Origin of the sequence: Pseudodesulfovibrio piezophilus C1TLV30 (assembly GCF_000341895.1) — a bacterium.
Lineage (GTDB): Bacteria > Desulfobacterota > Desulfovibrionia > Desulfovibrionales > Desulfovibrionaceae > Pseudodesulfovibrio > Pseudodesulfovibrio piezophilus.
This window is the reverse complement of sequence record NC_020409.1, coordinates 3062411-3523783: the sequence shown is the minus strand read 5'-3', so window position 1 is coordinate 3523783 and position 461373 is coordinate 3062411. Positions and strand designations below refer to the sequence as shown.

At 51.0% G+C, this 461373-nt stretch carries 391 protein-coding genes, 6 tRNA genes and 1 riboswitch (1 of these 398 running past the window's edge); of the genes, 171 read left to right on the top strand and 226 right to left on the bottom strand.

Annotated elements, in window-relative coordinates; all coding sequences use genetic code 11:
• From BN4_RS16225 to BN4_RS16200, 6 genes are all read right to left on the bottom strand, one after another.
• Positions 1-538, bottom strand: the 5' portion of a protein-coding gene (locus BN4_RS16225; protein ID WP_015416499.1) for a transporter substrate-binding domain-containing protein. Its footprint begins 332 nt before the window's first position; only the first 538 of its 870 coding nucleotides appear in the window; the start codon lies at positions 536-538; its stop codon lies beyond the left edge, outside the window.
• Positions 539-748: 210 nt separating this feature from the next.
• A complete protein-coding gene (locus BN4_RS16220) occupies positions 749-1897 on the bottom strand; it encodes a multidrug effflux MFS transporter (protein ID WP_015416498.1) in 1149 nt (382 codons plus the stop codon).
• Between the two features lie 185 nt (positions 1898-2082).
• On the bottom strand, positions 2083-4680 hold the full coding sequence (gene clpB / locus BN4_RS16215) for an ATP-dependent chaperone ClpB (protein ID WP_015416497.1): 2598 nt from the start codon (positions 4678-4680) through the stop codon (positions 2083-2085).
• A gap of 146 nt (positions 4681-4826) precedes the next feature.
• Positions 4827-5162, bottom strand: a complete 336-nt coding sequence (locus BN4_RS16210; protein ID WP_015416496.1) for a chaperone modulator CbpM — start codon at positions 5160-5162, stop codon at positions 4827-4829.
• Positions 5163-5171: 9 nt separating this feature from the next.
• A complete protein-coding gene (locus tag BN4_RS16205) occupies positions 5172-6155 on the bottom strand; it encodes a DnaJ C-terminal domain-containing protein (protein ID WP_015416495.1) in 984 nt (327 codons plus the stop codon).
• A 287-nt stretch (positions 6156-6442) separates the two neighbouring features.
• Positions 6443-7087 (bottom strand): PHP-associated domain-containing protein, encoded by a 645-nt coding sequence (locus BN4_RS16200; RefSeq protein WP_015416494.1) that lies wholly within the window; start codon positions 7085-7087, stop codon positions 6443-6445.
• A gap of 106 nt (positions 7088-7193) precedes the next feature.
• Between BN4_RS16200 and BN4_RS16195 the strand changes: the two genes are divergently transcribed.
• Both BN4_RS16195 and BN4_RS16190 read left to right on the top strand, forming a co-directional pair.
• Positions 7194-8567, top strand: a complete 1374-nt coding sequence (locus tag BN4_RS16195) for an alkaline phosphatase family protein (RefSeq protein WP_015416493.1) — start codon at positions 7194-7196, stop codon at positions 8565-8567.
• A complete protein-coding gene (locus BN4_RS16190; RefSeq protein ID WP_015416492.1) occupies positions 8568-9140 on the top strand; it encodes a nucleotidyl transferase family protein in 573 nt (190 codons plus the stop codon). It abuts the gene before it with no gap.
• On the opposite strand, the gene BN4_RS16185 is transcribed toward BN4_RS16190, so the two are convergent.
• Both BN4_RS16185 and BN4_RS16180 read right to left on the bottom strand, forming a co-directional pair.
• Entirely contained in the window at positions 9095-9844 is a 750-nt protein-coding gene (locus BN4_RS16185) for a rhomboid family intramembrane serine protease (protein WP_015416491.1), read from the bottom strand. The genes BN4_RS16190 and BN4_RS16185 overlap by 46 nt on opposite strands.
• Complete coding sequence (locus BN4_RS16180; RefSeq protein ID WP_015416490.1) at positions 9841-11517, bottom strand: dephospho-CoA kinase; 1677 nt, start codon at positions 11515-11517, stop codon at positions 9841-9843. Before BN4_RS16180 ends, BN4_RS16185 begins: the two co-directional genes overlap by 4 nt.
• Positions 11518-11699: 182 nt before the next feature.
• On the opposite strand from BN4_RS16180, the gene upp reads away from it, so the two are divergent.
• The 4 genes from upp (at position 11700) to BN4_RS16160 (ending at position 15699) form a co-directional block, all read left to right on the top strand.
• Positions 11700-12326, top strand: a complete 627-nt coding sequence (upp, locus tag BN4_RS16175) for a uracil phosphoribosyltransferase (RefSeq protein WP_015416489.1) — start codon at positions 11700-11702, stop codon at positions 12324-12326.
• 127 nt (positions 12327-12453) lie between these two features.
• Complete coding sequence (locus tag BN4_RS16170) at positions 12454-13800, top strand: uracil-xanthine permease family protein (protein WP_015416488.1); 1347 nt, start codon at positions 12454-12456, stop codon at positions 13798-13800.
• Positions 13801-14021: 221 nt separating this feature from the next.
• A complete protein-coding gene (locus tag BN4_RS16165; RefSeq protein WP_015416487.1) occupies positions 14022-14780 on the top strand; it encodes a glycosyltransferase family 2 protein in 759 nt (252 codons plus the stop codon).
• Positions 14781-14865: 85 nt separating this feature from the next.
• Positions 14866-15699, top strand: coding sequence for a mechanosensitive ion channel family protein (locus BN4_RS16160; RefSeq protein ID WP_015416486.1), 834 nt, complete (start codon positions 14866-14868; stop codon positions 15697-15699).
• Positions 15700-16261: 562 nt separating this feature from the next.
• Here BN4_RS16160 and hisA read toward each other — a convergent pair.
• From hisA to BN4_RS16065, 20 genes are all read right to left on the bottom strand, one after another.
• Positions 16262-16990, bottom strand: a complete 729-nt coding sequence (gene hisA / locus BN4_RS16155; protein ID WP_015416485.1) for a 1-(5-phosphoribosyl)-5-[(5-phosphoribosylamino)methylideneamino]imidazole-4-carboxamide isomerase — start codon at positions 16988-16990, stop codon at positions 16262-16264.
• Positions 16987-17562, bottom strand: coding sequence for a hypothetical protein (locus tag BN4_RS16150; protein ID WP_231856555.1), 576 nt, complete (start codon positions 17560-17562; stop codon positions 16987-16989). The genes hisA and BN4_RS16150 overlap by 4 nt, the downstream gene beginning before the upstream one ends.
• A gap of 77 nt (positions 17563-17639) precedes the next feature.
• Positions 17640-18227, bottom strand: a complete 588-nt coding sequence (hisB, locus tag BN4_RS16145; RefSeq protein WP_015416483.1) for an imidazoleglycerol-phosphate dehydratase HisB — start codon at positions 18225-18227, stop codon at positions 17640-17642.
• A gap of 110 nt (positions 18228-18337) precedes the next feature.
• Positions 18338-19582, bottom strand: coding sequence for a twin-arginine translocase subunit TatC (tatC, locus tag BN4_RS16140; RefSeq protein ID WP_015416482.1), 1245 nt, complete (start codon positions 19580-19582; stop codon positions 18338-18340).
• Positions 19583-19588: 6 nt separating this feature from the next.
• A complete protein-coding gene (gene tatB, locus BN4_RS16135) occupies positions 19589-19990 on the bottom strand; it encodes a Sec-independent protein translocase protein TatB (protein ID WP_015416481.1) in 402 nt (133 codons plus the stop codon).
• Positions 19991-20239: 249 nt separating this feature from the next.
• Positions 20240-21784 carry a glutamine-hydrolyzing GMP synthase gene (gene guaA, locus BN4_RS16130; RefSeq protein ID WP_015416480.1) on the bottom strand — a complete coding sequence of 515 codons (1545 nt, stop codon included), beginning with the start codon at positions 21782-21784 and terminating at the stop codon, positions 20240-20242.
• 290 nt (positions 21785-22074) lie between these two features.
• Positions 22075-23529 carry an IMP dehydrogenase gene (guaB, locus tag BN4_RS16125; RefSeq protein WP_015416479.1) on the bottom strand — a complete coding sequence of 485 codons (1455 nt, stop codon included), beginning with the start codon at positions 23527-23529 and terminating at the stop codon, positions 22075-22077.
• A 196-nt stretch (positions 23530-23725) separates the two neighbouring features.
• The gene (locus BN4_RS16120) at positions 23726-24433 is read right to left on the bottom strand and encodes an ABC transporter ATP-binding protein (protein WP_041721214.1); all 708 of its coding nucleotides are present in this window, start codon (positions 24431-24433) and stop codon (positions 23726-23728) included.
• 1 nt (position 24434) lies between these two features.
• Complete coding sequence (locus BN4_RS16115) at positions 24435-25229, bottom strand: ABC transporter ATP-binding protein (RefSeq protein WP_015416477.1); 795 nt, start codon at positions 25227-25229, stop codon at positions 24435-24437.
• The gene (locus tag BN4_RS16110) at positions 25222-26505 is read right to left on the bottom strand and encodes an ABC transporter permease subunit (protein ID WP_231856623.1); all 1284 of its coding nucleotides are present in this window, start codon (positions 26503-26505) and stop codon (positions 25222-25224) included. Before BN4_RS16110 ends, BN4_RS16115 begins: the two co-directional genes overlap by 8 nt.
• Before the next feature lie 90 nt (positions 26506-26595).
• Positions 26596-27498, bottom strand: coding sequence for a branched-chain amino acid ABC transporter permease (locus BN4_RS16105; RefSeq protein WP_015416475.1), 903 nt, complete (start codon positions 27496-27498; stop codon positions 26596-26598).
• Positions 27499-27581: 83 nt separating this feature from the next.
• Positions 27582-28736: a branched-chain amino acid ABC transporter substrate-binding protein gene (locus BN4_RS16100; RefSeq protein WP_015416474.1), complete on the bottom strand. Its 1155-nt coding sequence runs from the start codon at positions 28734-28736 to the stop codon at positions 27582-27584.
• Positions 28737-28927: 191 nt separating this feature from the next.
• Positions 28928-29530: a tetratricopeptide repeat protein gene (locus tag BN4_RS16095; RefSeq protein ID WP_015416473.1), complete on the bottom strand. Its 603-nt coding sequence runs from the start codon at positions 29528-29530 to the stop codon at positions 28928-28930.
• Positions 29520-29666: a CcmD family protein gene (locus BN4_RS17585; RefSeq protein WP_015416472.1), complete on the bottom strand. Its 147-nt coding sequence runs from the start codon at positions 29664-29666 to the stop codon at positions 29520-29522. Before BN4_RS17585 ends, BN4_RS16095 begins: the two co-directional genes overlap by 11 nt.
• Positions 29667-29695: 29 nt before the next feature.
• Positions 29696-30358, bottom strand: a complete 663-nt coding sequence (ccsA, locus tag BN4_RS16090; protein WP_015416471.1) for a cytochrome c biogenesis protein CcsA — start codon at positions 30356-30358, stop codon at positions 29696-29698.
• A gap of 2 nt (positions 30359-30360) precedes the next feature.
• Positions 30361-31038 carry a heme exporter protein CcmB gene (locus BN4_RS16085; RefSeq protein WP_015416470.1) on the bottom strand — a complete coding sequence of 226 codons (678 nt, stop codon included), beginning with the start codon at positions 31036-31038 and terminating at the stop codon, positions 30361-30363.
• Entirely contained in the window at positions 31032-31700 is a 669-nt protein-coding gene (locus tag BN4_RS16080; RefSeq protein WP_015416469.1) for an ABC transporter ATP-binding protein, read from the bottom strand. Before BN4_RS16080 ends, BN4_RS16085 begins: the two co-directional genes overlap by 7 nt.
• Positions 31700-33595 carry a heme lyase CcmF/NrfE family subunit gene (locus BN4_RS16075; protein ID WP_015416468.1) on the bottom strand — a complete coding sequence of 632 codons (1896 nt, stop codon included), beginning with the start codon at positions 33593-33595 and terminating at the stop codon, positions 31700-31702. The genes BN4_RS16080 and BN4_RS16075 overlap by 1 nt, the downstream gene beginning before the upstream one ends.
• Before the next feature lie 139 nt (positions 33596-33734).
• Positions 33735-34178 (bottom strand): cytochrome c maturation protein CcmE, encoded by a 444-nt coding sequence (locus tag BN4_RS16070; RefSeq protein ID WP_015416467.1) that lies wholly within the window; start codon positions 34176-34178, stop codon positions 33735-33737.
• Between the two features lie 26 nt (positions 34179-34204).
• Positions 34205-35266: a hemolysin family protein gene (locus BN4_RS16065; RefSeq protein WP_015416466.1), complete on the bottom strand. Its 1062-nt coding sequence runs from the start codon at positions 35264-35266 to the stop codon at positions 34205-34207.
• Positions 35267-35396: 130 nt separating this feature from the next.
• Between BN4_RS16065 and BN4_RS16060 the strand changes: the two genes are divergently transcribed.
• Complete coding sequence (locus BN4_RS16060) at positions 35397-36416, top strand: glycosyltransferase family 9 protein (RefSeq protein ID WP_015416465.1); 1020 nt, start codon at positions 35397-35399, stop codon at positions 36414-36416.
• Positions 36417-36426: 10 nt separating this feature from the next.
• Here the strand turns inward: BN4_RS16060 and nadD are convergent, their stop codons facing one another.
• On the bottom strand, positions 36427-37083 hold the full coding sequence (gene nadD, locus BN4_RS16055; RefSeq protein ID WP_015416464.1) for a nicotinate (nicotinamide) nucleotide adenylyltransferase: 657 nt from the start codon (positions 37081-37083) through the stop codon (positions 36427-36429).
• Positions 37084-37146: 63 nt separating this feature from the next.
• On the bottom strand, positions 37147-38052 hold the full coding sequence (locus BN4_RS16050) for an AEC family transporter (protein WP_015416463.1): 906 nt from the start codon (positions 38050-38052) through the stop codon (positions 37147-37149).
• Positions 38053-38552: 500 nt separating this feature from the next.
• Between BN4_RS16050 and BN4_RS16045 the strand changes: the two genes are divergently transcribed.
• A tRNA-Leu gene (locus BN4_RS16045) sits at positions 38553-38639 on the top strand.
• Positions 38640-38944: 305 nt separating this feature from the next.
• A complete protein-coding gene (locus BN4_RS16040; protein WP_015416462.1) occupies positions 38945-39604 on the top strand; it encodes an acetyltransferase in 660 nt (219 codons plus the stop codon).
• A gap of 143 nt (positions 39605-39747) precedes the next feature.
• On the opposite strand, the gene BN4_RS16035 is transcribed toward BN4_RS16040, so the two are convergent.
• Positions 39748-40398 (bottom strand): hypothetical protein, encoded by a 651-nt coding sequence (locus BN4_RS16035; protein WP_015416461.1) that lies wholly within the window; start codon positions 40396-40398, stop codon positions 39748-39750.
• Between the two features lie 324 nt (positions 40399-40722).
• Positions 40723-41370 (bottom strand): AAA family ATPase, encoded by a 648-nt coding sequence (locus BN4_RS17390; RefSeq protein ID WP_015416460.1) that lies wholly within the window; start codon positions 41368-41370, stop codon positions 40723-40725.
• A 308-nt stretch (positions 41371-41678) separates the two neighbouring features.
• Between BN4_RS17390 and BN4_RS16025 the strand changes: the two genes are divergently transcribed.
• The 3 genes from BN4_RS16025 (at position 41679) to BN4_RS16015 (ending at position 42831) form a co-directional block, all read left to right on the top strand.
• Positions 41679-41765 (top strand) — tRNA-Leu (locus tag BN4_RS16025).
• Positions 41766-42016: 251 nt separating this feature from the next.
• Positions 42017-42343, top strand: a complete 327-nt coding sequence (locus BN4_RS16020; protein WP_015416459.1) for a carboxymuconolactone decarboxylase family protein — start codon at positions 42017-42019, stop codon at positions 42341-42343.
• A gap of 98 nt (positions 42344-42441) precedes the next feature.
• The gene (locus BN4_RS16015) at positions 42442-42831 is read left to right on the top strand and encodes a PaaI family thioesterase (RefSeq protein ID WP_015416458.1); all 390 of its coding nucleotides are present in this window, start codon (positions 42442-42444) and stop codon (positions 42829-42831) included.
• A gap of 59 nt (positions 42832-42890) precedes the next feature.
• Here the strand turns inward: BN4_RS16015 and BN4_RS16010 are convergent, their stop codons facing one another.
• The 6 genes from BN4_RS16010 to BN4_RS15985 form a co-directional block, all read right to left on the bottom strand.
• Complete coding sequence (locus BN4_RS16010) at positions 42891-43199, bottom strand: DUF6506 family protein (protein WP_015416457.1); 309 nt, start codon at positions 43197-43199, stop codon at positions 42891-42893.
• Between the two features lie 9 nt (positions 43200-43208).
• Positions 43209-44204 carry an ATP-NAD kinase family protein gene (locus BN4_RS16005; protein ID WP_015416456.1) on the bottom strand — a complete coding sequence of 332 codons (996 nt, stop codon included), beginning with the start codon at positions 44202-44204 and terminating at the stop codon, positions 43209-43211.
• A 67-nt stretch (positions 44205-44271) separates the two neighbouring features.
• On the bottom strand, positions 44272-45243 hold the full coding sequence (locus BN4_RS16000) for an alpha-ketoacid dehydrogenase subunit beta (protein ID WP_015416455.1): 972 nt from the start codon (positions 45241-45243) through the stop codon (positions 44272-44274).
• A 44-nt stretch (positions 45244-45287) separates the two neighbouring features.
• Complete coding sequence (locus BN4_RS15995) at positions 45288-46247, bottom strand: thiamine pyrophosphate-dependent dehydrogenase E1 component subunit alpha (RefSeq protein ID WP_015416454.1); 960 nt, start codon at positions 46245-46247, stop codon at positions 45288-45290.
• 5 nt (positions 46248-46252) lie between these two features.
• Complete coding sequence (locus BN4_RS15990; protein WP_015416453.1) at positions 46253-46693, bottom strand: Lin0512 family protein; 441 nt, start codon at positions 46691-46693, stop codon at positions 46253-46255.
• Between the two features lie 7 nt (positions 46694-46700).
• Positions 46701-48053 (bottom strand): dihydrolipoamide acetyltransferase family protein, encoded by a 1353-nt coding sequence (locus BN4_RS15985; RefSeq protein ID WP_015416452.1) that lies wholly within the window; start codon positions 48051-48053, stop codon positions 46701-46703.
• Between the two features lie 307 nt (positions 48054-48360).
• Here BN4_RS15985 and BN4_RS15980 point away from each other — a divergent pair, with 307 nt between their 5' ends.
• Positions 48361-50433: a sigma-54-dependent Fis family transcriptional regulator gene (locus BN4_RS15980; protein ID WP_015416451.1), complete on the top strand. Its 2073-nt coding sequence runs from the start codon at positions 48361-48363 to the stop codon at positions 50431-50433.
• Between the two features lie 179 nt (positions 50434-50612).
• Here BN4_RS15980 and BN4_RS15975 read toward each other — a convergent pair whose 3' ends face one another.
• From BN4_RS15975 to lipB, 4 genes are all read right to left on the bottom strand, one after another.
• Positions 50613-51689: a 2,3-butanediol dehydrogenase gene (locus BN4_RS15975; protein WP_015416450.1), complete on the bottom strand. Its 1077-nt coding sequence runs from the start codon at positions 51687-51689 to the stop codon at positions 50613-50615.
• Between the two features lie 331 nt (positions 51690-52020).
• Positions 52021-52803 (bottom strand): MBL fold metallo-hydrolase, encoded by a 783-nt coding sequence (locus BN4_RS15970; RefSeq protein WP_015416449.1) that lies wholly within the window; start codon positions 52801-52803, stop codon positions 52021-52023.
• Between the two features lie 63 nt (positions 52804-52866).
• Positions 52867-53727 carry a lipoyl synthase gene (lipA, locus tag BN4_RS15965; protein ID WP_015416448.1) on the bottom strand — a complete coding sequence of 287 codons (861 nt, stop codon included), beginning with the start codon at positions 53725-53727 and terminating at the stop codon, positions 52867-52869.
• Positions 53724-54455, bottom strand: a complete 732-nt coding sequence (lipB, locus tag BN4_RS15960; RefSeq protein WP_231856554.1) for a lipoyl(octanoyl) transferase LipB — start codon at positions 54453-54455, stop codon at positions 53724-53726. The genes lipA and lipB overlap by 4 nt, the downstream gene beginning before the upstream one ends.
• A gap of 201 nt (positions 54456-54656) precedes the next feature.
• On the opposite strand from lipB, the gene BN4_RS15955 reads away from it, so the two are divergent.
• The 8 genes from BN4_RS15955 to nhaB (BN4_RS15920) all read left to right on the top strand — a co-directional run bounded on the left by BN4_RS15955 (position 54657) and on the right by nhaB (BN4_RS15920) (position 65024).
• Positions 54657-55712, top strand: coding sequence for a hypothetical protein (locus BN4_RS15955; RefSeq protein WP_157871442.1), 1056 nt, complete (start codon positions 54657-54659; stop codon positions 55710-55712).
• Complete coding sequence (locus tag BN4_RS15950) at positions 55709-57106, top strand: MBOAT family O-acyltransferase (protein ID WP_015416445.1); 1398 nt, start codon at positions 55709-55711, stop codon at positions 57104-57106. Before BN4_RS15955 ends, BN4_RS15950 begins: the two co-directional genes overlap by 4 nt.
• Before the next feature lie 287 nt (positions 57107-57393).
• The gene (locus tag BN4_RS15945; protein ID WP_015416444.1) at positions 57394-58794 is read left to right on the top strand and encodes a sigma-54 interaction domain-containing protein; all 1401 of its coding nucleotides are present in this window, start codon (positions 57394-57396) and stop codon (positions 58792-58794) included.
• Positions 58795-58802: 8 nt separating this feature from the next.
• Positions 58803-59153 (top strand): NifB/NifX family molybdenum-iron cluster-binding protein, encoded by a 351-nt coding sequence (locus BN4_RS15940; protein ID WP_015416443.1) that lies wholly within the window; start codon positions 58803-58805, stop codon positions 59151-59153.
• 350 nt (positions 59154-59503) lie between these two features.
• Entirely contained in the window at positions 59504-60022 is a 519-nt protein-coding gene (locus BN4_RS15935; protein WP_015416442.1) for a CBS domain-containing protein, read from the top strand.
• 28 nt (positions 60023-60050) lie between these two features.
• Positions 60051-61526 carry an SLC13 family permease gene (locus tag BN4_RS15930; RefSeq protein ID WP_015416441.1) on the top strand — a complete coding sequence of 492 codons (1476 nt, stop codon included), beginning with the start codon at positions 60051-60053 and terminating at the stop codon, positions 61524-61526.
• Positions 61527-61925: 399 nt separating this feature from the next.
• A complete protein-coding gene (locus tag BN4_RS15925) occupies positions 61926-63350 on the top strand; it encodes a transferase hexapeptide repeat containing protein (protein WP_015416440.1) in 1425 nt (474 codons plus the stop codon).
• Between the two features lie 54 nt (positions 63351-63404).
• On the top strand, positions 63405-65024 hold the full coding sequence (nhaB, locus tag BN4_RS15920) for a sodium/proton antiporter NhaB (protein ID WP_015416439.1): 1620 nt from the start codon (positions 63405-63407) through the stop codon (positions 65022-65024).
• A 150-nt stretch (positions 65025-65174) separates the two neighbouring features.
• Here nhaB (BN4_RS15920) and BN4_RS15915 read toward each other — a convergent pair whose 3' ends face one another.
• On the bottom strand, positions 65175-66371 hold the full coding sequence (locus BN4_RS15915) for a sensor histidine kinase (RefSeq protein ID WP_157871440.1): 1197 nt from the start codon (positions 66369-66371) through the stop codon (positions 65175-65177).
• A 174-nt stretch (positions 66372-66545) separates the two neighbouring features.
• Between BN4_RS15915 and BN4_RS15910 the strand changes: the two genes are divergently transcribed.
• Positions 66546-67211, top strand: coding sequence for an outer membrane protein (locus tag BN4_RS15910; RefSeq protein WP_015416437.1), 666 nt, complete (start codon positions 66546-66548; stop codon positions 67209-67211).
• A gap of 122 nt (positions 67212-67333) precedes the next feature.
• Here the strand turns inward: BN4_RS15910 and BN4_RS15905 are convergent, their stop codons facing one another.
• The 14 genes from BN4_RS15905 to BN4_RS15840 form a co-directional block, all read right to left on the bottom strand.
• Positions 67334-67702, bottom strand: coding sequence for a hypothetical protein (locus tag BN4_RS15905; RefSeq protein ID WP_041720483.1), 369 nt, complete (start codon positions 67700-67702; stop codon positions 67334-67336).
• A 102-nt stretch (positions 67703-67804) separates the two neighbouring features.
• Positions 67805-68107 (bottom strand): Dabb family protein, encoded by a 303-nt coding sequence (locus BN4_RS15900; RefSeq protein WP_015416435.1) that lies wholly within the window; start codon positions 68105-68107, stop codon positions 67805-67807.
• Between the two features lie 139 nt (positions 68108-68246).
• Positions 68247-69827, bottom strand: a complete 1581-nt coding sequence (locus BN4_RS15895; protein ID WP_015416434.1) for a methyl-accepting chemotaxis protein — start codon at positions 69825-69827, stop codon at positions 68247-68249.
• A 193-nt stretch (positions 69828-70020) separates the two neighbouring features.
• Positions 70021-72171 (bottom strand): L-lactate dehydrogenase (quinone) large subunit LdhH, encoded by a 2151-nt coding sequence (gene ldhH, locus BN4_RS15890; protein WP_015416433.1) that lies wholly within the window; start codon positions 72169-72171, stop codon positions 70021-70023.
• 2 nt (positions 72172-72173) lie between these two features.
• Positions 72174-72800: a LutC/YkgG family protein gene (locus BN4_RS15885; protein WP_015416432.1), complete on the bottom strand. Its 627-nt coding sequence runs from the start codon at positions 72798-72800 to the stop codon at positions 72174-72176.
• 77 nt (positions 72801-72877) lie between these two features.
• On the bottom strand, positions 72878-74086 hold the full coding sequence (locus BN4_RS15880; protein ID WP_015416431.1) for an acetate/propionate family kinase: 1209 nt from the start codon (positions 74084-74086) through the stop codon (positions 72878-72880).
• 120 nt (positions 74087-74206) lie between these two features.
• Entirely contained in the window at positions 74207-76318 is a 2112-nt protein-coding gene (gene pta / locus BN4_RS15875) for a phosphate acetyltransferase (protein WP_015416430.1), read from the bottom strand.
• Between the two features lie 33 nt (positions 76319-76351).
• Positions 76352-77632, bottom strand: coding sequence for a (Fe-S)-binding protein (locus BN4_RS15870; protein ID WP_015416429.1), 1281 nt, complete (start codon positions 77630-77632; stop codon positions 76352-76354).
• 9 nt (positions 77633-77641) lie between these two features.
• Positions 77642-79036: an FAD-binding oxidoreductase gene (locus tag BN4_RS15865; protein ID WP_015416428.1), complete on the bottom strand. Its 1395-nt coding sequence runs from the start codon at positions 79034-79036 to the stop codon at positions 77642-77644.
• A 132-nt stretch (positions 79037-79168) separates the two neighbouring features.
• Complete coding sequence (locus BN4_RS15860) at positions 79169-80878, bottom strand: L-lactate permease (RefSeq protein ID WP_015416427.1); 1710 nt, start codon at positions 80876-80878, stop codon at positions 79169-79171.
• A gap of 109 nt (positions 80879-80987) precedes the next feature.
• On the bottom strand, positions 80988-84578 hold the full coding sequence (gene nifJ / locus BN4_RS15855; protein ID WP_015416426.1) for a pyruvate:ferredoxin (flavodoxin) oxidoreductase: 3591 nt from the start codon (positions 84576-84578) through the stop codon (positions 80988-80990).
• A gap of 603 nt (positions 84579-85181) precedes the next feature.
• On the bottom strand, positions 85182-85454 hold the full coding sequence (locus BN4_RS15850) for an HU family DNA-binding protein (RefSeq protein ID WP_015416425.1): 273 nt from the start codon (positions 85452-85454) through the stop codon (positions 85182-85184).
• 267 nt (positions 85455-85721) lie between these two features.
• Positions 85722-87164: a sigma-54-dependent transcriptional regulator gene (locus BN4_RS15845; protein ID WP_015416424.1), complete on the bottom strand. Its 1443-nt coding sequence runs from the start codon at positions 87162-87164 to the stop codon at positions 85722-85724.
• Between the two features lie 21 nt (positions 87165-87185).
• Positions 87186-89825, bottom strand: a complete 2640-nt coding sequence (locus BN4_RS15840) for a hybrid sensor histidine kinase/response regulator (protein WP_231856553.1) — start codon at positions 89823-89825, stop codon at positions 87186-87188.
• Positions 89826-90022: 197 nt separating this feature from the next.
• On the opposite strand from BN4_RS15840, the gene BN4_RS15835 reads away from it, so the two are divergent.
• Complete coding sequence (locus BN4_RS15835) at positions 90023-90463, top strand: glycine zipper domain-containing protein (protein WP_015416422.1); 441 nt, start codon at positions 90023-90025, stop codon at positions 90461-90463.
• 159 nt (positions 90464-90622) lie between these two features.
• Here BN4_RS15835 and BN4_RS15830 read toward each other — a convergent pair whose 3' ends face one another.
• On the bottom strand, positions 90623-91420 hold the full coding sequence (locus tag BN4_RS15830; protein ID WP_231856552.1) for a septal ring lytic transglycosylase RlpA family protein: 798 nt from the start codon (positions 91418-91420) through the stop codon (positions 90623-90625).
• Between the two features lie 134 nt (positions 91421-91554).
• Between BN4_RS15830 and BN4_RS17385 the strand changes: the two genes are divergently transcribed.
• A complete protein-coding gene (locus BN4_RS17385) occupies positions 91555-92337 on the top strand; it encodes a substrate-binding periplasmic protein (RefSeq protein WP_015416420.1) in 783 nt (260 codons plus the stop codon).
• A 2-nt stretch (positions 92338-92339) separates the two neighbouring features.
• Here BN4_RS17385 and aspA read toward each other — a convergent pair whose 3' ends face one another.
• Entirely contained in the window at positions 92340-93797 is a 1458-nt protein-coding gene (aspA, locus tag BN4_RS15820; protein ID WP_015416419.1) for an aspartate ammonia-lyase, read from the bottom strand.
• Between the two features lie 200 nt (positions 93798-93997).
• Here aspA and typA point away from each other — a divergent pair, with 200 nt between their 5' ends.
• Positions 93998-95839, top strand: a complete 1842-nt coding sequence (typA, locus tag BN4_RS15815; RefSeq protein ID WP_015416418.1) for a translational GTPase TypA — start codon at positions 93998-94000, stop codon at positions 95837-95839.
• 106 nt (positions 95840-95945) lie between these two features.
• Here typA and BN4_RS15810 read toward each other — a convergent pair whose 3' ends face one another.
• Positions 95946-96884, bottom strand: a complete 939-nt coding sequence (locus tag BN4_RS15810) for a DMT family transporter (RefSeq protein ID WP_015416417.1) — start codon at positions 96882-96884, stop codon at positions 95946-95948.
• Positions 96885-97010: 126 nt separating this feature from the next.
• Between BN4_RS15810 and BN4_RS15805 the strand changes: the two genes are divergently transcribed.
• Positions 97011-97937 (top strand): 4Fe-4S binding protein, encoded by a 927-nt coding sequence (locus BN4_RS15805; RefSeq protein ID WP_015416416.1) that lies wholly within the window; start codon positions 97011-97013, stop codon positions 97935-97937.
• A gap of 13 nt (positions 97938-97950) precedes the next feature.
• Here the strand turns inward: BN4_RS15805 and BN4_RS15800 are convergent, their stop codons facing one another.
• Complete coding sequence (locus tag BN4_RS15800; protein WP_015416415.1) at positions 97951-98508, bottom strand: cysteine hydrolase family protein; 558 nt, start codon at positions 98506-98508, stop codon at positions 97951-97953.
• A 196-nt stretch (positions 98509-98704) separates the two neighbouring features.
• On the opposite strand from BN4_RS15800, the gene BN4_RS15795 reads away from it, so the two are divergent.
• From BN4_RS15795 to BN4_RS17380, 4 genes are all read left to right on the top strand, one after another.
• Positions 98705-99103 carry an OsmC family protein gene (locus BN4_RS15795; protein ID WP_015416414.1) on the top strand — a complete coding sequence of 133 codons (399 nt, stop codon included), beginning with the start codon at positions 98705-98707 and terminating at the stop codon, positions 99101-99103.
• Between the two features lie 13 nt (positions 99104-99116).
• Positions 99117-99470 carry a DsrE family protein gene (locus tag BN4_RS15790; RefSeq protein ID WP_041720478.1) on the top strand — a complete coding sequence of 118 codons (354 nt, stop codon included), beginning with the start codon at positions 99117-99119 and terminating at the stop codon, positions 99468-99470.
• Between the two features lie 215 nt (positions 99471-99685).
• Complete coding sequence (locus BN4_RS15785; RefSeq protein ID WP_015416412.1) at positions 99686-100147, top strand: response regulator; 462 nt, start codon at positions 99686-99688, stop codon at positions 100145-100147.
• A 10-nt stretch (positions 100148-100157) separates the two neighbouring features.
• On the top strand, positions 100158-102233 hold the full coding sequence (locus tag BN4_RS17380; protein WP_015416411.1) for an ATP-binding protein: 2076 nt from the start codon (positions 100158-100160) through the stop codon (positions 102231-102233).
• 81 nt (positions 102234-102314) lie between these two features.
• On the opposite strand, the gene BN4_RS15775 is transcribed toward BN4_RS17380, so the two are convergent.
• The 4 genes from BN4_RS15775 to BN4_RS15760 form a co-directional block, all read right to left on the bottom strand.
• Positions 102315-103328: an electron transfer flavoprotein subunit alpha/FixB family protein gene (locus BN4_RS15775; protein WP_015416410.1), complete on the bottom strand. Its 1014-nt coding sequence runs from the start codon at positions 103326-103328 to the stop codon at positions 102315-102317.
• A gap of 9 nt (positions 103329-103337) precedes the next feature.
• Positions 103338-104147 (bottom strand): electron transfer flavoprotein subunit beta/FixA family protein, encoded by an 810-nt coding sequence (locus tag BN4_RS15770; protein WP_015416409.1) that lies wholly within the window; start codon positions 104145-104147, stop codon positions 103338-103340.
• 213 nt (positions 104148-104360) lie between these two features.
• Positions 104361-106217 (bottom strand): electron-transferring-flavoprotein dehydrogenase, encoded by a 1857-nt coding sequence (locus tag BN4_RS15765; protein ID WP_015416408.1) that lies wholly within the window; start codon positions 106215-106217, stop codon positions 104361-104363.
• A gap of 235 nt (positions 106218-106452) precedes the next feature.
• Positions 106453-108621: an acyl-CoA dehydrogenase family protein gene (locus BN4_RS15760; protein WP_015416407.1), complete on the bottom strand. Its 2169-nt coding sequence runs from the start codon at positions 108619-108621 to the stop codon at positions 106453-106455.
• Between the two features lie 274 nt (positions 108622-108895).
• Here BN4_RS15760 and BN4_RS15755 point away from each other — a divergent pair, with 274 nt between their 5' ends.
• Positions 108896-112729, top strand: coding sequence for a class I adenylate cyclase (locus tag BN4_RS15755; RefSeq protein ID WP_015416406.1), 3834 nt, complete (start codon positions 108896-108898; stop codon positions 112727-112729).
• A 168-nt stretch (positions 112730-112897) separates the two neighbouring features.
• Here the strand turns inward: BN4_RS15755 and BN4_RS15750 are convergent, their stop codons facing one another.
• The 6 genes from BN4_RS15750 to BN4_RS15725 all read right to left on the bottom strand — a co-directional run bounded on the left by BN4_RS15750 (position 112898) and on the right by BN4_RS15725 (position 120275).
• Positions 112898-113377 (bottom strand): GNAT family N-acetyltransferase, encoded by a 480-nt coding sequence (locus tag BN4_RS15750; protein WP_015416405.1) that lies wholly within the window; start codon positions 113375-113377, stop codon positions 112898-112900.
• A 2-nt stretch (positions 113378-113379) separates the two neighbouring features.
• Complete coding sequence (locus tag BN4_RS15745; protein WP_015416404.1) at positions 113380-114219, bottom strand: DNA polymerase III, delta prime subunit; 840 nt, start codon at positions 114217-114219, stop codon at positions 113380-113382.
• Between the two features lie 14 nt (positions 114220-114233).
• Positions 114234-115499: an adenylosuccinate synthase gene (locus tag BN4_RS15740; protein WP_015416403.1), complete on the bottom strand. Its 1266-nt coding sequence runs from the start codon at positions 115497-115499 to the stop codon at positions 114234-114236.
• Positions 115500-115611: 112 nt separating this feature from the next.
• Entirely contained in the window at positions 115612-116016 is a 405-nt protein-coding gene (locus BN4_RS15735; RefSeq protein ID WP_015416402.1) for a hypothetical protein, read from the bottom strand.
• A gap of 128 nt (positions 116017-116144) precedes the next feature.
• Positions 116145-118367: a bacteriohemerythrin gene (locus tag BN4_RS15730; RefSeq protein WP_015416401.1), complete on the bottom strand. Its 2223-nt coding sequence runs from the start codon at positions 118365-118367 to the stop codon at positions 116145-116147.
• A 228-nt stretch (positions 118368-118595) separates the two neighbouring features.
• Positions 118596-120275, bottom strand: coding sequence for a methyl-accepting chemotaxis protein (locus BN4_RS15725; protein WP_015416400.1), 1680 nt, complete (start codon positions 120273-120275; stop codon positions 118596-118598).
• Positions 120276-120499: 224 nt separating this feature from the next.
• Between BN4_RS15725 and BN4_RS15720 the strand changes: the two genes are divergently transcribed.
• On the top strand, positions 120500-121774 hold the full coding sequence (locus tag BN4_RS15720) for an IMP cyclohydrolase (protein WP_015416399.1): 1275 nt from the start codon (positions 120500-120502) through the stop codon (positions 121772-121774).
• Positions 121775-121859: 85 nt separating this feature from the next.
• Here the strand turns inward: BN4_RS15720 and BN4_RS15715 are convergent, their stop codons facing one another.
• A complete protein-coding gene (locus tag BN4_RS15715) occupies positions 121860-122192 on the bottom strand; it encodes a SemiSWEET family sugar transporter (protein ID WP_015416398.1) in 333 nt (110 codons plus the stop codon).
• Between the two features lie 22 nt (positions 122193-122214).
• On the opposite strand from BN4_RS15715, the gene BN4_RS15710 reads away from it, so the two are divergent.
• From BN4_RS15710 to BN4_RS15700, 3 genes are all read left to right on the top strand, one after another.
• Complete coding sequence (locus BN4_RS15710; protein WP_015416397.1) at positions 122215-124269, top strand: ribonuclease catalytic domain-containing protein; 2055 nt, start codon at positions 122215-122217, stop codon at positions 124267-124269.
• A gap of 87 nt (positions 124270-124356) precedes the next feature.
• On the top strand, positions 124357-124947 hold the full coding sequence (gene plsY, locus BN4_RS15705; RefSeq protein ID WP_015416396.1) for a glycerol-3-phosphate 1-O-acyltransferase PlsY: 591 nt from the start codon (positions 124357-124359) through the stop codon (positions 124945-124947).
• Positions 124948-125168: 221 nt separating this feature from the next.
• Positions 125169-126128 (top strand): cation diffusion facilitator family transporter, encoded by a 960-nt coding sequence (locus BN4_RS15700; RefSeq protein ID WP_015416395.1) that lies wholly within the window; start codon positions 125169-125171, stop codon positions 126126-126128.
• On the opposite strand, the gene BN4_RS15695 is transcribed toward BN4_RS15700, so the two are convergent.
• From BN4_RS15695 to BN4_RS15680, 4 genes are all read right to left on the bottom strand, one after another.
• On the bottom strand, positions 126129-126959 hold the full coding sequence (locus tag BN4_RS15695; protein WP_015416394.1) for a sulfotransferase family 2 domain-containing protein: 831 nt from the start codon (positions 126957-126959) through the stop codon (positions 126129-126131).
• A gap of 88 nt (positions 126960-127047) precedes the next feature.
• Positions 127048-128637, bottom strand: coding sequence for a GTPase HflX (gene hflX, locus BN4_RS15690; RefSeq protein WP_041720474.1), 1590 nt, complete (start codon positions 128635-128637; stop codon positions 127048-127050).
• A 230-nt stretch (positions 128638-128867) separates the two neighbouring features.
• Positions 128868-129464 carry an IMP cyclohydrolase gene (locus tag BN4_RS15685; protein WP_015416392.1) on the bottom strand — a complete coding sequence of 199 codons (597 nt, stop codon included), beginning with the start codon at positions 129462-129464 and terminating at the stop codon, positions 128868-128870.
• A 286-nt stretch (positions 129465-129750) separates the two neighbouring features.
• The gene (locus BN4_RS15680) at positions 129751-130314 is read right to left on the bottom strand and encodes a tetratricopeptide repeat protein (RefSeq protein ID WP_015416391.1); all 564 of its coding nucleotides are present in this window, start codon (positions 130312-130314) and stop codon (positions 129751-129753) included.
• A gap of 446 nt (positions 130315-130760) precedes the next feature.
• Here BN4_RS15680 and flgB point away from each other — a divergent pair, with 446 nt between their 5' ends.
• The 7 genes from flgB to BN4_RS15645 are packed head-to-tail and all read left to right on the top strand — an operon-like array spanning position 130761 to position 136817.
• The gene (gene flgB, locus BN4_RS15675; protein ID WP_015416390.1) at positions 130761-131171 is read left to right on the top strand and encodes a flagellar basal body rod protein FlgB; all 411 of its coding nucleotides are present in this window, start codon (positions 130761-130763) and stop codon (positions 131169-131171) included.
• Positions 131171-131611 (top strand): flagellar basal body rod protein FlgC, encoded by a 441-nt coding sequence (flgC, locus tag BN4_RS15670; RefSeq protein ID WP_015416389.1) that lies wholly within the window; start codon positions 131171-131173, stop codon positions 131609-131611. Before flgB ends, flgC begins: the two co-directional genes overlap by 1 nt.
• Positions 131612-131626: 15 nt before the next feature.
• Positions 131627-131956 carry a flagellar hook-basal body complex protein FliE gene (gene fliE, locus BN4_RS15665; protein ID WP_015416388.1) on the top strand — a complete coding sequence of 110 codons (330 nt, stop codon included), beginning with the start codon at positions 131627-131629 and terminating at the stop codon, positions 131954-131956.
• A 54-nt stretch (positions 131957-132010) separates the two neighbouring features.
• Positions 132011-133612 carry a flagellar basal-body MS-ring/collar protein FliF gene (gene fliF, locus BN4_RS15660; RefSeq protein ID WP_015416387.1) on the top strand — a complete coding sequence of 534 codons (1602 nt, stop codon included), beginning with the start codon at positions 132011-132013 and terminating at the stop codon, positions 133610-133612.
• Positions 133613-134611, top strand: a complete 999-nt coding sequence (gene fliG, locus BN4_RS15655) for a flagellar motor switch protein FliG (protein ID WP_015416386.1) — start codon at positions 133613-133615, stop codon at positions 134609-134611. It begins immediately after the preceding gene.
• Positions 134598-135365, top strand: a complete 768-nt coding sequence (locus BN4_RS15650) for a FliH/SctL family protein (RefSeq protein ID WP_015416385.1) — start codon at positions 134598-134600, stop codon at positions 135363-135365. The genes fliG and BN4_RS15650 overlap by 14 nt, the downstream gene beginning before the upstream one ends.
• A 3-nt stretch (positions 135366-135368) precedes the next feature.
• Positions 135369-136817, top strand: a complete 1449-nt coding sequence (locus BN4_RS15645) for a FliI/YscN family ATPase (protein ID WP_015416384.1) — start codon at positions 135369-135371, stop codon at positions 136815-136817.
• Positions 136818-136959: 142 nt separating this feature from the next.
• On the opposite strand, the gene BN4_RS15640 is transcribed toward BN4_RS15645, so the two are convergent.
• The 14 genes from BN4_RS15640 to BN4_RS15570 form a co-directional block, all read right to left on the bottom strand.
• Positions 136960-139077, bottom strand: a complete 2118-nt coding sequence (locus BN4_RS15640) for an AsmA family protein (RefSeq protein ID WP_015416383.1) — start codon at positions 139075-139077, stop codon at positions 136960-136962.
• Positions 139078-139101: 24 nt separating this feature from the next.
• The gene (locus tag BN4_RS15635) at positions 139102-139407 is read right to left on the bottom strand and encodes a MerR family transcriptional regulator (RefSeq protein WP_041721192.1); all 306 of its coding nucleotides are present in this window, start codon (positions 139405-139407) and stop codon (positions 139102-139104) included.
• Positions 139408-139602: 195 nt separating this feature from the next.
• Entirely contained in the window at positions 139603-142017 is a 2415-nt protein-coding gene (pheT, locus tag BN4_RS15630) for a phenylalanine--tRNA ligase subunit beta (RefSeq protein WP_015416381.1), read from the bottom strand.
• A gap of 82 nt (positions 142018-142099) precedes the next feature.
• Positions 142100-143152, bottom strand: a complete 1053-nt coding sequence (gene pheS / locus BN4_RS15625) for a phenylalanine--tRNA ligase subunit alpha (RefSeq protein WP_015416380.1) — start codon at positions 143150-143152, stop codon at positions 142100-142102.
• A 2-nt stretch (positions 143153-143154) separates the two neighbouring features.
• Entirely contained in the window at positions 143155-143508 is a 354-nt protein-coding gene (gene rplT, locus BN4_RS15620; RefSeq protein ID WP_015416379.1) for a 50S ribosomal protein L20, read from the bottom strand.
• Positions 143509-143689: 181 nt separating this feature from the next.
• Positions 143690-143887 (bottom strand): 50S ribosomal protein L35, encoded by a 198-nt coding sequence (gene rpmI, locus BN4_RS15615; protein ID WP_015416378.1) that lies wholly within the window; start codon positions 143885-143887, stop codon positions 143690-143692.
• A gap of 48 nt (positions 143888-143935) precedes the next feature.
• A complete protein-coding gene (infC, locus tag BN4_RS15610; protein ID WP_083863123.1) occupies positions 143936-144484 on the bottom strand; it encodes a translation initiation factor IF-3 in 549 nt (182 codons plus the stop codon).
• Positions 144468-146405, bottom strand: coding sequence for a threonine--tRNA ligase (gene thrS, locus BN4_RS15605; RefSeq protein ID WP_015416376.1), 1938 nt, complete (start codon positions 146403-146405; stop codon positions 144468-144470). Before thrS ends, infC begins: the two co-directional genes overlap by 17 nt.
• A gap of 78 nt (positions 146406-146483) precedes the next feature.
• A tRNA-Val gene (locus BN4_RS15600) sits at positions 146484-146558 on the bottom strand.
• Between the two features lie 130 nt (positions 146559-146688).
• Positions 146689-147408 (bottom strand): DVU0298 family protein, encoded by a 720-nt coding sequence (locus tag BN4_RS15595; protein WP_015416375.1) that lies wholly within the window; start codon positions 147406-147408, stop codon positions 146689-146691.
• 109 nt (positions 147409-147517) lie between these two features.
• Positions 147518-148135, bottom strand: a complete 618-nt coding sequence (locus BN4_RS15590) for a tetratricopeptide repeat protein (protein ID WP_015416374.1) — start codon at positions 148133-148135, stop codon at positions 147518-147520.
• 19 nt (positions 148136-148154) lie between these two features.
• A complete protein-coding gene (locus BN4_RS15585) occupies positions 148155-148520 on the bottom strand; it encodes a hypothetical protein (protein WP_015416373.1) in 366 nt (121 codons plus the stop codon).
• A gap of 3 nt (positions 148521-148523) precedes the next feature.
• Positions 148524-149333: a YkgJ family cysteine cluster protein gene (locus BN4_RS15580; RefSeq protein WP_015416372.1), complete on the bottom strand. Its 810-nt coding sequence runs from the start codon at positions 149331-149333 to the stop codon at positions 148524-148526.
• Positions 149334-149663: 330 nt separating this feature from the next.
• A complete protein-coding gene (locus tag BN4_RS15570) occupies positions 149664-149852 on the bottom strand; it encodes a ferredoxin (RefSeq protein WP_015416371.1) in 189 nt (62 codons plus the stop codon).
• 293 nt (positions 149853-150145) lie between these two features.
• Between BN4_RS15570 and BN4_RS15565 the strand changes: the two genes are divergently transcribed.
• The gene (locus tag BN4_RS15565; protein ID WP_041720470.1) at positions 150146-151348 is read left to right on the top strand and encodes an aminopeptidase; all 1203 of its coding nucleotides are present in this window, start codon (positions 150146-150148) and stop codon (positions 151346-151348) included.
• Positions 151349-151485: 137 nt separating this feature from the next.
• A complete protein-coding gene (locus BN4_RS15560) occupies positions 151486-153447 on the top strand; it encodes a molybdopterin biosynthesis protein (RefSeq protein ID WP_015416369.1) in 1962 nt (653 codons plus the stop codon).
• 34 nt (positions 153448-153481) lie between these two features.
• Here the strand turns inward: BN4_RS15560 and BN4_RS15555 are convergent, their stop codons facing one another.
• Positions 153482-154009, bottom strand: a complete 528-nt coding sequence (locus BN4_RS15555; protein ID WP_015416368.1) for a tetratricopeptide repeat protein — start codon at positions 154007-154009, stop codon at positions 153482-153484.
• Between the two features lie 86 nt (positions 154010-154095).
• Between BN4_RS15555 and BN4_RS15550 the strand changes: the two genes are divergently transcribed.
• From BN4_RS15550 to BN4_RS17370, 4 genes are all read left to right on the top strand, one after another.
• Positions 154096-155850, top strand: a complete 1755-nt coding sequence (locus BN4_RS15550) for an aldehyde ferredoxin oxidoreductase family protein (protein WP_015416367.1) — start codon at positions 154096-154098, stop codon at positions 155848-155850.
• Positions 155847-157019: a class II aldolase/adducin family protein gene (locus BN4_RS15545; protein WP_015416366.1), complete on the top strand. Its 1173-nt coding sequence runs from the start codon at positions 155847-155849 to the stop codon at positions 157017-157019. The genes BN4_RS15550 and BN4_RS15545 overlap by 4 nt, the downstream gene beginning before the upstream one ends.
• Before the next feature lie 72 nt (positions 157020-157091).
• Entirely contained in the window at positions 157092-157985 is an 894-nt protein-coding gene (locus tag BN4_RS15540; protein WP_015416365.1) for a CPBP family intramembrane glutamic endopeptidase, read from the top strand.
• A 151-nt stretch (positions 157986-158136) separates the two neighbouring features.
• The gene (locus BN4_RS17370; RefSeq protein ID WP_015416364.1) at positions 158137-158829 is read left to right on the top strand and encodes a TylF/MycF/NovP-related O-methyltransferase; all 693 of its coding nucleotides are present in this window, start codon (positions 158137-158139) and stop codon (positions 158827-158829) included.
• 279 nt (positions 158830-159108) lie between these two features.
• Here the strand turns inward: BN4_RS17370 and BN4_RS15530 are convergent, their stop codons facing one another.
• Together BN4_RS15530 and murA are read right to left on the bottom strand one after the other, a co-directional pair.
• Positions 159109-159264 (bottom strand): rubredoxin, encoded by a 156-nt coding sequence (locus BN4_RS15530; RefSeq protein ID WP_015416363.1) that lies wholly within the window; start codon positions 159262-159264, stop codon positions 159109-159111.
• A 123-nt stretch (positions 159265-159387) separates the two neighbouring features.
• The gene (gene murA / locus BN4_RS15525; RefSeq protein WP_015416362.1) at positions 159388-160644 is read right to left on the bottom strand and encodes a UDP-N-acetylglucosamine 1-carboxyvinyltransferase; all 1257 of its coding nucleotides are present in this window, start codon (positions 160642-160644) and stop codon (positions 159388-159390) included.
• Between the two features lie 69 nt (positions 160645-160713).
• On the opposite strand from murA, the gene BN4_RS15520 reads away from it, so the two are divergent.
• Positions 160714-160789 (top strand) — tRNA-His (locus BN4_RS15520).
• Here BN4_RS15520 and BN4_RS17580 read toward each other — a convergent pair.
• The 5 genes from BN4_RS17580 to BN4_RS15495 form a co-directional block, all read right to left on the bottom strand.
• Positions 160768-161583: a lipid-binding SYLF domain-containing protein gene (locus tag BN4_RS17580; protein ID WP_162138619.1), complete on the bottom strand. Its 816-nt coding sequence runs from the start codon at positions 161581-161583 to the stop codon at positions 160768-160770. The genes BN4_RS15520 and BN4_RS17580 overlap by 22 nt on opposite strands.
• Before the next feature lie 31 nt (positions 161584-161614).
• Positions 161615-163522 carry a selenocysteine-specific translation elongation factor gene (gene selB, locus BN4_RS15510; RefSeq protein ID WP_015416360.1) on the bottom strand — a complete coding sequence of 636 codons (1908 nt, stop codon included), beginning with the start codon at positions 163520-163522 and terminating at the stop codon, positions 161615-161617.
• A gap of 254 nt (positions 163523-163776) precedes the next feature.
• Complete coding sequence (locus tag BN4_RS15505) at positions 163777-165162, bottom strand: aminopeptidase (protein WP_015416359.1); 1386 nt, start codon at positions 165160-165162, stop codon at positions 163777-163779.
• Complete coding sequence (gene selA / locus BN4_RS15500; RefSeq protein WP_015416358.1) at positions 165159-166577, bottom strand: L-seryl-tRNA(Sec) selenium transferase; 1419 nt, start codon at positions 166575-166577, stop codon at positions 165159-165161. The genes BN4_RS15505 and selA overlap by 4 nt, the downstream gene beginning before the upstream one ends.
• A gap of 11 nt (positions 166578-166588) precedes the next feature.
• Complete coding sequence (locus tag BN4_RS15495) at positions 166589-167806, bottom strand: bifunctional folylpolyglutamate synthase/dihydrofolate synthase (protein WP_231856551.1); 1218 nt, start codon at positions 167804-167806, stop codon at positions 166589-166591.
• Positions 167807-167917: 111 nt separating this feature from the next.
• Here BN4_RS15495 and BN4_RS15490 point away from each other — a divergent pair.
• Together BN4_RS15490 and BN4_RS17855 are read left to right on the top strand one after the other, a co-directional pair.
• Positions 167918-167994: transfer RNA gene (locus tag BN4_RS15490), tRNA-Arg, on the top strand.
• Between the two features lie 165 nt (positions 167995-168159).
• Positions 168160-168336: a hypothetical protein gene (locus BN4_RS17855; protein WP_015416356.1), complete on the top strand. Its 177-nt coding sequence runs from the start codon at positions 168160-168162 to the stop codon at positions 168334-168336.
• Positions 168337-168632: 296 nt separating this feature from the next.
• On the opposite strand, the gene BN4_RS15485 is transcribed toward BN4_RS17855, so the two are convergent.
• The 13 genes from BN4_RS15485 to BN4_RS15415 all read right to left on the bottom strand — a co-directional run bounded on the left by BN4_RS15485 (position 168633) and on the right by BN4_RS15415 (position 182980).
• Positions 168633-170237: a SulP family inorganic anion transporter gene (locus BN4_RS15485; RefSeq protein WP_015416355.1), complete on the bottom strand. Its 1605-nt coding sequence runs from the start codon at positions 170235-170237 to the stop codon at positions 168633-168635.
• A 533-nt stretch (positions 170238-170770) separates the two neighbouring features.
• A complete protein-coding gene (locus BN4_RS15475; RefSeq protein WP_015416354.1) occupies positions 170771-171613 on the bottom strand; it encodes a glycerophosphodiester phosphodiesterase in 843 nt (280 codons plus the stop codon).
• Positions 171614-172468, bottom strand: a complete 855-nt coding sequence (locus BN4_RS15470) for an ABC transporter permease (RefSeq protein ID WP_015416353.1) — start codon at positions 172466-172468, stop codon at positions 171614-171616.
• Positions 172465-173319, bottom strand: coding sequence for an ABC transporter permease (locus tag BN4_RS15465; RefSeq protein ID WP_015416352.1), 855 nt, complete (start codon positions 173317-173319; stop codon positions 172465-172467). The genes BN4_RS15470 and BN4_RS15465 overlap by 4 nt, the downstream gene beginning before the upstream one ends.
• Positions 173320-174402, bottom strand: a complete 1083-nt coding sequence (locus tag BN4_RS15460) for an ABC transporter ATP-binding protein (RefSeq protein WP_015416351.1) — start codon at positions 174400-174402, stop codon at positions 173320-173322.
• Positions 174403-174489: 87 nt separating this feature from the next.
• Complete coding sequence (locus BN4_RS15455; protein ID WP_015416350.1) at positions 174490-175548, bottom strand: extracellular solute-binding protein; 1059 nt, start codon at positions 175546-175548, stop codon at positions 174490-174492.
• Positions 175549-175754: 206 nt separating this feature from the next.
• A complete protein-coding gene (locus BN4_RS15450) occupies positions 175755-176930 on the bottom strand; it encodes an MFS transporter (protein WP_015416349.1) in 1176 nt (391 codons plus the stop codon).
• A 19-nt stretch (positions 176931-176949) separates the two neighbouring features.
• Positions 176950-177234 (bottom strand): hypothetical protein, encoded by a 285-nt coding sequence (locus BN4_RS15445; RefSeq protein WP_015416348.1) that lies wholly within the window; start codon positions 177232-177234, stop codon positions 176950-176952.
• Between the two features lie 62 nt (positions 177235-177296).
• Positions 177297-177755 carry a MarR family winged helix-turn-helix transcriptional regulator gene (locus BN4_RS15440; protein WP_015416347.1) on the bottom strand — a complete coding sequence of 153 codons (459 nt, stop codon included), beginning with the start codon at positions 177753-177755 and terminating at the stop codon, positions 177297-177299.
• A 311-nt stretch (positions 177756-178066) separates the two neighbouring features.
• Entirely contained in the window at positions 178067-179491 is a 1425-nt protein-coding gene (locus BN4_RS15435; protein ID WP_015416346.1) for a carbon starvation CstA family protein, read from the bottom strand.
• Between the two features lie 140 nt (positions 179492-179631).
• Positions 179632-181332 (bottom strand): LytS/YhcK type 5TM receptor domain-containing protein, encoded by a 1701-nt coding sequence (locus BN4_RS15430; protein ID WP_015416345.1) that lies wholly within the window; start codon positions 181330-181332, stop codon positions 179632-179634.
• An 11-nt stretch (positions 181333-181343) separates the two neighbouring features.
• Positions 181344-182123, bottom strand: a complete 780-nt coding sequence (locus BN4_RS15425) for a LytR/AlgR family response regulator transcription factor (RefSeq protein WP_015416344.1) — start codon at positions 182121-182123, stop codon at positions 181344-181346.
• A 224-nt stretch (positions 182124-182347) separates the two neighbouring features.
• Complete coding sequence (locus BN4_RS15415) at positions 182348-182980, bottom strand: nitroreductase family protein (RefSeq protein ID WP_015416343.1); 633 nt, start codon at positions 182978-182980, stop codon at positions 182348-182350.
• A gap of 313 nt (positions 182981-183293) precedes the next feature.
• On the opposite strand from BN4_RS15415, the gene BN4_RS15410 reads away from it, so the two are divergent.
• The 4 genes from BN4_RS15410 (at position 183294) to larB (ending at position 187755) form a co-directional block, all read left to right on the top strand.
• Positions 183294-184499 (top strand): aldo/keto reductase, encoded by a 1206-nt coding sequence (locus tag BN4_RS15410; RefSeq protein ID WP_015416342.1) that lies wholly within the window; start codon positions 183294-183296, stop codon positions 184497-184499.
• A 330-nt stretch (positions 184500-184829) separates the two neighbouring features.
• Complete coding sequence (larC, locus tag BN4_RS15400) at positions 184830-186152, top strand: nickel pincer cofactor biosynthesis protein LarC (protein ID WP_015416341.1); 1323 nt, start codon at positions 184830-184832, stop codon at positions 186150-186152.
• A 9-nt stretch (positions 186153-186161) separates the two neighbouring features.
• Positions 186162-186953, top strand: coding sequence for an ATP-dependent sacrificial sulfur transferase LarE (larE, locus tag BN4_RS15395; protein ID WP_015416340.1), 792 nt, complete (start codon positions 186162-186164; stop codon positions 186951-186953).
• Positions 186954-186978: 25 nt separating this feature from the next.
• Positions 186979-187755 carry a nickel pincer cofactor biosynthesis protein LarB gene (larB, locus tag BN4_RS15390; protein WP_015416339.1) on the top strand — a complete coding sequence of 259 codons (777 nt, stop codon included), beginning with the start codon at positions 186979-186981 and terminating at the stop codon, positions 187753-187755.
• 23 nt (positions 187756-187778) lie between these two features.
• On the opposite strand, the gene BN4_RS15385 is transcribed toward larB, so the two are convergent.
• Together BN4_RS15385 and BN4_RS17850 are read right to left on the bottom strand one after the other, a co-directional pair.
• Positions 187779-188663: an AraC family transcriptional regulator gene (locus BN4_RS15385; protein ID WP_015416338.1), complete on the bottom strand. Its 885-nt coding sequence runs from the start codon at positions 188661-188663 to the stop codon at positions 187779-187781.
• Positions 188664-189228: 565 nt separating this feature from the next.
• Positions 189229-189378, bottom strand: coding sequence for a hypothetical protein (locus BN4_RS17850; RefSeq protein WP_157871436.1), 150 nt, complete (start codon positions 189376-189378; stop codon positions 189229-189231).
• A 33-nt stretch (positions 189379-189411) separates the two neighbouring features.
• On the opposite strand from BN4_RS17850, the gene BN4_RS15380 reads away from it, so the two are divergent.
• From BN4_RS15380 to BN4_RS15340, 8 genes are all read left to right on the top strand, one after another.
• Positions 189412-189888, top strand: coding sequence for a cytochrome c3 family protein (locus BN4_RS15380; RefSeq protein ID WP_041720461.1), 477 nt, complete (start codon positions 189412-189414; stop codon positions 189886-189888).
• Positions 189889-189890: 2 nt separating this feature from the next.
• Positions 189891-191036 carry a 4Fe-4S dicluster domain-containing protein gene (locus BN4_RS15375; RefSeq protein WP_041720459.1) on the top strand — a complete coding sequence of 382 codons (1146 nt, stop codon included), beginning with the start codon at positions 189891-189893 and terminating at the stop codon, positions 191034-191036.
• 45 nt (positions 191037-191081) lie between these two features.
• Positions 191082-192053: an RnfABCDGE type electron transport complex subunit D gene (locus tag BN4_RS15370; protein WP_015416335.1), complete on the top strand. Its 972-nt coding sequence runs from the start codon at positions 191082-191084 to the stop codon at positions 192051-192053.
• A gap of 3 nt (positions 192054-192056) precedes the next feature.
• Positions 192057-192626 (top strand): RnfABCDGE type electron transport complex subunit G, encoded by a 570-nt coding sequence (gene rnfG / locus BN4_RS15365; RefSeq protein ID WP_015416334.1) that lies wholly within the window; start codon positions 192057-192059, stop codon positions 192624-192626.
• A gap of 11 nt (positions 192627-192637) precedes the next feature.
• Positions 192638-193315 carry an electron transport complex subunit RsxE gene (gene rsxE / locus BN4_RS15360; protein WP_015416333.1) on the top strand — a complete coding sequence of 226 codons (678 nt, stop codon included), beginning with the start codon at positions 192638-192640 and terminating at the stop codon, positions 193313-193315.
• A gap of 12 nt (positions 193316-193327) precedes the next feature.
• The gene (locus BN4_RS15355) at positions 193328-193903 is read left to right on the top strand and encodes an electron transport complex protein RnfA (RefSeq protein ID WP_015416332.1); all 576 of its coding nucleotides are present in this window, start codon (positions 193328-193330) and stop codon (positions 193901-193903) included.
• A 27-nt stretch (positions 193904-193930) separates the two neighbouring features.
• The gene (locus BN4_RS15350; protein ID WP_015416331.1) at positions 193931-196045 is read left to right on the top strand and encodes an FAD-dependent oxidoreductase; all 2115 of its coding nucleotides are present in this window, start codon (positions 193931-193933) and stop codon (positions 196043-196045) included.
• 696 nt (positions 196046-196741) lie between these two features.
• Positions 196742-197365: a hypothetical protein gene (locus tag BN4_RS15340; RefSeq protein ID WP_015416329.1), complete on the top strand. Its 624-nt coding sequence runs from the start codon at positions 196742-196744 to the stop codon at positions 197363-197365.
• Between the two features lie 516 nt (positions 197366-197881).
• On the opposite strand, the gene BN4_RS15335 is transcribed toward BN4_RS15340, so the two are convergent.
• Complete coding sequence (locus BN4_RS15335; protein ID WP_231856550.1) at positions 197882-199339, bottom strand: sigma-54-dependent transcriptional regulator; 1458 nt, start codon at positions 199337-199339, stop codon at positions 197882-197884.
• Positions 199320-201965 (bottom strand): hybrid sensor histidine kinase/response regulator, encoded by a 2646-nt coding sequence (locus tag BN4_RS15330; protein WP_051053291.1) that lies wholly within the window; start codon positions 201963-201965, stop codon positions 199320-199322. The genes BN4_RS15335 and BN4_RS15330 overlap by 20 nt, the downstream gene beginning before the upstream one ends.
• Before the next feature lie 647 nt (positions 201966-202612).
• Between BN4_RS15330 and BN4_RS15320 the strand changes: the two genes are divergently transcribed.
• Positions 202613-203143: a hypothetical protein gene (locus tag BN4_RS15320; protein WP_015416325.1), complete on the top strand. Its 531-nt coding sequence runs from the start codon at positions 202613-202615 to the stop codon at positions 203141-203143.
• 172 nt (positions 203144-203315) lie between these two features.
• Here the strand turns inward: BN4_RS15320 and BN4_RS15315 are convergent, their stop codons facing one another.
• The 4 genes from BN4_RS15315 to BN4_RS15300 form a co-directional block, all read right to left on the bottom strand.
• On the bottom strand, positions 203316-203651 hold the full coding sequence (locus BN4_RS15315; RefSeq protein ID WP_015416324.1) for a tRNA-binding protein: 336 nt from the start codon (positions 203649-203651) through the stop codon (positions 203316-203318).
• An 80-nt stretch (positions 203652-203731) separates the two neighbouring features.
• Positions 203732-204538, bottom strand: coding sequence for an AraC family transcriptional regulator (locus BN4_RS17365; RefSeq protein WP_015416323.1), 807 nt, complete (start codon positions 204536-204538; stop codon positions 203732-203734).
• Positions 204539-204657: 119 nt separating this feature from the next.
• Positions 204658-205116, bottom strand: coding sequence for a hypothetical protein (locus tag BN4_RS15305; RefSeq protein ID WP_015416322.1), 459 nt, complete (start codon positions 205114-205116; stop codon positions 204658-204660).
• A complete protein-coding gene (locus BN4_RS15300; RefSeq protein WP_015416321.1) occupies positions 205116-206150 on the bottom strand; it encodes a 4Fe-4S dicluster domain-containing protein in 1035 nt (344 codons plus the stop codon). The genes BN4_RS15305 and BN4_RS15300 overlap by 1 nt, the downstream gene beginning before the upstream one ends.
• A gap of 378 nt (positions 206151-206528) precedes the next feature.
• Between BN4_RS15300 and BN4_RS15295 the strand changes: the two genes are divergently transcribed.
• Together BN4_RS15295 and BN4_RS15290 are read left to right on the top strand one after the other, a co-directional pair.
• Positions 206529-207863, top strand: a complete 1335-nt coding sequence (locus tag BN4_RS15295) for a citrate synthase (RefSeq protein ID WP_015416320.1) — start codon at positions 206529-206531, stop codon at positions 207861-207863.
• Between the two features lie 244 nt (positions 207864-208107).
• Positions 208108-208872, top strand: a complete 765-nt coding sequence (locus BN4_RS15290) for an NAD kinase (protein WP_015416319.1) — start codon at positions 208108-208110, stop codon at positions 208870-208872.
• Positions 208873-208965: 93 nt separating this feature from the next.
• Here the strand turns inward: BN4_RS15290 and pstA are convergent, their stop codons facing one another.
• From pstA to BN4_RS15275, 3 genes are read right to left on the bottom strand one after another with little or no spacing between them, the layout of a single operon-like run.
• Entirely contained in the window at positions 208966-210126 is a 1161-nt protein-coding gene (gene pstA / locus BN4_RS15285; RefSeq protein WP_015416318.1) for a phosphate ABC transporter permease PstA, read from the bottom strand.
• Positions 210127-210135: 9 nt separating this feature from the next.
• Positions 210136-211371, bottom strand: a complete 1236-nt coding sequence (gene pstC / locus BN4_RS15280) for a phosphate ABC transporter permease subunit PstC (protein WP_015416317.1) — start codon at positions 211369-211371, stop codon at positions 210136-210138.
• Between the two features lie 57 nt (positions 211372-211428).
• Positions 211429-212472, bottom strand: a complete 1044-nt coding sequence (locus BN4_RS15275) for a PstS family phosphate ABC transporter substrate-binding protein (RefSeq protein ID WP_015416316.1) — start codon at positions 212470-212472, stop codon at positions 211429-211431.
• Positions 212473-212715: 243 nt separating this feature from the next.
• On the opposite strand from BN4_RS15275, the gene BN4_RS15270 reads away from it, so the two are divergent.
• Entirely contained in the window at positions 212716-213894 is a 1179-nt protein-coding gene (locus BN4_RS15270; protein ID WP_015416315.1) for a hypothetical protein, read from the top strand.
• Between the two features lie 52 nt (positions 213895-213946).
• Here BN4_RS15270 and BN4_RS17360 read toward each other — a convergent pair whose 3' ends face one another.
• Genes BN4_RS17360 through BN4_RS15255 form a run of 3 tightly spaced genes read right to left on the bottom strand, consistent with a single transcriptional unit; the run spans position 213947 to position 216462 of the window.
• Entirely contained in the window at positions 213947-215275 is a 1329-nt protein-coding gene (locus tag BN4_RS17360) for a sensor histidine kinase (RefSeq protein WP_015416314.1), read from the bottom strand.
• The gene (locus tag BN4_RS15260) at positions 215244-216074 is read right to left on the bottom strand and encodes a response regulator transcription factor (protein ID WP_231856549.1); all 831 of its coding nucleotides are present in this window, start codon (positions 216072-216074) and stop codon (positions 215244-215246) included. Before BN4_RS15260 ends, BN4_RS17360 begins: the two co-directional genes overlap by 32 nt.
• Complete coding sequence (locus BN4_RS15255) at positions 216004-216462, bottom strand: Spy/CpxP family protein refolding chaperone (RefSeq protein ID WP_015416312.1); 459 nt, start codon at positions 216460-216462, stop codon at positions 216004-216006. Before BN4_RS15255 ends, BN4_RS15260 begins: the two co-directional genes overlap by 71 nt.
• Before the next feature lie 224 nt (positions 216463-216686).
• Between BN4_RS15255 and BN4_RS17575 the strand changes: the two genes are divergently transcribed.
• The 17 genes from BN4_RS17575 to BN4_RS15175 all read left to right on the top strand — a co-directional run bounded on the left by BN4_RS17575 (position 216687) and on the right by BN4_RS15175 (position 234731).
• Complete coding sequence (locus BN4_RS17575) at positions 216687-216896, top strand: hypothetical protein (RefSeq protein WP_083863121.1); 210 nt, start codon at positions 216687-216689, stop codon at positions 216894-216896.
• Positions 216897-217065: 169 nt separating this feature from the next.
• Entirely contained in the window at positions 217066-217506 is a 441-nt protein-coding gene (gene ccsA, locus BN4_RS15250; RefSeq protein ID WP_015416310.1) for a cytochrome c biogenesis protein CcsA, read from the top strand.
• Positions 217507-217528: 22 nt separating this feature from the next.
• Complete coding sequence (locus tag BN4_RS15245; protein ID WP_015416309.1) at positions 217529-217897, top strand: hypothetical protein; 369 nt, start codon at positions 217529-217531, stop codon at positions 217895-217897.
• Positions 217898-218103: 206 nt separating this feature from the next.
• Entirely contained in the window at positions 218104-218448 is a 345-nt protein-coding gene (locus tag BN4_RS15240; protein ID WP_015416308.1) for an ArsR/SmtB family transcription factor, read from the top strand.
• Between the two features lie 83 nt (positions 218449-218531).
• On the top strand, positions 218532-219191 hold the full coding sequence (locus BN4_RS15235) for a flavodoxin family protein (RefSeq protein ID WP_015416307.1): 660 nt from the start codon (positions 218532-218534) through the stop codon (positions 219189-219191).
• A 516-nt stretch (positions 219192-219707) separates the two neighbouring features.
• On the top strand, positions 219708-222272 hold the full coding sequence (locus tag BN4_RS15230) for a methyl-accepting chemotaxis protein (RefSeq protein ID WP_015416306.1): 2565 nt from the start codon (positions 219708-219710) through the stop codon (positions 222270-222272).
• Positions 222273-222623: 351 nt separating this feature from the next.
• Positions 222624-223292, top strand: a complete 669-nt coding sequence (locus tag BN4_RS15225; protein WP_015416304.1) for a Crp/Fnr family transcriptional regulator — start codon at positions 222624-222626, stop codon at positions 223290-223292.
• A gap of 79 nt (positions 223293-223371) precedes the next feature.
• Positions 223372-227136, top strand: coding sequence for a proton-conducting transporter transmembrane domain-containing protein (locus BN4_RS15220; protein ID WP_015416303.1), 3765 nt, complete (start codon positions 223372-223374; stop codon positions 227134-227136).
• Positions 227136-228086 carry a respiratory chain complex I subunit 1 family protein gene (locus BN4_RS15215; RefSeq protein WP_015416302.1) on the top strand — a complete coding sequence of 317 codons (951 nt, stop codon included), beginning with the start codon at positions 227136-227138 and terminating at the stop codon, positions 228084-228086. The genes BN4_RS15220 and BN4_RS15215 overlap by 1 nt, the downstream gene beginning before the upstream one ends.
• 13 nt (positions 228087-228099) lie before the next feature.
• Positions 228100-228543: an NADH-quinone oxidoreductase subunit B family protein gene (locus tag BN4_RS15210; RefSeq protein WP_015416301.1), complete on the top strand. Its 444-nt coding sequence runs from the start codon at positions 228100-228102 to the stop codon at positions 228541-228543.
• Complete coding sequence (locus BN4_RS15205; protein ID WP_015416300.1) at positions 228543-229079, top strand: 4Fe-4S dicluster domain-containing protein; 537 nt, start codon at positions 228543-228545, stop codon at positions 229077-229079. Before BN4_RS15210 ends, BN4_RS15205 begins: the two co-directional genes overlap by 1 nt.
• Before the next feature lies 1 nt (position 229080).
• On the top strand, positions 229081-229626 hold the full coding sequence (locus BN4_RS15200; protein WP_015416299.1) for an NADH-quinone oxidoreductase subunit C: 546 nt from the start codon (positions 229081-229083) through the stop codon (positions 229624-229626).
• A complete protein-coding gene (locus BN4_RS15195) occupies positions 229626-230708 on the top strand; it encodes a hydrogenase large subunit (protein ID WP_015416298.1) in 1083 nt (360 codons plus the stop codon). The genes BN4_RS15200 and BN4_RS15195 overlap by 1 nt, the downstream gene beginning before the upstream one ends.
• A 215-nt stretch (positions 230709-230923) precedes the next feature.
• Positions 230924-231265 (top strand): hydrogenase maturation nickel metallochaperone HypA/HybF, encoded by a 342-nt coding sequence (locus tag BN4_RS15190; protein WP_015416296.1) that lies wholly within the window; start codon positions 230924-230926, stop codon positions 231263-231265.
• Between the two features lie 159 nt (positions 231266-231424).
• Positions 231425-231988, top strand: coding sequence for a 4Fe-4S dicluster domain-containing protein (locus tag BN4_RS15185; protein WP_015416295.1), 564 nt, complete (start codon positions 231425-231427; stop codon positions 231986-231988).
• 4 nt (positions 231989-231992) lie between these two features.
• Complete coding sequence (cooS, locus tag BN4_RS15180) at positions 231993-233906, top strand: anaerobic carbon-monoxide dehydrogenase catalytic subunit (protein WP_015416294.1); 1914 nt, start codon at positions 231993-231995, stop codon at positions 233904-233906.
• A 48-nt stretch (positions 233907-233954) separates the two neighbouring features.
• The gene (locus BN4_RS15175; RefSeq protein WP_197536717.1) at positions 233955-234731 is read left to right on the top strand and encodes an ATP-binding protein; all 777 of its coding nucleotides are present in this window, start codon (positions 233955-233957) and stop codon (positions 234729-234731) included.
• Positions 234732-234851: 120 nt separating this feature from the next.
• Here BN4_RS15175 and BN4_RS15170 read toward each other — a convergent pair whose 3' ends face one another.
• Complete coding sequence (locus tag BN4_RS15170; RefSeq protein ID WP_015416292.1) at positions 234852-237878, bottom strand: molybdopterin-dependent oxidoreductase; 3027 nt, start codon at positions 237876-237878, stop codon at positions 234852-234854.
• Complete coding sequence (locus BN4_RS17355; RefSeq protein WP_015416291.1) at positions 237875-238519, bottom strand: 4Fe-4S dicluster domain-containing protein; 645 nt, start codon at positions 238517-238519, stop codon at positions 237875-237877. The genes BN4_RS15170 and BN4_RS17355 overlap by 4 nt, the downstream gene beginning before the upstream one ends.
• A gap of 935 nt (positions 238520-239454) precedes the next feature.
• Here BN4_RS17355 and BN4_RS15160 point away from each other — a divergent pair.
• The 4 genes from BN4_RS15160 to glgP are packed head-to-tail and all read left to right on the top strand — an operon-like array spanning position 239455 to position 248150.
• A complete protein-coding gene (locus BN4_RS15160) occupies positions 239455-241410 on the top strand; it encodes an amylo-alpha-1,6-glucosidase (RefSeq protein ID WP_015416290.1) in 1956 nt (651 codons plus the stop codon).
• Positions 241411-241412: 2 nt separating this feature from the next.
• Positions 241413-242699 (top strand): glycosyltransferase family 4 protein, encoded by a 1287-nt coding sequence (locus tag BN4_RS15155; RefSeq protein WP_015416289.1) that lies wholly within the window; start codon positions 241413-241415, stop codon positions 242697-242699.
• Positions 242696-243895: a glycoside hydrolase family 57 protein gene (locus BN4_RS15150; protein WP_015416288.1), complete on the top strand. Its 1200-nt coding sequence runs from the start codon at positions 242696-242698 to the stop codon at positions 243893-243895. Before BN4_RS15155 ends, BN4_RS15150 begins: the two co-directional genes overlap by 4 nt.
• Before the next feature lie 13 nt (positions 243896-243908).
• Positions 243909-248150 carry an alpha-glucan family phosphorylase gene (gene glgP / locus BN4_RS15145; protein WP_015416287.1) on the top strand — a complete coding sequence of 1414 codons (4242 nt, stop codon included), beginning with the start codon at positions 243909-243911 and terminating at the stop codon, positions 248148-248150.
• Between the two features lie 137 nt (positions 248151-248287).
• Here glgP and BN4_RS15140 read toward each other — a convergent pair whose 3' ends face one another.
• Positions 248288-250972, bottom strand: a complete 2685-nt coding sequence (locus tag BN4_RS15140; protein ID WP_015416286.1) for a molybdopterin-dependent oxidoreductase — start codon at positions 250970-250972, stop codon at positions 248288-248290.
• Positions 250973-251250: 278 nt separating this feature from the next.
• Between BN4_RS15140 and BN4_RS15135 the strand changes: the two genes are divergently transcribed.
• Positions 251251-251442 (top strand): hypothetical protein, encoded by a 192-nt coding sequence (locus tag BN4_RS15135; protein WP_015416285.1) that lies wholly within the window; start codon positions 251251-251253, stop codon positions 251440-251442.
• A 35-nt stretch (positions 251443-251477) separates the two neighbouring features.
• Entirely contained in the window at positions 251478-252506 is a 1029-nt protein-coding gene (locus BN4_RS15130; protein WP_015416284.1) for a TIGR00341 family protein, read from the top strand.
• A gap of 98 nt (positions 252507-252604) precedes the next feature.
• Here the strand turns inward: BN4_RS15130 and BN4_RS15125 are convergent, their stop codons facing one another.
• Genes BN4_RS15125 through BN4_RS15110 form a run of 4 tightly spaced genes read right to left on the bottom strand, consistent with a single transcriptional unit; the run spans position 252605 to position 256090 of the window.
• Positions 252605-253348: an ABC transporter ATP-binding protein gene (locus tag BN4_RS15125; RefSeq protein ID WP_015416283.1), complete on the bottom strand. Its 744-nt coding sequence runs from the start codon at positions 253346-253348 to the stop codon at positions 252605-252607.
• An 18-nt stretch (positions 253349-253366) separates the two neighbouring features.
• Positions 253367-254131, bottom strand: coding sequence for a molybdate ABC transporter substrate-binding protein (gene modA / locus BN4_RS15120; protein ID WP_015416282.1), 765 nt, complete (start codon positions 254129-254131; stop codon positions 253367-253369).
• A 21-nt stretch (positions 254132-254152) separates the two neighbouring features.
• Entirely contained in the window at positions 254153-254842 is a 690-nt protein-coding gene (gene modB, locus BN4_RS15115) for a molybdate ABC transporter permease subunit (protein WP_015416281.1), read from the bottom strand.
• A 54-nt stretch (positions 254843-254896) separates the two neighbouring features.
• Positions 254897-256090, bottom strand: a complete 1194-nt coding sequence (locus BN4_RS15110) for a TOBE domain-containing protein (RefSeq protein ID WP_015416280.1) — start codon at positions 256088-256090, stop codon at positions 254897-254899.
• A 370-nt stretch (positions 256091-256460) separates the two neighbouring features.
• Between BN4_RS15110 and tsaA the strand changes: the two genes are divergently transcribed.
• The 3 genes from tsaA (at position 256461) to BN4_RS15095 (ending at position 259961) form a co-directional block, all read left to right on the top strand.
• Entirely contained in the window at positions 256461-256967 is a 507-nt protein-coding gene (tsaA, locus tag BN4_RS15105) for a tRNA (N6-threonylcarbamoyladenosine(37)-N6)-methyltransferase TrmO (protein WP_015416279.1), read from the top strand.
• A 253-nt stretch (positions 256968-257220) separates the two neighbouring features.
• A complete protein-coding gene (locus BN4_RS15100; protein ID WP_015416278.1) occupies positions 257221-258633 on the top strand; it encodes a sensor histidine kinase in 1413 nt (470 codons plus the stop codon).
• Positions 258630-259961 (top strand): sigma-54-dependent transcriptional regulator, encoded by a 1332-nt coding sequence (locus BN4_RS15095; protein WP_015416277.1) that lies wholly within the window; start codon positions 258630-258632, stop codon positions 259959-259961. The genes BN4_RS15100 and BN4_RS15095 overlap by 4 nt, the downstream gene beginning before the upstream one ends.
• Here the strand turns inward: BN4_RS15095 and BN4_RS15090 are convergent.
• Complete coding sequence (locus BN4_RS15090) at positions 259939-262014, bottom strand: S16 family serine protease (RefSeq protein WP_015416276.1); 2076 nt, start codon at positions 262012-262014, stop codon at positions 259939-259941. The genes BN4_RS15095 and BN4_RS15090 overlap by 23 nt on opposite strands.
• Before the next feature lie 569 nt (positions 262015-262583).
• Here BN4_RS15090 and BN4_RS15085 point away from each other — a divergent pair.
• From BN4_RS15085 to BN4_RS15040, 9 genes are all read left to right on the top strand, one after another.
• Entirely contained in the window at positions 262584-263180 is a 597-nt protein-coding gene (locus BN4_RS15085) for a universal stress protein (protein ID WP_015416275.1), read from the top strand.
• 46 nt (positions 263181-263226) lie between these two features.
• The gene (locus BN4_RS15080; RefSeq protein WP_015416274.1) at positions 263227-265026 is read left to right on the top strand and encodes an SLC13 family permease; all 1800 of its coding nucleotides are present in this window, start codon (positions 263227-263229) and stop codon (positions 265024-265026) included.
• A 175-nt stretch (positions 265027-265201) separates the two neighbouring features.
• Positions 265202-266824, top strand: coding sequence for a sodium/proton antiporter NhaB (nhaB, locus tag BN4_RS15075; RefSeq protein ID WP_015416273.1), 1623 nt, complete (start codon positions 265202-265204; stop codon positions 266822-266824).
• Positions 266825-266966: 142 nt separating this feature from the next.
• A complete protein-coding gene (locus tag BN4_RS15070; RefSeq protein ID WP_015416272.1) occupies positions 266967-268364 on the top strand; it encodes a sigma 54-interacting transcriptional regulator in 1398 nt (465 codons plus the stop codon).
• Between the two features lie 270 nt (positions 268365-268634).
• Positions 268635-268907, top strand: a complete 273-nt coding sequence (locus tag BN4_RS15065) for a hypothetical protein (RefSeq protein ID WP_015416271.1) — start codon at positions 268635-268637, stop codon at positions 268905-268907.
• A 412-nt stretch (positions 268908-269319) separates the two neighbouring features.
• Entirely contained in the window at positions 269320-269883 is a 564-nt protein-coding gene (locus BN4_RS15055) for a GNAT family N-acetyltransferase (protein ID WP_015416270.1), read from the top strand.
• Between the two features lie 17 nt (positions 269884-269900).
• Complete coding sequence (locus BN4_RS15050) at positions 269901-270173, top strand: hypothetical protein (protein WP_015416269.1); 273 nt, start codon at positions 269901-269903, stop codon at positions 270171-270173.
• 40 nt (positions 270174-270213) lie between these two features.
• Positions 270214-270822, top strand: coding sequence for an SET domain-containing protein (locus BN4_RS15045; protein ID WP_015416268.1), 609 nt, complete (start codon positions 270214-270216; stop codon positions 270820-270822).
• Between the two features lie 213 nt (positions 270823-271035).
• Positions 271036-272094, top strand: a complete 1059-nt coding sequence (locus BN4_RS15040) for an acyltransferase family protein (protein WP_015416267.1) — start codon at positions 271036-271038, stop codon at positions 272092-272094.
• A gap of 123 nt (positions 272095-272217) precedes the next feature.
• Here the strand turns inward: BN4_RS15040 and BN4_RS15035 are convergent, their stop codons facing one another.
• The 7 genes from BN4_RS15035 to BN4_RS15000 all read right to left on the bottom strand — a co-directional run bounded on the left by BN4_RS15035 (position 272218) and on the right by BN4_RS15000 (position 282381).
• Complete coding sequence (locus BN4_RS15035; RefSeq protein ID WP_157871434.1) at positions 272218-273027, bottom strand: formate dehydrogenase accessory sulfurtransferase FdhD; 810 nt, start codon at positions 273025-273027, stop codon at positions 272218-272220.
• Between the two features lie 15 nt (positions 273028-273042).
• A complete protein-coding gene (locus BN4_RS15030) occupies positions 273043-273957 on the bottom strand; it encodes a formate dehydrogenase accessory protein FdhE (protein WP_015416265.1) in 915 nt (304 codons plus the stop codon).
• 73 nt (positions 273958-274030) lie between these two features.
• The gene (locus tag BN4_RS15025) at positions 274031-274768 is read right to left on the bottom strand and encodes a 4Fe-4S dicluster domain-containing protein (protein ID WP_015416264.1); all 738 of its coding nucleotides are present in this window, start codon (positions 274766-274768) and stop codon (positions 274031-274033) included.
• Between the two features lie 17 nt (positions 274769-274785).
• Positions 274786-277827, bottom strand: a complete 3042-nt coding sequence (fdnG, locus tag BN4_RS15020) for a formate dehydrogenase-N subunit alpha (RefSeq protein ID WP_157871432.1) — start codon at positions 277825-277827, stop codon at positions 274786-274788.
• Between the two features lie 149 nt (positions 277828-277976).
• Positions 277977-278369: a winged helix-turn-helix domain-containing protein gene (locus BN4_RS15010; RefSeq protein ID WP_015416261.1), complete on the bottom strand. Its 393-nt coding sequence runs from the start codon at positions 278367-278369 to the stop codon at positions 277977-277979.
• A 4-nt stretch (positions 278370-278373) separates the two neighbouring features.
• Positions 278374-280038 carry an FmdE family protein gene (locus BN4_RS15005; protein WP_015416260.1) on the bottom strand — a complete coding sequence of 555 codons (1665 nt, stop codon included), beginning with the start codon at positions 280036-280038 and terminating at the stop codon, positions 278374-278376.
• A 252-nt stretch (positions 280039-280290) separates the two neighbouring features.
• A complete protein-coding gene (locus BN4_RS15000) occupies positions 280291-282381 on the bottom strand; it encodes a PP2C family protein-serine/threonine phosphatase (RefSeq protein WP_015416259.1) in 2091 nt (696 codons plus the stop codon).
• 358 nt (positions 282382-282739) lie between these two features.
• On the opposite strand from BN4_RS15000, the gene BN4_RS14995 reads away from it, so the two are divergent.
• The 20 genes from BN4_RS14995 (at position 282740) to BN4_RS14895 (ending at position 308760) form a co-directional block, all read left to right on the top strand.
• Entirely contained in the window at positions 282740-284086 is a 1347-nt protein-coding gene (locus BN4_RS14995; protein WP_015416257.1) for a TolC family protein, read from the top strand.
• Positions 284087-284276: 190 nt separating this feature from the next.
• Positions 284277-286412: an efflux RND transporter periplasmic adaptor subunit gene (locus BN4_RS14990; RefSeq protein ID WP_015416256.1), complete on the top strand. Its 2136-nt coding sequence runs from the start codon at positions 284277-284279 to the stop codon at positions 286410-286412.
• A gap of 9 nt (positions 286413-286421) precedes the next feature.
• A complete protein-coding gene (locus BN4_RS14985) occupies positions 286422-290351 on the top strand; it encodes an efflux RND transporter permease subunit (RefSeq protein WP_015416255.1) in 3930 nt (1309 codons plus the stop codon).
• 34 nt (positions 290352-290385) lie between these two features.
• Positions 290386-290826 carry a hypothetical protein gene (locus BN4_RS14980; RefSeq protein ID WP_015416254.1) on the top strand — a complete coding sequence of 147 codons (441 nt, stop codon included), beginning with the start codon at positions 290386-290388 and terminating at the stop codon, positions 290824-290826.
• A 357-nt stretch (positions 290827-291183) separates the two neighbouring features.
• Positions 291184-291873: an HAD family hydrolase gene (locus tag BN4_RS14975; protein WP_015416253.1), complete on the top strand. Its 690-nt coding sequence runs from the start codon at positions 291184-291186 to the stop codon at positions 291871-291873.
• A gap of 185 nt (positions 291874-292058) precedes the next feature.
• On the top strand, positions 292059-292793 hold the full coding sequence (locus BN4_RS14970; protein WP_015416252.1) for a hypothetical protein: 735 nt from the start codon (positions 292059-292061) through the stop codon (positions 292791-292793).
• Positions 292794-292881: 88 nt separating this feature from the next.
• Positions 292882-294633 carry a sigma 54-interacting transcriptional regulator gene (locus tag BN4_RS14965; RefSeq protein WP_015416251.1) on the top strand — a complete coding sequence of 584 codons (1752 nt, stop codon included), beginning with the start codon at positions 292882-292884 and terminating at the stop codon, positions 294631-294633.
• A gap of 370 nt (positions 294634-295003) precedes the next feature.
• Entirely contained in the window at positions 295004-296308 is a 1305-nt protein-coding gene (gene gabT, locus BN4_RS14960; RefSeq protein ID WP_015416250.1) for a 4-aminobutyrate--2-oxoglutarate transaminase, read from the top strand.
• Between the two features lie 29 nt (positions 296309-296337).
• Positions 296338-297567: an ABC transporter substrate-binding protein gene (locus tag BN4_RS14955; RefSeq protein ID WP_015416249.1), complete on the top strand. Its 1230-nt coding sequence runs from the start codon at positions 296338-296340 to the stop codon at positions 297565-297567.
• A gap of 64 nt (positions 297568-297631) precedes the next feature.
• A complete protein-coding gene (locus tag BN4_RS14950) occupies positions 297632-298525 on the top strand; it encodes a branched-chain amino acid ABC transporter permease (protein WP_015416248.1) in 894 nt (297 codons plus the stop codon).
• A gap of 19 nt (positions 298526-298544) precedes the next feature.
• A complete protein-coding gene (locus tag BN4_RS14945) occupies positions 298545-299564 on the top strand; it encodes a branched-chain amino acid ABC transporter permease (RefSeq protein WP_015416247.1) in 1020 nt (339 codons plus the stop codon).
• Positions 299561-300286 carry an ABC transporter ATP-binding protein gene (locus BN4_RS14940; protein WP_015416246.1) on the top strand — a complete coding sequence of 242 codons (726 nt, stop codon included), beginning with the start codon at positions 299561-299563 and terminating at the stop codon, positions 300284-300286. The genes BN4_RS14945 and BN4_RS14940 overlap by 4 nt, the downstream gene beginning before the upstream one ends.
• Positions 300273-300983, top strand: a complete 711-nt coding sequence (locus BN4_RS14935) for an ABC transporter ATP-binding protein (RefSeq protein WP_015416245.1) — start codon at positions 300273-300275, stop codon at positions 300981-300983. Before BN4_RS14940 ends, BN4_RS14935 begins: the two co-directional genes overlap by 14 nt.
• Positions 300984-301458: 475 nt before the next feature.
• Complete coding sequence (locus BN4_RS14930) at positions 301459-302016, top strand: TetR/AcrR family transcriptional regulator (protein WP_015416244.1); 558 nt, start codon at positions 301459-301461, stop codon at positions 302014-302016.
• 67 nt (positions 302017-302083) lie between these two features.
• Positions 302084-303313: an HlyD family secretion protein gene (locus BN4_RS14925; protein WP_015416243.1), complete on the top strand. Its 1230-nt coding sequence runs from the start codon at positions 302084-302086 to the stop codon at positions 303311-303313.
• 2 nt (positions 303314-303315) lie between these two features.
• Entirely contained in the window at positions 303316-304896 is a 1581-nt protein-coding gene (locus BN4_RS14920) for a DHA2 family efflux MFS transporter permease subunit (protein ID WP_015416242.1), read from the top strand.
• Between the two features lie 343 nt (positions 304897-305239).
• Positions 305240-306271, top strand: coding sequence for a transglutaminase-like domain-containing protein (locus BN4_RS14915; protein ID WP_015416241.1), 1032 nt, complete (start codon positions 305240-305242; stop codon positions 306269-306271).
• A 368-nt stretch (positions 306272-306639) separates the two neighbouring features.
• Positions 306640-307611 (top strand): metal ABC transporter solute-binding protein, Zn/Mn family, encoded by a 972-nt coding sequence (locus BN4_RS14905; RefSeq protein WP_015416240.1) that lies wholly within the window; start codon positions 306640-306642, stop codon positions 307609-307611.
• Between the two features lie 118 nt (positions 307612-307729).
• Positions 307730-308161 (top strand): Fur family transcriptional regulator, encoded by a 432-nt coding sequence (locus tag BN4_RS14900; RefSeq protein ID WP_015416239.1) that lies wholly within the window; start codon positions 307730-307732, stop codon positions 308159-308161.
• A gap of 278 nt (positions 308162-308439) precedes the next feature.
• Positions 308440-308760, top strand: coding sequence for a hypothetical protein (locus BN4_RS14895; protein WP_015416237.1), 321 nt, complete (start codon positions 308440-308442; stop codon positions 308758-308760).
• A gap of 213 nt (positions 308761-308973) precedes the next feature.
• Here BN4_RS14895 and BN4_RS17350 read toward each other — a convergent pair whose 3' ends face one another.
• The 5 genes from BN4_RS17350 to BN4_RS14870 all read right to left on the bottom strand — a co-directional run bounded on the left by BN4_RS17350 (position 308974) and on the right by BN4_RS14870 (position 315772).
• Complete coding sequence (locus BN4_RS17350; RefSeq protein ID WP_015416236.1) at positions 308974-309468, bottom strand: EF-hand domain-containing protein; 495 nt, start codon at positions 309466-309468, stop codon at positions 308974-308976.
• Positions 309469-309627: 159 nt separating this feature from the next.
• Positions 309628-309861 (bottom strand): hypothetical protein, encoded by a 234-nt coding sequence (locus BN4_RS14885; RefSeq protein ID WP_015416234.1) that lies wholly within the window; start codon positions 309859-309861, stop codon positions 309628-309630.
• Positions 309858-313019 (bottom strand): efflux RND transporter permease subunit, encoded by a 3162-nt coding sequence (locus tag BN4_RS14880; protein WP_015416233.1) that lies wholly within the window; start codon positions 313017-313019, stop codon positions 309858-309860. Before BN4_RS14880 ends, BN4_RS14885 begins: the two co-directional genes overlap by 4 nt.
• Complete coding sequence (locus tag BN4_RS14875) at positions 313009-314274, bottom strand: efflux RND transporter periplasmic adaptor subunit (RefSeq protein ID WP_015416232.1); 1266 nt, start codon at positions 314272-314274, stop codon at positions 313009-313011. Before BN4_RS14875 ends, BN4_RS14880 begins: the two co-directional genes overlap by 11 nt.
• A 4-nt stretch (positions 314275-314278) precedes the next feature.
• Positions 314279-315772: an efflux transporter outer membrane subunit gene (locus tag BN4_RS14870; protein ID WP_015416231.1), complete on the bottom strand. Its 1494-nt coding sequence runs from the start codon at positions 315770-315772 to the stop codon at positions 314279-314281.
• 148 nt (positions 315773-315920) lie between these two features.
• Between BN4_RS14870 and BN4_RS14865 the strand changes: the two genes are divergently transcribed.
• The 3 genes from BN4_RS14865 (at position 315921) to BN4_RS14855 (ending at position 318613) form a co-directional block, all read left to right on the top strand.
• The gene (locus tag BN4_RS14865) at positions 315921-316631 is read left to right on the top strand and encodes a response regulator (RefSeq protein WP_015416230.1); all 711 of its coding nucleotides are present in this window, start codon (positions 315921-315923) and stop codon (positions 316629-316631) included.
• Positions 316628-318007, top strand: a complete 1380-nt coding sequence (locus BN4_RS14860) for a sensor histidine kinase (RefSeq protein ID WP_015416229.1) — start codon at positions 316628-316630, stop codon at positions 318005-318007. Before BN4_RS14865 ends, BN4_RS14860 begins: the two co-directional genes overlap by 4 nt.
• Before the next feature lie 174 nt (positions 318008-318181).
• Complete coding sequence (locus tag BN4_RS14855) at positions 318182-318613, top strand: HMA2 domain-containing protein (protein ID WP_015416228.1); 432 nt, start codon at positions 318182-318184, stop codon at positions 318611-318613.
• A 52-nt stretch (positions 318614-318665) separates the two neighbouring features.
• Here the strand turns inward: BN4_RS14855 and BN4_RS14850 are convergent, their stop codons facing one another.
• From BN4_RS14850 to BN4_RS14760, 19 genes are all read right to left on the bottom strand, one after another.
• Positions 318666-319841: a cation diffusion facilitator family transporter gene (locus BN4_RS14850; RefSeq protein ID WP_015416227.1), complete on the bottom strand. Its 1176-nt coding sequence runs from the start codon at positions 319839-319841 to the stop codon at positions 318666-318668.
• Between the two features lie 29 nt (positions 319842-319870).
• On the bottom strand, positions 319871-320482 hold the full coding sequence (locus BN4_RS17345) for a hypothetical protein (protein WP_015416226.1): 612 nt from the start codon (positions 320480-320482) through the stop codon (positions 319871-319873).
• A gap of 388 nt (positions 320483-320870) precedes the next feature.
• Positions 320871-323009 carry a heavy metal translocating P-type ATPase gene (locus BN4_RS14835; protein WP_015416225.1) on the bottom strand — a complete coding sequence of 713 codons (2139 nt, stop codon included), beginning with the start codon at positions 323007-323009 and terminating at the stop codon, positions 320871-320873.
• A gap of 88 nt (positions 323010-323097) precedes the next feature.
• Positions 323098-323559 (bottom strand): hypothetical protein, encoded by a 462-nt coding sequence (locus BN4_RS14830; protein ID WP_015416224.1) that lies wholly within the window; start codon positions 323557-323559, stop codon positions 323098-323100.
• A gap of 11 nt (positions 323560-323570) precedes the next feature.
• Positions 323571-323765: a hypothetical protein gene (locus BN4_RS14825; protein WP_157871430.1), complete on the bottom strand. Its 195-nt coding sequence runs from the start codon at positions 323763-323765 to the stop codon at positions 323571-323573.
• 101 nt (positions 323766-323866) lie between these two features.
• Positions 323867-324109 (bottom strand): hypothetical protein, encoded by a 243-nt coding sequence (locus tag BN4_RS17890; RefSeq protein ID WP_162138618.1) that lies wholly within the window; start codon positions 324107-324109, stop codon positions 323867-323869.
• Between the two features lie 207 nt (positions 324110-324316).
• Positions 324317-324625 carry an HMA2 domain-containing protein gene (locus BN4_RS14815; protein ID WP_015416221.1) on the bottom strand — a complete coding sequence of 103 codons (309 nt, stop codon included), beginning with the start codon at positions 324623-324625 and terminating at the stop codon, positions 324317-324319.
• A gap of 163 nt (positions 324626-324788) precedes the next feature.
• Complete coding sequence (locus BN4_RS17840; protein ID WP_157871428.1) at positions 324789-324962, bottom strand: FeoB-associated Cys-rich membrane protein; 174 nt, start codon at positions 324960-324962, stop codon at positions 324789-324791.
• Positions 324962-325897, bottom strand: a complete 936-nt coding sequence (locus tag BN4_RS17340; RefSeq protein WP_015416219.1) for a metal ABC transporter solute-binding protein, Zn/Mn family — start codon at positions 325895-325897, stop codon at positions 324962-324964. The genes BN4_RS17840 and BN4_RS17340 overlap by 1 nt, the downstream gene beginning before the upstream one ends.
• Positions 325894-326799 (bottom strand): metal ABC transporter permease, encoded by a 906-nt coding sequence (locus tag BN4_RS14805; protein ID WP_015416218.1) that lies wholly within the window; start codon positions 326797-326799, stop codon positions 325894-325896. The genes BN4_RS17340 and BN4_RS14805 overlap by 4 nt, the downstream gene beginning before the upstream one ends.
• A 5-nt stretch (positions 326800-326804) precedes the next feature.
• Complete coding sequence (locus BN4_RS14800) at positions 326805-327533, bottom strand: metal ABC transporter ATP-binding protein (RefSeq protein ID WP_015416217.1); 729 nt, start codon at positions 327531-327533, stop codon at positions 326805-326807.
• A 1-nt stretch (position 327534) separates the two neighbouring features.
• Positions 327535-328464: a metal ABC transporter solute-binding protein, Zn/Mn family gene (locus BN4_RS14795; protein ID WP_015416216.1), complete on the bottom strand. Its 930-nt coding sequence runs from the start codon at positions 328462-328464 to the stop codon at positions 327535-327537.
• Positions 328461-329123, bottom strand: coding sequence for a DUF6162 family protein (locus tag BN4_RS14790; protein ID WP_041721150.1), 663 nt, complete (start codon positions 329121-329123; stop codon positions 328461-328463). The genes BN4_RS14795 and BN4_RS14790 overlap by 4 nt, the downstream gene beginning before the upstream one ends.
• A gap of 2 nt (positions 329124-329125) precedes the next feature.
• On the bottom strand, positions 329126-329809 hold the full coding sequence (locus BN4_RS14785; protein WP_015416214.1) for an HD-GYP domain-containing protein: 684 nt from the start codon (positions 329807-329809) through the stop codon (positions 329126-329128).
• Positions 329810-329909: 100 nt separating this feature from the next.
• On the bottom strand, positions 329910-330737 hold the full coding sequence (locus tag BN4_RS14780) for a DUF4198 domain-containing protein (protein WP_015416213.1): 828 nt from the start codon (positions 330735-330737) through the stop codon (positions 329910-329912).
• A 95-nt stretch (positions 330738-330832) separates the two neighbouring features.
• A complete protein-coding gene (locus tag BN4_RS14775) occupies positions 330833-331150 on the bottom strand; it encodes a hypothetical protein (protein WP_015416212.1) in 318 nt (105 codons plus the stop codon).
• 13 nt (positions 331151-331163) lie between these two features.
• Entirely contained in the window at positions 331164-333668 is a 2505-nt protein-coding gene (gene feoB / locus BN4_RS14770; RefSeq protein WP_015416211.1) for a ferrous iron transport protein B, read from the bottom strand.
• Positions 333668-333889: a FeoA family protein gene (locus BN4_RS14765; protein ID WP_015416210.1), complete on the bottom strand. Its 222-nt coding sequence runs from the start codon at positions 333887-333889 to the stop codon at positions 333668-333670. The genes feoB and BN4_RS14765 overlap by 1 nt, the downstream gene beginning before the upstream one ends.
• A gap of 54 nt (positions 333890-333943) precedes the next feature.
• Positions 333944-334168, bottom strand: a complete 225-nt coding sequence (locus BN4_RS14760) for a FeoA family protein (RefSeq protein ID WP_015416209.1) — start codon at positions 334166-334168, stop codon at positions 333944-333946.
• A gap of 212 nt (positions 334169-334380) precedes the next feature.
• Here BN4_RS14760 and BN4_RS14755 point away from each other — a divergent pair, with 212 nt between their 5' ends.
• On the top strand, positions 334381-334866 hold the full coding sequence (locus BN4_RS14755; protein ID WP_015416208.1) for a Fur family transcriptional regulator: 486 nt from the start codon (positions 334381-334383) through the stop codon (positions 334864-334866).
• A gap of 1 nt (position 334867) precedes the next feature.
• Positions 334868-335020: a hypothetical protein gene (locus BN4_RS17835; RefSeq protein WP_157871426.1), complete on the top strand. Its 153-nt coding sequence runs from the start codon at positions 334868-334870 to the stop codon at positions 335018-335020.
• Between the two features lie 86 nt (positions 335021-335106).
• Here the strand turns inward: BN4_RS17835 and BN4_RS14750 are convergent, their stop codons facing one another.
• From BN4_RS14750 to BN4_RS14700, 11 genes are all read right to left on the bottom strand, one after another.
• The gene (locus tag BN4_RS14750) at positions 335107-335565 is read right to left on the bottom strand and encodes a Fur family transcriptional regulator (RefSeq protein ID WP_015416207.1); all 459 of its coding nucleotides are present in this window, start codon (positions 335563-335565) and stop codon (positions 335107-335109) included.
• A 19-nt stretch (positions 335566-335584) separates the two neighbouring features.
• The gene (locus BN4_RS14745) at positions 335585-336046 is read right to left on the bottom strand and encodes a hypothetical protein (RefSeq protein WP_015416206.1); all 462 of its coding nucleotides are present in this window, start codon (positions 336044-336046) and stop codon (positions 335585-335587) included.
• 9 nt (positions 336047-336055) lie between these two features.
• Positions 336056-337363 (bottom strand): DUF2201 family putative metallopeptidase, encoded by a 1308-nt coding sequence (locus BN4_RS14740; protein WP_015416205.1) that lies wholly within the window; start codon positions 337361-337363, stop codon positions 336056-336058.
• Between the two features lie 6 nt (positions 337364-337369).
• Positions 337370-338353, bottom strand: coding sequence for an AAA family ATPase (locus BN4_RS14735; protein ID WP_015416204.1), 984 nt, complete (start codon positions 338351-338353; stop codon positions 337370-337372).
• A 25-nt stretch (positions 338354-338378) separates the two neighbouring features.
• A complete protein-coding gene (locus tag BN4_RS14730) occupies positions 338379-338777 on the bottom strand; it encodes a DUF1987 domain-containing protein (RefSeq protein WP_015416203.1) in 399 nt (132 codons plus the stop codon).
• A gap of 9 nt (positions 338778-338786) precedes the next feature.
• Positions 338787-339341: a SiaB family protein kinase gene (locus BN4_RS14725; protein ID WP_015416202.1), complete on the bottom strand. Its 555-nt coding sequence runs from the start codon at positions 339339-339341 to the stop codon at positions 338787-338789.
• Positions 339342-339350: 9 nt separating this feature from the next.
• Positions 339351-340529, bottom strand: a complete 1179-nt coding sequence (locus tag BN4_RS14720) for a PP2C family protein-serine/threonine phosphatase (RefSeq protein WP_015416201.1) — start codon at positions 340527-340529, stop codon at positions 339351-339353.
• Positions 340526-341788 carry a sensor domain-containing diguanylate cyclase gene (locus BN4_RS14715; RefSeq protein WP_231856548.1) on the bottom strand — a complete coding sequence of 421 codons (1263 nt, stop codon included), beginning with the start codon at positions 341786-341788 and terminating at the stop codon, positions 340526-340528. The genes BN4_RS14720 and BN4_RS14715 overlap by 4 nt, the downstream gene beginning before the upstream one ends.
• Positions 341715-342920: a hypothetical protein gene (locus tag BN4_RS14710; RefSeq protein WP_015416199.1), complete on the bottom strand. Its 1206-nt coding sequence runs from the start codon at positions 342918-342920 to the stop codon at positions 341715-341717. Before BN4_RS14710 ends, BN4_RS14715 begins: the two co-directional genes overlap by 74 nt.
• An 18-nt stretch (positions 342921-342938) precedes the next feature.
• Positions 342939-343109, bottom strand: a complete 171-nt coding sequence (locus BN4_RS14705; RefSeq protein WP_015416198.1) for a hypothetical protein — start codon at positions 343107-343109, stop codon at positions 342939-342941.
• Between the two features lie 705 nt (positions 343110-343814).
• Positions 343815-344777 (bottom strand): ABC transporter substrate-binding protein, encoded by a 963-nt coding sequence (locus tag BN4_RS14700; RefSeq protein ID WP_015416197.1) that lies wholly within the window; start codon positions 344775-344777, stop codon positions 343815-343817.
• 160 nt (positions 344778-344937) lie between these two features.
• On the opposite strand from BN4_RS14700, the gene BN4_RS14695 reads away from it, so the two are divergent.
• Genes BN4_RS14695 through BN4_RS14685 form a run of 3 tightly spaced genes read left to right on the top strand, consistent with a single transcriptional unit; the run spans position 344938 to position 347868 of the window.
• Positions 344938-345684, top strand: a complete 747-nt coding sequence (locus tag BN4_RS14695) for a (Fe-S)-binding protein (protein WP_015416196.1) — start codon at positions 344938-344940, stop codon at positions 345682-345684.
• Positions 345685-345686: 2 nt separating this feature from the next.
• Positions 345687-347135, top strand: a complete 1449-nt coding sequence (locus tag BN4_RS14690; protein ID WP_015416195.1) for a LutB/LldF family L-lactate oxidation iron-sulfur protein — start codon at positions 345687-345689, stop codon at positions 347133-347135.
• The gene (locus BN4_RS14685; protein ID WP_231856547.1) at positions 347125-347868 is read left to right on the top strand and encodes a LutC/YkgG family protein; all 744 of its coding nucleotides are present in this window, start codon (positions 347125-347127) and stop codon (positions 347866-347868) included. The genes BN4_RS14690 and BN4_RS14685 overlap by 11 nt, the downstream gene beginning before the upstream one ends.
• Before the next feature lie 92 nt (positions 347869-347960).
• On the opposite strand, the gene BN4_RS14680 is transcribed toward BN4_RS14685, so the two are convergent.
• The 5 genes from BN4_RS14680 to BN4_RS14660 are packed head-to-tail and all read right to left on the bottom strand — an operon-like array spanning position 347961 to position 354838.
• Entirely contained in the window at positions 347961-349046 is a 1086-nt protein-coding gene (locus BN4_RS14680; protein WP_041720442.1) for a protein-tyrosine phosphatase family protein, read from the bottom strand.
• On the bottom strand, positions 349024-351486 hold the full coding sequence (locus tag BN4_RS14675; RefSeq protein WP_015416192.1) for a PEP/pyruvate-binding domain-containing protein: 2463 nt from the start codon (positions 351484-351486) through the stop codon (positions 349024-349026). Before BN4_RS14675 ends, BN4_RS14680 begins: the two co-directional genes overlap by 23 nt.
• Positions 351487-351488: 2 nt before the next feature.
• Positions 351489-351848, bottom strand: coding sequence for a response regulator (locus BN4_RS14670; protein ID WP_015416191.1), 360 nt, complete (start codon positions 351846-351848; stop codon positions 351489-351491).
• A 9-nt stretch (positions 351849-351857) separates the two neighbouring features.
• Positions 351858-353933, bottom strand: a complete 2076-nt coding sequence (locus BN4_RS14665; protein ID WP_015416190.1) for an ATP-binding protein — start codon at positions 353931-353933, stop codon at positions 351858-351860.
• Positions 353934-353941: 8 nt separating this feature from the next.
• Entirely contained in the window at positions 353942-354838 is an 897-nt protein-coding gene (locus BN4_RS14660) for a phosphate/phosphite/phosphonate ABC transporter substrate-binding protein (RefSeq protein ID WP_041721146.1), read from the bottom strand.
• Between the two features lie 217 nt (positions 354839-355055).
• Here BN4_RS14660 and BN4_RS14655 point away from each other — a divergent pair, with 217 nt between their 5' ends.
• On the top strand, positions 355056-355574 hold the full coding sequence (locus BN4_RS14655; protein WP_015416188.1) for a PH domain-containing protein: 519 nt from the start codon (positions 355056-355058) through the stop codon (positions 355572-355574).
• A 453-nt stretch (positions 355575-356027) separates the two neighbouring features.
• On the opposite strand, the gene BN4_RS14650 is transcribed toward BN4_RS14655, so the two are convergent.
• The 3 genes from BN4_RS14650 to BN4_RS17570 all read right to left on the bottom strand — a co-directional run bounded on the left by BN4_RS14650 (position 356028) and on the right by BN4_RS17570 (position 358346).
• Positions 356028-356618 (bottom strand): hypothetical protein, encoded by a 591-nt coding sequence (locus BN4_RS14650; RefSeq protein WP_015416187.1) that lies wholly within the window; start codon positions 356616-356618, stop codon positions 356028-356030.
• Between the two features lie 70 nt (positions 356619-356688).
• Positions 356689-357816, bottom strand: coding sequence for a sulfite exporter TauE/SafE family protein (locus tag BN4_RS14645; RefSeq protein ID WP_015416186.1), 1128 nt, complete (start codon positions 357814-357816; stop codon positions 356689-356691).
• Positions 357817-357896: 80 nt separating this feature from the next.
• A complete protein-coding gene (locus BN4_RS17570) occupies positions 357897-358346 on the bottom strand; it encodes a 4Fe-4S dicluster domain-containing protein (protein ID WP_015416185.1) in 450 nt (149 codons plus the stop codon).
• Positions 358347-358615: 269 nt separating this feature from the next.
• On the opposite strand from BN4_RS17570, the gene BN4_RS14635 reads away from it, so the two are divergent.
• Entirely contained in the window at positions 358616-360700 is a 2085-nt protein-coding gene (locus BN4_RS14635) for a molybdopterin-dependent oxidoreductase (RefSeq protein WP_015416183.1), read from the top strand.
• A gap of 94 nt (positions 360701-360794) precedes the next feature.
• Here BN4_RS14635 and BN4_RS14630 read toward each other — a convergent pair whose 3' ends face one another.
• The 12 genes from BN4_RS14630 to nifH all read right to left on the bottom strand — a co-directional run bounded on the left by BN4_RS14630 (position 360795) and on the right by nifH (position 372253).
• Positions 360795-361040, bottom strand: coding sequence for a hypothetical protein (locus BN4_RS14630; RefSeq protein WP_015416182.1), 246 nt, complete (start codon positions 361038-361040; stop codon positions 360795-360797).
• Positions 361041-361110: 70 nt separating this feature from the next.
• A complete protein-coding gene (locus BN4_RS14625; RefSeq protein WP_015416181.1) occupies positions 361111-362385 on the bottom strand; it encodes a radical SAM protein in 1275 nt (424 codons plus the stop codon).
• 189 nt (positions 362386-362574) lie between these two features.
• Positions 362575-363951, bottom strand: coding sequence for a nitrogenase component 1 (locus tag BN4_RS14620; RefSeq protein WP_015416180.1), 1377 nt, complete (start codon positions 363949-363951; stop codon positions 362575-362577).
• Positions 363944-365329 (bottom strand): nitrogenase iron-molybdenum cofactor biosynthesis protein NifE, encoded by a 1386-nt coding sequence (gene nifE, locus BN4_RS14615; RefSeq protein WP_015416179.1) that lies wholly within the window; start codon positions 365327-365329, stop codon positions 363944-363946. Before nifE ends, BN4_RS14620 begins: the two co-directional genes overlap by 8 nt.
• Before the next feature lie 11 nt (positions 365330-365340).
• Complete coding sequence (locus tag BN4_RS14610) at positions 365341-365793, bottom strand: hypothetical protein (RefSeq protein WP_041720438.1); 453 nt, start codon at positions 365791-365793, stop codon at positions 365341-365343.
• A 16-nt stretch (positions 365794-365809) separates the two neighbouring features.
• Positions 365810-366112: a (2Fe-2S) ferredoxin domain-containing protein gene (locus BN4_RS14605; RefSeq protein ID WP_015416178.1), complete on the bottom strand. Its 303-nt coding sequence runs from the start codon at positions 366110-366112 to the stop codon at positions 365810-365812.
• Positions 366113-366127: 15 nt separating this feature from the next.
• The gene (locus BN4_RS14600; protein WP_015416177.1) at positions 366128-367303 is read right to left on the bottom strand and encodes a radical SAM protein; all 1176 of its coding nucleotides are present in this window, start codon (positions 367301-367303) and stop codon (positions 366128-366130) included.
• 168 nt (positions 367304-367471) lie between these two features.
• Positions 367472-368845 (bottom strand): nitrogenase molybdenum-iron protein subunit beta, encoded by a 1374-nt coding sequence (gene nifK / locus BN4_RS14595; RefSeq protein ID WP_015416176.1) that lies wholly within the window; start codon positions 368843-368845, stop codon positions 367472-367474.
• A gap of 19 nt (positions 368846-368864) precedes the next feature.
• Positions 368865-370502, bottom strand: a complete 1638-nt coding sequence (gene nifD / locus BN4_RS14590; protein WP_015416175.1) for a nitrogenase molybdenum-iron protein alpha chain — start codon at positions 370500-370502, stop codon at positions 368865-368867.
• 27 nt (positions 370503-370529) lie between these two features.
• Positions 370530-370904 carry a P-II family nitrogen regulator gene (locus BN4_RS14585; protein ID WP_015416174.1) on the bottom strand — a complete coding sequence of 125 codons (375 nt, stop codon included), beginning with the start codon at positions 370902-370904 and terminating at the stop codon, positions 370530-370532.
• Positions 370904-371257, bottom strand: coding sequence for a P-II family nitrogen regulator (locus BN4_RS14580; RefSeq protein WP_015416173.1), 354 nt, complete (start codon positions 371255-371257; stop codon positions 370904-370906). The genes BN4_RS14585 and BN4_RS14580 overlap by 1 nt, the downstream gene beginning before the upstream one ends.
• 165 nt (positions 371258-371422) lie before the next feature.
• Complete coding sequence (gene nifH, locus BN4_RS14575; RefSeq protein WP_015416172.1) at positions 371423-372253, bottom strand: nitrogenase iron protein; 831 nt, start codon at positions 372251-372253, stop codon at positions 371423-371425.
• A 321-nt stretch (positions 372254-372574) separates the two neighbouring features.
• Between nifH and BN4_RS14570 the strand changes: the two genes are divergently transcribed.
• Both BN4_RS14570 and BN4_RS14565 read left to right on the top strand, forming a co-directional pair.
• The gene (locus tag BN4_RS14570) at positions 372575-373672 is read left to right on the top strand and encodes a LeuA family protein (protein ID WP_015416171.1); all 1098 of its coding nucleotides are present in this window, start codon (positions 372575-372577) and stop codon (positions 373670-373672) included.
• A gap of 268 nt (positions 373673-373940) precedes the next feature.
• The gene (locus BN4_RS14565) at positions 373941-374795 is read left to right on the top strand and encodes a hypothetical protein (protein ID WP_015416169.1); all 855 of its coding nucleotides are present in this window, start codon (positions 373941-373943) and stop codon (positions 374793-374795) included.
• 7 nt (positions 374796-374802) lie between these two features.
• Here the strand turns inward: BN4_RS14565 and BN4_RS14560 are convergent, their stop codons facing one another.
• The 3 genes from BN4_RS14560 to BN4_RS14550 are packed head-to-tail and all read right to left on the bottom strand — an operon-like array spanning position 374803 to position 379711.
• Entirely contained in the window at positions 374803-377901 is a 3099-nt protein-coding gene (locus BN4_RS14560; protein WP_015416168.1) for an efflux RND transporter permease subunit, read from the bottom strand.
• A gap of 2 nt (positions 377902-377903) precedes the next feature.
• Positions 377904-379004, bottom strand: coding sequence for an efflux RND transporter periplasmic adaptor subunit (locus BN4_RS14555; RefSeq protein WP_015416167.1), 1101 nt, complete (start codon positions 379002-379004; stop codon positions 377904-377906).
• Entirely contained in the window at positions 379001-379711 is a 711-nt protein-coding gene (locus BN4_RS14550; protein ID WP_231856546.1) for a TetR/AcrR family transcriptional regulator, read from the bottom strand. The genes BN4_RS14555 and BN4_RS14550 overlap by 4 nt, the downstream gene beginning before the upstream one ends.
• 262 nt (positions 379712-379973) lie before the next feature.
• Here BN4_RS14550 and BN4_RS17990 point away from each other — a divergent pair, with 262 nt between their 5' ends.
• Positions 379974-380225, top strand: a complete 252-nt coding sequence (locus BN4_RS17990; protein ID WP_015416165.1) for an Alkyl hydroperoxide reductase/ Thiol specific antioxidant/ Mal allergen (fragment) — start codon at positions 379974-379976, stop codon at positions 380223-380225.
• Positions 380226-380237: 12 nt separating this feature from the next.
• Positions 380238-380621 carry a redoxin domain-containing protein gene (locus BN4_RS17985; protein ID WP_269450401.1) on the top strand — a complete coding sequence of 128 codons (384 nt, stop codon included), beginning with the start codon at positions 380238-380240 and terminating at the stop codon, positions 380619-380621.
• A gap of 8 nt (positions 380622-380629) precedes the next feature.
• Here BN4_RS17985 and BN4_RS14540 read toward each other — a convergent pair whose 3' ends face one another.
• The 6 genes from BN4_RS14540 to BN4_RS17335 form a co-directional block, all read right to left on the bottom strand.
• A complete protein-coding gene (locus BN4_RS14540) occupies positions 380630-381007 on the bottom strand; it encodes an MGMT family protein (protein WP_051053285.1) in 378 nt (125 codons plus the stop codon).
• Positions 381008-381026: 19 nt separating this feature from the next.
• Positions 381027-383324 (bottom strand): ATP-binding protein, encoded by a 2298-nt coding sequence (locus BN4_RS14535; protein WP_015416162.1) that lies wholly within the window; start codon positions 383322-383324, stop codon positions 381027-381029.
• 128 nt (positions 383325-383452) lie between these two features.
• Positions 383453-384442, bottom strand: coding sequence for a BMP family lipoprotein (locus BN4_RS14530; protein WP_015416161.1), 990 nt, complete (start codon positions 384440-384442; stop codon positions 383453-383455).
• 267 nt (positions 384443-384709) lie between these two features.
• The gene (locus tag BN4_RS14525; protein WP_015416160.1) at positions 384710-385207 is read right to left on the bottom strand and encodes a hypothetical protein; all 498 of its coding nucleotides are present in this window, start codon (positions 385205-385207) and stop codon (positions 384710-384712) included.
• 211 nt (positions 385208-385418) lie between these two features.
• On the bottom strand, positions 385419-385790 hold the full coding sequence (locus BN4_RS14520) for a VanZ family protein (protein ID WP_015416159.1): 372 nt from the start codon (positions 385788-385790) through the stop codon (positions 385419-385421).
• On the bottom strand, positions 385791-387404 hold the full coding sequence (locus BN4_RS17335; protein WP_162138617.1) for a diguanylate cyclase domain-containing protein: 1614 nt from the start codon (positions 387402-387404) through the stop codon (positions 385791-385793).
• 307 nt (positions 387405-387711) lie between these two features.
• Between BN4_RS17335 and BN4_RS14510 the strand changes: the two genes are divergently transcribed.
• Positions 387712-388197, top strand: a complete 486-nt coding sequence (locus BN4_RS14510; RefSeq protein WP_157871424.1) for a PilZ domain-containing protein — start codon at positions 387712-387714, stop codon at positions 388195-388197.
• Positions 388198-388267: 70 nt separating this feature from the next.
• On the opposite strand, the gene BN4_RS14505 is transcribed toward BN4_RS14510, so the two are convergent.
• Positions 388268-389707 carry a sigma-54-dependent transcriptional regulator gene (locus tag BN4_RS14505; protein WP_015416156.1) on the bottom strand — a complete coding sequence of 480 codons (1440 nt, stop codon included), beginning with the start codon at positions 389705-389707 and terminating at the stop codon, positions 388268-388270.
• Positions 389708-389750: 43 nt separating this feature from the next.
• Positions 389751-389825, bottom strand: a riboswitch (cyclic di-GMP riboswitch).
• A 233-nt stretch (positions 389826-390058) separates the two neighbouring features.
• Here BN4_RS14505 and BN4_RS14500 point away from each other — a divergent pair.
• The 12 genes from BN4_RS14500 (at position 390059) to cysQ (ending at position 405225) form a co-directional block, all read left to right on the top strand.
• Positions 390059-390613 carry a PilZ domain-containing protein gene (locus tag BN4_RS14500; RefSeq protein WP_015416155.1) on the top strand — a complete coding sequence of 185 codons (555 nt, stop codon included), beginning with the start codon at positions 390059-390061 and terminating at the stop codon, positions 390611-390613.
• A gap of 13 nt (positions 390614-390626) precedes the next feature.
• Positions 390627-391211: a polysaccharide biosynthesis/export family protein gene (locus BN4_RS14495; protein ID WP_015416154.1), complete on the top strand. Its 585-nt coding sequence runs from the start codon at positions 390627-390629 to the stop codon at positions 391209-391211.
• A gap of 43 nt (positions 391212-391254) precedes the next feature.
• On the top strand, positions 391255-392427 hold the full coding sequence (locus tag BN4_RS14490) for a porin family protein (RefSeq protein ID WP_162138616.1): 1173 nt from the start codon (positions 391255-391257) through the stop codon (positions 392425-392427).
• A gap of 11 nt (positions 392428-392438) precedes the next feature.
• Complete coding sequence (locus BN4_RS14485) at positions 392439-394193, top strand: GumC family protein (RefSeq protein WP_015416152.1); 1755 nt, start codon at positions 392439-392441, stop codon at positions 394191-394193.
• Positions 394194-394216: 23 nt separating this feature from the next.
• Positions 394217-395029, top strand: a complete 813-nt coding sequence (locus tag BN4_RS14480) for a P-loop NTPase family protein (RefSeq protein ID WP_015416151.1) — start codon at positions 394217-394219, stop codon at positions 395027-395029.
• A gap of 6 nt (positions 395030-395035) precedes the next feature.
• Positions 395036-396241, top strand: a complete 1206-nt coding sequence (locus BN4_RS14475; RefSeq protein WP_015416150.1) for an ExeA family protein — start codon at positions 395036-395038, stop codon at positions 396239-396241.
• A 256-nt stretch (positions 396242-396497) separates the two neighbouring features.
• On the top strand, positions 396498-397178 hold the full coding sequence (locus BN4_RS14470; protein WP_157871420.1) for a VPLPA-CTERM sorting domain-containing protein: 681 nt from the start codon (positions 396498-396500) through the stop codon (positions 397176-397178).
• A gap of 104 nt (positions 397179-397282) precedes the next feature.
• Entirely contained in the window at positions 397283-398803 is a 1521-nt protein-coding gene (xrtD, locus tag BN4_RS14465; protein WP_015416148.1) for a VPLPA-CTERM-specific exosortase XrtD, read from the top strand.
• Between the two features lie 13 nt (positions 398804-398816).
• On the top strand, positions 398817-400226 hold the full coding sequence (locus tag BN4_RS14460; RefSeq protein ID WP_015416147.1) for a sugar transferase: 1410 nt from the start codon (positions 398817-398819) through the stop codon (positions 400224-400226).
• A gap of 22 nt (positions 400227-400248) precedes the next feature.
• Positions 400249-402618 carry a tetratricopeptide repeat protein gene (locus BN4_RS14455; protein ID WP_015416146.1) on the top strand — a complete coding sequence of 790 codons (2370 nt, stop codon included), beginning with the start codon at positions 400249-400251 and terminating at the stop codon, positions 402616-402618.
• A 224-nt stretch (positions 402619-402842) separates the two neighbouring features.
• Positions 402843-404210: a calcium-binding protein gene (locus BN4_RS17330; RefSeq protein ID WP_015416145.1), complete on the top strand. Its 1368-nt coding sequence runs from the start codon at positions 402843-402845 to the stop codon at positions 404208-404210.
• 187 nt (positions 404211-404397) lie between these two features.
• The gene (gene cysQ, locus BN4_RS14445) at positions 404398-405225 is read left to right on the top strand and encodes a 3'(2'),5'-bisphosphate nucleotidase CysQ (RefSeq protein ID WP_015416144.1); all 828 of its coding nucleotides are present in this window, start codon (positions 404398-404400) and stop codon (positions 405223-405225) included.
• 8 nt (positions 405226-405233) lie between these two features.
• Here cysQ and corA read toward each other — a convergent pair whose 3' ends face one another.
• Positions 405234-406286 (bottom strand): magnesium/cobalt transporter CorA, encoded by a 1053-nt coding sequence (corA, locus tag BN4_RS14440; RefSeq protein ID WP_015416143.1) that lies wholly within the window; start codon positions 406284-406286, stop codon positions 405234-405236.
• A 106-nt stretch (positions 406287-406392) separates the two neighbouring features.
• Between corA and BN4_RS14435 the strand changes: the two genes are divergently transcribed.
• The 4 genes from BN4_RS14435 to BN4_RS14420 are packed head-to-tail and all read left to right on the top strand — an operon-like array spanning position 406393 to position 409747.
• The gene (locus BN4_RS14435; protein WP_015416142.1) at positions 406393-407232 is read left to right on the top strand and encodes a mechanosensitive ion channel family protein; all 840 of its coding nucleotides are present in this window, start codon (positions 406393-406395) and stop codon (positions 407230-407232) included.
• Positions 407219-407779, top strand: a complete 561-nt coding sequence (locus BN4_RS14430) for an ATP-dependent zinc protease family protein (RefSeq protein WP_015416141.1) — start codon at positions 407219-407221, stop codon at positions 407777-407779. The genes BN4_RS14435 and BN4_RS14430 overlap by 14 nt, the downstream gene beginning before the upstream one ends.
• 1 nt (position 407780) lies before the next feature.
• Positions 407781-408686, top strand: coding sequence for a 30S ribosomal protein S6--L-glutamate ligase (gene rimK, locus BN4_RS14425; protein ID WP_015416140.1), 906 nt, complete (start codon positions 407781-407783; stop codon positions 408684-408686).
• A gap of 41 nt (positions 408687-408727) precedes the next feature.
• The gene (locus tag BN4_RS14420) at positions 408728-409747 is read left to right on the top strand and encodes a succinylglutamate desuccinylase/aspartoacylase family protein (RefSeq protein ID WP_231856545.1); all 1020 of its coding nucleotides are present in this window, start codon (positions 408728-408730) and stop codon (positions 409745-409747) included.
• A gap of 156 nt (positions 409748-409903) precedes the next feature.
• On the opposite strand, the gene BN4_RS14415 is transcribed toward BN4_RS14420, so the two are convergent.
• Positions 409904-410224 carry a TIGR03905 family TSCPD domain-containing protein gene (locus BN4_RS14415; protein ID WP_015416138.1) on the bottom strand — a complete coding sequence of 107 codons (321 nt, stop codon included), beginning with the start codon at positions 410222-410224 and terminating at the stop codon, positions 409904-409906.
• 617 nt (positions 410225-410841) lie between these two features.
• Between BN4_RS14415 and BN4_RS14410 the strand changes: the two genes are divergently transcribed.
• The 4 genes from BN4_RS14410 to BN4_RS14390 all read left to right on the top strand — a co-directional run bounded on the left by BN4_RS14410 (position 410842) and on the right by BN4_RS14390 (position 414993).
• Positions 410842-412353: a catalase gene (locus BN4_RS14410; protein ID WP_015416137.1), complete on the top strand. Its 1512-nt coding sequence runs from the start codon at positions 410842-410844 to the stop codon at positions 412351-412353.
• A gap of 319 nt (positions 412354-412672) precedes the next feature.
• The gene (locus BN4_RS14405) at positions 412673-413377 is read left to right on the top strand and encodes a type 1 glutamine amidotransferase (protein ID WP_015416136.1); all 705 of its coding nucleotides are present in this window, start codon (positions 412673-412675) and stop codon (positions 413375-413377) included.
• Positions 413374-413853 (top strand): pyridoxamine 5'-phosphate oxidase family protein, encoded by a 480-nt coding sequence (locus BN4_RS14400; RefSeq protein ID WP_015416135.1) that lies wholly within the window; start codon positions 413374-413376, stop codon positions 413851-413853. Before BN4_RS14405 ends, BN4_RS14400 begins: the two co-directional genes overlap by 4 nt.
• A gap of 363 nt (positions 413854-414216) precedes the next feature.
• Positions 414217-414993, top strand: coding sequence for a DUF169 domain-containing protein (locus BN4_RS14390; protein ID WP_015416134.1), 777 nt, complete (start codon positions 414217-414219; stop codon positions 414991-414993).
• Between the two features lie 173 nt (positions 414994-415166).
• Here BN4_RS14390 and BN4_RS17325 read toward each other — a convergent pair whose 3' ends face one another.
• Positions 415167-416729, bottom strand: coding sequence for a methyl-accepting chemotaxis protein (locus tag BN4_RS17325; RefSeq protein ID WP_015416133.1), 1563 nt, complete (start codon positions 416727-416729; stop codon positions 415167-415169).
• Positions 416730-416990: 261 nt separating this feature from the next.
• Between BN4_RS17325 and BN4_RS14380 the strand changes: the two genes are divergently transcribed.
• Positions 416991-418067: a metallophosphoesterase gene (locus BN4_RS14380; protein WP_015416132.1), complete on the top strand. Its 1077-nt coding sequence runs from the start codon at positions 416991-416993 to the stop codon at positions 418065-418067.
• A 166-nt stretch (positions 418068-418233) separates the two neighbouring features.
• On the opposite strand, the gene BN4_RS14375 is transcribed toward BN4_RS14380, so the two are convergent.
• The 10 genes from BN4_RS14375 to BN4_RS14325 all read right to left on the bottom strand — a co-directional run bounded on the left by BN4_RS14375 (position 418234) and on the right by BN4_RS14325 (position 429372).
• Positions 418234-419100, bottom strand: a complete 867-nt coding sequence (locus BN4_RS14375) for a universal stress protein (RefSeq protein ID WP_015416131.1) — start codon at positions 419098-419100, stop codon at positions 418234-418236.
• Between the two features lie 21 nt (positions 419101-419121).
• Positions 419122-419919, bottom strand: a complete 798-nt coding sequence (locus BN4_RS14370) for a hypothetical protein (protein WP_015416130.1) — start codon at positions 419917-419919, stop codon at positions 419122-419124.
• A gap of 41 nt (positions 419920-419960) precedes the next feature.
• Positions 419961-420350, bottom strand: coding sequence for a response regulator (locus BN4_RS14365; protein ID WP_015416129.1), 390 nt, complete (start codon positions 420348-420350; stop codon positions 419961-419963).
• Positions 420351-420368: 18 nt separating this feature from the next.
• Positions 420369-422960, bottom strand: a complete 2592-nt coding sequence (locus BN4_RS14360; RefSeq protein WP_015416128.1) for a PEP/pyruvate-binding domain-containing protein — start codon at positions 422958-422960, stop codon at positions 420369-420371.
• 16 nt (positions 422961-422976) lie between these two features.
• Positions 422977-423708, bottom strand: a complete 732-nt coding sequence (locus tag BN4_RS14355; RefSeq protein WP_015416127.1) for a TIGR02186 family protein — start codon at positions 423706-423708, stop codon at positions 422977-422979.
• 2 nt (positions 423709-423710) lie between these two features.
• Positions 423711-424640 carry a sulfite exporter TauE/SafE family protein gene (locus BN4_RS14350; protein ID WP_015416126.1) on the bottom strand — a complete coding sequence of 310 codons (930 nt, stop codon included), beginning with the start codon at positions 424638-424640 and terminating at the stop codon, positions 423711-423713.
• 137 nt (positions 424641-424777) lie between these two features.
• Positions 424778-425209: a universal stress protein gene (locus BN4_RS14345; RefSeq protein WP_015416125.1), complete on the bottom strand. Its 432-nt coding sequence runs from the start codon at positions 425207-425209 to the stop codon at positions 424778-424780.
• Positions 425210-425651: 442 nt separating this feature from the next.
• Entirely contained in the window at positions 425652-427013 is a 1362-nt protein-coding gene (locus BN4_RS14340) for a sigma-54-dependent transcriptional regulator (protein WP_015416124.1), read from the bottom strand.
• Positions 427013-428413, bottom strand: coding sequence for a sensor histidine kinase (locus BN4_RS14335; protein ID WP_015416123.1), 1401 nt, complete (start codon positions 428411-428413; stop codon positions 427013-427015). The genes BN4_RS14340 and BN4_RS14335 overlap by 1 nt, the downstream gene beginning before the upstream one ends.
• Before the next feature lie 194 nt (positions 428414-428607).
• Positions 428608-429372 (bottom strand): MipA/OmpV family protein, encoded by a 765-nt coding sequence (locus BN4_RS14325; RefSeq protein WP_015416122.1) that lies wholly within the window; start codon positions 429370-429372, stop codon positions 428608-428610.
• Positions 429373-429609: 237 nt separating this feature from the next.
• On the opposite strand from BN4_RS14325, the gene BN4_RS14320 reads away from it, so the two are divergent.
• Positions 429610-430221: a TetR/AcrR family transcriptional regulator gene (locus BN4_RS14320; protein WP_015416121.1), complete on the top strand. Its 612-nt coding sequence runs from the start codon at positions 429610-429612 to the stop codon at positions 430219-430221.
• 67 nt (positions 430222-430288) lie between these two features.
• On the opposite strand, the gene BN4_RS14315 is transcribed toward BN4_RS14320, so the two are convergent.
• Both BN4_RS14315 and BN4_RS14310 read right to left on the bottom strand, forming a co-directional pair.
• Positions 430289-431518: an NAD(P)-dependent oxidoreductase gene (locus tag BN4_RS14315; protein WP_015416120.1), complete on the bottom strand. Its 1230-nt coding sequence runs from the start codon at positions 431516-431518 to the stop codon at positions 430289-430291.
• A gap of 375 nt (positions 431519-431893) precedes the next feature.
• On the bottom strand, positions 431894-432130 hold the full coding sequence (locus BN4_RS14310; RefSeq protein WP_041721129.1) for a hypothetical protein: 237 nt from the start codon (positions 432128-432130) through the stop codon (positions 431894-431896).
• Between the two features lie 783 nt (positions 432131-432913).
• Between BN4_RS14310 and BN4_RS14305 the strand changes: the two genes are divergently transcribed.
• The 5 genes from BN4_RS14305 (at position 432914) to BN4_RS14285 (ending at position 438839) form a co-directional block, all read left to right on the top strand.
• On the top strand, positions 432914-434092 hold the full coding sequence (locus BN4_RS14305; RefSeq protein ID WP_015416118.1) for a PcfJ domain-containing protein: 1179 nt from the start codon (positions 432914-432916) through the stop codon (positions 434090-434092).
• A 96-nt stretch (positions 434093-434188) separates the two neighbouring features.
• Complete coding sequence (locus BN4_RS14300) at positions 434189-436399, top strand: AAA family ATPase (protein ID WP_015416117.1); 2211 nt, start codon at positions 434189-434191, stop codon at positions 436397-436399.
• 134 nt (positions 436400-436533) lie between these two features.
• Positions 436534-437541, top strand: coding sequence for a helix-turn-helix transcriptional regulator (locus BN4_RS14295; RefSeq protein ID WP_015416116.1), 1008 nt, complete (start codon positions 436534-436536; stop codon positions 437539-437541).
• Positions 437542-438201 carry a hypothetical protein gene (locus BN4_RS14290; protein WP_015416115.1) on the top strand — a complete coding sequence of 220 codons (660 nt, stop codon included), beginning with the start codon at positions 437542-437544 and terminating at the stop codon, positions 438199-438201. It abuts the gene before it with no gap.
• 278 nt (positions 438202-438479) lie between these two features.
• Entirely contained in the window at positions 438480-438839 is a 360-nt protein-coding gene (locus BN4_RS14285) for a DUF4116 domain-containing protein (protein WP_015416114.1), read from the top strand.
• A 222-nt stretch (positions 438840-439061) separates the two neighbouring features.
• Here the strand turns inward: BN4_RS14285 and BN4_RS14280 are convergent, their stop codons facing one another.
• The 3 genes from BN4_RS14280 to BN4_RS14270 are packed head-to-tail and all read right to left on the bottom strand — an operon-like array spanning position 439062 to position 446383.
• Positions 439062-440576 (bottom strand): hypothetical protein, encoded by a 1515-nt coding sequence (locus tag BN4_RS14280; protein ID WP_157871418.1) that lies wholly within the window; start codon positions 440574-440576, stop codon positions 439062-439064.
• A gap of 31 nt (positions 440577-440607) precedes the next feature.
• On the bottom strand, positions 440608-443742 hold the full coding sequence (locus BN4_RS14275) for a UvrD-helicase domain-containing protein (RefSeq protein WP_015416112.1): 3135 nt from the start codon (positions 443740-443742) through the stop codon (positions 440608-440610).
• Complete coding sequence (locus BN4_RS14270) at positions 443735-446383, bottom strand: PD-(D/E)XK nuclease family protein (protein WP_015416111.1); 2649 nt, start codon at positions 446381-446383, stop codon at positions 443735-443737. The genes BN4_RS14275 and BN4_RS14270 overlap by 8 nt, the downstream gene beginning before the upstream one ends.
• Positions 446384-446577: 194 nt before the next feature.
• On the opposite strand from BN4_RS14270, the gene BN4_RS17830 reads away from it, so the two are divergent.
• A complete protein-coding gene (locus tag BN4_RS17830; RefSeq protein ID WP_157871416.1) occupies positions 446578-446706 on the top strand; it encodes a transposase in 129 nt (42 codons plus the stop codon).
• Positions 446707-447043: 337 nt separating this feature from the next.
• Positions 447044-452950, top strand: coding sequence for a DUF3320 domain-containing protein (locus BN4_RS14260; RefSeq protein ID WP_015416110.1), 5907 nt, complete (start codon positions 447044-447046; stop codon positions 452948-452950).
• A 50-nt stretch (positions 452951-453000) separates the two neighbouring features.
• Here the strand turns inward: BN4_RS14260 and BN4_RS14255 are convergent, their stop codons facing one another.
• Positions 453001-453354 (bottom strand): hypothetical protein, encoded by a 354-nt coding sequence (locus BN4_RS14255; protein ID WP_157871414.1) that lies wholly within the window; start codon positions 453352-453354, stop codon positions 453001-453003.
• 314 nt (positions 453355-453668) lie between these two features.
• Between BN4_RS14255 and BN4_RS14250 the strand changes: the two genes are divergently transcribed.
• The 3 genes from BN4_RS14250 to BN4_RS14240 all read left to right on the top strand — a co-directional run bounded on the left by BN4_RS14250 (position 453669) and on the right by BN4_RS14240 (position 456232).
• Positions 453669-454628 (top strand): site-specific integrase, encoded by a 960-nt coding sequence (locus BN4_RS14250; RefSeq protein WP_015416109.1) that lies wholly within the window; start codon positions 453669-453671, stop codon positions 454626-454628.
• 209 nt (positions 454629-454837) lie between these two features.
• Positions 454838-455041, top strand: coding sequence for a helix-turn-helix domain-containing protein (locus BN4_RS14245; RefSeq protein ID WP_041720425.1), 204 nt, complete (start codon positions 454838-454840; stop codon positions 455039-455041).
• A 3-nt stretch (positions 455042-455044) separates the two neighbouring features.
• Positions 455045-456232, top strand: coding sequence for an integrase (locus tag BN4_RS14240; RefSeq protein WP_015416108.1), 1188 nt, complete (start codon positions 455045-455047; stop codon positions 456230-456232).
• A 77-nt stretch (positions 456233-456309) separates the two neighbouring features.
• Here the strand turns inward: BN4_RS14240 and BN4_RS14235 are convergent.
• Positions 456310-456385: transfer RNA gene (locus BN4_RS14235), tRNA-Ala, on the bottom strand.
• 312 nt (positions 456386-456697) lie between these two features.
• On the opposite strand from BN4_RS14235, the gene BN4_RS14230 reads away from it, so the two are divergent.
• On the top strand, positions 456698-458806 hold the full coding sequence (locus tag BN4_RS14230; RefSeq protein WP_015416107.1) for a CHASE2 domain-containing protein: 2109 nt from the start codon (positions 456698-456700) through the stop codon (positions 458804-458806).
• Between the two features lie 100 nt (positions 458807-458906).
• On the opposite strand, the gene BN4_RS14225 is transcribed toward BN4_RS14230, so the two are convergent.
• Entirely contained in the window at positions 458907-459743 is an 837-nt protein-coding gene (locus BN4_RS14225) for a nitroreductase family protein (protein WP_015416106.1), read from the bottom strand.
• Between the two features lie 539 nt (positions 459744-460282).
• Here BN4_RS14225 and BN4_RS14220 point away from each other — a divergent pair.
• Positions 460283-461373 (top strand): cadherin-like domain-containing protein (locus BN4_RS14220; protein ID WP_015416105.1); only part of this gene is annotated, 1091 nt, incomplete at its 3' end.

The following is a 461373-nucleotide window of genomic DNA, read 5'->3' as shown; positions in this document are numbered from 1 at the left end:
TCGCAGCAGCATTGATTATATCTGACGTTGTTTTGATAGGGACTGATTTTATTTTGGGAAAATCACGCAGCAGGAGTCTGCTATAAAACCCATTCTCGATGACACCGACCAAAGCACCATCCAGGTCGGCCACACTTGAAACATCAAGGTCATTCCTGACAAAAAGAGCACCCCTGGATGAAAAAAATGGCTGCGAAGCCTGCAAAAATTCATTCTGTTCCTTTGAAAAGAACAAACCTCCATGGACATCGGCTTGTCCATTCTGGACCGCTTTCAATGTTTCCGGCCAATCAAGAAGAAGAAAATGGACAGGGATACCAGTTTCTGCCGACCATTTGCGCCAGAGGTCAATGATATACCCACTTGGTTCGCCATTGATTCCTATAAACGACATGGGAGCCATATTGGCGGCCTGGGTAATAACAAGCCCTTGCGAAGCGAACTTTTCATACAACTTGTCGTGCGCAAGGGCAGAGCCATTGGGCACGCTAAAAAGTATCAACCCGGCAAGAAGAAGGAAAAGAAAAGGAGTGCGCATCGATCCCCGGTGAACTGAATAAAAATTTGGGGCACTATATGCACATCATACAAAAATGGCAACGCCATTAGCCACAAAGAATAAAACTCGTTTTCTTTCAAGAAAAAAGCTGTATTCCATGTAAAAAGCCTCGCCCCATATCGCTTGACTAAATGGGGCGAGGTTTTTCATTCTCAAACTCTCAGTTGTTTCAGAAAGAGTCTGGAACGCCTACTTGATTGATTTACGGATACAGGCAATTGAGATCAAAGGAATAGCAGATCCGATGAGTGCCAGTATTCCCAGAACAAACGATTTCGAAGGCCAATCCAGAGCGATAATCTCCATGCCCCCTGCACCAATGAAAAAGATCTCAAATGTGAGGATCGACGAAGCGGCTCCGACATCACTATCAACTTGTTCAAGAACCATATTGTTGCTGATAGGTCGTGAAAAACCAGTGGAAAAAGTTATGCAGAACATGGGGATGGCAACACTGAGCGGAGTCATCCCGCCGAACTGAATCATGAAAAGTCCACCAGCCAACAGTCCGAAGAGGGAAAAGATCAGAAGCCGCATGGGGCTAAAGACTTGCGACAATCTGGAGCAAACCAGTGAACCAAGCATAATTCCCAAAGCATTGATCCCGAAATAATACCCGAAAGCCTGTTCCGATACGCCAAACCCAGTAATATAAATATCAGGGGAGCCGCCGATAAAGGCGAAATGAGGGAGGGTCATCAGTGAAAAAGCAAAAGCGAGTATCAGAAAATGCACATTTCTGAACACCTTCACATACCGGCCGGCCATGGCCAAAAGACCTCCTGATGTGAACTCGGACAAAGGTTCCTTGAGCTTGACGGCACCATATAGAGCCGCACAAGCCAACACGGCCTGGCAGGCGAATATCCAACGCCACGAAGCGACCTTGAGCATAAGTCCGCCCAAGGAAGGAGCCAGCATGGGGCACAGGGCCAGAATAACCCCAATATACGCCAAAATCTTTTGCCGTACGAGTCCTTCATACAGGTCTTTGGACAAGGCAAGGGATAAAGCAGATGCCGCTGCTGCTCCGGCAGCTTGGACGATTCGAGCCAGAATCAGCATGGTGATGGAGTTCGCAATGGCACATAACCCACAGCCAATGATAAAAAGCACGATACCCCATATAAGAACAGGCCGCCGCCCGAACCTGTCCGACAAAGGACCATGAATGAGAAGGCACCCACTAAACGCAATGAAAAAGACTACAAGCGACAAATTCGCCTGCGGCAACGTGATATTCCAGATAACCTGCAAAGTCGGGATCGCTGGCAGATACATATCCGTAGACAACGCTGGAAACGTGGCGAGCAAGGCCAAAAGAAGCAAATTGGGCATGAGATATCCCCGAATGAATGGTTTCAGGTTGGCAAGACACAAGCCAACACATGTTGCGTCAGCAACTTTCTCGAAACCTTCATCGAAGTCAAGGTCACCGGGAATCTTTTACATCTTTTAACAGAGGGGAAAAAACGGCCGCCGATTTTCTCGACGGCCGTTCTTTTATGAAAAGGAAAGGGCGGTTAATCAAAGACAAGAGTTCCATCTCGTTCATCGACAACCACTTCGGCCCCTTCCAGCAATTCTCCACCAATAATCAACTTGGCAAGTGGCGTTTCAAGGCGGGTTTGAAGATACCGATGCAGCGGACGCGCGCCAAAGTTCGGGTCATAGGCTGATTGAGCAATGAATGCCTTTGCCTTGTCCGTAAGTGTCAGACTGATCTTGCGATCCTCGAGCCGTCCACGCAGCCCGGCAATAAGCAAATCAATAATCTTGATCAATTGCTCTGTCCGCAGTGGCCTGAACAGAACACTTTCATCGACACGATTGAGGAATTCCGGGCGAAAATGCAGACGAAGTACGTCCATCACCTGCTCTGCAACCCCCTCTTTGAACTCACCCTGATCGTCAATGCCATCGAGCATCAACTCCGCCCCGAGGTTGCTTGTCATGATGACGATGGTGTTTTTGAAATCAACTGTCCGTCCATGAGAATCCGTCAGGCGGCCGTCATCAAGAATTTGAAGTAACACATTGAAAACGTCATGGTGCGCTTTCTCTATCTCGTCAAACAGAACGACCGAATACGGCTTCCTCCTGACAGCTTCGGTCAACTGTCCTCCCTCGTCGTATCCGACGTAACCGGGAGGCGCGCCGATCAATCGGGCCACGGTATGTTTTTCCATGTACTCCGACATATCAATGCGGACAATATTATCCTCGGAATCAAAGAGACTGGCTGCCAAGGTCTTGCACAACTCGGTTTTGCCCACACCTGTGGGACCAAGAAAGATGAAAGAACCAATAGGCCTCGATGGGTTCTTGAGACCTGCACGAGCACGGAGCACGGCATCGGCCACAGCCTGGACCGCCTGATCCTGCCCGATGACCCGCTCATGAAGGACATCAGCCAATTTCAACAGTTTTTCCCGTTCTCCTTCCATAAGTCTGGAAACAGGAATTCCAGTCCAACGTGCAATGACTTGCGCCACATCATCAGGGCCGACTTCCTCTTTGACCATACGAGGAGTATCTCCTGATTCCAGAGCTTCGTTGCGAGCCTTGAGGTCTTTCTCCAATCCTGCAAGTACACCATATTCCAATTCCGCTGCCCGATTGTAGTCATGCACCCGTTTGACTTCATCTATTTCCCGCCGGGTCGCTTCGATTTCTCCCTTGAGAGACCGCAGCCGTTCGATACCACCTTTTTCATTCTCCCATTGGGTAAGCAAGGCCGCCTGCTTTTCCTTCAGGTTGACAAGGTCTTTTTCCAACTTAATCAGCCGCCCTTTGGAAGCATCATCAGTCTCACGCTTCAGCGCTTCCCGCTCAATCTCAAGCTGCATGATCTGTCGATTGGCCTTGTCCAATTCATAAGGCTGGGAATCAATCTCTGTCCTGATCAAGGCTGCGGCTTCGTCAATGAGGTCGATGGCCTTATCAGGCAATTGTCGATCTGGAATGTATCGATGTGACAGGATCGCCGCTTCAACCACCGCTCCATCCGAAATACGCACACCGTGATGGACTTCAAATCGCTCACGCAATCCGCGCAAAATGGAAATGGTATCCTCCACGCTCGGTTCAGCCACTGTAACAGTCTGAAAACGACGTTCAAGCGCCGGATCTTTTTCGATGTACTTGCGGTATTCATCAGTGGTGGTGGCCCCAATGCAGTGCAATTCTCCTCGTGCCAACATCGGCTTGAGAATATTACCGGCATCCATGGCCCCGTCTGTTTTTCCCGCACCGACGATGGTATGCAGTTCATCGATAAACATGACAATCTGCCCGGCGGATTCCTGCACCTCCTTGAGCACGGCTTTCAACCGCTCCTCAAATTCACCACGATACTTGGCCCCGGCAATAAGCGCGCTCATATCCAAACTGAAAACAGTCTTGTCCTTGAGCCCTTCAGGGACATCTCCGGCAACGATGCGTTGGGCCAACCCCTCGGCAATGGCGGTTTTGCCAACTCCAGCTTCGCCAATCAGGACGGGATTGTTTTTGGTACGGCGTGACAGGATTCGAATGACGCGGCGGATTTCACTGTCCCGACCAATGACCGGATCGAGCTTGCCGGATCGCGCCTCTTCAACCAGATCCCGACCGTATTTTTTGAGTGAATCATATGTAGCCTCAGGATTGTCTGAAGTGACCCGCTGTTTTCCCCGAACTTCGGTCAAGGCAGAAAGCACCTTGTCCTTGCTCAGATTGAACTGCTTGTTAACTCGACCGATACCCGTGGACTGTGATTCGTCCATGAGGCCGAGGAGGACATGCTCCACGGAGACGAATTCATCTTTCATGCGCTTTGCCTGGTCATCAGCCGCCACGAGTACGGATTGCAGGCGCGGGGTCACAACTATCTGATCAGGACGTGCGCCAGGCCCGGAGACCTTAGGCAGCTTTGAAATCTCGGAATCGACTGCTCCAAGATAGGAATCCGGCGCAATGCCGAGTTTGCGTAATATCTGCGGGACCAATCCTTGTTCCTGAGCAACAAGTGCCCGCATCAGGTGTTCGCAATCTATCTGTTGATGACCACTTCGAATGGCGAGATTCTGCGCCTCTGAAATGGCATCCTGGGTTTTCTTGGTAAATGTATTCGGATCCATGAATGAACCTCCCTGAATTATCTCTTCAAACTGTTAGAAAATAACCGATCAATGAATTCAACTCAGAGGTTGGACGAAAGGGTGGTACCTTCCGATTCATCCAAACTCCTGCATCAGCGACCAGATCGGGTTTCCCCGCAGTTTTGTTAGACAAGTCGCTTCAGCTCTTCCACTTCCTTTTCCAATTCTTCCACCCGGTCGAGCAGATCCACAACAATGGAACCACTGTCAAAGGACATTTCGAGATCGTTGACCAGGCGCATGAGCTTGTGAATACGATACACATCCCGCAACCGGAACAGATATTCCTCGGCCCTGGTCTTTTTCGGATTGATCCAGCCAAGCTCGATCAATTCAGCCATGTCGCCCGGCTGAATTGAGGTCAACTCCACCAGTTGTGCCCAGGCAACATATTCCGACCTCTCCGGCAGATTGAGGCCGGGCAACTGCATCATCATCTCTCTCAGTCGCTTGTTTGGCATGGCGTTCCCCTAGAACTCTCTCGGCTTGAAGGATGATTTTTCCTGCAACGTCTCCCACAGTTCCCTTTCCTCTGGCGTGAGAAGATCAGGAACCTGAATCATTATCCTGACAAACTGGTCGCCGCGCTTGGCCCCACTTCCCAATCCCCGTCCCTTGATGCGGAGCTTCTTGCCTGAACCGATGCCCGGCGGGATTTTCATCTCGACAGCACCATCCAGAGTCGGGATACGTACCAGAGAACCGAGAGCGGCTTCCCATGGAGCCAGATTCAGATCGAGCACAACATCAGAATCAGAGACCTTGAACATTGTGTGAGGCATGATCTTTATTTTTAGATAAAGGTCACCCTTGGGACCACCGGCCATGCCGGGATTTCCCTGCCCTGCCAAACGAATTTTCTGCCCGTCCTTGATACCGGCAGGGACATTGACTTCCAACGTCTTGGTAGTCATGCGCGGATATCCGTCCGGGCCTGTCACCTGCTCCTGCAAGGTGATGGACTTATTGCCGCCCCGATATGCTTCTTCCAAGGTCAGCTCATACATGGCTTCGGAATCCGCCCCTCTACGCGGACGCTGCTGAAACCCTTCGCCGCCGAATCCTCCTTGGGAAAAGCCACCCCGAAAATTCCCGCCGCCACCTCCGGCTCCGCCGAAAATGGTTTCGAAAAAATCGGAAAACCCACCTTGGGAGAATCCGCCCTGAGAGAACCCACCGCCGCCGTAGTTCATGTTTTCATAACCTGGCGGAGGTTGAAAATTCTGCCCGTGTTCCCAATTAGAGCCGAATTGATCATACAACTTGCGTTTTTTCTCGTCCTTGAGGACTTCATACGCTTCGTTGATCTCCTTGAACTTGGCCTCGGCTTCCGTATTATTGGGATTGAGGTCAGGATGGTACTTCCGGGCCAGCTTCTTGAATGCCTTGGCGATCTCGTCCTTGGGAGCAGACCGGGAGACTCCGAGCAACTTGTAATAGTCTTTGTATTCCATTCTTCAAACGTTCCTTTCGCAAAAGAAAATCAGATATCTATTCCAGACACTAAAGTAATCTGTCAGGGCTTTGTGTCAAGACTGTATTTTCATTTGAGTCAATATTTTTTCCACAGCCTTTTCCACAGAAGTTTTCCAGGCCGCACACACCAAAGAGATGTCCCTTTGTCCTTCAGAACTCTGGCAAGACACAACTGAACAGCCACGTATGACCGAATATGACCTAAGACGCAAACGAATAGGCTCTGAGAGGAGAGTTCGTACACTCAAAAATGAAAGCGGAGAATCTAGGAAGCCGAGGCGAGCGCAGCACTCCGAAGAACACCAGGCCGACACATCCCTTGCCTGAGCGCGTTCACGAGATCAACCCGATCGGAAATGGGGCAGGTAAATCGAGTTGGAAATCGTCCCAACTCGTCAAATCGGTGAGCATCGGAACCTGAGACGTGAGCAAGAGCGAGGTGACATGCCAATTCAAGAGCCTGCGCATCTTCAGCCTCTGTGTTTCTGCCATTGACAACCTCAATGGCAGAGGGGGGATATGACTGGAAAAGCCCGGTGTCCGAGGGACGCCACCCACGAAACGGATGCGCTGCGACGACTGCCCCTCCTGTTTCAATCACGGATGTCAGCAAAGCACGCCCATCCATACCAGGAACAAGAGACTCCACGTCACCATAAACAAGGAAATCTCCCTCGTCAGTAGAATATTCCATCCCCACCAGCACCAGCAAACCATCAGGCTGGAAACCTTCCTGGATTTGTGACAAAACGGCCGTAGTGTCGTGATCGGTAATGCAGACCCCGTCCAGCCCAAGACTTCTGGCTCGGGCCACAATCTCCGACGCGGGCATGACGCTACAGGAAGAGTTATCCGAATGGACATGAATATCTATCAGCATCTTCAAATAATGCCCACGGATGATTTGCATGGCAAAGAGTTTCTGCTAATGAACTTTACAGACTCAATCGACAAAACCAATATGACCAGTACACCCATAAGCCAGTGCGTACCATATGCACTCCCCGGAGAATGACGTGTCCAAAACCTGTGTACTCCTCCTTCTTGATGGCCTCGGCGACCGGGCTCAAGCCCAATTTCAACATCAGACCCCATTGCAATTTGCCGAAACCCCCTGCCTCGACAGGCTGGCTTCACTGTCCAGCACAGGACTCTACCATGCAGGAAAACTGGGGCAACCACTCCCCAGCGAAAATGCCCACTTTGCCATGTTCGGAAGTCCCAAGGAAGAATTCCCCGGCAGAGGACCACTTGAGGCTCTCGGAGCAGAAATAGACCTCGGTGAAAATGATGTCGCCATGCTTGCACATTTTTGCAGCGTCCTCGAGACCCTGGAGAACCAACTGACTCTCAAGTACGATCGTATTTGCGGAACCCCTGAGGAAATTGACTCCCTCTATGATGCGGCCGACCACTTCGAGCAGGATGGCATCTCCATCCGACTTCACAAAACCGGCGGCATGTTCAGCGTCTTGACCATGCACGGCGAGGTCAGTCCATTCATCACCGATTCCAACCCCATGGTCGACGGACGATTTATTTCCGAGATAAGGCCCCTTACCTCTCACGCCGCTGATCCCAAAGCCATAAAAACAGCCAAAGTACTGAGGGAATATCTCCGATGGGCGTATCGAAGACTCTGTAAAGTTGACCAAAATCAACTACGCATCAAGCAGAAACTCCCTCCGATCAACGGTTTGGTCACCCAACGAGCCGGGATATTGCGTGACCGATCCCATATCCGAGATAGGTACGGCCTGTGTGGACTCTCCATGGCAAGTGGATTCATGTACAAAGGCCTTGCGTCGTACCTCGGTATGGACTTCAAGCAGGTTCGAGACACACGAGATCCGGGACGAGATATCGCCGAACGCCTGAAAATAGCGGCCGACAATGTTGATAACTACAACTTCATCCACGTTCACACCAAAGCACCAGACCGGGCAGGACACACCAAAAACCCCAAATCAAAAGTCAAAGTCATCGAAGCGTTGGATCGGGGCATTGCCGAGGGCATTGACGTCCTGCTCAAAAACGAAGAGGTTCTTCTGGTCGTGACAGCTGACCATTCCACACCCAGCTCTGGTGGGCTTGTTCATTCGGGCGAACCGGTCCCGGTCATGTTCCTTGGAGACGGGGTCCGTCGAGATAAAGTTGAAGCTTTCGACGAAATCAGCGTGGCCGGAGGAGCGTTAAGCTGCCTGCGTGGAGATGAAATGATGCATATGATTCTCAACTACCTTGATCTGGCCCGTTTGGGTGGTATTCATGACTCTCCCTATCCACAACAATTCTGGCCCGGCGATTATGATCCCTTCACCGTTGTTCCCGAACCTATTGTGGCCGAATCCGAAACAAACGAAACGGCCTCTCCTGCGAAGGAGGCGTAAATGACGCACGCTCGGGGATTCATCCATGGACGCTTTCAAATCGTCCACAACGACCACCTCAAATATCTGCTGGCCGGGAAAGCCCTCTGTACGCATATGACTGTCGGCGTCACCAATCCAACTCCGGAGCAGACGACTGAAGAGAAGACAGACCCCAGCCGTTCCAATGCGGCCAACAATCCCCTGACTTATGAAGAACGGGAGATCATGCTTCACGCCGTGCTCACGGAAGCCGGGGTTCAGCCTGAAACTTTCAGCATCATCCCTTTTCCCATCTGCAAACCCAACGAACTGCAAGTGGTGGCACCAAAGGATGCGGTGTATTATCTGACCATTTATGATGATTGGGGACGCGAAAAAAAGCTCCGCCTGGATTCTCTGGGACTCACAACTCATGTCATGTGGGAACAGCCACTTGATAAAAAGGGCATCACCGGGACGCAGGTTCGACAGGCAATCATGGCAGGCCGCCCCATGGAGCATCTGGTGCCGCCAGCAACTGCCCAATTGATCAGAAAGTGGGAACTTCAAGGGAGATTCGAGCGATTGTCCGTCACCTCCTCCGGATCATAATCTCTGGTTTCTGGATTATAGCAATATCGGCAATGCCCTGGACGCCGAAAGACCCGAATCAACACAATACCAGCGGCAAAGCCCCCAACATGCGCCCACCACGCGACCTGACTGGCATCCTCTCCCTGCAAGACAACACCAGAAACCAGTTGCGACACAAACCAGACACCGAGAAACAAGGCCGATGGTACCCGTAATATCAGGGGAATAAAAAAAATGGGAATTAAAGTCAGAACCTTACCATGCGGATAAAGCATGACATAGGCCCCCATCACACCGGCCACGGCCCCGGAAGCGCCGACAATAGGGAGAGCCGAGGTCTGCTCGAAAAGCATGTGAACAGCGACCGCAACCATTCCACAAAGCAGGTAAAAGACCACAAACCAACCATGACCGGTGACATCCTCGATATTATCGCCAAAGATCCAAAGCATCCACATATTGAGGATGATATGTAACCATCCGCCATGCAGAAACATGTATGTAAAAAAAGGCCACCCAAGGGTCTTTGGGTACCCGGCCCAAGCAGCCCACTCCGGTTCGAAAAACCGGGCGGGAACAACACCAAAAACATGAAAAAGATGCGCCACCCCTCGAGGGTCCAGGGCTTTACTATATAAAAAGGCAAGGATATTGACCGCGATAATCACTGAGACCGCTATGGGCAGGGTCACTCTCGGCACATTATCCCGAATTGGTATCACATCCAGCCTCCACCATCTTGGAATTCCAATGCCAATTGAGGCCAAAGAGCCTCAAGCCAGCGCCCGAATTCCCGATTGCGTTCTTCCGATAGCTCTACGGCCCACTCCTGCATCCCCGCTGCCTCAACCTGCAATTCATCCAACCCCGCATTGTTTTCAACAATGTAATCACACGCGGCCAGTTTGTCCTTCTCAGCCCACTGCCATGAGTCGAAGGCGGCGAGAGTTTCAACAGAAAGGCCACGTATCCGTCGTAATTCTCCAGTCCGTTTTTCTTGCGGACAATGAACACCGGCCACGGCATCCACATATCCCTTTTCATGCCATCCTCCTTCCAAAAGAAGTGGAATCTCCGCATAGGCCACAGGTTCATCTCGATATTGCTTGAAAAACATTTCACACTCATGCTGAACAATGGGATGAATAGTGTCCATTATTTCACGGCGCACCCCATCTGACTTGAGCATGGCAGCAAACAACGCCGCCTTGTCCACGGAACCATCGGACAACGAATATTCTCCGCCAAAGCGTTGTCGAATCATGGCCGCACCATCCCCCTCAGGGGCATAGAGAGCAGCGACGGATTCATCGGCACTGAAAGTGGGAAGTCCGGCATTACGCAGGAAACGCACGACAGCCGACTTGCCGCTTCCCGGCATCCCAACGACCCCAAGACGCAGACATTCACGTTTGAGAGCACTGAGCAGCATCAGGAAGTCCTGTGGCGGCTTGCGCCATAGTGTCATCACTTCCCCACTTTCCGGGTGCGTAAAAGAAAGATGAAATGCATGCAGCATTTGCCGTGGGGCCATTTCGGCAAGACTGTCGGACCTGCGTTTCCAAACAGCATTTTCCTGCGGTCCATACACAGTATCCCCAAGCAACGGGTGCCCGATATGCGCCATGTGAACACGAATCTGATGTGTCCGCCCCGTATGAATTCGCACGGCGACCAGAGAGGCGAGCCCTCGGGGACCTGCCCAAAGAACCCGATACTCACTTCGAGCTTCTCGCCCCCCCTTCTCGACTACGGCCATTCGTGTCTTCTGTGTCGGATGTCGTCCGATAGAATCTTCAATGGTTCCCTGCGATCGTTCCGGAACCCCATGAACAATTGCGAGATACACTTTGTGCACCCGACGTTCGGCAAAATCAGCGGAAAGCGTCAACCTGTCAGCTTCCGTCCGAACTGCCACAATCAACCCCGAAGTATCCTTGTCCAAGCGATGGACAATACCGGGCCGCAATCCGCTCATCCCGGAATCTTGAGATGAAATATCCGGGTATCGATGCAACAACAGATTCACCAACGTCGGCCCCGGTTCTCCTGGCGCGGGATGTGTCGTCAAACCGGCAATCTTATCCACGACAACCACGTGTGAGTCTTCATAAACGACATCCAAATCGCCGGGTACAGGCTGTGCCGTATCCTCTCCATTCCGACTCTCGCCAGCTCCGATGCTCACGGTCTCATACCCGGAGAGTTTATGCTTCCCCTTGGGCACGACGACCCCATCGACCTGGGCGTGACCTTCCTCTATCCACTGCTTGATCCGACCTCGCGAAATCCCGGCATCCGCCAGCTCTTGAGCCCAAAATTTATCCAAACGAAGCCCACAATCAGTTGCTCCGGTAGTCCGTTCCCAATAATGTGTTATTTTCTCTTTATCCATGAGATGGAGGATATACCGGGAATCATTGGAAAGTAAATTTCTATCTCTCAGAGTATTGCCCCGAATGGGAAAATATACCCTTGACCCGGCACGTTCATCAGACTAGAAAAGGGAAGTTTTGCGCAATCGCAACTTTTTTTTCATCAAATATCACTACAAACCTGTTAAGGAGGGGATAACCTGTGGCTCTGCACTTGGTTGACCACCCACTTATTCGTCACAAAGTCGGCATCTTACGAAAGCACGACATTTCCACCAGCCGTTTCCGCCAGCTGGCTAATGAAATCACCAGGCTTCTGACTTACGAAGCTACAAAAGATTTTGAGACTGAAACCACCACCATTCAAGGCTGGGCGGGAGACGTCGAAGTTGATACCATCAAAGGCAAAAAGGTGACTGTCGTTCCCATCCTGCGTGCGGGACTCGGCATGATGGATGGTGTTTTCGACATGATCCCCGGAGCAAAGGCTTCGGTTGTGGGTTTCTATCGTGATGAAGAAACGCTCAAACCCGTCCAATACTATGTCAAGCTTGCCAGTGCCATGGATGAACGCACTGCGTTGATTCTGGATCCGATGTTGGCCACCGGCGGCACGCTGGAAGCTACAATTGAACTGCTGAAGGAATCCGGCTGCACATCCATTCGCGGATTATTCCTGTGTGCTGCCCCTGAAGGCATTGATCGAATTCTGAAAAAACACCCGGACGTGGATATCTATGTCGCGGCAGTTGATGAGAAGCTGAACGATATCGGCTATATCATACCGGGCCTCGGTGATGCCGGGGATAAAATATTCGGCACCAAGTAGGTACAAGGCACGCTCCACAGCGTGCCTTTTTTTAGGGGATGTTATCAATAAACGACCTGTCCGAATCTGACCCGATGGGGGCATGGGGTTTTCGGCAGGCCAAAACCATGAGGAGGAGTTGGCAAAGATGAGTGACGTTCATTCCACTGAGTACAGCTTTAAACCTAAAGACGCGCTGCTCGGCGCGCAAATGCTTTTCGTCGCCTTTGGCGCACTGGTCCTGGTCCCACTGTTGACAGGACTTGATTCGAATGTGGCCCTTTTCACGGCCGGAGTCGGTACTCTGGTCTTTCAGCTCATCACCCGAGGGAGAGTGCCTGTTTTCCTCGCATCGAGCTTTGCATTCATCGCCCCCATCATCTACGGGGTACAGACTTGGGGTATTCCTTCCACCATGTGCGGCCTGTTCGGCGCAGGCATACTGTATGTGATCATCAGCTGTCTGATTCGTATTTTCGGAGTCGAGATGCTCAAACGCATCCTGCCTCCCATTGTTACCGGCCCGGTGATCATGGTCATCGGCCTCATCCTGGCACCAACCGCTGTCCATATGGCCATGGGACGCACTGGTGACGGATCTGCATGGCTGGTTCCGAACGATACAGCCATGATCATCGCGGGAGTCTCCCTGCTGACCACTATTTTCGCTTCTCTGCTTGGAAGAGGCTGGATCAAGTTAATCCCCATTCTCCTCGGTATCATTGCAGGCTATGTCACCTCACTCATCCTTGACGTTAGCGGCTTTGCAGCATCCGCCCAGGCGACATTCGACCCCGGCCAGCTCCAGAACTGGACAACCCCGACACTGGTCAATTTCGGCAAGATAGCTGAGGCTCCTCTCCTGGCACTCCCCAATTTCGTCTTTCCAACCTGGAATCTCGAAGCCATCCTGTTCATTGTCCCTGTTGCCATCGCCCCCGCCATCGAACACTTCGGTGATATCCTCGCTATCGGTGGTATTTCTGGCAAAGATTATGTCAAAGACCCTGGTGTCCAAAACACCATGCTGGGGGATGGAATCGCTACTTCCCTGGCTGCCATGTTAGGAGGTCCGCCCAATACAACGTATTCCGAAGTCTCGGGCGCTGTGGCACTGACCCGTGCATTCAATCCCGGCATCATGACATGGGCAGCAATTACAGCTGTCATTCTCGCATTCTTCGGCAAATTGGGAGCGATATTGAATACCATCCCAGTCCCCGTCATGGGCGGTATCATGATCCTGCTCTTCGGTGCTATTACGGTTATAGGTATCAACACACTGGTCCGTGCCGGAAATGATCTGATGTTGCCGCGCAACCTTGCGATTGTTTCTATCATTCTGGTATTCGGTATCGGTGGCATGAACTTTGACCTGATCATCGTCAAACTGGGTGGCATCGGACTGTCTGGGATCATCGGTGTTATTCTCAATCTGATACTGCCCTGCAAAGACTGCAATGACGCGCAGCCAGATGATGAATTAGGACTCTAACCATTTTCCATCACAACCATCTGTCAACGCCCTTCTTCCAATGAAGAAGGGCGTTTTCATTGTCCATAATCTGCCTGCTCTTCTTGCTTCTTCTGAACATCCACAACATGGATCACCCGCAACACCTCTGTTATTTGATGCCATATCTTTTATTGGACCAGCAAAGCTGAACCCGCTACCATACGCACCTCTCAATCCCCTAAGAAAACGTGGAGAAATGAATGCGTGAAACCGTGACCGGCCTGGTTCTGACATACAATGGCGAACGACTGCTTGAGAATTGCTTGAAATCACTCGATTTTTGCGACGAAATACTTGTGGTCGACTCTGAGTCAACAGACCGGACACGCCAAATAGCAGAGGAATTTGGCGCACGGATCATCATCAACCCATGGCCCGGCCCGGTCGCCCAATTCGCTCTTGCCTTGTCAGAGATACAGACTGATTGGGTAGTCTCACTTGATCAGGATGAATATCTGACGGATGAACTACGCCACAATATTATTGATAAATTGTCAGAGGACGTTTCCTTGGCCGGGTATTATACTCCCCGAAGCTCATTTTATTTCAATCGATTCATGAAACACTCGGGCTGGTACCCGGATTACCTTTTCCGATTTTTCAGGCATGGAAAGATGCAAGTGACTGCATCCGGTGCACATTATCATTTCACCCCACTTGGAGAAACTGCACAACTACGGGGTGACATCCTGCATTACCCCTACGAATCATTTGAACAACATATGGACAAGATCAACTATTATGCAGAAGAAGGTGCAAAATCGCTTCGAGAAAAAGGGAAAAAAGGAGGGCTGAGCGCTGGAATTCTCCACGCCACCATGAAATTCATCAAGTTGTACTTTCTCAAGGCAGGGTTTCTGGATGGCAAGGCTGGTTTTTATAATGCCATGGCTGGGTATTACTATACATTTCAAAAATACATTCGAGTTGAAGAAACCAACAAATGGGGCACCCCTTGATCTTTTCCCTTTCACAATTTCTTCACCTCACATTGTATGATACAATCACGCTCAACATAACATCCATGAGAACCAGGAGGAATAGATGAATCTCGACCCACAGACCATTCAGACACTGCTTGAAGAAGGTATAAAACTCATTTCCGTGCATGGCGTTCATGTTCTCATCGCCATCCTGATATTCATAGTAGGACGACTTGTGGCAAAAAATGTCGCAAGCTTGGCGCGCCGCCTCTTACTCAAAGCCCGTGTGGATGAGACGCTCATCGGCTTTCTGCGCAATATCGTCTATTATACTCTATTGGCAGCCGTAGTCATAGCCGCCCTGGGGCAGGCCGGTGTCAACGTCACATCATTTCTCGCAGTACTTGGAGCAGCAGGTTTAGCCGTTGGTTTGGCCCTCAAGGATTCTTTGTCCAACTTCGCTGCCGGAGTCATGCTCATCCTGCTCAAATTCTTTCAAAAAGGGGACTATGTCACCGTAGCCGGGACATCCGGCACAGTGAAAGCGATCAATATTTTCAACACCATTCTGACCACTCCAGACAACAAGAATGTCATCGTTCCCAATGGAGCCATCCTCTCTGCGACCATAGTCAATGTCACAGCCAATGAAACTCGACGCGTCGATCTAGTGATGGGCATCGGATATGATGATGATCTTCTCAAGGCCAAGGAACTTCTCAAGAAAATAGTTGCAGAAGACCCTCGAATCCTTTCCGACCCAGCACCCGTTATAGAAGTTTTCGAACTTGCCGATTCCTCGGTCAATTTTGTGGTTCGCCCCTGGTGCAAAACATCAGACTATTGGCCCGTGTATTACGCCATCACTGAAAAGGTCAAAATCATCTTTGATCAGGAAGGAATCAGTATCCCCTACCCTCAACAGGACATTCATTTACACACTGTCGAGAAGTAACACGATGACAACTGCCGGGGGAAGGGAACTTCCCTCGGCACCTTATTTCACTCGAGATTTCCCCTCTCTTTGCTTTCACTCACTTGTCACCAATTCTCTGTTTGCCGGTGACCTAGTCGCCATCAGTTCGTGATGTGAATCTGAAATGATGCCGCATGACACACTTTCATGAAAGCAAAAAAGGCATCGCTTCTGCGCTGCCTCCAGAAAGATGACCCATATGTAACAGTGAACGAACTCTCTCAAGGCCCTCAGGTGAACAGGATCACTGCTGGCTTTGCCGACTCTATTGTCACTATGAACAAAACAGTCTGAAACTCATGGAATGGGCGGCTTCTTCATGAGCCCCGCAGTCACCAGCAGGCCAAAACTCTAGCCCTTGTCTTTCCTCTCCAGACGGGCTCCTCTCTAAAAGTCCCCCCTCTTCCAAAAAAAGAAGAGGGGGGACTTGATACTTATAAATACAGGGAGCTGTTGCCTCCCATGAAAACTGAACTCAGGGGATACTGGCACTCATCAGGCAACCTTCAATGAGCGGTACCTAACAACAGAGCAGAACTCCTTATTGAGCGTCAATCCAGGAATTTGCTTCTTTGAGATCAAGGGTGCCGACATACACGGCACGCCCGGAAATAGCCCCCTCCAATCCCTTGTGAGAGAGTGGATACAAATTCTTGATATCATCGAGTGTGTGGACACCACCAGCAGCTATGACCGGCACTGAAGTTTGACTACACAGTGCTGTCAACCCAGCGACATTGACCCCTGTTTGCATGCCATCGCGGGAAATATCCGTGTAGACGATAAATCGAATCCCATCTGTTTCCAAACGGGGCAGGACATCATCCATGGTTAATCCGGCATCTTCAACCCACCCCTTGCTCTTGAGTTGCCCATCAACGGCGTCTAGGGAAACGCCGATCTTCCCAGGAAGGGCTTGACACAAAGCGGAAAACATATCGGGGTCTTCAAGAGCCATGGTGCCGATGATCAGTCGAGAAACACCGGCCTCAATATATTTCTGGGCAGTCTCAATATCCCTGATACCACCACCGAGTTGTACCGGAATTGTTAGCTCTGTACAGATAGACTTTATAAGGTCGAAATTTTTCGGAATACCGGAAAATGCACCGTCAAGATCGACGACATGGAGAAAACGTGCGCCGAGAGATTCCCATATACGAGCCTGAGCAACAGGGTCTGAACCGAAGACAGTAACCTGGTCTTCCTTGCCTTGTGCAAGACGAACACACTCACCATTCTTGATATCTACAGCCGGAAAAAGAATCATAAACCGAGTTCCATAAGTTTTTCTTCAATACCATCAGATGCCAAGCGTGTCGCGGTAACCCATTTCCCACCACGTTTGGCAAACTTGCGGGCAGTGAACAGATTTTCCAAAAGAGACTCCTGAGTTTCCTCATACCGGGATCGAGTCATCCGTTCATTTTTTACATCAATAAGGTAAAAATCAAGGGCCACTGATGCCGGAGTCTGCACCCCCGCATCGCTCCCCACTCTCTCGCGCCAGTAAGTAATCTGCGGAACCAGCAAATAATCTGCCTGGATGCACTTGCCAACACCAAGCCAATACTTCCAGGCTGAAACCTTAGGCAAACCAGACTCTTCAAAGACGACAACATCTTCACACTGCTTCACGGCAGCTGGAGTAATGTAGTCGAAAACTTGATGACGAGCCAGAGTATCTACCAAGACCGCATCAAGCGTCTCAACCGTCCCGTCAGGTACAGGGTGTCCTTCCTCCGCCAGGTATCCAGCAAGAATCTGCCAGTTATAAACCGGGTTGGAGAATCCGGCCACAGCCAGCTTCCCTTCAGGACGAGGCACTGCTGCAGAACGCATTTTCGGTGCACATCCAGCTATGAGGAGCATACAAAACAGTACAGTAACTACGGGGAAAATCGAGGAAAAACGTTGCATTAGTCAAGACTCCCTTTGGTGCTGGAAACGCCTTTACGACCAATGTGCACTGCTTGGGCAAGGGCTATCCCCAGAGCTTTAAAAACGGCTTCCAGCAGATGATGTCCATTACAACCGTACTCGAATTTGACATGCAAATTCATTCCGGCCTTAAAGGCAAAAGATTTAAGAAATTCGCGCCAGACATCTTTTTCGTCCCCGGCAATGAGAGCGGGCAGTAAAGTATCATCGTACACGATATACGGACGCCCAGAAATATCTATCACTACTTCTGCCAAGGCTTCGTCCATGGGAACCTTGGCTGAGGCTACCCGAACTATTCCTTTTTTGTCTCCCAAGGCTTCAGAAAACGCCTGCCCCAGGCAGAGGCCAATGTCTTCCAAAGAATGATGGGTATCAATTTCAAGATCGCCTTTGCAAGTCAGATCAAGATCAAACCCGGCCCAGAAGGCGCATAAGGTCAACATGTGATCGGCAAAACCAATCCCAGTATCAACATTAACTCTCCCCTCTCCATCAATATTGAGGGAAAGCGAGATGTCTGTTTCATTGGTGGCTCTCTCCACCATGGCTTTGCGCGTGCCCATGGCGCACTCCTTTTTTTCACTGCTCTGTGCGGTTGAGAGCGTAACTGTATAGTAAATAACTGGAAAAGAAAACCGGAGCAGACTGGCTCACGAAGCCCTGCCCGAGAGAATCATGACACTTCTTCACCTTCAGAGGTGGCTTGGGGTGTCGCAGCTTTATCAAGATCAGCCATCCTGGCGGCTTCAGCCTCTGCCTGCTTTTTCAAATGGCGCTTTTCCTTCTTGCCAAAGAAAAAGGCGACCCATATTCCGAGTTCATAAAGCATGATCAGCGGTCCGGCCATCAGACATTGAGTAAATGGATCAGGTGGTGTCAAAATTGCTGCCACGACAAACCCAATTAATATCGCATACTTCCGCTTTTCCCGCAGAGTCTTGGATGAAACCATACCAAGACGAGCCAGGAAAAAGATAAATAAAGGAAGTTCAAAGACAAAACCAAATGCAAAGAGAAGCTTCAGGCAAAAGCTCAGATACTCGTTCAGTTTGGGAGTAAATTGGATGCCATTGGAAGCGAATCCGGCAAAAAATTCAAACCCATAAGGGAAAACAATAAAATACCCAAACAATCCACCAGCAGTAAAAAACAAGGCTGAAATAACAGCCATAGGGATCATCCACTTACGCTCATGAGCGTACAGCCCCGGAGCTATGAATCCCCAGATTTGCGCAAAGACATATGGACTCACCAAAAAGAGACCAGCGACAATGGAAATTTTAATATGAGAGAAAAAAGCTTCTGCTGGGTAGGTATACTGGAAATGCCCTTCCTGGGCGACCTGCATCAGTGCCTTTTGCAGCCCATTGACAAAAATATCAACTTTATCAGCGTGCTGCATCCCTTGAGCAACCATCAAATCCGAAAGGACTTTCCTCAGGTCTTCATAAAAGCCAATGGGCAAAAGCGGGTGCTCGGCCATCTGCTTTTGAAAAACATCAATCATGGGCTGCATGAGAATATCGAAAAGCTTGTCCGCGAAACCGTAACAGGCCACCATTCCGACTGCGACAGCAATAAAAGCCCTGGTCAAACGAAGACGAAGTTCCCCAAGATGATCAAGCAGAGACATATGTCCCTCTTCTTCAACATCATCCTCCTCGGCCTCTTCATCGTGAGGAGTGGTACTCCCCTCAGGGATCTTCCCTGCGTCATCCGAATCCGGTTGGCTCGAAGAAACCGGACCATCGTCATCTCCTCCGCCGTCACCGGAGTCGCTGGCTTCCGCTTCAGGCTGAACAGCCTCACCTTCGTCCATCGTCATACCGGCTTCGTCCAGAGAGGGATCATCGTCGGAAACCTTTTTCACGGTTTCTTGTACATCGACACCCTTCACATCGTCTTTTTCGGAACTCATGTGAATCTAGGCCTTATTTTTCGCGGTCTCTGGAGCGCTCTGTTCCGCAGACTCCGGGGTTGAACCAGCCTCTGGCTCACTGCCGCTTTGCACCTTTTCAAGATCTGCTTTGGCCGATGCTGCTGCAATCTTCGCATTTTCAGCCGCTGCTTCGGCCGCATCTGCTTCCTGATTGGCTTTTTCGGTCCGACGCCGAGCAAGTTCCTCATCCACTTCACGTTTACGCGCTTCGGTTTCAGCCTTGCTGACTTCCTCATCCAAAGTGGACTTCACGTCATTGCCCACTCGCTTGAACTCGGCGACGCCCTTACCAAGAGAGCGCAATAATTCAGGCAATTTCTTGGGACCGATGACAATAAGCGCCACTACACAGATAATCAGTAATTCGGGTCCGCCTACTCCAAACATATGCAATCCTTTCAAAGGCAGTTAAGTGTCCCGGATGCCTCATAGGGAACCTGAACGATGGAAGAGGATCGGAACCGCTTAGTGGAGAGTCCACTCATTAACAAGCCAATGATGGCTCAATATGGAGCGACCGATCACCCTTCCTTCCAGACTCGCGCAGCTTGACACTACCGTATCAAGGCATTCTTGATACGATCGTTCATTGTCTACCGGCAACCGTCTTGCCATAACTGAGAATACCAGCTCCGGCTATTCCCACTCAATGGTGCTCGGCGGCTTGGATGAAATATCCAGAACCACTCTGTTCACACCCTTGACCTCATTAATAATCCGATTTGACATGCGCGCAAGCAGCTCGCTTGGCAAACGGGACCAATCCGCTGTCATGGCATCCAGAGAATCAACTATCCTCAATGCTATAACATTTTCATATGTACGATCATCGCCCATGACACCGACAGTCTTGAGTGGCAACAGCACGGCAAACCCTTGCCATACCTTACGATACCAATCCGATGCAACCATTTCATTCTGCACGATCCTGTCAGCAAGACGCAATATCTCCAAACGTTCCTCTGTCACTTCGCCGATAATGCGAATGGACAGCCCCGGACCGGGGAAAGGTTGACGCCAGATAATATGTTCAGGCAACCCCAATTCATAAGCTGCACGACGAACTTCATCTTTAAACAGCTCCCGCAACGGCTCAACCAACTTCAAATTCATTTTTTCAGGCAATCCCCCCACATTGTGGTGGGATTTAATGACAGCAGAAGGTCCCTTGAAGGATTCAGACTCGATGACATCCGGATACAGGGTTCCCTGCCCAAGGAATTTGACGCCATCAATAGCCTTGGCCTCGCGATCAAAAACCTCGATAAATTTATATCCGATGAGCTTACGCTTCTTTTCCGGGTCTTCAACGCCTTTGAGGTCATCCAGGAATTCCTGGGCCGCATCCACGAATTTGACATTGAGGTCAAAATGTTCGGCAAGGAAACCGACAACTTCTTCCTTCTCTCCCATGCGGAGCAACCCGTTATCAACAAAAATGCAGTGCAGGTTCGGACCGATGGCTCGATGAAGAAGAACAGCGGCTACAGTGGAATCAATACCCCCAGACAAGCCTAAAACGACTTTATCATCACCGACCTGTTTCTTGAGATCTGCGATACAGGTATCCACAAAAGACGCCATAGACCAGGATGCTTCGAGCCCTGCGACTTTGAAAAGAAAATTCTGGATAATGGTCGCACCGTCTGTGGTGTGGGCCACTTCAGGATGAAATTGCAACGCATAGATTTTCTTTGCCACATTTCCCATCGCAGCGAACTCGATGGAATCTGTCTTGCCCATGGGGACAAAGCCTTCAGGCAATCCCTCAACACGATCGCCATGAGACATCCAAACAGTGAGATCATCCTTCTCTTCAATACCATCAAAGAGCGGACAATCGTTTTGTCCCGTGAACTGGGCGCGGCCATATTCACGATCGGTTGATGAGACCACCTTGCCTCCCAGCTTGTGGGCCAGAAGCTGCATTCCATAACAGATGCCGAGCACCGGAATACCCATCTCCATGTATTCCATATTCAGGTCAGGACATCCGCCCTCCAGCACACTGGATGGGCCGCCCGACAAAATCAATGCGGACGGTTTGAATGCCTTGACCCGTTCGGGATCGACGTTGCAGGGATGTATCTCGGAATAAATGCCCGCCTCACGCACTCGACGTGCGATAAGCTGGGTAAACTGACTACCAAAATCTAAAATAAGTACTCTATTTTCGTGCATGACGTTCTCTCTAATTCACAAAGGATAAAATGAAAAGAAATAATAGCCCCACCTGCCTTTGCACCTCATACCATACCCTATTCAGCATCAGTATGAAATACACTTTGACTGATCAATGGCTTTTTGCCTGGAACCAACGAAACAGCTTCGACCTTCCCACCAACAAACTTTTCCCGCAAACTTCCAACACTCACTTTTCGCCACATAAAAATGACTTCAAGAAGCTCTGGGGGAAAACCTCGTCAAAAGTTTTCCCCCAGAACAATTACAATCTCAATCCAATCCGGGACCTAACCATCGCCACGATAATTAGGCGACTCCTTTGTTATGGTCACATCATGGACGTGTGACTCACGAAGTCCAGCCGGGGATATCTGCACCATCTGAGATTTCTCAAAAAGTTCACTCAGTGTGGCAGACCCCGTATAGCCCATGCCTGAACGCAATCCACCGATGAACTGATAAATGGAATCGCCAACCTTACCCCGATATGGGACTCGTCCGACAATACCCTCAGGCACCAATTTTTTGCTTTTTTCCTGGAAGTATCTATCAGAGCTTCCTTTCTTCATGGCATCGATAGATCCCATACCGCGGTACTGCTTATACGTACGACCTTGATACAGAATCGTCTCACCCGGAGATTCGTCAGTGCCAGCCAGAACCGATCCCATCATGCAGGCATTGGCCCCTACAGCAAGGGCTTTGACCACATCCCCGGAATACTTGATGCCACCGTCGGCGATAATGCACCTATCCGCCTCCCGGGCGGCTCTGTTGGCTTCCATGACGGCAGTGATCTGTGGCACGCCGACACCTGCAACCACACGAGTAGTGCAAATGGAGCCAGGTCCGATACCGACCTTGACCGTGTCAACTCCGGCTTCGATGAGCGCCTTGGCTCCTTCGTAAGTCGCGATATTGCCACCTATCAATTGAAGCTCAGGAAACGCGGCGCGTAACTCTCGCGTTGACTTGAGAATATTCTCGGAATGCCCATGAGCGGAATCAAGCACCAGGAAATCCGCTCCGACATGCAGCAAAGCTTCTGAGCGACTCATGCAATCCTTGCCGATTCCAATGGCGGCACCGACCAGCAACCGACCTCTTGAATCCTTCACTGCATCAGGGTATTTCTTATGTTTGTTGATATCCTTGATGGTGATCAAACCTTTAAGTCGATTCTCTTCATCAACCACAAGAAGCTTTTCAATGCGATGTTGATGGAGCTTGCGTTTAGCCTCTTCATTGTCGATGCCTTCAGGAACGGTCACCAAATCACGACTGGTCATCAACTCGGAGACCAGCGCGTTGTCGTCTCTGACAAAACGGATATCCCGGTTCGTGATAATACCGACAAGATGATCTCCCTTGACAACCGGCAGACCGGATATGCGGTATTCTGCCATGATTGCCTTGACCTTACCCAGATCATCGTCCGGGTGGACAGTGATAGGATCGGAAATCATACCGGATTCCGATTTTTTCACCCTGTCAATTTCACGCGCCTGCTCACGAACGGACATGTTTTTATGGATAACACCGGCTCCACCGTGACGGGCCATTGAAATGGCCATGCGGGATTCGGTTACAGTATCCATGGCCGCGGATATGAGCGGGATATTCAGCTTGATCTGCGGCGTCAGGTACGTGGACACATCCACGGCATCGGGCAACACATTGGAATAGCCCGGCAACAACAATACGTCGTCGAAAGTCAGTGCCTTATCAAGTATTTTGCTCATATCTTTTCCTCCAGAGCGTTTAGGTTCTCAATGTATATCCGATTGTCAACAAAGGCACGAGGGTGGAGCGAATAAAAATGACCCGGTGGTTCACTTTATAATAAAAGGTTCATGTATTGCGCTCTGCATCCTTGTCACCCTGTCAGCAATCATTACGAAGAAGGCCGGACGTTTCCGTCCGGCCTTCTTGGTTCCTTTACAGGCCCAGGTAGGCCTTTTTCACCTGCTCATTCGCCATGAGCTTGTCGCAGGTATCGGAGAGCACAATCCTCCCGTTTTCCATGACGTACCCTCGGTGCCCTATTTTGAGCGCGAGGTTCGCGTTCTGTTCCACAAGGAAAATCGTCGTTCCCGCTTCTGCGTTCACCTTTTTGATAATATCAAAAATTTGTTTCACAACCAAAGGAGCCAGCCCCATGGATGGCTCATCCAGAAGCAAAAGTTTCGGTTTTGCCATGAGAGCACGAGCAATAGCGAGCATTTGTTGCTCTCCACCGGACAGATTCCCTCCAGGCTGCTTGCGCCGTTCAGCCAAAATCGGGAATAATTCGAAGGAATAATCCATATCTCGAGCTATTCCCGCCTTGTCTGATCGCATGAACGCGCCCATGTCGAGGTTTTCCTGTACTGTCAATTCAGGAAATATCAACCGCCCTTCCGGGACCTGGCAGATGCCCTGTGCGACAATCTTGTTCGGCGGCATTTTGGTGATCTCTTCATCTTCATAGATCACCGCCCCCGTACGGGCCTGAACCACACCACAAACAGTCATCAATGTAGTGGATTTACCCGCGCCATTCGCTCCGATCAAAGTAATAATTTCACCACGATCTATATGAAGATTCACGTCATACAACGCCTGGATATTCCCGTAGAAGCTGTTGACGTTCTTGAGTTCAAGCATATTAGTCATCGTCGTCTTCCCCAAGATAGGCCTTGATGACGGCCGGGTTTTCGGCAATTTCCTGCGGCGTACCATCCGCTATCATGCGGCCGTAATCCAGCACATATATACGGTCTGACATGGACATGACCATTTTCATATCATGTTCAATGAGCATGATCGAAATATTGAACTGCTCACGAATATCCACAATGAGTCTTTCCAACTCCAGGGTTTCCTGAGGATTCATACCAGCGGCTGGTTCATCGAGAAGCAAAAGAAACGGATCTGTCGCCAAAGCACGAGCAATTTCGAGCCTACGTTGTTTCCCATAGGCAATATTCGAGGCCAACTCGTTGACATACTGCTCAAGTCCGACCAGCTTGAGCAATTCGTAACTCCGCTGGACAACAGCCTGTTCTTCCTTACGTGTTGCTTTATTCCGAGAAACGGCCCCCCATATGGAAGAAGTTGTCCTGCAATGGGTTCCGATCATGACATTTTCCAAAGCCGTCATGGATGGAAACAACCTGATATTCTGGAAAGTACGAGCCATCCCCAGTTCTGTGACGACGTTAGGCTTCTTTCCGTTGATGCGACGGGGTTTACCTGTAATTTTCGGATCAATCAGCACTTCACCACTGGTTGGTGTGTAAATACCGGTAATGCAGTTAAAAAAAGTCGTCTTTCCTGCACCATTGGGACCAATGAGAGCGACAATCTCTTTGTCGCCGACAACAAGATCAACCTCATCGAGGGCACGGATGCCGCCAAAGTCCTTGCTGACACTGTTGACGTTCAAAACTGGATTATTCATTTCCCGTACCCGCAGTGTTGATTGCTTTATATTCATAGATTTTGCGTTTGGCACTGATCAATCCCTGTGGTCTGAAAACCATGACCAAAACCATGATCGCACCAAAGAGCAGCATTCTGAACTCGGCAAAATCACGAAGATATTCGGGTACGAGAATCAGAATGATTGCTCCGGCAACAACGCCTCGGATAGATCCCATCCCACCGATAACCACAATGGAAAGAATAATAGCCGATTCCCAGAAGGTGAATGATGCAGGATTGATGAAAGTCGTTTTAGCCGCAAAAACCACACCGGCCATTCCGGCCCAAGTGGCGCCCAAAGCAAAAGCCATCAACTTGGTCTTGACCTTGTCAATACCCATGGCTTGACAAGCTATCTCATCCTCTCGCAGAGCAAGCCAGGCGCGGCCTATGCGAGAATTCTGCAATCGGTTGACACAAAAAATAGTAAAAATCAGCAAGCCGACCATTATATAGTACATATAAACGGTAGAACCAATAACACCGAGCTTGACGCCAAAAAGTCCGGGACGCGCGATGCTGGAAATACCGGATGGCCCCATAGTCACATCGCCCCAGTTTTCCAGAACGAGCCTGATTATTTCCCCGAACCCCAAAGTGACAATAGCCAGATAATCGCCGCGTAATCGCAAAACGGGAAAACCGAGAATAACACCCAAAAGTGCGCCGAGTACCGCTCCTATGGGAAGCATGTACCAGAATCCAATTCCCCAATGCATATTGCAGAGAGCATATGCATATGCTCCAACTGCGTAGAAAGCGACATATCCGAGATCAAGCAGACCGGCCAACCCGACAACAATATTCAACCCCAGACCAAGGACTATATAGACCAGACATGAAATCATGATGTTGGTCTGATACAAGTCGAAGAATTGAAGTTTCTGTCCAAGAAGATTGAATTTGATTGGAGCAACAGCAGCGAAGACTGCTATGAGAATAAGGATGGAGAATTTGAGGAGTGGCATGGCCTGAAGTCGATTGAGCGCAGACTCCACGCGTGACTCTTTCTGGGAATTATCCTCCTTCAATTCCTTGCGAGCCAACAACCATCGCCAGACGAATGAACCGAAAAAGACGGAAAGCGCCACATATACCATGTTTTCCCAACGCCAGACCACGGTCTTGTCGATGGTATCGACCTTGATGACCATAATCGGAAAGGTCAGAAAAACAAACCAGACAGCTACCAGAAAAGACTTTTTGACCGCTGCGACGTATCCGTCACACCCCGCAGTCAGAAAGAACTCCAGACAGCTCTGCTGATCTCTTGTCTTACATGAGTTATTCACTAGTATATTCCTTGCGGCCAAGTGATCCGAAAGATCTCCCTGGCGTCAATGTTAAACCTTCTGAACCTTTTCCTTACCCATGATCCCTGAGGGACGGAAAATCAAGATGAGGACGAGCAAGCAGAATGCGAACACATCTTCATAGTCTGAAGAGACATACCCTGTGGCAAAAGCCTCTGTCAGACCAAGGACCAAAGCTCCGAGCATGGCGCCGGGAATTGACCCAATCCCACCAAGGACTGCGGCTGTAAAAGCCTTGATACCTGCAATAAATCCGATGAAGTAATTTATTTGCCCAATATGGGAAGCAATCAGGACACCACCGACAGCAGCCAAGCTGGACCCAAGGACAAAAGTTGCAGAAATCACCATGTCGACATTGATGCCGACCAGCAGGGCCATTTTTCTGTTCTGAGCAGTGGCACGCATGGCCTTGCCAAGTTTGGTAAACTTGATGAACAAGGTCAGGCCGATGCAGACAAGCACTGTCGCGGCAACGATGACAAGTTCAGAAGAACTGAGCATGGAGCCTGCTCCCTTCATAAAGTCAAATTCAGGGATAAGCTCCGGGAAAGAAAGGAAATCCGAAGTTTGAGCCAACATGACATAATTCTGCAAAAAAATGGACATACCGATTGCAGAAATAAGTGGAGAAAGGCGAGGTGCGCCCCGAAGGGGTTTGTAAGCCACTTTCTCGATGGTATATCCATAGGCTGCAGCCCATATCACCGCGCACACAAGGGCGATAGCAAGTATCGCAGGTCCTGGAAACCCGAGCATGGTCAGCAATCCCGCAGCGATAAGGCCGGTAAAAGCACCAATCATGTATATTTCACCATGCGCAAAGTTAATCAACTCGATGATGCCGTAAACCATGGTGTAGCCCAAGGCTATGAGCGCGTAGATGCTGCCTCGGGTCAATCCACCAACAAGCAGTTCCAGAAAATATTCCATAGGATTATATTCCCATACATTAAATAATGCCAGGGGACAGGTTACACCCTGTCCCCTGGCCGAGAGTAATTATTCCAGAGAGACTACTTGACTTCTACGTACTGGCCATCACGAACCTGATAAACAGAGAAGCCGACACCTTCCGCGTCACCCTTGGCATCGAACTTGATCTTGCCAACAGCGGTATCAACATACTGAGTACGCAGTGCTTCAGTGACTTTGTCGTAGTCTGTGCCACCAGCATTCTGGACAGCTGTCAGCAGCGCCATGGCAGCGGAGTATGCTTCAGGAAAGAAGGGGCCGGGATCAGCGCCGAATTCGGCCTTATGGGCAGCAACAGCTTCCTGGTAAATCGGATTGCTGGAGAAATCCATGGGACCGGTAGCGTAGACGCCTTCAGCGTACTTGCCTGCAACCTTGATGAATGTTTCGTCCTTCACACCATCATCGGAAAGGAAAGGAACTTCAAGATTCTTCTTGCGCATGCCGGAGACGATCTTGGAAGCTTCAGGATGATAGCCACCGAAAATGACTCCATCGGCACCAGAGCTTTTGATCTTCTGCACAACAGCTGAATAATCCACTGCGCCCGGCGTCACGCCTTCAAACAAAACAACATCAATACCCTCTTCCTGCTCAATGAATGTCTTGCAGAAGGAAGCGAAACCCTTACCGTAGTCGCCCTTGTCATGAATGACGGCGATCTTTTTGAGGCCAAGGCCCTTGGCAAAGGCAACTTCAAGAGAAGCCTGCGCATCATCAGGTGCGATAGTACGGAAAAAATTCGGATAATCGCCGGACTGAGTCAACGGCGGATTAGTGGCAGAGGGAGACATGAGAACAATCTTCGACTCAAGATAGATGGGCAAAGCGGCCTTGGTCGCACCGGAGCAAATGTGGCCGAGCACTATCTTGACGTCATCGGAAACCATCTTGGTAGCGGCATTGGTAGCCAACTCGGGCTTGCACTGGTCATCCTGTGCAGCAACTTCCACCATGGCACCATTCACACCACCTGCGGCATTGAACTTGGCGGCCACCAGTTTGGCTGCATTGACGCTCGGCAAGCCATATGATGCCAAATCTCCAGAATGAGCACCAGCGACACCAAGGACCAATTTGGCTGCCGGAGCCGGAGCTTCAGCTTTTTTTTCTTCACCTTTTTTTTCTTCGCCGCCGCATGCCGCCAACAAGGCGACCATCGCTATGCACAACGCGATCAGATGCAGTTTTCTCATACTTCCTCTCCTAAAATGTATAAGGTTCCAACAGTTAGACTGCTCACAGACAAACACAAAACGGTTATCCATCTGCCCCGTCTCCCCACGGAGTTTCAAATGGAATGAAGCATTGTATTTATTTTAAAGAACTTGTCAATATACCATCCACACTGACCACATACGTCAACATTTCGGCATTGCTCGATATTTTACTTCTCCAGCTCCTGCTCGGCCATCTTTCGCATCTGTTCGTCATTCTTTTCTGTAGCCAGTATTTTTTCGAAGTACTTTCTGGCTTCACCGGGTTTTTCAAAATAATATTTGAAAATAACCCCTTGATTGAACAAAGCGAGACTATCTTCAGGCGTGATCCTGAGGATTGCATCATAAGCAGCAGAGGCTTTGGTAAAATCCTCTTTATTGAAGTGCGCAATACCTAATGCCTTGAGCACTTCTGTATTCTCAGGCTGAAGAGACTGAGCCTTTTCCAGAGGGTCAATGGCGCGATCCCAGGCCCGCATCATGAGAAATGCTTTTCCGAGGTTGACCAGCGCGTCAACATCATCTGGGTTCTTTTCAACCCTATCCATGAATTCCTTCACCTGAGACATGGAGCCACCCATTCCCGGAGGAGGAACCGGCTGATCTCCATGATCATGACCATCATCTGCCGTATGGGCAGCTTGAACCTGAACAAACAGATTGGGATGGTTCATCCGATAATTGAAACTCGTCACGAACATGGCAGCGACGGCCACGAACACCGTCAGCAAAACCACCTTACGTCCCAATTCAGCACTATTAGCGATCATTCTCATCTCCTAAAAGCTCAAGCTGCTGCATGCGTTTTTCCAGGCCACAGGATTTGGAAGCCAGAAAAATGAGATAACCGGCCACACCGAGCCAAACCGCGCAGTTGGCTATGAACAGGTAGGTAATTGCAGACATGTTATATCCTTCATTGAGTTCTTTTACGACTATTCATCATCCCAAACAAACAAGGCTTCCAGACGGGCGTGGTGCGCCAACTGCTTGACCCGGCTCAAAAGCATGGCACCCCAGACAAAGCCAAAAGCGGCAAGCCCAGTAAAAACGGTATGCCACATACGAACCTCCATTCCTGAGCTTTTCCGTGCCAATCCATCAGGATGGGCACTTCCCCACAATTTTGCAGAAAAAAAGACCAGAGGAACATCTAGAAAAGCGACTATACCCAGCACAGCGCACACCAGCGCCTTGCGATCTCTGCCCATAGGAGTGTTGCGGAGCACTAAATACCCGGCATAGACATACCACATGATCAGAGCCGTCGTCAGTTTTGGGTCCCATAACCACCAATGACCCCATTCCGCGCGCGCCCAGACAGATCCGGTCAACAAGGCCAAGGAAGCAAAGAGGACTCCCACCTCCGCAGCTGCACCGGCCACCCGGTCAAAGACTTCATCGCGTTTGAACAGATAAAGAATGGAAGCGACAAAAACGACGAAAAAACTCACAAGCGCCCACCATGAACACGGCAGATGCATATAAAAAATCTTCTGCACCAAACCGGACTGGGCGATCGGCGCATAAAACCAGATGAAATACTGGTGAACAAGCAACCCAATGCCTGCCAACACAGCAAGAATTTTAACTTTCATATCTACTCTTCCCCACTGTAGACAAACGGGAACAGGAAAAGTCCGGCCCCGGCGAAAAGACAATCAAAGGCAAAGATCAGGCCGAGCCATTTGTCGCACCCCTCGGCCACACCAGGATCAAAGCACATGCCAAACAAGGAAATTCCAGCCAATAAAACCGGCAAAAGAAGCGGGAACACAATGACAGACAAGAGAGACTCCCGCGCAGCCTGCCCCTGACTGAGTGCCCCCAGCAAAGCACCGATCACAACCAGCCCGATATCAGCACCAACTAATGTCACACATATCAGCCACCAAGGTCCATAAATGACCTGCCCAAGGAAGGCGATCGTCGCAGGCAGGAAGACTAGCTGTGAAATCAACAGCAAACTCAAACCGGCCACACCTTTGCCTATCCAGACTGCGTGAACAGGGGCGGGTGACGAGAGCACACCGATACGCGCGCCGTTGACTTCTTCTATGGCAAAAAGATCGTTGAAGACCAATACCAAACCAAACGCGGAGGCAAGCCAAAAAATGGCACCAGCCGCCTGGGGTGAAACGAGCCCCCCCATCGGCTTGGAAAGAGAAAACATGAAAATGAGCAATAAGCCGAGGAGGACTGCCTGCACGAGCCCCTGGCCACCCGACAGAGAAAGTCTCAGATCCTTGGAAGTAAAGGCGTACGTTCTTTTCAGCACTTCGCCGCCTCCAACGCAAACCGGGAGGCAGGACCGAAGTATTCGACTTTTTTATTGCCAATGGACAGAACCGTATCCGCCAAAGCGGCATCTTCCAATACGTGATGACTGATCCAGACAACACTGGTCCCGCTATCCCTGAAACCAGCTATCTCCCGGCGTAATGTAGCCAAGGATTTCGGGTCCAGTCCGGTCCCAGGCTCATCAAGAAAAATGAGCTTCGGTTCGACAAGATAGATACGGGCAAGGTTCAACCGCTGGGCCATACCTCGCGAAAAAGAACCGGCCTTCTCTTCTGCGGCACGTTCAAGACCAACCCGCTGGAGCAAAGCCATTAACTCTTCCCGTAACGGGGAAAGACCGTACATTGTTCCCCAGAAGGCAAGGTTGGCAAGGGCAGATAATCCCGGATAAATAAAGGTGGCATGCCCCAGATACGCCATGTCCTCAGAATCAAGGTGCAAAGAGACCTCTCCAGCCGAAGGAAGTGACAATCCTGCCATGATTCTCATCAGAGTGGATTTTCCCGCACCGTTAGGACCGGCTATCAAAAGGATCTCTCCAGCTTTGATATGGCAGTTAATATCCTTGAAGACCAACTTGCTCCCGTAAAACTTGGCTGCCTTTTTCACGGTAAGGAGTGGTTTCTCCTCGCCGATCATTAGTTGGTTTCCTCCGGCTTGCGAATGCGGGTCAGAACCAGCAAAGGCAGGATGCACATGATAGTGCCACCGATCCATACCCAGTTGACCAGAGGGTTGACACTGATCTTGAAGCTGGCCTTGCTCTGATCGGTAAACCCGAGCAATGTCGAATACAATTCATCGCCAAGACTGAAGATCGTGGAAACTTCGGCGAACTGCTGCTTTTCGAAGTTCTTGTAAATACGTTTGTCTGGATGCATCAGACCAACAAGAGTGTCTCCTTTGGACACTTCAAGTGTTGTTGTGGCTCGAGCGCGAAGTTCTTCGGTGCTATCCTCGGACATGGAGACATATTTTATCTTGTATCCGCCAAGTTCCACCACTTCACCCTGCTCCATGACAAATTCATGCTCAATTTTGTACGGGCCTGAAAAGGCAATACCCAGTGCCATGAGCACCAATCCAAGGTGTATTCCATAGGTACCCCATGCTCGACGGCTCTTGCGCATGGCTGGATTCAGAATGAATAGGGTCGCAATGCTGATAAGAGCGGCCACGCAGGCTGCGGCAGTCAGAGTGGCAAGTGGTTTGCTGATACCAGCGGCATAAAATCCGAAGAAACCGATGACAAGTGCGCCGGATACTATGGAAATACCAATTTTGTTGCGCACGCCGCCTTTCCAGCCGAGCCACGGACAGTAGCAGAAGAGTAAAATCAAAACAGACATGAACGGCAGACAGACTCGATTATAGAAATTGGCATCCAAGCCCATCGATTGGGTCGTCCAGATTTGACTAATCACCGGCCACATGGTTCCAAGAGTGACGACCACACCAAGGGCGAGCAGAAACCAGGCCGTAATGACAAGCATCCCCTGGCGACTCAAAAAGTCGGAAAGGGTTCTGTATGTCAAACGTTCACTCATGAAGGTGACCATCAAGGTTATGACAAGGAGAGCCATCTGGCCCCAGAAAAGGGGGACAGCCACGCCTGATTCTCCAAAGGAATGCAGGGAATCGATAACACCTGATCTGGTCAGATATGTTGAAAACACGCAGAGCAGAAAAGTCATGGACATCAGAAAAACATTACTGCGTTGCAATGCATTCCGTCTGGCCTCGATAAGGGATGTATGCAGAACCGCTGTCCCGGCAAACCAGGGTATGAGCGAAGCGTTTTCCACGGGGTCCCAAGCCCAGTAACCACCCCATCCAAGCTCCATGTAAGACCACCAGCCACCGAGGACAATTCCGGCGGTCAGGAAAACCCAGGAAAGGATATTCCAGTTGCGACAGACCTTGATCCAGGACTTGCTTTCCCCGGCAATGGATGCCGCAAGTGCGCACGCAGCAGGGATCGCATACCCCGCAAACCCGAGGAATAACAAGGGGGGGTGAAAAATCATGCCTGGATTACGAAGCAATGGATTCAGTCCCCGCCCGTCACTGGGGGCTGGGATCATTTCGATAAACGGGTTTGACCAGCAGGTCAGCAGGAGCAGGAAAAACCCCTGAATGGCCAGAAAAAACGTCCAAAAGAATAGCCGGGTTCTCGGTGAAAGCAATTTATAGCCAGGGGTAAAGACAAAGAGCATTCCCGAAAGCGCGATAACCAGTTCCCAAAAGAGAAGTGACCCTTCGCGCCCACCCCAAAATGCGGTAAGGGTATAGACGAACGCCAGCGCATTATCGACATTTTCATAAACGTATTGAAAAGAATAGTCTCGGGATGTCAGGGCGACAAGAAGGATCAGGGAAGAAAAAATAACGCCGGAACCGGCGAGTAGTTGCCCCCTTTCGACAAGGATCAGGGATTCATCCTTTTGTGTCCAGGCGGCGAAACCAGCCCAGATGGCGAGAAAAAGGAAGGCGAGCAAGGAAAAAAGCAGGCCCACGTAACCGGTCAAATGCATATGTGCTCCTTAAAAATACGTCGTGCTGGTCTACAGCCTGACCGTACGTTGGCACGGTCGAAACCATGATCGAATCGAGTTGGTGATAGAATGAGTCGGAAAAGCCATGCAACCATGTGAATATTTTTTCACTATCGGCTTAACTTTTCCTCTTGTCCTTCTCCAACTCCATCTCCCTGCTTTGTTCCTCGTATTTTGACGGACACTTCGTGACCAAAGTTCGAGCGACAAAAACCTCGCCATCAGGAGAAAAAGAACCTTCCACAATCACTTCCGCATCATCCGCAAAAGTATCGGGGAGTGCCCCCTTGAAGTCGACACGCAAGGATTTGTCGTCTTCCATCTTGTCTATGAGGTCAAAAGATGCCCCGAGCTTACCTTCCGCTATGATAAGATCGTCCGGAGAGACTTTGCCGAAGAGGCGAGCCTGCTTGATTTGAGTTCGATCACCGGCCAACGCTTCCGAGACATTGAGAAAATAAACACTGTCTTCGGTCAGTCCAGAGAAGATGAGATAGCCAAGCCCTCCCAGGAAGAGCATGAGAGCCACCGCATATACTGTTTTACCGTTGCTTTTCGCCATGATTGATCCTTAGTGCGCCGGGCACTCTATTTGTCGTTCGTTCCGCCGTCTACCAAGCGACGTCCTGCCAACTCATTCCGCTGTTGGCGGGCCAGCTCACGCATATCCACCACTCTGTCGGTCTCGTCAACAATTTCGCTTCCCAAAATTTCTTCCAAAACATCTTCCAAAGTCACGACTCCGGCCACTCCTCCATATTCGTCGAGAACAACGCAGAGGTGAAGCCTGCTCCCCAAAAATTTTACCAACAATTTATCAAGCGTGATCGTTTCCATGACAAAGCGGACTGGCCGCATAATGTCACTCAACTTGAGATTGTCACGTCCGTCAGCCAGAGCTTCAAGTACCAACCTTCTATAGACTACGCCGATCACATCTTCCGGGTCTTCATCGTAGACGGGGATGCGGCTATGTGGCCAATCAGGATATTTTTCCCTCGCCTCTGCCACCGTCAAATCTCCAGGCATGGAAAAGACCACGGTCCTGGGAGTCATGATATCTTCCACCGTTTTCGTATCCAGCAGCAGTATATTGGTAATGGACTGCTCTTCATACGGCTTGATGGACCCGGAACGACGTGTCAGGGCCACGATTGCCCTGATGTCATCTTCTGTATGGTCCGGCCCTCCCTTCTCTTTCTTGCTTACCATACTTGAGAGAATTCTCATGAACCGGATAACAGGAATGAAAAGAACGACAAGTCCACTGAGAGGCCTGGCCAAAGGCGGAGCGATACGGTCACTGTAAATGACCCCTAATGTCTTGGGCAGTATTTCTGTGAAGATGAGAATAATTACTGTAAAGCCAACTGTAAAGGCCCAAAGTGTTTTTTCTCCATACAAATTGGCCCAAGCCCAGCCTGCTACAGCTGCGCCAGCCGTATGTGCACATGTATTCAGAGTCAGGATGGCGGTAATAGGCTCATCGACATTCATGCGAAGTTTTTGAAGAACCTTTGCCGACCTGCGCCCTGAGGTCTTGAGTTTTTCAATATCCGCCCAACTGAGCGAATACAGTGCGGCCTCGGCTACAGAGCAAAACATGGAAACGAAGACGGCAACGCCGACTGCGAGAATGAGTTGTAACATCTGATTTATTCACTTCCTCACCCAGTCCGGTTCATGCCGGAGTCTGGATAGTCAAATATAGCAGATGGAAACACATGGCGCAACACACATCAGCCTTGACTTCCGCGACATTTGAGGCGAACTCAGAGTCATGAAATCAAGCACGAGTAAAAAACCCGCAGTCATAGTCAGACTCAGTCACATGGGGGACGTCGCATTAACCACTGGAGTCCTTTCCCATTGGCACAGAACCCGCTGTGATTCATTCATTTTTATCACCCGTGTCATGAACGCCTCACTCCTTGAAAACCATCCGGCGATCGCCGGAATAAGAACGCTGCCCAATGAGTCATTGAACACGAAAGCCTGGATCAGACAGGCGAGAGAGTTGGCCTCGGAATATACAGGCCACCGTCTCATTGACCTGCACGGAACCTTACGCTCCAGAATACTCTCTTTTTTCTGGAAGGGTCCCGTTCAACGTTACCCTAAATTCGGTATGACCCGAAGGCTGTATGACAAAACACACATGTCACGGTTTCGCCGCATCCTCGAAGCGACCAATGTCCCCCAGAGGTATGCCATGGCCTTGGGAGAAAAACCGCCGACTCCCGACAAACTCGTCCCTGAAATCTATTTGACTGATGACGAACAAAAGGATGCACACCGCACTTTGACCGAAAAAATTGCCAATGCCCCCCTTGTCGCCCTGCATCCTTATGCCACGCACCCTGCCAAGCAGTGGCCCAGAGAACACTGGAACTCCCTGATACAGCTCCTGGATGCATCAGGCATCAATTGGGTCATAACCGGCAGAGATGCCGTGCCTCTTCGAGGTGGTGATAATCGAGACTACACGAATCGGACTGACCTCAGACAGACATGTGCTCTTCTCAAAGAAGCGGACATCCTGGTTACAGGCGACTCTGGCCCAATGCATCTTGCCTGTGGCGTGGGAACACCGGTCGCAGCCCTCTTTGGTCCAACCGCCAAGGCGTGGGGCTTCTACCCATCCGGCCCAAAAGATCGAGTTTTGGAAAAAAACATCCCCTGCCGCCCTTGCTCACTCCATGGGAGCAGAGAATGTCCTGAAGGCTTTGATTGCCTGTCTGGAATCTCACCCAAAGAAGTGTTCGCCACAGTCCTGCAGATGACAGGCCATGCTGTCTGAGAATGGCAGATCAACGACGCTTTCCCCAAGACTCTTCCACCAGTGCAGCCTTTTCTTCGAGAACAGCCTCAACTGCTTGAGGAACGAGAAAGCGCAAATTCCTTTTTTCCAGCCACCGCCGCCGGATATGCCCAGCTTTGATATCCATACGCGGGATATCGAGCAAATCAATCGTTTGCCCCGTCGAGAAAACCCATTTTCCTTCACCCTGAGGCTCTGCGCCAGGCCAGTGATCAGCGATGAACCCGGCAACTTTGTCCGAGGCTGTCCAACGATTGACCACGACAAGTGAAGCCATCTCGGGAATTTCCACCCCGCGTCGCCATGATGGCAACTCAAGAAAGGTGGAGGCACCGAGTATGAACGATATCTTCGACTTGGGTTGTCGGGACTGATAGCAATGCAGCGTATCACAGGTGAATGAAGGTCCGGCCCGCTCCCCCTCCAGCGCATTGCTCCCCAAGCCAGGAATGCCAACAATGGCCCTCTCTACAAGTTCCAACCGCAAATCAAAGGGCAGGATATCACTCCCATCTTTGTGGGGTGGACGTTTGGCAGGGACCAATTCAACTCTGTCGAGTCCCAGCCTTTCCAATACCTCGATCCCCATTCGGATGTGACCGATGTGAATGGGATTGAAACTCCCGCCAAGAATACCGATTTTCATTGAAACTCCATACTTTTATCAAGCGTAGACTCGAAAGAGACAGGAATCAAGGGGTCGTGAATATTAAATGAGTCCCAAGAGGAAGTACCAAAGCGGGACAGTCAAAAAGGACATGGGGATACCAACTCCGAGCAAGGCCGATGCCAGACGAGGGTTCAGCCCATAGGTCATGGCAATTATACCACCTGTTATCATTGGCCCCATGGCGGCTTCAAAGACAGTTACCCGAGTAATCATATCTTCGTTCCCAAGTATCCCCATATACAGGAAACCTATAAGAAGTGGAGCAGCAAAGAGTTTGTACCCCAAACCGATTGCAAGGGATCTCCCATTTCCTCTCAAGTCTTCAAAGCGCAGAGTCATTCCCACAGAGAGCAAAGCAAGCGGAGTCAAGGTACTGCCAAGCCGGGAAAGAACAGACTCAAACCAACCGGGATACTCAACCGATTGCATGGCGAATCCAAAGGCAACGGCAAAAAAAGGAGGAAAAAGAAGAACTTTTTTTGCCACATGCCACCCAGCAATATTGTGGCCAGAGGCTCGAGCAGCCAAAATAATACCGGGAATGGCGAGAGCCATAAATGTTCCGGCTGTATCGCAAAGCATCCCGACCCCAAGAAACTCCCGTCCGTAAAAGGCTTCGATCATAGGCAATCCAACAAAAGAAGTATTGCCTAACCCGGCACAAAGAGTGAGGCAGGTGATGGTCTTTCTGTCCAGTCCAAACACTTTCCCAATGCCGTAAAACACAAGCAAACCGACGCCGAAAAGAATCCAGGCCATGGCCGCAGGTATGAGCAATTCCGGGCCCACAGGCAGAGAATGGGTATACAAAAGAGCCAATGCAGGAAGCGAAACGTGAATGATAATCCCGTTGAGAGCGACGACCCCTTTCTCGTCAACAATCTTTCCCCTACGGAGCACCACCCCAAGGAGGAAACAGACACCCAGCAATACAAAATTTTCCATTTCACTCTCCATTCATGCGAAACCTAAAGAGTTTTCCCAGTGTTATCAAGATTGAAACACTGATCCTTCCATGAAAACGGTCTTCTGGTGAGGGCGCACCCTGCCCTTCAAGAAAGTGGGAGTTCAAAAAATGCAACTGATTCGGCGGAACCAAGCCCAATGTTCAAATTTTTTGTCCAGTTTTATTATGGTATCATCTGGTCGTAGAGATAAAAAATCACGTTAATAGCTAGGATAATTGGGTTTTATTTTTATAAAAAAGAAAGTCAAATTTTGGCACAAGCATTGCTAAAGACAAATATCTTCCTTTTTTTGCACACGAGAATCAAAAGGCTTCGCGGGACATCCCAAGAAGCCTTTCTCGTTTCCACCCAGCGCTCGCTTCATGAACTGCTGTTCTGATATGCCACCATGTTTTTGTAATTCTCTGAAACAAGAAAACATAAAAAAGACTTGCTAATTGGATATGGCCCATATATAAGCCTCTTCGCTCTGAACGTGCCGAAGTGGTGGAATTGGTAGACACGCATGATTCAGGTTCATGTGGTTTAACGACCGTGGAAGTTCGAGTCTTCTCTTCGGCACCAGTCAAGAAAAAAGGGTTGTAGCTCAAAAGCTACAACCCTTTTTTCTTGAGTAAATCGGTATACCTGCCTCTTATCACGGGCCTCGCCAAATCAGGAGACTCAGGTATCCCGAGACCTGCAAGACATCTCCTCACAAGAAAGTAAAAATCCTCCCTCACTCCATTCAAAGACGACCTTAATGTTGACTAGAGAGTCTGTTTGACTTGAAAAAACATGCGTAGCCCGTCATACTTGACACTCAAGCATGATCAGGAAGGATTCTACTCCCTTTCATCCCCAATGAAATCCAGCACAAAGGGCAGGCCATGGTAAAAGACATCATAATACTCGGCACTGGTGGCAACTGCCGAGATATTCTTGACACGATCAACGTCATCAATGCCTTTAAGAGCACCTATAATGTTTTGGGGTTTCTTGACGACAACTGCGAAATCCATGCACAACTGATTCACGGAAAACCAGTTCTCGGAAAACTGGAAGACGCAGTACGCTTCTCTGAAGCTTATTTTGTCAATGGGATAGGAAGTGAATTCAATTTTTACAGAAAGAAAGCGATACTGGAGAAAACTCGAATACCGATTGAACAATTTGAGTCAATCATCCACCCCACCGCATCTGTTTCAGCAACGGCAAATATCGGCGCAGGGACAGTCCTGCTCCCCAATGCCACTGTCGCATCGGACGTCATAATCGGGAATCATGTCATCATGCTGCCTCATGCGGTTGTGAGCCATGACACCTCAGTGGGGGACTATAGCTGTATAGCCGGAGGAGCCTGCATCAACGGCAACTGTTCACTTGCTGATTCTGTCTATATCGGTGCAAACTCAGCCATACGAAGCAATCTCACAGTCGGCACTGAAAGCCTTGTCGGAATGGGGGCAATTGTCATTCATGATGTCCCGCCAAACACGGTTGTTATCGGCAACCCGGCTGCCATATTGAGAAAAGTGCATGGCAACTGATCTCTTTCCTCGTACAAGAACAGATGAGGAAAAGCGCCGAAGCCCTTTCTTGAAAACAGTATGTTCCTCATTCTTGTGAGAAGCAGAAAAAGCCGCTATCATAAACAAAGCTGTGTGTCCCTTTCGGCGATACAGCCAAAATATCAATGAGAGTGAACCGGGCTTAACGTCATAAGCTCCCTCTCGCCAATCTTGATTTCCAAATCCCCGTGAGTCGTTATTTGATACGATTTGCCTTCCTGAGCATCTCCCGCTTCAGCAAACGACTGTCTCCCATCCTCACTGACCATCATTAAACTGGAAATATCCCGCCTGCCATCCGGGAACATACGCACAAGAGAATAAGTCTTTTCATGACGAATCAATGTATACAAAGACCCCAGATGAGGCAATTCGTTGAGCCATTGCCCGAGGATCTCTCCTGCTATGGGAAGCGATTGGCTCATGATTTTTTTTTCATCTTCAAGCGATAGACCAAGCACCTTCACTTTCAGCTCCGGGGAGAACCGCGCAACAGCCCACGCCCCATTGGCAAGATGTTCACCTTCAAGATAAAAATTAATGCACATATCTTCATACACAACAGGTTCCCTGTTACGTAAATGGTCAGCAAGACCAGCCAATCCGATCTTATCGACTTTTTTATTGATCTCGATATCAAGAGCACAAACGCCGGACTCCACCCTTTCCGACTTGATAACCTTATAAAAAACACCGGCAGGCACTTCCGCAAGGCATTGAGAGCAGAGGGAAATAGCCAGAATGGGCACTAAAAGAAGAGCAAAATATTTCATGGCAGCTACTCATTTCCGAGATGCAAAATACTCAGAGGTTTAAGGACACGCATTCCATTACATATGGAGAACACCGACACCTTTCAGCACTTCTTCAGTGATTCAAGACCGAAGAACACGGAATCTCTTTATCAAAAGAGTTTTCTCCGAAACAAAATCAATGAAACAACGCTTAACGCCAAGACCAATCCCGTTTTGAACATCCGCTTCCGAGTTAACCGGGACACAGTAGGCTCGACATTCGCAGGACTGTCCCCGCGCTGAGCACCCCCAACCAGGGAACTCTCTCGAGTCGTTCTACGAGGAAGACTATCCCTGCCTTGATCAACAGGCAACAACGTTAATTGAGCTCTGCTCACCATTGGCCAACTCCTTTTTTATCCAACCCCATAATGTCTTGATTTCCCCTGCGGCCTTACCTTTCTTTTCAAACTCAGTTACGGCCCTACCGTCGATAAGCGCAAGACTGAAGGCGGCACGTTGTGAAATGGCGACCGGAGAAACAGGCATTTTATAGACTTCCAAAGCCAAGCAAGCCTCGCGCACCAAAGCGGTTTCGTCAAATAGACCTGGCGGCGGACAACAATTCAAGACAATAGCACCGGATTTTCCCTTTTCACACACAAGCTTCACGGAGTCATGGATGGTGAGCCTACTCGGAATAAGCACAAAATCCAAAAGAGACACGACATCCCCTGCGCCCCTGCTTGAGTGCGAAGGTGTATCGAGAATCATCAAGTCGACCTCACGTGCGATTGTTGCCATGTTTTTTCTCAATTCACGGATCGAGTATTTGACAACTCCTGGAAACCCTCTTTGCCGCCGTTGACTCCAAAAAAAAGAACTGCCCTGGGGATCAATATCGACTGTCAGAACAGAGTACCGACGATTGGCGGCTGCCGTTGCCAAATGGATTGAAAGGATCGTTTCCCCGGTTCCACCCTTTTGTGCGAGCAAGGTTATGGTTTTCATACAAACTCCTCATTCAGCCCAGAGCTTTTTACAAAGAGAGCAGAGACCGACTCTTATATATAAAAACAATGGAATCCAAGGAAACAACATACCGCAGGAGAACACTCAAGTCCATGAACGAAGAATCTTATCAAGACATCTGAAATTTCAACATAAAAAAAACTCAATAGTATCTTCTCGTTCCAAAAAGAGTCTCCCTGATACAGCAAGAAAGCCAATTGTATCGGCAGCCAGATTCTTTATTTGAAAATACAACATTTTGTTGACACGGATCAGTCCTAAAGGTATCTCTTCCTTCCCTGAAACGTGCCGAAGTGGTGGAATTGGTAGACACGCTAGGTTCAGGGTCTAGTGGGAGCAATCCCGTGGAAGTTCGAGTCTTCTCTTCGGCACCATAGAATGAAATAAGGGCTGTGATTCAATCACAGCCCTTTTTCTTTTGCGTGCCCTTCCCTTCTTGGCGGAAAAGCACACGAAAGAGTGTTCAATTCTCGATCAATGTTCACATCTGGAACAGAAGATAGACACTCCGAGTATTGCCATAAGCCCATATTTACATGAAAAAGAGCCCGTCCATGCCAAAGGATGTTGAGGCATGCTCTTTGCTTACTTGTTACATCTTAACATTTAACAAAGGAGTCGGTTCATGGATGCAGCAGAAAAAGCAGCGGGGACTTTGGCCAAGATGACACAGCGTGCTGGCAACGTGTTCCCCAATTACCTTGCCTTCACCAAAGAAATCAGCGAATTTGGACCCATTGATCATAAAACGCAGGAACTGATTCACGTTGCCTGTTCCATGATGTCCCAGTGCGAGATGTGCATCTCGCTCCACATCCAAGGGGCGGCCAGTCATGGCGCGAGCAAGGAAGAAATAATGCAGGCCGCAATGTTAGCCATATCCATGGGAGGCTCACCGAAGGTCATGTACATGCATTATGTTTTTGACGAGTTGGAAGACCTGTTTGATTAGTCGGTAAATATTTGTCCAAGGGCAGGAGACTATCATCTTCCTGCCCTTGGAAGCTTTTTCAAAACAAGGATTTCTGGCACTCAAGCAAAAGGGAAAAGATGAATATTCAAACCCATCATACAATCGATCGAACTTTATGCGGCGAACCGATCATGGTGGAGAACGGGACAAGTCATGTGCGCATGGAATGCACTGAAGAAATGGGTGCAGACTCAAGCGGGCTGATCCATGGTGGCTTCATATTCGGCCTGGCCGACTATGCGGCCATGCTCGCAGTCAACCATCCCAATGTTGTACTGGGTGCTGCTGAAACACGATTTCTGAAGCCTTCCCGCATTGGAAATACCTTGGTCGCAAAAGCGCACGACACGACTCCACACGAGCGAAAACACACCGTACACGTCGATGTTTTCTGTGAAGACGAACAGGTCTTCACCGGTACATTCACCTGCTTTGTCACTCCGAATCACATTCTAGCTGACGGCTGACAAGAAGCGCCGAAAGAAATTCTTTTCGCTTACTATCTGATTCCGCTCACGAGGTCGGATTAACCAAAGAGCGTATCCCCACTGAGATTATTCAGACCGGGATGAATATCGAAACGGACAGCTCCGACAGGAACATTCACTGCCGCCGCAACCCGCGCCGTTCCTGCGGCTCCAAATCCTCCACAGAGTTCTATGGCTGCTATTTCTTCTTGCTCAACCAACTCACGAGCCAGAGTCTCAGCCTGTCCATAATCACTCACGGCAATGGAGAGTAATTCAACTCCTTCTGTAATAACCCAATTTCTATGAACTTTCGGATCTCCTCCTGGAGCAAGAAAAATAAAAGCAGCTTTCAATGGATGACTCATGTTTTCTCCCTATGAATATGTGTTTGTCACGAAGCAGGCCTGTTCTCTGGCCAAGGCCATGGTTTTTTCCACATCGATAACCAGAGGGCCGCCGGTATTCAATCGAATACCGGCATTGGAATCTTGAGAAATTTCAATCTCTCGTTCTCCATCCACCGCTATCAAACCTGTGCTGGATGCGATAGGGAAAACAACTCCGGGGGGCATGTCTTCGATTTCACGGATGGGAATATCGGAGAACATCCCTGGCGCAATGGACGCGGTAACAGTGAGCGAAGCCGGTTTTCCCAGCTTTAATGCCAATCCCCTCGGCTCTTGAGGACGGATGTCACGCAGCTGCCCGCCTATGGCAGACAACCCAATGGAGGTAGGATTACATCGTGTCAGAAAAAGTTGCGGAACCTTGTGCATGTCCCAAACCGCTCTTGATGCGAAAAAAACGTCATCATAGACTGCGGCATCAACCAAAGCCATATCAATGACCGTCTCACCAAAAACAATATCAAGCATACAAGACTGATAACAACATTCCTGCCGGGGGAGGCGGCCGCAGGCAACCAGTCCTGCGGCCAACCCCGCCACCGTAGCCTCAGACATGACAGGAAAAACATTATTTGTCCCAGTGGAAAGTGGCAGGATGGGGACGTTCAGCGTCCCTTTGCAGGCCACTCTGCTGGTCCCGTCACCCCCGAGAACAACAAGGCTCTGTGCACCGAGCGTTTCCATAAGCTCTGCTGCGAGGGAGGTGTCGGCATCAGTGTTCCGTATGGGCATTTCTACTGCTTCGACAGGAATGGACGGCGAAATAGAATTCAAGGCACGAGGGATGATCGCATAGGCATCAGGCATATATAAAATTTTTGTGACTCCGGCACGTTCAAGGCCCAGAATAAGCCTTCGCACCATACGAACTTTCTCCTGATTGTCGAAGACACTCCCATGAGCCACTAACCGACGAATATCTTTACCGGAAGCTGGATTAGCCAAGATTGCTGCAATACTCAATGATACGCCCTCATCTCTCCTCACGAGGGGAACGGCAAAAGCCGTTCCCCTCTCAACCAAAGTTTGTTTAACGAATACTCTTGACGGCCTCGATGATATTCTCTGCACCGGGGATATAATGCTGCTCAAGAGGAGGCGAGAAGGGAACCGGGCAGAATGGAGCACCAACACGCTTGATGGGAGCATCCAGATACTCAAGAATTTCTTCTGCCGCCATGGCAGCTATTTCTGCTCCCGGACCAGCGAACTGGACCGCCTCATGGACAACAACCAAGGCATGCGTCTTTCTGACTGAGTCAAAAATCGTCTCCTTGTCCAGTGGTAACAAGCTCCGTGGGTCGACGACTTCGGCATCAATACCGTCGGCTTTGAGTTTTTCAGCTGCCTCAAGCGCCGCATAGACCATCTGCGACGTCGCAACGATAGTCACATCACTGCCCTCACGCTTGATGTCAGCCTTGCCTATCTCGATGGTATAACTCTCGTCCGGCACTTCTCCACTGACACCATACAACATCTTGTGCTCAAGAAAGACAACCGGGTTGTCATCGCGAATTGCACTTATCAACAGCCCCTTGGCATCGTAAGGGGTCGATGGGATAACGACTTTGAGTCCCGGAATATTCATGAACCAGGATTCCAGGCACTGAGAATGCTGGGCAGCAGCACCGATACCTGCGCCTTGAGGTGCACGCAACGTCATGGGAACCGTGGTTTTACCACCGAACATGTAACGCATTTTCGCAGCCTGATTAAAGAGCTGATCCATAGAAACACCGATGAAATCCACAAACATCAACTCCGCTACAGGGCGAAGACCGCATGCGGCCGCACCTGTGGCTGCGCCGACAATTGCGCTTTCTGTAATTGGCGTATCCATGACACGGTCACTCCCGAACGTGTCAAAAAGCCCCTGGGTGACCCCAAAACAACCACCAAATTGCCCCACGTCTTCACCTATGATGAAGACATTCTCATCGCGCTCCATTTCCTGGCTCAATGCTTCGTTGAGAGCCTGAAGATATGTTTTTTCGGACATTATTCACTCCGTTGGATTTATGATTCGTAAAAACCGCAGCCGACTTAGGCGTACACGTCATCCATCAATGCACTGACAGGCGGCATCGGACTTTCCTTGGCGTACGTCACAGCTTCATCAACATCCTGAGCAATGCGTTCTTTTATTGTATCCGCTTCACTCTGAGTCAGTGTCTTCTTTTCTATCAATTTGGCCTCGAAACGAGGAATGGGGTCTTTGGCTTTCCACTCTTTCAGCTCTTCATCGCAACGGTATGTGCAGGCATCCCCTTCAAAGTGACCACGCCAGCGATATGTTTTGCACTCAACCAATGACGGGCCTTCTCCGCGACGCGCACGTTTGACGGCCTCGGAAACGGCTTCATGCACAGCGAGCACGTCGTTTCCGTCAACCACTACGCCGGGCATATCATATGCAGCTGCGCGATCCGCAATATCCACGACAGCCATGGATTTGCATTGGGGGCAGGAAATACCGTACCCATTATTTTCATTGATGAAGACCAGAGGCAGCTTCCAGGCGCTCGCCATGTTCAGGGACTCCTGGGTTGTTCCCTGATTGGAGGCACCATCACCGAAAAAGCACATGGCGACATCTTTGCTTTTTCTGTATTTGGCTGCCAGAGCCGCTCCTGCGGCAAGAGGGCCACCACCTCCCACAATACCGTTGGCCCCGAGAATACCGAGATCCAAATCGGCAATGTGCATGGAACCGCCTTTGCCTTTGCAGTAGCCGGTTTTCCGCCCGAATATTTCAGCCATCATGAGCTTCAAATCTCCACCTTTTGCCAAAAGATGCCCATGCCCGCGATGTGTACTGGTAATCATGTCGGCATCGGTAAGCGCGGCACAGGCTCCTGTGGCAACCGCTTCCTCGCCGAGATAAAGATGGACGAAACCGGGAATTTCGCTTGCTGCGAAAAGTTCCTGCAGTCTCAGTTCGAACAGACGAATCCTGTTCATGGTTTCATACATATTGATCAATGTCTTCTTGCTCAGAGCCATTGTGTTTACTCCTCTGGGTTATTCGGCTTCACGGCACATCCGATCCACCTGTTTTCCGAGTCCTCATCAGCCTCACTTGCCATGTCCGTCTCAATGGAAACAGTCAGCGCGGCGCACGCAACAACTATGTTGCTGACACCAGGGGCAAAGCAGGGAACTTCCATCCCGGGGACACTCATGCCGCCGACAGTCACGTTCAATGAAGTTTCACCAATGGGGATGGCGGCAAGCACGGCCGAATGGTCAACCTGTTCCGGCTGGGGAACAGCGATATCAGCATGGACAAAGACGCCTTGAAACCGATCACGACCACATATTTCCACAAGACCACAGAGACAAATCCGGGACACAGCATCACGAACAGCTCGCACCACGGCCTTGGTCATGTCTTCACCATGCAAATCGGCTGCATAACCGAGTTCAACAGCAAATCTTTTCCGCGCCATAACGAACCTACAATGTCATCAGACCCGGAGTTTCCAGCATGTCCCCCAACTCGCGCAGGAAAGACATGGCAGGCGCACCATCCGTAGTCATGTGATTGAATGTCAGAGAAAGGGTCATCATTTGCCGAATCTGAATTTCGCCATCCTTGACTGCCGGTTTCTCAACAATACGCCCGACACCGAGTATGCCTGTCTCTGGAGGATTGAGAATGGGGGTAAAACCATCCACACCAAGCATGCTGACATTACTGATGGTAAAGGTGCCGCCGGATATTTCATCCATATTCAGACCGCCGGTCCGAGACCGACCTGCGACATCCCGGATCTCTGTCTTGAGTTCCTCCAACGTCAAGCTTCCGGCATTCTTGATATTCGGCACAATAAGCCCGTTTGGCAGGGCCACAGCAATACCAAGATTGACACTTTGGTGCAGATGAATGCCATCGTCCTGCAAGGTCGAATTCATAATCGGATGTCGCTTGAGAGCTCGACACACAGCATACGAAACGATGTCATTGTATGAGAGCTTGTATTCTGCGTTGCGCTTGTTCCGTTCAAGAATCGCCGCGCGCAAGGAAACCATTTCGGTGGCGTCAATTTCGACGAACACGGAAAGCTGCGCCGCATTGGTCAAGCTGGCCTGCATATTGTCACCAATAAGCTTGCGGACACCGTCCATAGGCACGATGGTATCCTGAGCAATGACAGGCTGATTGGATGATACCTGTTGATCGGAAACCGGATTCATTGCACGCAGGATGTCGGCTTTGGTAATTCGACCGTCATCACCGGTCCCCGAGACCTGACCGAGATCAATGCCATTTTTACGGGCGAATTCAATTGCCTTGGCACTGGCGTTAATCCCGGCAAAAGCACTGTCAGCCGATGCCTGAACATCTTTCATCACAATTGTTCCATGAGGTCCGGTTCCGACAACCGTGGACAGGGCAACGTTCAATTCCTTCGCCAATTTGCGAGCAGCAGGCATGGCCGGAACAAAATCACCGCCTTCAACCGATGCCTGAGATGAAGCAACGGCAGGTTCGCCAGCCACTGCATCGCCGGAAGATTCAACGTTGTCGGTTGCCGTCGATCCACTTGGTATTATGTCAGGGTTTTCTCCTGGCGCGGCAATAACTGCCAAAACAGCCTGGACCTCGGCAGTTTCACCTTCAGGGACTATGATTTGGGATAAGACACCACTGGCAGGGGCTTCCACCGAGTTCGTGATTTTGTCCGTTTCCACTTCAAATAAAGGCTCACCGGCATCAACCGATTCACCCTCACCTTTAAGCCAGCGAACAACTTTTCCTTCTTTCATGGTCAAGCCCCATTTGGGCATGATCACTTGTTGAGCCATGGCCAATCCTCCTATTTTTTTACGAAGTTGGCTGAGAATATAGCAATGGCTATGCCAGTAAGATTATATGTTGAATTACGGTAAGTTATAGAAACAACTCTCCCTAAAAAACCGCAAGTGTGTTCTGGAGTAGAACACTCAGGACAAAGGTGCACCAAGAAGGACTTATTTAGCTGATATTAAAAGTAAAAAAGATGCAAAAGAGTAGGACTGTGTTCGAAATGTGAACACTTGACAGAGATTCCGGTGATGAGTCAGAGACTTAATATTGTCTATAACCTTTTTCGTTTTGTACTGGAGATCGAGAATGCATTTACTCCTTAGAAACGATGACGGCTTCGAAATCAGCGCGTCCCATATTGAGGCAACCCCTTCATCCCATTCACCATGGTCTCCCCTGCGCGGCCAGCGAGGTTCGCAGGTCAACTATTCTCAGTGGAAACGTTTTGTGGAAGGGAGACAGGTCAACCTCAGTTGCCTGAACGAGAACATCATCGATTCCTGGGGCAGGTGTAAAAAAATGGGCATTGATCCTGGCCCGAGAAATTGCTGGGATTTCAAACCTATGACAGAGTTGGAGCCGTTTACCTCAACACTGGGAAAGATCTGTGGCGATGTCGAAAATACGGCATATGAAGCGATCCGCGGCAAAGGAATGCTCATGACATTCACGAATGCCAAAGGCCGTGTGGCCCGGACATGCGGTGATCTGAAGACCCTGCGGCAGGCTGACAAGTTGAACTTTGGCCCAGGAGCCAATTGGGCAGAAGAAAGCGTGGGAACCAATGCCATAGGGACGGCCTTGGCAACAGGACGTCCCATGCAGGTTTTCGGTGAAGAACATTTCTGCCGTAGCCATCACAGTTGGAGCTGTACAGCAGCCCCAATTCTGGACCCACACGGCAGCATATGGGGATGTTTTGATATTTCCGGTCCTTCAAACATGGATCACTCTAAGAATCTGAACCTTGTTCTTCAAGCGGCACGGGCCTTGGAGCAGCATCTCTGCCGCCTCTATTGCTCGGAACTGGAAGGTCAGCTGGGAACGCTCTTTTCTTCAATGTTCAACTCCGTAATGACGGGCATTCTTTCCTTGGATAAATCAGGCAAAATCCTCAGTGCCAACAGTGCAGCCGAGGCATTGATCGGAACTCCATGGGGGACACTCCGTGGTCGCCAGGCCGAGGAATTTTTTCATTACGATGATTTCATAGCTCAGACGAAAAATGCCTCAGTACATGAACCGACGGTCATCCCCTGTCGGATAAACCCGGATTTATTCGTGCGAGCCTTGAATGTTTTCAGTCTCACCGGCACCCATCTGGATACCATCGTCAGTATTTGCGAAAAACAAACCACGCATCAATTCGCAGTCCCTGCCAAAAAGGAATGCTTCGAAACAATCCCCCCCTCTGAAACCACCCCGGAAGGATTTGAGCATATATTGTATTCAAGCCGATCCATGTCTCAATCAATTCTTCAGGCTGCCAAAGCGGCAAAGACGCCATCAACCGTTCTCCTGTATGGAGAATCAGGGACCGGAAAGGAGCTCTTCGCCCGTGGCATACACCAAGCCGGACCACGATCCCAGCACCCCTTCATTGCAATTAATTGCGGCGCGTTCCCTGAAGAGTTGGTGCAAAGTGAACTCTTCGGGTATTGCGGGGGATCGTTTACAGGAGCATCCAGAAAAGGCCGTATAGGGAAATTCCAACAGGCAGACAAAGGAGTCCTGTTTCTGGATGAGATTTCTGAAATGCCACTTTCGCAACAAGTCAGTCTCCTGAGGGCGCTGGAAGAAAGGACCGTTGTCCCTGTGGGCGGCACAACTCCACAGTCCGTGGATGTGAAAATCATTGCGGCAACCAACAAGAATCTGCGTGAACTTGTGAGACAAAACCAATTTCGAGAGGACCTGTTTTATCGCCTGAATGTGGTTGGAATCACCCTCCCTTCCCTTCATGAACGAGGAAATGACATTGTCCTCCTGGCCGAATATCATCTGAACCGTCTTTGCACGGAATTTGGCATTCATTGTGAAGGAATGCTCCCTGAAGTGGCGAAGACCTTCATGGCGTACTCATGGCCAGGAAATGTTCGAGAACTCGTCAATTGCATAGAATATGCAATCAATAACCTCTCCGATGCATGGCTCCGGGAGGAGAATCTCCCGCATCACATTCTGGACAAAGCCCGACACCGAATCAACACAAAGCATACGAACTCAAGCAAAGAATTCCAACTCAAAAAGAGAGAGGAAGACGCAATCCGTGAGGCATTGAATTTTCATGCGTGCAACATTAGTAAAACGGCTAAAGCTCTGGGAATCGGGCGCAATACCCTGTATGCAAAAATGGAACGACACCGTATCCAAATCTAGCGATAATAAGAAGAGGGCACTCGACCGCACCGCCGAGAGCCCTCATTTTCTGTATATTTAGGTGATAAACGGTGCCGTGATCATAATCACCATCAAGACTCCCCCGACGAGAAAAGGGAACCTCCCTCTCCCGAACACACCTTGAGATGAAGGCGTTGAGCCTCTATGCCTATCCCCTTCTAGTCTCCTGGACTGACGATAATCTTGATGTTCTCATCCTTGTTATTGATCAATTCCCAAAAGCCTTTTTCCACAATGTCTTCAAGATGTATCCGACCGGTAATCATGGGTTCAGCCTTGAGCTGCCCGTTCGCCAGCAGGGTCGAAACACCCTGAAAATCGCTCAAAGTATAAGCCAAGGTGCCTATAACGCGTTTGTCTGTCCCACTTAAACTGAAAAAATTGAATGAACTGGATTCTTCAAAAATACCGACAATGATCGCCCGCCCTGCATTACGAAGCACATCCACGGCAAGTGGTCCGGTGAATTTGTTGCCGACACATTCGAAAGAAACATCCGCACCTGACCCTTGGGTCAAAGCTTTTATTTCAGCAACAGGGTCGCATTCATTCGGATTAAGAACAACATCAGCCCCACATTCCTTGGCCTTTGCAGCCCGGACGGTTGACATTTCCAGCACGATTATCATACCCGCGCCTGCCGCTCTGGCTGCCATCAGAGTCCCTAAACCAATGGTCCCTGCCCCGATTATGACAACCGTCTCTCCAAGAATGGAGCCAGCTTCACGCACGGCTTTGTACCCTGTTGCCAGCGGTTCGATCAACGCCCCCGCCTCAGAGGAAATACCATTTGGTAATATATAGCAGAGTTCGCTGGGTATATTCACATATTTTGCAAAAGCACCATCATTATGCAGCCCTGTGAAGGCCAGCTTCTCGCAGACGTTGTACCGCCCGGCACGACATGTGATACATTCGCCACAATGCTGACAGGCATCAGGTGCCACAAAATCACCGACACTCACATTGGTGACGCCCTCGCCAACTTCCACGACTGTTCCCGTAAACTCATGACCGAGGATGACACTGCCCTGCTTTCCTGTCAGGGGATGCGGAGCATCAGTCGGAATGAAAACCGGACCGGCGACGAACTCATGCAAATCCGAACCGCAGATACCACACCAATCAACTTTGATCTTGACCCAACCGGCTGATGGAGAAGGGGGAACCGGAACGGTCTCAACACGGACATCCTGCTTTCCATGCCACACGGCAGCTCGCATTGTTTCGCTCATTGAATCCTCTCTTTTTTCTCTGTTATAAAACATTTTGACCGCAACTATTGAGGGTGCAAAGGCATAAAACATACAGTGCACCCGGTGTGCCAAAAAAAAGAAAGGAAATACATCAGAGCAAGGCTCAGGACTTCTTGCGCCTGTACCTTCCTCAAAACACTGCTTATTCAGTCTTGGAGACAAATGTCACGCACATGATGTTTTCGTGATGTGTTTCTTGTTCCAAGACACACACATGGCACGACAAACCTGTTCTATTTTGGAACTGCTCATCAAAAATGTTCCATTTCTGAACAACACATTCAAAGGGAGGAATTTATTCCATGGCTGATCACGACAGCCGAAGAGACTGTTGCTCCTGATTAAAGACATGGACCGGCATATCAGGCCGTCCGTGACGTTGAATGTCCCGGTTAACCATGGAAAGAAGCGGTGTGGTGTCGGTATGAATGAAAGGCATGTGATAAATAACAAGGGTGCTGGGCCGAAAGACCTCATTGATGACGTGTTGCCCTTTGGGGTGGTGATAAAAAAGAGGATTCACGAATGCCACATCCACCACCTCTTCTTTCAATGCAAAACCAAAGTCTTGCTCAACGGGATCAGCATCACCCGTAAACAACAGGTTTTTCCCACCCACTGTCAGCAGGAAACAAGTATTCCTAATGCGTGCATACTGTGGCCCCATGTGTGATGCACCGAGAAGAGTGAGGGTAACATCATCGGCAAGGATAAAACACTGTGTCTTCCCAGGCTCAAGCCCCACAGCCCAGTAAGGGATACCACGTTCCTGAAGTCGGTCAAAGAGTCGTCCATGGTCAGCGGAACTTCGTGTTTCACCCGGTAGGAAAAGTCCCTTGGCAGGCCGTTCCCCTATATGGTCCGCAACAAGCCGAGGAGAAAAATGGTCAGGATGGTCATGGGTAAAAAGCAGGTAATCCAAATTCTTGAAAAAACCTGAGCCTTCCCGCATATGTCCCAGCTCCACCGAAGAAACCGGACTGAAGGGAGAACCGCCTTCAGAGTGAATACCGTCCACAAGAAATCCAAGACCTGCGTATTCAACAAAAACACCCGCATTGGCAACAAGCGTTATCTTGATAAAATCACGCATGCTTTCTCACATATTCTGAAGGACTCTCCATTACGTTAACGACGATTCGATGGCACACGCTCATCACATCCGCAACTCTTTGAAACTTTCGGCAGCATGATAGGAACTCCGCACCAGCGGCCCTGCCACCACTTGTTTGAACCCAAGCTGTTTGCCAATATCAGCCAATCGGTTGAATGTGTCAGGATGAACATACTCGACCACAGGATGATGACGAGACGAGGGACAAAGATATTGTCCAAGAGTCACAATACGACACCCGACCTGAAGCAGATCCTCCATTGTTGCAACGACTTCCTCTTGTGTTTCGCCGAGTCCGAGCATCAGACCTGATTTCGTGAGAATCCGCTCATCGGAACGTGAGTTGGAAACATTCCTAATCAACTGCAAGGAACGCTCATAACGTGCTCCCGGTCGAACTGAATCATAGAGACGGGGGACTGTTTCAATATTATGGTTAAGGACATCCGGCATCGCCGAAAGGACACTCTCAAGCGGCTCTCGCCGCCCTCCGAAATCAGGAATAAGGACTTCCACGGTTGCATCCGGATTTTCATGCTTGATGGCTTGTATTGTCGCCACAAAATGTTCCGCACCACCATCAGGAAGATCATCCCGAGTTACCGAAGTGACGACCACATGCTTCAACCCCAACTGCCTGGCTGTCTCCCCTACCATCCCCGGCTCCTGAGGATCAGGACTGAGAGGATGACCATGGGCGACAGCACAAAATGCACAATTACGTGTGCAGATATCTCCCAAAATCATGAACGTGCAGGTCTTATGAGCAAAGCACTCACCAATATTCGGACATTGGGCGCTTTCGCACACAGAGTGTAACTGCCCCTTGTCTAAAATATCCTGAATACGATTCATATCATGAGCATCGGGAGCTGGAAGCACCAGCCAGCGCGGTTTTATCACAACGATTCCTCCTCAATAAGATCTTTCAACTCAACGGGATGGAGAGAGATTTCAAAAATTTCTGAAAAGTGCCTTTGCATTTCACTACGAACACTCTTGATATCAATAGAAGACCCCAGGACTTCCGCCATGGAAGTGACACCATGGGAACCAATTCCACAAGGCACGATCAAGGAGAAATGGTCCAGGTCAGGACATACATTCAATGCGATACCGTGCATAGTGGTCCATTTTCGAACAGCAATCCCCATTGCGCCGATCTTATTTTCCCCGACCCAAACTCCGGGGTATTGGGGTTTGCGCCCAGCTTGGATACCAAAGCTCTCCACTGTGCGAATCATGACCTCTTCCATATTGCGAGCATAGAGATGCAGATCCCGTTTTTCTCCTTCCAATGAAAGAATCGGATAACAAACCAACTGCCCCGGCCCATGATATGTGATATTTCCCCCTCGGGGAGTTTCATGAACAGCTATCCCGTTATTTTTCAAAGCAACGTTGTCCGCGAGTATATTCTCATATCCTCCGCTGCGGCCAACTGTGATACATGCCGTATGTTCAAGAAAAATAACGACATCCGGAATATCTTCCTGATATCTTTTATTTCGAAGAACTTCTTGCAAACGAGCCATATCCGCATACTCGCATTGTGAAAACTCCAGCAACACACCCTCTTGATCGAACATCGCACCCTCAATTTTCTCAATCGTTCCTGACTGCTGCTCCATAAAAGTCTCTTTTGTTAAAGCAACATGCATGCCAGAAACCCTTCATGACAATCGTGAGAAAACATGCACATCCCCTCCCACACTCAAGCCTGTATTCCGCCTTTTTTTATTGACTTGAGTGACTTCAAAAAGTTTATTAGGACGTTACGAAAATACAAACTAAATGCTGAGTCTCTCAATCCATTAACAGATGATCCACCCATGAAAAAAAACAGCAATTCCATTTTCCACTGGGGAATAGGGATACTCTCGTCAACTCTGATCATCTGGGCCATGGTCTTTTTCTTCAAAAACAGTCTTCAACTCCAAACGTTTGATCAAACCATTGGAGAATATGTCCCAACTCCAGGATCAATTGTGACATGGAGAAGCGAAGGCTGGGCAGACTCGCACTATGGTCAGCATGGTTTTGCCTTGAATGAAGAAGCCCTTGTCTTGTCAGCAAGACCCAAATTCATCCTGTGGGGAGACTCCCATGCGGAATCCTTACAAGTTCCGGATAACAAAAAAATCTCAGCTCAATTCAATGCCATCTCGTCCGAAACTCCATACGCGTGCATCACATATGGACGAAGCGGTGCAACGGTAGCCGACTACTACTACGCAATACCTCGATATGAAAAAGCCCTGAAGGGCATAGTCGGCCATGTCATCCTGCTCAGCGGTATGGACGACGTGCTCCCCAATATCCCAATAAACGGACATGGACAGTTTTTATCATCTCCATGGGCATTAACTGACAAAAAGATAGCCCCTGGAAAGAGGAAACAGTTTTTAAAATCTATTGCCAGAACGCTTCGCCTCGGTCCGTTTTATTATTTGCTGACATCGCAGAGACTGCCGGATCTCAGGCTCACCAGAACCCAAGCCCCACAATCGACTCAGAGACCACCTGCCGACTCGAAATCCTACAACCTCGAAGAGGGATGGCGTTTTCTCTTACAGAGACTGAAGCAACAAAGCAGTGGGTTTCTTGTTTTCATTTATTGCCCCAAAAGTGTCCCTTCCCTCAAGCATGGTAGAATTCAACTCAAAGATACCAAAGCAGACCTTGTTGAACGATTTCACACCATCTGCACAGAGAGTGGCGTGGGATTCATTGATACGACAAAACGATTTACTCAACTGTACCTGCAAAAAAAGACGTTACCACGAGGCTTCTTCAACAGCCCCCCTGGGACAGGACATATGAATGAATATGGCTTGAAAATAATCGCAGAATCCCTTCGGGACTCCTTTCAGGGAGTCCGCAAGTGATCTTTTCCTCTCCTGAATTCATTCTGTTCTTCGTCTTTGTCCTGTTGGGACTGACAGCTTTACGCAATCATCACACCGGACGAAAAACCCTGCTTCTGATCGCCAGCTATTACTTTTACGCTTATTGGGACTGGCGTTTCCTTTCATTGATATGGCTCTCCACCCTCGTCGATTTCTTCGTGGGGAAAAAGATCGCTTCAACCTCGAAACAACAACATCGCACAAGGTGGCTCTGGCTCAGCCTGGCGGTCAACCTCGGCTTGCTTGGCTACTTCAAATACTACAACTTCTTTATAGACTCGTTCAAACCGATGATAGAGTCCATCGGCCTCCACTCCAGTTCATTGGATATAATCTTACCCGTAGGCATTTCATTCTACACTTTTCAAACACTCAGTTATACCCTTGATATTTATCGCGGGAAAATAAAACAACACGACAACCTTCTTGATTTCGCGCTTTTCGTCGGTTTTTTCCCACAACTCGTGGCAGGTCCCATCGTCCGCGCCTCCGATTTCCTCCCTCAACTCAAATCATACAAGGCACTGACAAAAGAGAATTTTTATTGTGGATTTCAGCTTTTTACTTATGGCTTATTCAAAAAAGTCTTCATTGCAGATCGACTGGCCATGTTTTCAGACAATGTCTTCATCCATGCGGGAGCCTATGACTCGATCACGACATGGCTGGCTGCTCTCGCTTATACAATGCAAATCTACTTCGACTTTTCCGGTTACTCGGACATGGCTATTGGAATAGCCCGAATTCTGGGATATGATCTCGGCGAAAATTTCAATTTTCCCTACCTCGCCCGAAGCCCCCGTGAATTCTGGAAAAGGTGGCATATATCCCTGTCATCCTGGGTACGGGACTATCTGTATATTCCTCTCGGCGGCAGTTGGAAAAGCCCACTCCGAACCTACGCCAATCTACTTCTTTCAATGATTCTTTGTGGACTCTGGCATGGAGCAGCCTGGACCTTTGTCGCCTGGGGAGCCATGCATGGATTGGCTCTGGCCAAAAACAGACTCTGGATGCACCATGGCCCTCAAGTGGATTCTCGATATATTCAGTTGGCAGGTTGGATATTCACAATGCTTTTTGTCATCATTGGATGGGTTCTTTTCCGAAGCGACGGTTTTGGCACAGCCCAACTCATGCTCCGACAAATGTTCATCCCTGAAGCAGGGATTTCATGGATAAATCCCTTTGTCCTCTTCATTCTCTTGGGCACCCTTGCTGTGCACCTACTTGAGTCCAAAGGACTATGGCGTCGATGGATATACCCTCAAAAAAGACAGTGGTACTCCCCAACACTGCTCTTCACCCTGCTCTGGGTCTCGGCCATGTTTTTCCCCGATGGGTACAAACCGTTCATCTATTTTCAATTTTAACTCCTCACTCACGCCTGGCTCGACAAAACCAATCCTCCACATAATGGAGAGCGAATGTTTTTTCCGGAATGGCCACCATGCAAATTCAGCGGGACACACAAATCTTTACCTCTGCCAAAATCCTTTTATTCACTCTATGAATAAAATTTAAATCATCTCTCCCATGCCGTTTTATATTTCCTGCTTATATTTTCCAGCTTAGCCTTGCCAAAACGTTCCAATTCGGTTCAAAATTACAGCATGAAAGGAACCCCTTACACACATTGATTTGAGGGAAATAAACCACCATGCTGTTATCTGACCCGACTCTCATGCCACCCATTACCGATGAAAAAGGCCTCGTTGCCATTATGGACCAGTTGCCCATCGGTGTCGCCGTGATGGATACACGTGGAACCTTGCGTCTGGTGAACAAGGCGTACGAGACAATCACCGGAATCAATAAAAAACAGAGCCAAGGGCTTCAATGTCTTCACGCACTTCGATGTGATTACTGTGTCAATGGCTGCCCTGTCATGAGCGGTTGGTCCGGGTATACAGAGAAAAAAATTGAAGCCAATCTCATCAACCGAGCCCGAGAGAGGATATTCGTCAGCCTGACGGTCAGTCCTATTATTGATGAGAAAGGAGAAATGACCGGCATTGTCGAAACAATCACTCCTGGCTCACCTCACCCCTTGGATGAAACCTCAGGGTGTGTCTTCGGATTGGGAGAACTTGTCGGACGAAGCCCTCAGGTCCGAAAGATTTTTTCCATGACCCCCGCCATTGCCCAGACAGATTCGCCCGTGCTCATCTCAGGGGAAACAGGAACTGGAAAGGATATGCTCGCCGAGGAGATTCATAATGAATCCGAAAGATCTGACGGACCTTTCATCAAGGTAAACTGCGGCGCACTCCCCCCGACTTTGTTGGAATCCGAATTTTTCGGTCATATCAAACACTCTCTTCCAGGTGCTGATCACGACAAGCCCGGACGCCTACGAATGGCGCATGGGGGAACCCTTTTCGTCGCCGAGATTGGAGACCTTCCCATATCAGTACAAACCAAACTTCTCTCGTACATGGATGACCATGTCGTGTACCCTGTTGGATCAGCAAAAGGGATGCGCACGGATGTTCGTATCATGGCTGCGACACAGTACGACCTTGATAAATTGGTGAGGCAAAAGGAATTTCGCCAGGATCTTCTTTACAGGTTGAATGTCATCAGACTCCACCTCCCTCCTTTGCGAGAAAGAGGAGATGATATCTTTCTTCTTCAGGACCATTTTCTAAAAATGTTTCAAAACCGTTTTGGCAAAAGTGTTGAAGGATTCTCGAAAAATGCACAGAAACTCCTCGAATCCTATGCCTATCCCGGCAATGTCAGAGAATTGAAGAATCTCATCGAATATGCAGTCAACTTCTGCGATGGTAAACTCATAAGGATGCGCCACCTCCCAGGGTACATGCTCCATGGCACTGGCCTTCCGAAGGATTTGACGACAACCCCATCGACTTCACATCATGCAAATGGAGAAGCAGGAAGCAGAAGTATCCCCCCCGAACGCTGGGAAGACGTTCAAAGAAAGATGATACTGGATGCATTGGTCAAAACCGGTGGCAAGAAAAGACGGGCAGCAGAGTTACTCGGCTGGGGCCGTTCAACACTATGGCGCAAGATGAAACACTTTGGAATTGAATAGGTGAATGTATGGAAAAGATACTGATCCCTCTCCTGGGGAAAGAGCTTGCCCCACGATTTGATCTCGCGGCAGAAGTGCTTGTTGTCTCCATTATTCGGGAAACCAGTGCCATGGGCAGGGTTGAGGAAAAAAATGTCGCTATTGAAAATCCTTCAGCCGAATCGATGTGCCGGGCAGCGGTCAGCGAAGGTATCCAAACAGTCATTTGTGCTGGTATCGAAAAAGAATTTTTCGATTTTCTCGAATGGAAAGGCATTCGGGTGGTGGATGACATCTGCGGTCCTGCCGACATCGTTCTTGAGGCTTACCTGGGTGGCAGAATAGCTCATGGTCAAAATTACTACCAAGAAACAAAATGACCGTAATGTGTTGCACAAAGAAACGGTCTTGTTCCATAAAATAGTTTCATAACGTTTCAAAACGTACTTGCTCTTTTTTTCACGATATATTCTTGACGCATTCAACTATATTCTATCAATAGAATTCTGATGTATCGCAGCCAGCCGGTCAAAAGCTGGTGACAAATGGGGGGGGATGAACTACCGGCAGCTCACCATTTCCCTGAAAAACGACACGAGTCCGGGAGAAGCACCAGCGTGCTGCACCATCAAGGAATCCCTCTTGGACAACAGGATACATTGTAGGAAATCATAGCGTTCACTCGTAGATAAACTGTCTCTTACAGCTTTACCATGGGAGGAATATTGTCATGAAAGTGAAAGACCTGATGATCCCTGTCGAAGAATATCTCACCATCGGCAAGGATGCCACGCTTGGACAGGCGATTCTTGTTCTTGATGAGAGCCAACATCGAGATTTGATTGTAGTTAACACCAAGGGCGACTTCGCAGGTGTGTTGACCATGACTGATATCCTGGCGGCTCTTGAACCAAGCTACAAAAGACTGGCCGGAAAAGGACTTGGAACCGACACCCTTTCCAAACAATATGTTGCAGACGCTTTCAAAGAGTTTGGCCTCTGGGCAAATCCACTTGAAACACTCTGCAAAGAGGGCTGTAGACAGGGAGTATCCCAAGTGATGCATATCCCCTCTGAAATCGATTTTCTCAATGAAGACGACACCCTCGCATACGGCATTCACTGCTATATCGTTGGCAAACACCAACCGCTTATAGTCAGAAAAAATGGCAACATCTCCGGCGTCCTGCGCCTCAGTGACATTTACAATGAAGTCAAGTCGCGGATGCTGGCTTGCGCGTGTCAATAATATTTCGTTTTTTTTGAGGAGAACGACAATGGAAACAGCTCAAGCCGCCAAATCCGCTTTCGACTGGAAACGACTGATTTTCATGCTCACAGGCATCATTCTGTTCGCAGTTGTCTATTATGCACCACCGTGGCCCGATGCCGTCGACCCCATGGGTGAACACTTTATCCTCTCCAGAGAAGCAAAAGGGGCCATTGGAGTCTTTTTACTTGCGGGAACATGGTGGGTTTTTGAGGTCGTCCCTATTGGTATCACCTCACTTATGATCGGGATATTACAGGTCATGTTCATGATCCGTCCTGCCAAGGTCGCCTTCAAAGACTTCATGGACCCGTCAGTTCTGTTCATATTTGCTTCGATCATGATCGGCCTCGTCTTCACCAAGACAGGACTGACAAAACGTCTCGCTTACAAGATGCTTGATATCGTGGGCGAACGCACATCAATGATCTACCTCGGTGTCTTCGTGGTAACCGCAGCACTGACACACATCATGGCCCATACCGCTGTTGCAGCCACGATTTATCCTTTACTGCTGGCCATCTACGCCCTTTACGGCGAAGGCAACAAGCCGACCAAGTTCGGCAAAGGCCTTTTCATCGGCATGGCCTATGTGGCCGGGGCAGGATCAATTGTCACGTTGCTCGGCGCAGCTCGCGGCGCTGTCGCCATTGGATTTTACAAGGAGATCATCAATGTTGACATCGGGTTCTTTGAACTCTCCTATTACATGGCCCCTATAGGATGGGGAATGACTTTTCTGCTCTGGGGATTTTTCATGCTTGTCTGCAAACCGGAAAAGGATCGCATACCGGGACTGCGCGAAAAAGCTCGTGAGCTCAATGCCAGAATGGGAAGCTTGACCCGAGAGGAAATAATGGCTGCCGTCATCGTTGGAACCGTGATTATTATCATGTCACTTCGAGCGTTTGTTCCTGCACTCAAAGCGGTTGATAAAACGGCGATAATCCTCTGTTCATCGGTCCTCTTCTTCATCTTCAAGATACTGGACCTCAAAGATCTGGAAGATATTCCCTGGAATATAATTCTGCTTTTTGCCGGAGCCATGTCTATCGGCTTCTGCCTCTGGGAAACCGGAGCTGCCAAGTGGATGGCGGTCAACTGGCTTGTCATGTTTCAAGATGCACATTGGTTCATCTTCGTCATGTCCATCGCGTTTTTCGTCATGATGATGACGAATTTCATCATGAATGTTGCGGCAATAGCTATCTCTCTTCCCGTGGCCCTGGTTATTGCTCCGTACCTTGGCGTGTCTCCCGAAGTCATCCTTTACGCATCACTCGTCGTAGCCGGTATGCCATTCATGCTCCTTGTTGGAGCCGCTCCCAATGCAATTGCCTATGATTCCGGCCAATTCACGACCGGAGAATTCTTCGGATGGGGCATTCCTGCATCTTTGCTTCTGATGATTATCGTCGGCATCGCAGTCCTGGTTATCTGGCCAATGATGGGTATGCCCATAACGGTCCCCATAGGGGGGTAGACGAGCCGAAAGGACTAGAGTAACAAATTGCAACGTTCATTCCCTGAAATGACTCATTTTTTACTGGTCCTCGATCTTACTGCTCTCAGAAAACAACACTCTGGAGCCTCGCAATAACACTCTCAACGGCCTCATAAGAGCATTCAAAACTGTACAAGTGAAATTGGTTTGTTCTTTCATACAGAAGAGTATCAGCACGCAAAGAAGACTCTCAAACGATTCTTCATACAAAGATAAAGGTTATTTTTTAGTGGCTTAGGATGATTTCTGAATCAAGCATATTGTCTGATTCTACCACAAGACACAAACTCAAGGTTGCCAGAGTAACAAATTGCAACAGTTTTGCTCACAAGCAACAGCTGTCTTCCATTTGAACCTTCCAACATAGAGTAGATGACAATGAAAAAACTCGAAGCTTTGTTTGATCATATCGCATCCCGGGTCAACGTAAATCTGAAACCGATGGGGATAGATGTAAAACAGATTCTCACCAATGCCATACCACGTGAACGGCATCTGCAATACTATGCGTTTTATGCGCTGACGGAAGATCATCCGATCAGCTTTCGTTTCCAGAATTCAAATATGGCCGGTACATATTTTCTCGGTAAAACGCAGGTTGACCGCTCCGTTGTCTATAAGTCTGATCTGCGCGGCGATGAGCTTAAACGCAAGGGAGACGTGGTCGAATTCAATGGAGTCAAAACCACGCTCTTTTACGATGAGGTTATCCGGGTCATCAATAGTTGCCTGATCAAGACTCTCGTCCACAACCACTCCAAGAACCCTGAAACTCCAGAAGTTTTCAAGATACTAAACACTCTTGCCATGCACTTTTCCAATATTCATGGTACAACCTGTGAAGGAGTTTACCTAGGCCCCTTTTCCACGATTGATCTCTCTATTATGCACAACTGTGTTGTGGGCAATTTTTCCTATGTTCAAGCTGGAGACCTGTCGCGTCTGACTATTGAATCCGGCAGGGTCTGGATCAAATCAAACGGACTCTTCGAATTCAACTACGTCTACCCCGAAGGGGTCGTGGAGCAGTATGTCAGCATGGACGAAAACGGAAAAATCACCGGAAAGTTCATCGACTATGTTGAAGAATTCAAAGAAGATTTTGTCCCGGTTTACTCCTCTGTCCAACCGGAACTCATGGGAGTTGAGGTTGGAGAAGGGACCTATGTCAATCCATACTCTGTCATCAAAGGAGATTGCAAGATTGGGGACAATTCACTCATAGCCCAACGCGCCCATGTCGAAAATTCAGACATCGGCAAGGGATCGAACGCGCAAGAGAATTGCTATATCAAAAATGCGGTTTACGAAGGCTTTAATGTCACAGCTCATGGAGGCAAAGTCATCCACACACGGCTTGCTCCAAATGTGTTTGTCGGATTCAACTCCTTTGTTCATGGCACAGCGACCTGCCCAATCACGGTCGGCCGTGATTCGATCGTGATGCCCCATACTATCATTGACGCAGAAGAACCGATCACGATACCCGAGAATTCAGCGGTATGGGGATATGTAACCAAACAATCAGACCTGAAAGATCAATGCATGAGCCTTGAGACACTCGCCAAAACCACTGATATAGTCATCGGTAACATGACCTTCAAGGGTGATGGGAAAGCGTTTGTCGAAGCGTTCAAACATCGTATTGCCCATATTCGGGAAGAAAACGGAGCCAATTTCGACGGAACCGAAGAAACCCGAGGACATGCCCAAAAAACCCAGGATGCTTGCTTCAATATACTCCAGCCATTTCAAGGCGGGGCAGATGCGGGCATGTATCCGACAATGACAATCGGCGAATAGGTTGTTCACACAACCAGAGACCCCCGAATACACAATGAGTGAGGAGATTCCACAATGGCTCAAACCATGACACAGGCCTTCAGCCGTAACTTCCTCGGCAATGCGCCGAACTGGTACAAACTGGCGATACTGGCCTTTCTTGTTCTTAACCCGATTCTGATCTTTACAGTCGGCCCTTTCATCGCAGGATGGATACTGATTGGTGAGTTCATATTCACACTGGCCATGGCATTGAAATGCTATCCGCTTCCTGCTGGTGGATTACTCGCCATGGAAGCTGTTTTGCTCGGACTGACGCACCCCGAGACAGTCTACCATGAAGCGCACGCGAACTTTGAAGTCATACTCTTATTGATCTTCATGGTTGCAGGTATCTATTTCATGAAGGATTTCCTGCAATTCACCTTCACCCGCATCCTGACCAAAGTCCGTTCGAAAATCGTCATTTCACTGCTGTTCAGCTTTGCAGGCGCATTCCTTTCCGCTTTTCTCGATGCCCTGACAGTCACAGCGGTCATTATCGCGGTAGCTTATGGATTTTATAACGTCTATCACCGCTTTGCCTCTGGTAAAACCATGAGTTGCACACATGATCTGTGCTCGGATCAGTCGGTCAAAGATACTCAACGGGCCGAACTTTCAGAGTTTCGGGCTTTTTTGCGCAACCTGATGATGCACGGTGCTGTCGGCACCGCCCTTGGTGGAGTGTGTACCATTGTCGGTGAACCCCAGAACCTTCTCATCGGCTCGGAAATGGGTTGGCACTTCATTCCCTTCTTCCTGCAAGTGGCTCCGGTTTCCATGCCGGTACTCGCAACAGGGCTGCTGACCTGCATCCTCGTGGAAAAATTCAAAATCTTCGGTTACGGCGCAGAAATGCCTGGGAATATCCGTTCCCACCTCCTGGAAACAGCCATTGAGATGGAAGAAAAGCGCGGCCTTCAAGGAAAAGCCAAGCTTGTCGTCCAGGCGTTAATCGGTATCTGGCTGATTCTTGCTTTGGCCTTCCACCTTGCCGCAGTTGGGATCATTGGTCTCTCAGTTATTGTCTTGCTGACTTCAATGAACGGGTTCACGGATGAGCACCAACTTGGCCCGGCATTCGAAGAGGCACTGCCCTTCACTGCCCTGCTCGTTGTTTTCTTCGCCATTGTCGGTGTTATTCATGACCAGCACCTCTTTGCCCCTGTCATGGATATAGTCCTTGGCATGCATGGACATGCCCAGCTTGCCGCGTATTACGTTGCCAATGGAGTCCTCTCCATGATCTCCGATAACGTCTTCGTAGCGACAGTCTACATATCAGAAACCAAGATGCACTTTGAGTCTGTCCTGGCTGGAATGCCCGGTGTAACTGATGGCGTCGCACTCATGGACCGACTTACAGATCCCCACCTGGCTCGTATCGATGTTGTGGCTTCCATGCCGCAGGCACTTCAAACAAAAATACTGGAAACCATGGCCCACTTCGACAAACTCGCAGTCGCCATCAACACAGGGACCAATATCCCCTCCGTCGCCACTCCCAACGGCCAGGCTGCCTTCCTGTTCCTGCTGACCTCAGCACTAGCTCCGGTTATCAGGCTTTCCTACGGCCGGATGGTTATCCTGGCTTTGCCTTATACTATTACCATGTCCCTTATGGGACTGGTCGCCACGTACTACTTTATGTAACTGGCAAAAGAGATTCACCGACAAAGGCCGTCCCACCTTGTGTGGACGGCCTTCTTGTTGTGCCTACCCCATACAGATATATCCTCACCAAAAATATTTTTTAGCTAATTACAGCTAGAGTCTCACGTTTTTTATCCACTTCACACGCTTTCAACTGCCCATTCCAGTCAAGTCTCTTCGAGGAATAATAATCTCTACCAGAGTGCCTTCCCCAGGCGTGGAATCAATGTGAACATCCCATTGGTGCTCCATGGCGACTTTACGCACAATACAAAGCCCCATGCCCGACCCCTTGGGCTTGAGTGAAAAAAAAGGATCATAAATATGCGGCATATCGTCCTCATTGATTCCTGTCCCGCTATCCTGCACTTCTATAGCACAAATCATCCGACTTGGCGCAACGCGTATCTTGATTTGTGGAACCCCCTCACTAAAATCAACACTGTTTTGCAGAATTGCTTCGAACGCTTTGATAAATAACTCAGGATCAACCATAACCATCTGATTGGGACACAAGACCTCCCAAACGACGCCGCCCAAATCTGCCTGTTTGGTATCAATGGCATTCGTTGCAGTCTCAATAAGTTCACGGATATCCGATGGCTGCATTTCCCCCAAGCTGATGGAAGCATATTTCGTGACATCATTCACCATATGTTCCAAACGCGAAGATTCTTCCAGAATAGTTCCCAGGTAATCGCTTGTTTCTGGTGAATTCCCCCCTTTACGCTTGATGATATTGGCAAATCCGGCAATAGCAATTGTCCTGTTCCTGATTTGATGAGCAACAGACATGGCCAAAAGGTGCAAACCTCTCCGGGCATCATTGATCATTTTGAGATCCCGATATGACCTGATTGCGGTCGTCACAGCAGTGACTAATCTATCTGAGGTCAATTCCGTCTTTTGCCTATAATCATTAATATCCAAACCCGTCACAACTTCACGTTCCGGCGCTTCCCCTGGTTCTCCTGTGCGCAAGATAATTCTGACGAATTGATTTTTTGCAACAGCCCGGACATATCGAGCGACTTCCAACCCAGCGCGGTTTGTTTCCATGACAACATCAAGTAACATGACAGCCACGTCCGGGTGCTCCTGCATAATCTTTTTGGCTTCTTCCCCGGAATAGGCGCTCATGCAAGTCACCTTTCGCCCCTCGAAGGCGAAGTCATCCAGCACCAAACGAGTAACTTTATGGACATCACTCTGATCGTCGACGATCAGCACTTTCCAATCCCCACTCGTCCCTCGCAACTCCCCGCTACCAGACGACTCGGATTCATTTGCAAAAACCAATTCATCGCTCATAAGCAACCTATTCGGTAAAAGAATTTTCTGCTTCAAGGAGAGAGATCACCTCGTATATTGAAGAGATCAAAATCACTATACCCAAATAATCAGTGGGATGAAGTATAAAATTGCAAACACCCAATTATTCGCGCCCCCATTGACTTAAACCTCTTTTTTATGTACTGGGTGAAAAGGTGTCTTCATATTTTATTGCGGGAGAATGAGCGTATGAAAAGTCTTCAATGCCTTACAATCATCGTGGCTTTACTTTTCACATTCACGGGATTCGCATTTGCTGACCAAGGTGGCTTTTACGGTTCTATCAAGGTGGGAGGTTCGTACCTTGATGCAGATAAAAGTACCTCAGGCAACGCAACAGGAACAAGTTCAAGCAGTAAATTCGATAAAGAAGCAGGAGCAATCGGCTTTGCCGCAGGATATGATTGGATGGGATATGAATACCCCATTCGCACAGAAATCGAATACATGTACACCGGAGATTTCAAGTACAAATACAGCGATAGCAACTCGTCGTTAACGGATACCATCTCGCTGCAGACTGTCATGCTGAATGTCTACTGGGATTTTTACAATTCAACTGACTTTACACCATTCATCAACGGAGGTGTCGGTGTCGCCTGGGTTGAAGAGAGCTTCAGCACCTCCACCATTTCCGATCCAGGCAGCAAGACCTCAACCAACCTTGCTTTTAACCTCGGCGCAGGCGTCGGTTGGAGCATAACCGAATCAATTATTCTCGATCTTGCTTACAGGTATGATTATTACGGAGACGGAGAGAAAGTTACCGGGACATCCACAGACGTCAATGTTGAGAGTCAAGTCAAGGATATCGGCACTCACAAAGTTCTCCTTGGATTGCGCTATCAATTTTAGGGAGTGAATTTCATCGAGAAGCCCCCACCTCGTCAACGAGATGGGGGCTTTTTTTGCTTGCCATGCCAAGAGGCCCGATGAAATTCATCAAAGCCGTTGATCGGATCTCCTAATCAGTACAATCAATCAACGACCTTGGGAGAATCATTCAGGTGATCCCGGCACAGCCAGATGATCGACTGGCGCTTGGTATCGAAATGGGGACTAACGTCATGCTCCATTCCGCACACTGCGCATTTGTATTCATTCTGGCATTGAGGAAAGCATTCGATGCTATTGAGCATCTTGTTGAAACGGTTGATATACGGAAACATAGGGTGCTTCCCGTGCCTCCGAATGTCCTTGCTGTTCAATTTGCCATTATCGTTCACCTTGACCGTAATCATCCGTGAACGTTTGATGACGCCTTCCTTTTTGTTCATGACAACTTTGGTAGGCTCCTCCCAACGGCAAATAATCCGTTTCCGTTCCTGATCATAACGCATAGACATGGCATTCTCCTTCGTAACGTCTTCACCCCTGTCACGACTCCTGTAATCTCACGTCTTCCGTCTCAGGAACCAGGCTCCCCGGATTAGCCCAGCTTCTGACTTTTATACTGTGTAATCAACCGCCTTTCTACTGGCGGCAACGGTCTTTACAAAGGCGACACACGCTTGATGCTCAGGGTGCCCCTGATAATGGTCAAGCGCCGCAGCATCATCGTGCTCAGAGCACAAAACAACATGGCACTCTGGATCAGCATCAACGATATCATGACTGACTTCGATATACCTCAATCCTTCAATCCGTCCCTGTAAGGCTTCAAGAATTTCTTTCATCTTGGCGGCATTTTCCTTAGCCGGAACGCCATCCACTTCCTCTTTCAAAGTCCACATAACAATGTGTCTGACCACGTCTCAACTCTCTCTTGTGCTTTATGTTCAACAATTTCAACCCAATAACACTTTCCATCTCAAACGATATTAGGTTACATTACCAATATTAATCACAAAGAAGCTTTTTGTCATCATTTATACAAAATTATTTTGCTCCTCACTGCATTTCGCGAATGATCTTGCCAAGTGTTTTCGCAAGTTCAGACAAACGCGTAATCGCATCGGAGGCATCTGTCATCAAACCGTCCGTATCTTGACAGACCCGGCTGACATCAACAGTCGCTTCATTGATTTCTTCACTGGCAGCAGACTGCTGCTCGGCAGCAGTCGCGATATTGCGCACCCTGTCTGCAGTGGCCTCTGCCACAGAGACAATACTGTGCAGAGCCTCACCTGAACGCCCTGCCATCTCTGTGGTTTTTCCAACAGAAACAACCGCGACTTCTGTTGCTTTGACATTCTTGCGGGCACCGTCCTGAATACCGGTTATTGCAAGATGCACCTCTCGTGTCGCTTCCATGGTTTTTTCAGCCAATTTCCGAACCTCGTCAGCCACGACAGCAAAGCCCCGCCCAGCATCACCAGCCCGCGCCGCCTCAATGGCAGCATTGAGTGCAAGCAAATTGGTCTGGTCCGCGATGTCTTCGATGACGCCAAGCACCTTACCGATCTTGTCAGCTCGCTCATCAAGCTCTTCCATGGAGATTTTGAGATCATGAGCATGTCCAGCGACCTCATCGATGGAACTGACGACCTGCGTGACAATACCAGCCCCCTCTTCCGCCTGCTGGCGAGCATCATCAGCATTGAGAGCGGCATCCTGAGCCAGGCGAGCCACTTCCAGCACTGTGGCAGTCATCTCTTCCATGGCAGTCGCGGTTTCTCCTGTTCTCTCGGACTGTGTCCGCGTTCCGCTTCGAGCCTGAATCACGACGGATTCCAATTGTGAAGCGGCTGTTGCCAATTCCTCGGAAACCTCGGTAGCCTGAGAAGCAGCAGTCGCCAATCGATCATGCTGACTGACTATTTCCGCCTCACGACGTTTCAACTCAGTCGTATCAAGATAGAGACAGCACCCGCCTATGATCACCCCTTCGACATCTGTCAGGGGAAAAGCATTGATGCGTGCGTGAATATCGCTTCCATCAACATGTTTGAACAGACCCTCCCGGTTGATTGTCCGGGTGTTCTCATCCATGCAGGTCCCAATGAGTGACTTCCTGTCATCCTTGTAAAATATCTGGGAAATCATCTTGCCATAATAGGACTTGGGGTCCTCATTAGACCCGAGCATTTTCAGGCATTCCTGATTGAGGAAGGTTATCCTCTCCCTGGTATCCACAATGCAGATGGGAACAGGAAGCCCCTCAAGAATACTATTGGAGAATCCCAACCGTTCCTTGAAACGGGAAGAAAGCTCATGAACAAGGTCGCCAAGGCCTGGAACAGCATCAGCCATGGCGGCTTCATCAGCTCCTGCATAGTTACCATCAAGTATGTTGGTTGTATATTCGGTCACAACTTTGAGCGGACGAATGAAACTCCGCCCTATCAGGACTGTCAGCGCAATACCGAGTAAGCCGAAAGCTGTCAGAACTCCGGTTGCAAGAGCGGACGCCGCCCAGAGTTCACCGGAGAAGGCTGAGACAAACCAGAATGAAAGTCCCGAAATGAGTAGGAAGAGACCAAAATAGACCGCGACGAATTGGCGTAAGTATCGATTCTGCACTGGTGCCATGTATCACCCCTAAATCAGGTCCGGTAGTATGGAGCTTAACCGGCCGTCAAGTATAAATATATGGTTCCCCGTCCCGCAGCGGACGGGGAACCTACATGAAGGCGGTATCTCATAGGAGGAAGCGTGGCAGTTGCTTCGAGGGGATTGCGGTCCAACCTATTTCGAAAGCCTCATGCATTCAATATGGCAGTTCTTATTTTTTATTATCTGCAAGAACCTCTGCAACGTGGCGTACTTGAACCTTGGAGCCGCGATTCTTCAGCCCACCACGCAGCTGCATGACGCAACCGGGGCAATCAGTCAGAAGCACATCAGCGCCCGTGGCTTCAACATTGTCCAGTTTCTTTTTCAACAGCTCGGCAGACAGTTCCGGGAACTTCATGGAGAATGTTCCTCCAAAACCGCAGCAGACCTCTTCTTCAGTGCACTCGACATAGTCCATGCCGCCCTTTTCTATCAACTGACGAGGCGCGTCATGAACATCAAGCCCACGGCAGAGATGGCAGGGAGCATGATATGTTGCTTTGGTCCCGACTTCGCGGAAGTCTTCTTTCTTCACTTTGAGCACATCGTTCACAAAAGAAGAGTAATCAATGACCTTTGCTGCGAATTCATCGGCCTTGAGCTTCAAGGAAGGTTTATCCATGACCAACTTCGGATAATTGTGCTTGAGGTGCGACGCACATGAAGCACACAAGGTGATGATATAATCGTATGCTCCGGTCTCGAAGGCCCGCAGATTCTGCTTTGCAACATCACGGGATGCACCCATTTCACCCATCATCTGAACTGGCAGACCGCAGCAGGATTGCTCCATGGGGTAGTCCATTGCAACACCATTGTCCGCAAAGACCTTGACGGCCGCCTGCATCTGCTCGGGGTATACAAAGTCCTGCACACAACCAGAGAACAGAGCGACACGCAATTTCGGCTTATCCACATCAGGACGATTCTTCTGCCACCAATCACGGAAAGGCGTCTCGGCAATAGTGGGCAGAGCCTTGAACTGATGTTCCTTTGCAAAGACCATAGGCAAATGACGAATGAATCCGTCCTTTTCGGCAATGGGCTTTTGTCCCCACTTGGCGGTCCGTAAAAGAGTATGGAACAATTTGCGATTTTTGAGCAATTTGCCCATCAAAATGGCAGGTAACGGGTGTCCGTCCTCTTCCAGAATACGCGCGTGGATTTCCTTGATCAGGCGTGGCAGATCAATTCCACCTGCACACACATCCTTGCATGCTTCGCAGTTGATGCAGTTCTGGACGAGATTCTTGGCCTTGTCTTTACCATGGAAGAAGTATGTCAGAATCAAGCCAATGGCACCGATGTAGATGTGACCCATTTTATGCCCGCCGACAAGACGGTAAACAGGGCAGACATTGGCGCAGGCACCACAACGAACACACCGGTTGATCTGCGAGAACAAGGGATCCTTGATGAGTTCGGAACGCCCGTTGTCGAGAACGACATAGTGAATTTCTTTCTTGCCATCTTCTGCGGCCAGGCACTCGTTGGCACCCGTGATCCAGGTGACATACGATGTAATCTGCTGCCCGGTCGCGTTACGAGGCAGAGCCTTGAGGATACGCAGTGCATCATGCAGTGTAGGCAACAACTTGTCGATTCCCATCAGGGCGACATGGACACGAGGCAGGGTTGAAACCAGGCGGGCGTTTCCTTCATTGGTCACCAATCCGATTCCACCGGTCTCCGCGACTGCAAAGTTGGCTCCGGTAATACCCATATCCGCATCGACATATTTCTGACGCAACTCACGACGGGCAACCTTAACCAGTTTTTCAATCTCGGAATCCTGTTTTTTCCCGGTCACATCCGTGAACAGATCGCCGACCTGATGCCGTGACAGGTGAATGGCAGGCATGACCATGTGAGACGGTCCTTCATGACGCAACTGAATGATCCATTCTCCGAGGTCTGTCTCGATGACTTCAAATCCGGCATCTTCAAGATCATGGTTGAGCAGAGTTTCCTCGGCAGTCATGGACTTGGATTTGACGATGGATTTACACTTCGCATCTTTGGCAATTCCGGCGATGATACGGTTGGCTTCATCTCCATCTTTGGCAAAGTGGACTTTAATACCAGCAGCCTCGGCATTGGCTTTGAACTCTTCGTACAAAGCATCGGCATTTTCAGCGGCAGCATCCTTGGAACACGCGATGTCATTGATCAGGCCTTTGACATCCATATCCTTAAAGGCATTGGCGCGACCGGCCCGGTAGGCCACGGCAAAATTATCAAGAGTTGTGCGCAGGAAATCATTATCCAGGGACTCGCGCAATTCTCCACGGTATTCTTTCAAATCTTTGGCTTTCTGCATGACTAGTCCTCCAAAACAAGGATATGGAGTTCGAGGGGACCGTGGACACCCATGGTGAGCACACGCTCGATGTCCGCGGTACGGCTGGCACCGGTAATATACGCCAGATAGTTTGGCTTTTTGTTCATCCGGGTGAGCATCATTTTTTCCACAGCGTATGTATTGGCCCGAATTTTGGACTTCGAAAGAATGCAGACATGAAATTCACTGACCATGGTCGCCAAACGCAGTTCCTCGCTTGGGCAGTCCAGCATCAGTGTGCCGGTGTCGGCAATACCGTAGTCGGCTATGGTAAAGCCAATATCAACCCCGGCAAGGTGATCGCGCATGCCTGAATCGATACAGTCGAAACCGGCCTTAGTTGCCCGAGTCTCCAGCTTGGAGTATAATTCTTTTTTGAGACCGGGGGCGGCAATGACTTTCTTCTGCTTTCCGTCACACAGGTCTTCAGCCTTTTTGGACAAATCAAGCTCGCAGCCGCTTGCCAGCAGTTGGCATGCCTCTTTCTTGTCACACAGGTCTAAAAGGTAATCCAGCGCGTCATCCTCACTGGAAATTTCTGTAATAATAGCGGAGACAAGCTTCGCTTTTTCCACAAATTTTCCGTACAAATCTTCCTTGGAAGGCATAGCACCCACCTCCATTGATACTTTGACCAAAAGCCTCTCCCCCTATGACAGGGAAGAGGCCTCCGCAACGGTCGTTGTTACTTGCTCAGGACTTCTCGAGCTTCCCTCGCGATAGCGAGTTCTTCATTGGTAGGAATCACCCAGACAGCAACCTTACTAGCCTCAGTGCTAATCTTGAATGGTTCCTTTCCACGTTTGGCATTGGCATCCTGGTCGATCTCGACACCGAAAGCCTCCAGGTCTTTCAATGACTCACGACGCACGATATCATCATTCTCACCGATACCGGCGGTAAAGACGATTGCATCAACACGACCAAGAACAGCCATGTACGCGCCAATATACTTACGATTTCTATATGTCTGCACCCCAAGAGCGATCTCGGCGTGTTTGTCACCTTTTTCAATGGCAGCGTGGATATCACGCATGTCATTCATTCCACACAGTCCCTTGAGGCCGGATTCCTTGTTCAACAAGGTGTCGATCTGCTCAATGTCCATCCCTTTATTCCGAGCCAGAAAAGTATGGACAGCGGGGTCAACATCACCTGACCGAGTTCCCATGACCAGCCCTTCCAGCGGCGTCATGCCCATGGAAGTATCAACGGACTGACCGTTTTCGACAGCAGTGATGGAACCGCCGTTACCCAGGTGAACTGTCACCATGTTGGTTTCTTCCAGAGGCTTGCCAAGCAGACGAGCCATTTCACCGGCAACGAACTTGTGGGAAGTTCCGTGGAAACCATAGCGACGGATACGATTCTCCTCGTACAGGGCGTAAGGCAAAGCATACATGTAGGCATGGGCTGGAATGGTCTGATGGAAAGCAGTATCGAAGACAGCGACCTGAGGAGCTTCAGGGAACAATTCCATTGCCACCCGGATACCATCCAGATTCGCGGAGTTATGCAACGGAGCCAGTGGAACACAGGCTTCAATAGCAGCAATAACTTCGTCGGTAATCACAGTGGACTTGTGAAAATCCTCACCACCATGCACGACTCGGTGACCGATTGCGCCGATCTCGCCTTTATCCTTGAGCACTCCCTTCTCGGGGTCAGTGATCAGCTCAATGGCCAGACGCATTCCAGTGTTGTGATCCGGAATGGGCTGTTGAATTTCTGTCACCACTTCATTTTCGGTGCCAGGGAAGGCCTTGTTTTTCAGGTCGCCCACCTCTTCGCCGATCCTCTCAACCAGTCCATTGACCATGACCGCTTCGGTCTCGGTGTCGAGCAACTGGTATTTGATTGATGAACTGCCAGAGTTGATAACCAGAACTTTCATTTCGTACGCCCCTACTTGTCTTCATTAAATGTTTTCGCAGCACACTTGGCTGTGTTTTTTTCACAAAAATTCGCTCGAAATCCGGGAGGCCCGGAAACCGGGCCTCCCGCAAAACGAGTATTATTTCTTTTCCGCCTGCGCCTGAATGGCGGTAATGGCGACGGTATTGACAATATCCGGCACAGTACATCCCCGTGACAGATCGTTGACCGGCTTATTCAAGCCCTGCAAGATAGGCCCGATAGCCACGGCATTTGCTGCTCTCTGCACTGCCTTGTAGGTGTTGTTGCCGGTATTCAGATCCGGGAAGATAAAGACCGTAGCCTGTCCAGCCACATCGGAATCCGGCATCTTGACCTTGGCTACTGCCGGATCTACAGCCGCATCGTACTGAAGCGGTCCCTCAATGGGGAAGTCCAGTCCGCGCTCTTTGATCAACTCTTTGGCAATCCTGGTCGCCTCGGTCACACGCTCCACATCTTCACCCTTGCCCGAAGCACCGGTAGAATAGCTAAGCATGGCAACCTTGGGGTCGACACCGAAAATACGGGCCGTTTCAGCCGCACTGATGGCTATTTCTGCGAGCTGCTGGGCATTGGGATTGGGGTTGACGGCACAATCTCCGTAAACCAACACGCTGTCTTTCAGGCACATCAGGAAGACAGATGAGACAATGGAGCTGGTCGGTTTTGTTTTCACAAACTCAAAAGCAGGACGGATGGTCTGAGCAGTTGTTGTCACAGAGCCGGAAACCATGCCATCTGCAAAACCCTTGTGAACCATCATAGTACCGAAATAAGTGGTATCCGCCATGCGGTCCCATGCCATTTCGGCTATCATGCCTTTGTGCTTGCGCAGTTCCAGGTATTCCTCGGCAAAGCTATCCAGCAATTCCGATTCGCTCGGATCAATGATCTGAGCCCCGGATATGTCCACACCGTATTTGGAAGCGTTCTGACGAATCTCCTCTTCGCGACCGAGCAGGATGATTTCGGCAACACCCCGGCGCAACAGGATATCCGCAGCACGAAGGATACGCTCAACAGTTCCCTCGGGCAGAACAATACGTTGTTTGTCCCGAGATGCCTTGTCAAACAAGGAGTATTCAAACATCTTCGGGGTCACGCGGGGCGAACGTTGCTCAACGACACGATCACGAAGTTGCTGCACGTCCACATGCTGGGAGAATCCACCAAGAGCGGTGGCTATACGCTGGTGGTCATCGGCTTCTATGCGCCCGTAAAGGCGATTGAGCTCCTGCACATTATGGAATGTATGTCCTTTAACAGACAATACAGGAACCGGAACACCGGTCCATCCCTCGATGAGCTTGTGCACACTCCTGGAGACTTCCAAACCGCCAGTCAACAGAACTCCAGCGATATCCGGGTATGAACTGGACAATCTTGAAGCAAGACTGGCCAAGATTATGTCCGAACGATCACCAGGAGTGATGATCAGGCTTCCGGGCTTGATATACTCAAGGAAGTTACCGATCTGCATGGCCGCGACAACATAGTTGTCAACCAGAGACTGCAACCCGCTGTGACCATAGAGGACATCGGCATCTAACCACCGCTTCACATCTGCGATGGTGGGATTCGCCAAGGCCTCGTTTTCCGGGATGACATAGACAGGCATCGGATCTTCACTGATCTTGCACTTGATGGTGCCGATCACTTCATCAGTCATACCTTCCGGCGCACGGTTGACCACGCAGGCCAGGAAGTCCACTCCCTTTTCTCCCAGGGTATCCAGGGTCGTCTGGGTAATGTTGACCACTTCTTCTGCAGTCTTTTCACGGCCAGAGGTCACCACCAACATGGGTGAACCGATATTGGCAGCGATATCCGCGTTGAGGTCGAACTCAAATGCCGGGTCCTTACCCTTGAAGTCGGTGCCTTCACAGAGCACGAAATCGTACTCTTCTTCCAGCGCCATATACTTCTTCAGGATGTTTTCCAGAACAACGGCATGCTGACCTGAGTTGATCAGTTCACGCGCTTCCTTGAGTGTGTAAGCGTAGGTGTCGCGATAGGGAATGGACAGTTTGAAGTAGTCGAGCATCAAAGTGATGTCGTGGTCCTGTCTCCCTTCGCCCGGGTCATTAATAATGGGCCGGAAGATGGCGACATTATGCAGCTCTCGCATGAGCATCTGCATCACGCCGAGAACAACGGCGGATTTGCCGCTGCGCTCTTCCGTCGCGCTCACATACAGGTTTTTGGACATTGCGGGGTTCCTTATTGCCTATCCGTTAATGAACTATAGCGCGTCAGCGTACAATTCGATGACGTGCTTGACATCCATGCCAGCCTTCTTCTGAGACAGCATATCCGTGATCTGGAGCATGCACGCCGGACAACTCGTCGTTGCCGTCGTCGCACCGGATGCCATGATGTTGTCCGCCTTGCGACTGCCGATTTTTTTCGACAGGTCGTAGTGGGCGATATTGAAGCTACCGCCACAACCACAGCACGTTCCGGCTTCATTCATTTCCTTGAAGTCGCAACCGGCGGCGCGGATCACGTCGCGTGGCTGGGCAGTGATGCCAAGAGAGTTTTTCAGGTGGCAGGGATCGTGATAGGTGACGCTCTTGCCGCCATTCACCTTGGCAGGCTCCACTTTAAGTATATCCACGAGGAATTGGCTGATGTCCATGGTTTTCCGTTCAAGCACACCTATATCGTAACGGTGTTCAGACGGTCCCTGGTACATGTGAGGCCACAGTTCCTTGATGGTAGAAGTACATGAAGCACATCCGGTGACGAGGTAATCGAATTCCCCGTCCTTGAACAACTTCACATTGGCCGCAACCAGGCTGTCAAAGGTCTTGGTATCACCGCTGGACAGGACAGGGATGCCGCAGCAAGACTGTCCGGACGGCATGAACACACCGACTCCATGATGTTCCAGAACCTTCAGGATAGCCTGACCGACCTGGGGGTAGATCTTGTCGATGACACATCCGACGTAAAGGGCGACCTTGATGCCGCTCTTGCCAGCCGGAGTATCCAATTCGGGTACGATCTTGTGCAATGGCTTGGAGGCCAGGGAGTTAAAATGGCGATCTCCGATGACCGGCATATTGAAGCGGGCACAGGAAGAACCAAGCATGTCATCCACCTTTTTGGTGAACAATCCCTGGAATTTTGATCCCATGTTCGTCAATGCATTAAACAGCTTGGGATTCTTGAGCATACCCCGGAAAATGGCCTGCTTCACCGGAGAGAGACCGAAATAACCGGTCATGATGGCACGAGCCTTAAGGAATATGTCCATGACGGAGACACCGCTTGGACAGTTGGACTGACACGTTCCACACAGCAGACAGCGATTAAGCTTGTCATTGACGCCCTCGGGATCAGTCAGCATTTCATTGGCCAGTCCATCGAGAAGCGCGAGCTTCCCACGGGTCACATCGGTCTCACGACCGGACTGGGCGAAGACCGGACAGACAGCCTGGCACATGCCGCATCGCATGCAGCCTACCAGGAGATCGTCCAGTTCCTTGAACATTTCAGCGAGTTTATTGATATCGGCCATGATGAACCTCTATTTCTCGGACTTGAAGCCGATGATCTTACCGGGATTCAGGATGCCCTTAGGATCAAGAACGCTCTTCATTCGGTGGGCATAATCCAGAGTCGCACGGGAAGTTTCGATCTCCATATACTTGGATTTGGCAAGACCGATGCCGTGCTCGCCGGACAGGGTTCCGCCCAGAGCCAAAGCACGATCAAAGATCATGTCAATACCCTTTTCAACGCGTTCCCATTCGGATTTGTCACGTTTGTCTGTCAGAATAGTCGGGTGCAAGTTACCATCACCAGCATGACCGAATGTTCCGATGGTCAAGTCGAGCTTCTGGGAGATCTCACCCAGAGCCTCAATCATTGCAGGAATTTTCGAGCGGGGGACAGTCGCATCTTCAAGCACGCAGGTAGGCTTCAACTTAGCCAGTGCGGGCAATGCATCGCGACGAGCCTGCCAGACAGCGTCTCTCTCAGCGGCATCTTTGGCGACCTTCAATTCAGTTGCGCCGTTGGCCTTGCAGATCTGCTCGACCAGAACAGCTTCATCCTCGACCTGTGCCGGATGCCCATCAACCTCGATGAGGAGCAGTGCGGCGGCATCGGTAGGCAGACCAGCCTTACGAAAATTCTCAACGGTATTAATGGTAAAATTATCCATCATCTCCAGAGTTGCCGGGACAATCTTGTTTGCAATAATAGCAGCAACAGTCTCGGAAGCAGCCTTCATGGAGGGGAAAATGGCCATCATGGACTTAGCGGCCTTTGCAGGCGGAACAAGTTTCAGGATAACCTTGTCAAAAATACCTAAAGTACCTTCGGAAGCGACCATCAAGCCAGCCAGATTGTATCCGGTAACGCATTTAACAGTGCGGGAACCGGACTTCACCAGATCGCCGTTCACATCCCAGAATTCGATACCCATGACGTAATCTTTTGTCACACCATATTTCAGACCGCGAAGACCACCAGCGTTCTCTGCGACGTTACCACCGATCGTGGAAACAGTCTGGCTGCCTGGGTCCGGGGGGTAGAACAATCCGCGCTTGGCAACTTCGGCCGCAAATTGAGCAGTGACAACACCGGGTTCAACCACAGCGTACATATCTTCTTCGTTGATCTCCAGGATGCGATTGAGACCATTGGTCAAAACAACGACACCACCTGGGTGAGGAATGGTTCCACCGGAAAGATTAGTCCCTGCGCCGCGGACGGTCAGAGGCAGGCCGTTATCATTACAGAGCTTGGTGACTTTGCCCAAAGCTTCGCTGGTCTCGGGGCGAACAACCAGGGCTGGCATCACGGAATCGAGCACGGCAGCGTCGTAAGAGTAGGAATGACGGTCAGTTTCGCTCGTCATGCAATTTTCGGCACCGACAATGGCTTCGAAATCCTTGATGATGGCATCTTTACTCATTGTTAAACTCCTAAAATTCTTATCCCGAGCTGTCGCCAGGGAGAAAGGCGTATATTGTTATTGTATGAATTATATCCACTTTTGCGAAAAAGGGAGGCGGGTTTTGCCCGCCTCCCCTAGGGACAATCGAAACTAGAAGATGCCGGGAACGAACACGAAGCTCAGGAGCGACGCGACGATACCGACAACAATACCGTAGAGCACGAAAGGCACAACGGTGCGCTTCAGAATGGCACCTTCCATGCCGGACAAACCGACAACGGCGCACACAGCAACGATGTTATGGATACAAATCATGTTACCCATACCACCACCGACTGCCTGGGCGGCAACGATGATCTGACGCGGCAGTTCCAGCTGAGTTGCGACACCCCACTGGAATTCTGCGAAGAGCAGATCAGAAACAGTGTTGGAACCAGTGATGAATGCACCAAGACCACCAACGTAGGAAGCAACCATGGGCCATGCATTACCGGCGATACCGGCCACAGCCTTGGCCATTGCCAGAGGCATGGAAGGGTAGTTGTTCGGATTCAATGCAGCATCAGCAATACCGGAACCACGGAAGATGGAAACCAGGGCAACTGCGGCAAACAGTGCGATGGTTGGGTTCTTCATGGTGACAATCGCCTGGCTCCAGGCGGCCTTGACCTTGCTGCTTGGCATACCGTGAATGGCAATGGTCAGAATGGCAACCAGTGTGAACGGGATAGTACCGGGCAGGTACAGGTAGGCAATCGCGCCGTTGACGCTCTTGTATCCGAGGATATGGCTGAACTTGATAGCCTGAGCTGCGAGCACGCCCTTGATTCCCAATTCAGGAATACGGGTCACAACCAGGATGGCGCCGATCAGAATGTAAGGCAACCAAGCCTTGAACTGGCTCATGTGCGGCTTGAAGTCAGTGGAGCCACCGGAAACGGTACCGGTCCATTCCGGGTCCCATTTGGAGGAATCACCGAAGTTCCAGGCAGTCTTGGGCACGCAAAAACCGGCTTTTGCGCCAGCGATGATGATGCCGAGACCGACGAGACCACCGATCAGTGAAGGGAACTCAGGACCGACGTTCCATGCGAAGAACATATAAGGAACAGTGAAAGAAACAGCTGCGAATATGCAGAATTTCCATGCGGCCAAGCCTGGCTTCCAGCTCCGCTCAGGACCGAAGTAGCGGGTAATGAAACCGAGCATGAAGACCGGCAGGATGAAGATCATGGCGAGGTTCATCACAGTAGCCCACTGACCGATGACGGAGTTGAAATCGCCCATGTTGGCGAAGTTCAATCCAGCCACGCCAGAAGCAACGGCCTGGTCAACACCGGGAGCGAGGTATTTCAGGCCGAGAACGACCGGAGTACCGACAGCGCCGAATGTGACAGGGAACGAGTTGAAGACCAGACACACAATTGCGGCAGCAAGGGGCGGAAAGCCCAATGACAGCAACAGCGGCGCAGCCAAGGCAGCAGGAGTACCGAAACCGGCAGCGCCCTCAAGAAATGCTGCAAACATATACCCGATGATAATGGCCTGAATACGACGGTCAGGCGTGATGTTCTGCATGCCATACTGGATGGTTTCCATACCGCCAGACTGCTGCAGGGTACGAAGAATCAGGATCGCACCGAAAACAATGATCAAAATACCGATGGCGGTAATGAACCCCTGAAGGGTCAAGGCTGCCACGTATTTGACGGGCAGTCCCCAGACAATGACAGCGCCGGCAGCGGCGGTGAGCCATGCAAGGGGCATGGCTTTGGTGGCAGGCCAACGCATGCCGACCATAAGGACCAGTGCTACCAGAATTGGCAGCAGTGCAACTAATGCAAGCACTTCCAATGACATTATAAAACTCCTCCAAAATTGTGGGGTGATTCCCACATGATTAAAAACGCGCAGGGCGGGCTAGGCAACAAGCCTCCGCAATATCCCGCCCCGCGCAAACATCTAACGACTATCTACCGTCATCGCACGGCTCACCGGAGCCAGGGCTTTCGGCAGACACACCGACTTCGCAGGCCTCGCCCTCAACTTCCTCTGCCTTGCTAAAATCAGCATCGGCGAGATGAGTGAGAATGGCATAACGATCAGCGTAGTCTTTTTCGATCTTCTCGCGGAACGCCTTGGACAGTTCCGGATGGAACCTTTCCAGCATGGCGTAACGGTTTTCACCGGAGAGGAATTCCTGCAGGCTTCCGTCAGGAGCTTTGGACTCCAGAATAAACGGATTCTTGCCTTCCTCAACGAGAAGCGGATTGTAACGGAACAGCGGCCAGTAACCGGAATCAACAGCCAGCTTCTGCTCGAGCTGGGTTTTACCCATGCCCTTCTTGATGCCCTGGTTGATGCACGGTGCGTAGCAGATGATGAGGGACGGTCCGGGATAAGCCTCGGCTTCCTTGAAGGCCTTCATCATTTGCTGCTTGTCGGCACCCATGGCGATGGAAGCGACATAGACATACCCGTAGGTCATTGCCATACGACCGAGATCTTTCTTGCCTGTGCCCTTACCGGCAGCGGCGAACTTGGCAATGGATCCCAGCGGGGTTGCCTTGGAGGACTGACCACCGGTGTTGGAGTAAACTTCGGTGTCCATGACCAGGATGTTGACGTCTTTGCCAGAGGCGATGACGTGATCCAGACCACCAAAACCGATGTCGTAGGCCCACCCGTCACCACCGAAGATCCAGACGGATTTCTTGGTGAACAGATCAGAACTGGCTGCGATTTCAGAAAGCAGTTCGTCTGTAGTGCCTTCCAGAGCGGCTTTCAAGGTCTTGCCGGCTTCGGCAGAAGCTTCCGCCTCACCCTTGACAGCCAACCAGCCTTCGAGAGCGGCCTTGACGTCGCCTGTGGCGGAAGCAACAGCTTCTTCGCACTTGGCAATCAAAGTCTCACGGCGATTGTTGACACCCATTTCGATACCAAAACCGAATTCGGCAGCGTCCTCGAACAGGGAGTTACCCCATGCCGGACCGTGGCCTTCAGCATTGACAGCGTAAGGAGTGGACGGAGCGGATGCACCCCAGATAGAGGAACAACCCGTTGCGTTGGCGATGATCATGCGCTCACCGAAGAGCTGAGTCAGCACCTTGACGTACGGAGTCTCACCACAACCGGAGCAGGCACCGGAGAATTCCATCAGAGACTGACGGAACTGGCTGCCCTTGACGGTGTCGCGCTTGAAAGCTTCCTTGAAGGAAACAGTCTGTGCATAATCCCAGTTTGGAACCTGCTCGTCGAGCTGGGTAGCGATCGGTTTCATGACCAGAGCTTTTTCCTTGGCCGGGCAGATATCAGCGCAGTTGCCGCAGCCCAGGCAATCCTGAGAAGCAACCTGGATGCGATACGCCATACCCTTGACGTCCTTGCCCTTGGCACCAACGGTACCAAAAGAGGCCGGAGCATTCTTGAGTTCGTCTTCGGTAGCGATGACCGGACGCAGTGCAGAGTGCGGGCAAACAAATGCGCACTGGTTACACTGAATGCAGTTGTCAGCGATCCACTCGGGAACGTTGATGGCAACACCACGTTTTTCATACTGAGAGGTGGCCAGCGGCATGGTGCCATCTTTAGAGAAGGCAGACACAGGCAGATCGTCGCCCTTCTGGGCCAGGACCGGACGCATGACGTTCTTGACGTATGCCGGATCATCGGATGCGGCAGCGGAATCCTCAGCCAGGTCTGCCCAGGCAGCAGGCACAGGGATTTCGACAATGGAGTTGATACCCACATCGACAGCAGCGTTATTCATGTTGACGATCTTGTCGCCCTTCTTGCCGTAGGCGGCCTTGATACCGGCCTTGAGCAGTGAAACGGCTTCGTCAAAGTCGATGACGTCAGCCAGTTTGAAGAAGGCAGTCTGCATGATCATGTTGATGCGTCCGCCGAGGCCGACTTCACCAGCAATCTTGACAGCGTCAACTGTGTAGAACTTGAGGTTTTTCTGAGCAATGGTACGACGCATGGCTGCGGGCAGCTGTGCGTCCATTTCCTCTGCGGTCCAGGCACAGTTCAGGACGAATGTTCCGCCATCCTTGATACCGTCCAGGACATCATAGAGGTGCACGTAGCTGGGGTTATGGCAGGCGATATAATCAGCTGCGGTGATCAGATACGTGGACTGAATGGGCTTCTCACCGAAACGCAGGTGAGAAATGGTGATACCGCCGGACTTCTTGGAGTCGTAGGCAAAGTATCCCTGGGCGTAAAGATCGGTGTTGTCACCGATGATCTTGATCGCCTGCTTGTTGGCTCCGACAGTTCCGTCAGAGCCGAGGCCCCAGAACTTGCACTGCACAGTACCTTCCGGGGTAGTATCCAGGGCCTCGGTCGTGACAAGGGAGGTCTTGGTGACATCATCCTCAATACCCACGGTGAAACGGGTACGGGGAGTTTCAGCCGCCAGATTATCGAAAACAGCCTTGACCATGGCAGGAGTGAACTCCTTGGAACCCAATCCGTAACGACCGGCGACAACGGCAGGACCGTCGCCATTTTCCAGCAAGGTCGTGCAGACATCCTGGTACAGGGGATCGCCCAGAGCGCCGGGCTCCTTGGTACGATCGAGCACTGCGAGAGTCTTGGTCGAAGCAGGCAGGACTGACAGAAAATGCTTGGCAGAGAAAGGACGGTACAGACGGACCTTGATCAGGCCGACTTTTTCGCCCTTGGCGCACAGCAGGTTGACGACTTCCTCAATGGCCTCGCAGCCGGAACCCATACAGATAATGACACGCTCGGCATCGTCGGCACCAACATAGTCGAAAGGCTTGTAGTTGCGGCCAGTGAGTGCAGAAACCTTGTTCATGTACTCTTCGACGATCTCGGGAATGACATCGTAATCGGCATTGGAAGCTTCACGACCCTGGAAGTAGATATCCGGGTTCTGAGCAGTACCGCGAACATCCGGGTGTTCGGGATTCATGGAGCGGGCGCGGAAAGCGGCAACTTTGTCCATGTTCAACAGTGGCTTCATATCTGCGTAATCAATGACTTCGACTTTCTGAATCTCATGCGAGGTCCTGAATCCGTCGAAGAAAGAAACGAAAGGCACGGAAGCTTCGATGGTGGCCAGGTGAGCTACCAGCGACAGATCCATGACTTCCTGAACGGAAGCGGCGGCCAGCATGGCAAAACCGGTCTGACGGCACGCCATGACATCCTGATGATCACCGAAGATAGACAGAGCGTGGGCTGCAAGAGCGCGAGCAGAAACATGGAAGACGCAAGGGAGCAATTCTCCGGAGATCTTGTACATGTTCGGGATCATCAGAAGGAGGCCCTGGGATGCGGTGAAAGTCGTTGTCATCGCGCCACCGGCCAGAGAGCCGTGAACAGCACCAGCTGCACCGGCTTCACTCTGAAGCTGGCGAACTTCCAGGGTCTGTCCGAAAATGTTCTTCCGTCCCTGGGCAGCCCATTCGTCTGCGATTTCGCCCATGGTGGAAGAAGGGGTGATGGGGTAGATGGCAGCGGTCTCGCTCATGGCGTAGGCCACCCAAGCGGCGGCGGTATTACCATCCATCGTTTTCATCTTTGACATGTTGGTCATTCTCCTCTTGAGGTGTTTATTTCCAAAAAGTTGTCTTTCCGCTGCTGCGGGGAGCGGACAAGCTGATAGAGCTTGATCCTATACTCAACAACCGTGCCAAAACTATAATAAAGGGGTTTATTCCAATATTATAGTGAGATAGCTAAAAAAAATAAAATTGTCACACTTGATACACGATCGTTTCAGTCCGAAAAACAAGACAAGAAAAGCAAGCAGAGGTCTCCCAACGGATAAAAAAACATCCATTTCGTGCATCTTATCTAAAAAGACTTGTATTTTTGGGTCATTCCATGCTGTCCGTTTTTTCAGACTGACCGTGTCCAGTATGCAATACTAGGGAAGATATACTCACAAATCAGTAGTATCGCGCATTCAATGAACACACAGTTCGAGTACACCCAACCAGGAACTTCCCTCTGAAGACAAGTAATAGTCGTAAAATCTGATTTTGTCGCCCTGCTCTCACCCACTTTTTTCGGGTCAGACAAACAGAACCGCCTAAAAAAAGAAAAACATTGACGAAAGTAGGCACTCAAAAAAACAAGAAGACCCCATCCCTGAGGATGGGGTCTTCATATTTCTTCAAAAACCGAGTTACTTGACGGCTTCTTTCAGAACCTTTCCAGGCTTGAACTGAGCAACCTTGCATGCCGGGATCTTGATTTCATCACCGGTACGGGGGTTACGGCCAGTACGGGCCTTACGTTCGCTCACGCTGAAGGTGCCGAAACCGGTCAGGGTAATCTTGCTCCCTGCGGCCAGTTCGTCCTTGATGGTGTCAAGAATGGCATTCATTGAAGCTTCAGCCTGTGCTTTGGAGGAGCCGTTCTTGTCAGCGATTTTTGCAACAAGTTCTGCTTTGGTCATCTGTCTCTCCTTAGTGGTTTATAAAAGTGATCAACGTACATTATACGCTCAAGTATTAACTCCCCTTACACGCTTGGCGTTTTGAAAGGAAGTCAAAAATCGGCTTCTGTAACAAAAAAACAAGAATCCCCCTGTCAGAAAACATTATCCATAGGGGAATACAGTCTTTCACTCGCTCAGTGTAACAAACAGACCCACACAATATGGTATTACGCAGGCGAGTTGGTTCAGCCTTATGGAGTATATTTCAGACAATTTCAATACCCATTAGAGCGACAATCCATATTTTTTCAATAAAGAATAGAAATGAGAACGAGAAAGTTGCGAAGCCTTGAGAATTTTTTGCAGATCACCACCGCATTGGCGGATCAATTCCCCAAGGTAGACTTTTTCTGCTATCCCCTTGAATTCCCTTAAGGTTGGCAACTCCTGATCGAAAATATCTTCAAAAATTTCCTGTCCAATTTTCCAGACTCCCCCACCGCCGGGCGCGACAGGGACATCAGCGACGACTTCCGACCCCGTCATTCTTTTGATCTGCGACTTGGCTACCTGAATACGAAGAGTCCGGGGCAAATGCATGGTGTAAAGTGTCTTTTCATCCCCGGCAGCGATGACGGCTCGCTCAAGGATATTAAACAGTTCCCGAATATTTCCCGGCCAGGAATAGCTCTCAAGCGTGGAAAAGAAATCCGAGCCAAAAGCCTTCTCTCCCATGCCGTATTGCTCGCACAACCTTTTGACTCGAAATTCAGCCAACGGGCGAATATCTTCCGGCCTTTGAGAAAGGGGAGGCAGCAAAATACGCATTGTTTTAATACGAAAGAGGAGGTCAGAGCGAAATTCTCCCTTTTCGACCATTTGGTCCAAATCTTTGTTGGTAGCTGCTATCAACCTGAAATTACTTGTCTGTTCACGAGTATCACCGACAGGACGAAAAGTTCGTTCCTGCAACACGCGCAAAAACGCTTTCTGAATGGAAAGAGGAATCTCACCAATCTCATCCAGAAAGAGTGTTCCACCGTCGGCCAACTTGATCAAACCGATCCTGTCTGATTGTGCTCCGGTAAACGCCCCTTTGCGATGGCCAAATAGCGTTGACTCGACCAGAGATTCAGTCAACCCAGCACAATCAACCACGACGAACTGTCCGCTTCTCCGCTTGGAGTTGGCATGAATGGTCGAAGCGAAAAGTTCTTTTCCGGTTCCAGTATGCCCATTGATGAGGACGTTGGTATCCGAGCGGGCAGCCTGAGCCATGAGTTCGAAGCTGGCTCGAATGGAGGGACTCGCTCCGACAACATTCGCGAGATCAAGGCTATCTCCCTTGTCCTTGCCAACCTTCTCTTCATGATATTTCAATGCACGACCAAGGGTTAGGGATATTTCCCGAACACTCGAAGGCTTGAGGAGATAATCCCAAGCTCCTCCCACAATCGCCAATTCGGCTCCGTCAGGATCACCTTTTCCGGTGAGAATAATCACTTCCGGTGGTGTCGGCAGAGCCATTATGTCTGGCAACATATCCAGACTATTGCCATCCGGGAGACGGACATCCAGAAAAACAACATCATATTCATTAGCTCGGGCGAGTCGGAGTCCCTCTTCAAGCGTATGGGCAGCATCGCACTGATGCGTCAGCCGTGTGATGAGGCTTTCCATGGTTTCGCAGACTTCGAAATCATCATCTATGATCAATATATTCGCCACGCTGATCCCCTTTGGCGTTCCTTATTTCGAATTCATGACCGCCGAAATCGCTTCTGACAGGTCATCCTTGTCATATGGTTTGATAACCACCTGACGGATATTGGGCAAGTGGGCAGCGGCAGTCGCAGCATCTTCACGACCGGAAACCAGGATAATCGGCATATTGGGGACATGATGAGCAACTTCTATTGCCAATTGAGTCCCGCTCATGCCAGGCATGTCATAATCAGTGATAAGCAGGTCGAATATATGTGGCATTCCCTTGACACGGACAATGGCCTCTTCCGGGTCTCGAATCGCTGTCACTTCATACCCCATGGTCCTGAGCAGACGCGGCGTGGTGTGCAATTGATCATAATCGTCTTCCACGAAAAGGACGTGCGCCCATCCCGGAATCGTGAATGTACCGCTGCTGGGTAATTCAACGTCACTTTTGTCCACTTTGGGCAAATAAATTTCAAAAACAGTGCCGCCGCCGGTCCTGCCGGTAACCTGAAGCCCTCCTCCGTGACTGCGTATAATACCATGCACTACGGAAAGCCCCAACCCGGTGCCTTCGGTCTTATCCTTAGTAGAAAAAAACGGATCAAATATCTTATCAATAATTTCAGGAGGAATACCAGGTCCGTTGTCCTCAATACTCATACGAACATATTCACCGGGAGCCAGCCCCAGGATACGGGCATCTTCCTTGGCGAGAACAGCCTGGTCCACGCGGACTTCGATAATACCGCCCTTCCCTCGCAGAGCATGAAATGAATTCGTGCAGAGATTCATGGCCACCTGGTGCAACTGAGTCGGGTCTGCACGGACAAAGTCAAGCATGGGAGCGATACTTGAACGTACCCGAATATTACTGGGCATGGAGGCCTCGAGAAGACCGAGGACTTCTGAAACAACACTCCCGACATCCGTTGAGCGGAATCCCTCGGTGGAAGGCCGACTAAAAGCGAGAATCTGCTTCACCACCCGGCCACCACGCCGCGCGGCCTTCAGCACCCGTTGCAAATCTTTACTGGTCACTGAATCCGAATCAACATCTCCCACGGCCAGCTCTGTAGAGTTGATAATTGATGTCAATATGTTATTGAAATCATGTGCAATTCCTCCGGCCAGAGTTCCAATAGCTTCCATCTTTTGTGATTGCAGAAGCTGTTTTTCGAGATTGCGCTCCTTGGTAATATTCTCGGCCGTGCTCAATACACCGACGATCGCTCCGGCCTGATCATGAATGGGCACCTTGTTGATCTCAAGCCACGCATGATTGCCATTGGCATCCATGAGTTTGCGTCGAACTTTCCTGAGCCCTACCCCTTGACTCAACACAGTCAAGTCTGCCCCGGTTGCCCAGGCAACATGCTCAGGATCACGTGTGTCATTTTTGGCCAGCCAATTCACCCCATTACCGCTTCCTTCACCACCGAAGAATTCTGCAAAGGCCCGATTGGTTCCGAGATATATTCCTTGACGATCCTTCCATGAAACAAGCTGAGGGACAGCGTCCATCAATGTTTCCTGAAAAGCCAACTGGTCCTTGATTTTTCTTTCAACCTTACGCCGTTCAGTCATGGTCGTGACCAAAAATGCCATGACAACCAAGAGCAGCACAAAACTCACGATAATGGTCCAGAAGAGTTCCTTGGGCAACTCATAAAATGGACTCGGTGCGTTGATCAGACGGCTGTTAGGAGGTAAAAGCTCTTCTGTGATACCCAACCGCCATAAGACTTGATAATCGAAGACATATTCACCTGTCGGCTCCTTAAAGACAGGGATGCTGTCTGCGGATTCCCCTTTGAGAATCCGAAGGGCGACAGATGCAGCCTGTTGCCCATGCTTGAAGCCCGACAACATCCTTCCCCCCACTGCACCATTACCCAGCAGGAACTCCCATGCCGTGTAAATAGGAACAGCGGAATGCCTATAAATGGCGGCCATGACATCTTCAGCAGTGTAAAAGCGCCCGCCAATGGTCTGATAGTACGGGATGAAAAACAAGAAGGTATCCGATGGCAGCACCTTGACCCGTTCAAGCACTTCAGCCAGCGTCAGTCGAGTCCAGTATTCAACTTCAAGATGCGGCTGGTACTTCTCGACACCATGCTCAACCTGCTGCTTGATAGCCAATCCGGCGGTGGAAGTATCTCCCACGACAATCATCCGTCTCTTATCCGGATGCAACTTGAGGGCGACATCCAAAGTCTGCATCAGGTTGAAATTCTCCACGAGACCAGTCACGTTGCCTTGCTTAAGCGCTCCGTCCTTCAAATCGTTCACACCGCAGAAGACCAGCGGGACACCCGGAAACAATTCATTTCGAAATTCACTTGCAAACATGAAGGCATCGTCATCCACGGCCATCACGACATCGAAGGCTTCATGCGCGAATTTTTCCTTGTAGAGCCGAAGAAGCATTCCAGAAACGGCATCATGCTCATACCGCTTGAAATCCATATATTCGACTTGAAGATTTATTTTGAATTCGCTCTCATCAAGAATTGATCGAACCCCATCCATAATGGAGTCAGACCACTGATATCCGTCATGATATGAATTGAGGTAGAGAACATTCTTTTTGGCTTTTTCCGCTTGTGCCCCATTGGGTACCAAACAGGTCAAAACCAGAAAAAGACAAAATTTGATCATTATTTTCATGGGCATTCCGACTTCCTTCTCGCTGTCACGAGTGATGATACGCGATTCCATCACTATGCAAAAGCTGATCCCAACCGTCCTGGTTCATGGGAGATACCAAAGATTTTTCACCTTTTATTTTTGCACTGTTTTTTGCACACTATGTACATTCATTCCTCATGTGCGCTATAGTCACTTCATAACTTCAAAAGGAAAGGTGAACTATGAAGAAAATTTTCGTCACATCAATACTCTTCTGCTTCCTGGCCACCGGATTCGGATGCGCCGCCAACAGGGCACAACAGGGAGCATCTGTCGGAGGTCTGGCTGGAGCCACCATTGGTGCGTTGACATTCAAGAACAAACTCCTCGGTGCCGCAGTCGGAGCCGGTGTCGGAGTCCTCATGGGGTACATCGTAGGCAATGAATGGGACAAGAGCGACGAGCAAAAGGTCCAACGCGTTCTTGAAACGACCAAGTCAGGCGAGACAACATCCTGGCAGAACCCTGATACCGGCGAATCATACTCGGCAACTCCGGATTTGCCCTACATGGCAGACAACAAGGTCTACCGGGATATCGTCATCAAGGATGAAAAGGAAGGGCATACAGTCATGGCCAAGGCTTGGCGCGATGATCACGGCGTCTGGCACCTGAAGCAGTAACGAAAAGCCTGACAGCTTTTCAAGAAGACAGCACCAGAGTGTCCTAAACACATAGTGGTCGCTGTCTTTTTTTGTGTCTGTGTTCGAACAGCTTTCACGCAACACTAGCGGAGAGGCAGGAAAAACATTCTCGCCTCTGCTACCAGAGAGTCACTTGAATCAGCTAATGATGTAACAAGTCGGAAATTCCGGCTTGAGCCTTTGCTGAACTTGTTCTGCCTTATCCCGACTGATAAAACTCCCGGCCTGGACAACATGCAGGCGAACCCCCTTGCTGACAATAGTGGTAATATTGGCATTATGGTATCCGGAGGCAAGGAGTTGTTTGTATGTGCGTTCCGCATTGTCCCGAAGCGCAAACGCTCCGACGCGAACTGAGTAATATTTGAGAGCTGTCCGGGCAACAGTCCGAGTCTTTGCAGGCATCGAACTAAGAGCCGTGATTCGGACTCTGGCCACCCCCTGCTCGACTGTCCCCAATTCTTTTGCTGCCCCATAGGAAAGGTCAAGAATCCGCCCCCGGACAAACGGCCCACGATCATTGACGACCAGGACAACAGACCGTTTATTGGCAAGATTTGTCACCCTGACCCGTGTCCCCAAAGGGAGCGTCTTGTGTGCAGCCGAAACACCATACATATTGTAATGCTGACCATTGGCTGTTTTTTTACCATGAAAATCTTCACCATACCAAGAGGCCATACCGACTTCATCATATCCGGCTGCATTCTTCAGGGGATAATATGTCCTGCCAAGGACTGTATAGGGCTTGATCTTGGGATCGTAACTTCGGGCAACGGCAGAATCCGTTTTGCCGGGAGGGGTGGAGTAGACATGTTTCTGGAACGGGTTGATGGATGCACATCCCGCCATGGTCGTAAAAAGGGCTATACCCAACAGCATGATGATCCGACGCATCAACTCTCCACCTCTCGTCATGCGACTTGATAATGTCATGAGATACTCTATAAAAGATAAAGGAGTTCCCATGGAAAAGCAACCGCAGCCTCAACATTGAAAAATGTGGACTCATGGAGGGAGTTCACTTAGATTAGAACTGTCAATACAAGAAATCATGATAACGATATCCAATGCAACGCTTTCAGAAACTCGACAGACTTCTCCGGTTCCTTGTCCTCCTCGCCAGCATACTCTTTGCTTGCGCGCTTTCGGGCCATGCCCGAGAGACCCCCAAGGCTCTTATTGTTGCAGTGCCCCCTCAAGGCTGGCCTCCCTATGTCATCGTGGATAAAGTTCATTTCCGGTTCGCAGGTATCATGTTGGATGTGATGGAAGAAATAGCCCGCGTACACGGAATTCCCATCACTTATGCAGTGTCACCTGAATTGCGAAACAGTCTGCTCGTGAAAGATGGGGAGGTTGACGCTTATCCGAAAGCTCGGGAATGGGTTGATAATCCGGATCAGTATCTCTGGACCGATCCGATCATCGTATCCAGTGACGTGCTCATCTACCGCAAACCACGCTTCCCTAAACCTCCGGAATCACTCATCGGATTGAGCATAGGCATTGTTCATGGTTTCAATTATCCCACCCTACAGCCCCTGCTCGACAGAAAACTCATTCATTCCCACAAAGCCAATACGACCAAACAACTCCTGATGATGATACAACGCGGCCGACTTGATGGGGCAATCACCAACAAGACCGTTGCTGAATGGATTATGAGAAACTCACCGGAAATCAAGGCCGACACTTTTCAATACGGCAAGAAGCCGATAGCAAGCGCCCCATACAGATTCGCCTTTAACAAGAACACGTGCAGTCAAGTATTCATTAAAAGTTTTAACCGGGAATTGGCGACAATGAAAAAGGATGGCCGCATGGCAACCATCCTTTTAAAATACAAATAATCCTATGAATTGGCTTCTTTCTCACACAAGGCTGTCTTTTCGACTCTATCAGGAGAGCACCGCAGATATCGCGGCTTGATCATGTTTTCCGGTTTCAGAATATCGTCCAATTCATCTTTGCTCAGGTATCCCTTGTCCAACACGATCTGATACACCGATCCTCCGGTTCTCATTGCTTCCTTGGCTATCTCGGCAGACTTCTCATACCCGATATGCGGATTAAGGGCTGTGACGAGTCCGATGGAATGTTCGACCAGTTCCCTGCATCGCTCCCTATTTGCTGTAATACCTGATACGCACTTGTCCGCCAGCGTCAGACACCCTCGACGCAACATATTGATGGACTGAAAGAGAGAATACCCGATAACAGGCTCCATCACATTCAATTCCAACTGCCCGGCCTCGCTGGCCATGGAAACAGTGACATCATTCCCTACCACCGCAAAAGCGACCTGATTCACGACTTCCGGGATAACAGGATTGACCTTACCCGGCATGATGGATGATCCGGGTTGCATGGGAGGCAGGTTGATCTCGTTTAAACCACATCGAGGTCCGCTCGAGAGCAGCCTCAAATCATTACAAATTTTTGAGAGTTTGACCGCAACCCGTTTCAATACCCCAGAAAGCTGAACATAGACCCCCGTATCCTGTGTTGCTTCCACCAGATCCGGCGACATGGTCAGATTCAGTGTTGTCACCTCGATAAGTTTTTCTGTCACAGTTCGTGCATAGTCAGGATGTGCGTTCAATCCTGTTCCGATTGCCGTGGCTCCCATATTGATCTCGTAGACGAGGTCCTCGGCTTCGTCCACACGCTGTACATCTTCGCCGATCATCACGGACCACGCCGTGAATTCCTGACCTAACGTCATTGGGACAGCATCCTGCAATTGCGTTCGGCCCATTTTGAGGACATCGGCAAATTCCAGCCCTTTGGCAGCAAAGGTTTTCTGAAGGACGCGCATGGCGTCCATAAGCTCGCGCAGGTCGAGGATCAAGGCTATATTGAGCGCTGACGGAAAAACATCATTGGTGGATTGGGACATATTAACATCATTCAACGGATGCAGATGGTCATAATCTCCCAGCTTGAAACCCATCAGTTCCAAAGCTCGGTTGCAGATAACTTCATTGGCGTTCATGTTTGCCGACGTCCCTGCCCCACCTTGCACGATATCAACGACAAATTGATCATGCAATTTTCCGGAAACCAATTCTTCGCAGGCACGGACGATGGCCCGACTTTTCTCCTCGGACAAGAGCCCGAGAGAGGCATTGGCATCGGCGGCAGCGAGTTTGACATACGCCAATGCTTCGATCAAACGCGGATAATGAGCCATGGGAATTCCGGTAATATGAAAATTATCTCTGGCCCGAAGGGTTTGCACACCATAGTAGGCATCTTCAGGAACAAGTATCTCGCCGAGACTATCATGTTCCATTCTGTATTCATTCATTTTTTTCTCCTTTAAACCCACAATAATGCACGGCGCATCTTCCGAATTACGGTCACTTGCAACCCAGACAATCTATACGATAAACAAAAAAAGATGAATGGTATTCTGCTGTGTCACACATTCTCTGCTTGCCAGCGTGCAGTGTTTCGGGTACCCCCTCACCTGCGCGATTGCGCCCATTACATATTATTGGAGATCCCATGACCACCAAGACGACAAACGAAAAACTTCGCAATATCGCCATTATCGCCCACGTCGATCATGGCAAGACCACCCTTGTGGATGCCATGTTCAAACAGTCCGGCCTGTTCCGCGAGGGACAAGAAATGGACGACCGCATCATGGACTCCATGGACCTGGAACGGGAGCGCGGTATTACCATTTCCGCCAAGAACTGTTCTGTCTCCTGGAGAGATGTCAAAATCAACATCATTGATACTCCCGGTCACGCCGACTTCGGCGGTGAAGTGGAGCGCTCCCTGTCAATGGCCGATGGTGCCATTCTCCTCGTCGATGCATCCGAAGGCCCACTGCCCCAGACCCGCTTTGTCCTCAAGAAAGCACTGGAGCAAGGACTCGCCTTGATGGTCGTCATCAACAAGGTTGACCGCCAGGATGCCCGCCCGAGCGAAGTGCTCAACGAAATTTACGACCTGTTCATTGATCTGGATGCAACTGAAGATCAACTGGACTTCCCGCTGCTGTACGCTATCGGCCGTGATGGTATTGCCATGGAAACCCCTGAAGAGCGCGGTGAGAACCTGCACATCCTGCTCGACATGGTTGTGGACAAGGTCCCCGGCCCTTCCTACGACGAGAACGAACCATTCCAGATGCTCGTCTCAGACCTCTCCTACTCCGATTATCTGGGCCGTCTCGCCATCGGCAAGGTCCACCACGGATCAGTCAAATCCAACGACCAGTTGATCTGTCTGGCTGACGAAGGCAAAGAGGTCTCCCTCAAAGTCACCAAACTCCAGACCTACGACGGTCTGAAAGTCGTTCCCACTGATACGTGTAATCCCGGAGACATCGTCGTTGTCGCCGGTATCGAAGATGTTCACATCGGCGACACCATCTGTACCAAGGAATCCCCCAAGGCTTTGCCCCGTATCACGGTTGACGAACCCACGGTTTCCATGCGCTTCGGAATCAACACCTCGCCTCTGGCAGGCAAGGAAGGCATTCACGTTCAGACCAACAAGATCCGCGAACGCCTTCAGAAAGAAACCTTGCTCAACGTCGCTATTCAAGTGGAAGACACCGAGAACCGTGACGCTTATCTGGTCAAGGGACGAGGCGAATTTCAGATGGCCATTCTCGTGGAACAAATGCGCCGCGAAGGATTTGAACTGTCCGTCGGTCGCCCTGAAGTCATTTTCAAATTCAAGGATGGCAAGAAGCTGGAACCCATTGAACACCTCTTCGTTGATTGTGACGAAGATTTCATGGGCATCGTCACCGAGAAAATTCAGACTCGCAAAGGCCGAATGACCAATATGGTCAACAACGGAACAGGACGCGTTCGCCTCGAATTCTCCGTCCCTTCCCGCGCACTCATCGGGTATCGGGATGAATTCCTCACTGACACCAAGGGAACCGGCATCATGAACTCCTATTTGGAGGGATATGGCGAATATCGTGGAGAATTCAACTCACGGTACACCGGATCTCTGGTCGGAGACCGGACTGGCAAGGCTGTTGCGTACGGTATCTTCAACCTGGAACCACGCGGTCGTATGTTTGTCGTTCCCGGCGATCCTCTTTACGAGGGAATGATCATCGGTGAGCACAATCGGGACAATGACATCAACGTCAACCCGTCCAAGGAAAAGAAGCTGACCAACATGCGCGCCAGTGGAAAAGATGAAGCAGTCATCCTGACTCCGGTCAAACCCATGACTCTCGAGTACGCCCTGAACTTCATCAAGGATGACGAGTTGGTCGAGGTCACCCCGGAATCGATTCGCTTGCGCAAGATCGAGTTGTCCGCTCTTGTTCGTCACCGGACTGATGGCAAGAAGAAAAAGGGTAAAGAATAAAAGCTCTTCTTCCAACCCAAGACAAGAATACAGAAAAGGGGACTGCGATTAATCGCGGTCCCCTTTTCTCATGGTACAGCCCATATTCCTTCTCTTCATGAAAAAATCAGCTGCGAGCTTGCACCTTAACATACAGAATCAATCCAAGCATCGTCAGTCCAATGCCAAGCCATCCGAGAGTTCCCGGCAAGACATGGCCCAACAGGAATGTCTCCCCGGCAAGGGAAAAAACCACCTCCATGGACTGCGTGCAATCAGCTGCGGCAAGCTCTGCCGTGGATTTGGCCTCATGGCGGGCGTAGAGAAACAGACTGGTGGCAATGACTCCCGAACAAACCGCGACAAGAGCTGTCTGCGTGACCTGTCCGACAGAAGGTGGAGGTGGTGATATCACGAGGAGCAGGACTCCCCATAAGGGCAGTGATCCCAGTGTCAGCAACAGGACACGACAAACAGCATCGTCCATGGCCGGGTGATCCAGAGTCGGCAGCCACGTCTTTTCTCCCCGTCTGGCTTCCCACACCAACTGGTTGCCGAAAGGATAGGCAAAAGCCGCGACAAGCACGGGCAATGCTCCCCAGAGAGTCTCAGAAAGACTGGCCACGGATGCCTGCTCGATATTCACAAGAACAACCCCGATAAAAATGACCAGAGTCAGTGCGACTGCACGCAAAGGGACCCTTCTGCCAAAACCAAGCAGGACCAAAGGTGCAGCCAGGATTGTCAACTGCCACGTTGCCGCCACCACCCATCCTGGCGTAAAGACGGAACTGAACGTAATCAGAGCATAAAAAACGCCAAAGCCGACACTGCCCGCTACGATCCAGAAAAAGAGATGCTGCCTGAACAGTCGGAGAGCATCCATCCCCAACCGAGCCTTCCCCGTCACCCCGAGCCAAACCGCGAGAAAAAACAGCATCCAGAAATAACGCAGACTCGCGGACCAAAGCCAATGCCCGCCTTCAAGACTCATGGCACGGTTAAGGACAAAAGTGGAACTGAAAAAAAGGGAGGCAAGGACACCAACAAGCAGAATTCGTAACATGAAAGCTCTCTAGGATAGGGTATAGCTGCACAAATGACACGCAAAACTCAGGATGTCCATTGACTTTATTAAGGCGACAGGTACAATTCGGGCTTCGTTGAACCTGCAACAAAACACCTGTTTACCATGAAATTCCCCTTTGCCAAGCAATCGACCATCAACTATTTCCGCTCTGCCAAAGCCCATGGACTTCCTTTTCTGGAACGCCTTCACGGATATATTTACGGACGCTGGGCCTACCATTATATAGGTTTGGCCGGAGACAAAGCCCCATGGTGGCGGTATCTTTGGGCCCCGCTTATCTTCATCATCAACCGCATGACTCCTTTTCTCCCGGACAAGGGAAGCAAAGTGGGCGACCCGTCTCAGAAAAAACCAACCTGGAGCGATACATATCACGGAAAAGCCATGCCTTTGGCCGAAGCCACCAAGCTGGTCAAGCTCAACCGACCGGTCAATACTCAGGTCAGTGAACATGTTCTCCCCTACACCCGTGCTCGCGAAATAGTGCTGCGAAACCCGGAAAAGATCGTACTGCTGGACTGTCCGTGCCGTGCCGGGATGAAAAACCCTTGCCTGCCGCTGGATGTCTGTATTCTCATAGGCGATCCTTTCGGCTCCTTCATGCTGGAACATCACCCTGACAAAACTCGTGAGATATCAGTGGATGAAGCCGTGAGCATTCTCAAGGCGGAAAATGCCAGGGGGCATGTCTCTCATGCTTTCTTTAAGGATGTGATGCTTGGGCGGTTCTATGCCATCTGCAATTGCTGCTCATGTTGCTGTGGCGCTATGAAGGCGCAGGAAATGGGTATCCAGATGCTGTGTTCATCGGGCTACCTGGCGGAAGTGGACACTGAAAAATGTGTCTCATGCGGAATCTGCGGCAAGAGATGTCAATTTCTGGCTATCAGTTTTGACGATGGGAAAGCTGTTATTGACGAAGAGATCTGCATGGGATGCGGTCTCTGCATCGAATCCTGCGCCAAAGACGCACTCTCCCTTCGTCTTGCCCCGGAAAAAGGAGAACCACTCCTGGTGGACGCACTATAGAAGCCGTTACCTCCTATTTCTGCGACACCCAGCCCCCTGCCTCCTCTGCTGTCAGCACTGTGGCGTAGGCTGCACTGAGTGCTGCCAGAAAAGCTCCGTGAACATCTGCGGCCGCGATACTGGTCTTGTTGAAGTGCAACCTTCTGGTCGCAGAGGCATTCGACACGACAGCGCACTCAAACCCAAAATCAACAGCAGCTCTGACAGTGGCATCCACGCACATATGCGTCATCATGCCCGCAACCAACAGCCGGGAAATCCCAGCTTCTTTCAATTGATCGAAAAGAGCCGTATCACGAAAACTGTTAGGGAAATTTTTGACAATGACATGCTCCCCGTCTCGAGGGACAACCCGGGCATGGAATTCAGCTCCATGAGTTCCCGGAAGAAAGAATGAAGCGTCCTCCTTGATTGAATCATGCCGGACATGAAAAATATCAAGTGCACGCTTTCGAAATGACTCGAGCAACTCTGACGCCTTCCATACCGCCTCCAGACTTCCTTCCAATTCCATGGCTCCACCCGGGAAATAATCATTTTGCATGTCGATCAGTATCAACGCTGTTTTCATAGTAGCCTCCTTTTATTTCCCTTTGATACAATTGAAGCGACTTCATATCCAATCATCTGATCTGAAGAGGGCATCAAAAATCATGAAGACAAACATCATCTTGCCCCGCATCATGGCCTTCGCTATCCTGTCTTCCACAAAGAAGAGAAAGACTCTTCTCACGACGTACCCATACTGAATTCGGAGAAAAAAACACATGGATCAGAAAGTTATTGATATTGTTTTCAAGGGGAATGTAAAAATCAACGCTGAAATAGACGGCTTGAGTATTGCGACTGACCAGCCTACCGACAAAGGGGGAGAAGGAACTGCGCCCAACCCCTTTCAACTATTCCTCGCCTCTCTTTCAACATGCGCGGGATTTTATGCCATAAAATTCTGCCAAACGAGAGAATTGAATCACGAGGGACTGGGAATTCGTGTACTGTGCGATTTTGCCGACAAGGGATTCAAAGTCGAGAAAATGACATACGAAATAACCCTTCCCGAAGGTTTTCCGGAAAAATATCGCCCTGCCTTGATCCGGGCAGTTGATCAATGCACTGTCAAAAAACATGTTTGCGACTGCCTCGATTTCGAGATCATCGCGAACTAACAAGGAGACACCCATGACCGACATCCCACTCAACGAATCCATTTTTATCATCTGGAGTTCCGAGAACCCTGAAGTCGCCCATAATCTTGTCCTCATGTACGCACACAATGCGCTTTTGAAAGAATGGTGGGGACGTGTTCGGCTTATTATCTGGGGGCCATCCGCGAAACTCGTCAGTGAAGATGAGGATATCCAGGCAAAGCTCAAGGAGATGAAGGCAGACGGCGTCGAAATCTGGGCATGTCGTGCCTGTGCGGATAATTACGGAGTAACAGCTTCGTTGGAGGCTTTGGACCTCAACGTCGTCTATGTCGGAACGCCCGTGACGGAAATGATCAAGGATGGCTGGAAGCAGTTGACCTTCTGATGCGATTTGGCAATGCCTGGATATACTTCCGGGATTGTGCCATAGTTTGAAATGATACTCGGACAGGACTCCCACTCCCTTTGGCTAAAGCTTGGGGTGGCTCCGAGAAGACGATGTCTGTAGAAGGGGACTCAGCCCCTTTGCAGGCATCGAAAAAACTGAGGCCACGCCACCCGCGCTGTGCGAAATTCCCAAGATTGGTCAAGGAGCATTTCGTGAAGTCGAGAATCGGACCTGAAGCGGCCATAACCGCATTATCAGGCCACCCATATTCCATATTGGTAGCCGAGGATTCAGAAAGCAATCAGGCACTCATGGAGCTTTATTTCAAGCCCACGTCATGTCAACTCGACTTTGCCCTGGATGGCGAACAGGCTGTCGCTCTTTTCAAAAAGACATCATATGATCTTGTTCTGATGGATATCCAGATGCCCGTCATGGATGGATACGATGCAACTCGACAAATACGCGGTTTCGAACAGGAACAAGGGAACTCTCTCGTTCCGATAGTAGCAGTCACGGCCAATACATTTAAAGAAGACCAGGAGCGATGCCTCAAGGCTGGATGCACTGACTACCTTGCCAAGCCTGTCAGTAAATCAAGTCTTCTGAATTGCGTCGCTCATCATGTCACCAAACATGATAAGACATCACCTGGGCACATGCCCGCCCGTTGAAGAGTTTCCCATGTCAACAGAGCCACATCAGCCCATGTCTTCCTTCCCTCTTCCTCATCACCTGATGCGTTTTCATACCAGAGATATAGTATTGGTCCATCCTCCGATCCCTCACCACGGGGATCTGTGTGTGCCTATCCTTGGTTGTAACAAAACAGCATGTGAACGCCTCGGGTATACCTACCCGGAACTCGAAGGAATGCCTCTTTCTACCATAGAGACACACCTCGGATTCCCGGCGATACACCACCAGACTATGGAGCGGGAAGGCGTTGCCCGATGCCAACGGACCTATCAAACCCGTGACGGAGCCATACTGCATGTGGATGTTCAAACCTACCTTGAAACAATCAATGGTCAAATAACGTGGATAACGATAGCTCGCGAAAAAATCCCCACCGAGACAAAAGAGAAAAATGACGGACAGTGTGAGTATCTTGACGCACTCAATAAATTGATGCGTCAGGAGGATGTACCGGACGAGACCGTTATGCAACTCGCCCTTGAATACGGTGTCCGATTCACTCTCAGCGCATACGGGTCCATCTTTCTCGTCAATCAGAATGAGACGGAACTGGCGGTTCATGCTTGGTCTTCACGGGTCCAGGCAGACTGTACCATTCCCGAGCCAAACACTTTCTGCAAAGTGACCCACGCCGGGCTTCTAGGCACGACAGTGCAGACAAGAGGCCCTCTCATCGTCAATGACTACCATGGGATGGAAAACAAGCTGGACCTGCCCAGCGGCCATGTCCCTATGCATAGACTCATGAGCCTCCCTGTGATCGATCTCGGGCATATAACCATGGTTGTTGGCGTTGCCAACAAAGCAGAAGATTATACTGATGATGATGTTCTTTGCCTGTCTCTGCTCATGGAAACCGCGTGGCGGACGCTCCAGCGCAATCGTCTTGAAACTGAGCTTCTGAAAACAGGCCATGCAGCGCGAAAAGCCAATGAGGCAAAAAGTCACTTTCTTGCCAACATGAGCCATGAACTCAGGACTCCCCTCAATGGGATTCTGGGCATGACCCAAATACTCATGGGGACCCATCTCACCCCCGCGCAGCAGGAGTATCTTTCTCTGTCCATGGACGCCGGGCGTCATCTGACAAAAGTTCTCAACGACCTGCTCTCCCTGTCTAGCGTGGAAACCGGAGTGCTTGAAGCCATTAATTCTAAATTTAATCTCGTTGAGACCGTCACTGAACTGATCGACTCCCTGATGAGTAACGCCACGGCAAAGTCACTCAGGCTTATCCTTGAAAAAGCGGATGACATGCCGGAAAGAGTCTATGGAGATGCAAGCAAACTTCGGCAGATATTGATCAATCTGCTTCTCAATGCCATCAAGTTTACGGATACCGGTGAGGTCAAGTTGACCATGAAACGGGGAGAGAGTTCTCCCGAGAACATCTCGGAGACACAGACAATTCTTTTCTCGGTTTCCGACACCGGGATCGGGATTCCATCGGATCAACACACGGCCATCTTCGACAGCTTCACATTAGGGGAAGATTACCTGACCAAGCAATACGGCGGAACAGGTCTGGGCTTATCCATATCCCGACAACTTGCCAGGCTCCTCGGAGGCATGATCCACCTTGAAAGCATTCCTGGCGCAGGGAGTATTTTTACCCTAAGCCTCCCTTTCCAAATCATTGCAGAAGGACACTCCGAGGCCGTGTGTACGAAACTTCCATGTCCCCTGAAGATTCTATTGGCGGAAGACGAACAGGTCAATTCCATCATGGCATCCCGACTACTCAGGAAAGCAGGACACTCCGTGACAACAGTCGGCAACGGACAACAGGCCATTGATGCCCTGAGCCGAGGCCACTACGACTTGGTACTCATGGATGTTCAAATGCCTGTTATCAATGGTATCCAGGCTACAGAAATCATCAGAAGCGGGGCTGTGGAAAATGTTCCTAACGATCTCCCGGTCATCGGCCTGACCGCTTTCGCCAGATCGGCAGATAAAAAACGCTTCCTTGATGCCGGTATGGAAATGGTTGTCACCAAACCATATGAAGCCGATGAATTGCTTCGCGCAGTATCCAGTGTCATGCGGCACATATCATGACGCACTCTTTTTCTTGCTGAGGCACAATAAAGCCACCCACACATGAAGTGAAGGTGGCCTTTTGTCTGTCGTATATTCGAATTAACCAATCAATTCATTGACCTTTTTCATTATCTCAAAGGCATCACCAACGTAGAGGACATCGCACTTGCCCTGTGCCCAGCCACAACCGGCATCGGTATTAATGGCACGACGTTCCTTGATGAAACGCCAACCAACCACATGTGGTTCCTCACCATGGCAACATGTGGCAAGCCCTTTGGGGTGACGAGGAGACGAGCCAGTCTGCCCAACCTGATGCATATGGGTGAGAAAGGAAATGACCGCACCACCTTCACCGGATATATCAACCAAAGACTTGGAGGACCCAAGTGATGACTTTGTCACACCCAGGAAGTTCTTGATGGTCTCTTCCGCTACATCCACATGGACCTGTCCGTCAGCTTGTTTTTTGGTCCAACCTGCACCGGTCACAAACAGCAATTCGGCATCGGGACGAATGGTCTGTTGGTCTTCTGATACGCACTCCATTCCCAAGGATTTCGTCCGCACACCGGAAACATCCACAGAGACAACTGTGACCTCAGCTGATCCGGCACCATCAAATGCAACGGCACAGCCGGAATCCAAAGTCAAAACCCAGGGACGCTCCTCACGGGTCAGAGTTCCTTCCATACGCTGGCGATAAAACCAACGTTTGGCAACAGGTTTGCCATCCACGGCCTCCAGACCGGAGAGATGAGTATCGACACGCCCGCCCAGGCGGATGGCCAGCCCTGGTAATGCCCGGCTGTACCGAGAGGTTGCCGGACCGATAACAATCTCAGGAGCGCATTCCTTGGCAAGAGCTTCGATAGCAGCGAGATCGGAAGAATACACACCATCGTTAAACTCAGGACCGGTGACGCCGTAAAAAGTGCCGCCACAGGCAGCGATGGAATCGGCTGCAGCCACGATATCTGCCCCGACAAGCCCCACAGCCAACTCGGCATCCATTCCGTCTGCCAGGGATTTGGCAGCAGACAAGGTCTCAAGGGCAACTTTGCTCAAAGTGCCATCGCATTCAGTGTGTGCAATATACAGTATTGTGCTCATGCTTACTCCCTAGGCCTTGAGCCATTCAGCAATTTCTTTGGCCATATCTTCGACCGAAGCATCCTTGACCACCCGAGTCTCACGGCGCTGCTGCGGAACTTCAACGGCTTCAAACTTCAACGAAGAGGCGAAAACATCAGCTGCTTTCGCCTGCTGCAAGGCTGGCATGTTTCTCTGCATGTTCTGCATGCCAATCTGCGGATTATTGGGAGGCTCGGGAAGTTCGCCAGTGGCCCATCCGAAAACAGCGGGAGCGGCATCTACCACTGATTTTTGGTAGGCACCGCCTTCCACTCGCTCCAGAACTTCAATGGAACCATCGTCGCCGACAGTGACCTTGTCCACTCCCTGAAACTGCTCAGTCACACCAAGCAGTTCTCCAATCATCTGCATGACCGCGCCAGAACCGCGAGAAGCAGACTGCCAGCCACCGAAAAGCAACATTTTTGATTTATCCAGACCGTCAATGCCATCAATGGTGTCAGCCAGGGCTTGAGCAGTTTCGTAGCTATCCATAAAACCGGATGCAGACCCGTCTGCCACGACAAGCTGAAATGGCGCTTTCTGAGAAACAGCCATCATGACCTGCTGCAACTTGGCCTTGGGACCAAGACTCACCAGCCAGACCTGACTGCCGGGATTCTTTGCGGCCAGATTGGCGGCTTCATACAAAGCGTGCCCGGCCCAAGGGTCAAGCACAGCCGGAAGCATCATTTCATTCTGCAAAACCGGCCCGGTGGGGCCATCCTGAGGGGTGAGCGTCTGAAGCGGGTCCGGGACAATGGAACCGCAGACCACGATGTGAAAATCGGTGCTCATACTATTTTTCTCCTTGGAATTCATAGACAGCGCACTGGCTTCCCCGCGCCGTCATTCGAAAACGAATCGAGTGACACTTCATCACGCATCGTCTTTCATTTCTATAACGTCAACTCGGTCATCTGCCTTGAGCATCCCACCACAGACTGAAAGATCATCACAAAGATGACGCAGTGCCAGGGGCGGGGCACAGACAGAGACTTTGCCTATAAACTAATTCTCGACAGAATGCAGCCCGCCGGAACCGGCACGGAACTTCACATTCGTCCTCTCCGTACCCTTGGGATCGGACTTGCTGCAATTCCACATACACGCACCACAGTGGACACATTTTTCCCGATCAAAAAGAGGCGTACCACCTTCAGGGTTGGTATAAATGGCCTGCCCGGAACACGCTTCGACACACACCTGTTCCCGACAGGTCCGACAGGTTTGGAGGTCGGCAAATCGAACATGATCACCATAGCCATGATTGGCCTGCACCTTGCCCCCCATAAGCAAGGCATCCTGATGCGAGACCAGTAAAGTTCCGTCCAACGGGATTTCAGGCCACCCCACACGGTCCATGAGAGCATCATGAAGACTGCTCCCCTTTCGGGTACACTCGGAACGAATCTCCTGAATCTCGTCTTCGTCTATATACCCCTTGTAATACTTTTCAATGGTCGGGATGCGATCCTGCGGCTTAACTGATTTTCCAGGCATGGAAAACATTCCATTGGTCAGACCGGTTAACCCCATGCCCAGGAAGCCGCGAAGCACGCCCTTGGTAAAGCCGTCTCGGGACTTCTCCGCAACCCTGGCCTCCGCTTCCACCCACGAAGCTCGGCGTTTGGCAACATATGTCGCTTCAAGGTTTTCGCGAGAAAAGTCCTTGCCTTCCTTGAGCAGGTCCAACACGGCCTCGCCGAGTTGAACCCCAGTGGCCCACGCCTCATCCACCCCGGAGCCGGTCAACACATTCGTGGAACCGGACCCTTCACCGATGCGGGCAAACCCGTCACCAACGAGAAAAGGTTCTCCGGCCTTGCCTGATTCAGCCAAGGTCTTTGCCCCCCAAGAACGCATGGTGCCGCCTTTGAGCCGTTTCCATAAATACGGGTGGAGCATCCAATGCTGCATGTACCGATATGCGGTCCGAACCGGATTGTCGAACCAGGACGGAACAAAGATTCCCAAAGAAGCCACATTACCGGGATAGACATACAAAAATCCAAAAATTTCAGGCTCAGGATAGCCAATGGTATGCAACACCGTCCCTGGCTTCCAGTCACACCCTTCGGGCAGGTCCACCACGCATTTCATACCGACGGCCCACTCTCGTTGGTGATGACCTTCAGGAAGACCGAGCTCTTGATCAAGAGACTGCCCAACCGGACCGACCGGACCATCCGCAATGACTGTCAGCGCAGCTTTCATATCCATACCGGGCATGAATCCACCACCGGGAGTTCCATCTTTCTCCACACCCTGATCAACCATGCGCACCCCCTTGACGGCCTTGCCATCCATAAGCGGTTGCGCCACCGGACTCGAAGGCCATATCTGGGCCATTCCTGTACACATCAGATTACTGCCGACCCACTGATTGAGTTGGCCAAGAGAAAAAATCATGCCCGGATGTTTTTCGAGAAAAGATGGAATATATGGCAATTCATATGCATCGTCTTTCATCCACCGCCCCAACAACGAGTCGGCCACCTTGAAAGCAGTCGGACGGCGACTGGCCCCCACGGGGTCCTTCAGGTAAAGAATCTTTTCCTCGGTCACCTCATGGGCCATGGGGATTTGAGAAAGATCAAGATCCGGAAAACTTGCCTTGATGGAACGGCCTTTTGTCACGACACCGGAGACACCAAAACCGATGTCATCCGCACGCTCATAGCAGATAACCTGAGGCGGCATACCAGGCATTGCTTTGGACTCAGCCACAGGCGTCCCGTCGTCATTCATCAGTCCACGCGTCAGAGTCGTCAGAAACCCGCCGGCAGCCGGGCCAAAGCCAACACAGACGATATCGGTTTCCATCTCGGCGCGTGGCATTTCCATCGTTTCCGTTTGATCACTCATGTCATTTGCCTCCGGCAATCCTGAGAGGAATCGAAACCATACCGACATGATCTCGCAATCCTCCAAAATGTATAGGACGCCGCAGGAAAACTCCTGCCGTGGGCAGAAGAAGTGCGGCGTTTCAAAGTGTGCTCCCCATCTGGGTTTTCCAACCTGTACCCAAAAGGCTCTCCGGTCAGAAAGGGCCATGGGAGAAATCGCCTATGACGAATTCTCCCATGGTATTCTCTTCATGTTACCCGAGAGGATAATCAAGGGCTTCGGGGATCATGACTTCACCCAGAGCATTCCCGGCCCTGTCCTTGGCAGAACGAGACCCGGCCATGCACATATCCACCGTAGCCTTCAGTCGCCGGAAGGCCTTGAGGTCGTCCCGAGAGCATTTGGACTGGTCTCCAAGTTGACCGTCAGGCGAGCACTCAGACGGGCTTTTGGTTTCAGGCTCGCATTTTTCAGCGATGGTTCCATCTGATTTTGGGCACAGACATGTGTTGAACCCGTAGACAAGTTCCGTACAGATTCGTGCCACTTCACCTGCGGCACGGGCTGACTGAATGTGACAGAGGTCCTTGTAGAAACCGGTCAGATCGTCAAGTCCCTCTGCAAGCGTCGGAGCCATGGGACCTTTCTCGATCAATTCCATGACATCTGTCGCCAGAAAATAGGGACCAAGCAGCCACCCCAGGGCATCAGCCAGAGCAAAGGTCACACCCTGACGTTTGCTATGGAAAAGCTTGCGTCCATCATCGTCCTTGGCAGTCTGAAGATGCTTGAAAGTCCACTGCCACAGTTCCATGGCAGAGGCGAGGACATACCCGCCCAGACCGGGGACAGTCGCTCCGGCTGCCTTCATCTGTCTGATCCAGGCTGAAAGGATATGCTGAAAGACTTCGGAAGTCATGGTCATAGTCATGTGGCGACGTTGCACCGCCTCCGGTCCCTCATAAGTGGCTTCAAGCTGAGTGTCTGTCCACTTCTGCATCAGAAATCCGGGGCAATCCTCGGTAATACCATATCCGCCGACCAGGGCGACGGCCTCACGCATCATGTTTGCGCCGACACCGGTATTCCACAACTTGACGCCGGGATTCAGAATCCCGGCCAAAGCCTCCATATAGGCGTAAGAAACAAGGGGCTCCTTTTTTAGGGCCACATAGCGAGCCTGGTCGCGTTCTGCTTCAGGAGCATATTCCAGATCAATGAATTCAAACACCTGATCCTTGAGCTTGCGCAAGGCAACCATCTGTTTCCGGGCAGAAGTAACACCCTCGGCTTCGAAGTGGACTTCCTTGGCCTTTTCGATGGGGTCGAAAGCATCGGCCAGACGGGAGGCGGCAAAAGCCAGGGAACATCCGGCTTCTCCAGATGCCCAGATATCGACCAGACGTTGCAGCGCATCCTCATTGTTCTGAAGCCCCTTATCATAACGGGGAGAACCTTCCTTGGCGGCATCACCACCTCTAAAGCGGTTGCGATGGTAGCGAATAACCGGCTCCACGGCAGACAAAAGCTTGGCAGAGGTCATCAGTCCCACCGGGATACGGGTCCGATGGAAAACCGCACCGATGATCTCTGAATGATTGTATTTGGGGACAATCACGCCGTCGACAACTTCATAGCCACCGATAATGCGGGACGCAGGGACTTTGAGATTCAAGACAGGATCGCGGGTCGAGGAAAGCTGATGGACCATTTTCAAGGTAGGAGCGCCACGGTCGAAAATACCCTCATCACCCTCTTCGAGAATGATCATGAAGGTTCCCTTGATACGCTCGTCATTGGACTCGACAGCCGCTGTGACAAAATTTGCAAAATCCATGTTGGTAATAAACCTGCCGCGCTTGTCGATCTGGAGCATCGGCTCTTCGCCTTCATTCCAGTCCGCCACTGTGGCCTTGCCACACAGCACCCCTGTATCCACCCCGATGTATGGTAATGGCTCGGTCAGGGCAAATGCGCCACGCCAGATTTCTCTTTCCTCACCGGGCTGAGGAGGCACACATTTGGACATATAGTAGTCACGTTGTTCGCTCGTGCCCTTTTCATGGATCGGAGCCAAGGCAAGATTGGATGCCAACGAAGACGTCGCCGCTCCCGCGTCCACCCAAGACAGCTCAAAAGCAACCAGCGCCAAAGCCAAATTTTTTGGACCTTCAATAAACCCGCCCTGGTGCGGGTCCATGAACAGAGCCGTCAGACCGGACTGATCAAAGGCAGTCAGCAGTTCATCTTTCTGCTCAGTCCACTCATGGGTATTACGCGCCCCCTCCGCCACCAATTTGGCGACGACACTTCGAGCAATTGAACGGGCAGACTGGACAGACATTTGGAGGTCGAAACGATCAGCGAAGCGCCACATGATCTGGCGGACATCATCTCCTGGAAGAGTTCGCAATGTATACATAAATTCATTCCTACGGTTGGTTGAAGACCGGAGCTTTCGGACGATATAATAATAGTTGGGCACGATAGGTCATGTTAGATGATGAGTCAAAGTCTTTTTGTTTTTTAAACGGCAGTTTAACCCGCATGATTTCTCATTTTCCCCAGCACTGTCTTCTCTTGTGCCTCCCAGAACGATGATGTGGAAAATTCTCATGCAAACAACCGCCAAGGACTTTGACTTGGCATCCAATTCACTGCATTATAAAGAACTATGATGAAAGAGATAGCCCTCTATGCCGGAAGTGAATAGCCGAGTTTCCGACATCGCGTCAGTCGTGCGAACCTATGCGCTCAACACGGCGTCTCAAGGTATGTCCGACATTGATATCCTTGCGGACACTTACATCAAGACAGTTCTTTCAATCAGCCCCCCGACAGCGGGCGATGCCGGACCGATTTCCGAAACAGCCCTCAATTTTTCAAAAATCATTCAGGTGTCAAAAGACCCTAGGACCATCAAGGCATGCTTGCGCGCCCTACTCCGGTCCGGTCGATTTGCCAGAATTCTCGCGGCCCGTTTCATTCATAGCCGTTCAATCGCTCTTCGCGAACTCGCAGCCATGCTCGCCTCCACTCCAGCAGGCGACAGGCTTGCGCTCGGACACGAAATGCTGCTCAGCTATCCGGGAAACCATGACAAGCAAACACTTGATTGGCTTGACGCGCTTATGGCCTCTGTTTCGACGGCCCCTCCCGAAGAACTGACCCCCTTTATAGCGTCTTTAGGAGAGCAAGGAGAAATTCTGGCTTTTCCTGCCCGACAAGTTCTGATGCATTCATCTTTTGAAGTGTGGCTGTCCAATTCGCTCAAGAAAGGTGGCAACACAGTCAAACTCTCGGTTCTTTGCCATATAATACTGGCGTTGAACGATCCGTACTATGCTCTTGAACTGTCGCGATCCTTGAAAACAGAGACATTCGCTCCCACCAAACTCGCTTTGCGGACAGTCGCCCAGGTAGCAGAAGCCAGGAACAGCGAGGTGTTGGATATGTTCCTGAGCGTTCTCAAGTCATCGAAAGGAAAACTGACAGCCCCATGCCTGGACGGGATCATAGACCAACAGGCTCCGGCAGCAGGAAAACTGCTGGCGACACTGTACATGAAAATGCCTTCACTGCGGCAAACGACCATAAGCCGTATCCCCATGCTTGGAGATACGGCCTACAAATCCTTTCTGGCTGCTCTCCCGAAAATACAACGGGAGCATGCTGAATCAGAAGGACTCTCTGCCCTGATCGCCATTGCCCCACAGTTTGTGGCAAGCCTGGCCCGAACAGGAACAGTGACCAGTGAAACCTTTCCTTCACTGGTTCAGGAGACCAATCAATCCCCTTTACCTGCGACGGAAAAAGAGACATGTCCCCAACCAGGATTCTTCTCCCGACTTTTCGGCCCACGTAAAAAGACACTGGAAAAATTGCTTCCCAAGTTCAATACATTCAAAAATCTCGATCTCAACTGCTCTCATGTTCGAGCCGAAGAACTGGATGGTGTGGAGATGACGGATCTCGACCTGACGGATTCAGTACTTGCCGACATCCGATTCATCAGGGCAAAAATTGCATCCAGCCATTTTACCAATGTCATCTTCTCCGGGGGAAGCCACAGCGGCAGCATCTGCACTGTCACGGATTTCACGAGTGCACACTTCAGTGACATCACTTTTTCAAAATGCTCCTTCAATGATTGCAATTTCACCGATACAGTTTTCAGCAGATGCACTTTTTCCCACTGCCGATTCCGCAATTGCACCTTGGCCGGAGCGGTATTCCTGACATGCACTCTCTCCCAGGTCGGCGTTACCTCCTCGGTCATGGCGGGGAGCACCCTCCATCAAACCACCATAGAAACCAGTAGATTCGAAGACGTTGACTTCTCCGCCACAAACATCGCCGACTCCACACTCAAGGGAGTAGAATTCCCCAACTCTGTTCTGTATTCCGTTACAATGTATAATTCATCATTTGCCGCTGTGGATATGCCGGGAGCCACGGTCCAGAGCTGTGCGGTGACTCATTCCGACCTGTCTCACGTCCTCCTGCTCCGCAATGAGCTTCGCCACCTTGCAAAGCTGACCAATAAAGCCAAAGGGGTCCCGTTGCCGGATTCTTCGGCTTTTTCCCATGAAGCAGCAGCCCAAATAATGCGCTCATGGTCTCGAGAAATGTCCTTTCTGCGCAGGGAAGAACGCATGTTGACACTCAACCGGGCCAGGCTCGCCCGAGCATTAGCAGGGCTGGAACGCGAAAAGCAGGTCTACCTGCGTCTCCTTCCCTATCTGCTCGACACGACGGTATTCGAAAAAAAATTCTCGCTCAGAGGAGTCCCGTCTTGCGAAGTATGGGGGTATACTCCGTGTCTCACTTCTCTTGAACTCAGCAAGCAATTTTTCCCGACTCACAAACACTCCCAAACGAAGCCGACCGTCCGCATTCTCGCGGTTTACGCCATGGGGAGCCTCGGAACCGTGGCACAGACGGCCAAGTCCGATATTGATTGCTGGGTATGCTACGATGGAGACATCGATTTGGCGGCCGAAGCTGGATTAAAACGAAAACTTGATGCCCTCGGACTGTGGGCCGAAAGTGAATTTGGCCTCGAAGCACACTTCTTCCCCATGCGAATGGACGATGTTCGAGCCAATATTTTTTCTGCCGGGGACGAGGAAAGCTCCGGCTCTGCCCAGGCTCTGCTTCTCAAGGAAGAATTCTACAGGACAGCCCTGCGCATAGCAGGAAAAAATTTGGCATGGTGGGTGACACCGGCAGGTGCAGACAAAAAGACCTACGATGAATGCCTCCAGGCAGCGAGACGTTACCCCTTGACAGGACGCCCCAGGCTTGAAGATTTCGGGTATCTTGCCCCGGTTCCGGCTGATGAATATTTCGGAGGGTCCCTCTGGCAGATGGTCAAGGCGGTCCATTCCCCTTTCAAATCGGTCCTCAAACTCGGCTTACTTGAGACCTATGCTGATACAGAAACACTTCCTCTCCCATTATGCGACAGGATAAAACACAGTCTTTTTCTGCACCGTCGAGGGGTCAAACAAACCGATCCCTACGCTGTTCTTTTCAATACCCTGCGCCGATTCTATCACACGCATGGAGATAAGGAAGTCGCACGCCTTTTAACGGAATCCTTCATGTTCAAGGCCAACCTCTGCGATATCCCTTTTTTCAGAGGATTGCCCGCCCGCTTCGAAGACGCCAGCCTCGTGGAGGCCATGTTCGGCAAAGAAATCATTTCGCCGGACAAGATATGCAATACCAATGAGAAATGGTCCTTTGAAAAATCACTGAAAATGGGATCATCAGTCCGGCATTTCATGGTCAATACTTACAAGAGGATACAAGGAACTTTGACAGAAGGGGACGACTCCCGCGTCTTGATCAACCCGGAAGATCTGACCCGCATGGGACGTCGCATCGCCTCTAATTTTTCCAAGAAAAAGAATAAGATCATGCGTGTTCCATTTATGGATACCGGGAGCGACGGGTTCCCCATTCTGCACATGACAGCCCAAAAGGCCTTCGGGAAAAGACCTATATGGGTCGTCCGTGGCGGTTCTTTGGCCGAGACAAAAAAATCTGCAGAGTCCCTCCAACTCCTGCACCGGAGCGGTGATCCTGTCGTCATGCTGGCATGGCTCCTCGCCAACCGTCTCTATAACCCCAAAAGCCTGCTTCAGGCCGACAGAACCATAGCCCCCCTCTCCGTGGCCGATCTACAAAAACTGATGCCCGCCATGCATGATTTTTTCCCCTTTGAGGAAACATTTGAACCGGATATAAATGAAGGACTGGATGCAGAACGGGTTACCCGCGCCTTTATCATCCTGAACCTGACCGCCGCGCCGGAAAGCAATAAGATTGAAGAAGTCGCGGTGGTATACGCCACGAACTGGGGAGAAATGTTCTGCAAGACCTTTCTCTCACCCGGCAGGGAGTTTGAAGACCACCCATCGGCTTTCCTCGACAAGAATCTTGCACAGCCCGTATCAGAAACACCTGAGATGCTTCTCTTTATCCCTAAGGGTGCGCAATGCAAAAGGATCAATCTGATATAAACGAAAAAATCAGCAAGTGCCTACGAGAGTGCCGCTCTTCTCAAACTCCCAAAATGAAGAAGAACAGGGACACCACAAAGACACGGCAGGCATCGATCGGGCAAAGAAAAGAGTGGACTCTGGCAGCACAGGCCTGCCAAGGGACGAGGAAAAAGGGTTCCTTGGACCTTAAAACCGATACCGATAATACTTCACATCCACATCCATGAACGGAACCGAATTCGGCACAGCATCATGAGAGACTTCTCGGAAACCGTTTTTTTCATAGAAACGATGGGCTGCATGGTACGCATCGACTGTTCCAAGATAAATTTCACGGGTGCCGTGCCCTTCTGCCCACTCCAGCAGAGTATGCATCAGTTGCTGTGCAACGCCAGGTGTTTTGCCTCGATATGCCTTTTTCACGAACATTTTGCGCAAAGCGCACACTCTATCCCCGACATCCTTGAGGGCAATTGTGCCTACAAGCTCGTCATCAATGAAAGCAAGCCAGAAGTTTCCGGCTCCATGTTGGTAAAAATTGGAAATATCACGAAGGTCAGGTTGTTTTTCCGCTGAAGTGGCAACTCCAAATTCCCGGATCTGGATAGATGTAATAAGATCAACGATCGCATCTGTTTCATGGGCACAATAAGGTGTTATGATCATGATCAGATCATCCGTGTCGCGACCCAATCCAACACCATGGCAGGATTCACCGGGACTTGAGTATTCAAGGCATCCTGGGCCTGATCAAGTACGAGGCCAAGCCGACGAAATCGCTTGAGATCAAAAGACTGGGCAAGGGAGGCTGAGAGTTGTGTGGAGCAGGAACCGGAAAGGGCTTCCCGAAGCTCGCGCTGCATTCCAAGGACAACCTGCATGGCAAGTCCCTTGTCTACTGCCCCTTTGGCAGAGGTTCGTTCAAACCATCCTCTGCCAGACCCCCAGAAATGAATGAGCGCGGAAACCCACTCTGATATTTCAGGGGAATTCACCCTGATATCAGGCCATGCCAAGGTCACAACCCATGACCGGGACACAAGGGTCTCAAGGAGCCGTTCCCGCTGAGGAGCAGCAAGGACAAAGACATTGCCCGGGCGAGGTTCCTCCAATGATTTCAGAAGGGCGTTGGCTGCTTCGGTCATGAACATCTGCGCTTCGGCAAAAATGGTCACGCGGAAACCGTCACCATTGGGCGGTTGCCCCCATGTGGAGCGCATGGACCGAACCGGTTCAACCTTGATCAATCCGTCCCGCCCATCAAAGAAAAGAAGATCATTGAAAGCCTGCTCTGCAATCTGCTTGCAAGCGGCACAACTGCCGCACGGCACAGTCCCGGACGAACAATTGAGCCTCATGGCCCAGTACAGAGCGAGGGCGACACGGCTGTCCGCATCGCCCCCTTCGATAACTATGGATTGGGGAGGATCGTGAGCAATGGCGTTGAGCCGGTCGATCGCATATTTCTGCCCAGTCAGGGCAGCCAACGGATCTCCGATCAGTGTCATCGCATTCTCCTCATCTAGAAGGTCTGCACCCGATCCGGTCCGACAGAGACGATGCCAACTTTCACGCCGGAAATCTCTTCAATACGGCGCAGGTATTTGACAGCATTCTCCGGCAGATCATCCCAGGAGCGAGCTTCGGTAATATCTTCATCCCAACCGGGCATGGTCTCATAGACAGGTGTGACATGCGCCATACCATTCTGCTCCTGCGGCGGGTAGGCGATCTGTTCGCCCCTGTATTCGTACGCCACACAGAGTTTGAGTTCCTTCAAGCCGGACAGGACATCCAGTTTGGTAATAGCCAATTCCGTCGGACCATTCAGACGGGCCGACTCCTTGAGCACGACTAGATCAAGCCATCCGCAGCGACGTTTACGCCCTGTTGTCGCTCCGAATTCATGCCCTTTGCTCTGGAGATACGAACCGTCTTCGTCCATTAACTCAGTTGCGAAAGGGCCACTTCCCACACGAGTGGTGTACGCCTTGACAATCGCGATGATCCGCTCCAGATCACGCGGCGAACAGCCGGAACCCGATGCGGCATTGGCAGTGACAGTATTGGATGATGTCACGAAAGGATACGTTCCGTGGTCGATATCCAGATGCGTTCCCTGAGCCCCTTCAAACAAGACAGCTCCGTCAGCATCCTGGATAGCGGAAGAGACATCACCGAGGTACGGGACAAGTCTTTTCGCAACTGGCAGCACTTCATCATAGACAGCCTGCACATCCATGGGCTCAGCTCCATAGAGATGCTGAAAAAGGACATTCTTTTCTTCCAGAGCAGCGGCGATCTTCTTTTTCAACAAATCAAGGTCTGCGAAATCACCGGCACGGATACCACAGCGATTCATCTTGTCCTCGTAACAAGGACCGATACCGCGACCGGTTGTACCGATCTTGCCATCCTCGGACTTCGCGGCTTCACGAGCCGCATCCATCCGGCAGTGATATGGCATGATGACATGCGTTTTCTTGCTGATCATCATGCGGTTTTCGCTCACATCGAGTCCCTTGGCTCCGAGCTTGTCCAGCTCCTGGCAGAAAACGAACGGGTCCAGGACCACGCCGTTGCCGATAAGACACTGCTTGCCGGGATGCAGGACACCGGAAGGGATCAGGTGCAGAATGCACTCTTCGCCGTCCACCACCAGGGTGTGACCGGCGTTGTTGCCGCCCTGAAAACGGACGATAGCTTTGGCATCCTCCGCCAGCATGTCGACGATTTTGCCTTTGCCTTCGTCTCCCCACTGAGAGCCGAAAACCACAATATTGGCCATGTTATTGCTCCTTGAATAGCCGGGCAAATCACCCCGGCGAAATTGACACGCACAAACGGTTATCATCCGTAAATACAATTCCGATCGTCTGTCAACTCCGGTGAGGATTGAATTATTTCCTGTTTTTCGGGGTGAGAGTCAGCAACTTTCCCCTGCGGTCCTGTTTCGAGACCGGGGCATCACTCTGGCATCCATTGGAGGATTCCTCACAATCTTCCCTGTCATCAGCAGACCCCAGCGTCGGCTCCGGCGCTGTCAGTGCAGCAAGGTCCAGTCCCATGGGTGGATCATTGGGCATACGCGACTGTGCCCAATTATAGTTGAAAAGCTGATTCTTCATGCGTGTGGACTGAATGAGATTGAATATGAGAACAGACTCTTCCCAACGCTTGGTAGGTTCAAAATTCGCTACTTTTTCTGCGTACTTATCCCACAAGCTCATGAGTGAAGCTTCGTCATACGCATTGATCTGACGAGCCAGTTTCAATAGTGCCTTTTCCAAATAACTCTCTGACATGTTCTTTCCTTGCATTAACCTCGGCGCAAACACCGGGACTCAATCCATAGCAAAATTATGAACGACCCGCCAACGCAAAAACGCCTCCGATCCAGAAGACCGGAGGCGCTTTGGTGTTGCTTGCATTCCTAATAGATGCCCTTCCTGTTAAAGAACGCGCTATACTGCTGATCCACACCCTTGATATGTTTCACGAGCCAATCTTTGAGAAAATCAAGGACTTCAAGAGTCACAGAGGCCTTGCCTGACAGAATTTTTTGCTCGAAGGAAATAACCTTGTCCACAAACATCTTGTGCGCTTTCATATGATTTTCCGTTTGCGGATACCCATGCTCCTCGAACATGGATTCCTCATTGGAAAAATGAAAAACGGTGTAATCCTTGAGGTCGTCAAGAATAGATGAGAGGACACCTTTCCCCTTGCCTTCGCTCATGGCTTTATGCAAAGCATTGATCAGGTCAATCAGCCGGATATGCTGCTCATCGATTTCCCTGATATTCGTCGAAAGATCATCAGTCCACTGCATCATTCCCTTGGGATCGGTTGCATGAAGCCCCCGGCGATTCGACATTTGGAGGCCGTCCGCCTTCAGCTCGGACTCTATCTGTTCAAGAGTCTTGATATTGGCGTTGAGCATGGCATTGGATTCGCCGGACATATCCCGAATAACCAGATCAAGGTCCGATGCCATAGCGGCCATGGCATCCAGGCTCCGTGAAGCTTGCGTCATTCCCTCGGCCGTTTGCGTGGCAACATGAGTCACATCGGCCACTGCCTGATTGATTTCCTCACTGGCGGCGGACTGCTCCTCGGAAGCAGCGGCGATGGATTCGACCATCCCGGCAGTCTCGCCCACAATACTGACAATCTCATTCATGAATCGGCCAGATTCGGTAGCCGCTTCCGTGGATTTGACAATATCTTTTACCGAGGATTCCACAGCAGTTATATTGCTTCTTGCCTGTTCCTGAATGGTATGAACGGCGTTTCCGACTTCCTTGGTCGCCTGCATGGTTTTTTCCGCCAACTTACGCACTTCGTCTGCAACAACGGCAAAGCCTCGGCCTGCATCTCCTGCCCGCGCCGCTTCGATTGCTGCATTCAATGCCAGAAGGTTGGTTTGATCCGCGATATCCGAAACCACATCCATAATGTTCCCGATGCTTTCCGCCTGCTCTCCCAACTGACTCATGGAATCATTCAAATCCAATATCTGCACACGGATGGCATCAATGGAGGTAACCGCTGCTCGCACGCCATCTGCGCCGGTCTGCGCATTCTGTCGAGCCTGGGCTGCCGAATTCGCCGCATTGGAAGCATTATGAGCCACCTCAAGCACCGTGGCGTTCATTTCTTCCATCGCCGTGGCTGTTTCGGCCATACGATCCCGCTGAACATCTGTGCCTTGACTCACGTCATCCACCTGAGAGGCCAGTTCACTGACTGAGGCTGCAACATTCCTGGAAATTTCACTCGCCTTGGCAGCGGCAGTTGACATGGATTCAAGAAGCTCCTGAATCTGTTTCTGCTTGGTCTCGGACTCCGAAACAGCCCGTTGCGCCTGGGCTGCGTTCTTTTCAGCCTGATCGCCTTTCTCTGCCACTTCCTGCATCTTGGCCTTAAGGTTGCCGACCATGGTCTGTATGGATTCCTTGAGCGCCAGCAGCTCTTCCGTATATGTCCCTTCAATCTGTGCATCAAGGTCATTTCTGGCTATGGCCCCGGAAAAAGCCTGGAGATTTGAGAGCGGTGTCGTGACTTTGGTATTGAGAAAAAAGAGTACCAGCAGCACCAAAAGGACTCCAATGCCGACACACACACCCTGGGTAACCAACAAAGTGACGACTCGGCCTTCGGACTCGGCCTGCATCATGACAACAGCGGTATTCATGGCCTTGAGAACCTCGACACTCTGCGAAGTCAGCGTGAGGACCTCCGGGCTTCCCGAATCCAACCCGTTCTCAACATGCTTCTTATATTGATCCCAGAGGCTTTTCACTTTGACGAGCTGACCATGAACGGCAACACTTGCCTTGGGTAAGACGGCTTTGGTCCCGGCAGGATCAAGGGTCAATGGAGCACTCCCCGATTCCTTGAGGGCAGAGAGAGTCGCTTCAAAAACTTCAATGGTCGAATGAGTCTGTTCCTTCAAAGCCTCGGAAGGGTTGCTTCCGAAAGCCAGAGTCTCCTTGGCCAATTTCTGACTGAGCATTCGTTGCCGACCGGCCAGGTTAATAACCAAACTGTCGTTTCGCTGGCTTGAGGTTACAATCCATGTCGCGGTGAACATACCCACGATAATAAGGAAAATAAGAAAGACAGAACCGACCAGACGATATTTTATTTTCACGCATTCCTCCGAAAAGTTAGCCCTCTTCTCCTGAAAAACTCACGCGGAAACAACCGTATGCAATGAGGAATGAGGATGAATCATAAATACGCCCATCAAGGATAAAACACAATAAAAGAGTCCTCTTGAAGCGCAAACAACTCTTTTCTGACACATTGGCTCATCATTTTCATGTATCCGAAAAACGCCTTCTCCCCAGGCGCCAAGACTTACAAAAACGCATGAAACTCAGAACCGTTCAAAATCAGCGTCATCATCTCCCAAATCCAGAGCCACTCCAGAATTTGTCGTACCAGAAGCAGTCGGCGCCAGAGAAGTCTTGAAACCTTCACTGTCCACAGAACTCGTTGACGGAGTTTTCGTCACTGTCACTGGTCTGGTTTGAAACGAGGCTTCCCTTTGCTCTATTTTAAAAAAAGCGATGGATTTTTGCAATTGTACTGCCTCGCCGGATAATTCTTCCGCCGTTGACGCCACTTGCTCGGAAGCGGAGGCATTGTGCTGGATGACTGAATCAAGAGCCCGAATTGCCTTGTTGACCTGTTCGCCCCCCTTGCTCTGTTCATCGCTGGCTACGGCGATTTCCTGGACAAGCTCCGCTGTTTTTTGAATATCAGGGACAATCTGCTTGAGCAGTGATCCGGCTTCTTCCGCTACCCGCACACTGGAACTGGACAATTCACTAATTTCCGAAGCAGCCTTGCCGGACCGCTCTGCAAGCTTGCGGACTTCTGCTGCCACTACGGCAAAGCCCTTACCATGCTCCCCAGCCCGCGCCGCTTCGATAGCCGCATTCAAGGCAAGTAAATTAGTCTGTCGTGCAATTTCCTCGATAATCAATATCTTATCAGCAATCTGCTTCATGGCTTCAACCGTCTTGGCTACAGCGATACCGCCACTTTCCGTGTCGTCTGCGGCCTTGTTGGTCATACGGTTGGTGGCTTGGGCATTCTCGGCATTCTGTTCGATGCTGGCAGTCATCTGATCCATGGAAGATGAAACCATTTCAACACTCGTAGCCTGCTCTGTGGCCCCTCGGGACAACTCAATGGCAGAGGAAGCCAATTCCCCACTCCCCTCGGTCACCTGCCGCGCGGCGAGCGTAACGTCACCCACGACCCGTCGCAATTCCTTCAGCATGTTTTGCATCCCCGAAGCCAATTGCCCCACTTCATCTTTCGTGCCCGACGCAAAATTACGAGTAAGATCTCCCTTGGCCATTGAATTCGTGACCTTCACCGCATCCACCAAAGAACGGACCATACTTCGTGTCACGTATAAGACCACGAGAACACACAAGAGCATGCCCGCAAGCGTCGGACCAAGTATCGTCCAACTCAACCGTGACACCTGAGCATCGACATCATCAACATAGATACCACTGCCGATGACCCACCCCCATGGCTTGAACAATTTGACAAAGGACACTTTCGGCACAGCTTTCTCTGATCCGGGTTTGGGCCAACGATAGCTCACAAACCCCTCTCCGGCAGAGCGGGCTACTTTTGTCATCTCCTGAAAAAGAAAGACTCCGTCCTGATCCTTCAGATTCGTTAAATCCTTTCCATCCAAGGCTTGTTTGACCCCATGCATGATCATGACCTGTTTCATGTCATTGATCCAAAAATACTCCTGCCCTTTGTACCGGACATCGCGAAGCTGGGTCATTGCTTCGGCCTTGGCCTGCTCTTCTGAGACCGCCCCGGAAGAGGCCTGCCCAGCCCAGTAGTCGATGAGACCATAGGCAACTTCGACAACACTTTGTGTCGCTGTGCGTTTTTCATCCATCAAGGAATCACCAAGCAACGGGATGAAATGTCCGACGATACCAAGCAGAAACAAAAAGAAGGAAGCAAGAAACAAGCTGACAATCTTACTGCGCATACCCCAATCCTGAAAACGCTTCATGACAATGCTCCGTTGCGATGACTGACCAAACTTTCGATGAACACCAAGACTGAAATCAATTCAAAATCATATTGGCACACTGCGCTGGTCAGATGAATGATAATATTCATAAGAGTCGGTGTGACAGCACATTGGATGGGGAGAGCTTACATGCAATAATTGCCCGCCGAAGCAAGCTGTGCTATTAACCGCCACCTTCAAGGGAACAACAGGGAGTTACCATCATGAGCGATCTGAAAAAAATGTACCATACGCTTCAGCAGGATCCGTTTCCGGCTGATCTGAAATTGACACTGGGTGATCAGGAACTGACTTTCAAGAAGCGGACCTGGGAGATAGACGGTGAGACCAAAGGGCTCCGATACGGGGAGAACCCGGACCAGCCCGCGGCCTTGTATGAACCGGTCGAGGGGCATCTGGAAATCGGTGGGGTCAAATTCATCGGGGCCGGACAGGGACTCGTGTCAGCCCTGACCGAAGAGCATATGCTCCAGGCAGGCAAACATCCCGGTAAGACGAACCTCACCGATGTTGATAACGCCCTGAACATTCTTCAATACCTTTCCCAAAAACCTGCCGCACTCATTCTGAAACACAACAACCCCTGCGGTGCGGCCTGGACGGATGAAGGTGTTTCCGTAGCACTCAAGCGCGCATTCGAGGCAGACCGCATTGCCGCATTCGGTGGCGCTGTCGTCGTCAACCGCACACTCGACCTGGCTACTGCCGAACTGATCAATTCTGTTTATTTTGAAGTCGTGGCAGCACCCGACTTTGACACGGATGCCCTGGCAGAACTCAAAAAGAAAAAGAATTTGCGCATCCTGCAAATCCCTGGGATATCCGAGTTGGAAAAGCTTGTGCAGCAGCCATTTCTTGATATCAAATCCCTTTCTGATGGTGGCATGGTTCTCCAGTTTTCCTTTCGCAACGCTCTGCTCAAGACAGACGATTTCATCCCGGCCCAGGCCGAAAAGGATGGCAATGTCTTCCTGGCGAGAACTCCTTCCAAGCAGGAAGCAGAAGACCTGCTCTTTGCGTGGGCCGTGGAAGCGGGCGTGACTTCCAACTCCGTCCTGTTCGTGCGTGACGGCGTCACCACAGCCATTGGGACCGGAGAGCAGGACCGCGTCGGCTGCGTTTTGCTGGCCACCACCAAGGCATACATCAAATACGCCGATCTGCTGTCATCCAAAGAATTAGGCATGTCCCTGTTCGAACTGAAACTGGCAGCTATCAAGGACCCGGAAATGAAGGCTCAACTCACGGACATAGAAAAACGCACCGAGGAAGCTCGTGGCGGCTTGCCTGGCTCCGTGGTCGTCTCTGATGGATTCTTCCCATTCCGTGATGGTGTCGACTTATGTATTGACCAAGGGGTTACCGCCATAGCCCAGCCCGGCGGCTCCATCCGTGATTCTGAGGTCATTGCTGCCGTGAACGAAGCCAGTCCGCAGGTTGCCATGGTCTTCACCGGACAACGCTCCTTCAAGCACTAGCCAAGCCGCATACGAAACATCAGGCTTCACTGAACGCACGATTCGGTGAAGCCCTGTCATCTCGAAAAAAAGGATTGGAAGCGCTCTATCTCTCCCGATCAAAACGGACTTTCATAACCAAAACCGCCCCAGCTAAAAACAGGGTAACCGAGTTGGCAAGAATGACCGACAGTGACCCGATCAGAAACCCGTAAAGAAGCCACAGCAGAACACCCACGCAAAACAGCATGTACATCTTGAGGGAAATATCATCCACAGATCGAGACTTCCAAGTCCTTATGACCTGTGGCAAAAAGGACGCAGTGGTACAAAAACCTGCGACGATACCGATAAGTTCCATGGTTTCCCGAGTCATGCCAATTGTGTACCCCGGCCCACTGACACTGACAACCCTTTCATGGTAGAAGTCAGCAAACATCACTCAAAGATAAAGTAGCGACATGGCGAAAAAGACGATTCTTAGCCCGACTGTCCGCCCCGGCACCGTCGTGGAATTCATGCACGGCGACCAACCACAACTGGCCTGGGTACTGGAAGAAGCATCCGGCAAACTCCGCATCCTGACCATCAATAAAAGAGAGATCAAACTCCCGGCGTCACGTCTTTTGCCATGGCAGGGACCGGTCGCCCATGCTGAAATCAACCGTCAGGAAGTTCAGGACATCCTGAATACTCATCAGGAAAGGCGTGGGGAAATCCAAGCTGGTCTTGATGTTATGGAGCTGTGGGAGTTGGCCCAGGGAGAACTGGAAACAGCCCCGTTGACCTGGTTTGCCGGACTCCTCTGGGAGGAGCCTGGGCCGGATGAAGTAGCCGCCCTCGGTCGAGCCATGCTCACCGCCAAAACCCATTTCAAATTCAGACCCCCCAATTTTGAAATCTGGTCCGCGGAGCAAGTGGAGCAGAAGATGCGTCAAAAGACGGAAGAGAAAGAACGGGAGGCTGTGATCGCTGCCGGACAAACGCTGCTTCAGGAACTCTGGACCGCCTTCAGCCAGGGACGTCAACCCAAACTCCCTGACCTTGATAATGAGGTAGCACCCCATCTTGAAGCCATTCTCAAGGGTAAGGTCGCAGAACTCCTGGACGAAACAGATCGAAAAATATGGACCGCCATAAGCAAGGGACTGCCGGATATCCCTCATATCGCGCTGCTGCTTGCCCAATCATGGGGAATCCTGCTTCCTCACCACAATTATCTCCTGGACGAAGCAGAATACCAGTGGGGGAATGAATGGAGTCAATCCTATAATAATGAAATCAGTGAGATAGAGCATGGTTTTTCCAATCATGAACACGATTTTGACTCTACTGATTTCGTGAGCATCGACGCCATTACCACCAAAGATATCGATGATGCTTTCCATATAGAAAAAGATGGAACAGGATACCGTCTGCAAATAGCTTTGGCCCGTCCTGAAGCTCATTGGAAATTCGGATCGCCCCTCGACAAGGCAGTCATGAGCCGTGCTACCTCGCTGTACCTGCCTGAAGGCACGGCACACATGATGCCTGAGCAGTTGGGGACCGGATTATACAGCCTCCTGGCCGGAGAAAAACGTCCGACCCTGATCACCGAATTCCACTTTGACGAAAATGGGATCCTTCAATCGACCACACCCAGATTGGGGTGGACGCGTATAAAGACCAACATTACATATGAAGATGCGGACCATGCCATTGAAACCGGAACAGATGAGAATCTCGTCATCGCACATCAGTTGGCAGAGCAGCTCATCGAACGCCGGATAGAAGCCGGAGCCTGTGTCATTCGCAAACCTGAACCTGTGACGGCTCTTGAAGGGCAAGGGGCACAGACCAAGGTGAAAATCAGTCTCAAGGAATCAAGCCCCCGCTCCGAGCTGGTCATCAGTGAGTTCATGATCCTTGCCAACTCGGGACTGGCGCTCTGGGCAAAAGAGAATGATATCCCGCTTCTCCACAGAACACAGGATATTGCCCTGCCACAGGAATCCGCCGGAATTTTCACTGAACCGGCAGCCATTCTCCGTGCGGTCAAACTCCTTCTTCCTCCAACTCTGGAGACCACACCCAAACGGCATGCAGCCTTGGCAGTTCCTGCCTATGCACCAATAACTTCCCCCTTGCGACGATATACTGATTTCATCAATATGGCTCAGGTCAGTTCCTTTCTCATGAGCGGTGTTCCGCGCCTTGATGTTGAGGAACTGGATAAATTGGCGCTCAATCTCGGCATGCGTATCAGGTCTGTCAGTGCTGTACAGCGATTCCGCCCTCGATACTGGAAGCTGGTCTACCTGGCCCAGCGCCGAAAGGAATTCCAATCCGCTGTCGTTGTGGAGGACAATGGTTCCATGGCCACATTGGCCATGCCTCACATTCAAATAAATGTCCGGGCACCCAAGAAACTGCTGGGGGACAAACTCTACCCAGGCCAACAATTTCAGATCAACTTCTCACGGGTTGACCCGTTAACCAATGAAATCCGTATCGGTGAAGCACTGGAAGAATAACCCTTCCGGCGAGTTGTAGGGGCTTCCTTTCATCATGTATAAACGGTATGAGTTCGCATCAATTAAGAATTCGGGAGAAAATACTTTATGTCCGTCATCATCTGGCTTGTGATCGCCTATGTTCTGGGTTCCATTCCCTTTGGTCTTTTTATTGCAAAAACACTATGCAAAATCGACCCAAGAGAAGATGGGAGCAAAAATACAGGGGCCACAAATGTCGCCCGACTCTGTGGCACGAAGTTTGGTGTAGCCACCCTCGTTCTGGACTTGTCGAAGGGCTTTGTCCCCGTCTTTATGGCCTCATCCTGGATCGAGTCCGATTTTGGCCTGAGCCTGATTCTGATGGCCGCCATCTTTGGGCATGCCTTCTCATGTTTCATGGAATTCAAAGGAGGCAAAGCCGTGGCTACAACCATAGGCGCTTTTCTCGCAATCTCGCCGTGGGGAACCATTTTCTCGTCTTTGCTGTGCCTTGTGACTATTGCCATTTCCGGCCATGTGTCCATGGGGTCTCTGACACTGGCACTGTCGCTGCCGGTGTTCATGTTCCTTACAGGAAATTTTGCCTTCATCCCAGCTGCGATGATCGTCATGCTCCTGCTGTTCTGGCGGCATAAAGAAAATATTTACCGGCTTGCTCGGGGAGAAGAGAACCCTTGGCTCAAGCCTAAAGTTTAACCATCCATCCGCGTGAGATACAAGCCGGAATGCCAAATGGCATTCCGGCTTTCTCATATGGAACTCACTGTATCTCCAAATGGTTTCTCTCGTGCCGAAACCAATTTGCATGCACCCTTTTTCGCATGAGAGTTTTTCTCTCACCCTTGACGAGTGCTCAGCATCGCCCTACCTTCCATGAATATCTGACTAACTACTCACAGAACAAAAAAGGACACCCCATGGCCGGAAGAGCGACCCGCCTCAAGGATTCACCACAGCGATACGCCATCTATTCCATTATGGCTTCCATTCTGACACTGGGGCTTAAATTCGGCGCATGGGGAATGACCGGATCAGTCGGCCTCCTCTCTGATGCAACGGAATCAATCGTCAACCTCACAGCCGCACTTATGGCACTGACTGTCATAACCATAGCAATGCGACCAGCTGATACCGACCATACTTACGGGCACGGCAAAGCTGAATATTTCTCAAGCGGAATCGAGGGTGTCCTGATCATCATCGCCGCCTGTGCCATAGCCTATGCCTCCATAGAGAGATTCAACAATCCACAGGTGCTGGGGCATCTTGGAATAGGTCTTGGGCTGGCACTCCTGTCATCGCTGATCAATTACGGCACCGCAAAGACCATGCTCCGTGCTGCCAAACGATTTGACTCCATTACCCTGGAGGCTGATGCGAAACACCTCCTGACCGATGTCTGGACATCCGTGGGACTTGTCGGAGGACTTGCAATCATCCTGCTGGTCCCGCAATGGCAGATTCTTGATCCGATAATAGCGTGCCTCATGGCGGTGAACATCGTCTTCACGGGCATCAGCCTCATCAAACGGTCCATCGGAGGTCTGATGGACGACGCCCTGCCTCCCGAAGAACTCCAAATTATTGGGGCAGCTATCAGGAAACACCAAGGAGCTGATGCCACTTTCCATGGATTACGAACCCGAAAATCCGGCCCATGCCGATTTATCGATTTTCATTTGCTTGTCCCTGGAGCCATGTCAGTTCTAGGAGCGCACGACCTTTGCTGTCTGATTGAAAAGGAAATCGAATCAGCCCTGGAACAGTCGGAAGTCACCATTCATGTGGAACCACTCGAATGCGATTCTTCCTATGAAAAAGACCAACTCGACCCTGCGTGTCAATCCTGCTTGGACAAAGAAATGGGGTGTGCCTGATCAGACTGTTTTTTTCTTGAGTGAAAGAGCTTTCTTAAAACTTTCAAGGGGACGGGCAAACTTCTGAAGAAAAGGAGCATAGCGACTCCTGTAAAGCTCACGTCCAAAAGCATAGAGTTCAAGATCAAGAGAATTGACGGCCATAAGCGCTTTTTTCTCCTCAGACGTTATCCGTTTGGCTTTCTTTCGTTTATCGGTCACATTCTGGCTCTGATAGTCCAACCCATCCAGGGCATCGAGAAAAGAGAGCAGAAGGAAAAGGGACTCATCAAAACGTTCCTGAAACCCTATGAATGAAAAATTATTCTCCAGATTATACTGTGCCCGCCGCAGGACGTCCTCTCCACACTGACCGATGGGAACCGAATTGGCCACACCGGAGAGCCGCCTGCACATACCGTTATCCAACTCATGCCACAAACCGGTTGAGACAAACTCCGCCAAAGTCAATTCTTCATCAACGACTTTCGAATGCAGATGATGCCCCTCATGTCCCTTGACGAAATAATACATAGAGACAAGCCTCTCAATAGGATTGCGCAGGAAAAGGAAAGAAAAATGCGGCATCCTCAGGCTTTCAAGAAGAAAATATTCAACATGCCCGGCAATATATCGAAAAGGAGCCTGTTCTTCCGGCGAAAGCCCGGCAAAGTGAACATTGCTCTCCCAGTGGCTCAAGTGCAGCTTATTGTCCCCGCACAAAAAGACCTCGTCTCGATCAAATGCCGGGACAAGAATGGAATTTATGGTGCTTCCCGCTGTCTTAGGGATATGAAAATGGATAACAGTCTGGTCAATCATAGCCACCACGAGGTTAAAGTCAGAGAGCAAGAGACCTTCTTGACACTCCTCAAAGCTTACAGGCAAGGCGCAGGAGAAACAACCCCCAGCAAAGATTCCCGGTAAAAGCCCGAACAATCTAGCCGAGGCGCTCCAGAATGGCATTGACGACAGGTTCCAGAGTCGGGCGATCCACAGCAACTGCCGGGATGCCCTCAGGAAAGACATTCTGCATGGTTTCGCGAGAGTCCTCATCCAACTGATCCCACTTGTTGAGCACAAGGATGGCTGGAATCTCATCCAGATCCATTTCCCTGAGAATGGCTCGAACAGCCTCAACCTGCTCTTCAACCTCAGGATGCGAGGCATCACAAACGAGAACCAACAGATCGGCAGACTCCAATTCTTCCAATGTCGCCCTAAAGGCTTCCTTGAGATCCGGTGGCAACCGACGAATAAATCCAACGGTATCCGTCAGAACGACTTCCCGCTCCTGAGGAAAACGAATACGCCGACTAGTCGGGTCAAGTGTCGCGAACAGCTTGTCTTCGGCGAGCACCTTGGATTGAGTCAACGTATTGAGGAGTGTCGATTTGCCAGCATTGGTATAGCCGACCAGGGAAACAATGGGCAATCCGGCCTTGGCCCGTCGCTCCCGAGTCTGGGTGCGACGTTTGCGGACCTGCTTCAACTCGTTTTTCAGACGAGTCAGCCTCTCATTGGCACGACGACGGTCAATCTCAAGCTTGGTCTCCCCCGGTCCCCGCCCCCCAATACCGCCCATAAGCCGAGACATTGCCCGATTCTTGCCCACCAGACGAGGCAGTGTATATTTCAGCTGTGCCATCTCGACCTGGAGCTTGCCCGAGGCGCTGGTGGCGTGTTGAGCAAAAATATCCAAGATAAGCTGCGTTCTATCCAAAATTTTACGTTCCGTGATCTCGGCCAGGTTTCGAATCTGGGTCGGAGACAGCTCCTGATCAAAAATAATGACCGAAGCATTGGCCTGGAGTGCCTTGACCTCCAATTCTGCCAACTTGCCTTTCCCCATGATAAATTTCGGATTCTGCTTTCGAACCCGCTGAATCATCGTGCCAGCAGCCTTCAACCCGGCGGTATCAGCCAATTCGGCCAACTCTTCCAGAGAAAGCTCCTGCACAGGCCGCGAAGTCTTGTCCACACTGACCAAAAGCACACGATTCTCTTCGGTTCCGATGTCTCGGGCATCCAACTGTCGGCTGAATTCATCTTCAAGCGCTTCGACAATCTGCCCCAAATCAAGTTCCATACGATCCCAACGAACCGGTGAAAATATCTCATAACTCTTTTCATCGGGATTGGGAGGAAGCAGGTGGGCAGCCTGGGCTGTTTCCGGAAAGCCCTCGACAACATTAATGGCCGTCACCGAGTCAAGACGCAAAAAAACCATATCCATGAGGTCTTCCTGTGAAAGCGTCTCTTCACCCAGATGGGTATGCAGCAGGCGCAAGCCGCGCAACCGTCCGGAGGCCATTCGGGTTCGGGGTAATTCAGGAATATATATGGATCGGTTGTCGCCCACCAAAACGAGGACAACCTTACCCTGCCGATCCACAATAAGACCGAGTTGACGACCAATGTCAGTCGTCAACTCGGCCAATTCTCTGGCTTGTTCATTCGTGTAGTTCCCATTCATGGGAAACTGACGTTGATACAGGCGGGAAAGCCGCTTGATCTGGTTGGGTTTCAACCCCTGAAGGTTGCCCTTTGGCTTCTGAGCGATGGTGTTACTCCTCGATCTTGCAAGGCCATAGGCAGCCCTGACGGTCCCGTCTCAAGGGCGGGAAAAACAGATAATTCCATTTCGGACCGGCATATGCCTTCCCTGGTCCTTCTGACTTCACGAGACCGTTGCCCTGCCGCAACCAGGTGCCAACGTCCTCTCACGGCAGTCATAGCTGCCCGAAGTCGATGGGAGTGCTAGGCATCGTTTTCAGAAAGATACCTGGTAATCATGGCGTCGTATTCACTGACCAATTTGAAGGTCAGAGCAGCCATCTCTTTTCTCAGTTCCAGTGAGATTCCGCCATTTTCCTCAATTTCCTTCTGAATACGAGGATAATACTGCGGATCAGGCACCACAAGGATGGAGTGAAAGTTTTTGGCAGAAGCGCGAAGCATGGTCGGACCACCGATATCAATCTGCTCGACTGCAGCTTTGAGGTCCAACCCTTTACTGACTGCGTCGGCGAAATTGTAGAGATTGACACAGATCAGATCAAAGGTCTCGATTCCGAACTCTCGCAAGGTCTCCATATGTCCTTCATCATCCTTGTCGGCCAGGATGCCACCATGAATGTGGGGATGCAGGGTTTTAACCCGACCACCGAGAATTTCCGGAAAATCAGTGATGTCGCTAACGGATGTGACGGGAAGTCCGACTTCGGAGAGCATCTTCTTGGTTCCACCTGTGGAAACAAGTTCACACCCATGGTCAGATAGGAAACGGCCGAATTCAGCAAGTCCGGTTTTGTCGGTGACAGACAGGATTGCTCTTTTGACAGGCAATAGATTCATGCACAGTCCTCGCTTTATGTTTTGAAGGGCTGTGCCAGATTTGCTGCCATAAGGCAAGCTGCTTGAGTCTTTGTACCCTATCACATAGGCCACAGGAGAGATTCAATCGATACGCAAAACAAATACCATCGAACTCGACCTTCCCGGAGGACGCATGGTGCACCAATCGGAAAACTCGGGTGTCGAAAGCATATGTCTTCCCCCAGGATCAACCTCAGAGGCTGATTTCCCGTTCCATCCGCACACGCAAACGGAACGGGAAATCAACGGGGAGGGGAGACCTGTATCAGGACTGGATCGTCGCCAGCATCTCAGAGGCGGCATCGAAGTTCGGGTCCATTTCGAGGAGAGCCTCAAGCTGTTCCCTGGCTTCGTCCTTCTTCTCCAGGCAGACATAGCAGCCTGCGAGGGAATAACGCACCTCATGCTTGTTGGAATCGACCTCAAGGCAGTTCTTGAGGTACGGGACGATGTCTGCCACACGATCCAGTTCATGGCCGAGCCTGATCAATGAGAACAGGGCGACCATGTTTTCGGGATTCATTTTGACGGCCTCGACGAACATGGAGAAAGCCTCCACCTTATCGCCGTTTTCCATCTTGATGAGCGCTATCCCGGAAAGACTTTTGTCAGATGGTTCAATCTTGTGAGCCTTCTCGTACATCAGAATGGCATCATCCAGTTGTCCGCGTTGAACGGCAACCGTGGCCAAACCAAGATACGGGTCGGGGTGAATGCCATTCGAACTGACGGCTTTCCGATAATACTCTTCAGCCTTGTCCAGCTCACCCATGAAAAGGTAGCATTCGCCAAGTTCCTTGTTAATTTCATAATCGAGATGTCCACTCATGACGTTCCCCTCCATTTCTCCTTTACCCGGTGGCCGGGCTGAAAAAATCTCACAGGCCACATTTGGCCCGCGACCAGTCCTAGCAACCAATGTGCCAAAACATTCACCAAACTAAATCAATTTTTGTTAAGACAAGAGAAACAATCAGGCAACATACCATAATTATAATACAAATTCATCCACTCCCCCCTCAGCCCAAAAGGCTCCACATCTTAACATTCCTTAAGTAAAGGCATTTTCTGCCCAACGAGAATATTCCATGACCAGCATGGCTCGATTGAGATTTTTTTGACAAACATCTCTCTCGCCACACTTGTGACCCTTTTTTTCTTTAAAATCAAATGAATACGAATTTGGAACGCTAGTTGCTAATCCTCTTGCGAGTTTGGCGGAAAAATATGCCCGCTACGATCTCTGATCAGGAAAAAACGTAGGAGTACCAAGACATGAAGGGAATTTTTGAAAGCCACATAGAATTGACAGCAAAGGTCATGGACATGCGCCTGGAACGTCAAAATCTCGTCATGGGCAACATCTCCAACGTGAATACACCTGCCTACAAGGCGCGCCGACTGGAATTTGAAGCCCAGTTGCAGAGCGCCCTCAACCAGGATGCTCACGGAAAGATGACCCGCACCTCAAAAAACCACTTGCCAGCGACATTTGATGCCGAGGGGTTTGAAGGGGACGCAATAAAGGATTTCAAGCCACGCCAGATTTATGGTGAGGATTCCGTAGACCTGGATAAGGAAATGACCGTGATGACCAAGAACGGCATGATGTACAACGCCCTCGCCGATATCATTCGAAAGAATTTCACCGGCATACAGAAGGCAATACAAGACGGAGCTAAGTAATGGACTTCATGACAGCACTGGATATCGGCGCATCCGGCCTCACGGCTCAACGCGCCAACCTGAATGTTATATCCATGAATATGGCCAACATCAGGACCACCAAGACTCTGGAAGGCGGCCCCTATCGTCGCAAGTCGGTTTCTTTTGAAGCCACTCCTGTTTACTCCCCATTCGATACGGCAATGCAGGACCAGCTCAATCGGGAATTGAACGGCGTCAAAGTACTTGGCGTCACTGCCGACAACCGCCCATTTCGACAGGTTTACGAGCCGAACCATCCCGATGCCAATGACCAAGGCTACGTATTCTACCCGGATATCAACGTTGTCGAAGAAATGACCAACATGATGTCTGCCACACGCGGCTATGAAGCGAATGTGCAAACAATTACCGCCGTCAAGCAGATGTTCACCAAAGCTCTGCGAATCGGCCAGGGTTGATAAGGAGAAATTATCATGGTCGTTAAAAGTATTGCCATCAATGCGTATCAGAATGCCATGGATGTCCGCCGCAAGGCTGTCGATTCCACTGTCGCAAATTCCCTCAGAAAGCCCCAGGCTCCGGCACAAGGGTTTCAGGACACGCTGACCAACTCCATCAAGACAGTCAATGAGATGCAGACTGAAAAGAATACGATGATCGAAGAGTTCGCATCCGGCAAGCGCCAGAATGTCCACGAACTGATGATCTCCATGCAAAAGGCGGGACTGGCCATGCAGATGACAGGTGCTGTCCGGTCCAAGCTGATGCAGTCTTATCAGGAAATCATGAGACTGTCGTTCTAGACAGAGAACAGATTGAAATTCAACGGGAAACCATAACTTTTCTGGAGTAGAGAGATGCCTCCGTTCATTGCAGAATACTGGACAAAAATCAGCGGATTCTGGTCCGACCGCACCATGTCCCAACGAGTCCTCATCGCAGGCCTCGCGGTCTCGGTTATCATTGCTTTCGGCATGATGATCTTCTGGATGAACAAACCGGACTACAAGGTTTTGATGACCAACCTGTACCCCGAAGATGCTTCGCGGGTCGTAGGAATGCTTCAGGCAGCCAAAGAAGACTACGTTCTCGATGACAATGGCAAGACCATTCTGGTCCCAGCCGATCGCGTCTATGAACTTCGGCTTCAGGTTGCTGGTGAAGGCAACCTTCATGGTCAGGGTATTGGGTTCGAAATTTTTGACGAAGTACAGATCGGACAGACTGACTTTGTGCAGCATATCAACTACCAGCGAGCCCTTCAGGGAGAACTGGCCCGGACCATCACTGAATTCCCACAGGTAGTGAAGACCCGTGTTCATCTGGTCTTACCGCAAAAATCCCTGTTCATTGAAGACCAGATGCCCCCTTCCGCTTCCATCATCCTGCAACTCAAGAATGACGGCAAATTAGCTGCCAATGAAGTTCAGGGTATCGTCAATCTGGTCTCCATGGCCGTGGAAGGTCTGGAACCCAAGCATATCACTGTCACCGACATGAAGGGCCGTCCCCTGTACACACCGGAAGACGACACAGCCGGTCTCGCCCTCTCCAATACACAACTTGAATACAAGGCCGGGATAGAATCCAAAACCCAAAGACGGATCATGGAACTCCTCGGTCCCGTTGTCGGCCCTGAAAAGGTCATTGCCCGCGTCAATGCCGACCTGGATTTCAGCCAGAAGACAATCCGCAAGGAGAGCTTCGACCCGGACGGCTCTGTTGTCCGCTCCGAAACCCGGAGTGAAGAGACAACAGCAGGGGCTGCCAATCTGGCCGGAGGAGAACCCGATGCGAACTTCCGTGGCGATGGGTTCACCGGCACCCGAACGACCCAGGACTCCACTCGTGAATCCCGGACTACCAACTTTGAAATCAACAAACAGGAAGAAAACATCATTGCCCCGGTTGGGGAGTTGCAACGTTTGACAGTCGCGGTTATTGTCGATGGAACATGGCAGGCAGACAAAGAAACGGGAGAGATGGTCTACATTCCCCGTTCCGACGAGGAGATCGAACGCATCAAGACCTTAATTGCCAGTGCGGTCGGATTCGATTCTGTTCGTGGTGATACAATCGAAGTGAGCAATATATCCTTCGGTGAACCCGCCCATTACGACTCCGACTCCCTGATGCGGACCATGCTCGAATACGCACAGCGTCTGGGCAAGCCGTTCCTGAACGGACTCTTGATCTTCCTCTTCCTTATCCTCGTTGTTCGCCCTGTGGTCATGGCGCTTATCAGGCCGCGTGTGGCCGAGCAGGAAATCGAAGAAATGGCAGGACTGCCCGGAGCGGAACGCCTCGCTCTCGAAGAAGACGAAGTGGATGAAGAAGCCATGGATATGTCCAGACGAATCGAAAATGCGAAAAATCATGCAGTGCAACTGTCTGACGAAAACATCGACCAGGCAGTGCATCTGCTCAAGACCTGGCTCACCCAGGAGGAAGGTGCATAGATGGCTGACTTCACCGGACCGCAAAAGACTGCCATCGTTTTGCTCGCTCTTGGCGACAAATTCACGGCGGATGTCTTCAAAAGAATGGAACGCAATGAAATTGCTGCGGTTTCCAAGGCAATGCTCACCACGGATTCCATTCCCAGAGAACAGGTACTCGAAGTGCTCAAGGAGTACAACGAAGCCTTGGCCTACGGAGCGGAACTCCTGGTTGGCGGTGCGGAACAGGTCAAGCGTTTGCTGACCAAATCCCTGGACAGTGAAACAGCAAAATACATCATGGACTCCCTGGACTTGAATACCGGGCCTATCCCCTTTCAGGAGCTGGGCAATGTCAGCCCCCGCATCCTGGCCCAGATTCTCAGAAACGAGCACCCGCAAACCCTGGCGCTCATCCTCGGGCATCTGCATCCCGACCAGGCCGCAGAACTCATCCAGAATCTGCCAGCCGGAGTACGGGCCGAAGTGCTCATGCGCCTGGCAAAACTCGAAGCTGTTGCAGAGGAGATGCTCATGGAGGTGGACAAGGTGCTGCAAAGCCAGCTTATCGCCATGGGAGGCAAGGAAGGCAAGAAGGTCGGAGGCGTCCCGTCTGTCGCGGAAATCCTTAATGCCGTGGACCGCAATACTGAAGAAGAAGTCCTCTCTGAAATCGAAGAGGAATCAACTCAAATGGCCGAAGACATCCGCAATCTCATGTTCGTCTTTGAAGACGTCAAGAGTGTGGACGACGTCGCCATCCGCGAATTGCTCAAGGAAGTTTCCAACGAAGACCTCACCGTCGCACTCAAGGGTGCATCCGAAGATCTCAGGGAGAAGTTCTTCAAGAATCTGTCAGAACGTGCCAGCGCCATGATCAAGGAAGACCTGGAAATCATGCCGCCCAAGAAGCTCTCAGAGGTCGAGGCGGCCCAGCAGAGCATCGTCAAGACTGTCCGCCGTCTGGAAGACGAAGGGAAAATTGTTATCAGCAGAGGTGGAAGCGATGTCTTTGTCTAAGAACACGCCAAACAAAGCCGAATGCCCTCAGTATACGGGCAAGGTAATCATAGGCATGAATACCCCTGGTCCTGATGAAATGACCATTCAGGAAATCGAGGGAAAGAGACAGTTGATGTGGGACGACTCCACCAACGATGAATATCTAAACCGGGTGAAGGAAAAAGCAAAAGAGAAGGCAAAAGAAATCATCATGCTGGCTGAGCTTGAAGCAGAAGCTCTCAGGGCAACCGGGCAACAGGACGGCTATCAGGAAGGCCTTGCCAAAGCGCAGGAAGATCTCAATGCCCATACAAAGGCCATGTCTGCGGAAGTGGAGAATATCCTGAGTCAATTGGGCGCACAGGGAAAGACCATCTTTGATGAACGCCGCCAGGATATCATGACACTGATCAAGCTTGCTGTGGAAAAGACGCTCAAGATAGAGATGCAGGAAAGCAGACTGGCATCTGTGGAAGCACTGATGACCGAAGCGCTGGAGCGTATCGAATCCCAACGTCAGCTAGCCATCAAATGCGCCCCGGACGATGCTGCTGATCTCGAAGCTTTTATAGCCACTATCCAGGAGCGTAATCCCGCTTTAAAGTATTGGACCGTCAAAGGTGACCCCACATTGCAACAGGGTGGTATTCTCCTTGAAAGCGCAGACGGCAAAGTCGATAACAGTGTTGCCAGTCGATGGAAAGGCGTGGAACCGATCCTGGACCAACTCCTGAGCCAGGTCTCGACTCCGGCCGCTGAGAACAAGGGGTAACCCATGAGCCATGTCTCACAACTGGGGTTGCTGGAAGATCTTGATCCTTGCCAAACATTCGGCAAAGTGACCAAAGTTGTCGGTCTCATAGCTGAAGGTCATGGCATCAAGGCTCCTCTCGGTTCCGTCTGTTACCTGCTCCCGGACCACGGCCCATCAATACCTGCCGAGGTCGTTGGCTTTCGCGATGGAGCGTGCCTGTTCATGCCCTACTCGGACATGCGCGGAATCAGTCCAGGTAGTCTCATCCAAAACGCTGCCACGCCCCCCCACATGCCTGTGGGGTATTCCATGCTCGGCCGCGCACTGGATGCATTCGGCGCACCACTGGACGGCAAACAAACCCTGACACCGGAACGGTTTGTCCCCCTTCACCGCGAACCGCCCAATCCACTGGAACGCCCTCGCATTGACGAACCTCTCGATGTCGGTATTCGCTCGGTCAATTCCCTGCTCACCTTGGGAAAAGGCCAACGTGTAGGCATCATGGCCGGTTCTGGTGTCGGGAAATCGACAACTCTCGGTATGATGGCCCGCTACACCAAGGCGGACATCAATGTCATCGCGCTCGTAGGGGAACGTGGGAGAGAGGTTGTGGAATTCATGGAACGTGATCTTGGTCCGGAAGGCATGGCCCGATCCGTTCTGATCGTCGCAACATCGGACAAAAGCCCCCTTATTCGTATGCGTGCAGCCTATGCCGCGACAGCTGTGGCGGAATTTTTCCGAGATGAAGGCAAAGACGTCCTGCTGATGATGGACTCAGTAACACGATTTGCCATGGCTGGTCGCGAAGTCGGTCTGGCAGCGGGAGAACCGCCCACTCGTGGAGGCTATACTCCCAGCGTTTTCGCCCATCTCCCTCAGCTTCTCGAACGAGCGGGGAAAAACCGACTCGGATCAATTACCGGCATCTATACTGTTTTGGTGGATGGAGATGACTTTACCGAACCCATTGCAGATTCCACTCGCTCCATTCTCGATGGACACATCGTTCTGACTCGTGATTTGGCCGATCTGGGACACTACCCCGCAATTGATGTTCTTCGCTCTGTCAGCCGTATTCGCAGTGATATCACAACAAGCCAGGCTCAGGCTGACGGCCGTGCCTTGCTTCGGCATATGGCGACATTCAAAAAAGTGGAAGATATGGTCAACATTGGCGCTTACCAGAAAGGCGCCAACAGCGAAGTAGACAAGGCCATCTCCATGGTCGGTCCCATCAATCAATTTTTGAGACAACTCGTAGCCGAACAGGAACCTCTTGAATCTGCGATGACCAAAATGAATGAACTGATCAATGGAAGTGACAATGCCGCTCCACAACAGAATCAGGCTCCTCCGCAGCAACAGTCACCACAACAGCCTCAAAAGAAACCTTTGAGACGTCCTAAAAAAGCTCCTCAAAGGACTCCGATTCCACCTTCCAATATTCCAGTCAAAATGCGTTAAGCAGCGGGCATGCCCTGAGGGCATTCTAATCAAACAGAAAATCACTTTGATAGAAATGAAAGAAACATCCTGAACCACTTTTATCAGACGGCTCAACGTCATCTTGACTGCCGACACCAGAGACAGAAACATTACCGCCGGATTATTCGGCCATACTTGCACGTTTTCCGGCCACACTATGACCGGCTCCGCTAAAAATATCCCGCACGCTCCGCAAAAGATCGCCTGCTGTATCAATGACGCTTGCCCCCAAGGATTTGGCATATTCAGAGACACTGACCCAATAGTGAGGCTCCTCCACTGTGCCTGCCACCTGAATGGGAACCATGATCCCGAAGACATCACACGACGCCTTATCACTTTCCCCTTCGGAAATAGGAACCAGCTTGGCCTTGAGCAGATAATCGAGTTCGTGTGAAGCGAGCACCAATGATCCCTGCCCACTCGCTCGGAGTCCCATAGCCCGGACTTCCAAGTCCTTGTTTTGCAAAACCCCGGCAGAAAGAATACCGGACCCGGTTATTGACCCGAACCGAGTGGAATCGAGGCGGCTTCCTTTGAGGGGTTTCCTGTGTGCGCGCTCTGCCTGTGTTTGCCGAGCCATGCGAACAAGGTCCACACCAGGAAAAACGCCATCGGAAAGATGAAAAGCGACCTTGCCATTCACATTCTTCACTATTTCAGAAAGATGCATCCCGGAAAATGAGACCGATGCGGTATAATCGAGTAATCCTGCGTAGGAGTTCTCTCCCAACATATCGCTGAAGAAAGGACGCACATCCACTTTCTTCAAGTCAAAAAACAACTGGGTGTAGGGTGGCTTTTCCGCTGCTTGAACACTAAAAGAAGCAGAGAGAGTCCCGCCATAGAGTCCAGAGGTCACGGACGAACTTTGTATTTCTCCATTTGCTGCGCTCAAATCAGCCTGGACTGTGTCAAACCTTATCCCTCGCACCAACAGTTTCTCTGCTGAAACATGTGCGCCAATGGACACCCTTTTCAACCACTGCCCATGCAGTATTCGGCCAAGCACCTGCGAAACAGGATTAGGCAAAGAATCACGGGAGAGGTTGTTCTGCGTTTTCTTCAAACGAGAAAAGTACTGTCCCAGATCAAGTTTTCCAAGATTCAACGAAATCTGACATCTCGGATGATCATGCGCATACTCAATCTGAATGCCAGCAAGGAGTGAGGTCTCGTCAACCTGCCCCGTGACATCCCGAAGCTCGATTTTACCCGGTACATAGGTGAAAGAACCCTTTCCATGCGCTCTGGAGAGGATTGCGGGGTGGACATTAGGCAACGGATCGACTTTCAAACGCTCCAAGACTTCCCTGATATCGAATAAAGGTATTTCAACCTGTGCTTCCAGTGCGTCTGGGTCCGAGAGCAAGCCTTGAATTATCCCGTCAGCCCGGAGGACCATTCCATACCCTGTCACGATAAGCTTTTGAAACTCCGCATGCCGCTGACGAATGTCCACCAGTGCCTGTCCCAACCTGATATCAAGCTTCCCTTTTCCACCAGGAATATCTTTTCCTGTAGCGACAAGAGAGACATGCATGGAAGTATGTTTCCATCGGTGTTGTAAAAAATCAGCAGAAGACACACCCTCGAAATGAATTGTTCCGTGAAAGTCTGACTCTGGTTGTGAATATGAGAATTCACCCTTGACCGGGAAAGGCGTGTTATTCGCGATACGCCCTGTCGAACAGTTGATATCCCCAAGGGAGAATGCTCTTCCGGCAAGGTGGTCCTGCCACGTCACTGTGGCGTTGTGGATTTCGACTCCGGCAACCTCAAAAACAAGCCCTGTGTGATCCGCTTGTTCGGGATGCCTCCCATGGGATTTTTTTCTCCCGACAAGATCATCCCAGTTGGTTGAGCCTGCGGCATCGCGCTCAAGGTTGAGTCGTAACCCTTTGACCTGGACCGGCCCAAATTGTATTTCGCCAAGAAAGAGGGGCAGGAAGCGAACACCGACACGCGCAGAATCAATCTCGATCATCGGGGATGCTGCAAATCCGGCAGCATTACTAATTTCAAGCCTTCCTAATTGAACGCCCAGAGTCGGCATCAGATCAAAATGTATATCTTCAGAGAAATGAATGGTACGCCCCGAGTGTGCAAAGACAGCATCAATGATGGCTTTTCTGCAATCATTAATATCAAAGAAAGTGGCAAAAAAAAGGACGAGACACAGCAAAAGACCTGCTGCACTCCCCAACAAAACAAGGAAGACTCTGCCAATGATTTTCATCTATACTCCGTTCTGAAAACGGACTCAGGCGAGAATTTTTTTTATCTTGAGAAGTTCAGTGTAAACTTCGCGCAAGATCCCCCTGTGTTCACGGCCGTGAAGTTTTTTCTTGGCACCTTCAATAGTCAGCCCTTCGTCATAGAGCAGATATTTGATTTCACGAATAATCTCCAGATGTTCTTCAGTGTACAAACGCTGCCCACTCTCGGTTCTAATTGGGTCGATCTCATCAAACTCCCCTTCCCAGAATCGAAGAACATAGGTCTTCACGCCTATTTCCTTGGCAGCCTGACCGATCTTATATCGCTTGAACTCCTGCAAATCGTCCATTCCCATACGCTAACAAATCGTTTGACCAGCTTCAATCTATTTACACAGAAGCCATAAACACAAAGCCTTTTACCAGCCAATGGAACAAAGCTGACTCCCTGAGACCTAATCTCATGAAACCGTATTTACACCCGGAAGAAAGCAGAAAGCCCCTTCCTCGCAGAGAAAGGGGCTTTTCGGATAGAAGTATCTCAATCAAAAACGAATTGGCAGGAGCTTCTCCAAACTGGCGAGCACTTTCTTGTGCTCCTTATCCACCTGCTTGTCTTTGAGCGTTTTTGTCGGATGGCGGTATGTTAAGCGGAACGAAAGATTCCTTTCTTCAGAACCATCTTCGGATTGTCCCTCGGGAATGAATTCTGTGACCAGTTCCACTGATTCCAGAATTGAAACCCCAGCATCAAGAATGGCTTGATGAATTGCCTGTGCAGGCAAGGTCGCAGGACCGATGACAGTCACATCTCGGCGACTCGGCGGAAAGACGGGAAGGGGTGCGAACTTGATAGCTTGTGTGTCCACCATCTCCCGCATCGTATCCAGGTCCAGATCAGCAAGCCAAACATCCTTTTTGGCATGGTAAAAACCGGCTATATCCTTCTTGATCTTCCCCATGATGCCAATGGAGGTCTCTCCGACCGAGACTTTGACACACGGTTCCAGATATGCATGGTCTTCTGCTAAGGAGAAGTCGGGAGCCTGCAACTTGAGATGGTTTTCCACCAGGTGCTCGACGTGTCCCTTGAGATCAAGAAAATCGACGTCACCAGTTGGCCACGGCCACTCTGAAGCGTGGCGAGGACCATATAAAAGCAATCCAAGGCGGTTGTGCTCACGAGTTTCGGTTTCAGAAGTCTTATCAGCCAAAAACTGTTTGGCGACTTCAAAAAGCCTAATATGAAAATTCCCTTGGGCAAGATTATGCTTGAGTGTATTCAGCAACCCCGGAGCCAGGTCAGTCCGAAGGACATTCTGATCCTCACTCAGGGGATTGGCTATATTGACACGCCCTTCAGTCGGCAAAAACAACCGATCAAGATCATCGTCACCCACGAAACTATAATTGATAGCTTCGTTCAGCCCCACCCCTGCACCCCAGAGTTTGACAGTTCTGAGAAATGCATACTGAGTTCCACCAGCCTGAGCAGTATTCAAAGATTTTGAGATCTTAGGCAGGACGGCAGGGATCTGATCGAGACCGAAAACACGTCCGACCTCTTCGTACAGATCAACTTCTCGTTCCAGGTCAAGACGATGGGAAGGACTGGAAACAGTCCAGTTGGCGGGGTCGCTATCATCGACCACACATCCTTCCAGCGTAAAGACCTTCTTGGCAAATTCAGGTTCCAAATCAAGGCCAAGCAGGCTCATGCATTTGTCATGACGGTAGCCGTGCTGACGATCCACCCATGGTTTCGGCTCATTGGAAACCACACCGGAGACAACGGTTCCACCTGATGTTTCCGCCATAAGTTGCGCCGCACGATCAATGCAAAAACGGTTCATAACCTGATCCACTCCACGCTCGAAACGATAGGAAGCATCAGACGGCAATGCGAGACGGCGAGCAGTTTTGCGGATAGTCCCAGGACGAAACACTGCTGCTTCCAACAAGACATTCCTTGAACCGGAATGCATTTCGGAATTAGCTCCGCCCATGACACCGGCAAGACCCACTGGTTTTTTCCCGTCCCATATGAGCAGGTCATTGGCAGTCAGGAGACGTTCGGTATTATCAAGCGTCGTCAACTTCATGCCATCTGTGGCCGGGGCGACACGAATAGTGGCATCTTCAATCAGGTCAAGATCAAAGGAATGGAGAGGTTGCCCCAACTCGAACATGATATAGTTCGTACAATCGACTATGTTGGAAATAGGGCGTTGTCCTAAAGAAAGCAGTTTGAACCGCATCCAATCCGGAGCTTTCCGGGTCTCGACACCATGCAGAATACGAGCATTATAGAGTGGACATAATTCGGGATCATCAATCAGAATTCTGATTTCATCAGCAGCATTGCCGCCACCTTCAACCAGATTCAACGGAGGCAACGCCAGCGGAAGGTCAAAGGCCAATGCCGTTTCACGAGCAAATCCGAGTATGGAAAGACAATCGGCGCGGTTAGGCGTGATATCGAAATCAAAAACAACCCGTTCAAGATTCAGCGCATCAACCAGCTTCTCGCCGACCTGGAACGCATCGTCCAGAATCCAGATTCCGTCATGGTCTTCAGAGAACCCCAACTCCCGTTCAGAACAGATCATACCCATGGATTTGATACCACGTAGTTTGGCCTTCTTGATCTTCATGCCATCCGGCATGAAAGTTCCGACAGTGGCCACGGGAACTTTCTGTCCCTTGCCGACATTGGGAGCACCACACACGATAGTCACTGTTTCAGGACCACCGACATCCACTGTGCACACAGAGAGTTTCTCTGCCTCGGGGTGCTTTTCGCAGTCAACCACATGGCCGACAACAATGTCCTTGATGGAATCAAAAGGATCTTCAATTCCTTCTAGTTCAAGACCGAGCATGGTGAGCTTGTCACCGAGCACTTGGATATCTCCCTCATAAGGGACAAACTCACGCAACCAATTCAGACTGACTAACATTGCACTACCGTAAGCGATGAAAAGTTATGAAAATGCGGTCACAAGGAATCCCGACAAGGGGACCCCTCGGACCGCTGAATATCTATGCAAACTGTTCGAGGAACCGAACATCATTCTCAAAGAACATGCGCAGGTCACCAATATTGTACTTCAGCATGGCTATCCGTTCGACCCCCATGCCGAAGGCAAATCCAGTGTAGACTTCAGGATCGTATCCGACTGATTTGAAAACATTGGGATCTACCATGCCACATCCAAGAATTTCGACCCAGCCGGTCCCTTTGCAAACTCGGCAGGTCGACCCACCGCTCTCCCCCTTGCCGCCGCACATCACGCAGGAAATATCGACTTCCGCACTCGGTTCGGTGAAAGGGAAAAAACTCGGTCGAAAACGGACCTCGGTCTGAGCACCAAAAATCTGACGGACAAAAGCTGTCAACGTTCCCCGAAGGTCTGCCATGGAAACGTTCCGATCAACCAATAACCCCTCAATCTGATGAAACATGGGGGTATGCGTCAGATCGGAATCACGACGGTAGACCTTGCCCGGAGCGATGACGGCAACAGGCGGTTCCTGCTGCAGCATGGACCGTATCTGCATTCCAGAAGTATGCGTACGAAGCACGATATTATCTGAAACATACAGAGTATCCTGCATGTCACGGGCAGGATGCTCGGGAGGTATATTCAGTGCTTCAAAATTATGCCAGTCGTTTTCCACTTCAGGCCCGGCAGCATGCTCGAAGCCAAGCCCTGTCAGGACATTACAGACCTCATCCATGACCAACGTCACAGGATGCAGTGACCCCGCCCATGGCTTGCGTCCAGGCATCGTCGGATCAAAAAGACTCAACGCATGGTTCGCTTCAGTGGCTGTCAGATCCAACTGCCATGAGTCTATCAACGCAGTAATGTGTTGCTTGATCTCATTGGCTTTTTTACCAGCAGCAGGCTTGTCAGTATTATCTAGCGCGCCCAGTTGCGCCATGGCCTGAGCGAGCATCCCCTTACGGCCCAAGAACTCGATGCGAAGTTCGTCAAGTTCCTTTAACGAACAAGCCTGGCCCTTGCGAGATTCGCAATCATGGGCCAGGCTGTCGAGTCCTTCCAGGAAGGACTTCAATTCATTACTCACTTCTAGCTCACCTTGGCTTTGGCGGCCTCTGCGACTTTGGCGAACACTGCGGGATCGCGCACTGCCATGTCGGCGAGGACTTTGCGGTTCAGCTCAATCCCTGCTAGTTTGAGACCATTCATCAAGCGGCTGTAAGAAACACCATTGATGCGGGCGGCAGCGTTGATACGCATAATCCACAGCTTTCTGAACTCGCGTTTTTTGCGCTTGCGATCACGATAGGCATTACACAGTGCCTTTTCCACGCGTTCACGAGCGGTGCGGTACAAACGGCTACCGGCTCCGCGGTACCCTTTGGCCATTTTCAAATACTTTTTGTGACGCTTCTTAGCGGCGACACCACGTTTAACTCTCATGGTTAAACCTCCATCTTTAATCAACCTCCCGGGCCGGACGGACTCCCCCAGCGAGGCAAGATTCTACGAGTTAATGACAATAACGGTCGATCTGCATTTGATGCCTGGTCGGCAGGCGTGCGGCTTCGGATAATCCCAAGCCTCTTGAAACGCTACCGACGGGCCTATATCAAAGGAGATACTAACCGTTGGGCAACTGACGACGAACGGCCTTCATATTGGTGGAGTCCACAGTTGTGGACTGCCCCAAACGGCGTTTCCGCTTGGCGTTCTTCTTTGTCAGGATGTGCCTGAGGTTCTTCCTGCGGCGCTTGAACTTGCCGGTAGCGGTCTTGGAGAAACGCTTGGCAGCTGCGCGACGGGTTTTGATCTTGGGCATGGTAGACTCCTTACATAAAAGGGACAGAGGTCCCTCTGTGAGTATCGACTATTTTTTTACAGGAGCAAGCATCATTGTCATCGTCCGTCCCTCAGACAATGGCCTGCTCTCAACTTTGGCGATATCCTGTGTATCCTCCACGACCCGCTCAAGCATCATCAGCCCGCGGTCTTTGTGGACGATTTCACGCCCCCGGAAGAAGACGGTTACTTTGCAGCGGTCGCCTCCTCCGAGAAATTTGACTATTTTAGAGAGCTTGGTCTGGTAATCGTGCTCATCAGTTTTAGGCCGAAATTTGACTTCCTTGATTTTGATGACGGTCTGCTTTTTCTTGGCTTCCTGCAGTTTCTTCTTCTGCTGGAACTTGAACTTCCCGTAATCCATGATCTTGCACACCGGTGGTTCGGCGTTTGGAGCAACCTCCACAAGATCAAGCCCCTTTTCACGGGCGCGATCCAAAGCGTCTCGGGTGTCCAGAACACCCAACTGTTCACCGTCCTCGTCAACCACTCGCACCTTGGGGATGCGAATCCTCTCGTTGCGCCGGACCTGATCCTGTCGTCTCTGGCCTCGACGGTCGTTACCCCGAAAAGCTATAGCTCATGCCTCCGCGTTTGAAAGGTTCCTGTGCAGCATCCAATATGAGCTGCGCAGCTTCCTCCAGTGTCACCAAACCAGGGTCTTCTCCATCTCGTGAACGGATATTGACACACCCGGCTTCAACCTCTTTATCACCGATTACCAACATGTACGGAATCTTCTCAACTTGAGCTTCCCGCACCTTATAGCCAAGCTTTTCATTGCGAGTATCCGACTCAACTCGAATCCCCTTACTCAAGAGAAATTCCTTGGCTTTTTCAACAAAATCATATTGCGCATCAGTTACATTCATCAGACGCGCTTGAACCGGAGCCAGCCAAACAGGCAATGCCCCGGCGAAGTGTTCGATAAGGACACCAATGAATCTTTCGATGGACCCAAGGATAACCCGATGCAGCATGACCGGGCGATGTCTCTCACCGTCCTCGCCCACATATACCAAATTGAAGCGCTCTGGCAAGGTAAAATCGCATTGGATGGTAGCGCATTGCCAACGCCGATCAAGAGAATCCTTGAGAATAATGTCAATCTTGGGACCGTAAAAAGCACCGTCGCCTTCATTGATTGAATATTCTTTTCCCGTAGACTCAAGCGCTTCGGTCAGTGCTCGTGTCGCCAATTCCCAATCTTCATCAGTTCCTACTGATTTTTCAGGGCGAGTGGAAATTTCAGCTTCAAACTGAAAACCGAACATATCCATTATATCTTTGACGAAATTAAAAACGCCAACGATCTCATCCTGCAACTGGTCTTTCCGACAAATCAGGTGCGCATCATCCTGAGTAAAGGAACGCACACGCATAAGGCCATGCAGAACGCCGGACTTTTCATGACGGTGCACAATCCCATGCTCAAAATAGCGCTGCGGAAGATCACGGTAACTTTGGATCTTACGCTTGAAAATCAACATATGAGACAAGCAGTTCATGGGCTTGATGCCATATGCCTGCTCGTCAATTTCCGTGAAATACATATTTTCACGATAATTATCGTAATGCCCGGACTTTTCCCAAAGCTCACGCTTGAGAATCAGCGGTCCCTGAACGAGCTGATACCCACGTTTGAGGTGCTCCTTGCGCTCCCAATCCTCAAGAATGGCACGCACCAAAGCACCCTTCGGGTGCCAGAGAATCATACCGCCGCCCACGTCCTCGTGGGTGGAGAACAGGTCAAGCTGTGTTCCGAGCTTACGATGGTCCCGTTTCTTAGCCTCTTCAAGGCGATGAAGATGTTTTTTCAGTGCCTTGGGATCTTGCCATGCGGTACCGTAAATACGCTGAAGCTGTTTCTTATTTTCATCACCGCGCCAATAAGCACCGGCGACTGAAAGCAATTTGAAAGCCTTGAGCATCCCTGTCCGTGCGACATGAGGCCCCCGACACAAGTCGGCAAAGTCTCCATGTGTATAGACAGTGTATTCATCCGCCCCTAGATCATCTATAAGCTCGCCTTTGTAATCTTCGCCCATATCGGCAAAGAATGCACGGGCCTCATCGGCGCTCATGCGTTGACAGGAGAACTCCTTGTTGGCTCCAACGGAACTCAGCATTTCCTTTTCGATAGCCTCAAGATCTTCAGGCGTAAAAGGACGTTCGTAATCAAAATCGTAGTAAAAACCGTCCTTGATGGAAGGACCGATGGTCACCTTGGCTGTGGGAAACAGTTTCTTGACAGCTTCGGCCATGAGGTGAGCCGTGGAGTGACGGATGATATCCAGCCCTTCTTCGCTTTCCGCAAAGACGGGCTCAAGAGTGGTGCAGGGAGTCGGAACAGCGGCAGTCAGATCCAGAAGAGTCTCACCGCACTTGGCAGCCACAACTTTCTTGAACTGTTTTTTTGACAGGCCCTCTTGCAGGGCCTCGGCGCACACAGCACCTTCAGCCAGGTCAACCTGATTGCCGGAGACTTCAATCTGCACTCTCAAGCTCCTTTCCCGAATGTGTCGGAAGCATAAAATAATGAAAGGGAGGCACAAGGCCTCCCTTTCGGGGATTTCTGGTAGGCGCGGAGGGATTTGAACCCACGACCCTTTGCACGTCAAGCAAATGCTCTCCCCCTGAGCTACGCGCCTTCTCGTTGAAGCGGAGTGCAAAGTATATTTGAGGCGTCATCTTGTCAAGCAACTTTATTAAAAAAAATCATTTTCCTGCATTCCTCATTCTGTCTCACAAAAAGAGCACAGCCCACACACCTCGGACACACTACTCTGCCAAGGGTTTCTGACAGCCGGACGTGTTCAGTGCATCGAGAGCTTCGGAGACCATCTGCCCTACTGAAACATCCCTCAACTCGCTATTCTGGAAAGTACGAATCTCCTCGGGATCATTTTTCAGCGCTACAAGCTTCGCCTTCGCCGCCTTTACCCCAAGCACTCCAAGGGTCCAAGCAGCATAGGCTCGGTTGTACGGATCGACTTCATCCAGAGCCATCATCACGAAACGCTCCCCGTGCGAAACAAGTCCAGGTCGCACTCCCGCAAGACGTGCCAAGCCCCAAAAGACATCACGACGCAGCTCGGGATGGTCAAGAAAGTTGCCATCACATTCCTCATCACAAAAGATATAGGAAACAAAAATCTTATGAAATTCTTTGGCTATTCTTTCGTTTATGACCATAGCTTCGGCCATGAAATGAGGAATTCCCCATCCTAGATTGCCGGACTCCTCATTCATATACCACATACAGGTCCGCATGAGGACACGAGCCTTTTCCATGGATGCTTCAGCCATTCTTCCAGCCGTCAAGCCAAATGCCGTGACCGCTCGCCACCTCACCAGCTCGTTCCTGTCCAAACGCAGGGAAAAAAGTGGGGGGACTAAAACTCCCGGAGGAAACTCTTCCAATTCTCCCAACCTCTCCTTCCACTCTGTATCGACCAACAGGGCACGAACATCTTTTTTAACACGGCGAAATCGAGACATGAGAACTCCCTGGGTCAGATATCAAATCACTCCAGCCACAAAAAAGGGGACCCCAACGGAGTCCCCTTAAATATAATCACCTTCACGGCGAAAGCAACAGGAATAGTTCCTATTTTGACTCTATTTCTTTTTTCAATTCCGGCTCCACGTCAAATCCGTACTCTTCTGCTTTTGCAAGACACTTCTTGGCATCTTCCCATTGCTCGAAGTGGGCATCGACAATAGCTTTATTATTCCAGGCCGGGCCAAAATTGGGAATCTTATCGAGAATCTTCTTGAGCAATTTATCTGCTTCCTCGTAATCCCCCATACTGATGAAGAGAGAAGACATGGTTGCCTGGGCCTGAATGAAATCGTGATCGAGCTTCAAAGCCTTTTTCAGTGCCAGATGAGCCTTGTCCAGATCGCCTAACTGCAATTGGACAAACCCGATATTTCCCCAGGGAACGGCAAAGAAAGGACGCTCCTGAGTGGCGCGGATGTTGTAGTTCAAGCACCCTTCAAGATCACCTCGTTGCAGAGCGATGCCACCGAGCTGCACGTATCCTTCAGCCATTTTCGGAGAATTCGCCACAGCATCCAGAAATTCGCGTTCTGCTTCGACAAAGTCGCGGCGAGACAGGTAGGCTACGCCCAGATTATAGTGGGTATTGCCGCAGCTGGGGTTGTTTTGCAACTTGCCCTTGAGATCGGAGATATAGTCGTCAATGTTATCGAAATGTTCCATGGCGTCCTATTCCTTGGTGTTATGGCGTAAGGCCGTGTTTTCTCATATGCTCCGCGTACCACAGACAATAGTCATAGATGGGGCGGACTTTTTCGAAGTTCATCACGAGCATGACATTGAACTCGTTGACGGCATCGATATATTCCTGATTCTTGTGCTTCCCGCTTTCCCTCACAAAGAGATGCGATAGCTGATCCGAGGTGTACCCGGACTTGTCCTGTCGGATATCGATGGGGTCAAACGGAGCCTGAAAAGGGTCCCAGTTCTCATATCCCATACGGTCAACGAACTTGCGCCGCCGTTTGGACATTTTTTCATACATGTACCGCTTGCGCGCTTCTATTTCTTCCCGTGGGAGATCTTCGAAATTTTCGATGTTGGCCATGACTTACTTGCCGCCGAGCACGACGGTCTTGGTCTCGCAGGTCTCGCAGGCTGATTTGCTTTCAGAACAGGATGCACAGGCATCACTTTCAGCGGCATCAGGCGCTTTGATTCCCACGGCTGGCTTGGTCGCTTTCTCGGGGGGCGCCCCCTCGGTCGCAGCCTCCTTCTGTACGCCAAGATACGCTTCGTCATACTCGGTCACCAGTGCCATGGACAGTGGCAGCAGCATCTCGCCCAGCTCCTTATAGCGGCTGTTGACACCCTTTTGCAAATCACGCCCAATAGCAATAAGCTTGTCAATGACGATATCCATATTCACAGTGGGATACTTCTCACCACCCTTGAATCCGGCCTGATTGCAGGTATGAGCTTCGCCGCCTATGGATGTCGGCACCCCATAGAGACGGCATGTGATGGGCCGAAAATCATAGATGGCGCACAGATTGTCATCGCCTAACATGGGGCAGCGAACACGAGCCTTGGAAACCTCCATCAGAATTTCCGAAGCTGAACGCCCTTCCTGGCTCGCCCTGTAGACGCGACGTTTCAGTTTGTGAATCTGTCTATCGGCCTGGTCGGCACGTTCCATGATGACGCTTCGTTCGAGACCCGAGAAATTTTCATTGAATTTTTTATTAATAAAAATGGCTTCAGGCAAGGTGATATCAAACAGGGCGTAGCAACAATCGCTGCACCCCTTACCACATTTCACCAATTCACCCATCTCGGTTTCAAACTTCTTGAAGACTGCGTCCACATCTGCGACCACGGCTTCGTACCTTTCAAAATATTCAGTAAAGTCAAGCGCCATTCTCTGCTCCTGGTCCTGCTTAAGCGTTGCGGCTCGGCCGCGGTGGTGTTGTGCTTGGTTAGATAAGTCGCAAATCGGGGCCGTCAACAGGGTGACTGCGAAAAAGGAGAATTCGGCCTTGGAGAGGAGGTCTGCGAGAGTCTCAATGAAATTCAGGCTGTCTCAAGAGGCTCAAAGGGGACGTTCTCGCACCTGGTCGCATCCCCGGAGCATTCCAGGACCGCGTCCAAAATCGGGGGAGGTCACATTCGAGCCGCTCGGGCCAGCCGGAAAAAATGGAAAGGAGCAACGAGCGGACCCGCTGCTCCTGAACCATATCGAGAAGTAAGACTAGTTCTCTTCGATGGTGATAGCGTCAGATTCGCAAACCTCGACGCAAGACTCACAACCGAGACATTCGTCTTCGTTCACTGCAACGGCTTTGCCGTCCTGAAGTTCGTAAACTTCAACAGGACAGACATCAACACATTCGCCGTCGCCGGTACATTTGTCGTTGTCGATAGTGATAGCGTAGCCCATTTTTTTCCCTCCAGAAAATGATTTGGGATGCCTGCAATTTACAGGCTTGTTTTACTGTATCGTTTCCGATGATTTCCATTGGTGCACAATACAACAAATTATTATACGATTCCGGCCAGGAAGACCGGGCACGAATTTGCTGATATATACTCCCCAGCCCTGTGTCAAGCCGAGAAATGCATTCTCATCGATGCCATGAACCGAAAGCAAATACATGGGAGTTGTGATCATTGCCCGACTGGTTTAACCTGCGAGGCCTGACCCCGCGAACTTTTATGAAGACAAGGATAGACATGTTCACAAAAGAAGAATTGAAAAAATATGCCGAGACCCTGTGGTGGGGACTGTCCACCGCCCGAACCAACCCTTATCAGCCAGGTGATTTCATCCTGCTTCGTTTCGATACGGATGCCCTGCCCCTGGCCGAGGTCATGTTAGATCTGCTCATCGAAAAAGGAATGAATCCTGTTCCAAGACAAAACATGACCTCTCAGATGGAGCTTTCTTTTTACGGCAAAAGCAACGATGCCCAATTGACGAGCATCCCCGCCGGAGACAAGGAATTCATGGGTGGCCTGAATGGACTCATCTCCCTTATCTCGCCCGCATCGCTGACTCATCTCCAGAGTGTTGATCCCAAACGCATAGGCACTGCGGCCGTAGCCAGAAAATTTATGCGCGACATCATGGAAAAGCGTGAACAGACCGGCGATTTCGGATGGACCTTGTGCATTTACCCCACCAAGGCACTGGCCGAATCTGCCGGATTGTCCATGGAAGAATTCAAGCGGCAAGTGGTCAAGGCGTGTTTTCTTGATGACGAAAACCCACCCGCCCGGTGGGAGCAGATATTTGCCGAGGCTGAGAAAGTCAAAGCGTGGCTCAACGCACTCGACATTGAGCATCTCAACATCAAGAGCAAGCAGACAGACCTGATCGTCGTGCCTGGTGAGCAACGCCGATGGTTGGGTGTTTCAGGTCACAATATCCCGTCCTTCGAAATATTCCTTTCCCCGGACTGGCGCGGCACCGAAGGAATCTATTACGCGGATCAACCATCATTTCGTTCCGGAAACTATGTCGAAGGCGTCAGGTTGACCTTTGAAAACGGTATTGCCGTCAAGACAGAAGCCAAGGCAGGCGATGAGTTTGTCGCCAAACAACTGACTCTGGATACAGGCGCCAATCGCCTGGGAGAATTCTCCCTGACCGATCGCCGCTTCTCCAAGATCAGCGCATTCATGGCCAACACTCTCTTTGATGAAAACTACGGCGGCGAACATGGCAACTGCCACGTTGCGGTTGGTGCATCGTATGCGGACACATACGCCGGTGATCAATCCACGCTGGATGAAACGAAGAAAAAAGAACTCGGTTTTAATGACTCTGCACTGCATTGGGACCTGGTCAACACCGAACCCAAAACCGTCACTGCCACGCTGAAGGGTGGGAAAGAACTCATCATCTACAAAGATGGAGAGTTTCAATACGAATAGCATCACGAGGAAAGTCCCCTTTCGCGAGGGGACTTTTTACTCATCCCCACCCACTCAGGACGACACAACTTACTGAAATGACTCTTCATACGAACAAGACCATACGAATTAATCACGGCACGATTGGGGTGTAACGCATGTCTGACCGAAATATTTATCTTAAAACAATTCCACCGGAAGAAGCCGTACAACGAGCCAAGGAAGCCTTGAACCGAGGCACCCTGCTGACGACTGAGGTCATTCCCACACATGAAGCGTTCAATCGGGTGACCGCTGCCCCTGTTATCGCCCGTTACTCCTCTCCGACTTTCCACTCAGCCGCCATGGATGGCATTGCCGTCAGGGCCGAATCCACTTTCATGGCTCGCGAAGACAGCCCAACCGAACTCAACCACGACGATGGATTCGTGTTCGTCAACACAGGCAATCCCCTGCCCGAGGGCATGAACGCGGTCATCATGATCGAAAATGTGACCCAGAAAGACGAAGTCACAGTCCTCATAGACAGCCCGGCCTTTCCCTGGCAGCACATTCGCCGCATAGGAGAAGACATCGTCGCCACCGAACTCCTCATGCCACAAAACAGGAAACTGACACCAAGCGACCTTGGTGCGCTCCTGTCCGCAGGTATCTACGAAATTGAAGTTGCTGAAAAAATTAAAGCGACATTTCTTCCGACAGGCGATGAGGTCTTGAATTTCCTCGATAAACCAGCTCCACAGGCAGGTCAGGTTATCGAGTCCAATTCACAGGTTTTCAAGGCCTATGCCGAATCCTGGGACATACAGGCCCAGTGGAGTTCCCCGGTTCCCGATGATGAGGAAACACTTCGCGGCAGGGTTCTCGACTGCCTGGAAGCCGGAGATCATATAGTGGTCGTGGGTGCCGGCTCCAGTGCCGGGAGTAAAGATTACTCCAGACGGGTCTTTGAATCCATAGGTTCAGTCCTTGTTCACGGTATCGCTGTCATGCCGGGAAAGCCAACTCTGATTGGCATCACCGACGAACGCAGCGGCCATCCAGGACGTTTACTCATAGGAGCGCCAGGCTATCCTGTTTCAGCCATCGTGTGTCATGAAAAAATTCTTGCACCGTTGGTTGCGTGGCTTCAGGGAGGCTCCCCTGTCGAACGAATGACCACCCCCATCACACTGGCTCGAAAAACCCCTTCAAAGGCAGGGATGCGAGAGGCTCTTCGACTTGCTGCGGGCCGTATCGGCGAGTCCATTGTTGGTGCGCCACTGGCGCGCGGGGCGGGGATGATCACCACCATGACCAAGGCCCAGGCCGTTGCCTACATCCCGGAAGACGTTGAGGGAGTGGAAGCAGGCGAAACGATCAATGCCGAACTTCTCGTTCCCAAAGCGGAATTGGACCGGGTTCTGGTCCATGTGGGGAGCCATGACAACACGCTTGATCTTCTCGCCAATGAGTTGATGGGCATGGCTGACCCGATGCGTCTGGTCTCCAGTCATGCCGGTTCCATGGGCGGCCTGACTGCGCTCAAATCTGGCTCCGCGCTCTTTGCCGGGGCACACCTTTTCGACCCAGTCAGCAACGACTTCAACTTTCCCTTCATTGACCGTTACCTCAAAGGGATTGATGTCACAGTCATCAATCTCGCCATCCGTCACCAGGGATTGATTGTCGCCAAAGGCAATCCCCTGGACATCAAGGGTATGGAAGACCTGACCAGGGAGGATGTGATTTTCATCAATCGTCAGCGTGGTGCCGGTACCCGGATTCTCCTGGATCATCATCTCAAAGGAGCGGGCATCACCCCTCGTGACGTCCGGGGATATGACAATGAAGAATTCACGCATATGGCCGTGGCTGTCAACGTCCTTACCGGAGCCGCCTCCTGTGGTCTCGGCATCTATGCAGCCGCCAAGGCGCTTGACCTCGACTTTGTGCCTTTAGCCCATGAGCGATACGACTTGCTGATTCCGAGTATTTTCATGGAAGATGAACGGATTCAGACCCTTATGACCTTAATCCGTTCAAAGAGTGTCCAAGAGAAGATAGCCAGACTTGGCGGATATGAAGTCCCCTTAACCGGGCAGATCATGGAACCGGGGATCGGATTGGGTCAATCCTGATTCACTCCTTGATTCCTTCTGGTATGAAAAAGACTCAGCCGACGCCATCCCCAGCCTCGTCAATGGCTTTTTCCACGGCAAGAGCGATGGTTTCAGGCGGATCAAGGATTCCCTGCTCCATCATACCGAGCTGCAAGTTCAATTCTCGCTGCACCGGCACGGCCTGAGGATTAAAATATTGCCTCCATAAAGCGGTAGCCTTTTCCGGCCTTTCAAGGCGGACAAGCGTCAGCCCAAGATAGAGAAGTGCGTCCTTGTATTCCCTCTGGATTCGAAGAGTTCGCTCGAATTCCAGCTTTGCCTGGCGGTATTTGCCGACCTTGTACAGACACACTCCACATCGGTAGCGAACATCTGCATCATTCTTATCACATTCGATGCATTCCTTGTATTTAAGGCGGGCGTGTTCCCACTGCCCGTCAACATACAGAGCATTGGCCTGCTTGATGGTATCTACAGCCTCGGCGGTCGAAGCCGTGGGACCATCGGACTTTTCATTCTTGATGCGCCGTACGGCTCCGAACAGGAAATTACGACGGGACTTGTCTATCTTCTTTGCCATGAGGCACCTCCGGTGCGCCAGAATACCCATTTCATTCACCGGGTCAACCTGTTGCCTTTTCAAAGGGTTCATGGGAATCTTCCGTCATGAGAAGCTCCCTTAGCGGATGGACCGGCAAGGTTCTCCATCTCGACCTGAACACATGGCAATCAGTCATTCAGTACCCAGCCCAAACGCTCTACGAGCGATGCCTTGGAGGCAGGGGACTGGCCGGATATTTCATGCGATCGGCCTGCACATGTGAGCCGGATCACCCCGACCTTCCCATCCTCATTTTTACCGGCCCACTGTCCGGCACCATGACGCCTACCTCCGGTCGTGGGACAATAATGTCCCGCTCCCCTCTCACCGGTGGAGTTTTTGACTGTTCCGTGGGCGGGAATCTGGCTACTCGGCTCAAGCAGGCGGGGTGGGATGGTCTTGTGATCACCGGAAAAAGCGACATCCCCTGCGGCATAGAAATCCGGGATGATACCGTCCTCATCAGAGACACGGAGTTCTGGGGCGAATCATGCGATCATGTTTGTTCTCATCTGCAACATGACACATCGACATCAGTGGCGGTCATCGGACCCGCCGCTGAGAATGGGGCGAGAATAGCCTCCGTTCTCGTCGACCGTTTCCATTCCGCGGGACGGGGTGGACTCGGGGCTATCTGGGCTGCCAAGAATCTTAAATACCTCTCCGTTACGGGAACCGGAACAGTTTCGGTCCATGACACACAGGCGTTGCAAACTGCGTGTGACAATATTATTCGACTCACTGCCGCATCTCCATTCCTCCTGGGAAAACATGGTATCGCCAATCATGGAACAGCAGCTCTTTATGACCTCATTGATGCCCGATGCATGATGCCCACGGACAATTTCAGAGCGACCAGATCCCCCCACGCACAGGACCTCAACGCAGCTGCGTACCACCGCTTGTATGCACCACAAGCACACGGCTGTGCAGGGTGCCACATCCGTTGTAAAAGAGTCGCGAAAGACGGTAGAGCCATCCCTGATTTCGAGGCCATGTCCCATTTCACCGCTCTTCTTGGCAACGAGGACATCGAGACGTGTATGCAGGCCAACGAACTCTGTCGCACTCTGGGGCTGGACCCTCTTTCAGCCGGGAGCACACTTGCCTGCTTCCGGGAAATCTCACAGGAAAATTTCACACCACGTACCTTGCTTACAGCGCTTCACGATATGGCGCATGGAGGACCACTTGGCCTCGGCTCATTGGATTTTGCCGAATCCTGTGGCAAGGCAACGATATCCATGACGGTCAAAGGACTTGAACTGCCAGCTTACGATCCTCGTGGAGCCTACGGCATTGCCTTGGCCTATGCTATCAACACACGCGGAGGTTGCCACCAACGGGCATATCCCGTCAGCCATGAAATCCTCCGCAAACCAGTGGCAACAGATCGATTTTCCTTCAGTGGCAAAGCCCGAATGATCAAGATAGCCGAAGATCAGAATGCTGTTATCGACTCTCTCGGGGTCTGCCGATTCACCTTTGTGGCAGCAGGGCTTGAGGAATATGCCGCAGCATATACGGCAGTGACCGGGGTACCGATGACAGGAAGCGGGTTTGGCGAAATCGGAGAGCGTGTTCTTTACAATGAACGTATCATGCATACCCTGAACGGTTTCGATGTTTGCGACGATGATCTGCCGCCCCGTTTTTTTACCACGCCGGGAGCATCCGGCAGCGGCATTCCCCTCCCCCCTCTTGATAGGCAGGATTTTCTGGAAGCCCGCAGAAAATACTACTTCATTCGCGGTCTGGATGATCATGGCAAGCCGACGCAAATGAAGGCCCGCACCCTTGGGCTGGAATTGAAGCAATGAAATCCCTCTGTGACAAATTCGCTCGTAAATTGGTAACACAAAGGCTCAGTCTCCCCGGCAGCCCAATCATCGGCGGACTAGATGCCGAGCTGGAATGGAACCGTCAAGCACCAGTCTGCGACGAACTGACAAAACTTTTTGCGCTCATGCCCATCAACTCACTGGTTTTCGCCAAACCGGCCGAACCGTATGCTCTCATCATCGATTTTCTGGCAACCAGGCATCAGGAAACCATTTTCCCGGAAGATACCGAAACCCGTACATTCCTACACGACATCCCGATTTGTCGCGACTTCTCGGCCAGAGCGCTTGCCACTGCCCTGAGCAAACGCAAGGCTGTCATCATCCCGGGACATGGACTTATTTCCAGCGGTACGGTCAGCCCGGAACAAGGCTTTGTCTTTTATTCATCAACTCTTTTCGCCTGCTTTGTCCTTTTTTTCTCCGAATACCTGAAAGCGGCCAGGCAAGGGACTCTCGATGAGTCCTTCCGGGATTCTTTCAAAACAGTCGTCAACCTCCTACGCCCACCAAGAACTCTCGCACCAGACCTTTTCGTGGAAAGACCAAATACCGAAAAAAACATTTTTGCCGCCATGACGGAAGCAGGACGAGCAGTGGTTGACTACGGGTTGGTTGACTCCTTTTTCGGCAATCTTTCATACAGGCTGGGGCAGACAGTCTACATAAGCCAGACAGGAAGCTCCCTCGATGAACTCGAAGGATGCATTGACCCATGCCCTATGGACGGGAGTACAACCCATGGATTGACCGCTTCTTCCGAACTCTCGGCACACGAAGACATCTACCGACTTTCCAAAACGCGCTGTATTCTTCATGGACATCCGCCATTTTCAGTCATCATGTCCATGGACTGTGATCGCCTGACATGTGCAAACAAGGGACAGTGTCACGTACTCTGCACGGAATGCCGAACAATGGATGGCATTCCCATTGTCCCCGGCGAGGTCGGTACAGGCCCGACAGGACTCTGTAACACTCTTCCCCCTGCCGTACTCGCTTCCGGGGCCGCCATTGTCCACGGACACGGAATCTTTACGACGGGAGCACACGATTTTAATGAAGCTTTTGCGACCCTTCTGGACATTGAGAACAGGGCGAGAGCACGCTATTTCGAGACCCTCGAAAAGTGGGATGCCATCCCCTGACCTCACCAGACCAGAGTATGCCATTGATCCCCTGAGTAGACGAACTCCGGCCGGTCAGGTAAGAAAAACGCCATGTGCACCGCGCTGAAAAAAAATTCACAACTGGTTCCGATCATATGGTTTCTTGCCCTGACATTTGGCATGACCTACGCCGTGGAGATTTCCCTCATCTGCAACGGGGTTCGGTTTGACAATGACTTCATACAACTGTCGCCGACCATTGCCCTGCTTGCAGTCATGTGGATTCCTGGAGTCTCTGCACTCTTTGTAACCACGGTCATCGAGCACACGCCCCTGGGTTCAATCGCCGAAGCTTTGTGGCTCAAAGTCACCTCAATAGCACCATACGTGGTGACGCTATTCCTGATCCCTGTTGTTTTTGCTGCCATGTATGGATTGAGTTGGGCATTGGGACTGACAGCACCGGACATAAGCATGAGCGGCCTGACAGAAGCCACAGGCAGTTCTGAATCAATAACTGTTTCAACGCTTTTTGAAGTCATGCTGCCCATGTCTATCATTATCGGCCCTTTCATTAATTTCACTTTCGGCCTCGGAGAAGAAATTGGATGGCGGGGTTTTCTGCTCCCCCGACTCATGGGGCTTGGGCGGATCAAGGCGCACTTCTGTCTGGGGATCATATGGGGTCTATGGCATGCCCCGCTCATATGGGCGGGCTTCAACTATCCCGGATTTCCAGTGACCGGAATATTCCTGATGTGCCTGCTGTGCATAGCCTTCGGACTGTTCCTCAACGAGATGACTCTTCATTACAAATCCACCCTACTGGCTGCCTTTATCCATGCAGCAGCCAATGCCCAGGGATATGGGATCTGGGGATGGCTGTTTCCGGACACCTCTCCACTCCTTGGTGGAGGGAGCGGTCTGACCGGAGTTTTGATATGGAGCATCACCGGATTGATGACATTTTTTTTCCTCTCCAGATTTTCCAGCCCAAAAGCGTAAAACTCTTCATAGCCGATTTCATTTACAATCCTGGTTTCTTATAGGAAAGCTCCGTTCCGCGTCGACTATACTGGCATACGGATTGCTATATGCAAAACGATACAGAAAAACATGTCATACTTATGTCACATCAAGGACGCGGAGGTTTTCCATGCACAGTGCGCACGAGCACCCCAGGCAGAATATCACCATTGTAGGCACCAATGATCCACAGCCCCTGGAGAACTGTTATTATACCTGCCTTCGCCGCAGAATGATCGAGGAACAGGAATACGAATACCCTCTCCTGGAATATGATTACCGTGACCGAAGAATTCTTTACGAATACAGCCACAAAACCATTGTCCGCAATGCTCCTATCGATTTTTTCGAATTCGGTGTTTTTGAAGGCAATAGCTTTCGCCAATGGATGCAGGTCAACACCCACGCGGATTCACGATTTTACGGGTTTGACAGTTTCGAAGGACTCCCGGAACAGTGGCACGCAGGGGGGATGGAGAAAGGCCACTTTTCCACACAAGGTCAGACTCCCAGTATTTCGGACTCGCGAGGCCAGTTTATCAAAGGATATTTCAATCAATCCCTCATCCCATTCCTCCACCATTATGAACGAAAGAATAGAATGGTCATCCATGTCGATGCCGATCTCTGTTCTTCAAGTCTCTATGTGCTGATGACCATGGACCCCTTTATCAAACGAGGAACATTAATCGTCTTTGATGATTTCGGTCCTGCCGATGAATATGCCGCATTCTACCATTATACATGCGCATGCTCCCGACAATGGAAGATAGTGGCAGCCCGAGGGGACCACCACAAACTCGCCGTGGTGATCACCCAATAAAAACTCTGCATGAAAAAAGGAAAGCCCCCTGACAAGGGGGCTTTTTCTTGAAGTTCTTTCATGGTTGCCGAGAGCCAAGGCTTCAGCCAAAGGAGTTCTGTTTGTTCCAATGTTGCCTGACAACACTACCGATTCAGAGAATCTCAAGTTGGTTTGGCGTTGATTCGAAACATTCCTTTGTTGTTAATTCAATTATACGCCCACAAAGATGTTTTGCAAGCTTTTTTTCCACTCTTGTTGGGTCACTCCCAAGACGGGCCACACACCAAGGACAAGCGGTTACACTTTCTCGAAATATTCCTTTTCCGCACCGCACTGAGGGCACACCCAATCATCAGGCAAATCCTCAAAGCTGGTCCCTATCTCAATATTATTTTCCGGATCACCTTCAGCAGGGTCATACACGTAACCGCAAGGGCATTCCCATTTATCCATAGTACATATCCTCCATTATAATGTCATAAGCAAAGCCAGTTTAACAGAGAAACGATCAAGGACAACCCTTTTGTTGCCACGACACGTCCTCCCCAAGCAGAGAGTCTCAACCCAGGTGCTCATCTAGCCATTGACACGCCTGATCCTGGCTCCCACACCGGAAAGCTTTTCCTCGATATTCTCATACCCACGGTCAAGATGATAAATTCGTTCCACTGTCGTGCTGCCACTCGCTGCCAGTCCCGCCAGAACAAGCGAGGCACTGGCCCGGAGGTCTGAGGCCATGACCGGCGCTCCCATGAGCTTACCCACTCCCTTAACCATCGCAGTCCGCCCTTTGAGACGGACATCCGCACCGAGACGAACCAATTCCAGCACATGCATGAATCTATTTTCGAAAATCTTTTCTTCAATAGTCCCCGTGCCCTGCCCAAAACACATCAAGGCCATGAGTTGGGCCTGCATATCTGTCGGAAAACCGGGATGCGGCAAAGTTGTCACATCGACGTTGGTCAGCAATCCATTCTCTCTGCGAACCAGAACATACCCATCTTTTTCCTGAACCAGGACACCCATTTCACGCAATTTGGAATTCACGGCATCGAGGTCAAGGTATGGGCAGTCCTGAATCTCCAACTCACCACCGGTAATAGCCGCAGCGACCATATAGGTACCAGCCTCAATCCGATCCGGCATAACGCGATACTCGCACCCTTTCAGAGCAGTCACCCCTTCAATCGTTATCACGCTGGTCCCCTGACCGGATATTTTGGCACCCATTGCATTAAGGAAATTGGCGAGATCAACGACTTCCGGTTCCCTTGCGGCATTTTCCAGTGTGGTGGTCCCATCAGCCAGGCATGCGGCCATGATCAGATTTTCCGTTCCACCTACCGTGGGAAAATCGAGGGAAATATGAGCACCCTTGAGACCTCCGGGGCACCGGCCGTTGATGAACCCCTCGGTAATCTCAAAAGTCGCTCCCATCCGTTCCATACCACGCAGATGCAAATCCACAGGCCGCGCGCCGATGGCGCACCCTCCGGGTAGGGCGACTTTCGCCTCACCCAGATGAGCAAGCAAAGGACCAAGGCACAAGACCGATGCACGCATGGTCTTGACCAGCTCATAAGGAGCTTCAGGCTTTAGCCCAGTACAGGTCGATGTCACTTCATTGACATCAAAGCTCGTTTCACATCCAAGTATATTTAATAATTTCAAAGAAGTATGAATGTCAGCCAAGCGGGGAACATTGCTCAGACGCACCGTTCCCTCTGCCAAAAGACAGGCCATCAAAATGGGAAGAGCCGCATTTTTCGCGCCACTGACCTGAATTTTCCCATGTAATGGGATGCCACCTTCAATAATAAGTTTATCCATGTGTTACCTTTTTCTTATTCTTTTACTTGACCGTAGAGGAATCCTTCGCTAGTAAACTTCCCTCACACGGTGGGTGTAGCTCAGTTGGTAGAGCACTTGGTTGTGGCCCAAGTGGCCGTGGGTTCAAGTCCCATCACTCACCCCAAGTGATCCCGTCAAGGACGAAACTTCGGTTTCGTCCTTTTTCGTTTTTATCGAATCATCCTCACGCAATACAGAAGATTCAGCCGTGCCAAGCAGATCAAGGAGCGTGCGCGCACCTTCAGGGAGCACACTGGTGCCGAAGAGAATTGCTTCGGGATTCCCATCTTCCACTCCATGGTAGGCTGCGTTGAGGTCTTGGCGAGTTGACAAGCCACCACCGGACAGACTGACTCCGGCATACATACCTTGAGTCTCTCCGACGAAAACAACCTCGCCACTTTCGAAAAATTCCGGAGTCCGATTGAATTGGTATTCCTTATCAATCAATATGACCGAAGCCTGCCCCTGCAAAGTAGCCCCGGTTTCAAGGACATAGTGCACATCCTCTTCATTCATATAAAAAATGATGCCGGATGTTTTGGTTATCCCAGCTTGAAGCCCAAGACCGCCAGCCCCTTTGGCAAAAAAGAGCGGCCCTCTCCAGCCCTGCTCAGACCGAACCAGCATGACAGCGTTGCCGCCACCCAATGAGTACAAAAAGCTGACGCTTCCCCACTCAGGCAGAATCACAATGCCTTTGGCTTTTGCGACAAGGGCGGCAATCAGCTCTTTTTGTTCGCCCTCAAGCTCTCCTCGTACGGTTTCCGTGGCAGAATCGACCAAGGCCTGCCCAGCGGCGACCGCTTTCAGCCCAACGAATTTCCCCGCACACCCGACCGCGAGAGTCGAAAACGAACAAAGCAGAAGAAGAGAGCACAACACTCCAAGAGGAGAAGATATACACATACGCTTCATAAGCATGGCCTAAAGGGACTCCCTTATCGTGTCAAGACCGTTTGCGAAAATGCCTGACGTCTCCGACTCGGACCGTCAATTTTTCCTTGTCAAAATATTCGAGCATGGGGATTAGATATTTCCGCGACAGACCGGTCATATCTTTAAAGTCCGGGGCAGACATTTCCTGATGCGTTGCAAAAAAATCGACAATCTTTTCCTTGAGCACAGTCACTGCCGGGCCGTAAGAATACATGTCATCCTTAACGCGAACCAACAGCCCCTGGTCCTGAAGCAACCGAAAAACCGGCGCAGCCTGTTTGAAATCCATACCCAGCGGCTTCAGCACGTCTTTCAGATTCGGCGGTGTCGCCCCTCCCTGCTCATATGCGGCGAGAATGGTTTCACGGACCTTTTCCTGATCCGATGCGAGGGAAACCTTGTGCCCTTTGAGTCGAAGAACCTCCTGCTCCGCGACCACATCCCCCTTCTTGAGTAGCCGTTCAAGCAGAAAGTGAAAAAGCTTGGGAGGCAGGTCCCGTCCCCAGGATGAGGCGAGTTGGCCGCGCAGAATTCCCGGCTTCATGGAATCATTGGCGTGAAAATCAACCAGGAAACGCACCAGCTCATCACTCAGGTCCTGAGCCAGAACCCCACCCGCATAACGTCGCGAGTCCTTATCGAACAAGATGGCCTTTTGTTGACCGTTGAGGACACCGAGAGTCTTTTCCAATGCCTTTGATTCAAGATTGGTCATCGTCAGCAACTCGCTGAAAGTCAATCCGTCGGCCCCGGCCAACTCCAGTTGCGTCGCAGCGACTTCTTCAGGGCTCTCGCTCGTCAACATTTTGAGACTTTCCACTGCGTCGGAGAACCGCTTGACGGCATGTCCCACGGGACCGATAATCCGACCACCGGCAAATGCCCGCAGGGGAGAAAAGGAGCGAAGGACGATTTGATCACCATAAACACCGGCAAGGGGGGCCGCGAAACGAGCCTGGCAGACAGCGGTCTCCCCCGGTTGAAGCTCCTCTCTATCCAATAGATAAATTCGGGCCAGCACCTCTCGTGCACCATGGTGAAAATGAATTTCCCGGCGATGTTTAAGCGGAATATGCGATGATTTGAGGACAGTCAGTTCAATGTCCCACACAGTGGACGGAAAGAGGGTGCCGGGACGGGCAAGAACATCGCCACGCCGGATATCATCAACCTCCAAGCCATGCAAATTGACCGCAGTTCGACGCCCTGCCTGAGCGGTCTCCACGGTTTCACCATGAGATTGCAGGCTCCGTACTTTGGTTTCAGTCTTTTGAGGATACAGGAGGATATCCTCTCCCACGGAAAGAGAACCGGATATCATCGTTCCGGTTATGACCGTCCCATGTCCTTTCATCGTGAAGACACGATCCACCGGAAGACGAAAAAGGTCCGAACGACGTCTTGGCTTGAACTCGGCAATCAGTTCACGGATGGCATTCTTGAGTGCATCCAGCCCTGCCCCGGTGTGGGCTGAGACCTGCACTATGGGCGATCCACCCAAAAAAGTCGGCTCAAGGTATTGAGCCACCTCTTCTTCCACCATTTCCAACCACTCGGCATCCACCATGTCTGCTTTTGTCAGAGCGACGACCCCTGTCGTCACACCAAGCAGTTGACAGATTTCCAGATGTTCCCTCGTTTGAGGCATGATCCCCTCGTCTGCCGCGATAACCAAAGTAACGAAATCCACGCCAGTGGCTCCGGCCACCATGTTTTTGACAAATTTTTCATGCCCCGGAACATCGACGATACCCAGCCGATTCCCATCTCCGAGATCCATGTGGGCAAATCCCAGCTCTATGGTAATGCCTCGTTTTTTTTCTTCAGAGAGTCGGTCGCAATCAATCCCGGTAAGCGCTTTGACGAGAGTCGTTTTACCGTGGTCGATATGTCCCGCGGTTCCCATGATAACAGGCATGTATATGTGTCCCTTCTTTCAAGAAATAAATGTTCTCAGTATGAGCTTATGCATACTAGTTGAAATCAGCCACGGCCACAAGAAGCCGCCTCTCCCTCTCTGACAGGCACTCGGCCATCACACACAAAAGGCCGGTCTTCCAAGGCGAAGAGCATCTTCAAATTGCCCGATGCACTTGCATCCCGCTCCCCTTTCATGAAAAAAGCCACGGGAACACATTCCCATGGCCTTGGCATCACGAATCCAACATTCGCCTAATTTTTCAAGAATTCCCTAAAAGCCAGTGTGCAGGCATAGATATCAGCTTTGGCTGCCAACTCGAATGGGGAATGCATCGACAAAACCGGCACACCGACATCAATGACATCCATACCATAGATGGCAAGGAATTTGGCCACAGTGCCACCACCGCCCACATCAACTTTGCCCAATTCAGACATATGCCAGGGAATACCCGCATCATCAAAAATTCGGCGGAGCCAACCAATAAAGTCAGGATGGGCATCATTGGCACCGACCTTTCCACGGTGGCCCGTAAACTTGTTGAAACATGGGCCATAACCAAGACGTGCCGCATTGAGCGGTTCATAAACATCTTTGTAATCAGGGTCCATGGCGGCAGAAACATCAGCGGACAAGGCAGACCCATTCATCATGACACCTGACAAACGGGCACCCGGCTCCCAAGCATCAAGCAACTCTTCCATGCAGTATTCAAAGAAAAGGGACTTGGCACCGGTCGCGCCGTCTGAACCGATTTCTTCCTTATCCCAAAACAGAACAATCTGCGCATACTCCGGCTGAGTCTCTTCCAGCAGAGCCTCCAGGCCGCAAAAAACACTGGATCGGTCATCCTGCCCGTAGGAGCCGATGACAGCCTCGTCCAACCCCACATAACGGGCTGGGCCTGCCGGAACCGCCTGCACTTCCGCGCTCAGGAAATCGGCCTCATCAATGCCGTATTTTTTATTGAGCAACTCCAGCATCTTCCGCTTTACCGGAGCCACGATGGCGTCATCATCCTTCTTGCCCGTCTGGACAGGAGAGTGTCCCATTATCAGGTTGAGCTTCTCCGCTTCAAAAGCGTCTTCAACCTTCTTGACCACTTCCTTGTATGCAAGGTGCGGCAGCAGATCCGTCACGGTAAAGACAGGATCACCCGGATCCTCTCCGATGCAGAGAGTGACCACTGTGCCATCTTTCTTGACCACCGTCCCATGCAAAGCCAGTGGAATCGTCAACCATTGGTACTTCCGAATCCCTCCATAATAGTGGGTCTTGGCAAGGGCTATATCCAAGTCTTCATAGAAAGGGCGTTGTTTCAAATCGAGACGGGGACAATCGGCATGGGCACCAATCAGACGGAATCCCTCACTTAACGGCCGTTTGCCCTTGCGAGCCAGAAAACACGTCTTGTTCCGGTTGAAACGGTATGCCAATGGAGCTTTGAGATCATCCACGAAACCAGCTTTCTGAACCTTTTCACGGACATAATCCATGACGAGACGCTCGGTTTTGCATCGGCTCAGAAAATCAACATACCTGTCAGCAAGTTGGTCCATGGCCTTGATATCCTTCTTGGACGTGTACACATCCCAAGCGGATTTTGGTTCATATTCAAGAGAATCTTTCTTACTCATGACATTTCCTTCCTATTCAGGGCTGTCACGGCCTGCCCAAGGGCTGAAGCCGCGAGTTTGAGTTCGTTTTGAGCCAATGTGCGAGGATCAAGCACCAACAGATCATCTTCAATACGGGCCACCAACGGTGGATTCGTCTCAAGCAATGCCGTGCGTAAGGCCTCAGCCGAAAGGCCTTCGACATGGAGCGTCACCATGGTTCCGGGTAGATCGTATTCAGGAAATGCCCCTCCGCCCACACGGGAAAATCCTTTACGCATGGACACCTGAGCCAGATCGCCCAGTTCGCTTCGCAATCCGTCACCGAGTCGACGCGCCTTGCTTTTGAGCGACTCTTGCGAAGCGGTTATCATCTTCAGTGTCGGTACTTTTTTACGCGCTTCGCCCATATCCAGATACAACCGCAAGGTCGCCTCCAGCGCAGCCAGAGTCATTTTGTCGATACGCATGGCACGGTTGATCGGATTCTTTTTGATCCGATCGATATACTCCTTCCGCCCGACAATGATACCCGCTTGGGGACCACCCAAGACTTTGTCGCCGGAGAAAGAGACGACGTCCGCCCCCTGGGCCACTGTTTGCTGGACTGTCGGTTCACCAAGCAACCCCTCGCCTTCCAGAGCATACAGAGTTCCGCTCCCGAGGTCTTCTATGACCGGGAGATTATACCTGTCTCCAAGTGCGCGCATTTCCTGCAACGTCACTTCCTTTGTGAAACCGACAACCCGAAAATTCGATGTGTGGACGCGCATCAACGCCCCCGTCTCATCATTGATGGCGTTCTCGTAATCATGGACATGTGCCCGATTGGTGGCACCGACCTCGTGCAAAACCGCACCGGATTTAGTCATAACATCTGGAATGCGGAAAGAGCCGCCAATCTCGACCAATTGTCCACGGGAGACGATGACCTCTTTTCCCTTGGCCAGAGTCTCAAGCATAATGAATACAGCGGCAGCATTGTTATTGACCACCAATGCAGCTTCAGCACCCGTTATGTCACAGAGTATTTTTTCCACATGGGAATAACGACTGCCCCGCAACCCTGTCGCAAGATCAAATTCGCAATTGGAATAATGCCCACACGCCTCGACCACGGCCTCAATGGCTGTTTTCGCCAAAAGAGAACGCCCGAGATTTGTATGAACGACCACTCCGGTTGCATTGAGTACACGGCGAAAGTGAGGCCGGGACTTGGCCCTGACATAGGCAAGCAATCGAGGCTTGAGAATGTCTAATGCAAGGTGCTCTTGGTCGGTAATGACCCCGCTGCGGATCTCCTCTCGACAAATATCGAGAAATGCCCCGGCATGCTCCTTGATGAGAGGACGAGGCAGAGACGCAATATCCAGATCGTCAGTCAGAACGCCGAGGATATGATCCATGGCTGGCAGATGTCGAAAGAGTTGGCTCATGATGTCTCTTGTTATGGGGTAAGAAATTCTGGATGAGAAGTATAAAACTCCGCAAGCAAATACAAGGAACCGCAGACCAGCACAGGCTCTGACACCGCATGGCAGGCCTGGAGAGCGTGCGCCATGGAGTCAACCGCCACGGCTCTCGCCCCTATCAAGCCCGCCAGTTCTCCCGCGTCCCTGGCCCGTTCGTTGTGCATCGAAGGAACATAAATGGGACCATTGGTGAGACTTCTGATCCGATCGAGCATGGACTCGATATCCTTATCTTCAAGACAGGCGAAGATCACGGCTCCCGGCTGGATATCCTCTGCCGCAAGTGCACTCTTCAATGCTTCCAAGGCATGCCAGTTATGCGCTCCGTCCAGTATCAGGGTCTGACCATTGATTTCCACCTGCTGCATGCGCCCTGGCAGGAAGGCGGATTCCAACCCGAGCTGTTCGGCCTCCGGTACACTTCTTATCCCGTGTCCGGCAGCATACCAACGCCAACTGGCCAAAGCGAGCCGTGCGTTTGCAGTCTGATGTATCCCCATCATGCCCAACTGGGTATGATCAACAGGGTCAGCCATATCCACAGCATACAGGAGACGGGCAGCCACGGCTTCCGCCCTGTCCTGAAGCTGGATCATGGCATCAGCCTCCTGAATCCCGGTCACGGCAAGCCCTCCGGGGTGAATGGCCCCGGCCTTGTCACGAGCTATATCCGTGAGGGTCGGCCCCAGAATTTTCTCATGATCCATGCCAATGGGAGTCAAGAGAGTCATGGCCGGAACAAAGACATTGGTCGCATCAAAGGTACCACCCAATCCGGCTTCCATCACGGCAAGATCGACCCGCTCCCTTTCGAAAGCGAGCATGGCAAGGCTGGTCTGGAACTCGAAGTATGTCAACTGGTCACCTCCGGGCGTGCTGAGCACCTCGTTGGCAAGTTCGACCCAGACTTCAGCAGACAGCATGGCTCTATTGATTTGAACCCGCTCACGCGGTGAAACAAAGTGGGGGGACGTGAACAATCCGGTCTTCAGCCCGTGGGCTCTGGCTATGGACCCCAGAAAAGTGGAAGTCGACCCTTTGCCATTCGTCCCGACCACATGAATAACCGGCAACGCAGGAAGCCCTCTCGCATTCCAAAACATTTCCATGCGGCCCAGAGTCAAGTCCATATGAAACAGACCGAGCCTCTCCATGTACGCCTCAAGTTCGTCGTATGTATTGAATATCGTCACCCCCTCCTTCTAGCAGGAAGCGGCCCACTGGAAAACCCCTACAAACAAATGAAGATTAGATATAAATCTCCTTGACCTTCCCATGCTCCCTCTATTATCAGAGTGCGCAGTGCGCCAGTAGCTCAGTTGGATAGAGCATCGGCCTTCTAAGCCGACGGCCGGGGGTTCGAATCCTCCCTGGCGCACCATAAATTTCAGGCGGTTACAGTGTAAAACTGTAGCCGCTTTGATTTTGGCATGTCAAAAAGTGTGCAAAAGGGTCTCAAAAACAGCCCAAACCCTCTATTCATCAACCAATGAGGAGTACAGGTATTCCCATTATACACCCACCAAATGTGTAAGGAGGATACGACATGGAAGAAGCTCAAGTAATCTTGGCTGACGGGACAGAGTTTTTCATTGATAAGAATACGTATGATGAGCACGAGCGCACTGTAAAGATTTACGCCCAACATAATGGAGGAGAACGCAAGGAAATCCCTCCATATGGCGATTTTCATTTCTCTTTCAGACTGAAACCGACAGAATAAGAACTTTACTCGATACTAAGGGCTAAACAACCGACTCTCAAAATCACTCTAGGTGAAGAGGTACGGACATTTAATGACGTTTCTCTTCAAAGATGGAAACCCAAACAAATGACTTTGAATTTTGCGGCACCCTTTCATGGCAGAAAGCAAAAATCCCCCGATGATTCATGTCACCGGGGGATTTTACATTTTCGCCCACTCTCTTCAGGGTAATTTCACGATACCATGTATACGAAGAGGCGGCACCACATCAAGAGCTGTCTGTCACAACGCTCTTCTGATAATGATGAAAGGAGCTACAAGGATTCGAATTCGACATGTTCCCGGTATTTCCTATAGTCATCGATGCCGACAAAATAGTCGGGATCTTCAAGAACATTCACAACACAAATTTTTTCGGCCTTCTTGATGAGACGAACACAATCCTTACTGAGATGCCAAAGGTGAATGGTCTTGCCGGAACGATGATACATCTCGGTAAGTTTGTTGATGGTTTCGATAGCTGATTGATCCATGATTCGCGATTCCTGAAAATCAATAATCACTTCGTCCGGGTCATCGCTCACGTCAAACTTGCTCATGAACAATGCCGTGGAAGCAAAAAACAGCGGACCGTAAATCTGATAATGCTTGATTCCGTGTTCATCCACCATTTTTCGGGCTCGAATCCGTAATGCGTTTTCCCAGGCAAAGATCAAGGCGGAAATGATCACACCGCAGATGACAGCGATGGCAAGATCGTATTTGACCGTGAGAAAAGTCACCAGCACGATGACACCAACATCCCATTTGGGAATTTTGTTCATGATATTGAACGTACTCCAGGCAAATGTCTTGATGACGACAATGAACATGACACCGGTCAAAGCAGCAATGGGAATCTGCTCAATATACTCGGATGTGAACAGAATAAAAAACAGCAGCGCGGCAGCGGCAACAAGACCAGACAACCGCCCTCGGCCACCCGAGGTGATATTGATAATGCTCTGCCCGATCATGGCACATCCCCCCATGCCGCCGAACAATCCATTGATAAAATTGCCAGCACCCTGCGCGATGCATTCCCGGTTCCCGTGACCGTGCGTATCGGTTAATTCATCAATAAGCGACAACGTCATCAGGGATTCAATAAGCCCGATGGCGGCCAGAATGAATGCATATGGGGTTACGAACACAAGTGTATTCCAGGTAAAGGGGACACTTGGTATGGCAAAGGAAGGAAGTCCCGCTTTGATACCGGAGCCTCCATTGGACTGGACAAAGGAAAGCACTGTTTCAGTATCGATCCCGACAAACAAAACCAGCAGGGAGACCGAGATAATGGCAATCAGGGCACCGGGAGATTTCTTGTGCACTTTGGGAACGAGAAAGAGGATCGTCATGGTCAGGACGACAAGCCCGACCATGATCAGAAGCGACCGTCCTTCCAACCACTCTCCGCCGGATTGAAACATCTTCAACTGGGAGAGGAATATGACAATTGCCAACCCGTTGACAAACCCCATCATCACGGAACGAGGGACCATGCGAATAAATTTTCCCATGCTGAATATACCTGCGAGGCTTTGCAGGATACCGACCAACAACAGGGTGAAAAAAAGATATTGCAACCCTGCGTGACTTCCGGCTCCGCCAAGGGCATTCCCCTCCAGCACGAGATTAACCATAACCACGGCCATGGCACCGGTGGCACCGGATATCATGCCCGGACGACCTCCCAACACTGAAGTCACGAGACACATCATGAATGCGCCATAAAGCCCGACCATGGGTGGGACCCCCGCCACAAAGGAAAATGCCACAGCTTCGGGAACAAGGGCCAAGGCAACGGTAAGCCCGGAAAAGATATCGGACTGAGCACTGCCTTCCGACCTGGAGACAAAAGAACGACTTGCTTCCACAAAAAAATCCTCTGATATACCGAATGAAATTGACTGCCGTGGTCAGCCACAACAGCAGAAAAGCACCGGGGAATCCCTGGTGCATGCATGAATTAAAAGCCATATATGGCTACGAGCTGAAATGGATGCGATTACTTATGAAGAACACAACGAAGGACAGACAAAAGGAACATCGAAATGGCGTGCATAAATATAGCGAACTCTCAAGCGGGCTGAGTCATGACCAATATCCGGTCATGAGTCAACAGTTAACTCTGCTTGTCACTCAAATATCACAGACAGACGAGGACAAAAAAATCCAGGAGTCATACGGCAACGGCTTGATCTCAAATGGCACCTTCCTCCAGAAAGCCGTTTTCCCTCGAAAAAAATCAGATATATCAGTGTAAAATAGTCTACCTTGCAAAGGCCTCGGTGCGATCTGTGGAGAACTGAACACTGTCTCGGGTCATTCTCTGCGACACTCTCTCCTATACCCAAGAACACACCCATGGTCGGCACACTGCTCTTCAGAAAATTGAGGAGAAGTGGCGTTATCTGACCGAGAGCCGTTGCCGGAGCAAATGAGGGAAGTCCGTCGTGATTCCGAAGCACCCCGCATCAATCAATGAAAGAGCCTGATCCATGTTGTTGACAGTATATGGAGTCACACGAATAGTGTGCCCGGCAAGCATTCGAACGAGTTCCGGCTCGACCATATCCTTATCCGGGTGGTACCCGGTGGCCCCCATATGGCGCAAATATGCGACCAGATCGTCAGGATGAGAATCCTCTACCAGGGCGGCAATGGGGATTTCCGGGGCAATTTTCTGCATCCTGACAAGATATTCATGGTTGAATGACGATATAAGGATGAGATCGGCTGTGTTTGATTCCCGAATTTCTCCGAGAATATCATCAACTATGGAGAGGTCTCCTGGAGCCTGTACCTGATCCTTGATTTCTATATTCATGGGCAGATCATGCAAACGGGTGAATTCCAGCGTTTCACGCAAAGTGGGAATTTTCAGCCCGTGCATGGCATCAAGTTGCTCTCCTGCAACCTGCCCGTCCGCAAGAGTCCCAAAGGGATCGTCCCGCACGAACCATGACCCCGCATCCAGACGGTGCAATTCTTTCAGGGTGAACATATGAGTCGGCCACGGAGCGCGATCGGTAAAATCTACCAGTTCTGCGACATTGGTCGTCCGGCCCAACACATCATCGTGAAAAACGACGAGAGACCCATCCGCCACCTTGTGAACATCCATTTCCCAGAAATCAGCACCACTCTCATACCCCAAGAGAGCGGCAAGCATGGTATTTTCCGGGGCAAGAGCCCTTGCGCCTCGATGCGCGCAGACGGCGCCGGTCTCTGCAAAGTGGTCGAAAAACACCTAGTCCTCTCTTTTGGTAAAATAGAGATTGACCAAAGCCAGAATCGAAGTCCCCACGATCAACAGGAGTGAAACCGCATTGATGACCGGAGTGCTCCCGTCGCGCACCTGCAAATACAGGTTGATCGGCAGAGTCGGCTCGGACCCCACAAGAAAAAGACTGGTATTGAAATTTTCGAAACTCATGAGAAAAGCTACAGCCCCGGCTCCAACAATGGCCGGACGAAGGAACTTCAGGGTGATATGCCAGATCACTCCAAAATGTGTCGCCCCAAGATTCAAAGCGGCTTCCTCCAGAGATATATCAAATTTGCGCAATCGGGCCGAAACAACCAGCGTCACAAACGTGGTAATAAATGAGAACTGCCCAAGCACCACCAGCCAGAAGCTGGGGCGGAACAAGTCGAAATCCAGCCCAAAGGTTTCGTCAAAATACGTCCCAGCGGAATTGGCAGCGAGAAGAAGAGAGATCCCAAGAATCACACCCGGAATGACCAAGGGCGCGAGCATCAACAGGTACAGTACCCCCTTGAACCGAAAGTCTTCCTTTTCGAAAAGGAAACTAGCGCATGTCCCCACAATCACGCTCAGGATAGAGACGAAAAATGCCGTCTCAAAACTGGTCACGATGGAACGCAGATTCTGCTCATCATGAAACAATCCGATTCGTTCGGGACCGGTGGAAAAAAACCAGTCCAGACTGAACCCCTGCCATGGCAATGAAGGGAAATCCGAGTTGTTGAATGCCAAGACGCAGGTGACAACCAGCGGAGCGAACAGGAAGAGAAAGTAGACAAGAATGAAGAGATTGAAAGACCAGTCATAGGTCTTGCTCCTGGGTAAAGAACGAATCATGACGCAACCTCCCCCAATTTCTGGCCTGTCAGTTTCAGTCCCAGCCAAATGATCAGGGAACTCAACACCAGCAGCAGGAAGCCGAACGCTGACCCCTGATTCCAGTTGAAGCTGGCAATGAACTGGTTGTAAATCTGCTCGGTGAACCAAAGGGAGTTTTTCCCTCCCATAAGATTCGGTGTCAGGTAATTACCCAGCGCCAACATGAATACGACAATAGACCCGGAAGTGATACCGGGTTTACAGTGAGGCAGAATAATAGTTCGCCAGATGGAGAGGTGCCCGGCTCCCAGATCATGGGCGGCCTCGATAAGACTGTCGTCCAAGCTTTCCATGACCGAGACCAGAGGAACAACCATGAACAGCATGGAAGTGTAAACCAACCCCATGATCATGGTGGCGTCATTGTAAAGCATTTCAATGGGTGCATCGATGATCCCCAGCTTGAGCATGAAGAAATTGAGCACCCCGGATTCACGCAGCAGGATCATCCACCCATAGATCCGCACCAACTCACTGACCCAGAAGGGAAGCAGAAGCAGGATCATGAGCGCACCCTGCACTCTGGTGCGAGCCAACTTGGCGATATAGAAGGAAACCGGCATGGCGAGCAGGAATGAAATAAAAGTCGTTACGACTGCATACAGCGCTGTTCGGACAAACGTCAGCCAATAAATCGGCTCAGTGAAAAAATTCGTGTAGTTCTGGAACGTCCAGACAGGATCACCAAAGTCGTTCTCCCCCCTGAAGCTCATCGTCAGCAGATCAAGATGAGGCAGGACGATCAAGAGCACCAACCAAATCAGGACTGGCCCAAGAAAGACCCAAAGCGCGAGACGGGAACTTTTCATCTACCCCTCCGCTCCAAAACAGATACCAGCTTCGGGATGCCAGCCCACTGTAATTTTGTCCCCCGCAACAATATGATCGAATTTTCGATTCTGCGGCAGAGTCACAATCAGTTCATGTTCTTCCTTGGTCACTGTCAAAAGGCGGCTGTTCGCACCATCAAAAAGAATTCCCTTGACGGTCACACCGAAAATATTCAAACCATCCCGGTCTCTCGGTTCTATCCGCATGGCCTCTGGCCGCAGGAACAAATTCACTCGCGCCCCACTTCTACAGGAAGCATGAATCCTTGTTCGAAATGTATACCCTTCATCCGTGGAGAGCATGACTTCATCCCCGATACTTTCGGTTATCCGCCCGCTCCACCTGTTATTGTCACCGACAAACTGGGCGACGAAAGGAGTCTTTGGCTGACCATACAACTCCTGCGGTGTGCCGATTTGCTCAAATCGCCCGTTGTTCATGACCGCCACACGGTCGGACATGACCAGAGCTTCGGACTGATCATGTGTAATGTATATGAACGTTGTTCCGACCTTGGCCTGAAGCTTCTTCAACTCGACTTTCATTTGATCGCGCAATTTGAGATCCAGTGCTCCCAAAGGCTCATCAAGCAGGAGCACGGACGGCTCCAGCACCAGACACCGGGCAATGGCCACACGCTGTTTTTGTCCACCAGAGAGTTGATTGATACCCTTTTCACCGAACCCAGGCAGCCCCACACGCTCCAAAATTTGTTGGGTCTTTTTTCGTATTTCGGCCGAACCGACCCCACGGCGCTTGAGACCGAAAGCGATATTTTCGGCCACATTCATCATGGGGAACAAGGCGAGATGCTGAAAAACGAGGTTGACCGGACGACGGTTTGGCGGGACTCCGAGCATATCCCGACCCCGAATCTCAAGAACCCCGGATGTCGGTTCCTCAAAGCCCGCAATCATGCGCAGCAATGTCGTTTTGCCACACCCGGATGGCCCGAGGATGGAAAAAAAGGACCCGGTGGGAACATCAAAGGTCACATCGTCCACGGCGGTAAAATCGCCGAAACACTTCACCATGTTGCGGATAGAAAGGTCGTTGGTCATAGCTACTTGATCTGTTGAATGATGAGAATAAGGCGGAAGATCGTTTCGACCTCCCGCCTTCTGTTTTTGACAGCAAGCAATTCAGGGCTAGTTGGCAGCCTTGATCTTGTCAAGAATCTTGCCTTCCAGACTTTCCAACTTGGCCGGAACAGGCGGATACCATTTAATGTTGTCAATGACATCCTGCGGAAAAGCACGGGCGAAGTTGGCTGCCACGGCTTCATCTGTGTACTTCAAGGCACCATTGGATGCAGTGGCATACTTCTCCTGAGAAGAGAAATATCCGGCATTTTCGGGCTTCATGATAAAATTGATCCACTTGTAGGCGGCATCAACATTCTTGGCTTTGGCAGGAATGGCAAAGGTATCAATCCAGCCCAATGCCCCCTCTTTGGGAGCCTTAAAATCGATAGCCTTATTCTCTCCGTGCAATTTCCATCCGCCGGCATCCCAGGCCATGGCCACGAAAACTTCGCCGGAGCGCATGGATTCAAGCATGGAATCACCGTTGGCCCAATAATTCTTCACAACTGGCTTGGCCTTGATCAGGGTATCGGCGATATCATCAAGCATAGCCTTATACGCTTTGACATCCCCATACAGGGCAAAAGGATCATAGCCCAAAGCAAACCCCATGGCGATAAGGGTCGGTCTCTTGAGACGGTAGCTCACACGTCCCTGGTACTTGGGATCGATCAACGCCTTGAAAGAATCTGCATCCGCAGCTTTGTCGCTGTTGACGATCAGTCCGGATGTTCCCCAACAGAACGGGGCGGCATAGGAATCGCTCCCCACCTGGGTATTCTTTTTCACGGCATCCAGCATGGACGGAATAAAAAGTCCCGATTCGATCTTCGAGTAATCAACGGCTTGATAAAGATGATATTTTTCCTGCACTGAGGAAATACGGTCCTGAGAAGGCTGTGCCAGATCAAACCCAGCACCGCGAGTTGCCCGCAGTTTGGCGATCATTTCTTCGTTGTTGGAAAAAGTGACTTCGACCTTGATGCCGGTTTCCTTTTCAAAGGTATCAATCAGCTTTTGCGGAGCATACCCTTTCCAAGTCAAGAGTTTCAAGGTTTCTGCCTGGGCCGTTCCTGCCAAGGCGAACATAGCCAGAATAGCGAATACGAGGATTTTTTTCATGATCTCACTCCGTTAAAAAGACAAGACGAATAGCCAATTTAAACGCGTGTTATAGCCTTACACGATTTAGTGCAACATCGGAATGTTACAATTGCTTGAAGAATTCTTGGAAGATTTCTTATTTTTCTTTTTAATACAGAGCGATACGATCAATCGAATGGAGATGCTCTTATGGCCGCGAGAACAGGGTTCGCATACCCCGGCCCCTAATTGCGCCTGGCAAACCAGACAAAGAAGAGGGCCATACATAAAAGGATGCCACAGGCTCCCCCATAGACAGCCTGAATTCCAACCCCCTTGACAAATGGCTCTGCCAGAAGCGGAGAAACACACTGCCCCAGCAGAAAAAATGTCGTCAGCCATCCCACGGATTGACCGCGCAAGGACTGGGGTACCAGCGAAACAACCCATACATTGACATTGGGCATGAGCAGGCCGAATCCTATCCCGCTGATGACAAGTCCGATCACGACAACACCATAGGATTGTGCCAACCCAAGAAGCCCATAGCCTCCCCCCATAAACAGGGCGAACAAAGCGACTATCTGCTGATGCGAGAAGCGCTCCTTGACTTTTTTGAACTGAGTGGAACTCAATGCACCCACCAGATTCATGATCCCGATAGCGAGTCCGACCTGCATGGAACTGACACCCGGCATGTCATGAAGAAGATAAGGAAGCTGAACCGGGACAAGATAGAACATCATCATGCCGATAAAAGCGATACAGCAGATACCAAGGAGGGGGGAACGCACACTTTCAAATGTGATATTTTCATTCACTTCATGATTCATTCCCTGTTGCGCGGGAGTATCAGAAAGGAAAAAGAGAGCTCCCGGCAGCACGCAAAAAGCGAAGAGGTAGACAAGGAATGGCAATCTCCAACCAAATCCGGCCAGGGCCCCGCTCACAGTCAGGAATACCAATCCGCCAAAACCGGCAAAAGCCGCCTGCAATCCCATGATCTTGTGAAGTTTTTCCCCTTTATAATAGTCACCAATAAGAGTAGTAAAACCGCTCATGATACCGGCTACGGAAACGCCCAGAAAAGCGCGTCCCAATGATATCCCCAGCAGCGAATTCAGATAAAAGCCCGAGCTTCCGGCGACACCATAAAGGATGATTGATGCCACAAGTACAGGTTTGCGCCCCCACCGATCCATGAAACCACCGATAAACGGAGCAGAAAGGGCGATAAAAAGCGCATGAATCGCCAGCAGGAGCTTGACGACCAGTTCCGCATGGGGTGCATCGTGAAAGACCTCAAGCAGCTGCGGCAGAGCCGGAGCAATTACTGCCCCGGCCATAACCGTCATGGTGCTTCCCAGCAGCAGTGTCCACATTTGCAGACGTGAACGGATGCGTGAATGAGCATTGGACATTCTGATTTCATCCTCCAGCTTATACGTCCGTTCGATCGGGGTGAATGACAATCAATCTGGAGCCGTCTTCCCGAACATCAATGACGTGCTCCACTCCACAGGGAATTTCCACGGTCGCCGGAGCAGTATAAATGACACTCTCCGGCTGATCGCTCCTGCTGAGAGACATACTGCCCTTTGCCACAAAAATATATTCCACATACTCATGGGCTTCCTTCGGAGATATGTCCTCTGAACCAGCATACACGATTTCAACTTCAAAATCATTTTCAGGACCTTTGAAAACACGGGTAATGTCAGGCATGGGATTTCTCCTTTTTTCAGGTTTTCACAGACTGTTGCCAAGACAACAGTCCTACAAAAAAATTATTCGACTTCGTTTTCCAGAGTCATCACCAACTGTCCAAGCACTCGCTGCATGACCACCCTGTCCTCCTCATCAATATCCTTGAACACTTCGGAAAGATGACTCGTAGCAATGTCCACAAGTCCCGGAATGAGCTGCTTTCCTTCCTCGGTCAGAAAACAGCGGGTAAGTCGTGCATCTTTTTCATGTGGAAGCTTATATACAAGCCCTTTCTTCTCAAGATTCTTGACTATGCGTGTCGTATTATGCCGATCCTTGAAGATACTCTGGGCAAGCTCGTTCAGATGAACTCCTTCACACTCCCACAATTTACGCAGAACCGCATGTTGCTCAGGTGTCAATTCACATCCGGCATCCACCAACGCACGCCGGAATCGAGCCTTGAGCAAGCGGGCTGAAAGATACAATTGAAATCCAAGGGTTTCTGTTACTGATACGGTTGAATAAGGATAACTCATACTCTCCACATGGCGTTGTTGTTATAGTGAAAACAGAATTGTTGTCATGACATCAATCTTACGTCAAGACCGACTGAAAATTTGTGCAAACAAAAAAAGTCTCTGATGAGCAGGGCTTTCTGACTCTTGCCATGAGCCCCCCAAGAAAAGACAAAAGAATGAGCACAGAAAAGAGAACGGGGCCAGCATCTGTTCAGTGAAGAGAGGCTTCTCTTCATCAGAAAAGGACTCCCCTCCTCAGACAAGACTGACGCCCGCTTCGGATGAAACGGGCGTCAGGGGTATTGGAGAAGAGAGGTGAGCGAGAATATCTAAGCCGAAGTCTCCGCAACAGACTTGTCACCAAAAACAAACTTCACCATAAAGATGGTAAAGGCCACAATCGCCCCGACAATACCGGCGATGACCGAGACTGTGTAATCCAGCCCAAAGCCAATCTGGGCATTGCAGATAAAGGTCACGCACACCGCAGTCATGAAAACGGCAGGAACAGTCGCGATCCAGTGCAACTTGCCACGTTGTGCAAGGTAAACGGCAGCGGTCCAGAGCACGAGGGAACTCAGGCTCTGGTTGGCAAAACCGAAATAACGCCAGATGGTGCCGAAGTTCTGAGTGGAAATCATGAACCCGATGACAAACAAGGGAATGGCGATCATCAACCGCTTGGGAACGCCTTCCTGATTGACCTTGAAGGTTTCGGCAACGATCAGGCGGGTGGACCGAAACGCGGTATCACCACTGGTAATCGGCAGAATGATCACCGCAGCGATGGCAAGCCCTCCACCGATGCTTCCCAAAAGACTTTGGGAAACCTCAGCCACAACAGCGGAAGGGCTTCCGGCAGCGATAACAGCGGACAAAGCTTCAGGAGAATTGTAGAAGGAAAGCCCCAATGCACACCAGACCAGACCGATAATCCCTTCAATGATCATGGCACCATAAAAAACGGATCGCCCTTCTCGTTCATTGGTCATGCAGCGAGCCATCAGAGGAGACTGCGTGGAGTGAAAACCGGAAATGGCACCACAGGATAATGTAATAAAAAGCAAAGGCCACAAAGGCTTGTCGCCGGGGTGCGTGTTGGTCATGATATCCAGATTCGGCAACAATTCATGACCACTTGCCAGAAGAGCGATCACCAATGCCACTGTCATGGAAAGCAAAAGTGCACCAAGGAAAGGATAAATACGTCCGATAATCTTATCAATAGGCAGAATGGTAGCCAGGAAATAATAAAAGAATATAGCGGCAACCATCAACCCGGTGTCAATGCCGGTCAAACCGTTAAGCAGCTTGGCCGGACTGAGAACAAAGACAACTCCCACCAGCATAAGCAATACAAAAGAAAAAACACGCATGACCTGGCGAGCGGACATTCCAAGATATTCACCGACTACCTCCGGTATGGAAGCGCCTTTGTTGCGAACGGAAAGCATCCCGCTGAAATAGTCATGGACTCCACCGGCGAAAATACAGCCTATGACAATCCAGACCATGGCTGCCGGGCCGTAGAGTGCACCCAAAATAGGGCCGAAGATGGGCCCGATGCCTGCAATATCGAGCACTTGAATGAAAATCAACTTCCACTTGGGCATAGGCATGTAGTCAATGCCGTCCCGCATGGCGACGGCCGGGGTCACACGATTTTCATCGGGGGCAAAGACTCTGTCCACAAATGTGCCGTATACCACATAGCCGACGATCAGCAGGGCAATACAACCAAAGAAAAATACCATTCTTGAATCCTCCAGGAATAAGCGTTGGACCGCATGGCGGCATGCCCACCTTGTAGGAGGATTTTCCATGCCGAATCCACGGATTCGGAATGAACAGTCATTTTTCAGGATCGAATCGCCAAATCAGGCGCTCAAAAAAATCACCCGCGTTTGGGAATCCGTAAAACAAGGGTGGTCCCGACACCCAGGGCGCTCTCAACACGAGGTACATAGTGCGGGCCGTAGATATGTTCCAGGCGGCTCAGACAATTTCTCAGACCGATACCGCCATGTCTGGAGTCCACTATTTCCTCGGTCAAAACACGGGCCAGCCTGTTTTCATCCATGCCCACACCGTTATCGGCCACGGTTATCTCCAAAATATCCTCGGAACACACAGCGCTCACGCGCACTTCTCCGCCCTGTTTGCGTGCCAAAACTCCATGACGAATGGAATTTTCCACCAGCGGTTGAATAATCAACGGTGGGATAGGCCAGGTTTCGCATTCTTCTTCCACATCCATATGAGCTGAGATACGTTCACCGAAACGGGCTTTTTCAATGGCAAGATAGGATCGGACCTGTTCCAATTCTTCGCTCAGTGGAATAAATCCACGGCTCAAGTCAAGATTGCGGCGCATATAAAGAGATAGGTCCATGAGCAGTTCCCTGGCCCGTTCCGAATTGGTCCGGCAGAAGGACGTGATGGTATTCAGGGAGTTGAAAAGAAAATGCGGATTGATCTGCGCCTGAAGACGGCGAATCTCGGCATGGGCGAGCATCTGTTCGGCAATCTGAATATCCTCCAGCTCCAATTGAGTGGAGAAGAGATTGCCAAGACCTTTGGCAACCTCGAAGAGCGTACTGTTCAGTGGCCGTTTGTCACTCCCGTAGAACTTGAGAGTTCCGATGATCTCATCATTCTTGTTCAACGGAACAACGATGGCCGCTGTCATCGGGCATGCTTGATGATTGCACCCGATGGCTTCCGTCCCCCGAATAAAAACGGCCTTTCCGGTACGCAGAACATCCCGCGTCGCACTGGTCCGAATCTCATGCCCGGCAAGATGATGATCCTTGCCCTCACCGACATGGGCCAGGACATTGCGTGTATCAGTAATGGCCACAGCCGCGACCCCCACTCTGCGATGAATAATCTCCGCAGTAGCTGCGGCGGACTGGGTACTCAAGCCCAACCGTAAATAGCTGACCGCCATATTGGCGATATCCAGAATAATCTGGGCATGAAGGGATTCACGCCGCTCCCGGTCACGAGAAAATATATTGATGAACTCGACAAAGAGCGCGGCCCCCACACTATTGACGATAAGCATAGGAGGAGCAATCAACTTGACCAGCTCCACGGCTTGGTCAAAAGGACGTGAAAGGATAAGAATAAGGAGCATATGGACACTCTCACCCACAATGGCCAGTGATGCGGCAATACGCCAATTCATCGCCTTGTCGCGCAACCAGAAGCTCAACAATCCGGCCACCAGCCCCTCCAGAGCCGTGGCAATACCACAGGGCCACGCACTGAACCCGTAAAAATCCGTGCTGATACGATGGATTCCGGCCACCAGGCCGGCTCCGATTCCAACGACAGGACCACCGAACAAACCACCGGTGATAACAACCATGGCCCGAAGATTGGCCACGGACTGAAAGACCGAATTTCCTGTGTAAGTACCCAGAATACCAAAACTACCAAAAAGCAAGGTAATCAGTATCGTTCTCCAACGGGACTGGACACCAACGACCTGCATTCGCTGCACAGGCGCAATGGTCATGAACAGGAAAACAACGCCCACGATCAAACCGAACCGCTCCGCCAGTGCCAAAATGATTTCAAATGTATCCACGGCTCATCCGCCTACAGTTCTATTGCATCCTTGAAGGCCCGAACCCGAGCCTTGCTGACGATAATTTCAGTTTCCGCGTCATCGCACATGGTCAGAACATACTTGCCGTTGAACCAGGGAGCATAGGTTCGAACCAGCGCCAGATTAACCAACTGAGAACGGTTGGCACGGAAAAAAGGAAAACCACCTAACCTTTCTTCAAGCTTATCCAGAGTCAAGTCGGAAGCACACGGATAGGCTTGTGCTTTCGTCCCTGCATGGACTCGGCGGCACTCATAGTTGAAATAAACAACCTCACGAGGATTCAACAGAATATTTCGTCCGGAATGTTCCACGCTGATGCGCGTGATGCCCGGCTTGATACCAACATCTGCCAACAGCTTTCGCAGCACCGCACCAGAGTCACCGACATTTTCAGGATGCATGAGATTCCTTGCCCGCTCAAGGCTGGCTGCCAACCGTTCGCTGGACACGGGCTTGAGAATATAATCAACCGCATTCTCCTCAAAAGCCCGAATGGCGTATTTATCATAGGCGGTGACAAACACGACCAGGGGAGGTTGTTCCAGACTCATGACCTCTTTGAGGACATGAAAACCATTCTTGCCCGGCATTTGAATATCGAGAAAGATCAGATCAGGGTGTTCACGGCCAATGACCTCAATAGCATCTGCTGCATTGTCGGCTGTGGCGACAATTTCGATATCATCATGAGAAGACAGGAGATAACTCATTTCATCCTGCGCAGGCAGCTCATCGTCAATCAATATGGTTCGGATTCCGGTGCTCATTTTTTTCCTCTCCCGATTGGCTTACGTCGGCCAAGTAAGGCATCAAGTCAACCTTGGCAAGCCTGCAACAATGCGCTCCCACGCCAGGATCATCGCTAACTGCCTGTCTTGTGGGGAGAACTGCCAGTCGAAAAAAAAAGGCCCGTTCATCGGGCCATATTCACCAAGAAGCCCCCTACCTCTTAGGAGAGAGAGGGGAGCTTCATCAAAACGGAAAAACAACATTACCGCAAAATTATTTCATCCAGTTCCTTTCGCTTGCGCACCGAGGGCGTGTCCGAAGCGGGATGACCGACCGCCAACAGACCGACAACACGTAAGGACGGATCAATGCCCAGATGCGCCTTGATATTCGTTTCATTGAACATCCCGATCCAACATGAGCCAAGCCCTATTTCCACCGCCCGCAACATCATGAAAGAAGCGGCAAAGCCCACGTTCATCGCCGCCGCACCAAAACGTGCGGTTTCAGAGGCATGGACTTCCCGCTCTACATATTCTTCAATTCCATCCATACTGTCACCACGGATAAGATCATGTTCCCGGTAAAAAAAAGCACTGGCCTGGGAGTCACGCACATACCCAGTCAAATCAGCGCAACATACAAAGATCGCTCCGGCCTTGGAAAGCCATGTTTGGCTCCGGGAAACAGGCTTGGTCCCGAACCAGGCCAGGTTTTCTTCATCCTGAACAACCTTGAACCGCCACGGCTGAGAATTCAGACTGGAAGGAGCCAGCCGGGCAGCCTCAAGGAGCGCGGCCACCTGATCGGGCGTCACCGGATCAGGAAGAAATTCACGGACACTGTATCTTTTCAGGATGGCTTCTTCCACACCTGTCATTGGAACATCACGCATTGCAGAGCACCTCCGAAAATGAGTTAAGATTCGTAAAAATACAAACACAGAATACCACGACCGCACAAGCTTTATAAGATGTACGGCTTGGACTCTCATCTTCCAATCCACACTCGTATTGCCTTCAGGGCCACACCACTATCATGAGAGTTCCGGCACGATTCATTCAACCTGTTTCAATCAACAATGAGAGGATCTGACAAAAAAAATGCAGAAAAATGCATTCTCATTACCGGAGAAACGAGTAGTTTACCCAAAACGACAAACAAATACGTACTTGAATCATCAAGCCAGTCGAAGAGGAGACACCAGCATGTTATACAGAACAATGCCCAAAACCGACGACCAACTCTCCATTTTGGGGTTTGGATGTATGCGCCTACCTTCCACGGATGGAAAGATTGACGAAGCGCGTGCCATTGCCCAGATTCGCAGCAGCATAGACAAGGGAGTCAATTACGTTGACACCGCTTGGCCTTATCATGGAGGTGCAAGCGAACCGCTTCTCGGCAAAGCCTTGAAAGATGGCTACCGGGAAAAAGTCAAAGTTGCCACTAAGCTCCCTTCCTGGCTGCTCGAAAGCCATGAAGACATGGACACGATACTCAATGCCCAGCTTGAACGGCTTCAGACGGACCACATAGATTATTATCTTGTCCACGCGCTCAACGGTCCTCTCTGGGACAGCGTAAGCGCACTGCGCGTCACGGATTTTTTGGAAAGGGCCAAACAAGATGGCCGAATCATCAATGCAGGATTTTCCTTCCACGGCATTCTGCCTGATTTCAAACGTATCGTCGACGCTTACCCATGGGAATTCTGCCAAATCCAATACAATTATCTGGACCAGGAGTTTCAGGCTGGCAAGGAAGGGTTGAAATATGCCCACGACAGGGATTTAGGTATCATAGTCATGGAACCTCTGCGCGGTGGAACCCTTGCGCTGCCCACCCCACCACCTGCAATCGGCGAAATATGGGAGACGGCTTCCGTCAAACGGACCCCTGTGGAATGGGCACTGCGCTGGGTCTGGAATCAACCCGAAGTCACGCTGGTTCTTTCCGGCATGAACGAGGAAGAGCATATCGAACAGAATCTCGCCATTGCTGCTCAGGCTGAAGCAAACACCCTGACCGAAGAGGAGTTGAACCTTATAGATCAGGCCAGCCGACAATATCATTCGATGATGCAGGTTGGCTGCACCGGATGCGGCTACTGTATGCCCTGCCCGGCCGGGGTCATGATCCCCAACTGCTTTGATGCGTTCAACAAGCTGTCCATGTTCGGCAAAGCAGATGAGGCCAAGTTCTCCTACGCACTCAGTATCAGCGGAGTCCTTGGGACAAACGAACCGGGCTTTGCTTCCCAATGCGTCGCCTGCGGTGAATGTTTGGAAAAATGCCCGCAACAAATCAGGATTCCCGACGTGCTCGAGAAGGTTGCCGAAGCACTTGAGGACGAGGATCTGGAAGAAAGAATTGAACAGGCCAAGATCGTCTTCAAAAGACGTCCTCAATAAGCCCGCACACAATCTCGTCAGCGGGGTGAAGATCCTCTTCACCCCGCCATCAGAATTTTGTCATCCACCCATGGCATGAACTTCCTACCGCCACTCCCAGAAAATCCTTTGAAGACACTTTCATGACACCGATTTCTTCTCGGACATCAAGGGATGACATGAATATCAGGGTCAGGCTATATTCCCGGTTCCAAGGCCATGAAACATCACGGATGGATACAGAGACACTGGCGGACCTGACTCGTACGATAAAGCCCCTGAGACAGAACTGAACTTCCGGAAAATAACCACGAATTTCCGGGATCAACCTCAAACCCACGGATATCCCAATTGAAGATACTTTACTATGACTGCATGGCCGGAATCAGCGGAGACATGAATCTCGGCGCGATGATCGATCTTGGCGTTGATCCCGAGTATCTGCGAACAGAATTATCCAAACTCGACCTTGATGATGAATTCCAATTGAAAATCACCGCAGATGTGCGCAACGGCATCACAGGCACGCGAGTCGATGTCCTGCTCAAAGAGGAAGCTCTCACCCCCCCCATGCACGCTGAGCCAGCTCCCCACTGCCACGGTTCCCGGAATCATGCCGAACAGGCCGTCCCCCATTCCCATGAGCCTCATCACAACCATGAAAACGGGCATGCCCACTCTCATCTGCAGGCACACCACCATCCCGCGAACCGGAATCTCAGTGATATCGAAGCGATCATCACCGCCAGTTCATTGACTGACGCCGTACAACAGACCAGCCTGTCCATATTTCGTCTGATTGCCGAAGCCGAAGCCAAAGTTCATGGCAAGGCATTGCATGAAGTCCATTTTCATGAAGTTGGCGCAACAGACTCCATCGTCGATATCGTCGGGGCTGCCATTTGTCTGCATGCCATGAATGTAGATGAAGTCTGGTCCTCTCCCATCGAACTTGGTGGAGGTTTTGTCCGGTGTGCCCACGGCCTCATTCCGGTTCCGGCACCCGCCACAGTCGAAATCCTGACTTCCATCCCCACGACACGCGGAGCAGTGGACAAAGAGACCACGACTCCGACAGGAGCTGCCATCTTGTCCGGCACGGTCACACGATTTACCCGAAATCCTGAATTGATCATGGAAAAGACGGCATACGGTATCGGACATCGTGAAACCGACATCCCCAATGTTCTCCGTGTCCACCTGGCCCAAACCGTTGAGACTCCCAAGACGAAACGGCAGGAACACGCCTGTATGCTCCAGTGTAATATCGACGATATGACAGCCGAAATGCTCGGAGTCACCATGGAAATTCTCATGGAGGCTGGAGCCATGGACGTTCATTTCACTCCCATACAAATGAAAAAGAATCGCCCGGCAACCAGCCTTTCACTGCTCTGCTCCACCGAGACTGAGGAAAAATTCAAGACATTGCTTTTCCTGCATACAACGACCCTCGGAATCAAAAGTTTTCCTTTGAACAAAACAGTTCTCGATATCAGTTTTGAACAACTTGAAACGCCTCTCGGCCCCGTGACCATGAAAAACGCCCTCCTTGACGGCAAGATTATTCGTGCCAAGCCAGAATTGGAAGACTGCCGCAGAATAGCCAAGGAAACAGGACTCCCTCTGACCGCCGTCTATGCCCAAATCGGACGTTGCCAAAACAAAGGGTGAATCCCGGACATGACCACTGAAGAAAAATATCACGAATTACTGCACAACCTCAAGGCTATGCAGCGAGTGCTCATTGCTTATTCTGGCGGAGTCGATAGCAGTTTTCTTCTCCGCGCAGCCTGTGAGGCACTCCCTTCATCCTCAATCTTTGCAGCCACTTTCTCCACACCATATACCCCACGTTCGGAAATGGAAGAAGTCGCCACAGTCGTTAAAGGGCTTGAGATACACCACCAAATCATATCCCTTCCATTAGCCCCGAAACTACGAACCAATCCGGCGGAGCGATGCTATCTGTGCAAGCGAGAACTTTTCGAACACTTACTGGAGCACGCTCAAAGCGAGCGCGTCAGCCATGTCTTAGACGGAACCAATGCTGACGATAGCTACGAATATCGTCCGGGACTCAGGGCGCTTGAAGAGTTGGGAATTGAAAGTCCTCTTGGACAAGCGGGATTGACCAAGGCAGAAATCCGCTCCCTCTCCAGATCTCTGGGGTTACCCACCTGGGACAAACCGGCCAATGCCTGTCTCCTCACGCGGATTCCCCACGATACCCAGGTTGAAGAGTCCGATTTGATACGAATTGATACAGCGGAAGATTTTTTACGACACAACGGGTTCCCCGCAATTCGGGTCCGATGCCATGGGAATACTGCCCGATTAGAGCTTCCCCCGGAAATGATCAGCACCATGCTAACAACGAAAACACGTCAAAAAATAGATGAAAAATTGAAATTATTGGGATTCAGACATGTCTCCGTCGATCTTTTGGGCTACCGTACAGGCAGCCTCGACTGAGAGGCTTGAAGAGAGGATGAATATCATGGATAAAAGAAAGAATCTGAAAGAGCTGCTCACAGCCATCAAAGATGGTCATATGGACATTGAAGAAGGGGTGGAACAGCTTCGAGACCTGCCATATCTCGACCTTGAACACGCCAAAATCGACTTGCATAGAAATCTGCGCAACGGCTTTCCCGAAGTCATCTATGCCGAGGGGAAAACACCGGAACAGGTAACTGAGATCTTCAGCCGAATGCAGGAATACGGCCCAGTCCTCGCAACACGTGTTTCGCCGGATATGGCGAGAGAAGTCCAGGCTTCCTGCACCGAAGCCACTTATAACGAACTGGGACGGACTCTGACCTTCACCCCCATAGATAAACCTTTCCGCGATGGAGAAATATGCATTATCACGGCTGGGACTTCAGACCTTCCGGTGGCAGAAGAAGCCCGTGTCACCGCAGAGATGCTTGGCAATAAATGCAGAATGATCAACGATGTAGGAGTGGCTGGTCTTCATAGATTGCTTGATCAACTCGAAACAATCCGCCAAGCGCGCGTGGTCATTGTCATAGCAGGCATGGAAGGAGCGCTGGCAAGTGTTGTCGGAGGACTGGTCCCCCAACCGATCATAGCAGTACCGACATCTGTAGGATACGGCGCAGCCTTTTCAGGCATTGCCCCGCTTTTGGGCATGTTGACATCGTGCGCCAGCGGAATCACCGTGGTCAATATAGATAATGGATTTGGAGCCGCCTGCGCAGCCAGCAAGATCAACCGCTTATTTTCAACGCCTCAAACCGATCAACCCATGTGAAAAAGAGAATAGGGTGGATGCACTCAGGCGGTTCGACTGTTCATCATTAATAATCCACGAGGACTGGCCCCAAAATATCGTTTGAATTCACGATTGAACTGGGAGACACTTTCGTAACCGACCATCCGGGCAGCATCTCCAGAGCGCACTCCCTCTTCCACGATCAAAGATTTTGCCCTATTCAGACGGACTTTCTTCAAATACTGAATCGGCGAAAGAGAGGTGACTCCTTTAAAGGAGCGATGAAAGGCGGAGGTACTCATATTCACGAACCCGGCGAGCTGATCCACCTGAAAGGGCTGGTCAAAATTACTGTGAATCTGCTTGAGAGCCTTGTCGATACGAGAAAGGCCGGTATTCTTGAGAGCAAGGGCGTGCAATGATGCGGCGTTTTCCCCGCACAAAATACGGAAAAGCAATTCCCGAACAAGTCCTTCGCCAAGAACACGACTTTTCACAGGCGATTCCAAAGTACGCAACAAACGGAGCACTGTCTCCTTGAACTCCGGCGTTGCTTGAGACCTATAAAGCCCCGGACACTTGTTCTCACTCACGGAATACGAAGACTCATCCCAGTCATCCATCTGCTGGATGACCGAATTGAGAATCCGCATATCGATATCGACCATAAGTGAGAGCAATGGTTTCCCATCAACTACCTCTGCTTCACATTCGGCGGGGAGAGGAACGGTCAGGACAAGATAATGGTCCTGGTCGTATTCATAAACCTGATTGCCAAGGTGAACTTTCTTGGCTCCCTGCCCCATGATGATCACGCCTTGCTTATATAATAAAGGCGTCCGGTGTATATTCTCGGAACGCCTGAAAAGATGGACCCCGTTGACCGCGGTTTCGTTTGCACCTTCGCGAGAAGCCAATCTTTCCATTATATCGACTATTTCCTGCATCGCATCTCTACTTTTGAATATTTTATGGCAAATTTATTGCCTTATTCTACCTTTGAAAGCGTTAACAGGCAATGGAAGTTTTTTTGCGACTCCTCACTGGCCAGAATGGACGCCCTCCCGTGCGCCAAGCTCTTTCTTCACAACAGCAAAACTGGAACAGGGAGCTTGAAGCAAAGAGCATGCTCCCCATTCTGTCAAATCAAGAAACTACCCATTGTTGATAATCCGATATCGACCGACAGAAAAGCCGGATTCCACACATTCATTACGAGGGTGTGTAATTTAAGACAACTGACTATCTCTCTGAATATCTGGCACTTTCTCGACACACTCTCGCGCAGTCCAAAAAATCAGAAAAATATTTTTACCATTTTTATTTCTATAAATTATTAATTTAACAGCGAAAACACCATATTATCACTCTTTTAAAGTGTCTTTTTTTTCAGACTAAAGAGATCAGAATTGATTATATGATCAACTCCATCCTCAACAAACAAAGAGAGAACTGAAGACATTAAAATAAATTTCATTATTATTATTGGATATTTCTTTTTATAACAGAACCTTAACCAAGAAAAATATCAAAAACAATTCGTTCTTGCTTTCTCTGGCACACTCTCTGCTCATAAGCCGCCAGGCTGATTGATGGATCAATCTTTATCTGAAATACCACCATGTCCGGATGCACACGGATCATGGTGATCGTTTTTTTCACTGACCTAACACCTTCATGAACGAGGTAAAACTGTTGCAGAGAAGATATTTAACCATTGCGGCAATCATTGCGGCACTCTTCGTCATCGCGATTGCGGGATATATGATCCCCGTCGAAAAGCAGGATGTCCCGGCGAGAATTGTCATGGACAACACAGGCGGACGTGTCATTTTTTCACACCAGGCCCATGCCGAGGATTACGGATTCGACTGTATCGACTGTCATCACGATGATATCGGTTCAGACACCTTTCTTGCGTGCGGAACCTGCCACCCTGCGGAATTCAATGATGACTTCCGGGTCAATCATCAAAAAGCATTCCCCAGTGATGAAGCATGTCTGCGCTGTCATGACGATGTTCCCACCGCCCCGCTTGCCGAAGATGAGAGACCGGATATCGAGAACATCCCTCTTCGAGCCGAAGCATTTCATACACAATGTATGGGCTGTCACGAAGAAAACGGTGGCCCGTACGGCGACGATTCCTGTTACCAGTGCCACGCGAGGTAGACATGCTTAAAATACACTATTCCCTCGATTCCGAACTTCATAATGAAATTTTGGAAATCCCTGCTCCGGCAGAATTGAATATTCAGGTGCGGAACCTCGTTCTGAGGACAAAGAAAGGGGCCCTGATTAACAAGGGCGACATCCTCGCCGAAGCCCCGTCCCCTTTTGGTGGAGCCTACCACGCCTCTGCCTGTGGTAAGGTCATGAAGGTCAATTACCATCATATGACCATTAAATGTAGTGACAGCGAAACCTCCGTGGAGCCTCTGGACGTGCAATCCATGGGAACCGGCAAGGAACTGCTGCGCACACTTCAGGGACTGGGAGTCCACGTAGCCCCCCTTTCCGGGCGGGCAGACGTACTGATCATTAACGGTATGAATCCTGAGCCGGGTATTTCAGCCGCCCAGCAAATATTGAAAGACGGCGGCGAATATCTGAAGGCCGGCTTGGAGCTGGCCCGCAAACTCATCACCCCCGGCCGTACCGTTCTGGCTGTTGCCAAGGGAGACAAGTCCGCCATTCCCGGCGCAGAGACTGTGGGAGTAAAGGCCAAATACCCGTCTTCGCTGGATGCTCTGGTGGTCCGCGCCGTCACTGGTAAAGAATTCCCGTCCGATACCAAAGTCATCAGCGTCATGGACCTGTATGACCTCGGCCGCGTGGCAGTCTCCGGACAACCGATCACGGACACCATCATGACCATTGCCGGTCGCAATTACCGCGTTCCTCTCGGCACCCCCATCAAGCACTTGCTTCAGACTCTTGATCTGCCGGTCGCTTCCACTGACATCGTGGTTCTGGGTGGTCCCTTCCAAGGCGAATCCGTCTACAGTCTGGATGAAGGGGTCAAAAAAACCGACTATGGCCTCTTCATCATTCCTGCAAGCCAATTCCCGGCTGTTCAGGATGCTCCCTGTATCAATTGCGGGGAATGTGTCCTGCAATGCCCGGCACGCGTCCAACCGCATCTCATCAGTCGCTATGCCGAATACGAACGATTCGAACAAGCCGAGAAGCATGGCCTCAATAGCTGCTTCGAGTGCGGTTTATGCTCATTCAACTGCTTCTCCCGGCGTCCGCTGTTGCAGTATATCCGGTTTGCCAAGGCTCAATTGCAGGCCAGCGGACACGGCGAACAGGCTTAGTTCAGACCGAAAACACCCTTTTTGAAAATACAAGGATTAGAGATAATGACTCCTCCCATAATCAAGGCGATGTCCGACATTGCCACAAGATTGACGGTCTCCCCGCCGCCTCATTGGCGGAGCGGACGAACCATCAAAGGCATGATGCAGGCGCACCTGCTGGCCCTGGCTCCAGCCGCTGCCATGGCGATATATATATACGGGCTGCATGCAGCAGCGGTCATTGGATTGGCCGGAGCTGCCGCGACCCTGACAGAAGCTCTCTGCCTGCGCCTTCAAAACCGCGATCTTGACATCGACAATTTCAACGCACTGTATGCCGGTGTCCTGTTTGCTTTCCTGTTACCCGCAACAGCCCCCTGGTGGCTGGTCTCCATCGGAGCAGCAGTCACTATCATCCTTGGTCGGACGGTCTTTGGCGGATTCGGCTGCAACCCGGTTTGCGCCCCCTTGGTGGCATGGGCATTCTGCCGTCTGTCCTGGCCCAATGCAATGGACATCGACCTGAACCTGTCCCACTTTCTGTTGAACAGTCCTGTTGACCAGCTGATGTACTTCGGCGTTGACTCACTCCAGCAATTCGATCTGGGAGACCTTCTTCTCGGTCATCAACTCGGAGGACTGGGATCATCCCAGGTCCTGGCTCTGGCTCTCGGCGGCATTTTCCTGATCGCCCGAGGCTGGATTCGCGCATTCATCCCGGTCGCCTATCTGATAGGCGTGGCTGCAACGGCAGCACTCTTCTGGTCCATAGACCCCACCATGTATGCCAGCCCTCTCTTCCACATCCTGGCAGGCAGCACGGTCTTCGGTGCATTCTTCCTCGCCACTGACGCTGCTTCCAGCCCGGTAGGCATGATACCGCAGATCCTCTTCGGCCTCATCGCAGGAGCAATGGTCGTGGTCATTCGAGTCTACGGGACATACCCGGACGGCGTGCCATTTGCCATCATGGTGGCAAATCTGTTGAGCCCGCTCCTTGAGCGTGTGCGCCCCAAATTCTTCGGAGGCAAATAAATCATGCGTGAAATACTCCATATGCTTGTGGTGCTTTCATTGATCTGTGCCACGTCCGGCGCGATTCTGGTGAATCTGAAACAAGCCACCCACAGCCAGATCGAACAGCAGGTCCTGACATACGTGCAGGGTCCGGCTCTGAGATCAGTACTGAACGACTGTGATAACGATCCTATCGCCGAACGCAAATTGATTAATGACGTCATGGTCTTCCCGGCCAAACAAGACGGCAAACTCGTCGGCATTGCCCTGGAAGCTTTTGCTCCCGGTTACTCTGGCGACATTGGCGTTATCGTCGGATTCAATATTGAAAATGATGTGCTGATGGGCGTCGGCATCACCACACAAACCGAAACCCCAGGCCTCGGCACCAAGGTTACCAAACCGTCATTCACCCGACAGTTTAGAAACCACGGCATTGAATCCATGGATCTGGCAAAGCGTGGCGGCGATATAGACGGTGTCTCAGGCGCGACCTTTTCATCCATCGGAACCGTGGACGCTGTTCGCAAGGCCATTGAAATCTATCAGGGCATCAAGCCGCAAATCGCCACCATGTGGCAGGCATCCTAAGGAGGAATACAATGAGTTCTATCAGTAAGGAATTCCTCAAGGGTCTCTGGGCTGAGCTGCCACCGTTTCGGGTGCTGCTCGGCCTGTGTCCCACACTGGCAGTGACTTCCACCGCAGAAAACGGTCTTGGCATGGGGGCGGCAGTCATTTTTGTGCTCACCCTTTCCAACATCATCATTTCGGCCATGCGCAAGATTATTCCTGCCAAGGTCCGCATTGCCTGCTTTATCGTCATCACCGCTTCACTCGTGGTCGCGGTTGAGCTGCTCATGCAGGCATACACTTACCCACTTTACCAAAAACTCGGAATCTTCGTTCCGCTGATTGTTGTCAACTGCCTGATTTTGGGCAGAGCCGAAGCGTTCGCTTCCAGAAACGGAGTCATCCCGTCCATTGCCGATGCACTGGGCATGGGAATCGGCTTTGCGGCATCCCTGACATTTCTGGGTGCCATTCGTGAGATCTTCGGGAACGGCACCATATTCGGCATACCCGTCATGTGGGAGTCCTTCCAGCCAGCCCAGTTCATGGTCATGGCCCCCGGAGCCTTCATCTGTCTCGGCATGATCCTGGCTGGCATGAACGCCATCAACCGCTACCAGAGCCGCAAGAAAGGAGAAAAGGTGACCATACCACAAAACTCCTCCTGCGCTTCGTGCGGTGCCTGCAACCTTTGCAACGACAAATAAGGGAGAGAGAACGTGGAATACTTCCTGCTCTTTATCTCGGCGATATTCATCAATAATATCGTCCTGGTACAATATCTCGGAACGTGTCCTTTCATGGGCACCTCCAAATCCACTGATGTGGCGATTGGCATGGGTGGCTCAGTCATCTTCGTTATGCTCATGGCCACAGCCATTACCTGGCCCCTGCATCAGTTCGTCCTGATCCCCAATGGCATCGAATACCTCCAGACCATTGTCTTTATTCTGGTCATCGCATCCCTGGTGCAATTCGTAGAGATGTTTCTGCGCAAGCTGATACCTCCCCTCTACAAATCACTGGGCTTGTTCTTGCCGTTGATCACGACCAACTGTGCGGTGATGGGTGTGGCGATCATGGTCCAACGCAACGGGTTCTCCTTCCTCAAGTCCATGGTTTTCAGCCTGGCTTCCGGCATCGGTTTTCTCATTGCCCTGGTCATCATTTCGTCCATAAGAGAACGTTTGGATATCTCGCCGGTTCCGGCGGTATTCCGTGGCGTTCCGGTGGCCCTGATCATGGCTGGTGTCATGTCATTGGTCTTTTTCGCCTTCAAGGGCATGGCCGCCTAAACGAACAAGCCAAAGGATGATATAACAATGGCTACCACTTCCATACTGGTCCTGTTTTTACTAGGTCTTGGCGCTGCCGCAGTTCTGGCTGCCGCGTCCCGAGTCCTTCATGTTGAAGAAGATCCCCGCATCGCAGCGGTTGAGGGATGCTTTCCCGGTGCCAACTGCGGAGGCTGCGGCTATCCCGGCTGCTCTGCCGCTGCCGGAGCTATCGTCAAAGGCGATGCAGCCCCTGAAATATGCGTGGCCGGAGGCCCGGAGATCGCAACCGCTATTGCGGCAATCATGGGAACCGAAGTTACTTTCAAGGAACCCAAAGTCGCGGCAAACATTTGTACTGGCGGATCCCGCGCCAATCTGCTCTTTGACTACGAAGGAGTCGAGGACTGCCGCGCTGAAGCTCTACTCTATGGTGGCGAGAAATCATGTGGTCTCGGCTGCATCGGCATGGGAACCTGCGTCAAGGTGTGCAGTTTTGATGCTATCCGACTTGATGACAACGGACTCCCTGTCGTGGACTGGCACGCCTGCCGATCCTGTGGAAAATGCGCGGAAGTCTGCCCGACCGGAGCCATCCGCATTTCAGGCATGACCATGGATCTGCTACACCTGAACAAGATTGATGACTGCCTGGCCCCCTGCATGCAGAAATGCCCGGCCCAGGTGGATGTTCGTACCTATATTCAACAAATGAAACAGGGCGACATGCGCGGCGCACTTCTGACCATGAAGGAACGCAATCCCCTGCCTCTGGCTGTCGGCCGCCTCTGCCCTGCCCCTTGTGAAAACATTTGCCGCCGCAAGATAGCCGACAACGGCGTGGCTATTCATACCCTGCACCGTTTTGTCGCTGACTGGGAAATGAACTCCGGCGCACGAGTCCAACTCAACTGCAATCCCCCTTCAGGTCACCGAGTGGCGATCATAGGTGGTGGTGCTGCTGGTCTGTCTTGCGCATACTTCCTGCGACGAATCGGGCACGAACCGGTCATATTCGAAAAGCGTGACCTGGTCGGTGGCATGATGCGCGGCGTCATTCCCGAATACAGACTCCCGCACAAAGTGGTTGACTGGGAAATCCAGACTATTCTCGACCTTGGTGTAGACATTCGTACCGGCATGACATTCGGCACGGATTTCACCCTTCCCGATTTGGAAGAGGAAGGATTCGAAGCCGTTTTCATGGCGACAGGAGCCTGGAAAGTCCCGGCTCTGGGAATCGAAAACGATACCGCTGACGGTGTGGTCGATTCGATCTCTTTCCTGGAACAGGTTGGTGAAACATATACCGACCTCAAAGGAAAGAAAGTCGTTGTGGTCGGAGATAGCAACACGGCCATGGATGTCGTGCGGAGCGCCATTCGCCTCGGAGCTGACGTCTCTTCCCTCATTGCCTGCAATGACCGGAAAATGGCTGCGAACAAGAATGAAGTCAAACGTGCTGCCGAACTCGGTGCAGACCTCAAATACCTCACGACTCCAACAGCCATCACGGCTGAAAATGGAAAGGTTACAGGTATAGATTATTGCGAATTGGCGTATGCCGATCCCAAAAAAGCCACCGGTACCCCCAAAGTCGTCGATGGAACCGAGGCAAACCTTGAAGCCGACATGATCATCGTCGCGACGGATCGCATGTCCGGTGCCGGTTCATTGATGAATGCAGAAGGTTCCCCTCTCTTTGAGATGGATAAAAAAACCGGTGGAATCAAGGCTGATGCCACGACGCTGCAAACCAGCATCCCCAATGTGTTCACTGGTGGCGAAGCCCATACAGGACGCAACATCCTGATCCAGGCTGTTGCCGATGGTCGCCGTGCGGCTCGTGCCATCCACCACTCCATAACCGAGGGAACCATTCCTGAGCCAAAGAATCCGCAACTTCGAGTTATTCCCGAATCCATCCTCAAGAATATGCATGTGACGTATTCCATCCCCCGCATTCAGGTCCCCGAGATCAGCGTGGAAGAACGCAAGTGCACCTTCAAGGAAGAAGTTCAGGGCGGCATTGCCTACGAAGAAGCAAGAAAGGAAGGAAGCCGTTGCCTCCGCTGCGGCCTGACCTGCTACGACTCCGAGGCAGGAGCCGAATACGCTCAGGATACCGATGTGCAACCATTCGAAGAAATCAGCAAGAAGTAATGTCAACACAACGGTTCCGGTTTTAGACGAAGCTCTGTCATCGACTCGAAAACACATGTTCGCCATGTTGACACGTTGAACTGATATAAAAAAAGCCACCGGATTTTCCGGTGTGCATGTGACTATTCGTCACTGAACAACTCTTGTTTTGGTCTGACGTGCTACGGACCAGAACAGATACGTCCCTTGAGGGTTTCACCCCCCCTCAAACTCCTGTATCCCGAAAGGGTACTGACCCCCCGGAGATGTGCCCCTGGTCCTCACGGACCAGGGGCACATACGCAAAAAGACACTGCCTCGATTCACGCTTCGCTCAAAATTGGCATTCGCTTCATTCGTGGGAAAAGTTTTTTCCTTCCTCACAAGTCTGCTTCTCCCGGATGTAACTTCAGTCAGGACAGACTCGAAAAAAGTCAAACAGCCCAACCACCCTGTTTTTTTCACAGAAAAAAGATATTCAACCTCGGAATATCGTCTCTTTCCTTTGAACAACACCCAAAAGATCGAAAAGGCTCACCCCACTCTTGCGGCAAGAAACGACTAATCTGACAAAAAAGGTCTGTCCGACTATTTCGGAAAGATGAATAAAAAGCGCTGATCGCATACTTCTTTTCTCAAATTACCATTTAAAAACGGATAGATAAACAACATGGTCCAGGTCTTGCTCAAAGGAAGAAAAAACACACTGGAGCACACATGAAACGTTTTCTAATACTTTTTTTCTGTACCGTACTCTGCCACTTAGGCTCACCCGGCTTTGCGACCGCTGCCCTTATCGACTTCAGCAATCCGCTGTCATATTCCGGCCAACCAACCACAGGCACAGCATCTGCCAGTGGATCAACACTGACCTTGTCCAATAATATTTGGACTGCCTATGCTTTTGATTCCACTTATACAGTCAAAGCTGACAGCGTCCTGACATTTACCTACAAAAGCGATTCCATCCCTGAAATAGCAGCCATTGGCTTTGATACCGATAGGTCATTCGATTATGCACTCGATGCCAAAAACGCTGTCAAGATAGGCGGCACACAGGGCAATAACTGGCCTGAATTCATCTATTCCACCTTGTATACGGAAGGCAGCGGTTTCACGACGTATACCATTAACCTGACGGACTTTCTCAATATAGGCGATGCATTTGATTACCTTGTCTTCATCAATGATGATGACCATGTCAGCTCGGCTGGCGGTGATGGTATCAGCACCAGTATTTTCAGCAATGTTTCTGTTTCGCCCACTCCGATCCCGGGTGCGGCTCTCCTCCTCGGCACAGGACTCCTTGGGCTAATCGGCATCAAACGCCGTTTATCCTGAGATAGAGATGGTATGTGAGAGAGTCATGGTAAAGAAACGCTCTTGAGAATGAGCGCCCAAACGCCACAAAAAAAGACCTCAACTCCTGCATATACAGGAGTTGAGGTCTTTTTTTGTGGCGTTATTATGCCATAAGCAAGGTGGCGCTCCACGACAAGGAGGTGATGCGCAGAGCGCCACCCGGTACCTTGCGGTTATGAAGCTTGCGGACTTCACAACCCCTGGTGTGACTGAGGTCAACCTCATCATAACAAGAGTTGTGCCAAGATTATTCTTTATTATTACAGCGGTTTATTAATTAAACAATTCGTCTGCTATTTCAGACCTGCCTTTTTTTTCCTAAAAAAAAGAATCAAGCGTAGCACAACGATATCCCACTGAATATAAACGATAAAGTCCACAAATATAGTTATATTTAGTATCCGTCTTTCAAAAAAGCCCTTACAGAACTACTATAACACACTGCAATAACAAAATAAAAAAATTTTCTTTTTTTTAGAAATTCCAATCAGAAACTTATTTGAGAGAAAGGCCAGCTTTTTTCAGCAAGGAATAGAGATGTGATTGTGAACATCCGGAGATTTCGATCATACGCTTAATATCACCTCCTGTAACAGTCCTGAGTTCTTCAAGATAATGTTTTTCCATGTCTCCCTTGAACCCTTTCAACGAGACTCCCTGCTTGACAGCTTCCATACCAAGAGAATCCGGACCGCTCTCTCGTTCTGAAACGACAGAAGAGCCGTCAACACGAGCAACCTGTGCCCTCATGGCGGCAACACGCAATTGAGAGGGTAAATGGCGGGGAATAATCTGCGCCGCACCATCTGCATGAAGAAATGCGGTTTCAATGACTGCAAATAATTCACGCACATTGCCGGGCCAGGCATAGGCGCTCAGGACATCGAAAGATTCCGGGGCCAGGGTCATTTCCCGATCATACTGCCGAGCAAGCTGGTTGACCCGAAACAAGGCCAGCAACTTGATATCTCCGTCACGCTCTCGCAAAGGAGGCAACTTGATATGAATGGTCTTGAGACGGTACAGAAGATCCTGGCGAAACATTTCCTGATCAATATCAGCATCAAGATCTCGATTTGTGGCAGCCATCAAGCGGAAATTACTCGAAACTTCCTTTGTATCCCCGACAGGGCGAAATGCTCGCTCCTGAAGGACTCTGAGAAAGGTCTTCTGAATATCAAGATTCATGTCCCCGACTTCATCCAGAAACAAGGTGCCCCGATCGGCAACCTTGACCAGTCCGACTCGGTCCCGCTCCGCTCCGGTGAATGCGCCGCGCTTATGACCGAAAAGCACACTCTCAATCAATTCTTTGTTGAGAGACGCACAGTCCACCGGAACAAACTCGAATTCTCTTCGGGAACAGTTCTTGTGAATCGTTTGTGCGAAGAGTTCCTTGCCAGTCCCGGTTTCTCCAGTAATCAAAACATTGGAATCCGACCGCGCAGCAAGTGCTATCTGCTCATAGCAGGCTTCCATCTTGGGACTGACACCCACCAGGCTGCCAAGGTCGATTTTGGACGCAGGTTCGACAACAAGTTTCTGCTTGTGATATTTGAGCGCCCTCTCGGCACAAAGCATGGTTTGCTTCACGGAAGACGGTTTAAGAAGGTAGTCCCAGGCTCCGGCGTGGATAGCCAGTTCCGCACCATCCGGGTCTCCCTTTCCTGTCAGAATGACAACCTCTGGCCGGGATGGCGTGTCCAGAATTTCCGGTAAAATATCCAACCCATTACCATCAGGGAGCCGGACATCCAAAAAGACGAGTTTATACGCCCTGCCTTGCATAAGCTCCCGAGCCTCCGCAATGGTCGCAGCGGAATCGGCTTCAAGTCCCATCCGGCCCATGATGCGGACCATGGTTTGGTTCAAACGCAGATCATCATCAAGTATCAGTACTGTTGCCATGTCTCTCTGTTCCTTCACAATCAACTCAAGCATTGCTGTCGACATCAAAGAGACGTCTCATGCGCTCTGCCAAAGCACTTCCGGTGTACGGTTTCATCAAAACATCGATGATCCCTGGATCTCCATCAGCCGCAGCCACTGCATCCTGCCCGCCTGAAACAAGAATCACGGGAATACCAGGAAAAAGTTGCCGCACGGTTCTGGCCAACTCCACACCGTCGAACCCCGGCATATCAAAATCCGTGACAATCATGTCGAATCGGGTCCCTCCCATGAGAACATCCAATGCGGCACGCCCGCCCTGGACCGCTGTCACCTTATACCCGAGGAGTGACAGGGCACGCGGAATCAATACCAATTGCTCCGGATCATCTTCCACAAAGAGAATTCTCTCTTCGCCTCCAAAGTTCGTCGTATTCGAAATAACCGGAGCTGATTCCCCCTTCTCGAAAGGAATTGCAATATCAAAAAGCGTCAGCCCTGGATGACTGACAAGCCGAATGTGCCCACCATGTCCGTGCACAATCCCCTGAACAATAGCCAATCCTAAACCGGTTCCCTCATGCTTTTTCTTGGTAGTAAAAAACGGATCGAAAATTCTGTCCCGGACATTAGGAGAAATACCTGGTCCATTGTCCCGGACCTTGAGCCGAAGGAGCCGTCTGCCCGCAAGTCCGGATTGCGCGTTTCGCTGACGGCCCTCATCCACTGACACAGAAACAATCAGGACTCCACCGGACTCCTTCAACGCGTGGATAGCATTGGTGCAGAGGTTCATCACGACCTGCTGCAATTGAGAAGGATCAGCAACACCTTCCAATATGTCGGGAGGAATATCTCTTTTCAAAACAATAGAGTCCGGCAGCAATGGAGCGACAAGATTCAGTGCTTTCGTGACAGTTTCCGCCGCATCCATACGCATGGCATCCCTGTTCGATGGCCTTGAGAATGTCAGAAGCTGGCTCACAAGCTGACTCCCCTGCTGTGCGGCCAACTTGGCGCGCAGCACATCCTCTGCCGCATCAACAGCTTCTATTTCCATCAATGCAAGTTCAGTCGAATTGATAATTGTTGTCAGCAAATTATTAAAATCATGTGCAATACCTCCAACAAAAGTCCCGACAGCCTCCATCTTTTGAGACTGAATAAGCTGCTGTTCCAGAACCACACGAGCCGTGATGTCCTCCGCAGTGGATAAGACACCTGAAATATTTCCCTTGTCATCATGCAAGGGAATCTTGCTCATTTCAAAGACCATTCCGGGACGATCGGGAGCATCATATTCCAGAATCTCCCGCAGGACAGGCAGTCCCCGATCCATGACAATTCGATCCAGATCATCACTCTTTCTTGAAAACTGTTTTTCATGAATGACATCGTTATTCCGTTTTCCTTCAGCTTCCTCCAACCGGGAAAGCCCAAAAAAATCCGCAAAACGCCTATTGACGCCCTTGAATCGATTATCGGAATCCTTCCAGTAGAGCAGTTGCGGGATGGTATCAATGATTGAGCGCAACATTGCCCTGGACAAAGCCAATTCACGTTCGGCCCGGAGCGCTCGATTACGACTCGCTCCCAACAAAAGCGTAAACAGTGTCAAGACACACAGAGCAACCCCCACAGTCCAGACAACCCTTTTTTCAAGCTGGTACGTCAATTCCGGCCGATTAATGAACTGCGCATCAAATGGAAGTACCGCTATGTCCATGCCGAATTTCTCCAGGACCTTCCAATCAAACACTGACCCCGATGGTGCACCGTAAGCGGTGGGAATATCCGCAGGAGACAGACCGTCCAGAATTTTCAGAACCATATTTGCAGCAGCCTTGCCATGCCCCACACCGTCCAGCAGATGCCCACCGACGATGCCGTGCCCCAGAAGGAACTTCCATGCGCCATAGATAGGGACATTGGCATTCTCATACAGGGCTTCAACAACCTCTCCTGCCGAAAGGTACTTGCCCTCGGATTCCACATAGACAGGGATGAAAAAGAGAAGCGTGTCGTCGGGAAGATTTCGGCTGCGCGAAAGCAGTTCATTGAGAGGGATATTCTCCCAGAAAGAAAACTCCAGCCGGTCGATAAAATCCGGCACAACAGCCTTTATCTGGGCTGCAATTGCCCGCGATGTCAGCGAGGGATCGCCAACAACGATGACTTTCCGCTTCAACGGGTTAAGACGCAATGCTGTTTCCAGAGTTTCACGAATACCCAATCGTTCAACAATACCGGTCACGCCCTGCTGCCGTTCCAACACTTCCGGCTGCCAGTCATTCACCCCGCAAAAAACCACCGGCACGCCAGGAAACAGAACATCATGATAGGAGAGCATGAACTGAAAGGCATCGTTGTCCGAACAGATGATTGCATCAAATCTGGATTCGGCGAACTTATTGGCAAAAAGCCGTTTCAACAAGGCTCGGTTGGACCGTGCCGGATGTTTCTTGGCATCCATGTACTCCACCTGAAGGTCAATGGTGTAGTCACTCTCCCTCAGCCTCTCACGAATCCCTGCCAGGATGTTGTCCGACCAAGCATACCCGTTTTGATAGGAATTGATATACAGTACCTGCTTGCGTCCTGTGGCCGCAGACGCAACACACGCAAAGCAGACCATGCTCATGGTCAGGATGAGGCAGCACAGGGTCTTCATAATTTCAGGATACTTCATTCTCGGGTATGCCGACAGGCTCATTCTTTCTATTGTAATGGATGGGCTGATACTCCAGCCGCGCCCCGCTCTTAGCCGGAGCATTTCCAACTTGTCAATTTTATCCCCACACACCATCCACCTTTGTGGCAGGAGCAAGGCCAGACTGCAAAACATTTTGACAAGATTTTCGCTTACCCTCAATTGATTACAAGAAGAGGTACTCTTGAAACCAGCCTCCCATGAATATCGACAGACGTTCACACCAGGACAATTCGCCCACCACGATCAGAGCAATCCCAAATGTCCGGATTTATCGGAACCACATCACCACACATGGCGAAGAGGCTTCGGACATAGGGCTTCGGCTCTCCCTCGACCATTCCAAACGCTTTTTGACTGCTCGTATGCGATCTCACATAGGTCAGATCCACCTGTGTAAACGGCTCGTATGATTCATCGCCGACCATCCCAGGTGATAAGAACCGCCTGTGTTTTCATTACTGTCCCTTTTTGTGAGTGATGATACCCAAAATTCAATGCTCGACCAGGAAAACCGGAAAACAATTTCCAGCAATGGATCTGAACCCTCAAGAATCTGTTATATAAGAGGAAAAATGAATGGTATGCGCTTTGCTTCAGGTGAAACAATAAAGGAGGTGATTACAATGTTCAGAGTAATGCTGGTATGTTTTTCTACGATTCTGCTCTCCACAAGTCTGGCATTTGCCACAGTTGATAACACCGGGATGTATGGGGTCTATACAGGTACCCTGTTCTCGACTGCCGCATCCACGGAGCTGACTATCGAGATAGGAGATGATATCTCGCATCACTCTCTCTCTGGAACCGACTTATATGTCTATGTCGCTCCAGACACCGCATCATGGGGAGGGGTGTGGACCAGTTCCTCGGATTGGATCAGCTACTTTGGGGTCAACACAGGTTTTGCCGACTCTGTTGTCTTTGCGCAGGATACGGCCGATTGGCTTACCAGTGGACTCGTGACATTCGACAATGCTCTCAGCTTTCTCCTGACCGGAAGCATCCACTATAAATATGGCTCGGGGGATATCGGAACACACTTTTATTCCGGCACCTTTACCCGCGCCACCCCACTCCCAGGCGCTCTCTTCTTACTTGGCTCGGGCCTTCTCGGGCTAGCAGGCATTCGCCACCGATTCTTCGGAACACTTTAGATCCATCACAGGACCGTCATCCACCATGAATGACGGTCCCGGATTGTTCACACATCGCAGTTTGATTCACTGCAGATGAAAAGTATTCCCCCGATCACCGGCCCCCCCAGCGCACCCCACACTTTCAGTGTGGCGAGAATGGCCCTTAGTCCAAGCGAACAATCGAGTAGAATCACCCGAGTTTGAGTCCATTGGAAACTGGCTTATCCGGCACAGCAAGCACTACTCCGTCCTCACGATAAAAGCCTGTGACCAGGCAGTGAGACTTGATGGGACCTATCTGTTTGGGCGGGAAGTTCACAACCGCCACAACCTGCTTTCCGAGCAATTCCTCCGGGGAATACAGGGCCGTGATCTGTGCGCTGGATTTACGCATTCCGATTGCTTCGCCAAAATCGACCCAAAGAATATAGGCGGGATTCCGTGCCTCGGGAAAAGATTCCACTTTTTCAATGGTTCCCACCCGCAATTCCACTTTTTCAAAATCATTCCATTCAATAGTTGCCATCTTTTCCTCCAACAGTGTGCATTGAACTCCTGAGTGCTAACACACCTCATGAGACTGATCTTGTACGGAATTGATCTCTTTCATGATATCTGCTTGCGATACTGCCCTGGTGTCAGGCCGAACCGAGTCCGAAAACGACGAGTGAGATGACTTTGATCGGTCAGGCCGACTTCCTGAGCCGCCTGCCCGATCCCGACGCCGTGATTCAAGAGTGTTCTGGCTCGAGCAAGCCGTAATTCCATAAGATACGCATGCGGGGGCAGCCCCATTTCGCGACGAAACAACCGAATAAGATGACATGGGGAACAATGGCAGTACTCCGCCAGAATCTCGAGACTGAAAGACTCGGCAAAGTGCTCATGCATGAACTCTCGGGCCAGTCGCACCTTGGCCGGGGCTCGCAGTTTCTCTTCCGGCAACACGGCTTCCCCATGACGTTTCAGCAGCAGGTAAAAGATCTCATGGAAGACTTCACCAGCCAGAAACGGATCATCTGTCTTCATGAGGACACCATGAAGAAAAGCCAATGCCTGACGACAGTGTTGATCCTTTTGCAAACGACTTCGAAAACCAGTGAGACGGCCGCCGCACCCTTGAACAAATGTCTGAAGAGTCTCCGGATCAACATAAAGTGATTCCAGCGTACGAAAATGCGTTATAGCATGATTGGCATGCACTTCACCCGGAGCGACTATGCCGAAACTGTCCGGTTGAAGGATGTCTGAAGCACCTCGAAGACTGACTCGCTCACCCCCTTCTCCATTGAACCAAAAGACGTACGCATCATGAATATGCGATGTAAACTCGAAGTGGGGGTCAGAAAGGCAGAGTAACTCCACCCCTGTCAATCCGGGGGGATGACGATATTCTATCAAGGACGAGTGCATGTCAGTTTCCTTGATACCAAAGTATCATGGCCATCCCTCATCAGTCCAGCCACGCTGAGGCGCCTACCGAATCAGAACCTCATTCCCTAAGTGAGAAATGGGCACTGGCGAGGTGGGAATCATCGGCCCCTCATATATCTGGAGCGCCCTTGGACTAAAGCGAGACACGCCACAAGCCCCATGACTATGAACAAGCCAAGGTGAACCCACTCTATCAGAAGAACGACTGTCGGATCGAATGTGACATCGGGAATATTCCGATAAACACGGAAGCCACCACTGAGGATCAACCCGCCAACAAGAACACACCGTACTCCTCCAAGACCTGTCAGAGTCACACGGTTCCGCCAGTATAAAAACCAGGTCACAACAACGACACCAAGAAGGAAAAGCAATAACGCGGCAAAAATGTAGTGGAGCTTGTGCACAAAATAGAAATCCCCAGTCCACCCCAAGCCCGGCAGCGTGGTCACATAATACCGTTTGGCAAGTGGCATCTGCATCAGTCCCGTTGCCGCAAGCCCGGCCATGAACAGCACGAAAAGGCGTGAAATCCAGGGTGATATAATTCTCTGCATCAGGGTGTGCCTCCCTGCTTCTTGGACCTTGGCAACGCTTTTTCCCGGTTGGAATACCCTGAATACAATCTGGCTCCGATTCCCGCCAAACCGGCCATCACACCAGCAATGGGAGCAAGCAGAGTTGCTTTCGCAAGGGTGGTTTCATCGCTCATGGAATCCGCAACGGGCTTTAAATGAGGCTTGCCTGCCCCCTTGTCCACACTTTCATTCAACACTTCGAACGGAACCGGCGACACGTAGAGGGTATTCGTGCCGCCATTTTCGTCAAGACCATAGATAAACCCATTCATTTCTTCAGCCAACGCCTTGGCTTGAACCACAATGTCCTTCCTGACACCTATGGTTTGGACATTTTCCGGGCATATTGAGATACAGGCAGGGAGCTCTCCCTTGTCGATGCGTTGATAACAGCGGTCACATTTGTACATAACCCCATTCCCGGCAAACCGCGGCATAAGATGCAGGTACAACCCCACACCGGATTGACGTTGAGGGATATGCCATGGGCAGACAGCCTTGCACTTGGCTCCTCCCATGCACAACCGGGCAGAAATCCGAGTTATGCCATTTGCCTGCTTTGCCGCCGCGCCAAACGGACAGAGGTGCGAACAGGGCGGGTTTTGGCAATGCATACATCGTCGAGGGAGAGTGATTTCAAAATCCTGTCCCTTGTACTGTCCTCGGGCCGTCTGAAGAAAAAGCCAGTTGTAGGGTGTCAAACGGTCATCCCTCTCGCGCTTATCAGACCAATCTTCAGGCTTTGCCCGACCGCGAGGATGCATTTCCGGGAAAGGCTTGACTGGCTCAGGAAATTTGACGGCATTCGATTCCCGACATGCGGCAACACACTCGCCACAGCCAATACATTTTGAGAGATCAAGCAGCGTTGCCAATTCCCCTTCTGATGCCGTTGACACCCGCTCCCGAGCCAGCGAATTTCCAGGGAGGAGCGCAGCAGCACTGCCCATACCGAATGCTTTGAGAAAACCTCTTCTGCTCACGCCCACAGAGGATTGTCGTTTCTTGTTCATTATTCACTACATTTTTGTTGAAGATGCAATGGCCCACCTCTACCCTCTCCCTTCGCGCATACCCTATGGGGGTATCTTGAGCGTGTCAACGAGTTTTCACATAGCCGATTGATCAAACAATCAAACACACTCGTTATCGACTGATCTTGCAGGCAAAATTGACCAATCGACCTCAATCATTCAAATTTTGTCACTTCAGGAAAAACGCGATGATTGACTTTTCCCCCAATTTTGCTATTGTCCCCCAAGCTGAAATATTGATCTGCTCCCCATTTTTACATCTGTCGCATCGACGGGCCAAACGCTGAAATTTCTTTTGGCGCGAGGCATATTACCAAATATTATTTTGTATCTGATGCCGCGAGGGGGGCTCCACTTATGACATCAAGGGGTTTGACCATGCTGAAGGATAGCAAGGAAGGCAAAGGCAAGACCGCATATCTGATTCTGGACGGTACCACGTACGAACTACCGGTAATCGTCGGGACCGAAAACGAACACGCGGTCGATATATCATGTCTGCGCAAGGAAACAGGGTACGTGACGTATGATCCCGGATTCGGGAACACCGGCGCATGTACCAGTGCCATCACCTATGTTGATGGAGAGAACGGTATTCTCCGATACCGAGGATATCCCATCGAGGAACTGGCCGCCCAGGGGACATTCATCGAGACCGCCTATCTCTTGATCTTCGGCGCACTGCCGACGCGCAGTCAGCGCCAGGAATTTCGCGATTTACTCAGTGAACAAGAATTGCTGCACGAAGGATTGCGCCATCATTTCGAAGGATTTCCATCCAATGGACATCCCATGGCTATTTTGTCAGCTGTCATCAACTCTCTCGGCTGCTATCATCCCGACCTGCTCGAAATTACGAGTACCAATGATTTCCTGCGTGCTGCCGCCAAAATCATATCCAAAGTCAGGACCATTGCCGCGTGGTCCTATAGGAAAGCGCAAGGGCTCCCGTTCATGTACCCGGACCCAAAGCTGTCTTACTGCCGAAACTTCTTGCACATGATGCATTCGGTACCAAACAGGAACTTCGAACCAACGGACGCACAGGTTCGGGCATTGACACTTTTCTTCCTGCTCCATGCTGATCACGAACAGAACTGCTCATGCTCCACCGTGCGCATGGTTCAATCCACTGAGGCCAATCTTTTTGCCTCGGTATCCGCAGGTATCTGCGCTCTGTGGGGACGGTTGCACGGAGGGGCCAACGCCGGTGTCGTCAAGATGCTCGAAGATATCCGTGACGGGGAAGCGACTATAGGCCAATATATTGAGCGGGTTAAACGCAAGGAATGCCGTCTCATGGGATTCGGGCATCGTATATACAAGAGCTTTGATCCTCGTGCAAAGATATTGCGCCAGGCCGCACACGACATGCTCGACTCCATCGGGTATGATGATCCACTTCTCGACATTGCATTGGAACTGGCCGAGGTGGCTCTCAATGACGAATACTTTACTTCGCGTAAACTCTACCCCAATGTCGACTTCTACTCCGGTATCATCCTTCGCGCACTGGGTATCCCTGTGAATATGTTCCCGGTCATGTTCGCCATCGGACGGATGCCTGGCTGGATTGCTCATTGGAACGAGACAAATACCGATGGCACGACTAAAATTCACCGCCCACGCCAGATATATACAGGGCACGAATCCAGACCCTATATCCCCCTCGATATGCGTCTTGATCCCTGAGCATCACTTCAGGGTTCACGGCTTCTCTCGCTTTCAAACCAGAGCCATGAAACCTGTCTGTAACGATTATTCATCCCCCCCTCGCGCGAGACGCGAGGGGGGGAATTCGTATGAGGCTGATGCACTCTCATTTTCATGATATTTTTTTACCAATGAATTCAAGCTCCCTTTACCTTCCCTTTCATGCGGTGTAAGAATTTCCAAAGAAATCTTCTTCAGCCACAAGGATACATGGAACCGAACCATGGCATTTGACAAAATTGCATGCATAGCTTCCCGCTCTACCAAGGCACGAAAAGGACTTGAAAGCCTTGCCAAACGATATTCCTTTGTCCCGGTGGAAGAAGCTGACGTGATCGTTGCTCTCGGGGGAGATGGGTTTCTCTTGGCAACCATGCATGAGTACCTGCACTTCGGAGTGCCCATTTACGGCATGAACAGGGGCACCGTCGGGTTCCTGCTGAACGAATTCTCCCAGAATGCTCTGGAAGAAAGACTCAACTCGGCACAGGGACATACTCTCTACCCCTTGAAAATGACTGCGACGTCCTCTTCTGGACACAGGTTGACAGCCCTCGCTTTCAACGAAGTCGCGTTGCTTCGATATTCCCAACAATCTGCCCATATCCGGGTGAGTATCAATGGCCAAATCAGACTTGACCAGCTCATATGCGACGGAATCATGCTTGCCACACCGGCCGGATCAACTGCGTACAATCTTTCCGCTCGAGGACCAATCATCCCTCTTGGCTCCAACGTGCTCGCTCTGACCCCAGTCAGCCCATTCCGCCCTAGACGATGGGACGGAGCATTGCTCCCCCACACAGCCACAGTGGAATTCGACATCATCAACCATCAGAAACGCCCTGTCGGCGCTTCCGCAGATTCCTTTGAAGTCCGGGACGTCAATCACGTCATCGTGACGGAAGACACCAGCCAATATGCCACGGTCCTGTTCGATCCTGGCCATTCATTGGAAGAACGAATTTTCAACGAACAATTTTCCTGATTTAATTCTGAAAAACTTTCAAACGACTTGAAGACACCAAAGAGAGGCGCCCCACATGGGACGCCTCTCTTTGGTGTCTGAAGAGAACAGAGATTACCACTTGGTTTCGTGCTTATTCCTCATATGAATAGCGATACCGTTCATCACCAGCATGACAGCGAGGAGTACGATGATGCCTGCTGATGTCCGCTCGGTAAAGGCACGCATGGAATCGGATGACCATGTATATATCTGTGCAGGCAATACGGTCGCAGCACTGGTAAAGCCATCCGGCGCTTCAGGAATATATGCCATCATGCCGACGATCATCAACGGCGCGGTCTCACCAATCGCCCTAGCCAGCCCGATAATCGTACCGGTCAGGATGCCGGGCAATGACAACGGCAAGACATTGGTCATGACCATTTGCCACCGAGTAGCGCCCAGAGCAAGAGCACCTTCACGGATGGTGTCCGGGATGGCAAGAATGGAAGCGCGAGTGGAAATGATGATGACGGGCAACGTCATCAGAGACAGGGTCAACCCGCCAGCCAAAGCAGAGGATCGAGGTACCCCCATGAAGTTGATAAAAATGGACAACCCGAGCAAGCCAAACAGAATGGATGGAATCGCAGCCAAGTTATTGATATTGACTTCAATGACCTGCATCAACCGGTTATCAGGTGCGAACTCCTCCAGATAAATGGCTGTGGCAACTCCCAGCGGGAAACTGAAAAGGAGCGTAATAATCAAAACATAGAAAGAACCGACTGCTGCAGCCCAGATTCCGGCCATTTCCGGCAATTTGGAATCACCGTTAAAGAAAAAACCGTTATTGAAAGCGAGTCTGGCCCGCCCTTCGGCCCGCATTGTATCGACCAACTTGCGCTCGTCCTTTCTCAATCTATTGGGTTTTCCCTTGAGATATTGGTCAACTTCCGAGTCAGCCAAAATCCATTTTTCGACGGAAGTTCCCAAAAGCGAGCGGTCCTCCCGCATCTGATTGGGGATAAGGCGGGTCACTCCACGACTGACAAGATAACTGATATTATCATCAAAAGCATAATCCCCCATGGTTTTGGCATCTTCATTATAGTTCATTTCCACTCGCAACTCTGCCTGTTCAAAGGCAGACCAAGCAGTAGCGGTGATATCGGCAAAGAAGAAAACCAGAAACGCTCCTGCCATGAAAATAGCTGAGTAGGAGTATATCCTGAAACGTCTGTCGCGGTTGGCCCGCCCCTTCATTTTTTTATGATCCAGTATAAACGACATATTCTTCTCTTATTCGTATTGTTGACGGAATCGACGGATGACCACCAGGGAGATGACATTGAGGACCAGAGTAACCACCAGCAAGACAAGACCAAGCCCGAACGCGGACAACGTTTCGGGGCTGTCAAAAGCCTGATCGCCCGTAAAGGCATCGACAATCCGAACAGTCACTGTTGTCATCCCTTCAAGAGGATTCCATGTAAGATTTGCCCGCAAACCCGCAGCCATGACCACAATCATGGTCTCACCGACAGCTCGAGAGACGGCCAGCAAAAAAGCAGAAACAATACCGGGCAAAGCGGCTGGCAGGACCACGGTTTTGATCGTCTCCGAACGATAGGCTCCCATGGCGAGAGAGCCTTCTCTCAAAGCATTGGGAACCGAGGTGATGACATCATCCGACAAGGAAGAAATCAGAGGAATGATCATGACCCCCATGACCAGCCCCGGCGATAAGGCATTGGTGAAATCAGCCTGAAGTCCAAGATATTCTGCTATGTTGACCACAAGTGGACTGACGGTGATGGCAGCAAAGAAACCATAGACAACTGTGGGGATACCGGCCAAAATTTCCAAAGCAGGCTTGGCAACTTTTCTGAATGAAGGCGTTGCGTATTCTGCCATACAGATGGCTGAAAAGAGACCAACTGGAACAGCCACCAACATAGCAATGGCCGTAATCATGAATGTACCGGCAAAGAGAGGAATGGACCCGAAAACGCCTTGGACATCACTGCCGGTCACCGCTTCATCCGGGTTCCAGGTTGTTCCTGTGACAAAATCCCACAAGCTCACGATATCAAAAAACTTTATGGCCTCAAAGGTCACGGAAATAACAATGCCGATAGTCGTAAAAATGGAAACAAGCGAAGCAACGAATAACATTTTGACAATCAGTTGCTCCACAATGCTGCGCGCCTTGAGCCTTGGTTTGATGGTCTGAACCCCGAGCCAAAGTCCCAGAGCGGCGAAAAGGATACCTGTTGCCACAAAAGCTGTCCCCGGAACCTCGACCAGGCCGGAGAGCTGAAGCAGCACGGCGATAAATGACGCCAGAAGAGCCGGAGACAAGGTACAGATAATGGCGTACCATCCGTAGCTCCCTGGGGTGGAATGAAATTTTTCCCCTTCGTATTTGACCGAAAAGGTTTTCTTGGTCGCCAGGAAATAAGCGACGATGGACAACGGCACCAAGCCGCAGAGCAGATATAAAAGTATGCTTCCCGTAGTCACGGCAATCCCCATTAAGACGCCAAAAGAGACCGATCCTTACCGGATCGGTCTCATTCGAACGTTTCGTAATTAGTGCTTCAGGTCTTCCAGGGTCAGGTTCTTGTAGGAAAGGACATCTTTCTGAACTTGCTTGCGCAGGTCATCACCGAGGGGAACCAGACCGATACGCTTGAGTAATCCCTTGGGACCGATCATCTTATCGGACATGAACAACTCGATGTATTCCTTCATGCCAGGGACCTTATCCATGTGAGCTTTCTTGATGTAGAAGTACAAGGAACGGGAAATGGGGTACTCACCGTTGGCGATGGTGGTCGGCTCAGGAGAAACGCCATTGATCTTGGCACCGGAGATGCGATCGGAGTTTTCTTCCAGAAAGGAGTATCCGAAGATACCAAAAGCATTCTTGTCCTTGGTCAGTTTCTGAACGATCAGGTTGTCGTTCTCCCCAGCAGGAACATAGACTCCATCCTGACGAACGGATTCGTACTTGTCGGCTTTTCCTTTGGGAGAAACTGCAGCGTACAGGTCTTTATGCTTTTTGGCGAACTTTCCGAGGACCATTTCACCAAAGGCGTCGCGGGTACCGGAGGAGGTCGGCGGGCCGTAGAAAAGGATTTTACGATTGGGGAATTTTGCGTTGATCTGATTCCAGGTCTTGTAAGGATTCTTGACCAGTTTGCCATCCATTGGAACCATCTCTGCGACAGCCATGGCCAGCTCATCTTTGGTAAGAGAGAATTCCGGGTTTGCACCGTTCTGGGCAACCGCAATTCCATCGTAGCCGATCAAGGCTTCAGTGATCTCGGTGATGCCGACTTTCTGGTCCTTCTCGAACTCGGAAGCCTTCATGCGGCGTGAAGAGTTGGTAATGTCCGGGGTATCAAGACCGATACCTGCACCAAACAACTTGTGCCCGCCACCGGAGCCGGTGGATTCGACAACGGGAGACTTGAATTTGGTGGTAGCACCCAGTTCTTCAGCAACATAACTGGAGAAGGGGTAAACGGTGGAAGAACCGACGATCTTGATCTGATCGCGAGCCTGGGCCATGCCAGCGCCGAAAGCGACGATGGCAGCGGCGACAACGAGCATTTTCATAAATTTAGGCATTTAGCTGTCTCCTCAACAGGGTTATTGAAAAACGAAAATCCAATTTTGCTTGGGCAGACACTAGAGAAAGACTGTTACAGCACAATGTGCCGATTGTTACGCTTTGGTGACATGTAACAATTCCTGAACTGCTTGAGTTTTATAATTTTTCAAACTTCCCCTTACGTTCTCCTGTTTCCCAACCGATATGACATGTATCCCGTAAAAAGAGGGTCTGGAACACTTACTTTTGAGGAGTATCACGTGATTTACTTTCTCGGCAACTGCCAAGCAGATTTTCTCAGCCGGGCCATGGCGGCGCGTGGGCACGAAACCGTGTACAAGGTTCTTGCTTCGCCATTGACATATCCCAGCCATCCAGGACGTATACCTCCGTCCCTGGAAGAGATAGAATCACAATTCGGGATTGAGCCTTATCTCCATGGCCGAATATTGTCACACCAATTTTCCCCGTTGGATGCGAACAGCTCCGCTCCGGAACTCATTGTGCTGAGTCTTTTCCATGAAAACACCCCTCTTTTTCTGCATGATCGAGAGAAATATGTTTTCTTCATGGACCCCAGAGGATTAACTGACAATCCGGACCTGATGACGTGGGCACAAAACAACTGCAGGATGTTCAAACCCAACCCATCAACATATCTGGACAGATACCGGGAAATGCTGGTTCGCATCAGGGCGGAAAACCCCGGTGTTCCCATCGTCATTCTCGCCCGACTGTCCCATTACCCCGCCTTTGGACCAGACCCCTTTTCCTATCTGGATGGCTGGGGCACCTTGTGGATGAAAGGCAAGGCAATACTTTCAGCCTGGGAAAAAGCTTTTGATGACGTGCACATCCTTGACATGGACTCGGTCTTCGGCGGCATCTGGTCAGATTCCACCAAAAAAATCGAGGAGCACTGTCCCTTCCTCAAGATTCGCCTGGAAGAAAAAGACGGCCTTGTCACGTCCCTTCACGCCCGCCGCGATATTGAGCACATCGGACCAATGCCAGAGAGAATGGCTGTTAAACTGGAACATTTTCTCAAGACCGGGACCATTGAATACGGCCAGTCAGAGACCATCCCGGCCGAGTGGCAGCGACACTGGCGCATCACCTCTTTGGATATCCCTTCTGTGCAGGAAAAACTGAAATCAGGAGCCAATTATCATTGTGCCGAAGCAGTGGCTTCTTTTTTTCTGAATCTGGCAAAGGATCAGACAAAATTGCTGGTACAGGCAAAGGAAACGATGCCTGTTTGTCATATGACACTCCACATGGTCAAAGCCTATGGCCGCATTCAACGCAATCCGGCACTGGCGGAATGGTGTGACGCGCATAAAAAAGCAGCAATGCAGTTCACTGCAAACGGCCCACTCTATCAACAAGCCTATCTGGAAAGACTGGATGAGATGAAAGAAACCGCTTTGACCGGTTAATCGGAAGAGGAAAAAACTTGCTGCAACGAAGACAGCAGAGAAAGGACACGCTTTAGCCAGGAATGACGACTCGCATGGTCGTACCAACTCCCAATCGACTCTCGACCTTGATGACCACGCCATGGGCCTCGGCTATGGCCTGGCACATATACAATCCAAGACCATAGCCCCCGGTCCGGGGTGTCCGAGATTCATCGACCCTGTAAAAAGGTTCGAAAAGATGCTCCAAGGCGTCATCCGGAATACCTATCCCCTGATCAGACACTGAAAATTCTACACCCTCATCAGTGTGTGACAAGAGCAACTCCACTGGTGCGCTCTCCCGAGCTGAATATTTGATGGCGTTATCAATGAGGTTACTGATCAACACTTCCATCCGCAATCGATCAACGGTGGCGACGACCGGAATTCCGGGCGAGACAAACCTGACACCGGGAGGAGAGTCTCCATAGAGAGTCGCTGCATCGCTCAACAAATCCGCCATGTCTACGGATTCAAGATTGAGCGTCATGGTGTCATGCCGCATACGGGCGGCATCAAGCAGAATGGCGATCATCGTTTCCATTTGGCGAATGTCCTTGCAGATGGGGTCGATGTTGACGGCTTCACCCAACATAGCCAATCGAAGTTTGAGCCGAGTCAGTGGAGTCCGCAATTCATGACTGACCCCAAGAAGCAATTTTTGATGGCCGTCTATCAGGGATTCAAGACGGGCTGCCATTTGGTTAAAGGTCTCGGAAAGTTCTCTCAGTTCCCCGCTGCTCTTCTCAGGCACACGGCTTCCCAATTCTCCATCCCGAACAGCGGCCGCCCCCTTGGTCAACCACCCCACAGGGCGCAAAAGATACCGCACGGCAAGATACAGCGCGAACATGATCAGACATGTGCCGACCAGGGAAATAATCCCGTATGTATGCAGTGCGGCATTCTCCTCAGCCGTCGGGAACAAATCAAAGGTTATGCTCACATCCGGCGCAACAGGCACCTTGACTCGATAAAACCCATGGAGACTGGAGACTTCCATACCGTCAACAGCAAACCGCGGCTTCAGGAATCGATCCGGGAATCGTCTCTGCGTCTCACCGACCACAAAGGAAGTCGAACCATCCACAGTAATGCGCATGATGCGCTCTTCAGCCAACTGGCGCGCCACCGCAATGTCAGGGGGAACGCCAATCGCATTGGCCATGGACCGGGCATATTCCATGAGGCTTCTGTTAATGGTCGTCTCATGGCCGAATTCCAAACCAACATACAGAGAGTAAGTGATCACATTTATGCCAATGACAGCACAAAACATGACCGCCGCCAGACGAGTGAATAACGAACGGAAAACAAGACGAAGAAAATTAATCATGGTGCCCCTGAGCAATAAAGACATACCCCGCTCCCCAGACGGTTTTGATGAATGTCGGGGCTTTGGGGTCGTCACCAAGCTTCTGCCTGACCCGACTCATGGTAATATCAATGGACCTATTAAACGAGTCACTGTCCAATCCGCGTAATTCCTGCATCAGATCATCCCGACTGAACGTCTTTCCCGGTCTTCGCGCCAACAAGGCTAGGGCATTGAATTCCGTTGTCGTCAAACCAACATCCTTGTCATCCACTGAAGCTGCACGCAAATCAAAATCAATCCGCAGACGGCCAAATTCACCCATATCACGAACCGAGCCACGTTGACTGCGGCGCAATATGGACTGTATTCGAGCCACCAATTCACGAGGTTCGAAGGGTTTTGGCAAATAATCATCTGCGCCTATTTCCAGCCCTGCCACCCTATCCATGACATCACCCCGTGCCGTCAGCATGATAATCGGAGTCTCTGATTCCTGACGAATACGCCGACAAACCTCAAATCCGTTCATGCCGGGAAGCATGACATCAAGTATGACCAGATCCGGGGCGAGCATCTTGAATGTTTTCAATCCCTCCTCCGGATACCCTTCCGCATGGGCCACAAAACCGAATCCGCCCAGATACTCACGGAGCAAATCCTGCAAATCCGGGTCATCCTCAATGATCAAGATGGTGTCGGCCATAAACTCCCCTGATATTCGTAACGTTGCCACTGTCCACCACAATTGGTCCAGTGGCAACCGGGCAACACTACTTGCTGCCGTGCCACCCGTGCTTGCCATGTTCCATGATGAAGCGGCAAAGTTCCGTGCGCTGCTCATCGGTCAATGTTCCGTGGAAAGCCACCAATTCAGATTTTCCGATTTCCAACACACTGTGATACAGTTGCATTCGCTTGGCAATGATTGCTTCCACTGCGTCCATATCAAGTTCCTCATTGAGCATTTGCGTGGCAAGTTCCTTACGAAGAGCGTCAGCCTGCGGCCGCTGCTCCAATGCGGTCAACAACATCTTTTCGACAAGACCACTCAATTCTATCTGCTGTGAGTCTGTCAGGTTCAGCTTGTCATCGGCCTTGTCCACCACGAATTCCAAAAAAGCCGTGTTAATGGCTTCTCCATCAAACGGGCCTTTCATCGCAGCGTAGCGAGTACATGCCCCGATAACGGCGACACAAACTAACATTCCGATAATTATCACTTTTCTCATCACATACTCCTTGGTGTCTGATGGTTATTATTCTTTCCTTCTACCGAATATCAGCGCCCAAGGCTTTTCTTCTTAGCAACGAAATGTTTCCAAATGTTTCGAAGGGCAGGATACATCTTGTTACATCTCGTTGCAGACCTGAGAGGAATTCTTTTGCATCAGGTGTACTCTTTGCTCACGATTGACGACAGTCATAGCCACACCACACCACGGAGCAAATACATATGGATACGGAGAAACGTCCTCAAATGTCATGCGACACATGTCGATTTCGAGAAAAAGCAGAGAAGGCATCTGCGTCATTCCTCGGTAAAATATGGATTTGGCATACCCGGTTCTGTCCTGGCTGGAAACGCTACGTCAGGACAAAGTGGGAACATGGCGAAGCTGCGCCACCAGTTGGAAGTCTTCGCGGCTATTGGCAGAATCGCTAATGGGTGTCGTCTTCGGAACAACGGTGATTGCTGGGCTGCTGGGTCGTTTTCTGTATCGCAGATCGATCAAACGAAAACAGGAACCAAATCAAACACCATCCCATGACGGCAAGCATGGAGACCATCGCCCTGTGGCCCCCCAAGAGGATTAAGAGAGAAGGAAAGAGGGATGTCAAATCTACTGATTATTCATATCACGGCCTGCTCACTTGGCTATATTCTCTTCATGTGCGCCTTCATGATCGCCTGTGTTTACATTGGCAAAGAACGGGCGATCAAATCCAAGCGCATAAAACTGAGCAGTTCTTTTCCCTTCAGTCTCAACGAACTTGAACAGATGCTCTTTCTCTCACTGTCAATCGGATTCGCTTTTCTCTCACTAGGGATCCCTCTTGGCGTTTTGGCACAAAAAGCCATGTACGGCAGTGTAAACCTGACTTCGATCAGGCTGATACTCCCTTCTGCAATATGGCTTTTCTACCTATTGATTTTCATTTTCCGCTCGCTGACAGGCGTACGAGGCAAAACAACGGCCTACATGGCTGTCTACGGTTTCAATTGCACGGCATTCTCTTTTCTCATCGAGATGCTGCTGGCTCATGGATCATAAATAACAGAACAAGGAGTTTATAATGGCACACGTTCAACCCGAAATCCTGGAAAGTTTCAAATTGATGTGGAATCTGTATCCGTCACCGGTCTTCCTCGTCCACAAGGACAGGGATATCCTGGCAACCAATAAGGCGGCTCAAGGCTTGGGGATCAATGCTGGGATCAAATGTCACTCCCTGTGCGAAAACCAGAAAGTCTGCCCTGGATGCAAGGCCAATGTTTCCCTGAAAAAGAATGAAGGTGTCCGCCAACTCGCGTTCTCCAGCTATTCGAACATGTTCATGGATGGTTACTGGATTCCTGTCGATGGCGTTGACGACGTCTATGTCCACTTCGGCAATGATATCACTGAATATGTCAAACCCGAACTGTTGGAAGGACAAAAATAACAACGCGTCCCCTCTGCTTCAGCGCACATCTCCACCGCAGGAGAAGTGTAGGTCGCGAATCAAACCCCACTCCACCAAAGTGGGGTTTTCATTTATCAGCCTTCCACGCAAAACATTCTTGGACAAAGAATGGGAAGCATGGTCTATCCGCCCCGACGGACCTTCCTCCGTTGACAGCCACTGGAGAGCGACATAGTGTCCAGAACATGTCGAAGAAAACAGAGGACCAAACCGTTTCCTCCAAAACGGACGCAGACCTGGACAGAATGGCACGCATGTTCAAGGCGCTCTCCAATCCCCACCGTCTCCGTATATACAGTGAACTCGCAGCCTGCGTGCATGAGCCCATTACCAAACGGTTGCCGGAAGAATTTCAGAATTGCCAGTGCGGCTTTGCAGAGCGGCTCGGGCTGGCTCCTTCCACGGTCTCACACCATTTCAAGGAACTGCGTGAAGCAGGCCTTGTCCACATGAAGCGAGATGGCAAGGATGTCCTGTTTTGGGTCAATCAAGAAGCGGCCCGCAAACTTCGCCATATTCTTCACGGATAATTTTTTTGAGTTATTACTTCGAAGGTTTTCGATGTTTACAATCCACACAGCGACAAGCACGTCGCACAACACAAGGAGATACCATGAAAGTTCTCGCCTTTAATGGAAGTCCACGAAAGAAAAAATGGAATACGGTTACCATGCTGGAGCACACCCTCGAAGGGGCCAAAAGCGTTGGAGCAGAAGTCGAATTGATTCATCTCTACCCGTTGGATTTCAAGGGCTGTGCCAGTTGTTTCGCTTGCAAAAGGCATGACAGAAAACAGACCGGAGTGTGTGTTCTCAAAGACGAACTGGCACCAGTGCTTGAAAAAATCCGTGATGCAGATGCTCTGGTTGTCGGCACACCAGTTTATTTTGGCTCTGAAACAGCGTGTACCCGGACATTTTTGGAACGGTTACAATTCCCCTACCTGAATTATCAAAACTATGCCGATTCTCATTTTCCACGCCGCATTCCCACTGGCCTTATTTACACCATGAACATTCCTGAATCGATGATCGAACAGATGGGCTATGAAAGCATGTTTGAACGCACCCGCTCAAATCTGGAACGCCAATTTGGCGCATCTGAACTCGTCCTTGCCATGAACACGACCCAGTATGATGATTATGACAAATACGAGACCGGATTTGATAAAGATGAAAAAGCGCAGTATCGTGAGGCTGTTTTCGGCAAAGACTGTCGCCGCGCCTTCGAACTCGGCACACGCCTCGGTTCCGGGACAATTGAAACACAATAATCCTCTGGCCTGATTCGTTCATAAAACCGCGTGGAATTTTTCTTCCTCGCGGTTTTATGGTGCATGACATCTCCTGAGCTTTCACCGAAACAGCACTGTCTCTTGTTTCCCTGTTGCCAGCCGGATCACGCCGAAAACGATTCCTGCAAAGAGAAATCTCTCTCATTAAGAACACCTTTTCCACAACTCAACTCGAACACCCTTTTTTCATTGATTTTTTATACATGTAGTAATAAGAACTACACTATATCAGTAAGTTGGGTTGTGTTTTTTTTCACAATTTTTGAGAGAGAATTGTAGAAAATCCGACCATTTCCTCATTTTATTTGTTCCTTTTGGAACAATCCTCCATGTTCTGTACAGAAGACTTATCAACAGTATATCAGGTCTGAATATCTGAACATACGGACAAACTTGTCGCCGATTTCTGACTATTCCAGACGACGCTGACGCGAATGGACAAGTGACTCCCAAGGAGTTGCTTCAAATCCAAATGGCGACTGGAGGAGATCACTTATGAGTATCAAATATAAAATTCTGCTGCCTATTCTCCCCATGGTCCTTCTTGTGGGCGGGATCGGCTATTTTCTTCTCACCGGTCAATTCGGGGATCTGCGCGCTTCCTTTGCCCAGATGCTGGTCGGCGGAGTGGCCCAGACAGTGGAATTGAATACCGAAGAAGCCTCTGTCAGGGCGCTGGAAGAAGCCGCCTTATTCAGCCGAATGCCCTCGGTTATCCAAGCATTCAAGCTGGCCCATGAAGGAAATATTAACGCAGAAAGCGACCTGACAGTGCAACAGGCTCGTGACAATCTAAGGCACACTCTCGCCCCGGTTCTCTCGGGATACGACAAGACCCTCGGCGAAAAACTTCGCCTGCATTTCCATCTCCCCAACGGAAGAAGCCTGGTCCGCATGTGGCGTGACAAACAAGCCAAGCGAAACGGAAAGTGGGTTGATATCTCAGACGATATCTCCAGTTTCAGACAGACGGTCATTGACGTGAACAGAGATGGTAAACCTCGGCGCGGAATAGAGCCTGGCCGAGGAGGTTTCGCCATTCGTGGTTTGGCACCGGTTATTGACGCCACCGGGCACCAGCTCGGGTCCGTTGAAGTCTTGAAAAGCTATGAGGATGTCTTCAAATCGTTGCAAAAGGACGAAAACCAATTCTTTTCGCTCTATATGGACGCATCGCTTCTCTCAACCACAACAAAATTGCAGAACCCGAAACAATACCCCGTCATTGAAAACGCTTTTGTTCGTGTGGCTGGTAAAGAAAATTTGACAGTGAGCAACGCCATTACACTGGGAAATTTGCGCCGGGGGGTCAAAGAGCGATTTGTCACTGTTTCAGGCGATTACGCCCTAGCGTATCTTCCGGTGAGCGACTATCAAGGGCATCCCATAGGGGTCATCGCCCTGGCACAGGACATTTCTCTCCAAAACAGTATTCTCGACGGCGCAACCATGCTTGTGCTCGGCATCTTCCTGTTCTCTGTACTCATTCCCATTCTCTCTGTCCTCGGAGTTCTTCCCTTTGCCGTTTTCAAGCCGTTAAACCGAATCTGCCTCTTTGCGGAAGACGTCGCCAAAGGTAACCTGACACGAGACATGGAATCACATTCACAAGATGAACTTGGGTGTATCCGACAATCCGTGAGCCAGATCCCGGCCCGGCTTTCTGACCTCATCTCGGATTGCGAAGCCATTTCCGCCAAGGTTCGCAAGGGAAATCTGACAGCTCGAGGCGACGAGTCGAAATATGAAGGAGCTTATGCCCAACTGATTCGTAGTATGAATACCCTGGCAGAGACATTCACTGCCACTTTCGATACATTCCCATTCCCCATTTTCACTATCGATACCCAGTACAATCTCCTCTATGCCAATCGCACAACCAGCCAATATGCCGGAACCGACACCGTGTTGGTCGGTCACAAATGCCACGAAGTTTTCAATACCGACATCTGCCGAACGACCAACTGTATCTGCTCCAAAGCGATGCATGAAGTCCAGAGTGAAAGCAGTGCCATGCGTGCTAATCTGCAAACAGGCACCAAGGATATCAAGGGATATGCCATTCCCCTGCAAGGCGATAAAGGAGAAATAGCCGGGGCCCTTGAAGTCGTTGTCGATGAAACCGAAATCCTTGAATCCCAACGCACCATGCTTCATGTGGCAGGCGAGGCCAGACGTCTTTCCCAACGAATGGCCTCGGCATCGGGCCAACTTTCCGTACGAGTGGAGGAGTCACGACAGGGAGCCGATGAACAAAATGCACGGGCAACCGAGACTGCGACAGCCATGGAAGAGATGAATATCACGGTCCTGGAAGTCGCCCGAAATGCAAGCCAGGCTGCCCACAACGCCGAATTGGCGAGGAGTCAGGCCCATGAAGGGCACAGCATCGTTGACAAGGTTGTTTCGTCCGTCAACGAAGTGCGTCTCCTTGCCTCGGGCCTCAAGACAAACATGAGCGACCTCGGACTCCAAGCCGAGGGAATAGGTCGAATCATCACTGTCATCACGGACATCGCGGACCAGACAAACCTGCTTGCCCTGAATGCTGCCATTGAAGCGGCTCGGGCGGGTGATGCCGGTCGAGGTTTTGCGGTCGTCGCCGATGAAGTCCGCAAACTGGCTGAAAAGACCATGGTCGCCACGACGGAAGTCGGCAACGCCATCAAGGCAATTCAAGCCGTAACCCAACAAAATATAGCTGAAACAGATAAAGCGGCTACCGTTGTTGAAACGTGTTCCTCACTGGCGGAGACAGCTGGACAATCACTGGCTGAAATAGTCACGCTTTCACAGAATTCCTCGGAACAGGTTCAGGAAATAGCCATGGCAGCCAAGGAGCAATCCTCCACCTCGGAGCAGATCACGCAAGCCACGGAAGACATGCATCAGATTTCCCAAAACACGAGTGAAGCCATGACACAATCCGCCCAGGCATGTACCGAGCTCTCCAGGGTTGCGATGGAATTGAATGAACTCATAGCAAGCCTTAATCCAGAGACTGAAAATGAGGAGCCGTCATTCGCTGGAGTCAGCAAGACGCCCACTGTCATTGAGTAGTGGATTCTCCCTGTTTCTCATGCCGTCATTTTCGCAAAGCGGTTTGAAACACTCTTTGAAAAGACGTTTGACCGCCTGTGGCTCACATGCCCGATGTGGAAGCGAGCGCAACTTCTCTCCATTTCAAGACGATAAAGTTTTGTAATCAATAATTTTATTCTTGACCATAATCAACTTATATGGAGAGGGGGACTTCACAAGGTCTGCAAAAGAAGCTAAAGTGTCTACCATGGACAGTTCCCACCCAGTCTGTTCAGTAACCATCCGCTTCGCCTGAACCATGGTTAGTTGTTCATAAGACAGTTATCCCTACGACCGGGCATCGCTCACTATTCGAAAGAAGAGGCTTCCGTGCAATCCAAAATGAAGTTGACCAGTCTTGACCTGATTGAAGTCCTGGAAGCTCCGGGACATGAAGATATCCTGAAGGCGTTCAACACCCGAAAATTTCGCAAGGGAGAACTCCTGAGCACCCCGGATGATGACATCAACCATGTCTTCATAGTGAAAGAGGGCAGAGCCAGGGTTTTCCTGACATCCCCTTCACGCGAATTCATGCTGACTATCCTCAGCCCCGGCGATATCTACAGTACCCACACCCGAGCCACATGCGAAGCTCTTGAAGACGGAGTCATGTTCGTCTGTCCTGTTAAAATGTTTCGCGAGATTGCTGTCAGACACAGTGAATTCACCATGACCATGGTCAAGGTGCTCGGAGAGCTTTTGTCGAGTTCTTTCTCGATCATTGACGGATTCGCCTTTCGCGATACTGAACTCAGACTGACATTGTTCCTCTATGAAGAAGCTCTCACCTCCGGCAGGGCACAAGATGGCGGCACACTCCTGAATACCACCATGACCGTGGAACAGATCGCACAAATCGTCGGAGCATCCCGACAGATGGTTTCCACCCTGCTCAACGACATGTACAAATCCGGTCTCCTGGAAAAACAGGGCCGGGGCACATTCTTCATTCCCGATATGGACAGACTCTACAAGGCCACCCAACTCCCTTTGTGATCTCAATTTCGGTTTTGTCAAAGAATGGACAGAAACCTCTCCCGACATCCCTTTATAAGGGGGGTAGGAGGTTTCAGATATGCAGTTCGTTTTCCAGGTCACTCCTTTATGCGGAGCCATCCTGCTTCTCTTCGGTGAAGTACTGGCACTCAGGTCATCAGGTAATCTCAAACGGCTTCTCGTTCTTTCTACATGTGCCGAATGTGGATACCTGCTTATCGGTTTCGGGATCGGCTCTCCCTTGGCCGCCACAGGCGCCGTTCTTCACCTCGTCTACCAAGTTGTCATCCGCAGCCTGGCCTTCCTCGCAGCCTACCGACTCGCCTCCTGCGCCGGATCATGGGAGATAAAAGATCTTCGCGGCATTCATCGCGCAATGCCCTACACTGCGACACTCTTCGGGTTTGCCATGTTTTCCTTTATGGGACTTTCCCCATTCAAGGGAGCAATCAGCAAATTTGTGGTCATGTACGCGGCTATCGACAGCGGGCGGTACATCATCGCTGCCAGTGCCACCATCGGGACCATCATCGCCGCCATCTACATACTGCGCGCAATCCAGGCGATCTGTTTTGAAAAGGGAGACAAAGACACGGTCTCTGTTACCGAGAGTATGTCGGTTTCCGGCATCCTTTGCTTCGGCCTGGCGACCCTGACAGCGGCATTGACCATTTTCCCTGAACCACTGATCCACGCATGTGAGCAGATGGCCATGGCGTTGACGCCCCAGAACGCGCATGAGCATCTCCCCAATTTCGAACGTCCCTGGCCCCTGGCCGTCCTGGTTCCATATATCAGCGCATTTGCTGTCTACTGTGTGGGGCGAACCTCTGCCAAACTTCGTAATGCGGCAGCTTTGCTCCTCGCCCTCGCTACCGTCATAGTCACCTGGCAAATGCAGGGACTGGATGCGCTCTCCAATCTGACAGCCCTGCTTTTCGCCACTCTTTGCAGTGTCGTGGTCCTCTATTCCATTGGCTACATCAAGGAAACAACCCATACCAACCGCTATTTTTTTTTCCTGTTCCTGATGTTTGGTTCGCTCATCGGAGTCACCACCGCCACAGACATGGGGACGTTCTACCTGTTCTGGGAACTTATGACATGGACGTCCTACCTGCTGGTTATTCACAAACAAACACAGGGGGCGCTCAAGGCCGGATACAAATACTTTATTATGTGCGCTTCCGGGGCCAGCATCATGCATTACGGCATCCTGCTCTGGCACTCCTCTTCTCACACTTTTGACATCGCGGCTCTTGGCTCGGCAACAGCACACATGCCGCCAGCGACACTGGCAATCATTGCCATGCTCTTTTTCATCGGTCTCGGCGTCAAAGCTGGACTTTTCCCCATGCACTCATGGCTCCCGGACGCACACCCCGTGGCTCCATCTTCCATTTCCGCACCTATGTCGGGAATCCTGACCAAGGCCGGACTTTTCGGCCTCATCAAATTCCTTCCACTGTTCGCAGCCGGGGCCATTCCCTTCTGGACCCCAGCCTTGTCCTCCCTGTTACCCAATACGATTATGGCTGCCGGGGGGTGTACACTCCTGCTTGGTGAAATCATGGCACTGCGCCAGACTGACATCAAACGGATGCTCGCATACTCCACCTTGGCCCAAGTGGGTGAGATAGCCATCATCCTCGGCATCAACACATGGATAACCACGACCGGCGCCCTCGGTCACGTCGTCAACCACGCCATCATGAAGAACCTGCTCTTCCTCGCTGCCGGAGCTTTTATCCTCCGCGCCGGAAGCCAGCAGATTGAAAAACTTTCCGGCTTGGGCAGAAAAATGCCTGTCACTGGCGTCTGTTTCGTCATCGGAACTCTTGCCATCATGGGCCTGCCGCCTTTTAACGGATTCGTCAGCAAATTTCTCATGCTCCACGCCGCCATTCAGGCTGGATTTTATCCCGTGGCCGGACTGCTTCTTCTGGGAAGCCTGATTGGGGCTGTCTATTATTCACGACTGCTCAAAGTCCTCTTTTTCCAACCCTGTGAAAAAGATACTGTTCTAGAGGTTCCTCTCTCCATGCGACTCGGCATGATGCTTCTTGCCGCCGCATGTGTCCTCTTCGGCATTGAGCCGAATCTCTGGTTGGACAAGGTCATCCTCGCAGCTAACGCCGCATGGGGAGTCACAAATCATCCGGCTCTCCCCGACCTCTCACTGCATTGGCCCATAGCAACGCTCATTCCCCTTGCCGGAGCTGCGGCGACCTTTGTACTCAACAACAACAAACTTCAAGCACTGGTGGCAGCTCTCTCTTCGGCCCTGGCAGGAGGAGTCTTGCTGATCATGTCTCCGGCTCCAGCCCCCTATGCTCTAGGATTTGCGCTCCTGGTGACATTTTCGGCAACCCTCAGTTTCATCTACTCCGCCGGATACATGGATCATAGCCATACCCAATGGCGTTTTTACACAACCTGCCTGCTCATGGTCAGCGGACTGACGGGGCTGTCTCTCTCCACGAGTCTGTTCAACTTTTTCGCTTTCTGGGAAATCATGAGCAGTTGGCCTCTTTTCTTCGCGATCATCCATGAAGAAAGCTCCGAGGCACTCAAAGAAGGAACAAAATACTTTCTCTTCAACCTGGCCGGTGCATCCATGATATTCATCGGCATACTCCTCCTCGGCAACCTTGCCGGGACCTATGATATGCAGACCATAGCCGGCTTACTTCCCACTCTTGAAACACGGGCTTGGTTGGCCCCAATGATCTTCATCGGCGCAGGACTTTTCATGAAGGCGGCAATGCTGCCGCTTCGCATAGACTGGCAGATGCACCCGGCCACGGCTCCCACCCCTATCAGCGGCTATATCTCGGCAGTTCTGCTCAAAAGCGCTCCTCTTGGCATTCTGATTCTGTGTTTCGTGCTGGGGGCTGACATCCGATCGACCTCGGCCATGACCGGACTGATGCACTGTGGGACATGGATTGCCGCCGTAACTCTCTTCTATGCCGCATTCAAAGCCGTCACCCAATCGGGCATCAAGGGAGTACTGATATACTCCACAGTAAGCCAGATGGCATATATACTCCTTGGAATCTGCCTCGGTACCTCACTGGGAGTCGCTGGCGGCATGATGCATCTTGTCAACCATATGGTCTTCAAGAACCTCGCTTTCTTATGCGCCGGGGCACTCATGTATCGTACCCATGCCCACTCTCTGGAAGAACTAGGCGGCATTGGAAAGCGCATGCCGTTGACGACCATGGCTTTCGGCATAGCCACTTTATCCGCAGCAGGGATTCCCCCATTCAGCGGTTTTACCTCCAAATGGATTCTCTACCATGCACTCTTGCAGGAAAACCAGATCGTACTGGTACTTCTCGCTCTTTCAGGAAGTGTGCTGACACTGGCGTATTTCGCCAAATTCCTCCATGCCGCATTCTTCGGGCAACTTGCACCGCACAATGAAAATGTCACGGAGGTCAGCCCTGCCATGCGAATACCGATGGTGATCTTGTCAGTTCTCAGCCTTGTCATGGGCGTCTTCCCCGGACTGGTCCTCAAACCCATAGCCCTCATCGAGGCTTCTTTGGGAATCCCCCCGGTAACAGTTGTTCTCGGTGGAATCACTGATGGGCCCGGCGCATGGAATGCCCCTCTCATAGCATTCATGCTGCTCATTGCCGCCGCACTGATACGACTCATTCTGAGCGCCATGTCCGGCAAGGTTCGGCAAACGCCCATCCACCTGTGCGGTATTGCCGATCTCCCGACAGCCTCGACCAATGTCACAGCCCCGAATGTCTACGAAGCGCCCCTGCAATTCGTCACACGTCTTCAAGGACTGATTCGAGCGCCCTTCATCAAGGAGAATATATAATGCTGGAAGGATACACACAGGCAACCGTCGCCATGCTCATCTTCCCGGGCGGTCTCTTCGCGCTCATGGCCGGACTTCTGTTCAAAGGTATCGACAGAGTGGTGGTGGCTCGTGCCCAACGCCGCGTAGGACCACCAATCATGCAACCGTTCTACGATATCATTAAACTGAGCACCAAGGAAATACTGATCCCGGAGTCGGGCAATGAACGGGCCTTCCGCCTTGCTCCCGCAATCGGCCTGGCCGGCAGCCTCGTTTGCGCTGCGCTGATTCCGGTCAGCGGAGTCTGGAACGGCATCTCCGGCGCAGGAGATATCTTCGTGCTGCTCTACCTTTTGGGACTGCCTGCCATTGCCTTCATGCTGGGCGGGTCAGCATCCAGCTCCCCTTTCGGGGCCCTTGGGTTCTCGCGCGAAATGATCATCATGTTCGCCTATGAAATCCCCCTGCTGGCAACACTTCTGGCCTTGTCTCTCAGAGCCGGATGGCAATTCTCCCTGAATGGGATCATCACTTATCAACTTGCACACGGACCGTTCATTCTCGACCCTGTCATGATCCCCGCTTTTCTGGCTTATCTGGCTTTTATCGCGGGCACCATGGGAAGCGGCCTGTTCGATATTCCAGAAGCCGAAGAGGAAGTCATCGAAGGACCGGTTCTCGAATACTCCGGCCCGCTGCTCGCCCTGTTCAATCTGATGACCGCCCTGAAACTCTTTGTTGTTCTCAGTCTGGGAGTGACGCTCTTTCTGCCCACAGTCATTCCCGGCGGCATTGTGACCAATATTCTGCTCCACCTGGTCAAATGTCTTGTCCTGATGCTTGTTTCAGTCTCTCTTTTCAGGGCGTCAACAGGACGACTCCGCATTGATCAGGCATTCACTTTTTTCCTCAAATACCCGTCTTCATTGGCCTATCTGAGCCTTGGACTGGCGTACATACTCCGCTGAGCGAGGATATATCATGAAAAAATTCCTGAACCGTCTTGCCCCCCGTTCCCCATGGCTCTATCGAATCAATGCCGGGTCATGTAACGGCTGCGATGTGGAATTGGCAACCACAGCCCTTATTCCGCGCTATGATGTTGAACGCCTGGGTTGCAAATACTGTGGCAGCCCGCGCCATGCGGACATCGTCCTGATAACGGGCCCATTGACCACTCGCGTCAAGGAACGGGTTCTGCGTGTCTATGATGAAATCCCCCATCCCAAAATCACTGTGGCTGTCGGCATCTGCCCCATTTCCGGCGGAGTCTTTCGGGATAGCTATTCCATAGAAGGCCCCATGGATATGTTCATACCCATCGACGTCAATGTTCCGGGCTGTCCCCCAAGACCGCAAGCCATCATCGAAGGTATCATCAAGGCGTGTGAAATCTGGAAGACCCGAATCGAAGAGGTGAAGTAATGTTTCCATTTCTTAAAATCCTGGTATCCAACCTGCTCAAGGGCCCATCCACGGAACCGTTTCCCCTGGGCGAGGCTCATACCCCGACCCGGTTCAGGGGTCGGGCAGAACTCGATCCGAATCTCTGCCTGACATGCGGGATATGCCGCCATGTCTGTGCTGGAGGAGCCATTGACCTCACTGAATCCACGTCAGGAAACGGCGTGGAATTTCGTCTTTGGCACAACACCTGTACCTTCTGCGGTCTCTGCGAACACTACTGTCCGACCAAAGCCATACGTATGACACAGGACTGGCATCTCGCCCATGCTCAGGAAGAGAAATACACCTGCTGCGAAACCCGATTCGTCGAATACCCTACCTGTCTCGAATGTGGAGAACGTATGCTGCCAACCCTTGGTAAAAAACTGCATACTCATGCCATAGGCTCAGTTGATGCAGCCTCAATCATGCAGACTTGCCCCACATGTCGTCGTAAAATATCAGCTCGCCATCAGGCCCAATCCACCAGACTGGCCTTCATGGACAGGAGATAATATGAACCTGTTGACATCCGCCGCCCTAACCCAGCTCGATGAACTTCTCTCAGAGATCAAGCTCGACTCTACTCACGATTCCACTGGCAATACCTTTGCCTGGGGAAACCTTTCGCAGTCGGAGTCCCTCCTCGTGGCTGCCGAGAGCCTGGCTGGAGTAGGCGCCCGCTTATGCACTATAACTGTGTACAACAAGGAAAAGTTTGCCACAAACTCCGATATGGAAATTGTCTATAATTTCGATATCGACGGCACTGTTCTGACCTTGACTCTGGCCCTCAATTCTCCAGAACGAACGGTTCCCTCACTCATTGCGTATTTCCCCAATGCCGACTGGCATGAGCGGGAATTTGCAGAATTGTACGACCTGGAACTCTCCGGCAGAACCGCACCCAAAAGGCTTTTCCTCGACCCTTCTCTTGAGCAGGGCGTTCTCAATCGTCTCGTTCCCCTCTCATCCATGATGAACGGAGCCTCGACCAAAAGATTATGGGAAACCATTTTCTCCCAGACATCCATGCCCGACTGGGCCAAGGAGTCCAAATAATGACAACATATACACTCCCCGTAGGACCGCTGCATGTGGCCCTTGAAGAACCAATGTACTTCCAGGTGGAAATTGACGGTGAAACCGTCAAGGGACTCGACATCACGGCCGGCCATGTGCATCGCGGTATGGAATCACTGGCCATGCAGCGCAACTATTTTCAGAATATCACCCTGACAGAACGACTCTGCTCACTCTGCTCAAACAGCCATCCCTGCACCTATTGCATGGCCATTGAAAACCTTGCCGGAATTATCATTCCCCCACGGGCCGCCTTTCTGCGGGTTGTGGCAGACGAGATAAAACGTGTGGCCTCCAATTTGTTCAATGTCGGAATCATGGCCCACATCATAGGTTTTGAATCCCTCTTCATGCATGTCATGGAAATTCGGGAACTGGCACAGGATGCCAAGGAAGAGGTGTATGGCAACCGGATGGACCTTGCCGCCAATTGCATAGGCGGAGTCAAATACGACCTTGATACCGAAACCGAACGTTTACTGCGCAGACAACTGGAAAAGCTCAAAAAACCGCTCGATGAAATATATGCGCTTTATGAAAAAGACCCGCTGGTCAAAGCACGCACCCAGGGCGTCGGGGTTCTTCCCAAGCACGAAGCCGTTCGCATGGCTGTTGTCGGGCCTGTAGCCAGAGGATCGGGCGTGGCCTATGACATTCGGGACAAGGCCCCCTATTCCGCTTATGATCAGCTTTCCTTCTCTGTCCAGACAGAGACACGCGGAGATGTGCAGAGTCGAGCCCTTGTCCGCCTCCGTGAGGCAATGGACGCGATCTCCCTTATCGAGCAATCGCTTGACATGATGCCCGGTGGTCCCATTGTTCCGACCCGCCTGCCGGACATCCCCGAAGGCCAATCCGTGGCCCGATCCGAAGCGCCGCGCGGCGAACTTATCTATTATCTGAAATCAGACGGCTCCGATCGGCCTCAACGACTCAAATGGCGAGTCCCTACCTACATGAATTGGGAGGCCCTTCACGTCATGATGAAAGAATGCAAGATCTCGGACATACCGCTCATCGTCAACAGCATAGACCCGTGCATATCCTGTACAGAGCGATAGCAGACTTTTCCGAGACGACAACAAACCATATCGAATCTTCCTCAAGTGTGAATCACTCTCATGCTGCGATGCCTTTCCAGTGACATGGGAAGGCGTCGTCCTTTCCGCCCTAAATTCCGCTTTTGTCAAAAACCGGACAGACCCTTCCCAGAAAATCGGGCCTTATTCGGAAAACACTCGGGACTCTCGGGACGCAGTGAATGAGGAGAAGGATCATGCATGAAGCGACCATTGTGCTTGGCGCATTGACCATCGTGGAAGAAGAAATGAAAAAGCTCGGCCTGAATACGGTGAGCCGAATCACTCTATGCCGGGGCGAACTCGCCTGTGTAGAAGAACAGACCCTCCAGGGATGTTTCGAGATTGCCTCGCAAACAGGGTTCGCCCAAGGTGCGGAATTGGCTATCGAACGCATCCCGATCTCTTTCAAGTGTACTCGGTGCGACACCATCGAAACAACAAAAATACTCCCCTCCTCATGCCGCCACTGTGGCAGTGAACACCTCAATCTCGCAACCGGACGCGAGTTGTATGTCAAAAATTTCGAGGCCGAATGAGATGGACCGGAGACACTCCTCGCTTGACCAGATCAATGCAGGCGCATGCATACAAGTGGACGAACTTTCCATTCCCCGGAACACCCGCCCCTCCGTCGCCCGCACACGAGGCAAGTGTCGTGATAGCCAGAAAAACCCAAAAGGACAGGGGGTAAGATAGTGCCTAAGTCAGATGAAAACTCGATTATCTACGCCGACACAACTAAATGTGTCGGATGCAGGCAGTGCGAACTGGCCTGTGCGCAAGCGCATAGCGACTGCTCTTTGATCGAGGCCAGAGCAAAGGGGTACGAACTGATCTCACGCATCCGTGTGATCCAGGTCGATTCCATTAACGTCCCGATGCAGTGTCGCCAGTGTGAAGATGCTCCCTGTGCGCACGCCTGCCCGACAGGGGCCATTTTCCAGAAAGACGGAATCGTACGCATCAATGAAAAACAGTGCGTCGGTTGCAAGATTTGTGTCATGGCCTGCCCGTTTGGAGCCATTGAGGTCTCCCGCGAAGGATATCCTGCCCCGGAAGGGGTGACCAACCAGGGGACGGCCAAGAAATGCAACCTCTGCGAACACCGGAACCACCCCGGCAAGGAACCGGTCTGCGGTTGTGTTGAAGCCTGCCCGACACACGCCCTGAAGGTGATCAAACTCACTGAGTACCGCAAACGCCTGATGCTCTCACGAGCTCGTGAAATCGCCCATAACCATTCAATGTACGAAGGATAAGAGTATGAGCCACAGCAATTCCATCGATAAATCCATGGCAATCCTCGCCCCCATAGCCGAACAAAACGGCATTGACACCCCCTGGGACCGATATGAAAAGATGCTCCCCCAATGTGGCTTCGGCGAACTGGGCGTTTGCTGTCGTATCTGTTGGAAAGGACCCTGTCGAATCGATCCTTTCGGCAATGGACCTGATCGCGGCATCTGTGGTGCCACGGCAGAGGTCATCGTCGCCAGGAATCTCATTCGAATGCAGGCGGCAGGAGCGGCTGCTCACTCCGAACACGGAAGGCACATCGCTCTCGCCATGAAACACCTTGGAGAGAAGGGACTCGACGCCTATGCCATCAAGGATGAAGCCAAGCTCAAGGGCGTCGCCGAGAGGCTCGGCATTGAAGCCGAAGGAAAAACCACTCTGGAGTTGGCTGTCGAAGTCGCGGATATTTCGCTCAACGACTTCATGAATCAAGACCATCACAAGGAATGCACATGGCTTTCCAAAAGCTTACCGCCCGTGACAATCGAACGGTTGAGAAAAGCCGGAGTTCTTCCCCATAACATAGACGCGGCAGTGGCCAATGTCATGGCACGGACCCATGTCGGCTGCGATAGTGATCACGTCAACCTGCTTCTGGCCGGAATCCGGGCCGCCATGGCCGACTACACCGGCATGGTGTTGGCGACAGAACTCTCCGACTCCATGTTCGGCACCCCAAAGCCGGTCATTACCAAGGCCAACCTCGGCGTGCTCAAGGAAGACGCCGTCAACATCGCCCTGCACGGTCACAACCCCCTGCTCAGTGAAGTTATCTGCGACATGGCCATGCTGCTCAATGATGAAGCCATCGCCGCCGGAGCTTCCGCAGGTATCAATGTTGTTGGTATCTGCTGTACGGGTAACGAAGTGATGATGCGGCGCGGCGTTCCGCTGGCAACCAATTACCTCTCGCAGGACATGGCCATTCTGACTGGTGCCATTGATGGTATGGTCGTGGATGTCCAGTGCATCATGCCCTCGATCGCCACTTTCGGAAGCTGTTTTCACACCGAAGTCATCACGACTATGCCGGACAACAAAATTACCGGCGCACGCCATGTTGAATTCAGTGAGAAAGATGCTCTGGATCGTGCTCGGGAAATCGTTCGCATATGCATCGATGCCTATCGCAAACGAGATCCACACAGGGTCAACATTCCTCAGCAGAAGGAAACCGCCATCGTCGGTTTCAGCACCGAGGCGATTGTCGAGGCCCTGTCTCTGGTGAATGCCGAAGACCCCCTCAAACCACTCATTGACGCCATTGTCAGTGGCGATATCAAGGGTGTTGCCCTCTTTGCCGGATGCAACAACGTCAAGATCAAACAGGATCATGCATACATGACGGTGGTCAAGGAACTGCTGGCTCGCAACGTACTCGTGCTCGCCACGGGCTGTGGAGCCGGAGCCTTTGCCAAGCACGGCATGATGACTCAGGAAGCCACGGAAGAGTTCGCCGGAGAATCTCTCAAGGGAGTTCTGACTGCCGTCGGTACTGCTGCCGGTCTGGAGGGACCACTGCCTCCTGTCATGCATATGGGATCATGCGTGGACAACTCCCGCGCAGTCATGCTTGCCTCGGCACTTGCCAAGGCACTGGACAAAGACCTGAGTGAGCTTCCTGTTGTAGCCTCCGCACCGGAACTGATGTCTGAAAAAGCCGTCGCCATTGGAAGTTGGGCCGTGGCTTTGGGCTTCCCCACCCATGTCGGTATCATGCCCCAGATCACGGGAGCTCCCGGCGTTGTTGAAGTCCTGACAAAAACAGCCAAGGATATTTTCGGCGGGTACTTCATCCCTGAAACCGATCCTGTCAAAGCGGCTGAAACCCTTTATGACGCCATTCTTGAACGACGCAAAGGCCTCGGCCTCTCTGTCTAACGAACAGGAGCGCACCCCATCCCGGAGTGCGCTCCATTTTGGAGACTGATGATGAAGATCGCAATTACAGGAAAAGGCGGTGTTGGCAAGACAACTCTGGCAGGACTCCTTGCCCGGCTTCTGGCTGAAACAGGTTCTCCTGTTCTGGCCATTGATGCGGACCCGGACGCCAATCTTGGCTCCGCTCTCGGAGTCCCGGAAGAAGCCCTGCAAACCGTGACGCCCATCTCTCATATGAAGGAACTGGCAGAGGAACGAACCGGGGCCGAAGGCAGCGGTGGCTTCTTCTCCCTCAACCCCAGAGTTGCCGACATCCCGGAGACTTTTGCCGTGGACCATGCTGGCGTTCGCCTGCTGCTGCTCGGTACCATCGAACAGGGGGGAGGAGGGTGCATCTGCCCGGAACACGCCCTGGTCAAGACACTGATGAAACATGTTCTCTTTCAGAAAAACGAGAGTGTTGTCATGGATATGGAAGCCGGAGTGGAACATCTCGGTCGTGGCACAGCCGAATCAGTCGATGCCTTGATCATAGTGGTGGAACCCGGCACACGAAGCTTGCAAACCGCAAACCAGATCAGACGATTGGGATCGGACATCGGTTTGAAAAACATCTTTACCGTGGGCAGCAAAGTCAGAAATGAGCAGGAAGCGACCTTCCTCACCGACAGAATTCCTGAAAGTGAGTTGCTGGGCATCATGCCAATGGACGACACTGTACGCCAAGCAGATATTGACGGGACCGCCCCCTTTGAAAACGGGGGGGAAATAGTTGAAGCCGCACGACGAATTCTCGCCCGTCTGTACGCGGGAAAAGCTCTATAAAAAAGCATCCTGCCATCATGACAAGACATGAAGCAGAGACCCGACATAAAGTTGACCGGGCCTCTGCTTCGCTTTTTCAAAAACTGGAATCCACTTAAATCGAACTACGGAACATTCGGCTTACGCCTTGGCGTTTTCTTTCACTATCCTGACTTTGGTGCTGCTGAAATCAGGGAATCCACCAAGGCTGTCCACCATGGGTGTATTGGCCAGGTTCTCATCCAAACGACCAACATCATTAAAGTTAAGCCCACGTAAAAAAGCCGGATTCGCATAAAGCCCGGTATCCGATGCAACCTGACTGCCGCCAAGAAATGCAGTCTCTGCCCCGGTTATGGCCAATGCAGACCCACCAAACTGGGTATGTCCGAAATGAAAGGAAACACCCACGCATCCAGGACGAATCAACTTGGTGACATGAATCTCTCCGGTGATACCATCCGTATTACTCGGAGAGATAAGCCGCACGGTCTCTCCTTCTTCCAATCCGGCCTGCTTCGCATCGTCAGCATTCATCTCCACATAGTTTGTCGGAGCGAGCTGCATGCCAAAGCTGTTCCACAGGGAGCGAGACTGGGTGTGTTCACTCATCTTGTAGGTGATCACCGTATACGGATAGGCTGTATCAATATTATCCATGAGACGACCATCGGAAAAAGAAGGCCGGACAAATGCCGGTATTCCCGAAAATCGTTTTCCGGTCATGGTATTCACCGTGGCAGCAAGGTCCTCATTGTATAAGGCATAGCGCCCGTAACCATGCTTGAAGCATTCCTTGTCAAAGGATTGCTCGTATGGCTGGAAGACACCACCGCGAACCAGAGCGTAACAAAGTTGATTCCATTGATCAGCGGTGAGCACATCCTTGTGTCGGGCAACGGGAAAACCGCTATTCACGCGCTCGATATCCTCAGCCGAAGCCATGGGTACTTTTGCGTTGTGGACTATATTCGCATACGCCCGGAGATAGAAATCCTCTCCCTTCTTCAAAGGATATTTCCGGCCATCGGCACCGGGAATGGCATGCTTGCCAAAGCCGGGAAGACCGAGCCGTTCAGCAAGATCAATGAGCAGTGTTTCGGTACAGAAAGGCCGGCCGTCATCAGTCGCGCCGACAAGAGGTTCAATGATCGGAATCCGTAATCCCGTAAATCGACTGCTCGGCGCGTGGGGGTTCTGCCACCCGTAGTGCCCCTCGGGATAACACAGGTCAGGCACGATATAATCGGCATAAATATTCGTCTCGTTGACAGCCGTATCAATGGACACGAAAAGCGGGAGCTTCTCCGTATCCTTCAGCGTTTCCTTGAAACGATATCCACCTGGGATGGAATACACTCCGTTGAACAGGTAGGTGAAAAGCACCTTGCACTGATAAGGATATTGCTGATCGATTCCACTGAGAGCTTCGCAGGAAAGCCCGCCCTTGGAAAACGGAAACCATGGACGTTTTGAAGGATAGCCCGATCCTGTCTCCGCTTTCTTTTCCCGGAATTCCGTTGTCTTTTCATAATGGGATTTTTCGCGGGAAATACGCGCTCCCGAAGGCTTATGCTCACCCTCAAAGTGCGCGATATTGTAAAGGCCTTTGCTGGGAGAACCGAGCCCTCCACCACTTTTCATATATCCGCCACGCATATCAACACTGCCCACAAGCAAGGGCAAAATGGCAATGGCATACGCTGCGTAGGAACCATCCACGTAATTTCCTGCGCCATGATACTGAGTCACTCCCACACGAGTCCCATGGGAAGTGAAATCCTTGGCCACACTCACGATCTTTTCCACCGGGACACCGGCAAAATCAGCATATTCGCCCAAAGAATATTCATCAAGAGATGCCATGAACAACGAGAATGCCGTCGTAACCTGTGTTGTGACACCGAAATAATCCGTCACTTTACCCGTTCCCGACAATGCAGCCGAAGAGGCTCGTTCAGCCCGCACAGCCTCGCCTGTTCCACTGGCCGGAAAGACCATCAACTCCTCCCCGGTCTTGCCGCCTCTTGAGGGGTCAACATCCTTGAGCCGCAGAAACTTCCCTTCTCGAGGATGACCGGCCTGGGTAATGACAAGATGACAGGCATTGGAGTATGCCGCAAACCCCCTGTCGCGTGCGACCTTCAGATTCGGTGCAGTGAGAAAATCCTTGTTGTACCGTTCATTGTCCACGATCCACCGGGCAATCCCCATGGCCAGTGCGCCGTCATGTCCGGGCTTGACCGGAAGCCATACCGAAGCGTGAGCCGACGCCATGGTTGCTCTCGGGTCCGCCACGGAAAAGGACAACTCCCCATCCGCCTGCCGCTTGGCCACAATGGCACCATACGTGTTCACGCCGGGTTGCAGGGCTCCATAGATATTGGCTCCGAACACCAATATATAATCCGCAGTCCTGGGATCAGCCTTCAACTCCACGCCCTTTTTCTCGGTCATGGCCCAGTTGCCCATCCGAAAACCGAGCCCGCAAATATCTGTATGTCCAATGCGATTCAATGACCCCATGCTTTTTTTGACAAAGCGATCAATGAAATCCCCTCGTCCTTTTTGCAGGCGACCGGTAATGAAAGTCAACGCATTGCGCTTCGGACCAAGGGAAGGATCATTCGCATTGATGGGGTCGTCCGAGTCAAGAGCCCCAAGCCCTTCAATGTCACGATCCTCACCAAGATGAGCAAAAAGCCTCCCACCATCGGCAATCTCTGCCACCAGTGTTTCCCATTCGATGGGTTCGAACTGCCCTGACCCGCGAGGTCCGCTTCGCTTGAGAGGCTTGACGAGGCGGTAAGGGCTATAGGTGTGATTGATACTGTCCAATCCTTTGCTACACAGGGGACACTCGACATCAAGGGATTCCTTGGCCGGAGTTTCGTAAGGCAACTCATTGAACTGCATATTGTACGGGTGATACGGGTTGCCCGAGATGTTCACCATCGAGCCTTCGCGTACAGCCCCCAGGACACCACACCTGGCATTGCAGGCCAGGCAGACCGATGGAACGACCGTGACATCGTTATCCGTCATGGCTCCGGCCTGCCCATGCCCCGAAGTGGGAACACCAGCGGCATGAGCCACACCGCCGCCCACTATATCCGTCAGAAACGAACGCCTGTTTATATGATCGCTCTTTGTATTCTTTTTCTTCATGACTGAATCCGTCCATCCTGCTTATCAAGATAATTCATATTGGTTGTGGTAAAATCCGAAGAAAGTCGAGCTATCCGAAGAGCCTTGGCAAACTCTCCCTCGGGATTTTTGATATCACCGAAGAGTCTGGCACTGGCCGGACAGGAGGTGACACATGCCGGAAGAGAGCCTTTGGAAAGCAGGCTCAGGCAGAAATCACAACTATCCGCCTTCTGCTCCACAGGATCAACAAACCGGGCATTGAAAGGACATGCGTCAACACAGGCTCCGTCACCCGTACAGGTCCCCCAATCTGTCACGACAATGCCATTGGCCAACTTGTGAATGGCATTGACCTCGCAGGAGTCAAGACAAAAAGGCTCTGCACAATGGCGGCACCCATCCGGGGTGAAGGTCATTTTCGCATCAGGGAACTCTCCAACCTCTTCCTGCTCGATATGGGTGAGAAAATGCCCCTGGGCCGTCCCGTTCTGCAACTTGCACGCACTGGCGCACGAGTTGCAGCCCATACATCGTTCCTTGAGAATGATCATGCCATAGTGTGGCCCATCACCGGAGGCACTTGCTGTATAGGAGACCAACCCCGATGACCCGGCTATCAGAACCAGTCCGTTCTTAATGAATGTTCTTCGCGTTTGCATACATGACTCCAGACCCCCAGGCCGAAAATTCGTCCCCGGAAATGTTATAATGTTGAGAAGAGGTAAACGCTTTTGCACGGCTCGAAAACACCGTTGAAGGTGCAGATTCACAAAATTGGAGCTGCTCCTCTTTTGCACCAAGCCTACAAATGCCGGAAAGAACAGGCGGATCACTTTCAAAAGAGATTCACACCCCGTCAATGCTCCCTGAAAAGGACAGGTATGGAGGTTCTGACGCCCATGCCGTTGCATCTGCCAAGAAGAACACCACAAAGCTGAACCGTTCCATAGCGACTTGCATATTACAGAATAAAAAACAGGATCATGGGATCATTCGCCCAGTTCAGCACCACCAATTTTTTGTGTTAAACTTAACACTTTGAATGCACTACACTGTCAAAGAAGACCTGTAATGCATCCATATAATGTCTTATACAACCATCTAAAAGGTCTCTTGCATACACTCCACCCCACAAGCAGCTCACAATGAAGCACAAACCATCCCCTGCTTAGCAAGAGGGATCAATGATGACCAATACATAATCATGATATCCCCATGCCATGAGATAGAGGTGATCAATCAGACCCATTTTTCAAGCAAATAGGAAATGTCCACTTTCAAGGACACATGACACCGCACGTGACGCGATCTCATGATCATGCCTGAACAAACACAAGGGAGGGAAAACACACCGTCGCAGCATGAGAGGAAGCATCTCTTTCATCACAACCAAATAGCATGGAAACTAACAAATAAAATTAGATATTACGGCATTTTAAATAAATCGTAAGGAAGAGCGAAAAAAAATAACACGCACGCTTGATATTTCACTTGCATATGGTGGCTTTTTCCTATGTATTTCCTTCAGGATTCATAGATACGTGCCTTCTTTTGTTCTTTTCTGATCACCTTTTCTCTACCTTTGGCGGTGAATATGATACGAATTCTCAGGGATGAGTGCGTCAATACCGAGACCGCGACTCGGAAGGAATGGCTCGATACCAACGGCATCGGGGGCTATGCTTCAAGCACGGTCATCAACTGCCACACTCGAAAATATCACGGATTGCTCGTGGCCTCTCTCAAAGAGCCACGTGGCAAGTTTGTCCTTTTGTCAAAAGTTGAAGCCTCGCTCATCAGTCATGATAAAGAGTTCGCTCTTTCAACCAACAAATTCCCCGGAGTCTACCACCCCACCGGGCACCAGTTTGTGGAGGAATTCGAACAGGGACTTTCCCCATCCATTACATACCGCATAGGTGATGCCCTCATCAAAAAATCCATGATGATGGTACATGGAAAAAATACGACGTTGCTCTGCTACGAACTTCTTGAAGGTAAAGTCAGGCCGACCCTTCGCATCCGGCCTCTGCTGGCCTACCGCGACATTCATTCCCTGGCACGGGAGAACATGTTTCTGCACCCCAAATCCTACCCCGAAAAGAACGGGCGCAAGGTACAGCCATATGAAGGGATGCCTCCCCTCTACATGGGAACCAACCGCTCCTCGGAATTTCATCCCGGCCCCAAGTGGGTTTTGAACATCGAATATCTGACGGAGCGGGAACGGGGATTCCCTTATCAGGAAGACCTCTTTTGTCCCGGAGCATTCGAAGTGCAACTCCACAAAAGCAAACCTGTTATATTCGCGGCCTCCACCGAACCATTGGGCAATCTGGAAAGAATACGAAAAAAGGAAAGCGAACGTCGGGAAATAGCGTTCTCCAAGGCAAAGCACCGCTGCACCCATGTCAAATGGCTGAAATACCATTCAGACCAGTTCCTGATTCACAATGCTTCCGGCTTTGCATCCGTGGTTGCCGGATACCATTGGTTCGGCGAGTGGGGACGCGATACCATGATTGCACTTCCGGGGCTGACCTTTCACGCCGGGCGTCAACAGTTCGGCGAGGAGGTACTCGCCTCCTATGCCAAATTGGAGCGTGACGGACTGTTGCCCAACTACCTGGACCAATCATCCGAGCACCTGGCCTACAACTCCGTCGATGCTTCTCTGTGGTTTTTCTGGGCTGTTCAGGAGTATCTTGCCACCAAAGGGAAAAAACAGTTCGTGGTCAAGCATCTGATGCCTGCGTTGCGGGGCATCATCTCGGCACATCTTGATGGCCGTGTCCCTCTGTGCGGGCTTGATGAGGACGGTCTTCTCCATGCGGGAAATCACAATACACAGCTCACATGGATGGATGCCCAGGCTTACGGTTCTCCGGTTACGCCCCGCCACGGCGCTGCTGTCGAAATCAATGCCTTATGGTATAATGCTCTACGGTTTTACCTGGAATTAACTCCGGCAGAGGATGAGCTTGCATCCCGCGCACTTCTGGCCGCAGACACTCTGGCCGCGAATTTCGTCCATCGATTCTGGAATCATACCGACACCTGCCTCAGTGATGTCATCAATCAAGACGGACAGGATAACTCCATCCGCCCCAACCAGATATTCGCAGTGTCCCTGCCATACAGCATGCTTGATCTCGAACAGATGCGCGCCGTGGTCAGTACCGTTCAAACGCACCTGCTCACCCCCTACGGTCTGCGGACGCTTTCTCCTAGAAACAATGACTACTCTCCCTTCTATCGAGGGGACTCCAATCAGCGTGATTCGGCGTACCATCAGGGTATGGTCTGGCCCTGGCTGGCAGGACATTTTGGCGAAGCTCTTCTGCGTCAAGCCGAAGATATAAAAGAAACCAAGGCATTCTTGAAAAAGTATTTCAAGCCTATCCTTCGTTCCTTTCCTGATGATTTCGGCATTGCATCCGTGCCCGAAATCTACACAGGAAATCCGCCGCACCTGCCCAAGGGGACCATTGCCCAGGCATGGAGCGTTGCCGAAGCCATCCGCCTCAACTCATTGCTCGGGAAGAAATAATTATGCGTGTACTCATGTTCGGTTGGGAATTCCCACCTTATATCTCCGGCGGCCTCGGGACGGCATGCCTTGGTTTAACCAAGGGACTCGCCCACCTCGGGACCGATATTCTTTTTGTTCTTCCCCGTCTTGACTCTGACGAGGAAGGCAAACATCTGACATTGATGGGAGCCAACCGGGTCCGGGCCAAAGTCGGTATCTCCGAGATACTGGAATTGCGAGAACGTGTTTCTGTTCTGGAAGTCCTTTCCCCGCTCCGGCCATACCTCACGGAAAAGGAATACAGAAGCATCCTCGAAAAAAGTGAAAATATTACTTCCGAAGATATCCTCGTCGAATTGCAGAACGATTTCTCCGGTGGATATGGAGACTCGCTCATGGCGGAAATAGTCCGCTACAGCCTGGTCGGTGCCTATGTGGCCCAACGGGAAAAATTCGATGTCATTCATGCCCATGACTGGATGACGGCTCCGGCTGGTATTGAAGCAAAACGGATCTCGGGAAAACCACTGGTTGTTCACGCTCACGCTCTGGAATTCGACCGAAGCGGAGAACATGTGAACCAGCAGGTCTATGAAATAGAAAGAGCCGGATTCGAAGCCGCTGACCAAATCATCGCGGTCAGTCACTTTACCAGGGACACCATTATCAAACGGTACTCCATTGATCCTGCAAAAATCACTGTCGTGCACAACGCCGTCTCCAAGGAGCGGCGAATCGGCCAAATGCGCATCCAAAAACCATACAAGGAGAAACTTGTGCTCTTTCTTGGCCGTATCACCTTCCAGAAAGGGCCGGATTACTTTGTGGAAGCTGCGGCCAAAGTGCTCAAGAAAAACCCGAATGTCCGGTTTGCCATGGCTGGGTCCGGCGATATGTTTCCACGTATGGTTGAACGCATGGCCGAACTGCGCATGGCCGACAAATTCCACTTCCTCGGATTTGTTCGCGGAGCTGATGTCGAACGTATTTATGCCATGAGCGACCTCTACGTGATGCCCAGTGTGTCCGAACCCTTTGGGATAACCCCCCTTGAGGCCATGGTCTACGATGTTCCCTCCATTGTTTCCAAGCAGTCCGGTGTGGCTGAAATCCTTGATGACGCGGTCAAGATCGATTTTTGGGATGTGGATCGACTGGCTTTCGAAATTCTGGATATTCTCGGCAACGAGAAACGGGCTCACACACTCATAGAAAGCGGCCGAAAAACACTCAAAAAAATCCAGTGGGATCGTGCGGCTGAAAAAGTTCTGGACGTCTACCGCCGACTGGCAGGAGAAATGGCATGACTTCAGTGTGTTTCTACTTTCAGGTTCATCAACCCATGCGGCTCGATCAGGGATACTCATTCTTCGACATAGGCCGGAGGCATGACTACAGGGATGAAGCCACCAACCATGACATCATGCGCAAGGTTGCCGACAAGTGCTACCTGCCCGCCAACAGAATGGTCCTCGACCTGATACATCAATTCAAGGGGGAGTTCCGCGTCTCCTACGCCATTACCGGAGTGGCCATGGAGCAATTCCAGGAGTTCTGCCCCGAGGTCCTCGACTCCTTTCGAGAACTGGCTGATACCGGATGTGTCGAATTCATAGGAGAAACCCATTATCACTCACTGGCATTTCTTTTTTCCAAGGAAGAATTCCGTCGGCAGGTCAAGATGCATGGCCGCGTCCTTGAAGAATTTTTCGGCTCCAAGCCGACGACGTTTCGCAACACGGAATTGATCTACAGCAACGATCTGGCCCTGGAAATTGAGAAAATGGGCTACAAGGCAATCCTTGCAGAAGGTGCTGACCAGGTTCTGGGCTGGCGGTCACCAAACTACCTCTATCAACCTGCCGGATGCACCAAGCTCAAGGCAATGCTCAAGAATTATCGCCTCTCGGATGACGTTGCCTTTCGGTTTTCAGACCAGAACTGGAACGAATGGCCGATAACCACCGACAAATTCGCCCGCTGGGTTCACGCTATCGCGGGCAACGGAGACGTGGTCAACCTTTTCATGGATTATGAAACCATCGGGGAACATCAATGGGAGGACACCGGCATTTTCAATTTTTTCCGAGACCTGCCCCGAAGCATACTCGCCCATAACGATTTTCGCTTTCAGACCCCAGCGGAAGCCGCAGCATACCATGATCCCATGGCACAACTGGATGTTCCCTACTTCACCTCCTGGGCCGACCTTGAACGCGATGTCACGGCATGGCTGGGGAATCCCATGCAGGATCAAGCGGCGGAGCTAGCCTACGCAATGGAGGAAGACATCCTCGCTACCAACGATGACGACCTGATCGCCACATGGCGTGAGTTACTGACCAGTGATCATTTCTATTACATGTGCACCAAATGGTTTTCTGATGGAGACGTGCACAAGTATTTCAATCCTTACAATACCCCGCATCAGGCGTTCATAACCTATATGAACGTCCTCAACGATCTTGCTCTTCGGGTTCATGAAACCCGGAGCAACATGTGACAGGAGAACAGATATGGATACCAATTGGCTCTTCGAAGTTTCATGGGAAGTCTGCAACAAGGTCGGCGGCATCCACACCGTCATCAGCAGCAAAGCAACCCAGGCCGCAGCCGCATTTGAAGACAGATACATAACGCTGGGACCACTTCTTGATCGCAACCCCGGCTTCGAGCCGTGTGAACCGCCGGAAATAATTCTCCCGACACTGGAACGGCTCAGGGAAAAAGGCATTGAAACAGCAGTAGGACGATGGGATATCCCAGGAAGCCCATGGGTTATCCTGATCGGATTCCAAAATGCCTTCACCTCACACGACAAACTTCTCTTCCAACTCTGGAATGATTTTGGTGTGGACTCCATGGCTGGCGGCTGGGACTACATCGAGCCGGTTCTCTTTAGCACGGCAGCAGCCATGGTCATCAAGGAGATTGACGATGACCTTGAGGAAGGAACTGATGTCTTTGCACATTTTCATGAATGGATGTCCGGGGCCGGAGTCCTGTATCTCAAGAAACATTCCCCCGGTGTTTCCACCATTTTGACGACACACGCCACCATGCTGGGCAGGGCCATGTCCGGCTCCGGCGTCGATATCTATGACCGTCTTGAAGAGATCGAACCGTCACAGGAAGCCAAGGTTTTCGGCGTCACGGCAAAGCATTCCATGGAATCCGTCTCGGCCCGTGAAGCGGATTGTTTCACTACCGTTTCCAACATCACCCGCAAGGAAGCATCAAATCTGCTCGGGACCAATCCGGCAGTTGTTACGGTCAACGGTTTCAATCTGGAAGGATTTGCCGAGCCTGCCGCAGTGGCCAAGACCAGGGAGATGGCGCGAAACAGACTCATGGATCTCGCGTCCAGATTCCTGGACAGAGAACTCGACCCGAAAAAAACGCTTCTGGTAGGCACCAGTGGGCGATATGAATTCCATAACAAAGGCATCGACCTGCTTCTGGATAGCCTTGCCGAGGTCAATGACCACCTGGCATCGAATGATGGAGATATCACTGTCGTCACCTTCCTTCTCGTTTCCTGCGGTTACGCCGGATTCAGCGAAGAGGCTCGCAGACGTCTGAAACAGGAACAATATGATATTGAAAAATATGCCGGTATCGCGACCCATCACCTCGGTGATGCCGAACACGACCCCATCGTCAGAAAATGCCACGAACAACGGCTAAATAACGCCCCTGAAAACAAATGCTGCGTGATTTTCATTCCTGTCTACCTGGACGGGAATGACGGTGTTCTCAATCTCGAATACTACGATGCCCTGGCAGGCCTGGATCTGACGGCATTCCCATCCTTTTACGAACCGTGGGGCTATACCCCCATGGAGAGCGCGGCTTTTTCCGTCCCGACTATCACCTCGGACCGGGCGGGATTCGGCCAATGGGTTATGGAAAAGCACCCTGCCGGTCATCCGGGGGTCCATGTGCTCAACCGACTGGATGACACCTATGAAACCGTCAAAAACAACCTGACCCAGTTCTTAATCGACTTCACCCAATGGAACGATAACGAACGAGGCTACCGGAGCGGTGAGGCCCGCCGTATCGCCGAAGAAGCGACCTGGGAACATTTCTACCCGCGCTATATGGAAGCGTATCAACGAGCAGCAGAAATCAGGACAGAACGGATAGCCGGAGTGCAACGCATGACCGCCGCCCCAGGACAGGAAATCAGCTTCAGCGGAGTCAACACGACCCAACCAAGGCTCCGGTCCTTCACCGTGGTAACAGAACTTCCACAAGCTCTCAGCAGGATGCGGGACCTTGCCAACAACCTCTGGTGGGTGTGGCACCGGGATTCACAGGAACTTTTCAAATGGATGGATGAAGACAATTGGCATGAGTGCGGGCACAATCCGGTCCTTTTTCTTAATACCATGGACCGAGATCGACTGAATGAACTCTCCGGCGACATCGAATTCATGGCCCGTTTCACCAATATTCTTGAGCGATTTGATGCGTATATGCAGGAAAAGGATGCCGCTGACATCGAAGGGATAACATGGGAAAATCCCATATCCTACTTTTCAATGGAATTTGGGCTACACGAATCAATTCCCATTTATTCTGGAGGTTTGGGACTTCTCGCAGGAGATCATATAAAGTCGGCAAGTGATCTCAACCTCCCGTTTGTAGGCATCTCCCTGCTCTACAAGAACGGCTTCTTCCATCAGCGAATCAATGGCAACGGAGACCAGGTCGTGGAATACCGCGAGAACGATTTTGCGGCCATGCCCATCACCCCGCTGCATGGGAGCGATACGGAAAAGACGTTGGTGACAGTGGACCTGCCTGGTCGCACTGTCTTTGCCCAGATATGGCAGGTCCATGTTGGACGGGCCACCCTCTACCTGCTTGACACCGACGTAGTCGAAAATTCCCGCCCGGACAGGGATATTTCTTCGCGGTTGTATGACCCGTCATCCAAGGGACGTATAGAGCAGGAGATCATTCTCGGCGTGGGCGGCATCCGTCTGCTCAAGGCACTGGATATCGACCCCGCCATCTATCACCTCAATGAAGGTCATTCCGCATTTCTGCTCTTTGAACGCCTTCGCCAACTCATGCTCATAGAGAGTGTCGACTTTGCCACGGCCAAGGAAATCGTTCGCGGCTCGACGGTCTTCACCATGCATACACCGGTTCCAGCCGGAAATGAACGTTTCGAGAAGTCACTGGTTGAAAATTATTTTCACATGTATGCTGATGAGATGGGTGTCCCATGGGAATCCCTCTGGAACCTTGGTCATATCTACGCCGAAGAAGCGGACCATCTCAACATGACGGTCCTGGCTCTGCAACTATCCAGTATTCGAAATGGTGTCAGTAAACTGCACGGCGATGTTTCCCGGCGAATGTGGATGGACCTCTGGCGCGGTTTCCTGCTCGGAGAAGTCCCTGTCGGCCATGTGACAAACGGCATTCACATTCCATCCTGGCTTGATGAACAACTTCGTGGAGAAATCGAGTCATCCTGCGCGGTCTCGGTACACGAGGAGTTGCTCGAAAATTCCGACTGGGGATGCCTGGATTCCATTGATGACAGAAAAATGTGGGACACGCATAAGGCCTTGAAGAACAGATTATATGAAGAAGTCCGCCATTCCATATCCACCCAATGGATGCGGGAAGGAGAACCGCCCAACCGCCTTCACTCTTTTCTCGAAACGCTCAATCCAGACCATTTGACACTCTGCTTTGCCAGACGATGCACCGCATACAAACGTCCCACACTGCTTTTCCATGACCTGCAACGGGTCAAGGAAATCCTGTGCAGCCAGGACAAGCCGGTGAACATCATCTTTGCGGGCAAATCACACCCTGCCGATACCATTGGTGCGAGCTACATCAATCTCATATGTCGCCTTGCCAAACAAGATGATTTCCTGGGCCGGGTCATCTTCCTGGAAAGTTACGATATCCGCCTTGCCCGGCTACTGGTCTCCGGCGCGGACGTCTGGCTCAACAACCCCACCCGCCTCATGGAAGCCAGTGGGACAAGCGGTATGAAAGCCGCCGTCAACGGCGTTCCCAACTGCTCCATCCTCGATGGCTGGTGGGATGAAGCATATAATGGCAGCAACGGTTGGGCTGTAGGGAGTGGTTTGGTTTATGAAAATCAGGTAAATCAGGATATTGTCGATGCCGACAACCTATACGCCACACTGAAAACGGAGGTCATCCCTGAATTTTACGACAGGGATGGCGATGGCGTCCCTCATGCATGGATTCGCCGCATGAAGGAATCCATGAAGACAGCATTCAGGCAATATGGCACCCACCGCATGGTACTCGACTATGTCAATAATGGGTATCTTCCCGTGATGTCACTGGCAGCCAAGCGCAACAAGAATGATTTCGCCCTTTCAAAAGAAGTCGGAGAATGGCGCAAGCGTATTCCAGGTCGGTTTGCCACTGTGACCATCAAAGAAGTTCAAGTCGAAGGAATCCTTGGTGATGTCTTCAAGCTGGGGAACAAACTGACAGTCAAAGCCAAAGTGGACAAGGGACAGCTTCTGGAAGAGGAAATACTCGCTGAACTGGTGGCCACCAGCCCCAATGAAGAAGTCATCGTGGATTGCATTCCCATGGAATTAAAACACACCGAAGGGGAAACACTTGAATTTCATGCGAAATATGCCCCACCGACTTCAGGTCCGATACGCTATGGAATCAGGGTCATCCCCATTCACCCAGGTCTTGCCAACAAGTATGACACCAGGTTGATACGCTGGAGTTGAACACTGCAACAAACAAGAAAGACCACAAGGAATGACACCGGAACCGGAGGTATTGGCCTTCGGTTCCGGCATTGCTAGCGAATGAATTCATTTCATTTTTCAAAAATAACCTTTCACACATCAACCATATGCCCATCTCAAACAGAGACAACCGACTCCAACCATTTTTGCACCATGTGACGGCAAAAAGCCTCGGAATCAGCCAGCAAAAGGGGAAGTCGAGTCATTAATGCCTCAAAAAAGGCATCATCATACCGCATGCGAAACCGACCTTCCCTGATGGATTCATCCTGCCTGAACAGCTCAATCCAATGCATGACAATGGAAGAATCCGCGCCCGGATGAAATTCAAAACCATATGAACACTGCCCCACCTTGAAACACTGTTTGTCACCGGAGGCTCCTTCCATCAACAAAGAAGCCCCTGAAGGCAGGTCAAACGAATCACAGTGATATCCCATCAATTCCGGCACAGGACCAGTGCCGCCCACCACGGAATCCACCCGACCAAGCTCTGTCCTGCGAGGTTGGGAAAAACCGAATTCCGGTTCATCCAAAGCCTTCACAGACCCTCCATGAGCAAGGGCGAGGAGGTGGCACCCATGCCGGATTCCTGCAACAGGTTTTCCCGCGGCATCACACTCGCGCATGAGGCGCATCAAGGGATCAAGATATCCTTTCGAACATCCATTCTGAATCTGCTCCGGCCCCCCGAAAACGACCAATCCATCGAAATCCGAAAGAGTTTCCGGTAAAGGATCACCTCCATCGGGCCTGAGAGTCACCAGCATGGCACCCTGACGCTCCAACTCCTTGCAAAATGTCCCTTCGGGCGAAAGGTCTCTTTCCCGAACCACCAATATCCGAGCACTCTTTTCATACACCGGGCCAATTGCCACTGAGGTGTCATAAAACGGTGTTCCCTGACCAACCAGACTGGGAATATCCCGCGTCAACTGATTCAAGCCATGCCCGGCCTTGGCCCACCCGCCTCGTTCCGCGATGACCACATCACGCCGCATTGAAGCATCGACTTTGAGTCTGGCCCGGACTTCCCCCACTGAACTCGACACACTGACAACCATCCCGTCCTGAACACCATTTCGCTCTGCCTCCTGAGCATGCATCGTCACTGAGGGCAATGCCGAATGTTCAGCCATGGTCCGCTCCGAACAAATAAACGAATGAGGAGCAATCGTCAGGAGCTTATAGGGATACCGGCGATCCGAAACAATCTGTTCCATGGGATCGAATTCGGTCATGAACTGAAATTTTCCCGATTCTGTGGGAAACGTCTTATCCGCATAGGGAACCATCGGAGCATCCATGCGAAACGCCCCCTCTCTGACCGCTTCAAGTGATGTTCCCTGAGCCCAGAGAGGAGCACAGATATCCTGCAACCATGCATCGACCGGGCGTTGAAAACGTCCAGCAAACGGGAACCGCTCCGCCAACGCATGGAACATGTGAAATTCAGACAGACACTCGCCCACAGGGGGAATAACCTGATTCACCGCTCCCACAAAATTATGGCCATATCCTGCGACAATATCGTTTTCTTCAAGAAAGGTTGTCGCCGGTAAAAAAACATCTGCCAAACTTGCTGTATCGTCCATGAAATGACCGGAATAAACCATGAATTCAGCACGTCCGAACGCTTGTCGCACTTTGCAGGAATGTGGAGCCATACAGACCGGATTACCGGAAGTCACATAGATCATGCGAATTGGCGGATTGGTCGCACCGAGAATTTCCTCTCCCAACTTGGGATGCAGGAAGGTCCGACGTGGAGGATTGAGTTCATCCCCCCAATACGTCTGATCATATGGCGCATACTCTTCGAATCCCTGACTGACTCCACCGCCCGCGACACCGATATTGCCACTGAGAGCGCCGAGTGCATCGATAGGCCGAATCGAATAGTGCGCATGTTCATAACGATGCACCCCCCACCCCAGGAGCGTCGCCGTGGGTTTTTCCCGTACCAAAGTATCGGCGAGGAAAGTCGCATCCATTACCGAGACTCCAGCGAGAGAACACAGTTCTTCCACGCTGAACCGATTCAAAATCGCCTGATAGGCTTCAAAGCCAACAGAATACGTGAACAAGAACTCCCGATCTTCGGCACCGGCAGCCAGAATCAGTTTTGCCGCAGCCATGGCAAGATAGCCATCCCCACCTGGAGTGGGAGCAATATGGCGGTCTCCAAGGGCCGCAGACCGGCTTCGCACCGGGTCAATGACAATGACCGTGCCACCCCGCTTTTTGATTGTACGGACAAGAGGGACCAGGCTGATATTGGTGGAAACAGGATTGCGTGCCCAGAGAATGATCGATCGACTGTTTCCATGGTCTAACGGGTCATGGGATATGCGTTTTCCCAAATCAAGTTCTTGTGCGCCCTGCCCGGCTCCACCGCACAGCGATCCACGCATGGTTGTGACACCACCCATGAGGTTGAAGAAATACTTGTTGAGCAATTTGAGTGCGGTCCGCTCACCATTCCCCTGATAATACAGGATGGCCTCCGGCCCCGATTCAGCTACGGTGATCTTCAGGCGATCTGCTATCAAGTCAAACACTTCATCCCACGAAGCCTGCCGCCACCTCCCCCCCTCCTTGAGCATGGGATGAACTATCCGCTCCGGGCTGTAGACACGGTGAATGTATTTGGCTGTTTTGTGACAGGCCACTCCTTTGGTCAAAGGATGGCAAGGATCTCCCGCCAACTTGACTAACCGCCCATCCGCGACAGTGGCGACAAGTCCGCAGGTATTCGGACAATCACGGGTGCAACTGGTCTTGATTTCAACCCTGCTCATTCAGAATTCCCCTCCGGGCTTTCATGAGTTTTCACCGTCACTGAGCAGGCTCTACAGAACCATGTCGCTCAGCGGATTTTACGGACCAAACAAAAGGAAGGGCCAGCCCCAAGACTCGGCAGAACCATACCGATGAGGTCTTCGATCAATCCCACACAAATCAAGAAAGCCATCCAAAAGGCTGTTCACCATCATTTTGACACATACTGATTCCACTAAAAAAACTCGATAAAGAACAATTCCAACATGAAAGCATGTTGAAAGCAGTACACAATAGAATGACTATTATCAAATTTGCAAAAGAAGACACCTTAAAAGAAGTTAAGAAAATCATTTTTCCCGATATTGGAAACTCCATTGACAAAAAATGTAAAAAAGAATCAAAAACCCTTCCCAACAACCTTTTCCCTGAGCTCGCCACAGTGCGCCGGACACATGTACTCGCCCTTTCCTTTATGCTACCTCTCTGAGGTCATTTACAAAACGTTCACCAAGAGGTCGCCCCATGCCATTGCGCGTCATTGAAATAGTCACTCCGCGGTCTGATAAGGACCAAGTGGTTCACTCTTTGGAGGAACATCAGACAGACCAAGGATATGTCTATTGGGCATCACCTCTTGAAGACGAAGAAGCGCTCTCGTTTCGAATCATCCTTGATGTTCAGGAATCGGAAAATGTCATGGACAAGCTCGAAAACCTCTTTGCCTGGACAGATCAGTATCGCATTGTCGTCTATCCAGCCGAAGCGACTATCCCTCGTCTCGACCAACTTTCCAAAGAGAAAGACGAAAAGAGCAACGAAACCAAAGAGTCTGAAGACAAGAAACAGAATAGAATCAGCAGAGAGGAGCTCTATACCGATATACTGGACACCACGGTTCTTTCAAAGAACTACGTCATGCTCGTCATCTTCTCCTCACTGGTCGCCATAATTGGCCTGCTGAGGGACAATGTGGCAATCATCATCGGGGCCATGGTGCTCGCCCCCCTGCTTGGTCCTAATGTCGGCCTGTCACTGGCGACGACCCTCGGAGATTCCAAACTGGCAAAAGAATCGCTCAAGACCCTGACAGTCGGCATCACTCTCTGTTTCCTACTCGCCCTCTTGACAGGACTGGTTCTCGGCAACACATCTCCCACAGAGGAGTTAATGACCCGAAGCAACACCACTTTCTCCGACATCATTCTGGCAATCGTCTCAGGGGGGGCAGGCATCATCTCCTTCACTCTTGGCGTCCCGACTTCACTGGTCGGCGTCATGGTCGCCCTTGCGTTGCTTCCCCCTCTCACGGCCAGCGGTCTGTTCCTGGGCGCTGGGATGCTCGGAGAAGCAGGCGGGGCCGCAATGCTCTTCACTACGAATATCATCTGCCTCAACCTCGCGGGAGTGGTCACCTTTCTTCTTCAAGGTATCCGCCCGCTTTCATGGGGTGACAAGGAACGAGCAAAGGCCGCAACCGTCAGGGCAGCCGTCATATGGACTGCACTCCTGGCAGCCCTCATCGGCCTCATGATCTATGAAAAACATCGGTAATGCCCAAAAAAGAAGAAGAAGAAGAAACGAAAGGGGAAGCACAGAGAAACACTCCTCCCCTCATTCAGGGAATAAGATAAAAAACCCGTGGCTCCGAACTAATCGTAGGAGCGGGCAACCTGTCGACAGAGGGCTTCTGTCATGCTCTCACCGGAATCAATAAACTTGCGGGCCGAATGGACGTCTTCCACGCTTCCATTCCTGTAAACGACGATGGTTTCAGCAAAAGATTCCACTTCATCAGAATCATGCGTGACCATGATCATTGGAATATCGAATGTTTCCAGAACTCTTGCAAGCTCGGTCCGCATCCGCAAACGTAAAGGCTGATCAAGCGCGCTAAAAGGCTCGTCAAGCAAGAGCAGCTTCGGCGACGTGGCCAACGCCCGAGCGAGCGCAGTCCGTTGTTGCTGCCCGCCGGACATCGCACCGGGCTTTTGCCCGGCGACCTTCTCCAATCCAAAAACCGCAATGAGATCTTCCACATGCCGTTGCTTCTTCCCGCTCAACCTGCCGAAAAGAGGCTTAAGCCCAAAGGCTATATTCTCCCGCACCGTCAGATGGGGAAAAAGCGCATAATCCTGAAAGACATAGCCGACATTTCGCTCACGCGTCGGCACATTGATCCCGGCTTTGGCATCAAAGATCACTTCGCCATTGACCTTTATGTAGCCGTCATCCGGCGTAAGCAATCCGGCAATGGAACGAAGCGTCAGTGTTTTTCCCGACCCGGACGGCCCGAAAAGCACCAAGGCCCGATCAGTGGTCGAAAACCGGGAGCGGAGGAGAAATTCGTCTCCTCCGCCGTTCAGTCGTTTTGATATATCAAGTTCAAATTTCATGAAGACTCGGATTTCCTCTTAAGGACGCTTGAAACCACGGCCTTCCAACAAGGAAGCACCAGCATCACTGCGGACAAAGTCCACGAATGCCTTGGCCATATCTGAAACACCGGAATTCTTGAGCACTGAGATGGGATAGGTCACAGGCTTCTCCAGAGGAACTTCCTCGATAATACGGACACTTTTTCCAGCTTTGACAGCATCAGTGCCGTAGACGAAACCACAATCGACTTCGCCACGGGATAAGTAGTCCAGAACCTGACGAACAGATTCACCGAAAATCATCTTCGGAGTCAATGTGGCGTACAGGGACTTGGCTGTCAATGCACCCTTGGCATACTGCCCGGCAGGGACGGTCTCAGGTGTACCGATACCAATGGATTTCACTGACGGACCGGTCAGGTCAGCCAACGTTTTCACACCGGCCGGATTATCCGAAGGAGTAGCCAAAACCAGTGAATTACGGGCAAAGACCTGGACGTCATCCTGAGCGACAAAGCCTTTTTCCACGGCTTTGCGCATCCATTTGGGGTTGGCAGAAGCATAAACATCAGCCGGTGCGCCCTGTTCTATCTGACGAAACAAAGCCCCGGATGAAGCAAAATTCATGATGACATCAACACCAGGGTGCGCTTTTTCAAAAGCTGGTTCAATATCGCTGAAGGCATCGGTAAGACTGGCCGCAGCCGACACAATCAACTCCTGAGCCTGAGCAGCCTGAGAACTTCCGAAAACAAGAGTCAGCGAGAACAGGCACAAGACAAAGACATGACAACGTTTCATTGGGAACTCCTTGAATGGTGGTTAAAAACGAGGTTGCAAGAGTTTACTGGTAGCCATGAGGATGAGTACGCAGACCACACTGATAATCAAAACCAATGTGTTCGCCAGCCCATCATTTCCGGCTTGAACGGCAGAGTAGACAGCGAGAGAGAGTGTCTGGGTCTTACCTGGAAGATTTCCCGCCACCATAAGGGTGGCACCGAACTCGCCCATGGCACGGGCAAAAGCGAGCATACCGCCGGACAGCACGCCGCGAAAGGCCAGAGGCAACGAAACCCGGAGGAATACCGAGAGTTCCCCCTGGCCCAAGGTGCGCGCGGCGTTTTCGTACTGCTTCCCCACGCCTTCCAGGGCTGCGCGCGCCGATTTGAACACCAGCGGAAAGGCAACCACCGTGGCCGCGATGACTGCTCCCTGCCAGGTAAACATGAGACTGATGCCGAAATTCGCCTGAAGCCATTCACCCAAGACACCCCTGCGACCAATGAGCACCAGCAGGTAATACCCGAGCACGGTCGGCGGCATGACCATGGGCAAGGTAAAGACAGCATCCGCAAAATCACGCCCGAAAAAACGCCAACGAGACAGGGCGTACGCTGCTGCCACTCCCAGAATCAATGACCAAATCGTCGCCAACCCGGCCACTTTGAGAGTCAGAAGTAAGGGGCCGGAAAAAGCCGAATCCGTCAGATCAATCCATACAATATTCATATTTTTCCCAAATGATTAAGACAGTATCAAGCTCGACAGGACCAGACCATACGATTAGCTGATAATGACAGACATAGCCTTGAACATGAAAATGAACCGATCACCTTCACCGATACCGAGTTTTTCGAAACTGCCTGCGGTGACCAGAGCACACACGGGGGTGCCATCGTCCAGACTGCCGTCCACCTCCGCAGTGATACCATCACTGGTCACCTTGGTGATGGTTCCGGGGAAAGCATTCCGGGCGCTGGTCTCTGGCTTCGTATCACCTTTTTCAAGGATCACCCATGTCGCTTTGATCAAGGCAGAAGCAGGTCGGCCTTCTTCAAGTCCAAGCTTCTCCCGGCTCTGGTTAGTCACCGTGGCCGCGACCTCATACCCCGATTCTGTGCGCAGGACGATCTCGCACATTACAGGATTGGCCAGAACGCGAACAACCTGTCCCTTGAATGTATTTCTGGCACTTGTTTCCATTCCGAATTCCTTTTTGCAATAATGCTGAACAACACATTTCAAGTCATTGTCAGCAAGAGTGACAAATGATGAAATAAAATCCGATTTGGAATACCCGAGCAAAGCTTGTACTGCACGCATTGGCATACCGCCCTGCATCAATTCAATGGCGCGGGAATTCCGCAAACCGCTCGGATTCAATAATTCGCGGGGCAGCCCTGACCGCTTTTCCTGTTCGTGAAATTTACGGCGCAAGAATCCCTGATCGAAATGGAACAGGGTCTCACGGGAGTTCCGGTTGGACTTGGCACTCGCATTTCGCTCACACCATTCACTGATCCGAGCCATGACTTCCGCTGGAATGGGGACTTCCCGCACCCCACTTTTCCCATGCACACCAGTCCCCAGAGGAAGGCGGACAAAACAGTGCTGAAAATCTATATCTCGAGTCTCGTCCAAAGACTGGACCTCGCCCAATCGCGCTCCTGTGTACCGAAGAACAAGAAATGTTATAAAAACACGTTCTCTTGACCTGAGGGTACGGGCATCACGAGATTCACCAACCCATTCTTCAAAAGCTCTGGTCAGCTGTTCAACCTGATGTTTATCCAGCCGTCGCACACCGTCCGGCACGGTAAAAAAACGACAGGCTTGCGAGCCGGATGCCATTGTGAAATCGGGTTGACCCACCAGCCCATCCCTTGCGGAAATGACTGTATCAAGACAGTTCCGCAAGGCCAGAAGCTGCCCGTCACTCATTTTTTCAAATTTCTCAACCTGCAAAGACTCTCTCATAGCATTCCTTCCTTGAGGCATTATGCACACAAAAAAAATGTTGTAAAGTCTATATTTATTGTCACGAATACACCAGAAAGCGTGACAACGCTATCTAGACTGAACGAGTATGAAACAGAACCAATGCACTATTTTAAATTTCACATACATTTTTACTATAGTTTATCACGAAAAGAAACCGATTAGTGATCTTATGCTTCACTCTTGCTTTGAAGATACAATAGTGTAACCTACAACAAGCTACACACTACATCTTTGTATTATCAGACAGTTCTCTACAAACCCAAAGACCTGTATTTAAAGATTTTTTTATTGGGGCACGATTCCTGCTTTTAAAAAACAAAGCAATCCTTATACACAGAGAGATAATATGACTATTGCATATACTCCGATCGGACATTTCAGAACAATGCACACAGACCTCAGTGACATGCCTATTCAGCCTTCTGGAGCGCACGGCATGTTCGGCTCCATTGCCATCCATAAAAAATTTCGGGAAGGCCTTGTCGATCTTGAAGATTTTTCACACATCATCGTTCTCTACCACCTGCACAGGGTTTCCGGGTACGACCTGACAGTCACACCATTTCTTGACACTGACACACACGGTATCTTTGCGACCCGTTCACCCAAGCGGCCAAACCCGTTAGGGCTGTCTGTCATGACATTACTGGAAGTTCGCAACGGAGCGCTGCTGGTAGAGAATGTCGACGTGCTGGATGAAACCCCGGTCATCGATATCAAGCCATACGTTCCCGACTTCGACGTATGGCCCGCAAGGCGCATAGGATGGTTTGAAGGCAAATCCGGCAATGCGAAGACACATCGCAGTGACAACAGGTTTGCCGACCAGACTCCCGCGTTCACCGAAGGGTGACCCGCCCCATTGAGGGGTTCATCCCGGCTCCCCCTCATGAACTGGATACGGTCACAACACCCCATGCTCTCCTATCGAAGCAGGTGACCGTATCCAGCCATGGGCCTCATTGAGCGGACACTCTCTCCAATCTTCACACCTGACCATGAGAAGAACGGGACGAGACAGGAGCGATGATAATCCACTTCCTTGCCTTTTTTCTCTGTGAAGCATAGGTTCGTGCCTTCCCGAAATCAAAGGGGAGAGGTCGCCCATGGTCAAACCGAATCTCAGACAAACCATCATATTTGGAATTGCAATTTTTTCTCTCGCTTTTGGGGGAATAGCCTTGCTGTCCCTTTCCAATATCAATCAACTGCAGCAGGAAGTTCTACTGGTCGAACGCGCGGACGACCTCCGCAACCTGATTCTGGAAATTCGCCGTGAAGAAAAAAACTTTTTCCTCTACCAGAACACGGCTCTTTTTTCCATCGGCCCAAAGTACCTGGAACAAGCAACAGCAGCCCTTGAAGTCCTGTCCGTCGAACTTGCCAAGCCTAGAAGCGGAGAGCATGGAGCCGCCCTCAAGCAAGGATTGCAGCGATATGGCGACCTGCTTGCCCAGTTCAATGCGGCGTCACCCAATAAGACAGGAGACTCGCCCAAGGCCCAGAACCTCCGGGAAACCGGGCAGAGCCTTGTGGAACACTCTCGTGCCATTGCTGAATTTGAACGCGAAAGCATTCTTGTCATCAATGAAAAGCTTCGTATGACCCTGATCACTTCCATGGCGATAGTTGCCCTGGTGGTCTGCGCGATTGTCGTCTTCATCATAAAAAGCATCCTGCGCCCCTTGCGAGAAGTACAGGAAGCGACACGCAAGATAGCTCAGGGGACTTTTGTTCCCCTTGAAGTGAAAAACACCGATGATGAAATCCAACAGGTCTTCGTCGCGCTGAATTCCATGGTTGAAGAACTCAAGAAACGGCAGCTGCAACTGGTTCAGGCCCAAAAACTCTCTTCCATCGGAACCCTTGCTTCGGGGATAGCACACCAGTTGAACAACCCGCTCAATAATATTTCGACTTCGGCACAGATTCTGGCTGAAGAAACTGCGGGACAGAGTGAATTCGCCGACAAGATGATGCAAAATATCAATCAGGAAACACTCCGGGCCAGAGACATAGTCAAAGGGTTACTCGAATTCTCCCGTCACAAGGACTTTTCCCCCGCCCCCTGTCAACTCAAATCGATCCTGGAGAGCGCAGCCCGTCTTGTCTCCAGCCAACTCGGACCACGCATAGCGCTCAACATAAGTGTGCCCGAAGACCTCACGCTGCCACTGGACCGACAACGGCTTCAGGAGGCGTTCATCAACCTGATCATCAACGCCATCCAGGCCATTGGCCTCGAGGAAGGCTCCATTGATATACGGATGGGGCAGGAAGACGGATTCGAGGTCATTTCCATATCCGACACGGGTGAAGGCATGTCGGCAGACACACTGCAACGCATCTTCGACCCATTCTTCTCGACCAAGGAAGTAGGACAGGGAACCGGACTCGGCCTCTACATCGTCTATGGCATCATTGAAAAACACAGGGGAACCATCCGCGCCGAGAGCACTCCGGGCGAAGGAACCACCTTTTATATCAGACTCCCGCTTTCACAGGAGGTTTCAGCATGACAGCTGCATCCATTCTGGTCGTCGAAGACGAACAGATCGCACGCGAAAACCTGACTCATGTCCTGACCAATGCGGGACATACAGTCACCGCACTGGTCTCTGCCGAAGAGGGCCTGCGACAATTGGAAAAACGGGAATACGACCTCGTCATCACCGACCTGATGCTTCCCGGCATGGATGGTATTCAAATGTTGGAGCACACCCGTGCCCAACACCCTTCGACCATGGTCATCGTTGTCACGGGACATGCGACTGTGGCCAATGCTGTCAAGGCAATGCAGAAGGGTGCCCATTCGTATATCGCCAAGCCACTGAAACTCGATGAACTTCGTCTTCAAGTCGAGCGGGCATTGGAACAACATGCCCTGTCCGTAGAGGTCCTCAGACTTCGAAAGATCATCGCACAGGGCAAGAGTGATTTCCCCCTTGTCGGACAAAGTGATGTCTTCACTCAACTCAAGAATACTGTAAAGCAGTTGGCCCAGATGAACTGCAACGTACTGATCCAGGGAGAAACCGGGACAGGCAAGGAACTGGTCGCCCAAGGCATCCACCAACTCAGCCAACGCTCAGAGGAACGTTTCATGGCTATCAACTGCGGGACCTTCACCGCGGAACTGATGGACAAGGAATTATTCGGCCATGAAAAGGAAGCGTTCACAGGGGCTAACCGGGGGCAAAAAGGTATCCTGGAAGTCGCTGACGGCGGCACGGTCTTCTTTGATGAAATAGGAGAACTGCCGCTGAACATGCAGGTCAAGCTCCTGCGGGTACTTCAAGAGCGAACCTTCCTGCGAGTCGGCGGCACGCGGGAAATACCCGTGGACATCCGAGTCGTTGCGGCGACAAACTGTGACTTGCGCGAGTTGGTCAAGCAGGGAGAATTCAGGCAGGATCTCTACTATCGACTCAATGTGGTTACTGTCCAGGCTCCTCCCTTACGGGAGCACCGCGAGGACATTCCGATTCTTATGGGACATTTTTTGGAAAAGCACCGCCACGCGGAACAGACCATCAACTCCATCTCGCAAGATACACTGGACATCCTGATGCGATACCCGTTTCCCGGCAATGCGCGTGAGCTGGAAAATATCGTCCAGCGAGCACTGGCTCTGGGACAGGGACCATCCTTCACCCCGGACCTGCTTCCCGTTGAAGTAGGGAACATGCCAGCCGAAGCCCCTCTCCCTTCACTGGAAGACGTGGAAAAGGCACACATCAGAAAAGTCCTGACCGCCTCAAGTGGGAACAAGACACAAGCAGCACGAATCCTTGGCATAGACAGGGTTTCCCTGTGGCGAAAAATTAAGAAATATCATTTGACCTAGGAGGATCGCACAGAGCTAACGCCGCAGCTTCGTCCATCGTTGAGACAAGGCGAATGTCAAGCTCATGCAGCACTTCTTCCTCAATAGTCTCCAAACGTCGTTCACACCCCTTGGGCAAAATGACCATTGCGATTCCCGCCTGTTGAGCGGCCATCAGCTTTTCCCGAACTCCACCGACCGGCAAAACGTCGCCAAGAAGTGACAACTCGCCTGTCAGGGCCACATCCTGGCGCACAGGTCGCCCTGTCAGCAAAGACAACAACGCCAGAGCAATGGAAACACCGGCCGATGGGCCTTCCTTGGAAATGGCACCGGCGGGAATATGGACATGAATGTCGCTGCTCTCAAAGAAATCCTGCGCTATGCTAAACTCGTCCGCATGGCTGCGGATATAGCTCAAGGCGGTATGCGCGGATTCCCGCAGGACTTCTCCCAAAGATCCCGTAAGCAGAAGGTGCTTGTTGCCACGCATTCGTGCGGCTTCCACAAAAATGATCTCACCACCATTTTCAGTCCAGACCAGACTTGTCGCCAAGCCGACCTTCGGAGCCCCCTGTGCTTCCGTCGTTGCAAAGGGAGGTGGTCCCAAAAGAAAAAGCACTCTTTCCGGCCCCACAACTCTTGGCCCGTCCCCATCCGCCAGAACTTCCTTGGCCAGTTTTCGGCACAGCGACGCCACCTGCATCCGTAAGCCACGCAGTCCGGCCTCGCGTGTGTATTCCCGTATGATTTGGGCAACAGCTTCCGGGGTCAAGGATACCAAGCGCTCATCCAGACCATGCATCCGCAGTTGCTCGGGTACCAAATGCTGTGTGGCTATATGGAGTTTTTCCTGCCGAGTGTAACTTGGGAAATGGATGACCTCAAGCCGATCCAGAAGCGGGGCAGGAAGCCTCTCAACGGCATTTGCCGTGCAAAGAAACAAGGCTCCCGAAAGATCAAAGGGAAGACCAAGATAATGATCCACAAAGGCATTGTTCTGTTCGGGATCAAGCATCTCCAATAAGACAGACGTGGCATCGCCCTGAAAATTCTGAACCGCCTTATCCACCTCATCCAGCATGATAACGGGGTTCATGGACCCGGCTTTCTGAATTCCCTGCAAGATACGACCGGGCATGGCCCCCACATAGGTCCGCCGATGACCGCGCAATTCAGCTTCATCATGCAACCCAGCAAGAGAAAGTCGAATGAACTTTCTCCCCAGAGCTTCGGCTATCCCCTTCCCAATGGAGGTCTTGCCCATTCCGGGAGGCCCGGAGAAACACAGCACAGGACCGCGCAAGTGTTCGACACGAAGACTCTGTTCATACAGATCGGCCACATATTTTCGAAGTTTTGTCAGATTGACAGGTTTGCCAAGGTACTGATCCGCCCCTTGTTGCATGGCTTCGACAGCCGACTTGACTGTTGCATACCCTGTCAACATGACAACTTTGGTATCAGGCCACCGTTGCCTGAGGACCTGCAAGAGTTCCATCCCATCCATGCCGTCCATTTTCAAATCAGATACCACGACATCGGCAGGCTCCTCTTCCATGGCAGCCACTGCCTCAAGACCGTTGCCAACGGCAACAACATCAAACCCGTCCATTTCAAAGACGATTGACAGATTTTCCCGTGCGATGGCTTCGTCATCAACCAGCAGAATACGTGGGGAATAGCGGCCTCGAAGGTTTTTTACCGCGAGAAATTCCAAAATCCGATCCTTGACTTGCCGTAACCCAAAATGCCGTGCATTCAGGACTTCATCAGCCCGATGAATATCGAGATCATCCTTGGTCCGTTCTTTCCAGGGGAGGGAAAGAATAAAATCAAGATAATTCAAACCGATGGCATATTCCGGCGAAGAGGGATCAATGCTGTCAGCACGTTCAAATTCGGATCGGGCAGCGTCGAGAATCTCGTCTGGCAATCCCGCTGATTCGATTCTGTCACGGAGTTCCCTATGGTGTGACGAAACCGGGAAAGAGGGGGGAGGTGTCGGTGTTGCAACCGATTCAGGAGTCACCGTTTCGGGCACTGTTTTTTTCCCTATTCCAAACCAACTCATGGGCGTAATCCTCCCGTTGTCGTCACATTCAAAGATGAGGGACCAGAGTCCAGGCATGCCGTAAAAAATCGCACATGTCTATAATCATTATATATCATGCAGTAAAAGGCTTGTTAAGATTGCAATTCGCAACAACAGGTTCACTTTGGCCCAACCATTGGCAAAAGAGTTCCTCAGAAGGGGTAACATTTGTGAAAAAACGCACACAACCACCTGATAATGCAATTTTTACTGCCTGTTATTCTGGTTACCAATATAAGCCCTATAAACTTTTTTTCAGCTCGGACTCAGAGTCAGGATGAACCCTTTTGGTTTTGGACCAAAAAACGTTGCATTATGAATCATACATTTTTCCCATAAACGCCCTCTTACCAAGCAATGTAACTTTTTTTCTAAATAGAATCGTTGCAAGTTGCATCGCATTAAATTCCAGGAAAAGTGGCAAAAAAACTCTTAATGAGTAATATCAGCTAGTTATACAGAAAAATAATTTTGGCATGTGTTTTGATCTTATCCAAGCGATTGAGAGGCAGATCCGTACCCTCGAAACGTTAGACAAGGAGTGAAACATGGCTCTCTTCAAGAGTATGAAAAGTTTAGTGGACAGGCATTATAAAACCATGGCCGACACAAACTGCAACACCTGTCACGTTGGCGCATGGGTAGTCTGTCGTGAACACCACCTTATGGAAACATCCGGAGGATCTTCGATGAAGGCTTTTTTCAAGAGATTTTCACGCACCCGTGAAGCGGCTGCTACCGACATCCCCCCCATGCAAGACCCCTGTCAGTGTGAACAAGAACAATGCAAGATACTCATTGTCTGCAAAGGAAACTCCTTTTCACAAGGAATCGCAGACTATGCTATCACCATGGCCAAGAAAACCCGTACTTCACTGGTCGCCCTCAACCTCGATGAAACCGGTCGCGACTTTGCCGGATTCCGCGCCCAGGCGGAACGCAACATCGCGAATTTTTCGACAATGGCATCCAATGCAGGCCTCGCCTTTGAGCATGAAGTCCGCCAGGGAGACGAGGATTCCGTCGTCAGCCAAATGCACAAGACTGACCCTCAATTCAGATACGTAATGGATGATTCCGTTGTCATATGCAAAAACAAGACGACTATCCCCGTATACACCCGGGCAACATTGCGGGCAAAATAGCACGTAACCCGCAACGATTGAATTTCACGATTCCCAAGGACTTCACATGACCCCTGAGATCATTACGGTTATGGCCGTACTCGCTTTTGCTGTACTTCTTTTCATCTTCGAATGGGTTCGAGTCGACGTAGTCGGTATCATCATGATGGTACTTCTTCCTCTTCTTGGCCTGGTAACCCCTCAACAAGCCATCAGCGGACTGAGCAGTAATGCCGTTGTTTCCATCATAGCAGTTATCATCATTGGCGCCGGTCTGGACAAGACTGGCGTCATGAATTCCATGGCCCGAATAATTTTGCGCTTCGCCGGAAAAAGCGAATCGCGCATTATGACTCTCATATCAGGAACCGTGGCTTTCATATCCGGCTTCATGCAGAATATTGGCGCAGCAGCACTCTTTTTGCCCGCTGCAAAACGGATCGGCAACCAGACAGGAGTCCCCGTGGGTCGCCTGCTCATGCCCATGGGTTTCTGCGCCATCATCGGAGGCTGTTTGACCCTTGTCGGTTCCAGCCCTTTGATTCTTCTCAATGACCTGATGGTTGTAGGTGGCACCAAATATGAATCATTCGGGCTATTCAGCGTCACCCCCGTTGGGCTGTTGCTGATAGCAGCGGCCCTTGTCTACTTCATCCTTTTCGGCAGATTCATTTTGCCTACCAGGGCTGATGAAGAGAACTCCGGCCCCATGTCGACCGTTCTTTCTAACACCTACAATAATGTCGGCTCTCTTTTCGAGCTGCATGTGCCGGAGGACTGGGAATCAGATCAGTCATTGAAATCCCTGGATCTTCGCCCCATCTATTTCTGCACATTGGTCGCCATTGCCCGAGACGGAGGCAAGACGCACATCTTTGCCCCGACACCACAGGAAGAGGTTCGCCCCGGCGACCACCTCGTTGTCGTTGGTCCGCAGGAATTTGTCGAACACATGGCTGATGACCTGAACTGGACATTGCAAGTTGAACTCTCCACCTTTGCCGAGGAATTGTCTCCGAACAATGCGGGTATCATGGAAGGTCTTGTCACCCCTCGGTCCGAATTCATGGGAACCACATTTGCCGATATGCGCATCAGGGAACGTTTCCAGGTTTCGCCATTGGCTATTTTCCGTGGAGACAAGATTTTTATCAGTGGGCTGAGTGATATCATACTTGAGTCGGGTGACGCCCTGCTCCTGCATGGACGTTGGGAAGTCTTTCACATGCTCAAAGGCTTGCCCGACCTCGTCTTTACCGAAGGCGTCAAAGGGGAACTGTTACGAACGGATAAGGCAAAAGTAGCCTTGATGTGGCTGGCTGTTTCCCTTGTCATGATTCTGGGCTTCCATGTTCAGCTCTCCATCGCACTCCTCACAGGAGCCTTGGGTATGGTTCTGACAAAAGTCCTGACCATTGATGAAGCTTACCAGTCAGTTGACTGGATGACTGTTTTCCTGCTTGGAGGACTCATTCCTCTGGGTATGGCCTTTGAGAATACCGGCGCGGCAAAGTATATAGCCGACACCATCATGGCTGCACTTGGCACACCATCCGCAGTCGTCCTGCTCACAGTCATCGGTATCCTGACATCCTTCTTCACTTTGGTGGCTTCCAATGTCGGTGCCACCGTCCTGCTGGTTCCACTGTCAATGAACATGGCTCTCAACGCAGGTGTTGATCCTCGTGTAGCGGCCCTGACGGTCGCTGTGGCAGCTTCGAATACGTTTGTACTGCCCACTCACCAGGTCAACGCATTGATCATGCGCCCAGGAGGGTACCGGACCATTGACTACGTCCGCAGTGGCGCTGGTATGACGGTCATTTACATGGTAGTCATGATCACAGCGCTGATGATGTTTTATTAAACAAAATGAGCGCCGGGGATATCCCCGGCGTTTATTTTCAGGGAATAAGGCCTCCGGCCACTTCGATAAACATTCAACCATACAGCATTACCAGGAAACAAGCGCCTCGAAACGGGTGACCAAGTATGTCCCCCGTGACGATTGAGGCGTTTTTGCTCTGTTCAAGGAGATCGGAATGAAGACACCACTTGCTAAAACCTTTGCCCAAACTTTTCTCGGGCACGCTCCGGGATGGTACAAGCTTGTCATCGTAAGCTTTCTCATCCTCAACCCCATCCTGATCGTAACGGCCGGACCATTCGTGGCCGGGTGGGCGTTGATCGCAGAATTCATCTTTACCCTGGCAATGGCGCTCAAGTGCTATCCCTTGCCAGCGGGCGGACTCTTGGCCATCGAAGCTGTCATCATGGGGATGACCTCCGCGAATGCAGTCTATGAAGAAGCCCAGAAGAACTTTGAGGTTATTCTCCTGCTTATCTTCATGGTGGCAGGTATCTACTTCATGAAGGACTTTCTGCAATTCACCTTTACACGCATCCTGGTTCGGACAAAATCGAAAAAAGCCATTGCACTGATGTTCTGTCTTGCGGGTGCGGTGCTCTCGGCTTTCCTTGATGCCCTGACCGTCACAGCCGTTATCATCGCTGTGGCTTATGGCTTCTACAATGTATATCACCGCTTTGCCTCCGGAAAAAGTCACACCGATGACCACGATCTGAGCTCGGATGGTTTAGTTGTTGATACGAGTAAAGAGGAACTGTACCAATTCCGTGGTTTTCTTCGCAATCTGATGATGCATGGCGCTGTCGGAACGGCACTGGGTGGCGTGTGTACACTGGTTGGAGAGCCACAAAACCTGCTGGTTGGAGAAGAAATGGGGTGGCATTTCATCCCCTTCTTCCTGCATGCCATGCCGGTCACCATGCCTGTACTCGGTGTCGGCCTGCTCACCTGCCTGGCGGTTGAGCATTTCCACATTTTTGGCTACGGAGCCCAATTACCTGGCAACATCAGGTCGTTTCTTCTGGAAACCGCTGTTGAAATGGAAGAGAAGCAAGGTGATCGCGGACGATTGAAACTGGTCATTCAAGCGCTTACCGGAATCTGGCTTGTGACCGCACTCGCCTTTCACCTCGCAGCAGTTGGTCTCATCGGACTTTCCGTCATTGTCCTGCTGACTTCGTTTACCGGTATTGTGGAAGAGCACCAGCTTGGACATGCCTTTGAAGAAGCGTTGCCTTTTACAGCGCTCCTGGTGGTCTTTTTCTCCATCGTGGCGGTCATCCACTCCCAGGAACTCTTCACACCGATCATCGACCACGTTCTCAGACTCAAAGGACAAACTCAGCTTGTCGCCTATTATGCTGCCAACGGCCTGCTCTCCTCAATTTCGGATAACGTCTTCGTAGCCACAGTCTACATATCCGAAACCAAACTGCACTTTGTCCATGTGCTGAACGCCATCCCTGGCATCGGCATGACCGGACAGGAGCTGATGGATAAATTGACCAACGCCCACGTTGCCCGTGCCGACGTGCTCGCAACTCTGCCTGCCAATGTCGCAACACAGGTCAAAGAGACAATGGAGCATTTCGACAAACTGGCCGTTGCCATTAACACAGGGACGAATATTCCCTCTGTGGCAACTCCCAATGGTCAGGCAGCATTCCTCTTTCTGCTGACCAGTGCACTGGCTCCGGTTATCCGCCTTTCGTACGGCAGAATGGTTACATTGGCATTGCCTTATACTATCACCATGTCTCTCACAGGTCTGGCTGCGGTCTACCTGTTTCTGTAGCAGATCACATCAAGACACAAAAAAGGGCTTCCGAGGATTTCGGAGGCCCTTTTTTTTAAACAAGAACCGGCTGCAAAGTCTCCACATTTCCATTGTCGGTTTGTCCCAATGGCAGTAAAAGGATTTCAGGAGGCGTGCAAACATGAGAAAAATGCTTGTCATCACGCGCGATGGAAATCGTTCCGAAGAAATTGGCAGCCTGCTCTTTCAGGATACAAAAATCCACACGGAAACAGCAACTGAATCCGGAGAGCAGCCCCCGGATAGGGAAGTCGATACAGTATTCGTCGATGTGGAGTCCCTGCTTGAGTCGAATAAATCCATCAACAAGGCGCTTGAAAGCTTCTGGACGCACTACCCGTCGGCAGCCATTGTAGTCATGGCAGATGAAGAGCAAACCGGATTTGCCGTGGACGCAGTCAACGCCGGGGCGTTTGATTACCTGACGCACCCCATAGAGAAAGAGGAACTGGGACTGGTTGTTAAAAAAGTCCGGGAATCCGATGTCCTCCAATCAGAACTGGATTATTTGCGAGATCAATTTTGGAATGAAGATTTCCTCGATTATGTGGATACCAACAGCAAAGCCATGCGCGCTGTCTTTGTCAAAATCAGACAGGTGGCAGGCACCCGGACCACTGTTCTTCTCACAGGAGAAACAGGCACAGGGAAAAGCCTTATAGCCAAACTCCTTCACGCCCATAGCAATCGTAAAGAGAAACCATTCATCAGCATTCACTGCGGGGCAATCCCGGACACACTCGTTGAAAGTGAGCTTTTCGGCCACGAAAAAGGTGCCTTTACCGGGGCCGTTCGCCGCAAACTCGGAAAATTTGAACTGGCTCAAGGCGGCACCATTTTTCTTGATGAGATAGGAACTGTCAGCCAATCTGTGCAAGTTAAACTGCTCAATGTCATCCAGGAAAGGCGGATTCAGCGTGTCGGTGGCGAGCATGATATTCCCGTGGATGTCCGCATTATCGCTGCGACCAACGAAGACATGGGAAAACTTTGTGAAGATGGCAAATTTCGCCGTGACCTCTTTTACAGACTGAATGTTTTCCCAATCCGTATCCCGTCTTTGCGGGAACGCCGAGAAGATATCCCAAGACTTTCAGAATATTTTATCAGGCAATTCAATGGGCAACTCAACACGGAATTGAAGGGGATGCATCCCCATGTACTCGACACTCTCTTGGAGTATGACTGGCCGGGCAATGTCCGAGAGTTGGAAAATGTCATCGAACGGGCCTGTATTCTCGAAACAGGTGAAATCCTCCATCCCGAAAGCTTCCCTCCCGACCTTCTTGATACCCAAGGCGAAGTGGTCACCTCACCCGTCAAAACAGACCTTCCGCTCAAAATGGCGAGACAGATTACTGTGGATAAATTCGAAAAACAATATCTCACAAGCCTGCTGGAACAATGTAATGGCATCATGAAAGACGCCGCACAGAGGGCAGGAGTGACAACTCGGCAGTTAAATAAACTCATGAATCGGCATTCTCTTTATCGGGCTGATTTCAAAAACAAGAACTGAGAAGTCTCTCAAGCAACAAAACAGGAACTCAGAATTCCTATTTGAATGTAACATCTTGTAAATAAAGATTTTCTACAAAAGACACTCTTAAAGATCACTCCCTTTCCAGCTCGAAAAAGTCTTTTCCTCCTCCTTCCCCTCCATTTTGAGAGAACTGAGAGTTCTTGTTTTGTGCTTTTGTTTCTAAAATAATCCATACATTTCAAGCAAATCTATGTTGGCACAGCCTCTGCTTAAGAGAAGTCACCCTTTTTTGGGGATGGAAACAAAATGGCACACTCAACAAGCACCAAACAAAGTCACAAGGGAGTTATCCGTGGAGTGATAGTCCCGGAACAGTGGGATGATCACTTCAAGGTGACCGGAGTCCATGTGGCATGCCCTGGTGAACGAGAAGTTCGAATTGTGAATTTGACAAGTTTTCCTGCACTGAAATCCTTGGCGCAATCAGAAGCCATCTTCACGGGGATAATAAAAAAATCCGGGCTATTGGAAACTATTCAACTTGAAAGTTTCACACTCCTTGAAAAAGGAGAAGACTAAACATGTCATTCTTCCCAGATTATTTTTGTCCCTGTGCGACTTTGTTCCTGGTGCTCTGTCTTCATCTGGTGTTTGAGCACCGCAGATCGCACTGCGCCCAGATGCACACTCCTGGTCAACGGTTCAAAGTACTCAATCCCTCGCAGATGCACGCATCTGCTGAGTTTATAAACAGACAATTCTCGCACTCTTTTCAGGGCACCCGGAATGTTTCCGGGGCTTTGTTACACGACAGCACAGGCTCGGTATTCAAGGGAACGGCATGGAATCCCCCGACGCTCCCATGCCGGGCCTGCGCCGTCTGCTCCCTTCCTCATGAACGGCCCATCATGAAAGACAGGGTTCTCAGCAACAGGGTCATTGCCTTCATACCGTCCTGCAAACAGACGGTAGAAGCAACTCGGAGCTAACAATGGACATGATCATCAATGAAGAAATCCGCCCATGTGACGTTCGTGAAATTCACATCATTTCCGGTGTCGCACCCGCAGATGTCGAAAACATCTTGAACATGGCGGCGGCAAGTGGCCTTTTCTCATCCGACGCCATGATGTCTGCCGAAGACATGGCTTGGGACAGTGCATATGGAGATGGTTCTGAAACGCACACGTTCCTTCAGGCGACTGTCAACGAATCCGGCACGGAAAAAACGGTGGGGTTCATTTGCTACGGCCGTATTCCACATTGGACCGAGACGTATGAACTATATGGGATTGCTGTTGACCCTGAATTTCAACGCCTTGGGATCGGTTCAGCCCTCATCTCCGAGATGAAGCGACAGGTAACGGCAGGCACCGGCAAGCGGATATTCCTGGAGACCGGAGCATCTCGCGCCTACGAAAACGCCCGACTTTTCTATGAGGCAAATGAATTTCAACTCGAAAATCGTTTCCATAAACACTTTGTCCCATCGGATGGGGGCATCGTCTATCGCCTCATTCTTGAATCTCAAGAGAGTGATCTGCAATATCAGTAAGAAAAAGGAGGTAAATTATGGCCTTGGAGATATATGAAGATTCTTTGTATGGACAAGTCCTGCCTTTGGACTGGGACGACGATGCCGTCTCCGGAATCGTCATTCTGGTGGATGGTGAAGAGGAATTTCTTGTCGAAAACAATGAGAATGGCGAACAATTGATAGATCACATAGACCGCTGGGTGACCGCACAGGGCATTATCACGGAAAGTGAAGATGAATACCGCATCAAGATTCGCAACTACAAACTTGAAGACGAAATGGATTACCAGAGCGACGACGACTGGTAGCCTCTTCTCATACATCCACCCAAACGAAGAGATTTTCACCATGATTCATCCGAAAACAGAAGTACGATTTGTCAATGCATCCATCGGTTACGGCGTTTTTGCCACTGCCGACATCCCCCGTGGCACCATAGTTTATGTCAAAGATCAACTCGAAATAGAGCTCTCGGAAAAAGATTTCAATGAGCTGGATGATGACCATAAAACCATCGCGGACAAATTTTCCTATATTGATGAAAAAGGAATACGCATCCTGAGTTGGGATCATGCCAAATTCGTCAATCATAAATGTGACTGCAATACCATCAGTACCGGGTACGGATTTGAAATAGCTCTCAGGGATATCCACGAAGGTGAAGAGATATGTGACGATTATGGTCTTTTCAACCTGGAAGAGATCATCCCTCTGGAATGCAATTGTCCCAACTGTCGAAAAGCTCTCCGTCCGGATGACCTGGAACGCTACCACGAAGTTTGGGATGTCAAAATCATCAGTGCCCTAAACAAAGTCACAGCAGTTCACCAGCCCCTCATGAAGTATATGGAAGGTGAGACGAAAAAAAATTACGGGCATATCTCTGCGGCGAGGAACCCTATACCTCAGTTCTGGCCTTGCAATACCAACGAAAGCCGATACCGACAGTCTACATGACCGCAGACTCCGTACCGCGCTCGCCCTTGGGCTTTAATGGCTAAGAAATAATTTGAAAGAATAACTCGCAGGCAGCAAAACTTTCTTGCTGCCTGCCTATTCTCTTTTTCACGAAAACCGCATCATGCCAAAGCATCCCCCAAAGCCCATGCACGATGCTGCCCCAACCACAGCAGGATGCTTCTTTTGGCGGGACAGACAACGAGATACTCCATGGGCATTATACGAATAATCCTGGCCATAGCTGTCTTCAACTCTCATTTCCCTACTTTCGATCTCCCGATAGTGGATGGTCATGAAGCTGTACTGTCTTTTTTCGCTATCTCGGGTTTTTACATGGCGCTAATCCTCGACACGTCCTACGAAACAACGCGCTCGTTTTATGCAAGTCGCTTCATGGCACTTTATCCCATGTACCTTTTCACTTTGACACTCAGCGTGGCTCTTATCGTCAGTCTCGATGTACATCCGATGAACTGTGCTCAGGAACTCAAAAAGTTCCTGACTGATCCAGCAGGCTTCCTGCTCGTGTCATTTACTTCACTCTTCATTGTGGGGCAGGAACTCCTTTTCAGCCTGGTCCGACTCCCTGATGGGAGCATACATTTTGTCGAATACAGCAGGCATGCTCTCTGGCGACTAGCTCCTGTCCTTCAAGCGTGGTCGCTCTCACTGGAAGTTATCTTCTATGCCATGGTTCCAATCCTCGTGAGATTCAAAACGAAGACCCTCCTGCTTTTGATCGCAGCCAGTCTATGTGCCAAAATACTGATTGTGATGTCTCCTTTTGTAAGCATGAAATTCTTTCTCCGTTTTTTCCCTCTCGAATTCTGGCTTTTCGGCGGAGGCATCCTTGCCTATCGAGTTCACAAATCACTGCCTGACAGACAAAGCGGTCTTGACTCGTTCGCCTTCCTACTCCTTGTGGGTCTTATCTGCGTTGCCAACGATGTTGATGAGTACCTGGAACCTTTTTTTCTCCCCATGCTGGTCCTCTTCACAATGCCATGTATTTTTCGTGCATTCCGACGCTCGCGCCTGGACAAAGTACTTGGGCAAATCAGCTACCCTTTCTATCTGATTCATTTTATTGTCATTGCCATTTTCGAGACCTACCAGGATGAACCAAACGGTTGCGTACTGCTGATAATAACACTTATGGGAGCCATGCTGATGCATACCCTCTTCGCCCCTGGCATCGCGGATTTCAAACGACGAATAAAGCAGACACGCCCTGTCCCTTCCCCTGGGCAGCAAGCCATACCGTCATGACCGGTCTTCATTGCTCGCCCTGAAGAAAAACACCAATAAAAAAGGAAGCACCACCGCCATGGTTGTGCTTCCTGAACCCACCCCACTCTTGCGAGGCCGATCATATTCCATCCGGAATTCGTCTTATTCGGACTGATGCCCTTTGCTGCCCTTGAGCCGCCAGCTATTGGCGTAGACATTGAAAGAGTCCTCGCGAATTCGCCCTACCAAAGTAATATTGTTGCGCTCGGCAAAATTGATGCCCGAACTGGTCGCCGCAGAAAACCCACATAAAATAGGAATATTGGCATTGGAAGCTTTGATTGTCAGCTCCAAGGCCAGCCGGGAGGAGAGCATCGCGATACCAACTCTCTCCAGCGAGCCCTCAAGTAATGCGCGCCCAATAGCCTTGTCAAAGGCATTGTGTCGCCCAACATCCTCCCCGAAAGCGATCAACTCTCCATCCATGCTGAACAGGGCAGCCGCATGGGTTGACCCTGTATTCCTGTAGAGATTCTGCCGCCTTTCAAAGGTCTTCTTGAAATCAAAAAGCCTTTCCGGGTCCAAGACTACAGGGCGAGGTGACGGGAAAAGCCGCCTGATCACACTCGGAGCCTTGAGAGTGACCCGTGCCTTGGATGCGCCACTATATCCAAAGGAGACATCCAGAAGATCTTCGGCGTCCCGGATCATGGAACAGGAGAAGAGGTATCCGGCAATAAGCGTCAAATCATCACCAGGAGTTCTGGTAAGCACGGCATGATCCAGCCCATTGATTTGAAGCCGAATATCCGACTCGACAGCGACCATATCCTCTCTGAATGAGAGTTGGCCGTCCTTGTAACATTGCAGGGTCATGGGACAGGCCAGCCGCACTCCGTCTGGCTGCGGCTGGGTTTTCTCGTCATGAGACGCGGCTTTTCGCGCGGCATCCCGCAACCGGGTTGTCTGCATTCCCGTCTCCATAAGCTAATCCAGGGAATTCCACAGAGTGGAAACCAAAGGGGTCAATTTCTTTTTTTGCGCATAGATATCGAGATGAATAAGCCCCATCTGAATGGCGTCGAGATGCGGCAGAGGTTCACATTCACGCAGATCAACATTCAGACAGTAGGTGCCGCATTTATGGCACGCCTCCACCCGTTCAAACCGGGTGTCATCCGCGTAAAAAACTTCACGGGATTCACTGTCATCATTTCCGCAGGATGGACAGGCATTCCTTTTGTAGCGCCAGTCATGACCGCAAAGAGAACAGTGAAGATATTTTTTCCCTCCGCCACCGACCAATTGATCAAGATCGGTGATTTCCTTGGGCGAAAGCTGGGAGATGGAAGGAGAAGAGCCGCAAACAGGGCAATGACCATGTTCCCAGGAATGGGATTCAAGGCGCTCGCCCAGAGTCTCGGCTATAGCACAAAGGACAGGAGAGAAAACAATCTCTGAAATATACAGCAAGGTTGTTGCTGATACGGTTTCCAACTGTACGGAGGTGTTCTCAAAGTGTTTCCAATCGCCTTCAGTCCGAGCCTGAACGAGCGCCAAGAGAGTATCGGAATCATCGAAAAAGACGCGAAGAGCTTCACATGCATCGTCTTCGAGTTCGAGCACTTCAAGAAGTTCGGGGAGAAGGCGTTTGACAGAGGAACTCAACAAATCAGTCCACTGTGAAAAATCGGAACCAACGAGAACCGGAACCCCGGCCGCCAACCGGACAGGATCAATTTCTAGAGAGGCCACGCCTTCCGCCACCAATTCATCGCGCAGCCGGGCTGAGGAAATGAACACAGGACCAAAACGCTCAGTCAACTCCACGTATGCAGGAGTTCTTCCGTTGATGGTCATCAATGTCGATTCGACAGCCTTGAGAGCAGATACAGATTTCATGAAGCGCTCCAATCCCTCCGGCGGGGACCGCGACCATTCCGGCCCGATCCCCGAGGGAGAGACGTTTATCGTGTTATGCCTTCATTGCTTTGAAGGGTCTGGCCAGGGTTGCCAGGAATTGCTTCTTTGACATGGGACCGACCGGACGGGCATCGGCGACCACGAACTCATGGTAGTTCTCCGGGTCATCGATGATCAGGTAGATCACATTGACATCATCCGGGTCTGCCAACATTGCCTTGGGCCATTTCTTCTTAACTATGGCAAGGCGCTCTTCCGCCAGTTTGAGCATATCCTCGCGTTCACCAAATTGCATGGTGCCGGTCGGACATACCTTGACACAGGCCGGAACCATACCATGCTGAAGCCTTTCATTGCACATGGTGCACTTGGCCATCAGTTTGGTTTTTTCATCACGTCTGGGGACATTATAGGGACATGCATCACGAATTTCTTCAAACTGTTCATCGTCGAACTGCTTGGTTTTTTCCGTGAAGATGACGGCCCCGGTCGATTCGTCCTGGGTGATGGCCTCTTCAATATACAGATCGCCCATCTCCTTGCAGGGAGCCAGCTCGCAGTGGCGGCATTGTTCGGGGAAGAAATTCCACCGAACCACGCCATCTTCCAGGTGCTCGCTGAAACGGACGAGTTTATAGTTGAACGGATTCAGGTCCGGCGGATTCTGATGACTGCCCCAGTGATACTGGGTGGTTTTATTGGCTGGCAGTTCGTGCCATTCCTTGCAGGCTATCTGACATCCGCGGCACGCTGTGCAACGGGAGGTATCTATCAAAAACGTCTTAGTCATGACGGTCTCCTTTTTCGTTAGGTTGCCAGCTCAGTGAGCTTGTCTGCCTTACGAATATTCACACAGCAGGCCTTGTACTCAGGGATGGTTGTATTGGGATCACCAACCGAAGGCGTCAGCCTGTTGGTGGCATCACCCGTCCCTGGCGTTGTCCAGCCGAAGCAGAACGGCATGCCGATTTCGTGAACAATTCGACCATGGACCTTGAGAGGACGCATGCGAACCGTGACCATGGCTATGGCCTCGACCCGTCCGCGGATACTCTCGACGATCACACCATCACCATTGACGATACCTTTTTCCTGAGCCAGTTCCGGGCTCATCTCGACATAGAGTTGAGGCTCGGTTTCCAGCAGGTTGGGAACGTTTCTTGTTTCACCACCGCCGCACCAGTGCTCTGTCAGACTATAAGTCGTCAGAACAATGGGATAGTCGGGACTATTGGGTTGTGCAAGCTTGTCCATATCACTGTTCACGGACTTGTAAACAGGACTGCTGAGCTGCTTGGAGAACATATTCGAATCAACTGGTGTTTCCACCGGTTCGTAATGTTCGGAGAACGGTCCGTCCTGACGTCCCGGACCGAATATCTGCCCGAAACCATTCTTGGACATGATGAACGGATAGCGACCTTTACCGGTGGCAATCGGTGGCCAGCCTCCATCAGGCACATCACCAACCCACTTGCCGTCCTTCCATTCAATGACGGCCTTGGCCGGATTGTATGGCTTGCCGTCAAAGTCGACAGAGGCACGGTTGTACAGAATACGACGATTGACCGGCCAGCACCATGACCATTTCGGATACAAACCGATAGTCTTCTGCATTTCGGTCTGTGTCGTCTCACGACGTTTGGCCTTGTTGCCACCCTCTTCGGTATAACTCCCGGCATAAAGCCAGTTCAGACTCATGGTGGAGCCGTCATCCTTGAGCGCAGTAAAGGACGGCAGTTGCTGCCCTTTCTTGTATTTCTTGCCCTTGAATTCCGTGTCTTCGAGGAAACGACCGTTGATACGGGCGCACAGGTCTTCGGGATCATACTTTTCAGGGTAATCAAGCCAGGTCACGGCTTCGGGAAGAGTTCCCCCTTCCTTGGCATACAAAGCCTTCACATGGTTCATGACGCCACAGAACAGATCACCAAACGGCTTGGCCTCGTATGCAGGCTTGGTAGCCTGATTATGCCAAAGCAACCAGCGACCGGAGTTGGTGGTGGACCCTTCCTTCTCCAGACGGTGAGCCGAAGGTAACAGGAACACCTCGGTCTTGATCTTCTTGGGATCAACGCCGGGGCGCTGCCAGTTGTCCGTAGTTTCGGAATGATGCAGTTCAGAGGTAATCAGCCAGTCCAGATTATCCAAGGCCTTTCTGACCTTATTCGTATTCGGGACACTGTTCATCGGGTTCAGCCCGATAATGAATCCGCCACGAATCTGCTTGTTATACATGCGATCGAACAGGAACATGTAGGAATAATCCTCGCCCTTTTCAATCTTGGGAAGCAGTTCATAGCAGAAGCCGTTTTCTCTGGTGGCTTTTTCACCGTACCAAGCCTTCAGCAGGCTGGCAAAGTACTTGGGCTTGTGCTGCCACCAGTTCGCCGACATGGGATCATTGCTCACCGGGGTGTTGGCCTTGACGTATTCGTCGTAGGTCTGCCACCCGTTATGCGGCATGGCCATATAGCCGGGGATAATGTGGTACAGCAGGGTATGGTCTGTGGACCCCTGAACATTCGGCTCACCACGCAGGGCGTTGATACCGCCACCGGCAACACCGATATTGCCCAGCAAAAGCTGAATAATGGCGGCGGAGCGAATATTCTGCACACCCACAGTATGCTGAGTCCAGCCGAGAGCGTACATGATGGTCCCGGCCTTGTCCTTGACACCGGTTGCAGCGAAGTTCTCATAGACCTTCATCAGGTTTTCCGCAGAGACACCAGTCGTGGCTGAAACCGCCTCGATATTGTAGCGCGAATAGTGAGCCTTCATCAGTTGATAAACGCACCGGGGGTGTTTGAGACTCTTGTCTCTCTTGGGTACCCCCTTCGAGTCCATCTCAAAGCCCCACTTGCTTTTGTCGTAGGAACGGGTCTTTGCATCGTAACCGGTGAAAAGGCCGTCCTTGAAACCATAGTCCTTGCCCACGATGAGCGCGGCATTGGTGTATTCGACAACATATTCGTGGAAGAATTTCTCATTTTCGAGAATGTACTTGATCATGCCCCCGAGGAAAGCGATATCCGTACCGGACCGCAAGGGAACATGGAAATCCGACCGTGCGGATGTACGAGAGAACTTCGGGTCCACATGCATAACAGTGGCGCCCTTGTCCTTGGCCCGCAAGACCCATTTGAATGAGATCGGATGATGTTCGGCAGCATTACTGCCCATTATAAGGACTGAATCGGCATTCTTGATGTCAATCCAGTGGTTGGTCATCGCACCGCGTCCGAACGACTCTCCCAGAGCCGCAACAGTTGCGCTGTGTCAGATCCTGGCCTGGTGGTCCATGTGGACGACGCCCAGGCCTCGCATTGCTTGGTGAATGATGGCACATTCCTCGTTCCCGGCGTGGGAAGTTCCCAGCAGGAACATGGATTCGAGCCTGTTGACAGTGTCGCCTTTCTCGTTTTTGAGGATAATATCCTTGTCACGAGTGTCCTTGATGCGCCGAGCCATACGGTCCAGCATCCACTCCCAGCTCTTCTCTTCCCACTTGTCGCTATAGGGAGCGCGGTAAAGCGGTTTCTGAAGCCTGTGGTGACTGGTGGTCATGCTAAACATGGCCGCACCCTTTGCACACAAGGCACCTTCGTTAACCGGAAAATCGGGATCACCCTCGGTATTGACGAGTTCCCCCCCCTTCACGTGACCAATGACGTGACAACTCACCGAACAGAACGGACAAACAGTCACGACTTCTTTTGCTCCGGATATCTTGATATCCGCTGCATAAGCCTTGACCGGTGAAAGATTCACTCCGAGCTGCCCTAAGGTGAGACACGCCGCTCCAGAACCTGCGAGCTTCATAAAGCTACGACGGTCGAGCTTCATACCAGTGTCCTCCTGGGTCTATGCCGCGCAGTAAGTGCCCGGCAGTTTCACAAATCGGACAAACGGTGTCCGAATTAGTAAAACAGTGACATAAAATACAATTATTACAAAATGTTAAATTTAACACATTGGAAGTCGCACGACTCGTATCACTTATATTTTTTGAGTGAAAAAGGTAGGAATTCCTCGCTCTTGGCAAAAGCGAATCGTTCAACCTCCCGATACCATTTGTCGAAGCTTTCCGCGATCCCCAGACCAAAGGGAGTCAAGTGATACCCCTTCCTCCTGCTGGCAGCTCTTTCGATCAATTTCTGCCCCAGTAACTCCTCTGTTGTTTTGATCTTCCCCCAAGCCCCCCGGTAGGACATCCCCAGAGATTCGGCTGCGGCCTTGAGGGAGCCACACTGCTCGACCTGACGGAGCAATTGCAGTCGCCCTAATCCGAAAAGCACCCCCTCTTCATTTTCAAGCCAGAGATGCACCCGCATGGTAGGGTTGGTCATGGCGATACTTGTCGCCGGAGGTTCTTTGACTTTGAGCATGGGACTACCTCCCGAATGGACATTTGGGGAACGTGCAAGACGTGCATTCCATACACATCCCGCCATTTCCGAGCTTTGCCGCATCCGCCCTGGTGATGGGCAGGTCTGCCAACAATCTCGGTAAAAGAAGATCAAGACTGGTTGTCTTGTGGAAGAGCGCACACGCTGGCACACCGAGGACACGGGCCTGACCTATTCGACCGATCAGCGTCATGGCTCCCGGTAAAACAGGGAAACCGTATAACGCATCAGTCAGCCCCGCTTCCATCAGTCCCTGCCGGGTCACGTCATCCGGATCCACTGACAACCCGGCTGTCGTTACAATCAGGTCGCACCCCGCTCCTTCCAACGACCGGGCCGCATCGGCAATGGCTGACGAATCATCAGGCCGGATATGACTGGCAACGACAGTACTGCCAAGGCTCGTCACTTTGGCTTCGATAACATCAGCAAAACGATCCTTGATCAATCCCTTGAAAACTTCGTTGCCGGTTATCAACAAACCGACCCGGGCACTGCGCAACGGCATAACGGAAAAGAATGGCTTGTTGTTGACAATGGCCAAGGCTCGTCCAAAGGCGGCCTGTTCCAGAAAAAGCGGAATGGCCCGTGTGGCAGCGATACGCCGCCCCTTGCGGACCAGGCTGTATCCTTGCCGACAGGCTGCAATAACATTGGGCAGAGAATTGAATGCCTGCACCATGGGTTCATCAACCACCATGATACCATCTCTTTCAGCCAGCAGGTTGACCTTGCCTTCACGAGGCTCGGATTCCACAACCACGCCCTCACCACACATTCCCTGAGAAAAGGCGCGAGCCGCGTCATCCTCATGAATGAACCCGTGCGGCGCTTCCTGATCGACATACAAATTGAACCGCCCCATCTGCTGAAGCCGGCAGACATCACCAGCCGTGACCACATGGCCTCGGCTGAATTCCACATCCTTGGATTCACCGGGAACTATACGAGTCATGTCATGGACAATCTTCTTGCCGATACTCAGTTCCAGGGGAGTCGAAGGAATGGAATTTCCAATGTCAGCGACAGCACATGTAGAGCGGTCATTCATATAAGGAGAATCACCACTACACCCACGACAGATGGCTCCATGAAATTCAGGATAGGCATCCCCACAGAGAGGGCATATGACAATGGCTCCCTTGCTGCGTTTCATCACCACTTCCGGCTTGACCGTAATAGTCTCCACCGAGAGCATCTCCAAAGAATGGTCACGAATCTCATGACGTAGTGCTTCGGAATCCTGCTGATTCTTCGGCTTGGTTTTCATCAACCAACAGAGGGTATGCGGAAAGGCGTCAAGTTTTTCAGGGTCGAGGCGAACCCGAACTCCTTCACCACTGTGTTTATCAAAAAGAGAGAGAGCATATACGGCGTTATTGCGAACCCGTAACCAGCCGTTGCCCAATGTACAGGGCGTCAGGAGCTGAATGGCATCGGGAAGACACCATGTCGTTTCGGACACGGCATCATACAAAACCCCATCCGGAATATACCGTTTGGCCTCTTCAACCATGAAGCCACCCAGCAGCAAACCAGGGGCAGGATAGTTATGGAACCAGGTGGCAAGCTCCATGAACGAATAGAAGGAAAAGGACTCTCCTTCCGAAACTTCAACAGTCGTGGGGTCGATAACGGTGTTACTCATTTCACTTCCAATAATTTCATTATGCCCAAATAGACACAATAAAGAACTATTGGAAAGATGACCCCTCACACAATACTATTCGACTTAATCAAGATTTGACACCAAAGAGAGAAAAATATTCTTTCTTCTCGGCTTCTTAAGAAAAATAATTTCAAACACATCAATCCTGTATTTTCTGATCCTGCTCATTTCATTCACAAAAGGGAAAAGCAAAAATCGAGAAAAAAGGACTCTCCACATAATTCTTTCAAATTATCGAAGGAGCTTGAGAGTTGCGACGGTTATGTCGTCAACTGGCACACACTCCCCCCGGAACTCGGTCAACGCCTGCTCCAAAGCCGTATTGAGTTGACCGGATGTCCCCGAGGCATTGTCGCGAATAATCCGTTTGAGTCGCTCCTTACCGAACATTTCACCGACTTTCGACCGCATCTCCCAAATACCGTCAGTCCCGATAAGCACGATCTGACCCGTATTGAAATCCACACGGGAGCACACTTCAAATGCAGCATCCTCAATCACGCCAAGAGGCAGACCGGAACCTGCCAATTCCTCGAAAACCCCGGTCTCGACGTCATAGACCAACGCAGGATCATGCCCGGCCCGCACCCACTGCACAGCGCCGTCTTCGAAAAGTTCCATGAGGAAAAGAGTCATGAACCGACCGGAACCATCCACGTCCTCGAAAACTCGGCGATTGACGGTTTCCATGGCACTGACCAACGACGCTCCCCCAAGGAGCTCCCCTCGAAGATATGCTCTGGCGGACGCCATCATGAGTGCGGCCTGAACCCCGTGCCCGCTCACATCACCAACTGCGACGACCAAACTCCGTTGAGAACCGGTTCGGCGCTCCACAAATCCGTAATAATCGCCCCCGGTTTCATCGCAATACATGCTGGCGGCAGCAACATCGACCCAAGGCAATTCAGGATCCACCGAAGGCAAAAGACTTTGCTGTACCTCCTGAGCCATTTCCAGAGAATTTTTCATGGAAACACGTTCCTTCAGAGCCGGGACCATCTTGTTGAAAGCATGGCTGAGTTGACCGACTTCATCCTTGGAGCGAATCGGCGCACGGACCGAGAAATTCCCCTTGGCCACACTTCTCACCGCATCAGCCAGTTCACGGATATTTCGCGTAAACAACCGGGAAAGAACCAAAGCGAAAATCAGGGCCAATCCCGCGACAACAAGGACGACAATCCCCATGGATGTATCGTGGTGCGCGACTTGATCCCCTATGAACTGTCGTGCGACTTCAGCTTCCCTGACAACATCCTCCTTAGGAACGATCAACATGAGAGCCAAACCACTCTCATCAAGAGGAGCATAGGCCCACAGGGAATTGCTGCCCTGATATTGCATGTCCACCACACCGGGGCGCTGCATCTTCAAAGAAGTGGTGATGATCTTGAGCGTGTCAGCATTCGGGCAGACGAGCCACGCCTTGCTGCTGGGCATCTGCCAGTGTCCACGCCCAGAGTTTCTGGAGGCCTGCTGTGCTATGATCTGAATCCGGTTCAGCCCAAGCTCGGTATCGATTGTCGGACGAACCAGAAAAGACTGCGCATTGGTCGAGAACATGCTGACATGAGGACTGTCGTGCAGCATGGAATCCACCGGTACCACAATGGTCAAATTTCCCTCGAGGATGCCTTTCGCACTCCTGATGGGTGATGTTACGCGGAAAGCCATTCGACGGGTTCGGCTGTCTGGCTGTGGACTGCTCCAGGTTAAAGCTGGAAGTAACGCCTGGGGCATCGACATACGAGAGACCCTCGGACGCATCATCCCACGTCCTTCCAATGCAGGGTAGACCACGGATGTACCGTCTGCAAGACGCATCTCGATCCAAAGAATGAGATTGGGATAGTTTGATTTGACCCTGGACATAAGCGCAGCCAATCCGTGAAGCATGGCTTCCCGGCCATCCCCGTTGCGAACCGAGACATGGTCCAAATCAACATGCAACGATTGTATACGGCCTTGCATATGCTCAAAATAATAGCCCTTTGCCATCATAGCCACCTGCTCTTCAGTCAGGGCAAAAGAGCTGTCGGACGGCGTATGGGCGTGCCCGGAGAGAACCCCTTCCAGCTTGGAGGCAAGCAGAAGCGAGGTAGACTCCAACAACTGCCTCTCCCGCATCAAAACCCGTGCATGGTCCTCCACAATTCTCGTTAATCCGGTACTGGCTTTGTGAACAAGTACATTGGCGCTGCGCTCTGCCAGGGTGTCCCCCATTTGATTCAGATCGCGCCGTATGGTCGCCCGCACCACCAGAAGAGGTGTCAGGGATACAAGCAAAAGAAGTATTAATAATTTGGATCGAATTCGCATTATTTCTCCGCTCAGGAAGTTCACACAGAGGTCAGAACCACCTTTGTCCTGTTCATGTGCACATTGATTTCTTCTAGCGTAAAAGCAGGATGTATACCATCTGAACAATAGGGTAAAATAAACTAATAAATTATAATGTTAGTCACAACGAACATATATTGTACTGAGTATGGCAGCTTTGGCACAAAACTGCACATGCCCGATGCACAAAATGTGCGAAAAAATGCACTGAACCCGATCATTTTAGTCGGGATTTTTCGAAAGAAACCTGATAAGATACTGAATTAGAGTTAGAAACACTATCTGGCATATAGTTTGTTAAGACTTTTTAACAAAGAGAGCCTGAAGGGAGATAATCGTGAGAAAAACCGTCTTGTTCGTAACAGCCTTGATGATACTGGTATGCGCTCAGGGCTTTCCTGCTTTGGCGCAGGAAACACCACCAGATAAGCAGGGCACGTATCTTGGAGACCGTGTGGAACTTGATGACCTCAAATCGTTTCTCTCCCTTGCGGCGGACAACAACAACGAGCTGCGCGCTGCATTTCAAAAATGGCAGGCAGCCATCAAGAAAGCTGTTCAGGCCGACACTTTGCCCGACCCCATGCTTTCATTCGGCTACTACACCACGCCGCTTGAGACTCGCGGTGGTCCGGCCCGTTACAATTACGGGTTATCACAAAAATTCCCCTTCTTCGGCAAACTCGGCTTCAAGGAACAAATGGCCCTTCGTGAAGCTGATGGTTTCAAGGCCCAATTCGATGATTTGAAACTCAGCACTTTCTACAAAGTCAAGCAGGTATACTATGAGTACGCCTACTTGGCCCGCGCCACCGATATCACCCGTGAAAACATCGAGTTAATGAAGTATCTGGAAAAGATTGCCACCTCCCGCTATACGGCAGGAACAGCCAAGCACTCCGACATCATCAGACCACAGGTCGAACTGGGCAAACTCGAAGACCGTCTCAATTCCCTCATGGATTTGAAAACCCCCTTGGCAGCGAGACTCAACGCTCTGCTGGACCGGCCTCGAAACCAGGCCATAGAATTTCCGGCATCGATTCCGGTCATGTCCATCACCGATTCCGAAGAGTCCCTGTTCTCCCGTCTGCCCGAGTCCAACCCGAAGCTTGCATACTGGGACACGGTTACAGCCAAGGCTGAGGCCGGGAAAGAACTTGCCCAACGCAACTATTATCCTGATTTCACATTTGGCATCGGTGTCACTGAAGTGGATGACGCACGCAACTCCGGAGTGATGGGCGACGGAGACAACCCGGTCATGGCGACCATGGCCTTCAACCTGCCCATCTGGACCGGTGCACGCGATGCCGCAGTGGAAGAAAGTCAGGCAAGGATTCTCTCTGCAAAACGGAGCAGAGTCGGTCTCGAACGCACCTTGCGGGCCGATCTGGAACTGGCCCTCTACAAATACCGTGATGCAGGACGAAAAATTGGCCTGTACAAGGACACGCTGGTCCCGAAAGCAGAACAGTCTCTGGGAGTTATCATGGAATCCTTCATGACCGGAGGAGGGACAGCCCTTGATTTGATTGATGCGGAGAAAACCCTGCTGGAATTACAACTTGCCTATTACCGTGCCCTGACGGACCAGGCACAGCGTCTGGCAGAAATAGAAACATTGGTAGGCCAGGAACTCCCATGCGAATTTCATGGTTCTCTTCTCAGAAGAACACGCTAACCGGAAAAAACAGTTCACCCCAACGGCCTGTCCTTTTTTTGAGTCCGACTGAGAATCGGATGGCTGATATTTGATTCGACAACGTAACCTTTGTCCGGCCGGAATCGACCGCGACAAACAAACAGGGTGCCACAAGCGCGGCATCCAGGCACAGCCGCCCCCTTTACTGTGGGAAGACACCGAGGAAATCATGAGCAGATTCAAAAATGCCAAACTGGTCCCAATATTCATCCTGATTATCGCCATCGCTTTTGGCGCCGGATATTTATCCAAAGGGTCAGATACTTCTCCGCCAACGGATACGAAATCCCAGGCGGAAGGAGAAAAAGGGCATGATCTCGAAGCTCATTACGATGAAGCAGGCAATGTCACTTGGACCTGCTCCATGCACCCTCAAATCCAACTCCCTAAACCAGGGAAGTGCCCAATATGTTTCATGGAGTTGATCCCGTTAATCCGCAAGGACGAAGGCGACCAGACCAGTATGCGGGAAATAACCCTGACCAGTTCGGCTCGAACCCTGGCGGGAATCGCCGTTGAAGAGGTCAAACGGCTTGATGTGGCAGTAGAGACCCGAATGGCCGGGAAAGTGGACTATGACGAGACCCGTGTCAGAAATATTACGGCCTGGACCGGCGGTCGCGTTGACAAAATGTACGTTGATTATACAGGGAGCCTGGTCAAGAAAGGACAACCCATGGTGTCTGTCTACAGCCCGGAACTCCTCACGGCTCAGGCTGAACTGATACAGGCGATCAAGGCCATCCGCGACCTCAAGGACAGCAAGCTCGACCTAGTCCGAAACAGTGCTCAACGCACCAAGGAAGCGGCACAGGAAAAGCTCCGTCTTCTCGGTTTGACCCAAAGGCAGATTGACAAGGTCATTACGGAAGGAACCCCGGCTGATCATATCACGCTCTATGCTCCACAAGGCGGCGTGGTCATAAAAAAAGCCGTCAATGAAGGGCAATACGTCAAAACCGGTGCACCTATTTACTCCATAGCGGACCTGTCCTCCCTGTGGGTCATCCTCGAAGCCTACGAATCCGATCTGCCGTGGGTCTCACTCCGTCAGCAGGTAGAGTTCCAGACCGATGCCTATCCGGGAAAAGTATTCAAGGGAAAAGTTGTTTACATCGACCCATTGGTCAACGAGAAGACCCGGACCGTTAGAGTGCGCCTTGAAGTCCCCAATACGGACGGCAGCCTTAAGCCGGGCATGCTTGTCCGTGCGACCCAGCATAAGGGTGGGCAATTGGGGAAAACGAAAAACTCACCGTTAGTCATTCCCGCATCCGCCCCTCTTATCACCGGAAAAAGAGCGGTCGTATATGTCGCCAATCCAGACAAGGAAGGAGTTTACGAAGGCCGCGAGATCATTCTCGGCTCCAAGGCCGGGAATTATTATATCGTTCTCAGCGGTCTCAAGGAAGGCGAACTGGTCGTCACCAAAGGAAACTTCAAGATCGACAGCGCGGTGCAGATCGTAGCCAAGCCCAGTATGATGAATCCGAGCACCGCCTCCAGAGCAATTTCCGAGGAGTTGCCTTCCTTGTTCTCTTCCAAGCTTCGCCTGCTTTCCCAATCCTTTGAGGAGTTGTCTTCAGCCGTTTCCACGGAAGAACTCTCCCAAACACATATGGCATTCGGCGAATTCAACAAATCCCTCCGCTTGATAGACGGTTCTTCTCTGGAGGGGAAGATAGCCCTGCGCTGGAAAGAATATTCGATGCTCCTCGGGAATGATGCCATTCTCGGTGCAGAGGCTCCCGATATCCGACGACTCCATGAAATATTCTCGGAAATGAAAAAACACTATGCCGAACTTGCGACAACCTTTGCCATCGCGACACCGGAGGTGGAACTGACCGCTCCTGTTGAGTTCAGAACACAGTTAGGTCATGTCTTTGGGGCATATGAAGCCCTTGCCGCGAGCCTGGCCAAAGATGATACCGAAGGAGCTCGCTCGGCTGCCGCCACTATATCAGAGTCCCTGCGACTGGTTGACGAAACAGTTCTGGACGGCCCGTCTCACAATGTCTGGACCGCTTCACTGACAAAATTGAACGATGGGTTGGCCGCCATTCGCGACGCCCAGGATATCGTAGGAGTCCGTACCGGATTCGAACCCATTTCAGTGGGACTTTCCGAAGCCATTCTCAAACTGGGAGTGGAGACGAACGGTCCCCTGTACGAGATATTCTGCCCCATGGCCTTCGAGTACGAAGGGGCTACATGGCTCCAGCGGAACGAAGAAGTGCACAATCCATATTTCGGCACTGCCATGTCAACCTGCGGCGAGATCAACAAGCAGCTCAAGAAGTAGGCGGACGGCATGGAAAACGAAAAAGAAACACATATCGAAGCCAAGACCTTGACCGATAAGGTCATCCTTTTCTGCCTAAAACAAAAACTGATCGTGTTCCTGCTCGTGGCCGTTGTCATGGGCTGGGGACTGGTTGTCGCCCCCTTTGACTGGCATATAGGCAGCCTGCCGCGCGACCCGGTTCCTGTGGACGCCATACCGGATATCGGTGAAAATCAGCAGATCGTTTTCACCCAATGGATGGGACGGTCTCCTCAGGATATGGAGGATCAGGTCACCTACCCGCTGACAGTCGCCCTGCTCGGCATTCCAGGCGTCAAGACTGTCCGCAGCTACTCCATGTTCGGATTTTCCACTATCTACGTCATTTTCAAGGAAGATGTAGAATTCTACTGGTCACGCTCTCGCCTGTTGGAGAAACTGAACAGCCTGCCACCGGGAACCCTGCCTCAAGGGGTACAACCCACACTTGGTCCCGATGCCACGGCCCTGGGTCAGGTTTTCTGGTACACTCTTGAGGGCCGAGACCCTGACGGTCATCCGACAGGCGGCTGGGACCTGGATGAACTCAGAAGTGTCCAGGACTGGTATGTCCGATATGCGCTTCTGGGAGCCGAGGGCGTCAGTGAGACCGCATCCGTCGGTGGATTTGTCAAAGAATATCAGGTTGATGTTGATCCAGACTCCATGCGCGCAGCCGGAGTAACCCTTCAGGATGTCTTTTCCGCCGTCAAACAGTCCAATCTGGATGTCGGGGCGCGAACCATTGAAATCAATAGTGTCGAATACTTGATCCGAGGAATCGGCTTCGTCAAAAATCTCGGCGACATCGAACAAGCCGTCATCAAAGTCACCAACAACATCCCGATCAGGGTCAAAGACGTTGCCCGCGTGACTCTCGGTCCGGCCCTGCGCCGCGGCGTGCTTGATAAAGGCGGCACTGAAGCCGTGGGTGGCGTGGTTGTAGTCCGCTATGGAGAAAATCCGCTTCAGGTCATCAAGAACGTCAAGGAAAAGATTGCTGAGATTTCTCCGGGACTCCCATCCAAAACCTTAAAGGACGGAACAGTCAGCAAGGTGACCATAGTCCCCTTCTATGACCGATCCGGCCTGATCAATGAAACGCTCGGAACCCTGGACACGGCCCTGACCGAGGAAATCCTGATCACGATCATCGTGGTCCTCATCGCTGTCATGCATTTGCGCAGCTCCCTGCTCATTTCCTCACTCCTGCCATTGGCCGTGATGATGGTCTTCATCAGCATGAAGACATTCAAGGTGGATGCCAATATCGTTGCCCTGTCAGGTATCGCCATCGCCATTGGAACCATGGTCGATATGGGCATCATAATATGCGAGAACATACTCAATAAATTCGAGCAGGCCTCCCTGGAGGAGAGCCGAATGAAGGTCATTTTCGAAGGCGCTTCCGAAGTCGGAAGTGCCATCATGACCGCAGTGGCCACGACCATTGTCAGCTTCCTTCCCGTCTTTGCCATGGAAGGCCCGGAAGGCAAGCTCTTCAAGCCCTTGGCCTATACCAAAAGCTTTGCGCTCATCGCCTCGATCATCGTGGCTCTGACCGTGCTCCCGGCCATCGCTCACCTGGTATACAGGCACAAAAAAACGGGCGTGGGAAAGGCGTGGAAGAAGCATCTTGTCAACATTCTCTACATCGCGGCAGGCATTCTGGTTTCCCTGCTCGTCAAATGGTGGGTCGGGCTCTTCCTCGTGGTGCTGGGTTTACACAGGATGCTCGGACACTTCCTGCCCGCCAGGCTAGAAAAATTCTGCGGCAATCTGGAAAACTACAGCGTCATAGCTTTGGTCATCATTTTCCTGTCGGACCATTGGTTGCCACTTGGGCCTGAAAAAGGCGCTTTGCTGAATATCATCTTCGTCTCCATACTCATCGGCGGCTTGATGCTCTTCTTCCAGTTCTTCCAACGCGGCTACCCGACCATGCTACGTTGGGCACTCCACCATAAGGCCGCATTCATGGTACTGCCCTGCATGGTTGTCTTGTTCGGGACACTCATCTGGTTCGGCGGTGGTGCTCTGACTTCCTGGATGCCGGATTCCATTCGCGCATCAAGGCCGGTCAGTGTCATTCGAAAGGCTTTCCCCGGACTCGGCAAGGAATTCATGCCCCCCCTTGACGAAGGCTCTTTCCTCTATATGCCCACAACCATGCCCCACGCTTCCATTGGTGAAGTCCACGATGTCTTGTCCAAACAGGACATGGCTATGTTGGACATCCCCGAGGTAGACAGTGCCGTGGGCAAACTGGGTCGTGCGGAAACCCCGTTGGACCCGGCTCCGGTCTCCATGATCGAAACAGTCATCAACTACAAACCGGAATATCTGGTTGCCCAAAATGGTGAACGTCTGCGGTATCGCTTCGACGAGAACCAGAAAGATTACTTCCGTTCAGCCAAGGGCAAACCATTGCCTGCGGGAGATGGCCTGCCATACCTTGTGCAGGGCTTTTACCAGCGAGATGAGAACGGTAATCTTATCCCGGACGAGGACGGCAAGCCATTCCGACAATGGCGCGCTCCCCTTGACCCGGCCCTCAATCCGGGACGAAAGGCATGGGACGGTGTCCGCTCACCGAACGACATCTGGGACGAAATCGCAGCCGCAGCAGAAATGCCCGGTACAACATCAGCCCCCAAGCTTCAACCCATAGCTGCCCGTATCGTCATGCTGCAATCCGGCATGCGCGCCCCCATGGGCATCAAAGTTAAAGGCCCGAATCTGGCGACCATCGAACAATTTGGTCTGCAGTTGGAACAGATGCTCAAGGAAGTCCCGTCCATCCAACCCGCCGCAGTCATAGCCGATCGAATTGTCGGCAAGCCGTATCTGGAGATCGTCATCAACCGCGAGGCAATCGCCCGTTACGGCATCAAGCTGAAAAAGGTACAGGATGTCATTGAAGTGGCTGTGGGTGGCAAGATGCTCTCCACTGCCATAGAAGGACGCGAACGATATCCTATCCGCGTGCGGTACATGCGCGAGCTACGCGACAGCATGGAGGAGTTGGAGAACATTCTGGTCGCGGCCCCGTCCGGAGAACAGATTCCGCTCAAACAATTGGCCGAGATGCGCTACGTGCGCGGCCCGCAGGTCATCAAGAGCGAAGACACATTCCTCATCGGGTATGTGCTCTTTGACAAGAAGGCCGGATTTGCCGAAGTGGATGTGGTGGAACAGGCCCGCGCATTCATTGAAAGCCGTATAGCATCGGGAGATCTGACAGTGCCCAGCGGCGTGTCATATGAATTCGCAGGCAACTACGAAAACCAGATCAGGGCGCAAAAGAAGCTGGCGGTCATTCTGCCTCTGGCCTTGATGGTTATCGTGGTCATCCTGTACCTCCAGTTCAAATCCATGGCTACCACGCTCATGGTCTTCTCGGGCATCCTCGTGGCCTGGTCCGGAGGATTCACCATGATCTGGCTCTATGGGCAGGACTGGTTCCTCAACTTCAGTGTTTTCGGGACGTACATGCGAGACCTTTTTCAAGTACATCCCATCAACCTGAGCGTGGCTATATGGGTCGGCTTCCTCGCCCTCTTCGGCATTGCTTCGGATGACGGTGTGATCATGGCGACTTATCTCGATGAAAGCCGTGGAACCAGAGATATGAGCAGTGTGGAGTCCATCCGCATAGCCATTCTGGAAGGGGCACAACGCCGCATTCGCCCGGCTCTCATGACATCGGCCACGACTATCCTCGCCCTGATCCCGGTACTGACTTCGACCGGACGCGGTGCGGACATCATGGTCCCCATGGCGATTCCGTCATTCGGAGGCATGACCATAGCCATCCTGACGGTCTTCGTCGTTCCAGTCCTCTACTGCCAGGTGGAGGAAATCAAATACACAGTGAAAAAGAGACGGCTCGCCGAAAGTTCGGATGAGCAATCGTAACCGTTACCAATTAAAACTGTTAAGGAGATTATCAATGAAAAAAGTTACTTCCCTCGCCATCGTCCTCGCCATGACCCTGCTTGTCAGCGGCTTCGCCTTTGCCATGGACCACAGCACAATGGATGCTGGTGACATGAAGATGGCAGACAGCATGAAAGTCATGGAAGACAACCTCGCCCTGATGAAAAAGGACGTCGAAACCATGAAGGACCCTGCCCAACGCAAGGCTGCCATGACCAGCATGAACTCTCACATGACTGACCTGCATCACGGCATGGCCGCAGCAGAGGGACATGCCAAAATGACCAAGAATGCGCACATGGAAGCATCCATGAAGCAAATGAACAAGGAAATGATGATGACCATGAAAGGCATGGGCATGGCCAAAAAAGATGCTGACAAGGGTATCCCCATGATGATGGACAGCCTGAACAAGATGGAGAAGACGCTTTCAACCATGAAAAGCATGATGTAATTCTCTTCCGTCAATAAAAGAGGCCATCCCGATCATTTCGGGATGGCCTCTTTTTTTTCGAGCACAAAAACAAAAGAGGCAGCCCACTGCTGACTCACACCTCGACCGCGCAGAAAGCCCGACCACGAAGCTCCCCTCTCATACGTATACAGAAAACACATTTATCATTACAGTCGATCTGCTCGGGATACATGAATGATGAACCGAACAAGGAGACCATACAGCCTACTATGCAATTCTTACTCAAAGTATCGGTTGGAATCCTCCCGAAAAACTGACATCAAGACCTGGTTCCGGGGAGAAGGTTCCCTCCGGTCCTGACTAGGAAAAAACTTCAGCCAAGGCGGTTTGAACAGAATGACACAGAAGCTCGTGGACGCCATTTTCTGGGATATTGACGGAACGCTCATTCTTACTGAAGAACTGCATTTTCAGTCCGTGGCCGACTATTGTACCAAGCGAGAAATGGAACTGACCGACGCTGACAACGCCGCCATGATCGGCAAGACCATGATTGAAAAATGGGACTATCTCCACACCCAGAAAAATCTTCCTGGATCGGAAACACTCTTCCGGCATGAATGCGCCCAATATTATATGGAGAACCTCAAGAATTGCCGCATCCGCGAGTCGCCACTTCGTCTCATGCGCAAGGCTTCCGATATGAACATCCCACAGGCTTGTGTCTCCAACGGGGACCGCCAGGTCGTACACAATAACATCAACGTCTTAGGGATAGGTTCTTTTATCGATTTCGCCCTGACAGGTGATGATTTTGACAATGGAAAACCAGCCCCGGACCCGTACAGATTGGCATGCAAAAAAATGGGGATTCCCCATTCCCGCGGACTGGTCGTGGAAGATTCCAGGGTTGGTGTCGCGTCAGCGGCTGCCGCAGGACTGACTGTCATTGCATGGCCCGATGCATCCTCTTCCTTCACCAGTGAGGATTTTGCCAAAGCAGACTATCTCATCAGCTCCCTCGAGGAATTTCCGGCTCATCTTCTGGGCCTGACCCAGGCTGATATGGCCTCGCTCACAAAATAAATCGACACAATGACAAAAGCCAACAAGGCAGCTCTCTCCACCGGGTTCAGCCCCCGAGATACGCATTGGTGTCAAATCATTCAGGAGCCGCGCCTTTTGACATGCTTTTCCCAGCATAATAATGCCTGCCGAGCATACGGCTGAAGCCATGAGACAATCTCTCGTGGCAAAAAAGGGAGCACGCAATGCGGTACTATCTGTGCATAGATGATACAGACACCATGGAAACCAAGGGCACAGGATGGCTCATGGAACAGGCCTGTACTGAAATGGAAGAGCGTGGCCTTGGTCAGTTTTCCCGTATCAGCCGCCACCAACTCTTTGTCCATGAAGATGTCCCGTACACATCACACAACAGTTCAATGTGTGTGGAAATCACAGCCTGTCCCTCTGCTGACGAGCTTGTCCGGTATATGCAAAGATACCTCGAGACACGGGCAGCTCATGGTTCAGACCCTGGTCTGTGCATGATTTCCGACACACTTTCGGAAGACGCGTGGCAACACCTTGTTCACTTTGGCCTCGCGGCCAAGACAACGGTCCTCAACAAGAAATTAGCCTATGCGCTGGCGAAACAACTCTCGGTTCACCTGACGGAACACGGCGGAACCGGCGATGGCGTTGTTGGCGCTTTAGCCGGAGTCGGTCTTCGCATGATGGGCAACGATGGCCGCTACAGGGGCTGGCACCACCTGGGACCGGCTGGAACCGTGATGCAGAGTGGAGAAATCACACGCCTCTGCACAGCTCGAATGATTCTGGATGAAAATGGGAACCCGCTTGCCGATTCGGTCCCGGTCATTCTGCAGGACAGAATCAAACTGATACGTCGGAACAGCCAGCCCGTGCTTCTGACCCACCCCGGAACTGCAAACGAAGACAGACATCTGCTCTCCAAAGACATGCTGAAAAAGTATTGATGCTCATGATGCAGCACTGAAAACCCGCAGACAGCATCCTCCCTCCTTCCACCATTCCCTTTAGGTCGCGTCTTTGCTATGAAGCCGCATGACCATAAACGTAAATCTCTTCGCCATACTGGATGCCGTCAGCTATGCTGTGGTGGCTGTCGATCTGGACTGTCGCGTCATCTACCTCAATAAACCAGCGACTCAATTCCTTCAGGCACGGGGACGTGCAGAAGCCGAATATATCGGGCATGACAGCGAGACACTCCTGCCCCTCGCAACACCCAAAGTCCGTGAAGCATTGATCGGAAACGAGTTCAAGCATGGAGAAGGGCGTATCGTGGCAAAGGGCAAGGAACTTTTCTACGAAATCACACCGCTGATGATCGAGGAGAGACTCGCAGGGGCCGTCATCAGCCTGCAACGCCCGGAGCGATATGAAGAACTGGCATGCAACCTGGTCACCTATCAGAACATGGCTCGCCAGCTTCAGACAATCTTTCAGTCCTCCAGCGATGGGATATGGGTCACGGATGGCAACGGAACCATTCTCGATATCAACAAGGCATCCAAACGGCTCAATGCCATCGATGGCTCCACGCTCATCGGAAAGAACGTCAAGGTCATGCTTGATGACGGTATCATAGATGATGCTGTAACCCTGCATGTCATGGAAACAGGCCAGCAGCATACGATCATTCAACATATCAAAAGCACTGGAAAACAACTTCTGGTCACCGGAACCCCTGCATTTGATGATCATGGCAACCTCTTTCTGGTCGTGGTCAACGAGCGTGACATCACGGATCTGAACATGTTGCGTGAAAATCTGGAACAAGCCCGGCGACTCCAGGCCAAGGTGCGGGAAGAATTGGACGACCTGACCATGCTTGAATTCCGCCATGGCGGCGTGGTTGCCGAATCAAAGTCCATGCGTCAGGTTTTGAGCACCTGTTTACGACTCTCCAAACTGGAAGCGACAACTCTGTTATTGCTTGGCGAATCCGGCACAGGGAAAGGGTTACTGGCGAAATTCATTCATAAAAGTGGTCCCAACAAACAGAAACCATTCATCTCCGTCAACTGTGCCGCCCTGCCAGATTCGCTTTTCGAAGCCGAACTGTTCGGGTATCAAAAAGGCGCTTTCACCGGTGCGGTGGAGACAGGACGAGTCGGTCTCATCGAACTCGCGGAAGATGGCACTCTGTTTCTCGATGAAGTGGGGGAAACCCCCTTGGCAAGCCAGGCAAAACTGCTCAAATGTCTTGATGAACGCGAATATTTTCCACTGGGAGCGAGTAAACCCAAGCAACTCAAATGCAACATCATTGCCGCGACCAACAGGGACCTCGACGCCATGGTCCTGTCCAAACGCTTCCGCAAAGACCTCCTCTATCGGCTCAACACCTTCACTGTCTCCATCCCTCCCCTGCGAGAACGCCCCGAAGACCTCTTTGAACTGGTCGCTATGATTCTCCGGCAATGCAATACGAAATACAGCACGGATAAACGCATCACCCCAAAACTCTTTGATCAGCTACAGCGCTACCCTTTTCCCGGTAATGTACGTGAATTGAAGGGACTTATTCGTAAAGGCGTGGTGATGAGTGATGAACCGATCCTGGATGAATTTCTCTTCGATCTGCTCAAGACAGACTCTTCCATTCCCAAGGAAACGGAAAATATCACCTTGCCCCAGGCCATAGACTCAGTCGAACGTAAAATGCTCGCCAAAGTGAGAACCTTTTGTTCCGGTACTCGGGAAATGGCCTCCTACCTCGGCGTCAGTCAACCCACCGTAGTTCGCAAGTTGAAGAAACACGGTATCCGCCCTCCAAAAGAAAACGCCTGACCTGCATTTTGATTCATTTATGAATCACCCTAAAAAACCCCAGTCAATATTTTATAAAAACTGATCAACTAGCTGAAATTATTATATATAAAGTATAAATATTCCGTATTTGAATCTGGACACTCTCTCAACAAATCAACCATTCTTGTCTTAAACGACGCCAGTGATTCATACATGAATCACCTTTTAAGCAAAAATTCCCCATTTCCGATTCACTAACGAATCGCGTTAAAAGGAAACCCAAAGACATTCTCTTATAAATCACCATAATATAACAATAAATATTCCAAGGCACACCCTTTGCTCTCTGAAACATATTGGTGACAGAACAAAACCATCGTTAATTTCAATATTCGAGAAAGGAATTCACATGACACAATCATCGCAAGACGTTTTGTCAAGACGTGCAAAGGCAGTCCCTCCAGGAGTATTCAACGCCACAAAGATTATCGCAGCCAAGGCCGAAGGGGCGGTAATTACGGATATCGAAGGGCGTGAATATATCGATTTCGCCGGAGGAATTGGTGTTGTCAACATCGGACACAACAGCCCCCGAGTCGTTGCCGCGATCAAGGAGCAGGCGGACAAACTGCTCCACTCCTGCTTTCATATCGTCATGTATGAAGGGTATATTTCCCTTGCCGAGAAGCTTATCAAGATAGCGCCAGGTAATTTCGAGAAGCGGGCAGCCCTTTTCAATAGTGGGGCCGAAGCAGTGGAAAATGCGATCAAGATATCGCGAAAAGCCACGGGCAAGCAGGGTGTTGTGGTCTTCGAAAACTCATTTCACGGCCGCACACTGCTCACCATGTCCCTGACCAGTAAGGTCAAGCCATACAAGTTCGGATTTGGTCCCTTTGCCCCCGAGATATACCGGATTCCCCACGCCTACTGTTATCGCTGCCCCATCGGTCGGGAATACCCTTCCTGCGATGTGGGATGTGCAGACGCCCTGAGCAAAATGTTTATCGGCCAATCTGCCCCCGAAAATATTGCCTGCCTGATTGTCGAACCGGTCTCTGGCGAAGGCGGATTCATTACTCCTCCCAAGGAATACTACGCCAAACTCAAAGCTATCTGCGAAGAAAACGACATCGTATTCATCGCTGATGAAATCCAAAGTGGCTTTGGTCGCACCGGACGGATGCTCGCCATGGAACATTGGGGTGTTGTTCCTGACCTGACCACCGTGGCCAAATCAATGGGCGGTGGCATGCCAATATCCGCCGTGGTCGGCAAAGCTGAGCTGATGGATGCTCCGCAGGTTGGGGGGCTGGGAGGCACGTACGGTGGCAACCCTGTGTGCGCAGCAGCCTCGCTGGCTGCCATTGAAACCATTGAGGAAGACAACCTCCTGGCCGTTGCTGAAAAACTGGGAGAAACCCTCCGCACCAAATTCGAAGGACTGATGGACAAGTTCCCCATCATCGGCGATGTGCGTGGCAAGGGTCCCATGCTCGCACTGGAGCTGGTCCACTCAAGAGAAACCAAAGAACCCGCTGCGGACAAGACCCGTGAACTGGTCGCATACTGCCTGGAGAGAGGCTTGATTCTCCTTTCATGCGGCAACTACGGGAACGTCATCCGCACCCTGATGCCCTTGGTCATCACCGAGGAACAAGTGGAAAAAGCCCTCTCCATCATGGAAGAGGGATTCGTAGCAATTTCTAAATAAGTAAACGTTTAGCTATCAGGAGAGAGAGAATGAAACGGATTTACTTGCTGGTACTGGGGCTTGCAATGAGCCTGGTCCTGCCGTCACTGGCTTTTGCCCAAACCACTGTCAAAGTTGGAAACATCCTTCCCTTGTCCGGTCCCTCCGCGTCGGTCGGCCAGCAGGGAAAACAAGCTCGGGAAATGGCTGTTGAGGAAATCAACGCTGCCGGGGGTATCAAATCCCTGGGCGGAGCCAAAATCGAATTGCTTTATGCTGATTCCAAGTCCGACCCCAATGTCGGCGTGACAGAGGCCGAGCGCTTCATCAACACGGAAAATGTCCATGTCCTCACTGGCGCATGGAACTCCGGCGTCACCTACCCGTCCACAGCTGTTGCCGAACGATATGGCATCCCCTACATCGTGCCCGTATCCGTCCGCGATACCATCACGGAGCGAGGATTCAAGAACGTCTTCAGGATTGCTGCCAAGGATTCCTGGTGGACCCGCGATCAGTTCGCTTTCCTCAAGGACATGGAAAAGGAATTTGGCGAGAAGCTGTCCACCGTGGCCTTTGTTTACGAAAACGGCGACTGGGGGACCGGTTTTGCTTCCCAGTGGAGAAAGCTTGCCGAAGCCTCCGGCTACAAAGTGGTCCTGGATGAACCGTATCCTTCTTCCGCCACAGACCTGACTCCGGTCGTCAACAAGATCCGTCGCGCCCATCCCGATGTTCTGATGCTGGTCTCCAACGCTGCAGACGCCATCCTCCTGACCAACACCCTGGCGGACTACAAAGTCAGCCCCAAGGTGATCATCGGTTCCGGAGGAGGGCATGCCGACCCGACCTTCATGTCTGGCTGCGGCGACAATGCCAAATACATCTTCGATATTGTCGAATGGGAAGCCGACGTCAACAAAGCTGGGGCAAAGGAAGTTAATGCCAAATACAAGGAACGCTACGGCAACAACCTGACAGGTGAAGCCGTGGATGCCTATATCTCCATGTACATGCTGGCCGATGCCCTGGAACGGGCCGGATCCCTGGAGCCTGATGCAATTCGCAAAGCTCTGGCGGAAACCGACTACAAAACAGGCCGTGGTATGATCGTGACCTATGATTCCGTGAAATTCGATGAAACCGGTCAGAATGAAAACGCCGCGCTGGCCGTTGTCCAGATCAATGACATCGGAAAAGGGCTTGAGCGGATCACCGTGTGGCCCAAGGCTGCACGCCGTGCCGGTTACTCCCCTGTCTTCCCCATGCCCACAAAATAAAGTCAATCCATACGGATCAGGGCTTCGGACGAAGCCCTGATCCGTCAACCAGCGGGAGTCTTTCATGGACTTGGTTTTCTTCGCCCAGGATTGCATCAATGGTGTACTCATGGGTCTTATATACGGCTTGGTCGCTTTGGGTCTGACCCTCATCTTCGGCGTCCTCAAAGTCATCAACTTTGCGCACGGCTCCTTCATCATGGTCGGCATGTTCGTCTCGTACTGGGTCGTTTCTCTGACCGGACTGCATCCCTATCTGGCAATGGTCATCATTGTTCCAATCATGTTCATGTTCGGGTACCTGATGCAGAACCTGCTCATCCGCCCCATCTTCATTGCAGAACGTGATGTTCGCGAACCGATAACCGTCATCGTGGTCACTACAGGCATGTGGTATGTTTTGGACAACCTCGCCCTGCTGCTTTTCGGCCCCGATTACAGGGCGCTGGCACCCAACCCTCTCAAGGGACAGATGCTCAGCTTTGGCGAAATATTCATCTCCGTACCAAAACTCTATGGTGCTGCCACGGCAGTCGCCACGGCTGGCGGACTCGCCTGGTTTCTTCAGAAAACCCGCATGGGGCGCGCTATCCGGGCCACAAGCCTGGATCGCGATGCAGCCAGCTTGATGGGCATCAATCAGTGGAAAATTTTCAACGTCGCATTCGGCATCGGCACGGCCGTTGCCGGGATTGCAGGGGCCGTTATGACCCCCTTTTACAACGTGTATCCCACAGTAGGTATTCCTTTTGACGTCAAATCATTCGTCATCGTCGTTCTCGGCGGTCTAGGGTCTATCTGGGGAGCACTCATCGGCGGCGTCATAGTCGGACTGGTCGAGTCCATCGGCCCCATCTACATGACTTCCACCTGGACAGAAGCCATCGTCTACGGACTGTTCCTGCTCGTGCTTTTCGTCAAGCCCTCAGGACTCTTCGGCCAAAAGAACGACTGGTAAGCAAACATTCGAGCAAAGCATGACACAACACCAATTGAAACGAAATTGCCTCATGGGGCTGGGGCTGGCAGCATTCGCGCTGCCACAGGTACTCCAAAGCCCGACATATCTGCATATCCTGATTATGCTCTTTCTCTATGCCTACATGACCACGACCTGGAACCTGGTAGGAGGCTTTGCAGGCGTCCTGCCCCTCGGCCATGCAGTCTTCGTGGGTATAGGAGCATACACTTCGACAGTCCTCTGGCTCCAATACGGAATCAGCCCCTGGCTCGGCATGCTGATCGGTGGGGTTCTGGCCGCCATTGTCGGTTACCTCATCGGCAAACCAACCCTGAAAATGCGCGGGGCATACTTTGCCCTGTCCACCATGGCCTTCCTTGAGGGTATGCGGGTTATTGTCGAGAATATCGACACAATCGGCCCCTTCAAGCTCAATGGTCCCAGAGGATTGAACATCCCCCCACTGCCCACAGAGGAAGCCGGATTCTGGGCATTCCAATTCTCATCCAAGGAACCGTATTATTACATAGCCCTCATCATGCTGATAGTGGTGCTGGGATTGACCTATTACATCTCACGTTCCAAATTCGGATACTACCTCAAGGCAGGCGGAGAAGAACCGGAAGCGGCCCAGGCTCTGGGGGTGAATGTCGCATCCTGTAAAGTGGCGGCCACGGCGTTGTCCGCCTTTCTCACGGCCTTGGCCGGAACGTTCCTCGCCCAGTTGACCCTGTTTATCTACCCCAAAAGCGTCATGACCCTCGATCTGTCATTCGAACTCGCCTTCATCGCCCTTATCGGTGGCCGCGGTTCTCTGGCAGGCCCGGTCATCGGTGCTCTGCTGCTGCGGCCGGTCAGCGAATTCAGCCGCATATACTTCTCTGCATCGCTCCCCGGTCTGCACCTGATCATCCTTGGCGTCGTTCTGATTGTCGTCATGCTGTATCAACCGCGTGGACTGACTGAACCGTTGCTGAAACTCTTTGATCGCGTCACGGCCAGATTCACGGACGACGCCCAGGAGGACAAGGTATGAGTCTTCTCGAAATCAAAGGATTGACCAAACAGTTCGGAGGGCTGGTTGCGGTAAACGACCTCAGCCTATCCATTGATAAAGGTCAGATCCTCGGTCTCATAGGCCCGAACGGTGCGGGCAAATCCACAGCATTCAACTGCGTGGCGGGAGTCTACGCCCCCACTCAAGGCCAGATCATCTTCGATGGCGAAGACGTCACTGGCCAAAACCCGTGGGACTTGTGCAAAAAAGGCATGGGACGAACCTTTCAGATCGTCAAGCCGTTTGCTTCACAAACCGTCCTTGAGAATGTCATGGTCGGAGCTTTTGCCACCACGGATAACAGAGACAAGGCAGAAACAAGAGCTGCCGATGTACTGGACATGCTGGGCATGGGTGACAAGAAAGACCTCAAGCCCGGAGCCTTGACCATTGCTGATCGCAAATGCCTTGAAATAGCCAAGGCGCTGGCCACCAACCCCAAACTGCTGCTGCTTGATGAAGTCATGGCCGGACTACGCCCAACAGAGGTGGATGAAGTTATCCAGATCATTCAGAAGCTGAAGAGCAAAGGCATGACCATTTTTGTCATCGAGCATATCATGCGCGCCATCATGGCTCTGTCCGATGAAATCGTGGTTATCCAGTTCGGGAAAAAGATCTGTCAGGGTGAACCTGAAATGGTCGCTCGTGATAAAAATGTTATCAAGGCCTATCTGGGAGAAGATTATGCCTCTGCTTGATGTAAACGATATCAATGTCTCCTACGGCGATGTTCAAGTGCTGTTTGATCTCTCCATTTCAATTGAAGAAGGCGAAGTAGTCTCCATCATCGGCGGAAACGGTGCCGGAAAATCAACCCTGCTCAAAACCATTTCCGGTCTCATGCAGCCGGAATCCGGGTCCATCGGTTTCATGGGGGCTGCCACCCACATGCTGTCGCCTGACAATGTTGTGGAGACAGGACTGATTCAGGTGCCGGAAGGCCGACGTCTCTTCTCCCTCATGAGTGTCCGGGACAACCTTATGGCAGGCGCACATAATCAGGCTGCCTTTGCTGTCCGGCGTCAGACTTTGAAGGAAGTCTATGAGATGTTCCCACGCCTCAAGGAACGTGAATCTCAACTAGCCATGACCCTGTCAGGCGGTGAACAGCAGATGGTTGCCATCGGCCGTGGACTGATGGCCAAGCCAAAACTTCTGATGCTGGACGAACCGTCCCTCGGACTTGCACCGGTTCTTATTAACGAAATATTCCAAACGATCCGTGATATTGCAGATAAAGGGCTGACGGTTCTGCTCGTGGAGCAGGATGTCAACCACTCCCTGAATCTGTCGGAACGGGGCTATGTGCTGGAGCATGGTCGCATAGCCATGCAGGGAACAGCCAGGGAACTCCTGGGCGATCCGTACATCAAGGAAGCGTATCTGGGCATCTAGCAGGATACCCACTTTCAGACCGGCACAAAGGGGAAAGACTCTGACAAAATTGTCTTTCTTTGCCTCGATTGAGGATGTTTTTTCAAAAAACCATAAATAAACAGCAACATCACGCTCGACCATGACACTCTGAAGGAATGGGAAACGCACATGACGTTCACCGTCAAACCGTACGGAAATTCAACACAATAGAGTTATAGCCCAGACCTCAGCCTCTCCTGTTCCGGCCATGGAAGAATCTGCCCAACACGGATATTCCATGGCCGGGCAAGCGAAACCAACCACCTCAAAATCAATTTTCTGTAGAGTACTCGGAGTCAGCGATTGACACACTGACTCGTCGGTACTACTTATCCTGACGAACGAGAACTGACCAGTCAGTTTTAAGCTGAATGTCCGTTTCTCTACCCCTGTCACGTCCAACCTACAACACCGGGGTTTCTCCGAAAAACTCATATATCTTCGAGGCTAAGCCATGGATAAACAAAATAGGATTCTGGATACTGCATCCGAACTTTTTGCAACGAGGCCTTTCCATAAAGTTCTGCTCAGCGATGTAGCCAGACTGGCATCAGTGGGAAAAGGTACATTGTACCTGTATTTCAAAAGCAAGGATGACCTGTACATTGCAGTCCTCTTCCGCGAGTTCACTATTCTGGTGGACAAACTTCGGGAAACCATTGCCAAGATGGAGATTCCACCGGATGAGCAGATTGCAGCCATCATTTCCGAATTATTTCATCATATGATCGGCAGCAAATCCAAATTTGAAATCCTCGGAGCGGTCATTGCCTGCCCCAAATCCGAAGAATGGAGAGAACTCCGCACCGAAATGTGGACAATCATTGAAACGGTCATCCTGAGAGGCGTTGAGCATGGCATGTTCAAGGACAAGAACCCGCGGCTTTCCGCTCAATATATTACCGGTCTTGTCCGCTCCATCAGCCTGTTCAGACCTGAAGGGGTTGAAGCCAAGGAACTATGCCGTCATGCGCAGGACTTTGTGCTGAACGGATTAAGAGAGTCAAATTGAAGCTTTTTCGCAGAGAAGCGTCAACTATCTACAGCTATTTAAAATTTTTTGCTTACAAGGTGATACGATGAGCAATGAGAAAATGATTGAGACATCTCCCCTTTCCAACTCGGAAAGTGGAAAAGAAAAAAAGAATACCCGAAAAATTCTTTTGATTGGTGGGCTATTGACCATTGCGGCTCTTGCCGTCGGGTACCCATTCTATCGCCACGCCATGACCCACGAAGCAACAGATGATGCTTTTGTGGAAGCGCGCGTTGTCACGATGAGTCCCCGGGTGGCAGGGCATGTTTCCGAAGTTTTCGTCGCAGACAATCAGGTCGTCCACAAAGGAGATCTGCTCGCACAGATCGATTCACGAGATTTTGAAGTCGCCCTCGACATTGCATCTGCACGTGTCGAATCAGCCAAGGCCGCCTTGACGGAAGCGGATGCTTTGGCTTCGGCTGCCAGAAATATCCTTGTCCAAAAAGGTGCCGAGGTCTCAACCCAACATGCAGAATTGGCAGAAATCCAGGCAAGTATTGCCGAGGTCAAGGCTGGCTATGACAGAGATGAGACAGACCTTGTACGAATGCAGACCATCGCTAAAGCCGGTGCTGTCAGCCGTCAGGAATTCGACCACGCCAGAGCACAGGAAGCCATGACACGAGCCAAACTCAACTCGGCCCATCGCCAGGTTGACACCCAGTCGGCAAAGATCACACAGGCTCGGGCAACGGTTAAAGCTGCTGAGGATGAACTCAAACAGGCATACGCCCAAGTCGCGATCCGCATGGCTGAACTGCGTGAGGCCGAGGCTGAAATGCAACGAGCGAACCTCAACCTGTCCTATACGCACATCACCGCGCCAAGCGACGGGTATATAACCAAAAAGAACATCGAACCCGGAGCATATGTTCAAGTAGGTCAAAAGCTTTTCTCCATCGTCAACCCCTCTATCTGGGTAGTGGCCAACTTCAAGGAAACACAGATTTCCGATATGAAGCCGGGGCAACCTGTCGAGATAGAAGTTGATGCCTACCCTGATCTGGCCTTCAAAGGCAGAGTTGATTCCATCCAGCGCGGTACCGGTTCCCGCTTCACTCTGCTGCCTCCGGAAAATGCAACTGGTAACTACATCAAGGTAGTTCAGCGCGTTCCTGTCAAAATTATCCTTGATGCAGGTGAATTCCACGGTGGTCACACCTTGGTGCCCGGTATGTCCGTCATTCCCAGTGTGGATATCGCATCCAAGGATATCAAACTGCCCTCAGGCGCAGAGACCGTGGCAGCGCGTGAAACGGTGGCACAATAACCATGGCGGAATTCAAAGACCCGTTGACCATGAGTCCGACCGAACGATGGACCATAGCCATCACTGTCATGTTCGGCGCTTTCATGGCTGTCATGGATACCAGCGTGGTCAACGTATCCATGCCGCACATGATGGGCAGCTTCGGAACAGACCTGACCGCCATCACGTGGGTTGCCACAAGCTATAGTATTGCTGAAATTATCATGGTCACCATGTCAGGCTGGTGGAGTGCCCTCATCGGACGGAAAACCCTCTATCTGGCTTCTTTTGCCATTTTCACAATTGGTTCCATCCTCTGCGGTACAGCGACCACCTTCTCGCAAATGATCATTTACCGCATTATTCAGGGTATTGGAGGTGGAGCCTTGATCCCTGTCTCCCAGGCCATCCTGCGGGAGACTTTTCCCCCTGCACAGCAAGGTATGGCCATGGCCCTCTACGGAATGGGAGTTGTCCTGGCTCCGGCTCTCGGCCCCATCTGTGGCGGTTGGTTGACCGATGCCTGGGGTTGGCCTTGGATATTCTATATCAACATTCCCATATGCATCATAGGTATGGCTCTGACTTTCAAGTTTGTCTACGATCCGCCTTATCTGCGTCGAGGCATTCAATCCGTTGACTGGCTTGGAATCGGCCTGTTGACGATCTTTCTGACCGGCATGCAGATTGTTCTGGAGCGTGGCCAGGAACAAAACTGGTTTGAATCAACTGAAATCATCGTCTGGACAGCAACCACTCTTATTTCCATGCTTTTACTCATTATCTGGGAACTTCGGTGCAAAGACCCTGTCATCAATTTAAGAGTGCTCAAAGACCGAAATCTGACCCTTGGCTCAATCATGGGGTTGATCTTCGGTGTTTCCCTGTTCGGCACGACTTTCATCCTGCCCCAGTTCACTCAAGAAATACTGGGATATCCGGCCTTTGAAGCAGGACTCGCCATGGCTCCCCGTGCAATGGCATTGGTCGTCTTCATGCCTATTGCGGGCTGGGCATATCAACGTCTTGGAGCCAAGACGCTGATCTTTTCAGGAATCCTCATTATTATCTGGTCTTACTATGACCTTATGCAATTGAGCGCACAGGCTGGTTTCTTTGACCTTATCCCACCGCTCGTGATCATGGGCATAGGTATGCCGTTCATGTTCGTTCCGTTGAGCACGGTTTCTCTCTCCACTGTCAACAAAAGTGACATGACTGATGCGTCAAGTGTCTACACCCTTGCCCGACGGGTTGGCGGAAACATCGGCTACGCCTTGGTCGCTGTTCTTGTGGACCAGGGTGTCCAAAGGCACCATGCACACCTGTCCGAACACATCAGCGAACTAAGCCAGTCAACTCAGGACTATATGGCGACTTTAAGCCAATACTTTCATGGGCTTGGATACAGCGCACTCCAAATCAAGAGTCTCACCCTGGGAATGCTCGATGCACTCATGAAACGGGAATCCACCATGATGGCATACAACGATACATCGTTCATTTTTGGTGCGCTGTTCCTACTTCTCATTCCACTAATCTTCTTCCTGCCGAGTAAAAAACAAATGAAAGAGCTGATCGCCAAACAAACCAACGAATCATAAAACGACACCCCTCCTCCCCTGAAAACGGTGTGCATGTCTCAACTCGATCTGCGCACCGTTTTCTACGTTTAACAACCTCTCATTAGAAGAAAAGGAAAAGGCACTCAGAGCGAAAAAACCGCCTCCCACTCGTTTCGATCGTCAAAAATTCCATGAGACACCGCCTTCACGCCTTTGGCACAGTGATCAATTTTCGATAAAAAGGTCCCTTCCTTTGGTCTGGAAAGGGATCAAAAATTGACAATCTTAATACCAAACCAAGGAGAGATAGTTTTTTTGAATTGGCATTCTTTCACGGCAATAGCTAGTGAACAGAATCCACTATTCATACTCAGGGAGAAATATGAAAAATTTGACCAAAATCGTTCTTCGCACGCTTGCAGTGGTCATGATGACCACTTACTCCGTGGCTGCTTTCGCCGCCCAGCACAGCGGCGTCGTCAAATACACCGTCAAACCGACTGTTACCAGTGAAACAAAAACCGTCAATGTGTGGATCCCATATCCACTTTCCAATGACGCTCAAAAAATCACAGATCTCAAGGTCGATGGTAACTTTGCAACATCTTCAGTGTACCGCGATGAAAAAAGTGGTGCCATGTTCCTGTACGCCGGATGGCCTGCCGTTGCAGGACAGCCCGAGTTGACCATGAGCTTTCATGCCGATCTTTCCAGCAGAAAAGTCGCTTCCATCAAGGAATCCAATCTGCCCATCCCGGCTCCTATCAAAGAGGAATACCTGAAATCTACTCTGGAAATTCCGGTGAAGGCATTCACTGAGCAGGCCCAGAAAGTGGTTGCCGGTAAAAAAACGATTCTTGAAAAAGCCCGCGCCATCTATGACTGGACCGTTGACAACACAGTCCGCGACCCCAATGTGACAGGCTGCGGTCTGGCCAAACCGGGACGCACCCTCTATGAATGCGAAGGTGGCGGAAAGTGCGCCGATATCAGTGCTGTTTTCGTGACCATGGCCCGCGCCGCAGGCGTCCCTGCGCGAGATGTCTACGGTCTGCGCCTTGGCAGCCCCAAGACCGGTGACGTCACCAGCGGGTACCACTGCTGGGCTGAATTCTACCTTCCCGGCACCGGATGGGTTCCTGCAGATCCCGCTGATGTTCGGAAAATGATGCTGGTCCACGACCTCAAGATGGGCGATAAGGCAGTGGAAGAGTGGCGCGAGTTCTTCTGGGGCGGCGATGACCTTTTCCGTGTGACCTTGAACAAGGGAGCCAGAGGCGTTGTCCTGACTCCGGCACAACAGGGCGCTCCCATCAATTACATGATGTACCCCTACGCTGAGGTGGACGGCAAGCCGCTCAACTACTTTGATTCGTCAGCCTTTACCTACAGCGTGAACTATACTGCCGACTAACCTCGACAGCACAAGTTTAACCAAAACAGAACAGCTGAAGACAAAATCCATTCAGAGATCAAAAGGCAGGCCCCGAAAGGGCGCCTGCCTTTTCTCTTCTCCCAACACCAGTAAGTCTCTTCCCGAAAAGGACATGAATGAAAAAGAGCTCCCTCGCATCCGGGAGATAAGAGATTCTCTCCTCTTCTCCAGCCCTTTGCTGGACTGCTCTTATTCCGCACAATCCCTGGCCCTCAAAAAACACGCAGATCATGTATGAGCGATCAAACGAACAGTAAGGAAAGTCCGCACACAGAATTGACTTTTCATGCAACTGTGTTGCATTGTGCAAAGAGATCGCTTTAATAACACTCTGCCTTGAGGAAAAAATGAAACAAATATTCAAAGTATTCTTGAGCAGCCTACTGGCTCTTACCCTGACCGCTCTTCCCGCCATGGGAGCGCAGACCAATGTTTTTGTCTCGATCATGCCGCAAAAATATTTTGTGGAGCAAATCGGCAAAGACCTGGTCAATGTTGATGTCCTGGTCATGCCCGGAGCAAATCCGCATATGTATGAACCTAGCCCAAAGCAAATGACGCAACTCTCCAAGGCCAAAGCATATTTTTCCATCGGCATTACCCTTGAGGAGACATGGATTCCCCGCATCAAGAGCGCAAACTCGGCATTACAGGTCTTTGAGACAGATCATGGTATCACCAAAATAGCCATGGTTGCTCACCACCACGAAGAACATGGCGAAAACCATGAAGCTCATGAGCATGAACACGCCATGCATGAACATTCCGAGGAGCATGAACATGCAATGCACGGACATGCCGAGGAGCACGGACACCATGAACACAAAGGACTTGATCCTCATGTCTGGCTCTCTCCAGCAAGAGTGAAAATCATTGCCAGCAACATATGCGCCGGCCTGGTGGAGATAGACCCGGCAAACAAACTGGCGTACGAAAGAAATTTAGCAGCTTTCATCCGCGAAATTGAAAAGACAGACAAGGCCATTGCTGACAAACTCGCCATGGTCCCGAAAAACAGACGTTCGTTTCTGGTCTTCCACCCTTCCTGGGGGTACTTTGCAGACCAGTATGGACTCACCCAGATAACCATCGAAGAAGAAGGTAACGAGCCCAGCCCGAAACATCTGGCCGAAATTATCGAACACGGTCAAGAACTCGATATTCATGTTGTTTTCGTACAGCCGCAATTCTCGCGAAAGAATGCGCAGGTCATTGCCGACGAACTGGGAGCACAGGTTCTTCCTCTGGATCCATTGGCCGAGGACTGGAAAAAGAACCTGCTTGATGCCACGGATGCCTTTGTTGACGCACTCAGATAAATTCCCCCCGGCCTCGCCCTCTACACGGCGAGGCCGAAAGGGGAGTGTGCATCTGAGGATGCAACGACTGGAAAGACATGGGAATTCTCCCCCGGAATGTCCCCAAGGAGATTGAATAATGAAATTGTGCAATGCAGCCGAGGCAGCACACGAATTTCTGGAACAAACCGGATTGGACCCGACTCTGAATCGAATTCTGATCCTTTCCGCCGTGGTCGCAAGTGGCCATCCTCTGACTGCTCGCGAAGTCTTCGAGGCCGTTCTTGATGAACACAAGATCAACAGGGTTACGGTCTATCGGATCCTTGACCTTCTGGCAGACAAGGGGGCGATCAACCGCATCAGCACGGGCGAACGCGCCCTTCATTTTTGCGTCGGCCACGACCATAGCCATTTTCACTGTACACAGTGCGGTCAGGTGCAATGTATCGAAAACACGACTTTGCAATTTGATGAAGATGCTATCGCCAACTCAGTCGGCATGACAGTCAAGACCATTGCCCTGCATCTGGAGGGGGTCTGCGAGAACTGTAGTACCCGCTCAGTCTAATCAGCCTCCATGCCCAAAAGAGTAAGCGTAGAATTCTTGGTATTTCGTTAACAGCTTTTAACACCCACACAAAAGTTTTTTAACCTCGCAATGCTAAAGTGTGCTGTGGCCGTCACGGTTACGTCCACGAGTCTCTTCGGCAACTCTGATCGCTCGAAAACCAATTGCGAGGAATGTATGAAAAAAACTCTCCAAATTCTGATACTCATGCTTGTTGCCACCCTGGCAGCCTGTGCTTCACATGATTCAAGGCCTGCCCCCCCGACCCAAAACAACGGATGGATGCTCTCCAAAAAAAACTCATGCTGACAGATGAGCAGGTCGAAGTCGTTCGCCCTATCCTTGAAGAAGCCCACCGCAAACAAGCAGAAATTATGGGAGTACCGGACGAGAGTCACAGGGAAGCAAGCAAAGCACAACGGGAGAAGATGGAAGACCTGGAATGGGAAACCTACAAAAAACTCGCTGAACATCTCTCCGACGAACAAATGGAATTATACAGCAAATTGCTTGAGGAAGAATCCAAAAGACATGAAGGAAAACAGCCCCCAGAAGGGGGGCGTGGACCAGGAGGACCGGGAGGGAGAGGGCCCATGTAGGGACTTTGCATAAAAAATTCTTCTGCCACGGTGAAATGACAGAGACACAGGCCCCTTCATGCACTGAACCATGAAGGGGCTTTCTTCTGTCGAGAAAAGAGAGAATCCGGGGAATCACATAAGTATTGCTTCCGACAATGAAGAGCCGCGCCAAAAGGCGCGGCCCGAGCAGATACTCCTATCAACAACCACGAAGGGAGTAGAACCAGTGTATCACGCCCTGATGCTCAAGCCTCCGGAAAGCGACTGGCTGTCATAGCTGGAACTTCCGAACAGAGAGTCCTGCATCTGGCTGTAGGCCTCGGTCCCGGAAGACTGAGACTCTGTGCCGCTGCCGACCAGACTCATAAGTTGTTCGAACTCGGCAGTATCAGCTGTCTGCTGAATACCACTGAATCCACTGGAGGATTCCATTTCGGATTCCATGGTAGCCTGCCTGGCTTCCATGTCAGCCTCTATTTCATCCTGAGAGACAATGCCATCTTCATTGGTGTCAAGGGCATCAAAGACCTCACTGCTTTCAGAAGAGTCTCCGCTTCCTCCGGCTGCGAACTCGGTCTCGCTGAGTGCTCCATCACCGTCCGAATCCAATGCGCTGATGAAATCAGAGGACATTTCCGATGTGTCTGGAGGCTCTGGGGGAGCCTGCATCGAACTGCTCTGCATTGACATCATGCTGGACATGGAACTCACGGAACTGATTTCCATAACCATCTCCTTAGGCTGTCCCCCCCCTGACCGCGGCCCGGCAACAGCCGATACGACTGTCTCCCCTTCCCAAAGGCGGGCATACGGCAGAGCGAGGGTGTTCTATAGAAGTAATCGGGCACGCGATGGGGGGCGTTACATAAGATTTATCAACCCATGTTAAGATTCCTGAACCATTGGAACAATGGAAAGCGAGCCCGTTCCCTCCCGAATCTTCGTATTTTGCCTGCTCACCGGATTCAGAATGAGATCTTCGGCATTGAGAACCTGGTCGAGGGTTTGCACCACATCCGTCTGAATGTGTTCTTCCCTCTTTCGGGCTTCCCACTTTTTCTTGAGCAATTCATTGCCAAACAATTTTCCATCGACAATATAGGCAGGGAGAATGGTCATATATTGACTTCCTTTCCCGATCCTACCGGCTTTTTCACACCACGCAGGCGGTATAACCATTCCTTGCAATCCTCCAAGATCAAATACAGCGACGGGACCAGAATCAGGGTAATCGCCGTGGCAAATAGAATACCGAAACCAAGGGAAATGGCCATGGGGATAAGAAACTGTGCCTGACGTGACGTCTCCATGATCATGGGAGCCAGTCCCCCAAAAGTTGTCATGGTCGTCAACATGATGGGACGAAAACGCGCTGTTCCTGTAAGAAGGACCGCATCATAGGCACAATGTCCTTCGAGTCGTTTCAGGTTGGTATAATCGATGAAGACGAGTGAATCATTCACGACCACACCGGACAGGGCGACAATCCCAAGAAGGCTCGGCAGACTGATGCTGTACCCCATCATGATATGTCCTATGATGGCACCGACTGCCCCAAATGGAATGCAGATCATGATGATCAAAGGCTGTGTGTAACTTTTGAATGGGATGGCAAGAAGCGCATAGATAACCAACATGGCGAGGAGAAGTCCGGAAATAAGGCTTTCCATCCCCTCATTCATATCGCCCTGATTTCCTTCAATGGAATAACTCAAACCGGGATACTTGGCCTGAAGGCGTGGCATGGTCTCACGCAGAATGTCTTTGAGCACCTGCCCTGCCTCACTTCGAGGGTTCACATCTGCGGAGACAACGAGTGATCTGCGCCCGTTGACATGTTTGATCATGGTGTAGGCTCGTCCCCGTTTGATATCCACGACCTCGCGCAACAAGACTTCCCTGTCATCCGGAGTATGAATCATGAACTCTTCAAGATCATATTCCGATATGCGTTCATCCTTGGGACGACGCACCAGGACTTTAACCTCATTGCGGCCACGTTGCTGGCGCAGGACTTCTGTTCCATAGTATGCGGCGCGAACCTGACTGGCGATCTCCTGAGCATCCAGCCCCAGGCTCTCGCCTTCCGGCGTGACCTTGAAGTCGAGCTGCTGCTTGCCCGGAGAGAATCCATCATCGATATCCTTGACCTTGGGGAAGAAGGCCAAAGCCTCGGCCAATTCACTGGCCGCACTCTTGAGAACATTCACATCACTGTGATTCAACTCCAGTTCAATGGCATTCCCCGCACCAGGTCCACCCCTATCGGATTGAAAAAGCAATGACTCAAGACCGGGAATAGTACCCGCTTTCTGACGCCACTTCTTCACGAACTCATCGGTCGAGATGGGACGGGTTTCAGCATCGGTCAAGAATATCTGGACACTGACAACATGGCTTCCCGAAATATCGCGGCCAGCTCCGCCGATCTTGGAGTATGTTCCCTCCTGAAGCCGTGTACCGCCATTCTCGGCGACAACTTCTTCAGCCGCATTGAGTAGTCGATCCCGAATGGCCTCGGAGTCTGCCACGGCAGAACCATAGGGAAGCTCTGCCCGCGCAAAGGCATAATCGGACTCAACCTTGGGCATGAGTGTCATCCCCAACCGTCCACTGGCTACATAAGCACCGCACAAAATGAGTATGCCCGATCCCACCGCAACACTGATATAACGCCATGTGACACATCTATCGAGCAAAGGCCGATAAACATTCGCAATAAAAGAAATGAGCCATCTGCTAACCCGCTGCTGACGAGCAGAGACCCAAGCCATGATCGGATTACTGGTCCCGACTTTCATATGAGCAAGGTGAGCGGGCAAAACAAACAGACTCTCTATGAGAGAGATGGCAAAAACACTGATGACAACGACTGGGATGGAATACATGATCTTGCCCATATCACCGGGGATAAACAAGATCGGTCCGAAAGCAACGATGTTGGTCAACACACTGAATGTGACCGGGAGAGCAATCTGACGCGCCCCTTCAATCGCCGCTTTCAGAGGAGGAACCCCCTGTTGGCGCAAGGTGTGGACATTCTCTCCCACCACAATGGCATCATCAACAACAATGCCCAGCGCTATGAGAAAGGCGAACATGGACATCATGTTGATACTGATCCCCATGACATGCAAAATAAGAAATGATCCCATGAATGATACCGGAATACCCATGGCGACCCAGAAAGCCAACCGTGCTTCCAGAAAAACAGCCAACAGGATAAATACAAGCGCCAACCCCATATATCCGTTGCTCATGAGCAGATCCATGCGTTGGTTGAAAATCACGGAAGAGTCATTGAGCACGGCAACCTTGACACTCTCGGGCAAACGCTTCTGGAAAAGTTCCAGCTTGGCTCTGGCTGCTGTGGAAACGGATTTTGGAGTCTGATCACCGATACGGTAGACATCCAGTCGGACGGCAGGTTTACCGTTGTAATTCGTCAGGATATCCTCGTCCTCGAAACCATCGGTAACTGTTGCGATATCCTCCAGCAGGACCTGAGTCCCGTCACTCCCCGTGACGACTGGGACCTGAGCAAACTCCCTGGCGTACTCCTTGCGATCCTTCATACGGACCAGCACTTCGCCGGAGGAACTTTTGATGCCGCCACCCGGCATATCCACAGAGGCGTCATCCAGTGTATCGGCCACGGATTGCAAAGTCAGGTTGTGTGCGCGCAGTTTGGCCTGCGGCACCTCAATATTGATTTGCAAACCACTGACCTCGCGAAGCTCTGCCTGAGTAATTCCGGGATCACTCAGCAACTCCTCCCGCAATTGTTCAGCGACTTCGCGCAAGACAATCTGCTCCTGATCACCATAAATGATCAGTGCGAGAACGTCCCTTTTGTGAGAGGCCTCGGAGACAATCGGGTCCTCGGCTTCCTCGGGGAAGGATGTAATCGCGTCAACTTCACTCTTCACATCCTGAAGCACCCGCTGCTGATCCGCTCCTTCCAATAATTCGGCCACAATGGAAGCAGACCCTTCACTTGAAGTCGAAGTGACTTTCTTGACACCATCAATACCCTGAATGGCCTGTTCCGCAGCCAGAACAATACCCTGTTCGACCTCTTCAGGACTTGCTCCGGGATAGGAGATGGAAACATTGATTTCATCCGTACTGAATTCGGGAAAGACTTCCTGCTTGATCTGCATGGCAAAGATCAGCCCGCCAATAAGGAAGACAATCATCAACAGATTGGCGGCAACAGAATTGCCCGCCATCCAGGTAAGAGGACCACCGGGATTGTCGTTCTGATTATTCGCCATGGCTGACCTCGGCTGCCAGATCATTTTTCGCTTCTACCGAAACCGTGGTCTTGACCGTTACGGCTGTATCGGATGCGGCCTGAAGCTTCATGCCTTGCATGGGGGCGGTCAGGGAAGAGAGGACGACCTGTTCGCCGGGCATCAGGCCTTCCTTGAGCAGAATGGTCTGTGCATCACGCCAAACAGGGTTCACCGTGCGGATGTCCAAAGTGCCATCCTGACCAAGAACCCATATTTTGCTGTTGTCGCGGAAGACTTTTCTGGGAATGGCATATGAATCCGCGATTTCCCCACCGGCAATGACCACCTTGACATAGCTGCCAAGCAGAATGGGTTTGAGCGAAGGATCGCCTTTCAGATTAAGGGGGTCCGCAATGGAAATCAGGACACGGGCCATGCGCCCTTCACTCTCCAATGACGGGAGTAATCGAATGACATGCCCTTCCCTGCGTGCGGAGGTCTCGTCTTTCCCGTTATAAACAGTGGTTTTTGAACCGACCGTGCCATCAGCCATGGGAAAGGTGATATGGTCGAGACGATCCACCGGCACTGAAACCTCAACCCAGAATTCATCCGTCCCAACAATGGTCGCCAGCGCTTCCTGCGCAGCCACGGTTGCCCCGATATCAGAGCTTTTTGACTCAATCATGGAGGCGAAGGGAGCCGTCACCTTCGTCCGCTGCAAGTTTATTTCAGCCTGCTCCACCTGAGCTTTGGCCGCTTCCAGGTCCGCCTGAGCCTTGAGCAGGTGAGGTTTTCTCAAAGCAAGTTCAGCTTCCTGTTCCGTTCCCTTGGCCGACTTCTTGAGCAGATTCCATTCCCGCCCTGCGACGTTCTGATACCCTTGCTCCACCTTGAGATCATACTCAGCCGTGACCATATCCGCTTTGGTTTCACGCAACGCAAGCTCATAATCCTTGGGGTCAATACGCAGGACCTCATCGCCCTTTCGAAAGAATCCACCCGGCAGAAATGAATCACTGACAGACACGATTTCTCCGGACAAGCGGGAAACCAATGTCACTTCATTAGCCGCTACCACAGTGCCCATGACCGAAAGACCGATGGCGTGCGATCCTTTCTCGTAGGTCGCGACCTCCACAGTCGGCAGTATGGTCACAGGAGCGACCCGATGAGCTTTGGGTGCAGTCTTGATCATGACGTAAGCTCCCATGGCCGCAGTCAAAAGGATCACGGTCGGAATCAGGATTTTTACGCTAAATAGACCGGAAAACCGGCGTTCTTTTTGAGTCATGTTTTTATCCATTGGTCTTGGTTTGCATTACTGGAGCAGGAGAGCCTGGAGCCGGGGTAGCCGACGAATCAGAGGTCGAGATCGGCGGTTTCAGTTCATCGGTCCAGGAACCACCCAAGGCCCTGTACAGGGCAACGCGGTAGAGGAGAAGATCGGTCTGATCCTCGACCTCGGAAATTTCCAGATCCTGTACGGACAACAGAGCCGTCAGGACCGGTAGATAATCTTCAAGCCCCTGAGTATATCGAGAAATGGCTTCGTCCAGATTGACCTTGGCGGCCTCCAACTGAGCGCGCCGAGCAATGATATACCTGCGCTGCCATTTTTCCTGTATCAGGGCGTCTTCCACTTCCTTGAATGCCGTATAGACAGCGGACTTGTAGTCAGCCAGCCGTTCATCAACCACTCCTCGTGCCTTTTCAACTTCAGCCTTCAGATAGCCGCCATCAAAGATAGGTCCTGTCACGGACCCGGCCAGGGCAAACATCCAGTTGTCAAAAATCGTCCCGACCTGTGCCCCGGAATACTGACCGTCAAGCCCCAGAGAAAGAGAGGGAAGTCGGTTGGCACGGGCAGCAGCCACGGACCAGTCAGCAGATCGTAGCGCCAGACCAGCCGACCGGATATCCGGTCTATTGGCAAGCAGATCGGACGGGAGACCGAGTCCGGGAAGAGCGGAAAGACCCGGGAGAGAGGCATCCGCCACTTCCACGGACCCGGCAGGGCGACCTAGCAGAATCGCGAGTTCGTGCAAGAGGATCTGCTCCTCGGACTCCACGGGAGGGAGCTCTGCCTTGACCTTGGCAACGGTCTCTCTCTGCTGATAAACATCAAGAGCTGTTGCCAGGGAGTTTCGAAAGCGAAGCTCGATGAGTTCGAGGTAGGTCTGATTGGCTTTTATCTGTTCCGTCAAAATGCGCTTTTCTTTTCGCTGGGCCTGAATCTGTATCCACTTGGAGACCACTTCACCGGCCACGGTCATGGCTGCAGTGTTCAAGTCCTCTCGGCTCACCTGTGCATCCAGTTCTCCGGCCGAAGCCTCTGCAGCCACCCGGCCCCACAGGTCAAGCTCATACCCGGCACTTAGCCCTAAGGTATGCTCCTCCGTGGTCGTGATGGAACGACCTCCGGTGGAAGAGTCCGTACCAGCCCTCGTGTGGCTATATCCCGCACTGCCATCCAGTGTCGGATACTTGTCTGCCCCGGTTTGCACCGCAGTGGCTCGGGTCTGACGCAGACGTGCCCAGGCTGCCTCGATATCAAAATTAGCCGAAAGAGCTTGTTGCACGAACCCATTCAGTTCGGCATTGCCGAATTGTTCCCACCACCGGTCCGGAGCGGTCGGCTTCTCCGAATACATGGTGAAGCCCACAGGAAGAGGGGCAGGGTCGATATCTCGGGCGGACGGCCTGAATGGAGAACATCCTGGCAGCAGGAGAATTCCGGCAAGAAAAAACACCGCCGGGAAAAAAGAGACAAAAACAGGTTTGTGAGTCACGGATCAGATCTCCAATGTTGATTTCATACCCTGATTCCTATGCCTAAAATGTTGGCAGAGTTTTTGGAGGATGATAAAAAGTGTTAATAACTGTTAAATGTATGAAATGAGGCTTTTCCGATGCTCTGACAGAAGGTAAGTGAACACCATGGATAACAATGGCGCGATTCTCATAATTGATGACGATGATGAACTCCGGGAACTCATCACCGAGTACTTGACGGGCTACGGGTTCAAAGTGCTCACACTCCCCTCGGGAGAAAAGGTGGTGGAAACCGTCACAGCAGAAAAGCCATGTCTGGTCATTCTCGACATCATGATGCCGGGCAAAGATGGTTTGCAGGTGCTGGGCGAACTGAGGACTGTTTCATCGGTCCCTGTGATCATGCTGACGGCCAAGGGAGAAGATACGGACCGTATCGTCGGCCTGGAACTGGGGGCAGACGACTATATGCCCAAGCCATTCAACCCCAGAGAATTATTAGCCAGAATCAAAGCAATCCTGAGACGGTACGAAATTATCGCCTCTGAGAACGGCACCAGACACTCGACCAGACTGATCGAGTGTGGCGGACTCAGCCTGAATACTGCCCGCCAGGTCGTGACAGTCGAAGAAGATGAACTGGAACTGTCCGCCACGGAGTATCGACTGCTCAAGGTCTTCATGAATAACCCGGATACCGCCATGACCCGCGACGAATTGATGAATCTGGTCTGGGACAAGGATTTTTCCGCCTTTGACCGCAGCATTGATGTCCATGTCCACAAGCTTCGTTCCCTGCTCAAGCCGTATGAAGCGCACGCCAGTCGCATCAAAACTGTCTGGGGAACAGGGTATATGTTCCTGGGGGCATCATGAGCATCAGCCGCCTCTACCTCAAACTCTTCCTGGCTTTTGTCGCTGTTCTCATAGCGGCGGATGCCATTGTCTTCAGCATTGTCCTTTCCAATGAAATGCCACCACCAATGATTCGGAATCTGGTGGAAAAAGCAGAACTGGGGGCCATGCTCATCCAGAGGGAGATGGAAGGGAAGGAAACCTCTCCCCAATCCATTAAGCGAACACTCACTCCTCTTCTAAAATTGCTGGGTAAAGGGTTCAATGCCCACATCTGGCTGACGGATGACGCAAAAAACCTGATAGTCAGCAACTTCGAAGGAACCCCTCCTGAAGTGGATGGAGAGTTATCACCTGTCACGCTGGAAGGGACATCGGTCAAACTCTTTGCGATACACACCAACTCATATCGCAGAATATACATCGAAATGCCCATGGTTTTGCGCAATCAGCCGCCGCTGACCACCCATGTTCTCATGGGCAAGCGACAACGCAAGGAAGAAGTATGGTTTTTCAAGGGGTTACTTCTTCTCACCGCACTCAGTGCCCTGTTCATCATTCCCGTCTCAAGACGAATAACCCGTCCCATCCTGCAATTGAGTGAAGCGGCGGACCGTCTTGGAAAAGGAGATTTTTCCCAACGAGTGCCGGAAAAAGGCAAGGATGAAGTCGCGGTTCTCGCCCGCAAGTTCAACCGTATGGCCAATCATTTGGAAGAAATGGTGAAAAGCGGCAAGGAACTGACAGCACATGTTTCGCATGAGTTGCGATCCCCCCTCGCCAGGATGCGCATCTCCCTGCAGTTGATCATGGAAAGGGATACAACCAGTGCCAAGGATACCCTTGATCGACAAGTTGCAAAGATAGAAAATGAAATCGAGAACATGGATGCCATTATCGGTCATTTGCTCGCCTTTTCAAAGCTTGATCTCCGAGAACCGCCACCACGAACTGATTCCATAGATGTCGCACAGTGCTTCCAGCACAAGATCGATCAATTCGATACCATGATTGAACAGAAAGCCCTGACCGTGACCACCAGCCTTGAGGGTATTCCGGGATACGTGTGCAACGCCCACGCAATCAGTGTTGTTCTGGAAAATCTGCTTGGCAATGCCATCAAATACACTGCCCCGAACGGCACCATGTCAGCGCGAGTCGCTTTGCATGATGGGAATATCGAAATAAACCTGAGTAATTCCCATGCCCCACTGTCGAAAAAAGATCTGGTTGACATGTTCACCCCCTTTCAACGACTGGACAAAGGCAGGGAAGCAGGCACAGGGCTAGGATTGGCTGCAACAAAAAAAATAGTTGAGAAGCATGGCGGAACCATTCAGGCAACCTATGAATCCGGATGTGTGTGCATGAATATCACTCTGCCGTATTCTTACTAATCGGCACGACATGGCATTCTAAATACAGGACAACCAATTCAGTCTGCTGAAAATGCACTGATTTTCTCGCAAAAAACATGATTGTTGATAATAATTCCCGATGATTGACACCCCTTCGCCTTTTCGTGCAAAACTCTATTTGTGACAGCACAGTTACAAAGCAAGGAGAGAGACATGAACGCAGTCGCAGAAGAAGGACGTATCCGGTTCAGAAACGAGGCCCTCAAAGTTGCCGATTTCGGTTACAAGGTCCGAGATTCCCTGCTGGAAGTCAAAGGGGTGATTCAGGTACAGGTCAACAAACGTGTGGGAAGCATTCTCATTCTTTTCGACAAGACCAAAATCACTGCCGAGAATATTCTGACCAAGATCGCCGAAGGCCTTGGCATCGACATGAACAAGGTCAAGGCCAATATGGCCAGTGCCCAGAAGACACTCAATGGCCGCAAGGCGCGCAGATACGTCAAGCGAGGGTTAGCGGCATCCTTGATTGCAGCCATCGGAATCGTCTACTATTCCGAACGCTGGCATGTTGTGGCGGGCAGCGCATTCCTCAGCCTGCTCGGAATGCACATCTATCAGAACCGTCGCACGCTCGCCAAGTAGCCCGCTCAAATCAAACGGTAAGACGCCTGCGCTTTTTATTATTGAAGGCGTCTTACTTTTCCTCACCTATACGGAGAATATCCACTCCGGCCTCTTCCAACAGGGCAAGAGCTGTTCCGGCATGTCCATCAGGCCTGATGACCTGATCAGGTTTAAGCTCCATAAGCATCTGCCCGACCATCAGTCCACGACGTTTAGGCGCATCCCTGTGAGGATTCCTGACAAATGCGCACTCGGTAACTGCTTTGGTCTGTCCATCCAAATCCTCCACCATGAACCAAGGGGCAGAAGCCAGTCCTTCGGCCATGGCTCCACCATGATCAATGACAGGCGTGATCCGTCGATGAGACTCACTGTGTCCGAAGTGTGTCCTCACATGGACCATGACAATTCGCGGAAACTCTTTCTTCACCAGCACTTCCAGACGATCTGCCACCCTGTCAGCGACCAGATGGTCATTGGTGCGCAGAAGGATATCAAGATTGGCGATATAACGACCACCGGCCTGCCGCCCGACACAGCCGAGCACTCGTGAGACCAAAGGTTGTTTTTCCACAAGCGAACTGAGATCGTGCACCAACTCCCGAGGCATGGCGGCATCAAGTAAATCTCGCACCGCATCAACCAAAAGCTCGAAACCGGCCCAAAGCACAAAAAGTGAAACCGCACCGGCAGCCCATCGATCCAAAGCAAAACCAAAACTGGCTCCGATCAAACCAATGATCACCACTCCCGTGGATGCACCATCCACCAGATAGTCCCGCGCATCGGCGATCAAGGCCGGGGACCCAAGTTTTTTCCCGCATCGAAGCTGAAAAAGCCCAAAGACAACGGCAACAATCAACGAGCCAATGGCAACCGGCAAGGCAAGAGCAGTGTCCGGTATGGTTTCACCACCAATGAGCGCATCCCGGCCAATCTCGTACGCAACCATAATCACGGCCAAAGCAATGACCAACGTCGCGATATTTTCGGCCTTGTATAATCCGAAAGGAAATGACGGGTGCTTTTTACCGGCAATCCACAGACCGACAAGTGCAGCCCCGGATGCAAAAACATCGGCCGCGGAGTGGACCGCATCACCTATAAGGGCGGCACTGCCGGAAAGAATCCCGGCACCACCTTTTACCAGAGCAAGTATCATGTTGAGCAGTACCGAAAGAGCTGCTCTTTTCCGTGCCGCGACAAGATCGTTATCACCCTCGACAGTGACAGTACGCTCATTCATGACAGTCTCTCCGGTTAGGCCTGATTCTTCTAAGCTTTCTCTTCCTCTGAAGATTCCTCATCACGATCCTCATCGCTTTCAAGCCCTTCTTCGTCAAGACCGGTAGCCGAAACGGTTCCTTTTTCCAAGGCTCGATCCACCGACTCTTCAAGCGCCTGTTCGCTCGGCTCATCGGAAACCAAAAGACCACTCACGGCGTTGGATATTGAATCAAGAATTCCTGTGCTTTGATTCCCACGACTTCCTCCGCCGCCAGCACCGGATCCTCCATTCCCCCCCATACCACCGCGACCACCGCCGCCCGAGCCGCCCATGCCTCCACCGCCTCCTCGACCTCCACCAAGGGAAGCGGAGAAAAGTCCTGGCAACATTCCACCGCCACCTCCTCCTCGGCCCCCCATGCCGACTAATGACATGGCAGCAATACCTATACCGCCGCCGCCCTGCCCTCCAGCCACGGTCGTCGCTGCTGCAACGCCGCCAAACAAGAGACTCTGCTTGACGACACCAGCGACTGCTTCCTGCTTGGAAACTTCACCGCCCTTATACAATGACCACATTTTGTACCCGGCTATTCCTGCGCCAACCAGTGCTCCCACACCAGCAGCCGCAAACGGATTCTTTGGAAGAAATTGCTTCATGACCCAACTCCTTGATAATCTGTCACAGTGTTATCACTCCCCTGTAACCTACTCTGATTTGCCGTTCCCTGCAAAAAATGAGAACGAGAACCACCCTTCATCAATTCTCCAACAAGTCTCATAAGTTCAATTATTCCATACCGATAAAGTATATTATAATTTCGACACAATCCAAAGGGGAATTTCTGAAAAAGGAAGACGGTCCACAGAAGAATCCGACCCGGCAGACATTCGAGATGCTCTGAGGAGCGCATTAAAAAGATCCGCTCCAGCATGTTTTTCAACACATCTGGATCGGATCTTTTGTGGCAAGAACGCAACGAGGTCATCACCATCTGTCAGGCATCCCTCTCAGAGAGGACTTCCGACATGGAATTTCGAGGGTGGCTTATTGTTCAGGGAGCATGGGGCGCATACTGTGAGCGCAGGTCAAAACCGTTCCTGAATTATGCAAAAAGGCAAGCATGGCCGGAGAAATGATCCCTGCCACACCGAGACCGATGAAAAGAGTATTGCTCCCGACAATAAATCGATAATTCCGCTTAATCCGACGCATGACCATCTTCGAAAGGGACATGGCATCCATGAGACTGTCCAGGCGTTCGCTTGTCAGCATCACATCACACGCCTCCTGGGCAATATCGGCTCCATGCTTCATGGAGACTCCCACATCAGCTCGACTTAGTGCGGCAGAATCATTGATACCGTCACCCACCATGGCCACAGTATACCCTTCCTCTCGCAGGGAATCCACCAGATCAGTCTTTTCGTCCGGCAAAACCTGCGCATAGTATTCCTGAATATCCAATTCAGCGGCAACATTCCTGGCCGTTGCTTCTCCATCACCGGTCAGCATGATGATCCGCTTCATGCCCATGTTCTCCAGCCGCCTGATGAACCGATAGGCCGACTCCCTGAGCGGGTCTTGCAGAGCAATGACACCGGCGAGCTTCCCACCGACAGCCATATACAGTGTGGACAATCCGCTCTCGGAACACCGAGAGATCTGAGCCTCAGCTTCGTCCAAATCAATCCCCTCATCCTCGTGGACAAAGTGCCTGCTGCCGAGAATCATGCGTTGACCATCCAGCGTCGTCGCTATGCCATGGGCAAGAATATATTCAACTTCTGCATGCTTTTCATCATGATTGAAACCTTCTTCATCGGCTTTCCTGACAACCGCGTCTGCCACAGGATGGGGGAAATGTTCCTCCATGCAGGCGGCATTGCGCAGGATAAATTCACGGGTGTAGCCATTGACCGGGCAGATATCCACGACCTCAGGAGAGGCCTTGGTCAGGGTGCCGGTCTTGTCCAGCACAATGGCATCGACCTGAGCCAATTGCTCAATAAATTTTCCCCCTTTGATCAACGCTCCGCAGTGGGCAGACTCCAACATGGCCGAACGCACGGCAAGAGGTGTCGCGAGTTTTATGGCACAGGAATAATCCGCCATAAGAACGGCTGCGGCCTGCATCCAGTTCCTGGTCACTGCGAAAATCACCCCGGAAAGCAGAAAGGAATATGGAACAATCTTGTCGGCCAACTTCACAGCTTGGCCGTGAATGTCCGCCTTCATGTTTTCGGAATCAGCAATAACCTGAGCAATTTTGGCGAATCGGGTTTCATCACCAACTCCTTCGGAGAGAATAATGATCTTGCCTTCCTCAACGACTGTCCCGGCATACACTTCCTTGCCCGGTCCACGCTTCACAGACAACGGCTCTCCCGTCATGGAAGCCTGGTTGACCATGGCCGTACCATCGGCAACAACTCCATCCACAGGAATACGCGCCCCGGAACGGACAATAACCAAATCTCCAGAAACAAGGTTCTCCTGCGGAGTCTGGACCTCTTCACCCTTGCGTAAAACCCAGACGGGTTTGCCATCACCCCGAAATAAGGAAGCGAGGTCACTTCGAGACTTCTCTCGAGTCCAGTCTTCCAGGGTTTCACTGATGTCGAGCAACAAATGAATGGTTCCCGCAGTATTGAAGTCCCGCATGGCCAGGGCAGACCCGATGGCTGCGGCATCAAGCACGGCAACGTTCAATTGACGCTGGAATAAAGATCGGACTCCCTCGAAGATCAAAGGTGAAACGCTGAAGACTGTCCAGTAAGGACGAATCGTCGCAGGCATGAACAGCCGGGTCATGTAAAAATTGAGCACTTTCTTGGCAACAATCCAAAAAGGATTCTCAATAGTTTCAGCTTCATATAAGGCTGATCCAAGCGCAGGCAATGTACATGCCATCTCATCGCCTGGAGCGGCGGTTCGACAGGTAGGAAGTTCCGGAACAGGAGGCTCGGCCATAGCGGCCCCCATGGCTTCCAGCACCCTCGCAGTCAGATTCGGGCAAGGGGAAAACAGCGCCAGTCCACGACCTGACCGTTGACTGTAGCTGAACTCTATCTCGCCAAGATCATCACCTACGACTTTCTGAAGATACTCCTGTATATACAGGACTGCCTGCTCGGATTCCGACTCAAAACGGATGCGACCGGGAATGCTACGGACAATATTCATACACCAACCATGATCTCATGCTTGTTAATGGGGCCGGTGAAGCAGAAAACCACGCCTGCCATGCACCGAAAGAACCAATGGATTCGAACTATTCGCCGGTAGGAGCTTTGGTCGCCGTCTTCTTCGGACTATTTTTTTTTGCCGTCGTCTTTTTCACCGCAGGCTTCCTGGCAGCGGGTTTCTTGGCCGCAGACTTTTTGGGTGCTGCTTTCTTGGCTGGAGTTTTTTTCGCTGCCGATTTCTTTGCGGTGGGCTTCTTTGTGGCAGCCTTGGCAGCTGTTGTGGCTACAGTTGCCGTGGCAGCAGCGGCTGCAGCGGGCTTCGCAGCCTCTTTCGCCTTCTGCTCATGCGCGAACTTGGCCTCGGCCAGATAATCTTCCACGTCTTCCTTGATGGTCTCCACTGTCCCAAGCAACTTGTCAGTCAGTCCATGTCCCCCTTGTACCAGAGATTGCAGCAGGTTTTCCCCTTTGCCTTCCTTGGCCAATGCCATACCGGCAGCTCCAAGCGCAGCTCCGGCAATCAAATATGCGATTCTGTTGATAGCCATAGTCTCTTCCTTTAAGCGGCGTCCTTCGAATGACCCATTTTATCGGCCACGTCAGCCATGGTTTTCTCAAAAAATTTCTGCCCAAGCTCAGCCGCATCTCCCATGAACTCCTTGAGTTCATCAGGATGTTTCACGGCCATATAACCGAGCGCCCCAACTGCAGCCCCCGCAGCAACCAATAGTAATTTTTCCGTCAACTCATTCATTTTCTTCAAGACTCCTTCACGTTGCAGGATGAATACTGCTACCATAGTGTAGAAAGATGGTACAACCATGAGAATGATTTTTAACGGTAACCGTTATAAAATCAATTCACCTTTCGAGAGGGGGCACCCAGGGAAGCAATCAAGAGGCCGTGGCAGACAACACGCCCAAGACTCAAGCCCAACGAATTGCACGCGAGCAAACCGCAGAGGGAAACAAGGACACACCCGGAGCGCAGAAAGAACTTCTTGCGGTCTCTGGGGTTTCGCTTGATTTGGACACCGTTGACAAGATGATCAACAGGACTGGGGAGGGTTTCAAATGTATTCTCTGACTTTCGGGACATCGGCACACCTTTTTTGTTCTTTGTGTGAAGACACCAATCGGACATTTGGCTCGCTTTACAAAAGAACACAGTGCCACTTCCGATTCCATACGGGTCGAGAGGACATTATTGAAAACGATTATCAGAGTCAACTTGAAACAAGCCGGAAAGGTATGAAAAAAGCGCGGCATCCGCCGCGCTTCTGGAAAAGGATCTCTGCCAGATTATCTAGACAAAGAGAGCTTGGTGTAATTCTTCGACAACTTCTGCTGCCCTCACATCATCATCTGTTGTGATCAGTTCTTCAAGCAAGGCAGGTGGCACTCGCTCTGCGTCATATTCAATCAATAAAGTACGAGAAAACAAATTCAATTGCGTATCCGTAACAGCTTCGGGCATCTCCGGCGGAGACTGGGCAAGCTTGAGCGCCTCGGGATCAGACATGATGGCAAGCGAGAACTTGATCCTTATCCGGCCCGGCAAACTGTGTTTAATCGACAAATATTTTCTTAACGCGGCAATTGTAGCAAAGTTCATTCTTCCCTCCTGTTGCGGATTACTACATGAGAGCCTGCTCTCATGCAAATTCTCCCAAAAGAACCCGAAAAGGATCAATCAACAGGGGAACATGAGAGAGCAGTGATTGACCATACCGCGCCCGTCACAAAGAGCCAAGCCCTTTCAAATCACGCTTTTCAACTTAGTCATCATGCGGTACCGAGTGTTTTTCCTCATCACCATCGCAGCAACTTTCCGTACCGCACCCGCATCCGCACCCGCATCCTCCCTTGGATGAAAACTTGGCCTTCATTTTGAAAAAAAGAAAACAAGCAGCCGCACCAATAATGATAAGAGCAATGACCGTATCCATCATCAGCCTCCTGTTGTAGTTTTCAGCGCCCCAAGCAACTGGGATAAATTATCGTCATACCAACGAACCAAAGATGTAACCGGGTCCACACCCAGTGAGGACACATACTTTTTCAACACGATGGGGACAGCGCCGCCTTTCCTGATAACCTGACGTCCCTTTTCTTCCGGCTCCCATGGACAAATGACCCCGACAATCCCTGATTGACTCAGATGTTGAGAAAGAGCTTGTTCTTCGTCTGCGGTCCACTGTCCTTCGGGTTTGAGGGTATAAAAGCGAATGCCCAGGCCGAATTCATCCATGAGATAGGTGTAGTCACCCGTCAATGCAGCAAGATCAACCAACTCCATTTGGGTGAAGGCGTTTTCATAACGACTGCGCAATTGAAACAATGCGGATTGCAACTTCTTGAGATTCTCCTCTATGGTCTGCGCTTCATGGGGAACCAGACGGGATAGATCATCAGCCGCAATCACGGCCATACGAGTCAGGTTAGCGGGACTGCGCCAGACATACGGCGAATACGCTCCCTCCACCTGGAGCAGAGGCACGCCCGCACCATATCCATCAAGAGGCTTGGTCACATCAATATTCACGATTCGGATATTGGCTCGTCGAGCCCACTGATAAAGAGGATCATCGCTCCAGGCAGAGGTCACGGAAAGCACCCCTGCTGCATGCTCTGCCAATTGGGAAAAGATGTCCTGATGCTTCTTCAGGTATGCCCTTTGCCCCTGCATTGAATACCCCTGCGGAATGGCATTGAGAACCCTGATGGATGTCTGCTCCGTCAGCGCCTCTCCAAGTGCTTGCACAACATCAAGAGAGGCAAGGACTATGGTTTCGCTCCTCTGAGCCGGAAGATCAGGGACTGCTGCCTTGGAGACGACAACGACAAGAAGTGAAACAAAGAGTGCCAATGTCAGTTTTTTGATCATGCCGAGGCCTCCTTGTAGGAACCGGAAACAGCCCGAATTCCGGCAGTAAGCGCAAAAAGGAATGACGCGACCAGAATAATTGCCCCACCGGACGGCACCGGTATTTCAAACTGCATGGGGACAATGATGCCAAGCAGGCAACTCACGGTGGCAAAAACGACACTGTATCCGAAAAAACCCTTGATGGAACGGCTGATATTCCGTGCCGAAGCCGCAGGAATGATCAGAAGCGCTTCCACCAGTACCGCGCCGACGATCTTGAGGCACGCTACGGTAATCACAGTAATCATGAGCACGAAGATATAATCGTGCAGGGTAGCATTGACCCCGCGAACCTGAGCCAGACTGGAATTGAAACTGGACAGCAGCATATTATTATAGGTGGGAATCCCCACCGCCATACAAATGGCCCCGATACCCAGAAGGACATTCATATCAGTGTCATTGACCGTCAGAATGGAACCGAACAGGATATTGTCGAGGACATGCATGTTGACCCGAGCTGTGACATAAAGCAAAACGCAGGCACCCACTGCCAGCGAAATAGAGAGAAAGACACCGATAACAGTATCCTGCTTCATACGCGTGCGGTTCCTGGTATAATTCATGGTCAAGGCAAAAAGAATGCAAAAACCGAAAAGAGAGGCATACGGAGCTGTGACAGGCTCCCCGAGAAGCACGCCAAGGGCGACACCGGTCAAGGCAGCCTGCCCCACTGCCTGGGAAAAAAAAGCCAATCGTTTGGAAACGACCATGGTTCCTATCCCACCCAGCAACGGCCCGGCAATCAAAGCACACAAAAGCGCATTGACCACAAAAGCGTATTGGAAAAATTCCGGCAATACCCCAGCCCTGCCCCACTCCATAAGTGGAGACCGAATAAAATCGTACACTGAATGCATGAAAATCAAGCCGCCTTTGCAGAAGAGGAGAAGATGGTAAAAATGCGCTCCGAGGTCAATTCCTGCTGCGGATCGCCGGAGAAAAGCATGTGTTGATTTATGCAGGTCACCCCATGGGCTATTTCCCGAACTATACCAAGATCATGATGAATGATAAGGACAGTCGTTCCGTTGTCCGACAATTCCTGAACAATGGAATGCATGACGGCAGCACCTGCTTTGTCCAACCCGGATGCGGGTTCATCCAGCACGAGCAGTTTCGGGGAAGGCATCAGGGCCTGTGCCAGCAGCACGCGTTGCCGTTCACCGCCGGACAGGGAGCCAAAAGGTCGATCTCTTTTGTCGAGCATGTCAACTCGAGCCAGAACATTCTCAACCAAAGTCCGGCTATCCCGTTTCAAGCCCATGAAAGCAGGACGATGACGTTGCCCGATCATCGCCATGAAATCGGCAACGGTCATTGGGAGTGAATCATCGAACTCAAGGGCCTGAGGCACATACCCCATGGTCCAATCATTCCCCCAGCAGATACGAATATCCCCAGTATGGGGCATTTGACCGAGCAGGGACCGAATGAGTGAAGTCTTCCCCCCTCCATTGGGACCGATAACACAATGAATGGTTCCGGCTGCCACCGTAAAATTCACCCCGTCGAGGATGGTGTTTCCGCCAAGTGAAAGACCGACATTCTCGAAGTGCACAGAGGGACCGCCCGTCATATGGGTGACTGTCATCTCAACCTCCTTGCTTGGAACTTTGAGCTTCGATCAGGGCGCTGGTCAGAGCTTCCAGATTGGCCCGCAGCCCCTTTTCAAAGCCGTCTTTGCTATATTCGCCGCTTGTCAAATGAGAGAGATGTCTGATGCGAATCCCTGTTTCTTCGTGAATGGTATCCACGTATTTATCAGGGAAAGCCATTTCAGTGAAAATAACGTCCACCCCAAGCCGCTTTATTTCGTCAATGGTCCTGGCAAGTTGGCTTGCCGTAGGTTTGAGACCATGTCCGGGCTCAATCACTGCCGTGACCTGAAGTCCGAAATCCTGAAAAAGATAGTCATACCCACCGTGAATGGTCGCACATCGAAAATCCATGCTCGGCAACATGGCGAGACGCTCCATGTATTCCGCCTTCATACGCCTGAGTCGAGCTGCATAACGTCTGGCATTCCTGCGATAGAGATCGGCATGCTCGGGAAACAACTCACTCAGTCCCTGAGCGATGGTATATATCTGGCGGACTGAAGCAGTCACCGAGACAAAAGTGTGCGGATTCACGATTTTTTTACCATCAAGATGACCTCCCACGGGAATCAGGGAGACATCCTTGTTGGCAAAAATGATGGGCAACGTGCCTTTCATATCCGCCGCCTCCACTATTTCAAAAGCGAATTCATCGTGACCTATCCCATTGACGACCAAGGCATCCAGGGTCATGGAGCGCTTGATATCTTCAGGTTGCGGCCGATAATTATGCGGGTTGAACCCCTCGCCAATAAGAGGGACCACTTCAGCCGTGTTACCGACAATCGCCGCGACAAAACTGTAATACGGATGCAAAGTGACCCCGATACGAGGAAGCGTTGTCCCTGCGGAAACAACACCCGCCGAAATGAACAAAAACATAAAGCTCATGTATACCAGAGGGAAAAACATTTTTTTGATCATTGGATATACCCCTCACCTTTGGTCCGCCGCATTTCATCCTCACCTTTTCGAGCCACCACCACACGCCAGCCCGCGTTGATGAGTGCCTGATCCGTGACCAAATCAGGGAATTCGGCCACGGGTGAAGCGTGAAGCCAGATCTCGTAAGGCACATGCGAGGATGCCCCTGCGTTCCCTTCCTTTTTGACATGTCCATGCAACATGATCAGCAGGAAAGAGCCGGATTTATCCTGCTCCATGGGACTTCCGAGATAGCAAGCGATATGCTTGTCACTGGTACTGATGAGACTTCGCGCCCAATCCAACCCACCATTTCGTTGCCATGCCGCATCCTGCACAAAAGGAGGGACAAACTCGGCTCTGAGTTCAGTGACCGAAGGCCAACGCCCGTCTTCATCCTCATGAAATGCCTCAATTTCGGGAGCTGCTGTATACAAGGCGTTGAATGTTGCCAACTCTTCAGAGCGAAGATCAGTAAATGCATTCATCTGCCATGAGGGAGCTTCCTGGACCGTAGCCGTGGCATGACGAACCATGATGATGCCCCCACACACTATCACTGTCAGGAGTGCCGCCAAAAGAACAAGACGGGTTTCCAACCCGGAACCGGATGGTTTGACGATGACCTCACAAAGAGGCAAAGGGTGTTTCTTCCCCATGATCATGCAACATCCTTATTCTTATGCAATGAACACAAATAGGTCTTGATAATTCCCTTCACACTGAACAGGGCATTGACAACCACCGGATCAAACTGAGAACCGGAACAATCGTAGATTTCCTGGAGCGCTTCTTCATAAAACATGGCCCGTCGATAGGGACGGTCCTGCAACATGGCTGAAAGACTGTCCGCCACAGCGATAATACGAGCGCCAAGAGGAATATTCCGCGCACGAAGTCCATCCGGATAGCCATTCCCGTCAAACCGTTCATGATGGTGCAGAATCATTTTTACAATGCCGTTCTTTCCGGCAAAGGGAGCGACTGGAGCCATGATTTGTGCGCCTATGACCGGGTGTTTCTTGATGATATTGAATTCCTTTCGAGTCAATGGTCCACGTTTCTTCAGGATGGCATCCTGAATACCGACCTTCCCGATATCATGCAGATGCCCTGCAAGGTGAAGAATGTCCGACTGCTTTGCGCTCAGCCCCATTTGCTGGCCAATGGTTTGGGACATGACGGCGACCTCCTCGGAATGGGAGTGAGTACTGTGATCCTTGGCATCAATGATATGGCTCAAGGATTCCGCGAATTGGTGTACCGTCATCTGGACTGCATCCAGCACCTGGAATTCGCAAATATCCTCAAGTTCAATGGCTCGCATCTGAGGGAGGTTCGTCATGTTCACCTGCTTTGAAATGTCGTGGTGTGGCGGGCTGGTATGGTAAAACCCGCCACACCTTCTGGAGGCGCTCGCTAGAGAGACAGAGAGAGCTTATTCGTTATTTCATATCCACGGCTTTGACCCAGATGACTGCGTCCTGACCGAGTTCCTTGCCTTTGTATTCTTTTTCAGGACCGACTCCGAGTGCGGCAAAGCCCCACCAACCGGCTTTGGGAATGCCAAAGGCAATGTACCCATTGGCATCGGAATAGATTGTCTGAGTGACAAAAGCATCGTGAGGGTATTCAACAGTGCCTTCAGCAGGCATGGAGTTGGTGCTGAGATCCGGCATGTGGTTCATGAATTCGACTTCCACTTCCGCGCCAGCAACAGGTTTGCCCTCGGACAAGACCTGAGCCTTGAAAACATTTCCTGTCCACAAACCGTAAGGCTTGATGAGAGGCACGATTTCGCACGGCAAGCCGACAGGGTCAGCCCAATTTCCGGGAACGCCGCCGACATTCAGGATCAGCTTGGTGATCTGCTGCATGTAGACGCCTTCTTCCTTTTCGAAATAGTGTCCGGGCTTCATGACAAAGACATAATCGCCCATGGAACGGACGACTTTTTTGGGAATCATGGCAGAAAAGGCAGGAGCCTTCGCATGCGGATTGGCCCACTCGATATCTTTTAGATACCCTTTCAAATCAGTTTTTTTGACCTTTGAATCACCGCGTTGGGTGAGTACATAAAATTCCTCAATACCGCCCATGTCCATCATGTGCCCAGCCTCAGCAGGGTGGGTAAACAAGACACGCATGTCTAGATCCGAACCGCTGTGCAAAGCGACTTCCGGGGTGTACATCACCATGAAGTGGGCAAAGGCTGACCCCACCACAGTCAGGACGCATACGGCAGTGAGAAAGGGAATCAAACGCTTTTTCATGTCATGCTCTCCTTGTTAATTGAAAATGAGTCTTATTCTCATTTTAGTCATTATGAAAAAGCGCAGAGAAGACATCCTCCCTACGCTCTCTTCACCTATTCGACGATGTCCGCACCATTCACTTCAACGGTATGGCCTTCACCGGCATCAAAAATAACCATGTACGCTTCTGCGGGCTTCTCGAAACTGAATTCGCTGTCTTCATTCATATTTCCTGAAGTCAATTCTTTACCATCACTGCTTTTAACAGTTATTTTGACACCCGAAGCAGAAGACCCATCGGAAAATCCGCCTTCGCAGGTCACGGTGTTATCGCCATTGTCAAAACAACTCATCAGCGGACTGTGAGCAAAGGCATTGCCTGCAAAGGCGACCAATGCGGCCAAAGTTAATACAATCATCATTTTTTTCATGTCATACTCCTCCTTAAGAGCAATGTTCTTTGACAGATGTCGGGGTAATTATCTCAGTCTCTTTTTCCTCGCGAGTGGGAATCAAAGCCATGCCTAATGTCGTGGCGACGCATAAGCCATAAAAAGCCCACATGGCCTGGAATCCGCTCAGGCCAAGAAGGCTTCCGCCAGTAAAAACCAGACTGGCCACAAACAAACCGAGTAATGTCTGATAGCCGATGGAAAACAACATCCACCCGGTAGAATTCGACTGATGCTTGACCATGATGGATGTCGGCACGCAGGGGGGATACAAGGCCATGAACAGCATCAACGCCAGGGCGTGAAGCGAGGTAAAACCGACTTCCCCGGCTTTCATGGTCTCCTGAACAGACTGCCCTGATCCATCGATACCATAAATGGAACCAAGGGTTGCCGCGCTATTTTCCTTAGCCGCAAAAGCGGAGAGCAAGGCGATATTGATACGCCAGTTGAATCCGGCAAATTGCGTCACCGGCTCCAAGGCACGCCCCATGGTTCCCAGGAAGCTTGACTCAAACCGCTCAGCCCGAATCTCACGACGCACGGACTTCCGTGCTCGAACCACTTTTTTCAGCGCCTTATTGAGCTTTTTCCCGTCCTTGCCCTTGCGTTTGACCACAGCGTAGTAAACGGGATTTTTCGCTTCAAATTCCGCATTGATGGCAGCGGACTGTTCTTTGTCCGTCACCCCTATCTTCGAATGCTTCAATGCCTCGCCGAAAAGAATAATCGGCAAAACGTCATCAGTGGTAATGACATCCTTGTATTCAGTCTTGTCCGCCTGTTTCACAAAAGCCTGAATGGCACTGTCTCGAACTTCCTCATAGTGAGCTTGCCTCTCTGCCGACAAACCCGGAAAGTTGATGAGCACAAAAACAACTACAGCAACAGCCGAAACCACCGTCACAATCTTTTTCATGAACATCCAGATGCGTTCCAAAGACCGCCTCAACACGCCCTGGAGAGTCGGCACATGATACGGAGGCATTTCCATGATGAACGGGGCGCTCTCCCGCTTCTTGAGCACAGTCAATGACAGGAGTTTTGCGACGGGAAGTGCCATAAACAGTGTCACCGTGGCGATAAAGAACATGGCTAACCCGCCCACATCTGCAAAATAAGCCCCAATCAATATGAGATAAAGAGGGACTTTCGCGAGACAATTCATCATGGGGACAATGAGAATGGTCGCTAACCGCGCCCGTTCATCAGGGATCGCTTTGGTCGCCATGACACCGGGAATAGCGCAACCGCCCACATAGACACCGCCAAGGATCATGGGCAATGTGGATTGTCCATGCAATCCGAAACGCCGAAACAGGCGATCCAGAATAAAAGCCATTCGTGGCATGTATCCACTATCTTCCAATGCGGCGATAAGACTGAAAAGCAAAAAAAAGATCGGCAGATAATTCAGAATGGCTGTCGTGGATTTAACGACCCACTGCGCCAGGGCTCGTAGGAGGGGATCGACCATGAAACCGGGGGCAGGCAGCACACTGGCTGCAAAATTCTCAAGTCCTCCCCAAAGCGGCCAGACTTTTTGGGCAAGCCAGCCTCCGAAAACGATGGAGACTTCATACAAGACCATCAGGATGCACATGAGAATGATGGGGCCAAGGATACGATTGCAGATATATCTATCAGCCCGGTCAGACAAACTTCTCTTGGGATTCTGAGGCAGTACCACCACTTTTTTCGCGATATTGGCGCACATTCCGTGCCGAGTGAATGCTATGTGGCGTTCGGCACTGTTACCGGATACTTTTTCGAAGCGCTCACGGCACTGAGCCGTCCTGATAAGAACCTGCTCCGCATCAGGATGTGTTCGCCGAAGCAATTGAATAGCCTCGGCGTCATCTTCCAACAACTTGATGGCAAACCAGCGGACCGGATACTGCACGCTGAGGACCGGGTCCTCCACCAGCAGTGTTTCCAACTCGGAGATGTGCTCTTCAAGCCCTTTGTAATCGATCTTGAAAAACCCATCGGAGGGATTTTCTCGGGCCTTTTCCACTGCGACTTGCAGGGCTTCACGCCCTTCACCTTTCTTGGCTGTGGTCGGGACAACTGGAATACCCAGGATTTTTTCCAACCCAGCAATATCAATGGTCTGGTTGCGCCGCTCAGCAACATCCATCATGTTCAGATTGAGGAGTGTCGGCACCTCCATTTCCAGAAGTTGCAGAGTCAGGTAGAGATTTCGCTTGAGATTTGATGCATCTGCGACATCGATAACCACGCCGGGGTTGTCCCCAAGCAGGAAATCACGCGAGACACGCTCTTCCAGAGAATATGATGTCAGACTGTACGTTCCGGGGAGATCAACCAGTTCAACGCGGGTTGTCCCCATTTTGAACGAACCTGATTTTTTTTCAACAGTGACACCGGGGTAGTTGGCAACATGCTGCCGAGCCCCCGTAAGCATATTGAAAACTGTGGATTTTCCACAATTCGGCTGCCCAGCCAGGGCAACAAGCAAATTTTTGGCAGCCATTATCTCTCCACCTCAATATGCTTGGCTTCATTGTGGCGAATCGAAACATGGTATCCGTCAAGGTGCAATTCCACTGGATCGACCAGTGGAGCATTGCGCACCACCTCAATTTCAGCCCCAGGATAAAATCCAAGATCCATGAGCCGTTGCCCGAGAGCACCGACTGCGGTCAGGTCCGTCATGGTGCAACGGGAGCCTGGCTTGAGTTCATTCAGAGTCATGCCGCCCTCCTTGAAAGTATGAATGCATTATGAAAAAAGACTGACCTCAACCGATCAGGCCACGAGAACCCTTTTGGCTACCCTGCGCTCAACCATGATACGCCCTTCTCCGACTGAAACGATCAGCGGTCCACTGGCGTTGTTGAGCACATCAACTTCGATTCCTGGAATGATTCCCATGGATTCGAGTCGAATCTTTGCCTTGTTATCGGCGTCGATGGCGATAACAAAGGCCGTCTGTCCGGACCCCACCGAACTGAGGGTTTTGTGCAAAGACATAGACTTCTCCACTTGTAACCAATTTGACGTTGCAATTGATAATGAATTTCGATATCAGTGATAAGCTGTGATATTCAAAGGGTCAACGAAAAACTTCTGTTGCATCAAAGTCTCAACTCAACCCACTGAGAGCCGGCACAAGACGAACAGGATGAGACTCCGGGTCAACAAGAACATTGCAACGCAAATAGAGCGTAAAAAGATCAGAATCCATGCAGGAAGCACTGAAAACATTTAAGGAATACCTGACCAGCAACAACCTCAAGTTGACACAACAACGGTTGCTGATCTTCAAGGTCTTCATGAGCAATGAGGAGAAACTCTCTTCTGACAAACTTCTCCGAGCCGTTCAGGAACTCGATATTCGAATCAGTCGATCCACAGTTTACAGAACAGTCAAACACCTACTCAACTCTGGTATTGCCCGGTGTATTCAGCGGGGAGATGGAAGCACTCATTACGAGTCCATGGGAGATCACCACAGCCAAATGATTTGCGAACGCTGCGGCAAACGATACCCCATCTCCAATCCGTATATAGATTGTCTCCAACAGGAAACAGCCAGACAACAAGGGTTCACCATGTTTAGCTTTCAGACACAGATTCACGGGATCTGCAACCAGTGCACCCCCTCCGAGACAGAGCGGGAGATCGCCTCGGAACACCATGTGCCGCCAAAAATGAAACAAGGAGTGTAACATGACATTTCGAACAACCATTTCCAGCAAGGGATGCCCCAAGGCCTTTTTGAACCGAGGCTTCAAATCCATGTTCAGCACATCGTGGAAGGAACCCAAGACCACACCGCCTGTGGATACGGAACAAGACCGCAAAAAAACGACAACAAAATAAAACGGCGGCTTTTGAAACAAAAAACGCCCCATCGGTCCGAAACCAATGGGGCGTTACTCATATTACATTTGCGTGGTCGTAGAGATCTATGACTCCTGCCCAGCGCATTCGGGGCAGATTCCGAACAGATACATACGATGCCTCGTCAGTTTGAAGCCCAACTCACTGGCAACTTCCTCCTGACGTTTTTCTATCGCATCATCATAAATCTCTATCTTGCGGTTGCAATGAACACATATCAGGTGGTCATGATGGTCATGACCGTATGAATGTTCATAAAGCGCACTTCCGTCTCCGACTTCGATAGACTCGGCCAGACCTGAATCCACGAGAAGTTTCAGCGTCCGGTAGATGGTGGCCTGCCCTATTTCAGATGCCTTTCCCTTGACTAATCCACACAACCTCTCTGCCGAGAAGTGCCCTTCCGTTTCCAAAAAGGTCTCCACGATAATCTTTCTTTGAGGGGTCATGCTCAGATTATTTTCCTTGAGAAACTCAATGAATACTTGTTCTGCTGTCTTCATAATGTCAGTAATGAAACTCATTTTCAATTTCAAATCAAGTCTAAAATCCAACTGCAGAAAGAAAACGTGCAGAGGCCACTCCGGCCGCAATATGTTTTCTTGTATCTTCAGTCAGTTCCAGATGTTCCACAATCTCAACCGGAGCACTTTCGTTGGCCTTGGCCAAAACCAGCTCAAAATCCTTGCGGAGTCGTCCGAAGGCCACTTTGATATCCACGAATTCATTTCCGGCCGGACGCCATGGCAACGTCAATTTACCGGAAATCACGGCATTTTTATGAGATGGGGTCATGAGAGGATACCAGTCCAAAGCGACTCCCGATCGTTCATCCTCACCCGGATAGCAAAAGGACCGCCACGAAGACGGAGGTCGGGAAAGAGCCTTGTCTAACAGAACTTGTGGAACGGCGAGGTCAATCTCGAACTGTTCCAACTCGATTCGATACTCAAGAACAGGCCTGTGATTCCCGCGTTTTTTCTGGATGGACCATTGGATTTTCATTGCTCCTCCTCATAATATTTCAAGTATTTCACCAAAGGGAGGCACTGTTCCGCTCCCCCCTATCCGTGCCCAGAGCACTGGAAACTCGGGGTCCTGTTCAGGGAAGTGGATGCACTCCAGATCAGTCAGGTAAACAAGACAGGCGGGATCGATTCCCTCCTGCTCAAGCCAAAAAAAAGGAGGGCGGTAGTCAGTGCCGCCTCCCCCTTGGGGAGAAAGAATCAAAGGCAGGTCATTACGATCAAAAAGATCATGTCCTACGACCTGACTATCGCAATAGAGCACCCGTACGGTGGTGTCATATGCTTCCAGAATTCCGGATAATTCAGCAGCAAACTGATCCATCTCCGATTCACTGACACTGCCGGATGTGTCGATAACGAGGACAACTTCCGGCAGTTGTCTCTGTGACAGGGACGGCAGAATAACATCGAGGTGTAAAAACCGTTTATTAGGCGGCGTCCAGCTATAATCATCTCGCGCCCTGTCAAAAATGAAGCGCTCCAGAATCTCCTGCCAATCGATCTTCGGGTTGAGCACATCCTGAATGAGGCGTTCCAGATTTCCTGGGAGATCGCCCATATCCCGAGCCTGTTGAGCGGCTTGGGCCAAAGCCAGTTCCCATTGTTCATCACTACCGGATTCCGCTGTGGAACCGCCCTCCTGAGACGTCTGCGCATCACGCACTTCGCCACTTCCACCGGGGTCGCCGGACTGTTCCCCGGCGGACGCAGCTTCATCTTCGCCTGAAGAGCCTTCATCAACCCGACCATCACCTCCGGCCTCACCAGCGCCGGATTCTGAGTTCTCGCCGAAGTTTTCCCCCTCGCTTCCATCGGCTGCGACACCGTCCCAATCAGTTTCACCGTCACTCTCCCCCTGCCCATCAGAAAGAGCAGGACGATCCTCTTCTCCACCATGGGCCTTCAGCTCAGCATAAATTTCATCAGAGGAAAGACCATGATATACGGGATTATCAAGATATCGGGGAGGCAGGGTGAGACCCGCATCAAGCAGAAGCCAATTGATGGCGTGATCGCAGGCTATATTCCACAAGTTGGCTTCCCGTCCCTTACGCCGGGTATGATGCTGACAGGCCGGATGCATGACTGTATGTGCCATCAACCCCTGAACCTGAGAATCCTCAAGCCCGGCGATATAGTCCGGGTTGTACCCAAGGGTCCGCCCATCGGTCCATGCCGTGGCGCATTGCCTGTCTTCCTTCGGTTCCATGCGCAGGCATAGAGAACCAAAAAAGGGATGCTCCAGCAAAAGTCCGGTTCGGGCCTTGAGTAATTTCCTGCGAACTTCGTTCATCGCAACCTACAGAAGCACATCGGAATTGGCAGTGGCCCACTGTGAAAAGGCTGGAGAATCGACCATGCCGCGATGTGTTTTCACAGCGTCACGGACCAGGAGCACCCCAAATTCCGAGGGCAACCGGGAAGCATACGCCATGATGCTCTCCGTGGTCTCTTCATCCGCTTTTTGAGCAAGAGCTTCGCACAGGGCATACAAAACCGCAGGTTCGTCAGGGACATCCGCAGTCTCCGGGTGATTGATAACACCATCCGGGTCGGGCAGCTGTCTGAACATCTTGGAAAATCCTGCAAACTCAGCCGCAGCACCGGGGCCAACCGTGCCTTTCAACAAACTCAGCTCGACATCAGGGTCCGGAACCGAAGCCACGATGCGAGCTGCGAATTCCCATGACCGTGGCGAAGGAAACGCCTTTTCATTTTTCTTCGGATCAAAATTATGAAGCAGATTCGGCCTGAACCGGATGAATGCTGAAACTTCCTGGCACAAGCCTGCCTGGTCCGCCCATTGAAGCCATGCTTCGACATCAACGGAGAAATCAAGGTGGACGAATCGATTGGCCAGGGCAGAGGGCATTCGGTGAGTGACCGCACGATCCGTTTCTCGATTCCCGGCTGCAATGACTGTCCACCCATCGGGAAGGGTGTATTCCCCTATCTTGCGATCCAGAACCAGCTGATAACAAGCGGCCTGAACCAGAGGCGGGGCAGCATTGAGTTCATCCAGAAACAGGACGCCCTTCCCGCCGGTAGGAAGGAAAGCCGGTGGCGCCCAGTGGGCGACTCCTTCAGAATTGATGGAAGGCAAACCGCGCAAATCCACCGGGTCCAGCAAAACAGCCCTGACATCTGTCAACGCCATGCCCAATTCATCGGCAACCTGAGCAACGACCTGGCTTTTGCCTACACCGGGCGCTCCCCAGAGAAACGCAGGCTGCCTGAGGGGGATAAGGGTCTTCAGTGATTGTTTGATATGGTTTGGAATCATTCTTTTCTCTTTCCGGTGCGACTCGTCAGCATTCGGATTCGTCGTTGAATTCGACAAGGTTGAATTTAATGCAGGAAACATCTTCCATAAACTCTTCCCCGCACTCCATGGCAGACTCGTTTTCTTCGTGATACCGCCAATTGACCACGATATTATTGCCCTGTTCCGCCTGATCATCGAGCATGTCGAAAAAGTCCATGAAGGTCTTGGATGATGAACTGTTGAAATACAGAATCTCCATGTTGATCTCCACCCGGTCGCCATTGATCCCGCTGAAAAAAGTTTCCAGCCAATCAAACATCGGACCATAAAATGCCCAGCAATTCTCAGGGTAGGATTCCCCTTTGATTTCAAAGGACATGGTTTCGGGATCAAATTCTATATGAGGTGACGAACTTGTCGCCTGTACACTAAATCTGGTCATACGATCCTCCTACTGTGCCACGACTTTCATGGAAAAAAACGAAGTCTCGCAATCGAGAGGGATAATATCAAAATCCATGGGGCGGGCAGACTTTCGCGCCATCTCCACAAAACCAAGCCCAGCTCCTTTGGAGGTCGCATGGGAAATGCTCTTGCGCCGTTCTTTGTAGTATGTCTTGAGGTCTTCCTTGCTCATGTCACGCAAGGTCTTGATGTGATCGGTTATTACGATGCTGTCGGCAGACCGAATCTTGTTACCGCACGCCACGAAAAAACGACCATCTTCCTCGCGCCCTACAACAACCTGCCCATGGGCCATCTCTCCCTGGCATTCCTCTGTGGTGATATTCCGTTCCGTGGAATAGCGGACAATATTCTGCATCTGCTCAACGAGGATGGAAAAGACCCGCTGTACCGAACCGACTCCCACCTCTTCATCCCGCATCTTGTTACGCATGAGTTGGGCTATACCCTCGACAACCCCCTGAGAAACAGGACCGTTAAAATACAGGATAACGCCTTCACGCTCCATTTCTTCATAATATTTAAACAAGCTGTTTGCCATGAGACCTCCCTATCTATATTCAAACCCGAGCACAGTGACATCGTCCCGACGTGTCTGCTCACCCTGATAATCGGCAAATAAACGCATTAATGCGCTTCCCTGCTGCTCCATGGGGAGCTGCCGGGTTTGTTTGATGAAATCCATGAATCTCCGCTTACCAAACGGAAACCCTTTGTCTCCCCCAACCTGGTCAACGATACCATCCGTCGCCATATACACACGGGTTCCGGGGGCCAGTGACATCTCGACATCAGTGAAAGAGAAATCGCGAGGAGACCGGATGTACCCAAGCCCACAACGGTCACCCTTGATTGATCTGACCTCATCTTTTTCAACGATAAACAGCGGGTTGTTCGCTCCTGCGAAAAGGAGTTTTCCTGTCTTGGGATCAAGGTGGCACAAGGTGCAGTCCATACCGTCATCAGACATGGCACCCTTCTTGTGCTGTTTCAGGGCATCCTTGATAAGCTGATTCATGCGGCTGAGAATTATCGCGGGACTCTCAGGGTCGCCATCCATGGCCTCTTCCAGCAGGGAGTGGACAATCAGAGTCATGAACGCACCCGGCACACCATGGCCGGTACAATCAATGACACCGAGAAAAAAACCATCGCCGGACTGCTTGAACCAATAGGAATCTCCACCGACCTTGTCCCGCTGACTCCAGATGAGAAAATGTTCCGGCAACAATTCGGAAAAAGCTTCCCGATCCGGTAAAAACGAGGTCTGAATCAAGCTGGCATAATCGAGGCTTTCACCAATTTGACGCTGGGCCACGGCCAGATCTTTCATGGCCGACTGCAACCGTTGCTCACGGGTGGCAATAGTGTAGCCCATCCAGTGCATATTTCGCTTGAGAGTCAGAAAATCATGCCCTTCATCATCCCCGGCAGGCAGGTCGACATGGGCATAGTCTCCCCGCTTTAGCAATTTGCACTGGTCATTCAACTCCTTGATACTGCGCAGAGCAACGAGGTGACTGATCATCTTGGCAAAAGGAACTAAAGTTATAATGGCCACTGCCAAAAGTCCCACCAAAAAATTCGTGGCAAGTTGCGCCCCCTGAGACTGTAATATGAGCAGTGTCGTCAAAGGGAAAAGGACAATGCCAAGCAGAAGCAGGACAACCATTTTCCGTTCGACACTCCAATTGAGCAGGGAATCCACCAGACCGATCATGAAGCTCATTGCTCCCTCCCTGCGCAGGCCGAAGCCTCCGAACCTTCTTCATCGACGGAGCATGGGCATTCCGACCGGCTATAAATCTCAACCCTATCCCGTCCGTTTTTCTTGGCGGCATAGAGTGCTATATCAGCGTATTTAAGCAGACCATCCAAGGTCTCCTCTTCTTCCAGCGAAGCCAGTCCAATACTGACGGTCATGGAGAAAGCTCCTTTGCCGTGCTCAATCTTTGTTCTGCGAATATTCTTCAGAATCCGTTCGGCCACATAACAGGCTGCCTTGCGGGATGCATCCGGCAGAAGGACGACAAACTCCTCACCACCATACCGACCCACCGCATCCACATCCCGAACCGAATCAAGAAGTAGTCGACTCATGACAACAAGAGCCTTGTCCCCTATATCGTGCCCATAATTGTCATTGACGCATTTGAAATAGTCGGCATCGAGAATAAGCAAGGACATTTGAGTCTTGTTTCGACTCGCCCGAGCTATCTCCCGCCCGGCCACTTCCATGAAATAGCGACGATTCCATAATCCTGTCAGGCTGTCTGTCCGCGCCAATCTGCACATTTCTTCCACCATGTGCTTGCGCTCCGTCACATCCGCCAGGACGCCCACGACTCCACTTCGCAAATGCGCATGACGCCCATTCCCTTCCTCATGCATGGCGCTGGCACTGATCTCGGCCCAAAGGGAAAGCCCTTTGGGACCACAGACCTTGACTTCGAACTGCCGCACACTCTCGACCACAAGCAGGGATTCGTATCGAGCGTAATCCTCTTCATTGCAAAAAAGAGCTTGAAGAGTAGGAATCGCTGACAAGAATTGGGCGGAATCCTTAAAGCCGAACATGGTGGCCATGGCCGGGTTGACCTCGATCAGTCTTCCATCCGAGCCGCACCGATAAATACCTTCGGTCACATTTTCAAAAATGCCCCGGTATTTCTCCTCGCTGACCCCCAATTCCCGGTTCAACTCGCTCAGATTCTGCTGCATCCGATCCCCCATCGTGACTAATCGATGGCTCTGTCGCAGAAGCTTCTCGTACCCCTTGATAAGGGACGAAAAAGCGGGATTCACAGATTCTCCGGATGTGTGAAGGTCGTCCAGAGCGGTTTTTGCCCTGTCCAGCACTCGATTCTCCTTTCGGAACACTTCCTGTGTCATGGTGCGATACAACTCCGCTCCGTTATAAAGTGTTGTATAGGCAATGGACTCCTCCGTTGTTTCTGTTGGCGTCGGTATTGACGTGATCAACGACATACCCGCGCTCTTGCAGCTGATGAATATTCTTTTCCCTCAACTGTGCATCCAGTTCTGAATCATCGCTGTATGTACTGAGCAAAAGGTTCACCTTGCCCGTCTCTCGATTGGTATAGACAACCATATTCGGAAACCGCCTATGCAGGACAGCGTCCATGGAGGTCTCAACGTCGATAATCGTGTAACCAAGCTGATGCAGCTGGATTCTCAGATGACTGAGAAATTCACGGACCTCTTCAACCTGTTTCTTCTCAGTATCACTCTCGGGCATTGTTCCCACGGTCTTGACGACCGCTGCAATACCGCCCGGCAGTGGAGCCATGGCCTGATCCAGATGAAACAGAAGTTGCGGCTGTCGCTCGATGCCGACAATGGCAACATTATCCACATTGAAAAACGTCTTGAATGAGTCGAGAATCGCAGCCTCATCCATGCCGGATTTGATGGCCCGACTCAGGGCAACGGAGGCTCTCACGCTATCCTTGCCCACGAGAGCCACCGACTTCCCACCGAGATTGTCAAAAAAGACGTTTCCACCGTCAAAGACAAGAGGAACGCTCTTTTGCATGTGTACTCCCAAGCCTCGCAGTGACTTGAGATAGTCATTATCGAACTGAAGATGGCTTTTTTCCCCGACATTGACTGAAGGGAAAACAATATTTCGATAATACGTCGGGACCATGAGCACAGGCTCACCATTCTGATCCTTACACGCGACAAAAGAATCCCGCGCCCAGACTGTCCCCTGGGGCCAGAGGCGGTCTCGGAAGACACCGGCAAGGGTCGGATTCTTGTCAACCATGGTAAAATACCGTCCTTCGTCCACGTTTTTTGAATAATACGGAATCAATTTGACCCGTGATGCATATGGTTTCCCTTCAAGGTTTTTTTGGAGTATCGGCAGATTGGTGCCCTCCACCAAAATCAAAAATTCCGTATAGGAAGGAAATCGGGTCAACAAATCCTCATGGTAGACGAGCTGAGACACCTTGGCTGGTAACGAAAGAACCACTTTTTCAAGCGTATTCTCATACTCGGGAACATGGATCACACCCCCCGAAGCCAAAGAGGTCTGAACAGGAACCATCAGGCTGAAAAAAAAGACAAAAAATTGAAAAACAGACAATCTCACAAGCTTCCCCTTCGCCACTTAAGGCACTGAGTAATGAATGAGTGCCACATGAATCACGACCATGACACTGACGAGGCAGGAAGCGACGCCTGACATCCACCAGACTTCGCGTTTAACTCTTTGCTCAATTCGTTCAAGAAGTGTTGCCACGTTTTGTTCACTCTCGGATTCTCGATCATACCAAACCATGACATTCATCCTCTTCTTGTCGAATCTAAGGAGTATAAAATCCTGATTCAACTCATTAAACAGTGTGAGATTTCTATCCTAAGCATGCTTCAATTTCATGAAATTGAAAATCGTTATCAACGCAATATTGCTGTCTCGATAAATTGTCAACTGCAAATTGGGTTGAACACCATAGAGGCACCGCCGGACTAAAAATTCCTCGCACCGCTCTTTTAATGAGCCAAAACCAGAAGGACTCTTTCAAAGCCTCCCTGCCGACCAACCATGGACTGCGCCCATGGAACTGTGCGTTTCGGGAAACACCACCCGGTGTCCCGTCCTCACAGTAATGCTTGGCAATATGGCATTCAGAAAAGGCTGCGGCAAGAGGGGATACGTAAAAAAACAGCCACAAAAACTGACAGTCAGTTTTGTCGGATTTTGACTGAGAAACTGAAGGGACAAAGTGTGCTCTCGGCTATACCCTGCAAACATCCAGAGAGTTGCGCAGGCAAAGTATATAATAAGGAATTCAAGGAGTCAGAATGTGGAAAACTTCGTCATACTCCCTGTACCATGAAAAAGGACTTTTAGACCGGGAAAAAATATTTCATAAAAAAAGGGGACTGGCGTTCGCTCTTCTGCGCATGCCAGTCCCAGCTTATATCCTAGGATAAACTCCCCTGAGAAACGTTCAGGGTTCTCAAGGAAGCCTCGTCATTTTTTTTAGTGAACTGTATCTGCTGCGTCGATCAAGGTCTGGGAGAGAGTCACCCCCATTTTCTGGGCTGCGGCCGGGAAGACGTGAAAATCAAGTTTTTCCTGAAATTCAACTGGCATGTCACCAACCCTTTCCCCATTGAGGATTCGGATTGCCATGGCTCCAGTCTGACGACCGTGCAGGTAGTAATCAAACCCGAGGGCGGCGATAGCGCCTCGTGTCACTGAATCGGTATCTGCCACAAAAAGCGGCGTCTGTGTCCGACGACAGACTTTGACAACCACTTCCATGGCCGAAACCACTGTATTATCCGTGGGAATGAATAACGCATCAACATTCCCAATCAGGCTCATGGCTGCCTGCTGCACTTCGGATGAGTTGGTCACGCTTGTTTCAACAATCGTCATTCCACGTTCCTTGGCAGCTTTCTTGAGTCGCCTGATGCTGGAGACGGAATTCATCTCACCCCTATTGTAAATGACACCGACATTCTTAAGATCAGGCATGAAACGCTGCATCATATCAAGATGTTTCCCCATTGGCATCTGGTTGGAAACGCCGGAAACATCTCCGCCCGGCTTCTCATAATTGGAGACAAGTCCCGCAGCCAACGGATCGGTGATAGCGGAAAAAAGCATTGGAATCCCTTTGAGATCAGGATATTTTTCGTATTGCTTGACACAAGCCTGAGCAGAAGGCGTGGCAATGGCAACAATCATGTCTGGCTTTTCACCCACTATCTGTGTGGCGATCTGGTAGGTTGTCCCCACATTGCCCTGCGCATTGTAAATTTTGTAATTTACGTCAATACCGTTGTCCTTCAACTCATCCTGGAACCCCTTGAGCACAGCATCCAAAGCCGGGTGTTCGACAAACTGACTGATGGCAATGACCGGTTTTGCCGCGTAGGCTGCGGGAAAAGTGCCCAGAACGAGCAGTACCGCGACAAAAAAAAGACAACGTTTCATGAAAGCCCCCTGAAATGAACAATGGCAAGTTTGACAATCCTGTAAGTACATCTAACACGCCGTATTTTTATATCATCACGAAACACCTTGCAAGTTCCTGGCGAAGGGTGCACCATTCTGACTCCCAAACACATATTTCACCTCTTAATCATCCAGAATAATGAAAGAACATTCCGTTACCCTTTTTATTCAATGCCTCGTTGACTCGCTGCACCCCGAAGTCGGCGATGCCATGGTCCATGTTCTGGAGCGCCTCGGCGTTTCCATGACCTACCCTCCGGACCAAACCTGTTGTGGCCAGCCCGCCTTCAATAGCGGCTATCGCAAGGAAGCCAAAAAAACGGCTCTTCGCTTCCTTGACATTTTTGAAAAGAGTGAAGCCATTGTCTGTCCATCCGGCTCATGCGTTCATATGGTCAGACATCACTATCTCGACCTCTTCCGTGACGAACCAACGCAACACAGCCGCGCCCAGGCTATTGCAGCCAAGACCTATGAATTTTCGGAATATCTTGTGGATGTCTTAGGTGTCACTGATCCGGGCAAAGAACTGGGAAGCCGTTTTCATGGAAGCATTACTTACCATGACTCATGCCATCTCTCCCGTGGCCTCGGCATCCGCCGCCAACCGCGACAGTTACTGGAGAATATTCCCGGACTTTCCTTGATAGAGATGGACGAAAGCGACCGATGTTGCGGCTTCGGCGGCACCTTCAGCGTCAAGTACCCGGAAATATCTTCGGCCATGGTTGACGACAAGGTTAAGACCATCCTTGAGACCGGAGCCAAGGCAGTTGTCGGGTGCGATGTCAGTTGTCTTATGAACATCAGCGGCAGATTAAGCCGTATAGGTTCAACCGTCCGGGCTTTGCATCTGGCTGAAATACTGGCTAATACAGGGGAATAACCATGCACCGGAACAGCGATAAGACATATAGCAAACTGGCTGGAGAAGCCATTGCAGATGACAAACTGCACGCTTCTATCAGGATGATTCAGGATCGCATAGGCAAAGGCACACAGGGAGCGTGGAAAGAAATTGACCCGACTTTGCGCAGCAGAGCCAAGGAAGCTCGAATGCGCACACTGAATAATCTCGACACCATCCTGGCGACCTTGGCCGAAAAAATACGGGCCAACGGTGGGCATGTCTATTTTGCCGAAACCGCAGAAGAAGCCAGTCAATACTGTCTGGAAGTGGCCCGGGAAAATGATGTGCGCCGTGTGGTCAAGGGAAAGTCCATGACCTCCACGGAAATAGGAGTTGACCCTCTGCTGGAGGGAAACGGCATCGAAGTGGTAGAAACGGACCTCGGTGAGTTCATCATCCAATTGGCCGGTGATGCACCATCTCATATCATCGCACCCTGCATTCACATGAACCGCCAGCAGATAGGAAAACTTTTTCAGGAAAAGCTCAATATACCATACTCGGAAGATCCCCCGACCTTGACCAAAGCTGCCCGCAAAGCCTTGCGCGAAAAGCTGCTTTCCGCCGACATGGGGCTGAGCGGATGCAACATAGCCTGCGCCGAAACAGGCCATATCTCATTGGTTTCCAATGAGGGTAATATACGCATGTCCACCAGTATGCCGAAGGTGCATGTTGCACTCATGGGCATGGAACGGGTAACCGCCACCCTAGCAGAGCATGACATGCTCCTGCGCCTGCTCACCCGTGGAGCCGCTGCCCAGAAAGTCTCAACGTATGTCAGCTTTCTAGGAGGTCCCCGCCAACCGGGAGAGGCAGATGGCCCGGAAGAGTTCCATCTGGTCATTATAGATAACGGACGGATGAAGATGTTGGCTGATCCTCGATTTCGAGAGGCCTTGGCCTGTATTCGCTGTGGGGGGTGCCTGAATATCTGTCCCGTCTATGGCCGGATTGGAGGTCATGCTTACAACGGCCCATATCCTGGCCCCATCGGTTCCGTGGTCATGCCGCTCTTTGATGGCGTGAACAAGTACGCCGACCTCTGCCGGGGCGAAACATTATGTGGCGCATGCAAAGACATCTGCCCGGTGCAAAATGACCTTCCCCGCATGCTTTCCGAGTTACGGTACATGCTTGCCTATGGTGACTCGCAATGGAATGTCCAGCCGGTTGGTACGATGGAAGCGCTGGCTTTCAAGGCATGGGCTTTGGCCATGTCCGACAGAAGGTTGTACGATTTTTTGGTCAAAAGTGGACGATATGTCCAGCTCCCGTTCATTCGCCGGGGCGTCCTCAGCAAAGGGGTCGGACCGGTTGGCAAATGGACCGCCACGCGCGATCTGCCAGCCATGCCCGAAAAGACTTTTGCCGATCGCTGGAAAACCATTCACTCCAAACGGCTCCAGGGGGGAAATGATGAATAAGAACGAACAGACCTTCTTGAATCGGGTGAGCCGCGCCCTTGGCCGAGACACAATTCCGGGTAACCCGGACCTTTTTGTTTCCCGCCCCAAAGGCGAACTGGACGCGCTGCTTGCTGCGGCAGAAAGGGAAAAGGATGAACAGCTTGACCTCCTTGCCATTTTGAAAGGAAATGCAGGCCCGCTCAACCTCCATGTTCACGAAGTCGCGACAGCTCAAGACGCAGGAAACGGTATCGCAGAAAGAGTACGCACCACAGAGACGGAATGGGGAGGAAAGAAACGGGTAACGAGGCATGACACTCCTCTACTCGAAAGCCTCGGACTTGATGCACTGCTGCAACAAGATGCCATTCCTGTTGATCTCGCAAGCCTGAACCAGAATGAAGATGAAAGCATAGGCAAAGCTCGACTGCGCCAGCAGGCAGAGGGTGCCTATATAGGTGTGACTGGTGCTGATTGGTGCGCGGTCGACTGCGCAGCTATCGCCGTGCTTGGCGGACCGGGAAAAGCGCGAGCCACATCCCTTGTCCCCTCGGTTCACATCGCTGTTCTGACCCTGAACCAACTGGTGGCAAACCTCTCGGAGCTCTACGCAAAGCTGGAAAGTCGCGAGACCCTTCCGGTTTCATTCAACTTTATTTCCGGCCCATCCAAAACAGCTGATATCGAAGCCCAGCTTGTACACGGAGCACACGGGCCACGGGAGATGCATTTGTTCGTGATAACGGGCTAAATTTTCTCCAAGAGAACATTGCAGGGAGAAAAGAAAAACTTCTGCGCCCCTCCGGCTTTGACGCGAGGGGCGTTTTCCGTTCTCAGCAGCGATCAGGACTCCAATCCCTGTTCCATCATCAACTTGAAGATCATTTCCATAAATTTTCCCGAGACCACGTCAGGAAAAGAGAAAAGCGGAAGGGAGCCAGCCATTGACCCGGTATAAGCAAACCAGATTTCCGATGAAATTTTTTCAAGAGCCGGAGTGAGGAGTGTGCTCCACAGCTCTCCATCCAAACTTTGATCCTGCCCAAAAGCACGGCATTGTATAGGGCGGTATTCAAACAACATGCATTGCCTCTTTCTCAAAAGAGGACAGACTGCACCGACTTCGGAGAGACAGTATTCCAGATTTTCCCCATCCACGCCGATGGCAGAGGCTGCTCTCCGCTCAGCCTGCGCCGTTTCAACGGCACGCTCAATGACCGAAAGCCGTTGCTCACAGGTCAGTTCCGTATTGATCCGGTGGCTTATGTGAACTGCTTCCACAAGCGAAACCCGAACAGGTGTCCGGCAACACTGATCATGATCCAGCCCGCAGGCTTCGCCTCCTCCATTTTTTCCGGCCCGCTCTTCCACCCGTTGAACCACTTCTTCATAATCATTAAAAAACGGGGAGAGATCCACCAGTCGTTTGAATTCCAGAGACGGTTCCCGCACCCTGAGCTGGCCAGACTGTTTGCCGTATTTGCGTACTGTCCGCCACTGAACGAAATTGGCGGGTTTGCTCTTGAGTTTCTTGAGCGCCTTGCCTGCCATTTTGTGCCCCAACCCTCGTCGAAGCAGATAGGCATTGAGCACTGTCCCGGTCCGGCCAATCCCATGGCGACAGTGAATAAGCACCTTCTTACCAAGATAAATCGCTTCATCAAGCCATTCCAATGCCTTTTCCAACTCGATCAGTCCAGGCGCTTCTTCATCGGCCAGAGGAAGATAATGCACCTCAAACCCGGCACCGGTTTCGATATCATGCAGATCACAGAACTCACCGCACAAGTTGAGGATGGCATCCACTCCTTCCGCCCTGATAGCTTCAAGCTGAGGATAGCTCATGGGCGCATGGCCGACACCAAGCTGGTCAGTCACCCATGTCACCTCATACGCGGCAGATTTGTTACGCTTTTTCCATCCCAGCATTTTTGTGCTCCGCATCGGTGATAAACCGTTCCACTTCGCTTTCCACGTGATCCATGGTCTCCATCCGCATATCCATGAGCCGGGTTACAGCCATCAGATATCCCAACCGAGCCAACAGAAGACGGGTTCCGTTCTCATCCAGACGGGAGCACTTGGCATCAATCATATCTCCACGGGTCGACGTCTCAAACCCATATCGTTCCAGAACAGCACGGATGAATTCCAAACGCAACAATCGCTGGTCGAACCCTGCTCCACCGCCCTTAAACCGGAAGTTGATATAGTTGCGTCCTTCGTCCGAACTGCACACGGCATCCACTACCGAAAAATGATATCCGAAACGAATCATCAAATGAAGATAATCCTCAGAAATCAGCCCATAGCTCGCCAGAAGCTTGGAATCGAAACTGAATATCCCGCCGGAAACCTTATCGAATTCTTCCCAATCCATGTGCGTCAACCGACTGGGCCATTCCACCCGTTCATCGGATAAGCCATACCAGAGCGCCCACATGGGTCGGCTCTTGATATCCGGGGGAGTCACCAACTTTTCCTTGGCCGCCCCGGAGAAGAACCCCTCACCCAGATCAAGCAAATACATGACCAAGGGCAAATCGGTCTTGAGCCGCTTTGCCGCGCCCATGCCACGCCCTCGTTTATCCACGATCGAGAACATCTCTCCCACGGCTTTCTCATGGCAAAACCGAACGACATCGTGCATGGAGCGGCACCCCTCCGGGGAAAATTCTTCGGCCTTGGGGTCGGTCAGATTCAACTTGACCGTAATCGGCACAACCTTGGAGTACTGGTCCACCACACGTTGCGAGACCTTGTTGCCATCCTTGGCCCGAGTCAAAAGCGATGTCACGCATCCTTCAAAAACCCGCCCACCGGAACCATCCACGGTCAGCACCTGTCCAGATTCGGGAAGAGTGGGCAACTCACCGACAAGGACAGGCACACCGGATTCTCGGGCCACCGAAGCAAAATGACTGGCCCGACTGCCTGTGGAGGCTATGACGCCGTTCATACGACCGATAAAAGTCAGAAGTGACGGTTTGAGACTCGGGGTCATGACAATAGCCCCATCGGGAATAAGAGCAATTTTCTCGCCCGTTGGCGCGTAGTAAACCTCTCCGCACCCGACTCCCGAAGACGCCCTCTCCAACCCGTCAGCCAATGGGACTGCAGCCACAGGTTCATGTTCCACCACAGCTTCGTCCCGTTCTTCCTGCAATGGTCGAGTTTGCAGGATAAACAGTTTGCCGGTGACATCTTCCGCCCATTCAATATCTTGCGGCGCTCCGAAAGCATCCTCTAAAACCATGGCCAATCGGCCCAACTCTTCCAGTGTTTCCTTCCGCGGAAGCCCACCTTCCTCCGGCGTGCATTCCGTATCCAGAAGAGGGACTTCCTCACGAGTCAAGACAGCCTTCCCAGGAGAAACGCTTCCGTCCACCAGTCCCTCACCCAATCCGCATACCCCATAGACGCCAATGGCTTCTCCTCCCCGGCAATCCGGGTCCCTAGAATACACGACGCCTGCATTATCCGCATCAACCATAGGTATAATCAACACAGCCATGGCCGTATCACTGTCTGTCAACCCATTTGAAATACGGTAAGAAACGGCGCGAGGACAATACTTGCCCGCCAGAACCCGCTTGTATGCTTCAAGAACATCATTGGGCTGGACATTCAATTCGCTGGCGTATTGCCCGGCAAAAGATATCTCGCCATCCTCAGCAAGAGCACTTGATCGCACGGCAATAAGGTCGTCACCGTCAATAATCTCGGAAACGGCAAATCGGATACCCCGGGCTATTTCCTCAGGCACTTCCGCCGCCAGGATCAATTCCTGCATTTCTCCGGTCAGTCGGGCCAGAAGGTCGCGGTCCCCCACCACCATCTGGCGAAGACGATCCTCGATTTCATGACTAAGATCGTTATAATCAATAAAATAGTTAAACGCATTGGCCGTGACCACCAATCCCGGCGGGATGGGAACCCCCTCGACCTGGGTCGCACGACCAAGATTACACGCCTTACCTCCAACCAATCGAGGGAAACTGGCAGCATCCTCCAAAGACAGAATATAAGGTGGCCCCACTTCGGGCTGGTCCAATTCCAGCGCCATGCGGACATAAAAATCGATCTTGCGGAAATATTCAGGTAATTCCATATATCCGGTGGGATTCATCTCCACCAATTGCCCCGCCATAGTCCCTACAGCCTCTGTCAGCCGTGCAGCCAAATGATTGGCCCGTTGCCGATCCGCCAGAGTCTCACCGTAAAAAAGTTCTTCAAGATCAGCGATCAATTCCAGTGCGATAGCATCATGATGCAACAAGGATTTGAACGCTTCATACTTGCGTCGAAGCAACGTACCAGGGGCAAAGACCTGATAGGTCCAGTGCTTGAATAATTGGGACAGATGCATGTCTATTCTCCCATGACCTCGGCGACTTTGGTTTCCAGTTCATCTTTATTAATGGGTTTGACACAGTATTCCTGTGCCCCAAGACGCAATGATTCCCGTGCGGTTTCCAAGGTCGGATATCCGGTCAACATGATGGCCTTGGTTTCGGGGTTGAGTTTCTTGAGTTCTTCCAACACATCCACGCCGGTCATTTTCTTAAGCTTGATATCAAGAATCGCCAGGTCCACCTGCTTTTCAGCGGCATGTTTCAGAGCCTCCTCTTCCTCAGTGAAAGCGGTCACGCTGTGTCCCTTGCGTTCGAGAATCCGCTTGACCAGCATTCCGGCATCAGAAACATCATCAACTACTATAATATTTGCCATGACAGCTCCTTACGTCTCATCATTTTCCACTGCATGCGCGCAGTTCATATCCACGGGACTCTCAACACTATGATCAAGAGGAAGATTGACTTCAAAGAGAGTTCCCGGTCCCATGGGGTCTCCCTTGCTTGGAAATTTGAACTCCGGGGGAATCGGACTGGCCGCATAGATATGACCATCATGATCTTCGATAATCCCGAAGGATACGGAGAGACCAAGCCCAGTGCCCAAACCCACGGGTTTGGTGCTATAAAACGGATCAAAAATCTTTTTGAGATCATCTCCGGCAATACCCTGTCCGGTATCGGCGACCCAAAGCGAGACAATGCCACCCGGCGTATCAAGCCTCGTTCTGATGACAATGGTTCCCCCGGCTTCAGGATAGGCATCACGGGCATTGGTCAGCAGATTGATCCAGACCTGTTTCAATTTCTCCGGGTCTCCATAAATGATAGGGAAACGGTCATCCAATTCAGTCACGATTTCAACGCGGCTCAACTCGAATGTATGCCGAACAAGGCTGACTGCCTCCATCACGGAATTATTGAAGCACATTTCACGCTTGGCGGAATGACTCTGCCGTGAAAAACCGAGGAGGTCCGAAACGATTTTCTTGCAGACCTTGGCCTGTTTCTCGATGACAGTCAGGTCCTGTTGCATGAGGCTCCCCTGCTCCACATCTTCCTGCAACAGTTGCGCGTACCCGAGGATAATACCCAATGGAGTGTTGATCTCGTGGGCAACACCCCCAGCCATCAAACCAAGGGATTCCATTTTCTGGGCCTGAAGGAGTTGCTTCTCATACCCTTTGATATCAGTGATATCACGATCTGTCCGAAGCAGCCCGGTGATTTTACCATCCTCATTGTAGACCGGAATGCACACGACGTGGAACCAGCGTTCACCATCTTCATCACGAACCATGACCTGCGTGTCCAACCGCTCACCCGACTGCAAAATATCCCGTGCCGCCATGTGACGTTCTTCTGCTGTCTGTTCATCAAAAAGATCAAAGTCAGTCTTGCCGTCTATTTCATTCAAGGCCAGCCCGACATATTCGGCAAAGCTCCTATTTGCCCCCTGATAGCGCATACGGCTATCAACCAGCGAGACCCTGTCAGGCGTGACATCCAGAATAGTTCGCATCAACCGCTGCTGATCGCGTAAATTCCTTTCAGCACCGCGCAGTTCCGCAATATGCGTCTTCAGAGAGAGAGCCATGACATCAAAGGTTTCCGCCAAATCCTGTAACTCATCCCCGGCACTCTCCCGGTATACCCGACACCTCCGGCAGGAGTCCTGTGTTGTATCATCGTCATTGCAATCAGGGCACATTGTCCCGGCAATATACCAACATCGCCGTTGTTTCTCACCAAAGGCCGGACAGGACCGCAGGCCGCAATCCTGCCGCTCCCAACAATACACGCCGTCCAATGGCCCGGATTGGGAATCGAGATTGCCCATCAACATGGCCTCAGCGTGCTGCCGGAGGGCCGCCAACCGAAGAGCGACCTGACGGGCAAAAATGGTTCCCAGCGCGGTGGCCAAGAACAACGCCCCAGCAAATAGCCCGGCCATGGTGGTCAGTTGCCTGTTCACCGAAGCTTCGATACGGGTTTTGGATAACCCTATCCGAACCGTGCCAAGCCGATCACGCCCGACTGCCACGGGTGATGCAAAATCATAGATACGCTGAGCACCATCAGCCAACAACTGGATATGAACGAGCAAACCGTCCCCCACGGTATTGACCTTGATCAGGTCCGTAGGAAATCCCTTGTGAAAAGTATGCGTCAGCACATGCCCCCGGTTGTCCTGGACAAAAACATAAACCACATCCCCAACCGCTATCTGCTCATCAACCATATTTTTCAGGCGCAGAAAATCGCCTGCGAGGAGAGGCTCGACAGCTCGGGCCGCAAGGCTTTCAGCCAATGCTGAACCGCGTTTCTTGCTCTCCTCGACCAACGTCTTGGATGTCATGGTGCCTACCAGAGGTAAAAGTAGGAGAGCCATGGCTATGAGAATCGCGGAAATGCCGAGATTAAGCTTGGTCCGAAATTTGAGCCTGGAAACAAGTCGCATGAGCACTCCTACTTCATTCCCAGTTTATCAGCCAATTCCCGAACCGGATCATAGTCTATATCCTTGGCGGGTATGATACCACGCATGCCTGCCGCACGCAGGATACGTTGTTGATCAACATTATCGTAATCCAGAGCGAACATGGCCTGAGCAAGCGTCTTGACGACCTCGGGGTCCAACCCTTTTCGAGCTGAATAGACCCAACCGGGATAATTTCTGGTCTCGGCCAGCACACGGATATCACTCAGATCAATCTTCCCGGCCACAATATCCAGTGTTCCTTTTCGGATGGTCCCGATATCATAGGCTCCCGCATGGACCGCCAGCACCACTTTTTCCTGTTTTCCACCCGGTCCAGGCGCAAAATCCACTTCGGAGAAGTCCTTCATTCCGATACCATGGTCATAAAAAAGACCTCGTGGGAAAAGATATCCTCCGGCAGACCCTGGGTCCACGGCAATCCAGCTCTTCCCCCGACAATCGCTCAATGAGGCAATAGTCGGATTATCAGCTCGACAGATGACCTGTCCCTGAAAATTGGGTTTGCCGGACGGCTCGATGATCCTTGCAAAAGCCGTGGCCCCTGCTTCGGCAAGCTTGATGTACACAAAAGGATTGGAATACGAGATATCGATCTCACCACGCTGAACCATGGCAATGTGTTCGTCAAAGGTATCCGGAAATATCTGGCGCAACGGCAGCCCGGTGACCTGCCTCAAATACTGCAACAGTGCTCGGTGACGCTTGTATGATATGGTATGAGAATATTGAGGCAAATAGGCATAGGTAATAGCTTCTTTGCGCTCCGGGGCGGTAATCTTCGCCAGCCTGGTCAAATCCACCCTGACCACGGGTTCTTCATCACTACACCCGGAAAGTGACACGGCACACACAAACAGCGTCATTACACAAAGAAGTGTCACAAACTGGTGTAAGAAGGCAGCAGATCTCTGTTTTGTCATTGACTGTGTTTTCAAAACAATCCTCTTTGGCCGTTTGAGACATCCGTCTCAAAGCGTACTCTAGTTATCAATGCAGACCAAGGCGTTATATCACTTGGCAATGGCTTTCTTACACCGTATGACTGTCCCTGCGCGCAACAGCACTCACAAGGAGATTTCCATGGCTCGTATCTATAAAATTCCCATGAGCAAGGTGGTTCTGACCATATTTCTGCTCTTTGTCGCGGCAATCGCCGCTGCCGTGGCCTGGAGTTTCAACTCCGGCCTGCTTTGGACAGGCATCTGTCTGGTTGCCGTGGCTGGTCCACTCGCCATCTTTTATTGGTATATGTTATACATTACACCGAAACGCGCCGCCATTACCGTGGCAGATGAAGGCATTCTGCTGGCTGCACCGCCCTTTGCCAGTGCCGTCATTCCATGGGCCTCGGTGGTCAAGGTGTTCCCCGCCAATTTAAAAACTGATGACGATTTCAAGATTGGAAAAACCAAAAAATTCATGGAATTTATCGGCTACCGCTCCGGTGTTGCAGAACTGAAAAACAAGCAGGAAGCGGTGATTGTCGCCAATCGTATTGATGTTCTCTGTATTCAGACAGAAGAACGCTTCTACCTGCTCGGCCCATCCGACATGGAAGGATTCACCAAGGATGTCGAAACAATTGCAAAACAATTGTAGATTTTCTCCCCATGAATTGAAAGCACTGCCTCTTTATTGAGTCAGTGCTTTTTTTTGCAATGATGAACGCAAGAGAATTATTTTTTCCCAAAAGAGCACTGACTGCAAAAAGAAATGGGTGCGACACACTATCAAAGAACAAAAGCCGCCTTCATGGGCGGCTCCGATTGAATCCAGAGTCCAATCTGATGGACTGACGAAAAGAGTCAGCCGCTCGGTATGAAAAGAACTCAGGCCAGAAGAGTGCAAAACGAGAGATAAGGCCCTTTTTATCAGAACAAAAACAGAGCTGATTCCCCCTGCCCAAAGCCTTCAACCAGAGTTCAATCGCTTCTCAAAACAGGCTTGCGAAAGCTGACATTCACTCCTTCGCCAAAAGCCTTTCACGTCATGGTCGATCAATACGCCAAAGCCACTTTCATGGACAACTCCATGGGCGGCTCTTCAAATATCCTAATTTCCGGGAACAGCTTCTTTCTCTTTGATGAGATCCGAAAACAACAGCATCTCATCTTCCCCTTCGTTTTCCTTGATCTTGCGACGAATTGTCTTGAAGACCGGAAGCCAGGGTTTGGCTTTACCAAACAACCAACGGACCAAGATATAGAGAGGAATAAAGATAAAGGAAGGTCCAACCTGCCCGATAAACGGAACAACGAAATCAACTGAACCGAATCGATAGAAAAGCCAGCCGATACCAAACGGAACAATCCACAATGATGAGGCAAAGAGTGCAATATGAGAAAAGAAATTCTTGCCAAAGGCTTCATTGGCAATGGAGTTGCAGGCTTTCCACGCAACCTTGTCTTTCACACCGATGGCCTGAACCGACAAGTTATGGTGATTGACCATATCCCGATTGATTTTTGAAAAATGTTTGGCATTCAGGAAATAGATACCAGCCATGCATAATTCACCTATAATGGTTGCGAGAAGGCAGAGCCAGAAAAGCCCTATGGCAAACCCGAGATATGGGTTGTCGCTGGTGCGAAATGCCCAGATCATCCAAGGGTCAAGGAATTCGTATATGGCTTGGCTCGTCATGCTGTTTCCTGTCTTTTGCGGGGCCGCCCACTATGGGCGGCCCCAATGATTGAATTGGTGTTTTCCCGACTTAGAAGGGAGGAACCAGGGAATGACCCAGGAAACCCTTGGTGGTATAGCGAATACCCACATACAGGGCGAGGAAGATGAAGATGTACTTCAGTACTTTCTCGGGGATGAACTTGGAGGTCTTGGGACCAATAACGGAACCAATAACGATACCGATAAGTTCAGCGCCAATCAGTCCCCAGGCAACAGGAGTTTGCTTGAGCAACATGTAGGAAGCGATGGAGTTGACCATACCAATGAAAACGGCCATGGCAGAGGTTCCTGCAACAAGGTACATGGGCAAACCGGCAACGGAAGTCAGGAACGGCACCAACAGGAAGCCGCCACCAACGCCCAGGAAGGAAGCCAATGCTGCGATGAAGAAACCACCGACAACCGGAATCAGCGGATTGAATCTGAACTCGACACCAAAGAAAGTAAATTCACAGGCTGTCGGGGTAAACTTCTGGACTTTAACGCCCATCTCGGCGAGATCGACCTGACCACCGGCCTGCTGTTCTTTCACAGATTTCTGAAAAGCTTCTGCGGCCTTTTTGGCGGCCTTTTTGTTGGCTTGGCCCTTCGGAGTTGTCTCGTAGGTCAGGTAGCAGCCCAGAAACAGGACAAACAAACCAAAGTAGCCAAGATACGCTTTCAGACTGATCTTTCCGGCAGTGAGCCAGGGAACCAGCCAGGAACCGGACACGGCTCCAATGGCAAGGGCAATACCCAAGGGCAGAACCAGACGACCAGCTTTGTAGTAGTTGAAGGAAGACAGTGCTGCGGAGCAACCGACCAACCACTGGTTCGAGACACGGATGGAATCGGTCACAACCTTGTTCAGCTTCATGGTTTTCTTGAAGCTCTTGGCGTAGTCGCCCAGTCCGTAAATGGTGATATGGCCGACACCAGCCATGATTCCACCAAATGCACCGACAGTGGAGAAAATCCAGCCAACCCAGATCGCCCACACGAGACCGATCATGACATTCAGCTGCGGACCGCCGGGAATTCCGAGATAGCCAGGCTCACCTTCGGGTTTCGCCTCGGCAATAGCCTCAGCAAGACGGTCGGCCCATGCCGGTTCTGCGACAAAGCAGACCACGGCCAGGAGGGCCAGCATCAGGAGAATTTTGTTGGAACGTAACACAGTTACTCCTCCTCAAAGAGATAAAGTTAAAGTCCTCAAATTTGCACCGAATATCCCCCGGATACTCGGTCGAAACCACTCTATTCCGGTCGTACGAAGCTCAAGGCATTGGCCGTACAGCCGGTAACGCAGGCAGGTATGCCCCCGGCATCCACCCGATCTACGCAATAGTCACATTTCATGATCTTCCCGGTCATTTCATTATACACGGGAACCTGCCACGGACAGCCATCAATGCAGGACTGGCATCCATCGCACTTATCCAGATCAACAAGGACCAGACCGTCCTCTCGCTGGTACATGGCTCCTGTGGGACACGCCGGGACACATCCCGGCTTCTTACAGTGAAGGCACGGCTGATATTTAAGCTTAGCCGTGGGCTTACCATCCTTGTCGGCAAGAGGTCCCTCAGCCGTCAGTCGGTTGAGGCTGATTCCGGCAGGAACCTTGTTCTTCACCTTGCAGTGGACAAGGCAGGCATCACAGGCGATGCACCTCGTCTTGTCGAACTTGATTTTGTAAATGGCCATCTGTTCACCCCTAAAATCGATTTAATGCGCGCAGTTCTTATGATATGTTTCCCTTTCAAGGAAAAAGAGAAACTGGTCAATGAAGCCCCTTCTTGTGATTTTTTTCTCAAAAATTACTGTGTGACTTCAGCATTTTTTTTATTTTTTTGGGATTATAATGTGAAAATTTTCACATCAGGGTAACTTGTTGCAGTTGCTTGACGCACGTTGCTAGCGTGCATTCTACAAAAAAGTACTGCAATTTACCCCCGGATTTTCAGGAGGAGACGATGAGTAAGGAATATGTAAACAGCATGTGCGGCATGTGTTCGGTCCGCTGTCCCATTCAGGTTGAAGTGGTGGATGGCAAGGCCGAATACATTCAGGGAAGCCCGAAGGCTCTCAAGGGTGCACTCTGTCCTCGCGGTGCCGCTGGCACTGCTCTCACCTACGATGAGGAACGCCCTCAATACCCGATGATTCGTCAGGGAGAACGAGGCGAAGGAAAATGGAAACGAGTCTCGTGGGATGAAGCTCTTGACCATGTCGCAGACAAACTCAAGGCCATCCAGGCTGAACACGGTAAGAACTCCGTTCTTTTTTCGGATCGTGGAGGTCCATTCAGAGATTTCTACCGTGCGTTTCTGCGTGGGATTGGGACGGTCAATTACAACAACCATGATTCGGCTTGCGCCCGTAACGTGCAGAATGCAGCGTTGTCAGTCTTCGGATTCGGCCGCAAGGGTGTTTCTTATGATTTCAAGAACGCCAAGCATATCATTGTACAGCAGCGTAATATCTTCGAGGCAATCAATGTTGCAGAAGTCAACAATGTTCTGACAGGCATGAAAAACGGAGCCAAACTCTCGGTCATCGACATTCGTGCTAACATCACTGCGACCAAAGCGGATAATTTCTTTCTGATTCGCCCCGGAACAGATTACGCATTCAACCTGGCCGTCATCAATGTCATTATCGCTGAAGAACTCTATGACAAACAATTTGTGGCAGATTGGATGCAGGATTTCGACGCCCTCAAGAGCTTTGTCGCCCAGTACACACCGGAATGGGCCGAAAAAGAAACCGGGGTCAATGCAGATTCCATCCGCGACCTTGCACAGCAACTCGGAGAGGCCGCGCCCAGTGTTGTCTGGCATCCTGGTTGGATGACCGCCCGCTACTCGGACTCCTTCTATATGTCTCGCACGGCGTACATAATCAACGCCCTGCTCGGAGCTATCGGAGCCAAGGGTGGCCTTCCTTTCATGAACAAGCCCGGCGATGTGGGTGCCAAGGGACTTAAAAGCTTCATGGAACTCTATCCCAAACCGGAAGGACAACGCGCAGACGGTATCGGCTGGATGGATGGACGCAAGCACTTTGATGCGGGACCGGGATTAGTCAATCTCGCCTATGAAAGTGTTGCCCAAGGTTCCCCGTATCCGGTCAAGGCATACATTGCCCAACGCCATGACCCTCTCATGGCCTTCCCAGACTCTGCCGATGTTAAGGTATTGTGGGAAAACATCGAATTGCTGGTTGCTGTCACATTTTCCTGGTCAGACACCGCCTGGTATTCTGATGTCATCCTGCCGATCTCACCCTATCTGGAAAGAGACGATCAGATCATGACCAAAAATGGCCCCAAACCATGTTTCCAAATGCGCAAACGGGCCATGGAACCACTCTATGATACCAAAGCCATCTGGGAAATATACGCAGGTCTGGCAAAACGGTTTGGGCTTGATGAACTGGCCATGGACAACGTCGAAGACCTTTGGAACTTCCAGCTCGAAGGGACAGGGGTTTCCATTGCCGACTTTGATGAAACCGGAATTGTGGATCTGGCTGATTCGCCAACATACAAACCGGTTAAGGACGGTTCTTTCAAGACTCCTTCGGGCAAGGTTCAGGTCATTGACGAGAAACTGGAAGGAGACGGCCAGCTCTCCCTCAAGCCTTATGAATCACCAGAACTTCCCCCTCTGGACAAATTCCGTATCACCTTTGGCCGATGTGCCCTGCATACCCAGGGACATACGGTCAACAATTCACTCCTCTTTGAACAAATGCCCGAGAACACCTTGTGGATCAACAGTGAACGGGCCAAAAAACTCGGGATCAGCACTGATGACACCGTCACCATTTCCAACAATGGCCATTCCGGTGAAATAAAGGCCTTCGTCACTGATTTTATCCATCCTGAAGCAGTCTTCATGATCCATGGTTTCGGGCACACTCTCCCGTGCGAATCTCGCGCACAGGGGCGAGGTGTTGCCGACAATGAACTGATGCCCAAGGGAATCACGAAGTGGGACAAAGGCGGTGGAGCCATCGCCATGCAGGAACATTTCGTGACCGTGAGCAAAGCATAAATCACATACAGTACTCCTACCAACCCCCAAAGCGAAAACGGCCTACATCACACTGATGTTGGCCGTTTTCTGTTATGGGATAGTAGGAGATGTCTTATTCAACTGCCCCGATAGTACGGACCGAAATGATCTTTTCCCAATCATAGTAAGTGTTGATATTGGACCCATCCTGCGTACAGGTGACGCGGACGAATTCTTCGCCCAGGAACAGGGTTGCGCCTTCGTAGACTTCTCCCTCGTTGACCTGAATTTTCACATCTTTGCGGAGTTTTCGCGACATTGTCCCCTGGACAGGTTTTGACGCGTACTCAAAGACCTTCTCGAGTGTAGCCTTGTTCATCGACGGTTCTCCTATGCTAATGGTTCACGAGCGCCAAGATATTTCAGCGATCGTTCCTCTATTGGACATATTATCCGCAGGAAGTACCGGTTCCGGTACAACAGGCTCCACCGATGCCGCCACGGCGACCTTTGAGAGTCTTAATGTCACCCTCACTGAAAACAACCGCCAAGGCATCCTGAATAAAACCGTCTACAACATGTGCTTTCACACCATGCTCTTCCAAGAGCATTTGTGGCGTTTCACCCATGGCAGCAGCCAAGACCGCCCTACAGTCATTGAGCATGGCAGCGAGATCTGCCCATCGTTTGGGACCGCAGCCTGCATTAGGAGCTTTTCGTTCTTCGATCATGTGAAATCCACCGGTTTCCGCTTCCCCCCAAATCTGAAAACTCTTGGCTTCACCCAGGTGTTGATTGACGAGCATACCCTCACGAGTCGCAACCGCTACATACGGCTTGGGCATCTTCACTTCTATCGGCTTGAGCGACGCACACGCCTTGAGGGTCCCGCACAAGGCCACGGATTGATCATTCCCCAGCAAGCCCACTGCATCGGCTCGACACCGCTTGCAATGCGTCATCTGCGAAATGTATTCACCGGCTTCCTTCCGCAGGGGGAGTACGGTTTCCTTGCCCGGTTCGGGAACTTCGGCAAAGGGTGTATCCTGTGTCGGTTTGATCGGAATCATGTTTTGGATATCTGCACCCAGGGCAGAAACAACCTTGGCAACTTCCACAAGATGCTCTTCATTGACACCTGGGATAACGATGGAATTGACCTTGACGACAATCCCCCGTTCCTTGAGGCCTTTGATTGCTTTGAGCTGGCGGTCAAGGAGTATTTCAGCCCCTTTCTCTCCACGATAGACAACGTTGCCATCTTTGACCCATGAATAGATTTGAGCGCCGATGACAGGGTCGACAGCCGAGATGGTGATGGTCACATGGGAAACACCAAGCTCCGCAATATCATCTAGATACGGCAGGATGCCCATGCCATTGCTGGAGAGACAAAAGAGCAATTCAGGGTGACGCTGATTGAGCAGCCGCATGGTTTCCAACACTTCAGTAGGATTGGCAAAAGGATCGCCAGGTCCGGCAATACCCGCGACAGTGATACGCGGCTCCTTTTCCAAGACCTTATCCATGTATTCAGCGGCCTGAAACGGCTTGAGCACACCACTTGTCACGCCGGGACGCGACTCGTTGACACAGTCATATTTGCGATTGCAGTAGTTGCATTGAATGTTGCACTTGGGCGCTACGGGTAGATGTACGCGGCCGCAGCTACCTGCGGTTTCCTTATTGAAACAGGGGTGCTTGGTTGTGTCCTTGCTACTCATGACAATCTCCTGTGCTGCCTTCACCGGGTGGGGGACGGGAAAACCTCTTGCGAGATTCTCCCTCATCCTTTCCCCCAGACCCCGCTCTCTCTCGGTCAGTGCGTCAGCGCATTGGCGCAGACCGGGGATGGCGGAAGGCTGGTTAACATATCGATCAGTTATCGTTATTCCATACTTTCAATAATTATCTTAAATATATCCATAGCCGATAGGGCTCTCTGTCTGCTTCTTGTCGATGACCGTGTTGACGATCATGTCAAAAAGGTTGAGTGCTCCTTTATACCCAAGATGGAGTACCCGTTGCCCGCCAAAGCGATCATGAATCGGAAATCCTACCCGCACCAACGGAATGTTCCACGCCTTGGCGTACTTGTACCCTTTGGAATGCCCAATAAGCAGATCCGGCTTCAACGTTTCAGCCTCATCCGCTATATCCTGAAAATCCACACCTTCACGGACTTCCGGAGCACGACGGGCCACACCATCCGTGACAGCTGCAATGGCATTCTCCAGCCCTTTGTTGCGAGAACCTGTTCCTGCCAGAACAACATCAATACCAATCTCGGCAAGAAAGGCGCACAGGCCGGCCACAAGGTCTTCTTCGCCATAAACCACAGCTCGTTTTCCGAAGACATATTTATGCCCATCAACATAGGCATCAATCAGCCGGCCGCGTTCCAATTCGTACCGCCGAGGCATAGGCGTCCCGGAAAGAGCTTCGAGAGCCTCATAAAAGCGATCAGACTCCCGCAATCCGATAGGAAGACCTAAACGATGATTTTTGACACCAAATATCGATTCCAGACTGGTTCCCCCTGTGGACTGTGGAAGGCAACGACCAAATTCAATAGTCGCCCTTGAGCCGGACATGGTCTTGATATCCTCGAGAGTGGTTCCACCGGAGGGTATTTTCACATAATCCTCCAGTGTCGGACCATCCAAGGTTTCGGAAATATCCGGCAATATCGTTCCCATGATGCCGAAATCACGACAGATGTCATGCAGCTGGCGAACATCTTCACAGGAGACCATGTTAGGCAGGATATTGACTCGATTGGCCTCCTCTGCCTTGGTCGTACAGAGTTGTTCCACCAGCGAACGCACGGCACCATGCCATCCATCCGTATGAGTCCCATTGTAGCTGGGAGTGGAAACATGCACGATCTCAGGCAGATCCAGATCACCAAATTCACCATGAAATTCCTTGAGAATCATACGGACGTCATCACCAATGGTTTCGGTCAGGCAGGTGGTCGCCACACCGATGAGCTTCGGCTCATATTTCTTCATGACATTGAGCACACCCTTTTTCAGGTTCGGGCCACCGCCATAAATGGCATTTTTCTCACCCAAAGCCGAAGAGGCGATATCCACGGGTTCGCGAAAATGGGAAATGACATATCGGCGCATATACGTGGCGCATCCCTGAGAACCGTGCAGAAACGGGATGGCTCCTTCGATGCCACGAAAAGCCATTGCCGCCCCTAATGGAGTACACAGCTTGCAAGCATTGGTTGTTGAAACAAAGTTCGGTCGAGCTGTTTTCTTGGTGGAAGCATTACTCATTGACAGCCTCCTTTTCGGCTTCAAGCACGCGATTGGCGCGACGGGGCACAAAATTCCACACGGGGGACATGACAGAGGAATGAACTTCACGAGCAAAATTGAGCATACCTTCGAAACCTTCCAATGCTTCTTTGCGTTCGTGGTTATGATCACAAAAGCCAACGCCCAATTTGTAGGCTATAGGCCGCTCTTTGACGCCACCCACAAAAAGATCGACGTCCTTTTCCTTGATGAACGCGGAAAGTTCCAAGGGGTTGGCATCATCAACAATGATTGTGCCCGGATCAGTGATCTGCTCCAATTCGGCATAATCTTCCTTGGTCCCGGTCTGGGACCCGACCATGACAACCTTCATGCCGAGGTGACGAAATGCCTTGACCAGCGAGAAAGCCTTGAAAGAACCGCCGACGTACATAGCAACTTTTCTCCCATCCAAATCTTTCCTGTACTGGGCCAATTCAGGCATGAGCGAGGCAAGTTCTTCACGGACAAGCTCCTGGGTGCGTTCAACGATCCCAGTATCCTGATCCTTGAAAAAGTCGGCCACCTGATAGAGCGAATCAGCCATATCCTCGATACCGAGATAGGAGACCCGCAAATAGGGAATCCCATATTTTTCTTCCATCATTTTGGCCAGATCAAGAGTTGAACCAGAACATTGGACGAGATTTAAGGCGGCACCATGGCAGCGCCCAATGTCGTTGACACGGCCATCACCCGTGACGTTTGCCACGACTTCCACGCCCATGCGCCTGAAATATTCGCGAATGATCCATATCTCGCCAGCGAGATTGAAATCGCCAAAAATATTGATGGATATGGGAGTAATCCCTGAAGTATCGCGTGTGCCGATCAACCGGAACATCGCCTTGCACGCGGCAAGATACCCAGCTCTCTTGTTTCCCTTGAATCCCTCGGACATGACCGGCAGAACCGGAATCCCCTTCTCTTCGCTCATTTTGCGACAGACGGCTTCAAGATCATCACCGATCAAACCGACAATACAGGTGGAGTAGACAAAAGCAGCCTTGGGCTGATGCCGGTCAATCAATTCATCAAGCGCTGCCGACAGCTTCTTTTCCCCACCGAAAATGACATCGATCTCCTGAAGGTCCGTAGAAAAGGAAAGCCTATGAAGCTCCGGGCCACTGGAAAGCGCTCCCCGGATATCCCAGGTATAGACAGCACAACCGATGGGGCCATGCACAAGATGTAGGGCATCGGCAATAGGATACAGAACCACGCGGGAACCACAGAATACACACGCACGCTGGCTGACCGCGCCCGCCAAGGATTCACGATTGCAGGCGATGTCAATAGCGCCCTCACCGGTCCGGTGGATCTGATCCTTTCTTTCTTCCAAGATCGTCGTACTCATGAGTCTTCCCCTTATGAGTTGGTCCCTGAACATGACAGCCGGAATTCCGGTCTGTTAACAACAGGACAGTGGGCAAAGGATGGCAGGGGCGATGCCTTCCCGAAACGTATTCGAGCCGTCTCCGAGCGCAGTCCCCGTCCCGTGCCCCTGTCTTGCAACTGTGAACCGATGTCCGAGTCCCGCCTTCCCACTGGGGAAAGCATGTTCCCTTTCGGGAGGGCGGGACTGTCTTGAGCCATGGGTGCCATCAAAAGCCCCGAACAGGCTCCAGCTTCAGTCATGCTGGAACTCGACGCGATCAGGATGCGTCCCCGACCGTTGTTCAGCATCTTTTCCAGACCGCGCCGCAGCTCCAGTGCATCAAGCGTGACACTCTCTCTCATAAAGGTCAGCGACCTGAGCGGAGCACTGTACCCTGTCAAGGGGACACTCATTGCGGGGCGGATGACGGCGGCTTCAGACATCGGACTCTCTCAATTTTTATGCGGCAAGGTAAGCAGCGCAGGGTTCGCCGTCTTCCAAAGCATCAAGAATCTCATCAATGACCGCTTCACTATCCACACCCTTGAACCACCAGTTCTCAGGCTGAACGACCATGATCGGACCGGATTCACACTGCTTGAGACAGGTTGTGGCGACAACCAGGGCATCCAGACCACGGTCCAGGATTTCTTCCTCGATGTACTGCAGGAAACCATCGGTCTGCTTGTGACAGATGCCTTTGGGTTCGCCTGCTGCACGAAAACTCTGACAACAAATGATCATTCTCTCAGGTACGGCCATGATTGATTCTCCTCGCTATTGTTTGCGGAATTTCTTGCCTTTTTTTCCGCCGCCATAAAGCACGTCTACCGTCCCTGCGATCTCCCCATCGGTGATCAGGACTGACAGCCCATCGCGGCTCAAAATTTGTCGTGGTTTTTCGCCTGCACTCGCGGTCAGGAGCACAAAGCAATCCTTCAGCAGCTTGGAAAGGTCTTTCCAACGCCTGGAACCGGAACCGGGTTCAGGCGCATCCCTGGATTCCAGCAGACATGGCAGGCCATCTTCTCGTGGGCCATAGATCAAAACCTTGACCGCGTGGCCAAGATGCAGGTCCACGTCCATACCACCTGAACTGACAACGGCCACGTTGGGACGATCGGCTATGGGCTTGGGCAGCACAGAAATAGGGGCGTCGCGCTTTTCGAGTGAAGTCAGACCGACGATGTCCTCGCCACAGTCCTCCCAGGCAGGCATGAGATGCAGGTGACGCGCCACCCCCTCGCGAATGGTGTCCATAAGCTCCGCACCGCATTCGGCGGGAGCATCGGTACAGTCAGGGTCCGGCCTGTAGGGAACCACTGCCATGATATCGGCGCCGAGGCTCGCCATGGTTGAGGCGATCTCTTCCACATGCCCGGCGTTAATCCCCGGATAGACCGTGGTATTGATCTTGACGGTGATTCCTGCTTCCTTGAAAGCAACCACGGCATCGGCCTGATCTTTCATCAAAAGCTGAACCGCTTCCGGTAATGGAACCGTCTTGGTTGACGGTCTAACCCAGGCGTACAGGTTCTCTGCGACCTCTGGAGAGACGGCGTCCACCAGCAATGTGACATGGGAAAGCCCGAGTGCGGCCAGTTCAGATGCATACTTGGCACTCCCGATACCAACGGTGGTCATGCACAATGAAATTTTCGGAAATTCTGCATGAACCATGTTCAATGTCCGAAGGGTCGGCTCAGGCACAGCCATGGGATCGCCGGGACCGGTAATCCCAACGACATCGACAGTTGTCCCTTCGGATATCACGCTTTTAAGCCAGGTCATGGCCTCCTCCGGAAGCATGGCGGACTTGGCCTTGATCAAACCAGAAAATCTGATTTTTGAATTCGCCCGGGGAGCGACAGGAAGATGCAGGCGTCCGACATTCTTGCGTGAAGCAAGGCCGAAGCAAGGATGGGTATCGTATGAAGTGGAGCTGGGTGCCATGCTGCGTATCCTTTGTATGTTACGGCTTTTCAAAAAGGTCCGAATGCCGGAGAAGTATTCCGGTCCAGCCCGTCGGACCGGAATGTCAAAAGGTGGACGTCGTGGCAATCGGGCCTCTTTCAAAAGCCGCGGCGGAGGGGGAAGCTCTCCGCCGCGGGTATGGGAGTGCTACAGGACGAGTTCGAATACCCGTTCTGGATCGTCGCGGTCCTTACGGTCCAGGAACAGGGTCAGGATCTTTTCAAGCAACCTGAGCCCGCCCTTGTAGCCAACTGTCGGGAAGTACTGGTGACCCTGGCGATCCAGGATCGGGAAGCCCCAGCGCAAGAACGGGATGTCCTCGTCACGGGCAATGTACTTGCCATAGGTATTTCCGATAAGCAGATCGACAGGCTCGTTCTTGATCCACTGGTGCATCAGGAACATATCGCCTTTGGCCTTGACTTTGACTTCAAAGGGCTGCCCTTCACAGATTTCCTGAATCCGCTTCTCGAACTTCTTGCCCGGAGTTCCGGTCACGACATACACGGGTTGCATGTCCAGAGAGACCAGGAATTCACACATGGAGATGAGCTGATCTGGGTCGCCCCAGATGGCAACACGCTTGCCGTAGAAGTACTGGTGCATGTCGGAAATCATATCCACGAGCTGACCACGTTCAGTGGCCACGGCATCGGGGACAGAGACTCCGGCCACGGTACGCAGAACATCAATGAAACGGTCAGTGGCAGCCAGTCCGAATGGCATATCCAGCACAGTGCACGGCACCTTGCATTTGGAATCGAGCCAGCGGGCAGCGTCTGCCGAACACCACTCACCCAGAGCGAGAGTTCCAATGGCATCGCCACTCTTCTTGAGTTCGGAGACGGTAACGCCTCCATCAGGGAACATCTTGTATTCTCCGGTCAGCGGAGCATCGAGAACACCGGAAGTATCAGGGAACAGAGTGATGTCCACACCGATCAAACCAGCGAGACGCTTGATCTCGGCCATATCGGAAGGTTCGACCCAACCGGGGATGACATTGACCTTGCCGGATTTCTTGCCAGACGGTTCAGCCAACTGAGCCATGGCTTTCACCATATTGGAGAATCCGGTGACGTGGGAACCGACATAGCTCGGAGTGGGAGCTCCGATGACAGTCTTGCCTTCAGGGATCTTTCCTTCTTTCTGAGCCTTGGTACGAATCTGGTTCAGGTCATCACCAATGGTCTCGGACAGACACGTGGTGTGCACTGCGATAACTTCAGGCTCGTAGACCGTGAAGATATTGTCGATGGCCTGCACCAGGTTGGCCTGTCCGCCAAAAACCGATGCTCCTTCAGTAAAGGAACTGGTCGCGGCCGAAATGGGTTCCTTATAGTGACGTGTCAGGGTGGAGCGATGATACGCACAGCACCCCTGAGAACCATGGCTATGAGGCAGGCAGCCGTGAATACCGAGGGCGGCGTACATGGCTCCGATAGGCTGACATGTCTTGGCCGGATTGATCACCAGAGCCTTGCGGTCAGCAACTTCTTTTTTAGTATGTCTTAATAACATTGTCTTCTCTCTCCCTCGGTTATTCCCACACGAAGGTGCCGGTAAGTTCAGGATTTTCCTGCCAGGGAGCCTTCATGTAGCTCCAGACCTTGCTGTTCACGAGACGGTCGATTTCCTTGTAGAAATTGACTGCGCCCTTGAACCCGGCATACGGGCCGCCGGAGTCATAGCTGTGCAACTGTTTCATGGGGATGCCCAGTTTCTGAATGGAGAATTTCTCTTTGATACCTGCGCAAAAGAGATCAGGTTTGAGGATTTCCACCAGCTTGTCAGCTTCGTACTGATTGAGATCATCGATAATCAAAGATCCCTTATCCATATCTGGATTCATGCCTTCATAGTGCTTGAACTTAAATCCGGCATCTTCCAAAGCCTTGTACTCTTCCGGTGTTTTGCGCGGATTGTAGAGTTTTTCATCCTGCACGACTTCGATTTCTTCAATATTACGAGAATCTGCATCAACTTTAAGAGTGGGGATAACGTCACGCCCTTCGTAATCATCACGATGACCGAACTCATACCCGGCGGATAATGTTTTCATTCCCATCTCGACGAACAGTTCATTGTAGTGGTGGGCACGTGAACCACCAACAAACATCATGGCTGTTTTGCCTTCAGTACGCGAACGAACGTCTTCGATGACAGTCTTCACTTCGACCAGCTCTTCTGCAATGACAGCCTCGACCTTATCGATAAGCTTCTTGTCGCCAAAGTATTCAGCAATCTTACGCAGAGATTTCGCTGTTGCCTCTGCTCCGATGAAGTTGACCTTTATCCAGGGAATGCCATACTTAGTTTCAAGCATATCAGCCACATAGTTGATAGAGCGATGACACATGACCGCGCTCAAATCAGCATGCTGGGCAGAGGCGAACTGATCATAGGACGAGTTGCCTGAGAAGGTTGCGATATTGGTGATACCGCACTTCTTGAAGATACGATCTATCTCAAAACCGTCTCCACCAATGTTATACTCACCCAAGAGATTGATTTTGTATTCGCCTTCAGAAGGGGTCTCATTTTCACCGATCAGGTGCGTGAAGACCTGGTTATTCGCGATGTGGTGACCTGCGGACTGGGAAACTCCCTTGTATCCTTCGCAGGAGAAGCCGAACACGTTACAGTCTCCGAATTTGGCTTTCATCTTTTTGGCCACTGCGTGGACATCATCACCAATCAGGCCGACCGGGCAGGTCGCGAATATGGCGATCCCCTTGGGATGAAACAGGTCGTATGCTTCCTGAATCGCTGCTGCGAGTTTCTTTTCACCACCAAAGATGATGTCCTGATCCTGCATATCGGTCGAGAAACAGTACGGCATGTAGTTATCACCGTCCGGTCCAGGTTCAGTCTGGTTACGGCGAGTAAGCCAGGAATAGAAACCACAACCAATGGGACCGTGGGTGATATTTACGAGATCACGGGTGGGGCCGAGGATAACCCCCTTGCAACCGGCATAAGTGCATCCACGCATGGTGATGATACCGGGGATGGTACGGACATTTGCCAGGATCTCAGGCGGAGTCTCGGACTCCTGAGCCTCATTGATCATTATTTGCTTTGCGCGCTTGCGAGCCACCTTGGGCGGATACTTCTTGAGAAGTTCTTCCTTGATATCGGCGGCATCGAACTGCACGACCTTTTTCGTCTTAGCCATGTATTTGCTCTCCTTCAAAGCGGCGCTTTAGGCGATCGCCTTTTCGCCGGTTTCAGAGGTTCTGACGCGGGCTGCGTCCCCAATAGGCAGGACGAAAATCTTGCCATCGCCGGGTTTCCCGGTCTGGTTGACAGAGGTGATTGCTTCCACCACCTCTTCCACGACATCGTCAGTGACTACTGCCGTCAACATGCGCTTTGGATACAATTTCCCTTTTTCTCCCAGGACTGCTGCGGCTTCTTCGTATCCGCTCTCAGCGCCTTCCAGGACACTTGAGTTGATAAACCCCTTGCCTCGGCCCTGTGCTTCGTGAGCAAAGAAGGCATCCACGCCAACCTCAGTCAAGGCAGCCTTGGTGCGGTTCATCATGTCCATGCGCACAACTGCGATGATTTCCTTCATTATGCTGCCTCCTCGGAAGCGGCGGCAGTATCGTTGACGCCGGAACTGATGGTGTAGACATCCTCGACTTCGGAAACAAAAATCTTACCATCACCGAAAGCACCTTTGGTGCCGGAGCGCGCAGCGTTCATGATTGTCGTGATGACGAAGTCCTTGTCTGCGGCGTTGACAACGCTCATGAGCATGGTCTTGGGGATTTCATCATAGGTGACTTCACCGATCTTGATGCCGCGCTGCTTGCCGCGACCAGCCACGGAGTATTTGGTGACTGCCGGAAAACCATTGTCCATCAGGGCAGCCAAGACATCATCCGCTTTTTCAGGCCGTACAATCGCTCTTACCATGATCATCATTTTAACGCTCTCCTATCTTACTTGAATTATGTACTTTTGGTTGCATTTTCTCTTTTATTCCTCCCGGGTCAAAGGCATCGGTGTTAAGAGCAGACCTTTCGTTCATCCACGAAATTCGTCGAGTCTCGACCGTCGGAAGACGCCGGGAGGGATGCGAAATGAGATTTATGCAGCTTCCAGGATGCCGTATTCGAGCAACAATTTTTCGAGGTCCTCAATTTCCAACGGAGTGGGAATAGTGAACATTTCGTTTTCATCGATAGCTTTGGCCAATCCACGGTACTCGTTGGCCTGCGGGACAGAACCATCCCACTCGATAACTGTTTTGCGGTTGATCTCAGCGCGCTGGACATCATTGTCACGCGGGACAAAATAGATCATCTGGGTGCCAAGTTTCGCAGCAAGCTCAGTGATCAGATCAGCTTCACGGTCAGTATTACGGGAGTTGCAGATAAGGCCGCCGAGACGAACGCCACCGGATTCAGCGTATTTCATGATACCCTTGCAAATGTTGTTTGCGGCATACATGGCCATCATCTCGCCGGAGCAGACGATGTAGATCTCTTCAGCTTTACCATCACGAATTGGCATGGCGAAGCCACCACAGACAACGTCACCGAGGACATCGTAGAATGAATAATCCAGTCCTTCGGACTCTTCGTAGGCACCAAGCGACTCGAGCATGTTGATGGAAGTAATGATACCACGACCGGCACAGCCAACTCCCGGCTCGGGACCACCGGACTCGACACACCATGTTCCGCCAAAACCAGGCTTGCGGATATCGTCCAGCTCAACATCTTCACCCTCTTCACGCAGGGTATCGAGAACGGATTTCTGTGCCAGACCACCAAGCAACAAACGAGTGGAATCAGCCTTGGGATCACAGCCAACAACCATGATCTTACGTCCCATTTCAGCCAAACCAGCAACAGTATTCTGAGTGGTTGTGGACTTTCCGATGCCGCCTTTACCGTAGATTGCTACTTTCCTCATGATTTCTCCTCCATGGGTTTTCTTGCGTTGATGCTTCTCCCTATGGCAAACCCCGTGCCATTCGTGACAAGTTAATGTAAACACCTTAAATAAAAAGATTTATCATAAAACCACACAGAGACAACTCACCTACGAAAAGTGTAGGAAGCAACGAACTTCGCAGACGAAGTTGTAGGAACCTACAAAAATGTCAGCAACAACACCCGCAACGCTTTTTTAAAAAAAACACGTAATTTTAGAATGTTAAATCAACAGACTGCTTTGGCATCGTTCATGCTTCTCCATACGCATGGAACAGCACATGACATTGGGAGAAACAACATGTTGATTGATACGACACTCAGAGAAGGCGCTCAGCTTTTCGGCGCTTATTTCAGCATGAAAGAAAAGGAAGCCATCATACGAGGACTCCTTGAACTTGGTGTGGAAGAATTAGAACTGGGCTGGGTAGGTCAAAATGGACTTGAAGAACTGATTCGCCGTGTTCGCCCCTTCGCCGGGGCAACCCGGATAAGCGCATGGACCCCATGCCGGGACGGAGACATCCGCACCGCAGCGGCATTGAATGTGGACAGGATCAATATTGGTGTCCCTGTTTCCGATCTTCATCTCAAGAACAGATTGCACACCAACCGCGAAGGATTACTTGAGCGATTGGCCGGAACAGTTTTATCCGCCGTCCTTCTCGGCGTGGAATATGTTTCTGTCGGCCTTGAAGATATCTCCCGTGCCGACCCGGAGTTTTCCCTGACTGCTGCGATGCTGGCACAGGATATGGGGGCTTCAAGGGTCCGACTGTCAGATTCTCTCGGTTTGCTGACTCCCTCTGAGACAAAAAAAATGATTACATCTTTCAAAGAGAATCTTGAAATCGATGTGGCGGTCCATTGCCATAACGATTTTGGCATGGCCACGGCAAATGCTATCACAGCCTTGGCCTCAGGAGCAGATTACGCAGATGTCAGTGTTCTGGGAATCGGGGAACGATCCGGTATAGCCGCCACTGAAGAAGTTGCTGCGTATTTTACCATCAAGGAGGAAAGTCATGGGTATCAAACTCAAGGGATTCGTCAACTCTGCCATCAAGTCGCTGAAGCTGCCGGGGTCCCGATTCCTCGAACGAAAGCCATTGCAGGTAAGGATATCTTTTCATGCGAATCAGGCATCCACGCTCACGCACTCAGCAAATCTCCCGACCTCTTCGAGCCGTTTTCACCGAAAACCATCGGCGCAGATCGCACTCTCGCGGTTGGCGGCAAAAGCGGGCGGGCGGCAGTTGCCCACGCACTTGATAAGAACGGGCTTGAATATCCCGAACGGGAGCTCCCTCAGCTTGTTTCAGCGGTAAGAAAACTGGCCTGGCAACTGGAACGTCCACTGACTTCGCTGGAATTATCCGAATTAGCCAAGCGCAATTAAAAAGGATCGCTTCTATGCTCAGAAAATTCATCCTGATTTTCTTTTGGATATGCTTCCTCTCCAATTCCGCACAAGCGCATGTACCCCGCTCGCCTGACCAGTCATGGCACTGTAGAGTGGCTGCACACGGTAAAATTAGATTGGCTCATGCTCCCGAAAGGACTTGCAGTTGAGAAGTCTTTTTCTCAGATGAAAATGGATGGGATACTGTCCACTTCATAAACCGTTTTCCTGTGACCAAACATCCTGAAAAGACACGGAGGAAATCATGCAGACCATTGAAACGAAGTATGGTGAATTCATTGCCCAGCACACAGCCAACGAACTGCGTCGAAAGGAAATTTTACCTGTCGTCTTTCATGAATCCGGGGTCATCAAATCACTGCCGCTGGAATCGCAACAAACAGTTGTGACACCAGCTGGGGAAATCCCTGCGGAACTGATCTCCTTCCATGCAAACGGATGCATCAATCGAATTTTCCCCCTCAATGGAAAGCTGTCCGGCTATTGGGCACAGGAAGATGAAGCGAACCTTGCTCGCCCAGTCACTCTGGTGACTCCCTCCGGAACCATCACAACGCGCATCATCGGAATCAGTTTTTACGAGAATGAAACCCTGCGCAGCATCACCCTCTGGCCAGGAGAGACCATCTCCATTTCCACCCCCGCCGGAATGTTGGATACTCGTATCGGAGTCAGTTTCACCCCTGATGGCGAAGTCAGTTCCCTGGAACCGGCCAAACCGACTCCAGTCAAGACAGCAGCCGGGGAAATCACGGCATATGACCCGGACGCCATTGGTGTGAATGGGGATTGGAATTCCTTGGTCTTTGACAAGTCAGGTGCTGTTGTCCGCGTTACCACGACCTTGACCAGGGTCAAGGCCGTGCATCCCAATGGGACAACCACGGTTTTTACCCCCGGCACCAGAGAAAGCCTGTGTAGCGAGAGTGAAGAAGAAGTCGTCCCGATGGTAGTAGAAATGGACCAATCGGCGATCAGGGTTCGCACCAGTGCAGACCGACCAGTCGCAACACTCCCCATGGATACACATGTCTTCTTTTCCGAACCGTATTTACCACAACTCGCCAACTTCATGGAGATGATGCGCTGTTCCGTATGATCACCACTTATTCAGAAAGCGCATTCAGGTCACTCCCCTGCCTGACTTCTTCGGGGTCCCACGTATACTTCCCAAAGGATTGACGAAAGAACAGTGAATATAGGACCGGGCAGAGAACAAGGGTGAGAATTGTCGCAAAGGCCAGCCCTGACATGATCAGGTTGGCCATGGGACGCCACATTTCGCCCCCCTGCAACGAGAGTGGAATCATGCCGATAATCGTCGTGGTTGCAGTCATGATGATGGGTCTCGCCCTCTCCATGGCTGATATCACGATGCTGTTGGCAAGATCCATTCCCCGGCTCCTTTGAATTTCTATCCGGTCTATGAGCATAATCGCATTATTGACGATAATACCCAGGAGAGAAATCATGCCGAGCATAGGCATGAAGCCGAAGGGAGCATTGGTCGCGAGCATCCCGGCGGTGATACCGACCATCATGGGAGGCAATGTCAGGAGAATGATCAACGGGCGTCGGAGCGAATTGAATTGAAAGACCAAAACCAAGACCAACAGCCCCATGGCAAGAGGCATATTGGCATTAATCGCTTCCTGAGATTCCACACTCTTTTCAAATTCTCCTCCGTACTCGACGGTGTACCCGATCGGCCAATCTCCCTGCTTCATGAGTTCATCGATTTGAGGTCGAATCGATCCCAAAATAGTAAGAGCATAGTATCCTTCTCCCACATTCGCCTTGACAGTCATGGTCCGTGTCTGGTCCCTACGCCGGATATCAGAGGGTTGCCAATCAAGTTTCGTCTCAGCCACCTGACTCAAAGGCACACTCTTTCCGCTATCGTAGGAATACACATTCAGGCTTCCGACTTTATCGAGATGATCACGGACGCCTTCATTGTTACGAAGCAGGATCGGAATCGAAGTGTCCCCATCCCGATACTCTGAAGCCTGAAGACCGCTCATGCTGGTTTGTAGGCTCACTGCCACGTCAAAACTGGTTAACCCGGCCTTGCGAGCCTTCTCCTGATCAATTTTAACCAGCATTTTCTTGGTCCACTGCCCCCAGTCATCCCAAACACGGGTAATGCCGGGTTGCTTTTCGACAAGTGCGACCACCTTATCTCGCAGAGCATACAAGGTTTTCATGTCAGGGCCGGAAATACGCACCTGAAGCGGAGCACCGACCGGTGGCCCATTCATCAGTTTATTCAAACTGTAATCCGCATCAGGGAATGCCTCTTCCAATTCCTTTCTCGTCCGTGAAATAAGGGGATCAACGGATTCCACGGACTTGGTATTGATCACGAATGTGGCCAGATTGCTATTCTGCTGTTCGAGATTGAGCGGCAGATACCAGCGAGGCCCACCATGCCCGACAAAAACACCAACACTATCAATATCCTTGTCCGCAAGAAGGAATTTTTCAAGTCGAGTCACCCGTTTGTTTGTCGTGGTAATGTCCGTTCCATAAGGCTGCCAAAAATCAATGGTGAACTGCGCCCGTTCATTAGGGGGAAAGAACATTTTCGGAACATACTTGAATCCCCATACAGCCACGCCGCAACAGAGAAGGACTCCGGCAAGAAAGACCGTTCTATTGCGCAAGCACAGAAGAAGAAAACTGCGATACCACCGATAGAGACGCCCCATATAAGTCTCCACCTTCAACTTCGGCTTAAGAATGTAGTAACACATCATCGGCACCATGCTCATGGACATGCCCCACGAACACAACAGGGCCAAAGAGACCACCACAAAAAGGGAAAAACAGAATTCACCCGTAGCATTCTCAGCCAAGGGGATAGGGAGAAAAGCGAAAATAGTTGTCAATGAAGCGGCGAGCAACGGCATCCACAACTCGCTGACAGCACCGGCCACCGCTTTGAGTCGCTCCTCACCCGCAGCCAGTCTGACAAGAATGGCTTCGGAAACAACGACCCCGTTATCAACAAGAATACCGAGTGAGATAATCAATGAAGCAATGGAAATACGTTGCAGCCCGACATCGAAAAACGGCATGAGGCAAATGCAACCAAGCATCGCCATAGGCACGAGAGACCCTGCTATCAAACCGGTTCGAAAGCCCGCAAAGGCAAGGATCACGATAACCACAAAACCGAAGGACTCAAGAAGATTCAGCATGAAATCACTGATGGCAGTGTTCACGTAATCCGGTTGAAAAACCAAAACGTCCGCATCCATGCCCAGGAACATGTCCTGGCGTAATTCACCCAACCGTTTCTGAACCCGTTCTCCCAGTTCCGTGATATTGCCGCCATCTGCCATGGAAACGGCGAGAAACAAACCGGGACGCCCATTGTACCGGGTCATGGTAGACGGCGGGTCAGTAAACCCCCGTGTAATCGTCGCGACGTCTGCCAGCCTGACGGATGTCTTCTGTCCGGCAGGGCGAATACTCAGGGCATAGATATCGTCCACTCCCTTGAATTCTCCAGTCGGCTCAATAACAATACGCTCCGGCCCAACCTGACTGGAACCACTGGGCTGAATTGTATTCTGATTATCGATGATCTGGGCCAGGGCAAAAGGACTGACACCTGCCGCAGCCATACGAGAATTGGAAAATTCTACAAAGATACGCTCAGCCTGGGTCCCCCATCGCTCCACTTTGCCGACGCCGTCAATCTTCAATAACTGGTCCCGCATGGAATCAGCGGCGTCCTTAAGTTCACGGTAGGAAAATCCATCCCCGGTCAAGGCAATGACAATCCCAAAGACATCGCCAAATTCATCATTGACCACAGGTTCGTAGGCTTCATCCGGCAAGGATGATTCCGCATCGGAAACCTTGTTACGCAATTTCTGCCAGACAGGTTCCATATCCTTCAGTGAATCCTCGAATTCAGCCTCAATAATGGAAACCCCGGTCATGGACTGGGACCGAACAACTTTGATCCCGCTCAATTCTCGAATCTTTTCCTCAAGCTTATCTGTGACCAATTCCTCCACGCGCTGGGGAGATGCACCTGGAAACTGAGTTGAGACAAGAGCGGTACGGATGGTAAAATCAGGGTCTTCATCCTTGGGAATATTGATAAAAGTCATGATACCGCCAAGAGCGATGATCACGAACAGGACGAGGGAAGTACGATTATTCTTGATGCACCACTTGGCGAGATTCATGATTATCCCTCCGTACCACGACTGGAATAGCGAACCTTCAGGCCCTCTTTCAGGTGATGGACACCCCGTGTCACAATGATATCACCTTTTTTGACTCCTTCCACAATTTCGAGACCATGCTCTGAAAGACTTCCTATGGTCACCGTCTGACTGGAGACAGTCGAGGTCGCAGGGTCAACGATCCAGAGAGAGCGCGTTCCATCCGTTTTGCCTAATACGGCCACAGGCGGAACAAAATAGCGTGCGCCTGAAGATTCTCGTCCAAGAAAACTGACCTGACCGGACATGCCACTTCGCAACAGCCTGTTTTTATTATCAAGATAGACCTTGACCGGATAGGTCGAACTGGCTGTGGAATCAACACTGACCTCCATGACTTTGCCGAACAAGATCGTGCCGGGCAGAGCATCAAACCGGACCTCGACCTTGTCACCTTCATGGACCTGTGCGATCAACGTATCCGGTACAGCGACATACATTTTCATCTCACGACCTGCATTGAAAGAAGCGACTGCCTGCCCCGAAGCAACGTTCTGGTGCACCTGAGCCTGAACTTCTCCTATCCAGCCATCAAATGGCGCATTCAGGGTCGTATAACTGAGATGCTTGCGGGCAATATCGAGTTGCTTGGCCGATGCGCTGAGTTGCGCCTCATAGGACTTGAAATCAGCCTCAATCTGATCCAATTCGCCACGGGAGATGACACTTCGTCTATAGAGTTCCGTATTCCGCTGCATATCTGCCTTGGCACGCACATAATTGGCACGCACCTGCTCCAGATTCGCTTTGGCCTGACGATATTCCAGTTCGTAATCACTAGGATCGAGGCGGGCGATCACTGCGCCTTTGGAAAACTTTCGTCCTATCTGTTCGCCGGGAAAAGCAATAATCTTTCCACCCACCCGAAATGAAAGCTGCGTTTCAAGAGCATCTTCTGCAGTTCCGGCAAATGTCCATTGCTGACCGATGTCATATTCCTTCACGATCATGGTTTTGACAGGACGGGGAGGGGCAGCGACCTCTTCCTGGCCCCCACCGCACGCCTGCAAAAGGACAAGGCAGGACATCACGACAAAACCGAAAACAAACCTATATTTCATCATGCATTCTCCATGGGAAGGCCAAGGAAGCCTCTAATGCGTTTGCTCATAATGACGGAGATCTTTTCAACCCCGCGCCCTCTATAGGATTCCCAATTCAAACGTTTGGTTATCAATTTATGACTTTCCAGAAATTTGATAATCATACCAATAATACAGTGGCTGGTAATAACAATTTCTTCCCTGTCGTCAACATCCGGCAGAACCGCATCGACCAAAATAAAAAGTGAACTGAATGTCGGGTCGAAAAATTCTTTTTCGATTTTTGGATACAACTCCGTGGATTGGGCCAATTCACGGGAAATGATGAAAGCTGGCCAACTCTCCCTTTTCTGCCCGAGAATACCATGAACAAGCCTGTTCATATACCAAGAGACAACTTCCGCCAGATCATTGGCATTCCCTGCTGCTTCGGACAGACGCTTCTCAAGCTCTGGGATCGGTGGGAATATCTCGTCGCGCATGGCGATGAGTTCCTGCAGAATAGCCTCGTACAGTCCAGCTTTCCCACCAAAATGATACCCCACGGTCGACAGATTGACTCCGGCCTCAGCAGCCAACTGCCGCATGCTCACCCCGTGAAACCCATGAAGGCCAAAAAGACGTGCCCCGACATCAATCAGCAGTGCACGGGTTTCCTCCCCCTGCACTTTTCTGCTTACAGCCCTTTCCTTTTCCACCATGACATCCTTTGAGTTCAATGCTTTCATCTTCCCATTTGGCAGCATCCAGCAATACAACCGCTCACCATCTATGTCAAACGTTTGTTCTAGATAAATATGAATCTTATAAAATTATAACTATTTGAAAAGCATATGCTTTCAATACAATAATTCAATATAACGAACCGTAGAATATAGTTGCACATGCAACTAGGCTCTTGTAGCGTACTCGGAGGCACTACAGGGATTATGCTGAGGTCCCTGCCTCATAGTAACGGAGCAAGACACACAACCCACACAGGAGATTGCGATGTCCACTTTGACAGAACAATTGGCCCAGACTCTCAAGCAGAACAAGAAACGAATCCCTGAAACAGCACAAGCAGTAATGCAGCAAGCTGAGAAAGACCTGCGAAATTCCGGCATAGAAGGCTCGGCATTGGCGGATGGAGAAAAAGCTCCTCAATTCTCAGTGAAAAATCATCTGAATCAGGAACGAAACCTCGCTGCCTATCTGCAACAGGGACCACTTGTTCTCAGTTTTTACCGAGGCGGCTGGTGACCTTACTGCAATCTGGAGCTGGTAGCTCTGCAAAAGGTCTTGCCGGAAATTCATGAACTGGGAGCGAGCCTTGCGGCAATCAGTCCTGAAACTGAAGACAACTCTCTATCCACGGCTGAAAAGAATGCACTGACATTTGATGTGCTTCATGACGATGGTAATGTCGTTGCCACATCATTTGGCCTCGTCTTCACGGTCGGAGAAGAACTCAAAGCAATCTACAAGGGATTCGGAATTGATCTGGAGAAATCCAACGGAGATGCTTCATACACTCTCCCGATCCCGGCAACATATGTGATCCGACAGGATGGCACCGTGGCCTACCACTTTGCCGAGGTGGATTACACCAAACGCCTGGACCCGACCGAGGTCGTACAGGCACTCAAAAAACTGTAACTCCCGAGTCAGGAATCATTGCCCCCACAGGATGTTATGTCGCGTGGGGGCGTGGTTTCCTGGCACTCTTCAGGCCCCGGGATCCAGAGGAATCGTCCAAAATCAAGTGTGTCCTTTTCGTCAAACACGACACCTTCACTGATGAGCCGATCTTTCTGTTCCTCATACCCAAACCCTGGCCGCAAGGATATACATCCTGCCCGGTTGACCACACGATGCCATGGCAACCCTTCCTTGGCTGAAAAAGAGTGGAGAATATAAGCAACCTGTCTTGCTCCACGGCTCTTTCCGGCCATACGGGCAATTCCTCCATACGTCGCGACCTTCCCTGCCGGGATGCTTTTGATCAAATCAATCACGAGATCTGTAAAAGGCAGTCTTGTCATGAAAACAATCCAGTACGCATTAGTGAAATCGGCCAATTTCGATTCGCAAAGCCCGCAAAAAAGCTTCCTTGGAAACAGGTTTCGTCAAATGGGAATTGCATCCGGCATCGAGTGCCTTTTCTCGGACTTCGTTCAGGGCATGAGCAGTCAAGGCAATGATACGTACTGGTGACTTGCGATTCTCCCTTTCCCATTGCCGAATCATCCGAGTGCTGCCATAGCCGTCAAGGACGGGCATTTCGATATCCATAAAGACAATATCGAATCGCTTTTCCCGATACAAGGAAAACCCTTCCTGCCCGTCATGCGCAACAGACAAGGTATGCGCCGTGTCCTTGAGATACACTTCAATAAGCATGACATTGGCTTCATTGTCTTCAACAAGGAGAATCTCCAACGATCGCAGCGTCTTTTGCGGTTGCAAATTTCTGACTGCCATCTTTTCCATTGTGGCCTTGAGCCGTTCCATGCCAGGTGGTTTTGTCAGGATACCGCCGATGGAGTAAAAATCTCCGGCATCCTCGGCAGGCTCTGACGTCAGCAGGATGATCCGTTGCGGATCAAGTCCTCTTTGGACCATTTCTGCTGCCACGTTTCGCCAGGATTTGCCCCCCAAGGGGGTATTGACGACAACCGCGTCATACGTTTCCCCGCTCCCTTCGCTTTCCACAGCTGTCACTGCGCTCTCCAAATCCTCCCGGATGACAATCGATCCACCCCACCCCCTGATACGGGCTGCAAGCCGTTCCTGAAGCCGATCCCGGTCATCAACCAACAAGAGATGTTTGCCGGAAAGAGGAGATGCACCAGGGGCTGTTTCCCGCGCAACATCAAATGGCAGGTTAAAGAGGACATTGGTGCCCACTCCCACCTCACTTTCTATAGCTATTTTTCCCCCCATCATTTCACACAGTGATTTGCAGATGGCCAAACCAAGACCGGAACCACCATAGTTACGGGTTGTGGAGGAATCCGCCTGGGTAAATTTATCGAAAATCGAATCAAGAGCCTCGGGGACAATCCCTATCCCGCTATCCCGCACCAGGAATTGCAGGACCACCGAGGAACCAAACCCTGTCCCTTTTCGAGACAGGACATCAACTTCAACATGAACCGCCCCCGCATGAGTGAATTTGATCCCATTGCTGACCAGATTCATGAGAATCTGCTGCAATCGATAGGAATCGCCAAGCACCATACCGGGGATTTCCGGCGCAATCATGTAATCCAAATCAAGAGCCTTTGCATGTCCGGCATAAGACATCACGCTGAAAACATGAGCCAGGACATCTTCAATCTGAAAAGGAATCGATTCCACAACCACATCCCCACTCTCAATTTTACTCAGATCAAGAATATCATCAATCAGACCGAGCAATGTGGTGCCTGATCCCTGAATCACATTCAAGTAACTTTTCTGTTCACCGGTCAATGCCGTTTCTGCCAAGGCTTCGGCCATGCCAAGGACGGAATTCATGGGAGTTCGTATTTCATGGCTCATTGCTGCAAGGAACTGAGATTTTGCTCGGGTTCCTTCTTCCGCTTTCCGAGCCATGCGCTCTGCATGTGAAACCATGTCCTGCAATTCCATATTTGTTTTTTCCAACTCGTTGGTATGCTCCCGAACCTTGGATTCCAAACCGCCGTACAATTCCTTGAGAGACATACTCATTTCATTGAAATTCTGGGCGAGATAGCCAATTTCATCATCTCTGCCCCCAGCATCGAACACAACAAAATCCCCTTGAGCAACCTTGCGGGTGTATTGAGTCAGATCCTGAATGGGTTTGATGCAGAGTTGCTGGAAAAAACCGCTCAAAACGGTAATCAAACACAGGGCAAGCAGAATGAATAGCATGACCATACGAATCGTCTTTTCAGAAATAGCCTGATCAATACTCTCAAGTTTGAGACCGATATCAACCCGGCCGATCCGGGTGGTTCCTGCCATTATGGGTTGAGAGACCAGGAGCAGATTCCCCCCATACGACGGAGAATTCTTGCGAGTATGATCCTTGGAAATGATATTACCGGACTGGAGAAGGGATTTGCCCTCCACATCATAAATTTCACAAAAGGCGACATCCGGGGACTGCTCCACGGAGAGGGCTTGATCCTCCATCAGGAAATAGCTGAATCGCTGAATATATTCCGAGCAGGAACGAGCAGTCAGAGAGGCCATCCGCTGGCCATGATCTTCAAGAGTATTTATAAGCTCCTGCCGCTGGGAAACAATAACATACGATCCCAGCAGAAATAAAAAGGCAACAAGAATCAATGAAGTTCCCAACAGAACTCGAATCCTCAGACTTTTCATATATTCCTCATAGTAACCGATAGTTCCTCAACAGAAATTCAAAATGAGATGTGCCACAGCCTATCGAGATTTCCGCATAAAACGGACCTGACGAACCGCACATTTTTCACTGGCTCATAGTAGGCAGGTTATCCTTTGGGAAGCAGATCTGTCACCTTGATGCCACCGTTGATTATTTCCTTCCTGATTGCCTTGATCTTCTCCAGTATTTCCGGGTTGATCAGATGCCGTGTATATTTCATTTGACTCAAACTGACCCCACCATTCCCGAGGCCATAGAACGTGATCCCCGGCGAAAAATGACCACCCATGATTACTTGCAATTCATGGTAGAGAGCCGTGTCCAATCTTTTAATCATGCTCGTCAGCACAAACCCTTTTGCCAGGGAATCCTGATCGGAATCAACGCCGATGGCGAGTTTCCCCGTGCGCCTCGCGGCTTCGATAACCCCATTGCCGGACAAACCGGCAACACCAAAAACAATATCCGCGCCTTGCTCATACTGGCCCATGGCTATCCCATAAGCTTTGGCAGGATTGCTGAACCCGGAAAAGTCGCCAGCAGCAGAAAGATACTCGACACGCAACGTCCCATCAGGGCGGGCGTAAAGGAATCCTTCACGATAGCCTTGTTCGAAAGCCTCGACGGGCAACACTTTTGTCCCGCCGATGAAACCGACTGTACCTGTTTGTGTCATATACCCGGCCATGGCTCCGGCAAGAAACGACCCTTCATGCTGCTTGAACATGATGCTGGACATATTCGCCATATCCCTAACCGGCATTTCAACGAGAACAAACTTTTTGTGAGGGTTATCTTGGGCTGCCTGCTTGGCAAGTTCTGTATGCTGCACACCAAGAAGTATAATTATATCAGCTTTTGCAACAAGCTTAAGCACGTCCTGCTCCGTGCTTTCTCCATTTCCCTTCGGTTCCAGGACGATCAACTTGAATCCGAATTCCTGTTGCGCCTTTCTGATCCCACCATAGCCCATGTCGTTGAAGGAAAGATCTCCCAACCCTGAAGCCCCGGTAATAAAACCGACAATAGGCATCTCCGCTTGAGCAGGCAGGACCAGCAACAGGATACTCAAAAAAGACAGGAACCATGGTTTCATATATCTCTCCATTGATTGCATTGACAGTCCCCGGAACGACACCAAACAGCCTCCGCTAAAACCATATATGCAACCGGAAGCGAACAATTACCCATCCCCACCACAAGGAACATGCATGATTGATAAATCACCTCAAGAAGCTCTCCCTTCTTGACGCGAAACAAACTGGAGGGGATGGAACAGAAAAAAGGAAAGACGCAAACGCGTTCTTCCGGTCCATGACAAGGAAGGCTACGGTGCGCCTATGAAGGTTCAACTCTTTGACTTTTAGATCAATCGACGCCGCAGACCAATCAAACCGAGCAGGCCGCTGCCAAGCAACCAAAAGGCTCCCGGTACCGGAGTCGCATTGATGGAAGCACTGACAAACTCCCACTTCTCATCGATTCCGGTGACATCCGACTGAACAAAAATGCCGTTCAGCACGGAAGTCAATGTAAAGATGAGCGTTTTTGTGTACGTATTGGAAAAGCTCATGTCACTGGCGGCCTCGGCAAAATACTTGCTATAGCCATCCGAAAAAGCGGAAAGGATCATGGAATCCTCGGGATCGGATTCTGAATCCCAGGTGCCAAGAGTGGTGTAGGTGATTGAAAATTCATAGGTCCCCGGTGCGAGAGAGCCAACATCACTCCCCAAAACCGCGTAGGTTTCACCATCGCTAAATGGCGAATAGGTCCCACTGTCTGCCCAAAGTGCAGCAGACGCAATCCCAGGAAAGCTCAACACCGCTGCAAACAGAATAAAACGTATCGCGTTCAGCATAATATTCTCTCCTCTGAATAAGCTTTCCAAAGAAAAGCGAGTATGATGCCAACATGGTAACTGTAGTATAAAATCAAGCCTCTAGGGCTGTTTAAATATGCGTACGTATTTTCTGGCACAGAGTATTCCAGCAAAAACGGACATATTCTTTAGAGAAGAGGACAAAAGCCCCTTTCCACAACCACACCCAAACGGGGAGAGACATCAGAATTCAGGACCGCATTCGACCAGCGCGCATCGTCATCCGAGACAGGAATAATCCCACGACAGAGCCACAGAGAACTCCCACGGCGTTGCAAATAAAATCTCCCAATGAAAGATCACGGGAGGGGATATAATTCTGGATGACTTCCATCAATCCACCCCAACCAACAAGAAAGAACATCATCCGCCCCCGCTGATACCCCGGCAGAGCTTCCGCAAAAAGAGAAAGAGTAAAATATGCGCTGAAATGCTCAATCTTATCAATGAAAGAGAACGGCACAGGCTGCCCACTGCCGGGTAAAACAGAGAGAACAGTGACGCTCGTCAGCACCCCCAACCACCCTGCCTGAAACAAGTATTGCGTTGCTCGTAATCGCATTTAGAGTCCAAGTCTTTTCGATTCGTACATTTCCTGATCGGCAAAATCGATAAGTTCCTCGGGGGTCAGCCCATTTTCCGGAAAGTACGCTGTCCCGAAACTGGCATCGATGGAGACTGTCACCTCTTCCAAAACAATCGGCTCATCCAGCACGGCGAGTATCTTCTTGGAGACAACCCATGCTGTTTCCATGAAGGATGCGCCAGGGAGAATAAAAAGGAATTCATCGCCACCGAGCCTGGCAACCGTATCGGTTTCACGCAGGACATTGGAAAATCGGTTGGCAACCTTGATAAGAAGCTGATCTCCGTAACGATGACCATAGCGATCATTGATTCCCTTGAACCCGTTCAAATCAACAAACACCACTGCAAACTCTTCATTATACCTGCGGCTTTTCCTGATCTCCATATTCAATCTCTCAAAAAGCAATGTCCTATTCGGCAACCCGGTCAAGGCATCGTAATACGCCAGCTTTCGCAGCTTTGCTTCAGCGAGTCGAACATCAGTGGAATTTTGGATGGTAACAATAAAACCACTCGGATCATTATTCTTCCATACCCCTGTCAATTTCGTCTGATAATTCGAGGGAAAATCCGTCCTGTTGCTCAAATCGACAACCGGATTGGAAACGGGGTCCAACATGCCCACAGCATGCACGACATTTTCCAGAAGCGGGATGTCATGAGAAAGAGAATACGCGCTTTTTCTACTCAGAGAAACAGAACTCAGGCCCAAGAGTTTTTTCGCTGTCCTGTTACTGTATTGAATCTCTAGATCGGGTGTCAGAGCCACCACTCCTATACCCATGGTATCACTCATGACCCGTTCAATAAGGATATCACTGAGCTGTCTCTGGGCAACTCCCTGGTACGCAATTTCATATTTTTTCGGCTTGAGCAAACCGATCAGGGCACGACGGAGCTGCATAATATCAACCACGGAACGAACGCCGCCATCGGAATCCTCGCAAATGATCAGCCTGTTTGGATTTCCCTCCAATTGAAAAAGAGCTTCTTCTGCCGAAATATCCTCCCTCAAGACAGTCACATTGCTCTGAGCCACATCAACAAGTCGTATATCCCAAAGGTTTTGTCGCATTTCAATGGCTCTGGAGATATCGTGCCGCGTCACAACTCCGGTTGGGCCATCATTTCCCAAACTGACAACATGCGGGTGTTCCTCATGACTTAAAAGCTCCAGAGCCTTGAGACAACTCTCTTTCTCATTAAGAGCCGGGACCCCGGAAGTCACAGGAAGGACTTCACGTATCCGGCGGTTTTTAAAGGTAAGTATTTGACGAAAAGTATCCTTGGCAACAAGACTGATTTGTCCATGGGAACTTGTTAAAATAATATTGTCATATGATTTCGAAGAGTTTTCGTACAGAAAATCGGTGAAGAAAACATCCCCACTGGTCATCACAAAACTCGTTGAGGCACACTCAAGGGCAGACGAGCCTTCCAACCTCCCAGAATGGGAATCAAGGTTCGCGATAAGAGTCTCAATGGTCACAATTCCTTTGAGACGCCCTCCAGCCATCAAGCCGACACAGGCCTCGGGAGACTCCTGCAACCTTTTGATTATACACTTCAACTCAGTTGAAGCTGGCATTCTTTCGCATTGGCAAAGACGAAAACTGCCCATTGTCATCTTCCAATTATCAACTCTCATGATTCATTAACTAAACTTTGTTGTCCTTAAAAAACAGATTAGACATTCCCCCTCTCCAAGCCCCAGTTACTTGTTCAAAAATACATTTTCATCTCGGCTGGTTAACTCTCTTGGCATGGAACTGGCTTAATTCGATTATGCAAATCTCACTCCACGCCTTACCAAAGTTTTTCCGATTCAGGATGATGAAACGAAGTGTAAACGGATGCCTCTCTTCCTACTTGAGCATTTGAAAATGAGAAAAAATGTGGGCCATACAGTAACAATCTGCTTTCAGGTGGTCGAAGAGATTAACGAAGCACTTCAAGACAGGGCTACGTTGGAAAACCGGGATGTCAATGAACTGATAGTCAAGGCGATTGAAAATTATCTCGGTGTCAAGGCCAGCAACCGGCGGGCACACGACCGCACTGTTGTCAACCTCTCTGCTGTTGCCAGACCTATCAGTGAAGAGGTCGGAACAGCCATTTTACCGGGGAAAGTGCGCGATGTCTCTGTGGGAGGGCTCAAGTTACAGTGCGATTACGCGCCGAAAGACCTGATGAGAATCATTGGTGTGGGACATCACGTTGAGATCATTTTTACGGTTCCAGAAAGACAGTACCCGGTTTGTTTCACTTGTGAGGTCAAACACGTCTTTGAAAAAGATGTCTCCGAATTGGGATGTGCGTTCATCAAATCAACCGGAGACAGCCTGGATGTCCTCAAAGAGATTTTACAATTTTCACCATAATCAAGGCACGCTGCAAGCAACTCTCACAAGATATTCCGTATACTGAAGATATGTCCTGCGTTTCAAGGCGCTAACTTGCGTGCTTGTAATCGATCTCATGCTTTTGCAGAAGTTCGTAGAGACGTGCCCTCGACAATCCTGCCACCTTGCAAGCTGCTTTGATATCACCGGCAGTCCGGTTGACCAATTCCAAAAGATATTCCGCCTCCAATTGACTGACGACCTTTTTTCGAACTTCCTTGAATGTCGGTAATTCCTCCTGACTGAAGTGATCGTCAGGGAGCGATGACAGTGGCTGAATGAAATCAGTAGTCAGTTTCTGGTCTGCATTTTCAACATTGTTTTTGACCAGGCAGACTCGCAATTCCCTTGAAAGATGATAGGAATGGAGTGTCTTTGCATCAAAGGAATTTGAAATGGAATGATTGACGGTATTGATCAACTCCCGGACATTCCCTGCCCAGTGATATTCCCTCAAGGCCTGGAGATAATCATCTGAAAACCTCTTTTTGGGAATCCCCTGCTCCTTGCATATCTTTTTCATATAATGAATAGCCAGGGGAGCGATATCATCTACCCTTTCTCTCAAAGGCGGCAGATTGATAATACATGATTTGAGGCGATAATAGAGATCCTGACGAAAAGTCCCGTCATGGACCATTTGAGGCAGGTCCCTGTTCGTCGCGGCCACGAGGCGAAAATCACTTTTCACCTCATTCCTGGAACTCAGCGGCCGGAAAGTATGATCTTGCAAAACCCGTAAAAGGGCCTTCTGGATAGTCATATCGAGATCCGCAATTTCATCTAAAAAGATGGTTCCACCATCCGCCTGTTTGAAAAGCCCCTCCCGCCGTTCTTTCGCATCGGTAAAAGTCCCTTTCTCATGACCGAACAGGATACTTTGCGCCAAAGTCGTCGGCAGATTAGTACAATCGACAACCGTAAAGGATTGACTGCTCCGCTCACTATTCTCGTGAACAGCTCGGGCAAACAGCTCCTTGCCGGTCCCTGTTTCGCCAAGAATAAGGACGTTATTCTTGGACCGGGCAACGATGCCGACCCACTGGATGGCCCGAAGCAGTTGAGGACTGCCTCCAATAATTGGTCCCCGATGGAATGTGGATTCGGCAATGAATCGACTTTTGGCTTCCCTATGCTTGAGACATCGGGAAATACACTTTTCGAGATCAGTAAAACTCACGGGTTTGACGAGAAAATCCCATGAGCCGAGTTGAATGGCTTCTTCGGCGTTTTTTCCGCTGCCGCTGGCCGAGATGATGATGACATCAGGATTGCCCGGTGAGTTCATGACACCGGCGATATGGTCAAGCCCGCTGTGCGCACCGAGATAAACATCGAGAAAAACGAGATCAAAAGGGTTTTTCTCCAGTTCCTGAAGGCCGGCCTCAAGACTCGTCGAAGTAATGCAATCAAACCCAAGGCGCTTGAGCATTGTCGCAAAAATCAGACAAAAGTCCTGTGCATCGTCTATCAGCAGAATTCGAGCCATGGCACCAATCTATAGAATCAAAGGTGAAAATCCACACACTTCAATTGGCAACCCGGCTATCTCCAAGAGACCCGTGGCTTTCCGTCCTGGGCTCACACCCAGTTTGGCTTGGTAACGTAACGAAATCGGACTTCTCTATCGCACGGTAAATTAATATTTGGAAGAGGGAATGAAGTCATAGGGGTAAAAATGGTGTTTTTTCCTGAGCAGTACGGGAGATACTCCCGGTCAACCTGTCCGATTTTTCCAGAATGCAATTGTTTATGGTCTCTTAGATGTATTTTGTCGGAGCAAGGGTGAGCATATGCTTAACTATTTTTCTTTTGGCACAATTATTTCAGTAGGGTAAGGATGTCTGAAGATGTTTTCCCTCGGTATTCCATCAGCGGCGAACTGGCCCTTGACCTGGAGACGATCGCCAAAGAACTCGGTACGCCTCCTGAAGCTCTGCTTGAAGCAATTGTCGAAGAATATATTCATACGCAGCAGTCTCCATGTGCAACCGAGGAAGAGAGGCGTTCTTTTCAACGTGTTGAAGTCAACGTCCCGGCGATCATTTATATTGAAGAGGAAAATGGTGCATCGGTCGTCTATCAACCAGCCTTGCTCAAGGACATTTCCCCTATCGGCATCCGTATTGTCTGCTCCGGGAAAAAGCTGTGTGGCCGTGTCATAACCGACTATCCTGTAGGATTGAGATTCGAAATCATATTTGCCTTCACCGACGACATGGACCCGATCCGCTTTCAATGCGTGGCCAGACGCATTGAGGTCATGGGGGAAGAATTACAACTGGGTGCGCTGATTACAGGATCATCCGATGAAGGGCAAAAAGCATATGAAAAGCTGCTTAAAGATTATGGACTGGCATCCATGCAACTGACGAAAATGAATCCGACACTGTAGTCGAGGAAATGCTGTGAAACGTCCCTTTTTTTTATTTGCCTTTGCTTTGATCGCTCCACTCACCCTTGCTATTCTTTTTCTGTGTCCTCCGGCGCACGCTGCATCAATGTCGGATTTTCGGCTCGGAGCTGGGGACATTTTGGAAGTCTCCGTTTGGGGAGATGAAGCTCTGACCCGCCCCAATGTCATCATCCGCCCCGATGGGATGGTCTCCTTCCCTCTTGTCGGCGACATGAAAGCAGCCGGGAAAACAGTCGAGGCATTGCGCAAGGAATTCGAAAAGCGTATAAAGGAATATGTATCCGATGCACCGGTGACGATCATGCTGCAACAATTGGGGAGTCCTCAAGTCTACGTTGTGGGCAAGGTCAACCGGCCTGGCGTCTATCTGATGAGTGGGCAGATCACTGTTTTGCAAGCCCTTGCCTTGGCTGGCGGCATGACACCATACGCGGAAAGTGACGACATTCTCGTCGTCCGCATCGGAAAAGAGGGAAAACAAACATATCTTCCCTTCAATTATGTCAAAGCGGTCTCAGGAGATGGTCTGGAACAAAATATTCCCCTCCTGCCGGGAGATACGGTCCTTATCCCCTAAGACAATGACCGCAACAAGAACTTCCCGCGCCAAAAGAATCCAGATGAAACAACGCATTCCTTTTTCAACCACACTGTGGATCATTCTCCTAGTATGGAGCGTACTTTATCCTGCGCCGACACGAGCCGAACAAACGGTTTTCATACCGAAGATCATGGTTCAAACGACATATGACGACAATGTTCTCTTCAAGGACACAGGAGACCTCGAACTGAGGCTTACCCCTTCCATGAAATTGAAATACAGAGCCGAGGACTGGGAACTCACGGGAGGCGGCAAGGCGGTCCTCTTCCGCTATGAGGATCTCACCGAATATGACCGGGAAAACTATGACATTTGGTTCAAAGGCAGCAAGGAACTCAACGAGCGATTCCAGCTCAAACTTGACGCCAGTTATGACTATAACCACACATTTGTGGAAGAACTGGCCCAATCCGGCACCCAATCAACCACAAGCCTGAGACGCAGATACTCAATGTCCCCCGGAATATCCTGGAATGTTTCGGAAAAAGACCGACTCTCCATCACCATTCCTCTGTCTGCGACACGATATGCCGGAAAAACCAACCCGGATTCAACTGAACGCGGCAGTCTGGTGACATGGAGTCACGGCCTGAACAACCAACGAACCGCCCTCCTGGCTCAGGGAAGCTACAATCACTATGACTATGACCGTACAAACGGAGATACCCGGCAGGATGTGTACAATTTGATGGGAGGCTTCAGCTACAGACCCACTGAACTTCTCGAATTCGTCGGGTACGGAGGTCTGGGATACGCCAATTCCATAGCAACTGTGGATGGCGGAACGGATAAAACGGCCTCTGACATCTATCCGAGCTTCGACATTTCCGGAACCTACGCACGCGAAAAATGGAAATTCACTCTGGGAGCGGACAGAATGATTTCACCTTCCATTTATGGAGAGTCAACGACCCGCGCACGGGTGCGGGCATCAAGTGAATATGCATTCACCGAACGCCTCACAGCGTCATTCGAAGGAGCATTCTACACCCTTGAAACCGAAGGGCTGGTCGCTGAAACAGAAAAACAGACATTTTCTCTCCGCCCGACAATACAATACAAATGGACCAAGGATGCAGTTATTCGACTTGAATACAAACACACATCCATCGAAAACCGGATCAGTCACAACACAGATCAACAGAACAGGATAGCCCTTCGATTCGAATACTCCTATCCAACGTTCTTCTAGCCGAGGATTCAATGGAAACGAACACCAACGATATCAGACTTTACATCAACGCGTTCAAGCGGAGATTTTGGCTGTTCGCCATTCCAACAGGCGCTTTTTTCATGCTGACTGCGGCAATCATCTTCCTGCTGCCTTCAATCTATACATCGTCTGCGACAATTTTGGTGGAAGGACAGGAAGTCCCTCAGGAACTCGTTCAAACTACTGTAACAGGGTATGTTGAAGAACGGTTGCAATCAATCAGCCAAATGGCCTTCAACCGCCAAAATCTCATGGCTATCATTGATCGTTTTGGCTTGTATGACGAATATAAGGACAGCCTGACATCTGAAGAGATTCTCCAAAAAATGCGGGACAATATCAAAGTCGAAAACATCCAGGCTGAAGTTGTCAACAATACGGGGAGAGCCACGACCGCAACCATCGCCTTTACCATCTCGTTCGATGGCAAATCACCCAAGAAAGTTTTACAAACAACGAACGCCCTCGTCTCCCTCTTCCTTGAACAAAACCTGAGACAACGAGAAGAAAAGGCACTGACCACCCTCGACTTCCTGAATAAACAGCTGGATGAACTCCGACAGGATGTTCAAAAGTCAGAATCGAAAATAGCGAGCTTCAAGGAAAAAAATTATCGTTCACTGCCGGAATTGATGGAATTGAACTTGCAAAGTCTTGACCGTATTCAAAAAGATATCGATGCCCGACAGGAAATGATCAAAACACTGACTGATCGCAGGGTCTACCTGGAAGGTCAACTGGCCACCGTCGATCAGACCATCTATTCGTATTCCGCTGACGGCAAGCGGATCATGAGTCCTGAAGAGGAATTAAAATCTCTGCGTAGCCAGTATCTTTCCTACAAGACAAGCCGGTCGGAAAAACACCCGGACATGATCAAACTGAAGGGACAGATCGACCTGCTTGAGGCTGAATTGACACACAGAAACAAGGGACGAGATATCAACGCCGAACTCGGATCATGGGAACGCAAGCTTGCACGGTTACAAAAAAAATATACGAATAAACACCCGGACGTCATCAATGCCAAAGGGAAAATAGCGGAACTGAAAGCCTCACTCCAAGTATCGTCCAAGAATCAGGGCGTCTTGCGATCGAATGAAAATCTGGACCAGGAAAATCCGGCGTATATCAACCTCAAAACGCAAATCAAAGCAACCAGCCTTGAAATCCGCAATGAACGAAACCTGCTGACAGAGCTTCGTAAAAAATATGATCAATATGTCTCATATATCGAACAAAGCCCTCAGGTTGAGCAGCAGTACACGAGCTTACAGCGAGATTATCACAACTCCAGTGTCAAATATCAGGAAACAATGCAGAAGGTGCTTTCTGCCCGCCAATCCCAAGAACTCGAAAAAGAGCATGTCGGTGAAAAACTCTCCTTGATAGAACCTCCTGTCCTACCGGAAAAACCATACAAGCCCAAGAGGCTGCTCCTGCTTATCATCGCCATGATCGTCTCAACAGCAGGCGGCCTCAGCCTTGTCTCTGTCGCCGAATTTATGGACCACTCGATCCACGACAGGACTTCGCTTGCGTTATTGACCAAAATCCCAGTGATCGGCGTCATTCCCTATGTCCAGACCAGTGAGGAAATGGCACAGAAACGCCGCAGAAGGGCTGTCATCCTCACCATCTCGGCAGGAGCAGTGATCTGCGCAATCCTCCTCGTCCACTTTTTGGTGCTCCCGCTGGACATCATTGCCCTCAAGATCCTGAACAAAATTCAGGTCATTGTTTAGCTGAGCAAAAAAGGTATCTCCCAATGAGCAAAATAGCCAAGGCACTACAAAAGGCTCAAGACGAGCGAAACGACATTTTGGAGCAGGTTTCTCCGTCATCCCCCAGCATGTCTTCTGACAAAGAAAAGACCGAAGAAGCGACAGTTCGTCACAACTATCGGATGACCCAGATTCAGGAGGCCGACGATCTCCATCTGGAACGCAATCGCCTACTTACCAGTGGAAGCGCCCAATATATAAGGGATTCATTCAACGTCCTCCGAGCGAGAATTTTGCAAATAACCCGTACCGATGGGCTTAATTCCATCATGGTAACCAGCCCTCGCCGCAAAGAGGGCAAGACGATTGTCGCGACCAACCTCGCCATGAGTTTGGCCCGGGACGCCCGACAGACCGCCCTGCTGGTCGATACGAATCTCCGATGGCCGGGTGTGGCAACAACCATGGGTGTATGCAGAGGGCAAGAAGGAGGGCTGGAGGAATATCTCATCGGCCACCTGGAACTTCCTGAACTGCTGGTCAATCCGGGGATAGATAAACTTGTTGTCCTGCCAGCCTGCCGAGCCACCACAGAATCAGCCGATCTTTTGAGTACGCCCAAAATGCAACAACTCGTGAAGGAATGTAAAAGCCGATACCCCGATCGTTATGTCATCTTCGACTGCCCTCATATCATTGATATGCCGGACTCCCTTGTTTTCTCAACCTATGTGGACGGGGTGATTCTGGTTGTTGAGGAAGGGAAGACTTCGCAGGAGGATATCCGGGCTTCCCTTGAAATGCTGAGTGAGGCCAACATTCTTGGCGTTGTTTTAAATAAACATTTCAGCCAGTAGACTCCCATGTTTCGATCATTTTACGGTCTTCGCGACAAACCATTCGATATCATTCCGAATCCGGGCGTGCTTTACGAAAGTAACAAGCACCGGCAGGCGCTGACATATCTTCAATACGGTTTCACGGAAAATATCGGCTTTATCCTCTTCACGGGTGAGATAGGCACCGGCAAGACCACTTTGCTTAAGTACCTGTTGACTCAAATTGCTTCCGATGTGGAAGTGGCTGTCGTTTTCAATACCAACGTCGATGCCCAGGAACTCCTCAGGCTCATCCTCATTGAGCTTGAAGTCAGTGGAGTCAGCCAGGACAAGTCGCACAATCTCGATTTGTTGAACCAGCATCTCATTGACATATTCAGGCAAGGTCGCCGCTGTCTCCTCATCATTGATGAAGCACAAAATCTCTCGCATGAGGCACTGGAAGAAGTCCGACTGCTCTCCAACCTGCAAACCGAGACAACGCCGCTGCTCCAGATAATCCTGGCGGGCCAACCTGAATTACGGGACATAATCAGCAGCCCTGGGCTGGAACAACTGGCTCAACGAGTGGCCATCAACTATCACCTCGCCCCTTTATCGCGGAAAGAACTGGGTGAGTACATTGAGTATCGCCTTCAGCGAGCCGGGGCAGGAAGTGAACCCATCTTTGAAGCTGGAGCCGTGGATCTGTTGCACGAACACACAGGAGGCGTGCCAAGGGCTGTCAATATCCTGTGCAACGCAGCGCTGGTCTACGGATATGCCGATTCACTTCCAACCATTTCACGCGAAGTCATTGAACAAGTCGTTCTGGACAATATCGGCATTACGCACCACCCAAAGGACTCATCCCGTGCAGCCGGTACAGACAAGAGTCAGACTGCACAACATGCAGTGGACGAGCATATGCTCGGCAGAGTAGCCCACCTCGAATCCATGGTTTCCAAACTGACAGCACAGGTCAACATCCAGGCAGGCCACATTGATGGGGGCATAGCGGCCGGTAATGAAAAACTCGTTAACTCACTCACTGACCTGCTGGACAAGGAACGGGTCAGATCAGAGCGATATTTCGGGCGTTGTATCGCCCTCTTTCACAAAAACAAAATGTTAGGCAAGGAACTCGAAAAGCACCAACGTCTGGGAAAAACGGAGAGACTAAAAACCGATGAACAGACGGGTTCAAAACAAGGCTTGCTCAATTCCCTCATCAGCTTCTTCACCGGATAGAGCGGTGCCCTTCTACTTCCACCATTCTCAAAACGCCAAATATCGTCTGTTTTTATACAGCCTTTTGAGGCTCCCCCCCGATTGTTTCATGGATATCCGGGTTTATCCATGTCTGCATTTATCAGACAAAGACGCTCCCCCCTTTTCCAACATCCCTCTATATATTTATTTAACCATTTTAAACAGTATGTTAAAAACCATTTCTTTTTCTTGGCACAGATATTTCATTGTTGCTGCAAATACGAGAATGGAGGGAATGATGCAATTCAAGTCCTTGATTATATCAAGTACAATTATGCTGCTCTGCGCCACCAGTGCTCATGCAGTCTCGCTTTCATATTTTCACGAAGCCTATTTCACTGACGGCTCCTGGAGTGGGACAGTAACAGGCGGATCTGCGGACAGTTCTTCACTCACTGACAAGATCAGTGGAATCGACACTACTTTCACCGGAGACTGGAATATTTCTCAAGCCGGTGGACTGCAATCCCTTGTGACATCGACTTCCAGTGCCAACCCGTCAATCCTCTTTAATAAAGGTGCATGGGAATTTGCCCTTGCCAGCAGTACAAAACAAAGTGGGTCCTTGGCAGTGACCTTGGATCAATCCTTGAGCAATCTCAATTATACAATTCAAATCAAAGACTTCAGCGCAAACATTCTGAATATTGCGACAACGGTACTCAACAACACCATTACATTCGACCTGCAAAGTCTGCCCACAAGCATTTTCTCTTTCTCGGTACTGAATGATGACGACGGAACCCTTTTCACCATAGATTCTTTAATCTTCATTGGTGAGAACCTCGGAAGTTCATATGGTAGCCAGCAATTTGATGCGCTTGTTTACAATCCGACCCCACTCCCGGCCAGTGCGTTTCTGTTACTTTCCGGACTTGTGGGGATGGTCGGAATTCGTCGACTGAGAGCATCCTGATTGAACAAGAATCTTTCGAGAGAAAGGGAACCGCACACCAACTCGGAGTACGGTTTCCTCCTTTTTTTGAATATTCACCCTTATTTTCTTGAAGCAAGGCGACCATGCTCACGCGACGAAATTTTTTCTATTGTACAGCCTCCATCGCATGGATTGTTGTATTCTGGTCAGACTTCCCCATTCTCCTGCACGAATGGAATGCCGAGGATTATTCACACTGTTATCTGGTTCTACCCATCGTTGGGTATCTGCTCTGGACCGAAAGAGGAAAGAGAGCAGGGAAATTAGGAGGCGGAGCCTTCCTCGGCCTTGCCATATGCCTTGTCGCGGTCCTGTTTTTTCACATAGGACGCTTTGCTTCACTCAAATTTTTTGTCCACCTCGCCATGTGGATTTCACTCTGCGGCATAGCATTGCTGTATCTTGGGGACAAGGCAATCAGAAGCCTTTGGATGCCCATGTTGGTAGGATTTTTTGCTGTCCCACCACCTGTTTTCATTACACGAATGACCAGTCTCAAATTACGGCTGATATCCTCTGTACTTTCAGAAAAAATGCTTCAATTCATCGGGATACCGGTCTATCGTGAAGGGAATGTTATTGATCTCGGAGTTATTCAACTCCAGGTGGTCGATGCCTGTAGCGGGTTGAGGTATTTATGGCCATCTCTGCTTATGGCCTTACTTGTCGGATGGTTTTTCCTTTCGGCACCACGGAAGCGGCTTCTGCTTCTTGCCATCGCCATACCGGTCACGATCCTTTCCAATGCCTTTCGCATTGCCCTGACCGGGGTTTTAACCAAATTCATCAACCCGGCTCTGGCGGAAGGATTCTTCCACGATTTTTCAGGCTGGCTTGTCTATGTCCTTTCACTTGGGCTGCTCGGGGCGTGCGCATGGCTTCTTGCCGACCGGCCCCACCACCCCGTCCGGTCACAAGAGAATCTCCCCCCGTGGATTCTACCGCATACTCAATGGACCGGTTTTGCCGCATGCTGCTTCCTGGGCATCATGCTCTACAGCCAATTCCATCTGCTCCCGGCACAACGCATTCAAGCGCGGCATGATTTCACAAGTTTTTCTGCACAGATCGGCCCCTGGACAGGGCAGAGAATTTACCTTTCCCAACCGGTTGTACAGAGCCTGGGAGCAGACGATTATGTCAACATGGTCTTCCGGAATAAAGACACACAAGATGCCATTTACGTCCTGATATCATGGTACGATCAGCAAACCACAAGTCACGCCGCTCATGCGCCCACATCATGTCTGGTCGGCGGAGGGTGGGATATCATGAACAAGCAGGTCCTCGACGCCGGACAATCCGATGAACGGAATTTCCCCGTTACGCAGATGACTCTGGACAAGAATGGACAGACCATCATTTCCAATTTCTGGTTCCTGCAGCGCGGCCGTGTCGTGGTGAACGAATGGCTCAACAAATGGCACCTTCTCGTAGATGCACTCTTCCGGCAAAGGACCGATGGGGCTCTTATTCGTCTGGAAATGCCAGTCAGGCCTGATTCCTCTGTCATGGAGACACAAAAAACTCTCAATTCATTTGCCCGCCAACTCAGGGGGCGACTCACACCATTTCTGCCTGCCGGATATGAAAACCCGGTATAAGTAAAGACGCACCATGTACAAGGAACAAGTATATGTCACTACCAACGTGGCCCTGATTTTGGACGGTCTCGTCATCATCATGGCCGGATACGGGGCCTACTACATCCGCTGGCTCATCGGAGCGCCAAACTGGGTCATGGATGGAGGGCTTTTCACCTCGATTGTACTTTCATTGATGTTCATCAATTGTTTTGTCCTCGGACAGTTGGGGTTTTATACATCCCATTTCAACCCGCCTTTCTCTATTGCACTGGGTAAATGCGCAGTCGCTGTATCCATTGATTTCTCCCTGCTGACCCTCGGTATGTTTTTTGTGAAAGAGGAAGAAATTTCACGAATTTTCATAGGAAGTTACGCAGCCATGGTTTTTGCCGGGACCATGTTTGTCCGTTTTCTCTTTCACGCATTTCTCAGGAAAGATGCCAATGCATACAGCATGCGTCGGATCCTCCTTGTCGGCAATCACGCCAGAGTGAAGGCCGTGGCCGAAGCCTTTCACAGACAAACCAGTTGGGGCCACTGCATTGTCGGCTGGCTTTCCGTCAACGGCTCAGAACCTGTCGAGGACATCCCACACCTAGGAGACGCCACTATTTTTTCCGATATTGCCGTGGAAAAGGATATTGACGAGGTCGTCTTTGCCTTGCCGCCCTCATTGCCCTTCGACTTTCAATCCAGACTGGATATATGCAAGAAAATGGGCCTGACATGTCGAATCGTTCCAGCCATGTTCACTCCGGGGGAAGAACGGTGGGGCATCAGGATCGACAGTATCGATAATGTCCCGGCCCTGAGTATTGCCGGAACGACCATCAACGCGACAGGCCTCTTCTACAAGAGGATATTGGACATCATCGGTGGTGCGGCAGGATTCCTGATCTTTTGTCTTATATATATACCTGTTGCCATCGCCATACGTATGGAATCCCCCGGCCCCATCCTCTTCAGTCAGGTCCGAGTCGGCCAGAACAATCGCAAATTCAAGCTGTTCAAATTCCGCTCCATGTTTCTTGATGCAGAAGCACGGAAGCGGGAACTCATGGCCCACAATGAAATGGACGGTCACATGTTCAAGATGAAAAATGACCCTCGCATTACCAAGGTCGGTAAATTCCTGAGAAAAACATCCTTGGATGAGTTTCCTCAATTCATCAACGTCATGCGCGGAGAAATGAGTCTGGTCGGGACACGCCCCCCAACCGTGGACGAAGTCAGTCATTATGAGAAATGGGAACGCCGCAGAATCTCCATGAAACCGGGTGTCACCGGTCTATGGCAGGTCTCTGGCAGAAATAAAATAAATAAATTCGAGGATGTTGTCCGCATGGACCTCGATTACATTGATGGGTGGCGTTTTATGCGAGACGTCAGGATTCTCCTCAAGACCATATGGGTCATTCTCAATAAGGACGGGGCTTCCTGAGCCTCTGATTGCCGGAGTCAGCATGTTGAAAAAAATAGTTTTCGTCTTTCTCATATGCCTCGTTTGCGTAGCGTGCGCCTCTTCAGAAGAAAAAAGTATCGAGGTCTATCAAAAAGCCATGGCGTATTATGCCGAGGGGAACATTCCCGATGCACGCATTGAGGCCAAAAACGCCATCAAACTGGACCCGAAAAACGCTCTTGCGTATCTCCTGCTCGGCGATTGTGCCATTCAAGAACAAAACTGGCAAAGCGCATTCGGAGCCTATGGTCAGGCCGTGGAAATCAACCCGGATTTGACCAAGGCGCAACTAGGCCTTGGCCGGCTTTATCTGCTCTCCCGGCAATACGACAAAGCGGAGACTCTCGTAACACAACTGCTGGAAAACGAGCCAACCAATACCGATGCCCATTTGCTCCATGCCGGACTCCTCCTGCAACAGGGAGATCACACCGGAGCCATGCATATCCTCAAAGCGATTCTAACGGAAGAACCGAGCAATACCGATGCCGCTCTTGGCCTGGTGACGGCCTATGAACGAAAGAATGAACTGGAAAAGGCATATGAGATTCTTGAGCAATCAATCAGCGAAAACCCTTCCAACATCGCATTCAGGTTCAAGGCCGCAACCATGGCTGAGAAAGCGGGAGACTTCACCGCTGCGGAAGGACACTACCTGAAGCTTCTTGAAATATCCGAAAAGAAAACACCCGTCAGCATGATGCTTGCTCGGTTGTATGAAAAATCCGGACAAATCCGAAAAGCTGAAAAAACGATTCTTGATGTCGTGCGGTCCGATCCTGCAAACATAGACACCCGACTTGCCTTGACAGGCTTTTATCTTCGCACCAAGCAATTTGACAAAAGCCTGCAAACCATTACAGCCATGTTGCATGATAACCCCGACGCCATCCGTATTCAGTTGGCTCGAGTTGATATCCTCATTGCCAAGGAAGATTTTACGACGGCCAAGGCATCCCTCACTCATATTATTGAACAATTCCCTGATCATCCCATGACTGCCCAGGCCTTGGCCAAACTGGGATTCCTGCAAAGCAAGGACAAAAATTTCGTTCAGGCTCTCGTCTATTTTGATGAGGCCATTGGACGCAATCCTTCACCCGAATTCATGTTCCTGCGCGCCCAGGCCCGTCTTGGCCTGAAAGATATCGAAGGAGCCATTTCCGACCTGCGGATAGTACGAAACGACATGCCCAACAACTACAAGGCCCGAGACCTCTTGGCCCGTGCCTACCTGGCGCAGGATAAAGGATTGATGGCAGTTGAAGAACTCCATGATATCCTTGCAAAAAATGCAGACTACTCACCTTCCAGGAATCTTCTGGTCAAATATTATGCGCGATACGGGCAATGGGCACTCGCCGAAGAGGAGCTACACAAACTCATACAACAAACCCCGGAAGATCCAGCCCTGCTTATCGCTCTGGGGGATGTCAAAAGGATGCGTGGAGAAAATGAGCACGCTGCCGAACTCTATCGAAAAGTACTGAATTTGACTGACGGACATGGTCCCGCTCTGCTGCGACTTGGACTCCTGGCTGAAGCGGCCGAACAGTATAGCCAGGCCATCTCATATTATGACACGGTACTTGCGCTCCACCCAAAATCCGCAGCAGCCATCGAAAGAAAACTCTTCGCACTCAGTGCGTCAGGCCAAAAGAAACGCCTTGTGTCTTATGAGGCGAGCCTCCTCAAAACCATGCCGAACAGTCCTGCTCTTCACGACATACTCGGAAGATTGAGCCTGACAAACAAGGATATGGAAAATGCGGAAAAAGAATTTCGTCTCGCCAACACAATGGAACCGGATTGGGGCGTCCCCTACCAGCGCCTGATCAGCGTCTACCTGGCAACCGGGCAAATGGACAAGGTCATTCAAGAATGCAGGACAGCCCTGTCTAAAAATCCTGATGCTCTTATTGAAGAATTTCTCCTCGGCCAAATCTATCAGATTCAAGGCAAAACCGATAAAGCCATCGAGGCGTACAACTCGGTTTTGCAAAAAAAAGCCGACTTCAGCCCAGCGGCCAACAATCTGGCTTATCTCTATGCCGAAACACACACAGACACCCAAACGCTTGAAAAAGCTCTTGGCCTGGCCCTGACAGCGGCAGCTAAAGGCACCCCGGAATCCCTGGATACGTTGGGATGGATATATCACCTGCTCGGCAACAGGGAACAATCCATAGAAACTCTGCGTAAGGCGTTTGAAGGAATGCCTGAGAACAAAACAATAGCCTATCATTTGGCCACGGTTCTGGCCAAATGGTCCTATACGGCTGAAGCCCGACGCATTGCCCAATCTGCCTTGACCGGAAAAGGCACTTTCCCGGAACGTGAAAAGATGCAGGAGCTCCTGAAAACCTTATAAGGAGTTGAGGTCTGACTGGCCACGGAGAGACTGCTTTGCTGTCAACGTTCACTGTCTTGTGACACGGAATCCTTTTTTTCCGGACTCCGCATCTTTTCAGCAAGAACTTCTTTTATGAACAGTACAACACATCGGAATTATGCACCTAACGATATAAGGCATGTTTCTTTCATATCAAGGAGAATTGAGACCATTCCCATTATAAACAACCGACGAGGTGTTTCATGGCACTATCAATAGCAATACCGAGCGTTGATGCCGCTTCATATAATGTCGCATCTGAAAAAGACATCCGGTTCCAGTTTGACCTCAACCCGGACCAAATGCAGGTCGTCGGCAACACCCTGATTATTACTGTCGATGGAAAACAGATTTTTCTCAACAATATCATCGCTGAAGACGGCACTGTCTCTGTCGAAGCATTTCAGATGCCAGGGGGAGTGGATATTTCCGCGCCGGATTTCATGGCATCCTTGATGGGAACCACCGACTCCCAGCTGGAAACTGCGGCTGATGCGGCCGCCAATGGTGGAAGCGGTATTGTGGAAGCCTTTAGTGACAACGGGGGGTTGTTTGATGGTATTGACGCCCTTGACGGAAATTCCGGGATTCCCAGAAGCTCCGGGATTGAACTCGATCGACCGGATACTCCGGGAATCGATACCGGAGATTCCTACAACTACGTCATAGATGCATACTGGGGGCTCCAATATGCAAATTATACCAGCACGTCAGGATTGGACCCCATCCATGAAACAAACTTTCTGTACGGCAAAACCCGCACCTTTGAAACATACGAAGGTGGCACAGGGCACGACACTCTCTCCCTGACAAACGACTCCAATGCACTCTTTCTGGATGATCAGTATACTCACAGCGGCACGGCCGAAGCCGGGCTTGTGAACATCGAGGTCATCAATGCAGGAGACGGCGACGACTTGGTCGATATGAGCAGCCATTCCCTGACATATCAGGATGTGACAATCAATGGTGGAGCAGGACATGATGCTCTCTGGGGAAATGTCGGTAACGACACGCTGAACGGTGGAACCGGGCATGACACGCTCATTGGCGGAAACGGCGAGGATGTCCTTTCCGGCGGCGATGGCAATGATCGTCTTTACGGAGGTCATGACAACGACATTCTGTATGGAGGAAGCGGCAACGACACCATTTATGGCGGAGATGGCAATGACCGAGCATATCTCGGTGACGGAGACGACCGATACAATTCCGGCACAGGATACCACGACGAAGTGACCCTTGGCGATGGAGCTGATACCATCGTGATCAACTCGACCAATGTGACTGATGGCTGGAACGACAGCCTGGTCCATGTCCTTGACTTCAATGCGGCTGAAGACACTATTCAACTCAATGGATATGATATCCTTCATGTCGATTCCGGAACAGACTATACTGCCCTGTTCATCGGCACAGATGCCAGTCACCAAAATACATGGCTGATACTGGACGGCGTTGACCAGTCGGATATTTCATCCTTCATTGCCACGCATTCCAATATTGATACATCAACCCCGGACCCGACTGACTATATTCTCGAGCACACACAGCAAACCGACTTCTTCTAAAGAACATCCGAATGCCCTTGACCGCAGAGCCTTCCTTTCATTAAGGAAGGCTCTGCTTTTTCGCAATGGGACAGATTCTCAACCATCACTTGATATCATCACGCAAAAAGACACGATGTGCAGCCTGAACAATCCAGACAGGCAAAACAGGACGCAATCCTTTACCTGCCAGCCGGAGGCATTCCCAGTGACCGAACATGATCGCCTTGCATCCATTATTTCAATCGCCCGCTCCGCCGGTTCCCGCATCATGGAAATCTATTCGTCTGATTACGAAGTCGTTTTCAAGAAAGATGAAAGCCCCTTGACTGCGGCAGACAGGGCATCTCACGAACTGATAGTGCATGCACTCGGACAATTGTCCCCGGACATCCCTATACTCTCAGAAGAATCAGTGGAAATACCATGGGAAGAACGCAAGGGGTGGAAAGAATATTGGCTCATCGATCCTCTGGACGGGACCAAGGAGTTCATTAAAAAAAATGGGGAATTCACGGTCAACATCGCTCTGATCCGACAGAATATCCCCACCTTGGGTGTAGTCTACGCCCCTGCCCAGGACATCTGCTGGTATGCGGAAGAAGGCAAAGGAGCATTTCGGATGCATGGGATATCCGGCAGTCCTCGGCCGATCCATGCGTCATCGCCTGAGACATTCGCTGCTCTCAAGATTGTTGGAAGTCGCTCCCACCAGAGCCAGGCTATCAAAGCATTTCTCGGAAACCTGGAAGAACCGACCCTGATCCCAATGGGCAGTTCACTCAAACTCTGCGCTGTGGCCGACGGAACCGCCGACATATATCCACGCCTAGGTCTGACCAGTGAATGGGATACGGCAGCGGCCCATTGTGTCGTCACCGAAGCCGGAGGTTTCCTTGTGGACGAGAATGGTCACTCCCTTGTCTACAACAGCAAAGAAAGTATCCTCAACCCATACTTCCTTGTACTCGGAGGAGCCGGAGGCCGTTGGCGACAGGATATCATTGGGTGGTTCCGGCAAGCCAACACACTCTAGCCTTTCGCTTACAGAAGCCTTCGCCTCTGAAAAAACAGGAACATGGCAACGGCCACAAAGGCCATGATGACAAGAACACCATAATAACCATACTGCCAGTGCAATTCCGGCATGTTATCAAAATTCATACCATAGATGCCCACAATGAAGGTCAATGGAATGAAGATGGTTGAAATGACAGTCAGGAACTGCATGACCTTGTTAGTACGAATGCCTATGAGCGAAATCTGATAGTCAATCATGGACTTCATGATGTCATGAAGGGACGTGACTCCCTCCATTGTCTGTTCGTAATGCCCTGCGACATCATGAAGATAAGGAAGAACAGACTCCGGCACTTCGGAATCCTCCCTCATGAGTCCCTTGAAGATCTCCCGCATCGGCATCAAGAGGTTTCTCAGAAGAATCGTCTCCCGCTTCAATTCATACAAACGACCAAGGAATTGATCCGAAGCATTGGTTGCCAGTTTGCTTTCAAGCACCTGAGCCGCCTCACTGAAGTTGGCCAGGACCATCATATGGTGATCCACCAGGGAATCAAGAATGGCACAAAGGAGATAGACAGAGTCGGCGCTACGAATCCGCCCCTTACCCAATCGGATGCGGGACAGAACCCCGGAGAGCATATCACTCTCATCTTCTAGTAAAACCACAATCATGTTCTGACGCCAAAACATGCTGACTTGTTCGTCCTGTACTTTTTCGTCCTTGACTTCCATATGCCGCATGACAATAAATCCGGTCTCGTCATCGGCCCATGTGAATTTTGACCGTTGCCCCGTGTTCAGGACATCTTCAAGGAGCAGTGTCGGAAGGCGTAATGTTCTCCCAAGGTCACGGATGATCTCGGACTGGTGAATTCCGATGAGCACAAGCAGGTTCATGTGGTCAGAACTCAGCTGAATATCGTCAACTGTCTTCAGGGAGCGCTCAATGAGTTCTTTCGTATTATACATGTAGTGTTGCAAAGAAGGAACAAAGTCCCTCTGCGCTCCGGCATAGACCAAACTCCCCGGAGCAGCATCCAGTTTGATTTGATTCCAACGAAGAAAATGCAGCATACCGTTTCCCTCCAACAAGCCAAGATAACTCTCATGTCGTTTTTATATCGCTTTTCCGCTATACTCGCGAAAGAGCACAACCAACAGACAAGAACCGGATACCAAGATGAATATAGACGTAACAGAACTTCTGAATAACCACTATTTTGTCAAAGCGCTGCACAGCATTGCCCTGGCAGTCATCGTGTACCTGCTCGCCAAGCTCGCCATATCCATTGCAACCAAAGGAGGCAAGGCAAGCTCAGAAGCACATTTTGCCATCAAATACTCTGCCCTCTGTTTTTTTGGCATCTCCCTCATTTTCATCTGGCTTGAGGGTATCGGTCCCGTTCTCACTGCCCTGACGATTGTCGCAGCGGCTCTGACCATTGTCGCCAAGGAACTTATACTCAATTTTCTCGGCTCTTTCGTTATTTTCTGGAGAGAACTTTTTGCCATCGGTGACAGGGTCCAACTGGGAGACTTTACCGGCGATGTCATTGACAAGGGGTTGTTCTACTTCACCCTTCTCGAAGTCGGCCAAAAAGAATCCACAGGACACAGTACCGGGCGACTGGTCAAGGTTCCCAACGCCATGGCCGTAACCAATCCAGTGGTCAATGCCACCCGAGGGGCCGGATACCTCTGGAATGAAGTCAGGTTCGCCATTACAAGGCAGAGTGATTGGGAAAAAGCCAGGGCTACCCTCTTCAAGATCGTTGACATGTATTATCGGGGAGAATCCATCGACCTCAACCGGGTCAAGCATATCTTTGAAAAAAGAAATATCTTTTTCAGAAAGCTCACCCCAAGGGCATACATGAGTATCAGCACGGGAGGACTCTGCATCACATTACGATATTTGTGCAGGGCTCGCATGACCAGAGAGAGTCAGGACTTCATTATTACCAACTTTCTTCTCGAAATGAAGACAATCGGAGTCGAACTTGCTGATGAGCAACCATAAACACGATGCCAAAGGGCCACGGCTCATCCAATCACGAGAAGAGACAGAAGGAGGACAGAGAGTGACGCAAGCCAAAGGGCCCAAAATGATCATCGGCTGGCGGGAATGGCTCGCTCTGCCGGATCTAGAAATACCGGCTATCAAAGCCAAGGTGGACACAGGGGCGAGAACCTCTGCCCTACACGCCTTCGACATAACTCCGTTCGAGGAGAACGGTGTCAACTTCGTGGCGTTCAACATTCACCCCTTGCAGGGAAATGACGAGGTCTCCATCGCGTGTACTGCTCCTCTGGTTGACCGCAGAAAGGTCACGAATTCCGGTGGACAAACACAAAAGCGGTATGTCATAGGCACCACTCTTCAAATCGCGGGCCGGACCTGGCCCATAGAGCTGACCCTCACCAATCGAGATGAAATGAAGTTCAGGATGCTTCTGGGAAGAAACGCAATGTCGGGACGATTGATTGTCGATCCCAATCTGTCCATGCAGACTGGCGGGAAGACTGCCGCCGCTATTTACAAAGAGCACATCAAAGGGGAAATCTAACATGAAAATTGTCATCTTATCGCGCAAGAGCAGCCTCTACTCGACTCAAGCCCTTGCTGATGCAGGCAGAGAAGCCGGTCACGACATTCAAGTCATTAATCCTCTTCGTTGTTACATGAACATCACATCCCATAACCCTTCAATTCACTATAAGGGTGAGCAGGTCACGAATGTCGATGCCGTTATCCCCCGTATCGGCGCGTCCATCACATTTTTCGGGTGTGCCGTAGTCCGTCAGTTCGAGATGATGGGGGTCCATTGTGTCAATGAATCCATTGCCATTACCCGCTCCAGGGACAAACTCAGGAGCCTGCAACTCCTCTCCAGAAAGGGCATAGGCCTGCCGATCACCGGGTTTGCCAGCTCAACGCAATTCACAGGTGACCTCATCGAAATGGTCGGAGGCGCGCCCTTGGTTGTCAAACTGATCGAAGGAACTCAGGGCATTGGCGTGGTACTGACCGAGAATCGCCAGGCAGCAGAAAGTGTCATCCAGGCTTTCCAGGGGCTTAAAGCGAATATTCTGGTTCAGGAATACATCAAGGAAGCCAAGGGATCGGACATCCGCTGCTTTGTGGTGGGCGGTAAGGTCATCGCTGCCATGAAACGGACAGCCGGAAAAGACGAATTTCGTTCGAATATCCACAGAGGCGGCACTGCAACTCAGGTCAAAATCACGCCTGAAGAACGGTCCACCGCTGTCAGAGCGGCCAAAATCATGGGCCTGAACATATGCGGAGTGGACCTGCTGCGGTCAAATCATGGACCAGTGGTCATGGAAGTCAATTCCTCTCCCGGTCTGGAAGGAATCGAGAAAGCCACTGGCTTGAATATTGCCGCCAAGATTATCAAATTCATTGAAAAGAATGCCAAACCCGGCAAGACCCAGACTCGGGGCAAAGGGTAAAAGCTCCCCGAAAGACACAAGGGCTGGTGGTCATGAAGAGAATGCCCGTAGAAATTGCTGGCAAAACCGTTGCTCCCGGTGAATCTGCAACCGTGGTACTTCCAGTACCCGATACATCGCTTCGCCAGGGAGCAGGGATGCCGGTTCACGTTTTTCACGGCCGTCGGGAAGGACCTGCGCTATTCATTACAGCTGCCATTCATGGCGATGAAATGAACGGCATTGAAATTGTCCGGCGGTTGGTCGGCATGAAACGTCTGCAAAGATTGAGCGGGACTCTCTATGCGGTCCCGGTCGTCAACATATACGGATTCATCGCCAATGCTCGCTATCTCCCGGACAGAAGAGATTTGAATCGATTCTTTCCTGGCAAGGCTGGAGGCTCTCTGGCTTCCGAGCTTGCCAAGGTACTCTTTGAAAACGTGGTAGCACCATGCCAATTCGGCGTGGATCTCCATACCGGATCCAATCACCGGACCAATCTCCCGCACCTGCGGGGGAACATGGATGATGAGGTCGTGCTCGGTATGGCCGAAGCCTATGGTGCCCCACTGGCATTGAATGTTGCCGGGGCCGAAGGATCCCTGCGCTATTCAGCGGAAGAATGCGGGGTCAAAACCCTACTCTATGAGGCAGGCGAAGCACTTCGTTTCGATGAACTCTCCATTCGGGCCGGAGTGCGCGGACTGACCTCACTGATGGAACATCTCGGGATGCTCACCCCACGTAAAACTGCCCGCAGAAAAAAAGTTCCCATGCAGATAGCTCATGACCGAACATGGTGCCGTGCCCCTGCAAGCGGAGTCTTCAAAGCCGGGGCCAAACTGGGACAACGAGTGCGAAAAGGCGAGATACTCGGGACAATCTATGACCCATTCAGTAATCAGAGCTACGCATTGGAATCCCCCAAAAACGGCGTTGTCATCGGCGTGCAGTCGTTGCCCTCGGTCTATAAGGGAGATGCAGTCACCCACATTGCCTGCTTTGAAGCCCTGGCCAAGGCTGAAGCTTCAGTCGACCAATTTTCGGAACTCATGATGGAAGAAACCCCCATCTCGTGAACCGAAAGACATCGGTACAGCCGACACCGTATCGCCCCTGAAAGAAGCATATAACCTTCCGGAGTCCTGTTTTACCGGGACTCCGGCTTCAACTTCCCGATGCCACGACAAAAAAAAGTCGTGAAACCGTGCACAACACCAAGATCACGTATGGACTTATGATCCCGTTTGCATATGTGCTGAGAGAGCCTTGCACAGCTGATCCGTACAGGATGTCCCTTTTGATCCACATGTGATCCCTTGGAGCTTACGAACGACATCATCAACCTTCATGCCTTTCAACAGTGTGGAGATAGCTTTAAGATTCCCCTCACAACCACCGGCAAAATCAACTTGAGCCAGTTTGCCGTCTTCGACTGCGTACCGGATCATTTTGGCACAAACATTTTCTGGAGCAAACGTTTCAGTGCCACCACCGGGCTTGTCTGGTGCAGCATTCATGGGGGCCAGAGGAGTGAATTCCATTAAATTATCCATCTTCGATCCAAACTATCCTTTCGACCCCGGTAACCACTCCAGGGTCGTTGCCGATGATTTCCAGCCTTCTGACTGATGCGTCATCGATTATGGAAGCAATCACATCTGCCGATCAAAAAAACACTCTCGTGGAAACGACAAGCCGTCTCACCACCATGATCAGGCAGTGAGGTCATGCACGCAGTCCACAGAGCTGGAGAAAAGTATGACCAGGCAGCAATGATCCCATCCGAAAAATTGACCGCAAGAACCTCGCAGTCGTCCCGTCCGAGACAGTTATCCTATAGGTCCAAGTACGCTCCTGCAAGTGTTATCAAATGGCAAAACAGCACCATTCCCCAAAAAGAAGGAAACACTTAAATAGAGTCTGACACTCTGGGAAAATATCTGCAAAAGGAATGAGACATGAGACTAATGGGAGCGATAATTCTCCCCCAATACACCTGAATTACAGGGTATCAACCCAACAGAGACTCGTGCACAAGGAGCCATAAGTACTTTCAAATATCTGTACCGCTCATCAGAATTTCATGGTAAAGTCGCTCCAAAACAATTTGCCAGTGGTCGAAGGCTGGTCCATGGATTTGACTGGCAGATACAAGCAGCGGAGGAGAGACATGACCAAAGACAAAAAGACTCTGACCAGTGCCTTCGGGGCACCGATTGGAAACGACTTGAATACGGTAACGGCGGGTGCCCGCGGTCCTGCACTGATGCAAGATGTCCACCTGCTCGAAAAACTCTCTCATTTCGATCGGGAACGCATTCCTGAACGAGTCGTCCATGCCAAAGGAACCGGAGCCTACGGGTATTTTGAAGTCACTGCAGATGTGACGCAATACACCAAGGCCGCATTTCTTTCTGAAATAGGCAAAAAGACCGACCTCTTTGTCCGTTTCTCAACCGTAGGAGGGGAAAAGGGAAGCGCTGATGCCGAGCGTGATCCTAGAGGATTCGCCATAAAATTCTACACGGAAGAAGGCAATTATGACATGACCGGCAATAATACTCCGGTCTTCTTCATCCGCGACCCTTTGAAATTTCCTGATTTTATCCACACGCAAAAACGGGACCCGGCCACCAACCTCAAAAGCCCGACCATGGCTTGGGATTTCTGGTCGCTCACACCGGAATCCATGCATCAGGTGACCGTCCTCTTTTCCGACCGAGGCACACCAGCGACCTTCCGCAACATGAATGGGTATTCCAGCCATACCTATAAGTGGTATAATGCCAAAGGGGAATATTACTGGGTTCAATATCACTTCAAGACGGATCAGGGTATCAAGAATCTATCTGGTCCGGAAGCAGCCGAAATGTGCGGCAAAAACCCGGACCACGCCACTGCCGATTTACGCAACGCCATCGAGGCCGGGGACTACCCGTCCTGGACACTCGAAATGCAAATTCTCAGCCCGGAAGACGTTGCAGACTTTGGGTGGGATATCTTTGATATCACCAAGGTATGGCCCCACAAGGAAGTCCCGCCGATCACGGTTGGCAAGATGGTCCTGAACCGAAACCCTGAAAATTATTTTGCAGAAGTCGAGCAGGCCGCATTCAACCCGAGCAACCTCGTACCGGGCATAGGCGTGTCGCCGGACAAAATGCTTCAGGGCCGTCTCTTTTCCTATCACGACACCCACCTGCACCGGCTTGGTCCCAATTATCATTTGATACCGGTCAATCAGCCCAAGCATGCGCCGGAACAGAATTATCAACGCGACGGTTCCATGCGCGTGGATCACAATGGCGGAGGCGGCCCCAACTATTGGCCCAACAGTTATCATGGCCCTGCCCCGGACAACATCTCCAATGAGCCCTATATTCCGTTGGAAGGAGTCGGTGGCCGCCATGAATTCACCCATCCGAATGACGATTTTGTCCAACCAGGCACCCTTTACGGAACAGTTATGTCGGATCAGGACAGAACCCATCTGATAAACAACATCCTGGGAAGCATGGAGAGCGTGCCAACCCCGATTCAACTCAGACAATGCGCTCTCTTTTATCTGACCCATGAGGACTATGGCACCCGCGTCGCGGAAGGGCTTGGTCTTGACATGACCGAAGTCAAACGACTTGCCTCCATGACCCAAGAGGAACGAGTCGCTGCAACACAACTCTAAAAAAGCCAACGCATGAACGAGAAGAGGCCGCTCCCTGGAGCGGCCTCTTCTCGTTCATGCAACCGCCGGTACTCACTTTTGACAATTTCACACGCATCCGGCACATTTTTGCACATGTGAGAAAAAACCGTACTCTCATTTTTTTACACGACTTTTTCTTGGCGAATATAACCCCCTGTTCTTACAACAAAAGAGAAGAAAAACCGTTCTGGCCCTTCACTTGCAAAGTGCTTAAAGAATACAGGGAACGTTCAGGATGCAGATCTTGATGTCCCTGCTATACGCCAGTAATGGAAGAAAAGCCCAAGGAGCCCCATACATGCGAATACAAACCATTGAACATGTCCCTTTCGAAGGCCCTGCTGCCATCGCAAGCTGGGCACAGGAACAAGGCCATACACTTGGCAGAAGCCGCATTTTCATGGGGGAATCCCTTCCCCCCGTGAGTGAAATAGACCTGCTCGTCATCATGGGAGGTCCCATGAGCGTTCATGATGAAGAACAGTATCCCTGGTTGGCCATGGAAAAGGAATACCTTCGACAGGCGGTGGATTCGGCGCTCGGCATTCTCGGCATTTGCCTCGGGGCCCAATTGATGGCCGAGGTTTTGGGAGGTCAAATCACCAGAAATATTCATCGTGAGATAGGCTGGTTCCCAGTGACATTGACGAGAAAAGGACAGGCTCACCCCCTTTGCAAAGGATTGCCAGACACGTTTACCGCCTTCCACTGGCATGGCGAGACATTTTCCATCCCACCCAAGGCTCAGGCTATAGCATCAAGCGAAGCATGCGCTCATCAGGCTTTCACTCTGGGGTCACGTATGGTTGGCCTGCAATTCCACCTGGAAACGACCCCGGAAAGTATGGAACTTCTCATTGACAATTGCGCAGATGAGTTGGCCCCGCTCACAAACCATGTACAAACGCCGGAAGTCATGCGCTCAACCTTCGATCAGCCCTCTGACATGGACTTTTTACTCAAGACGCTACTCAACAATCTCACCAAGGAGATCATGAAGTGAGACAAGAAAAACGTGAAATCAAAGACAAGAAAACCGTTGAAGAACTTCTCTGCGGGTGTCGTACCATGCAACTGGGCCTCTGGGATGGCAAAGAACCTTATGTCGTCACCGTGAACTTCGGATATGCAGACGGAGCGATCTATTTTCACAGTGCCCAGGAAGGTCGCAAGATGGACTGTATTAAGCAGAATGGTCTGGTCAGCTTCGTATCAGTCATTGAAAGTAATGTGGTCACAGCAGAAAAAGCTTGTGGGTATACGACACATTATACGTCTGTCACCGGCTTCGGGCATGCGCAGATTTTGGAATCAATCGAAGAGAAGACTGCCGGGCTTGATATAATCATGGGGCAGCATGACGGCCCGTGTGGAGCATTCGATGCCGCAGTACTTAACCGCACAGCCGTGATCAAGGTCAAGCTTGAGCGTCTGGTCGGCAAAAACAATCCGGCCTCTTCTCACACCTCGAAAGCGTGAAAAAGTATCCCGTACAATGAATCAATCCCATGGAAAAACATATTTCTATAAATCTGCTTCCAAAAAGGATGGAAGATCCATGCTCTGCTCCCTTTTTTCCATGGGATTCTCCTCATCTTATCAGCTTGGCATTTTCATGAAAACAAGAATCACATCCTTAGAATTGAGAGAAGTATCACGAACATTTTTTATTCCAAATTCGATTGTGTTATTTTAAACATAATTCGAGTGCATTTTTTCACAAAAGCATTGCCCATTGCCCCGACGCAAGCGGAAGGCTAATCAGCACCCACACAAAGCGTCCTCAACAATCTGGTCCGAGGCCGCGCCTGAACACCCAAAAATCCTTCGGGAGGTATTACCATGACCTATTCTGAAATGCAGGACGTATTGATGAAGGAGCTTCGACTCTATCACTACCCTATCGCGATCAAATTCTTCTTTGACCAATCCGAGCTGGACGCCTTTCACGACGCTGCACCTGAAATCCATACGCCACTCAAATCCATGACCTTCTGTCAATGGGAGATCGGCGCACGCATGAAAGGACAAATAGTCTATTCCGGTATAGAAGGACTGGGTTGTAGCAATGCCAAGTACAGTTTCGGCTGGAAAGGGATTGATGACGGCGAGATCAAAGGACATGCAAAATATACCACGGACCCGGAGCAGGCCGAGCGCTTCATACTGTCGAAGTCCCAGCTCAAAGAAGGTCTTCTGGGAGTCGCAGTCGCTCCACTGGGTGCGATTGATGGACTGTATGAACCGGACACTGTCCATTTCTACTGTGACAATATGCAGGCTTACCATCTGGCTGTCGACTACATGGCAGCAACCGATACCCATCCCCTGCGCCCAAGCATCACCATGAATTCATCAGCCTGCGGCGGTAATGTCTACACACTCCTTGAACAGGAGTTCAATATGCTTCCTGCCTGTTCCGGCAGCTACAATGCAGGAAAAACAGAGCGTGGTGAAATCAATGTCATGATTCCCGGCAAAAAATTCGGTGCGACTTTTGACCGACTTATGACACGTATCGAGGCAGGCAGCAGCTCCATCACACGCCCCGGAGACGGGTTCCCCGGCGCTGATATCTGCAAGAACTGTCCACTGATCATCTTCAAAAAGGAAGCGTAAAATTCACCCGAGTTCAGCACCTTCTTCGACCAAAAAATCACGCTTCCACAAACCATACACGCTCTAAGAAGAGAACCAGGGGAAACAGAACACGTCTCCCCTGGTTCTCCTCAAACCATCTCATTTCTCATTGACAGCCGAGGGAAACACCTACCAATTCGTACACAGAAAAACTACATATCGATTTCAATACCTCCCTGTGGCAACGCCGCAGGATTTCGCACCGTCTTGACAATGGGAGCAGGACGGGAATTTTGACCGCCGCCAAACCTTTGAAGAATATCCTCAAGCAAATCAGCCTGTGCGACAAGGTCCTGAGCCGTATCCGCTGTTTGCTTTGAAACAGTCGCGTTCCGTTGGATCACTTCATCCAAAATTTGAATGGCGGAATTGACCTGCTCTGCACCAGAGTTCTGCTCATTGCTTGAGATATTAATTTCCTGCACCAACTCTGCGGTCTTTTCAATATCAGGCACCAGTGTGGACAACATGCGCCCGGCCTTATCCGCAACATTCACACTGTTGATCGAGAGTTCGCTGATTTCCGTGGCAGCCACTCCACTTCGCTCTGCCAACTTGCGAACTTCAGCCGCGACCACGGCAAACCCTTTGCCATGCTCCCCTGCCCTGGCCGCTTCAATGGCTGCGTTGAGCGCCAGTAAGTTCGTTTGCCGAGCAATCTCTTCGATGATGGATATTTTCTCAGCGATTTCTTTCATGGCACTGACGGTCATGGCTACTGCTTCTCCACATTCAAGAGCCCTGCCTCCGGAATCTCTGGCTATATCATCCGTGCTTTTCGCATTCTCCGCATTCTGTCCGATGTTTCCCGTCATTTGTTCCATTGACGCAGATATCTCTTCAACACTGGCGGCTTGCTGATCCGCCCCCTTGGCAATCTCTTCAGTTGAGACAGAAAGAGTGTCACTGCATGCGCTTACTTTTTCAGAAACTGCCACAATATCACGAATGACTCCTGTGAGCTTGGAGGCCATCCCACGAACAGAATCCGCCAAATCTCCCAATTCATCATCGCGTTTAAAACCAAGTTCACCAGAATAGTAAATGTCCCTATCCACCTGAGATGCCCAAAGAGAAACAAGTCTTATGTCCCGAACAACAATCCGTAGAAGAAGATTGGCAGCGAGGACAAGAAGCACCAACAGGACAATGGTTATCCCGCTCGCCCAAGTGACTTGAGCAATACAATTGTCCACACCCAGGATAAGCCTGCCTTCCATGGAGTTAAATCCTTTGTTAAGCACCTCGAACCCCTCAAACGCAGGGGTATCGCTGATCTTGACAACGCCATCCACTTCCTTAGGGCTTTTCCCTTCGGCCCACATTGTTTCCACAAGGGCCACATTGGAAAAATAGTTTTGCATGACCCCTTTGATCTTATCCAGAGCCTCTTCTTCCACAGGTGTCAGCCCCAAGGTACGATACTGGTCCAAATACCCGAGAATTTGGGTTTGATTATTCTGAATACGCTCCTTGAACTTGGGTTGTCCCCGTAAAACATAATTTTTGAAATTGTGAATGATACCACCATATCCGAATTGCTCTTTGATCTGCATGAGCAACTTCTGACGAACGACCGCGTTTGAGGTATACGAACTCCAATGCGTGTGGATATTGTTCAGTGCGTTGACCATAATCGGCAGAGAAACAAGAATGACTCCAATACATACAGCCAAACTTATTTTCATTTTGGTTTTCAGTGTCAGATTCAGCATCACGACTCCCTTCTCTCGGCGAATATTAATGACCCACAAGACTCTTCAACTCTCTCCAATAATCTACACAGCGACAAGGGATTGGATATTATAGTTTCCGAGAACACGCTCTCAGTGAAAACACGGCAGGAAAATATTCTGAAACGTGAAACCTCTTTTCTGATTTTCGCAATTCCAACAAAAATGACAACGGATAGGCACACAGGCCAAAAGAAAAAACCGTATCTTCCATGGTTGTAAACTTTAACCTTGGAGATTGTGATGACGAAAGATCTATCCCGCCGCTCGTTTCTGAAAACGGGGGGCATGGCCCTGACAGCAGGGGCAGCAACATTGCTGACCAACACCACTTCATTCGCCACCCCAGCCCCAAAAGACTTCGGGGCAGTTCGTTTTGCGGTCATCTCCGACCCTCATGCCGACATCAAGGGAAAAAACGGAATGAAAATGTCCGCCTGTAGCATGGATTGTGTCCGAAACACGGTGGAAGCCCTGAACCTGGATGAAAATCTGGCTTTTGTCATGGTCTGTGGAGACCTGCTTCAGGATGGAGAATGGGAAAATGCGAGAGCAGTCAAATCCGCTTTAGACACCCTGCAAGCTCCCTACTACGTCATAGCCGGGAATCATGACTTCGCCCCCGTTGACACACAGAAGCATCGTGCAGGGTTCACGTACATGCCCATAGAAGATTTTGTGAGCTATTTCGAGGGACACGGCTATGAGGAATCAGGCAATCGCCATTATGCGCACGAAATAGTTCCTGGCCTGCGTATTATTGGCATGGATGCCAATCTGCCCCATGATCCCAAAAAATGGGGAGGGATTGTCAGCGCCGATCAACTCGAATGGCTCGACAGAGAACTTACCAGCAACAAAGATGCAATGCATGTGATCTTTATTCATCACAATCTGGTTCGCTGGTCCGCCGATGAACTTCAAGGCGGGCCCAAGCAATGGTTTACCGTTGACAACGCCGCCGAAGTTCGAGCCATGCTGGAGAAACATGCCAATGCCCAGGTTGTCATCTCCGGGCATCGCCATATCGCCTTGAACCTCAAGGAACTCAATGGAATCAATTATTTTGTTTCGCCATCGGTCAACACCCATCCCATGCGCTACACCATATATGACCTCAATCAGACGGGCATCAGTTGGCAGACTCCTTCCGTCCCGATGACAACAGCGCAACACCTTGAGGCTCGCGAGAACCTGCTGGAAGCAACATGGTGGCGAGCCACACAGTTCGCCGAACGCAATGCGTTCAATGATATGGAGGTCTTATCTCTCTACGAAAACAACGGTATGCGGATGGGATTAAAAACACTCAAGAAATAGAGCCGTCTTCCCTCGCAGGAAATGAAAAAGTGATTCATACAAAGCAAGTGGGGCCATTGATTGGCCCCACTTGCTTTGTGAAAGGCATCTCTTCTCCAAGCTCCCTCCCTCTCATCAGATAAAGCGTCTTCCCTGCCAAATTCCGCTCACTTCCGCCCAAAAAACTTCAGCGCAAGATCAGGATGGAAGAGGAAGAATGATTCACCAGAGAAGCCACTCGATGACGTGGCAAGAGCCGCTGCAAAGGAGACTTGTGAGTCAACCATAAAGCCATGAGATCATCCTGACCTCCGGCTTCAACAAATGCCTCCAAAGAACCTTCATCAACCACTCGGAGCAGTGCCTGCACACCACGGCTCAGATAATAATCAAGAACCTCGCCCATCTTTGCTTCCACATCCTCTCGCAGTTCTCCGCGCTTCAGGATGCCGACGACCTCTAATTGAGCACCGTACAAAGTCACACATTGATTGATAAGCTCAAGGGATTCCTGAGTAACATGGGCATGATCCAGGCAGCAGACGACTTTGGAAGGATTCATGCTCTCACGCATGACAAAGACAGAGCAGTCAGCAGCATCCGCAACCTTACCCGGCACACCCGCGCCTCGTCCCCAGCCTCCCTCGTGCTGGTGACACCCGATAATGATACAATCACTTTCTGCTTCCCTGGCCTCGGTAATGATCGCCTTCACCGGATTGCCGCTCCTGACATGCAGAAAAAAACCTTTGCGCCCGGAGGTATCTTCTTCCAGAACAGCTCGCTGTGTGTGAGTAAAAGGACTGTTTTCATCGTGACTATACAGATCGACATCAGACCCCAAAGCCTCCAGAAAATCAGCTCGGTATCGACGCAAGAGCCTGGTCTTGGGATGAGCCTGAGCCTGTTCCAAGTCATCTTCAGCAATGTATGAACGTTTCTTTTCAACAGCCAGCATGACTACATCCGGCCAGGTATTGGCGGCCAATCTGGCTGCCTGGCTGACCGCATAACGGCTATAGGCATTTTCATCAACGGCGACGAGTAATTTCATCGAAAATCTCCCTTGGCTCAATCACCAGCATAAGAGAATGGGACAGGAAACCAGGCCGAGCACTTCGGTCTGAGGGGACTTGCAGTTGGACTTGCGATCGATGTGAGCTATCAGCATGCCATACTCATGCATGGCCTGGATAGCGCTGTCCGGTGCTCCGAGCAGAGAATACGTCTTGGCTGGAATATATCCCTTTTCCTCCAGCAGCCGTGACGCTTCGGCAAGCAGTTCATCTGGGTGGGGATTCTGATGTAGATCATCCATGGCATAAGCGCATAAATCAAAATCCACCGACTGATCGGCAAAAAACCGACAAAATTTTGAAATCAACCCGTCAATGTCAGACTTTTCATCCAGCAACACCACCAGTCTGTTTGATTGAATCATGTTACGAACAATCAAAACCGGACATGGCATTTGCTTGTAAAAGCGGGACCGAAGGCGCTTGCGAAATTCCCCTGTATTAAAATTGGCCAACTCCCCTTCCACAAAAAGGTCATACCACCCAAGACGCAGTTCCTCGAGAATCTTATCTTCACGGGAGCCAACACGAATGATAGGGTTGGGAAGGACAAAACAATCCAGCTTCTCACTCTTCAGGATACGCCGGACTTCCTCCAACCCGGCCTGTCGCAACCCGGATTCCCAGGATTTGCGAATCCAACCGGTCTGCGAAGAATGCCGCTTGTGATCCGGTTCTTCAATATGAATAGGCTGTACACCGATTCCGAGCAGGTCGGATTTCTGGCACAGGTACCGCAGGGCAACGTTGGACGCCAACGTCATTTCCACGGGGACAAGGGCTTTCAGCATGTCCATGGGCGCACCTCGCTTCTCTCTTTTAGCATGAAATTTTTTTCTTATTCACCTTTGCGGATGTGTTCTTCCGCCTTCCGAATGACTTCCTGGATTTCACCAAGCTTGAACGGCTTTGCCAGAAAATCGAAAACGCCCTTGCGCATGGATTCCTTGGCAGTATCCATCGTGGCGAAGCCTGTAATAACGATAACCTCGGTGGATGGTGAACGTTTCTTCACTTCGGCAAGAAACTGCATCCCATCGATTCCTTCCATTTTCAGGTCGGTGACAACAATGTCAAAATCCCGTTCCTGAATTCGGACCATTGCTTTGGCACTCTCATAAAAGCTTTCGACTTCGTACCCCATCTTTTCCAGTGCAGGTTGAAGCCGTTTGCAAACGATTGGTTCGTCATCGAGGATGAGAATACTCGTCTTTGTTGAGGTGGTCATACTGCAATCCTCCAGTATTTAATTACTTATCGCCTGATTGACGATGCGTTCAAATTCTTCGCAGTGTTCCAATACCTGAGCGTCATTGACCATGGAGACATCCAATTGCCGGGTGTATGCCACCACGACGCCGAGAATATACATCAGCCAGTGAACATCCTGAGCGACTCGTCCCTTGGCCCGTGCCACGACCAGATCTTCTTTGACAGTCACGGAAAAATCGTATGTCTTCAGGACATTTGAAAGGAATTTGGCACGACGAGATCGCCTGGTCACTCCTGTGACCCCCCCGGCAAAACGGAATTGAACAACATTTCTCACGCCATCAACACTTTCATAGCAATCAATCATGGTAAAATGGTATCCAAGCTTGAGACTCAAGTGCAGATATTGATTGGAAATAACCGCAAGATTCTGTCCAATCCTTTGCGCCCCGGTCGTGTCGGTCGAAAAAGTACGGGTCATACTCGACATGAAACTGGAAAAATCCACCGGCACCGGGGTCGACTGCCAGACACCATCCAGAGTCATTCCGTTCACAAAGGAATGCAGCGTAGTAGATTCCACCTGATCCAGCCGGATGGTCCGCCGAGTCCTCAGGCCATGCAAGCCACCGGCACACTCCGGAGCAAGTCCGCCGCCGATATCAAGCACCACCAAATCCAGTGGAACCGGAAGCTCCAGACGCCCGCCAGGACACGCTTCCCCAGCTGCGGATGCATTAGGGATATCTGTCAGTATTTCCACTGATTTTTCATGAATGAATCGAGCTATATCATGGAGCGTCTGACATCCCTGAGGAGTGAAATTCCCTGCGGTCGGGTCAAAAAGGTTCAAGGGCTCTATGAGCTTGAGCATTCTTCTCAATAACCGATACTCATAGGTCTCCTCCATACGGTCACACATGAAATCATGGAGCTTCAATTCTTTGACCAACCCCTGATAGACGGTCTTCTGCTCGGCATCGAGTGTGACCATCTCCCCTTCCTGCAAAACCATAGTGGCCCGGCTGGCATTGAGCAGCGACGGGACGCGGTACTCGCGGGCAATGGTTGCCATGTGCCCCAAAGGGGAGCCTATGTCAGTAACAACCCCTGAAGCGCGGTGTAAAATCGAAGCATATTGAGGCGATGAGACATGAGCCACAAGAAGAGCGCCATCAGGAAAAGTCTCAAGGTCTCGTCCTTCCCAGGCGACAAAGACTGGACCAGCGCCGACTCCCTGCTGTCCGACATCTCCCTCACCACTGAGCAAGACCGGGTACGCTTTCAGTGCGTCGCTCAACTCCGGGGACTGGGCATCATCACATACGGCAATCCTCAAAGGCCGGGCCTGAAGAACAACAAGCGCTCCATCCTGATCAAAGGCGTATTCAATATCCTGCGGTTTTTTGAAATACTGCTCCAGCCGCATTGCTGTGACAGCCAATAAATGAATCTCCTCCGAAGAAAGACTCGGAACGGCCTGCAAATCCTCCGGCACAGGTTCCATCTCCACGGAACCACCCGGCTGGCCATATTGAGCCAAAGGCTTTTCAGCGATCGACTCGGACAAAACCGCATGGCCGGAGTCTCGGGAGACTGCAAATCGGTCCACCTTGACCTTCCCCGAAACCACAGGGGCACCCAGCCCCCAGACTCCAGCGATGTCTATACAATTCATCTTGGGATTGACCGGCGACAGACTATACATCACGCCACTGGTTCTGGCCTGAACCATGCCCTGCACCGAAACAGCCATATAGACTTCATCTGGTTTGAAATCGTATTCTCGCCGATACTCCATGGCCGATGGGGAAAAGGTACTCGCCAACACCTTTTTGTATGCATCAAGCAATCCCTCTGACGTCACATTGAGATAACTGTCATACTGACCGGCAAAGGACAGGGCTCCGTCCTCTCCCCATGCGCTGCTACGAACGGCAAACCGGACATCCTTGTCATCGAGTTTCCGACGCAAGGCATCACTTTCCCTGTTCAAGGCTCTTCGCAACCGCGTTGGAATTGTCCCTGCCAGAATCAATGCCTGAATTGTATCGGACGCATCCTTGGCCGGAAGATTACCGGCGCGCCAAGCCTCTTCATAGCCTTTGATCGTCTCTCCCAGTCCATTATGTTCCATGAACAAAAGATATGCGGAAGTGGTCACTGCGAAGCCGGACGGCACTGTCACCGAAGAGGTTTTGGCGATTATCCCCAATCTGGTATTCTTCGCTCCCACAGCATCCATGTCTTTGGGACCGATGTCTTCAAATGGAATGACCATGACATCAGGGAGAATAGGACGGCGCTCCAGTTCGCTTTCCAGCTTGGAACGGATATCCCGAAAACTCGCGTACAATTCAGGATACTTTCCGGGTGCCATGGCATCGAACGCATCAAGCAATTCACGAGCCGTGTCCACCATATACTGTTTGGAACTGCGCAAATATTGCAGATCAAATATATAGCCACCGCCGAGTTTGCTGTGCATCGAGGCGATCGTCGTCAGGGTTCGATTGTTCAATTCCAGTACACGCTGAAAATGGCTGAACAGGGCGGCCAGGGAACGTCGTTCCCTTTGCCGCCCCGGCAGCAATCGAGTGCGAATATAGTCGAACACCCTGTTCATATATGAACTCCCTGCGCTAATGAGCGCCTCCGCGTTCTTTGAAAAGCAGACTCATGGCAAGACCGGCCAGAATAGCGATAAGAACGGCGGCGACACCATACAACAGGGAATGGTCGAATGCGAATACAGACAGCATGGCAGGCAAACCTGTCAACTTGGTATGCAATTCTTCCGAAGCGACTCCCATGACCTGACCGTCTTTGACAGCCAGAACTTCTACCCTGTAAATGCCCTGATGCATGGCTGAAGGAATGGAAAGTGACGCCGTGAAGCCCCGCTGTCTATTTGCCGCAGGTTTGTATTGAACAACATCCTTTTCTACTTCATAAAACCCGTCATTCTCCATAAGTTTGATAAACTCATCGAAAACAAGATCATCGGTCTCGCCTTTCACAGCCTTGAAGCCAAGGTCGGAGTGCTCCCAATCGATGGTGCTGACACCATCTGTCCCCATCAGAAAGACATCCGGTACTCCTTTGATTTCGACAGTCTTGAGATTCATCCACAGAACACCCAAGGCCTTGCCTTTCTCCTTGAAGAATTCATCGCGAGGCTCGCCCATGAGACGAATCACTGCGGCAGTCCCTTCGGGTACCGTGCCTGAGATGGACAGATCTGTCCCGTTGAAATTGGTCCCGATACCGACCAGATTCGGCCTGATTGTCAAGGATGTTTCAGCGGAAGCGGCTGGACACAGCAATACCAGAGCAGCCAGGACCATCATGCAGTTGAAGAGAATATTTTTCATGATTAATGACCTCCGGCGTATGCAAGCAACACATCAGGCGTGAGCAGCAGGTTGAGCAGCATCTTGACCATGACAATCAACACCAGCGAGGCCAGCAGAATCTTGAGTTGCTCGCCTTTCAGCTTGCGGCTGATACGTGTACCGAACTGCGCTCCAAGGGTGGAGCCGAGCAGCAGCAGAACAGCCAGCACGAAATCGACAGTATGATTTGTGTATGACTGGAGGATGGTCACGTTGATACAGGTAAATAATATCTGGAACAGGCTGGTACCGACCACGACATGCATGGGCATACGAAGCAGATACACCATGATCGGAACCATGATGAATCCACCACCGACTCCCATGATAGCCGCGAGTATCCCGACCAACACTCCCAGAACCAGAGGCATGAGCATGGAAAGGCGGACACCGGACTTGGCGAAATCAGTCTGGAAAGGCAGCCGTTCCAACATGACCGTATACCGGGATTTTTTCTTGGGCGGTGCAGCGACTTCAACTTCAGGTGTCTTCTTGCGCAGGCTCTGCACGCTTTCAATGAACATATACGACCCGACACCACCAAGCATCAGAACGTATGTGATATTGATCAAAAAGTCGGCATTCCCCATGGCCTTGAGCACCTTGATGACCTGAACCCCGGCAAATCCGCCAAGAACACCACCGATAAGCAACAGGAATCCCATCTTGAAATCCACATTGCCCAACCGGTAGTGAGCCAGACAGCCCGAGGTGGACGCCCCAACTATCTGATTGGAATCCGATGCGGCAGCAACGGTCGGCGGAATGCCGAACATAATAAGTAACGGGGTCATCAGGAACCCACCTCCAACACCGAAAATGCCGGAAAGCAGGCCAACGAACCCTCCCAGGGCGAAAACCAGGAATACGTTGACGCTGTTCCCGGCGATGGGAAGATACATATGAAACATTAAGAACTCCTCCACGGTTTGATTTCTATCATCCAGACCCCGTGCCCGACCGTTTTATTCCGGTCTACGGCGTTGAGCCATGCCCATACCGTCACCAGCCCATCCACCTCACAACCATGACTGAAAGGGCGATCTGTTTAGTGTCTCTTGGTGTGTGCAGAAACTTTCTGCACCACCTCCACATCGCAGTGGGTCGTCGTATTCACCGTATCAATCAACTTCATGAGCTTTGCATAACTCTCGGCCCGACAGGTCGGCGGACTCCCGATAAAGAGCTTGGAAATGGTATTCTCCCGAATGAATTTCGGGACTTCCTCTTCCATTCTGCCTCGCACCACATAGAAATCGATATGAGTCCTCTCGGAATGGTCCTCGGCCAGAACAGATTCCAACCGCTTTTCCGGTGAACCGATCCATTCGTCGGAGCCCTCATTCACGTCGGTGTATTCCTTGTCCATGACCAACAGTATAGAGACCTTGGCGGCAATACGATGAGTCAATCCCATTGCGTAATAGGCCAGCCAAAGGCTTGATTCCGATTCGTCCACTACTATAAGTACGTTCTTCATAATTCTTTCCGTCATCAGCCCAATAGCAAGGCCAATGCCAGACTTCAGAAGATCGATAAAAATATAACTATTTGGAATAAATGAATATAAGAAGAAATCACTTTCTGGTGTGGCTTTTTTCTCAAAAAAATCGTTTCAGAATGAACCATTGACTTTGTGCTCTTTGTAACGGACTCGGCGAGCACAGAAACCCATCCGCTCAGTCTTAACTTATTATAATATTACACTTTACTATAAACAAAGAGAAGAAAATCGAGGAGAAACACAACTTTGGTGTTTCATTTTGGAATACAAAAGAGGACCTTGCAGGTCATATGATCGCTGAAATGCACTTAATGATGTTTCAGAATGAACAGGATTGTTTTCTCACTGCGGAAAAGCCAAAAAAAAAGCGGCCGTAGCCGCAAGAAAAACCAGATACAGGTCGATATTATCCGACATTTCACTCTTCGTCGCCGGCATCCAACCCATATTGTTTGATCCGACGCCAAAGTGTGGTCCGAGGGATACCCAGAATAGTACAACTCAAGCCCTTATTATACCCCGTGGCCTCCAAAACATGCTGAATGTGCCGCCGCTCCACGACTTCCAAAGGCAGAAGCCCCGGTGTACCAATGCTGCTGAAAGCGAGATTGAGCAGATCCGGCGGCAGCTCCCGCGTCCCGATGACGTCCCCTTCCGCCAAAGCGACTGCCCGCTGCACAATATTTTCCAACTCTCGAACATTGCCCGGATAATTATATTGTGTCAGCACTTCCATGGCCTGAGAGGAAATGGACTTCACCCCCTTGCCGAAACGGGCGTTGAAGGTTTCAAGAAAATGATTCGCCAGAAGGGGAATATCCGCCTTTCGCTCTGCCAAAGTTGGTAGATAAATACTTACGACATTCAATCGGTAAAAAAGGTCTTCACGAAACTCTCCGGCTGCCATTGCTTCCTGCAAATCCCGATTGGTCGCCGCAATGATACGGATATCAAGTTCAATGGGCTGGGTACCTCCCACCCGCAGGATACTTCTCTCCTGAATCACATGGAGCAGCTTGACCTGCATATTTGGAGGCATTTCTCCTATCTCATCAAGAAAAACCGTTCCCCCGTTGGCGGATTCCAGCAGTCCTATCTTGGTGGCAGTGGCCCCGGTAAACGCCCCTTTTTCGTGACCAAACAATTCACTTGAGATGAGTTCTTCCGTAAAGCCACCACAGTTGAACGATACAAATGTCTTGTTTTTTCTCGGGCTGAGATCGTGGATCGCCCGCGCAGCACGCTCCTTGCCGGTCCCGGTATCCGCCTGAAGCAGGACATTACAGTTCACTCCGGCTATTTTGCGTATCATGGCAAAAACATCGAGCATGACCTGACTGGACCCCAAAAAATCCTTGAGGGGGGGCGTTTCCCGCAAAGCTTCCTTGAGACGGAGATTCTCCTCCCGCAACTCGAGCTTCTCCAGCGCTTCACGCGCCACGGACCGGACCTCCTGCAAGCGAAACGGCTTGACTATATAATTCGATGCACCTTTGGCTGTGGCTTCCACGGCAGAGGGGATGCTGGCATGACCAGTTATGATGACCGCCTCTATATTTTCGAATCCTGTTTTGATGGACTCGAGAACGGCGATGCCACTCACATCAGGCAATTTAAGATCGATAAAAGCGAGTTGAAACGGGTCCTCGGCCATACGCGCCAGAAAAGTGTGCCCGAGCCCGAAGGTCTCGACTTCAAATCCCAGCTTTTCCAAGGCCCGGCCGACAAGTTTCGCCGCCTGAGTCTCATCATCAATGACAGCTGCACGAAATTCTTGCATCAGACTCCCTCATCAGCATTCATGATTGGCAGACAAACAGTCAATGTCGTCCCTTTGCCTTCTTTACTTTCCACACTGATGGTCCCACCGTGCTTCTTGAGAATACCGTAGATAATGGAAAGTCCCAATCCAGTGCCTTCACCAACAGGTTTGGTCGTGAAAAACGGATCAAAAATTCGCTCCTGAGTCGCCTTGTCCATGCCACACCCGGTATCAATGACATCGACGCACAAGTGTTCATCATTTTGTCTCCCCACGACACGTAAAAGTCCTCCCTGCTCCATGGCCTGATCGGCATTGAGGAAGAGATTGATGAAAACCTGTTGCAGATAGTGCAAATCGCCACGAATACTGGGTAAATCCTCCGGCACGTCCACTTCGACCTTGATCCCGTGCAACGCCAATTGATTTCCGACCAGTCGCAAAGTCTGCCCCACCACCGTCGCCATACTCAAGCGAGCCAATGGACGTTGTTCCTCACGGGAAAAATCAAGCAGGTTACGAACCACTTCACTGGCCCGGCCTGTTTCGTTGATGATATCCTGAAGAAGTTCACGCATCTCGGCACGAGGCAGATCATCCAACTCTTCCAGCAGGGTATCCGCTGTCAGGGAAACATTATTCAGAGGATTATTCAATTCATGGGCAATGCCGGACGTCAGAGTTCCAATGGAAACCAGCTTGCGCGCTTCCACAAGCTGTTCCTGTCGGGTATCCAACTCATCGGCCATATTACGAAAAGCAGAACGCATCAAAATGGATATCGGGTCTTCACTGCTGAGGTTCTGAATGACCTCGTAATCACCCTTGGCTACCCCGTCCGCAGCCCGCTGCACATACTTCAGATGTTCCAAGACCTTACGGGCCTGCAAGATGTACACGAGGGTGATCAGGATCAGAACTGTTAGCATGACCGCGATAGGCAGGAACAAAATCCTGTCCAGCGCATTATGAACACTTTGCTGTTTCTTTTTGAGCAAATCCTGAGCCGACTCCACCAATCGTGCTCCATATTGCCGCGTCCGAACAGCGACCGATTTATCGCCCTGGGCAAGCTGGTGAAGAAGTTCCCGGTATTCGCTTATGCTGATCCCAAGATTGCCATAGGTTTCCTGGCCGACTATAGCGATAATTTTAGGCTGCAACAAACCAACGGTTTTTTCAGCTCTGTCAAGGTAGACCAAAGCTTCTTTCAAGCTGTTCGGTTCAGGGTAGAACATGAAGTTTTTTTCGTAACGCCGTGTTTCGAGAATATCCGAAACCACATCATGAAATTCGTCCATAATGGTCAACCGTTCACGAAAGGCATCAATATTCCACCAATACATCCCCATGGTGAGCAACATGAAGAGGGTGTAGGCAATGAAAAGGAGAAAGACTTTCAGTTTGAGTGCTTGCATATCAGCTCCGATAATGTGACACGGCCCGGAACCATTCCCCTCTCCCAAAGAGAGGGAATGATCCCCCCGAACTCGGAACCTACTGTCGCCCCAAACGAACCCAAAAATCAACTTGTTGGAGCAAAATCATTCAACAAAGCTGCCCAATGTACGCTCTCAGTCGTCTCCTCCTCCAGGGAAGCGGCCCTCTGCTCCTAAAAAGAATAGCTCATTCCGACACCAAAAGAATACTTCACATCCCGATCGACCATGGGACTATCGGTAATCTCTTCACTGAGGCTCTTAGCTTTGGTACTCAACATCAGATCAAAATCTTCTGCAAGGTTGATCTTCAAATTCAGCCCAAGATAAGGATTTACCCCACTCCCGGCCCGATATCGATCCAATCCGCTTTTCAGAGACTCCTTTTCGCTGACCCCATAATAATAGTCGTTGAAATCCTCACTGGTCCATTCAAGACCGACCACGGGCCTGAGCTTGAGAAAGGAGATCTTGAAAGGATAAGCATATGAGGCATCAGCGATAAAACCATGGCTGGTATCAAGCACATCTGCAGACAAAGACAGCTTGGCCACCCCCCACTCCGAACTCACCCTATAGGCGGCTCCTGCAAACATGCTCGCATCGCGGTCATCCAATTGCCGCATGGCACTATTATCACTTTCGCTCGCATCAAAACTCTGCGTCATATAGGAAACGGTCAAGGACAATTCGTTCAACTCATCCTTGTAAATGTGCGCTCCGGCTGTCAGCCCACGCAAGAAAAAATATTCCCCCTCGTAGTTCACAAGAGGAACAGGGGAGATGCTGGTGCCATCATCCTTGTATTCCGATGTGGAAACGCGCATGCCTCCCCCCAGACTGATGATATTCTTTTCGGATGATCCTTCCGCTGCCGCTATCGCAGGAAACAGCAGACTGATAAGAACAAAAATAAAAAGCTTTTTTACCTGTGTCATATGACCCTCTCGGACGTTCTGTAATCATACGATTACAGCTTGTATAATATTTTCTACACTCTTTGACCACTCTACCACGAGCAACGTCAACCACATTGGCCCGCATTGGCCCGCATTGGCCCGCATTGGCCCGCATTGGCCCGCATTGGCCCGCATTGGCGTATGTAATCAGTTGACTACATAGTAGTAGTGTGACAAGATTCTTTCTGTCAAGAACAAAGAGAAGGAATTACATAAATGTCAGTCCGGAACGGCACATCAAGTAGCCAGAAGCCTCCTGAACACCACCCGCGAAACGCAGCAGAGACAAAGAAACGCATTCTCATCGCTGCACGGACACTGTTTTCACAGGATATCTACAAGAACGTCGGCACGCGGAGCATTGCCGCAGCAGCCGGGGTCAATATCACACTGATCAACCGCTACTTCGGTTCAAAGAAGAAACTCTTCAATGAAGTGGTACACTCCATGGGGCACAGTGTCCTCTCATCACACGGGGAACAGAACCTGGCTCGAGAGGTCATGACTGAGCTGCTTGCCGAGGATGACAATCCGAGAAAAGAAAAACTCCGACTGCTTCTTCTCTCTGCCATGGACCCAGAAGTTTCCGATGTGGTGTCCGAATACTTCTTACGGCAAAAAGAACGCCGCGCCCGTTTCATGAAAGGGGATGACAGGGACACAAGGGCTTTTTTGGGATTGGCCTCCCTGGTCGGCATTTCGCTGAGTTTTTTCCTCCTGCCCGAAGAGAACCGCAGTCAACTGGACAAAAACGCCATCGTCCGCCACTTCACCAAATCACTCGAAGAATTGTACAGCAAAGAAACCGAGCCTGACCTTCAAGACTGAATGACAAGGACGGCCCGAAGAAGCAAACTCCCCGGACCGCTCATGAAACTTCAGTGCAACGACCGTCCTACAGACCGTCAATATAGTCGATAATGGCTTGTGCCGACCGCTTGGACAGACTCACGGCTTCCGCCACGGTTTTTGCTCCGGTGACAACATCGCCCGATGCAAAGACACCGGAACGCGTGGTACGCCCATCTTCATCAGTAATGACCAGCCCGGTCTTACCAACTTCCAACCCGGTCAGATTGTTACGTGGAGCCTGACTGACAGCGATGAAGACAGAGTCGGCCTCAAACAACGATTCAGACCCCGGTACAGGTTCGACTCCAGCTCGACCGTCCGCCCCCTGGACCACCTGCGTCTCCACACAAATAACACCTCTCTCCGTGATTTCCACCGGTGACGAATAGAATTTGAACCGAACACCGTCGATTTTGGCGTATTCATATTCGTATTTGGTGGCAGAAATATCATCTTCACCACGTCGGTAAAGGATAGTGACTTCTTGCGCCCCCTCCCGAAGAGCTGTCCGTGCGACATCCATTGCCACATTACCCGCGCCGATAACCGCGACTTTGCGACCAAGAGAGTAAACTTTGGGATTCTTGAGATAGTGGATAGCATAATGCACATTCCCCAGCGTCTCACCCTTGAGCCGAAGCGGTCTTGGATTCCACACCCCAGTCCCGATGAAAACAGCCTTGTAGTCGTCCCGAAACAGATCATCAATGCTGACAACAGGTCCGATGAGCATATTGGGGCGAATCTTCACGCCGAGGGATTGGAGCTTTTCCTTGAGCTTTTCAAGAATATCCTTTGGCAGGCGAAAGTCCGGGATACCATATTGGAGGACGCCGCCTATGCGCTCTTTTGACTCGAAAACAGTGACATCAAACCCCTGGGCTGCCAAGATAAAGGCCACCGTGATACCAGCTGGGCCGGATCCAACTATAGCAACCCGCTTGCCATTATTTTGGTTCACCGGCCGTTCGGGATCGAACTGTTCCAGATAATAACGAGAGACATACTGCTCAATACTGCTCACCTGAACAGGTGCCCCTTTCTTTCCCAGGATACAGTGCCCCTCACAAAAATTCTCGTGCGGGCAGATCAACGAACAGACGGCAGTCAGCGGGTTGTTGGCAAACAACATGGCACCCGCCTTCTTCATGTCTCCTTCCAGCAGGGCCTCCACCATCTTGTTCGCCGGAGTGGAAACAGGGCATCCTTTACTACACAACGGTTTTTTACACCTCAGGCAACGAGATGCCTCTTCAATAATATGCTTTCCCATTCAATTCCTCATTTATGCAGTGATCAAACTCCGCCACCAAGCAGACCAATGGGCGTACCTCAAGACACGGGAACACGCAAATGAGGAGGGGAGATAGGGGGAATTTTACCAGGAAGACGACTGGAGAAACATTTTCCACTTGTTTTCGCAGAATCGCACACCCGCCAATCGACGCTCAACCTCTATTCCAGATTCCTGGTCGACACGTTCTATTGGGGGTAAGAGAGGTACTGCAAGGGATTCTGACTTTTTTTGGGAGGGAGACCGTTCCAAAAAAATCGCCCAGCCACAGAGACCTGAGCAGTGAATTGATGGATTCTCTCTAAAGAAACGAGACACCACAGCAAAAATGAAGGAAGGGCTGTTGGACGAGTCTTAAATATATTGCCAGACTTTGCAGATCGTTGTTTCCATGACAGCAACAGCGCAAAGATCGCTACAGGCTATTTCTACAAGCTCTGCTTTCAGTCTCTCCTCTATCTGCTCTTCGTTGAAGGCCTCCATAATTTCAATGGAGTCAGCAAGAGAGCGTTTTTGCGGAGAGCTGCCGTCATGCGTCCGGGGGTGGTAGCCTATATAAATCTTTTTGACCTTTTCCTGCTCTTTACTCATCTCTTGCACTCGCTGGTTTAGAGTTACCTTCAGTTCAATTCCGAGACCGTCGCCCGACCGGGTTGGGTTCAAAAGCCCCCTCCCCCTATACTAAGGAGTCTCAGATGTGAGTCTGTCACGATGTTTACGACCTGAAACACACCTTAAACAAGCTTGTTTGCACGTAAGGTGAATCCAATCTTCCTTGTACTGAGTGGCTGACATGCTATAAAAAGATCATTTTTATTCAAGAGTCAATTTTTTCTTTTTCAAAATGAGCATTTTTGCGAAAAGGCACTTTCCATACCGCCACATCCAACGGCCTAACCATGCTGAAAAGTACACACAATCACCTTGCTATCATTTGTATATCCCACGAAAAAAAAGCTTAGAAGGAAAACCTTCTAAGCCTTTATAATCATTGGTGGAGCTGGAGGGAATCGAACCCACGACCTCTTGAATGCCATTTTTGTTGGCACTGAACCAGACTAACCACTTAACAATTTAAAAACAAAGGACTTATCGCCGCCAAGCGACTTCAAGCCACTTTTGAACAGAACGTGCAGAAAGCGCGGAATGTCGTCGCTTTTTACAGGGCGTCGTGGAAAAAGCGGACACATAACGGACACGGCCTTGGCGGCCATCAAAGCACCTGCTGGCAGGACTACGCCTTCGATGGGGATTTAGGGGATGGCCCGTGGATCACTTTGAAAGAGCATCACCCTAATTCAAAAGAGCGACCCTACATTCCGCTTTCTGGAACATTCCTCTGACATAATTTCTCCACGCAGGGAGGAATAATTCATGAAAATACGAGACCGAGATCTTATACATCACCGAAAGGACCAAGATTGCCTCTACTTCAAAGCAGATGGCGCAGCGTTCTGCCTGACGCCGTGGAATGCAGATTTTGGTTGCTACTGTTGGATTGACCAAAAATGGACGCCGGTAGACCGGCTTCCTGGACTGCGCCTACTCTTCACTCAACCGAGATTCCGAAAGCCGTGTCCGGTTCGCCAACGGTTCCTCGACAGAATCCCCAAAGAAATACGAGAACTGGCAAAACCTTTCAGATGGCACCAACTAAACATCCTTCGCTTGATGCGCTTCACGTCCTACGCCATTGATCTCGCCCATTCCAATCCCATCCTGCTTTGGCTCATCGCCGAGCAGATGAGCACGGGCAGCATGTCGTATATAGAATGTCGTGAATTGATTCGGCTCAAACAGAAACAGATCGTAAAACAGCTACATCCGTACAACCCATCGCTTTCGGTAAAATTCATCAAACGAATCCTGATGGTAGACTATGACTTCAACGAATTCCTTGCCCTCAAGAAAGTCACGGGGGACACGGCGATCACAAGTCACCTCCTTCACTGTGGGACAATTAATCTTAAGGCATTGTCCCGTTCCGAGATGAACGAAGACCTGCTCAGTTGCGCATTTTTCAAAAAGCTCATTCGGGAGCAGGAGACATTCAATTCTCTCTATAAACGAATACGCGAAGAATTCTATGAATGTCTGCGGATTGCCGAATTCATGGAAAAACAAGATCCATGGCAGGCCCTGAAGCGATGTTCGGATTACAAGCAGTTACTGAGCCTTCATTCAAAATGGGCAAACGAAGTCACTGATGAACAAAAATTGGCTGCATACATAAAACAAAAAGAGAGTCCTGACCTTGCTGCGCCTAAAGCGCCTGGCACTGACACGATTGTCCCCATCACAACCGTCCATGAGCTTTATGAAGAAGGAGAGGAACTGAACCACTGCGTATTCAGCTATCTCAACGAAGCTTCTTCCGGAGCACTCACGTTTTACAAAGTTTTGTGGCCCGAACGCGGCACAATCGCCCTCGGCAGAGACTACGACGGCTTTGTGGTGCAAGAGTTCAAGCTCCACCAAAACAGGGAACCCAATGCCCTCTCATGGGACATCGTTTCGGCTTGGCTCAAAGACATAAATTCCCCACCCGATTGATAGCCATACTTTCTAAACAGATTGTTCCGTATTTTGGAACGACCGACATTTACACTCTCAGACCAGCACACGCAATCTTGATCCAAGGAGGGATTTATGGGCTTTGGCTCCATCGAACGTATTCCTGACCAATTTTTGAGCGACGACGATATCTATGTTTTTGAAACCAGCATCACCTGGTTTATGCGGTTGCTCAGCAAGGGAATCCCGCTTGACGAAAACGCAATCAGGTTTTCTCTCAAAGCCCTGAATGACAGGGCTCCTGAATTTTTGGCCGAATGCAAGGAACTGATCACTGTTACCGGCCCCCAAAAGCTCACCCCCGGAGAATTGGAGGAACGTCTTCAACACTTCGACGACTTGGAAGATCACAGCATCCTCGCAGACAATATTGAAATTCTGATAAAGAAATGCGGGGTAGCCCTATCTCATCCACTCGCATCAATTCTGCATGAGCAATTGAGCAACCGCCTCCACGACTTCCCCGGTACGCACGAGTCCAACCTCGATAAAGGATGCAAGATTCTGCAAACATTCTTTCGACTCAATGAAACGGAGGTGGCTATAATCCTCGCTGTTCATCTGCTCGAGAATTGGGATATACTCAATGAATACTTTGATTCCCACTTGAGCTGTCGAGAGCAGGGGAAATCAGGAGTTTTCTCCACCATGCTGAATATCTCGCAACAGGATTTCAACAAAGCCATTTCCGGGAAAATCTCCAGACTTGAGTTGGTAGACAAATACGGATCGCTGACGGTTGACCGGGTCGTCGAATCAATTTTCACCACCCCGCTCGAGAACATGGAGGACCTTTTCTACAAGCAGGCGAAGAAAGAACTCCTTCCCCTAGAGTACTTTCCCCTTGAAGAAGGCGTGGCCGAACACATCCTCGCCCTTTTGAAAGCCGACAACACGGCTCCGACGCATATCCTTTTGTACGGCGAGCCCGGCGCGGGTAAAAGCAGCTTCGCCGCGACGGCAGCTCATAAAATCGGGCAAAATGCCTATAATGTCAGGACAACTGACAACAGCGATTCCTCAGCACGCAAAAAAGCTCTCGAAGCTTGTCTCAATATGACGGGGAATGGACAGGAAGGGTTGGTGATCGTCGACGAAGCGGACAACCTGCTCAACACCGAATTCGCTTACATCTTCTCGGGCGACAAGCAGGATAAAGGATGGCTCAACGAATTCCTTGAGCGTCCCGGCACCAGGACAATATGGATAACGAACGACACTTTCGGCATTCCGGATTCGGTCATGCGGCGTTTTGCCTACAGCGTGAAGTTCCAGAAACTCGGCCGTGACGAGCGCATCAACATCTGGCAGCGGGTTGCTGCCAAGAACAAGGTGTTGGGACTCCTCACCAGGGATCAAATGAAAACATTTGCCGTCCGCTATCCGCTGTCCGCAGGTTCCATTGATATGGCCATCAAAAAGGCCAAGGAAATAGCCGGTCGAAAGAAAAGGCCATTCTTCCAAGCGGTGGAGCGATCCCTCATAGCCAGCCAGCAGTTGATATCCGGCGACAGATCCATCAAGCGGGATGACGTCATTGAAAACGATTATTCGCTGGAAGGTCTTAACCTGGATGCAGACATGTCGGCACTCCTGGAGCAACTGGACGCATTCAACGCCTACCTCAAAAGGGATTCAGACGAATTGCGCGTCAACATGAACCTGCTTTTCTACGGCCCTCCGGGAACTGGAAAAACGGAACTGTCCCGTTATCTATCCCGGCATCTCAAACGGGAGCTGATAGTGAAGCGCACGAGCGACCTCCTGAGCGCGTGGGTAGGACAAAGCGAGCAACAAATAGCCAAGGCATTCCGGCAAGCCGAAAAGCAACGGGCCGTATTGGTCATCGATGAAGCGGACAGCCTGCTCTTCAGCCGGGACAAAGCGGTTCGATCATGGGAAACGTCCATGGTCAACGAATTCCTGACCCAGATGGAACACTTCCGGGGGCTGCTCATCTGCACCACTAACCGTATGGACGAACTGGATTCGGCATCACTGCGAAGATTCAATCACAAAATTTTCTTCGATTTTCTGGGCAAGAAGGGCGTGGCTTCCTTTTACGATAAGATGCTTGCTCCTCTCGTAAGCCGACAGGTGACCGACAATGAACTCCAGGCCATTTGCCATCTAAAAAACCTGACACCTGGAGACTTCAAGATCATACGAGACCGATTCGCGTTCTACCCGAAGAACAAAATCCGCCACGCAGATCTTGTCCAAGCCCTGGCAAGGGAATCCGCAATTAAAAACGAAACGGGCAGACAGCGCGCCATCGGGTTTTAGTCAGCCCACTCGGCCAGATACGATCATCCCGATAATATTATGGGTTTCCTTCATATTGGTTTATTTGGTATCAAAGATTGCATCCAGAGGCAGTGCTGCCTTTGACCGACCGATTTCGCCACAAGGAGACCCGTGTGCCGCCCAAGAAAAACCAACACGCCAAGCCGACTCAGAAGGCCGTCACGCTCTTCTGCCAGCTCATGTACACTGGCAAGCGGCATTATCTTATCGACCTTGCCAGGGAATTGGATTGTTCCAAACAGACCATTATACGCATGATGGAGGATATTGATCGCAGCTACTCGGTTCGAGTGGAGAAAGGCAAGGAAGGCAAGCGGACTTGGTATCAAATCCAGACGCCGAGAAACAGACCCAAAGTGGCTTTGTCTGAAGACGAAATCAGCCATTTGCTGCTCTGCAAGGAAATGGTCCGCCATCTGCTGCCGCAGGGTCTGTCGAAAGAGGTCGACGAGACCATCCACAAAACGGTGGCCTTACTCCCGGCTCTCGACAACAGGGCGCAAGCCTTCGAATCCTTGGCCGGGGCCATACTAAAAGGAAGTATCGACTACACCCCCCAGGAAGCGATCATCACGACGATCCTCAATGCCATCGCGGGCAAGGACGTGTGCGAGATCAAATACAAGGCGTTGGGGCAAAAGGAGGAGAAGCTGCACTACTTCGCACCCCTCAAAATTAAGTCTTACAGGGAAGCCCTGTACGTCACCGGTTGGAAGGTGGACATACGGGCCAAAGAAGCTGAGCCTATTTACGAAATGCATCTGCCTATCCACCGTTTCACGGCCGCCGAACCTGTCAGAAAAAAACATTCCATTCAGCAGCAGGAGAAACCGCACTATTTCGGGTTTCCGGAATGCGAATCGTTCCGAGTCAAGGTACGCCTCACTCCAGAAGCCGGGCGTTATGTAAAAGAACGCCGCTGGAGTTCGGACCAGGTCGTTAAGGACCTGGATGATGGGCGATACGAACTTGAGTTCACCGCACAGAGCGAAACGGAATTACTGTCTTGGGTGTTGAGCTTTGGGGCAAATATTGAAGTGCTGATGCCTTCCCACTTGCGAGGGAAGGTACTAAATGAGCTTGAAAGGACAACCAACATATATAGCGGACAGGAGATATAAGTGACTGGCACAAGTAAATACATAGACGGCCTTCTCTCCGTTTCAAAGGTCTGTTCAACAATTTCGCGCAGGGATAGATATCACTCAGCAGCTCAACTGTTTTTCCAAACCATTTCAAACCAGATGGAAGCACGAACGCAAACAAATCCAGGGGACAGGACCTTTTTCTCAAAATCCTTTGAGAATGCCATTATTGCTGGTTTTAACACCCTTCCCGAAATCAAGGCTGAGGCAAATCCAACTATCGAATGGGACAAAAGGAAAGCCAAAGGATTCCCAAGAAAACAACTTGATATAATCGCCTACAATGAAAACACGGAAGACAAAGCTGTTGTTTTTGAGATTAAAAGCAGGCATTTCAATCCAATGGCCGCAGCAATCATGGAATTTGCTGTTGCATTAAGATATGGATTGAAAATAAAATCAGCTAATTTCGTCATTCCCCCCAACCAATGCTGCTTTACTGTGCTGCTCGCTGACTGCACTTGTTTGGACGAGGCTTACTTCAACATGCTCTTCCCGCTTATAAGAGTGGATGGATTTGCCCCAGAATTGCATTGTATTTTCAGAAATGATTTGGTTCGCGAAAGAAAATCAGACATTATTTTTAACACTGTTTATCGGTTGTATCGAGAATACGGAGTATATTTGACCAGTTGATACAACGAAAGACAAACAGGCGATACCCCAAACAACAGACACGATCATACCTACTCCCGCTCTTTCACAGGCGGCACGATGGAGTCCATAGACTGCCCCCAGCAGGCAGTGGGGGAGGAGATACGCTCAATGATGGGGAAATACGGCCAATAGCCGCTGGGCCTCTGCGACACAAATAAATCGACCTTGAAGCCGACAATATTCAGGCAACAACGTTCCAAGTTGTGGAACAAGATTCAGGCATCATCAGCGCAAATCAATTCAAAAGGAGAAACGCGATGATTGCCATCACTGAAAAACAGGCTGCCTTGGAGGCTGTCAAAGAAGACGGGATGAACCTGCGACTTGTATCTGAAGACCTCCAAAATGACAAAGATGTTGTTCTGGTGGCAATGGCAAACAATACGAACGCATTCCAGTTCGCCTCGCAAAAATTGCAAATGGACGAGGAACTTGCTAGCCAAGTTGAAAAGAACGATTCATATTACTACAACATGTTAGACCCACGCACTGGACTGCGGTATGATATACCCCTGCTCTCGCCGATTGATCCGAAGTATTATTGGGAATATATTTACCGAATGAAGCTCAAGGAACGTGCACCTAACACCTTTGAGAAGATGTTGAGATGGGATTAGGTGCAATTGACGGAGGCATCTACGTCAGCATAATTTCTGCCACAAAAGTCCACCCATCAAGCAGATGTGTGGACTTTATATTTTTTTGATTGGTAATGAGGTATATTGTTTAGTCAACAAAATACGACTTCCTCAAAAAATATTTTTTAATGCACTGATCTTTGCTGGTCATATCTTATTATAGAATTGATGGTTTAAAAGACTCGAAGTGACGACACATTTCTATCCTTCCTTTGTGGCGCCCTTACGTTGGCTCTTGTGCTTCAGCACATCCATATATACAGGAAATGTATTTTCTACAAAATCGCAGAATGATTCCAGAAGGGTTTCTGGGTCAGAGAGCAGCTTGGCATTTTCAGCCCTCAAAGTCCCCTCTTCTCCATGTTTGATCTTGCTCCCATCGATCACTCCAACTTTAAACGTCATATCCAACTGCTTTACGTCCTTAAGCTTGACAAGCTGTTTGCCAATCTCGACCAAGGAATCCAAGTCTCCCTTTGTTCCCACCGTTCCCAGGGTGAACCGGTAATTAAACAACTCTTGGCTTTCTCCTTTCATCTGTCCCTTTTGCCTATCCACCAGTCGATAGTCATGAAGCATCACTTGGTAACGGTGCCTGAGCCATTTCCCCGAGCCACTACACATATCCCAGAGAATACCTGCCCATGCCTTGTTTAAATACAACTTTTTTTTCAGCGAGTTATGAGCAGTCAGTGAGATCTCTACCCCGCCTTCTGAGGCCCGCAAGGTATAGAACATGTCTCCCTCCGCCCCATATTTGAATCGCTGCCAGACACCTGTCAAAGGGCGATTCTCTGCTTCGAGCGGGATATCCCTTTCCTTGAGCTTTTGTTGCATCTTATCAACCAATAATGGGAACTGATTACGCATCCCATTTTCATCGTAAGCCCCTCTCAAGAAAAATTCAAAATTCAGTTTTTCCCCGCTCATTTCCATATACTCCAAAAATTGTTCCGTTATCTTCAAGGACATTCCCTTAAGCTCTTTGCTCGCCCCAACCAAGGCGTCGCAGACTTTTCCCCAAGTGACACAGACGATTTGTACACTGCCATCATTTTTCACATCTTGAGCGGACAGCTTAAAACCCTTGTTCCCAGTCGCATGACGAAAAAGCTGCTCCTCACAGATACGACCGCTCCCAATTTTCGATTCTATCAGGATCGCATAGCGTCCTGGGGCCACAATCCATCCATCAGGGATATTATCGTGTACGAGTCGGTAGACATTTTCAGCTTCGTGCGGAGAAAAAGAATACTCAGTGCCCCTCAGGGAAATACGCACCTCTTTTTCGCTTTCTCCTTTCTTCTGCCACTTGGCTAAAGACTTTAGAAATTTTTTCTGGTCATTGTCGGGCACATCCTCATAGTCCTTCAACAAACGATCGAACTGGGTTACACAGGAAAACCTCGGAGTTTCCTCCTTCCGTGAGGAAATTGCCAAAATTATTTTCTCGACCCCATCTTTTTGCGCAGCGGCCACTAGTTCCTGGGTCCCACTCTGCAAATCGAACCATACTTGCTTTGGTTCAAACCGTTTCCCCCTATCCCCAGTTATCTCCCCGAGGATACGCCGAAACACATCCGGCTCATCGGCATGAATGTATTGCAACGTAATAACAAAGGCGCGCGTCACATTGTTTTCCAATCGATCCATATGCTCGAGATCCTCTCGGTTCCCACCGGAGTATGCCTTAAACAAATTCATTTGGTCAGCCATGTCGTATCCTTCTCCCATGAAGGGGGAGTCATTATCCTTGAATATTCACCCTAGCCATCATCCCCGCCAACGCGAAATGCAACCACATCCCCCGTCCAGATATCCCGGTCGCCTTTTGAAGTGCTTCCCCATACGTGGCCAACTGTCCAGCATAGCCGATTGCCTTTTTCTCCAGCACATCTTTGCCGCCCAATGACGTTTTATGGTCGATAATGACGTCGCCGTCCGGTTGGCGGCACAGCATGTCGATCCAGCCGCTGCCTTTTTGCAATCCTCGCTTGAGATGGATCGGCCACTCCGTGAGGATTTCGCCCGTGCCTGCCGGATCGATTGTCGTTGTGATGAAGGTCCGCAATCGTTGGTGCATTTCGAGCAGCATGTCGGCAGTGAGGTCTTTCAAACCCAAGCCGGTCACGATCCGTTCCGCCCGCGTCCTGAGGGTCGCCTCGTCCTGCTCCGGTGAAGCCACTGCCAGGAAGGCATGCACCGCATTTCCCAAATCCACGCGGGAATCCGTGGCCTTGATCAGCAGGGGCGCTCCCAGTTCGAAGAACTCCACAGAGATATTGTCCTCGTCGATGGTATCGCTGCTCGGCACGAAACGGGCCGGGGGATGGGCCTTCACCTTCTCCGGCAAAACTGGGGCATGGTTTTGACCGGCAACGGCCTGTGTCACTTCCCCAATCGGCGTGAGGCATACGGTCTCAATGGGGAACGTCTTTCCGCCCACGGTAATCTCCGCAACTCCAGCCACGTTGGGCAAGGACACGATCCGATTGCCGCCAGCATCCGTATAGGAGTCAAGCCAAGCTGTCGGTGCCCCTTTGCCTTCCTTTCTGGCTGAGAGAATCATGTAGTCCCTGGCGCGCGTCATTCCGACGTACAACAAACGCAGGCGCTCCCGGCGCTCCCGCTCGAATGCGGTCCGGCCCGCATCGCTTTCTTCAACCACATCGGAGAATCCCTCGATTTTCTTTTGCAGACCAAAGGGCCAGGGCCAGTAGCGAAGCCACCGGCCAGCCAGGGGATCATCCAGGTCAAACGGGGCGTCGGACGATTGCACGCTCAGCCCGAACGGCTTCCCCTTTTCGCCGGACTCAAGATCCGTCAGGATGACCACGGGCCATTCGAGCCCCTTGGACCGGTGATAGGTCAGGACCTGGACGGTATCGTCGCCCACGCCGACAGCCTGGGAGTCCGCATCGTCCCCTTTCAGTTGATGCAAATAATTGATGAGACCGGCGGGAGTGCAGGCGCATCGCCGCGCCTTACAGGTGGACTCATACCCTAGGGCGTGCCCCCTGAGGGCGTCCAGATTGGCCTGTCTGAGGGCAGGGTTGTCCCACCCCAGGGCCATGCGTCCCGCATCGGAAAGGTCGATGGCCAGGTCCAGCACCTCGGACGGCGTCAACGAGGCAAGCTCATGACGAGCATCATCCAAACGTCCGAACATCGGATGCAGATCCTTGACTGCATCCATCCCGTTTTGCAGGGCCACCGAGAACCAATCCTCCAGGCCAAATATCTTGGCCAGCTCAGCGACAGCCAGCGTGTCTTCAGGACTGAGAAGGTAGCGATAGGCAGCCATAACGAGGACGATCTCTGGACGCTTCATGAGTCCTGTTCGAGGAATAGCGGCACGAATGCCGTTTTCTTCCAGCAGGGCGGCGACATCACGGCAATTGTCATTGGTCATGCAGAGGACTGCGATATCCCCGGCCTTGAGCGTACGCTCTTTTTTTGTCGTCTTGTCGAGAATTGCATATGCCGCCGTATCGGCGAGCATGGATTGGATGCCGCCAACAAGGCACAACCTGTCATCGGGCTTGTTCTTCGATTCAAACCGCCAGCATTTGAGATGCGGACTCTTCGGCGTGGTCGACCTCACCTTGGAGGTCAGCCGCACCCGTTTTTCGGGGATGCCGAGCTGGCCGAAGGCCACCGCGAAGTATTCGCTGGCAAAATCGACCAGGGCAGACTGTGACCGCCAACTGTTCGGCAGCGTCTCCGGCTCGCCAAGCGAATCGATGACGGCATCCATCAATGCCGGGTCCGAACCACGGAAGGCGTAGATCGACTGTTTCTGGTCGCCCACCCAGACCGACCGGTCCACCAGTTTGGACAGCTTGAGGAACAAGGCCAACTGGATGGGACTGGTATCCTGGAACTCGTCGACCATGACCATGTCCAACCTCTCTTTCAGTTGGTCGGCCACAGCGGCGTCCTCGACCATCTTCAGGGCCAAGGCTTCCTGATCCGTGAAATCGATCAGCCCCAGGGTCCGCTTGTGCTGTTGATACAAGCCCGCTGCTTCGGCGGCGCAGTCAAACAGCAGAGTGATGAGTTGGCGGACCTCATTGTGGAACCTGGGATGTTGAAGGAACTGTCCGGCCAGTTCATGGAGCGTTTCCACCTCATGCGCACTTTTTGATGTGGGCTTGATTTTGGACAGCTTGGCCCATGTAGCCCAATTGGGAATGCTTTCTTGGGATAACGTACGATGGATGGCCTGAAGGTCTTTTTTTGCTCCCAAGGTGCCTTTGCTCGTATCCCCATCGGAAGGAAGTGCGCCGATCGTCCGCTTCAATTCGCGCACGATTTCCGTATCGAGTTTTTTGCCTTCGGTTTCGGAAATCGGATCGGGCATCAACTCCCTGAGCAATTCCCAGGAACGCTCTCCGCTTTCTAACATCATCTTGCGGTCAATGGCGTTCGCCCTGGCCTTGTCGATGATGCCCTTGACGATGTCTTCCCACTTTTCGATTTCCAGGGAGCGCACAAGCGGGACGATCTGCCTGGCCTTTCGACCGACGGCATCGGCAGCAGCCACGCGGAAGAGGGCGGCATCCTCGCCGTCCGGCACCACTTCCAACGTCGGGGATTGGCCGACCTCGAAAGCGTAATCCTTGAGGAGTGCTCCACAGACCGCGTTGACCGTGCCTATATAGCCGCCAAACACGCGCTGCGCGTCTTCCGCACGTCCCTGTTCGAACAGCTTCGAACGGAATCGGCTGCCGATCTCCTGCGCCGCTTTCTTGGTGAAGGTGGTGGCGACGACGCTTTCGGGCCGAACGCCCTCATCAAGGCTTTTCACGAATCTTTCCGTCAGGGAGTATGTCTTGCCGGACCCGGCACTCGCGCTTATCAATTCGATTTTCTTACTCATATCCAACCCCGCAAACCATCGCGTAATCACAGAAGAAGCAGCCTGTGCCGAAATCGAACTCCTTCTCCTCGCCGTCGTCACTGGGCGCGACGGCCTCCACATCCCCGGTCATCAGGCGATCAATGATGGCGTCGTATCGTTCCCGCACCATCTCCCATGTGGCTTTCAAATCGGAATCAACAACGTCTTCCGGAGGGAGCCATGGGGCCGAGGAGGAAATGAGTTGAGCCTGGGCCAGCATGTAATAGGCGCCGAACGCAGGGAGGTCGTCCTTGTCGAGCATCCAGCAATAGGCCGCCAGTTGGAGGGCGATGCCCTTTTCCAATTCCTCACGCCGGTACTTGCTCTTGTTGGTCCACTTCATATCCCAGACGACGGGATTGCCCTTGGTATCCTCAAGGCTGATATCGACGTAACCCCGATATGTCTGGCCTCCCGCGTCAATCCGCTCAACTTCCCTTTCGCTTTCGACGATTGAGAGCTTTGCGCCCTCGATGCGGTTGAACAAATCGAAGACCGCACGGCGAAGCCCGTAACGGAGTTGCTCCCGTTTGGTTTCCATGCCGGGCAGGAGATATGATGCCGCCATTTCCTTGAGCCGGGATTCAAACAAGGTCATTGCCCGGGCAACAGCGTCTTCCGGCTTCCAACAGCGGGATTCGTTGATCAGATCCTCGACAATGGAATGGCAAAACGAACCGATGAGTTGATTCCCCTCGGCAAGCGTCGGGCTGCCGGTGGCGCTGATCTTGAGCACATGATTGAGCACCCAGGCCAGAGGGCACTTGATGAGTTGCGACATCCCCGACGGCGATTCCTTTTTCCGTCTTTCAATGACGTCTTTCGGAGCCTGCCATGCCTCCTGAAATTCCAGGGCCGCATTTTCCGGCAAGGGATCAAGGGAAATGGATCTTTCCAACAGTGCGCCGTTACCACGACGAAGCTGTGAAGCCGATATCGTCATGGCCGGGATATCCGTCTCTTCGGAAAGATTCATGGCGGCAACGATGTTTTCCCAGAAGGGATGCGGGGCCAGCGGTTCGCCTCCGTCCTGTTCCGGCATGACCAGGACCAGCCGCTTACCGGCATTACACGCAACCTGTTGCCAGGATGAAAGCTCCAGGTTCCGTTGTAAATCAACATCATCCATGTGGACACCGGCCTTGCTTAGGGCTTCCACTTCGCCATTGGTCCACGGCAAACGCCCGGACGGCAGTCCCGTCATGGAAAAATTCCACCAAATGACTGTATCGATGTTCCCGCCGATCTGCCCCGGATGCGACAAGACAACCCACGGCGAAGCTTCGGCCCTGTCTGCAACTGCGGCACCGCCGCCTATGACCGAATCAAGCATCCGGTCCAATTGCGATTTTGGGATGGCCTGTCGGCCTGTTGCCCTCGCGGCTTCGGCAAGTTCCAACGCCATGCCGGAAACCGCGCCCATCAGCCCACCTTCCCGGGACCTTGCGCCCTTTGCGGACCAGTCGCTCAGACGTTGGCAGACGGTTCGGATCGTCTCCACATCCAAACCGGCATGAGGCGAAACCCTTTTGACCTCGGTCCAAAAACGCAGAGCCTCCAGCAACTCGTCTGCATTTTCTCGCTTCTTCGCCCACTCTTCACACTTGGCAAGGGCCCCAAGCCATTGTTTCCCTCCCAGACCAGGGGACTTTTCAAGGGCGCGGACAAGCCGACCAGCCATGGCCGGATGCAAGGGACAAATCGGGGCAGTCAAAAATTCCAGATAGCGTTGCGGATCGAATGGAGCCCAATGAATGCCCAACCCCAAGGGCAACAACTGCAACGCCGCCCGCCATTGGGATCGACCTCCGCCGCCAGGACGAGGCAAACCATATCGACGCATGGCGGCATCGAGAACTTCTGTTACGGACTCTGCTACAATGGCTACGGTTCCTTCCGTGGTTTCTTCGGCGGAAAGCCACGCGCCCAAGGCATCGGCAGCCTCCAGGGCCGTGGATGCGCTCAAGCAAATCAGCGAACCGTCCGCCTGAAAAGCTGCGTCGCCAATATCCTGAGCGCAAAGGGCCCGGTGTAACAGTTCCAGATCAGAGGAAGTGCCCGAGGAATATTCGGGCTGAACCACGTCGATGCTGACATCCGCCGCTTCCAGTGCGGCAAAAAGCCTGCGCCAGCAGGACGGCCATTCCACTTGCTCATGCCCATTTAGAGCTATTTCTGAAATCCCTGAAATGCCATACGTGGCGAGAGCCCCGAGAATCTCTTCAATACGCTCCGCAAGGCCCGGCAAAATGTCCGATTCCTTCTCAAGAGCGACCATGTCGGCCAATCGCGCCGAGCCCCCCATATCGCTGCCGTCCCATCCGGACAATCGGAGTTGATCCCGCAAGGCGAGCAAGCTCCTTGCTGAAGACCAGCCGTCTGCTTCAAAGGATTTTTTGTAAAAGGGATCGCCCATTTTGCAACGAGTTTCCATTGCAGCCAAATAGCGGGCAATGCGAATCGGCTGCCCCGGCTTAGGCCCAACCAGCCCCAAACGGGTTTCAAGGATACTTATCAAGCCGAGCGGGCCGGTCGTGATTACCCCCTCTGCAGCGACATCTGTTCCCAGCTCATCCGGGAAGCTCCCACCGTCAAAATGATATCCGACATGTATTTTCATGAAGCCCGTTTCCCTTCCGCGTTCTGCGATCTTTCAGACTAGATAGCCACAACATCGTTCCAGAATATGGAACAATCGTCGAAATATCTTGTTGGGAGAGTGCCACAACTCGTCGGCACATTACAACAGAGGTGGTAGCGGTTTTCTGGACAGGCCATTAAGGTGGAGTCCAACGACGAGAAGGACTTCAAGCAATGTCCAAGAGAAGACGCTTTTCAGCAGAGTTCAAGGCCAAGATTGCGCTTGATGCATTATCGGGCGAGATGACGCTCTCAGAGCTGGCCAGCAAGTACAAAATTCACCCCAATCAAGTCTCGACTTGAAAAAAGCAAGCCAAGGAACTAATCGCTGCTGGTTTTTCCGGCAAAGTTCAGAGCCGCAAGAGCCAAGAAGAAAACGATCTCAAGGAGCTGCACGCAAAGATCGGACAGCTCACAATCGAGAATGATTTTTTACAAAAGGCCTTCGCTCGGAAGTGACCAATGAGCAAAGGCGGCAGATGGTCGATAAGCATCATCCGTCACTGAGCATATCGTGCCAATGCCGCATATTGAGTATGCTTCGCGTCCGCTTCTTTTCAACCCTTTCTATAATGTGTATTGATTAACTCCAACGGAAAACGAAAATTCAAACGTATCTTGATGAATTCGAGGCAGTGACATGAATACGAACAGCACGCTCACTTTGGTAATATCCGCAGCCGAATGCATCAATTTTGCCTCCGCGCAAAATTCGGTTCCAATCCTGCGTAGCATCCAAATCCGCAACACCTCGGATGTGCCTGTTGAGAATATCACCCTGGAGCTCACTCCTCACCCTCCGTTTTGCCGGAACAAGACTTGGACCATCGACAGAATACATGCCAATAGCGACATATCCCTCTCCGACTTGCGATTGGAATACGACTTCGCTTTTTTCGATGGGCTCAACGAAGCTGAGCGTGGACAACTGACCTTCCGGCTTCGCCAGAACGAGGCGGCCTTGGGCGAACAGATTCTGCCCATCAGGCTTCTGGCGCGAGACGAATGGGGCGGCTTGGGCGAAATGGCCAGCATCCTCGCCGCGTTTGTCTCGCCGAACGATCCCGTTGTCGCAAAAGTTTGCAAACGGGCAAGTATACTCCTGGAAAAGGGTGGTCACAACGGGGCGCTCAACGGGTACCAGGATCAAAACCCCAAACGGGCGTACATGCTTGCTGCCGGCATATGGTCGGCCATCACCGAAAAGGCCCTGAGTTACGCGCAGCCTCCCGCCTCTTTTGAATCCAGAGGGCAGAAGGTCCGAGGGCCGCGGAGAATACACGACGAGGGGTTGGTCACCTGCCTCGACAGCTCGCTGCTATTTGCTGGTGCGCTTGAAGCGGCGGGGCTCAACCCTGTCATTATCTTTACCAAGGGACACGCCTTTACGGGCGTTTGGCTTGCGGACAAGCCCCTGCCCTCCATTGAAGAACCGGATGTCGTCGAACTCCGCAAAGCCATCGCGGCGCGTGAATTCGAGGCATTTGAAACGACCTTGGTAACAAGTCGCCCCGTCGCTGGCTTCACCCAGGCAGTTCAGAATGCCAGGGTGAAACTCAACGAAAAATACGAGATCGACTTCAAGCGTGCCGTGGACATCCGCAGGGCTCGTTTTGCAGGTGTCACTCCCCTCGCTGCCCATCATGTCGAAGAATCATCAAAGGAAGCCGCAGAGGAAGTTGCCCCGGCGGCTCTCCCGCCGGAACCGGACTTCGGCATGTTGCCGGGTGAAGTCATCGACGAAACGCCCCAGACACCTCAGGACAGGATAGACCGCTGGCAACGAAAACTCCTTGACCTGACCCTTCGAAATCGCCTCCTCAACTTCAAGGACACCAAGCAGACCATCCCGGTCTTGTGCCCGGATCTTCCGAGACTGGAAGACATGCTGGCGGACGGAAGCCGCTTCCGGGTCATATCCCTCAAGGATGAAAATCCTGTCGGCGCACGGGATCCGGAACTGTATCAACAACAATACGGCAAAGACATCCATGAAGAGTTCGCCAAGGATGCCCTGGAGCGCAAGCAGCTCTGTATCGACCTTACCGGAAACGAGATGCGCAACCGGCTGATCACGCTTTTCCGCAAGGCTAACAGCGAACTCGCGGAAGGCGGCGCCAACACCCTCTACCTGGCGGCGGGCTTCCTCAGGTGGAAGAAAACGGAAAACGACCCGACGCTGTATCGAGCCCCCATCCTCCTGCTCCCGGTTTCCCTGAAACGCCGTTCGGCGAAATCGGATTTTTATCTTGCACACCATGAGGATGACATCCGCATCAACTCGACCCTCCTTCAATTCTTGCAGCGGGATTTCGGACTCAGGGTCCCGTCCTTGGAAGGAGAGCTCCCAAAAGACGAATCAGGTATCGACGTCCCTTTGGTCTTCTCGCTCATGCGCCAGGCCGTGCGGGACATCCCAGGATTTGAAGTTGTTGAGGAGGAGGCGGCGTTTTCCACGTTTTCTTTTGCCAAGTATCTCATGTGGAAGGATTTGGTCGACCGAACCGAGGACCTGAGAAACAACCGGCTTGTCAAACATCTCATAGACTCGCCCGAGACTCCTTTTGTCCAAGCGTGTGACGGCCCCTGTCTTCCCCTGCCCAACGAGATCGACAAAAAGATCCCCCTGCATGACCTGCTGACTCCGCTTCCCGCCGACAGCTCCCAGTTGGCTGCCGTTGTTGCGGCCATGAACGGACACGACTTCGTTGTCATCGGCCCTCCCGGCACAGGGAAAAGCCAGACAATCGCCAACATGATCGCCCAGTGCCTCTCCGTGGGGAAACGCGTTCTTTTTGTGGCGGAGAAATCAGCGGCGCTGGACGTGGTTTACCGCCGATTGAAGGCATACGGGCTTGGCGACGTCTGCCTTGAACTCCACTCCAATAAATCCGACAGGAAACGTGTTCTGGCCCAACTGGGAGCCGCTTGGGAACGTAGTGAAAAATATGCGACGGATTCCTGGGACCGTGCAACAAGCCAACTTGAGGCGGCAAGAGACCAACTCAACAGGTATGTGGAACAACTTCATGCACCTGGTAGCCACGGCTTCAGTGTTTTCCAGGCCATCGGCGTTGTCGCCGGACATCGCCCACGGTTCACTCTCACGTTCGACAATCTCAATGCGCACGATCCGGGCATGTTCGCCAGGCTTGAGGAGACCGCAATACGCGCGGACAGAATTCACGCCATTGTCCGCGACTGCAAGGGATTCGACAGCATCGACGCTGAGGAATGGACGTTTTCTTGGCAAAACAGTCTGATTGAACACGCCGAATCAATTTTGGCTACTATTCCCCAACTCAAGGAAACCGCCGACGCCTTGGCGCATAAGATAGGGCTACCAAACGCTGAGGAAACAAATCTTGAGCGCATAAAGCAACTCAATCGATTCCATGAGGTTTGCCGGATCGCTTCCGGGCAGGACTACAGCAAGGTCGTCGATGCGGAATTGGGCCGTTTGGAAGAAGCCGCGGCATCTCTCGCCGCCGCCATCACCATCATTCGCCAGGCCCGGTCGAACCTCACGGCTAGCTACGAAAACGCCGAACTGAAACGCATCCCCGTGGACGACATCGACCGTCAATGGCGCGAGGCAAATGCCAAAATGTGGCCACTCTCGGCCTTCGGGCGCAGGCGAATCGGCAAACTTCTCCAAAGCTATGCAGCGGACGGCAAGGTGGATGTCGCTTCGGAAATAATTCCCCTGCGGGAAATCCAAAACAACATTGAAACCATCGACCTGAGCGAGCTGGCAGGGCTTCCGGTATTTCGAAACGAAGAAACCGACCATTCCAACGTATTGGAATATCTCAAAGGTGCTGGGGATCTGCAACAAGCGCTCGCCGATGTTCGGCGTTATGCCTCTGATGCCCAGCAGTTTGGAGCCGCATTGGACTCCCTGCTCAATCACGGGCAGCAACAACCTGACGCCGAACGCCTGGCAACGGCATTTCATTCAGCGCTCAGGGAATTCAAATCGGCCTGTGATGCCTACGCTGTTCACTCCAAAGGAAAGCTGCATATCCCGTCGATAGAGTCCCTTGAAACGAACCTACGACATTTGATTGCCCACAAGACACAACTGGCGGATTGGGTCCGTTGGGTGGCGGTCAGAGAGGAAGCACGGGCACTGGGCCTTGATCCGTTTCTGAAGGCACTACCAACCGGGCAGATCGAAAACGCCAAGTTGGATTTCCGGGTGGCATATTTCCATTGGTGGTTGCCCCTCGTCATAGACGCCAGTTCTGAGCTTCGTGGCTTCCGCAAATGGTCCCATGAAGATTTGATACGAGAGTTTCGCAAGAGGGACGAAGCCGTTCAAAAAATGGCCTCGAATCAGGTATTGATTAAGACATCGCATGGGCTTCCCGCCAGGGATAGCGTCCCTCGCCGCTCGGAATTGGGAACATTGAGGCACCAGCTTGGGCTGCAACGGCCGAGCCTTTCCATCCGTAAATTGCTCGAAAACACGCCAACCGTGTTCACGAAGCTGGCACCATGCATGCTCATGTCACCGCTTTCAGTGGCTCAATACCTTCCCGCTGACCAGACTCAATTTGATGTGGTCATTTTCGATGAAGCCTCCCAGATCACGACGTGGGATGCGGTCGGGGCTATTGCCAGGGCCAAACAATCCATCATCGTGGGCGACCCGAAACAGTTGCCACCCACCAACTTCTTCGGCCGTACCGATGACGAGGACGAGGAAGACCTTGCCGAATATGAAAAAGACCTGCCCAGTATTCTCGAAGAAGCCAGTGCGGCTGGCCTGCCGGAAGTCCAATTGAACTGGCATTACCGAAGCCGAGATGAGTCGTTGATCTCGTTCTCGAACCATCACTATTATGGTGGTAGGCTCATCACCTTCCCTTCGCCCAAAACAGAATCAGATGCCCTTGTTTTTCACAAAAGCGACGGCGCGTATGCGAGAGGCACGGGCCGTACCAACATCACGGAAGCGAGAGAAATCGTCGGGTTTGCCAGGTCACGACTGGAACGCTGGCTACAACTCCCAAAGGAGACGCGACCGACCCTCGGCGTCATCACATTCAACATTCAGCAACAGGAACTGATCCTCAATCTTTTTGACGAGGCCCGACGCTCCAACCCGAAACTCGAGTGGTTCTTCAGCGAAAATCGGGAAGAACCGGTCATCGTCAAGAACCTGGAAAACATTCAGGGCGACGAACGGGACATCATGTGCTTCTCCATTACCTTCGGAAGAGACAATGGAGGCAAAATGTCAATGAGTTTCGGCGCGCTCAATCGGGATGGAGGAGAAAGACGCCTAAACGTCGCCGTAACGCGCGCCCGATCCGAAATGCATGTCTTCTCATCAATTGAGGCCGATGACATCGACACATCGCGGACCAAGGCCCTTGGCGTGGCCCATCTCAAGACCTTTCTTGACTACGCCAAGCGAGGCCCGATAGCGCTCCCGTGCGGTGCGGGTAGGGGTGATTCCGTTGGTGATGCGGAGAGTCCGTTTGAAGAAGCCGTCATGTCCGCTCTTCAAGACAAGGGCTGGGAGATACGACCTCAAATCGGTGTTTCCGATTACCGAATCGACCTGGGCGTGGTCCATCCCGATCACGCAGGTGCCTACCTGGCGGGCGTTGAGTGTGACGGCGCAACCTACCACAGTTCCGCAAGCGCACGGGATCGAGACAAAATCCGTGAGACGGTCCTATGTAACCTCGGGTGGAACATCATCCGCATATGGTCAACAGACTGGTTCATGACTCCTACGGAAGCGCTCAAACGGGTTCATACAGAACTTGAGGAGCTTCTCGAAAACTCCCGCCAAAAGGAGAAGGCACTAGAAGCCCAGGCCAAAGAACAATCCGAGCAAGAAGAGGAATGGAGGGAGGTGCCCGAAGAGCTTGTTGCGGAAACCATGAAATCACAACCGGAAGAAGAGCATGTTTTGCAGCCTCGGGTTTCAAGACAAGTCAAGCTTCCCAATGTAAGCAATGAACTTGAGCTTCCGTATTCTGATCTGGAACCACCAGATCAACACTCAAAATATGCCAAATCAACCGGGGTGGAGGATTCGACGGTCTCAAGTAATATCTCGCCTATCAAATGGCCCGTCCAACCGGATGCGGACCGTTTCTTCGATGCCGGATACACACCGATTCTCTGTCAACTGATCGACTATCTGGTAGAGAAAGAAGGCCCCATTGAGGCCGACCGACTGGCCCGGACTATCTGCAAAGCCCACGGCTGGAAAAGAACCGGTGCCAACATCCGGCAGCAAATCGACACCTGCCTCGGCAAAAATGAACTCCGCAAGGAAGGTAAGACGACTTTTATCTGGTCACCTGGAACTTATCAGGAAAAGGTCCCTTATAGGACCATCGAAGGTAGAGCCGTCACAGACATCTCGCGCCACGAACTATTCGGGCTTATAGCTGACCATCCTGAGCTTGTGATGAGCAAAGACCGAGTCCGGGACTTGGCGGATATCCTGGGGGTTAAGCGGCTCTCGCAGAAGGTTAATGAGTACCTCGCCAGCTGTCTTTCAACCTTCTTCATGAGCTAGTACTGAATAGTATTCCTCAAGCTTTGCCAAGGAAATCCCTTGAGCCTGAGTCAAACCCGCCATCCCTCTCGCCGTCGCCTGCGATAATCTCGACGCAAGCAAAGTCGTCGGGGCAAGGCCGGACCGCGAAGCGTCCGCCCGCAGGGCTTGGTCTTGCCCCGGCGACTGCTTGTGTCACGCTCGCGGCAAAATCGGCAGGAGGGGCAGAAACCCTGCCGCCGGACCTTGCGCGAGGGTTTTGCGGCGTCATATGGTTGGGCATATCCACCGGATAATTCCGTAACCCAAAGGAGGTAAAACGCATTCATGCGCGTCATAAGTTCGTGACGAAGTCCGAACTGATGACGCATGACGAAGCCTTGTGCTTCAACGATCCACGCACCGTTTTCCAAACAAACGGCCATTTCCAAATCCAAACACGCAGGCTGTAACGCAGCACCCGCCGATGGTGGAATGACAAGTATCTACGCTTGTCATTGCCGTACTTCCCCTACGGCTGCCATCCAATCCGCAAGACTAGCACTTGCGGGGCAGCATCCCTTATTGACTGGGTCTTCCGGAATCTTCTTCCAATGGGAAACGGGCATTCATTCTTCCCTTAGCTGGTGATGCGTGGCGGGGTTACCGCCACAGGCAGGTCTTTCCCGGATAACGGGAAAAGTCCGATCTGCTTGGCCCCGGGGCGTTGCCCCGAACCTTTAACGGAAGGAGAATTCCAATGAGAAAATCCGACAGCCTCAAGTATGGGATCAACCGGGCAACCTTGTCCGGCCCGAAATCGAAACAGCACCGAATCCGCCAGACGGCCCAACATTTCGTCAAGGTCTTGCGCCAGGCGAACCTGGGAGCCCAGAAGTGGACCAAGGTGACCAACAAACATTTCCAGCGTGTGGCGGACGCCATGCGTGCGGACGGCGTGGGTGACGGCAGGATTGCCGAAGTCTTCAGCGCCGCGCGCCATATCTGCCGTGCATACGGAAATAACCACATCAGCAAGAACAACGCGATCTTCGGGGTCAGACGCGGGTCTATCGCCAATGCGACATCCCGTGCAGTGAGCCCGGAAGTCATCCAAGACACCCTGACCCGCATGCGGAACGACACGTCGTATCCGCAGGCGGGTCGGGCAGCGGCACAAATCGAGCTAATGTATGAGCTCGGGCTGCGTCGGGAAGAATCGGCCAAGCTGGACTTGCCCAATGACTGGAATCGCGACGAGCACAGTCTGCTTGTCCAGTACGGGACCAAAGGCGGCAGACCAAGAGCCTTGCTCAACCTGTCGCCCATGCAAGAAGCAGCCCTTGAACGGGCGCAGGAATATGTGTCCCCTTCAGACAGGAAAGGCGTCAACAACCTCATGCCCGAGCATATGGGCGACAACTGGCTGCATCGGTTGGACTATGCGGCCAGAAAACACGGTCTGACCGGCAAAGACGCAGGGGGAACCCTGCACGGTCTCCGTCACGAGCGCTTCCACCAAATATACGTGGAGCATACTGGCTTTGAACCGCCCAACCAGCACGACGACGTTCAGGTGTTTCAAGCAGCAGCATACGATGCCGCCGGGGAAAAATGGCCCCGGCTCGACAATGAAGCACGTGATGAGATCGAAGACACGGCAGGACATTCTGCCGGAAGACGTGACGTATCGAACGCCTATCTTGGCAGTTCCTATTAGCAGAAGCCCCGCCTTTTAGTGCGGGGCTTCATTTTTTTTCATTCTTTTCTCTCCGAGCCCCCTTCCGACGTTTGACTTTTATTTCTCCTACGGTGTCAAACTGGACTGTTGGCTGAGTTTTGACGAGCAACTTCAACCGAAGGGGAAGTGGAAACGGGTACGCTACGGCGGTAGGAGGCTTTACGTTCCGTTCCTATGAGAACCACACCATGTCCGATGCATCGACTCTTTTGACCATCAGGGAAGTCGCCTGCTTTTTGCGGGTCCACCGTGCGACCATTTCGCGTCTGATTCAGTCTGGCGCCTTGGGTCATATCGCGATAGGATCACGAAAGCTGGTTCTGAAAACAGACCTGCAAGCGTTCATTGAAAATCGAAGAAGCTTGGCGGCGAACAGTCCGAAGGGAGAATAGCTTATGGCTACTGTCACCATCGCGACCCGTTCGCTGAAAAAGGGAAAAGCGTACGTCATTCACTTCAACAACCCGGAAACGGACAGGAAGGAATACCACAAGACGCTAAGACGGAAAGACCTGGCCCAGGAAGAAGCCAACCGGCTTCGCACCCTGCTCGACAGTGGCAGATTGCCGACCAAGGAAACTCGGCAACCGAAGCAGCAGTCCCTGCCCACTTTTGGGCAAGCTGCCCTGCTGTGTCGGGACGAATGGGACCGAAAGCTCGGGGAAGGAAAGATATCCCAGGCGAGCCATGCCGGGTACGGCTACCTGCTGGCCCCGGTCCTGAAGGGATGGAAGCACACCCTGCTCCATGACCTCAAGGAGGAGACCATTCGAGATTACCGCATCGGCATCGCCGCACAGACCAAGGCGAAGCTTGTGGCCAAGGGCGAAAAAGGCAAGAACTGCAACGTGTTGGCGAACCGCCGATTGTTTGTCATCAAGCAAGTGTTCGCACAGGCCGCGAAGCAGGGTTTGATCGAAAAAAACATTGCGCGGGACATCCCATACTTGTCGGAGAAGGCCAGTGAGCGCAAGAAGGCCCAGAAGCCCCTCGAAATCGAGAAGCTGCTGGCAGCGGCCCATCAGCGCAGGGCGAAGCACTACTTGCCCCTGGCGATCCTGCTGGCGGTCGAGCACGGGTGCAGCACCCAGGAAGTCCTCAGCCTCAAGTGGGCCAATGTCGACCTTGCGGAAAACCACATCACGTTCCACCGCACCAAAAACGGGGTGACCCGAACCCACCGGATTATGCCCCGCACCCGCAAAGCACTCGAAGCTCGTTTGGAGCATGTGACCCGACACCGAGAAAAACGGGGCGTGGCGACCAAGGGCGATTTCGTAATCGGCAACATGGACGGCACCCCGTTCAGGTCCATCAAGGCCGCGTGGGAAGGGCTGTGCAAAGACCACGACTTCGACGACCTGCACTTCCACGATCACCGCCACACCTATTGCACGAACATGCTGAAGGCAGGCTGCACGCTCAAGGAGACCAACGTCATGATCGGGCACAAGACCCTGCGCATGACGGACCGGTACAGCCACCTTGAAGGCGTGTTGGAAGACGGTCCGCAAGATCGTCTGGCCGCGCGCTACGCCATGACCGGCACCGAAAACAGTCGGTCGGAAGCGGCGGACACATAGCGGACATATTCCTGAAATCCGCCATCAGGCACGAAAAAAGGGTTCCAAGTATTCACTTGAAACCCTTAACTTTCTTGTGGTGGAGCTGGAGGGAATCGAACCCACGACCTCTTGAATGCCATTCAAGCGCTCTCCCAACTGAGCTACAGCCCCACGCTGTTGGGAGAGTTAATTTGCAGAATGACTCGAATCTTGTCAATATAAAAGAGCGGATAAGATGCAATTGATACAAAAATCCTCTGCTGAAAGAAAAACTGGAAGACATATGGCATGAAATGGGTTTGGAATCTCGCCCCGCTCCAATTCACAATATAATTCATCTACCATTTGAGCAATGACACGCTCATGCAACAGCGGGAAAGTTCGTACAATCGAGCCGACCAGACTATGGCTCGAACAATTATTGATGAAAAGGCTTGATTCTCTCGCGAAAAGAACGGGTTATTAATAACCGGAGGCAACAACTTGACTCCCAGGATAAAACGACTGCTGGCCGGACTCGGTGCTGGCCTGATTGGCGCTTTAATAGCTCTAAGCTTATGGGGAACAGGCGCTCTTGATTCATGGGAAGCTCTCACCTTTGACCTGCGTGCACGAATTTTAGCCAAACCCAGCGCCACCACAGAGGAAATCCGGCTGATCCTTCTGGATCGAAACTCCCTGAATCGGGCGCAACAGCAATTCGGCTACACATGGCCCTGGCCTCGCAAAGCGTATGTCCCCATCATTGACTTCTGTCGACTGGCAGGAGCCTCTTCTCTCACTCTGGATGTCATTTTCAACGATCCGTCAGTCTATGGCTCCAGAGATGATGAAACCCTCAGCTTTGCTTTAAAACAATTTGGCCGTGCCATTCTTCCAGGTGACTTTGCCAAATTGGACGGTTCTGATGAATCATGGCCGCAATCGATCCCGCTTCCCACGTTGCAATCAATAGGAACGATACGATCAGACGGTTCAAATGTTGCCACTTTTCCAATACCGGACCTGACAGAAGGAACCACTATCGGCAACGCCAATATCACTGCCGACCCTGATGAAATATTGCGACGGGCACCTCTTTTCGTTCTTTTCGACCACAAATTGGTCCCTTCACTCCCACTGGCAATAGCAACTTTCGAAAGCAGTTCCACTCCACTTCAATTTCATTCCAGATCAGTCACTCTTTTGGGCAAAAATATCCCCACAGATGAACAAGGATCGGCTATTATCAACTATAGAGGGCCAAAAGGGACTTTCAAGACATACAAAGCAGCTGATATCATGGAGAGCCGGTACAACCTTGCTGAAGGGAAGGCCCCGCTTATTGATCCGACGGAATTCAAAAACAAACACGTCATGTTTGGCGTTTCAGCCCCAGCCCTCTACGACTTACGGTCTACTCCCGTGGGAAACAAATTTCCTGGTATAGAAATTGATGCAACAGTTCTCGACAATATACTCTCAGGCGATTTTATACACCCGGTCGGTCAAACAGCCAATACGGTTGCAGCCGTCCTCTTTGGTATCCTGACGGCCATGGGGGTCATGGAGTTTCGAACCACGCTCATGTCATCAGCTGCATCGTTCGTCATTCTCTCGGCTCCGATGACGCTTTCTTTCATTCTATACCGCATGGGATTCTGGTTCGGGCTGACACTGCAACTCACGGCATGCGTCTTCTCAATATTAATCGCGGGGACGATCAAATATATCACTGAAGGCCGACAAAGAAATTTCATCAAATCCGCCTTCAGCCAATACCTCAGCCCGAATGTCATTGAACAGCTTCTCAGGGACCCAAGCCGCCTCTCATTGGGAGGAGAAAGAAAATCCCTTACAATCTTCTTTGCCGATCTCGTGGGATTCACCTCCATTGCCGAAAGTATGGAACCCGAAGACCTGACAGCGGTGACCAATGAATACCTCACTGCAATGACCGAAACCATTCAGGAATTAGGTGGAACTATAGACAAATATGAAGGTGACGGTATCGTTGCTTTCTGGAACGCGCCCCTGAATCAGCCCGACCATGCGCAACGAGCTGTTCTGGCCGCCATCGACTGCCAGAAAAAGCTGGCAACCATGCGGCCCGGGCTCGCAATACGAACCGGCCATGAATTCCACGTACGAATAGGTATTAATACTGGCCCGGCTGTGGTCGGCAACTTCGGTTCATCCACGAGATTCGACTACACAGCCATGGGCGATTCGGTCAATATTGCGGCCCGATTGGAAGGAATCAACAAGCAATTCGGGACAACAACTCTGATCTCCCAAACAACGCGGGACCTTCTTGATAACACGATCTTGCTCAGAGAAATATCGCGTGTCATCGTCCCTGGGAAGCAGGAACCTGTCACGATCCATGCGCCGCTGAGTTTGCAGGAACGGGCACATGGGGAGAAACGACTGAAAAGATTTGAGCAAGGCCTTGCTTTTTTCTATGCAGGAAACTTCAATCGAGCATTCAGGGTCTTCTCTTCGCTTGCCGAAACCGATCCTGTTTCATCCCGATACCGCGACAAATGCGCTGAACTAGCCGCCTCTCCGCCTGCAAGATGGGACGGGATATGGTTCATTTCTACTAAATAACTGTCCTGTCTACAACACTCAAACCGGAGGGCCCCGAGGGAGGATTTCTCAGGGCCCTACCCATTTTTCTTCCTTCACGAACGGTTCTCAGGAAGAATCATCACTTTGATTTTTCAACCGTGACCTTATTAACGACACCACCAGGACGCTGGACAGTCCGATGATACCTGATAGCAGGCATGCCAAACGCCATCATATAGCCTATTTCATGATTGTCCGGGATATTGAGCATGGATGCGACCTCAGGAACAACAATGGTCAAGGCCCACTTCGCCAGCCCATCCCATACAGTCCCTATGCCATGAGCGCTCGCCAACAGCTCAAAATAGTTCATGGCAATAAGAGAATCAGCCACGGGTGCTGGAGAATCAGCCGGGTTGGAAACAACCAGAAAATGCGGTGCTCCCCGGAAAAGGATATCTTTCCCTGCATCCCACGCTTTGACGACTCCTGCAAAGAACTTCATCTCTTCCGGCAATTCTCCGGCATCCCTTTTCTGACGCAAGGCATCATAGATCCGAGTCCGCAGAGCATCCATGGCTTCTTTGTCTTCCACCACGGTCAACACCGTTCCGCGCTGATTCACTGCCGTAGGGGCATGACGCACAACTTCCAAGATGGAATCGAGCAAAGCCGGATTGACCGGTTCATCCTTATACCGCCGGATGGAGCGACGGCCCAACATCAGCAGTTCCAATTCGGCAGGGTCCAACGGCTTTCCAGGCAGAGCCATGGATTGAGCAGGATCAAGACCGAATATAGACAGCGCGCCCGGCTGACAAATTGCAAGACAGTGCTGACATTCAATACATTGTTTCGATTTCTCCTCACTGATTGTGGGAAAGTCATCGACCATTTCTATTACAGAATAAGGACAGTCAGCGGCACACTCGCCACAACCGATACATAACTCCGAATCAACTTCAAACTGGAACATGAGTTCTCCTTTTGCTTGATCAAAAACCTACCTTGTCTTCCTCTTTTACCAGTAGAGCCATAAAAGGGAAGTAGGCACCTTCAAGTGACCAAGGCACTCGAAAGTGTCATGCACAAACATGAAAGCTTTTGTGCATAAGGAGGCTACTCACTTTACGCCCTATGGCAATTTGTGCGCACTTTGATGCCCAAAAATGATAATCTTTTCTATTTACATAAAAAATATCATTATTACAACATATTGTGATTTAAAACATCTTATTATTGTCGGGGAAAACAAAATCCGCCCTCGTCAAGTTATAAACAGGTATCTGTTAATAACTTTTATAACATTCGAATAATCACTTCTATTCGCAATTCAAAATCCCCCTTGCCTCGCAACAGGTATGACTTTATTGCTTTCTGTTATACACAGGACAAAGCATTAGTTTAATTAACTTAATTACCGTTGACTTGATTTGCATCCATGCGTATATTCTAATTTAAATTCAGGAAAAAAATTCCGACATGAATAGCCTACTCACTTTTTAGGAGGAACCCATGGCTGATACGCAATCTATACAACTCACGAACGGTGGCACCATAGCGCCACCCGCGAATTCTCAGGAAACGGTTTCATATACACTTCCGGCAGATGGTGTCATTTCATTCGGATTTGAAGTCAACGACGCTATATTCAGTAGCAACGACAACGACCTGGTCATTACTACAGAAAATGGCGGGACCATTGTTATCGAAGATTACGCTGTTGCCGCAGAGCAGGGGAATATTCCCGTTTTCGAGTTGATCGGGGGCGAGGAAGTCCCGGGTAATGTCTATCTTTTTGTCTTCAATACCGCAGGAGACACCATTGAGACTGCCGCCAGCGGGAGCGTGGGAGGGAGCGGTGTCGGCGCATATATAGATGACAGCGGAGCCCTGTTCAGGAGTATCGAGAGAATTCAAGGGCAAGGAGATCTTCTTCGTTCAGCCGGGGAAGACAACGACACCCCTCTCACAGCAGGACAGGATTCCACTGAAATCGTTAACAATGCTCCTGAAATCATCAGTGAATTTCAGCTGACTATGAATGAGGATAACGAGCCGAACAGTGCAGACAACCCTTATATCATTAAGGACACTGACATCCTGCAACACGTCACGGATGACCCAGGATCTTTCCTTTCGGTGACACAACTTTCGGTCTCAGGTGGTACGCTCACCCCGATTGAAGGGGTTTCAGGACAATGGACGTTTGTGCCGGATCAAGATTATTTTGGAGACATTCAAGTCAGCTATACCGTCTCAGACAGCGGTGGACTCTCCACTTCGGGCGAAGGATCAATTACCATCCTGCCTATCAATGACGCCCCGGTTGCCGTGGATGACAACGGCGGCGCTCTTTTGGAAGACGGAGCAGCTTTGACAGGTTCTGTCGCCGTCAATGACTCTGATGTGGACAACTCATCCGATGAACTCACCTATTCCCTCGATGACGGACAGACCATCCCCGATGGCCTAACTTTCAACGGTGACGGAACCTATTCCTTTGACGCCTCAGGCTATGATTATCTCGCCGCAGGTGAATCTGAGACCATCACCGTCAACTACACTGTTTCCGATGGCGCGGCTTCAGACGGCGCAACCCTGAC

Excerpts from the sequence above, each read along its gene's own strand:
- BN4_RS16220 (WP_015416498.1), bottom strand. The coding sequence starts at position 1,897 with ATGCCCAATTTGCTTCTTTTGGCCTTGCTCGCCACGTTTCCAGCGTTG.
- clpB (WP_015416497.1), bottom strand. The coding sequence starts at position 4,680 with ATGGATCCGAATACATTTACCAAGAAAACCCAGGATGCCATTTCAGAG.
- BN4_RS16210 (WP_015416496.1), bottom strand. The coding sequence starts at position 5,162 with ATGCCAAACAAGCGACTGAGAGAGATGATGATGCAGTTGCCCGGCCTC.
- BN4_RS16205 (WP_015416495.1), bottom strand. The coding sequence starts at position 6,155 with ATGGAATACAAAGACTATTACAAGTTGCTCGGAGTCTCCCGGTCTGCT.
- BN4_RS16200 (WP_015416494.1), bottom strand. The coding sequence starts at position 7,087 with ATGCAAATCATCCGTGGGCATTATTTGAAGATGCTGATAGATATTCAT.
- BN4_RS16190 (WP_015416492.1), top strand. The coding sequence starts at position 8,568 with ATGACGCACGCTCGGGGATTCATCCATGGACGCTTTCAAATCGTCCAC.
- BN4_RS16180 (WP_015416490.1), bottom strand. The coding sequence starts at position 11,517 with ATGGATAAAGAGAAAATAACACATTATTGGGAACGGACTACCGGAGCA.
- BN4_RS16170 (WP_015416488.1), top strand. The coding sequence starts at position 12,454 with ATGAGTGACGTTCATTCCACTGAGTACAGCTTTAAACCTAAAGACGCG.
- BN4_RS16165 (WP_015416487.1), top strand. The coding sequence starts at position 14,022 with ATGCGTGAAACCGTGACCGGCCTGGTTCTGACATACAATGGCGAACGA.
- BN4_RS16160 (WP_015416486.1), top strand. The coding sequence starts at position 14,866 with ATGAATCTCGACCCACAGACCATTCAGACACTGCTTGAAGAAGGTATA.
- hisA (WP_015416485.1), bottom strand. The coding sequence starts at position 16,990 with ATGATTCTTTTTCCGGCTGTAGATATCAAGAATGGTGAGTGTGTTCGT.
- BN4_RS16150 (WP_231856555.1), bottom strand. The coding sequence starts at position 17,562 with ATGCGTTCTGCAGCAGTGCCTCGTCCTGAAGGGAAGCTGGCTGTGGCC.
- hisB (WP_015416483.1), bottom strand. The coding sequence starts at position 18,227 with ATGGGCACGCGCAAAGCCATGGTGGAGAGAGCCACCAATGAAACAGAC.
- tatC (WP_015416482.1), bottom strand. The coding sequence starts at position 19,582 with ATGAGTTCCGAAAAAGACGATGTGAAGGGTGTCGATGTACAAGAAACC.
- tatB (WP_015416481.1), bottom strand. The coding sequence starts at position 19,990 with ATGTTTGGAGTAGGCGGACCCGAATTACTGATTATCTGTGTAGTGGCG.
- guaA (WP_015416480.1), bottom strand. The coding sequence starts at position 21,784 with ATGCACGAAAATAGAGTACTTATTTTAGATTTTGGTAGTCAGTTTACC.
- guaB (WP_015416479.1), bottom strand. The coding sequence starts at position 23,529 with ATGAGCAAAATACTTGATAAGGCACTGACTTTCGACGACGTATTGTTG.
- BN4_RS16120 (WP_041721214.1), bottom strand. The coding sequence starts at position 24,433 with ATGCTTGAACTCAAGAACGTCAACAGCTTCTACGGGAATATCCAGGCG.
- BN4_RS16115 (WP_015416477.1), bottom strand. The coding sequence starts at position 25,229 with ATGAATAATCCAGTTTTGAACGTCAACAGTGTCAGCAAGGACTTTGGC.
- BN4_RS16105 (WP_015416475.1), bottom strand. The coding sequence starts at position 27,498 with ATGGAATATTTTCTGGAACTGCTTGTTGGTGGATTGACCCGAGGCAGC.
- BN4_RS16100 (WP_015416474.1), bottom strand. The coding sequence starts at position 28,736 with ATGAGAAAACTGCATCTGATCGCGTTGTGCATAGCGATGGTCGCCTTG.
- BN4_RS16095 (WP_015416473.1), bottom strand. The coding sequence starts at position 29,530 with ATGATCGCTAATAGTGCTGAATTGGGACGTAAGGTGGTTTTGCTGACG.
- BN4_RS17585 (WP_015416472.1), bottom strand. The coding sequence starts at position 29,666 with ATGTCTGCAATTACCTACCTGTTCATAGCCAACTGCGCGGTTTGGCTC.
- ccsA (WP_015416471.1), bottom strand. The coding sequence starts at position 30,358 with ATGAAAGTTAAAATTCTTGCTGTGTTGGCAGGCATTGGGTTGCTTGTT.
- BN4_RS16080 (WP_015416469.1), bottom strand. The coding sequence starts at position 31,700 with ATGATCGGCGAGGAGAAACCACTCCTTACCGTGAAAAAGGCAGCCAAG.
- BN4_RS16075 (WP_015416468.1), bottom strand. The coding sequence starts at position 33,595 with ATGCATTTGACCGGTTACGTGGGCCTGCTTTTTTCCTTGCTCGCCTTC.
- BN4_RS16070 (WP_015416467.1), bottom strand. The coding sequence starts at position 34,178 with ATGGCGAAAAGCAACGGTAAAACAGTATATGCGGTGGCTCTCATGCTC.
- BN4_RS16065 (WP_015416466.1), bottom strand. The coding sequence starts at position 35,266 with ATGTTACAACTCATTCTCGCAGTCGGCGTTGCCGTCTTCGTTTCCATG.
- BN4_RS16060 (WP_015416465.1), top strand. The coding sequence starts at position 35,397 with ATGAAATCAAGCACGAGTAAAAAACCCGCAGTCATAGTCAGACTCAGT.
- nadD (WP_015416464.1), bottom strand. The coding sequence starts at position 37,083 with ATGAAAATCGGTATTCTTGGCGGGAGTTTCAATCCCATTCACATCGGT.
- BN4_RS16050 (WP_015416463.1), bottom strand. The coding sequence starts at position 38,052 with ATGGAAAATTTTGTATTGCTGGGTGTCTGTTTCCTCCTTGGGGTGGTG.
- BN4_RS16040 (WP_015416462.1), top strand. The coding sequence starts at position 38,945 with ATGGTAAAAGACATCATAATACTCGGCACTGGTGGCAACTGCCGAGAT.
- BN4_RS16035 (WP_015416461.1), bottom strand. The coding sequence starts at position 40,398 with ATGAAATATTTTGCTCTTCTTTTAGTGCCCATTCTGGCTATTTCCCTC.
- BN4_RS17390 (WP_015416460.1), bottom strand. The coding sequence starts at position 41,370 with ATGAAAACCATAACCTTGCTCGCACAAAAGGGTGGAACCGGGGAAACG.
- BN4_RS16020 (WP_015416459.1), top strand. The coding sequence starts at position 42,017 with ATGGATGCAGCAGAAAAAGCAGCGGGGACTTTGGCCAAGATGACACAG.
- BN4_RS16015 (WP_015416458.1), top strand. The coding sequence starts at position 42,442 with ATGAATATTCAAACCCATCATACAATCGATCGAACTTTATGCGGCGAA.
- BN4_RS16010 (WP_015416457.1), bottom strand. The coding sequence starts at position 43,199 with ATGAGTCATCCATTGAAAGCTGCTTTTATTTTTCTTGCTCCAGGAGGA.
- BN4_RS16000 (WP_015416455.1), bottom strand. The coding sequence starts at position 45,243 with ATGTCCGAAAAAACATATCTTCAGGCTCTCAACGAAGCATTGAGCCAG.
- BN4_RS15995 (WP_015416454.1), bottom strand. The coding sequence starts at position 46,247 with ATGGCTCTGAGCAAGAAGACATTGATCAATATGTATGAAACCATGAAC.
- BN4_RS15990 (WP_015416453.1), bottom strand. The coding sequence starts at position 46,693 with ATGGCGCGGAAAAGATTTGCTGTTGAACTCGGTTATGCAGCCGATTTG.
- BN4_RS15985 (WP_015416452.1), bottom strand. The coding sequence starts at position 48,053 with ATGGCTCAACAAGTGATCATGCCCAAATGGGGCTTGACCATGAAAGAA.
- BN4_RS15980 (WP_015416451.1), top strand. The coding sequence starts at position 48,361 with ATGCATTTACTCCTTAGAAACGATGACGGCTTCGAAATCAGCGCGTCC.
- BN4_RS15975 (WP_015416450.1), bottom strand. The coding sequence starts at position 51,689 with ATGAGCGAAACAATGCGAGCTGCCGTGTGGCATGGAAAGCAGGATGTC.
- BN4_RS15970 (WP_015416449.1), bottom strand. The coding sequence starts at position 52,803 with ATGCGTGATTTTATCAAGATAACGCTTGTTGCCAATGCGGGTGTTTTT.
- lipB (WP_231856554.1), bottom strand. The coding sequence starts at position 54,455 with ATGGAGCAGCAGTCAGGAACGATTGAGAAAATTGAGGGTGCGATGTTC.
- BN4_RS15955 (WP_157871442.1), top strand. The coding sequence starts at position 54,657 with ATGAAAAAAAACAGCAATTCCATTTTCCACTGGGGAATAGGGATACTC.
- BN4_RS15945 (WP_015416444.1), top strand. The coding sequence starts at position 57,394 with ATGCTGTTATCTGACCCGACTCTCATGCCACCCATTACCGATGAAAAA.
- BN4_RS15940 (WP_015416443.1), top strand. The coding sequence starts at position 58,803 with ATGGAAAAGATACTGATCCCTCTCCTGGGGAAAGAGCTTGCCCCACGA.
- BN4_RS15935 (WP_015416442.1), top strand. The coding sequence starts at position 59,504 with ATGAAAGTGAAAGACCTGATGATCCCTGTCGAAGAATATCTCACCATC.
- BN4_RS15930 (WP_015416441.1), top strand. The coding sequence starts at position 60,051 with ATGGAAACAGCTCAAGCCGCCAAATCCGCTTTCGACTGGAAACGACTG.
- BN4_RS15925 (WP_015416440.1), top strand. The coding sequence starts at position 61,926 with ATGAAAAAACTCGAAGCTTTGTTTGATCATATCGCATCCCGGGTCAAC.
- nhaB (WP_015416439.1), top strand. The coding sequence starts at position 63,405 with ATGGCTCAAACCATGACACAGGCCTTCAGCCGTAACTTCCTCGGCAAT.
- BN4_RS15910 (WP_015416437.1), top strand. The coding sequence starts at position 66,546 with ATGAAAAGTCTTCAATGCCTTACAATCATCGTGGCTTTACTTTTCACA.
- BN4_RS15905 (WP_041720483.1), bottom strand. The coding sequence starts at position 67,702 with ATGTCTATGCGTTATGATCAGGAACGGAAACGGATTATTTGCCGTTGG.
- BN4_RS15895 (WP_015416434.1), bottom strand. The coding sequence starts at position 69,827 with ATGGCACCAGTGCAGAATCGATACTTACGCCAATTCGTCGCGGTCTAT.
- ldhH (WP_015416433.1), bottom strand. The coding sequence starts at position 72,171 with ATGCAGAAAGCCAAAGATTTGAAAGAATACCGTGGAGAATTGCGCGAG.
- BN4_RS15885 (WP_015416432.1), bottom strand. The coding sequence starts at position 72,800 with ATGCCTTCCAAGGAAGATTTGTACGGAAAATTTGTGGAAAAAGCGAAG.
- BN4_RS15880 (WP_015416431.1), bottom strand. The coding sequence starts at position 74,086 with ATGAAAGTTCTGGTTATCAACTCTGGCAGTTCATCAATCAAATACCAG.
- pta (WP_015416430.1), bottom strand. The coding sequence starts at position 76,318 with ATGTCCAAAAACCTGTATGTGAGCGCGACGGAAGAGCGCAGCGGCAAA.
- BN4_RS15870 (WP_015416429.1), bottom strand. The coding sequence starts at position 77,632 with ATGGCCGATATCAATAAACTCGCTGAAATGTTCAAGGAACTGGACGAT.
- BN4_RS15865 (WP_015416428.1), bottom strand. The coding sequence starts at position 79,036 with ATGAGTAAAGATGCCATCATCAAGGATTTCGAAGCCATTGTCGGTGCC.
- BN4_RS15860 (WP_015416427.1), bottom strand. The coding sequence starts at position 80,878 with ATGTCATTGGAAGTGCTTGCATTAGTTGCACTGCTGCCAATTCTGGTA.
- nifJ (WP_015416426.1), bottom strand. The coding sequence starts at position 84,578 with ATGTCAAAGATGAAAACGATGGATGGTAATACCGCCGCCGCTTGGGTG.
- BN4_RS15850 (WP_015416425.1), bottom strand. The coding sequence starts at position 85,454 with ATGACCAAAGCAGAACTTGTTGCAAAAATCGCTGACAAGAACGGCTCC.
- BN4_RS15840 (WP_231856553.1), bottom strand. The coding sequence starts at position 89,825 with ATGCCCATGAAAATAATGATCAAATTTTGTCTTTTTCTGGTTTTGACC.
- BN4_RS15835 (WP_015416422.1), top strand. The coding sequence starts at position 90,023 with ATGAAGAAAATTTTCGTCACATCAATACTCTTCTGCTTCCTGGCCACC.
- BN4_RS15830 (WP_231856552.1), bottom strand. The coding sequence starts at position 91,420 with ATGACATTATCAAGTCGCATGACGAGAGGTGGAGAGTTGATGCGTCGG.
- BN4_RS17385 (WP_015416420.1), top strand. The coding sequence starts at position 91,555 with ATGCAACGCTTTCAGAAACTCGACAGACTTCTCCGGTTCCTTGTCCTC.
- aspA (WP_015416419.1), bottom strand. The coding sequence starts at position 93,797 with ATGAATGAATACAGAATGGAACATGATAGTCTCGGCGAGATACTTGTT.
- typA (WP_015416418.1), top strand. The coding sequence starts at position 93,998 with ATGACCACCAAGACGACAAACGAAAAACTTCGCAATATCGCCATTATC.
- BN4_RS15810 (WP_015416417.1), bottom strand. The coding sequence starts at position 96,884 with ATGTTACGAATTCTGCTTGTTGGTGTCCTTGCCTCCCTTTTTTTCAGT.
- BN4_RS15805 (WP_015416416.1), top strand. The coding sequence starts at position 97,011 with ATGAAATTCCCCTTTGCCAAGCAATCGACCATCAACTATTTCCGCTCT.
- BN4_RS15800 (WP_015416415.1), bottom strand. The coding sequence starts at position 98,508 with ATGAAAACAGCGTTGATACTGATCGACATGCAAAATGATTATTTCCCG.
- BN4_RS15795 (WP_015416414.1), top strand. The coding sequence starts at position 98,705 with ATGGATCAGAAAGTTATTGATATTGTTTTCAAGGGGAATGTAAAAATC.
- BN4_RS15790 (WP_041720478.1), top strand. The coding sequence starts at position 99,117 with ATGACCGACATCCCACTCAACGAATCCATTTTTATCATCTGGAGTTCC.
- BN4_RS17380 (WP_015416411.1), top strand. The coding sequence starts at position 100,158 with ATGTCAACAGAGCCACATCAGCCCATGTCTTCCTTCCCTCTTCCTCAT.
- BN4_RS15775 (WP_015416410.1), bottom strand. The coding sequence starts at position 103,328 with ATGAGCACAATACTGTATATTGCACACACTGAATGCGATGGCACTTTG.
- BN4_RS15770 (WP_015416409.1), bottom strand. The coding sequence starts at position 104,147 with ATGAGCACCGATTTTCACATCGTGGTCTGCGGTTCCATTGTCCCGGAC.
- BN4_RS15765 (WP_015416408.1), bottom strand. The coding sequence starts at position 106,217 with ATGAGTGATCAAACGGAAACGATGGAAATGCCACGCGCCGAGATGGAA.
- BN4_RS15760 (WP_015416407.1), bottom strand. The coding sequence starts at position 108,621 with ATGTATACATTGCGAACTCTTCCAGGAGATGATGTCCGCCAGATCATG.
- BN4_RS15755 (WP_015416406.1), top strand. The coding sequence starts at position 108,896 with ATGCCGGAAGTGAATAGCCGAGTTTCCGACATCGCGTCAGTCGTGCGA.
- BN4_RS15750 (WP_015416405.1), bottom strand. The coding sequence starts at position 113,377 with ATGATCATAACACCTTATTGTGCCCATGAAACAGATGCGATCGTTGAT.
- BN4_RS15745 (WP_015416404.1), bottom strand. The coding sequence starts at position 114,219 with ATGACACTGATCGGAGATCCGTTGGCTGCCCTGACTGGGCAGAAATAT.
- BN4_RS15740 (WP_015416403.1), bottom strand. The coding sequence starts at position 115,499 with ATGGCCAATATTGTGGTTTTCGGCTCTCAGTGGGGAGACGAAGGCAAA.
- BN4_RS15735 (WP_015416402.1), bottom strand. The coding sequence starts at position 116,016 with ATGTCAGAGAGTTATTTGGAAAAGGCACTATTGAAACTGGCTCGTCAG.
- BN4_RS15725 (WP_015416400.1), bottom strand. The coding sequence starts at position 120,275 with ATGAAGCGTTTTCAGGATTGGGGTATGCGCAGTAAGATTGTCAGCTTG.
- BN4_RS15720 (WP_015416399.1), top strand. The coding sequence starts at position 120,500 with ATGAGCGATCTGAAAAAAATGTACCATACGCTTCAGCAGGATCCGTTT.
- BN4_RS15715 (WP_015416398.1), bottom strand. The coding sequence starts at position 122,192 with ATGTTTGCTGACTTCTACCATGAAAGGGTTGTCAGTGTCAGTGGGCCG.
- BN4_RS15710 (WP_015416397.1), top strand. The coding sequence starts at position 122,215 with ATGGCGAAAAAGACGATTCTTAGCCCGACTGTCCGCCCCGGCACCGTC.
- plsY (WP_015416396.1), top strand. The coding sequence starts at position 124,357 with ATGTCCGTCATCATCTGGCTTGTGATCGCCTATGTTCTGGGTTCCATT.
- BN4_RS15700 (WP_015416395.1), top strand. The coding sequence starts at position 125,169 with ATGGCCGGAAGAGCGACCCGCCTCAAGGATTCACCACAGCGATACGCC.
- BN4_RS15685 (WP_015416392.1), bottom strand. The coding sequence starts at position 129,464 with ATGAATCTATTGCCTGTCAAAAGAGCAATCCTGTCTGTCACCGACAAA.
- BN4_RS15680 (WP_015416391.1), bottom strand. The coding sequence starts at position 130,314 with ATGAGTGGACATCTCGATTATGAAATTAACAAGGAACTTGGCGAATGC.
- flgB (WP_015416390.1), top strand. The coding sequence starts at position 130,761 with ATGAAGGGAATTTTTGAAAGCCACATAGAATTGACAGCAAAGGTCATG.
- flgC (WP_015416389.1), top strand. The coding sequence starts at position 131,171 with ATGGACTTCATGACAGCACTGGATATCGGCGCATCCGGCCTCACGGCT.
- fliE (WP_015416388.1), top strand. The coding sequence starts at position 131,627 with ATGGTCGTTAAAAGTATTGCCATCAATGCGTATCAGAATGCCATGGAT.
- fliF (WP_015416387.1), top strand. The coding sequence starts at position 132,011 with ATGCCTCCGTTCATTGCAGAATACTGGACAAAAATCAGCGGATTCTGG.
- fliG (WP_015416386.1), top strand. The coding sequence starts at position 133,613 with ATGGCTGACTTCACCGGACCGCAAAAGACTGCCATCGTTTTGCTCGCT.
- BN4_RS15650 (WP_015416385.1), top strand. The coding sequence starts at position 134,598 with ATGTCTTTGTCTAAGAACACGCCAAACAAAGCCGAATGCCCTCAGTAT.
- BN4_RS15645 (WP_015416384.1), top strand. The coding sequence starts at position 135,369 with ATGAGCCATGTCTCACAACTGGGGTTGCTGGAAGATCTTGATCCTTGC.
- BN4_RS15640 (WP_015416383.1), bottom strand. The coding sequence starts at position 139,077 with ATGAAAATCATTGGCAGAGTCTTCCTTGTTTTGTTGGGGAGTGCAGCA.
- BN4_RS15635 (WP_041721192.1), bottom strand. The coding sequence starts at position 139,407 with ATGGACGATTTGCAGGAGTTCAAGCGATATAAGATCGGTCAGGCTGCC.
- pheT (WP_015416381.1), bottom strand. The coding sequence starts at position 142,017 with ATGTTAGTCAGTCTGAATTGGTTGCGTGAGTTTGTCCCTTATGAGGGA.
- rplT (WP_015416379.1), bottom strand. The coding sequence starts at position 143,508 with ATGAGAGTTAAACGTGGTGTCGCCGCTAAGAAGCGTCACAAAAAGTAT.
- rpmI (WP_015416378.1), bottom strand. The coding sequence starts at position 143,887 with ATGCCCAAGATCAAAACCCGTCGCGCAGCTGCCAAGCGTTTCTCCAAG.
- BN4_RS15595 (WP_015416375.1), bottom strand. The coding sequence starts at position 147,408 with ATGTCTCGATTTCGCCGTGTTAAAAAAGATGTTCGTGCCCTGTTGGTC.
- BN4_RS15590 (WP_015416374.1), bottom strand. The coding sequence starts at position 148,135 with ATGGAACATTTCGATAACATTGACGACTATATCTCCGATCTCAAGGGC.
- BN4_RS15585 (WP_015416373.1), bottom strand. The coding sequence starts at position 148,520 with ATGGCCAACATCGAAAATTTCGAAGATCTCCCACGGGAAGAAATAGAA.
- BN4_RS15580 (WP_015416372.1), bottom strand. The coding sequence starts at position 149,333 with ATGGCGCTTGACTTTACTGAATATTTTGAAAGGTACGAAGCCGTGGTC.
- BN4_RS15570 (WP_015416371.1), bottom strand. The coding sequence starts at position 149,852 with ATGGGCTACGCTATCACTATCGACAACGACAAATGTACCGGCGACGGC.
- BN4_RS15565 (WP_041720470.1), top strand. The coding sequence starts at position 150,146 with ATGTTCACAAAAGAAGAATTGAAAAAATATGCCGAGACCCTGTGGTGG.
- BN4_RS15560 (WP_015416369.1), top strand. The coding sequence starts at position 151,486 with ATGTCTGACCGAAATATTTATCTTAAAACAATTCCACCGGAAGAAGCC.
- BN4_RS15555 (WP_015416368.1), bottom strand. The coding sequence starts at position 154,009 with ATGGCAAAGAAGATAGACAAGTCCCGTCGTAATTTCCTGTTCGGAGCC.
- BN4_RS15550 (WP_015416367.1), top strand. The coding sequence starts at position 154,096 with ATGAGAAGCTCCCTTAGCGGATGGACCGGCAAGGTTCTCCATCTCGAC.
- BN4_RS15545 (WP_015416366.1), top strand. The coding sequence starts at position 155,847 with ATGAAATCCCTCTGTGACAAATTCGCTCGTAAATTGGTAACACAAAGG.
- BN4_RS15540 (WP_015416365.1), top strand. The coding sequence starts at position 157,092 with ATGTGCACCGCGCTGAAAAAAAATTCACAACTGGTTCCGATCATATGG.
- BN4_RS17370 (WP_015416364.1), top strand. The coding sequence starts at position 158,137 with ATGCACAGTGCGCACGAGCACCCCAGGCAGAATATCACCATTGTAGGC.
- BN4_RS15530 (WP_015416363.1), bottom strand. The coding sequence starts at position 159,264 with ATGGATAAATGGGAATGCCCTTGCGGTTACGTGTATGACCCTGCTGAA.
- murA (WP_015416362.1), bottom strand. The coding sequence starts at position 160,644 with ATGGATAAACTTATTATTGAAGGTGGCATCCCATTACATGGGAAAATT.
- BN4_RS17580 (WP_162138619.1), bottom strand. The coding sequence starts at position 161,583 with ATGAAGCGTATGTGTATATCTTCTCCTCTTGGAGTGTTGTGCTCTCTT.
- selB (WP_015416360.1), bottom strand. The coding sequence starts at position 163,522 with ATGCCTGTTATCATGGGAACCGCGGGACATATCGACCACGGTAAAACG.
- BN4_RS15505 (WP_015416359.1), bottom strand. The coding sequence starts at position 165,162 with ATGAGTAAGAAAGATTCTCTTGAATATGAACCAAAATCCGCTTGGGAT.
- selA (WP_015416358.1), bottom strand. The coding sequence starts at position 166,577 with ATGAGCCAACTCTTTCGACATCTGCCAGCCATGGATCATATCCTCGGC.
- BN4_RS17855 (WP_015416356.1), top strand. The coding sequence starts at position 168,160 with ATGGAAGAAGCTCAAGTAATCTTGGCTGACGGGACAGAGTTTTTCATT.
- BN4_RS15470 (WP_015416353.1), bottom strand. The coding sequence starts at position 172,468 with ATGATTCGTTCTTTACCCAGGAGCAAGACCTATGACTGGTCTTTCAAT.
- BN4_RS15465 (WP_015416352.1), bottom strand. The coding sequence starts at position 173,319 with ATGAAAAGTTCCCGTCTCGCGCTTTGGGTCTTTCTTGGGCCAGTCCTG.
- BN4_RS15460 (WP_015416351.1), bottom strand. The coding sequence starts at position 174,402 with ATGACCAACGACCTTTCTATCCGCAACATGGTGAAGTGTTTCGGCGAT.
- BN4_RS15455 (WP_015416350.1), bottom strand. The coding sequence starts at position 175,548 with ATGAAAAAAATCCTCGTATTCGCTATTCTGGCTATGTTCGCCTTGGCA.
- BN4_RS15450 (WP_015416349.1), bottom strand. The coding sequence starts at position 176,930 with ATGTCCAATGCTCATTCACGCATCCGTTCACGTCTGCAAATGTGGACA.
- BN4_RS15445 (WP_015416348.1), bottom strand. The coding sequence starts at position 177,234 with ATGCCTGACATTACCCGTGTTTTCAAAGGTCCTGAAAATGATTTTGAA.
- BN4_RS15440 (WP_015416347.1), bottom strand. The coding sequence starts at position 177,755 with ATGAGTTATCCTTATTCAACCGTATCAGTAACAGAAACCCTTGGATTT.
- BN4_RS15435 (WP_015416346.1), bottom strand. The coding sequence starts at position 179,491 with ATGGTATTTTTCTTTGGTTGTATTGCCCTGCTGATCGTCGGCTATGTG.
- BN4_RS15425 (WP_015416344.1), bottom strand. The coding sequence starts at position 182,123 with ATGAGCACCGGAATCCGAACCATATTGATTGACGATGAGCTGCCTGCG.
- BN4_RS15415 (WP_015416343.1), bottom strand. The coding sequence starts at position 182,980 with ATGCGTGATGTTCCAATGACAGGTGTGGAAGAAGCCATCCTGAAAAGA.
- BN4_RS15410 (WP_015416342.1), top strand. The coding sequence starts at position 183,294 with ATGTTATACAGAACAATGCCCAAAACCGACGACCAACTCTCCATTTTG.
- larE (WP_015416340.1), top strand. The coding sequence starts at position 186,162 with ATGACCACTGAAGAAAAATATCACGAATTACTGCACAACCTCAAGGCT.
- larB (WP_015416339.1), top strand. The coding sequence starts at position 186,979 with ATGGATAAAAGAAAGAATCTGAAAGAGCTGCTCACAGCCATCAAAGAT.
- BN4_RS15385 (WP_015416338.1), bottom strand. The coding sequence starts at position 188,663 with ATGCAGGAAATAGTCGATATAATGGAAAGATTGGCTTCTCGCGAAGGT.
- BN4_RS15375 (WP_041720459.1), top strand. The coding sequence starts at position 189,891 with ATGCTTAAAATACACTATTCCCTCGATTCCGAACTTCATAATGAAATT.
- BN4_RS15370 (WP_015416335.1), top strand. The coding sequence starts at position 191,082 with ATGACTCCTCCCATAATCAAGGCGATGTCCGACATTGCCACAAGATTG.
- rnfG (WP_015416334.1), top strand. The coding sequence starts at position 192,057 with ATGCGTGAAATACTCCATATGCTTGTGGTGCTTTCATTGATCTGTGCC.
- rsxE (WP_015416333.1), top strand. The coding sequence starts at position 192,638 with ATGAGTTCTATCAGTAAGGAATTCCTCAAGGGTCTCTGGGCTGAGCTG.
- BN4_RS15350 (WP_015416331.1), top strand. The coding sequence starts at position 193,931 with ATGGCTACCACTTCCATACTGGTCCTGTTTTTACTAGGTCTTGGCGCT.
- BN4_RS15340 (WP_015416329.1), top strand. The coding sequence starts at position 196,742 with ATGAAACGTTTTCTAATACTTTTTTTCTGTACCGTACTCTGCCACTTA.
- BN4_RS15335 (WP_231856550.1), bottom strand. The coding sequence starts at position 199,339 with ATGTCGACAGCAATGCTTGAGTTGATTGTGAAGGAACAGAGAGACATG.
- BN4_RS15330 (WP_051053291.1), bottom strand. The coding sequence starts at position 201,965 with ATGAAGTATCCTGAAATTATGAAGACCCTGTGCTGCCTCATCCTGACC.
- BN4_RS15320 (WP_015416325.1), top strand. The coding sequence starts at position 202,613 with ATGTTCAGAGTAATGCTGGTATGTTTTTCTACGATTCTGCTCTCCACA.
- BN4_RS15315 (WP_015416324.1), bottom strand. The coding sequence starts at position 203,651 with ATGGCAACTATTGAATGGAATGATTTTGAAAAAGTGGAATTGCGGGTG.
- BN4_RS17365 (WP_015416323.1), bottom strand. The coding sequence starts at position 204,538 with ATGCACTCGTCCTTGATAGAATATCGTCATCCCCCCGGATTGACAGGG.
- BN4_RS15305 (WP_015416322.1), bottom strand. The coding sequence starts at position 205,116 with ATGCAGAGAATTATATCACCCTGGATTTCACGCCTTTTCGTGCTGTTC.
- BN4_RS15300 (WP_015416321.1), bottom strand. The coding sequence starts at position 206,150 with ATGAACAAGAAACGACAATCCTCTGTGGGCGTGAGCAGAAGAGGTTTT.
- BN4_RS15295 (WP_015416320.1), top strand. The coding sequence starts at position 206,529 with ATGACATCAAGGGGTTTGACCATGCTGAAGGATAGCAAGGAAGGCAAA.
- BN4_RS15290 (WP_015416319.1), top strand. The coding sequence starts at position 208,108 with ATGGCATTTGACAAAATTGCATGCATAGCTTCCCGCTCTACCAAGGCA.
- pstA (WP_015416318.1), bottom strand. The coding sequence starts at position 210,126 with ATGTCGTTTATACTGGATCATAAAAAAATGAAGGGGCGGGCCAACCGC.
- pstC (WP_015416317.1), bottom strand. The coding sequence starts at position 211,371 with ATGGGGATTGCCGTGACTACGGGAAGCATACTTTTATATCTGCTCTGC.
- BN4_RS15275 (WP_015416316.1), bottom strand. The coding sequence starts at position 212,472 with ATGCCTAAATTTATGAAAATGCTCGTTGTCGCCGCTGCCATCGTCGCT.
- BN4_RS17360 (WP_015416314.1), bottom strand. The coding sequence starts at position 215,275 with ATGTCTTTATTGCTCAGGGGCACCATGATTAATTTTCTTCGTCTTGTT.
- BN4_RS15260 (WP_231856549.1), bottom strand. The coding sequence starts at position 216,074 with ATGAGCAGCGCACGGAACTTTGCCGCTTCATCATGGAACATGGCAAGC.
- BN4_RS15255 (WP_015416312.1), bottom strand. The coding sequence starts at position 216,462 with ATGAGAAAAGTGATAATTATCGGAATGTTAGTTTGTGTCGCCGTTATC.
- BN4_RS17575 (WP_083863121.1), top strand. The coding sequence starts at position 216,687 with ATGGATACGGAGAAACGTCCTCAAATGTCATGCGACACATGTCGATTT.
- ccsA (WP_015416310.1), top strand. The coding sequence starts at position 217,066 with ATGTCAAATCTACTGATTATTCATATCACGGCCTGCTCACTTGGCTAT.
- BN4_RS15245 (WP_015416309.1), top strand. The coding sequence starts at position 217,529 with ATGGCACACGTTCAACCCGAAATCCTGGAAAGTTTCAAATTGATGTGG.
- BN4_RS15240 (WP_015416308.1), top strand. The coding sequence starts at position 218,104 with ATGTCGAAGAAAACAGAGGACCAAACCGTTTCCTCCAAAACGGACGCA.
- BN4_RS15235 (WP_015416307.1), top strand. The coding sequence starts at position 218,532 with ATGAAAGTTCTCGCCTTTAATGGAAGTCCACGAAAGAAAAAATGGAAT.
- BN4_RS15230 (WP_015416306.1), top strand. The coding sequence starts at position 219,708 with ATGAGTATCAAATATAAAATTCTGCTGCCTATTCTCCCCATGGTCCTT.
- BN4_RS15220 (WP_015416303.1), top strand. The coding sequence starts at position 223,372 with ATGCAGTTCGTTTTCCAGGTCACTCCTTTATGCGGAGCCATCCTGCTT.
- BN4_RS15215 (WP_015416302.1), top strand. The coding sequence starts at position 227,136 with ATGCTGGAAGGATACACACAGGCAACCGTCGCCATGCTCATCTTCCCG.
- BN4_RS15210 (WP_015416301.1), top strand. The coding sequence starts at position 228,100 with ATGAAAAAATTCCTGAACCGTCTTGCCCCCCGTTCCCCATGGCTCTAT.
- BN4_RS15205 (WP_015416300.1), top strand. The coding sequence starts at position 228,543 with ATGTTTCCATTTCTTAAAATCCTGGTATCCAACCTGCTCAAGGGCCCA.
- BN4_RS15200 (WP_015416299.1), top strand. The coding sequence starts at position 229,081 with ATGAACCTGTTGACATCCGCCGCCCTAACCCAGCTCGATGAACTTCTC.
- BN4_RS15195 (WP_015416298.1), top strand. The coding sequence starts at position 229,626 with ATGACAACATATACACTCCCCGTAGGACCGCTGCATGTGGCCCTTGAA.
- BN4_RS15190 (WP_015416296.1), top strand. The coding sequence starts at position 230,924 with ATGCATGAAGCGACCATTGTGCTTGGCGCATTGACCATCGTGGAAGAA.
- cooS (WP_015416294.1), top strand. The coding sequence starts at position 231,993 with ATGAGCCACAGCAATTCCATCGATAAATCCATGGCAATCCTCGCCCCC.
- BN4_RS15175 (WP_197536717.1), top strand. The coding sequence starts at position 233,955 with ATGATGAAGATCGCAATTACAGGAAAAGGCGGTGTTGGCAAGACAACT.
- BN4_RS15170 (WP_015416292.1), bottom strand. The coding sequence starts at position 237,878 with ATGAAGAAAAAGAATACAAAGAGCGATCATATAAACAGGCGTTCGTTT.
- BN4_RS17355 (WP_015416291.1), bottom strand. The coding sequence starts at position 238,519 with ATGCAAACGCGAAGAACATTCATTAAGAACGGACTGGTTCTGATAGCC.
- BN4_RS15160 (WP_015416290.1), top strand. The coding sequence starts at position 239,455 with ATGATACGAATTCTCAGGGATGAGTGCGTCAATACCGAGACCGCGACT.
- BN4_RS15155 (WP_015416289.1), top strand. The coding sequence starts at position 241,413 with ATGCGTGTACTCATGTTCGGTTGGGAATTCCCACCTTATATCTCCGGC.
- BN4_RS15150 (WP_015416288.1), top strand. The coding sequence starts at position 242,696 with ATGACTTCAGTGTGTTTCTACTTTCAGGTTCATCAACCCATGCGGCTC.
- glgP (WP_015416287.1), top strand. The coding sequence starts at position 243,909 with ATGGATACCAATTGGCTCTTCGAAGTTTCATGGGAAGTCTGCAACAAG.
- BN4_RS15140 (WP_015416286.1), bottom strand. The coding sequence starts at position 250,972 with ATGAGCAGGGTTGAAATCAAGACCAGTTGCACCCGTGATTGTCCGAAT.
- BN4_RS15135 (WP_015416285.1), top strand. The coding sequence starts at position 251,251 with ATGACTATTATCAAATTTGCAAAAGAAGACACCTTAAAAGAAGTTAAG.
- BN4_RS15130 (WP_015416284.1), top strand. The coding sequence starts at position 251,478 with ATGCCATTGCGCGTCATTGAAATAGTCACTCCGCGGTCTGATAAGGAC.
- BN4_RS15125 (WP_015416283.1), bottom strand. The coding sequence starts at position 253,348 with ATGAAATTTGAACTTGATATATCAAAACGACTGAACGGCGGAGGAGAC.
- modA (WP_015416282.1), bottom strand. The coding sequence starts at position 254,131 with ATGAAACGTTGTCATGTCTTTGTCTTGTGCCTGTTCTCGCTGACTCTT.
- modB (WP_015416281.1), bottom strand. The coding sequence starts at position 254,842 with ATGAATATTGTATGGATTGATCTGACGGATTCGGCTTTTTCCGGCCCC.
- BN4_RS15110 (WP_015416280.1), bottom strand. The coding sequence starts at position 256,090 with ATGAGAGAGTCTTTGCAGGTTGAGAAATTTGAAAAAATGAGTGACGGG.
- tsaA (WP_015416279.1), top strand. The coding sequence starts at position 256,461 with ATGACTATTGCATATACTCCGATCGGACATTTCAGAACAATGCACACA.
- BN4_RS15100 (WP_015416278.1), top strand. The coding sequence starts at position 257,221 with ATGGTCAAACCGAATCTCAGACAAACCATCATATTTGGAATTGCAATT.
- BN4_RS15095 (WP_015416277.1), top strand. The coding sequence starts at position 258,630 with ATGACAGCTGCATCCATTCTGGTCGTCGAAGACGAACAGATCGCACGC.
- BN4_RS15090 (WP_015416276.1), bottom strand. The coding sequence starts at position 262,014 with ATGAGTTGGTTTGGAATAGGGAAAAAAACAGTGCCCGAAACGGTGACT.
- BN4_RS15085 (WP_015416275.1), top strand. The coding sequence starts at position 262,584 with ATGGCTCTCTTCAAGAGTATGAAAAGTTTAGTGGACAGGCATTATAAA.
- BN4_RS15080 (WP_015416274.1), top strand. The coding sequence starts at position 263,227 with ATGACCCCTGAGATCATTACGGTTATGGCCGTACTCGCTTTTGCTGTA.
- nhaB (WP_015416273.1), top strand. The coding sequence starts at position 265,202 with ATGAAGACACCACTTGCTAAAACCTTTGCCCAAACTTTTCTCGGGCAC.
- BN4_RS15070 (WP_015416272.1), top strand. The coding sequence starts at position 266,967 with ATGAGAAAAATGCTTGTCATCACGCGCGATGGAAATCGTTCCGAAGAA.
- BN4_RS15065 (WP_015416271.1), top strand. The coding sequence starts at position 268,635 with ATGGCACACTCAACAAGCACCAAACAAAGTCACAAGGGAGTTATCCGT.
- BN4_RS15055 (WP_015416270.1), top strand. The coding sequence starts at position 269,320 with ATGGACATGATCATCAATGAAGAAATCCGCCCATGTGACGTTCGTGAA.
- BN4_RS15050 (WP_015416269.1), top strand. The coding sequence starts at position 269,901 with ATGGCCTTGGAGATATATGAAGATTCTTTGTATGGACAAGTCCTGCCT.
- BN4_RS15045 (WP_015416268.1), top strand. The coding sequence starts at position 270,214 with ATGATTCATCCGAAAACAGAAGTACGATTTGTCAATGCATCCATCGGT.
- BN4_RS15040 (WP_015416267.1), top strand. The coding sequence starts at position 271,036 with ATGGGCATTATACGAATAATCCTGGCCATAGCTGTCTTCAACTCTCAT.
- BN4_RS15035 (WP_157871434.1), bottom strand. The coding sequence starts at position 273,027 with ATGCAGACAACCCGGTTGCGGGATGCCGCGCGAAAAGCCGCGTCTCAT.
- BN4_RS15030 (WP_015416265.1), bottom strand. The coding sequence starts at position 273,957 with ATGAAATCTGTATCTGCTCTCAAGGCTGTCGAATCGACATTGATGACC.
- BN4_RS15025 (WP_015416264.1), bottom strand. The coding sequence starts at position 274,768 with ATGACTAAGACGTTTTTGATAGATACCTCCCGTTGCACAGCGTGCCGC.
- BN4_RS15010 (WP_015416261.1), bottom strand. The coding sequence starts at position 278,369 with ATGCTCAAAGTCAAAGAACCTCCGGCGACAAGTATCGCCATGACCAAC.
- BN4_RS15005 (WP_015416260.1), bottom strand. The coding sequence starts at position 280,038 with ATGAGTAACACCGTTATCGACCCCACGACTGTTGAAGTTTCGGAAGGA.
- BN4_RS15000 (WP_015416259.1), bottom strand. The coding sequence starts at position 282,381 with ATGCGAATTCGATCCAAATTATTAATACTTCTTTTGCTTGTATCCCTG.
- BN4_RS14990 (WP_015416256.1), top strand. The coding sequence starts at position 284,277 with ATGAGCAGATTCAAAAATGCCAAACTGGTCCCAATATTCATCCTGATT.
- BN4_RS14985 (WP_015416255.1), top strand. The coding sequence starts at position 286,422 with ATGGAAAACGAAAAAGAAACACATATCGAAGCCAAGACCTTGACCGAT.
- BN4_RS14980 (WP_015416254.1), top strand. The coding sequence starts at position 290,386 with ATGAAAAAAGTTACTTCCCTCGCCATCGTCCTCGCCATGACCCTGCTT.
- BN4_RS14975 (WP_015416253.1), top strand. The coding sequence starts at position 291,184 with ATGACACAGAAGCTCGTGGACGCCATTTTCTGGGATATTGACGGAACG.
- BN4_RS14970 (WP_015416252.1), top strand. The coding sequence starts at position 292,059 with ATGCGGTACTATCTGTGCATAGATGATACAGACACCATGGAAACCAAG.
- BN4_RS14965 (WP_015416251.1), top strand. The coding sequence starts at position 292,882 with ATGACCATAAACGTAAATCTCTTCGCCATACTGGATGCCGTCAGCTAT.
- gabT (WP_015416250.1), top strand. The coding sequence starts at position 295,004 with ATGACACAATCATCGCAAGACGTTTTGTCAAGACGTGCAAAGGCAGTC.
- BN4_RS14955 (WP_015416249.1), top strand. The coding sequence starts at position 296,338 with ATGAAACGGATTTACTTGCTGGTACTGGGGCTTGCAATGAGCCTGGTC.
- BN4_RS14950 (WP_015416248.1), top strand. The coding sequence starts at position 297,632 with ATGGACTTGGTTTTCTTCGCCCAGGATTGCATCAATGGTGTACTCATG.
- BN4_RS14945 (WP_015416247.1), top strand. The coding sequence starts at position 298,545 with ATGACACAACACCAATTGAAACGAAATTGCCTCATGGGGCTGGGGCTG.
- BN4_RS14940 (WP_015416246.1), top strand. The coding sequence starts at position 299,561 with ATGAGTCTTCTCGAAATCAAAGGATTGACCAAACAGTTCGGAGGGCTG.
- BN4_RS14935 (WP_015416245.1), top strand. The coding sequence starts at position 300,273 with ATGCCTCTGCTTGATGTAAACGATATCAATGTCTCCTACGGCGATGTT.
- BN4_RS14930 (WP_015416244.1), top strand. The coding sequence starts at position 301,459 with ATGGATAAACAAAATAGGATTCTGGATACTGCATCCGAACTTTTTGCA.
- BN4_RS14925 (WP_015416243.1), top strand. The coding sequence starts at position 302,084 with ATGAGCAATGAGAAAATGATTGAGACATCTCCCCTTTCCAACTCGGAA.
- BN4_RS14920 (WP_015416242.1), top strand. The coding sequence starts at position 303,316 with ATGGCGGAATTCAAAGACCCGTTGACCATGAGTCCGACCGAACGATGG.
- BN4_RS14915 (WP_015416241.1), top strand. The coding sequence starts at position 305,240 with ATGAAAAATTTGACCAAAATCGTTCTTCGCACGCTTGCAGTGGTCATG.
- BN4_RS14905 (WP_015416240.1), top strand. The coding sequence starts at position 306,640 with ATGAAACAAATATTCAAAGTATTCTTGAGCAGCCTACTGGCTCTTACC.
- BN4_RS14900 (WP_015416239.1), top strand. The coding sequence starts at position 307,730 with ATGAAATTGTGCAATGCAGCCGAGGCAGCACACGAATTTCTGGAACAA.
- BN4_RS14895 (WP_015416237.1), top strand. The coding sequence starts at position 308,440 with ATGGATGCTCTCCAAAAAAAACTCATGCTGACAGATGAGCAGGTCGAA.
- BN4_RS17350 (WP_015416236.1), bottom strand. The coding sequence starts at position 309,468 with ATGGAAATCAGTTCCGTGAGTTCCATGTCCAGCATGATGTCAATGCAG.
- BN4_RS14885 (WP_015416234.1), bottom strand. The coding sequence starts at position 309,861 with ATGACCATTCTCCCTGCCTATATTGTCGATGGAAAATTGTTTGGCAAT.
- BN4_RS14880 (WP_015416233.1), bottom strand. The coding sequence starts at position 313,019 with ATGGCGAATAATCAGAACGACAATCCCGGTGGTCCTCTTACCTGGATG.
- BN4_RS14875 (WP_015416232.1), bottom strand. The coding sequence starts at position 314,274 with ATGACTCAAAAAGAACGCCGGTTTTCCGGTCTATTTAGCGTAAAAATC.
- BN4_RS14865 (WP_015416230.1), top strand. The coding sequence starts at position 315,921 with ATGGATAACAATGGCGCGATTCTCATAATTGATGACGATGATGAACTC.
- BN4_RS14860 (WP_015416229.1), top strand. The coding sequence starts at position 316,628 with ATGAGCATCAGCCGCCTCTACCTCAAACTCTTCCTGGCTTTTGTCGCT.
- BN4_RS14855 (WP_015416228.1), top strand. The coding sequence starts at position 318,182 with ATGAACGCAGTCGCAGAAGAAGGACGTATCCGGTTCAGAAACGAGGCC.
- BN4_RS14850 (WP_015416227.1), bottom strand. The coding sequence starts at position 319,841 with ATGAATGAGCGTACTGTCACTGTCGAGGGTGATAACGATCTTGTCGCG.
- BN4_RS17345 (WP_015416226.1), bottom strand. The coding sequence starts at position 320,482 with ATGAAGCAATTTCTTCCAAAGAATCCGTTTGCGGCTGCTGGTGTGGGA.
- BN4_RS14835 (WP_015416225.1), bottom strand. The coding sequence starts at position 323,009 with ATGAATATTGTCCGTAGCATTCCCGGTCGCATCCGTTTTGAGTCGGAA.
- BN4_RS14830 (WP_015416224.1), bottom strand. The coding sequence starts at position 323,559 with ATGGCTATCAACAGAATCGCATATTTGATTGCCGGAGCTGCGCTTGGA.
- BN4_RS14825 (WP_157871430.1), bottom strand. The coding sequence starts at position 323,765 with ATGAATGAGTTGACGGAAAAATTACTATTGGTTGCTGCGGGGGCTGCA.
- BN4_RS17890 (WP_162138618.1), bottom strand. The coding sequence starts at position 324,109 with ATGTCCCGAAAGTCAGAGAATACATTTGAAACCCTCCCCAGTCCTGTT.
- BN4_RS14815 (WP_015416221.1), bottom strand. The coding sequence starts at position 324,625 with ATGAACTTTGCTACAATTGCCGCGTTAAGAAAATATTTGTCGATTAAA.
- BN4_RS17840 (WP_157871428.1), bottom strand. The coding sequence starts at position 324,962 with ATGATGGATACGGTCATTGCTCTTATCATTATTGGTGCGGCTGCTTGT.
- BN4_RS17340 (WP_015416219.1), bottom strand. The coding sequence starts at position 325,897 with ATGATCAAAAAACTGACATTGGCACTCTTTGTTTCACTTCTTGTCGTT.
- BN4_RS14805 (WP_015416218.1), bottom strand. The coding sequence starts at position 326,799 with ATGCATTCAGTGTACGATTTTATTCGGTCTCCACTTATGGAGTGGGGC.
- BN4_RS14800 (WP_015416217.1), bottom strand. The coding sequence starts at position 327,533 with ATGACAGTCACCCATATGACGGGCGGTCCCTCTGTGCACTTCGAGAAT.
- BN4_RS14795 (WP_015416216.1), bottom strand. The coding sequence starts at position 328,464 with ATGATCAAAAAAATGTTTTTCCCTCTGGTATACATGAGCTTTATGTTT.
- BN4_RS14790 (WP_041721150.1), bottom strand. The coding sequence starts at position 329,123 with ATGGGGAAGAAACACCCTTTGCCTCTTTGTGAGGTCATCGTCAAACCA.
- BN4_RS14785 (WP_015416214.1), bottom strand. The coding sequence starts at position 329,809 with ATGACGAACCTCCCTCAGATGCGAGCCATTGAACTTGAGGATATTTGC.
- BN4_RS14780 (WP_015416213.1), bottom strand. The coding sequence starts at position 330,737 with ATGAAAAAGCGTTTGATTCCCTTTCTCACTGCCGTATGCGTCCTGACT.
- BN4_RS14775 (WP_015416212.1), bottom strand. The coding sequence starts at position 331,150 with ATGAAAAAAATGATGATTGTATTAACTTTGGCCGCATTGGTCGCCTTT.
- feoB (WP_015416211.1), bottom strand. The coding sequence starts at position 333,668 with ATGGCTGCCAAAAATTTGCTTGTTGCCCTGGCTGGGCAGCCGAATTGT.
- BN4_RS14765 (WP_015416210.1), bottom strand. The coding sequence starts at position 333,889 with ATGACTCTGAATGAACTCAAGCCAGGCTCCCGTTGCACCATGACGGAC.
- BN4_RS14760 (WP_015416209.1), bottom strand. The coding sequence starts at position 334,168 with ATGTCTTTGCACAAAACCCTCAGTTCGGTGGGGTCCGGACAGACGGCC.
- BN4_RS14755 (WP_015416208.1), top strand. The coding sequence starts at position 334,381 with ATGCAGGAAGCACTGAAAACATTTAAGGAATACCTGACCAGCAACAAC.
- BN4_RS17835 (WP_157871426.1), top strand. The coding sequence starts at position 334,868 with ATGACATTTCGAACAACCATTTCCAGCAAGGGATGCCCCAAGGCCTTT.
- BN4_RS14750 (WP_015416207.1), bottom strand. The coding sequence starts at position 335,565 with ATGAGTTTCATTACTGACATTATGAAGACAGCAGAACAAGTATTCATT.
- BN4_RS14745 (WP_015416206.1), bottom strand. The coding sequence starts at position 336,046 with ATGAAAATCCAATGGTCCATCCAGAAAAAACGCGGGAATCACAGGCCT.
- BN4_RS14740 (WP_015416205.1), bottom strand. The coding sequence starts at position 337,363 with ATGAACGAAGTTCGCAGGAAATTACTCAAGGCCCGAACCGGACTTTTG.
- BN4_RS14735 (WP_015416204.1), bottom strand. The coding sequence starts at position 338,353 with ATGATTCCAAACCATATCAAACAATCACTGAAGACCCTTATCCCCCTC.
- BN4_RS14730 (WP_015416203.1), bottom strand. The coding sequence starts at position 338,777 with ATGACCAGATTTAGTGTACAGGCGACAAGTTCGTCACCTCATATAGAA.
- BN4_RS14725 (WP_015416202.1), bottom strand. The coding sequence starts at position 339,341 with ATGGCAAACAGCTTGTTTAAATATTATGAAGAAATGGAGCGTGAAGGC.
- BN4_RS14720 (WP_015416201.1), bottom strand. The coding sequence starts at position 340,529 with ATGAGCTTCATGATCGGTCTGGTGGATTCCCTGCTCAATTGGAGTGTC.
- BN4_RS14715 (WP_231856548.1), bottom strand. The coding sequence starts at position 341,788 with ATGTCGTTGATCACGTCAATACCGACGCCAACAGAAACAACGGAGGAG.
- BN4_RS14705 (WP_015416198.1), bottom strand. The coding sequence starts at position 343,109 with ATGGTTTGGTATGATCGAGAATCCGAGAGTGAACAAAACGTGGCAACA.
- BN4_RS14700 (WP_015416197.1), bottom strand. The coding sequence starts at position 344,777 with ATGAAACGTTGTCTTTTTTTTGTCGCGGTACTGCTCGTTCTGGGCACT.
- BN4_RS14695 (WP_015416196.1), top strand. The coding sequence starts at position 344,938 with ATGAAAGAACATTCCGTTACCCTTTTTATTCAATGCCTCGTTGACTCG.
- BN4_RS14690 (WP_015416195.1), top strand. The coding sequence starts at position 345,687 with ATGCACCGGAACAGCGATAAGACATATAGCAAACTGGCTGGAGAAGCC.
- BN4_RS14685 (WP_231856547.1), top strand. The coding sequence starts at position 347,125 with ATGATGAATAAGAACGAACAGACCTTCTTGAATCGGGTGAGCCGCGCC.
- BN4_RS14680 (WP_041720442.1), bottom strand. The coding sequence starts at position 349,046 with ATGCTGGGATGGAAAAAGCGTAACAAATCTGCCGCGTATGAGGTGACA.
- BN4_RS14675 (WP_015416192.1), bottom strand. The coding sequence starts at position 351,486 with ATGCATCTGTCCCAATTATTCAAGCACTGGACCTATCAGGTCTTTGCC.
- BN4_RS14670 (WP_015416191.1), bottom strand. The coding sequence starts at position 351,848 with ATGGCAAATATTATAGTAGTTGATGATGTTTCTGATGCCGGAATGCTG.
- BN4_RS14665 (WP_015416190.1), bottom strand. The coding sequence starts at position 353,933 with ATGCGACTTGTTTCCAGGCTCAAATTTCGGACCAAGCTTAATCTCGGC.
- BN4_RS14660 (WP_041721146.1), bottom strand. The coding sequence starts at position 354,838 with ATGACGCTGTTTGTGTGTGCCGTGTCACTTTCCGGGTGTAGTGATGAA.
- BN4_RS14655 (WP_015416188.1), top strand. The coding sequence starts at position 355,056 with ATGGCTCGTATCTATAAAATTCCCATGAGCAAGGTGGTTCTGACCATA.
- BN4_RS14650 (WP_015416187.1), bottom strand. The coding sequence starts at position 356,618 with ATGACGAGCCAAGCCATATACGAATTCCTTGACCCTTGGATGATCTGG.
- BN4_RS17570 (WP_015416185.1), bottom strand. The coding sequence starts at position 358,346 with ATGGCCATTTACAAAATCAAGTTCGACAAGACGAGGTGCATCGCCTGT.
- BN4_RS14635 (WP_015416183.1), top strand. The coding sequence starts at position 358,616 with ATGAGTAAGGAATATGTAAACAGCATGTGCGGCATGTGTTCGGTCCGC.
- BN4_RS14630 (WP_015416182.1), bottom strand. The coding sequence starts at position 361,040 with ATGAACAAGGCTACACTCGAGAAGGTCTTTGAGTACGCGTCAAAACCT.
- BN4_RS14625 (WP_015416181.1), bottom strand. The coding sequence starts at position 362,385 with ATGAGTAGCAAGGACACAACCAAGCACCCCTGTTTCAATAAGGAAACC.
- BN4_RS14620 (WP_015416180.1), bottom strand. The coding sequence starts at position 363,951 with ATGAGTAATGCTTCCACCAAGAAAACAGCTCGACCGAACTTTGTTTCA.
- nifE (WP_015416179.1), bottom strand. The coding sequence starts at position 365,329 with ATGAGTACGACGATCTTGGAAGAAAGAAAGGATCAGATCCACCGGACC.
- BN4_RS14610 (WP_041720438.1), bottom strand. The coding sequence starts at position 365,793 with ATGTCTGAAGCCGCCGTCATCCGCCCCGCAATGAGTGTCCCCTTGACA.
- BN4_RS14605 (WP_015416178.1), bottom strand. The coding sequence starts at position 366,112 with ATGGCCGTACCTGAGAGAATGATCATTTGTTGTCAGAGTTTTCGTGCA.
- BN4_RS14600 (WP_015416177.1), bottom strand. The coding sequence starts at position 367,303 with ATGGCACCCAGCTCCACTTCATACGATACCCATCCTTGCTTCGGCCTT.
- nifK (WP_015416176.1), bottom strand. The coding sequence starts at position 368,845 with ATGTTATTAAGACATACTAAAAAAGAAGTTGCTGACCGCAAGGCTCTG.
- nifD (WP_015416175.1), bottom strand. The coding sequence starts at position 370,502 with ATGGCTAAGACGAAAAAGGTCGTGCAGTTCGATGCCGCCGATATCAAG.
- BN4_RS14585 (WP_015416174.1), bottom strand. The coding sequence starts at position 370,904 with ATGAAGGAAATCATCGCAGTTGTGCGCATGGACATGATGAACCGCACC.
- BN4_RS14580 (WP_015416173.1), bottom strand. The coding sequence starts at position 371,257 with ATGATGATCATGGTAAGAGCGATTGTACGGCCTGAAAAAGCGGATGAT.
- nifH (WP_015416172.1), bottom strand. The coding sequence starts at position 372,253 with ATGAGGAAAGTAGCAATCTACGGTAAAGGCGGCATCGGAAAGTCCACA.
- BN4_RS14570 (WP_015416171.1), top strand. The coding sequence starts at position 372,575 with ATGTTGATTGATACGACACTCAGAGAAGGCGCTCAGCTTTTCGGCGCT.
- BN4_RS14565 (WP_015416169.1), top strand. The coding sequence starts at position 373,941 with ATGCAGACCATTGAAACGAAGTATGGTGAATTCATTGCCCAGCACACA.
- BN4_RS14560 (WP_015416168.1), bottom strand. The coding sequence starts at position 377,901 with ATGAATCTCGCCAAGTGGTGCATCAAGAATAATCGTACTTCCCTCGTC.
- BN4_RS14555 (WP_015416167.1), bottom strand. The coding sequence starts at position 379,004 with ATGATGAAATATAGGTTTGTTTTCGGTTTTGTCGTGATGTCCTGCCTT.
- BN4_RS14550 (WP_231856546.1), bottom strand. The coding sequence starts at position 379,711 with ATGAAAGCATTGAACTCAAAGGATGTCATGGTGGAAAAGGAAAGGGCT.
- BN4_RS17990 (WP_015416165.1), top strand. The coding sequence starts at position 379,974 with ATGTCCACTTTGACAGAACAATTGGCCCAGACTCTCAAGCAGAACAAG.
- BN4_RS14540 (WP_051053285.1), bottom strand. The coding sequence starts at position 381,007 with ATGACAAGACTGCCTTTTACAGATCTCGTGATTGATTTGATCAAAAGC.
- BN4_RS14535 (WP_015416162.1), bottom strand. The coding sequence starts at position 383,324 with ATGAAAAGTCTGAGGATTCGAGTTCTGTTGGGAACTTCATTGATTCTT.
- BN4_RS14530 (WP_015416161.1), bottom strand. The coding sequence starts at position 384,442 with ATGAAACCATGGTTCCTGTCTTTTTTGAGTATCCTGTTGCTGGTCCTG.
- BN4_RS14525 (WP_015416160.1), bottom strand. The coding sequence starts at position 385,207 with ATGCTGAACGCGATACGTTTTATTCTGTTTGCAGCGGTGTTGAGCTTT.
- BN4_RS14520 (WP_015416159.1), bottom strand. The coding sequence starts at position 385,790 with ATGCGATTACGAGCAACGCAATACTTGTTTCAGGCAGGGTGGTTGGGG.
- BN4_RS17335 (WP_162138617.1), bottom strand. The coding sequence starts at position 387,404 with ATGCCAGCTTCAACTGAGTTGAAGTGTATAATCAAAAGGTTGCAGGAG.
- BN4_RS14505 (WP_015416156.1), bottom strand. The coding sequence starts at position 389,707 with ATGGCTCGAATTCTGCTGATAGACGATGCACAGGACTTTTGTCTGATT.
- BN4_RS14500 (WP_015416155.1), top strand. The coding sequence starts at position 390,059 with ATGTCTGAAGATGTTTTCCCTCGGTATTCCATCAGCGGCGAACTGGCC.
- BN4_RS14490 (WP_162138616.1), top strand. The coding sequence starts at position 391,255 with ATGAAACAACGCATTCCTTTTTCAACCACACTGTGGATCATTCTCCTA.
- BN4_RS14485 (WP_015416152.1), top strand. The coding sequence starts at position 392,439 with ATGGAAACGAACACCAACGATATCAGACTTTACATCAACGCGTTCAAG.
- BN4_RS14480 (WP_015416151.1), top strand. The coding sequence starts at position 394,217 with ATGAGCAAAATAGCCAAGGCACTACAAAAGGCTCAAGACGAGCGAAAC.
- BN4_RS14475 (WP_015416150.1), top strand. The coding sequence starts at position 395,036 with ATGTTTCGATCATTTTACGGTCTTCGCGACAAACCATTCGATATCATT.
- BN4_RS14470 (WP_157871420.1), top strand. The coding sequence starts at position 396,498 with ATGATGCAATTCAAGTCCTTGATTATATCAAGTACAATTATGCTGCTC.
- xrtD (WP_015416148.1), top strand. The coding sequence starts at position 397,283 with ATGCTCACGCGACGAAATTTTTTCTATTGTACAGCCTCCATCGCATGG.
- BN4_RS14460 (WP_015416147.1), top strand. The coding sequence starts at position 398,817 with ATGTACAAGGAACAAGTATATGTCACTACCAACGTGGCCCTGATTTTG.
- BN4_RS14455 (WP_015416146.1), top strand. The coding sequence starts at position 400,249 with ATGTTGAAAAAAATAGTTTTCGTCTTTCTCATATGCCTCGTTTGCGTA.
- BN4_RS17330 (WP_015416145.1), top strand. The coding sequence starts at position 402,843 with ATGGCACTATCAATAGCAATACCGAGCGTTGATGCCGCTTCATATAAT.
- corA (WP_015416143.1), bottom strand. The coding sequence starts at position 406,286 with ATGCTGCATTTTCTTCGTTGGAATCAAATCAAACTGGATGCTGCTCCG.
- BN4_RS14435 (WP_015416142.1), top strand. The coding sequence starts at position 406,393 with ATGAATATAGACGTAACAGAACTTCTGAATAACCACTATTTTGTCAAA.
- BN4_RS14430 (WP_015416141.1), top strand. The coding sequence starts at position 407,219 with ATGAGCAACCATAAACACGATGCCAAAGGGCCACGGCTCATCCAATCA.
- rimK (WP_015416140.1), top strand. The coding sequence starts at position 407,781 with ATGAAAATTGTCATCTTATCGCGCAAGAGCAGCCTCTACTCGACTCAA.
- BN4_RS14420 (WP_231856545.1), top strand. The coding sequence starts at position 408,728 with ATGCCCGTAGAAATTGCTGGCAAAACCGTTGCTCCCGGTGAATCTGCA.
- BN4_RS14415 (WP_015416138.1), bottom strand. The coding sequence starts at position 410,224 with ATGGATAATTTAATGGAATTCACTCCTCTGGCCCCCATGAATGCTGCA.
- BN4_RS14410 (WP_015416137.1), top strand. The coding sequence starts at position 410,842 with ATGACCAAAGACAAAAAGACTCTGACCAGTGCCTTCGGGGCACCGATT.
- BN4_RS14405 (WP_015416136.1), top strand. The coding sequence starts at position 412,673 with ATGCGAATACAAACCATTGAACATGTCCCTTTCGAAGGCCCTGCTGCC.
- BN4_RS14390 (WP_015416134.1), top strand. The coding sequence starts at position 414,217 with ATGACCTATTCTGAAATGCAGGACGTATTGATGAAGGAGCTTCGACTC.
- BN4_RS17325 (WP_015416133.1), bottom strand. The coding sequence starts at position 416,729 with ATGCTGAATCTGACACTGAAAACCAAAATGAAAATAAGTTTGGCTGTA.
- BN4_RS14380 (WP_015416132.1), top strand. The coding sequence starts at position 416,991 with ATGACGAAAGATCTATCCCGCCGCTCGTTTCTGAAAACGGGGGGCATG.
- BN4_RS14375 (WP_015416131.1), bottom strand. The coding sequence starts at position 419,100 with ATGAAATTACTCGTCGCCGTTGATGAAAATGCCTATAGCCGTTATGCG.
- BN4_RS14370 (WP_015416130.1), bottom strand. The coding sequence starts at position 419,919 with ATGGACATGCTGAAAGCCCTTGTCCCCGTGGAAATGACGTTGGCGTCC.
- BN4_RS14365 (WP_015416129.1), bottom strand. The coding sequence starts at position 420,350 with ATGACCACCTCAACAAAGACGAGTATTCTCATCCTCGATGACGAACCA.
- BN4_RS14360 (WP_015416128.1), bottom strand. The coding sequence starts at position 422,960 with ATGAACAGGGTGTTCGACTATATTCGCACTCGATTGCTGCCGGGGCGG.
- BN4_RS14355 (WP_015416127.1), bottom strand. The coding sequence starts at position 423,708 with ATGAAAAATATTCTCTTCAACTGCATGATGGTCCTGGCTGCTCTGGTA.
- BN4_RS14350 (WP_015416126.1), bottom strand. The coding sequence starts at position 424,640 with ATGTTTCATATGTATCTTCCCATCGCCGGGAACAGCGTCAACGTATTC.
- BN4_RS14345 (WP_015416125.1), bottom strand. The coding sequence starts at position 425,209 with ATGAAGAACGTACTTATAGTAGTGGACGAATCGGAATCAAGCCTTTGG.
- BN4_RS14340 (WP_015416124.1), bottom strand. The coding sequence starts at position 427,013 with ATGCAAGAATTTCGTGCAGCTGTCATTGATGATGAGACTCAGGCGGCG.
- BN4_RS14335 (WP_015416123.1), bottom strand. The coding sequence starts at position 428,413 with ATGCAAGCACTCAAACTGAAAGTCTTTCTCCTTTTCATTGCCTACACC.
- BN4_RS14325 (WP_015416122.1), bottom strand. The coding sequence starts at position 429,372 with ATGACACAGGTAAAAAAGCTTTTTATTTTTGTTCTTATCAGTCTGCTG.
- BN4_RS14320 (WP_015416121.1), top strand. The coding sequence starts at position 429,610 with ATGTCAGTCCGGAACGGCACATCAAGTAGCCAGAAGCCTCCTGAACAC.
- BN4_RS14315 (WP_015416120.1), bottom strand. The coding sequence starts at position 431,518 with ATGGGAAAGCATATTATTGAAGAGGCATCTCGTTGCCTGAGGTGTAAA.
- BN4_RS14310 (WP_041721129.1), bottom strand. The coding sequence starts at position 432,130 with ATGAGTAAAGAGCAGGAAAAGGTCAAAAAGATTTATATAGGCTACCAC.
- BN4_RS14305 (WP_015416118.1), top strand. The coding sequence starts at position 432,914 with ATGAAAATACGAGACCGAGATCTTATACATCACCGAAAGGACCAAGAT.
- BN4_RS14300 (WP_015416117.1), top strand. The coding sequence starts at position 434,189 with ATGGGCTTTGGCTCCATCGAACGTATTCCTGACCAATTTTTGAGCGAC.
- BN4_RS14285 (WP_015416114.1), top strand. The coding sequence starts at position 438,480 with ATGATTGCCATCACTGAAAAACAGGCTGCCTTGGAGGCTGTCAAAGAA.
- BN4_RS14280 (WP_157871418.1), bottom strand. The coding sequence starts at position 440,576 with ATGGCTGACCAAATGAATTTGTTTAAGGCATACTCCGGTGGGAACCGA.
- BN4_RS14275 (WP_015416112.1), bottom strand. The coding sequence starts at position 443,742 with ATGAGTAAGAAAATCGAATTGATAAGCGCGAGTGCCGGGTCCGGCAAG.
- BN4_RS14270 (WP_015416111.1), bottom strand. The coding sequence starts at position 446,383 with ATGAAAATACATGTCGGATATCATTTTGACGGTGGGAGCTTCCCGGAT.
- BN4_RS17830 (WP_157871416.1), top strand. The coding sequence starts at position 446,578 with ATGTCCAAGAGAAGACGCTTTTCAGCAGAGTTCAAGGCCAAGATTGCG.
- BN4_RS14260 (WP_015416110.1), top strand. The coding sequence starts at position 447,044 with ATGAATACGAACAGCACGCTCACTTTGGTAATATCCGCAGCCGAATGC.
- BN4_RS14255 (WP_157871414.1), bottom strand. The coding sequence starts at position 453,354 with ATGGCCGTTTGTTTGGAAAACGGTGCGTGGATCGTTGAAGCACAAGGC.
- BN4_RS14250 (WP_015416109.1), top strand. The coding sequence starts at position 453,669 with ATGAGAAAATCCGACAGCCTCAAGTATGGGATCAACCGGGCAACCTTG.
- BN4_RS14245 (WP_041720425.1), top strand. The coding sequence starts at position 454,838 with ATGTCCGATGCATCGACTCTTTTGACCATCAGGGAAGTCGCCTGCTTT.
- BN4_RS14240 (WP_015416108.1), top strand. The coding sequence starts at position 455,045 with ATGGCTACTGTCACCATCGCGACCCGTTCGCTGAAAAAGGGAAAAGCG.
- BN4_RS14225 (WP_015416106.1), bottom strand. The coding sequence starts at position 459,743 with ATGTTCCAGTTTGAAGTTGATTCGGAGTTATGTATCGGTTGTGGCGAG.